Raw genomic sequence first — 461373 nt, 5'->3', positions numbered from 1 at the left:
ACGGAAAGGTTTTTCACCCATAGAGAGAAAAAGCTCGCGCATCTGCTGGCGGTTGAGATCCAGCAGGTTAATTTTTTCGCTTTTGGGGGCAACAGCAACGGGGGAAGCGGACGACGGCGTCACAATCAGTTCGGACATAATGTTCTCTGGCCTCGTTATTACACGTTATGGCTCTGGTTAAGGATAGAAAAAAAAGACGCCCTTGCTGAGACGATCTCAACAAGGGCGCAACATTGTACAACATCTGCGTTGTGATGCCAGGAGAGACAGCGGCGCGTCAGGTAGAAATTTGTAAAGCGCGCTGTCCGGCTGGCGTCAGCCCATTAACGGGTGCGCGGGCAGATCTCGTTTTCGCCGAAGAAGTAGGCGATTTCGCGCGCGGCAGACTCAGCGGAGTCAGAACCGTGGGTGGCGTTTTCGGTGAAGCTGTCAGCGTAGTCAGCGCGCAGGGTACCCGCCAGCGCGTTCGCCGGGTTGGTTGCGCCCATCAGATCGCGGTGACGCTGAACGGCGTTTTCACCTTCCAGTACAGATACCACAACCGGACCAGAGGTCATGAACTCTACCAGGCCGTCGAAGAACGGTTTGCCCTGGTGCTCAGCGTAGAAACCTTCAGCCTGCTCTTTGCTCAGCTGCAGCATTTTAGCGCCAACGATTTTGAAGCCTGCGCTTTCAAAACGGTTGTAGATGGCGCCAATCACGTTTTTAGCAACGGCGTTTGGTTTAATGATGGAGAAGGTACGTTCGATTGCCATGTTGACCTCTGTCTTTAGCATCCTGAAGAAACCGGGAACCCGCTCCCGGTAAGAAAACGCGCCGATTATAGGGAGATCAACGGGCGTTGCCTATTAGCTATCGTATGATTTATTGAAAATTATTGATATTTGTCGATGCAGGCAGGCAAATTTTGTGCATTGCGCCATTTTTCAGTCGCGGATAAAGGCGACGGTGGCTAGATCGCCCGCCTCATCCATGACCACCAGCTGACAGGCGCCGGCGTCGCGCAGCGCCAGCTGCACGCGCGCGCTCTCCTTGCCCTGCTCGACCGGTTCGCCGTTTAAAAACCACCAGCGGCGCTCGCCGCTGCCCCCCTGCACCGCCACCGGCACGATCAGCACCGCTTTGCCCGGCAGCGGCTGCAGATGCTGACCGTTAATCACGCCGGTGATGACCATTGGCGGCGCGTTGCCCTGGCGCAGCGGCGGACAGGCGTCGTCGACCGGCGGCAGACGCTGCGCGCGCTGCTCGCTCTGTGGCAGCCAGGGCTCAAGCGGCAGCGGCCACAGCAGTTGTTCGCGGCTCCGGGCGTCGGGACAGTCCGCCGCCACGCGCCTTCCCTGGGCATTTTGCCAGTAGCGCAGCCGCAGGCCGTTGACGCCCTCCTGCCCCGGCGCCAGCAGCGTCGGCGGGAGAGTCTGATTCAGCACCCAGCTTTGTCGGCGCTGGCGGCAGTTATCATCCCCGGCGGGCAACGGCTGGCCGCCCGGCCAGCAGATGCTCTGCGCGCTGACCGAGGCGGGACGCGGATCGCGCGGCGTGCCGCCAGCGGGCATATGACCAGCCAGCAGGTTCGCCACCTGATGCATAACCGGTACCGCCGAGGCGAAGCCGACCTGACCGGCGACCGGCGTGGCGTCCGGCCTGCCGACCCAGACGCCGATAAGATAGCGCGGCGTGACGCCGATAGCCCAGGCGTCGCGGTAGCCGTAGCTGGTGCCGGTTTTCCACGCCAGCGGCACGATATCGCTCACCGCGCCGCTGGCTGGAGGCTGCGCGTCGCCCGCCAGCATGCGCCGTACGATCCAGGCGGCACCCGGCGACAGCAGGCGACGCTGCCGCAGCGGCTGATCCGCCAGGTAGCGCAGCTGCGCGGCGTTGCCCTGGCGTGCGAAGGCGCTGTAGGCCGCCACCAGCTCATCCAGCCGGGCGCCGGTACCCCCCAGCGCCAGCGACAGGTTAGGCTCGCCGCCGGCCGGAAAGCGCAGGTTCAGTCCAGCATTGCGCAGCCGCGCCGTCACGCTTTTGGGGCCGAGGGCGTCCAGCAGCTGTACCGCCGGCAGATTGAGCGAGCGCTTCAGCGCCTCGCTGGCGCTGACCGGCCCGTGAAAGCCGCTGTCGAAATTGCCGGGCCGGTAGTCGCCAAAGCGGCGCGGCACATCCTGCAGCAGCGATTCGCCGTGGATCAGGCCGTCGTCCAGCGCCATGCCGTAGATAAAGGGTTTAAGCACCGAGCCTGGCGATCGCACGCTGGCGACCATATCGACATGGCCGAAGCGCCTGTCGTCGCGAAAATCCACCGAGCCGACATAGCCGCGTACTTTCATATCGGTGTGATCCGCCACCAGTATCGCCAGCGAGGTGCGCGGCGGCAGCTGCGGCTTAAGGGCGGCAGCGAGGCTTTCCAGCTCGCGCTGCAGCGAGATATCCAGCGTCGAGACGATTTTAACCTCCGCCGAGAGCGACAGCAGGCGACGCGCCAGCAGCGGTGCGGTCTGCGGCATCTGGCGCGGCGGCAGCCAGACCGGCTCCTGCAGGATCTCATCGACCTCCTGCTGCGGCCAGACGCGATGATCGGCCAGCCGCTGCAGCACTTTGTTGCGTGCCGCCTCGGCGCGGCGCGGCCAGCGATCCGGTCGAAGGCGGCCAGGGGCCTGCGGCAGCACCGCCAGCAGTGCGGCCTCGCCTTTGGTCAGCTGCGAAGGCGGCTTGCCGAGCCAGATCCAGCTCGCTGCGCCCACGCCCTCTACCGTGCCGCCAAAGGGAGCGCGATTGAGATAGAGCGTCAGAATCTCACGCTTCGACAGGTGCCACTCCAGCTGCAGCGCCCGCCATGCCTGTACCGCCTTGCCGGAAAACGAGCGCGGCTGCGGATCGATCAGGCGCGCGACCTGCATAGTCAGGGTGCTGCCGCCCGAGATAATGGCCCCGGCGCGCAGGTTCTGCCCCGCCGCGCGCAGGATAGCGAGCGGATTGATGCCGGGATGGTGCCAGAACCAGCGATCCTCATAGTTGAGCAGCGCCTCAAGGTAGGCGGGCGCGACCTCTTCTGTCGTCACCGGATAGCGCCAGACGCCCTGCCTGTCGGCAAAGCGCCAGAGCGGCGTGCCGTCTTCCGCCACCACCACGCGCGCGGGCTGCAGCTGGCGCAGCGGCAGCGGAAACAGCCGGTCAAGCCCAGTCAGCGCCAGCACCAGCGCCAAAAAAACAAGCGGCGGCCAGTGCCACCGCTTTTTCCAGCTCTTCAAATTCATGCCTTAACGCACACTGATTCTCTCCGGCGTTGCGCCCACGGCACGCCACTCCGGCACGTACATCGACTCGACCTGCGGCGGCGGCAGGCGATAGCTGCCCGGCGTCACCGCGCGCGCCAGATAGAGCAGCGTCTCCGTTTTGTAGCCGTTCAGCGCCAGCGCCGCGACAAAGCGATCGTCGCGGAATTCGATATGCCGGATATCCGCCTGCTGCATGTCCATCATGCTCTCCTTCAGCGCATCCGCGCCGTCACCGAGGCTGGCGCTGCTGTCGCTGAGGTTCTGGTTTTCCAGCTCCAGACCGGCGGGCAGCAGATCGACCACCAACGCGTCGCTTACGCGCTTGCTGGCAGAAACCTTCAGCCGCACCACCAGCAGCTGGCCGCTGCTGAGCTGGCTGAGATCCGCCGGCTTGCCGTCGAGGGTGAAATAGTCACGGGTGATATTCAGCACGTTGTGCATGGGCGTCGGCGCGGCAAGCGGATAGCCGGTCACGCTGAGCGCGCCGTAAAGCGGCGTCGTTCCGCTGTTGATCAGCGTCATGCCATGCTGCAGCTGGCTCTCGCCAGTCCCCAGCGTCATCGGACCGCGCCCCTGCAGCGGCTGCGCCTCTCCCGCCAGCGTCGCCTGCCAGGCTTCGCCCTGATGCTGCTGCAGCGTGCGTCCCGCCAGGAAGAGCGCATTGTTCTCCTGGGTGGAGAACCAGCGCTGTCCGCGCGCCTCTTTCGCCAGTTCAATCATTAATGTGCTTTGCAGCTCAGGCAGCAGCTGGTTTTCTGCCAGCAGCGCCACAATCAGCGCGCGGTCGCGCAGCGGACTGCCGTAATCACCCAGCCAGCCGTTTGAGGCGCGCGTCAGGCTGGCGCCCTGCGCCAGCGCCAGCTGCGCGCGCTGCGGATCGCCCATCAGCTTCAGCGCCACGCCGAGCTGCACCAGCGACAGCCCCGATTTTGCCTTGTCGCGTTTCTCATACAGCGCGCGCAGCGCGCCAAGCGGCGCCTGCTGCTGCCGGGCCAGCACCATGCCCGCATAGGCCTGCACGCTAAAGCGCATCGCCTCTTCATCGCTGCTCCAGCGCGTTTCGATCTGCGCCGGATCCTGCAGATAGCGCAGCAGCCGCTCGTCGGCGCGGGCGAGGGTTTCAGGCGGCACGCTGTAGCCCGCCTCGCTGGCGCGCAGCAGGAAATCGGTCACGTAGGCGGTCAGCCAGAACTCCTCTTCGCTCTCTTTGCTCCAGAGGCCGAAGCTGCCGTTGCCGCGCTGCATACCCGCCAGGCGCGCGATGCCGGTATCGATCGCCGCGCGGCGCTCATCGTCGCTGCCGGTTTTAATGCCCATAGCCGTCAGCTGCGCATGGTTAGTGAAAACCGAGGGCCAGATGCCGCTGGCGGTCTGCTCGAGGCAGCCATAGGGATAGGCATAAAGCTCGCTAATATAGTGAGCGATATTCAGCGGCGGCTGATTGCTGAGCGAGAGCTGTCCGCTCAGCGTCTCAGGCTGCAGCCCGCTCAGCGCGGCGGCCTGCACCTGCCAGCTCTGCCCGGGCGATATCTCCCCGTCGAAACTCAGCGTCTGCGCCGGGTAGGCGGGACGCACGCCGATTTTCCAGCTGCGCTGGCTGTCGGCCAGCTTCTCGCCGTCGACCACCAGGCCGGCAACACGCACCAGCACCGCCCCTTCACCGAAACCGCCCTGCGCCTTCACCGGTATATGCAGGGTGGTGCGCGCCCCTTTCGCCAGCTGAACGCGGTGCGAAGCGCCGCCGCTCAGCGCGATCTGCCCCTGGGTCTGCACATCGACCTTCAGCGCCTGAGGCTGTTCCGAGAGATTAGTGAGATCGAGCGCCAGCATCGCCTGATCGCCACTCGCCATAAAGCGCGGCGTCGCCAGCTCGCCGATCAGCGGCGCGGCCACCACGACGTTACGCTCCGCCGCGCCGAAGCTGTCGTCGCTCCACGCCTGCGCCATCAGCCGCAGCTCGCCGTTAAACTGCGGTATCGGCAACTCCAGCGTGCCCTCGCCGTTTTTATCCAGCGTGACCGGCTGAAGCTGCTGCGCCACGATATTGACTTCGGTGAGCGGCTTTTTACCACCGCGCGACAGTGAATCATCGTCGCCGTCACCGCCGAAACGCAGCGTAGCCAGCCGCCCGCCCCCCTCAATCAGCTGGCCAAAGACATCATACTGATCGGCGTTGTAGCGCTTGCGGCCAAAGAAACCATCCCAGGGATCGGGGGTTTTGTAGCTGTTGATATTCAGCACGCCGCTGTCCACCGCCGACAGCAGCACCTGGATGTTTTGCGGCAGCTCGCCGCCGGCGCGGCTGGCTTTGACCCTGACCTTCAGCGTCTGCTCGGGACGCATCTTCAGCGGCGCGTCCAGCGTCAGAGCGAGGCGGCGCGCGTCGGTCGCCATCGGCAGAGGCAGCAGGCCGACGGCGCGCTTCGGCGTGGCGCCGCTCGTCTTATCGCCGTCGCGCACCACGATGGCGCTGAGATAGAGGTCGTGCCGCTTCCAGCTGGCGTCAAGCGGCACAGCGACAGTGGTGCCGCCCGCAGGCACGCTGATCGGCTGCCGCCAGAGCGTGCCGCTGCTCGACTCCACCATCAGAAAGCCTTTCCCTGCCGCTGGCGATTCCACCTGCACGCGGGCGGTTTCGCCGGGACGCAGCGCGGTTTTATCCAGCCTGAGCTTCACCTGATCGGGCCGCAGCGCGCCGGTGCCGTTGGTGTTATCTTCCCACCAGTAGCCGGCGCGGAACTGTACGCTGGAGATAATCTTCTCGCCGGCCTGCACCTCCAGACGATAGGCGCCCCACTCTACCGGGAAGCTCACTTTTCGGCTGCTGCCGGCCGCCAGCGAAATACGCAGCGCGTCCTCCTGCAGATCTTTCTCGTCATGACGCATCTGCCAGCCTTCGCTGTCGGAGAAGCTCCAGTAGTAGTCGCGCCGCTCGTGGATCAGGCGCACCTCAAGATCTTTCGCCGCCAGCTTTTCGCCTTTGCTGTTGGCATAAACGATGTCGAATTCGGCCAGGCTGTTCTCCGGCACCGTCGGCTGCTGGGTATAGCGATCGTAGCGGTAGTCATAGACCGATTCGCTGTTAAACAGCGGCCGGATGCCGGGCAGCGCGGGCGCAGGCCAGACTGCCTGCGTGACGCGGCGCGTGACCGGCCGCCCGCCCGTCTCCAGCAGGCTCGCCTGCAGGATCAGGTTCAGCGGCGAGTGCGTCTGCGCCCACTCGCTCTCTACCGTCAGCTGCAGCTTGCCCTCGTCGTCCAGCGTGTCGTCGATATCGTCCAGGTTGCGTCTGGTGTCCTGTTCCATAACGTCGCCGAACAGGTAGCCCGGCAGCGCGGCGACCGCCTCGCGCGCCGGCCGCAGCATCAGCTGCGCCTGCAGTTCATTGCCCGCGGCGGGCGCGCCGTAGAGATAGCGGCCTTCAATATTAAAAATGACGTCGTCATCAGGCGACAGCGGGCTGTCGCTGTTTTGCAGCGTCAGCGCCATGCGCTCCGGCAGGAAATCCTCTACGTGAAAGCGCCAGCTGCGCGGCTGGCTGTCGCCGCCGTTAAGGCGCAGCGTCCAGTCGCCGGTCATCGCTGAGGCGGGCAGCGCAAAGCGCTGCTGGTAAAAGCCGTTCTCCGGCTGCCAGAGAAAAGTTTGCGCCACTTCGCCGTTGGGCTGCACCACTTCAGCCTTCAGCGGCTGTGGGGGCAGCGGCTTGCCGTCGGCGTCGCGCAGCAGCGCGTTTACGATAACCGTCTCGCCGGGGCGATAGAGATCGCGCGGGCCGAAAACAAACAGCTGCTTGTCGTAACCCTGCGGGCCGCCGACCGGAAATTCCGCCAGATCGAGCGCCGGCAGGTTAAGGTCGATCAGCGAGGTCTGCTCTTTTTGCGTTGCGATAAGCACTTTACCTTTCGCCTGCGTCGGCAGCCGCAGATAGCCGCTCTCATCGCTGACGCCGCTGGCGAGCTGTCGGCCCTTCTCATCCAGCAGCTGGACAGTGACGCCAGCCAGCGGCGCGCCGCTCGCCAGACTCTGGGTAAACAGCGTCATTTCGCCGGGGAAACGGTGCAGCGACAGCCCGATGTCGCTCAGGGTAAACAGCGTGGCGGGCAGCGTATAATTATAGGACCCCGCCTGCTTCATCACCGCCAGATAGACCCCTGGCTGCTTCAGCGGCGCCACATCCTTCAGCGGCAGCTGCAGTTTCTCCCGCGTGTTGCGCGCCGGATTGAGATCGAAGCGGCCGGTGTAGACCAGATCGGCGTGGTTAAGCAGTTCGCGCGACGACCAGTAGGAAAGATTATTGCCGTAGTTCCACTGGGCGAGGAAATCGTTCATCGAGGCGGTCTTGACGCGGAAGAAATCGACGTCGACGCGCGACACGTTGAGCGCCAGCACCGGCAGGCCCTGGGTCAGACGCAGCGGCAGCAGCGAGCCGCGGCTGGCGAAACCCACCATCGGCTGAATATCGCGCGTGGTCAGCGACTGGCTGAAGGGCGTGGTTAAGGTGGTGCCGTTAGCGGCGCGCAGCCCCGCCTCTACGCTGACCGTCAGCTTGCGCGAGGGTTCAGGATGGCGAAAGCGCAGCGACTTGCCGTTCTGGGCCAGCTCCCAGCCGCCGTCTACCAGGCCGTTTTTATCGTCGACCAGCTTTACGCGCGCGGCAAAATCCTGTTTGTCGTCGAGCGGCGTGTTAAAGGTGAGCACCAGCGCGGCCGCGCCGTCGAGCTGAAGCTCAGAGAAGTCGATAATGGCGATCGCCTTCGCCGCCGGCTGCGTCGCGGCAGGCTCGGCGGCGGCCAGCGTAAAGGTGCCCCCGCCCAGCAGCGCCGCACCCAGCGCCACGCCAGCGAGCAGATGTTTTATCACTCTTTCCATGGTAAATCCCTCGCCCGTCCCGGCTGGTATAATTTCGCCGCGCAATTTCATCGCAAACTCGCCATTTTAGCAATGCTCTCCTTGAGATAGCCTTCACATTCCCTGACACTGTGCTTTTCCTGACGATAAGAAGAGGTTGCTATGACAGCCATATTTGTCTCCGCTGACTGGTTAAATGAACACTACGCCGACGAGAACGTGCAGGTGCTGGACGCCCGCATGCTGCCGCCGGGCCAGGAGGCCGTGCGCAATATCACGGCGGAGTATCTGGCGGGCCATCTGCCGGGCGCGCCTTTTTTCGATATTGAAGCGCTTTCAGACCACACCAGTCCTTATCCGCATATGATGCCGCGCGCCGAGCGCTTCGCCGTGGCGATGCGCGAGCTGGGCATCAACAGCGACAAACATCTGGTGGTTTACGACGAGGGCAACCTTTTCTCTGCGCCGCGCGCCTGGTGGATGCTGCGCACATTCGGCGTTGAGCAGGTGTCGATTCTGGCGGGCGGCCTGCAGGGCTGGAAAGCGGCGGGCCTGCCGCTGGCGACCGGGCAGGTTGCGCTGCCGGAGGGAGAGTTCGAGGCGACGTTCGACGAGGCGCAGGTCAGACGCCTGACCGATGTGCTGCTGATCAGCCATGAAGGCGGCGCGCAGATCGTCGACGCGCGCGCGGCTAACCGCTTCAACGCCGAGGTCGATGAGCCGCGCCCTGGCCTGCATCGCGGCCATATTCCCCGCAGCCTGAATGTGCCCTGGAACGATCTGGTGGCGAACGGCGCCCTGAAGCCGGAAGCGGAACTGCGCGCTGTTTTCGCCCGAGCGGGCGTAAAGCTGGATGAGCCGGTGGTGGCAAGCTGCGGGTCAGGGGTGACCGCCGTGGTGGTGATTCTGGCGCTGACGGTGCTGGGCGCACGCGACGTTACGCTCTATGACGGCTCATGGGGCGAATGGGGCAGCCGGAACGATCTGCCGATCGAGAAGTAGCAGCAAGGTGCGGCACTACGCCGCACCCGATTCAGATAATGCGCGTGCTGCCTTTGAAGTCGCGCAGAAAACTGCCCCAGCGACGTTCATAAAAAGGCGTGATGTGGGCGGTGAAAAAGTGGCTGATGCCCTTCTCGTCCGCCACCACTTCACAGATATCGATGGGCGCGTCGTCCGGCAGCGTATCGGTCGCAACGCTGCCCGCCGCCTGGATAATCGCCTCAATATCGCTTTCCGCCTCAATGCCGATCAGCAGATTTGGCTGTTCGTCCGCCCGTTCGCGAATGCTGGCGATAAAGGCGCGGCGCACCTGTTTATATTTGCTGAACAGCTGCGTCAGCGAGTCGATCATCTGCGCCGGGGGGGTCGCCACCTCCGACAGCAGCAGCGCGTGGCCTCCCTCCAGCACGGTTTGCTGGCTCAGGGCGTCGCCCTCTTCGCCCAGCAGATGGGCGATCTCCGCCGGCGAGAACTCTTTGCCGGCAGGCAGTTTGGGGTTGAGGAACAGCGTTTCGCCGCGCGTCATCTCAAACAGCGTGCGCACCGGCAGACGCAGATAAGCCTGCTCGCCCTCAATCGCTTCGCTCATCGCCTCCTGCGAGGTAAAAAACGGAATGACGCTGCGGCCATCCTCTTTTTCCCAGTGCTGCAGATCGACCGGCGTATCCGCCGCGAACTGCGTCTCGGTGCTTTCGCCTGGCACCCAGACGTCAGCGGCCAGCAACAGCTGAAAAAACTCCGGACGGTGCGCTGGCTCGGTCGCCGCCAGCTTCAGCACCTCTTCAAGACGGTTCATGTTTTGCCTTTCTTGCTAAGGCGACGGTCAGGGCCGTCGCCGGATCCTTTACTTGAGCAGCAGATTTGCCAGTGTACGCACGCCAATCCCGGTTGCGCCTGCCGACCACTGATCCACCGCGCCTTTGCGGTAGGTGGCCGAGCAGTCGATGTGCAGCCAGCCCTCCTGATAGCGGGTGACGAAGTGCGACAGGAACGCCGCCGCGCTGCTTGCGCCCGCTGAATGGGCCGCGCTGGCGATATTATTCAGGTCGGCGAAATTAGACGGCAGGTGGTTGCGGTGGAACTCCGCCAGCGGCAGACGCCAGAACGGCTCGTTCTCGCTGGTGGCGCTGCCCATCAGCGACTGCGCCAGCACGTCGTCGAAGGTAAAGAGCGCATGATAGTCGTTGCCGAGCGCGGTTTTTGCCGCACCGGTCAGCGTTGCGGCGTCAATCAGCAGCGTCGGCTGCTGCTCGCTGGCGTCGATCAGGCCATCGGCCAGCACCAGGCGACCTTCTGCATCGGTGTTCATCACCTCCACCGATTTGCCGTTGCGGTAGCGAATGATATCGCCCAGGCGGAACGCGTTGCCGCTGACCATATTGTCGGCGCAGCAGAGGAACAGCTTGACGCGCTGCTTCAGGCCGCGAGAAATCGCCAGCGCCAGCGCACCGGTCAGGGTCGCCGCGCCGCCCATATCGGACTTCATCGAGTCCATAAAGGCGCTTTGCTTCAGGCTGTAGCCGCCGGTATCGAAGGTAATGCCTTTGCCAACCAGACAGGCGTAGACCGGCGCGCTGTCGTCGCCGGTCGGGTTGTAGTCCAGCGCCAGCAGCACCGGCGGACGGCTGGAGCCGCGTCCCACGGTGTGCAGGCCGAGATAGCCCTGCTCGCGCAGATCGTCGCCGCGCGTGACGCGGTAGCTGACCGCCTCGCCGCCAACTTCTCTGATAAGGTCGATGGCGCTGTGCGCCAGATCTTCCGGGCCCAGCTCTTCTGCCGGCAGGTTAATGGTATCGCGCACCCAGTCAATAATGCGCAGACGACGGGAAAGCTCCGCCTGATCCTGCTCGTTCAGCGTCGGCCAGTCCACGTTGCGCTGCCCTTTCGGACTGCGATAGCCCTGCCAGAACGCCCAGCACGGCTCCAGATCCCAGCCTTCACCGCTCAGCGCGACGTGGCGAATGCCCTGCCCGTCGATCTTGCGCGCCGCGCGCTGGATAGTATTGAGCTGATCCGCGCCGTGCAGGTGAATGGTCATGCCGTCGTCGCTGCTGGTCAGAATCGCTTTCTCGCCCCAGCGCGCATCAGCGGGCTGGTGGCTCAGCGTAATGTTCATCGGTTGTGTTGTCATCGCGAAACTCCATATGCGTTATAAGTATCATCCAGCCAGAAGCGCAGGCTTTAGCCGTTAAACGTCAGACCTGATAACAGATATTGCCGGGTGACGCCAGCGGTTCAAGCTGGAGGCGCGCCGTTTCCGGATCTCTCCGGCACGGCGGCGCAGACGTTAACGTGAGGCAGACACCGGCGCGCGCAGGCGAAGAACGACCTTCCGCACCAGCGCAACGGCGTAGTCAATCTCTTCTTCGGTGGTGAAGCGGCCGAGCGAAAAGCGCAGCGAACTGTGCGCCAGCGCTTCATCGAGTCCGATGGCGCGCAGCACATAGGAGGGTTCCATGCTGGCAGAGGTACAGGCCGAGCCGGAGGAGAGCGCCAGATCTTTCAGCGCCATAATCAGCGACTCGCCGTCGACGCCAGCGAAGCTGACGTTAAGAATATTGGGGGCGCTCTGCGCCAGATCGCCGTTAAGCTGTACGCCATCCAGCGCGCTCAGCCCCTGCCACAGACGCGCGCGCAGCGTCGCCAGGCGCGCCATCTCACTCTCCTGCGCCTCACGCGCAAGGTGAAAAGCCTCGCCCATGCCCACAATCTGGTGTACCGGCAGCGTGCCGGATCGCATGCCGCGCTCATGACCGCCGCCGTGCATCTGCGCGTCGATAACGACTTTAGGCTTACGGCGCACGTAGAGCGCACCGATCCCTTTCGGGCCGTAGAGTTTGTGGGCGGAGAACGACATCAGGTCGACCTTAAGCTCGCTCAGGTCGATCGGCAGCTTGCCGACGCTCTGGGTGGCGTCGACGTGGAAGAGAATATCGCGTGCGCGGCACAGCTCGCCGATGGCGGCGATATCCTGAATCACCCCGATTTCATTATTCACATGCATCAGCGACACCAGCACGGTGTCGTCGCGCAGCGCGGCGCGCACGGCGTCCGGGGTAATAATGCCGTTAGCGGGCGGCGTCAGGTAAGTTACCGTAAAGCCCTCGCTTTCCAGCTGCTTGCAGCTGTCGAGCACCGCTTTATGTTCGGTCTGGCTGGTGATGATATGCTGGCCACGGGCGCGCCGGGCGTGCGCGGCGCCTTTCAGCGCGAGGTTGTCCGATTCGGTCGCGCCGGAGGTGAAAATGATTTCACGCGGATCGGCGTTGACCAGCTCCGCCACCTGATTGCGCGCCACGTCCACCGCCTCTTCCGCCTGCCAGCCGAAACGGTGCGAGCGCGAAGCCGGATTACCAAAGGTGCCGTCCAGCGTCAGGAACTGCATCATTTTGCTGGCCACACGCGGATCGGCCGGCGTGGTTGCGGCGTAATCCAGGTAAATCGGTAATTTCATTGCGCTAAAGCTCCGTATCAAAAATCATACGTCTTTATAGCAGATTCGGCCCTGACCGCGTTAGCAGTAAGGGCCGCACAGAAGGGGATCAGGAGGCGCGCAGATTGACGTTGATTTCCTGAACGCGGTTGTTCTGGAAGCGACGATTGTCCTGTGAATTCTGACGGTCGGCGACGTCGAGGATCTCCTGATTGTTCACCAGCTCAGCCAGCGTGATGTTATTCAGGAAGTCGCTAATGCGCACGCTAAGATCGCGCCACAGCACATGAGTCAGGCAGCGTTCGCCGCCCTGGCAACCCTCTTTGCCCTGGCATTTGGTGGCGTCGACAGATTCATCCACGGCGGTAATGACTTCGCCTACCGCGATGGCGCTCGACTCTTTGCCCAGCAGATAGCCGCCGCCCGGACCACGCACGCTGGCTACCAGGCCATGTTTACGCAGACGCGAGAATAACTGCTCCAGATAGGAGAGCGAAATGCCCTGACGCTCGGAAATATCAGCCAGCGGAACCGGCCCCTCATGGGAATGCAGGGCAACGTCCAGCATCGCGGTAACGGCATAACGTCCTTTGGATGTCAGTCTCATAGCGTACTACCTCAATAGCGTCCGGTTATCGGAGGATTAGCAAAAGATAGCCGAAGTCTGACATTCCCGAGTATTTTGGTCAACTATTTAACCGAGTAATTTACTCAACTACTCTTTTTCGCCTTTGCGCTTTTCAAACGAGGCCAGCATGCCGCGCAGAATATTCAGCTCGTCGCGCTCCGGGCGGGCGCGGGTGTAGAGGCGGCGCAGCTTGCTCATCACCTGTCCCGGGTTGCCTTCGCGGATAAAGCCGCTGGTCAGCATCATCTGTTCCATGTGCTGATAGAAGCGCTCCAGATCGTCTACCAGCGGGTAAGGCGATTCGGCGTAGACCGGTGCGGGCTGCGCTTTCTCCTGCGCCGCCAGCCACGCCATCCGCACCTCGTAGGCGATAATCTGCACCGCCATCGCCAGATTAAGCGAGCTGTATTCCGGGTTCGCCTGAATGGCAACGTGGTAGTGACATTTCTGCAGCTCTTCGTTGGTCAGCCCGACGCGTTCGCGGCCAAATACCAGCGCAACCGGTGCCTGCTGGCCCTCTTCCACGCTTTTTACTCCGCATTCGCGCGCGTCCAGCATCGGCCAGGGCAGCGAGCGTGAGCGGGCGCTGGTGCCAACCACCAGGCTGCAGCCGGCAATGGCGTCGTCGAGCGTGTCGACGATCTGCGCGTCGCCGATAACGTCGCTGGCGCCCGCCGCCAGCGAGATTGCCTGCGAGTCAGGCTTAACCAGCGGGTTGACGAGATAGAGATTGCTTAAGCCCATGGTTTTCATGGCGCGGGCCACGGAGCCCATATTGCCGGTGTGAGAGGTTTCCACCAGTACGATTCGGATATTTTGCAGCATAGATTGGCGTCAGTGAGGAAATGATGGGCAGCATGCTAACATAAGTCGAGACATTTAAAGAACGTGCTGCTATAATCCGCGCCGTTTTTCCTCGTTCTTTAACATCCAGTGAGAGATACCGATGCATCCGATGCTCAACATCGCCGTGCGCGCTGCGCGCAAGGCCGGCAACCTGATTGCCAAAAATTATGAAACCCCGGACGCGGTCGAAGCCAGCCAGAAAGGCAGCAACGACTTTGTTACCAATGTTGACCGTGATGCAGAACGACTGATTATCGAAGTGATTCGCAAATCCTACCCGCAGCACTCCATCGTTACTGAAGAGAGTGGCGAACTGGCGGGCGACGATCAGGACATTCAATGGGTTATCGATCCGCTGGATGGCACTACCAACTTTATCAAACGCCTGCCGCACTTCTCTGTTTCTATTGCCGTACGCATTAAAGGCCGTACCGAAGTGGCCGTGGTTTACGATCCCATGCGTAACGAACTCTTTACCGCCGTGCGCGGTCAGGGTGCGCAGCTTAACGGCTACCGTCTGCGCGGCAGCAACGCACGCGATCTCGACGGCACTATTCTCGCCACTGGCTTTCCGTTTAAAACCAAGCAGCACGCTCCAGCCTATATCAACGTGGTTGCGAAACTCTTTACCCAGTGCGCCGACTTCCGCCGCACCGGCTCTGCCGCGCTGGATCTGGCCTATGTCGCCGCTGGCCGCGTTGATGGTTACTTTGAAATCGGCCTGAAGCCGTGGGATTTCGCAGCGGGCGAACTGCTGGTGCGCGAAGCGGGCGGTCTGGTGACAGACTTTACCGGCGGCCATGGTTATATGCATTCGGGCAACATCGTGGCGGGCAATCCGCGCGTGGTGAAATCGCTGCTCTCCAGCATGCGTGACGAGCTGAGCGAAGCGCTGAAGCGCTGAGATGAAAAAGGCGGCTTACAGCCGCTTTTTTCCGGGTAGATATCGTGCCCACGGGGGTAGCTTAAACCGATCGCAAAGTCGCTTGAGTCATCCCTGACCGCCCGGCCCGCGCCGTCCATGGCGCGGGACGCTTTGCTCTTCGGTTTAAGCCACCCCCGCTTCAGAATTCGTGCATATTTGCATAAAAAAGGCGGCTTTTCAGCCGCCTTTTTATTCGCTAACTCTCGATCTTAACGACGTTCGTGGCTCAGAACCTGACGGGGTTGAGTGCGACGACCAATGCGTCCCATCACCGCAGCCAGCACCGCTTCAATCAGCAGCATAAAGAAGGCGTACCAGCTCGCTTTCGCGGTGGCCGCAGCCGCCTGCTCAGCCGCTTCGCGCGCTTTCTGTTCTGCCTGCTGCTTCAGCTGTTGATACTGCTGCATCGCTTTCTGATAGCTCTGTTCGGTCTGGTTCACGATCTGTTCAACTTCCTGATCGCTCTTACCGGTGCGCGCCTTGATGATATTTTTCAGCGCGTCGCGGTCAGCCGCCTGCAGCGTATCAGCATGACGATTCATCACGCCGCTAATCCAGTTAGTAATATCCGTATCGGCGTTCTGCGGATTTTGCGCAGTATTTTTCGCCTGGTTTTCCGCGTTATTCGCTTCGCTATTTACGTCCTGCTGTAAATTTTCCGGCTGCAGTTCAGGTTTGCCGGTCTGGCGCAGGGTGGTTTGCAGTTCATTCTGCAAATCGTCGAGGTTAATATTATTCTCCTGCAGCTTCTGTTTCGCATAATCGGTTACAGAAGGCGCCGCAGCAGAAATACCGCTACCCACGGCCTGGAAGCCTGCGCCAATAATATTGAACGCGCCGCCAATCAGGCTGCTGGCGAGAGAAACGGCCAGCCAGATAGTGAATAAGGTGCTCAGGCCAAACATCAGCAGACCATGCAGTGCGCCTTCACGCTGCGCCAGACGGCCCGCCAGATAGCTGCCCACCGCCATCGCGATTAACATGCTCACGCCGGTCCAGATTAAAGCGCCAGTGCCCAGGTGCTGCAGCGGATTTTGCTCCTGTTGCGGATCGACAGTGGTGGCACCCACCGCCGTGCCGAGCAGCGTCAGTAAAATATGAACGATCAGCGCGCCAATTACGCCAGCGAATACGGCGCTCCAGGAAATACGTTTTAACGGTAGCCCCGCGTGCGTTTCAGTAATGGTTTCTGTTGTGCCATTATTATTAATCCGGGTTTCATGCATGGTGGTTCTCCTCGCAACAGACAACGTTAAATAATCAATATTAAAAAGGAACATAACAATTGGTTGTTGTTATTTAGCGTAGACGAGAAAACTATTTTCACCAGAGCAAGCGGCAATATATTGCAATAACCGAAGCGTGAAAATTTGAGATAAGCAAAGCGTAATAAATCAAGGACGCAAGATAATATTTTTTGCGTCCCCGGTGCGACGGCTAGCCGAACGGGCGAAGGCCGCCGCCGATGCCCGGCGCAGCGCTTTGCCATAACGCCAGCCCCGCTGCGATCAGCAGCATGCTGCAGAGCAGCGCCAGCAGAGGCGTCACCAGCGCCGCCGCAGAGGCCGCGCGGCTTTCGCTGCCGAGCCGCTGCGCCAGTGCCCGCGAGCGCTGCACCAGCAGGCCGATGGCGGAAATGGTTAACGCCGTGCCCAGCGCCATCACCGCGGCTGACAGCACGCCCCAGAGATAAACGCCAATAACGCGCGAAAACAGCAGCATCATGATCGCGCCCGAACAGGGGCGCAGCCCCATCGACGCCACCAGCAGCAGCTGAGTTTTAACGCTGACCGCGCCAGCGACCTGTTGCGCGTCCGGCATATGCGCATGGCCGCAGCCGCAGTGCGCGTCGTGCTGATGTTCGGCGCGCAGGGCGTGAATCTTCATCGGCGAGCGCGGCCGCAGCTGGCGTCGCAGCGCCTTTATGGCCCGCACGCCGATCCATATCCCGAGGCCGATCACCAGCAAATAGCTGCCCTTCTCCAGCCAGTAGCTGCTGAGATGCAGCTGTCGCGATGAGGTTTGCAGCACGACCAGCATCAGCGTCACCAGCAGAATGGCGACGCAGCCCTGCAGCAGCGACGCCAGCAGCGTCAGCCTGAGCGTGACAGTAAGGCGTGTCGGATGGGTGGCAAGAAAGGTGGCGATCACTACTTTGCCGTGACCGGGCCCCAGCGCATGCAGAACCCCATACGCCAGGCTGAACAGCACCAGCAGGCCGCCAGCCTGGCCGGGCGCGGTTTTAACCTGCTGCAACAGCTGGGTCATCTGCTGATGTAGCCCTCTCTGCCAGATGGTGCTCTGCAGCAGAATCTGTGGCCAGAACTGCCACAGCGCAAAGGCGCCCGCCGCCAGCGCAGCGGCCAGCAGCCACAGAGGCCAGGCGCGACGCGCACGAAGGTAAGAAGGCATCAACGACATGTCAGCGTCACCTTTTGTGCAAACTGACGCCCCAGATCCATCTGCTCAGGCGGCGCGTCAGCCTTATCCAGCGACAGCGCGTACTGCTTCAGCGAACTGTCGGGTTTTGGCGTCTGTAGCGCTAGCTGGCAGCGCGCCTGCAGCGAGTCTGGCAGGCTCAGGGCGTGGGCGTCACGATAGGTCATATCGACGAAATAGGTGGGATCGAACGTCAGGATGTCGAAACGCTGACCGGCCAGCTGCGGCGGCTCCGCCAGCGGCAGAATAAACGTCAGCACCGCTTTGTCGCCGCTGCGCGACAGCGCGTAGGAGGTCGGCAAATTAAGAAACTTAACGCGCTGGCCGTTGTGCCAGACCTCGGAAAAGTAGTGCTGGCCCAGCACGTTCGCCATGACTTCTGCCGCCAGCTTCTTCCAGGTTTCGCTGCCGGGCTTCGCATCGCCTGCGTCATAGAGCAGATCGGCCGAGGTAATCTCATCCATCGTCCAGCGCATTTTCAGTCCGGTCAGGGTATCGCCGTCGGCAAGCAGTTCGGTCTGCATATCGATAAAGCTGTGCGGGTGCGCATAGCCGGCGGCGCTCAGCGTCATCAGTAACGAAAAAAGCGCGCTTCTTGTAAGGTTAAAAAGTGACATACCCGATAAAAAGCTCCTGTGAATGGCAAAAAATTGTGACCCGTGCTGAAGCATTGCAGAAAAAACCCGGCGAAAGCCGCGGCCTTTTTTGCCATTGGCTATTCTTAGCGCAATACCGGGCCGCTGGAATCCAGACTGATGAGTTCTGCTCCCTCTTCAGCACCACTCTTCACCCGTTCACAGCGTCGTTGTCATTTGCTGCTGCTATTGTATCTGCCCACTCCCGCACTTACGCTCGAAAAACTCTGTCAGCTGAACGGGGTTGATGCTGTCGTCGCCCGACAGGATATCGAAGATGTCAGGGATGAGATACAGCGTTATCACCAGCTGGAACTGCATCATATGGTGGACGGCAGCTTTCGCATTCACGGCACCGAGCTGGATCGGCGACTTTGCCTGCTGCACTGGCTGCGGCGCGGACTGCGCTTGTCGGAAAACTTCGTGCGCGACCATTTCGCCGCGCCGCTGCGCCAGCGGCTGAAAGTGATGAAAATAGAGAAAGCGCTCTACGACGAGACCAATCTGCAGGCGCTGATCCAGCACTGCAGCCTGAAGCTCTGCCGCGATTTCAGCGCGCGCGATCGCCTGTTTCTGCAAATCTTTATGAAGTATGGCCTGATGCAGCGCCAGCCCGCGCTGTTCAACGAGCGCCAGCTCGCCTGGCTGCAGCAAAAGTATGAGCGCGAGGCGGCGATGGACGTCATTCTGCACTGGCAAAAGCGCTGTCACCTGGCGCCGCATATCAGTGAAGCGGAGTTCTGGACGCTGCTGTTTAGCCTGATCCACGCGCCAGCGCCTGACGCCCTCGATCACCCCTGCAGCCAGCGGCTGATGCAGGCCACCAGGCAGCTGGTCGCCGACTTCGAGCAGCTGGCTGAACTGCGCTTCGAGGAGCCGCAGGAGCTGACGGAGCAGCTCTATACCCATCTGGCCCAGGCGCTGGATCGCTCCCATTTCGGCATCGGCATCGATAACAGCGTGGCGCTGGACGTGACTAAGCTCTATCCGCGCCTGCTGCGTACCACCCAGCAGGCGCTGAACGATTTCGAAACCGCTTACGATCTGCGCTTCAGTCAGGAGGAGGTGAGCCTGATCGCGGTCATCTTCGGTGCCTGGCTGATGCAGGAGAACGCGCTGCAGGAGAAGCAGGTGCTGCTGCTGACCGGCGAAAACGCCCGGCTTGAGCAGCAGCTCGAGCAGCAGATTCGGGAAATTTCGCTGCTGCCGATAAATATCAAATATCAGGAGATGAGCGACTTTCAGCGCGATGGCGCGCCGCGCGAGATCGCGCTGGTGATTTCACCTTACGCCACCTCGCTGCCGCTCTATTCGCCGCCGCTGATCCACGCCGAGCTGCCGCTGAGCGAACATCAGCAGCAGCGTATTCGGGCGCTGCTGGAGGCTTAAACCGCGCGCGGCCGCAGGAAGAGCGCGGGCAGCGCCACCAGCGCCATCACCCAGAAGAGATGTCCCTGCAGATGGGTAAACAGCACGCCGCAGATCATGGTCATCACCGCGATGCCGCCGCCCATCGCCAGCGCCGAATAGATCGACTGCAGGCGAATAACGTCCGGGCCGCTGCGCGCGGCGATAAAGCGCATCGCCGCCAGATGGCAAACGGTAAAGCTGCCGCAGTGCAGGATCTGCCCGACAATAAGCCAGGGCAGCTCCACGGTCGCGCCCAGCAGCGTCCAGCGCGCCAGCGCGCAGAGGCCGGAGAGCAGCAGCAGATCGCGCGCGCGCCAGCGGCGAAACAGGCGATTGCTCAGCGCGAAAATCACAATCTCCGCCACTACGCCCAGCGACCACAGATAGCCTACCACCGACGCGGAGTAGCCGCTCTGCTGCCACCAGATAGCGCTGAAGCCGTAATAGGCGGCGTGCGCCCCCTGCATCAGCGTGACGCACAGCATAAATCGCCACACGCTGTTTTCACGCAGCAGATCGCGCCACGCCTGCCAGCCACCGCTCGCCGCGCTGTGGCGCTCTTCGCCCTGCGGCCGGGTGTGCGGCGGCAACAGCATGCCGCCCAGCATCGCCAGCAGGCCGACGGAGAGCAGCGCCAGAATCGCCTGCGATGACCAGTGATTCACCAGCAGCCCGGTCAGCGCAGAGCTGATAACGAACGCCAGCGATCCCCACAGCCGCACTGGCCCATACTTCAGGCCAATCTGCTGCGTCCAGGTCGCGGCCAGCGCATCGCTGAGCGGCACCAGCGGCGAGAAAAAGAGGTTAAAACCGACCATCACGAAGAGCAGCCACAGCCACTGCTGCCCTATCCAGTAGCCGGCGGCGAACAGGCCGGTCATCAGCGCCAGCAGCCGCAGCGCGTTAATCAGCTGCGCCGGATGCTTTACCTGCGAGGCGATCAGCAGGCTGCCGACGAAGCGCGCCACCATGCCGCAGCCCAGCAGCAGGCCGATCTTTCCCGCGTCGAGGCCGGTATCTTTCAGCCAGACGCCCCAGAAAGGCAGATAGATGCCGTAGCAAAAAAAGTAAGTGAAATAGCCAAGACCGAGCCATTTAGCCGAGCCGATAGTCATTCTGCCTCCCGCAGCAAGCGTCCATAATCAGTAAGTGCGCGCGATTTTAGCCTGGCAGCGGCAAAAAAAAGGATGGCCGAAGCCATCCTTTTTTACGATCGCACAGGCGTACGCTTATGCGTAAACCGGCAGACGCGAGCAGATCTCCAGCACTTTCTGTTTGGTGCGTTCGATAGTCGCTTCGTCGTTAACATTGTCCAGCACGTCGGCGATCCAGCCAGCCAGCTCGCGAACGTCCGCTTCTTTAAAGCCGCGACGGGTCACCGCAGGCGTACCGATGCGCACGCCAGAGGTAACGAACGGGCTTTTCGGATCGTTCGGCACGCTGTTTTTGTTAACGGTGATGTTGGCGCGGCCCAGCGCGGCGTCCGCCTCTTTGCCGGTCATGTTCTTGCTGACCAGGTCAATCAGGAACAGATGGTTATGGGTGCCGCCAGATACGATGTCGTAGCCGCGCGCGATCAGTACTTCTACCATCGCTTTAGCGTTCTTCGCCACCTGCTGCTGGTACGCCTTGAACTCCGGCTCCATCGCCTCTTTAAACGCGACCGCTTTACCCGCGATAACGTGCATCAGCGGACCGCCCTGTCCGCCAGGGAAGACGGCAGAGTTAAGTTTCTTATAGAGATCTTCGTCGCCGCCTTTCGCCAGGATCAGGCCGCCGCGCGGACCCGCCAGGGTTTTATGGGTGGTCGAGGTGACGATATGGGCGTGCGGCACCGGGGTCGGATAGACGTCAGCGGCGACCAGGCCAGCCACGTGCGCCATATCGACGAACAGGTAAGCGCCAACGCTGTCAGCGATTTCGCGCATTTTCGCCCAGTCACAAACGCCGGAATAGGCGGAGAAGCCACCGACGATCATTTTCGGCTGATGCGTTTTCGCCAGCTCGGCCAGCTCGTTGTAGTCGATTTTGCCGCTCTCATCGATGCCGTAAGGCACGACGTTATAGAGTTTGCCGGAGAGGTTGACCGGCGAGCCGTGAGTCAGGTGACCGCCGTGCGCCAGGTTCATACCCAGAATGGTGTCGCCCGGCTGCAGCAGCGCGGTATAGACGGCGAAGTTAGCCTGCGAGCCGGAGTGCGGCTGCACGTTGGCGAAGTCAGCGCCGAACAGCGCTTTAGCGCGATCGATCGCCAGCTGCTCAACGATGTCGACATATTCACAACCGCCGTAGTAGCGTTTTCCCGGATACCCTTCCGCGTATTTATTGGTGAGCTGTGAACCTTGCGCCTGCATTACACGTGGGCTGGTGTAGTTTTCAGAAGCAATCAGTTCAATGTGCTCTTCCTGACGCACTTTTTCTTGCTCCATCGCCTGCCACAACTCGGCATCATAATCGGCAATGTTCATTTCACGCTTTAACATCCGCATCTCCTGACTCAGCTAACTTTTTAACGGCGGTTTAGGCTCCCTTAGGAGCAAAGGCCAACAGTGTAAACCGTTTTGCCGGGTGACGGTAGCGCCAATTCCGTAATCCACGCAAACGATTGGCTCGCCGCTGGCAAAGGTTTTTTACGCTTTTTGTCCCTCTCTTCTTATCACGATATTTCATCAGGTTGTGACGCAGATTTTTTCAGCCTGTCGCTAAACCTTGCCAGCGTAATCACCTTATTTCGCGGCGGGTTATTTACAACCTTCAGGGCGCGATCATAACATGTATTTAAAATGCAACTTTACGCCGCCAGAGGTATTCCTATGCTTGATGCACAAACCATTGCTACCGTGAAATCTACCCTCCCCGCCGTTGCCGCCGTCGGACCGAAGCTTACCGCTCACTTTTATGACCGCATGCTGACGCAGCATCCCGAACTCAAAAACGTCTTCAATATGAACAACCAGCGCAACGGCAACCAGCGAGAAGCGCTGTTTAACGCGATCTGCGCCTATGGCGCGAATCTCGATAATCTGGCGGCGCTGCTGCCCGCCGTTGAAAAGATCGCGCAGAAGCACGCCAGCCTGGCGATTAAGCCGGAACAGTACGCCATCGTTGGCGAGAACCTGCTGGCGACGATTAAAGCGCTGCTGAATCCAGGGGATGAGGTGCTGGCGGCGTGGGGCCGCGCTTACGGCGTGCTGGCGGAGGTCTTTATCCAGCGTGAAGAGGCGATTTATCAGGAGACCGAGCAGCAAAAAGGAGGCTGGCGCGGCACTCGCCCCTTCCGCATTGCCGCTATCGAGACGCAGAGTTCCGTTATCAAAAGCTTTACCCTGGCCCCGGTCAACGGCGGCGCGGTGGCGGCCTTTAAGCCGGGTCAGTACCTTACCCTGCATCTGCACCCTGCCGGCTTTGAGTTTCAGCAGAACCGCCAGTATTCGCTTACTCACGCCAGCAACGGCGAAACCTACCGTATTGCGGTGAAACGCGACGCGCAGGGCACCGTCTCCGGCTGGCTGCATGACAACGCGCAGGTCGGCGATGTGCTGGCGTTAACCGCGCCGCACGGCGATGTTTTTATGGCGGTGAGTACGGAGACGCCGGTGGCGCTGATCTCGGCGGGCGTCGGCGTGACGCCGATGCTGGCGATGCTGCATGCGCTGGCTGACCAGCAGCATGCCGCGCCGGTGACCTGGCTGCACGCCACGGAAAACGGCGCGCAGCACGCCTTTGCGGATGAAGTGGCCGAGACGGCCGCCCGCCTGCGCGACGTTAAGAAGCGCATCTGGTACCGCGTGCCGGAGGCGGCTGACGCGGGCCGTTACGATGCCGAGGGCGTTATGGATTTGACCGCTGAAATCGCGCGGCTGCAGGATGCGCGCACCCAGTTCTGGCTGTGCGGGCCGGTAGGCTTTATGCAGTTTATTGCCGGTCAGCTGCGCGACGCGGGCGTAGACGCTTCACGCATTCACTATGAGGTGTTTGGTCCACATAAGGGACTCTAGCCAGACATAAACAAAAGGCCGCTGATAAAGCGGCCTTTTACTGGCTCTCCTCTCTCTGCTACAGCAGAAATTAGATCGCCTCTTCGTCCTCTTCGCCGGTACGAATACGCACCACGCGCGACACGTCGAAAACAAAAATCTTACCGTCGCCGATCTTACCGGTCTGCGCGGTTTTCATAATGGTTTCCACGCAGGTGTCGACGATGTCGTCGCCCACCACCATTTCGATTTTCACCTTGGGCAGAAAGTCGACCATATATTCCGCGCCGCGATAGAGCTCAGTGTGCCCTTTCTGACGGCCAAAGCCTTTCACTTCAGAAACCGTCATCCCGGTAATGCCCACTTCAGCTAAGGCTTCGCGCACATCATCGAGTTTGAATGGTTTGATAATCGCATCAATCTTTTTCATGTCAGACCCTTTTCTCACTCCCTCCGTGGCCGGATGGGGTGCTGTAAGTATAGACCCGCAGCCGCAGGCTACAGGGGCGTTGCCCGCAACGCATCCCGCCCGCAGGGGCATTCGTCGACGCTCTCAGGCGCTTCATCGCGCCAGAAAGCTACTCTTTAAAATCGCTGGCGTCCAGTTCATGTCGGGACAGCAGCTTATAAAACTCGGTGCGATTGCGCCCGGCCAGTCGGGCGGCGTTGGTGACATTGCCTTTGGTCATTTGCAGCAGCTTGCGCAGGTAGTTAAGTTCAAACTGGTTTCGCGCCTCGACAAAGGTCGGCAGCACGCTGCTTTCGCCGCTGAGCGCCTGCTCGACCAGCGCATCGCTGATCACCGGCGACGAGGTCAGCGCCACGCACTGCTCGATCACATTCACCAGCTGGCGCACGTTGCCCGGCCAGCTCGCCGTCATCAGCCGCTTCATCGCATCTACAGAGAAGCTGCGCACAAAAGGCTTATGTCGATCCGCCGCCTGGCGCAGCAAATGGGCGGCGAGCAGCGGAATATCTTCGGTCCGCTCGTGCAGCGCGGGCAGCTTAAGGTTGACCACGTTCAGGCGATAAAAGAGATCCTCGCGAAACTCTTTCTTCTCCATCGCCTTCGGCAAATCGCGGTGGGTGGCGGAGATAATGCGCACGTTAATGTCGATATCGTGATTGCTGCCGAGCGGACGGATTTTGCGCTCCTGCAGCACACGCAGCAGTTTCACCTGCAGCGACGGCGGCATATCGCCGATCTCGTCCAGAAACAGCGTGCCCCCCTCCGCCGCCTGGAACAGCCCTTCGCGCGCGCTGACCGCGCCGGTAAAGGCGCCGCGCGCATGTCCGAACAGCTCCGACTCCAGCAGCTGCTCCGGCAGCGCGCCGCAGTTGATGGCGACGAAAGGTTTGCCCGCGCGCGGACTGGCGGCGTGGATCGCCTGCGCCAGCACCTCTTTGCCGCTGCCGCTCTGGCCGTTGATTAAGACGCTGACGTCGGACTGCGCCACCATATGCGCCTGCTCCAGCAGCCGCAGCATGATCGGGCTGCGGGTAACGATCGCTTCGCGCCAGCGGTCGTCGCTGGCGGGGGCGCGCTGCGCCAGCGCGTCGTCGATCGCCTTATAGAGCGCATCGCGATCGACCGGCTTGGTCAGAAAGCTAAAGACGCCCTGCTGCGTGGCAGAGACGGCGTCGGGTATCGAGCCGTGCGCGGTGAGAATAATCACCGGCAGGCTGGCGTTGCGCTTCTGGATTTCGCCGAACAGCGCCAGCCCGTCCATTTCGTCCATACGCAAATCGCTGATGACGAGATCGATCGGCTCTTTCTGCAGCAGGCGCAGCGCTTCCGGCCCGCTGGCGGCGGTGGTGACCTGGTAGCCCTCGCTGCTAAGGCGCATGCCCAGCAGCTTCAGCAGGCTGGGATCGTCATCTACCAGCAGCAGACGTGCGGATTGTCTGGCCATTAAGGCTCCTCATGTGACGACGTTTCCGGCGCATGGCCGCTCTCGGTGACATCTGGCGTCTTACGCGAAGAGAGCTGGCGCTCAATATCCGTCAGGCGCTCCAGCTTATGCTGCGTGTCGTTAAGGGTGTTGCGCATCTGGGTCTGCTGCTGACGCAGCGCGTCGAGCTGCGCATCGCTGCTCTGCTGCAAATGCGCGAAGCGCGAGCGCGTTTCGCTGAGTTCGAGCTGCGCGACCTGATTGCCGCGCCACAGCTGGATCAGCGGGCGCACCGCGCCGGGAAAGCGGCTGCTGTAGGCATCCAGCGCCTCAACGTAATCGCGGCGCTCCAGCGGCGTAACGTTGCCGTTAGCCATCAGAATGCCGTTTTTAAAGGCGCGCGCCCAGCCTTCCACCGGCCAGCGATGCGCTTCGGCGCGCGCCTCTGCGGGCGACAGGCGCTCGGCGCAGTCGATGGCGCGCAGCCAGTAGAGCGGATTGCCCGTCGCCGTGGTGCTTTCATTGCGCCAGACGCTGGCGCAGTCGGTCGCCAGATAATCGGGCAGCCTGACCTCCGGCTCGGCGATGACGGCGTCGTGATGCGCGGACGAAGCGGCCGGGGAGGCGCTGCAGCCGCTGAGCGACAGGCTCAGCAGCGCGGTTAAGAGTGAGGCGAAGAAGATGTTCATCTGTCAGAGAGTCCCGGCTGTGTGATTCAGTACAATACGAAAACAAACGTCGGCATCTTTGCTGTCGATCAGCTGCAGATCCCCCTGCATGCGGCGCAGACAGTCTTTGGCGATGCTCAGTCCCAGCCCGCTGCCTTTTATCGGCCCTTTGCGCTGCAGGCTCCCCTGGAAAAAGGGTTCGAATATCATTTCGCGCTCTTTCTCAGGAATCGGCGTGCCGCTGTTGGCGACCTCTATCCACACCTTGTCGCCGTGCAGCTGACTGCGCAGCCAGATGCTACCGGATTCGCCGCCATAGTTCACGGCGTTAGAGTATAAGTTATCGATGACGCGCATCAGCAGCTCAGGCTCCGCGAGGCAGCTTTTCACCTGCAGATCGCGCTGCACATGCATCAGCTTGGCGCGCGCCGGCAGCGCATGGGCGCTGACCACCATATCCACCAGCTCAACGATATCCACCGTCTCCAGCGTCGTCGGCTCCTCCACCAGCTTACGGTTGTAATCAAGCAGCTGTTCAATCAGGCGCTGCAGATGGCGGCTGCTGGTATCCAGAATCGCCACCACCTCTTTCTGATCGTCGTTCAGCGCACCGACCACTTCATCCGCCAGCAGCTCCGTGCCTTCGCGCAGGCTGGCGAGCGGCGTCTTCAGCTCGTGGGAGAGATGGCGCAGGAACGCGTGACGCTGCGTCTCCAGCCAGGCCAGCCGCTCGCTAAGCCAGACGATGCGCTGGCCCAGGGAGCGCAGCTCGCGCGGGCCGCGGAACGCCACGGTCGCGCCCAGTTCGCGCCCTTCGCCGAGCCGGTTGATCATGCGCTCGACGCTTTTGACCGGCCCGATAATCATGCGGGTAAAGAGCAGCACCAGCGCCAGGCTGACGATAAACAGGATAAGCGCCTGCCAGCCGAAAAACTGGCCGCGATCGGCAATTTCGCGCTGCAGCTGCAGCCCGCGAGCGAATACCACTTCACGCGTCTCCTGCACCAGCTGCGCATTAACGGCGGAAAAGCGATCCAGCGCCTGCGAGGCGGCCGCGACCGGGTTGCCGTTACTGCACTGGAGTTGAGTGAGCTGCGGCAGAATGGTACGCAGCGTCTGGAATGCGGTCAGCGCGGGCAGGCTGGAGGCGTGAGAATCAAGTATCTGGCTGTAACGTGCGCGCTGCGTCTGATAGAGGCGCGCCAGGGTGGCGTCGCCCAGCACGCAATACTGGCGGTAGCTGCGCTCCAGCTCCAGCGCGGTACGTGCCATCGCTTCGCTGCGGCGCACGTCGGTGAAGGTATTGCGGTTGGTATCGGCGGCCTGATCGCTTAACGCCGACAAACTTTCCCAGGCCTGCCAGGCGAGCACCAGCAGCGGCAGCAGCACCAGCAAAAACGCCATTAGCACCAGCTGGCGCAACGAACGGGGAAATAAACGCCATCTTCTCACGCGGTCGCTTCCTTTAATAAACGCTGTGTGAATGCTAGCGAAGTCCGCTAGTGGAAGATAGAGCGGAAATGAAAACGGCAGGCCTTTCGGCCTGCCGTGAGAGCGACGCCGCAGCATCGCCTGAAAATAAGGTGGAGCCTAACTCAACGTTGCGCCCGATATTTGAAAACGTTGCAGAGCAAACGATTATCAACAGGTGGACGGCAGGCTCCGTTTGGTGCGTCATTCAGTTTTTATGAGCTCTGCCGCAGTGCGGGGCAATCATAAACAGGAGAATGAGCCACGAGCTAATATTAGCAAACTTCGTGCCAAAAAAGAAATAACATTCTTTTTCAGAGAGTTGCCAGCACCCATTCCTCGCCGCACGCGCTCTTCTGTCGCTAAAACCCAACAGTTAAAGGCCAGGGAAATCATTCCCTGATTAATCAGGGAGATAAATGTCGCCTTTTAGAGACAGCGAAGAGCGCACCCTGTCGCTATTTCCCAACAGGAAAAAAAGGAGACATCGCTGTCTCCTTTTTATCTCGCTTAGCCCAGCTGTTTCCGCGCGTTACGGAAGATGCGCATCCACGGGCTATCTTCGCCCCACTCCGCCGGGTGCCAGGAGTTGCTTACCGTACGGAAGACGCGCTCCGGGTGCGGCATCATGATGGTGACGCGGCCGCTTTCGTTCGTCACCGCCGTAATGCCGTTAGGCGAGCCGTTCGGGTTAGCTGGATAGCTCTCAGTCACCTTGCCGTAGTTATCGATAAAGCGCAGCGCGACCAGCCCTTTGGACTCCAGCGCAGCCAGATGCGCGCCGTCGCGCACCTCGACAAAGCCTTCGCCGTGAGAGACCGCAATCGGCATATGCGAGCCGGCCATGCCGTCCAGCAGCAGCGACGGGCTGGCAGCCACTTCCACCAGGCTGAAGCGCGCTTCGAAACGCTCTGACTGGTTACGCACGAAGCGCGGCCAGAGTTCGCTGCCAGGGATCAGCTCGCGCAGGTTCGACATCATCTGACAGCCGTTACATACGCCCAGCGCCAGCGTCTGCGGACGATGGAAGAACTCCTCGAAGGTATCGCGCACGCGGTTGTTGAACAGAATCGATTTCGCCCAGCCTTCGCCAGCGCCCAGCACGTCGCCGTAGGAGAAGCCGCCGCACGCCACCAGCGCCTGGAACGCCTCCAGATCGCGACGTCCCGCCAGCAGATCGCTCATATGCACGTCGACCGCCGTAAAGCCAGCGCGATGGAACGCGGCCGCCATTTCGACATGGGAGTTAACGCCCTGCTCGCGCAGCACCGCGACGCGCGGACGTGCGCCGGTAGCAATCATCGGCGCGGCGACATCCTCTTCCGGGTTAAAGGTCAGAGAGACGTTCAGGCCAGGATCGTTGTCATCTTTGCGCGCCTCATGCTCCTGATCGGCACAGATCGGGTTGTCGCGCAGGCGCTGCATCTGCCAGCTGGTTTCGCCCCACCAGGTGCGCAGCGTCGTGCGGCTTTCGCTGTAGATCGCGCTGTCGCCAGAGCGAATCACAAAGCGATCGCCGCGCTGCGCGCTGCCGATTGCGTGGCTGCAGCCTGCGAGGCCGCAATCCGCCAGCACTTTCTCCACGGCCGCGCGGTCTTCCGCTTTAATCTGGATCACCGCGCCCAGCTCTTCGGTAAAGAGCGCAGCCAGCGCGTCGCTGCCCAGTGCGGCAATATCGACCTCAATGCCGCAGTGGCCGGTAAAGGCCATTTCCGCCAGCGTGACCAGCAGGCCGCCGTCTGAACGATCGTGGTAGGCCAGCAGCTTCTGCTGCGCCACCAGCGTCTGAATCGCCTTGAAGAAGCCAGCCAGCTGCTGCGCGTCGCGCACGTCGGCCGGCTTGTCGCCCAGCTGACGGTAGACCTGAGAAAGCGCGGTCGCGCCCAGGGTATTGGCGCCGTTGCCGAGATCGATCAGCAGCAGCAGGTTTTCGCCGTCCGCCTGCAGCTCAGGCGTCACGGTGCGGCGCACATCCTCTACGCGGGCGAAGGCGGTGATCACCAGCGACAGCGGCGAGGTCATTTCGCGCTGCTCAATGCCTTCCTGCCAGCGGGTTTTCATCGACATGGAGTCTTTGCCCACCGGAATCGTAATGCCGAGCGCAGGACAGAGCGCTTCGCCCACCGCTTTGACCGCTTCATACAGGCCGGCATCTTCGCCCGGGTGACCTGCCGCCGCCATCCAGTTAGCGGAGAGCTTCACGCGCTTGAGATCGCCAATCTGCGTCGCCGCCAGGTTGGTCAGCGCTTCGCCCACCGCCAGACGGCCAGAGGCGGCGAAGTCGAGCAGCGCAACCGGCGCGCGCTCGCCCAGCGCAAAGGCTTCACCGTGATAGCTGTCGAGGCTGGCGGTAGTGACCGCGCAGTTCGCCACCGGAATCTGCCACGGACCGACCATCTGATCGCGCGCCACCATGCCGGTTACGCTACGGTCGCCGATGGTGACGAGGAAGGTTTTCTCCGCCACGGTCGGCAGGTGCAGCACGCGGTTTACCGCGTCGCTCAGGGTGATACCGTCGCGCAGCAGCGGCTCGCCTTTCGCCTGTTGCGTCGCCACGTCGCGCGTCATCTTCGGCGTTTTGCCCAGCAGCACGTCCAGCGGCATATCGATAGGGGTATTGCCGAAGTGGCTGTCGCTCAGGCTCAGGTGCTGCTCTTCGGTCGCCTCGCCGATCACGGCGTAAGGCGCGCGCTCACGCTGACAGAGCGCATCGAACTGCGCCAGCTTCTCCGGCGCCACCGCCAGCACGTAACGCTCCTGCGACTCGTTGCACCACACTTCCAGCGGGCTCATGCCCGGCTCGTCGTTAAGGATGTCGCGCAGGTTGAAACGGCCGCCGCGGCCGCCGTCGCTCACCAGCTCCGGCATGGCGTTGGAGAGGCCACCCGCGCCGACGTCGTGGATAAACAGAATCGGGTTCTCTTCGCCCATCTGCCAGCAGCGGTCAATCACCTCCTGACAGCGGCGCTCCATTTCCGGGTTGTCGCGCTGTACGGAGGCGAAATCGAGATCGGCGTCCGACTGGCCTGATGCCATAGAAGAGGCCGCGCCGCCGCCCAGGCCGATATTCATCGCCGGGCCGCCCAGCACGATCAGCTTCGCGCCCAGGCTAATCTCGCCTTTCTGTACGTGGTCGGCGCGGATATTGCCGATGCCGCCCGCTAGCATAATCGGCTTGTGGTAGCCGCGCAGCTCGACGCCGTTGTGGCTGTTGACCCGCTCTTCATAGGTGCGGAAATAGCCGTTCAGTGCCGGACGGCCAAATTCATTATTGAACGCTGCGCCGCCCAGCGGGCCTTCGGTCATAATATCCAGCGCGCTGACGATGCGCTCCGGCTTGCCGAAATCCTCTTCCCAGGGCTGCTCAAAGCCAGGAATACGCAGGTTCGAGACCGAGAAGCCGACCAGGCCAGCTTTCGGCTTCGCGCCGCGCCCGGTTGCGCCTTCGTCGCGGATTTCGCCGCCGGAGCCGGTCGCCGCGCCGGGCCACGGCGAGATCGCCGTCGGATGGTTATGGGTTTCAACCTTCATCAGGATATGCGCCGCTTCCTGATGGTACTCATACTCGCCTTTTTGCGCGTCGGCGTAGAAGCGCCCTACTTCCGAGCCTTCCATTACCGCCGCGTTGTCTTTATAAGCTGACAACACGTGGTCCGGCGTGGTCTCGAAGGTGTTTTTAATCATCTTGAACAGCGACTTCGGCTGTTTTTCACCGTCGATAATCCAGTCGGCGTTAAAAATTTTATGGCGGCAGTGCTCGGAGTTAGCCTGGGCGAACATATAGAGTTCGATATCGTTCGGGTTGCGCCCGAGACGCTGGAACGCCGTCAGCAGGTAGTCGATTTCATCATCCGCCAGCGCCAGCCCCAGCGTGCGGTTAGCCTCTTCCAGCGCCTGACGGCCGCTATTGAGCACGTCGATGCTTTTCAGCGGCTGCGGCTCGTGGTGTGCGAACAGCGCCTCCGCCTGCGACAGATCGCTGAAGACCGTCTCCATCATACGGTCGTGCAGCAGCGCCTGAAGCGTCTGCCACTGGGCGTCGGTCAGCTGCGGCGCCTGCACGTAGAAAGCCAGGCCGCGCTCCAGACGGCGCACCTGCGGCAGATCGCAGTTGTGCGCGATGTCGGTGGCTTTGGATGACCAGGGCGAAATGGTGCCGGGACGCGGCGTCACCAGCAGCAGGCGGCCTTGCGGCGCATGTTCGGCGAGAGAAGGACCGTATTTCAGCAGGCGCTGCAGGCGCGCTTTTTCATCAGCGTTCAGCGGTGCGCTGACATCGGCAAAATGGACGTACTCGGCGTAAATGTCACTCACCGGCAGGTGAGCGTCCTGAAAGCGGGTCAGCAGTTTGTTTACACGAAATGCCGACAGGGCGGGCGAACCACGCAGAATTTCCATCATTTAATCTCTCGTCAGAGCGCCGTGCGACGCTTCAAGGGGCACAACAGCAGAAAACGGGCGGTATTATAGAGAAACACCCCGCCCGACGAAACCGTTTGCGCATAATTTCTCTCTCTGCGGAATAGCCTGAATTTTGCGCAAAACCTGCTTTATAAGTTGCTCTACGCTGCCGAGTTGCGCAAAATGCCCCTCGCTCTGGGAGTTCAAAAAAGATCAATACTGCCTTTAAAAGACAGAGGCCTTAGAGCCAGCGAGAGACAACTATTTGAAACGCCTAAAATTAAACTATCTGCTGATCGGTCTCGTCACCCTGCTGCTGGCGATGGCGTTATGGCCATCGATCCCGTGGTACGGCAACGGACAGGATGCGATTTCGCAGATAAAATCACGGGGAGTGCTGCGTATCAGTACCATCAATTCCCCGCTGACTTACTACACCATCAATAAAGCCCCTGCCGGTATGGATTACGAACTGGCGAAGCGCTTTGCAGACTATTTGGGCGTCAGGCTCAAGGTCACGGTGCGCCCGAACCTCAGCGATCTGTTTGACGATCTCGACGATGGCAAGGCGGACATGCTGGCGGCAGGGCTGATTTATAACGATGAACGGCTGACGCGCTATAAAACCGGGCCGAGCTACTACTCCGTGTCCCAGCAGCTGGTCTATCGCGTCGATAAGCCGCGCCCGAAAAACCTCGGCGACCTGAAAGGAGAGCTGCGGGTCGCATCCGGCTCCGCCTATCTGTCGTCGCTGAAAACGGCGCGCGATAAGCAATATCCCGATCTTAACTGGGTTATCTCCACCGACCAGGCGCCTAAAGCGCTGCTGGAAGCGGTGGCGGACGGCAAGCTCGACTACACCATCGGCGACTCCGTTACCATCGCCCTGCTGCAGCGCATCCATCCGCAGCTGGCGGTGGCGTTCGACGTCACGGATGAAGAGCCGGTTACCTGGTATGTGCCGCACAGCGACGACAGCAGCCTGAACGCCGCGATGCTCGACTTTTTTAACTCTATGGGCGAAGAAGGCGTTATGGCGCGCCTGGAGGAGAAGTACCTCGGTCACGTCGGCACCTTCGACTATGTAGATACCCGCACTTTCCTGCGCGCCATCGACGTCACGCTGCCGGAGATCAAACCGCTGTTTGAGAAGTATGCGGCCAGCATCGACTGGCGGCTGCTGGCGGCGATCTCCTATCAGGAGTCGCACTGGAATCCGCTGGCGACCTCCCCTACCGGCGTGCGCGGCATGATGATGCTGACGCGCAGCACCGCCGACAGCCTTAACGTCGAGGATCGCACCGATACCGAGCAGAGCATTCGCGGCGGCAGCCTCTATTTACAGCGCATGATGGACAAGGTGCCCGCCACCATTCCCGAAGAGGAGCGCATCTGGTTCGCGCTGGCGGCATATAACATGGGCTACGCCCATATGCTGGACGCGCGCAAACTCACGGTGAAACAGGGCGGCAACCCCGACAGCTGGGCCGACGTAAAGCTGCGGCTGCCGATGCTGAGCCAGAAACGCTATTACGCGCAGACCACCTACGGCTACGCGCGCGGCCACGAAGCCTATAACTACGTCGAGAACATCCGTAAGTATCAGCTGAGCCTGGTGGGGTATTTGCAGGAGCAGGAGAAACGGCTGGCCCAGCAGTCGGCGCGCGAGGCGGAGCTGGCCAGCGGCTATCCGGCGGTGGCGCCGGAAATCGCCATGAACTAGGCAGCGCGCAAAAAGCACTGCGCCGCGCCGCAGCGCTACTCCCTTCCGCGCTGCGCCTGACGCAGCGCTTTTTTCTGCTCGCGACGCATGCGGAAAAAGTCGCTCAGCATCGCCGCGCACTCTTCCGCCAGCACGCCGCTCTGCATTGCGACCTGATGATTCATACCGGGATGGCCGAGTACGTCAATCAGCGAGCCCGCCGCGCCGGTTTTCTCATCACCGGCGCCGTAGACCAGTCGCGCGATACGGCTGTGTACCATCGCGCCGGCGCACATCACGCAGGGCTCCAGCGTGACGTAGAGGGTGGTATCCAGCAGGCGGTAATTTTCCAGCACCTTGCCGCCCTGACGCAGCGCCATGATTTCGGCGTGAGCGGTCGGGTCGTGCTGGCCGATGGGCCGGTTCCACCCTTCGCCAATCACGCGATCGCCCTGCACCAGCACCGCACCGACCGGCACCTCGCCCTGTTCCCAGGCGATGCGCGCCAGCCGCAGCGCGTGGCGCATCCAGTATTCGTCTTGAGATTGATTCACGCAGGCTCACTCCCGGCAGCAGCAAAGCGGCGCATTATAGCGATCCCGCGCGCAGAATCGAAGATGCAACCCTACTCCAGCTGTTGAAGCTCGCCGCGCGGCGTTACGCGCCAGCGGTGCTGGCAGAAAAAGAGCAGCGGGTTATCCTGCTTACTGTCGCTGTAGCCGCTATAGAGCTGCAGCGGCGTGCCGATCTTCTCTTCGAGCTGGACCACTTTCTCATGGCCGAGGCAGCGCATCGCCAGCACGCGGCCGCCAAAGCCGCGCTGCATCTGGCTGGCGATCAGTTTGACGCGCGGCAGGAACGCCGAATCGTAGTAAACCTGTTCTACCAGCGACTGCGGCGAGCCGGTGATCAGCCAGACGTCGGCATCGTCGCTGCCGAGGTAGTCGGTAAGGCGCTGCTGCACCACCGGAAACGCCGTCACCCGCTGGCGAAACCACTGCGCAAAAGCGGCTTCGCGCTGCTGCAGTGTGCGCTCCGAACGGCCGAAGGTGATCGACCAGAGCAGCAGGCTCATTGGCCAGCGCGCCGCGCGCCCTTTGATCAGCAGCCCCAGCCCCACCACCGGCAGCAGCGGGACCACCAGCAGCAAATTGAGCGGCTGACGCCACAGCGTATAGCGCATAAAGGTGCCGAACATATCCTGCTGATGCAATGTGCCATCCAGATCGAAAAACACCACGCGACGTTGTGTACCTTTGGTCAAAAAACGCTCCTTTCTGTTTTATTCGCCCTATGGTTCCTTATTGTAGCCATCAACTGCCGCAGCGGCGACGACAGCTATTTTTAATTCCAGCGGCTACAATGCCAGATGAATAGTTTATTCTTCAGCAGGTACAGGTATCTTAGGGCAGGCTACTTAAACGAGGACCAGGCATGAGCTCATTGCTGCGCATTCGTCAGCTCTATCCGCGTCTGGCGCTAAACGAGCGCCGGCTGGCGGACTTTCTGTTATCACAGCCGGATCGGGCGCGCCATCTCAGCTCGCAGAAGCTGGCTGAAGAGTCGGGGGTGAGTCAGTCGAGCGTGGTGAAATTCGCGCAGAAGCTGGGCTATAAGGGCTTTCCGGCGCTTAAGCTGGCGCTGAGCGAGTCGCTGGCGGATCGCGACGCCATTACCGTGCATAACCACATTCTCAGCGACGACTCGCTGAAAACCGTGGGCGAGAAGCTGCTGACAGAGAAACTCTCTGCGATTCGCGCCACGCTTGATATCAACAGCGAAGAGAAGCTGCACGAGACGCTGCACCTGCTGAAAAACGCCCAGCGCATCGTGCTGGTGGGCATCGGCGCCTCGGGGCTGGTGGCGAAAGATTTTTCCTGGAAGCTGATGAAGATCGGCATCAATGCGGTAGCGGAGCAGGATATGCACGCCCTGCTGGCCAGCGTGCAGGCGATGCGTCCCGGCGACGTGCTGCTGGCGATCTCCTATACCGGCGAGCGTAAAGAGATCAACCTGGCAGCGCAGGAGGCCGCGCAGATTGGCGCCTACGTGCTGGCGTTTACCGGCTTTACCCCCAATAGCCTGCAGCAGACCGCCACCCACTGCCTCTACACCGTGGCGGAAGAACAGAGCACGCGCAGCGCCGCTATCTCGTCGACCACGGCGCAGCTGGCGCTGACCGACCTGCTGTTTATGGCGCTGGTGCAGAACGATCCAGAGCGCGCCGCCAGCCATATCCGTCACAGCGAAGCGCTGGTGAAAAAGCTGAACTGAGCGGCGAACGCGAGTATAATGGCGCCGTTTTTAGCTGATCAGGTGAAATCATGGCGCTGCTGATTACCGCCAAATGCATCAATTGCGATATGTGCGAACCCGAATGCCCTAACCAGGCGATCAGGCTCGGCGCGGAGATCTACGAGATTGACCCCGGCCGCTGCACCGAGTGCATCGGCCATTACGACGCCCCGACCTGCCAGAGCGTCTGCCCTATCGATAACACCATCATTATCGATCCACAGCACATCGAGTCGCGCGATGCGCTGTGGGAGAAGTTCGTGGTGCTGCACCACTAGTTTTCAATAATCACCGTTGCGCAGGCGTAGTGACGCTCATCCGCCAGCGTGACGTGAACCTGCCTGACGCCCAGCCTCTCCGCCACGTCGCTGGCGTGGTTGAAAAAGCGCAGCCCAGGTTTACCCAGCTCGTCGTTGTAAACTTCAAACTGATTAAACGCCAGCCCGCCGCGAATGCCGGTGCCGAAGGCTTTGGCCGCCGCTTCCTTGACGGCAAAACGTTTAGCCAGGAAGCGCACCGGCTGCTGGTGCTGCTGATATTGCTGCCACTCGGCTTCGCTCAGCACGCGCCGCGCCAGGCGGTCGCCGGAGCGCTCAATCACCCCGGCAATACGCTCGATTTCGACGATGTCGGTGCCCAGTCCGAGAATAGCCATCAGCGACGCGCTTCCCGCATCAGCAGCTTCATCTCTTTTACCGCGTCGGCCAGGCCGCTGAAGAGCGCGCGGCCGATAATGGCGTGGCCGATATTCAGCTCGTGCATCTCCGGCAGTGCGGCGATCGGCTGGACGTTGTGGTAGGTGAGGCCGTGGCCGGCGTTGACCTTGAGGCCCAGGCTGGCGGCAAAGGTGGCGGCGTGACGGATACGCGTCAGCTCCGCCTCACGCGGCAGCCCCTCCGCCGCCTCGGCATAGGCACCGGTATGAATTTCAATGTAGGGCGCGCCGCTGGCAACCGCCGCCTCAATCTGACGATGATCGGGGTCGATAAACAGCGAAACCTGAATGCCCGCGTCGCTCAGCTGCTTAACCGCCGCGTTGATTTTGTCCTGCTGGCCCGCCACGTCAAGGCCGCCCTCGGTGGTCACCTCTTCGCGCTTTTCCGGCACCAGACAGACAAAGTGCGGCTTGATCTCGCAGGCGATACCGACCATCTCGTCGGTGACCGCCATCTCCAGGTTCATACGCGTCTGGATGGTGTCGCGCAGAATGCGCACGTCGCGATCGGTGATATGGCGGCGATCTTCGCGCAGGTGGACGGTAATGCCTTCCGCGCCCGCCTGCTCGGCAACAAAAGCGGCCTGCACCGGATCGGGATAGTGGGTGCCGCGCGCGTTACGTACCGTGGCGATATGATCGATATTGACCCCTAACAGCAACTCAGCCATGACAATCCTCAGCTTAACTATGTCGAAAAATCAGAGTGTACCGCGGCGCGCGGCGCAGGCACAGCGCTACGGGCTGGTTGCGTCGGGCCGCTTTTTCGGCACGAACTGGCGAAACAGCTCGGTGCTCTTTAAGGGTTTGCCGCCCAGGTAGGGTTTCAGCGCGATGCGGGTAAAGCGCTTGGCGGCGCGCAGCGTGTCGGCATCGGGGAAATCGCGCTCCCACAGCGCGCGCAGCTGACGGCCGGTGAAGCTGCGCTGGCCAGTGACCAGGCTGGCGATAAAGCCTTTCTCTTCACGGTAGCTGTAGGTCATGGCGTCGGTAACCGGCTCGCCGCTGCCGGCGCAGTGCAGAAAGTCGACGCCGTAGCCGAGATGCCCGAGCAGCGCCAGCTCGAAGCGGCGCAGCGCCGGTTCTGGCGAGCTGTTGTCGGCCGCCAGCGTCTGCAGACAGTTCAGGTAGTCGAAGAAGAGTTCTGAGAAGGGAAATTCCTGCTCCAGCACGCGCGACACCAGTTCGTTCACGTAAAGGCCGCAGTAGAGCGTAATGCCGCTGAGCGGCAGCGCCAGCGAGACCGCTTCGGCTTTGGTCAGGGTTTTGACCTCGCCGCGCCCGGTCCAGCGCACCAGCAGCGGCGTAAAGGGCTGCAGCGTGCCTTTCAGCTGCGAGCGGCGCGCGCGCGCGCCTTTCGCCAGCACCCTGACCCGCCCATGGCTTTCGCTGAAGAGATCGAGCAGCAGGCTGGTTTCGCTGTAGGGGCGACTATGCAGCACAAAGGCGCGTTGCCAGCCTTCCATAGGATCAGAGGTCGTCTACGTAGCCCAGGCTGCGCAGCGCACGTTCGTCGTCGGCCCAGCCTGACTTCACTTTGACCCACAGTTCGAGATGCACTTTGGCTTCGAACATCTCTTCCATGTCTTTACGCGCTTCAATACCAATGGTTTTGATTTTGGCGCCTTTGTTGCCGATCACCATCTTCTTCTGCCCTTCGCGCTCGACGAGGATCAGGCCGTTGATATCGTAGCCGCCGCGATCGTTACTGACGAACTGCTCGATCTCGACCGTAACCGAGTACGGCAGTTCGGCACCGAGGAAGCGCATCAGCTTCTCGCGGATAATCTCCGACGCCATAAAGCGCTGCGAGCGGTCGGTGATGTAATCTTCCGGGAAGTGGTGATCCGCCTGCGGCAGACGCTTGCGCACAATCGCCGCGATGGTGTCGACGTTTTTTCCGCTTTCAGCGGAGATCGGCACGATGTCGAGAAAGTTCATCTGCTGGCTCAGGAACTGCAGATGGGGCAGCAGGATACTTTTATCCTGAATGTTGTCCACTTTGTTGATGGCCAGCACTACCGGCACTTTGTTGTCGCGCAGCTTGTTCAGCACCATCTCGTCGTCTGGCGTCCAGCGCGTGCCTTCGACCACGAAGATCACCAGCTCGACATCACCGATGGAGCTGCTGGCCGCGCGGTTCATCAGGCGGTTGATGGCGCGCTTCTCTTCCATGTGCAGCCCGGGCGTATCCACATAGATGGCCTGATATTCGCCTTCGGTGTGGATGCCCATAATGCGGTGACGCGTGGTTTGCGGCTTACGCGAGGTGATCGACACCTTCTGCCCCAGCAGCTGGTTCAGTAAGGTGGATTTGCCGACGTTGGGTCGGCCGACAATCGCGACAAAGCCGCAATAGGTATTCTGTTCGCTCATTCGAGTCCTGACTTTTTCAGCGCCTGTTCAGGCGCCGGGATATTGCTATTCGAGACCAAGCTTAATTAGCGCCTGTTCGGCAGCTGCCTGTTCTGCTTTACGGCGGCTGGAGCCTACGCCCACCACCGGTTCAGCCATGCCACTCACCTGACAGTGAATGGTGAATTCCTGATCGTGGGCTTCGCCACGCACCTGCACCACCAGATAGGACGGCAGCGGCAGGTGACGCCCCTGCAGATACTCCTGCAGGCGGGTTTTCGGATCTTTTTGTTTATCGCCCGGGCTAATCTGCTCGAGGCGCGTCTGATACCAGTCAAGGATCAGCTTTTCCACCGTCTGGATATTGCTGTCGAGGAAGATGCCGCCAATCAGCGCCTCCACCGTATCCGCCAGGATCGATTCGCGACGAAATCCGCCGCTTTTCAGTTCGCCCGGCCCCAGGCGCAAACATTCGCCAAGGTCAAACTCTCGCGCCATCTCCGCCAGCGTGTTGCCACGCACCAGCGTTGCGCGCATGCGGCTCATATCGCCCTCGTCAACGCGAGGAAAGCGATGATAAAGCGCATTGGCGATCACATAGCTGAGAATGGAATCGCCGAGAAATTCGAGACGCTCGTTGTGCTTACTGCTGGCGCTGCGGTGCGTTAGCGCCTGTTGCAAGAGTTCCGGATGAGTAAAAGTGTAGCCCAGTTTGCGCTGAAGCTTATTAATGAGGATGGGGTTCATGCGATTCCAGTTCTTTTGTGCGTCTGTGACTCTGCATACGAAACAGGGCTGGCTTTCCAACACATTCTGTTTAGTGTGCAGTGGCCCCCCGCAGGAGGCCAACCGTTTTGCCCGTTTATCCGGGCCAGATTACTCAGTGAATGCCGCCGATACGGCTCAGGCGTACGCCTGTCGGCCACTGACCTTCCTGCTTATCGAAGCTCATCCAGATGGCGACCGCCTTGCCGACCAGATTGCGTTCCGGGACAAAGCCCCAGTAGCGGCTGTCGGCGCTGTTGTCGCGGTTATCGCCCATCATAAAATATTGCCCCTGCGGCACGATCCAGGTCGCCTGCGGCTGGCCCGGCTGCTGATAATACATGCTCGCCTGGCTCTGCGCTTCGTTTACCAGCAAAATATCGTGCGTAACCTTGCCCAGCGTCTCTTTACGCGTGCCAAGACGCAGACCGCCGCGCATCGTTTCGCCCTGCGGCACCTGATAGAAGCCGTTGCCCGCTTCGTTGCCGTCAAAGCCGCTAAAGGTCTGGATAAAGTTGCTCGGCTCGATATTGGTGTAGGTAATCGGCAGCGCGCTGGCGCAGCGCTGGCCGGCGGCGCAGTTCGGGCTGACGGTCAGCGTTTTGCTGTAGGGATCGAACACAACTTTGTCGCCCGGCAGGCCGATGACGCGCTTAATGTAATCCAGGCTCGGATCTTTCGGGTATTTAAATACCGCGATATCGCCGCGCTGCGGATGGCCGGTCGGGATCAGCGTTGTCTGGGTGATGGGATCTTTAATGCCGTAGGCGAACTTCTCCACCAGAATAAAATCGCCGATCAGCAGCGTTGGCATCATAGAGCCAGACGGGATCTGGAAGGGCTCATAGATAAACGAGCGCACCACAAATACCACCAGCAGCACCGGGAAGACCGACGCAGCGGTCTCCACCCAGCCGGGCTGTCCGCCGACTTTCGCCAGCGTTTTGTCGTCGAGGGAGTGGCCAGCCGCAGCCTGCGCTTCCGCTCGTTTAGCCCGGCGCGCCGGCGCCCACTTCACGCGATCGATACACCAGATAATACCGGTGATCAGCGTCGCTAGCGCCAGAACCAGGGCGAACATATTAGCCATTAGGGATCCTTATTTGCTGTCCTTACCGACATGCAGAATGGCGAGGAAGGCTTCCTGCGGCAGCTCAACGTTACCCACCTGCTTCATGCGCTTTTTACCTTCTTTCTGCTTCTGCAACAGTTTCTTCTTACGGCTGACGTCGCCGCCGTAGCATTTAGCAAGTACGTTTTTACGCAGCTGCTTCACGGTTGAGCGAGCAATGATGTGGTTGCCGATCGCCGCCTGAATCGCAATGTCGAACTGCTGACGCGGGATCAGATCTTTCATCTTCTCAACCAGCTCGCGACCGCGATACTGCGAGTTATCACGGTGGGTGATCAGCGCCAGCGCATCGACGCGCTCCTGGTTAATCAGTACGTCTACGCGCACCATGTCAGACGCCTGGAAACGCTTGAAGTTGTAATCAAGCGACGCATAGCCGCGCGAGGTCGATTTCAGACGGTCAAAGAAGTCGAGAACCACTTCCGCCATCGGAATATCGTAGGTCAGCGCTACCTGGTTGCCGTGGTAGACCATATTGGTCTGCACGCCGCGCTTCTCAACGCAGAGCGTAATGACGTTGCCCAGGTACTCCTGCGGCAGCAGCATATGACACTCGGCGATCGGTTCGCGCAGCTCTTCGATGTTGTTCAGCGGCGGCAGCTTCGACGGGCTGTCGACGTAGACAATTTCGCCGCTGGTGGTTTCAACTTCGTACACTACGGTTGGCGCGGTGGTGATCAGATCGAGATCGTATTCGCGCTCCAGGCGCTCCTGAATGATCTCCATATGCAGCAGACCCAGGAAGCCGCAGCGGAAGCCGAAGCCGAGCGCGGTAGAGCTTTCCGGCTCATAGAACAGCGAGGCGTCGTTAAGGCTCAGCTTGCCGAGGGCGTCGCGGAAGGCTTCGTAGTCGTCGGAGCTGACCGGGAACAGACCGGCATAGACCTGCGGCTTCACTTTCTTAAAGCCAGGCAGCGCTTTCTCCGCCGGGTTGCGCGACAGCGTCAGGGTATCGCCCACCGGCGCGCCAAGGATATCTTTGATGGCGCAGACCAGCCAGCCCACTTCGCCGCAGTTAAGCTGCGTGCGGTCGACCTGCTTCGGCGTGAAGATGCCGAGGCGATCGGCGTTGTAGACCTGGCCGGTGCTCATCACTTTAACTTTGTCGCCTTTGCGCAGGGTGCCGTTTTTCACGCGGATCAGCGAGACGACGCCAAGGTAGTTATCGAACCAGGAGTCGATAATCAGCGCCTGCAGCGGACCTTCTGGATCCCCTTCTGGCGGCGGAATATCGCGCACCAGACGCTCCAGCACTTCCGGCACGCCGACGCCGGTTTTCGCCGAGCAGCGCACCGCATCGGTGGCGTCGATGCCGACGATATCTTCAATCTCCTGCGCCGCGCGTTCCGGATCGGCGGCGGGCAGGTCGATTTTATTCAGTACCGGCACAACTTCCAGATCCATCTCAATCGCGGTGTAGCAGTTCGCCAGGGTCTGCGCTTCTACGCCCTGTCCTGCATCCACCACCAGCAGCGCGCCTTCGCAGGCCGCCAGCGAGCGCGATACTTCATAGGAGAAGTCGACGTGCCCTGGGGTATCGATGAAATTGAGCTGGTAAGTTTCGCCGTTGAGCGCTTTGTAATCGAGCGTCACGCTCTGCGCTTTGATGGTAATGCCGCGCTCGCGCTCCAGGTCCATTGAGTCGAGAACCTGCGCCGCCATCTCGCGATCGGTCAGGCCACCACAGATTTGAATCAGGCGGTCAGAGAGCGTCGATTTACCGTGGTCAATGTGCGCGATGATGGAGAAGTTTCTTATGTGCTTCATTTATATGAATATCTTCACGTAGAAAAACAGTTGAGAACCTGAGCACAGACACATTCAGGAAGATCGCTCTTTACCTACAATCCTGTCAGCCTCATTAATGACGACGCATATTACACTGTTAAGGCCGCGCATAAAAGAATGGAACGTAGCGGAATCACAACACTTTTTGGCGAGAAACAGGCGCTAAAAGGCCGCGATATACGCGGCCTGCAGAGGATTACGCTTCGCTTTCCACGCGCAGGGCGTCAGGTGGAAGCGCAACGTTCAGAATGATGGGCTGAAAAGCAGCGCGATCGCCTACTTTCATCGACACGCCTTTGGCGACGATAAAGCCGCCGATGCCGCCGAGCAGCGCGCCGCAGGCCGCCGCCAGATCGCTGTGAAACAGCGCCTGGAACAGGCTAGCCAGCAGAAACAGCCCAAACAGCGGCGTCATATAGACCAGCAGCGCCGAACCGAGCAGGCTGCTCTCTTTGATGCCAAGCTCAACGCGCTGGCCAGGCTGCAGCGGCGTCGCGCTGACAATCTCCATTACGTGCGCATCTTTCGGCCCCAGTTTGTTAAGCATATGGCTGCCGCAGCCTTTACGCGCCGAGCAGCTGTTGCAGGAGGTTTTCGCCTCTGTATGCAGCGTGGCAATGCCGTCACGCCATGCCACCACCGTGGCCCACTCTCTCATCATCGTTGCGACCCCAAATCAATACTGTCCGCTATGCGTTTTGCCGTGGCGGGTGGTAGTTCGCCCACGACGGTGATTTCGCTATTATTGCGCACTTCGGTCTGTACCGTACGACGTCCTGTGCGCAACGTCTGCGTGACGCTGCTTTTATCGGCCGGAGTAATATTGATGGCGAAGCTGAACAGGCCGTCGCTGTAGAGGCGCGACTCAACGGTTTTATTCATTGCCGGAATGTCGCGTCGGCTTTGCGATACCAGCTTCATGCCCGCAGGCACCCAGCCTGGCTGCCAGCCCAGCGTCACCTTCTCGCCTTCCGGCACCGAAAGCGACGGCGGCAGATTAGCTTTTTGCAGTCCCTGCATAAGATTGCGCACGCCTTCGTCAACCGCGAAGCTAATGACGCGGAACTGCTCCAGCGTTTCACCGTCGCGATCCAGCAGATCGATGCGCAGCGGCAGTTTCGTGTCGACGTCGAGCCACACCACATAGCTATAGCGCGTACCGTCGCGCGAGACGATGCGGATCACCTCGCAGAGCTGATCGGCGATGCGCGAACGCCCCACCGGGATAAAATCCCAGGCGCTGGCGAGCTGAGAGAAGTCAGCAAAGATGGGCGACGGCAAGGCGTCAATGATGTTTTGACCGGGCAAAGAGAAAGGATCGAGCCCGGGTTCGAAATAGCTGATATCGCCGCCGCGCTGAATCACTTCACGACGCGGGCCGTCCATCTGCAGCAGCTGCGCATAGACGCGATTATCGATCACCGCGTGACGATAACGCAGCGACTCGATGCCGATGCGCGAGACGTTGATATAAGCGAATTCGTAGTTGAGGGTCTGGCTTGCCTGCTCCATCTGCTGTAACAACGCCCCGGACGCGGAGGTTTGCGCCGGGGCGGTAGATGACCAAAGCAGGCTGCCTGCCAGCAGGCTAACGGCGCACCAAAGCTGCTTCATTACTGCTGTTGCGTACCTAAGGTCTGATTACCGGGAACGTCCGCCTGCGCCTGCTGCGGGGCGTTGGTTTCAAACTGCAGGCGATCGGAGTGCAGACGGCGCTGCAGTTCATAATCCTGCAGCATCGCGTTAACGCGACGGCGCTGCTCCTGAACCTGCTGGTTAGCACCACTGGTGTCAAAGGCGTCAGACGGCACGCCCAGGCTGACCGGCGATGCCTTGCCCATCATCGGCAGCGTATTAAACACTGGCGAATCAGAAGGTTCGGCGGAGGTGCCGCTCGGCTGGTTGTAGTGCTGTACGCCGACGATTACCGCCAGCGATACGCACGCCGCCACGCCAACCTGCGTCAGCTGTGCCGCCCAGGGGCGCATTTTGCGCCAGAAAGGCATCTTAGCCACGCTGGCCGGTTCAGGCTGAGATTCAACAATCAGCGGCGTAACCTTACGGGCTGGCTCTTGTTCAAGGGCCGCCGCGACGCGCGCAGAGATATCGAAGTGCAGCACATCGCCTACATCCCCGCGCATGGTGTCGCGGATAAGATGATAGCTTTTCCAGCGCTGTTGCAGCTCTGCATCCTGAGATAGTGCTGACAGCAGCGCGTTATCGAGCGCCTCGCCATCCATCAAAGCGGAAAGTTGTTCTTTCTGCATGCCTAAGTACCCTTCCAGTAGCCGTTATCACTGACGTTGGATAAGCGGTTGAACTTTATTATCAATGGCCTCTCGCGCACGGAAGATACGTGAACGCACTGTACCGACCGGGCAATCCATAATGGCGGCGATCTCTTCGTAGCTCAGTCCGTCCAGTTCCCTGAGCGTAATCGCCATACGCAGATCTTCAGGGAGTGCCTCAATGGTACGAAAGACAATTTGTTTCAGTTCGTCTGACAACATTAAGTTCTCAGGGTTCGAAATTTCTTTTAACGCGCCAGCACTTTCGAAATTTTCTGCATCGATCGCATCCACATCGCTGGATGGCGGGCGACGCCCCTGAGCAACCAGATAATTTTTGGCGGTATTGACCGCGATACGATAAAGCCAGGTATAGAACGCGCTATCGCCGCGAAAGGATTCCAGCGCGCGATACGCTTTGATAAAGGACTCCTGCACGACATCAGGCACGTCTCCCGACGGGACGTAGCGGGAAACCAGGCTCGCCACTTTATGCTGGTAGCGAATAACCAGGAGGTTAAATGACTTCTGATCTCCCTTCTGCACCCGCTCTACGAGTACCTGATCCGTTAACTGCTCGCTCATCCGAGGTAATGTCTCCCCAAATTCTTTTAAATGCGTAAAGGAACTGCCAGCACATCTTCATGGTTCTGAGCAAGCATCCGCTTAGAGTCGTGGTGCGGCAAAAAGTTCACTTAACGCGCTGATGATGACTCTTCCAGACGCGCTGTCATTTGTTTTTCATTCTCAAGACAGTGTAATCCAGACTGCGGCTATCAACGCAGAATCGCAGGCAGAGTACCCTATGACAGAGGCTTTTTCATCTTTAAATCCTGTCCGGGCGCCGCGTTTTATATAAAAAACACATCTTATTTGGCTTTTTCTTTAACTGTTTGTTTTTACGTATATCCGCCGGTTAATTGATCTAAGGCAAGCGCCTGCGCGTTTAAAATACTTCACAACAGAACGGGAAACGCCTATTCTCAAGCCACCCTTGTTTAGTAAATTAAACACCATGGCACATTCACTCTCCCCCGATTATCAGTGCGATATTTTAATCATCGGCAGCGGCGCGGCGGGTTTGTCGCTGGCACTGCGGCTGGCGGCACATTATGACGTGCTGGTACTGAGCAAAGCGCAGGTCAGCGAAGGCTCAACGCTTTACGCGCAGGGCGGCATCGCCGCAGTCTTTGATGAGACCGACAGTATCGAATCTCATGTGGAGGATACGCTGATTGCCGGCGCCGGTCTGTGCGAGAGCGAGGCGGTTTCGTTCGTCGCCAGCAACGCGCGCCACTGCGTGCAGTGGCTGATTGATAACGGCGTCGCCTTCGATCGCGATCCGCAGGCGGCAGGCGATATGCCCTATCATCTGACGCGCGAGGGGGGCCACAGCCACCGACGCATTCTTCACAGCGCCGACGCCACGGGGCGCGCGGTTGAAACCACGCTGGTGAGCCAGGCCCTGAGCCATCCCCGCATTCATATTCTGGAGCGCAGCAACGCGGTCGATCTGATCCTGTCGGACAAGCTGGGCCTGCCAGGCCCGCGCCGCGCCGTCGGTGCCTGGATATGGAACCGCAACCGCGAGCAGGTGGAAACCTGCAGCGCCCGCGCGGTGGTGCTGGCAACCGGCGGCGCGGCAAAGGTCTATCAATACACCACCAATCCCGACGTCGCCTCCGGCGACGGTATCGCGATGGCGTGGCGCGCCGGCTGCCGCGTCGCCAATCTGGAATTCAACCAGTTCCATCCAACGTCGCTGTTTCATCCCGAGGCGCGCAGCTTTCTGCTCACCGAAGCGCTGCGCGGCGAAGGTGCCTGGCTGCTGCGGCCCGACGGCAGCCGCTTTATGCCCGACTTTGACGCGCGCGCCGAACTGGCGCCGCGCGATATCGTGGCGCGCGCCATCGACCATGAGATGAAACGGCTCGGCGTCGACTGCGTCTACCTGGATATCAGCCACCAGCCGGCAGCGTTTATCCGCGAACACTTCCCGACGATTTATGAAAAGCTGCTGACGTTCGGCCTCGACCTGACGCGGGATCGCATTCCCATCGTGCCCGCCGCGCACTATACCTGCGGTGGCGTTATGGTGGATGCGCGCGGGCGCACGGACATCGACGGGCTCTACGCTATCGGCGAAGTGAGCTATACCGGCCTGCACGGCGCCAACCGCATGGCCTCTAACTCGCTGCTGGAGTGCCTGGTTTACGGCTGGTCGGCTGCGGAAGATCTGATTCAGGGGCTGCCGCAAAGAGCCGCGCCTGACCAGCTGCCCCCCTGGGATGAGAGCCGCGTTGACGATGCGGACGAGCGCGTAGTGATCCAGCATAACTGGCACGAGCTGCGGCTGTTTATGTGGGATTACATGGGGATTGTGCGCACCACGCGCAGGCTGGAGCGCGCGCTGCGCCGCATCAGTCTGCTGCAGCAGGAGATCGACGAATACTACGCCCATTTTCGTCTCTCCAGCGACCTGCTGGAGCTGCGCAACCTGACGCAGGTCGCCGAACTGATGGTGCGCTGCGCGCTGGAGCGCAAAGAGAGCCGCGGGCTCCATTTTACCCGCGACTATCCCGATATGCTGCCCGACGCTAAGCCAACGATCTTAACGCCTTCCTACATAAAAAGATAAAAGTCGCGGGTCAGGCTGCACCAGGCTTCCGAGTAGCGCGTATCCTGATTGCGGATTGCCATGCGCTCCAGCAGCGTTTCCCCCGCGCTGGGGGAGAAGCCGAGCAGCACGCGATGCGGCGGCCGGTGCGCATATTCCGCCACGTCGATGCGAAAACGCAGATGCCAGCCTGACGCCTGCGCAAGCGCGATCGTTGATTGCCCTATCGCTTCCGGCAGCACGACGCAGAAGAAACCCTCTTCGTCGATTAAACGCGCGGCGTAGCGCAGCAGGCTGGCATGATCCAGCGTCGCCGTCGAGCGGGCCGCGTCGCGCGCTGGCGTGGCGCAGGCGACGTCGGGTGGATAATAGGGGGGATTGCTGACGATCAGCGAATAGCGCTGCTGGCAGCTGTCGGCGAAAGCGGCAATATCCTGCTGATGGACGCGAATGCGCGCCGCCCACGGCGACTGCGCCACATTCTCCTGCGCCTGCTGCGCGGCGGCAACATCCAGCTCGACCGCGTCGACAGGCACCGTATCAGCCGTGCGCTGCGCCAGCATCAGGGCGATAAGCCCGCTGCCGCTGCCGATATCGAGCACCCGGCGCGCATTGGCTACCGGCGCCCAGGCGCCCAGCAAAATGGCATCGGTGCCGACTTTCATGGCGCAGCGGTCGTGCGCCACAAAGAATTGTTTGAAGGTGAAACCGTTTCTTTTTAATACCGGCCGCACATGCGGCTTTTCCTGCGTCATACTCTGCAACCATTACCTTTTTTCCTGCCGTGCGGCAGCGCTTCAGTGTAACGTGACGGCGTGAGGAATACACGTAATGGGCTGGCCGGCGCGGATTAACAGATGAAGATTGCGTGCGATCTGTCTATAATCAGCGCCCCAAACTGAGGTAGACCATGACAGTAACCACATTCTCCGAACTCGAACTCGACGAAAGCCTGCTGAAAGCCCTGCAGGATAAAGGCTTTACTCGCCCTACCGCCATTCAGGCCGAGGCGATCCCGCCCGCGCTGGAGGGCCGCGACGTTCTGGGTTCGGCGCCTACCGGCACCGGGAAAACCGCCGCGTACCTGTTGCCGGTACTGCAGCACCTGATCGATTTTCCGCGCAAGAAATCGGGGCCGCCGCGCATCCTGATCCTGACCCCTACCCGCGAACTGGCGATGCAGGTCGCCGATCACGCGCGCGAGCTGGCGAAACATACCCATCTCGATATCGCCACCATTACCGGCGGCGTGGCGTATATGAACCACGCGGAAGTGTTCAGCGAAAACCAGGATGTGGTGGTGGCGACCACCGGTCGTCTGCTTCAGTACATTAAAGAAGAAAACTTCGACTGCCGCGCCGTTGAAACCCTGATCCTCGACGAAGCGGACCGCATGCTGGATCTGGGCTTCGCGCAGGATATCGAAACCATTGCGGGCGAAACCCGCTGGCGCAAGCAAACCATGCTCTTCTCTGCCACGCTGGAAGGCAACGCGATTAAAGATTTTGCCGAGCGTCTGCTTAACGATCCGGTTGAAGTGGAAGCCGATCCCAGCCGTCGCGAGCGTAAAAAGATCCAGCAGTGGTACTACCGCGCCGACGATCTGGAGCATAAAACCAAACTGCTGGTTCATCTGCTGAAGCAGCCGGACGTGACGCGCTCCATCGTCTTCGTGCGCAAGCGCGAGCGTCTGCACGAGCTGGTGCAGTGGCTGCACGATGCGGGAATCCGCTGCTGCTATCTGGAAGGCGAAATGGTGCAGGCTAAACGCACCGAGGCGATCAAACGCATCACCGACGGCCGCGTCAACGTGCTGGTGGCGACCGACGTTGCCGCGCGCGGTATCGATATCGAGGATGTGAGCCACGTCTTTAACTACGATATGCCGCGCACCGCCGATACCTATCTGCACCGCATCGGCCGTACCGCACGCGCCGGACGTAAAGGCACCGCGCTGTCGCTGGTAGAGGCGCACGACCATCTGCTGCTCGGCAAAATCAGCCGCTATCTGAACGAGCCGCTGAAACCGCGCGTGGTCGACGAACTGCGTCCGGTGACGCGCGCGCCAAGTGCTAAAACCACTGGAAAACCGTCGAAAAAGGCGCTGGCGAAACGCAAAGAGAAAAAAGAGAGCGAAGCGGAAAAGCCGCGCGTGAAGAAACGTCATCGCGACACTAAAAACGTGGGCAAACGCCGCAAGCCAAGCGCTGCCGCGCCAGCCAGCGGCGATGCGGAATAAATCAGCACCACAATAAAAAAATCGCCTCAATCGAGGCGATTTTTTTTAGTTAAGCGGGCAAAACGGCGATTATTGTCAGTGGTATAAGGCTAACGCCTTAAGTCTCAGGTTCTCCTCACGCCGCCTGTGCTGAAAAATAAAAATCTTACGCGTTATTAATAACCTGCCTTTGACAGCGACGTGGGTGATTTTTCTGCACGCGCTCAACGTTGCCCTGTTACAGGCTTTCAGTGAAGGTACGAGTTATCACGTCGCGCTGCTGTTCCGGCGTCAGCGCGTTAAAGCGCACCGCATAACCTGAAACGCGAATCGTCAGCTGCGGATATTTCTCAGGATGCTTAACCGCATCTTCCAGCGTTTCACGGCGCAGCACGTTAACGTTCAGGTGCTGACCCCCTTCGATACGCACCTGCGGCTTCATCTCCACCGGCACTTCGCGCCAGGCGAATTCGCCCAGCTCGCTAACGGCTACAACCTGATCTTCTTCATAACCCGCTTTTGCGCACAGGCAGCGCGCTTCCGCTTTTTCGTCGTCGATCAGCCAGAAAGAGTTCATCAAATCGGGGTTATTGGTTTGAGTAATTTGAATGCCAGTGATCATAATCAGTTCTCCAGAACATGGCGCCATCCTGCCTGGCGCGGTAGGTAAATCAATATCGCCCTGATATAACACTCGCTTCTCGCGGAAGTTTTGACCTTAGTCAATTTTCACAACCGCACTTTTCACTGCTAATTTCAATTAATTGATTCAGATAAATTTTTAACTAAAAAATATTTTGTAAATTTCAAATATTTTTTACCTTCAACCTGGTGCGGTGAACCGTTAAGCTAACGGCATCGATCTATAAGGGAGCAGACCATGACGGATAAACTGACCTGGCACGACGAGCTGGCCGAAGAGAAAGAGAAGCCCTACTTTACCGAAACCCTGAAACTGGTAGCCAACGAGCGGGCGGCTGGCGTGACGGTTTATCCGCCGCAAAAAGATGTCTTTAATGCGTTTCGCCTGACAGAGCTGGGTGACGTCAAGGTGGTGATCCTCGGCCAGGATCCCTATCACGGCCCGAATCAGGCGCACGGTCTGGCCTTTTCGGTACTGCCCGGCGTGCCGGTGCCGCCCTCTTTGCAGAATATGTATAAGGAGCTGGAGCAGGAGTTTCCCGACTTTAAGCGTCCACAACACGGCTTTCTCGAAAGCTGGGCGAAACAGGGCGTAATGCTGCTGAATACGGTGCTGACCGTGGAAGCGGGCAAGGCGCATTCCCATGCGCGCTTCGGCTGGGAAACCTTTACCGATAACGTTATCGCCGCAATTAATGCGCATCGCGAAGGGGTGGTGTTTTTGCTCTGGGGCTCGCACGCGCAGAAGAAAGGCAGCATTATTGACCGACAGCGCCATCACGTTTTGCAGGCGCCGCATCCGTCACCGCTTTCTGCCCATCGCGGCTTCTTTGGCTGCGGCCACTTCGCACAGGCCAACGACCTGCTGACGCAGGCAGGCGAGAAACCGATCGACTGGATGCCGCAGCTGCCTGCCAGCTGAGCCACCAATAAAAACGGCCGCATCACCGTGCGGCCGTCTGACTTCTTTTGTAATGCTTAGCTTTTCGCTTTGGCGACCGCAACCATCGCCGGGCGCAGCAGGCGACCGTTCAGCGTATAGCCGCGCTGCATCACCATCATCACATGGTTAGGGGCCACGTCGTCCGACTCCATCATCGACATCGCCTGATGAATTTCCGGGTTAAACGGCACGTTGGTATCGCCCACGACTTCAACGCCGAACTTGCGTACCGCGCCCAGCAGCGATTTCAGGGTCAGCTCGATCCCTTCAATCATTGATGCCAGCTCCGGGTTCTCTTTGTCCGCAACTTCCAGCGCGCGCTCAAGGCTGTCGATAACCGGCAGCAGCTCATTGGCGAATTTTTCCAGCGCGAACTTATGCGCTTTTTCTACGTCAATTTCGGTGCGACGGCGGATATTTTCCACTTCCGCCTGCGCGCGCAGCTGAGCGTCGCGAACGCCGGTCTGCAGCTGCGCCAGTTCAGCTTCCAGCTGCGCAATACGCTCATCACGCGGATCCACCTCTACTGCCGTCTCCGCTTCCTGAGGTTGCTGCTGATCCTGTTGAATTTCGTCTGAGACTTGCTCGTTTGGGGTGTTCTGTTCTTTACTACTCATGAATTTCTCCGCGTTTTGCACATTCATCTCGCCAGTCCGCTTATTATGGGGATCGGTTTGACGGTTTCAAGGGAACCCATCACATTGCCTTGCCGTTTTGGCTTATGAGGAAAGACCCACCAAATGAACAAACACTTTAACTGCATTGGTATTGTAGGCCATCCGCGTCACCCTACCGCTCTCACCACGCATGAGATGCTGTGGCGCTGGCTGACGTCCAAAGGTTATCAAGTGATTATTGAGAAGCAGATCGCGCAGGAGCTCAACCTACAGGATGCCCAGACCGGCACGCTGGCGGAGATTGGACAGCAGGCGGACCTGGCCGTTGTGGTCGGCGGCGACGGCAATATGCTCGGCGCGGCGCGCGTGCTGGCACGCTACGACATCAAGGTGATCGGCATTAACCGCGGCAACCTCGGCTTTCTCACCGACCTCGATCCTGATAACGCGCAGCAGCAGCTGGATGAGGTGCTGCAGGGAAACTATTTTGTCGAAAGCCGCTTTCTGCTGGAGGCGCGCGTCTGTAAAGAGGCGTGCTCGCCGCGTCTCGGCCTGGCCATTAATGAGGTGGTGCTCCATCCCGGCAAAGTGGCGCATATGATCGAGTTCGAGGTCTATATCGACGAGGTGTTCGCCTTCTCGCAGCGTTCCGACGGCCTGATTATCTCGACGCCGACCGGCTCGACCGCCTACTCGCTGTCGGCGGGCGGCCCGATTTTAACCCCTTCGCTCGACGCCATCGCGCTGGTGCCGATGTTCCCGCACACCCTGTCGGCGCGCCCGCTGGTGATCAACAGCAGCAGCACCATCCGACTGCGCTTTTCTTCGCGCCGCAGCGATCTTGAGATCAGCTGCGACAGCCAGATCGCCCTGCCGATTCAGGAAGGAGAAGATGTCTTAATTCGCCGCAGCGAGAACCACCTCAACCTGATTCATCCTAAAAACTACAGCTATTTCAATACGCTGAGTTCCAAGCTGGGCTGGTCGAAAAAATTGTTTTAATTTCAGCGCGCCCTCTTTACTGGATAAAAAACCAGTTTATACTGTATGAAAAACCATATCTGTTTTTCCATACAGGTGATTCTATGCTGGCACAGCTGACCATCAGTAATTTCGCTATCGTTCGTGAGCTCGACATTGATTTCCAACGCGGTATGACGGCGATTACCGGTGAAACCGGCGCGGGTAAGTCTATTGCTATTGACGCGCTCGGTCTGTGCCTCGGCGGCCGCGCTGAAGCGGATATGGTGCGTCAGGGCGCCGCCCGCGCCGACCTCTGCGCCCGCTTTAACCTTAAGTCCTCCCCCTCTGCGCAGCGCTGGCTGGAAGAGAATCAGCTGGATGACGGCAACGAGTGTCTGCTGCGTCGCGTTATCAGCGCCGATGGCCGCTCGCGCGGCTTTATCAACGGCACGGCGGTGCCGCTGTCGCAGCTGCGCGATCTGGGTCAGCTGCTGATTCAGATCCACGGCCAGCACGCGCACCAGCTGCTGCTCAAGCCTGACCACCAGAAACACTTGCTTGACGCCTACGCCGGCCATGACGAGCTGCTGCGACAGATGCGCAGCGACTATCAGGCATGGCATCAGAGCTGCCGCAATCTGGCGCAGCATCAGCAGCTGTCGCAGGAGCGCGAGGCGCGCCGCGAGCTGCTGCAGTATCAGCTGAAAGAACTCAACGATTTCGCGCCGCAGGCGAACGAGTACGAGCAGATTGACGAGGAGTACAAGCGCCTCGCCAACAGCGGACAGCTTCTCTCTACCAGCCAGCAGGCGCTGCAGCTGCTCGCCGACGGTGACGACAGCAACCTCAACAGCCTGCTCTACACCGCTCGTCAGATGGTGACCGAGGTTGTCACCCTGGATGACAAGCTGAGCGGCGTGCTCAATATGCTGGAAGAAGCGGCGATTCAGCTCAGCGAGGCGAGCGACGAGCTGCGTCACTACGTTGACCGGCTCGATCTCGATCCCAACCGTCTCTATGAGCTGGAGCAGCGTATCTCCCGCTATATTGCGCTGGCGCGCAAGCATCACGTCGCACCGGAAGGGCTGGCGGAGCTGCATCAGCAGCTGCTGACGGAGGCGGAGCTGCTTTCGCAGCAGGAGAGCGATCAGGAGAGCTTGCAGGCGTTAGTGAGTGAACACTATCAAGCCGCGCTGCGCAGCGCGGAGCGTCTGCATCAGCAGCGCCAGCAATATGGTGCTGAACTGGAACAGCTGATCACCCAGAGCATGCATCAGCTATCCATGCCGCACGGTCGTTTCACTATCGCGCTGGCCTTCAACCCCGATCACCTCACGGCGGATGGCGCGACGCGTATCGACTTCCAGGTAACCACCAACCCAGGCCAGCCTCTGCAGCCGCTGGGTAAAGTCGCGTCCGGCGGTGAGCTGTCGCGTATTGCGCTGGCGATTCAGGTGATTACCGCGAAGAAGATGGAAACCCCGGCGATGATCTTCGACGAAGTGGACGTCGGCATCAGCGGCCCGACCGCCGCCGTAGTGGGACGCTTGCTGCGCCAGCTGGGCGAATCGACCCAGGTAATGTGCGTTACCCACCTGCCGCAGGTGGCGGGCTGTGGCCATCAGCACTTCTTTGTCAGCAAAGAGACCGATGGTGCCATGACCGAAACCCATATGCAGGCGCTGGACAAGCGCGCGCGCCTGCAGGAGCTGGCGCGTCTGCTGGGCGGCAGCGAGGTCACGCGTAATACCCTCGCTAACGCAAAAGAACTTTTAGCGGCGTAACAGCCGCACTTTCTTCCCGCTGCGTGGTCATATGCTTGCTCTGTCGATGTAGAGGTTTCCAATAGCGAAAAGGTTTATTATCATCGGCTACTTATGTCGCCTGAATAATAAAGCCTGCCGCAGGCAGAGTTCAGAATTTGATGGCAAAAAAACAGCCTGAGAAAAAGGCGTTTGGCCCCAGAAAAGGAATGTAGAGATGCGCTGTAAAACGCTGACTGCCGCGGCAGTGGTAATGTTGATGATGACCGCCGGATGCTCCACCCTTGAGCGCGTGGTTTACCGCCCAGATATCAACCAGGGCAACTACCTGGTCGCCAACGATGTGGCGAAAATCCACAACGGCATGACCCAGCAGCAGGTCGCCTATACGCTTGGAACGCCGATGATGCGCGATCCCTTTGGCAGCAACGTCTGGTATTACGTGTTCCGTCAGGAGCCAGGTCATGAAAAGGTGAAGCAGCAGACGCTGACCCTTACCTTCGACAGCAACGGCATCTTGACCAATATCGACAACAAGCCGAACCTGACCGCATCGCAGGACTGATTGAATACGCAACAAAAAAGGCGCCGCTGGCGCCTTTTGCTTTTCTGGCAGGCCGGTACTGACCGGCGTTACTTTTTCCCGCCGGCTGAACGTTCAGCGCGCTGCCGCCGCAGCTCTTTGGGATCGGCGATCAGCGGACGGTAGATCTCCACCCTGTCGCCTTCCTGCAGCGTATCGCTCAGCTTTACCGTACGGCTAAAAACGCCCACCTTGTTTTGGCTGAGGTCGATATCGCGGCGCAGCTCAAGCAGGCCGGATGCGACGATCGCCTGCTCGACAGTGCTTCCCTCTTCCAGCGTGACGACGCGCTGATACTGTTTCTCCGGCAGCGCGTAAACCACCTCAACGGAGATCTCAGGCACTGTAGACCTCTTTGGCGCGCTGAGTGAAGGCCTGCACCATGCTGTTGGCCAGCTCTTTAAAGATGCGGCCGAACGCCATTTCCACCAGCATATTGGTGAACTCAAAGTCGAGGCTAAGCTCAACCTTGCAGGCATCGTCGCCCAGCGAGATAAACTGCCATCCGCCGGTAAGCTTGCGGAACGGCCCGTCAACCAGCTGCATATGGATGCGCTGATTGTCGGTAAGCGTGTTGCGCGTGGTGAATGTCTTACTGATGCCCGCTTTTGAGACGTCTACCGAGGCCGTCATCTGATTTTCAGAGGATTCCAGCACGCGACTGCCGGTACAGCCCGGCAAAAACTGTGGATAGGCATCCACGTCGTTGACCAGTTGGTACATTTGCTCAGCGCTGAAGGGCACCAGCGCTGAACGACTAATCTGAGCCATAATGGTTCCTGTTCATCACAAAACCGCTGAATTGTAGCATTTCCAGCGATCAAACAAAAATTCCCCGCATTGAGAGGTGTGCTAGAATATCCCGTTTCCCGGTGCCCCGCTGGACAAGGGGTGCGATGGCCGCCTAAGTGATGTAAAATACGCCGCACTATGACAAAGAAAAAAGTACATAAACCCGGTTCTGCCACTATTGCCCTTAACAAACGCGCCCGTCATGAATACTTCATTGAAGAGGAGTTCGAAGCGGGATTGTCGCTACAAGGATGGGAAGTCAAATCGCTCCGTGCGGGTAAAGCCAACATTAGCGACAGCTATATTCTGCTGCGCGATGGCGAAGCTTATCTGTTCGGCTCAACCTTCCAGCCGCTAGCCGTGGCCTCTACGCACGTTGTCTGCGATCCGACGCGCAACCGTAAGCTGCTGCTTAACCAGCGTGAACTTGACTCGCTCTATGGCCGCGTAAATCGCGAAGGCTATACCGTTGTTGCGCTGTCGCTTTACTGGAAGAACGCCTGGTGCAAGCTGAAGATTGGCGTTGCGCGCGGTAAGAAAGAGCATGACAAGCGCGACGATATTAAAGAGCGCGAGTGGAAGCTCGATAAAGCGCGCATCATGAAAAATCGCAACCGCTAATCACTGGATAGTTTTAAAGATTTTTGCTAGAGTAGTTGGTTCCTGGGGCTGATTCTGGATTCGACGGGATTTGCGAAACCCAAGGTGCATGCCGAGGTGCGGTAGGCCTCGCTAAAAAACCGCAAAAAAATAGTCGCAAACGACGAAAACTACGCACTAGCAGCTTAATAACCTGCTTAGAGCCCTCTCTCCCTAGCCTCCGCTCTTAGGACGGGGATCAAGAGAGGTCAAACCCAAAAGAGATCGCGTGGATGCCTTGCCTGGGGTTGAAGCGTTAAATCTAATCAGGATAGTCTGTCAGTGGCGTGTCTGTCCGCAGCTGCCAGGCGAATGTAAAGACTGACTAAGCATGTAGTACTGAGGATGTAGGAATTTCGGACGCGGGTTCAACTCCCGCCAGCTCCACCACTTTTGATAGGACCACGACCGGATAATAGCAGTGAAAACAGCTATTTAAGGACACTGACCAGACAGTATGTGGACCAGATATAGAAAAAAGAATGCACGTGAAATACACGCGCATTTGGATCCAAACAGAAAAGCCTCAGATCTCGGTCTGGGGCTTTTCTGTTTGTGTCCAATTGAAACTATATATTACAGGTCATTTTCAAATCTTCGGCCGCCAGTTTTCATCAAGCGTCAACACTTCCACCGTCACCGCGCCAAGAACAATTACATCCTCCAGTTGCTCCCCCTCTATCAAACCGTCTTCCGTCATCAGGTGCTTCGGGTACCACTTTCCAAACATGGGGTTCCCCTCCCACTGGAACGCGACAAATCGCCAGGCGAAACCTTAGCAACCCTGTCAACCTGCATGCAGCCAGTAGCGGGCTTTTTACCTGTCATTTTAAAGCTTTTATATTTTATCCATTGACAAATTCCGGACAAATCTTAGGATCATCAGTTAGCTTTACTTACGGAATCTAAGCAAATGAGCACTCAGAATTTTTACCGCATACTTACCCGTGTAAGCGGTATAATTTGCGCGCTAACTATTTTTACTGAAAAAAACGTTTGGTATTTCAACGGTCTTTTTTTATTAGTTTGCGCGGTTTGGGTTTGGGGGGAGTATGACTGGTACAGGGAAAGAAAGAATAAGGGTACTTGATGAGATTTAAACTTTTTTTACGATATGCAGCTGTAGGTGTGTTCAATACGCTAATTCATTGGATTACATTTGCGATTTGTCTTGAGCGAGGCCTGCCACAATCGCTGTCTAACTTCGTCGCATTTTGCGTAGCCGTCACCTTCTCCTTTTTCGCAAACGCTAAATGGACTTTTAATGCAGAAGCAACAACTATCCGTTACATGATGTACGTCTTCTTTATGGGCTTAATTGCCGTAATGATTGGCTCGTATGCCGACCGGATGCATACACCACCCGTCGCAACGCTTGTTGTGTTTTCTGCTGTAAGTCTGGCGTGCGGTTTCCTTTACTCAAAATTCATCGTCTTCAGGGAAAGAAAATGAAGATATCACTAGTCGTGCCTGTATTTAATGAAGATGCAGCCATCCCTATTTTCTACCAGGCAGTGCGCAGTGAACTAACTGATTACAAAGTCGAGTTAGTTTTCGTTAACGATGGTAGCAAGGATGGCACGGAAGGAATAATCAACGCCCTTACAGTTTCTGATGATAATGTAAAAGCGATAAGTTTCACTCGCAACTTTGGCAAAGAACCAGCCCTATTTGCGGGTCTTGAGCATGCTACGGGCGATGTAGTTATTCCAATTGACGTTGACCTGCAGGATCCAATTCAAGTAATCCCTCTGCTTATAGCACGATGGGAGGCTGGTGCTGACGTTGTTTTAGCTAAGCGAACAGACAGAAGCTCTGATGGGCACCTCAAGCGAAAAACTGCTGAATGGTTCTACCGGCTGCATAACAAGATAAGCTCGCCCTCCATAGAGGAAAATGTGGGTGATTTTCGCCTGTTGTCTCGCGAGACGGTTGAGCAAATAAAGTTGATGCCAGAGCGCAATCTATTTATGAAAGGAATTCTTTCATGGGTTGGTGGGCGTGTTGAGGTTGTCGAATACACCAGAGCAGAGCGCGTGGCGGGCACTTCAAAATTTAACGGCTGGAAGCTATGGAATTTGGCGCTGGAAGGTATTACCAGCTTCTCGACTTTCCCCTTGCGTATATGGACCTATATAGGTTTGTTCGTCGCTGCTTTATCATTCCTTTATGGTGCATGGATGATTTTCGATACGCTCGTGTTCGGAAACCCGGTGCATGGATACCCTTCAATTTTGGTATCAATACTATTTATTGGTGGCGTGCAGTTGATAGGCATTGGCGTGCTTGGAGAGTATATAGGTCGAATTTATATTGAGACAAAAAGAAGACCGAGATATTTATTGAAAAAATCCAAAGGGAATAATGTTGATGTTTAGTAAATTAATGGCATTGAAAATTGATGACGTAGGCCGTGAAAAGTCACTCGCATTTATGGTTTTCTTTAGTTTCGTGGTAATGATGCTCGGTAGTTCAAGGAGCATATATGGCGTTTACATGCCAGATGATTTTTTATTGGCCTCTCAAAAGATGCCTATGTCATTCTATCTCAATCAAGGTCGATTTATACAAGCGGTCATTACTGGATTTTTTAACTATATTGACATCAATATTGTATCCTCAAGCCCTATATTCACACCGCTATTTTTTATTTCAACATCTCTTGCATCATCTTTCTTAGTGTTTTTTTTATTAGAAAAAAGGGCTTCTTTATTTATTTCATGTTTACTTTCGGGTGTGATTGTTAGCCACCCAACTTTCAGCATGATGGCTGTATATCACCTTGCTGTCGTTTGTTTTGCTCTTTGTATGATTTGCATTGTTGGTTATATGATTTTATTTGATAATTTCATAAAAACACACGATACCAAACCTGCTCTAACTGCCTCTTTTTTTGTGCTTCTAATTTGCGGGAATTATCAATCCGCCTTTATTGTAATAATAATCTACTCAGTTATTCGGGTCTACATTGTAGAGCATAAGTTGTTAACCTTTAGCAACTTCAAGGCAGCTTATCCTATCATTGTGGGTTTAATTGCTTATGCCATCCTCTATAAATTAACAAAAAATATGCTTGGTGAAAACCACTGGGATTCAAGAGCTGGATTAGTTGAAGATCCACTGCTGCGCATGCGTGAAATATTTTCTTTCCTCCCTAGTTTTTTTTATAAAAATTGGTGGGTAATTCCAAAGCAATTTGGAATGGTCTTATCAGTTGCTTCGGCACTTTACATCGCAACTTATTTATTTAAATCAAATAGACTAACTGCATCTTTAGTTTTAATTCCTTTTCTTTTACTTACAGCTATTTTAATGCCTCTGGCTTTACTGAAGGTGTGGGACCCAACCCCCCGAGCACTATTTTCCATTTCGTTTCTTTACTCATCTGTCATGATTTTATTTTACAATGAATCGATGGTTAGACTTAAGGCAATATTGCTTTCAATAGCTATTTTTCTTGGCCTTATCTCTTCTAATAGCTATCTTTATCAGACGGAAATGGCACAAAAGAAAGATGCTTTATTAGCGATAAAGTCGTACAACTTGGTTAAGAGCAGCAGAATTAAGGCGAACAGGATCGTTATTGTAAATGACAATGCCATAAACGTCGACTCTTGGGCTTTGAATGGGCTCATCTACTTCCTGACAAATGAAAATCTGAATATCTCATCGCCAACTGACGATGAGATTGAGCAGTGTGGTAAGTTTAAAAACGAAACTCGCTTGGTTGAAGGTAAAGAATCACTCTTAGTTTGCTTGTCTAATTGACTAGAATGATTATTCGTTTACAAGGCTCCTCTATGGAGCCTCAAATTAAGGTTTATCAGGCCAACTTATGTTAGGTGCTACTGATGCATCAATCTCCTGAACCTTCTTGTAATACATCATCCAGTTTATAAGGGATATCTTATCTTCTTCACTTATGATGCCGAGGAGCAACTGAGTCTGCCATGGTTGAGTATTTGTGTTAGCCTCAGCTAAAAGCGCTGATTTTATGGCCTTCGCATTTTCAACAGTAAGAACAACTGGCTTTGGCTCTCCTTGTACAACCTTCCCATCTACAAATTTTGAATCCTGACCAATCGACTTGAAGACATCTTCACTCACTTCCTGAAGTTGTGCAGAAACATACCCCTCCGCCTCCTGTTCGCTCACCGCCACCATCATTCCGGTAACGTAACCATCGCTGTCAGTCTGAACAAAATATCGAATAGAAAAAGGTGCAATCTCTTCTTTTGCCTGAACTTCAATGTTTTCACCTGTCATTTTCAATTACCACACTGCCAGAAGGTTTACGTTTAGTGCTGCGCCATTGTTATAAATGCCACAGTTATTTGCGCCAATACCATTAAGCCAGCATTGAAACGCACCATTGATCGCCGTGATGAACACGGCTGGAGCGGCTACGAAGCCAGCAGGGAATGTCCATGTGGTTGTGGCATTAGCTGCCAGATTGAGGTTCTGACGGCACCACTGCCCACCTCCAGGGAGCTTTGTCCAAGCTCCATTCCCGTTAGTTCCTGACTGGAACTGCCCGTAAGCAATAGCGCTATTAGCATTCGTTCCACCTGCAACCGCAAAACCCTGAGACGCATCACCGCCTCGATAAGCAAAGCCGCCCAGCACGTTTCCTAGTCGAGTATTGTTGACTGCAGCTGTAGCACCTTCATTAGTCTGCACATAAAAAGTCTGGTTAGAATCCCCGTTTAAACCTGCTTTTTGGTTTAAGCCAGAGTTCAAAAGAGACACCGGTACGGCTGCATTATTGTCACCAGGGGCAGAAAGCACCCAGAACTTTTGGTTGGTGCTTCCAGTTAAAGCTGCTTTCCCAGCCAATGCCGTATCAAGCCCGAGATTAGCCAGCGCTGCAATTATTGCCGCTGTGCCGTCGGCTTTTATGTCTGCAAAGGGATTGGATCGTGAAAGGTAAGTTTTAGCAAAGGCATTTCCCAGCAGCGTCACAAACCCATTCAAATCACCGTTATCTAATACGTCAGTACCGTTTTTATTAACAAGAAACTGCGCCAGAGCCGCGGCGACAAACGTTGACTGTCGTAATGCCTTATTAATCTGAGCCGATGATGCCTTGCCCGCCTGGAATCCATTTATCAGAGCATCCAGCGCCTCATAATCTGCCTGAGGAATTACGTTTGCGTTACTCCCCGTTGAAAACGGTTTGAAGTTGTTAGTTGCCATTAGAGTGTTTTCTCCCATGCGCCATCATCAAATCCGGCGATAAATTCGTTGTCCATATCGAAGCCAAAAAACCGGTTTCCGACAGATGGTGTTTCGATTGAAGGTGTCTGAATGTCGCCAGCCCAGACGCCGGCCGCTTTAACGGTTAGATATCCCTGACGAATGGCAGCGATGAGTTCCAGCGAGACCTGGCTGATGTCTTCTTCCGGAAACACCCACACAGAGATGGTCATGTCCTGATTGTCGACGATCTGCATTTTCAGGCCTGAACCTTCCAGCGCGGTCTCAAGGATTGGCGGCAGCGTATCGTTTTGCCCGTTCCAGTTGTTGATCGCTATTTTCGCCTTTAGCACGATGCGGTATGTGTCATCGCTAAGACTCGTGTAGCCAGCATCAGGATCATAAGGCCCTTGCCATATTCCCTGATCCCAGCCGAGGCCGTCCGTATCAAACGAGAAGTAGACGCCGCTGATAGGCTGGCTGACGATGCGAGTTCGTCCGATCCACTCTCCGAGAATGTCCAGTTGCGCACCAACCGCGCTGTCGATATCAAACGCGGTGATCAGCCCCTGAAGCGCAGTTGATGCATCGGTAAGCGGGCGAGTTGAAAGGTCTACATGCGCGACGAAACGGGGTTTACCAGCGTGATAGTTGGTGATCAGTTCGGTGTATTTGCTCATGAGGTCACCGTCAGCGCTATGTTGGCGATATTGCAGGACGCTGATTCGTTGAAGGCGATGACTATATTGGCCGGGACCACTGCACCAGCGCTTTTACCGATCTGCAACTCGGTGATGTCGTAATACCTGGCGTTACCGCCGCTCACCACGCCGAGGTTCGCCGGGGAGTAAAGTCGGCTAAGCAGAACATCATCGCCGATAAGCAGCCCGTTAATATAGTCAGCGATCGCCTGTTTGATCTGTTCTCCGATTTGCGTGGTATATCCGGTGAACACCTTCAGGGAAAGCGCGACATAAATCGGCACGTCAGTGGAGCGGTAAAAGCTTATGACGTGCGGATTGTCGTATTTGTCCGGCACAGTGACCGACGTAGTGCCGTAAGTGGCAACGCCCTGTCCCTTTTTGCTACGAATGGTCTGAGCAATGACGGTCGCATCTCCGCCGTCGACTATTGCGGAAATAGAGTGCGCCGGCAGCCCATTTTCATCCACGGACCCGGTATCATTCTCGTAGAGCTTATGACGTGTAACGCCATCTACGTTTGCCAGCGCGCCATCAACAGCATCGAACGGCGTCAATGACGGCAGCGCCACGCTTTGCCCTTGCCTGATGCGCAGATCAGAATCCTTCTCAACAGCGGTGCCAACAGTGGCCGCGTTGGCGTTCGTAACCGCCGTCCAGCCCCGCGTCGGCGTATTGATCTGGTTAACAGAGCCAATCACTGCTGCAACTGCGCCAGAGGTCGCGCAGATCGCCGTTGCGATTACGGTACCGCCTGGCTCGATTGTCACACTGGCAGGTAGGTTCCAGATAATGCCGTTGGCATCTTTAACCGAACCATTTGTGATGGTGGTTCCAGCTGTTCCGGTAAGCAACAGGTCAACAGTTGAATTGGTGGCGGCTTTGCGCGCGATGCCGTTAATTTTCACATTTCGCGTGAGAGCATCAGACATTGCCGTTGAAGGTGAAAACGAGTTGTACACCTGAACTGCAGTGTTGTTGGCATCGTTGATAGCCAGCGCCACCAGAGCGACCATCTGTCCGTCTTTGCTGTCCGGATCGAGGTAGGCATCTGAGCCATAAATTTGCTGAAAATAGCCGGTAATGGTGGAGAGTATCGTCTGATAATCAGGCGCACTAATCCCCGAGGCAGTCACCGTAGCGGAGAGCCCCAGCGTGTCGAGATCAAGAGCCATTATGCCTCGCTTGTAACGGTCGTCGTTCCGTAGATGGTGTCTATCGTCGCGGTAAAAATTACGCGGCGAGTGGTGGTATTCAGATCGGTATTGAAGGCCAGGAGGGAATTGACGCCCGGCGTTTCGAGGATGTGCTGGCGAATGGCGAGGTTATAGGTCTCAGGCTTTTGCTTGCCAAGTACCGACTGAATCCACGGTGTGCCAGCAGTGGTATCGAGAAACCATTGCCCATACCAGAGCAGGAATCGTGTTTTAACCGCCTGCGCCACTGCTTCAGGCGAGTTAATCAGCCAGGTATCATCACCCTGCCCGAAGGTGTAATCACCGTCGTCATCTTCGCGTCTGTATCGCATCAGTTCACCTTGCCGGAATTGCCGCTGCCAGTTTGCACGCCGTTATGCGTATGCTGGTCGCTGATATCTTTGCCGTTGGATGTGAGCGTGCCGAGGAACTGGATAGCGCCGGTAATCTTCGCCGCGGTTCCGGTTGCCAGACTGCCAACCATGCCGCCCAACCACGTAAACAGGCCATTCACTTTGACCGCATTACTAAATTCGGACAGCGGCGCTTTCACGTCTAATCCGCCCGGCGCCACAATGTTTATGGCGTGGCTGTTCGGGTCCAGCTCGATATAAGCAAAGCCGTCATCGGTACGCATCTGCAGCGTGGTGGTGCTGATGTTACTGATGACGTTAGCCTGAGACTGCGGGCCAACAATTGCGAAGGCGTCTGACAAATCATGCTGGCGCGGATCGACAGTCTCCTGCACGCCGCCGCTTTGCCACCAGAAATCGATGCAGCGATCGGAGAAAACTACCAGGCATTCATCTCCCGCTTTCACCGGGAAAGTAATCGTGCAGCCACCGCCACGCGGGAAAACCACTGGCACATCCACCAGCAGCGGAAGCGGCGCTGATTTCATGTTTCCCAGCTCATCCGCGGTCTGGCCCTTCAGCGCCGGCTGAACGGTGCAGGTGCATGCGATGGGGTCAAAGGATTCGATTATGCCGGGCAGCGAAACGCGCAGCATGGAGAAGATGGTGTCTGACAGCACCTTCATGGCCTGCTGTTCACCGCCGGCCAACGATTGAGGCGATACTGACATGTAAACTCCGGGCAATAAAAAACCCGCCGATGCGGGTTACTGATCATTTGTCAGGATTAAAAAGGCAGCGATTTAGTGTTAAACCTTCTTTACTGAGTTTGAGAGGTCCACATCTTCAAAGGTGACTGTGACCTCCCGATTAAACACTAAAGCGATAACTGTGCCAGACAGTGACCAGATGGCCTTTGCTCGTTTATGGATGGAGCCACCAAACGTTATGACTAAGTCTTTTTTCACAGTTCGCCTCTCAAAATCAGCAGCTAAAGAACTGAAACCACATATCGAAAAAGTGATACCCCAAGAGTCACGGAAAATGTCTATCAGAGCCAGAACATTTGACTCTGCATCTGGTAACGCTGGCGATAATATTGTTGGCTACATATTCGAATTTATCCAAAATAAAGATGTGTGTTACACATTTGCAGCGATAGTTATCGCATGGATTCGCTCGCGACATGGCAAGTCAATTACTTTCAAGAAGGGTGACACTACAATTGAGGTTAAAGGCTTGAATGAGCAAGAGCTCTACAAAATACTTGAAAGTAAAGATGTATCAATTGAGATAGATTGCAACGATAAGGATAAACTTTCCTAAATCACTTTATTTTCACGCAATCAAACGAGCCAAACACCCGAGGCTGATCCATGTTGCTGCGAATCGCTTCAACATTTAGGATGGCTTTTCCGTTGCGCTTAACATAGTCCATGCCGAACCAGCCGGGGGCGTCGCTGCGCTGGACCATCCACTGATAACTCAGATTGTTGTAGTCATCCTGCGCACCAAGGAATTTAAATTTCTGACTTTGCGGACGCACATTATTAATATGCATGAAACCATCATAGCTGGATGATAGGGTGAAAGGACCACATTGCATTAATGGTCTAGCTTTATCGTCGGCATTAGCCGCAGCTGAGATCATTAAAATCGTAAATGCGATTAAATTTTTTCCTTTCACTATCCAGCACTCCTGTTCAATGCGCTTGTTGATTGCAGGTCAGCCGAACCGCGAGCGATGCACATCAAATCCATGTACCACGGCTGACCTCTGGTGTCGCCAGTATAATCTATAGCCGATACGATATACACGCCGTCCGCCGCAATACTTGCAGGCTGTTGCAGTGTTCCGTTAACCGAGAGATTGCCGTTTGTATTGGTTTCGCCGGCCCGGCTGGGAAGTGACTTCACCTCATCGGCTGACAGGCTGGCGCGGTAAACTGACGCCTGGTCGATCTGCACCAGCCCTTTGAGCTGAATATTCGGGTTTATCAGGCAGCGCGCGTTTACCCCGCCGCCCATCGTCTGCTGCGGCATGCCTATCAGGCCGGTGTCGCTGTTAAGCACAATGGCGTTCTGCACATATTTATCTGTTGGCACCATCTGCGCCTGACCGGCGACCAGCTGCCACGTTGCGCCGCACTGCGCCGCCACATTATCCATGATGTCGCGGGATGACTGATAAATGACTCGCCCTCGCGGGAATATTGTGGCCGGCATATCGCCGGTGATCCCCTGCGTTACTCCGTATGGGTCGAAACTGTCCATTGCAGCCGCGTGCACGTCAGCAACCGTGTAGCCAGCGGACAGGGTTTTCGACACGCTGGCATTCATAAACGCCTGGTGCCCATCAATGGCCTGAATCAGCACCCACGTATCAGTGGGGTTATCGCGCCCGGTAATCGTGAAGCGAATGTCGCCGCTGAATATCTCACCGAAATTTGTGCCGTTGGACTGGCCAACTGCGGCGGCATTGATGTTTTTTACAACGCCAACCTGACCGGCATCAACTGGCTGCGCTATGCCATCGTACCCCGCGATGATTTTTATCTTCGCGAATTCCTGCCCCAGAATGCGCGAAGCCGTATCCTTGGACAGATTGTAGATCCGCACCATCGCAACACGCGGCCAGCGCGTATCCGTCCAGGCGATGTTAAAAACCACCTTAAAGTCGCTCAGGCTGATGCCCTGCCCGTTTTCCGCGAGGATCTGCAGTTCAAAGTGGCGCATCCAGTTCTGTGACATGCTTACTCCGTTACCGCCAGAAGGTGGCTGCGAATTCCCAGGTCAGTTTTGGTCGGATAATCCTGCGCCGGGTCATCGCATACCACCGCCAGGCCAAAACCGAGATTGAGGTAGGCGAACTGCGCCAGCAGATTCGCGCCGGTCACCAGCGGGATGCCCGTTACGATGGCTTTCCCGCTGCTGTCCAGCAAGTCGATAATCCAGCCAGCGTCATCCCGCCATAGCGTCAGAATGGAGTAGTTAACGCCGTTAATCGCGGTGGTGAATTGCTGATTATCCGGCGACAGCGGTATCTCGTTAGCCTGCATTATTCCCCCTAAAACAGGTTAGATACCCTGGAAAGAATTGATTCGCTTTGCGGCACCGTGGATTTAACGCCGGCGTTCTGCACGGCTGAGGTACTGACGCCCTGCGACATATCTGCCTTGTCAGCCACAGCAATGCTCTGGGTTGAGGTGATCAACACCTCACGGAGCGTGAGCGTGGCCGCCAGCACGTTCTCAGTGGCTTTGTCGGTAGTTACATCCAGCACGCGGATCAGCATATTGCTGTAAATGCGCTTGCCGGTCGTGACGCTGAACGGCACGCGGCTGCGCTGCAGGTCGATAAGCTCCTGATACACCTCTTTCGGACTCAGCCCAAGACTAACCCCGATTGATGATGTATCCAGTAAATCGAGCAGCGATCCGCCGCCAGCGAAACCAACTTCCATCACCAGATCCGATGGGCGCCGGAAAGCGTGGTCAGCAACCGGCGCTTTGTCTTCAACCGGATGCTCGGTGATTTCCAGCGTATCGCTGTGCTTTTCGGTGATCACCACGTCAGGCACTATCATCCCTATCCTGCGACTTTGCAGGGAAAATAGCGTTGATAGAATATCCATTATCGGGGCCCTGTAGACATCGCCTGGCTGAAGCGTGAATTGACCGAGGTTTGCTGGTCTGCAACCGCCTTGCCAGCCTGGCCCGGGTCGCTTACGCCGTAAATGTTGATGTTGGTTTCCTGGCTGATCTGCGCGCCACCAGCTGAAGGCATGTTGCTCAGAACGCGCGGGATGTAATTGCGCGTTTCCTCTGGCATTAATGCCATGCCATGCTTCTGAACATTGCCTATGCCCCAGTTGTAAGAGGCAAGGGCTTTGCTCAGGTCGCCGCCATTAGCCTTCAGAAGCTGACTGAGATATTTTGCTGCAGCGCCGGCGGACTTCACCGGGTCGAACGATTCATTGCCATGCAGCCCCAGATCTTTAGCCGTTCCCGGCATCAGCTGAAACAGCCCCTGAGCGCCAGCGCCTGACATTGCATTCGGGTCACCGGAAGATTCGGCGATAGCGACACTGCGCAGCAAGCCTTCTGGCAGCCGATACATCTGCTCAAGATTATTAAGCGTTGGCGCAAGCCACCCCAGCAGTGCCGCGCCATTTTTTGAGGGCTCTGGACGCTTGAAGAACTTATTACGTGTCCACTCACCAATGCTGCGCGGATCAAAGCCTGTTTTCGACTTTATCCAGTCAGCCGCACCATTGGCGCTATCAGATACCTGCGGTAGTGCATCTGAATTACTGTTCTGCTGGAGAAGTTCACGGCCTACAGCATAAGCATCACTCCACCGCCCATCCCGTATAGCGCTCATCAGCCGGGCGATGCCGTCCAGCATCCGGGCAAGGCTGCCGAGGTTTTGCGTCAGATTGCTCAGGTCCCACTTTGCAGTCCACGTCTGAGGGTCAATATCGAACAGCGCAAAAATTCGGGCTTTCAGTTCATCAATCGCCTTAATGGCGCCGGTGATTTCCGGCTCCCACTTCTTCCAGTCGATGAGAGACTTGCCACCCTCTTTCCACGTTTTGTAGTCGTCATACAGCGCAAGGATGGCAAGGCCAAGACCGGTTATCATGCCAATAGGTGACATCAGGAACGCGCTGTTCAGCACGCGCCAGGCGAGAACCAGTGCGCCGAATATCTCGATCAGCTGCTGCGTGGAATTATCCAGCGATGCCCACCAATCCATGATGTCCGCGCCGGCCTGAATCAGCCGGTAAACAACCCTGCCGATGACTTCAGCAAGCCAGAGAAGCCCTTTAACGCCGCTGGTGATCACCCCTTCGATTTTGGGGAAGTTGTCGACTATTTGTTTGCGCAGCGTATCGATTGAACCGGATAAGCCTTCGGCGAGGTTTGAACCGATTTTATCGCGCGCCATGCCTGCCATCTGGCCGAATGTGCGCAGCGACGTCATGAAACGGTTAGAGCTGGCAGCGGCCTGATCCGCATTAAAGCCGATAGCCTTCGCCATCTGCGTATACTGGCCGCTGAACTGACCGAGCCCACGACGCATTGCCATCAGCGTGTTTTCATCAATGCCCAGCAGCTGCGCATACTGATTCGCGCGGTAATAGGGCATCTGGTTCAGCTTGTCACCTACACCAGTGAAAATCGACGCCATATCCAGCATGTTGCCTTTTGCGTCTCGCGTCTGCACCCCCAGTCGGTTCAGAAAACCTTCCGCGCCGGGACTGCTTCGCATGAAGCGCGCAAGACTTTCCAGAGAGCCGCGCGCGGCTTCCGCGCTTGAACCCGCCTGCGCGGCCGCATAGCCGATCGCCTGAATACCTGCCGCCGTAGCGCCCGTGCGCTGAGACGACCAGTACAGCTGATCAAGGCCGCTGGCAATTTTGGCTGTGTAGACCAGCACGGATAGCGCGGCCGCTTCCACAGCGCTACCCAGCTGCACCACTTTGACGGTGGTGCCGGCGACAACCGCATCAAACTTGCGTGCGCCGGCGTCATCAATCTGGAAGCCCAGCGAGACGAGGAAATCTTTAATGGTTTCAGCGTTCATTGGTTGTCCTGTTGCCAGCGGCGGATCCGCGCATCGTTATCTTCTTTTATATCAAGCCAGTCGTTCATTCTGGCTACGTCCGCGAGGTCAACCGTGCCGTCCAGAAGCTTGTCATAAGTGATATACCCGGCCTCAACCGGGCGCCTCAGATAATCTTCGCCATCAGGAAGGGAGTCGAGCGTTAGTCCGCTGGAGGGGGCTGCGTCCCGCTGGCGGGGGCTACGGGCAAAAAATTTCCCAGGTTGTCACCCACCACGCGGCCAACCATCTGCAGCATGTCCATCAAGTTAATATCGTCGAACATCAGCTGATTGCTGTTCATGACCGGCACCCATGCGCTGCCATTTTTACGGGCAATCACTGACAGGCACGGGAGGATTATGGCGTTGGTATCGTCTTCGGTCATGTCAGCCAGTTTTTCCGCAATTTTCGGCAGGGCCTTTTCCATCACGCCATAAACAGCAAGAGAATCAGAGCTGCCATCTCCCTTTGGCGCAGCAGCAGATTTGATACTCTGGATGTCAGGCAGGATGCCGGCGAGAACCGGCAGCAGCTTGCGGGTGACCTTCAGCTGGTCAAAAACGCTCAGCTTACCGGTGCGGTAAGTAACCCCTTTGATTTCAAAATCCATAAATTAAAACTCCCCCAGCACCTGGTCGATTTTGCCGCAGTCAAACACCCATGCCACCGTGTTGCCAACTTTGGCATTGGCATGATCAGGCTGCTTTTGAAACGCCACACCGCGCGCGGTCGTGATGTCGCCGGAAGCCTTGTTGCGAATAACGATGACGTTATTGCCCCATAGTGCAGACGACAGGCTTTGCGCGTTGTACATCAGCGAAAGCTTTTTATTGGTGGGCGAGGTCTTCAGCAGGTTTACGGTGATTGTTCCGCTCTTACCTGCGTGAAGGCTATGCATAAACTCGCCATCGGCCCCGGTGGTCATGGTGTTTTTAGCCTCGCCCATGGCCACAACGATCCCCTCTTCGGAGTTCGCGGAGCCATAACCGAGATCAATGTTTCCGGTCGGCCCCGTAAAAGAAGCGGACACGTCCATAAAAGAATAAGTAGACATTCAGTGCTCCTTAACGAACTACCGTGATAGCCACGGAACCATAATGGACGGCGCCGGCCAGTTTCCCTGCAACCTGAATCGGGACACCTTTACGCGCCTCACGGTCGGTCTGCAGCTGGTTATCAACGGTATCGGCCCAGATGTAATACCCTTTGGTCAGCGTGTCGCCAGTGTTCAACTGGCCAAACGGACCGCCAGTCCACTTGCCCGGCGCGAACAGGCCATTACCCACAGCCTTATCCAGCACCAGCTCAACGTTGGCGATACGTGTCGTGGTACCGGCATCGGTTTGGGGAATTTTGGTGGTGCTGGTGTATAGCGTGTTGAAGTCCGCTGTCTGCACTGCGTTCTGCAGCCAGTCGAGGCCGTGGCGCTCGTCGAAGAAATCGCCGTTGCACATAACGCCCTGCTCCAGAATCGCCGTATCGTTCTCGTAGTAGACGTAAACGTTGGCGTTTTTGGCTTCCAGAGCATCCGCCTGAGAGGTGCTCAGGGTTTCGTAGGTCACGCCTGGCTCAACCTTGAATTTCAGCGTGATCGTGGTATTGCTGCCGGTGAAATCGACAGTAAACGCACGACCAAACGCAGAGAGAGCAGCATAGAGGCTGCTGGTCGAATACTGGATAAAGGTGCGGCTGTACTTGGCTGCCTTCAGTTTTGATGACAGGTCGGTCGTGGTTGCGGCCACCAGCGTTTCCGGATCTGCAGTTGTGATGCCGAAGATACGGGATACCGTCGATGATTCAATCGCAGCGGCCACATTAATCAGTTCAGCGTCTGTCGGATAATCGGCCTCATCTACAGCCAGGTGCAGACCATACCAGCTGTTAAAGTCCATAATGGCATTAACGGCCTGCAGCAGGCTTTCAGTGCTGCCCGATTCTGAACTGGTGAGGGTTTTAGCCCAGCGGCCAACGTAAATCACTGTTGGTTGCGGAGACTGTGAGAACCAGATGACCGCAGCCCGATACTCTTCGCTATCGATGCCAAAATCATCCCCGATGTCATCAGCGCTTGAATAGGCGCGCATGCGTTCACTGATCGGAATGACTGTTGAAGTGCCCAGAATCAGCATAGAGCCGAAGTTTCGGCCTTGTGCTGCACGAGCAGAGAGAGTCATCGTCACGTTTGTGACACGACTTAATGGCAAACCTTTCGCCATGATTATTCTCCGGTTGAGATGCTGACGTTGCCGTCGAGGATGGATTTGATGCCGTACTTACGGATCACTTTGCGGCGCAAACGGACGGTTACGTCGTAGCGGCGCACCCACTGGTTATTGATTAATTCAGGGAAAGGCGTTACCTGGCTCACATCGAAAAAGGAGAGTTCGAACCTGTTCAGCTCGTCATTGTTCTGCGGTAACTGCATACCGTCGCGAAACAGCGCGGCGATTTGCTGACCTGACGGACCATAAAATGAGGCCATACATTCCACGACCTCATGGCGCCACATCTCGGTATCGTCATCGGTTTGCAGTACAAACGCTGGCGAGGCATCAGAGGTAAAGCCGATGATGCCGAATCCGCACCAGTCAACGTTTTGCGCGGGGATTGCTGCCTGTACCGGCGTCCAGCGAGGACGGACCATACTGTCCGGTAAACCAGACAGAGCTTTCACCCATCGACTGAGGACGCGTTCGAGCGTTTCGTCGTAAGCCTGCGGTGCATTAAGGGGCGTCAGATAACCGGGTCGCGTGCTGTCATTGCTCATTAGCGCCACCATCGAATGGCTGCAGCTCACAGTGAGCCTGAACAAAGCCCGCACCATATCGGGGATAAGGATCAACAAACGTCACGCGATAATCCGCGCCGGCGTATTCCACGATGTCAGCGTCAAGCGCGGTTTTTCCGCTAATCAGCCGCGTTTGTGTGATTACCAGGATTGCACCCGCGACTACCTGCCCCGATTCCATGCGTTTTGCCTCAAGTGAGCGGTCTACCGTAACAACGCCGCCGAACTGCTGGCGCGTTTCATCGTTAACGGGAAAACCGTCGCTATCGACTGACTGAACGCTCCGGCGGTACCAGAGTTCGGTGTCGAGGAATTCAGGCGAGAGAAGCACATCGCTAACATCAAGAGTTGGCATTTTTTTTCCTCACGACATAAGTGATGGCGCGCCGGTACTGGCCGGTGTCAATCAGCGGCTTGTCACCGGTTCGCCCCCTGGCAATGCGTGCATCAATGGTGCGTTCAGCGAGGGGCGTAAATGCTGTGATGGTCATGTACCGCTTCACACCATTCGCCGCCAGCGCGCCGGCGCGGTTCAGTTCCAGATCAGCAGCAGCGGCATTACCGCTCATCGCTGCCTGAGCAGCAGCGCGGAGGTGCGGCACCGTTTGATCCTGAACTGACCGCACACCGGGAACGAGGTGCGGGCGCGCGGGGATGTTCTGCGCGGGCGATCCGTTTTCGTTGATGTAGCCGATACCGGCATTACCGAACGGAACATCATCACGTTCGCTTCTGTCCTCGGGGATCCCCACCAGCACATCTTTGGCCGCGATGGCTTTAAGAGATGCCAGAACTGCAGCAGCGTTATTGCTGCGGATGGTGAGACCGGATTTCACAATTGCCGCCCTCCAGCGCCAAACATCGTGATCAGCTGCCAGAACTCAGCGCCATAACGCGAGTTATTCCAGAAACCAGCATCCGGATTAAGCGTGGCGCCGGTGTCATAGCTTACGCTGACCTTATCCACCGACTTCGACGCCTGCACGCCATTGGTTGAGCCGCCGGCGCCGCCGACCTGAGACGACTTGATGTCGGCCTGCCACAGCACCATGTAATGCGCCACGAAGAGCTCCGCAAAGTAGGGAAACAGCGCTTTGCCGGTTAGCTTTTCGCTAAGCAGAACATCAGCCAGGTTCAGCCGAAAGGCGATCTGTGGGTCGGGGAAATTGGTGGTATCAGCGAACTGCGGAAAGGTTGCGCGAAAATCAGCTGCGGTTGGAAGTGACTCATTTTTTGGCATCGGCTCCTGCTCCAGCGGCTTTCAGCGTTTCCAGTTCTGCTGTTAACACTTCCAGTGCTTTATCTTTGGCGGCGATTGATTCGGCCTGATCGCCGTTCAATTTTACCTGGTCCGCCAGCTGAGTTTTCAGGCTGTCGATCTGCGCCAGCAGCTCGTCATCGCTGCCGCTCGTTGTCGCGCTGCCGGTCTGGTCAGAGTGCGCCACTACAAACCAATGCTCTGCGACGTCTTTGTCAACGGTATGGCGCCCGGCCGGGAATGGCGTTTTTTCCCCTTTATCGCTGGTAAAGGTAAACGGCGTGTGTACCAGAATTTCTACCTGTGTTTTCTTTGCCATTTCAGGCTCCTGCTAAGCCCCTTACGGGGCTGTGTGAAGGTTAAATGCCGTCAGTGTAGGCAATGGTTTCTCGGTAAACCGGCTCAACAGCACCGAGCTTGCCGTAGTAAGTCACCAGCTGATACAGGCCGCGATACTGGATCGGGATACTGCGCAGTGCCACCAGCGGATAACGGACGTACTTTTTATCGTTGGTGTACGCAATCATGCGGTCTTTTCCGCCGACACCGCGACCTTTCAGCCATTTGATGGCTTTGATCTCCAGCGGCATGCCGTTGTTGTGGAACGCAATGGTGTTGGTAGACAGATAGGTCAGCAGCGACATGTTGCCCGCTTCAGATACTTTACGGCTCGCCAGCAGCGCATACTGCTCTGGTGGTACGCGAAGTTCAGTAGGAACCACCGAATAGGCCGAGGCTTTCCACGCGTCGGTCAGAATTGAGTTGACGCTGTCCAGAATTTCATCATTGGTGGATGCCGCCCAGGTATTCGGCGCGTTATTTGGCGCGACACCGGTCAGGTTCAGAAGGCCTTTCAGATTCAGCGCGCTGTCACCGATGTAAACCTGCTCATCGTTGTCCATCTGCCATTTCAGCTGCATGCCTTCATACTTCTGGGTGTCGATAGGCCGGCCAACCTGCTGAGCTGCCTGCAGCTCAATAACGGTCCAGCCCAGCTCCATGCCCCAAAGGTTCAGCGGATTACCGGCTTTATCAATGTTGACGTTCACGCCTGCGATCGCCGTGGAGTCCTTGCCCACCCAGTTTTTACCGTTCGGGTTAGCACCGGAGCCGGCGGCGGCGAAGCTGGTATTTGTCCAGCTGGAAATGTCATCGGCGATCGACACGTCTTCGCGCAGCTGAATGTCGCGGGTCCAGGTGTAGCTTACCAGCGGCGCGTTCAGCGTCTGGTCGAGACGCTCGAGCTCGCCAACCAGGAAAGCACCTGTTGAATCAACGGTGCGTTGGTCAAAAGTCTGCATTTTCGATCCTTAAATCTTGTATGAAATTTCAGCGTTGCCGTCGGCATCGCCCGCACCGGTGAACTGCGCGTTCGGCAGCACAACCGTTTTGCCACTCACTTCGCTGGCGTAAAAACCACCCAGCGGCACATTAATGGTCGAGTCGACGCTCACCACGACATACACCGGCGCGCCTTTGGTGATGCCAGTAGCATCAGAACCGACGCTCACCGTCATGTAGCCGCGTTTGAGCGCATCGCCCGGAAAATTTTTGTCAGCGCCAACCTGGCGGACCAGATCCGGGGTTGAAGTGGTTGGGTACGGACGCACGTAGATGCCCTGAATCACCGCAGCTGTGTCACCATCAGCCAGCGGCACAAACAGACCATTTACAAACTTGCCCGCCAGGCCATAAGCAGTGAACGCGTTGGAAGCGTTAATGATCACCGGCTCCACGGTCAGATCCTGAGGGCGCGAGATAGCACCGGCGATGCCAACCGGCATCCGGTAAAGAATTGAGTTGCTCATGGATTTTCCTTAGCGTTTAGACCAGAAGGCTTTGTTTTGCTCGTTGAGGTCAGCGTTAGAGCTACCGGTTTTGCTGGCAGCATCGATGGTGCGGCTGGCCTGAGTATTGCGGCCTTTCGCCAGTTCAGAAACAGCGGTAAACGCCATTTCAATATGCGTTTTGGGCAGCTGTTTGATTGCAGCGTCACCCACAATCTGCCGCACCAGCGCCTGATCAGCTGATGCCAGAACGTGGCGCTTAAACGCGGTGGGCTTCATCTTCTGCGAGAGGTCGATACCCGGCATGATGAGTTCAGCGCGGTAAGCCGAATCGCCGGTAGGGGTCGATTCTTCTTCCTTGTCTTCGCCATCGGCGTCGCCGGTCGGCTCTTTTTTGTCCTGCTGATCATCGCTGTCGGTGGTTTTGCCCTCAAGCTTATCGAGGCGCGACAGAATGGCCTGAGCCCAGGCCGGGATCTGCTCCTCGTTATCACCGGTCTTAAGGCCACCCATTTCCGGATCTTTATCCGGCATCGGGTGCTGCGGCGCCAGGTTGATGTTCAGATTGACGCCCTGCGGCAAATCACCGCCTTCATCGCCCGTCTGGGACGACTCGAGCAGCTCATTCATGGTGTCGGTGTCACCTGTTTTCCACGCGCGTTTGATGCGGGTCAGCAGGTTGTTTTTGTTAGTTGCCATCGTGTTTCTGTCTCCAATTGCGCAACGTGATCCGGCCCTGCCATTTGGGACGAGAGCCACATGGTTTCCGGTAATCTGGTACTGCTTTGCCCTGCCGATGGCGGTTTGCTCGTACTCGGCGTCGTAGCCGCACGAAACCTCGCGCAGCCCGTTTTCGATATATGCGATCGCCTCATCGTCTTTGATAATGAGGTCGGCGATCATCAGGTCAGATTGCTGGCCAGTGCCGCGCCGGACGTTCTGAACGTGACCGACTGCCAGCTCCCGCCAGTTTTCCGGATCGACAAACATGATGTTGCCGGCATCATCCTCAGGGTGAAGGATGGTGACGGTCATCCCTTCAAACGATGCGAGGGTCTCAGCGCTAAAAACTTCCTCCGCGGTGCGTTCGACAACGATTTCGCCGTCTGCATCCGGCTTTAGCTTTGGCAGGTCCAGCTCGCTATAAAGCTGCGAACCGATGCGGGCGATCGGCACGTCTTTGCATAGCAGCGAGCCATCGCCGAGCCGGTACCGCGTTTCGCCCAGGCGGGTGTTAAATAGGTATTTCATCGATTACCTGCAGGCGTAAAAAAAGCTGCCTAAGCAGCTCGTTTGATTTTGATGGCGGCAACACTGACTGGCTTGCCATCTACGGTAATGACGCGGTGCACGCGGTCGCCAGTAGGCAACCGAACAACGTTGGCATGAGGAATGACAACTTCGCAGTAACAACGGCAATTCGGCAGCGCGCCGGCGTGGCCAGTTAACCCATCCAGCGTTGGCGGCTTGTCCCAGCTGACGAACTTACCTTCCATCTCAGCGTGCGAATGGCGTACATCACCATCCTCAGCGGTGCGCCAGATGTAGCCAGTCGAGCCCAGCGCCAGTGAGCGCGCCTGCGTCAGCGCTGTAGATGCGCGGCCTATCTCGGTGCGCGCTATGAGCCGCGCGCGGGAAGCCGCTACGTCACCTGATGCTGCTATTTCTTTGGCGAAAGGTTCAGCGCGGCCACCAGCCACCACTGCCTCAATCGCCTTGTTCTGGATGTCGTAGATGCGGTCGGCTGCCTCGAGAGGAAGCGATTTGATGTACTTCACCTGTTCGGCGACGATGCTCTGCATCACCTGGCCGACCGGAGTGTTCATAACGATGTGGCGCAGTTCGGCGCTGATGTACTGGCTGTGCTGCCGCCATTCTTTATCGTTCTGCCGGGCCACCTCCAGCGCAAAATCAGTCGCTACGCGGTGGGCCCAGCCATCAATGATGTCGCTGTATCGCTCCAGCGCATCCATGATTTCCAGGACGCTATCGTTTGAACCATCGTAACGGCCATCGACTATGTCGCCCACGGCTCGCGCTATCTTGCGTAGGCTCGTTTGATACCGGATCTCCGCCTGCTTTGACCGGTTCTGGGTCGTCAATCTCTCCGATGCCTGGCGGGTCTTCTTCTTCGGCATCGTTGATGTCCTCATCGGTAATTGATGCGCCAATGCCGGTAACGTCAGAGGCTTCGCGCAGATCGGTCATCGCCGCTTTGCGCGACATCAGCCCATCGTTTAAAGCGGTGCTGATAGCGTTAACGGTGTTCACCGCAACCGTGGAGCGGTCAACGTCCGACATCTGCCACAGCGGGTTAAACTCGAACGTGAAATCGTCCGGCAGCGGCTGGCCAAGCTCCGATCGGTACATCACGTCAAACAGTTTGCGAAGCGGCTGCCGCAGCCGGCGCTCCTGCTGGGTGCCGATGCCATCATAGTAGTTGGCCAGATCCGCATCTCCGGTCGAGAAACCTTTCGGGGACTGGCCGAAAAGGCGCACCAGCGGAATGCCGGTCGCGCCGCTGATCTGCTCGGCGAACTGGCTTATCACGTCGTCCAGGCCGGCGAATGAATACTGGTGGGTTTCAAAAACATCCTCGCCGTCCATGAGCGTCAGGCCTTCATTGCTCTGGAAAAGGCGAATCATGTCCATGTTTTTCAGCAGCGCTTCATATGCCGGGCCACCGAGAGCGATCAGCTCGCGCAACTTCTTCACCTTGTAGGTTCGCAGGTGCGCTTTGTATACCAGCTGCGCGGCGCCCATTGTGGCGCTGTCGAACGCTGTCAGGCGGTCCCAGATGCGCTCAATCACCGACATACCCCACTCGTTTTCTGTCTGCGCCTGCTGATACGGCAGCGTGACACCATCGAAGCGGATCAGGCGGCTGTGGTGAATACTCCACGCGGGAATCCCGCTGGCCGTTGTCACCACATCGTAACGCTCGGGCTTGCCCAGGTTCGGCCCCATTTCTTTAATGCGGCGCTGCAGGTTTGGGTTAATCATCCAGCGATCGAGCGGCAGAATGCCCTTGAATTTACCTTCGCCGACAGTCTCAAGCCGCAGCGGGGTAAACGGCGCCTGCCCCTCTATCATGATGAAGCCAACAGCACCGCCATAAAGGCGTGACCACTTAATCGTGTCGTTGAGGCGATCCCAGATCTCCAGCTCGTCGAACAATGACTCGATGACGCCGCGCGCTTTCGGGTCGATTTCCGATGTTATGCGTACGCCCTTACGAGTCATATCGTCGGCCACGGCATCAACCGCGGAGCCGATGATCGCCGATGAGCGATATGCCCATTCAATCTGCAGCCGGTTGCGGCTGGTGAAGTTGGCGCGGTAGGTCGATGCAGCATGCTGGTTCGGCTGCTGCATACCAACACGCGCCATAAAGTTGTCGTAGCTGTCCGCGGTCGCCTGAGGAGTTCGCGCGGCGCCACCACTATTTTTTCGTGCCATCGTTTCCTCGTTACAGGCGCATCCAGATGTCCAGATCGGTGTTCATTGGCGCGTAGCTAATCATCACGGAGTCAGCCAGGTTCGGCGACTTCGTGCCGTCCGGCTGCTTATCCACGATGATTTTGCCCACTCCGTTGATTGAATAGGTCGGCTGTGACAGCTCGATCACGAGCTTGTCCTTATTCGCCATTTTGCTGCTGATCGAGATGATTTCGTCAGGGTTGAAAGCCATGCCCTCAACTACGGCACGGTAGGTGTTCTGGAACAGCTTGCGCAGGTACCACCAGCTCTGTGCTTTGGCGTTTGCGAAGAAATCCTTATTCAGACGCGCCGCCTGGCCATTGTCACCGCGCACCGCCTCATCATCCGGATCGAATACCGCGCCGCTGCCGCGAAACGGCGTGGCCAGAATCATTGGCCGCCGGGCTGCCTTCCGCAGTTCGTTGATGGCGCGCGCGTCGCCGCGAACACCGGCGCCGAGGCCATCTTCATCAAAACGGAACTCCTCGAGGCGGTCCTCTTCGCAGTAGCCGAACACCTTTTCCACCGACCCGTAGATGTCGCTGCCGACGCCGGACCACTCGCGCACGTTTTCCAGCAGGAAGCCATGACGCGTGGAAAATGCGTTTTTATCGCGGCCTTCATCGGCCACGTCCATCGCGCCCAGGCGTTTGCCGGTGGGCTCAACGCCCAGTTTGATGTGCGCATCGATAGCGGCCTGCACCCAGTCGCTGGGGATCAGCACGCCCTCGGCGGATGCTGCATAGTTGAGGTCCAGTTCCTGAGCTACCACCACAGGGTTGTCGATTTTCTCGCACTCGCGCCGGTACCACTCGTCATCTTTGCGCGGATCGCTGCGCCAGTGAAACGTGAATACCGGTATGCGGCCGCCGTGGCGCTTCTGCGCGAACGGGTTCGCCATACCGTTGACCGACGATAGGTCGATACGGCAGCGGGTCGTCTGCGACAGCGATGCCTCAATCAGCATGGGACGCTGCAGGAACGCTGCCTCATCCACGAAATAAAGTGTGGTGCGGTCACCGCGCCCGATGTTGTCGCCGGCCTCACCCTTCAGAACAGCGCCGGTTGTCGGGAACTCAACGCGCATGTATGGCGCGTGCTTCTTTGCGTTCCAGTCGCCGCGAAACTCCACCGGCAGCATCTCCACGAATTTACGCGCTTTCCAGAACAGCGCTTTCGGGTCGCCGGTGCTGTCGACATACTCCTCTTTGCGCGAGCCGAAGCCGATCACCATTTCTTTGTTGAAAAGGCACATCGCACAGGCCAGGCCGATTGATGTCCAGCTCAGCCCCATCTCGCGGCTTTTCTCGGTGATGCCGTTTTCATGGTTGCCGCGGCGGTCCATTATCCAGTGGATCCACTCCTCCTGTTTTGGGAACAGCAGGAACGGGATGGAAACGGGCAGCCCGAAATCGAGGTTTCGCGGGTCGGTAGTGATGCCCCAGTCAATGATGAACTGAGCCGGATCGTCGCGGTAAAAAGTCCGTAGCGCCGGCAGCACTTCAGGGTTAGCGCGGATACGCTGCAGCCGCTCCATCCGCCATTCGAACACCTGCCCATAGTCAGGATTCTTAAAATCGAACGGGAAGGGGATGGGCATGAAAAAATCCAGAAATTTGCTCTATTTAACATAAGGGACATTACCCGCCCCGCCGGATCAGCCCTCGCGCGAATATCGCGCCGAAACGCTTATTTATTAAGGATTACGACGCTTGCCAGCTGAAAACGGACTGCATAAACGGTGCATAAAACAGGCCCGAAAATGCATAGCCTTAAAATACAACGAAACAGCTGTTTTCAGCAGTTACCCCATCATCTTGCGGTAAAGCTCCGCGGCCTCCTCTGATGACAGCGAAACCTGCTCGGTTTGGATTGGGCCGCCCTCAGGGCCGCTTATTTCTGTTTTGCTCTTCAGCATTCCAAGATGCTGGGCGACCATCTTAAGCGCCTCATCCTGATTACGAGTGATGATTTCAAGCCCGAACTTACCCTCTTTGATACCGGCGAACAGCCGGCGCGCAGCGCCAGACGCATCGCGTGTGTCATGAAAAACCGGGCGGCTCAGTCCAAGACCGTTACAGCGAGGGCATTCTGGGTTTGGATCGACAAGCGCGTCATAGCCATAACCGCCGGTGTCCACCGGTGGCCGCTGCTTTTTCTCGATCGCCTCCATGCGCTTCTCTTCGAACTCGACCATATCCCGCCACTGATAGTTGTGGCCGAAGCCCCAGCAGTAACGGCAACAGTAGCGGTGCAGCTCGGTCAACTGTGTAGCATCGGCGGTCGCTATGTCCCACCACCATTGCAACACTGCGTCCTGAGTGATCTGCGTGCGCCGTGCGCGGGCATCCATCGCATCACGCACAGCAGCGGCAACCTTAGCATTTCTTAGCAGCCGGGAGGCGTTGACGTATGCTGTATTGCCCTCCCCCTTATAGCCAGCGCGCTTATATGCTGCTGTCCGGTTCAGGTCGATGAGATACTCCTCAACGAACCGGATCTGCATATCGTTCAGGTCATAGCTGCGCAAATCAATTTCGTGCGCTTCTGCCTGCGCATTTGCGCTAAACATGCGCTGCGCAGGCGCACTTTTGCGCAGTGGTTCACGCGCAGATTGCTGCGCAGACGGCTTTTTAATGTACCGGCGCGCAGATGAGTAATTCAGTTCCTGCGCTTCGCACCAGTCTTTGGGGGATATACCGGTTTTGGCATGCTCGGACAGGAACCGTTTCTGAAGGTCTCCCCAGTCCGGTTTTGCCATCTTGTTCCTCTAAAGTTGTCACTTTGTCAAAGGCGCTACGCAGCGCCTTTTGCAAAATCACAGGTATTTTTTAGCCAGCGCGATGAGCTCACTTTCTGCTGCATCGCCAAGTTTAGCCACGCCATCACGGACAAACTGCAAGGCCTTCTCAAAGTCCTGCACACCCTCTTTAACTGCTACGGCTGGCGCCGCGGCGGTTTCTGCAATGGCAACAGGCATCACTGGCTCAGGTACTGCGGTATCGTTCAGGGGTTCACTCACTCTGTTTTCCTCTTTGACGTGTTTTGTCAGCAGCCAGGCTATGGCCGCCCTGAATAAGTTCATTTGGACTCTCCGCACAGGCTGACCCACAGGTCGTTGTGGTCGTTGATCGCGCGGACGGTTCTTATATCCATAACGTCGGCATCTTTACCGTGGGTGCGAATAGGGCTATCCAGCGTGCACAATGAATCTACAGTGCGCACCGGCGCGTCAGTCGTCACTGTTGAATGGCGACCGGCGCAGCTTGTCACGAGCATCGCCATCGCTAAGAGCAGCATTGTTTTGCTTAACACTATTTGCCTTCTCCACGTTCTGCGACTGCTGCTTTGCCACAGCTGCCACCTGGTTTGATTCAACCTGCGCCGCCTTCACATCGGCTTTCGCCTGCGTCTGCACCGCGCCGATTTTTTTACCGCCGAAGTAACTGGCCACCAGCGCAGCAATGACGGCCGCCAGCGCTGCAAGCCAGTGCCAGCTGCCGGCCAGTAGAGAAATTACCGCTGTCATGGACCATTCCTCAGCGCGTCAGCGCGCGATTTGAGCTTAGACTGGCGCACATACTGCGCGACGACAGCCAGTCCCATCAAAGCGGGACTGATGTAGCTGAGGATGTGCGGAGGAATGTAGCTTTTCAGGTCTGGCGGTAAGGCATTCCAGGCATTCAGCGCTGCATCAGGAAACTGCAGGAGAATGACGCCAATCGCCGCGCCAACGCTGCCAAGCCAGACAGACCAAGTTTTCCAGAGCAACCGGGCATGATCGACAAATTCAACAGACGTATATTTGCGGATCAGCAGCAGCGCGATAATGGCGGCAATAATGATCAGCGGCAGGATGATGAAAATCATATCAGCCCCTTGTATATGTCATAGGTGCCGGTGCGCATCACTGCTGCGTGGCGCCGCGCTCTTGCCGGCGTCTGCCGTGCCCATAGGCTATCAAGCATGCCATTGGCCGCCGCATCGAAATCACCATTGGTGATGCTCGAAAGCGTGCCACGGAAAAGCGCCAGACCATCTACCCCCATCTGATAAGCCATGCTGAGCAGCACATCAGCACGTGCGGAATTACACTGGTTAAGCGCGTTGTTAATTATCGGGCGGCCCTTCATCTGGATCAGCTTGCCATCCACAATCACCTGTTTCCAAACGTCGCCAACCTGGCGCGGCACGGTGAATGTATAACTGGAGAGGCTGCCACCTTTCGGCCCGATGCGGATACCACCAGCCACCGTCGGAAAGCCCTGTGTATCGAGATAAGGCGATTCCCGATAGCCTTCCTCAAAATTAAGGATCTGGATTATCTGGCTCACTACGCGCCCCCCATTTCATTCGGCTAAGGCGTTCCTCACGCCGGTCGCGTTTACGCTGGAAATAAACGTTCACGCAGAATGTCGCTATAGCCAGAATGAAGCCGCCGATCGCGAGCCATTCGTTTAGCGACATGCTGCCTGCGACGAACGTTGCCCCCGAAGTGGTGTATGCCGCAGCTGTCGTCACTTTGTCTGCCATAGTTTTCATATCCACCCCCTGATAGGGGCTCGACTGAATTCGGAGTTTTCCCATTCGTGAATAAGCGAGCCCGGATAAACTTTTCTTTGTCACGAGAAAAGCCCGAGCCATGCAGTCCACAGATGCAGAAAACCCGCAAATTCGCGGGTTTTTTATTTGATGCGGCGGAAGGCGTATGTGCCAATGCCCTGCCTGCCAAGCTCGCACTCCATGCGGTTGTGCTCTACGCACTGAAATCCCTGCGTTCGGAACCAGTTTCGCAGCCCCTCATCGGTGAAGTACCAGATATGCTCATCCTTCCTGAAATGGTGAGATTGCAGGATGTCTGCGCTGTCGCGGAAAATGGGGATTGAGACGAATACGAACTCATCGGCGCGCGCCACAGCGGCTTCCGGATCGTCGATATGCTCCAGCACATCCCACATACTGATCGCCGGGCTTACCGTTGAATAAAGATCAACATAGAGCCCTTTCTCTTTCAGCCATTCAACGCCAGCCGGATTAACGTCATAGCCTGAGGTAAACGGTCGCATCGAAACGAACTGGCCAGCACCGATTCCAACGTCCAGAACGGGACCGTGATAATGGCGCGCAATCAGTTCAATGCGGGACACAGTCAGCTGGCGCCCAGTTTCTGTTTCCGCCATTTGCTGGTACCGCTGGAAATAACGCGCATCGTATGGGCGCTCCTGCGGCACCGGATAGCGGCCGATTCCCAGTTCAGGGAAAAACACCAGCTCACTGTCAACTTTTTGATAAAACTCTTTCATGCAGCCAGGCCTCAAATTTGTCTCTGAATCCGGTAATGCGTTTATCGCACTGATGGTCCCACTGGTGACAGCGGCAGTAGTTATCCGGCATAGCCCAGCCAACGCTGCTCAGGTTCATGGTGCCATCGGTGACTATCTCGGGCGCGTTATGGGCGCCACGGCCACCAGCAACCACGTATACCGGCGTCCGATAGCAGATTGCCGCCGGCAGAGCCCAGCCAACCGGAGTAACCACCACTGCGGCGTTTTCGACCAGAGACATCAAGCCGCGCAATGTCAGCTCGCCCCGATGAAGCTGCAAATCAGCCTCAGGCGCTTCCCCCACCAGCCACTCTTTGCCCTCTTCCAGATCCGCAATGCTGATAACAAAAAAGTGCTGCCGCAGAATCCGCGATGCCTGAACCAGATAATCCGGATCCGGGTTGCGGGAATCACTGCGCCATTCACTGCGAACTGTGGCAGGGCGAATCACCGCCACAGGCTTGTCGCTATAGGGATTTGGCGGAAGCAGCGAAGGCAGGTCGAAACCATCGGGCTGCACGCGGAACTTATCGCGCATGGCGTCGATAATCGAACCTCGCTCCAGTTCGGCCGGTCCGTAAAAGATACGGATCCGCTCTACGCTCTCAGGCAGTTCGTGCCAGAGTGCAGATGACCGCGATTCGTTCTTCTGCTGGGTGCGCAGCGTGGTTTCACTCCGTACCGGCTTTACCGGCAGGTCTTCGTAAATCTCCGGCCACGCCGTTTTGATGTAGGTGCCGGCCGGCAGGCGTTTTACGAAGGCGCGCTGATAAATCGAATCACCCAGCCCCTGCATCCCGTCGATGAATAGCGGTTTCGGTTTCATGGTTTTCTCTGATGGCGTCTTCCAGCTCAGCTCTGGGAAAGCAGCGAATGCTGGTCTGACGGCTGCAGTTGATGATGCGCGGCCGCCCGGGCATTTCAGCGATACGTGCGAACTCGCCATGCCAGCGGCGGATGTTATCCGCTGTGGGATTACTGATGCCCTCATGCGCGCCATGCCAGTGCAGGCCGTTCAGGATGGAGCAGTCAAAGCCGAGCAGAATGATGTTTGTAATACCCAGGCTCATCGCGAACAGGATTGCGCGCTGGCCGGAATTGAATGTGCCAGATGTGTCCGTTTCGAATAGATGAATGCCGTACCGCGCTGCAGCGCGCCGGTTACAGGTCCACCGTTCCGCATCACTGGCAATTTGAGCGTGATTTTTATCCCACCATTGCAGATCGCCAGCGTAGATGAAGCGGCACTGCGGCGCGGCGCGCCAGCTGCTGTTCACTGCAATCAGTGGTATGCCTGCATCACTCACCAGCGCGCAATCCGCTGCAGTCAGGGAAGGACCAGACGCACAGACAGCTATTTGCCTCATGGCGCCCCCGGGCGATACAAATAAAAAACGCCCGCAGGCTGGTGAGGCCGCGGGCGCTTTTAATTATTCACAGTTTTTTGCAACTGACCGGTTTCTCTGCTGATGAACAGCACACAGAAATCCCATCATTGGCGAGATATTGGGCCATTTTCGTCACGGCGTCAATACATCGGATTTATCTTAACCCGAAAAAGTGTTTACGCCGCGGTTACAGGTGACCCGCTGCAGCATCTGATCAGCGTGCGATTCTTCCCGGTGGCACTGGATAACCAACAGCTCATAGAACGGTTTAAAGCTGCGGCGCCAGGTGGGCTCACTGACATTCATGACTGCAAACCCTACCGCGCGGCGCACAACCTCAGACGGCAGCCGCGCATAGCCCCGCCCTGTGCACTTCGGGCAGGTTTTCATCACAGGGACGCCCTGCAGATTGCTCTGCTCTTTATCGAGCACCTGGCCTTTGCCGTGGCAGCGGCAGGCGTTGCTGATCTCCCCTTTCCCGCCGCAGGATGTACAAAGCGCCCGGACAACCTCTCGCACATCGCGTTTGACCTCATAGCTGGACGGAATAACACCCTTCACGCCCCAGCGGATTGAGGTTCTCATCACCTCCCTGGAAACAAAGGGCGTGTGCGACTTAGTGCTGAATACTTCCGCCTCCCTGAAGCCGGTGCCATTGCAGCAGGGGCAGGTACGCGTGCTGGCAGCACTGCGCGAATAATCCTGGTACGCGAACGTTGCGAGCAATTGCACCAGTTCACGTTTAGTATCTTCAGCGAGTTCGGTGATCGCCCGGTAGCGCGCCGACTCTTTAACGCCAAAATCAGTAAGCATCTCCACGGCGCGGTCACTACTCGTTACGCCGTGCTTTGACAGAAACAGCTCAAAACCGAAGCGTGCCTGCGCTTCAGTGAGACCAAAGGATGCCATCACATCCGTAATGGTCAGGCTATCACTGGCCGTAGCCCGAGGAGAATCGCTTAACTGAGGCGACTTAGGCGCAAAAAATTTAATGGAGTTTTCGAGGTTCATGGTGATTCTCCTGTCGTAATCAGTTGTGGTTCCCGTTCAGGCAATGCTCTCAATGCGTATCTGCCCCCTCTCTCCCCATATTTTGGTGATCCGCGCATCCCACACCGCGCTGTCATCTTCAAACACGGCATCCATCAGCGCCTTATGCAGGTTATCGACGTCAGGTTTTTGCTGGTGCGGCCGCCCGACGTGCTCTGCCCGCTTCTTCTTGCTCCAGCTTTCGGGCATGGGAATAACAAACGTGATCCGGCAGCCGCTTTCCGGCAGCATTACACCGCGGAGACGCACCTCGTCTTTGAATGCGCGGTAACGCATAACCGCCGGACGCTGCGCCCACCGATCGCGATTCGTCTGCCGGGGCTTGCCCAGCGGCGTGATGTCATACACCTGGTTCAAAAGTCTCTCCTCATAGTGGCCTCGCCGCGTGCCGGGCGTTCGTGTGCAAGCTGAGCGGCTTCCATCTGGTCGATGTCCTGGAAATGGCCGTTGTAAAATTTCTGGAACGCAACACCCTGCGGCCCATGGCGGTTTTTACCGACGATGATCTCCGCGATGTCTGATGCCGGGCTGTCAGGGTTGTAAACACCGTCGCGATAGATGAACCAGATGCCGTCTGCGTCCTGCTCGATGCTTCCGCTGTCGCGCAGATCCGCATTCACCGGGCGCTTATTCGGCCTCTTCTCTACGTCGCGCGACAGCTGGCTCAGACAGACAACAGGCGTTTTCAGCTCCATCGCCATCACCTTCAGACCGCGCGAAACTGCGCCAACGGCCAGATCGTTACGCTCGGCGATGGGCTTTTCGATGAGCTGCAGATAGTCAGCCATGATGAGAGATGTGCCGGGATAGCGGTTTTTATGGCGCGTGGCCACGGCGCGGATCTGTTCGATGGTGAGGTTTGTCGCATCCACTACCCACACATCAAGGTTTGCCAGGCGCTGAATGCCCATGGAGATCCGGCCCCAGTCCTCGTCGTTGAGATGGTTCGCTTTGCGGAGCATCGAAACGGATACACTGGAGGCGTTGGCCAGCTGGCGCTCGACAATCTGCTGCCCCTGCATTTCCATGCTGAAGATCAGCACGCCGCGCTTAAGCTGCTCGCTACCGAGTGTCACAGTACGATTTGCCACCGCTTCGGAAATCTTCAGTGCCAGCTCGGTTTTCCCCATACCCGGCCGCGCCGCGATGATGATCAGGTCGGTATCATTCAGGCCACCGGTAATGTTATCGAGAGGTTCAATGCCGGTTTTCACTGTGTAGGATTCATCCCCGTCACTGACGCGCTTTTCGAGAACGTCCATATAACCATCGAGCAGCTCGCCGATCTGCTGCGGTACAACTTCATCGGCCGGTCGGTTGATCACGGACAACTGCCTCGTAAACTCCTGGATGCTTTCCAGCGCGCGCTCGCTGTTTACTGCCCGGGTAATGCTGTCGTAGTTCTCTTCCATCAGCCGCGTAAAACTGCGGATGCAGTACATTTCATTGAGTTTTTTAGCGTAACCCTTGATGTTGCGCGCCGTCGGCGTTGATTTGGCGGCCTCCATCACATCAGCAAACGTTCCAGGCTCATCACCCATGGATTCAGCCACCAGGAGCGAGTCGATCATCTTGTGATGGCTCGCATGACGTCGAATCTCCCGGTAAAGCCGCTGATAAAACGGGTGCGAAAACGCCTCAGGATGAACGGTGCTGAGTACGTCCTGTGCATCAGGAGTCAGGCCGCCAATCAGCAACGCGCCACACACGCTGGCTTCGACATACAAATCAATCACAGTGTGCCCTCCCGTACCGCGCGCAGTGTTCTTGGCTGCATCAGGTAATCGAAGCTGGCGCGCCAGCCGGTACCATCTGGGCCGCCGAAGTGGAAATCACGCGCATCAGCCATGAACGCGCTGAAATATTTGCGGAACGCCTCAACGTCCTTTTTCGTCATGTGCCCCACCAGCGCGCGGATGGCGTTTTCACGATCGCGGTCAAGTTCAGCAGCGGCCAGCCGGCCTGCGGTGATTTCATTCCAGGCATCGACCACGGCAGCGCAGTCGATATCAACGGCGTTCTGGCTCCAGACAGTCGCGTCGGCCAGGTAACCATCGAAGCGGTTCACCCGGCAGATGTTAGCCGGCTTGGCCACGGTACCGTTGCGGCGCTTCCACGTCTGGGCTACCCAGCGGATCACCAGCTGCAGGTCCGCGACGGTGTAGGCATCACGTGCAGCGCGTTCTGTGAGTAAAACGGCAAAGGCTTCTGCAGAGCGGCAGGCAGAGCCTGTGACCTGGTTGTAATACTCCAGGACCTGTTTTGCCTGTGATAAAACTTCTTCCGAAAACTCCCCCCTGGGGGATTTAGGGGGATCTGTATTTACTGTCTTTGGAATAATGTCTTTGGTGTCCCCCTGTTTTGAGGGATAACGCTCCCCTAAATTGAGGGATTTTTTATCCCCTGATTTGGGGGATTCTCCCTCATTTTGAGGGATACGCCATTCAGAGACGTTTTTATTGGGCCCAAACTGGCGACCCTGCTGGATCAGAATGTTCATTGAAACCAGTTGCAGCTTGGCTTCGTTGCAGCGCTTAACGGGGAGCTTGGCGATGCTGGCGATTTGCGAATCGCTGATGCGGTCCATTTTTTTATTCCATCCATAGGTGAGCCGCAGAACAGCCAGCAGCACTTTAAACTGGCGCTTCGTTAAATCGGCACCGGCATATTCTTCCAGCAGCATGTTGGCCAGTCTGGAATACCCATCATCGGTATCGGCCACGCGCTGCTCCTCACGCTCTTTGTGAGCGTTGAAATTTATGATCTCGGCGGTATTACTCATGGCCATCACCCTCGCGCCGCAGCTGCTTAGCATGCTCAAGTGCATCACGAAGGCGCGGCCCGACGCCGGGCGCGTAATGGCGCACAAGCTCATTGCGCGCCATGTCTTTATGTACAGTGGTTTCTGCTTGCGGTTTACGGCGTTTCTGTCGCATAATTGACCTCGCTTTCCCAAAGCAACGCTGTATCAGGCTGATCAGTTCGCGCTGTTCAGCCTTCCCCTTCAAACTCCCTGAAATACCTCTCGAAATACCACTTCGGTACGCAGCACTCGTGCGGATAATCCGGGCGCCTGAACAGCACACGCCGTTCCTGTCTGTCGTAACCGAGGACGTGAACAACGATGCCGCGACGATCGCGGTATTTTTTACTGGTCTGAACGAATCTTTCATTCACCCGCTTCCCCGCCCTGTGTGCGGAGATGGTCCAGCATGCCAATCAGGCATTGCGCCAGCTGGCCAGTCTCATCCCCTTTGAAGATCACCATTCCGGCCGGCTGCTCATAGCCTATGGCCGCAAGTAAGCAGCTGGCCTTCTCGACCAGACCGCCGCGGCTTTGCCAGCGGCTCACCTGGGATTTATCAACCCCAAGTTTCTTCGCAACTGCCGTCACCCCCTGAGCGGCGATGCGGCTGACAATCTCGCTTTCGATATCACGCGCTTTGTTGCGTGACGTTGTGTTTGAATCCATTGATATTTTTCCTTTATCGAATTTTTATTGAACAGGCGCTCCAGCACTGCTGGAGCATTCGCAGTGAAATGAATGCCCTTCACTCAGTTTTGGTTTGCTGGATGTACCGCTGCGGATAAAGAATCTGCATCTCGCTGATCTTCCCCTGGAAGTAACGAGATATTTTTTCAGCGGTTTCGATTGAGGTGACCTGGATGCCGCGTTCAATGCGACTCAGGTTTCCGACATCAATCTGTACAGCCAGCGCGACCTCACTGATGGTGAGTCCATTCGCTTCACGCATTCTTCGCAGCGGTGTCCGCATATTTTGCATGTTACGCCCTCATTTAATGCGCTGTACGCATATTATTGCATCCGCATAATTTGCGCAACACGCTTTGCGAGTGACGCATAAATGGTTTCAAATGGACCAATGAACGTTGGAGAAAAAATTCGCCAAATCCGCAAGGCGAAAAAAATGACCCTTAATGAACTGGCATTGCTGGCGGACAGCGATGTGGGGAACCTGTCGCGCTTAGAGCGCGGTAAACAGGGTTACAGTGATGCGCAATTAAAAAAAATTGCCGCTGCGCTTCAGGTGCCAACTTCCGACCTATTTTCATCCAGTGATGTAAATGATACTGTGGATTCATACAGTGTTGTTTCGCTAACTAATGCGAGGAGGGATGATGTGTATAGGGTTGATGTGCTTGAAGTATCCGCCAGCGCCGGAAATGGTTCACCATCTAGGGATGTGGTGGAAGTCATTAGATCTATTGAATATGATCCCGAACAAGCGAAGCTGATATTCGGCTCCGCACCTCAGGAAATGGTTAAACTCATCAACGTTCGCGGCGATAGCATGCAGGGGACAATCGAACCCGGAGATCTGATATTTGTAGACCAACGCGTCAATTACTTTGATGGGGATGGTATATATGTCTTTGATTTTAATGGGGATACTTACGTTAAGCGCTTGCAAAAAGTTAAAGCCGACCTGCTCGTTATCTCTGACAACACTAAATATCGTGAATGGACCATCAACCCTGAAGAAGCCGAAATGCTCCATGTATCTGGACGCGTTATGCTGAGTCAATCGCAGCAGTTCCGCCGTCACGGTTAAACCATCCGCTCAACCGTTCAGCCCGCTTATGCGGGCTTTTTTGTGCCTATCGCAAAAAAATCACAAATTTTAATTCTCTTCGATTCAAAAGGTTAAATAAAAACCAACCTGATGAAATCTCCCATCTTCAAATATGCGCTTGACGCATATGCGTGTGACGCAATATATTCACCTCACAGCACGACGCAGACCAACGCAGAGCGCTGCCGCTCTTTAACAATCGAACCAGATATCACCGCGCTGGCGGCCGAGAGGCCCGAACTCAGCACCCTGGCATCCCCTGGCTCTACGGGGCTAAGGCATCCCAGGCATGCGGCGGACAGTGTGGTGATTCAGTTTCTTTTGAGCTGCGCCCATAGGCAGCGAGGCAGTCATAGCCGGACGGCTCCGCCGGGATTTAGGCTGATAGCACGCTTCGGGCGCAGCATCAAAACGAACTGACCATTTCAGCGAAAGAGGAAATTGATGATGGATGAAGCATATGAAGCCTACTTCGAAAGCCTGAGCGAAGACGATGAAGTATTAAGTTTTGACGAGTTTTGCGCAGCATTGGCCCCGTCTCAGCAGGATTAGCGCCTGACCAGGGCAAGCCCGGAGTACCGCAGCTATATGTTGGGCTTAAAAGTAAAGGCGGTGGATAAGCCGGGCATCATCCCGGCACACAACGGGGTGGCGGTTCGATTCCGTGGTAACGAGTACGGTGGATGGGTTCAACTCCCATCAGGCGAGCGGGGTTGGGCCCAGCCGATGAGTGGTGTAGCCGGATGAGTTGCCAGCCCGTTGTGGTGAATTGCAGTCCACAGAGACAACCAGAAGATCAGCGCCTGGCGCCACACCCACTAAATGCTGTGTGTAGTCTTTAGCCCCCGCCTCGGGGGCATTTTTTTGACTGCAGATCAGCTAACCGAGGAAATCCCATGCACATCATCCCCAAACTGACGCGGCAGCGCCTCGGCGAACTGCCCATCGGAACGCCGATCCGTATCGGTAACCAGAGCGTAATTTTCAACGGCTGCAGCATTGAGGCGGATTACAAAGGCGTCGATGACACATTCATCAACTTCATTGATGAGGATGGCCAGCACCGGCGGTTCAGCGAGTGGGTAGTTTTGCAGTCCGGTACCGAATTCATCGATTCAGAGCTGTGCGATTACTGCGGCCGCTTCCGGCGCCTCGGTGATACAGCCCTTCGCGTAATCCAGTTCTGGAACCGCACCGAAAACAAAATTTTCTGCGCAGATAGCCAGTGCGCACACCGCTATCAGCAATCAATTCGCGTCCCGGCGAGCCGCCTGGGAGTTAAACGGAGAAACTATTCATGAGCCCCATTGAACGCCTGCAGTTTCGCCACCGCTTGACTGGCGCCGATTTTCACCCGCGCCGCCGCCACTGGCTGGTACCGGTCATTGTAGCCGCGCTTGTCGTAGCAGGGATGTGCGCCGGATGGATGTAGAAACCATTATCCCGACCGATTTCGCTATCAGCGAAGCAATGCGCAATCTCGCGATGAGCACCGTCCTCGCCATATGCGAACAAAACCACTTAACCCCGGCGGACCTGCAGCAGCTGGCAAACCAGCTTGCGCAGCGCGATGCGAACGCCGACGCCCGAACAGGAGCCCTGAATGTCTGCAGTTATTCGCGTGATCGACACTGAAACCACCAGCTTTGAAGGCGGCGTGTGTGAGATTGCCAGCATCGATATTGTCGATGGCACGCTGTGTAACCCGATGAGCGACTTCGTTAAGCCGCCTGAGCCAATCACTACCGCTGCGATGGCAGTACACCACATCACCGATGCAATGGTCGCCGACGCGCTGCCGATTGATAACGTGATTGGCCGCTATCTGGGCGCATCTGTTTATGTCGCGCACAATGCCGCGTTTGACCGCCCCAAGCTGCCGCAAATCACGGGCCCCTGGATCTGCACGCTCAAGCTGGCGCGGAAGCTCTATCCAGAGCTGGAAAGCCATTCGAACCAGTACCTACGTTATCACTTCATGCTTGATGTCGAAGTGCCGGAACACCTGCACGCGCACCGCGCGCTATATGACTGTTATGTCACGGCTGCGCTGCTGCTGCGCCTGAACCGTGAAGCACGTTTTACGATCGCCCAGATGCGCGACATCTCCGCGCGCCCTTCCCTGCTGCATGCTATGCGTTTCGGTAAGCACAAGGGCAAAACGTTCGAAGAGATAGCCGCCAAAGATCCCGGCTATCTACGCTGGGCGCTGGGAAATATGGAATTGGATGAAGACCAGACATTCACCATGCAACATCACCTGCAGCAAGGGGGCTGATATGGGTATCCCGGTCCTTATCCTGGGTGACTCAGGTTCAGGCAAATCGGCCAGCCTGATGCATCTCAATCCCGATCATGGCTTCCTGATCAACCCGGAAAATAAGCGTCTGCCCTTCAAGTCCAGCGGCTGGAAGCCACGCGATTTTGCCGCGAAAACCGGGAATGTTTTCTTCACTGATGTGCCTGGCGATATTGTGCTAATCATCAGCCATGCGCGGCGCGCCGGTAAAAAGTTTGTTGTGGTCGACGATTTCCAATACGTGATGGGCAACCAGTTCATGCGGCGCCGCAGTGAAAAATCGTTCGAGAAGTTCACGGAAATTGGCGGCGGCGCATGGGATGTGATCCGCGCGGCGCAGGCAGCCGAAGATGACCTGATTGTTTATTTCCTCGCGCATACCGAAGAGACGCCCGCCGGCCGCATCAAGATGAAAACCATCGGCAAGATGCTGGACGAGAAAATCACAGTTGAGGGCATGTTCAGCATCGCCCTGCGCACCGGCGTGACGGATGGTCGCTACTACTTCACCACGCAGTCTGATGGCACTGACCCGGTTAAATCGCCGATCGGTCTCTTCGAGCAATTCCAGATCGACAACGACCTGAACGCCGTCGACACGGCGATACGGGACTATTACGAACTCAATGACGGAGCTACCGCATAATGCAAAACCCTATCTTCATCTTCGATCCGGACTCAGCAAAAACCTCTGGTCCGGGTGGCGCCACTGAAACCGGCGCGTATACCGGCAACATCCGCACAGCGCTGTTTACCAATGGCCGCGATTCGCAGTCGCAGTCGATTGAGCTCTCAATGGATGCGGACGTGGGCGCCATTAATTACCTGCGCATTTCATACATTGGCCGTGATGGCACCCCGCTAAAGGGGGGCACTGCGATGATCAACGCCATCATGGGTCTCACCAACACCAAACAGCTATTTGCTACTGAGGTTCAGGGCGAGAACGGTCCGGAAATGCATTGCCGCGAGCTTGAAGGTAAGCCTATCGGGTTTGTCCTGCAGAAGGTGCTCTACACCAAAGGCGATGGCGGTGATGGCTATAGATTTGAGATTCGCCAGGCCTTTGGCACAAAGACCCGCAAAACCTACAAAGAGGCGATGGAAAATCTACCCGCTGAAGCGGTTGATAAGCTGCTGGCTACGCTTTCAGATCGGGATGAACGCCAGCCACCTACCCACAGTGGCATGGCACATACACAGGCAAATCAGCCGCGATCTATGCTGGGAGGTCAGCAGACTGGTGGCACAGGCAATACCTCGCGGCTGGCACAAAATGCCGGCGGACGCGGTATGCAGCAGCAACCGCAGCCGGATTTCGACGACGATATTCCGTTCTAAAAACAGCCAATATTTCGATTACCGTTCACCATAACCGCCTGCACCTGAGGCGGTTTTTTTATGAGATTTCACCATGTCATGGATAACCACTCAGTCAGGCAAGCATTTCGACTTTAACAACATTTCTCCCGATGCTATTTGCATCGAAGACATCGCCTGCGCGCTGTCAAATCTGTGCCGTTTCACCGGCCACGTGCAGGACTTTTACAGCGTGGCGCAGCACTCGGTTCACGTCAGTTATCTGGTTCCACCGACGTTTGCACTGGATGCACTTTTACACGACGCAGCGGAAGCATACATCGGTGATTGCGTGTCTCCCCTTAAAGCACTGCTGCCCGATTATCAGGAAATAGAAAAGCGCGTGGAGTTGGCAGTAGCTAAGCGTTTCGGTATCCGCACTCTTGGTAAATGGCCTGAAGTTAAGCGAGCAGACCTGATCATGCTGGCCACAGAACGCCGCGACCTCGATTTAGATGACGGCACACCTTGGCCAATCCTCGAAGGTGTAGAGCCTGCACCGTTTCTTCTTTCTCCGCTTAATCCGCGGCAGTCGCGCGTTCTGTTCCTCCAGCGCTACAACGATTTGAAAGGCAATCATCATGGCTAAAACAATCCAATTATCGAATGCCGCTCTGGTTTTCACCGATGCTCGAACTGGTCAGGGTTACCTGCGAAAACTGGACGAATTTGAAGCAAATCTTCTGGCATCCCAGTTAACAGCGCTGGACGGTGGTCTGCTTAAAGCCCGTCCGGTTCATCCGGTGGAAATTCGACTGGTAACGGTTGAAGAAATGCGTGTGGGTAATGCCATTCAGGTACAGGATGCTCCCCCTGAACACTGTGCTGCAGCAAAAGACGGTGAATGCTGCCACCCTCGTTGCCCGCAAATCCATGATGGTGAGCCAGCATTTTCCGGCCGTCATTGCCCATTAGATAAAGGTGATGAAAATGATTAAGCAACGCGCCCGCGGCGTTCCGGTCGATTCCTGCGCTTTAATGTGGATGCACCACCGGCGCGCCAGCGGCACACTCATCAAGTTTGACGAAGGCGATTATTACGGGCATTTCAGCCGCTGCGCCGCAAAAAACATAACGCTGCCCGCCCGCACGGCCAGCAATGCTGGTAAGGATGGTGTGTGATGGCTAAGCCAGTGATCAATTTTGAAAATGCGCAATTTGAGCAATGCGGCAGGGTTAGTAACATTGATGCAAACGGCGTCGAAAAGAACGTGCGCCATAATCTGCGTATCATCCTGGCAGACGGAACGATTTACGCTAAAGAATGGCCTCGCTTTCACTGGGCGAAATGGATGGTCAATAAAGATCACATCCCTTACAGCATCACCAGCCGGCGTGGGCATTACCGCAAGTGCAATGACCGGCATACATGGTTACTGGATCAGGCGTGGAAGGCTAATTTCAAGGAGACAGCCCATGACTGAACGCGGGATGATTTTCAACGCCGAAATGGTTCGTGCAGTTCTGGATGGCCGCAAGACGCAGACGCGCAGAGCTCTAAAGTTATTCCAGAATGCGGTGAGTTTTACACCGGAATGGGATATTGACTGTCAGGAGATTTTCGTTGCGATGGGAAAAAAAGACCATACCGAAATGAATCCTGTATTGGGGGCTATTCGCTGCCCATTCGGTGCAGTAGGTGATCGCCTGTGGGTGCGTGAGACGTGGCAAGCAATACACGACTCGCTTGATGAGTTTGGCAATGTCGATGAACGCACCTGGATTCCATCAATCCCCAAATCATCAGACAGCTACTGGCATGCGGTTTACGCTGAAGAGTTTGGCGTATCTAACCGCGTGGACCGTGGCTTCCCGTGGCGACCTGCTATCCACATGCCGCGATGGGCTTCCCGCATAACGCTGGAGATTACCGGCGTGCGTGTGGAGCGGCTGAATGACATTAGCGAGAACGATGCGCGCGCAGAAGGTGTGCAGCCATTGCGCGGCGGCTACTGGCGTCACTATCAGCCGGAATGGACTCAGCACCAGCTCAGCGCGCGCGGTTCGTTCGCGACGCTGTGGAAATCCATTTACGGAGAGGAAAGCTGGCAGGCTAGCCCGTGGGTGTGGGTCATTGAGTTTAAGCGCGTGGAGGATGAGTAGATGGCAGAGCAATTTTCTTTCAACCTGGCTGTACGCAAAGTCGCGCACGAGCGTAAATGGACCATCAAAAAAACCGCGTGGTTTTGCGGTGTTTCTGTCAGTACGCTCCGCCAGTTGATGAACAGTAAACATACTTATATCAGTACGATAGAAAAGTACGCAGCCAAGTTCAACATGTCCACAATCGTGTTTATAGAGAAGGGGCAACGGCAATGGTAAGCACAACGTTAATTGGCTTCGCTCTGCTTATCACCTCAGCCACCGCCGAGCCAATGCCGGTTAGCGAGCGCATCTACCCCGACAAAACAGCGTGTGAGCAAGTAAAAAAGCGATTACTCGAGCGGCGGCCATTAGCGCGCCTCGAGTGTTCCCCCGTCTACCGATAGCCGCGTGAGCGGTTTTTTTGTGCCTGTAAAGATGAAAAAACGTCTCCGCGCGCACTACGCGCGCCACCAGCCATTCTATGAAGTCGCCGCCATCGGTGCTTTTTGGATCACGCTACTGATCGCAGCCCTATTCGTTGAGGCCAATCTTAAATGACAGAGATAACGCTCAATCCATATTGCGCGGCGCTGGAACAGCTGCGCGCGCAGCCAACCCACAAGCTAAAAGAGATTGGTGATCAATGGCGATCGCCAGAGCGGCTTTGGTGGGGAATAAATTCGCTGTTCGGTCCATTCGTGCTGGACCTGTTTGCCGACCGTGATAACGCAAAATGCGAGGCGTATTACACAGCTGAAGATAATGCCCTGACCCAAAACTGGTCGGAACGCCTGGCTGAACTTAATGGCACAGCCTACGCAAATCCGCCTTACAGCCGCGCCGCTATGAATGGGGACGTATATATCACCGGTATGCGTCACATCATGGCGCACACCATGGCGATGCGCGAGCTGGGTGGGCGTTACGTCTTCCTAATAAAAGCGGCCACTGGTGAGGTGTGGTGGCCGGAAGATGCGGATCACATTGCCTTCGTGCGCGGGCGAATCAGTTTCGACCTGCCAACCTGGTACCGGCCAGCCGATGGTCAGCCAGCTGAATCATCCGCCGGATTCGGCGCGGCGATCGCGGTGTTCGATAAGAAATGGCGCGGACCAGCGTTCGATTACATAAGCCGCGACGATTTGGAAGCACGCGGTGCCGCTTTTATGAAGCAGATAGAGCGCGCAGCTGCGCGTCGGGCCCCTTATGATCAGCCCACTCTGCCCCATGATTCTTCGTCAAATGTCTGGCCCGCTGAAGTGCTGCTGCTGGCGCAGCAGTTACCTGTCCTGTCCAATCTCGCTGATGACCACCAGCGAAAAGTGAAGCATCACATCAATCGTATGCTGCTGGAACGCCAGCCGCACGCTGAAATCATAACGGCAGCTCAGTCGCTTGCCACCACATTCGGAGAGCATGCCCAATGAGGGAGATCATCGTCGATAACTTTGCCGGCGGCGGCGGTGCCAGCACCGGGATTGAAATGGCCACCGGCCGCAGCGTTGACATCGCGATTAACCACGACCCGAACGCGATCGCCATGCACACCACAAACCATCCGGAGACGTTGCATTATTGTGAGTCGGTCTTCGATATCGACCCGCTGGCCGCGACCGCTGGCGCTCCGGTAGGTCTGGCATGGTTTTCGCCAGACTGCCGTCATTTTAGTAAAGCGAAGGGCAGCAAACCGGTCAAAAAGGAGATTCGCGGGCTGGCGTGGATCGTCATCCGGTGGGCTCTGGCTAAGCGACCACGCGTCATCATGCTGGAAAACGTGGAAGAGTTTAAGACCTGGGGGCCGCTGCTGATCGATGAAGAGCGGCCAGATCCGGCGCGCGCAGGGGAAACGTTCGCTGCGTTCGTTGGCATGCTGACCACCGGCGTGCCGGCCGATCATCCCGCGCTGGATGAGGTTTGCGACTTTCTTCAAATCGGCCGCCAAAGCGCCGACGCGCGTCGCCTGACCTCTGGGCTTGGCTATACAGTTGAATCGCGCGAGCTGCGTGCCTGCGATTATGGCGCGCCAACGATCCGCAAACGCTTCTTTATGGTGATGCGCTGCGATGGGCAGCCGGTTGTCTGGCCACAGGCGACCCATGGTGACCCGAAAAGCCTCACGGTTCAGTCTGGCCACTTAAAACCATGGCGAACAGCAGCTGAATGCATCGACTGGTCTATCCCATGCCCGAGCATTTTTGGCCGCAGCAAACCTCTGGCCGAAAACACGTTGAAGCGCATCGCCCGCGGCATCCAGCGCTTCGTGATCGATAATCCCACGCCATTTATCGTGAAGTGCAACCACACCAGCAGCAAAACGAAGTACGACTGCTTCCGCGGCCAGTCGCTGGATGAGCCGCTCAAGACAATCACACAGACCCATGGCTATGCGGTGGTTGCGCCCGTGTTCGCCGGTACCGGCGGATCCACATTCCAGATGAAACCACGGCCTGTAGATAAACCGTTTTTCACGCTGCTAACGCAGAACAGAACCAATGTGATTTGCCCGCGGCTGGCGCCGGTCATTTCCCGACAGTTCGGCAAGAGCATAGGCCACGCACTGGATGAACCTGCAGGTACGGTAACGGCCGGCGGCGGAGGGAAAAGCGCGCTGGTGAGCCCAACGCTGATACAGGTCGGTTATGGTGAAAGACCCGGGCAGGCGCCGCGCGCGCCAGGACTTGCTCGCCCACTCGGAACCATTGTCGCCGGCGGCGGTAAGCATGCGCTGGTATCCGCTTTTCTGGCCAAGCACTTCGGCGGCAACTATTCCGGCCCCGGTGCTGGTATGGATGCTCCGGCACTTACTGTCACGACCACTGATCATCATGCTCTGGTGACCAGCAATCTCGTCAAGTTGCGGGGAACCTGTCGGGACGGCCAGCGCACTGACGAGCCGATGCCGACTGTTACCGCTGGCGGGCAGCATGTCGGTGAGGTACGCGCCTTCCTTATGAAGTATTACGGCAATGAGAAAGGCGGTATCGGGCTGACTGATCCGCTCGGCACCGTAACCACCAACGATCGTTTCGGCCTGGTGACCGTAGACGGTACTGACTACGAAATCGTTGATATCGGGATGCGCATGCTTCAGCCGCATGAACTGTACGCAGCCCAGGGCTTCCCTTCCTGGTACATCATCGATCGGGATTACCGCGGCAATAAATACGCCAAAGACAAGCAGGTTGCCCGTTGCGGCAACGCAGTTCCGCCACCGTTCGCCGAAGCGCTGGTGCGCGCGAATTTACCTGAAATGTGTTCACCTTTGACTCAGGAGAAAATCGCATGAGCCTTGATGTAATGCCCATTTCCACATACTGCCAAACCACCGGTGAATCCGTCGATGCCATTAACAAACGGATACAAAGGAAGATCTGGCAGGTGGGTGTTCACGTATTAAAAGTGGACGGCGTCCAAGAACGCTGGATTGATCTTGAAGAGGTAAATAGATGGGCAAGAAAGAGCAGGGATCCGCTTTACCGCGGGGCATAACAGTTCGCCGGCATCAGACCGGCGAAACTCTTCAGCTCACCTTCACTTATAAAGGGGTTCTTTGCCGGGAACCCCTTTCAGGTTTGGAGGTGAACCCACGCAATATTAAATATGCCGATCGCCTATTGGGCGAAATACAAAACAAAATATCACTGGGCACTTTCGCTTATGGTGACTACTTTCCTAAATCACGTAAGCTGGCCACATTTGGTGAAGTAAAGAAAACGAAAACGGTCAGGGAATACCTGAACGAGTACATCACCATCTGCATCAACCGCAAGCTTTCCCCCTCCACCATCGATGGCTATCAGAAGTGCATCACATCATTATCCACGCTTCATGCGCTTCCTGTCACCGAACTTACAGCAGGCGTATTGAAGACGTGGATCAGCAATAAAAACGCCAAACTCAAAACCATCAGGAATCTGCTTTCCTTCATGCGCAGCGCACTGGACGAAGCCGTGACAGATGGGCTTATCGAGCTAAACCCGGTATCTCTGGTTACCGCATCGCGCTATCGCCCCAAACAAACGACTGAAGAAAAAGATGACTATGTGGTCGATCCTTTTACACCTCAGGAGGCCAAAGCCATTTTTGCCGCTTGCACCTATGAGCAGTGGCGTTACCTCTTCCAGTTCGCGATGCACACCGGCTTACGCAGCTCCGAACTCTGTGCACTGCGCTGGCAGGATGTTGACCTGGTGCACAACACCATACACGTTCAGAAAGCGAGCGTGATTGGCGTGATCAAGGGCACCAAAACGGCAGCTGGTACGCGAAAGGTTGAACTCGATGAGATGGCGCTTTCAGCTTTGGCGGGCATGCGGTCGCATACCTTTATGCGTAGCGAGTATGTGTTTGAGGATCCGAAGACAATGGAGCCATGGAGCGGTTCAGCGGCAATTCGTAAAAAGGCCTGGATGCCAGCGTTACGCCGCGCGCAGGTGCGGTACCGGAATCCTTACCAGACACGACACACCTATGCGACCAGGCACATCAGTATTGGCGTAAACCTTTACTGGCTTTGTGGGCAAATGGGGCATAAAGGGCCAGAGATGCTTTTCAGGCATTACGGTTCGTACCTGAAAGACTATGACGGAAATACATCGAAGCAGCCAAATCACCTGGCCGTTGTGGGAGGGAATCAGGCGGCGAAATAGTTAAGAGGATCGTTACTTATTCGACACGGTATGGACAGCAGCAAGACTGGAAAATGCACGTGTAATGCACGTGAAAATTTTATTTCCAAAAATAGTCTTTATAATCAATGGGAAATGTCGACTTGTGACGCGGGTTCAACTCCCGCCAGCTCCACCAAAATTCTTCAAAGATGATTACCAGAGTCATCTGTAGAAGTCCTGAAAGCCCGCACGGCGTAAGCCTGGCGGGCTTTTTTGTGTGTGTAGTAGTCGAAGATATCAGCCGACATGAGAACGGCGCATGGCAGGTGATGAGGCGAAAACCTGCGCCGGGAAATCGCCGCGCGGTTTCAGAAGGTGCGCGCCCCGTTCTCGCCCGCCGGTCTTGGCAGCGTGCTGGATACGCTCAAGCTTATTGTGCCGCTGATGAGGGAACCGTCCTGCCGCCTGATTGGCTTCCGTAACGGCGTTTATGACACCACGAAAGGCACCTTCAGCCCGCACCGACGCGAGCACTGGCTGCGCACCGTCAACAGCGTGGACTACATCTCCCCGCGTCCGGGTGAAAACCTCGCAGACCACGCTCCGGCATTCTGGCGCTGGTTAACGCGGGCGGCCGGACATAATCACGACAAGCAGGAGCGCATCCTCGCGGCGTTATTTATGGTGCTGGCAAACCGCTATGACTGGCAGATGTTCCTTGAGGTCATCGGCCTCGGCGGCAGCGGTAAAAGTGTGATGGCCGCAATAGCCACTCTGCTGGCCGGAAAAGACAACACCACGTTCGCCACTATCGACACGCTGGAATCCTCCCGCGAGCGCGCCAGCGTGGTTGGCTTCTTGCTGATTATCCTGCCTGACCAGGAGAAATCCCGCCGCCAGTGTAGCCAGCCCGCTGACTGTCTGTTTCTCCTCTTCACTCAATTCATTCGCTGATTTCCCGTAATAAAACCTCGAGATTATCCCAAATGCTTCGCCCACCGCTGCCCCTGCGTCCTGGCAATATCACCGACCTGGACGCCAATTTCGCCAATCAACTGATAAGGAGTTGATCATGGCTGAGTACGGTAATAAGCCAGAAGGATATATTTTCAAAGCGTTACGGCAGCTGAAGGTGGGTTATACCAGCATCCGTCATGCAGACCGTAACGATACAACCACATACTACAGCCGCTGCCCCAGCCTTCACCTTAAGGACAACTTGCTGGAAGAGGCGGGGTTTGAGACCGGGCAGCTAGTTAAGATCACGGTGGAACGCGGGCAGCTGATCATCCGGCTGGCTGAGGAGTGATTCAACTGGCAGATAAAAATATCCCGGCACGGGGCCAGGATATTCTGTTTTAAAACGGGATTTTTGCCAGTAATTTGTTAACTTTATCCGTTTCTTCGGGATGTAGGTGAAGATATTTTTCACAGGCTAAGCGGACATACTGATAACAGGTTTCTTCACTGACAATGACGGTCTCCGCTTCAGAAGGCGGATAACCTACAGCAAATTCAACACCCTCAAAATGCTCGCTTTCATCGAAGCTATTCATATCAGGAAAGTTGCAGTAGGCACCATCAGTGTTAAAGCCACTTCTCTCAACAATATGCTCAATAACTTCCAGAAAATTCCTACCAGATGACATGATGTTGAAATAACCTACAACGACCTCATTAAGGCCGGAGTAAACATCTGACATCTCGAACAAGTTTTTACTCATATTTATTTATCCAACGCCTTAATTCGGATGGAAGTTCCGTATCGTACCTGTAGATTTATCAACATATATCCTGAAGCTAACACCGCCTGACATAACATTCGCTGTACCGTTCGGGCTATTCATCGCTTCCTTGAAACCATTAGCAGCAGCCTGTTGCCCAAGCTCCAGGATTTTCTCATCTGTAAATACCTTTGGATCGTATATGGTTTTAGTTTCTGGTGCTGCTTTGTATTCACCAGTAAGGCTTCCATCCCTGTTCTTGGTTGGAACCAGATATTTCACCTCTGTAATACCCTTAACATCCGTCGGTGTTTCACTGACTATCTTCACATTGTATTCTTTCGCCGCATCATAAAATGCACTGGCATTATGACCACCTGAGATCCCATTTTTCTGTGTAAAACCATCGACGGTTGCCAGATGTTTTGGTTGTTCAATTTTGAAATTAATTCCCGATGGATAAACAACAACCTTTTCAGCCAGTCTACTGAGTTTACTGACAGCCGCCGCACCCAATACTGGTGTCATCGAAGCGGCAACCGCCTTCATCCCGTCATAGGTTTCGACATAGTTCCCAGCCGTCGCCTTATCAACCCCAAGCTGCACCATTGCATAATTAACCATTGCATCCTTAACCTGCTGCTGATTCTGTGCATCAACGCTGGTGATATTCAGCAGGTTCACTATCTGACCGTAGGCATCAGGATACATCTGGCTGACTTTATTATTGTACTGCCCGGTTTCGTACTCTCCTTTCGCCCCGATCACTTTCAGCCTTGCGCCAGCGCAGGCATCACTGGCTGCATTACCGTTACCACACGCATCAATAACAGCTTTATCACTGGCGATATTTTTCTCGCGCAACTCATTGATTTTATGCGCCTTTTCACGCTCAGCCGGAGCTTTACTGTTTTTAAGCGTCTGTTTCGCTATCTCGAGCTCTGTCTTCTCCTGCACGCTCAGCCAGTTATTCTCAACCGCATTCCTTCCCGCCTGCGCTCCCGCCACTGCGCCCGCCGTGCTGTCGCCCGTCACGCCGCCCGCCAGTCCCGCCGCCAGCGTACCCAGCGCGCTTATCGTCTGGCGCTGCTCTTCCGTCAGGTCCTCACGCTTAACTCCCGGATACATCTGCTGCGCGATAAATTCGCCCATCACTGCGCCCGAGGCGCCCGCCAGCGCGCTGTTGCCCGCCGCGTAAGCCGTTACCGCGCCTACCACCGCGTGCGCCATCAGGTTCGCCTCGACGTTCACCACTTCTTTGCCGTCCGGGCCTTTCGTGGTGGTCATGTCGTGAATGACCTGCGCCAGGTAAGGCGCAGCCGCTCCGCTGGCCGCCTGCGCCAGGTTGCCCCCCGCCAGACCCTGCACCGCCGCCGTCGCCGCCTGAATCGCCTGCTGAATCTTGCCGCCGGTGCCGAACCCGCTCTCACTGAACGCCTGGTTATAGAAGGTCTGGTAAGCCTGACGGTTAAAGTAATATCCCGGCGCAGTTGCCGGGATCTTTACTCAGGATGGGATTTTAGACAGTAATTTTTTTACCTTTTCAGTATTTTCGGGGTGTAACTGAAGGTATTTTTCACAGGCCAGACGAACATATTCAAAACAGGTTTCTTCGCTTACGATCACTATGTCGTCTTCATCTGGGGGATAGCCGACAGCGAATTCAACACCTTCAAAATGTTCGCTTTCATCATAACTATTCATATCAGGAAAGTTACAATAAATCCCATCCAAAATATAAGATTCTTTGTTAACTATACTTTCTACAGCGTCCAACAACCTATTTTCATTATATATAAGGTCAAAGTATGATCTTATGGTCCAACCCGGCTCAGAACGTTCATATGGCAATTCAAATATATATTTATTCATAGTTACTCCTATTTCGGGTGGAAGTTACTTACAACGCCTATTTTTTGATCAATATATACTCTGAACGTAACACCACCGGCTTTTGCATCATATGCCTGGAATCCATTCTTTATTGCATTGGCATAATCACTTGCCGCTGCCTCTTGACCAAGTTGCAACATTTTCTCATCTGTAAATATTTCACAATCATAAATGGTTTTCTCAAATGGCTTGGATCCATTTCCTTTATATTTACCAGTCGTATTCCCAGTAGCATCTTTTTTGGGGATTTAATACTGAACCTGAGCAATACCTTTGATTCCTGTTGGAGTTTCAGAAATAATTCCACATTATTATCAACCAAAGCTTTTTTGAAGGCATCGGCTTTATATGCACCGCTAATTCCTTTCTTCTGCGAATATCCATCAAGTTGAGCTAAGTGTTCCGGTTGATTAATTTTTAAAACCAATCCCTGAAGGATATTTTTTCGTTTTATCAACTAATGCTGTAACTTTATTAGCCACAGCCTGACCAAATAATGATGTCATTTAAGCCGCTGCAATTTCTAATCCCTGCTTCGTCTCGACATAACCTTGTGCTACCGCAGATATACTGTCGGTTATATCCGGGATTCACGAACGTTTACACCTTTTCTTTCCATTACGCTTAAGGGCAACTGGGAGAAAATGCTAGAATTTGAGACGGCACAGAAGATTGAGGTGCTGCCGAGCCGGGCAACTAATTGTCCGACTGGCCACTGAAGGGTAAAGCAGATAAAAATCCCGCTGGGGTAGAAGCGGGATTTTTTATTTATATTACTAACTGTTTTAAATATTTAAATGGAGCCTCATTTATATTTAAGTTCATTTCCTTTATAAGATTGGCTATCTTTTCATATTCTTCTGAAGTTATCGCAACATTATATTCACTTATATGATCACATAATATCTCAAAGGCAAGAGGCTCTTCATTATATTGGATATAATCTAAAGCCCCTTCTATCAAAGCTGATTCTAACCGATCTTCAAAGCCTTCCCCTAACTGGGTAATTCTGTTACCGAACATTTATATATTCCTTGCTATTTCTTTATCGGTTCAGACTGTGCTGGAATAGATTTGCCATCAGGAAATGCTGTTATTACCTATCCAGTAGCTGGTTGATATACAACACGAAGCCTTACACCATCTCAAACTTCATAGACAACCCATTTTGCTGGATCCCCTTGCTAGTATATAATCCGCCAGTGCCTGTCTGCGCATACCATTTAGTACTCGGTCAAGTAGCAATATCCCCTATTTCATGAACTATCTTTTCTGCTGCCCAATTCGACGGAAAAGTTGTTTTACCGGGATTGTCTGGGAAAGTATGACCACCACTAGTAGAACCTTCACTATATAATATATGTTGTCTCGCTTCAGGAGAAAGAATATCTATATAGTATTTACCATCCGCTACAGTACCAATCGTATCTTTATAAGGTAGTGAATTTCCATCATATGCGCCCTCTTTATGCTCTACATTATTAACTGTTTTATCTGGTTTTTGACTAAATTCACCTTCGTCAGGTTTCCAGGCTGATGAAGTTATGTCAGGTATAGTCTTTTCGGCTTTGGATGCGAATTTTGCAACTCTCTTCTCTGTCAGAGCCGTACTCGTTTTTACAACTCCAACTCCACCGGTACAGTACCAATAAGTTCTGACACGAGTTTACCAGCTCAACACCAGCATTGTACGCACCACCGGCACCAGCCCTCTGATACTCGGACTCCATCAGATTAATACGGTCAATGTAACTTTGCTTTATAGCATCCGACAAAGTGCTAAAGATGTCATCGCTTGCTATGAGTTGTTTGATGGCATCGTAGGTTTCAGCAGGGTTTGTGATGGATTTCGATAAACCTTCGACTGCATCACTAAGTCACTAAGGAACACCAACCAGCATACCAGCTCCGTAGGCGGTCTCCTGACCAAGATCGATAGCATCCCACTTAGCCCCCACTTGCATCTGGCAGGACACACTCCTCTTACAGGCATCGAATTCTTTATCCCGTTCCAGGCGTTGTTGATTACCCAAATAGTTATTCTCAACCGCATTCCTTCCCGCCTGCGCTCCCGCCACTGAGCCCGATGTGCTGTCGCCCGCCACGCCGCCCGCCAGTCCGGCCGCCAGCGTACCCAGCGCGCTTATCGTCTGGCGCTGCTCCTCCGTCAGGTCTTCACGTTTAACCCCCGGGTACATCTGCTGCGCGATATACTCGCCCATCGCCGCGCCCGAGGCGCCCGCCAGCGCGCTGTTGACTGCCGCGTAAGCCGTTACCGCGCCAACCACCGCATGCGCCATCAGGTTCGCCTCGACGTTAACAACATCTTTGCCGTCCGGGCCTTTTGTGGTGGTCATGTCGTGAATGACCTGCGCCAGGTAAGGCGCAGCCGCTCCGCTGGCCGCCTGCGCCAGGTTGCCCCCCGCCAGACCCTGCACCGCCGCCGTCGCCGCCTGAATCGCCTGCTGAATCTTCCCGCCGGTGCCGAACCTGCTCTCATTAAACGCCTGGTTATAGAAGGTCTGGTAAGCCTGACCGCTGATATCGTTCGTCGTCGGCTCTTTGCCCGGATTCGCCTTCCGCCATTCCGCTTCCGCCGCCTTCAGCTGCTCTGGCGTCACCGTCTTTATCCGCTCGTTCGCAGCTTTCGTCGCCGCTATCTGCCCCTCCGTCCGGGCAATATCCGCCGCCTGGTTGCCAATCTTCCCAATCAGCTGCTCCTCATGCAGCCGGTTAAATTAAAGTAAAGGGGGTTACTGCTACAAATCTCACAAAACCTCCAACTTATAATGAAAATAATTCTTTTTATGTATTTATAAATAAAACTTATAATATTTCACAATATTCGAAAAGTTTTTACTCGTACTCATGGACTAACAAAATAGGTGCTCAGATTTATATTGATCTTCTCGGTCTGTACACGTTGCTACCGCGTCTGCCCGCTGTTCATTAACCGGATTCATTGCAACATTTGCAATGGCCGTAAATAATTACAGCCCTAACGAATATTGAAAACCCAAAACACAAATCCTGTCGGAAGACCCAGCAAGCTAATTTTCAATATTATAGCAATCTCATTCTTTCCAAAAGGGAATGGCTTATTAAAATCCCAAAGCAACCAACCTCGTAAAAGATAAGAAAACGTCCCAATAAGAACCAAAGCTATACATATACAAAAGCACAAAAAAAACAACGCTCCTATAGATTTTCGATTTTCATTTTTATTCATTCTTACCTCCAGATAAGGTTTTATTCAAAGCATCTCCGGTTGCGCCTGAAACAAAAGTATCCCCTAAGTTCCCCATTACTGATGGTACTGAACTTTGCGGTACTGGTTTAGTTATTGTCCATACGCCTGTCGGCACCCATTCATACTGTTTCGAGACAGGGTTAAATATTTTATCCATTGGCACTTTGATAACGTTACCTGCTGCATAACCAGCCTTGCTCAGCAGTGCTGTCATAAAAGGATCGTCACCGCTGATTTCAGCCTGATAATACCCCCCTGCCGCATTCCACGCCATTGTGGGGTTATAACCTTTACCTGCCGTGATATTTTGCCAATGCCCGCCGCTATTCCCGCTGCACTGGTTCCAACTGCCTGTGCCAGCGAGTTTATCGTAAGCTACTTAGCTTCAGGTTAATCATTGGGCATCAATGAGTTATGAATTGACGCATTTCTGGCCGCCTGCGCCAGGTTGCCCCTCCCGCCAGCCCCTGCATCGCCGCCGTCGCCGCCTGAATACCCTGCTGGATGGCACTGCCCGTATCATTCAGAACAGGAGCTTTACATAAAGAATATCTTAATAGGAATTAATCATTTTTTTAATAAAGGCACAAGATAATAGAAAAACCATAAAATAAGACTAGCGGGAATAGCCCCAAACAAAGCACCTTTTAAACCTCGCCATAGCTTATCGAAACTAAAAACACCTTCAGATAAATAATTTAACCCTTCAAAAAAGAAGAAGAAGGCTGCAACTATAAAACCCATTGCTAATAACAATAGCACAAAAACCTTAACTAACACTATGAGACTCTTTATCATTTATTAGCCTCCTCTTTTTTCTCCAAATAACTTGGCACCAAACCTGATGCTATAGAATCTCCAATATCCCCTGCAACTGATGGTAAAGGGTGCTGGGATACAGGCTTCGTAATCGTCCATACGCCAGACGGTACCCATTCATATTGCTTCGATACATGATTTAATATTTTACCCACAGTAACTTCGATAACATTACCAACCGCATATCCGGCCGATGCACCTGCTTTGCTTAGTTCAGCCGGAATGTCTCGCTATTTTCTTTACAAGCAGAGGAACTGGAAGGACATACCGCTATCATTTCCTGCTGTTGCTTATGCATTGCATGGGGTAATGATTCTTCTCGTAGTTGTCTCATCATTACTAAATTTTTTCTGGCGACTATAGGCTCATAAATTCAAGTTAAATTAGCTGTGTGACGTCACAGTATTCTAATCAGTAATGAGATTACGAAGTTCTTTCTTATTACCCATTGCCACAATTTCACAAGATGGTTCGTCAAAAAATCCTAATGCAAAAAAAACAACCCCCCCTTCTTTCCAGGTTTCATTCATCCAGTGAGACCGTCCCTTTCCATAATCTATTTCTTTAAATTTATATCGGCTTATAGAAAAATAAACGTTAATTTCAGTATTTATCAGGCTACCAATCACCCCATTCTGAGACAAATCAATTATTCCAGTTCCTGAAACCCTCAACCCATCATTTTGTTTTTGCAGAAAACTGATTTTATCGGACACTTTGTCAACATTAATACCTCGATCTTGAAGCAGCCCCCATAATTTTTTATGGTTAACTATAGCGCTATCAGGCTGCACAGCCGAAAGTTCAACTACAACCCTCATTTCCGCCCCCTCCAGATCATTAACTGATAATAATTTTTTTATCATCATCTTTAATAACTCTTCGCTACCGTCTCTTCTTGTCTGTTTAGTAAACTCCCAACTAACCGCAGAAATATTTATACCTTCTATAGAATAACGGCTATAAAAATCAGCTATATCATTAGCTGTTGATACATCCTCTGCATACCTCAAAAAGACATTAGTAATCATAATGATTTCCTTTAGGATCGTTAAAATGTGGCCCTCGGTTCTGAGGATTTTCCTCACCAAAGAAATGCCCGCCGGCGTCATCCCTAATATATATTTTTTCTGTACCACCACCTGATTTTGGTACATCAAATTCATATATATATCCGGGTTGTGGATTACCGCGTTTATCTACGTTTGGATGAACTTTGCTCGGGCTTTGGCTGACTGGGATACCTGATTGACGTTTAGCCTCATTAAACGCTCCTGCTCTTGCGCTTCCTTCAGGAGATAAATTTGCAGGTTTGTCACCTTCAGCCAAATAGATATAATCATTTATATCTTGTCCAAAGACCGGCGTTACCGTGGTATTACCGCCCGTATCAGGCGCACCTTCAGTATTTCCTGTATGGCTTACTCCCTGTCCCGGCGACCGATCCGGCGTAACCAGCGACGTCCCTTTAGTTTCATCCGCAGCCGGATTCACCAGCTTTCCTCCGGTCAAATCATCATTAACCGGCACGGTTTCAGTTTTGCTGCCTGCTCCATTCGTATGCTGCTGGCTCTGCGCCGATACTATTGCCATCAATACGCAGCCGGGATTTGCCAGGCATGCTGCATCCAGTCCTTCTTTTACCTTTTTGGTCAGCGCCAGCGCCGCCTGCTCGTTTGCACCGCCTTTACCCGCTTCGGCCATCGCCGCCGAGTTCAGCGTTTCCTGTGCCAGCATCTGCTGCAACATGCCCGCGCTGAACATATTGTTACTGATTTCATTCTGGCCAGCCTGTGCGCCTGTGACCGCGTCAGCTGCTGAGTTACCGGTAAGGCCGCCAGCCAGCCCTGCCGCAACCGTGCCCAGTGCGACCAGCGTCTGCTTCTGCTCCTCGCTCAGCTGGCTGACCGGCACGTTGCCATACAGCGCATTCTTGATGGCTTCACCCATTGCCGCCGTGGTCGCTGCGCCAGCCGCGCCGGACAGCGCTGAATTGCCCTGTGCTGCAGCTATCACTCCGGCTACGGCCGCATGAGCCATTATACGGCTGGCTTCATCCGGCGCGGTCTGTTTGATGACCTCCGCCAGGTAAGGCGCCGCCGCTCCGCTGGCCGCCTGCGCCAGGCTGCCGCCCGCCAGACCCTGCACCGCCGCCGTCGCCGCCTGAATGCCCTGCTGGATGGCGCTGCCCGTTCCCCACTGCTGCTGCGCCGCCTTATAGCTGTCCGTCGCCGTCAGCTTCTCGTTATACCTTGCCCACTCTTTCGTCGACGCGTCTTCGCCCGGCTCTTTTATGCCGTTCTTCGCCAGCTCCGCCTTACCGGCGTTCGTGGCCCGTATCTGCCCCTCCGTCCGGGCAATATCCGCCGCCTGGTTGCCAATCTCACCTATCAGCTGCGCCTCCTGCAGCCGGTTCTGCTCTTTTTCCTTGTCGAATATCGGCGACAGCGTCTGGTTAGCGTGCGCCACGTCCCGGCTCAGCCCGCTCACGTCCTGCGTCTGCTTCTCCCCGTCGCGGATAACTATCGCGCCCTCGCTCACCGCCGCCTTCGTCGTTGAGCTGTCGCTGCCGCTGTGGTTCGCCCCCACCAGCAGCCCGTTCGCCATGTTCCCGGCAAACTGACCGGCGATGCTGCCGCCCGTGCTGATGCCCGCGCTCTGGTGCTCCACCTTATAGTCCGCGTGGTTCTCAATGTCACTCCAGCCCAGCGTACCCGTCTCCAGCCGGTTTTTATCCGCCGCCGCGGTGGAACCGATTACCGCCCCGTCCAGCTGAACGATTAGTTATAAGCTTGTGTTTACTATCGAATGTTATTTTTCTTTTCTTCATAATCTTGTAAATATTTCTCAATTGGGTATGCAGTCCCAAGCTCATGAACTTCGCCAGTATCCTTGTCTATTATAAAGGTCGCATTACCTGCAATGCTGAGTTGCCCCCCCTATTTCAAGATATTCTCGAGATTGAAAACAAAAAACCATCCTTCAGAAAAACGCCCCCATAGTGTAATACGACTGGAACATCACTCCCTTTCAAATAATTAGAAGCCTTCTCGACAGCCTGGTCAAAATTAATTATCAATTCATCCTCAATAATTGAAATGATTTAAACTGACTAAGGCCAGTAGACTTGACCGTTTGCCCTTCAAGGAACCGGACTATTCCATTTTGGCTTACAACATTTAATACATCCCCAGGTTGTCTATTAATCGATAGGTGTCGCCACATATTCATCTAAAATGTGTACATTCTCCATATCGCACTCTGGATAAATCCATTCCGCCCAGTTATTGATAAGCCATTGTGTACTTAACCCGAGCCCTTCATCAGATATACTTTCAATAGGTAACTTTATTAAAAATAAACCTGCTTTATATCCAGATGAAATAATCAAACCATATGGCCGTTCATCATCCTGAGTCTCTAACACCATAAAATCGACCCATTCTTCATATGGCCAAACAGCAGGCAATCGAAAAACAGAACCTCTGGATATGAACGTTTCTTTATAATCAACAAGTTTCATTACTTAACCTTCAAATTATGTCAGCCTGACGGATCAGCTGGTTTTCTTACCTGCATAGAAAAATTAACTTCGCCTAAGTGCTTACCTCACCCTTTCGCTCTCGCCGCAAAATCGTCTATTTGCTCGGCTTTAAGATGGTTATTCTCAACCGCATTTTTCCCCGCCTGCGCCCCGGCCACCGCACTTACCGTACCGTCTCCGGCAACGCCGCCCGCCAGCGTGTCCAGCAAGCTTAACGTCTTACGATAGGCCTTTAAAAGATCATTTCAGCCAACTACCCGGATATATCTTTTTTTACTCAGGGGTCAATAATCAGTCTGATTTTTCTTTAGACATGAGACTCTGGCCCACGCCAATAATAACCCCACAGCCAATTGATATTTCAGCACCTTTTATCAAATCACTTCTATTAAAATCAAAATCACCTACTAAAAAATAGGATGCTGATGCGATTAGTAATTTACCGCCAATAAGAAATACAGAAAGCCCAATAACCCATGAAACCACCAACAATACTAAAAGCTTCAACTTTTTATTTGGCATTATTTTTCTCCAATTTTTTTTGAAATTTTTCCGCCAAGCTTTGTGCAGAACTACCAAGGTATTCAGAACCGGCAGATTCAGCGACCGCCCCTGTTATTTTAGGTATCGTAAACTGAGGGATGGTGGCCTGCACCTTCTCCACTCCTTTACCTATAGTTGCGCCACCGAGAGTACCTAAACCTGCTCCGATCATCGGCGCTGCGGCATCTTTTCCCTGCAAGCTAGCTCCCACATATGCTCCAGTAATACTCACTGCTTCCGTAAACCAGAACCCTTTACCCTGAGTTACTCCGCTGATACCTGTGGCAATAAGTGCATCAGTAGCACTGAACGGTTCCCCACTATTTAGCTGATTAAACACATTAGCCGTACCACCAATAGCGCTTGCACCGATGACACTTCCTGCTGTTGCTGTAGCTGGCAAAAGAACAGGCGCTACAACAGTGGTCGCTCCAGCCCCCCAAGCTGTTAACAAGCCGGTTGCCGCGTTCTGGCCATCAGGTAATTGCCCTGTCGCCAGCTTATCAGAGGCATACTTAATTTCTTCTGTTGTTGCCGGGTTTAGCACTTTGCCCTTTTCATCTATGAGGTTGGTATTATTTACCAGTGAACCCTGAGCCTGAACATTGTTCCAGAAGCCGGTGCCGAACCCGTCAAGGCCAGACAGCGCATTATTCTCAACCGCATTCCTCCCCGCCTGCGCACCCGCCACCGCATCCGCCGTGCCGTCTCCGGCCACGCCGCCCGCCAGCCCCGCTGCTAAAATCCCCAGCGCGCTTATCGTTTGCTTCTCGGTCTCCGTCAGGTCCCCAACAGCTTTCCCCGGGTAAAGTTGCTTCATCACCAGCTGCGCCATCAGTTCGCCGCTGACTCCACCCGCCGCGCCTGCCAGCGCTGAGTTGCCGGACGCATACGACGTGACCGCACCAAGCACCGCGTGGGCCATCGCTTTTGCTTCCGGGTTGCCTTCCGTCAGCTTATGTATCTGCTCCGCCAGGTAAGGCGCCGCAGCGCCGCTCACAGCCTGACCAATATTTCCGCCCGCCAGACCCTGTATCGCCGCCGTGGCCGCCTGCATGCCTTGTTGCAGCGCGCTTCCTGTGCCGAACGGCGCCATCGCCGTGTTGTACGCCTCTTCCGCTATCTGGTCGGCGGTTGGTTGCAGATTGCCTTTCCCGACCAGCGCCTCTTTTGCTACCTGAAGCGCTGCCGGGTCACGCTTCGCCTTCTCGCCGGCTATCTGCCCCTCCGTCCGGGCGATATCCGCCGCCTGGTTGCCAATCTCCCCAATCAGCTGCGCCTCCTGCAGCCGGTTCTGCTCTTTTTCCTTATCAAATATCGGCGACAGCGTCTGGTTAGCGTGCGCCACGTCCCGGCTCAGCCCGCTCACGTCCTGCGTCTGCTTCTCCCCGTCGCGGATAACTATCGCGCCCTCGCTCACCGCCGCCTTCGTCGTTGAGCTGTCGCTGCCGCTGTGGTTCGCCCCCACCAGCAGCCCGTTCGCCATGTTCCCGGCAAACTGACCGGCGATGCTGCCGCCCGTGCTGATGCCCGCGCTCTGGTGCTCCACCTTATAGTCCGCGTGGTTCTCAATGTCACTCCAGCCCAGCGTACCCGTCTCCAGCCGGTTTTTATCCGCCGTCGCGGTCGAGCCGATTACCGCCCCGTCCAGCTGGGTGTGCTCTCCGACGCTCACGTCAAAGCCGCCCTTGCCCGCGAAGATGCCGGTCTGCTCCTCCACGCTCTGCCAGGTGCTGTGCATCCTGTCGCGCGAGGCGTTGACGCTGGCCGAGCCGGTCATCGAGCCAAAGGTAAAGCTGCCGCCCGCGCTGGCGTTCTGCTGCTTCGAGTCGTAGCGGTCGCTGTCCTGCTCGCTCGCCAGCGTCAGGTTGCGGGCCACGTCGGCCTTCACCTTCTCGCCGCTCACCTGCGCCCCCTGAAGAGTGGTGTCGCGCCCGCTCACCATCGTCACCTGGTTGCCCGCGCTCACCTGCGTTTCGGTGTGGGTGACGCCGCTGCCCTGCTCGCTGCCTTTGCCCTTGTTGGCGCTGGCGGAGACGCTGATGCCCCAGCCGCCCTGGCCCGCGCCGATGCCCACGCCCAGGCTGCCGCCGTGGCTCTCGTTTTTCCCCTCCAGCGAGGAGGTATTCGCGGCCGACAGCAGGTTCAGGTCCCGGTTTGCCGACAGCAGCACATCTTTACCAGCCTGCAGCTGGCTGCCCTGCACCGTCAGGTCGCCGTCGGCTCCTTTCACGCCGCTGCCGCGCGCTACCACGCTCAGGTTATCGCCCGCCGTCAGGCTGCTGCCCTGGGCGGTGCGCTGCTCGCTGCGCTGGGTGGAGGTGGAGGACTGGCTGCCGTAAGAGAGGCTGACGCCGATGGCGTTGTTGTTCTCCGGGCTGTCGCCCTGCGCCGCCGCCAGCCGCGCGGCCTGCGTCGCCTGAACGCCGCTGAGCGCCGCTTTGGTGCCCTGCAGCGCCGCCAGCCGTCCGCTGTCGGCGGACTTCGCCTCCTGCACCGTCTGCGCCGCCGTATTGAGCGCGCTGCCCACCGTGCCGGAGAGCGCCAGCGTCAGGCCGGAGGTTTTCTGCTCCACCCTGTGCGTCTGGCTGCTCTGGTTCTCCGCCGCGGTGACGCTGACCTCGCGCCCGTCCAGCGTCAGGTTTTTACCGGCGATAAGCTCAGAGCCGTTAACGTCCAGACGGTTGCCCGCCTGCAGCGTCACGTTGCCGTTCACGCTGCCGACGGTGCTGCCCTGGTTCGTCAGCGCCTGCGCCGTGTCGGTGGTTTTCAGGCTCTGCGTGCCGTAACTGAAGCCGATGCCGCCGGTGCCCGACAGCCCGCTCTTTTTCTCCTGCGCCAGATGCTGTTCGCTGTTGCGCTCCGTCGCGCCCACCACGCTGAGATCGTTGCCCGCCTGCAGCGCAACGTCGTGCGTGCCCGCGATCTGGCTGCCCTGCACCCGCAGATCCTTGCCTGCCGCGACCGTGACGCTGTCGCCGCTCAGCGCGCTGCCCTGCGCCGTCTGGCGCGCAATCTGGTCGCGCGTGGTGGTGGTGCTCTTCGACAGCCAGCCGCTGCTGCCGGTCACCTTATGCCGCTCGTCCAGATCCTGGGTGTTCTCACCATTCGTCAGCGTAACATCCTGTCCGGCAGTCAGCGCCAGCGCGAGGTCGGCCGACAGAGTGGCGGCGCGGGCCTTAAGATCGTTGCCTGCCAGCAGCGAGACGTCGCCTTTGCCCACCACTTCGCTGCCGATCTCCTGGGTATTGCCCTGCTTCAGGCTGTTGTCGCCGTCCCAGACGATATCGTCACGGCTTGCGGTGGTAACGGTGTTAAGGCTGAGGTCGCGGCCCGCCTGCAGCACCGTCTGGCTCGCTTTGCCGCTGTTGACCACCTGCGCCGCCGTCAGGTTGATATCCCGTCCCGCCTGCAGGATCAGCCTGCCGTCGTCGCCCTGCACGTACATGCCCGCCACGCTGTCGACGGTGGTGCGCGCAAAGCGGTTATCGCCGCTCTGGCTCTCAACGCTGCGCGTGGTGCTGATGGCGTTGATATCCCGTCCGGCGCTGGCCAGCAGCGCGTCGCTGCCCTGAATGACGCCACCAATGTTATTGATATCGGTGCGGGCTCGGAGATCGACGCTGGCGCCCTTGATGGTGCCCGCCAGATTAGTGATGTTGTCGGCGCTCAGCTTCACCACTTCGCGTCCAGCCAGCGTGCCGCTGTTAAACAGCCCGCCGCTCAGGTTCAGGTTGAGGTTGCGGCCCGCAATCAGCGCGCCGCTGCCGTCGACATCGCCCGGCTGAACGCGGGCGTAAACCTGCGGCACCAGCACCGTCTGGCTGGAACCATCCGGCAGCCTGACCTGCGCGTTAACCAGCCAGACAATATCCTTTGTCAGCAGCGCCATCTGCTCCGGCGTCAGCGCCACGCCGAGCGTCAGGTTGTACTGCTGGCTGAAGTCGATGGCGTTGTTCATCAGCGCCTTGTACTGCTCTTCGTCGTTGCTGTAGCCGTCCAGATAACGCTGCCCCGTCAGGTTGATCACCTGCTCGCGGATCAGACGCTGCTCGTAGAAGCCGTCGCCGAGGCGCTTCAGGACGTTATCGCTGTTCTGCGTCAGCTTCTCCTGCATATAGTCGCTGCTCAGCCACTGCTTCTCCTGGGTAAAGCGCGGATCGGTCTCCACCAGCTATTTGCCGCCGGGCGACGGATTGGTTTTGAACAGGCTGTTGTCCGGCAGGCGGGTATCTGGCCCGACGATGCGCACCACGCGCGCCGCTTCGCCCTGCTGCGGCGCGACGCTGCTGGCAACTTCAAAGCGCTGTCCCGGCTTCAGGGCGGCGGCGGCGATAGCGGGCAGCGCGCCGGTGTCCACAGCCTGCCAGTCAGGCGCAAGCGCGCTGCCCGCCACGGCGGCGCTGACGCCGCCGGTATGGCCGATCGCCGCGTCGGTGCCCTGTGCGCTCTGCGGCGCCAGCGATACTGGCGTGCCGCTGATATCGCCATGATCCACCAGCTGGCTCGGCTTCAGCGCAATCGTCTCAATCACCTCCGGCGGGGTATAGGCCGACCTTTTTTTGCCCTGGCTGTCGCCGCCTTTATGACGGATGCGGTAGTAGCTGGTGACCTTACCGCTGTCGGTCGTGATGCGCTGGCCCGGCACCTCGACGTTGTCGACCTCGCCCGCGTTCATCGTCAGCGTATTGCCCGCTACGATTTGGCTCTTATCGTTGAACACCTTATCGGCGTTCACCGTCATATTGCCGCCCGCGACGATCTTCGCCGGATCGCTTTCGGCGATCTGCGTCTCCTGCACCGTGCGGGTGTAGTCATACTGGGTGAAGCGGTCGTGGTTGCTGCCGGTTTTGCCCGGCGTGTTAAGGTTCCGCAGCGAGTCGGCGGAGTTGCGATCGACAAACACGCCCGGCTCACCCGCTTTCCAGCGCACGGTGTCGCCCGAATGCTGATACTCGGTGATCGCCTCTGTGGAAACGGTCGCCAGCTCGGTGCTGAAATGGTCGTTGACGTTATTAATCTGTCCGGCGTCGAGCTGCATATCGCCCGCCGACTCGATAGTGGCGCTGTGGTTGTTGAGGGTGTCGGCCTTGCCGGTTGCCAGCCCGCTGGCGTCCAGCTGCCCGCCCAGCGCCATATCCCCCGCGCTGTAGATCAGGCCGTGATCGCGGTTGTTCAGCGTCTGGACGCCGATATCGACCCGCTCGCGCCCCGCCAGCGTGGCGGCGGTGCCGTTTTCCGCCAGGTTATTAAAAGTGCCGGCCTGCACGCCAAGGGTATCGCCGTAAATCCGGCCGCTGCCGATATTGGTTAAGGTGGCGGCTTTGAGCAGCGTCTGTTTGCCGTCAATCAGGCCGTAGTTGGTGAGCTGCCCGTTAAGGCTCAGCCAGTCCTGCCCGGCATTGATCTCGCCGCTGGCGCTGTTCAGCAGGTTGCTGGCGCGCAGATCCAGCTTGCTGCCCGCCAGCAGCTTACCGCTGTTAACGACGTCGCCCGGCGTGGTGAAGTTGAAGCTGCCGTTGGCGATCATCTCGCCGCTGTTGTTCAGGCTCTGCTGGCTGACCAGCGTGATATCGCCGCGGGAGAGGATCTGGCCGTCACCGCCGATGCGATCGGCGCGGATCGTCAGCGATCGCCCCGCCTTGACGCCGCCCGCGCTGTTGATCAGCGCCAGCCCGCTGCCCTGCAGCAAAAGATCTTCTCCGGCAGCCAGCTCGCCCTGGCTGTTGTCGAGGCTGCCCTGGCTGTTGATAGTCAGCTGCCGATCGGCCAGCAGCGTGCCGCGCTGGTTGACGATGCTGTCGCTGTTGACGTCAAGGTTTGCCGCTTCGATGCCCTGCTGCGCGCCCTGGGTATCCTGGTTATTGAGCTGCAGCGCGTTGATCACGGCGGTCGCGCCGCTGCGGATAAGACCGGCGGCGTTATCGATAACGCCCTGCGCGCTCGACAGCAGCAGATCGCCGACGCTCTGGATCTGCCCGCCGCGGTTATCCAGATGCGTGGTGGTGAGGCTGGCCGCCTGCTCGCTTACCACGCGCCCGCCGCTGCGGTTATCCAGCTCGCCGCTTTGCAGGCTGAGGTCGCCCTTCGCGCCCAGCGTGCCGCCCTGGTTGTCGATATCACCGCTTTGCAGGCTGAGATCCCCCAGGCTGTAGAGGGTGCCGTTTTCGTTGTCGACGCCCCGGCCGTGGCTGTCGACGAGCACGCTACCGCCCTGCAGCAGGCCTGCCCGGTTATTCAGCGCCGATGAGGTGTCGAGGCGCAGCGCATTAAACACTGATGCGGTGTTGAGGCGCTGCGCGTTCTGCGTTGCTGCAATGTCGAGGCGAAGCGCGTCTTGCGCCACCAGCGTCCCAGCCGCATTATTCAGGCTGCCCGCCGTCAGCTGCAAGGCTTTTCCGCTCAGGGCCAGCCCCTGTGCGTTATCCATCCGCCCGGCGTGGATAAGCATCTCGCCCTGGCTGGTCAGCCCGCCTTTCTCGCCGCTGTTCTGGTTGAGCAGCGTATCCACGCCGATATCAAGAGCGTCGCCGCTCTGGATAAGGCCGCCGTCGCTGTTGTTCAGCGTGCCGCCGCGCAGCGTCAGCGCCTGCTGCGCCGCCAGCTGGCCGTTGCGGTTATCCAGCACGTCGACGCTCAGGCTGCCCGTTGCGCCGCTCGCCAGTACGCCCTGGCCGTTAAGCAGCTCGCCGGCCGTAACGCCCAGCGCCTTGCCCGCGCCGATGGCGCCGCCCTGATTATCGAGCCGCTGCGTTGCGTCCAGTCTAAGCCCCTGGCCCGCTTTGATCGTGCCGCTCTGGTTGCTGATGTTCGCCGCGACGGCGGAAAGCGCCGCCTGCGAGGCGAGCGTGCCGCGCTGGTTATCCAGCTGCGCCCCCTCCAGATAAAGATCCCCCTGGCTGGCGATAAAGCCCTGCTGGTTGTCCACCGCGCCGGCGTTAAGGGTGAGCGCGCCCAGGCTGCTGATGCCGCCCTTGCTGCCGCTGTCGCGGTTGCTCAAGGCATAGCCGTGGGTGTCGATACGGGCGTCGCCGCCCGACTGCAACAGACCCGCGTCGTTGGTCAGCGCGCCGTCGTTCTCAATCCGCAGCTGCTGTTTGCCCACCAGCGTGCCGCCGCTGTTGTTCAGCCCCTGCGTGGTCAGCTGCGTATCGCCGCCGCCCGCCAGCATTCCCTGACGGTTATCCAGCTCGCCGCTGCGCAGCGTCAGCGCGCCGGAACTCAGAATGCCGCCGCTCTCGCCGCTCAGCTGATTGCTGAGGCGCGCGCCGTGCGTGTCGAGCAGCAGATCGCCGCCCGCCTGCAGCAGCCCACCGTCGTTGTTAAGCGCGCCGCTGCTGCTGCGCAGCGCGCCTGCTGCGGCGATAACGCCGCTCTGGTTATCCAGCGCGTGCTGGCCCAGCGCCAGCTGAAGGTTATCGCCCAGCAGCGTGCCGCCCTGGTTGTCGAGACCGGCGGCGCTGAGCGTCAGATCGCCCTGGGCTTCGATGCGCCCGGCCTCATTGGTCAGCGCCTGCTGCGTGGCGAGGCTGGCGGCGCCCGTCGTGGCCGATGCGCGGCCCTGACGGTTATCCAGCCGGTCGGCGTTTAGCCTGAGATCGCGGCTGGCCGCCAGTTCCCCCTGGCGGTTGTCGATATCGCCGCTGACCTGCGCCGTCAGGCTGCCCTGCTGCGCGGCGACGATGGTGCCGGAGCGGTTATTCAGCGCTGCGGCATTGAGGTCAATATTGCCGTTGCCCGCCAGCTGGCCGCCCTGGTTATTCAGGGTGCCGCGCGTATGCAGCCGCATCTCGCCGCTGCCGCTCTGCACCAGCTGGCCCTGCTGGTTTGACAGGCTGTCGGCGTCGACGTCGATCTGCTGTGCGGAGGTTGTGCCCTTATCGAGGCTGAACTCGCCGCCGCGCAGGCTGAGCTGACCGTTGGAAAGCAGCCTGCCGCCGCTGCCCTGCAGGCTGCGCGTGCTGATGGCCAGCGCGCCGCTGCCAGCATGGGAAATTTCGCCGGACTGGTTATCCAGCGTATCGGCGTCCAGGGTCAGACTGCCGCTGTTGCTGGCGATGCGCCCGCCGCGGTTATTCAGGCTGCCCTGCAGCGCGATCGCGAGATCGTCACCGCCGGTTTGCGTAATCTGCCCCTGCTGGCTGGAGAGATCGTGCGCCTGCAGATCGAGCCGGCTGGCGCTCAGCGCGCCGCCGTCGTTATCCAGCCTGTTGCCGGTGCGGGCAGAGAGCTGCTGCTGCGCGGCAAGGGTGCCGCCGCGCGTAACCAGGTCGCCGTTGCGGGCGTCGAGGGTAATGTTTTTTCCCTGCGTGCGGCTGCCGCTGAGATCCAGCCGCTGGCCGCGCGCGGTCAGGCTGCCGCCCGCCAGGTTCTCCCCCTGAGCGCTCAGCGCGCCATCGGCAGCGAGGGTCAGATCCCCTGACTCGCCGATCCTGCCGTCATCCTGTACGCCTGCGGCAAGGATGCCCGACCTGGTGCTGCTGAGACTGGCGCCCTGCAGCGTAACGTTATTGCGCGCGGCGACGGAGCCGCTGTTTTGCACCTCCGCCGCGCTGGCGACCGTGGCGCTGCCGCCGGCAAAGAGCGCACCGCTGTTGCTGAGCCCCTCTCTGGCGGCAACCTGCAGATCGCCGCTGCTGCTTATGCTGCCGCTGTTTTCGATGCGGCCGTCGGCGGTGATCGCCACCGTGCCGGCCTGCGCGCCGATGCTGCCCGCGTTGCGCACGCCGACGCCCGCTTCGGTGCCGATCAGGCGGATTTTTCCGGCATACATGCCGCCGAGGCTGGAGACGTCCAGCGAGACCTGCGGACGCGAAGCGGGATCGTCGCCCTGCTTCACCACCTGCTGATGGGCGGCATCCACCTGATTGCGCCCGGTGGTGACCTTCAGATCCTTAGCCCAGACGCTGGCATTGACCTTGACCGAGCGGGCGATAATGTCGGTGTAGTCCTGACGCGAGCTGTCCATTCCCGCGCCCTCGACCGCCACCTCGCCGCGTTCGACGTTAAAGCCGGTGAGGTTGCCGTTATTGAGCTGCGCCTGGCCGGTTGTCAGCGTGGCGCGGTTGGCGTTAATAAATCCGCAGCCGTTGCAGGTAATGCCGGACGGGTTGGCGATCACCACTTCTGCCTTTTGGCCCGCCACTTCTACAAAGCCGTTCAGGCGGCTGGGATCGCGCGAGTTAACCTCGTTAAGGATAACTTTCGCCTCGCCGCGAGCCAGCCAGGGGTTGCCGGTCACCATGCCGCCCAGTTCGGTCTGAACGTTTTTGTGGGAGTTATTAAGAATGGCCCCCTGCTGGCCGACGTCGAACTGGCTGTAGCTGTTGCGCGACACTCCGCCGGCAGACGGGGTCTGGATATTGATCTGCGGCGTGCCGTTGGCGCTGTTGATAATGGTCGGCTGCTGACCGCCGGGCGCCTGCGCGTCCGCGACGATAGCGGCGCTGGCGGGCTGAATAACCCCCATCGCCAGCCAGAGGCTAAAGCTTAGCGCGCCTACTCTGCCGACCAGTCTGCTGAGCGTGCGGCCCACGCCTGATGTGCGCCCGCCGCCTGCCCGGCCCGAACCGGCAATATCGGCCACCACCATCAGCATGCCGCGCGCTTTGTTGAAAATAATGCGGTACAGGTTTCTGTTCATCTAATGTCCCTATCAGATTTGCGGTAACGCCACGGCGAGCGGATGGTGCTGCCGCCACGCTTTTGCCGCCTCGCGGCTGACGCTGGCGCCGTGAAAATTCAGCACGCGCTTGCTGCGCTGTTCGCCACGATGGTCTAGCGCGCGCCAGCAGGCGTGAGGAAAAAGGTCGCGGCGCACCAGACGGCTCATCGCCGCGGTATGGCCAAACGGCGCGATCCAGTCACAGCACCACATGCGCTCGCCGCTGTTCCAGTCTTCAGGCGGAAAATGGATAGCGGGCAGCGTGAGATAGCGCGCTTCCGCCTCCTCATTCAGCCAGGCCCAGCTAAAGAAAAAAACTGGCTCGCCCGCTTCGGCGACCAGCACGTACTGCCGCTGCTTAACGATCGGCAGCAGCAGCGTCGGCAGCGCGTGCAGCGGAGCGTCGCGATGCAGCGGCGAGTGCATCCACAGCCAGACCGCGGCGCCCAGCACCTCCGCCTCGCTCTCGTCGCCGCCGAGGATCAGCGGCGATTTAATCTCATAGTTTCCCGCGCGCATGCTCAGTAGCTCCAGTTAAGGTTGAAGCCGAGCGTAACCTTGCTGGTGCGCAGGCCGTCTGGTTTAGAGAGCGGCGTGCCGATAAACAGGTCATAGCCGGTGTTAAAGGCCTGCCCGCGCAGCCCCGCCACGCCGCCCGCCAGGTGCTGGCCGGTCAGCAGCTCGCTGCCTGCGCCGCTCACCTCGCCGTAGTCCGCGCCGAGATAGAACTCCTGCGCGGGCAGCGGCGTGCTCCAGGCGATATCGTTGCGCAGATACCAGCCGTGGCTGGCGTTAAGCGTGCGCTCGCCGTCGAAGCCGCGCACCGTCCAGCGGTTGCCGATCGCGAACTGTTCCTGCGGCGTAAGCGGCGTGCTGCTCATCTGACGCAGGTACTGCATGTTGTAACGAAAACGCTGATCGCCGATGCTGAACGGCAGGTTGAACTGCGCGTTAAGCTGCACGATTTTGCTCAGGGCCGTCGCCTCGCCGAAATACTCCTCCGGCGCAGGCTGCGCGCCAAACCAGCGCGTGCCGCGCTGATAGCTGACGCCAGCGTCCAGCGTGGCCTGCTGGATATAGTGGCGATGCTGCAGGCCAATACGCCAGGCAGCGGTCTGTCGCCGCTGCACCTGCACCTCGGTATCGTTGATATAGTTGCGGGTTTCGCGCGTCAGCACATCCCAGCTGAGCGAGGTTTTCTGCGAGCCGCTGCGGTGCAGTACGCGGCTGAGCTGCAGATCGAGGCTTTTGCTTTTCCCGCTGTAGCGGTAGTCCTGGTTCGTACCGGCCACCGTCTGGTGATAGTCATAGTCGCTGCCCGTCACGGAGAACATCCAGTAGCCGAACGGCACCGAGTAGTGGCCGGTGAAGTTTTTGCTGCCCTTGCCGCCCTCGCCTTGCAGATCGTGCGTGGCGGACAGATAAAAGAGATCGCTCAGCGCAAAAGGGTTGTCGAGCGACAGCGTGACCCCGCCCAAATAGCGGCCGGTGCTGCGGGTGCCGGAATCGTCCAGCGAGAGGCCGACGCGCCACATTTTTTGCTGCTTCCAGCGCACCTGAATATCGCTCTCGCCAGGCTGTTCGCCGGGCACCACCGACATATCGGCCTGCACGGTCGGCAGCCGCTGCAGGTTTTCCAGCCCCTGTTCAATATCGCGTAAATCCAGCAGGTTGCCGGCGTGGGCGGGAAAGGCACTGTAGAGCCAGAGATGGCGATCGCTATCCGGCGTCAGCTTCGCCTCCCGCACGTAGCCGGGCAGGATCACCAGCCGCAGCGCGCCGCTGTTGAGATCCTGCGAAGGCGCCAGCACGCGCGTGGTGACATAGCCGTGATCCACCAGCCGGTTTTGCAGGGCGCTCATCAGCAAATTAATGCCCTGCGCGCCCAGGCATTTTCCCTGCGCCTGGCTGGCGATACGCTGCAGCGGCAGCCAGTGCGGCAGCGCCTGCTGCCCCTGCAGCTCGACGCGCGCGATGGGGAAACAGGGTTTTTCTGCGGGAAAGTTAATGCGTCCGAAGCTGGAAGCCGGCGGCGAAAGCCGCACGTCGGGTGCCTGCGGTTCGATTTGCCGCTCCAGCGCCTGCTGGCGCTGTTGCTGCTGGCGGATCTGTTCACCGGCGTCGGGAAAGGCGTCGGCGGCAGCGGCCTGGGCGGTTAAAAAAGCGCCAGCCAGCAGAGAGAAAGAGAGCGGAAAAGATTTATGGCGAAGATACATCAGACAGTCCCTGTCGCGTAAAGCAATCGTAAATAATGTTAATTTAAGTAAAACTGGTTGCGTATTATCCACAAATTTACGTTATCGACAACTCTCTGCTGCTGAATTTTCAGCCGAATTGTTTAATGGATTTTACGAGTTTGTATAAAGGCAGATGGGGGCGTTCCGCTGGATGGCAGGGTTAAAAAAGCGTGATGCAGGCGGAAAAATTAAGACCGAAAATAGCTGAGGTTTCGCACTAAAGGCGGGATAACGGCGGCGAGCTGCCTCGCCGCCCGTGAGTTAGCGCACAATCACCGTCAGCAGAATCAGCGCGACCGCGATAAGCGCAACGCCGATAAATGCCCGGTCGAGCCCTTTTCTGTTCATGTTCGCCCGCCTAGAACCACTGGCCGAAGCGGCGGATATAGATCCGCTTCATGCCCTGCGCCACCAGGCAGTAGCCGAACAGCGTCGCCGCCAGCCAGGGGAAATAGGCAGCCGGCAGCGGCACCAGCCCGACCATCGCGCCGAGCGGCGAGAAAGGAATAGCGATGCCGATCGCCATAATGGCGAAGGTGGTCAGCAGCACCGGCAGCGCCGCGCGGCTCTGAATAAAGGGGATCTTCTGCGTGCGCAGCATATGCACCACCAGCGTCTGCGACAGCAGCCCTTCAACAAACCAGCCGGACTGGAACAGCGACTGCACGCCCGCGTGATTCGCGCCAAAGACGAACCACATCAGCGCGAAGGTGGTGATATCGAACAGCGACGAGGTCGGCCCCATCCACAGCATAAAGCGCCGGATATTGCCGGCGTCCCATTTGCGCGGCTGGCGCAGGAACTCCGGGTCCATTTTGTCCCAGGGCAGCGCCAGCTGGGAGATGTCGTACATCAGGTTCTGCAGCAGCAGGTGAATCGACAGCATCGGCAGAAACGGAATAAAGGCGCTGGCGATCAAGACGGAAAAGACGTTGCCGTAGTTAGAGCTGGCGGTCATGTTCAGGTACTTGATGATATTGCCGAAGGTTTCCCGCCCTTTCAGCACGCCCGCCTCCAGCACGCGCAGATCTTTCTCCAGCAGAATAATGTCAGAGGACTCTTTGGCGATATCCGCCGCGCTGTCGACCGAGATGCCGACGTCGGCGTCGCGCAGCGCCGGGGCGTCGTTGATGCCGTCGCCGAGGAAGCCGACCGTATGGCCGTTGCGCTGGAACTGCCGCACCAGCCGCGCCTTCTGCGGCGGCGTCAGCCTGGCGAACAGGGAGCTGCGCTCTGCGGCCTGCGCCAGCTCAAGGTCGCTCATCGCCTCGATCTCGTCGCCGGTCAGCATTCCGCTGGCGTCCAGTCCGACCTCGCGGCAGATGCGCGCGGTAATTGTCGGGTTGTCGCCGGTCAGCACCTTGACCGCCACGCCGCTGGCGCGCAGCGCCTTAATCGCTTCGCCTGCGCTCGCCTTCGGCGGGTCGAGGAAGGTCAGCATCCCTTCCAGCGTCAGCTCACGCTCCTCCGCCTGCGTCAGCGGCAGCGCGATACTCCCTTCGCGCGTCGCCACCAGCAGCACGCGGAAGCCCTGCTGGTTATAGTCGTCCGCCAGCTTTTGCAGCACCGCCCGGCGCGCCGCGCAGAGCGGCACGCGTTCGCCGTTGACGCGCACGAAAGTCGACGCGGCGAGCATCTCCTCGACGGCGCCCTTGCACACCAGCAGCGATTCGCCCCGCTGCAGATCCTCCAGCAGCACCGACAGGCGACGCCGCGCGAAATCAAATGGCAGCTCATCCTGTTTGTGATAGCGGCTGCGCTGCGCCTCGCTGATGCGCAGGGCGCCGGCGCGCGCCACCGCCCGATCCATCGGGTTTTTGCCCCCCGTCTGGCTGCTGCTGTTCAGCCAGCCGAGCAGCAGCACGCGCTCATCCTCTGCGCCGTCGCAGTTGAGCACGTGCGACAGCTGGATCTCATCCTGCGTCAGGGTGCCGGTTTTATCGGTGCAGAGCAGATCCATCGCGCCGAGGTTTTGAATGGCGTTAAGGCGTTTAACGATCACCTTGCGCTGCGACATCGCCATCGCCCCTTTCGCCAGGTTAGAGCTGACGATCATCGGCAGCATCTCCGGCGTCAGCCCCACGGCGACCGCCAGCGCGAACAGCGCGGCGTCGGTCCAGTCGCCTTTGCTGAAGCCGTTAATCAACAGCACCACCGGCACCATAACCAGCATAAAGCGGATCAGCAGCATGCTGACGCTGTTGACGCCGCGATCGAACGCGGTCTGGGCGCGGCTGCCAACCAGCGACTTCGCCAGCGAGCCGAAGTAAGTCTGGCTGCCGGTCGCCACCACTACCGCGCAGGCGCTGCCGCCAGAGACGCTGGCCCCCATCAGGCAGATGTTATCCCGCTCCAGCAGGCTTTTGCCTGCTGACCGGCCGCCGCTGCTTTTTACCGCCACCTCGGCGCTGAGATCGACTTTCTCCACCGGCAGCGACTCGCCCGTCAGCACCGCCTGGCTCACGCAGAGATCGCGCGAGCGGATCAGGCGCACGTCGGCCGGCACAAGATCCCCTGCGCTGAGCAGCACGATATCGCCCGGCACCAGCTCGCGCATGGCAATCTCCTGCGGCGCGCCGTCGCGCATCACGGTCGCGGTGGTGCGCACCAGCGACTTCAGCGCCTGCGCAGCACGGTTGGTGCGGAACTCCTGCCAGAAGCGCAGCAGCGCGCTCAGCGTTACCATAGTGCAGATGATGATTACGCCGGTAAGATCGCCCGCCTCCCCCGCGCGCAGCGGCAGCCAGTAGTCGGTGAAAAAGCTCACCAGCGCCAGTGCCAGCAGCACGTAGATAAAGGGGTTATGAAAGGCCATCAGCAGCTGCAGCAGCGCGGGCGGCGCTTTCTCCTGCGCCACTTCGTTAGGGCCGAACTGCGACAGACGGCGCTCCGCTTCCTGCTGGCTCAGCCCCTCCCCCTGGCTGTGCAAATGGGCCAGCGTCGCCTCAATGGTCCGATCGGCTTCCTGCTCGATTAAATAATGTTTTGCGCCGCTTTGTGTGGCGCGGCGGCTATTTTTCGCCAGCGTCTGGCTTTCCAGTTTTAATTCGGACATGGTGAATTCTCCCTGCAACAGGCAAAGCAATCCCGACACGCAAATTAACGCGTGCGTAAATAAAGAAAATATTCGCGGGGATGCGTAGCGTGACGGGCGAATAAGCCGCAGGCGCGAACCCTTTGCCGCAGAGAACGACGCGGAAAGAAGGCGCAGGGCGCAGCCGGTCAGCTACGCGAGCGAGGAGGAGGAAAAAGCGCGTGGGTGAAAATCAGCATAACGACCGCCCTGTAATAAATAGCGTTTTCAGGAAGCAATCGTTATTAAACAGGATCGCTGCCCGCCGGATGGCAAGCAGCATGGAAATTCAGCTTGCCGGTGTCAGTAACCAAATCGAATGACTGTCCAAGTGAATTCTCCAGAAGAAAGTTGCCGCCATTATAAGCGCGCCGAAAAAAGGTTAAAGAATAAATTAATGCTAAATGGGCTTCGTTGAGGTTCTGTTTCTCTATACTTACTTAACACCGCTTTGCGGCTCTTATAACCAGAGCGCTACTCTTATAACCTTTCTGCATAAGGTTAGCCAATAATAGACTATTCTTCCTTTAAGCCCTTCCGTACACTCGCGTTACTACTTTATAAGGCAAGGAATTACCATGAAAAAAACCGCTGCTTCCCTGTTGGCGCTTTCGCTGACAGCCGCCTTTGCCGCGCAGGCCGCCACGCCAAAAGATACGCTGGTTATTGCCCAGTCGATCGATGACGCCGACAGCTTCGATCCCGCCAAAGGGTTTGAGCTGACCAGCGTGCAGGCCTTCACCAATATTTATCAGCGCCTGGTCCAGTCCGATCCGCAAAATCCGACCGATCTGAAACCGACGCTGGCGACCAGCTGGCAGCCGGGCAGCGACAACCGCAGCCTGACCTTTGAACTGCGTAAAGACGCTAAATTCTCCAGCGGCAATCCGCTGCGCCCGGAAGATGTCATCTTCTCGCTGGGCCGCGTGGTAAAGCTTAACCTCGATCCCTCTTTTATTCTGACGCAGCTCGGCTGGACCAAAGAGAACGTCGACACCTTCCTGAAGAAAGTTGACGACAACCATGTGCAGATCAGCTGGACCGCTAACGTCAGCCCGACCTACGTGCTGAGCCTGCTCTCCGCGCCGGTCTCCTCTATCGTCGATGAAAAAACCGTGACGGCGAACGAGAAGAATGGCGATCTGGGCAACGGCTGGCTGGCGACAAACTCGGCGGGCAGCGGCCCCTATCAAATCCGTAAAGTGGTGCTGCATCAGGTGGTGCTGCTGAGCGCCAACCCGACCTCGCCGGCGGGCGCGCCGAAGCTGAAAAACGTGCTGATTAAAAACGTGCCGGAACCTGCGGCGCGCCGTCTGCTGCTGGAGCAGGGTGACGCGGATATCGCACGTAACCTCGGTGCCGATCAGATCGCCGCGCTGAAAGGCAAGACGGGCGTGAAGACCGAAGCCTACCCGATGGCGTCGCTCTACTACATTCAGTTTAACATCGGCGGCAACGACACCCTGAAGAACCCGGCGCTGTGGGAAGCGGCACGCTACCTGTTCGACTATAAGGGCATCGCCAACGATCTGCTGAAAGGCCAGTTCGACGTACACCAGACCTTCCTGCCGAAGGGCTTCCTCGGCGCGGTCAACGATACCCCTTACAGCTACGATCCTGAAAAGGCGAAGGCGATTCTGCAGAAAGCGGGCCTGACCAACGTCAGCTTCGATCTCTCTACCAGCAACCAGCCGCCCTATCTCGATATTGCACAGGCGCTGCAGGGCAGCTTTGCTAAAGGCGGCGTGAAGATCAACGTGCAGCCGGGCCTGAGTTCGGAAGTCTCCACCCGCGTTAAGGCGCATAAGTATCAGGCAACGCTGAACGCCTGGGGCGCGGACTATTTCGATCCCAACACCAACGCCGCCTCTTTCGCCTATAACCCGGAAGACGGCAGCAAAACCATCGCCTACCGCTCCGACTGGCACATTCCCGAGCTGAACAAGCAGGTGCTGGCGGCGACCGCGGAGAGCGATCCGCAGAAGCGCGTAGCGCTCTATAAAGCGATGCAGGAGTCGGTGCTGAAAAACTCGCCGTATGTGATCGGCCTGCAGGCGCGCAATCTGGTCGCCCTGCGCGACAACCTGAAGGGCTACGTGCAGGGCATCAACCCTGATATGGTCTACTACTCGCAGGTCAGCAAATAATGGCGCAGTCAGCCTCAGAGGCCGGGTTCGCCCGGCATATCTGGCCGCGCCTGTCGCGGCTGGTAACCAGCCTGCTGTCGCTGCTGGTGACGCTGCTCGGGCTGCTGGCCTTTACCTTTATGCTCTCCCACCTCTCCCCGGTGGATCCGGTGCAGCAGATCGCCGGCGATCACGCCAGCGAAGCGACCTATGCGCAGGTGCGCCACGAGCTGGGGCTGGATCAGCCGGTGCTGGTGCAGTTCTGGCGCTACCTTGAACATCTGGCGCGCGGCGATCTCGGTCTTTCCCAGCTGACCAGTCAGCCGGTGGCGAACGATCTGATGCAGACCTTTCCCGCTACCATCGAGCTGGCGACCTGCTCGATGATCTTCGCCGCGCTCTTCGGCGTCAGCCTGGCGCTGCTCGCCGCCTGGAAGCCTGGCAGCGCGATCGATAACGTGGCGCGCTTCGTCTCTCTGCTCGGCTACTCGGTGCCGGTGTTCTGGCTCGGCCTGCTCGGGCTGCTGCTGTTCTACGCCGTGCTGCACTGGTCGGCCGGACCGGGCCGCCTCGACGATCTCTACGTCTATACGCTGGAGCCGAAAACCGGCTTTGTGCTGATCGATAGCTGGCTCTCCGGCGATCGCGAGATGTTCCGCAACGCTATCGCCCATCTCTGGCTGCCGGTGGTGATCCTCGGCCTGCTGGCGATGGCGGGCATTACCCGCCTGCTGCGCGCCGCGCTGCTGGAAGAGAGCAGCAAAGAGTATGTGACGCTGGCGCGCGCTAAAGGCGCCGGTCGCGGCCGCATTCTGCTGCGCCATATCTTTCCCAACGTGCTGGGCACGCTGGTGACGGTGATCGCCCTCTCCTACGCCACGCTGCTGGAAGGCTCGGTGCTGACCGAGACCGTCTTCGCCTGGCCGGGCGTCGGGCGCTATATGACCAACGCGCTCTTCTCTGCCGACGTTCCCGCTATCCTCGGCTCTACGCTGCTGATCGGCGCCTGCTTCATACTGCTCAACGCCCTGGCGGACGCCTTAACCTGGTTAACCGATCCGAGAACCCGATGACGCAACAACTCTCTGAACTCGAAACCGTGCGGCCGCGCCGCCGCCGTCGCCGCGTCACCTCGCTGACCATCGGCCTGACGCTGGTAGCGGTGCTGGTGCTGACCGCCCTGCTCGCACCGCTGCTGGCGCCTGTCGACCCCAATATGCAGACCATTTCGGCGCGCCTGCTGCCGCCGTCGGCGCAGCACTGGTTCGGCACCGACGGCTTCGGCCGCGATCTGCTCTCACGGGTGATCTACGGCGCGCGTCCGACGCTGCTGCTGGTGTCGCTGATCCTGGTGCTGACCATTCCGGTCGGTCTGCTGGTCGGCATTACCGCCGGCTACGTTGGCGGCTGGACGGAGCGCGTGCTGATGCGCATTACCGATATCTTCCTCTCGCTGCCGAATCTGGTGATTGCGCTGGCGCTGGTGGCGATGCTCGGGCCTGGCCTGATGAACGGCGCGCTGGCGCTGGCGCTCACCAGCTGGCCACCCTTCGCCCGCCAGGCGCGCGCCGAAACCCTGGCGCTGCGCCGCAGCGACTATCTGGCCGCCGCGCGGATGCAGGGCATTACCGGGCTACGCCTGATGTTTGGCCATATTCTGCCGCTTTGCCTGCCTACCGCCGTGGTGCGCGCCGCGCTCAGCCTCGGCGGCATTATCCTTTCCGCCGCCGGCCTCGGCTTCCTCGGCATGGGCGTACAGCCGCCGACCGCCGAATGGGGCTCGATGGTGGCAGAAGGCAGCAAAGTAATTTTCGACCAGTGGTGGGTCGCTGCCGCCCCCGGCGGGGCGATTCTGTTCGCCAGCCTGGCCTTTAACCTGACAGGCGACGGCCTGCGCGACCGACTGGATACCCGCCATGCCAAATGATCTGTTACTTCACGCCGAGTCGCTGAGCATTCGCAGCGACGACGCGCTGCTGGTGGACAACATCAGCTTTAGCATCGGCCGCGAGCGGGTGGCGCTGGTGGGCGAATCGGGCTCCGGCAAGTCGCTGACCGCGCGCTCGCTGATGGGGCTGCTCTCCCCTGCGCTGCGCCTGCACGCGCAAAAACTGGAGTTGGCGGGCCACGACGCGCTGCGCCTGAGCGAAAAAGCCTGGAGCGCGCTGCGCGGCGATACGGTGGCGATGGTGATGCAGGACCCGAAATATGCGCTCAACCCGACGCGCACCATCGGCTGGCAGGTGGAGGAGCCGCTGCTGCTGCACCGCCGCCTCAGCCGCAGCGAGCGCAAAGAGAAAGTGTGCGAAATGCTCGACGCGGTGGGCCTGCCGCAGCCGCGCCAGCTGATGCAGCGCTATCCGCACCAGCTCTCCGGCGGTATGGGCCAGCGCGTGATGCTGGCGATCGCGCTGATTACCGATCCCGCCTTTTTGATCGCCGACGAGCCAACCTCGGCGCTCGATCACGCCATGCGCGATCAGGTGCTGGCGCTGATCCGTCGGCTGGTCGAGGCGCGCAATATGGGCCTGCTGCTGATCAGCCACGATCTGCAGCAGGTCTCCGAACACTGTGAGCGCGTGATGGTGATGTACAAAGGGCGGCTGCTCGATACGCTGCCCGCCGCCGATCTGCCCCACGCTACCCATCCCTATACGCGCACGCTCTGGTCGTGCCGTCCGAGCAAAGCGACCCACGGCCAGCCGCTGCCGGTGCTGGATCGCGCCGCGCTGGAGGCGAATCATGATTAATCTTCAACGGCTTAGCGTCGCGCACAGGCAGGGCTATGAGCTGCGCACCGTGGTGCATGAGGTCGATCTGCAGGTCAACGCCGGTGAATGCTTCGGCCTGGTCGGCCCCTCCGGCTGCGGCAAGTCGTCGCTGCTGTGGGTGATGGCCGGACTCAATCCGCACTGGCAGGGCAGCATGCGGCTGGCGGGTAACGACGTCGCGCCGGGCAGGCCCTTTACCGGCCAGCTGCGCCGCGACGTGCAGATGGTGTTTCAGGATCCCTACGCTTCGCTGCATCCGCGCCATCGCCTGCGCCGCACCCTGGCGGAGCCGCTGAAGCTGCTGCGCCGCGACAGCATCGACGATCGCATCGACCAGGGCTTTCGCCACGTCGGGCTGGATCCGGCGCTGGCGGAGCGCTATCCCCATCAGCTCTCCGGCGGCCAGCGCCAGCGCGTGGCGATCGTGCGCGCGCTGCTGCTGGAGCCGAAGATCCTGCTGCTGGACGAGCCGACCTCGGCGCTGGATATGTCGGTGCAGGCGGAGATCCTTAACCTGCTGAACGATCTCAAGCGCGACGACGGCCTGACGATGGTGCTGGTCAGCCACGATCCCGACGTGATCGACCATATGTGCGATCGCGCCGCGCGCATGGCGCAGGGGCGCATCGTCGAGCAGATCGGCGCCTGAGAGATTGCGCGAGCTGGCGCACCTTGTGCGCTATACTCGCGCCAAATCTGTCAGCAAAGAGGTGACCATGACGGTTAAGCTACGCCCGCTGGAGCGGGAAGATCTGCACTTCGTTCATCAGCTGGATAACAACGCCAGCGTTATGCGCTACTGGTTCGAAGAGCCCTACGAGGCGTTTGTCGAACTCTCCGACCTCTACAACAAGCATATTCACGACCAGAGCGAGCGCCGCTTCGTCGTAGAACATGACGGCCAGAAAGCCGGGCTGGTAGAGCTGGTGGAGATCAACCATGTGCATCGCCGCGCCGAGTTTCAGATCATTATCGATCCGGCGCATCAAGGCAAAGGGCTGGCGAGCCAGGCGGCGAAGCTGGCGATGGAGTACGGCTTTTCCGTGCTGAATCTCTACAAGCTCTATCTGATTGTCGATCAGGAGAACGAGAAGGCGATTCACATTTACAGCAAGCTGGGGTTTGAGACGGAGGGCGTGCTGAAGCACGAGTTCTTTATCAACGGCGAGTACCGCAACACCATTCGCATGTGCATTTTCCAGCATCAGTTTCTGGAAAGGTTCCGCTCAGGCGGCGCGATGGTGAAGCCCACCGCGCAGTAGTTGCCGTCAGCCGCGCGCGCCGACCGGATTAAGGAAGGGGCGCGGATTTTCCGGCTGGAGGTTGTACATCCCGCCGTTAAAGGGATCGACCAGCAGCCAGCCGGGAAAACCGCCCAGCGGAATATTACCCAGCAGATACCAGAGATTCGCTTTACCTTCGATCGGCAGCGTCACCGGCACGTAGCCCGGACTCTCCAGCATCACCTGATAGTGCTTTTTACCGAAATAGCGGCCGGTGGACTTGGCCAGCTCGACGGTTTGTGGCGTATAGCCCTCTGCGACGGCGCGTCCATCCTCATCCTGCACGGTAAAACGCGCGCCCTGCGGCAGCGAGTCGATACGCACCGCCTGAGTCGACGAGCCGACAATCGAGGCGCAGCCGCTAAGCAGCAGCGCGGCGGCAAGGATAAGAAGTCGCTGTTTCATGAAGGCATCCGCTAAAGAGTCAGAAAGGGCAGTGTAAACCGCCCCTGCGCCGTTAATCGCTCTATCATCGCCTGTTTTCTGCGCTTTATTGCGGTTGACAGCCGTGCGCAATCGCCGCGATATCCTGCGGCGTGGTGCGGCAGCAGCCGCCGATCAGCCGCGCGCCAGCGGCGCGCCACTCGGGCAGCTTGTCATGCAGCGTGCAGCCCGACGGCGCCGAGTGCCAGGTTTTGCTGCTGGCGTCGTACTGTTCTCCAGAGTTGGGGTAGACCACCAGCGGCTTGCTGGTCAGCGTCTGCAGCTGCTGGAGCGCAGGCGTCGCCTGTTCCAGCGCGACGCAGTTAATGCCCAGCGCCACGATCTGCGGCTGCGCCTGCAGGAAAGCCGCCACCTCGCGCAGCGGCGTGCCGTCGCTGATGTGCGCCGCATCGCGCAGCGTAAAGGAGAACCAGGCCTGCGCCTCGGGAAACTCCGCCAGCAGCGCGGTCAGCGCCTGCGCTTCGGCAAAGGAAGGCAGGGTTTCGCACGCCAGCAGATCGGCCCCCGCCGCCAGCAGCGCCTGCACGCGCGGACGGTGGAACGCCTTCATCTCTTCGTCCGGCAGCGCATAGTCGCCGCGATATTCCGCGCCGTTGGCGAGAAAGGCACCGTACGGCCCTACCGATCCCGCCACCAGCAGCGCGGCCTGGCTGCCGCTCGCGGCGCGATAGTCGTCGCGCGCCCGTCGCGCCAGCTCAACGCTGCGGGCAATTAACTGCAGCGACTGCGCCTCGTCCAGCCCGCGCGCGGCAAAGCCCTGCGGCGTCGCCTGATAGCTGGCGGTAATGGCGACGCGCGCCCCGGCGGCGAAGTAGTCGCGGTGAACCTGATAGATCAGCTCGGGGTTTTCCATCAGCACCTTCGCGGACCAGAGGGCGTCCGCCAGGTTGCAGCCGCGCGCCTCAAGTTCGGTCGCCAGCGCGCCGTCCAGAATCAACATCTCGCTTTCAGCCAGCGCCTGCGCCACGGAATTATGCTGCATCTTTGGCCTCCTCAGCCTGCGTTTTTTTATGGGTGATAGCGTAAACCGCATAGCAGAGCAGCACAAAGGGAATGCCGCACCAGAGCGCGATGCGCTGCGAAGGATCGAACGCCAGTCCGACGCAGGCCAGCAGGCAGAGAGCGAAGCCCAGTATCGGCGTCAGCGGATAGAGCGGCGCGCGGTAGACCAGCTCGCTCAGCGCCCTGCCCTGCGCCAGATGATGACGGCGGAACATATAGTGCGATGCGCAGATGCTGAGCCAGACGGCGACCACCGCGAAGCCGGAGATAGCTGACAGCGCGACAAATACCGTGTCCGGCGCGATTACGCTGGAGAGCAGCGCCAGTACGCCGCCCAGCATGCTGACGGTGATCGCCAGCTGCGGCACGCCGCGTTTATTGACGCGGGCGAAGCAGCGCGGCAGCGTCTTTTCATTCGCCAGCGACCAGAGCATGCGTCCCGACGCGTATAGCCCGGAGTTTGCCGCCGAGAGGATCGCCGTGAGGATAACAAAGTTAACGATATCGGCCGCCCAGGGAATGCCGATCTTTTCAAACACCACGACAAAGGGGCTTTTAACGATGCCCGCCTGCTCCATCGGGATCAGCGCCGCCAGCACCAGCACCGTGCCGACAAAAAAGATAATTAGCCGCGCCACCGTGGTACGAATCGCCAGCGGCAGCACTTTCTGCGGATTTTCGGTTTCGCCTGCGGCGATGCCGATCAGCTCGGTGCCGGAGAAGGCGAAGTTAACCGCCACCATGGTCATGATAATCGGCAAAATACCGTGCGGCAGCCAGCCGTGCTGGGTGAGATTGCTCAGCCCGGGTGCGGCGCTGCCATCTTTCAGCGGGATAAAGCCGAACATCGCCGCCGCGCCCAGCACGATAAAGGCGATGATGGTGACAACTTTGATCAGCGAGAACCAGAACTCCCCTTCGGCGAAGAAGCGCGTAGAGATGATATTCAGCAGGTAGATGGCGACGCAGAACAGCAGACACCAGATCCATACCGGCACCTGCGGAAACCAGTACTGCATACAGAAGCCTGCGGCGGTAAAGCTGGAGCCGAGCGCCACCGTCCAGGTGAGCCAGTAGAGCCAGGCGACGGTATAGCCGGTGGCCGGACTGAGATAGCGCGCCGCGTAGACGTGAAACGCGCCGGTTTCGGGCATCGCCACCGATAGCTCGCCCAGGCAGACCATAACCAGCCAGACCACCAGCGCGCCGATCAGGTAGGCAAGCAGCGTGCCTGCCGCGCCGGTTGTGGAGATAATATAGCCGGTATTGAAAAACAGCCCGGTGCCGATAACGCCGCCCAGCGACAGCATCACCAGATGGCGCGTTTTCATGGTGCGCTTAAATTGATCCCGTGACGGGTTTTCCTGCTCGCTCATCTTTTTTATCCATATGGACGTCTAAACATCTATATGGCAGGTTTATACGCGTCGCCGCCGGGAATTGCAACGTGATAAAAGATAAGGTTTTGCTAAAAAAGGTGCCGTGCCCCGCGCTGACGGGGCGGGCGGCCATCAGCCAAAGACGCTTTGCAGATAGCGCTCCAGCGCGACGCGCGAACTGAAACCGTGGGGAATGCCGTAGTGCTCCTGCGACTCGCCCGCCAGATAGAGCGGAAAACGGGTGTAGTGATCGCAGGTTTTCACCTCTGATGCCGGTTCGGCGAACGGCTGACTCTTCTCTTTTAGCGTGGGGTGGATCACCAGCGCCGTGCGTCCCATACGGGCTTCGCGGTTAACATAGACATAGCTGTCACCACGGCGATAGCCGTAAGCTTTGGGCGTGACCTCGTCAACTTCGAATCCCGCCTTCTCCAGAACGCGCGCTACCTCATCGGGTCGTAAATACATGCTCTCTCCTCTCTTCTTTCAAGCCCCGCAACCTTACAACAGCACGCCGCCGTGCGGCTTTCGGAATTTCCCTAAACCCCGGCGCTGCCGATGCGTTTATCAGCGCATCGTCTACACTGAGTATTGCGTTTAAAATCAAAGGGAGCGAAAAAATGTTTAATCGAACCACTAAAAACGATGACATTGATGTTAACCAGGATGTGAACGATCTTGCTGATTCGCTGGAAGCGCTGCTGAAATCCTACGGCAGCGAAGCGAAAGATGAGGTGGACTCTGCGCGCAGTCAGGCGCAGGCGCTGCTGAAACAGACGCGCGCGAAGCTGAACGGCGGTCATAACCGCGTTTCGCAGGCGGCGCGCGATGCAGGCTGTCAGGTTGACGCCTATGTACACAGCAAACCCTGGCACGGCGTGGGCATCGGCGCTGCGGTTGGCCTGGTGTTAGGCGCGCTGCTGGTGGGTCGCCGCTAATCTCGTCAGACTCGACAAGGCCTCGCGCAAGCGGGGCTTTTTTTCGCCTCTTACCCGCCCGCCCCTCTTTACAAAATTATTTCCTCTGCCCCGATCCGCATGCCGCCTGGCGTTAGCCTTTTTTTGCCGATCTTTTGCCAGAATCCCTATATATAGTGCGCTTGAATTTTTATAACGCTATATCTAGTATTCTCTCTATCACCCAGCCACAAGATGCGAGCCGCGACGCCGTCCGTAACAGGGACCTTCGTCTGCGGATTATGCTACCTGGCCCATGACCAAAGGGAAATACGAATCATGCGCATTATTATTTACACCAAAGATAACTGTGTCCAGTGCAATGCGACGAAGCACGCCATGGATCGTCACGGCATCGACTATCAGCTGATCAATCTCGACGCGCAGCCTGAAGCCGTCGACAGCCTGAAAGCGCTCGGCTACCGCCAGGTGCCGGTGGTGATGGCGGGCAGCGACCACTGGAGCGGCTTCCGCCCGGACAAAATCGCCGGTCTGCGCCAGCCCGCGGCGGCGGGAGAGTAGCGCCATGTTTCCACTGGTCTACTTCTCCAGCCAGTCGGAAAACACCCATCGGTTTATTACCCGTCTTGGGCTACCGGCGCGGCGCATTCCGCTCGATCTCGCGGCGCGCCTGCATCACGACCAGCCCTATATTCTCGTCGTTCCCAGCTATGGCGGCGGCGGCAGTCGCGGCGCGGTGCCGAGACAGGTAATTCACTTTCTTAATGATGAATCGAACCGGCGCGGCATTCGCGGCGTGATCGCCGCGGGCAACCGCAATTTTGGCGAGGCTTACTGCCTGGCGGGCGACATTATCGCGCAAAAATGCCAGGTTCCCGTGCTCTACCGCTTTGAGCTGATGGGAACGCCGGACGACATCGCCACGGTTAAAGCGGGAGTAACCCAATTTTGGCAACAACAGACACCCTCAACGGCGTAACGCTCGACTATCACGCGCTAAACGCCATGCTGAACCTCTATGATGCCGACGGCCGCATCCAGTTCGGCAAAGATCGCGAAGCGACGCGCCAGTTCTTTCTGCAGCACGTCGCGCCGAATACCCGCACCTTTGCCAGTGCGGCAGAGCGTCTGCGCTATCTGGTCGAAGAAGGCTATTACGAAGCGGCGGTGCTGAATCAGTACGATTTCGATTTTCTGTGCCGTTTTCATAACGAGGCGGCGGCCTGGGGCTTTGAATTCAAAACCTTTCTCGGCGCGTGGAAGTTTTACACCAGCTACACGCTGAAGAGCTTTGACGGCAAAAGCTACCTGGAAACCTTTGAGCAGCGCGCCTGTATGGTGGCGCTGACGCTGGCGCAGGGCAGCGAGACGCTGGCGCGCTCGCTGCTGGAGGAGATGCTGAGCGGCCGCTTCCAGCCTGCGACGCCTACCTTTCTGAACTGTGGCAAACAGCAGCGCGGCGAGCTGGTCTCCTGTTTTCTGCTGCGCATCGAAGACAATATGGAGTCGATTGGCCGCGCGGTGAACTCCGCACTCCAGCTGTCAAAACGCGGCGGCGGCGTGGCATTCCTGCTCTCTAACCTGCGTGAAAACGGCGCGCCGATTAAGCGCATCGAAAACCAGTCTTCTGGCGTGATCCCGGTGATGAAAATGCTGGAGGACGCCTTCTCCTACGCCAACCAGCTTGGCGCGCGTCAGGGGGCGGGCGCGGTGTGGCTTAATGCGCATCATCCCGACATTTTGCGCTTTCTCGATACCAAGCGGGAGAATGCCGACGAGAAGATCCGCATCAAGACGCTGTCGCTCGGCGTGGTGATCCCCGATATCACCTTTCAGCTGGCAAAAGAGAATCGCCAGATGGCGCTGTTCTCGCCCTATGACGTGGAGCGGATTTACGGCCAGGCGTTCGGCGACATCAGCATCAGCGAGAAGTATGAGGAGATGGTGGCGGACGATCGCATCCGCAAGCGCTGGATCCAGCCGCGCGACTTTTTCCAGACGCTGGCGGAGATCCAGTTTGAGTCCGGCTATCCCTACATCATGTATGAGGACAGCGTAAACCGCAGTAACCCGATCGCCGGCCGCATCAATATGAGCAACCTCTGCTCGGAGATTTTGCAGGTCAACAGCGCCAGCGAGTTCAACGACGATCTCAGCTATCGCCGCGTCGGCAAGGATATCTCCTGCAACCTCGGCTCGCTAAATATCGCCCACGCGATGGATTCGCGCGATCTCGCCAATACCGTGGCGGTCGCGGTGCGCGCGCTGACGGCGGTCTCCGATATGAGCCATATCGGCTCGGTGCCGTCGGTGGCCGAAGGCAATCAGCGCTCGCACGCCATCGGTCTGGGCCAGATGAACCTGCACGGCTATCTGGCGCGGGAAGGGATCGCCTACGGTTCGCCGGAAGCGCTCGATTTCACTAACCTCTATTTCTACTGCGTGACTTACCATGCGCTGCGCACCTCTAACCAGCTGGCGCGCGAGCGCGGGCAGCGTTTCGACGGCTTTGAGCGCTCGACCTACGCCAGCGGCGGCTACTTCGACAAATATGTCGAGCGCGACTGGCTGCCGCGCACCGAACGCGCGGCGCGGTTGTTCGTCGAGGCGGGGATTGCGCTGCCGACGCGCGCCGACTGGCAGGCGCTGCGCGAGGCGGTGATGGCGCACGGTTTATATAACCAGAACCTGCAGGCGATTCCGCCCACCGGCTCGATCTCCTATATCAACCACGCCACGTCGAGTATCCACCCGATCGTGTCGCGCATTGAAATCCGCAAAGAGGGCAAGACCGGACGCGTTTACTATCCCGCGCCCTTTCTCACCAACGAGAACCTCGATCTTTATCAGGATGCCTATCAGATCGGGCCGGAAGCGATTATCGATACCTACGCCGAAGCGACGCAGCATGTGGATCAGGGGCTGTCGCTGACGCTCTTTTTCCGCGATGACGTCACCACCCGCGATATCAACAAAGCGCAGATTTACGCCTGGAAGAAAGGCATCAAAACGCTTTACTACATTCGACTGCGCCAGATGGCGCTACAGGGCACGGAGGTGCAGGGCTGCGTATCCTGCGCCCTGTGATGGAAACTATGCGACTACAACAGATTCAGGCGATTAACTGGAACCGCCTTCAGGACGAGAAAGATCTTGAAGTGTGGAACCGTCTTACCAGCAACTTCTGGCTGCCGGAAAAGGTGCCGCTGTCGAACGATCTGCCCGCCTGGCAGACGCTGGACAGCCAGCAGCAGCAGCTCACTATCCGGGTATTTACCGGGCTGACGCTGCTCGACACCATTCAAAACGTCATTGGCGCGCCGGGCCTGATGCCGGACGCGCTGACGCCGCACGAAGAGGCGGTGCTCTCCAATATCAGCTTTATGGAGGCGGTACACGCGCGCTCTTACAGCTCGATTTTCTCAACGCTCTGCAACACCAGCGACGTCGACGCCGCCTATCAGTGGAGCGAAGAGAATGAGGCGCTGCAGAACAAGGCGCGCATTATTCTGCAGCACTACCGCGCCGACGACCCGCTGAAGAAAAAGATCGCCAGCGTGTTTCTCGAGTCGTTTCTGTTCTACTCCGGCTTCTGGCTGCCGATGTACTGGTCCAGCCGCGGCAAGCTGACCAATACCGCCGACCTGATCCGCTTAATCATTCGCGATGAGGCGGTGCACGGCTACTACATCGGCTACAAGTATCAGAAAGCGCTGGAACAGGTGGATGAGCCGCGCAAAGAGGCGCTGCAGCAGTTCGCCATTGATCTGCTGCTGGCGCTGTATGAAAACGAGGTGGTTTACACCGAAGCGCTCTATAGCGACGTGGGCTGGGCCGAGGAAGTGAAAACCTTTTTGCACTACAACGCTAACAAGGCGCTGATGAACCTGGGCTATGAGGCGCTTTTCCCGGCGGATATGACAGCGGTCAACCCGGCCATTCTCGCCGCGCTTTCGCCTAACGCCGACGAAAACCACGATTTCTTCTCCGGCTCTGGCTCCTCCTACGTGATGGGCAAAGCGGTAGAAACCGAAGACGAAGACTGGGACTTTTAATGCGCTGATGTCGGGCCTGCCGCGGCCCGGCATTATTATCTTCGCCGCGCCCCCTGCTCAGTCTGGGACTGACCTTCTCTGCCCCTCTCTTTCTGCGCCAGCATTTTCTGCTGATGCGACTGGTACGTCCTGTCAATTTACCCATCAATGAAATAGTTTTTTGGGTTACTATTACCCGATTATGATTATTACTCTCTGCGCGCTCTCTACATGAATGTTCATCGCCATACGCTAACGCCTGCACTGGTGTTGCTGATGTCTGTCGCCACCGGTCTTTCGGTGGCAAGCAACTACTATGTTCAGCCCCTGCTCAATACCATCGCCCAGAACTTTGATCTTTCCGTCAGCATGGCGGGATTTATTGTCACCACTGCGCAGCTCGGCTACGCCTGCGGCCTGCTGCTGCTGGTGCCGCTTGGCGATATGCTTGAGCGTCGCGCCCTGATCGTCGGCATGAGCCTGCTGGCGGCTGGCGGCATGGTGATGACCGCCACCTCCTCTTCTTTTACGCTGCTGCTGCTGGGCACGGTGCTGACAGGCCTCTTTTCAGTGGTGGCGCAGATCCTGGTTCCTCTCGCCGCAACGCTGGCGCCGCCGGAGAAGCGCGGCAGAATCGTCGGTACGGTGATGAGCGGCCTGCTGCTCGGCATTCTGCTGGCGCGCACCGTCGCGGGCGCGCTGGCGCAGTTGGGCGGCTGGCGTACCGTTTACTGGACCGCCAGCGTCCTGATGGTACTGATGGCACTGGCGCTGTGGCGCTTTCTGCCGCAGGTGAAACCCACGGTGTCGCTAAACTATCCGCAGCTGCTGAAATCGATTTTCCAGATCTACCGGGCGAATCGCGTTATTCGTACTCGCGCCTGGACCGGCTGCCTCTCTTTCGCCAACTTTAGCGTGCTCTGGACGTCGATGGCCTTTCTGCTCGCCTCGCCGCCTTACGGCTACTCCGAAGGCGAAATCGGCCTGCTGGGACTGGTCGGCGCGGCGGGCGCGCTGGCCGCGCGTCAGGCTGGCTCGCTGGCGGATAAAGGCAAAGCCAAAATGACCACCACGCTGGGCCTGCTGATTATGCTCGCCTCCTGGGGCATGACGGCGATGGGTGCGCACTCGCTGGCGGCGCTGATTGTCGGCATACTGCTGCTCGACCTGGCGGTTCAGGGGGTGCATATCACCAATCAGAGCGTCATCTATAGCCAGATGCCCGAGGCGCGCAATCGCCTTACCGCTGGCTATATGACCAGCTATTTTATCGGCGGCGCGTTCGGCTCGCTTCTCTCCGCCAACGCCTTTCACTTTGCCGGCTGGTACGGCGTGTGCGCCGCTGGCGTGGTGATGACGCTGCTCAACCTGCTGATTTGGTGGCGCGGTTACCGCTTCGAAGCCCCCTTAAGTAAGTAAATAAAATACCAAAGGTGTGATTGAGTCTGGTCACGAATGGTTAGTTTTGTTATCGTTAGCAGCAAACCTATTCACACAAGTTATTTTTTCTTGCGAAATTATTTAGCCTGCAAAAAGTTTCTTTTCGTTTTGATATCGTGCCCTGCCGCAACAAGCGGCAGAGGGCGAGGGTTTCGTGCCCAGGGTCAGGGAGCGGCCTGGAACCATCTGATGACGACAGTGTGATCTTCTGAACAATTGCGCGGAGTAAAAATGACTACGCTTAATCTGTCACCATCGTTACTATATTAGTTGCAACTAGTGAGGTTTTTTTATAATGGAAAGTTCGTTTACTCCCATTGAACAGATGCTTAACATCCGCGCAAATCGCCACAAAGATTTCCCGCTCCACGAAATCATTCTGACGCGTCTGTGCATGCACATGCAGGGAAAGCTGCTGGAAAATCGCAATAAGATGTTAAAGGCGCAGGGAATTAACGAAACCTTATTCATGGCGTTGATCACGCTGGACGCGCAGGAAAACCAGAGCATTCAGCCCTCCGAGCTGAGCGCCGCGCTAGGCTCTTCGCGCACCAACGCAACGCGCATCGCCGATGAGCTGGAGAAACGCGGCTGGATCGAACGTCGCGAGAGCGATAACGATCGTCGCTGCCTGCATCTGCATCTCACCGAAAAAGGTAATGAGTTCCTGCGTCAGCTGCTGCCGCCTCAGCATCAGAGCCTGCAGTATCTCTGGTCTTCCCTCTCAACTGACGAGAAGACGCAGCTGGAAGGGATTACGCGTAAGTTGCTCAATCGTCTGGACAAAATGGACGAAGATCAGGTCATCGCCTCCCTCTCTCGCTAATAGCAAGAACTGCGACACAATCACCTGTCGAAACCGTTATTTTAATCCCCTTTTATCCGGCCAGCGCCTTGTCGCTGGCTTTTTCGACTCGGGCTCCGTGAAAAGGAACGATCGCGTCCCGGCCTATGAAACAGTTGGAGAGTGACATGAGTGCAACGGCAGAGGCGCAAAGCCCGCAACAGCCAGCCCAAAAAAAGAAGACGCGTAAAAAATTGCTGATTCTGCTGGCGCTGCTTTTTGTGCTGGCAGGCATCGTCTGGGGCGTCTACTGGTTTCTGGTGCTGCGGCATTTCCAGGAAACAGACGACGCCTACGTGGCCGGAAACCAGGTGCAGGTCATGGCGCAGGTCTCGGGCAGCGTCAACAAGGTCTGGTTTGACGATACCGATTTTGTGAAGAAAGGCGACGTGCTGGTTTCGCTGGATAAAACCGACGCCGAACAGGCGTTTGAAAAAGCGCAGACCGCGCTGGCCACCAGCGTGCGCCAGACGCATCAGCTGATGATTAACGCAAAGCAGTATCAGGCGAGCATCGCGCTGCAGCAAACCGCGCTGGCGCAGGCGGAAGCCGATCTGAAACGCCGCGAGCCGCTGGGCGCCTCTAACCTGATTGGCCGTGAAGAGCTGCAGCACTCGCGCGACGCGGTCGCTACCGCGAAGGCGCAGCTCGACGTGGCGGTGCAGCAGTACAACGCCAACCAGGCGATGATCCTCAACACCTCGCTGGAAAATCAGCCGGCGGTGAAACAGGCCGCAGCGGAACTGCGTGATGCCTGGCTGGCGCTGCAGCGTACCGATATCCGCAGCCCGATGGATGGCTACGTGTCGCGCCGCAGCGTGCAGGTCGGTGCGCAAATCAGCACCAGCACGCCGCTGATGGCGGTGGTGCCCGCTACCAACCTGTGGATCGACGCGAACTTCAAAGAGACGCAGCTGGCTGGCGTCCGCATCGGACAGGACGCGACGGTAGTGGCCGATATCTACGGCGACGATGTGGTTTACCACGGCAAAGTGGTCGGCCTGGATATGGGCACCGGCAGCGCCTTCTCGCTGCTGCCTGCGCAGAACGCGACCGGCAACTGGATCAAAGTGGTTCAGCGTCTGCCGGTGCGTATCGAGCTTAACCCGGACGAAATCGCTAAACATCCGCTGCGCATTGGCCTGTCGACGCTGGTGAAAGTGGACACCACGAATAAAGATGGCAGCGCACTCGCCACCAGCGTTCGCCAGCAGGCCGCCTACAGCAGCAATGCGCTGGCGATCGATCTGGCGCCGGTGAACCAGCTGATCACTGAAATCGTTCGCGCCAACGCCGGATGATCACGCGGAGGCTGTCATGGCACAAAAACCGCTAGAAGGCGCGCCGCTGGTCCTGATGACCATCGCGCTGTCGCTGGCGACCTTTATGCAGGTGCTGGATTCGACCATCGCTAACGTCGCGATTCCGACCATCGCAGGCAATCTGGGCGCCTCTAACTCGCAGGGCACATGGGTCATAACCTCGTTCGGGGTGGCGAACGCTATCTCCATTCCGATTACCGGCTGGCTGGCAAAGCGCGTCGGCGAGGTGAAGCTCTTTACCTGGGCGACGATCCTGTTCGCCCTCGCCTCCTGGGCGTGCGGCATGTCGGAAAGCCTGGAGATGCTGATTTTCTTCCGCATCCTGCAAGGTATCGTCGCGGGTCCGCTGATCCCGCTGTCGCAGAGTCTGCTGCTGAGCAACTATCCACCCGCGAAGCGCAGTATCGCCCTTTCACTCTGGGCGATGACGGTAATCGTCGCGCCGATCTGCGGGCCGATTCTCGGCGGCTGGATCAGCGATAACTACCACTGGGGCTGGATCTTCTTTATCAACGTGCCGATCGGCGCGGTGGTGGTGATGCTGACGCTGCAGACGCTGCGCGGTCGCGAGACCCGCACCGAGGTGCGCCCTATCGACGTGGTGGGCCTGGTGCTGCTGGTGGTGGGCATCGGCTGTCTGCAGGTGATGCTGGATCGCGGTAAGGAGCTTGACTGGTTTAACTCCACCGAGATTGTGGTGCTGACGGTGGTCGCCGTGGTGTCGCTGGCGGTGCTGCTGGTGTGGGAGCTGACCGACGACCACCCAATTGTCGATCTGGCGCTGTTTAAGTCGCGCAACTTCACCATCGGCTGTCTCTCTATTAGCCTGGCCTATATGCTCTACTTCGGCTCGATTGTTCTGCTGCCGCAGCTGTTGCAGGAGGTTTACGGCTATACCGCAACCTGGGCCGGTCTGGCGTCCGCGCCGGTAGGGATTATTCCGGTGATCCTGTCGCCCATCATCGGCCGCTTCGCCCACAAGCTGGATATGCGACGGCTGGTGACCTTCAGCTTTATTATGTACGCCGTCTGCTTCTACTGGCGCGCCTATACCTTCGAACCCTCGATGGACTTCGGCGCATCGGCCTGGCCGCAGTTTATCCAGGGATTCGCGGTCGCCTGCTTCTTTATGCCGCTCACCACCATTACCCTTTCGGGACTGGCGCCGGAGCGGCTGGCGGCGGCGTCGAGCCTGTCGAACTTCGTGCGTACCCTGGCGGGCTCAATCGGCACCTCGATTACCACCACGCTGTGGACTAACCGGGAATCGATGCATCACAGCACCTTTACCGAGTCGATTACCCCCTACAACACCAATGCGCAGCAGATGTATACGCAGCTGGAAGGAATGGGGATGACGCATCAGCAGGCCTCGGCCTATATCGCTCAGCAGATCACCAACCAGGGGCTTATTATCTCCGCCAATGAGATCTTCTGGGCCTCGGCCGGGGTGTTTTTGATTCTGCTGGTGCTGATCTGGTTTGCCCGGCCGCCGTTTGGTTCCGGCAGCGGTGGCGGTGGCGGTGGCGCGCACTGATTTTGCCATCGGCCCATGCCACGGGCTTCGGCACAAAGCCTTACAAGAGCAGAAACAAAAACGGGCCTTTCGGCCCGTTTTTTTATGCGTTCTGTCGCCACCATTCGGCAAGCAGAATACCGGTTGCCACCGAGACGTTGAGGCTTTCAACGTTGCCGGTGCCGCCGATGGAGAGGCTGATATCGCCCTGCTGGAACGCGCTGTCGGACAAGCCTTCGCTCTCCTGGCCCAGCACCAGCACCATCTTCGCCGGCAGCTCGGCTTTCGCCAGCGGCGTGCCCTCATGGCTTGACGTGGTAACGATGGTGTAGCCCGCCTTGCGGAACGCTTCCAGACCGGCGGCAAAGCTCTCGCCGCTGATCGCCTGAACGTGTTCTGCTCCGCCTTCTGCGGTACGCACCGCCGCGCCCGACTCCAGCAGCGAGGCGTCGTTCACCAGCAGCCCCTTAACGCCGAAATGCGCGCAGCTGCGCATAATACCGCCCAGGTTGTGCGGGTTGCTGACATCTTCCAGCGCCAGCACGCAATCTTTCTCACCGGCCTGGCTCAGCCACTCGCTGACCGCCATGCCCATGCGTTTTTTGATAATAAAGCAGACGCCGCCGTGGTGTTCAGTGCCCGAGGCTTTCGCCAGCTCGGCATCCTCGACAACGTGATAGGCTTTGCGGTTCGCCGCCAGCCAGCGCAGTGCGTCGCGGAAACGCGGCGTCACGCTCTGCACGAACCAGGCGCGTACGATCGCTTCCGGGCGGCTCTGGAACAGCGCCTGACAGGCGTTTTCGCCGTAGACGCGCGTCTCTTCCTGGCGCTGACGGCGGATCACTTCTGGATCGATAGCCACTTTGCCGCCCTGCTCCGGCTGTTTCTCCTCTGCGGACGTACGCTCGCTCGGCGAACGCGACACGGTACGCCAGGGTGAGAAAGCCTCATCGCTGCGCGGTTTGCGGCTGCCCTCGTCGCTGCGAGGACGGCGTCCGCCTTCATCGCTGCGCGGCTTGCGGCTGGCACCCTCTTCGCTACGGCGGCCAGAGGAACGACGCGAATCTTCCTGACGGGCTGGGCGGCCACCCCCTTTACCGGTACGCGGGTTCGGCGCGCGTGAGCCAGACTCGCCCTCATCTCGCACGTACATCACTTTTACCTTGCCACTTTTGCCTTTAAATTCGTCGTTCATCTGTTCCTCCTGCATTGAGAGCGCGCAGATTACCTGATGTATTAGCGCTTAGCTATCAACTATTGAACCTATTGGACAATCCAGTTTGAGGCCCGTTCGCAACCTTCTCATAATGGGGAATATTTACAAGACTGACACCTGCAAACCCTTTGAGGTAACTATGAATACGGTATGTGCTTCCTGTCAGGCAACCAATCGCGTTCCCCCTGAGCGCGTCGCCGATGGAGCTAAATGCGGCCGCTGCGGCAGCGATCTGTTTAACGGCGAGGTCGCTAACGCGACTGCCGATACGCTGGATAAATATCTGCAGGACGATCTGCCGGTAGTGGTCGATTTCTGGGCGCCCTGGTGCGGACCCTGCGTTAACTTTGCGCCGGTGTTTAAAGATGTGGCGCAGGAGCGCAGCGGCCAGGTGCGTTTCGTTAAGGTCAATACCGAAGCGGAACCCTCGCTGAGCGCGCGTTTTCGCATCCGCAGCATTCCAACCATTATGATCTTTAAAAAAGGCGAGATGGTGGACATGCTGAACGGCGCCATGCCGAAAGCGCCCTTTAATGAATGGCTGGATGAATCGCTGTAAATTCTGAGGTCATGCTCAGCGGGACAGAGCAGCCAGCTTCGATTACACTAACGTTTTACTTCTTCCGCTGAGCCATGACTGATAACGCCGTTCTACGCCTGCGTGCGCAACGCCTTGCCCGCGCCACTCGCCCTTTTCTCGCTCGAGGCAACCGCGTGGTGCGCTGCCAGCGCTGTTTGCTGCCGCAGAAAAACTGCCTGTGCGCCACGATCGCGCCGCAGCGCGCGCGCAGCCGCTTCTGCCTGGTGATGTTCGATACCGAGCCGATGAAACCCAGCAATACCGGGCGGCTGATCGCCGACATTCTGCCGCAAACCGAGGCGTTCGGCTGGTCGCGCACCGAGCCCGATCCGGCACTGCTTAGCGCCGTGGCGCATCCCGACTATCAGCCGATGGTGGTGTTCCCCGCCTCCTATGCCGATCCCGGCCGCGAGGTGCTGAGCGCGCCGCCGCTGAGCGGCAAGCCGCCGCTGTTTATTATGCTCGACGGCACCTGGACCGAGGCGCGCAAAATGTTTCGCAAAAGCCCCTGGCTCGATGCGCTGCCGGTCATGTCGCTTAATGTCACCGCGCCGTCGCGCTATACCCTGCGCGAAGCGCACGGCGAAGGCCAGCACTGCACCGCCGAAGTGGCCGCAGCGCTGCTGGAGCAGGCTGGTGACCTGGCGGCGGCGCAGGCGTTGCAACAGCACTTCGAGCGTTTCCGTCACGCCTATCTCGCCGGTAAACCGCACCATCCAGCGCATCAAGGCGCCATCGCCGAAAGCCTGTAGCGCCTGGGCGGCGCAAATGCTGGTGCGGCTCGCAGCCTGCGATCGTCGCAACGGCAATCTGGTTAAAAAGCGATTACAATCATGCCAGTCGACTTCGGGAGAGTGGGATGAGCCAACGCGGACTGGAAGCGCTGTTACGACCTAAATCCATTGCGGTGATCGGCGCCTCGGACAGGCCGGGACGCGCCGGACACTTTATGATGCGCAATCTGCTGGCGGGCGGCTTTAGCGGCCCGGTGCTGCCGGTGACGCCCAAATATAAAGCCGTCAGCGGCGTGCTTGCCTGGCCCACCATCGACAGCCTGCCTTTTGCGCCCGACCTGGCGGTGATCTGCACCCACGCGAAACGCAATCTCGACCTGCTGCAGCAGCTGGGCGAAAAAGGGTGCAAGGCCTGTATTATTCTCTCCGCGCCCGCCAGCCAGCAGGAAGAACTGAAGCGCTGCGCCGCGCAGTGGCAGATACGCCTGCTCGGCCCTAACAGCCTCGGCCTGCTTGCGCCCTGGCAAGGGCTTAACGCCAGCTTCTCGCCGGTGCCGATTGAAAAAGGCCGCATCGCCTTTATCTCTCAGTCAGCGGCGGTCTCCAACACCATTCTCGACTGGGCGCAGCAGCGCAACCTGGGCTTCTCCTGGTTTATCGCGCTGGGCGACAGCCTGGATACCGACGTCGACGATCTGCTCGACTTTCTGGCGCGCGACGGCAAAACCAGCGCTATTCTGCTCTACCTGGAGCACCTGAGCGACGCGCGACGCTTTGTCTCCGCCTCGCGCAGCGCCTCGCGCAATAAACCTATTCTGGTGATTAAAAGCGGCCGCAGCCATCAGGCGCAGGCGCTGCTCGGCACCCACAGCGGGCTGGACGCCGCCTGGGATGCGGCGATCCAGCGTGCGGGCCTGCTACGCGTCCAGGATACGCATGAGCTTTTCACCGCCGTGGAGTCGCTCAGCCATATGCGTCCGCTGCGCGGCGATCGGCTGATGATCGTCAGCAACGGCGCCGCGCCCGCTGCGCTGGCGCTGGACGAACTCTATGCGCGCAACGGCAAGCTCGCCGCGCTCAGTGAAGAAACGCTGGCGGCACTGGCGGCGCTGCTGCCGGAAGGTGTCGGACGCGGCAATCCGCTCGACCTGAAAGATGACGCCACGCCGCAGCGCTATGTCGACTGCCTGAATATTCTGCTGAGCAGCCATGAGTTTGATGCGCTGATGATCGTCCACGCACCCAGCGCGGTGGCGCCCGCCACCGAATCGGCGCAGCAGATCATTCAGGCTATCGCTGTCCATCCGCGCGGCAAGCAGGTGACGCTGCTGACCAACTGGTGCGGTGAATTTTCCTCGCAGGCGGCGCGCCGCGCCTTTACCCAGGCGGGCATCCCCACCTGGCGCACCCCGGAAGGCACGGTCACGGCGTTTATGCATCAGGTGGAGTATCGCCGCAACCAGAAACAGCTGCGCGAAACCCCGGCGCTGCCCGCCAGCCTGACGCAGGACAGCGCCCAGGCGCATCAGCTCTTGTCGCAGGCGCTGGCGAAAGGCGTCACCACGCTCGATACCCATGAGGTGCAGCCGGTGCTGCAGGCGTATGGCCTGGCGACGCTGCCGACCTGGATTGCCAGCGACAGCCTTGATGCGGTTGCGATCGCCGAGCGTATCGGCTATCCCGTCGCGCTCAAGCTGCGCTCGCCCGATATCGCCCATAAATCGGAGGTGCAGGGGGTTATGCTCTATCTGCGCAACGCCGCAGAAGTGCAGCAGGCGGCCGAGGCGATCGTCGATCGCGTCAGGCAGACGCTGCCGCAGGCGCGCATCGAAGGGCTGCTGGTGCAGAGCATGGCGAACCGCGCCGGCGCGCAGGAGCTGCGCGTCGTGGTGCAGCAGGATGCGCTGTTCGGTCCGGTGATCTTGCTGGGCGAAGGCGGCGTAGAGTGGCAGGCGGACAAACAGGCGGCGGTGGCGCTGCCGCCGCTCAATATGACGCTGGCGCGCTATCTGGTGATACAGGCGATTAAAAGCGGCAAAATTCGCAGTCGCGGCGGGCTCGATACCCTGGATATTCCCGCCCTCAGCCAGCTGCTGGTGCAGGTCTCCAACCTGGTCGTCGACTGCCCCGAGATCCAGCGGCTCGATATTCATCCGCTGCTGGCGGCGGGCAGCGAATTTACCCTGCTGGACGTGACCCTGGATCTGGCACCGTTCAGCGGAGACAACGAAGCGCGGCTGGCGATACGCCCCTACCCGCAGCAGCTGGAAGAGCAGGTGACGCTGAAGGATGGGCAGAGCTGTCTGTTCCGCCCTATCCTGCCCGAAGATGAGCCGCTGCTGCGCGCCTTTATCGCTCAGGTCACCAAAGAGGATCTCTACTATCGCTACTTCAGCGAGATCAACGAGTTCACCCATGAGGATCTCGCCAATATGACGCAGATCGACTATGACCGCGAGATGGCCTTTGTCGCGGTGCGTCAGCAGCAGGAAAGCAGCGAGATTATCGGCGTCACCCGCGCGATTTCCGACGCTGACAATATCGACGCCGAGTTCTCGGTGCTGGTGCGATCCGACCTAAAAGGGCTCGGCATGGGACGGCGGCTGCTGGAAAAGATGATCCGCTATACGCGCGATCACGGGCTGCAGCAGCTCAACGGGATTACCATGCCCCACAACCGTGGCATGATCACCCTGGCGCGCAAGCTGGGGTTTGAAGTGGACGTTCAGCTCGATGAAGGTATCGTCAGCCTGAATTTATCCTTACACAGGGACATCAGCTAACCTTGTAGAGAAAGGTAAAAAATGGCCGACCGCATCAGGTTGATGTTATTATTTACCGTTATGACCCTGATTTGATGGCAAAAGGCCATGCAATGAAACGAGAAGAAGCGCACTGCGATGCTGACTAAATTCAAACGCAATAAGCATCAACAACACCTCGCACAGTTGCCGAAGCTGTCACAGTCCCCTGCGGATGTGTCAACGCTCTACTCGCCTGCCGACTTTCGTCGCACGCTGCTGGAAAAGATCGCCGCGGCGCAGCACCGCATCTGCATCGTCGCTCTTTATATGGAAAACGACGATGCAGGCCGTGCGGTTATGAATGCGCTCTATGCGGCAAAGCGCGCGCGTCCTGAGCTGGATATCAGCATTCTGGTCGACTGGCATCGCGCCCAGCGCGGACGCATCGGCGCGGCGCGCGGCGTCACCAATGCCGACTGGTATTGTGAAATGGCGACGCAGCATGCGGATATCGCCATTCCGGTATACGGGATTCCGGTCAATACGCGCGAAGCGCTCGGCGTGCTGCATCTGAAAGGCTTTATTATTGACGATACGCTGCTCTACAGCGGCGCCAGCATCAACGACGTTTACCTGCATCAGCACGATAAGTATCGATACGACCGCTATCAGCTGATTCGCAACCCGCAGCTGGCCGACACCATGTATGAGTGGATTAACGTCAACCTTAAGCAGTCGGAAGCGGTCAACCGCCTCGACCGCGAAGAGCGCCCTTCCAGCCCGGAAATCAAAAATGAGGCGCGCCAGTTCCGCCAGGATCTGCGCGGCTTCAACTATCAGTTCACCGGCGATGGCCATAATGAAGAGCTGACCGTTACGCCGCTGGTCGGGCTGGGCAAGCGTAGCCTGCTCAACAAAACCATTTTCCACCTGATGCCCTGCACTGAGCAGAAGCTGACCATCTGCACGCCCTACTTCAACCTGCCGGCGATTCTGGTGCGCAGCATTATTCATCTGCTGCGCGAGGGCAAAGAGGTGGAAATTATCGTCGGCGATAAGACCGCTAACGACTTCTATATTCCCCCTGAGCAGCCGTTTAAAATTATCGGCGCGCTGCCCTATCTCTATGAGATCAACCTGCGCCGCTTTATGAGCCGCCTGCAATATTATGTCGATAACGGACAGCTGGCGGTGCGCCTGTGGAAGGATGGCGAGAACAGCTATCACCTGAAGGGCATATGGGTAGATGAAGAGTGGATGCTGATTACCGGCAACAACCTCAACCCGCGCGCCTGGCGCCTCGATCTGGAAAACGCGGTGCTGATCCACGATCCGCTGCAGCAGCTTGCCGAGCAGCGCGAAAAAGAGCTGGCGCTGATTCGCACCCATACTCACGTCGTGAAGCATTTCCGCGAGCTGGAAAGCATCTCCGACTATCCGGCGAAGGTGCGCAAGCTGATCCGTCGCCTGCGCCGTATCCGTATCGATCGTCTGATTAGCCGTATCCTCTGATCTATGGCCTGCGGCGCCGATTGCCGCAGGCCATCCCTTCCCCGCCAGCCTTTACAGCTTAATGCCCTTGCCGCGCCTGTGCAGCAGGAGCGATACCAGGAACGCCAGCGCGCCCATTGCCGATACATACCAGAAGAAGGTAGTCTCGATGCCCTGCTGCTTCATCAGCAGTGCGACATATTCCGCCGAGCCGCCAAAAATCGCGTTTGCAACGGCATAGGAGAGGCCGACGCCAAGCGCGCGCACCTCTGGCGGAAACATCTCTGCCTTAAGAATGCCGCTGATGGCGGTGTAGAAGCTGGTAATCAGCAGCGCCAGCATAATCAGGCAGAAGGCGACTGTCGGACTTTGCACGCTTTGCAGCGCGGTGAGGATGGGAACGGTGCAGATCGCCGCGCCCGCGCCAAAGATCAGCATCGATCCGCGACGACCAATTTTATCGGACAATGCGCCGATAATCGGCTGGATCAGCATAAATACCAGCAGCGCGGCGGTCATCAGGCCGCTGGCGCTTTTCGCGTCCATTCCCGCCGTGTTCACCAGGTACTTTTGCATATAGGTGGTAAAGGTGTAAAAGCTCAGGGAGCCGCCTGCGGTAAAACCCAGCACCATCAGGAAGGCACGCGTATGGTTGCGCAGCAGTCCGGTAATGCTGCCGGCGTCTTTGTGATGACGACTCTGGTTATCTGAGGTTTCATGCAGCGATCGCCGCAGCCAGAGAGCCACCACCGCCAGGATCGCGCCGAGAAAAAAGGGAATACGCCAGCCCCAGCTGCGCAGATCCTCTTCGCTGAGGATAAACTGCAGCACCACCACCGTCAGCACCGCCAGAAGCTGGCCGCCGATAAGCGTAACGTACTGAAAGGAAGCGTAAAACCCTTTGCGTCCTTCCAGCGCCACTTCGCTCATATAGGTTGCGCTGGTGCCATATTCGCCTCCCACCGACAGCCCCTGAAACATGCGCGCCAGCAGCAGAATTGCCGGAGCCGCGATGCCGATACTGCCATAGCCGGGCAGGCAGGCGATGACCAGCGAGCCGAAGCACATCATACACACCGAGATAAGCATCGACTTTTTACGTCCGTGTCGATCGCCGATATAGCCGAACAGCCAGCCGCCGATGGGACGCATCAGAAAGCCGGCAGCGAATACTCCGGCGGTTTGCAGCAGCTGCGTTGTAGTGTCGCCCTTGGGAAAGAAAATATGGGCAAAATAGAGAGAGAAAAATGAATAGACGTAGAAGTCGAACCATTCAACCAGATTACCTGACGACGCGCCGACGATTGCCCAGACGCGTTTCTTGCTGATCCCCGGATCTTCTGCCCCACTGTGGGATGGGCGCGAATCGATTTTGGCCATGCGTTACCTCAGTTTCCTTGCTGATAAGCAGCATTAAAACAATGAGTAAAGCACTTCAACCGTGACAACGGAACGTTCTCGCGGCCGTGCGGCGCTAAATGTGTGATGCGCAAGAGGTTTGGATGTAACGCGTGTAACTGAGAAGGTGTTTTTACGGGCCTGAAAATGCAAAAAACCCTGACCGTGAGGTCAGGGTTATCGCAGTTGGATGCCTGGCAGTTCCCTACTCTCGCATGGGGAGACCCCACACTACCATCGGCGCTACGGCGTTTCACTTCTGAGTTCGGCATGGGGTCAGGTGGGACCGCCGCGCTAAGGCCGCCAGGCAAATTCTGTTTCCGCGCCGCCCGCAGGGCCGCGCAGATATATCCGGTACAAGCTGAAAATCTCGCGTCTCACAAAACGCCTCTGGCGTTGTAAGGTTAAGCCTCACGGGTCATTAGTACCGGTTAGCTCAACGCATCGCTGCGCTTACACACCCGGCCTATCAACGTCGTCGTCTTCAACGTCCCTTCAGGACCCTCAAGGGGTCAGGGAAAACTCATCTCGGGGCAAGTTTCGTGCTTAGATGCTTTCAGCACTTATCTCTTCCGCACTTAGCTACCGGGCAGTGCCATTGGCATGACAACCCGAACACCAGCGGTGCGTTCACTCCGGTCCTCTCGTACTAGGAGCAACCCCCCTCAGTTTTCCAGCGCCCACGGCAGATAGGGACCGAACTGTCTCACGACGTTCTAAACCCAGCTCGCGTACCACTTTAAACGGCGAACAGCCGTACCCTTGGGACCTACTTCAGCCCCAGGATGTGATGAGCCGACATCGAGGTGCCAAACACCGCCGTCGATATGAACTCTTGGGCGGTATCAGCCTGTTATCCCCGGAGTACCTTTTATCCGTTGAGCGATGGCCCTTCCATTCAGAACCACCGGATCACTATGACCTGCTTTCGCACCTGCTCGAGCCGTCACTCTCGCAGTCAAGCTGGCTTATGCCATTGCACTAACCTCCTGATGTCCGACCAGGATTAGCCAACCTTCGTGCTCCTCCGTTACGCTTTGGGAGGAGACCGCCCCAGTCAAACTACCCACCAGACACTGTCCGCAGCCCGGGTAACGGGCCTACGTTAGAACACCAGCCATTAAAGGGTGGTATTTCAAGGACGGCTCCACGCAGACTGGCGTCCACGCTTCAAAGCCTCCCACCTATCCTACACATCAAGGACCAGTGTTCAGTGTCAAGCTGTAGTAAAGGTTCACGGGGTCTTTCCGTCTTGCCGCGGGTACACTGCATCTTCACAGCGATTTCAATTTCACTGAGTCTCGGGTGGAGACAGCCTGGCCATCATTACGCCATTCGTGCAGGTCGGAACTTACCCGACAAGGAATTTCGCTACCTTAGGACCGTTATAGTTACGGCCGCCGTTTACCGGGGCTTCGATCAAGAGCTTCTCCTTACGGATAACCCCATCAATTAACCTTCCGGCACCGGGCAGGCGTCACACCGTATACGTCCACTTTCGTGTTTGCACAGTGCTGTGTTTTTAATAAACAGTTGCAGCCAGCTGGTATCTTCGACTGGCCTCAGCTCCGGGAGCAAGTCCCTTCACCTACGCGCCAGCGTGCCTTCTCCCGAAGTTACGGCACCATTTTGCCTAGTTCCTTCACCCGAGTTCTCTCAAGCGCCTTGGTATTCTCTACCTGACCACCTGTGTCGGTTTGGGGTACGATTTCGTGTTGCCTGGAGCTTAGAGGCTTTTCCTGGAAGCAGGGCATTTGTTGCTTCAGCACCGTAGTGCCTCGTCATCACGCCTCAGTGTAAAGTGAACCGGATTTGCCTGGAACACACACCTACACGCTTAAACCGGGACAACCGTCGCCCGGCCAACATAGCCTTCTCCGTCCCCCCTTCGCAGCAACACCAAGTACAGGAATATTAACCTGTTTCCCATCGACTACGCTTTTCAGCCTCGCCTTAGGGGTCGACTCACCCTGCCCCGATTAACGTTGGACAGGAACCCTTGGTCTTCCGGCGAGCGGGCTTTTCACCCGCTTTATCGTTACTTATGTCAGCATTCGCACTTCTGATACCTCCAGCATGCCTCACAGCACACCTTCGACGGCTTACAGAACGCTCCCCTACCCAACAACGCATACGCGTCGCTGCCGCAGCTTCGGTGCATGGTTTAGCCCCGTTACATCTTCCGCGCAGGCCGACTCGACCAGTGAGCTATTACGCTTTCTTTAAATGATGGCTGCTTCTAAGCCAACATCCTGGCTGTCTGGGCCTTCCCACATCGTTTCCCACTTAACCATGACTTTGGGACCTTAGCTGGCGGTCTGGGTTGTTTCCCTCTTCACGACGGACGTTAGCACCCGCCGTGTGTCTCCCGTGATAACATTCTCCGGTATTCGCAGTTTGCATCGGGTTGGTAAGCCGGGATGGCCCCCTAGCCGAAACAGTGCTCTACCCCCGGAGATGAGTTCACGAGGCGCTACCTAAATAGCTTTCGGGGAGAACCAGCTATCTCCCGGTTTGATTGGCCTTTCACCCCCAGCCACAGGTCATCCGCTAATTTTTCAACATTAGTCGGTTCGGTCCTCCAGTTAGTGTTACCCAACCTTCAACCTGCCCATGGCTAGATCACCGGGTTTCGGGTCTATACCCTGCAACTTAACGCCCAGTTAAGACTCGGTTTCCCTGCGGCTCCCCTATACGGTTAACCTTGCTACAGAATATAAGTCGCTGACCCATTATACAAAAGGTACGCAGTCACCCCACAAAGAGGCTCCCACTGCTTGTACGTACACGGTTTCAGGTTCTGTTTCACTCCCCTCGCCGGGGTTCTTTTCGCCTTTCCCTCACGGTACTGGTTCACTATCGGTCAGTCAGGAGTATTTAGCCTTGGAGGATGGTCCCCCCATATTCAGACAGGATACCACGTGTCCCGCCCTACTCTTCGAGTTCACAGCATGTGTGCTTTCGTGTACGGGAGTGTCACCCTGTACCCTGCGACTTTCCAGACGCTTCCACTAGCACACAAGCTGATTCAGACTCTGGGCTGCTCCCCGTTCGCTCGCCGCTACTGGGGGAATCTCGGTTGATTTCTTTTCCTCGGGGTACTTAGATGTTTCAGTTCCCCCGGTTCGCCTCGCAACACTATGTATTCATGTTGCGATAGTGTGTCGAAACACACTGGGTTTCCCCATTCGGACATCGCCGGCTGTAGCGGTTCATATCACCTTGCCGGCGCTTTTCGCAGATTAGCACGTCCTTCATCGCCTCTGACTGCCAGGGCATCCACCGTGTACGCTTAGTCGCTTAACCTCACAACCCACAGGCGTCTTGCGACGTCGCGGATGTGATTATTGAGAGACTCGAACGCGCTGCCTTTCATTCCTGTTTACGGGGAATGAACGCAGGGCGTCGTTTCAATTTTCAGCTTGTTCCGGATTGTTAAAGAGCAATATCTCAAACTCGACGTTGCCGTCAGTTTTGAGATATTTCGTGGAGACACCTTTCACCTGTCACCAAGCAAGTGGCGTCCCCTAGGGGATTCGAACCCCTGTTGCCGCCGTGAAAGGGCGGAGTCCTAACCGCTAGACGAAGGGGACACGAAAACGCGTCACGACTTCGCAGCCGTCTTGCTCATTACTTTCTATCAGACAATCTGTGTGAGCACTTCGAAAGGCAGTATCTTCAGGTAAGGAGGTGATCCAACCGCAGGTTCCCCTACGGTTACCTTGTTACGACTTCACCCCAGTCATGAATCACAAAGTGGTAAGCGCCCTCCCGAAGGTTAAGCTACCTACTTCTTTTGCAACCCACTCCCATGGTGTGACGGGCGGTGTGTACAAGGCCCGGGAACGTATTCACCGTGGCATTCTGATCCACGATTACTAGCGATTCCGACTTCACGGAGTCGAGTTGCAGACTCCGATCCGGACTACGACGCACTTTATGAGGTCCGCTTGCTCTCGCGAGGTCGCTTCTCTTTGTATGCGCCATTGTAGCACGTGTGTAGCCCTACTCGTAAGGGCCATGATGACTTGACGTCATCCCCACCTTCCTCCGGTTTATCACCGGCAGTCTCCTTTGAGTTCCCGACCGAATCGCTGGCAACAAAGGATAAGGGTTGCGCTCGTTGCGGGACTTAACCCAACATTTCACAACACGAGCTGACGACAGCCATGCAGCACCTGTCTCACGGTTCCCGAAGGCACTAAGGCATCTCTGCCGAATTCCGTGGATGTCAAGAGTAGGTAAGGTTCTTCGCGTTGCATCGAATTAAACCACATGCTCCACCGCTTGTGCGGGCCCCCGTCAATTCATTTGAGTTTTAACCTTGCGGCCGTACTCCCCAGGCGGTCGACTTAACGCGTTAGCTCCGGAAGCCACTTCTCAAGGAAACAGCCTCCAAGTCGACATCGTTTACGGCGTGGACTACCAGGGTATCTAATCCTGTTTGCTCCCCACGCTTTCGCACCTGAGCGTCAGTCTTTGTCCAGGGGGCCGCCTTCGCCACCGGTATTCCTCCAGATCTCTACGCATTTCACCGCTACACCTGGAATTCTACCCCCCTCTACAAGACTCTAGCCTGCCAGTTTCGAATGCAGTTCCCAGGTTAAGCCCGGGGATTTCACATCCGACTTGACAGACCGCCTGCGTGCGCTTTACGCCCAGTAATTCCGATTAACGCTTGCACCCTCCGTATTACCGCGGCTGCTGGCACGGAGTTAGCCGGTGCTTCTTCTGCGGGTAACGTCAATCGACGCGGTTATTAACCACATCGCCTTCCTCCCCGCTGAAAGTACTTTACAACCCGAAGGCCTTCTTCATACACGCGGCATGGCTGCATCAGGCTTGCGCCCATTGTGCAATATTCCCCACTGCTGCCTCCCGTAGGAGTCTGGACCGTGTCTCAGTTCCAGTGTGGCTGGTCATCCTCTCAGACCAGCTAGGGATCGTCGCCTAGGTGAGCCGTTACCCCACCTACTAGCTAATCCCATCTGGGCACATCCGATGGTGTGAGGCCCGAAGGTCCCCCACTTTGGTCTTGCGACGTTATGCGGTATTAGCTACCGTTTCCAGTAGTTATCCCCCTCCATCGGGCAGTTTCCCAGACATTACTCACCCGTCCGCCACTCGTCACCCGAGGAGCAAGCTCCTCTGTGCTACCGTTCGACTTGCATGTGTTAGGCCTGCCGCCAGCGTTCAATCTGAGCCATGATCAAACTCTTCAATTTAAGTTTGATTTGCTTAAACAAGTTAAGCGGTGCTCATCTGTAAAACGTCATAATGAATGTCATTATGTGTCCACTCGTGAGGCTTGATATTTTTTAAGCCCGAAGGCTTTTGATATCTGCTCTCGAGTGCCCACACAGATTGTCTGATAAATTGTTAAAGAGCGGTGCAGTCAGCGACGGAGCCTGCTGCTGCGAGGTGGCGTATATTACGCTACTCTCCTTCGGAGTCAACCACTTTTTTTCAGTGATTTCATCCGGCGACCCGGTTAACCGGCTCTCCTGAACACCGCATTCCGTAAGCCGTTGTGCCGTGTCAGTGGAGGCGCATTATAGGCAGTTCTTTCGGGCTGACAAGCCCTAATTTAAACTTTTTTACTGACCGCTTATTTTCCAGGCGATACGCTGAAAAATGCGTCAAAACTGCGATTTTCAGCATAAAAAAACGGGCCCGCAAGCCCGTTTCGCTGATGTCAGTTACTGATGAGCGACAATTTCGCCCTCTTTGACATCCATCTCGATCGTTTTGCCAGGCACCAGCTGCCCCGAAAGGATCTGCTGCGCCAGCGGGTTTTCGATCTGCTGCTGAATCGCACGTTTCAACGGACGCGCGCCATAAACCGGATCGTAGCCATTTTCGCCCAGCAGCTTCAGCGCTTCGTCGGAGATATGCAGCTGGTAGCCGCGTTCATCCAGACGTTTATACAGACGCTGCAGCTGAATCTGCGCAATAGAAGCAATATGCTGCTCGCCCAGCGGGTGGAACACCACAACTTCATCGATACGGTTAATGAACTCCGGACGGAAGTGATGGCCGACAACGTTCATCACCACATCTTTCATTTCCGCGTAGTTCAGTTCGCCGAAGCGCTCCTGAATCAGGTCGGAACCCAGGTTCGACGTCATGATGACCACCGTATTGCGGAAATCGACGGTGCGACCCTGTCCGTCAGTCAGACGCCCGTCGTCCAGCACCTGCAGCAGAATGTTGAATACATCCGGATGCGCTTTCTCTACTTCATCCAGCAGGATGACGGAATAAGGACGACGACGCACCGCTTCTGTCAGGTAGCCGCCCTCTTCATAACCGACATATCCCGGAGGCGCGCCCACCAGCCGCGATACGGCGTGTTTTTCCATAAACTCTGACATATCGATACGCACCATCGCGTCGTCGCTGTCGAACAGGAAATTCGCCAGCGCTTTGCAGAGCTCAGTTTTACCCACGCCGGTCGGGCCCAGGAACAGGAACGAACCGATTGGACGATTCGGATCGGACAAGCCTGCGCGGCTACGACGAATCGCGTTCGATACCGCTTCCACCGCTTCGTTCTGACCAATGACGCGCGCGTGCAGATCCTGCTCCATGCGCAGCAGCTTATCGCGCTCACCTTCCATCATGCGCGCCACCGGAATACCGGTCCAGCGTGCCAGCACATCGGCGATCTCAACGTCGGTAACGCGATTGCGCAGCAGCTTCATGGTTTTACCTTCAGACTGCGTAGCGGTCGCTAGCTGTTTCTCCAGCGCCGGGATCTTGCCATATTGCAGCTCTGACATTTGTGCCAGATCGCCGACGCGACGCGCCTGCTCCAGCGACAAACGCGCCTGCTCCAGCTCCGCCTTGATATTCTGCGTGCCGGTAAGCGATGCCTTCTCCGCCTTCCACTCCTCTTCCAGCTCGGCGTATTCACGCTCTTTCTGGTCGAGTTCGCTTTCCAGCATCTCGAGACGCTTAATGCTGGCGTCGTCCGACTCTTTCTTCAGCGCCTGCTGCTCAAGCTTCAGCTGAATAATGCGGCGCTCAAGGCGATCGAGCGGTTCCGGTTTCGAGTCGATCTGCAGACGAATGCTGGACGCCGCCTCATCGATCAGGTCGATGGCTTTATCCGGCAGTTGGCGATCGGCGATATAGCGATGCGATAGCGTCGCCGCCGCGACAATCGCCGGGTCGGTGATCTGCACATGGTGGTGCAGCTCATAGCGTTCTTTCAGACCGCGCAGGATAGCGATGGTATCTTCTACGCTTGGTTCAGCGACATAAACCTTCTGGAAACGACGCTCCAGCGCGGCATCTTTTTCGATGTACTGACGATATTCGTCCAGCGTGGTCGCGCCGACGCAGTGCAGCTCGCCGCGCGCCAGCGCAGGCTTCAGCATATTACCGGCATCCATCGCACCGTCGGCTTTACCGGCGCCGACCATGGTATGCAGCTCATCAATAAACAGGATGACGTTGCCTTCCTGCTTCGACAGATCGTTGAGTACGCCTTTCAGGCGCTCTTCGAACTCGCCGCGATATTTTGCGCCCGCCACCAGCGCGCCCATATCCAGCGCCAGTACCCGGCGGCCTTTCAGCCCTTCCGGCACTTCGCCGTTAATGATGCGCTGCGCCAGCCCTTCCACGATTGCGGTTTTCCCGACGCCCGGTTCACCAATCAGCACCGGGTTGTTTTTGGTACGGCGCTGCAGCACCTGAATAGTGCGGCGGATCTCTTCATCACGGCCGATAACTGGATCGAGCTTGCCCTGTTCGGCGCGTTCGGTCAGGTCGATGGTGTATTTCTTTAACGCCTGGCGCTGATCTTCAGCCCCTTGATCGTTCACGTTATCTCCTCCACGCAGCTGCTCAATGGCTTTAGTAAGCTTGTCAGTGGTCGCGCCGGCCGATTTCAGCAGATCGGCCAAAGAGCCGCGCGAGTCGAGGGCCGCCAGAACAAAGAGTTCAGATGATATAAAGTTGTCGCCGCGCTTCTGCGCCAGCTTGTCGCACAGGTTAAGTACGCGAACCAGATCAGCAGAGGGCTGCACATCCCCGTCGCTGCCTTCTACCTGAGGTAAACGGTTGATAGCCTGTTCGACGCCGTTGCGCAGAGCAGCAACATCAACGCCAGCGGAGGCTAATAACGGACGAACGGATCCGCCTTCCTGATTGAGCAGTGCGCTCATCAGATGCAGAGGTTCAATAAATTGGTTGTCGTGTCCCAGAGCAAGGGACTGCGCGTCGGCAAGGGCCAGTTGGAACTTGTTGGTAAGACGATCCAGACGCATGATTCCTCCCATTACAGGTCAAAATGCTACTGGAGATTAAAATGAGGTCATCCCTCAAATTTTCAAGGTTAATGACCTGCATTGTGAGCAAAAAATACGCTACTGGATCGTCTTGTGGCGTAAGGTTATCTCAGCCAAATTAAAGAAGCCATACGCCCGGTGGTTCCGTCGCGTCGGAAGGAGAAAAAATCGCCACTCTCCTGAAAGGTGCAGCGGCGGGTCATGCTCACAGAGGTGACGCCGGCCGCCTGTAGCCGCTGCTGCGCAAGGAGCCAGATATCAGCGAAATACTTCGCGCCAGCCGGACGAAAAGCCTGCTGGGCGCGGGCGTCATGCGCCATAAATGCATCGCGCACTTCGCTGCCCACTTCAAACGCGTCGGGACCGATTGCCGGTCCAAGCCACGCATGTATCTGACCAGCAGGCGACGCAAACTGCGCCAGCGTCTTTTCCAGCACGCCAGCGCACAGGCCACGCCAGCCGGCATGCGCTGCGGCAACTTCTGTGCCGTCATAAGAACAGAAGAGTACCGGCAGGCAGTCCGCGGTCATTACCGCGCATACCACGCCCGTTTCGCGCGTTATGCAGGCATCCGCCCGTAAAGGCTCCGCCTGCACAGCAGGCAGGCGAACCACGTCGGTGCCGTGAACCTGCTCAAGCCAGCGCGGCATCGCCGGCAACGCGGCGCGCTCGACCAGGCTCTCCCGGTTAGCGGCCACATGCGCCGGATCGTCGCCGACATGACCGCCCAGGTTGAACGTATCCCACGGCGCCAGACTTACGCCGCCGCCGCGCAGCGTCGAACAGGCGCCTACGTTAGCGGGCGCAGGCCAGTCCGGCTGGATCCAGCTCATAGCCAGTCCATCTGATCGCGGAACTCGTCGGTGTCTGCTTTCAGTGCCTCAATCAGCTCCACCATGTCCTGCGGCAGCGGCGCATGCCACTCCATCTCAATTCCGGTAATCGGATGATAGAGACGCAGCATGGTTGCGTGCAGCGCCTGGCGATCGAAAGCGCGCAGCGTTGCGATGAACTGATCCGAGGCGCCTTTCGGCGGACGCGGACGGCCGCCGTAAAGCGGATCGCCCACCAGCGGATGGTTAATGTGCGACATATGCACGCGAATCTGATGCGTTCGGCCGGTTTCGAGACGCAGGCGCAGACGGGTATGGGCGCGGAAGTGCTCCATAATGCGATAGTGCGTTACCGCCGGTTTGCCCATCGGATGCACGGCCATATGGGTGCGTTTGGTTGAGTGACGGCTGATAGGCTCATTTACCGTGCCGCCCGCCGTCATGGTTCCAATCGCCACCGCTTCATATTCGCGGGTAATTTCGCGCAGCTGTAGCGTTTCCACCAGGTGCGTCTGCGCCGGAACGGTTTTCGCCACCACCATCAGGCCGGTGGTGTCCTTATCCAGTCGATGCACGATACCGGCGCGCGGCACATCGGCAATGGCAGGATAGTGATAAAGCAGCGCGTTAAGTACCGTACCGTCAGGATTACCGGCACCGGGGTGCACCACCAGATCGCGCGGCTTGTTGATCACCAGAATATCGTCATCTTCATAGACGATGTTCAGGGGGATATTTTGCGCTTCCCAGCGCTGCTCTTCTTCAATTTCTGCGTCGATAGCGACCTGTTCGCCGCCCAGGACTTTCTCTTTCGGTTTATCGACGATCGCGCCGTTAACGCTGACGCGCCGGTCAAGGATCCACTCTTTTATGCGCGAGCGTGAATAATCGGGGAACAATTCCGCCAAAGTTTGATCTAAGCGTTGTCCCAGCTGCGCTTCGGAGACCGTTGCGGTGAGTTGAACTTGTTGTGCCATATACAGCTTCTTCGTTAACGTTGGGTTTTCACGGCGATGCCGTTTAATATAATGTGCTATCGTACCTGGTCATTACCGGGAGCTATACGGACAGCTTCCGCCATAACAAATTTGAGGATAACCATTTCGTCATGACGCGTATGAAATATCTGGTGGCTGCTGCCACACTGAGCCTGGCCCTCGTTGGATGTTCCAGCTCAAAGGACACAGTACCGGACAGCCCGCCTTCCGAAATCTACGCTACCGCTCAGGAAAAGCTGCAGGACGGTAACTTTAAAGCGGCGATTAAGCAACTGGAAGCGCTGGACAACCGTTATCCTTTTGGTCCTTATTCTCAGCAGGTACAGCTTGATTTGATCTATGCCTACTACAAAAACGCCGATTTGCCGCTGGCGCAGGCGGCAATAGATCGCTTTATGCGTCTTAACCCGACCCATCCGAACATCGACTACGTTATCTATATGCGTGGCCTGACGGATATGGCGCTGGACGACTCCGCGCTGCAGGGCTTTTTCGGTATCGACCGTTCTGACCGCGATCCTACACACGCCCGCGACGCCTTCCGTGACTTCTCGCAGCTGGTGCGTAACTATCCAAACAGCCAGTACGCAGCCGATGCGCAAAAACGTCTGGTCTATCTGAAAGACCGCCTGGCGAAGTATGAACTGTCGGTGGCGCAATTCTATACTAAGCGGGAAGCCTATGTCGCGGTTGTTAACCGCGTTGAAGGCATGATGCGCGATTATCCTGATACTCAGGCGACGCGCGATGCGCTGCCGCTGATGGAAAAAGCCTATCGCAATCTGCAGCTGAATGCCGAAGCGGATAAAGTGGCGAAAATTATCGCCGCAAACAGCGCCAGCTAATACTGAGCCGCAAAAACGAAAAAGCAGCCGTCATGGCTGCTTTTTTTATGCGCGAAAAATCGACAACTTCTCTGATTCCCCGCTGATCTATCCCGTCAATCATGCGCCACTCCCCGCACCGATTCAAGGTCTTTCGGCCACATTCCCGGCCTTTCTCACAAATCCCTGGTATTGACAAAAAGTGACATTTTTTCGTGATCAAAATCACACATTTCATTGTTCAGCGCGTTATGCTGGATCTACCCAGACGGAAATGACAGAGAGGTAGACCTATGATTCTGAACATTACCAGCAAACAAATGGAAATCACCGCGGCTATCCGCGACCATGTCGAAGACCGTCTCGCCAAGCTGGAAAAATGGCAAGCTCATCTGATAAATCCGCATATCGTTCTCTCTAAAGCGCCGAAAGAATTTGTGGCTGATGCCACCATCAATACGCCAAACGGCACGCTGGTTGCCAGCGCTAAGCACGAGGATATGTATACGGCGATTAACGATCTCATCGGTAAGCTTGAGCGTCAGTTGAATAAGGTTCAGCACAAACCAGAAGCCCGTCGGGCAGCGACCAGCGTGAAAAACTTTACGCCGGCCACCTGATCTCTCCCCTGTTTTAGCAAACGCGCCCGCGGGCGCGTTTTTTATTGACAGCCTTAAATCAGTGCGGGTACTCTCGAATCACTTTTTGAATGGAAATCATCATGAAACGTCTGCCGTTTTTCTTCGCTTTCTTTTTTACCTTCCCCTGACTGGGAGGCGAGTCGTCGTGTGAAAACGAAAGCGAAGACGAACAACAAAGCCTCCCAGCCGGGAGGCTTTTTTATTGGACAGCTTACAGGTGAGCCCTATGAATCCCGAGAACCCTTTACTGGCACTGCGAGACCAGATCAGCGCCGTTGATGAAAAGCTGCTGACGCTGCTGGCAGAGCGCCGTGCGCTGGCCGTGAAAGTTGCCGAAGCGAAACTGGCCACGCATCGGCCCATTCGCGATATCGAACGCGAGCGTGCGCTGCTGGAGCACCTGATCGTGCTCGGGAAGAAACATCAGCTCGATGCGCACTACATCACGCGTCTGTTTCAGCAGATTATTGAAGATTCCGTTCTGACCCAGCAGGCGCTGCTGCAGAAAAACCTGAACCATGCCCATGCGCTGGCGGCGCGTATCGCTTTTCTCGGGCCTAAAGGCTCCTATTCGCACCTGGCCGCACGTCAGTATGCCGCGCGCCACTTCGACAATATGGTGGAAATTGGCTGTCTGAAATTCCAGGACATTATTCGTCAGGTGGAAAATGGTCAGGCTGATTACGCGGTGCTGCCGATTGAAAACACCAGCTCCGGCTCAATCAATGACGTTTACGATCTGCTGCAGCAGACCAGCCTGTCGATTGTGGGTGAACTGACCCAGCCGATCGACCACTGCGTGCTGGTCACAGGCACCACCGATCTGCAGCAGATTGAAACCGTCTACAGCCATCCGCAGCCGTTCCAGCAGTGCAGCCAGTTTATTAGCCGTTTCCCGCACTGGAAGATCGAATATACCGAAAGCACCGCTGCCGCCATGGAGAAAGTCGCGGCGCTGAACTCACCGAAGGCGGCGGCGCTGGGCAGCGAAGCGGGCGGCGAACTCTATAATCTGCAGGTGCTGGAGCGTAATCTGGCGAATCAGCAGCAAAACCATACGCGCTTTATCGTTCTGGCACGCAAAGCCATCGCCGTTTCCGATCAGGTTCCGGCAAAAACCACGCTGCTGATGGCAACCGGCCAGCAGGCGGGCGCGCTGGTTGAGGCGCTGCTGGTGCTGCGTCAGCATAACCTGATCATGAGCAAGCTGGAGTCGCGCCCGATTAACGGCAATCCGTGGGAAGAGATGTTTTATATCGACGTGCAGGGCAATCTGGAATCTGACAGCATGCAGCAGGCGCTGCAGGAGTTGAAGGGACTGACGCGCATGCTGAAGGTGCTTGGATGCTATCCCGGCGAGAACGTCGTCGCGGTGGAGCCGCGCAGCGCATAACAGAACGGCATCCGCGAGGATGCCGTTTTAATTACCGGTCAGCTGCCGTTGTGGGTGATGAGGGGATCGAAAGCCACTTTACGCCTCCCTGACGCGGGACGCATTGCTCCTCGACCTCCTTACCCGTAACAGCAGCCTTTAGGGTCGACTGTCGTTAGCGGAGCGCAGCAGGCTGCGGCTCTCTACCATAAAGCGTTTAGCGTGATCGCCAAACCAGTGCTCGACGCGGTTAAAGCTGTCGATAAACGCCTGCTTATCGCCCTGCTCCAGCAGCGTAATCGCTTCGCCGAAGCGCTGGTAATAGCGTTTGATCAGCGCCAGGTTGCTTTCTGAGGACATAATGATGTCTGCATAGAGCTGAGGATCCTGCGCGAACAGCCGCCCGACCATCGCCAGCTCCAGCCGATAAATCGGCGACGAGAGCGCCAGCAGCTGATCGAGGTTAACGTTCTCTTCTGCCAGATGCAGCCCGTAGGCGAAGGTTGCGAAGTGGCGCAGCGCCTGAATAAAGGCCATGTTCTGATCGTGCTCTACCGCGCTGATGCGATGCAGCCGCGCCCCCCACACCTGAATCTGCTCCAGAAACCACTGATAGGCTTCAGGCTGACGCCCGTCGCACCAGACCACAACCTGTTTCGCCAGGCTGCCGCTGTCTGGCCCAAACATTGGATGCAGACCCAGCACCGGGCCCGCGTGTGCCGCCAGCATCGCCTGCAGCGGACGGTTCTTGACCGACGCCAGATCTACCAGAATACAGTCCTCCGGCAGCGGCGGCAGCTGCGCAATCACCTGTTCCGTCAGATGGATCGGTACGCTGATAATCACCATACCGGCATCGCTCAGCAGCGATGGGGCGCGATCCCAGTCCTCTTTATCCAGCGTCTTCACGCTGTAGCCCGACAGCGTCAGCATGCGCGCAAACAGGCTGCCCATCTGCCCTTTACCGCCGACGATGACCACCGGCCGCAGCGTCGGATTAAGGGTTTTAAAGCCTTTGTCGTTTTCGCTGGTATAGGACTCGCGCATCACGCGGCGCAGGATATCTTCAATCAGATCGGGCGGAACGCCGAGCGCTGCCGCCTCTTCACGGCGCGAAGCCAGCATGGATGCTTCGCGCTCCGGTACGTAGATAGGCAAGCCGTAGCGGCTCTTTACTTCGCCAACTTCAGCCACCAGCTCCAGCCGTTTCGCCAGCAGATCCAGTAGCGCTTTATCAACCGTATCAATTTGATCGCGTAGCGCGGTCAGTTCAGCCACCATTGCTCATTACACCTCGTGTGAGAGACGCGCCGACAGCACTTCTTGCAGATCCTGATGCATATCGCGCAGCAGCGTTTCGGTGGTTTCCCAGTTGATGCAGGCATCCGTTACGGAAACACCGTATTTCATTTCGCTGCGCGGCTGCTCGGAAGACTGGCTGCCTTCATTAATGTGGCTTTCCAGCATCAGGCCAATAATCGAGCGGTTGCCATCTTTAATCTGGGCTATCGCCGATTCGGCGACGCCAGGCTGGCGGCGATAGTCTTTATTAGAATTGCCATGGCTGCAATCTATCATCAAGGCCGGACGCAGTCCCGCTTTGACCATCTCTTTTTCACACTGGGCGACATCTTCCGGACCGTAATTGGGCGCTTTGCCGCCGCGCAGAATAACGTGACCATCTGGATTGCCCTGGGTCTGCAGCAGGCAGACCTGCCCCGCCTGGTTAATGCCGACAAAGCGGTGCGGCATCGCGGCGGCGCGCATGGCGTTGATGGCGGTGCCGAGGCTGCCGTCGGTGCCGTTCTTAAAGCCGACCGGCATTGAGAGGCCAGACGCCATTTCGCGGTGCGTTTGCGATTCAGTGGTGCGCGCGCCGATAGCAGACCAGCTGAAGAGATCGCCGAGGTATTGCGGACTGTTTGGATCGAGCGCTTCGGTCGCGAGCGGCAGCCCCATCTCCACCAGGTTTACCAGCAGCTGACGCGCGATATGCAGACCCGCTTCCATATCAAAGGAGTTATCCATGTAGGGATCGTTGATCAACCCTTTCCAGCCAACAGTGGTGCGGGGTTTTTCAAAATAGACGCGCATAACGATATAGAGCTGATCCTTCAGCTGGTCAGAGAGATCTTTCAGGCGACGCGCGTAATCCAGAGCAGCTTCGGTGTCATGGATCGAACAGGGACCGCAAACCACCAGCAGACGCGGATCGCGGCCAGCGATGATATCGGAAATGGTCTGGCGTGAAGCGGCGATCTGCGCTTCCTGCTGGGCAGACAGCGGAAACTTCGCTTTCAGCTCTTCCGGGGTGATCAAAATCTGTTCATTTGCAATGTGGACATTGTTAAGCGCGTCTTTTTGCATGGCTACGATCCTTTTTTCCTCGTTATGCGGTTAATTATCCTCTGACAGGATGAGAGACACTTTAACACAGGACGTAAAACAAGCAATCCATAGATGTACACTTTTATTACCATAGAAATAAATGACAAGCAGAATCCATTAAAATAACCATTATTTTCATTATCTTATTTATAAAAGATTCAAAGCCCACCAATGGAAATGTGTAAAATAATAATTACACTCTACTTTTGGCAATCTCTCGTCTCGCCTGTTACGCTTTGCTCAACCTCCCCTTTTTTATCAGGTATCTTATGGCTCTTTCTGTTCACCTGCGTCCCTTCGTTTCCGCTGATATCCCCGCATTTACCGCTGCCGTTAACGCCTCGCTGGATACGCTGCAGCCCTGGATGGTATGGGCGCATCCAGACTATCAGCCTGAAGAAGCGGCGAGCTGGATCGCTTTTACGCAGCAGCAGAGAGCGAATGGCGAGGCGGAAGAGTTCGCCATCGTTGACGAGCGGGATCGTTTGCTGGGCGGTGCCGGGATCCGCTTTGCCCGTGAAGCGGGCCAGTTCGCCGCGCTGGGATACTGGGTGCGCAGCGATATGCAGCGACAAGGGGTCGCCAGCCGCGCCGTCGCGCTGCTGCTTGAGATGGGATTTGCACGGCCAGAGATAAAGATTATTGAAATTCTTGCGGCGGAAGAGAACCGTGCCAGCCGCGCGGTAGCGGAGCGCTGCGGCGCACGCTTTATCGATATGCGCTACGGCTTAATCGTGCTGGAGAGCGGGCCGGTGAATACTGCCATTTATCACCTGCGTCGTCCGGAAGCACAGGCTTAAAAAAAGGGGCTGGCATCACGCCAACCCCTTGTTTGCTATTAACTTTTAGATGTCGCGTTAGCGATACCTTAGTTAAGACGCTCTTTGATACGAGCTGACTTACCAGTACGCTCACGCAGGTAGTACAGTTTGGCTTTACGCACAGCACCACGGCGTTTGACAGAAATGCTGTCGATGACCGGAGAGTGAGTCTGGAAGACACGCTCAACGCCTTCGCCGTTAGAAATCTTACGAACAGTGAATGCAGAGTGCAGACCGCGGTTACGGATAGCGATAACCACGCCCTCGAATGCCTGCAGACGTTTTTTAGAACCTTCAACGACCCATACTTTCACTTCCACGGAATCACCCGGACGGAAGGAAGGTACGTCCTGTTTCATCTGCTCTTGTTCAATTTGCTTGATAATGTTGCTCATAATTAAATCTCTTATCCTGGGTAAACTGATAGTCGCGGGAGATTACTCTGCCGCCTCATCGTTTTGTTGCTGATGTTCCAGCTGGAACGCTTTCAGCAACCTTGCTTGCTCTTCAGTCAGAGCCAGGTTTTCCAGAAGTTCAGGTCTTCTTAGCCAGGTACGGCCCAGCGACTGTTTCAGGCGCCAGCGGCGAATCTCTGCATGGTTACCAGACAGTAAAACTGCCGGTACCTCCATGCCTTCCAGCACTTCAGGTCGGGTATAGTGCGGACAGTCCAGCAAACCGTCAGAGAACGAATCCTCCTCGGCTGACGCCTGCTTGCCCAGCACGCCGGGAATTAACCGGGCCACTGAATCAATCATCGTCATAGCTGGCAGTTCGCCTCCGCTGAGCACGTAGTCGCCGATTGACCATTCTTCGTCAATTTCGGTTTTAATCACGCGCTCATCAATACCTTCGTAGCGACCGCAGACCAGAATCAACTTCTGCTGCGTCGCCAGTTCGCAAACGCCCTGTTGGTCAAGTTTGCGTCCCTGAGGTGACAGGTAGATTACCCTGGCTCCTTCCCCCGCCGCCGCTTTCGCTGCGTGGATTGCATCCCGTAAGGGTTGCACCATCATCAGCATTCCCGGTCCGCCGCCGTAAGGACGATCGTCCACCGTGCGGTGCCGGTCGTGAGCAAAGTCGCGAGGACTCCAGCTCTCGATGCTGAGCAGGCCATTTTTTACTGCCCGGCCAGTTACCCCGTAATCGGTAATTGCGCGAAACATCTCTGGAAAAAGGCTAATAACACCAATCCACATTGTCTTCGCCGTTACGTTACCTTGCGATTCGGAGATCAAAAACCAGGATCCCAGTCTACTTCAATGACGCCAGTAGCGAGATCGACTTTCTTGATAACCTGTTCATCAAGAAACGGTATTAACCGCTCCTTCACACCGAATGCATCTTTCAGGTTCGCCTTAACGACGAGAACGTCGTTCGAGCCGGTTTCCATCATATCGATGACTTTGCCCATCTCGTAGCCGTCAACGTTGACTACCTTGAGACCCATCAGGTCTTTCCAGTAATAGTCGCCGTCTTCCAGCTCCGGCAGCTGCGCCGAGTCGACCGTAATTTCGCAATTGGTCAACTGCGTCGCCGCATCCCGATCGTCAATGCCTTTGACTTTGATGATCAGGTCCTGATTGTGATGTCGCCAACTTTCCAGCTCAACCTGCTGCCATTTACCGGCGCGCTGAATGAACCAGGGTTGGTAGTCGAAGATACTTTCGGCCGCTTCGGTGGAGGAAAACACTTTGAGCCAGCCACGTATGCCGTAGGCAGCGCCCATTTTCCCCAGTACAAGGGGCTTAACGGGAGGCTGTGCGGCAAGTTCTTTGCTCATGCTCACCACCGTGACAGATTAAGCTGCTTTTTTTGCTTCTTTGATCAGCGCGTTAACGCGATCTGAAAGCGTTGCGCCCTGGCCAACCCAGTGCTCGATGCGGTCCAGATCCAGACGCAGACCTTCAGCCTGACCAGATGCGATCGGGTTGAAGAAACCAACGCGCTCGATGAAGCGACCGTTACGTGCATTGCGGCTGTCAGTAACGACGACCTGATAGAACGGACGCTTTTTAGCGCCGTGACGTGCCAAACGAATTGTTACCATAACATCCTCTTAAGTTAATAAAACAACCGGGCCCCATTGAGGGAACGGGGCCCGGGTGCAATATAAAAAGCCCGAAAATTTTACTCATTTCGGCGCAAAAAGCAACCTGCGAGCGCAACCTTTCGGGCTTTTATTGCCAAACGCTTAGCGTCCGGGGAATCCTGGGGGCATCATGCCTTTCATGCCGCGCATCATTTTCGCCATGCCGCCCTTCTTCATTTTCTTCATCATGCGCTGCATATCGTCGAACTGCTTAAGCAAGCGGTTAACGTCCTGCACCTGCATGCCGGCGCCGGTGGCGATGCGACGTTTGCGCGAGCCTTTGATAATCTCCGGCTTTTCGCGCTCTTTGCGCGTCATGGAGTTGATAATCGCCTCCATACGCACCAGCACCTTATCGTCCATCTGCGACTTCACGTTGTCCGGCAGTTGCCCCATGCCCGGCAGTTTGCCCATCAGGCTCGCCATGCCGCCCATGTTGCGCATCTGCTTAAGCTGCTCGAGAAAGTCGTTGAGATCGAAGCCGTCGCCGGTTTTCAGCTTTTTCGCCAGCTTTTCCGCCTGATCGCGGTCAACTTTGCTCTCAATATCCTCAATCAGCGACAGCACGTCGCCCATGCCGAGAATACGCGAGGCGATACGATCGGGATAGAACGGCTCCAGCGCCTCGGTCTTCTCACCGACGCCCATAAATTTGATCGGCTTGCCGGTGATATGACGAATCGACAGAGCGGCACCGCCGCGCGCGTCACCGTCCACCTTCGTCAGGATGACGCCGGTCAGCGGCAGAGCTTCGTTAAAGGCTTTCGCCGTATTTGCCGCATCCTGACCGGTCATGGCGTCAACGACAAACAGCGTCTCTACCGGATTAATCGCGGCGTGCACCTGTTTGATCTCGTCCATCATCGCTTCATCGACGTGCAAACGACCGGCGGTATCCACCAGCAGCACATCATAGAACTGCAGCTTCGCCTCTTTCAGCGCGTTCTTAACGATGTCGACCGGCTTCTGGCTCAGATCGGACGGGCAAAAATCGACGCCAACCTGCTGCGCCAGCGTTTCGAGCTGTTTGATCGCCGCCGGGCGATAAACGTCCGCAGAGACGACCAGCACTTTCTTCTTGTGCTTTTCACGCAGGAATTTACCCAGTTTGCCGACGCTGGTGGTTTTACCTGCACCCTGCAGGCCCGCCATCAGCACCACAGCCGGCGGCTGCGCGGCGAGGTTAAGGGCGTTGTTCTCCGCGCCCATCGCCGCAACCAGCTCGTTGCGCACGATTTTGATAAATTCCTGGCCCGGCGTCAGGCTTTTGTTGACGTCCTGACCCACCGCGCTCTCTTTGACGCGGTTGATAAAGTCGCGCACTACCGGCAGCGCAACGTCCGCCTCCAGCAGCGCCATGCGCACTTCGCGCAGCGTGTCTTTGATGTTGTCTTCTGTCAGCCTTCCGCGGCCGCTGATATTGCGCAGGGTTTGCGACAAACGATCGGTTAAATTGTCAAACATTGTCTCTCACTCAAAAAAATCGCGAGGCGCCTGATCGGCATAATGCAGCGGATTATAACACGAAGCTGAAACGATCTCTGCTATTGCACCTTAGATCGGTTGGAGGCGGCTTCGGCTGGCGCTATACTGCCCTTTTCCTTTCATCTCGCTGATACCTGTAAGGATCTATGTCCGTTTTCTCGCTCCTGGCGCTGTTCGCCTATTCGTTGAGTATTGCACTGATTATTCCCAGCCTGTTGAAACGCAACAGCGGCTGGCGGCGAATGGCGGTGCTTTCAGCCTGCTTTGCGCTGGTGGCGCACGCCGTGGCGCTGCAGCAGCGCATCTTTGCCGTCGACAGCGGGCAGAACCTTAGCCTGCTGAATATCGGCTCGCTGGTCAGCCTGCTTATCTGCGCCATTATGACCATTGTCGCCTCGCGCAACCGCGGCTGGCTGCTACTGCCGATCGTCTACAGCTTCGCGCTGATCAATCTGGCGTTCGCCACCTTTGTACCCAACGCCTTTATCACCCATCTTGAAACCACCCCGGGCATGATGATCCATATCGGCCTGTCGCTGTTCGCCTACGCTACGCTGATTATCGCCGCGCTCTACGCGCTGCAGCTGGCGTGGATCGACTATCAGCTGAAAAACAAGAAGCTGGCCTTTACCCAGGATATGCCGCCGCTGCTGAGCATTGAGCGCAAAATGTTTCATATCACCCAGATTGGCGTTGTGCTGCTGACGCTGGTGCTCTGCACCGGCCTGTTTTATATGCACAATCTGTTTAGCGCCGAGAACGTAGACAAAGCGGTGCTGTCGGTTCTCGCCTGGTTCGTCTATATCGTTTTGCTCTGGGGGCACTATCATGAAGGCTGGCGCGGACGTCGCGTCGTGTGGTTTAACTGCGGCGGCGCGCTGCTGTTAACTATGGCCTACTTCGGCAGTCGTATCTTACAGCACCTGCTGACTCACTCGTCTTAACCAAAAGGAAGTTCTGCGTTGGAACAGGTTTCAACCACCACCCTCATTATTATTCTGGTCGTTATGGTGCTGGTTTCCGCCTGGTTCGCCGGGTCGGAAACCGGCATGATGACCCTTAACCGCTATAAGCTGCGCCATCAGGCGAAAAACGGCAGCCGCGCTGCCCGCCGGGTGGAAAAGCTGCTGCGTCGTCCCGACCGCCTGCTCAGCCTGGTGCTGATCGGCAACAACCTGGTGAATATTCTGGCTTCCGCGCTCGCCACCATCGTGGGCATGCGCCTGCATGGTGATGAGGGCGTGGCGATCGCGACGGGCATCCTGACCTTTGTGGTGCTGGTATTCGCGGAGGTGCTGCCAAAAACCGTGGCGGCGCTCTATCCCGAGCGGGTCGCCTTTCCCAGCAGCCTGCTGCTGGGGCCGTTGCAGATTGTTATGTCGCCGCTGGTGTGGCTGCTCAACACCATCACGCGCCTGATGATGCGTATGGCCGGCATTAAAACCGAGGGCGCCACCAGCTCGGCGCTCAGCAAAGAAGAGCTGCGCACTATCGTCTACGAATCCCGTAGCCTGATGTCGCGCCGCAATCAGGATATGCTGCTGTCGGTGCTCGATCTGGAAAAAGTCAGCGTCGACGACATCATGGTGCCGCGCAACGAGATCGTCGGCATCAATATCAACGACGACTGGAAGTCGGTGATGCGCCAGCTGAGCCATTCGCCCCACGGCCGCATCGTGCTGTTCCGCGAATCACTGGACGACTGCGTCGGCATGCTGCGCGTACGCGAAGCCTGGCGCACCATGACCGAGAAGAAAGAGTTCAACAAAGAGACCCTGCTGCGCGCCGCCGATGAGATCTACTACGTGCCGGAAGGGACGCCGCTGAATATCCAGCTGGTGAAGTTCCAGCGCAACAAGAAGAAAGTCGGCCTGGTGGTGGATGAGTATGGTGATATCAAAGGTCTGGTGACCATTGAGGATATCCTGGAGGAGATCGTCGGCGACTTTACCACCTCGATGTCCCCTACCCTTGCGGAAGAGGTGATGCCGCAGAACGACGGCTCTGTGCTGGTAGAAGGCAGCGCTAACGTGCGTGAAATCAACAAGGCCTTTAACTGGCATCTGCCGGAGCAGGAGGCACGCACCATCAACGGCATGCTGCTGGAAGCGCTGGAGGAGATCCCCGAGATCAATACTCGCGTCGAGCTTGCGAACTATGCCGTGGATATTCTCGACGTGCAGGACAATATGGTAAAGCAGGTGCGCATTACGCCGCAGACGCCGCTGAAATCCTCTGTCGGCTCCTGACGCCCGCCCATAAAAAACGCCGCAACGATGCGGCGTTTTTTTTACTGCGCGTTACTACCACGACTAGATGTGTAGTTCCTGCAGCTTCTCTTGCGGCAGTTTCAGATCTTCGTTGCGGTTCACGCCGATATCATGCGCCAGTACGTTGCGCGCGATCTGCTGCGCTTCGTCGAGCGAATGCAGTTTGTAGCTGCCGCACTGGTATTCATTCAGCTCAGGGATCTGATTCTGATCCTTCACCTTCAGAACGTCTTCCATTGCCCCTTTCCACGCGCTGGCAACGCGCTGCTCGTCCGGCGTGCCGATCAGGCTCATGTAGAAACCGGTACGGCATCCCATTGGAGAGATATCCACGATTTCTACGCCGTCGCCGTTGAGATGGTTACGCATAAAGCCCGCGAAGAGATGCTCGAGCGTATGGATGCCGCGCTCGGTCAGGATCTCTTTGTTAGGACGGCAGAAACGCAGGTCGAAAACGGTGATGGTATCGCCATGGGGAGTTTTCATGGTCTTCGCAACACGCACTGCGGGCGCGGCCATAATGGTATGGTCAACGGTAAAACTGTCCAGTAGTGGCATACGTCACCTCCTGTTTTGAAATTTTTTTATAAACGATGAAACTTTTCTGTTCGCCCAGCGTCTGAATATATGAAAGACGCGCATTTGTTATCATCATCCCTGACAACAGAGATGTTAATTTGGCCACATTGATGTGGCCTTTTTCTTTTCTAGCCTTCGCGACTGGCGAGGTAAGCCTCAAAATCGAGCGTATCGCTCTCTTCCAGCTTCTTCTGCGCCGCAACCGACTCCAGCGCCTGACGCGTAAAATCTTCTTCGCTAATCACTTCCAGCGGCTCTTCGCACAGCATATGACGATACTGTTCCGCCAGCGCGATGCCGGTATCGGTCACGCCGTTCTCTTTAATCGCCTGCAGAATGCGCGCCGAATAGGTTAGCTCAGGATCGTCAAAGGACGCCACCAGTTGATCGCATACCTGTTGATATTGCGTGCTGCCCTGATTGCTGTCGAGCACTTCCGCCACGCGGTGCAGATCGGCGAACAGCGCTTTCCCCACTTCCACCAGCGAATGTTCGGTTTCGCTGCAGCCGACGGCAATTTTTTGGTTCGGCTTGCGTCCTTCCAGCACCACGCGGTTCCAGTTCTTACGGCTGCACAGCAGCTCGTCAGCGCTCATTTCAGGCGCATCGGCCAGGGTACACCAGATCAGGAAGAGATCGAGGAAACGTACCTGGTTGGCGTCGACGCCGATAGCGGAGAACGGATTGATGTCGAGCGAGCGCACTTCGATATACTCGATTCCGCCGCGCAGCAGCGCATCGGAGGGCGCTTCCCCGGAACGCGTCACGCGCTTCGGACGAATCGGGGCGTAAAGCTCGTTCTCAATCTGCAGCACATTGGTGTTGAGCTGCAGCCAGTTGCCGTCAGCGTCTTTGGTGCCCATCGCGGCATACTCTTCAGAGGGCGTTTTAATGGCGGCTTTTAGCGCCTTAACGTATCCCTCGAGCGAGTTAAAGGTTATGCCAAGGCCGCTCTGCGACTTGTTGGTATAGCCGAGATCGCTCAGGCGCAGCGAGGTTGCATAAGGCAGCCACAGCGAATCTTTGCCGTCGGTTTCAAACGGCAGTTTACTCTCGCGTCCCTGCAGGAAGCTGGAGCTGATTGCTGGCGATGCGCCAAACAGATAGGGGATCACCCAGCCGTAACGGTAGTAGTTGCGGATCAGGCGCAGGTAGCCGGCAGAAATCGTCTCTTTGCCGCTTTCAGCATCTTTGACGTCCGCCCACTCCTGCCAGAAGCTCAGCGGCAGCGAGAAGTTATAGTGGATGCCGGAAATGGTCTGCATCAGCGCGCCGTAGCGATTTTTCAGCCCCTGGCGATAGAGCGTCTTCATGCGTCCGATGTTAGAGCTGCCGTACTGCGCCAGCTCAATGCGATCCGCATCGTCGATCAGGCAAGGCATGCTGAAAGGCCACATGCGCTCTTCAGCCAGCTCGCGCGCCACATGGCGATGAATATCGCGCAGAAATGCCAGCATATGGTCGATGTTTTGATCCACCGGCGTGATGAACTCCAGCAGCATTTCCGCGAAGTCGGTGGTAATCCAGTCGTGCTTCAGCGCCGATCCCAGCGAGTCGGGATGGCCGCTTTCCGCCAGATGACCATCGGGCTTAACGCGCAGCGTTTCGCGTTCAATGCCGCGGCCAATACCTTTCAAGGCATTGGGATGCGCCTCCAGCCAGGAGAGCGCTTTAGATACGTCCGGGATCACATTAACCTCCCGCTGGGACAGTAATTTATTTTTGTTCAGCATAATGTTAACCCTAGCCTCGAATCTGTGCGAATCAATGCCACCATTGCAAACCCTGTAAGGTGGCGGTCGCGATAACGATATAACGCAGTGTTTTCCCGACGGCGAGAAACAGCAGGACCGGAAGCCAGGCAAAGCGCATCCAGCCTGCGAGCACGCAGAGCAGGTCGCCGATAATCGGCAGCCAGCTCAGCAACAGCGCTGCAGGTCCCAGTCGGTTCAACCACGTTATTGCTGTGTGATGCCATCGCCCCTGCTGTTTCAACGGCAGTAAGCGACCAAGAAAAATATTGGTGATGCCGCCCAGGGTATTCCCCACCGATGCAGCAACAATCAATCCATAAACGGAAGCCTTTTTGGCAACCAGTAAAGCAACCAGCAACGCCTCAGAACTCCCGGGTAACAGGGTTGCGCTGAGAAAGCTGCTGCCAAACAGAGAAGCAAGCGCCAGAACGTCACTCACAGCAGGCGCACATCAACCACATCCATACCGGCCGCTTTCGCCGCCTGCACGCCAAAATCGGCGTCTTCGAACACCACGCAGCGTGCAGGATCGACGCCCATCAGCGCTGCGCAGCGTAAAAACGTATCGGGTTCAGGTTTATGGCGCTCAACGTCGTCAGCGCCCACGACTGCAGTGAAAAGTTCACGCACGCCCAGCTGGTTGAGCAACGCATCCGCCATGCTGTGTTCGCTTCCGGTGCCAACCGCCATCGGACGGCGGCCATGGTAAGCTTTCACCACGTCCATCAGCGGAAGCGGACGCACGTTCTCAAGCAGCATGGCTTTAACCGCCGCGGTTTTTTCGGCGGCGAGCTGATACGGATCGTGAGAGGAGCGGTTCTTTTCGATAATAAATTGCGCAAGCCGCCAGGTCGGCGCGCCGTTGAAACCAACCATTTGCGATTCGTCTAACGTCAGTCCATATCGACCCAGTACCTGATGCCACGCTTTTCGATGTGTCGGCTCGGTATCAAGGATCGTGCCGTCCATATCGAAAATCAGTGCGTCATATTGATCGTACATCGTCACTCCGGACATCCAACAAATGAGCCCTTACTTTAGCTTAATGTGCACAGGTTGTCGCCAGGTGGCATGAACAGCAAATGCTTTGAAAGCATTAGCAATTTTTCTTTTCAGAAAAAGGTGATCGCGGGGTGCCGGCGGTAATTGCCGGAAATTTCAGTGAGTTTGGCTTTAGTCGCGGGCGTGAATGGTAAGCACAAGAGGAGAATAAAGGAGTTTGAAAAAGGATTCAGCAGGAAGAGGATATGGCTTTCGCCTTGTGATGCGGGCCGTTGTTAACGCAACGTTTTCCTCCCTCGTACTGTCTGGCATTGCGTTTTGCCATATCAGTTCGGAGAATGGGGCTTGTATCGAATAGAATGGTGCATCCGGGAGGATTCGAACCTCCGACCGCTCGGTTCGTAGCCGAGTACTCTATCCAGCTGAGCTACGGATGCATCGGGAAAGCGTTTTGCAGGGATTAAATCAGAGCAGGAAGTACCAGAAATTGAAACGTCTCGCTTGAGACATCTCGCCCATACTCTTCATATCGAAGTATGGTGCATCCGGGAGGATGACTCGGCTTGCGCCTCGCCCTACGGGCCGTTGCTAATGCAACGTTTTCCTCCCTCGTACTGTCAGGCATTGCGTCTTGCCATATCAGTTCGGGGCACACTGCTTATATCGCAAAGTATGGTGCATCCGGGAGGATTCGAACCTCCGACCGCTCGGTTCGTAGCCGAGTACTCTATCCAGCTGAGCTACGGATGCATCGGGAAATCGTTTTACAGGGATTAAATCAGACAACCAGGAAGTGCCAGGAATTAACGCGTCTCGCTTTGAGACTCTCGCCCATACTCTTAATATCGAAGTATGGTGCATCCGGGAGGATTCGAACCTCCGACCGCTCGGTTCGTAGCCGAGTACTCTATCCAGCTGAGCTACGGATGCATAGATAATTCTTGTACAACGCAGGGTGCTAACAACTCACCAGGAAAGGAACGACTCTTTCACTTACTTTTTATTCCGCATCTCTAAAAGATGGTGCATCCGGGAGGATTCGAACCTCCGACCGCTCGGTTCGTAGCCGAGTACTCTATCCAGCTGAGCTACGGATGCATCGGAAAATGGCGGTGAGGCGGGGATTCGAACCCCGGATGCAGCTTTTGACCGCATACTCCCTTAGCAGGGGAGCGCCTTCAGCCTCTCGGCCACCTCACCTTACGCGTTCTTCCGAACTGTGCGTCTGAACTTTGTTTCCGCTCATCGGCACTGCGTGGCGCACATATTACTTTCCCGCACTTATAAGTCAAACAATTTTTCCCACCGCTCGATCGTTTGCACAAATGACGCTCAATTGGTGCAATTTGCCGACAAAAAGGGTGATTTATCAACAGTAAAAGCTGGCTACCAGGAAAATAATGGGAAAGACGGAGCGAGGGAAAAGCAAAGCGAAGCGGGAAGAAAAGAAGAGAAAAGCGGGAAAGCGGTAGCGCCTCGCAGCATCTGGCGAGGCGCTGAATCCGTTAGTAACTCGTTTGCTGAGTTTTTTCGGCCTGAATGCGCTGATAAATCTCTTCGCGATGCACTGAGACCTCTTTTGGCGCGTTCACACCGATACGAACCTGGTTACCTTTCACACCCAGCACCGTTACAGTCACCTCATCGCCAATCATGAGGGTTTCACCAACTCGACGAGTTAGAATAAGCATTCTTTGCTCCTTGAAAGATTAAAAGAGTCGGGCTCTGTTTGGGCTCCCGGCATTATCCATCATTTAACGCTGAACATTGACTATGAGAAATACACCAATGTACGTCGCTACGCCAATACATTCTGCTGATAGTTAGTTTAGCCGAAATACACTACATCGACCTGACTTTGTCATTACCTGATGCACATCGTATTAAAAAGCGCCGGAACCTCAGTCCCTGGCGCTTTTCACGATGCATTGTTCTATTTCGTTACAGGCGGTTGCTGACCCAGCTTTCGACGCCTGCCAGCGCGCCTTTCAGCGCCTGGGCATCGGTGCCGCCAGCCTGCGCCATATCGGGACGCCCGCCGCCTTTACCGCCAACCTGCTGCGCCAGCTCGCCTACCAGCTCGCCCGCTTTAACGCGGTCAGTGAGATCTTTGGTCACGCCCGCAATCAACGACACTTTACCTTCCGCGACGGTCGCCAGCACAATCACCGCCGAGCCCAGCTGGTTTTTCAGGTCGTCAACCATGGTGCGCAACATTTTCGGCTCAACATTGCTCAGCTCGCTTACTAGCAGCTTCGCGCCGTTGATATCGATCGCCTTGCTGCTCAGTGAAGCGCTTTCAGCAGCGGCCTGCTGATCGCGCAGCTGCTGCAGCTCTTTCTCCAGCGCACGTACGTGATCGACCAGACCGCGCAACTTGTCGTTCAGATTGCTGCTGTTGGCTTTCACCAGCTGCGCGATCTCGTTCAGCTGACTGCTCTGCGCATAAACCTGCGCCAGCGCGCCCTCACCGGTAACGGCTTCGATGCGGCGAACGCCCGCGGCCGTGCCGGATTCGCTCAGAATACGGAACAGACCGATATCGCCGGTACGCGCAGCATGCGTGCCGCCGCAGAGTTCAATCGAGAAATCGCCCATGGTCAGCACGCGCACGCGCTGATCGTATTTCTCGCCGAACAGCGCCATCGCGCCCTTGCCTTTCGCCGCGTCGATATCCATTACTTCGGTTTCGACCGGCAGGTTGCGACGGATCTGTGCGTTGACGATCTCTTCGACCTGATGAATCTCCTGCGGTTTCATCGCTTCGAAATGGGAGAAGTCGAAACGCAGGTATTTATCATTGACCAGCGATCCCTTCTGCGCCACATGGTCGCCGAGCACTTCACGCAGTGCCGCATGCAGCAGATGCGTTGCAGAGTGGTTCAGACGAATACGCGCACGGCGCGCTTCATCAACCTGCGCCTCAACGCGATCGTTGATACGCAGATGACCTGACGTCAGCTTACCGATATGGCCAATAGCCTGGCCATATTTTTGTGTATCCTGAACGTTAAATTCAGCATTCTTCCCTTTCAGCAGGCCCGTATCGCCGACCTGGCCACCCGATTCGCCATAAAACGGCGTTTCGTCCAGCACCACGACCGCTTCCTGGCCCGCAGCGACTTCCTCTACCGCGACGCCGTCAACGTAGAGGGCCTTCACGCTGGCGCCTAAATCGAGCAGGTCATAGCCTTTGAAAGTTGAAGCGGCATCAATGCTGATAACATTGCTGTAATCGGCGCCGAAACCGCTCGCCTCGCGCGCGCGCTGGCGCTGCTGCTCCATCGCTTTCTCAAAGCCAGCTTCGTCGATTTTCAGGTTGCGCTCGCGGCAGACGTCAGCCGTCAGGTCAACCGGGAAGCCGAAGGTGTCGTAAAGGCGGAATACGGTTTCGCCATCCAGGGTGTCGCCCTGCAGTTTCGCCAGCTCGTCATCCAGTAGCGCCAGACCGCGCTCCAGCGTTTTGGCGAACTGCTCTTCTTCGGTTTTAAGGACGTTTTCAACCTGAGTCTGCTGACGCTTCAGATCTTCGCCCGCTGCACCCATCACCTCGATCAGCGGGGCAACCAGTTTGAAGAAGAACGCCTCTTTCGCGCCGAGCATATTGCCGTGGCGCACCGCGCGACGAATGATGCGGCGCAGTACATAGCCGCGGTTTTCGTTTGACGGAATAACGCCGTCGGCGATCAGGAAGGCGCAGGAACGGATATGGTCGGCGATGACGCGCAGCGATTTATTGCTGAGGTCGGTCGCGCCGGTGACTTCCGCTACCGCTTTGATCAGTTTGTCGAACAGATCGATTTCATAGTTGGAATTGACGTGCTGCAGCACGGCGGAGATACGCTCCAGGCCCATGCCGGTATCCACCGACGGCTTCGGCAGCGGCAGCATGGTGCCGTCCGGCTGACGGTTGAACTGCATAAAGACGATATTCCAGATCTCAATATAGCGATCGCCATCTTCTTCCGGGCTTCCCGGCGGGCCGCCCCAGATGTGGTCGCCATGATCGTAGAAAATTTCGCTGCACGGACCGCAAGGACCGGTATCGCCCATCTGCCAGAAGTTGTCCGAGGCGTAGGCGCTGCCCTTGTTGTCGCCGATACGAATAATTCGCTCGCGCGGTACGCCGATATCGTTAGCCCAGATGTCATAGGCTTCGTCATCGGTTTCATAAACGGTTACCCACAGACGCTCTTTCGGCAGAGCGAACCAGGTTTCTCCCGTCAGCAGTTCCCAGGCATAAGCAATCGCCTCTTTCTTGAAATAGTCGCCGAAGCTGAAGTTGCCCAGCATCTCAAAGAAAGTGTGGTGACGTGCGGTGTAACCAACGTTTTCCAGATCGTTGTGCTTACCGCCGGCGCGCACGCAGCGCTGCGACGTGGTCGCACGCGAATAGTCACGCTTGTCCTGCCCAAGGAAAACATCCTTGAACTGAACCATGCCGGCGTTGGTGAACAGCAGCGTCGGGTCGTTATTCGGTACGAGGGAGCTGCTGGCTACAACCTGATGTCCCTTGCTATGGAAAAAGTCGAGAAACGCTTGACGGATCTCAGCAGTGCTCTTGCTCATATATATCCTGGAATCACGCTAACGAACGTTCCGTCCGGTCAGACAAGCCGCATCCGCGCAGTTGTCCGTCAGTGGAACAAAAAAGTGGGAATAAGATAAATTTTCTTCACAGGGAAGTAAAACCCCGCGCGGCTTTCAGTCATCAAAATTTCTGAAAACGGACTGAATATCCTCCATGAAAAAGCCTTTTGACTGCAAAAAACGCTGAACTTTGGCTTTTGCCTTCCACTCCGTCGGCAAAGGAAGGCCGAATTTGCGCTCCGCCAGCTGCGCTGCGCAGGCACCCCAGTCAATTTCACAGGCTTCCATCGCCATATCGATTTCTGGCCGCGCGACGCCCTTTTGCCCCAGCTCAAGACGGATACGCTGCGGGCCGTACCCTTTGCGGCTGCGGCTCTGGATAAAGCGTTCGACAAAGCGCGCCTCATTGAGCCAGCCATTTTCCTGGCACCAGCCGATAACTTTATCCAGCTGCGCGTCAGTAATGATTTCCGGCTCGCTCTGCTGCATAAAGGCGGCACGCTGCACTGACTGCTGCAGCTTTCTGCGCAGCTCGGCTTCGCTGTGGTCTCGCTGCGCCAGAATGCGCATGGTGCGGTCGAGCAGACGCGGAAAAGCGATTTCCTTTGGTTGCGGTTGTTCAGTCATAGCGGTCACCTTGCTCAATCAGAAGGGAATTATGGCGGCAGAAGGAGGAGGAAGAAAAGAGAGGGTCGTTAAAACGAAAAACGGGAGTGGATTGCCCACTCCCGTCAAAGGGTTAGAAATCTTCGTTCGTCTCGCTGGCGGCGTCTTCCATCGCGCCTGCTGGCGCGTCGGCGGCACCCGCTTCTGCGTTCGCGCTGTTCAGCAGCATATCGCGCAGTTTGGTGTCCAGCTCGTTAGCAATCGCCGGGTTTTCCTTAAGGAAATTGGTGGCGTTCGCTTTACCCTGACCAATCTTGTCGCCGTTATAGCTATACCAGGCGCCCGCTTTTTCCACCAGCTTGTACTTCACGCCCAGGTCGACCAGCTCGCCGAAGGTGTTGATGCCTTCGCCATACATGATCTGGAACTCAGCCTGCTTAAAGGGTGCAGCGATTTTGTTTTTCACCACTTTAACGCGGGTTTCGCTGCCGACCACTTCGTCGCCCTCTTTAATCGCGCCGATACGACGGATATCAAGACGAACGGAAGCGTAGAACTTCAGCGCGTTACCACCGGTAGTGGTTTCCGGGTTACCGAACATCACGCCAATCTTCATACGGATCTGGTTGATGAAGATAAGCAGGGTGTTTGACTGCTTCAGGTTACCCGCCAGCTTACGCATCGCCTGGCTCATCATACGCGCCGCGAGGCCCATGTGAGAGTCACCGATCTCGCCTTCAATTTCCGCTTTCGGCGTCAGCGCCGCGACGGAGTCGACGATAATAACGTCCACTGCGCCTGAACGCGCCAGCGCGTCACAGATTTCCAGCGCCTGCTCACCGGTGTCCGGCTGAGAACAGAGCAGGTTGTCGATGTCGACGCCGAGCTTCTTGGCGTAAACCGGATCCAGCGCGTGTTCAGCATCGATAAAGGCACAGGTTTTGCCTTTACGCTGTGCGGCGGCGATAACCTGCAGCGTCAGCGTGGTTTTACCAGAAGATTCCGGGCCATAAATTTCAACCATACGGCCCATCGGCAAACCGCCGGCGCCCAGTGCGATATCCAGAGAAAGCGAACCGGTAGAAATAGTTTCCACGTCCATTGAGCGGTCTTCACCCAGACGCATGATGGAGCCTTTACCGAATTGCTTTTCAATCTGGCCCAGCGCAGCAGCTAAAGCCTTCTGTTTGTTTTCGTCAATTGCCATTTCTACTCCTGACTCATACGGGGGTAAGCACGCTACAAATGCCTGCTCGCTTTCTGTTGCTGCTAATTATACTGTATAGTCATACAGTATCAAGCTTAATTTGCCAAAAAATCGTCCTGTAATGTCTGCAGCGCGAAGGCCACGGACTGACGACGTACCGCTTCGCGATCCCCTTGAAATTGCTGGCGTTTCGCAATCACTTTTCCACCCGGCGCCGCGAAGCCAAACCACACGGTGCCGACCGGTTTTTCCGCACTGCCGCCGTCCGGCCCGGCGATGCCGCTGACCGATAGCGCGTAGTCCGCCTGGGCAGCACTCTGCGCGCCCTGCGCCATCTCGCGCACCACGGGCTCGCTCACCGCGCCGTGCTGCGCAAGCGAAGCTGCGGAGACGCCCACCAGCTGCTGTTTGGCGTCGTTGCTGTAGGTAACGAAACCGCGTTCGAACCAGGCCGAACTGCCGCTGATATCGGTAAATACCTTGGCGATCCAGCCGCCGGTGCAGGACTCAGCGCAGGTCACCGTCGCGCCTTTCGCCTTAAGACGCTCGCCGATTGCCGCGCTCAGGCGCTGCAGTTCCAGGTCATTCATCGCAACTCATCCTTTTTGCTCAGTAGAGAGAACATGGTGCAGAAGCGGCACATTTTCAAGCCGTGCGGCGCATTGACTGCCCGCTTTGAGCATCGTCTCTCAACGCTGTGCCCCCTTTTTCACCGCTACGATAAACAGCCGCGGGAAGGCGAGCAAAACGCGGCCGTCAGCGCGGGGCGGATAAGCCTGCCGCAGCGCCTGATGATACTGCTCCAGAAAGCGCGGCTGCTCATCAGGCTCAAGCGCATTGAGAAACGGCCGCAGTCCGGTCGCTTTCAGCCACAGCACAATCGCCCGCGCGTCGGGCATCACGTGGTAATAGGTGGTGCGCCAGAGATCCACCTCGCAGCCCGCCTGCGTCAGCAGATCGTAATAGCGCTCGCTGGTAAGCGGCTTTTTCCGCTCCACGTCGGCGAGACGCTGGCGCCAGGGATCGCAGGCGGCGGTTTCGCGCATCAGACGATGCGAAGGCTCCTCCAGGTTATCTGGCATCTGTATCGCCAGCGCGCCGCCGCTATCAAGCTGGCTCGTCAGGTGCGGCAGCAGGCTGTCGTGCGCGTCAAGCCACTGCAGCGAAGCATTTGCGTAGATCACCTGCTGCTGCTCCGCAGCGCGCCAGCGCCGGATATCCCCGTTGAGAAAAGTGCAGCGCGGCAGCCGCTCGCGCGCCTGCGTCAGCATCGCTTCGGAGCTGTCCAGCCCGATAATGCGCGCCTCGGGCCAGGCCTGGGCCAGCAGTTCGGTGCTGTTGCCCGGACCGCAGCCTAAATCCGTGGCGAAACGCACGTCGACAACGGGTATGCGCGCCAGCAGCTCCTGCGCAGGCCGCGTTCTTTCAGATTCAAACTGCCGATAAAGTTGGGGATCCCAGTCCTGCATGCAAACCTCTGCGTGAGTTAGCCTGAAGAAAAATGCGATGTGCTGCCCAATTCTGTGCGCTGCGGTGGCGGACGGGCGCGCGGCGCATTAGGTTAAAACGGTGTTTCATTTTTCACGTTCAGGAGCGTTTATGATCTCGCAACCCGCATTTTCCGGCGTGTGGTGCCCCTCCGTTACGCCTTTTACACCGCAAGGAGAGCCCGATATAGAGGCGCTGGGTCGCCACTTCGCCCGCCTGAACGCGTCAGGTATTAATACCTTACTGCTGATGGGCAGCATTGGCGAGTTTGCTTCGCTGACGCAGCAGGAGCGCTTGCTGCTGATCCGCGAAGCGCGTCAGCTTTCGCCGCTCAGCATGGTTGCCAATATCTCCAGCACCTGCGTGCCAGATATGCTGGCGCTGGCCGAGGCGGCCTGGCAAAACGACTTTGACGCGGTGATGGTGCTGCCGCCCTACTATTACGGCCAGACGCCGCGCCAGCTGCTCAGCTACTTCCGCGCGCTGGATAAGCAGATCGGCGGCAAATGGTTCGCCTATAACTTTCCGGCACGCACCGGCTGCGACTTGACGCCGACGCTGGTGAGCGAGCTGGCGGCTGAGCTGCCCAACTTTATCGGCATAAAAGATACCGTCGACTGCCTGTCACACAACCGCGCGCTGATCGAGGAGACGAAAAAAGTGCGCGACGATTTCGCCGTGCTGTCCGGCTATGACGAATATCTGGTGCCGAACCTGCTGGCAGGCGGTGCGGGGGTCATTTCAGGTCTGAATAACATCGTGCCGGAGCTGTTCGCGGCGGCGATGCAGGCGTGGCGCGAGCAGGATTTGGCGACGCTGACGCGCATTCAGCAGCGCATCGGCAAAATGATGGCGATTTACGCCATTGGGGAGGATTTCGTTACCACCATTAAAACCGCGGTATCGCGCCGTTTCGATTCAATGAGCAGCCAGTCGCGCAACCCCGGCGGCGCCCTGAGCGCTGAACAGTGTGAGGCACTCGACCGGCTCTTTGACTAATGCGCTGAGACGGGCGCAGCGCGCCCGTATAAATCAACCGCGCTTCACAAACTCCGACTTCAGCTTCATCGGGCCGAAGCCGTCGATCTTGCAGTCGATATTATGATCGCCTTCAACCAGGCGGATCCCTTTTACGCGGGTGCCGATTTTTAGCGTGGAGGAGCTGCCCTTCACTTTCAAATCTTTAATCACGGTCACCGTATCGCCATCCTCCAGCAGATTGCCGTTGGCGTCGCGCACCACCAGCTGCTCCGGCTGGCTTTCTCCGTCGCTCAGCGACCAGATATGCCCGCAGGAGGGACAGTTGAGGTTGTCGCCATCCTGCCAGCTGTAATCAGTCTGACAGAGAGGACATGGGGGAAGTGATTGCATAACAGCTCCTGAAATAACGGACAGATGACGCCAGAAAGGCGCCATCATATACCCTTACTGTTATTAAGGACAGCAATCAGAACATTGCGCCGCTGCGCGCTTTGCTTACCGCCTCGCCCAGCTGCCATACCGCCATTGCGTAGTGGGTGCTGTGGTTGTAGCGGGTAATAACGTAAAAGTTAGGCAGCCCGTACCAGTACTGATAGCTGGTGCCCATATCCAGACGCAGCAAGCTGACCTGATTATTGCCGTCCAGCGAGCCCTGCGGTGAGAGACCGGATGCCGCCAGCATCTGCGGCGTATAGCTGGTTTTAAAGCCGTTCTCCAGCAGCGGCGCCTGACCGCTGGCGGGAACGGCAACGCCCTCTCCGCTGCGCCAGCCGTGCTCTTTAAAGTAGTGCGCGACGCTGCCGATGGCGTCTTCTGGATCCCACAGATTAACGTGGCCGTCGCCGTTAAAGTCCACCGCGTACTGCTGATAGGAGGATGGCATAAACTGGCCGTAGCCCATCGCGCCGGCGAACGATCCTTTCAGATCCAGCGGATCGTCCTTTTCATTACGCGCCATCAGCAGGAAGGTTTCCAGCTCGCTGCTGAAGTAGCTGGCGCGGCGCGGATAGTTAAACGAGAGCGTGGCGAGCGCGTCGAGAATGCGCGTTTTCCCCATTACCCGGCCCCAGCGCGTCTCCACGCCGATAATGCCGACGATAATTTCCGGCGGCACGCCGTAAACCTGCTGGGCGCGCGTTAAGGCGTCCTGATACTGGTTCCAGAAGGCGACGCCGTTTTGCACGTTATCCGGCGTAATAAACTGCTTGCGATAGCGGATCCAGGCGCCGTTAGGCCCGGAGGGGGGCGTATAGCTGGGTGCCTGACGATCCATCAGGCGCAGCACGTAGTCGAGTCGTTTGGCCTGCCCAATCACGGCGTGCAGCTGCTGGCGGTCGAAGCCATGCTTCTCCACCATCTGATCGATAAATTGTTCAGCGGCCGGGTTACCGGCAAAGTCGCCGAGCACAGGCTGGACGGCGTGGGACTGTTCCAGCAGGAAGCCCCCTTTCGGCGCGGCCAGGGTAGCGGCCTGCGGCGCAGATTCAGGTTTACTGCTGCAGGCCGCAAGCAGGGCAATCAGCGGAAGTAAGGTGATCTTAAAACGCATTGGATATCCATAAGCAAGCAGTGAAGGTCACGAATTATGGTAAACATTCACTCCGGGAATGGACAGGGCGAAACGCAAAAATAGCGCCAGATGCAGGCTGTGAAGTGACAGGAAAGTCGCGGTCGACACCCGTGCAACACAGCTAAAAAGCTGAGGCGACTCTCGTAAAAAGTAAGACAGAACAGCGGCTTAGTTTGTTCGACGCTGACAACAGGCTTAGAGTGCGCCCTGTGCGTTCCGGTTTAGGTTGGCAATATCAAGGAAGAGGCGTCGAAACTCATGAATCCTACCCCTGTAAGCTGGCTGCTACTCTGCGTGCTGGCACTCTGTATCGGCAGCTTTCTAAACGTGGTGATTTATCGTCTGCCGCTTATGCTGCTCAATCCGCAGGCTGGCTTGTCGCTCTGGCAGCCCCGCTCCCACTGCCCATGCTGTAAAAGGCCGGTGCGCCCGGCAGACGCGGTTCCGCTGCTGAGCTGGTTGCTGCTGCGCGGGCGCTGTCGCTGCTGTCATCAGCCTGTCTCCTGGCGCTATCCAGCGGTCGAGGCGGCCAGCGCTGCGATAACGCTTCTTCTCGCCGCCTGGCTTCCCTGGAACGCGGCCCTGCTGGCGGCGCTGCTGCTGAGCGGTTTTTTGCTCACGCTGACGCTGATTGATCTGCGCTGTCAGTTGCTACCCGATGCCTTGACTCTGCCGCTACTCTGGCTCGGGCTGCTGCTTCACAGTTGCCAGCTGCTGCCGTTTGGCCATCCGTCAGAGGCGATCCTCGGAGCAGCAGGCGGCTATCTCCTGTTCCGTCTGCTGGCCTGCGCCTGGTCTCTTTTCCGTCATCGGGAGGCACTGGGGGGAGGCGATGCGAAATTAGTGGCTGCGCTGGGGGGCTGGTTAGGCTGGCAGGCACTGCCTCTGCTGCTGCTGATCGCTTCTGGCGTCGGGTTACTGGCGGCGCTGCTGGCGCGCCTCTGCTGGGATCGGCCGCTGCATCTGCCCTTGCCTTTTGGCCCCTGTCTGGCGCTGGCAGGTGAAGCGCTGCTGCTCGGCATGCTGACCTGATGCGCTGTCTGGCTGCCTTGCTAATTTTTTCTCATCTTTCTCTCGCCCTGCGAAATCAGACAGCGTGTTACTCGCTGTGCAGTTTTCTCTCTCTGCAGGCGTGCCGTGCGCCGTCACCTGTTCAGCAATAAACCCGATAAGCTCCCTGGCTCAGGCTCAATCGCACGCAGGCGCATATTTTGCCTGGGTTCTGATGCTGAACATCGACCCTGCTGAAGGAGAAGCCTTAGTGCGTGAAGCTTAAGAGGTACAGCGGCGAGAGAAGCCTGCGGGACGTTACCCATTTAACCCTCAGCACGTTGCCAGTCAGAGGCTGGTGTAACGACAGAAAAAGGACTTAACGCTGGTTTTACCACCCGATACGCGAAGACCTCGATTTTCTCCGGCATCCACTTTATCGCTATTGCCAGATTACATTGTTTCGAGCGCCCTCGAAGAAAGTGGCTTTCCCGCTGGTTTTCCTGGCATAGAGACTCCGTTATCATATCCATCACGTACTCGTGAAAGGAAATGTAGGTTGTGGCACTTAACGTTACCGTCTGGCAGGCCACATTTTAACCTGCAGTTGAATGTAGGATTTCATGAGATCCAGTGAGACCACGTGAGCATAAATGATAACCATAACAACACTTAAGTCTCTAATTTTTACAGTAATGGACATCTCAACGCTATGAGTGCACAAGAAAACCTCACCTCCCACACCCCCATGATGCAGCAGTATCTGCGCCTCAAGGCGGAGCATCCTGACATCCTGCTGTTTTACCGCATGGGCGACTTCTACGAGCTCTTCTATGACGACGCGAAACGCGCCTCGCAGCTGCTGGAGATCTCGCTGACCAAACGCGGTGCCTCGGCAGGCGAACCGATCCCGATGGCAGGCGTGCCCTATCACGCGGTAGAGAGCTATCTGGCGAAACTGGTGCAGCTGGGTGAGTCCGTGGCGATTTGCGAGCAGATCGGCGATCCGGCGCAGAGCAAAGGGCCGGTTGAGCGTAAGGTGGTGCGCATCGTCACGCCAGGCACCATTAGCGACGAAGCGCTGCTGCAGGAGCGCCAGGATAACCTGCTGGCCGCTATCGTGCAGAGCCCGCAGGGGTTCGGTTACGCCACGCTCGATATCAGCTCCGGCCGTTTTCGCCTGAGCGAACCGGCAGACGCCGAAACCATGGCCGCCGAACTGCAGCGCACCAATCCCGCCGAGCTGCTCTACCCGGAAGATATGCAGGCGATGTCGCTGATTGACCAGCGTCGCGGCCTGCGCCGTCGCCCGCTGTGGGAGTTTGAGATCGCCACCGCGCGTCAGCAGCTGAATATGCAGTTCGGCACCCGCGACCTTAACGGATTCGGCGTAGAGCAGGCGCATCAGGCGCTGCGCGCCGCCGGCTGTCTGCTGCAGTACGTCAAGGATACGCAGCGCACCAGCCTGCCGCATATCCGCTCGCTCAGCATGGATCGGCAGCAGGACAGCATCATTATGGATGCCGCCACCCGCCGCAATCTGGAAATTACGCAGAACCTCGCCGGCGGCACCGAGAACACGCTGGCGGCGGTGCTGGATCGCACCGTAACGCCGATGGGCAGCCGCATGCTCAAGCGCTGGCTGCATATGCCGCTGCGCGACGCGCAGACCATCGCTCAGCGTCAGGACGCCATTGCCGAACTTCAGTCGCTAAGCGATACGCTGCAGCCGGTACTGCGTCAGGTAGGCGATCTGGAGCGCATTCTGGCGCGTCTGGCGCTGCGTACCGCGCGTCCGCGCGACTTAGCCCGCATGCGCCACGCTTTTCAGCAGCTGCCGGAATTAAACGCCCAGCTGGCCAGCGTCGAATCGGCGGCGCTGATTCGCCTGCGCGAACGGATGGGCGAATTTACCGAGCTGCGCGAGCTGCTGGAGAAAGCCATTATCGAGGCGCCGCCGGTGCTTATCCGCGACGGCGGCGTTATCGCGCCGGGCTACAACGCAGAGCTGGATGAGTGGCGCGCGCTGGCAGACGGCGCCACCGACTATCTGGATCGGCTGGAGATCCGCGAGCGCGAAAAGCTCGGCCTCGACACGCTTAAGGTCGGCTACAACGCCATCCACGGCTACTACATCCAGGTCAGCCGCGGCCAGAGCGACCACGTGCCTATTCACTATGTACGCCGCCAGACGCTGAAAAACGCCGAGCGCTATATCATCCCCGAACTCAAAGAGTACGAGGATAAAGTGCTGACCTCGAAGGGCAAGGCGCTGGCGCTGGAGAAAAACCTCTACGAGTCGCTGTTTGACCAGCTGCTGCCTCATCTGGAGGCGCTGCAGCTTAGCGCCGCCGCGCTCGCCGAGCTGGACGTGCTGAGCAACCTGGCGGAGCGCGCCTGGACGCTGAACTACTGCCGTCCGACGCTGCAGGAGAAGCCCGGCATTAAAATTACCGGCGGCCGTCACCCGGTGGTTGAGCAGGTGCTGAAAGAGCCGTTTATCGCCAACCCGCTGTCGCTCACGCCGCAGCGCCGCATGTTGATCATCACCGGCCCCAATATGGGCGGTAAGAGCACCTATATGCGTCAGGCGGCGCTGATTGCGCTGATGACCTGGATTGGCAGCTTTGTGCCGGCGGAAGAGGCGGTAACCGGCCCGCTGGATCGCATCTTTACCCGCATCGGTGCGGCGGACGATCTCGCCTCAGGCCGTTCGACCTTTATGGTGGAGATGACGGAAACCGCCAATATCCTGCACAACGCCACTGAAAACAGCCTGGTGCTGATGGATGAAATTGGGCGCGGTACTTCGACCTATGACGGTCTGTCGCTGGCCTGGGCCTGCGCGGAGAACCTGGCGAACCGCATCAAGGCGATGACGCTGTTTGCCACGCACTATTTCGAGCTGACCACGCTGCCGGAGAAAATGGAAGGCGTGTTCAACGTCCATCTCGACGCGGTCGAACACGGCGACACCATCGCCTTTATGCACAGCGTGCAGGAAGGGGCTGCCAGCAAAAGCTATGGGCTGGCGGTGGCGGCGCTGGCGGGGGTACCGAAAGAGGTGATTAAGCGCGCGCGCAACAAGCTGAAGGAGCTGGAGACGCTGTCGAACCACTCCGCCGCCTCGACCATCGACGGCTCGCAGCTGCCGCTGCTGGTGGAAGAGAGTTCGCCGGCCATGGAGGCGCTTGAAGCGCTCGATCCCGACACCCTGACGCCGCGTCAGGCACTGGAGTGGATTTACCGGCTGAAGTCGCTGGTGTAACGCTGCCTGGCGGCCGGTCTTCCCGGCCCGGCCGCCCTGTCGCGGCAAAAAAAAAGCGGAGGCTCATGGCCACCGCTTTTTTGTACTTACAACTTGTCAGTTACTCACGAAACAGCGCTTCAATGTTCAGACCCTGTGCCTGCAGGATTTCACGCAGACGACGCAAGCCTTCAACCTGAATCTGGCGTACACGCTCGCGGGTCAGACCGATTTCGCGGCCCACATCCTCAAGCGTTGCCGCTTCATAGCCTAACAGGCCGAAACGACGTGCCAGCACTTCGCGCTGCTTGGCGTTCAGTTCGAACAGCCACTTAACGATACTTTGCTTCATATCGTCATCTTGCGTGGTATCTTCCGGACCGTTGTCTTTCTCATCGGCCAGAATATCCAGCAGCGCTTTTTCGGAGTCACCGCCTAATGGCGTATCAACCGAAGTGATGCGTTCATTGAGACGCAGCATACGGCTGACATCGTCAACCGGCTTATCCAGCTGCTCCGCAATCTCTTCCGCACTTGGCTCATGATCGAGCTTATGGGAGAGTTCACGCGCGGTGCGCAGATAAACGTTCAGCTCTTTAACAATGTGAATTGGCAGGCGGATGGTACGGGTTTGATTCATGATCGCCCGTTCAATCGTCTGACGAATCCACCAGGTGGCATAGGTTGAGAAACGGAACCCACGCTCTGGGTCAAACTTCTCAACGGCACGGATTAAACCGAGATTACCCTCTTCAATCAGGTCAAGCAGCGCAAGACCACGATTGCTGTAACGGCGGGCAATCTTAACCACCAGTCGTAAGTTACTTTCAATCATCCGGCGGCGAGAAGGGATATCGCCTCGCAATGCACGGCGAGCGAAGAATACTTCTTCCTCTGCCGTTAACAGCGGGGAATAGCCAATCTCCCCGAGATAGAGCTGCGTCGCATCCAAAACGCGCTGCGTCGCACCCTGTGACAACAACTCTTCTTCCGCTACGTCGTTATCACTGGGTTCGTTTTCAACAAGAGCCTTCTCATCAAAAACCTCAGCTCCATTCTCCTCGAATTCCGCATCTTCATGTAACTCGTTTACTTTCAGCGTATTCTGGCTCATAAGCGGCTCCTACCCGTGATCCCAGGGCAGAACAGCAGGGTTCTGCCGGTTTATCGCTGCGGTAAATAACGCAACGGGTTTACGGATTTCCCCTTGTAACGAATTTCAAAATGTAATCTAACTGAACTGGTTCCGGTGCTACCCATGGTAGCGATCTTTTGCCCCGCCTTAACTTCCTGTTGTTCCCGGACCAGCATTGTATCGTTGTGGGCGTAGGCACTCAGATAATCATCATTATGCTTAATGATGATCAGGTTGCCGTAACCCCGGAGCGCGTTGCCTGCGTACACTACTCTTCCTGATGCGGTAGCGACGACAGGTTGTCCACGCGAACCAGCGATATCGATTCCTTTATTTCCCCCTTCAGAAGCGGAGAAGTTATCGATAATCTTCCCTTCGGTCGGCCAACGCCAGCTTCCAACCGGCGTCGAACTGTTCGTTGTACTGCTGACCGTGGGCGGTGCGGCAACCACGGGGGGAGCTGTTGTCGTTGCAACATTTGATCCCTTCGACGGCAACAATTTGCTACCAGACGAGTTACCCGAATCATCAGAATACGTAATAACTGGTTGCTGTGCAACAGGCGCTGGTTTAATTTGCGGCGCAGTCGGAACACCACCCTGCGTTGCATCGGCTGCGGTAATCGCATTGCCGCCGGTAATTGGCTGTCCTGAACCGTTGCCAACCTGCAGCGTCTGGCCGACATTCAGGCCGTACGGGGCCGGAACGTTGTTGCGCTGAGCCAGATCGCGGAAATCGTTGCCGGTAATCCAGGCGATATAGAACAGGGTATCGCCACGTTTTACGGTATAAGTGTCGCCGGCGTAACTACCTTTCGGAATATTCTGATAACTGCGGTTGTATACGATACGGCCGTTTTGCGTCTGAACATTATCATTACCGCTAACCATTGCGCCGCTGCTTTGCGCGGAAGGTACGGTATTGCTAATCATTCCTCCCTGACGCGGCGTCGACGGAACGCCGCCTGGCGCGCTAAGCATGCCGCCGCTGCTGCCGTTATCTCCAACCTGGCTAATGGGTGCTTGTGTGTTGTCGCCTGAACTACAGCCTGCCAGCCAAAATCCAACCAGAGAAAGCGCCGCAAGACGGCGTAACTGAAATATTGGGCTTCCCGTGCTCATTGTTCCCCCGTGATGGCAAACCTGAATAACGCTTCTTGCTAACACACCAGCACAAAGCTCTGTGAGGCGTATTAAAGCCTGCGTATAACGCATGAAAATGGATAGTAACAAGATCAAAAGGATGGTGCTATGAAACAGTTGTGAAGAAATACGTAGGTCAATCTCAGGCCAAATCGCCCTGCACCAGCGGAACAAACCGCACCGGCTCAATGCTCTCTTCAACGATATCGCCACCCTGGCGGCGCAGACGTTTCAGCACCTGCTGATCCTCTCCCACCGGCAGCACCATAATGCCGCCCTCGTCGAGTTGTGCAATCAGCGCAGTCGGAATTTCTGGCGGCGCGGCGGTGACAATAATGGCGTCAAAAGGCCCGCGCGACGGCCAGCCCTGCCAGCCGTCGCCGTGGCGCGTCGAGACGTTATGCAGGTCGAGCTGTTTAAGGCGGCGTTTCGCCTGCCACTGCAGCCCCTTGATGCGCTCGACGGAGTAAACGTGATCGACCAGATGCGCCAGAATGGCGGTCTGATAGCCGGAACCGGTGCCGATCTCCAGCACGCGCGAGTCAGGTTTCAGCGCCAGCAGCGCGGTCATGCGCGCCACCATATAGGGCTGAGAAATGGTCTGGCCGGAACCGATAGGCAGCGCCACATTGTCCCAGGCTTTATGCTCGAAGGCTTCGTCGATAAAACGTTCGCGCGGCACCTCCGCGATGGCCTTTAGCAGCAGCTCATCGTGGATGCCCTGCTGGCGCAGCTGCTCCAGCAACGCTTCGATACGCCGGTTCACCATACGAGATTGACCTCCGACTTCTCCAGCCAGTCGATAAGCACATCCTGCGCGCCGTGCGCGGTGAGGTCGACATGCAGCGCGGTCACAGAGACGTAGCCCTGATCCACGGCGGCGAAATCGGTATCCGGGCCGGCATCGAACTTTTCGCCCGGCGGCCCTATCCAGTAGAGGGTATTGCCGCGCGGGTCCTGCTGCGCGATCACCTGATCGGCGGGATGGCGGCTGCCGCAGCGCGTAACGCGGATGCCTTTGATCTCCGCCAGCGGCAGATCCGGCACGTTGATATTGAGAATACGCCCGGTGCGCAGCGGCTCGCGCGTCAGCGCACGCAGCAGCGCACAGGTGACCGCCGCCGCCGTATCGTAATGCTGATGCCCGTTAAGCGATACCGCCAGCGCGGGCAGGCCGAGATGGCGCCCTTCCATCGCCGCTGCCACGGTGCCGGAGTAGATAACGTCGTCGCCCAGATTGGGGCCGGCGTTAATGCCGGAGACCACGATGTCCGGGCGCGGCTGCATCAGCGCGTTGACGCCGAGATAGACGCAGTCGGTCGGGGTGCCCATCTGTACCGCAATATCGCCGTTTTCATGAGTAAAGGTGCGCAGCGGCGTCTCCAGCGTCAGAGAGTTGGACGCACCGCTGCGGTTGCGGTCAGGCGCAACCACCTGCACCTCAGCAATATGGCGCAGCGCCTTTGCCAGCGTTTGAATGCCCGGCGCATGGATCCCGTCATCATTACTCAGCAATATCCGCATCGTCACCTTCCTGTTGCAGAAGTTCCCGAATCACGCTGGTGGCGAAACTGCCGGCCGGCAGCCAGAACTGCATCTCCAGCGTGACGTCGTCCCACCAGCTCCAGCTCAGATCGCGCGGCACCACCAGCATCGCGCGCCGCGCCGCATCTACTCGCTCTCGCTCAAGCAGTGTAACCAATTCTGCTGCACCCGCCAGAGATTGCTGCTCAAAGGCGAGCGCCTCCCCCTGCGGGCCAGGCTCGCCGCGCCCCGGCAGCGGCGCGGTAATACGCAGCTCATGATGGTTGACGCGGGTCTGCAGCTCGCTCAGTTCGGCCGCCTGAGCGACAAACCAGCTGCCGCGGCCGGTGAGCTGCAGCGCGTCGCCCTCGAGCACCTGCGTCAGCGAGCCCTGCTGCTGCAGCCGCGCGCTGGTGACCTGATTAAACAGCGCGCTGCGCGCCGCCGAGAGGAGCAGGCTACGCTTGTTGCGATCGCGCAGGCTGATTTCGCCGCGCGCCCACTGCTGCGCCATGGTGAGGTTATTGCCGCCGCGGCCAAAGCGCTGCGTGCCGAAATAGTTAGGTGCGCCGGCGTCGCGGATCAGCGCCAGACGCGCTTCCACCGCGTCGCGGTCGCTGATTTGGCGCACCACAAGACGAAAGGCGTTGCCCGCCAGCGCGCCGATGCGCAGCTTGCGCTTGTGGCGCGTCGCCTCAAGGATATCGACCCCTTCCAGCGAAAAGCCGCTCAGATCGGGCATCCCATTTCCGGGGATGCGGAAACAGAGCGTCTGCTCGGTCACCGCATGACGATCTTTCATGCCGGCGTAGCTCATATCGCGCTGATGCACGCCGAGAAACTTTGCCAGCGCGTCCGCCACAAAGCGGGTGTTAGCGCCGGTTTTACGGATGCGCACCAGCAGATGCTCGCCCTCGCCATCGGGGCCATAGCCGAGATCTTCCGTCACCACGAAATCTTCCGGATTGGCTTTGATCACGCCGCGCGCGGTCGGCTTGCCGTGCAGAAAAGCCTGGCTCTCCAGCGTCATGCCGCATCCGCCTTCAGCAGCAGCGCAACCGCTTCACAGGCGATGCCTTCACCGCGTCCGGTAAAGCCCAGCTTCTCGGTGGTGGTCGCCTTGACGTTGACCTGATCCATATGACAGCCCAGATCTTCAGCGATATTGATGCGCATCTGCGGCACATGCGGCAGCATTTTCGGCGCCTGAGCAATAAGGGTGACGTCGACGTTGCCGATGCGGTAGCCCTTTTCCGCGATGCGTCGCCAGGCCTCGCGCAGCAGGCCACGGCTGTCCGCGCCCTTATAGGCGGGATCGGTATCGGGGAACAGCTTACCGATATCGCCCATCGCCACCGCGCCCAGCAGCGCATCGGTCAGCGCATGCAGCGCCACGTCGCCGTCGGAATGGGCAAGGAACCCCTGTTCAAACGGGATCCGCACGCCGCCAATCACCAGCGGACCTTCGCCGCCGAAAGCGTGAACGTCAAAACCGTGACCGATACGCATCATGCGCTCTCCTTTAACTGAATCTGGGTTAAATAAAATGCCGCCAGCGCCAGATCTTCCGGCCGGGTGACTTTGATGTTATCACTGCGTCCGCTGACCAGCAGCGGATGATAGCCGCAGTATTCGAGCGCTGAGGCTTCGTCGGTAATGGTCGCCCCCTCCGCCAGCGCCCGCGTCAGGCAGGCTGTCAGCAGCTGATGAGGAAAAAACTGCGGCGTCAGTGCGTGCCAGAGATCCTCACGCTCCACGGTATGCGCCACGGCGGCAACGCCCGGCTCACCGCGCTTCATGGTATCGCGCACCGGCGCCGCCAGAATGCCGCCAACGTTGCTGGTTTCCCGTACCCGCAGCAGGCGCGCAAGATCGTCGGGATGCAGACAAGGACGCGCCGCGTCGTGTACCAACACCCAGCCAGCGCCCTGCGCGGCGCGCAGTCCCGCCAGCACTGACTCGGCGCGCGTGTCGCCGCCCGTCACGCTGAGCACGCGTGGATCCCGCGCCAGCGGCAGCGACGCAAACTGGGCGTCGTCCGGGCTGAGCGCCACGATGACCTGTTTGATAGCGGGATGGGAAAACAGACGCGCAATGCTGTGTTCCAGAAGCGTCTGCTGACCAATGGTCAGATACTGCTTAGGACAGGTCGCCTGCATGCGGCTGCCGATACCGGCAGCGGGCACCACGGCGATCACCTCCGCAGGGAGAGAGTGCATGTTCATGAGTTATCGTTGTTGGTTTTGCGCAGCCTGCGCGTTGCGTTTGTTCTGATCCGGCACCAGACGATAGAAGGTTTCACCGGGCTTGATCATACCCAGTTCATTGCGTGCGCGTTCCTCGATCGCCTCTGAGCCGCCATTGAGATCGTCAATTTCGGCAAACAGCTGATCGTTACGCGCTTTAAGTTTGGCGTTGTTCGCCTGTTGTACCGCGACGTCTTCATTGACGCGCGTATAGTCGTGAATACCGTTTTTGCCCAGCCATAGCGAATATTGCAGCCAGCCGAGCAGCACCAGTAGCAGTAACGTCAGTTTTCCCATCCCCGCCCCCTGAAAAACGGCTCAATCATCCCATAACTTGATGCAGGACTCCACTCCAGGCGTGAAAATGGCCCGCTTTACCGGTCGTCTGCGCAAATTCTGATTAGGATGAGGAGAAGGCGGGCAGGTAAAGTTTTGTAACCTGCCGACGCGTTTCCACATCGGGAGGCGTCACCAGCCCGATAAAAATGAGAAGAGCAGCCAGAAAAGGCAGACCACCGACACCGCCGTCGCGGGGGTCATCCAGAGCAGCCTGCCGCGCAGCGCCATGCTGAAAATAATGCCGATCAGCACCGATACCGGCAGCAGCGCCAGAAAAAAAGGCCAGGTATAAAGGAAGAAGAAAAGCGTGTTGGAGCCGTACAACAGGAAGGGGATCGCCAGCGCGCACCAGTAAGAGAGAAAGCCGATGATGCCGCCCGGCAGCGACGAGCGCGGCTCGTCCGGGGTACTTTCATCTTTGCGGGCCAGCATAGGAGTAACGTTCTGCATAGAGATCCTGTTGACGCGAAGGCGGCAAACCAGCCTCGATTTGCCGCTTGTCTGTTCAGGATTCGATAATATCGCGACGGCGCAGCAGGTCTAACAATTGACCGGTTAGTTTTGTAACCAATTGTTCGCCCGCTAAGCATATTTCCGGCTGCTCCGGCGCCTCATAGACGCTGTCGATGCCGGTGAAATTACGCAGCTCCCCCGCGCGGGCTTTTTTGTAGAGCCCCTTGGGATCGCGTGCTTCGCACACCGCCAGCGGCGTATCGACAAACACCTCGATAAAGCGCCCTTCTGGCAGCATATCGCGCACCATCTGACGCTCGGCGCGGTGCGGCGAGATAAAGGCGGTCAGCACCACCAGCCCCGCATCCACCATCAGCTTCGCCACTTCGCCTACGCGGCGGATATTCTCTTTGCGATCGGCGTCGCTGAAGCCCAGATCGCGGCAGAGGCCGTGACGCACGTTATCGCCGTCGAGCAGATAGGTGCTGACGCCGAGCGAATGCAGCGCCTGCTCCAGCGCGCCGGCTACCGTCGACTTACCGGAGCCGGAGAGGCCGGTAAACCACAGCACCACGCCCCGGTGGCCGTGCTGCTGCTCGCGCGCCTCGCGCGTTACCGGATGGTCGTGCCACACCACGTTTTCATCGTGCTGCGCCATTACTCACCGCCCAGCAGGTCGCGCGCGTTCCAGTGCGGGAAGTGACGGCGGATCAGGGCGTTCAGCTCCAGCTCAAACTCGCTGAACTGGCCTGACTGCTGCGCTGCGCCGCTCAGCGGCTGATGGATCATCCCCGCGCCCACGGTGACGTTGCTCAGGCGATCGATAAAGATCATGCCGCCGGTCACCGGGTTCTGCTGATATTTATCCAGCACCATAGGTTCGTCGAAGGTCATTTCCACCAGACCGATGCCGTTCAGCGGCAGCGTCTCGGCGGCGCGCTTCTCCAGCGTATTGATCTCGACCTGATGAATCACCTTCGCCACGCGGCCGCGCGCTTTCTTGCCGGCGATTTTAATATCGTAGCTCTGGCCCGGCTGCAGCGGCTGCTCCGCCATCCATACCACGTCCACGGTCGCGGACTGCACCGCCTCCAGCTCGGCGTCGCTGTCGACCAGCAGATCGCCGCGGCTGATATCGATCTCGTCGTTCAGCACCAGGGTAATGGCTTCGCCCGCGCCCGCTTCCTGCAGGTCGCCGTCAAAGGTAACGATGCGCGCCACGGTCGATTCTACGCCTGACGGCAGCACCTTCACGCGCTGGCCGACCCGCACCGCGCCGGAGGCGAGCGTGCCCGCATAGCCGCGGAAATCCAGGTTCGGACGGTTAACGTACTGCACCGGGAAGCGCATCGGCTGCTGGTCCACCACGCGCTTCACCTCCACGGTCTCCAGCACGTCAAGCAGCGTCGGGCCGCTGTACCACGGCATGGTCTGGCTTGGGGTAGCGACGTTATCGCCCTCGAGCGCCGACATCGGCACAAAGCGGATATCCAGGTCTTCCGGCAGCTGCGCCGCGAAGTCGAGGTAGTCTTGCTTAATCTGCTCGTAGGTCTCCTGGCTGTACTCCACCAGGTCCATTTTGTTGATCGCCACTACCAGATGCTTAATGCCCAGCAGCGTGGAGATAAAGCTGTGGCGACGGGTCTGATCCAGCACGCCTTTACGCGCGTCGATCAGCAGGATCGCCAGATCGCAGGTCGAGGCGCCGGTCGCCATGTTGCGGGTGTACTGCTCGTGCCCCGGCGTGTCGGCGATAATAAATTTACGCTTCTCGGTAGAGAAGTAGCGGTAGGCCACGTCAATGGTGATGCCCTGCTCGCGCTCCGCCTGAAGTCCATCTACCAGCAGCGCCAGGTCGAGCTTCTCGCCCTGGGTGCCGTGACGCTTGCTGTCGTTGTGCAGCGAAGAGAGCTGATCTTCATAGATCTGACGCGTATCGTGCAGCAGGCGGCCGATCAGCGTGCTTTTGCCGTCGTCGACGCTGCCGCAGGTAAGAAAACGCAGCAGACTTTTATGCTGTTGCGCGGTCAGCCAGGCTTCTACGCCGCCCTGATCGGCAATCTGTTGTGCAATAACGGTATTCATCTGCGTCTCCTTAGAAATAACCCTGACGTTTTTTCAGTTCCATCGAACCGGACTGATCGCGGTCAATCACGCGGCCCTGGCGTTCGCTGGTGGTAGAGACCAGCATCTCTTCGATAATTTCCGGCAGCGTCTGCGCTTCAGACTCCACCGCGCCGGTAAGCGGCCAGCAGCCAAGGGTGCGGAAGCGCACCATACGCTGCGTGATCACTTCGCCAGGCTGCAGATTGATACGGTCATCATCCACCATCATCAGCATGCCGTCGCGCTCCAGCACCGGACGCGGCGCGGCGAGATAGAGCGGCACGATTTCGATGTTTTCCAGGAAGATGTACTGCCAGATATCAAGCTCGGTCCAGTTCGACAGCGGGAAAACGCGAATGCTTTCGCCCTTGTTGATCTGGCCGTTGTAGTTATGCCACAGCTCCGGGCGCTGGTTTTTCGGATCCCAGCGGTGAAAACGGTCGCGGAAAGAGTAGATACGCTCTTTGGCGCGCGACTTCTCTTCGTCGCGGCGCGCCCCGCCGAACGCGGCGTCAAAGCCATATTTGTTCAGCGCCTGCTTCAGCCCTTCGGTTTTCATGATGTCGGTGTGCTTGGCGCTGCCGTGTACGAAGGGGTTGATGCCCATCGCCACGCCTTCCGGGTTACGGTGAACCAGCAGCTCGGCACCCATCTCTTTCACGGTGCGATCGCGAAACGCGTACATCTCGCGGAATTTCCAGCCGGTATCAACGTGCAGCAGCGGAAACGGCAGCGTGCCGGGATAGAAGGCTTTGCGCGCCAGATGCAGCATCACCGACGAATCTTTGCCGATGGAGTACATCATTACCGGATTGCTGAACTCCGCTGCGACCTCGCGGATGATATGAATGCTTTCCGCCTCTAACTGACGCAGATGAGTAAGTCTTTTTTGATCCATGATTTTTCCTCAAGCCAGTGTGACAACGGCGGACTCGCGGGTCGCCTGCTGTGCAGAATGTTGAAACCACGCCAGCTGCTCGTGCAGCTTTACCACTTCTCCGATCACCAGCAGCGCAGGCGTCGGCGCGGCGGCAGCCAGCGTCTCAAGGTGTTCCAGCGTGCCGGTCAGCACCTGCTGATCCTGCCGCGTGCCGCGGCCAATAACCGCAACCGGCGTCGCAGGGTCGCGACCGTGGCGCATCAGCCCTTCGCCGATCGCCGCCGCCTTGACCGTGCCCATATAAATCGCCAGGGTCTGGCGCGCCCGCGCCAGCGACGGCCAGTCGATATCGTCGCCGTCGGCGCGACAGTGACCGGTAATAAACAGCACGCTCTGGGCGTGATCGCGATGCGTCAGCGGAATGCCGGCGTAGGCGGTAGCCCCTGCCGCGGCCGTGACGCCAGGCACCACCTGAAACGGGATGCCCGCCTCCTGCGCCGCCTGCAGCTCTTCGCCGCCGCGGCCAAAGATAAAGGGATCGCCTCCTTTCAGGCGCACCACGCGCTTGCCTTTGCGCGCCAGCTCCACCAGCAGGCGATTGGTCTCTTCCTGCGGCACCGAGTGCGCACCGGCGCGCTTGCCAACGCAGATGCGGTCGGCGTCGCGGCGTACCAGATCCAGCACCTCGTCGCTGACCAGATGGTCGTACAGCACCACGTCCGCCAGCTGCATTACCTGCAGGCCGCGCAGCGTTAGCAGCCCGCTGTCGCCAGGCCCGGCCCCCACCAGAATGATCTCGCCTTCGCGGTTCGGCTCCTCATGAAGCTCACGCACCAGGGTGCGCGTCGCCTCCTCCACGTTGCCCGCCGACATCTGGCTGGCAAACAGGCCGTTAAAGGCGCGCTCCCAGAAGCGACGGCGATCGGACATGCGGCTAAAGCGCTGCTTTACGCTGTCGCGAAATCCGCCGGCCACGTCGGCCATCTGCCCCAGGCTGGCGGGCAGCAGCGCCTCCAGCTTTTCGCGCAGCATACGCGCCAGCACCGGCGCGGTGCCGCTGGAGGAGATGGCGACCACCAGCGGTGAGCGGTCCACGATAGAGGGAAAGATAAAGCTGCACTTCGGCTGGTCGTCCACCACGTTGACCAGCCGGTGACGGGCGTTGGCCTCGTCGTAAACCTGACGGTTAAGCTGGTTATCGTCGGTAGCAGCGATAGCGAGAAAGACCGCGTCGAGCTGCGCCGGGTCGAACGTCGTCGCCAGCCAGTCGATCTGCTGTTCCTGATGCAGCGCCTGAAGCTCGGGGCAAAGCTCGCGCGACACCACGCGCACCTGCGCGGAAGCGCGACGCAGCAGTTCAATTTTGCGCGCCGCAACGTCGCCGCCGCCGACGACCAGCACCGGACGACCTTTGAGATCGGCGAAAAGAGGCAAATAGTCCACGATAACCCTGGCGTTGTAACCGTAATTTAACGCGACTATACGTTGCGCCCTTCTGGCAGATGAAATTACGAATTGGAATGAGTAGTTACCGAATGGAATAACGCCCCAGGCAAGCTCATAACAAAATGTGCTTAACAGATGATCTGGCAAGGCTTTCAGAGCGAATCAAATTGTTTAATGGCGATCACAGTTTCATACTGGAGAGCGAAAAAATTTTGGCTTTTCGTCACAGGATGACCGACAAGGAACACCGCATGTTTGCCTTTCTCCGCCTGACCGCGCTGGCTGCGCTGTTAAATTGCGGTTTTGCTCTGCACGCCCAGGCCGCCAGCGTTGCGCCCGGGGCATTTGCCGAGCAGCAGCTTCGCCATATTGCCACCTGGTTTCCTGGCCGCATGAGCGGCAGCCCGGCTGAAATGATGGCCGCCGACTACCTGCAGCAGCAGTTCACCGCGCTCGGTTTTCAGAGTAATACCCGCCAGCTCAATACCGGCTATCGCTGGCGCGAAGCCAACGGCGATCTGCGCTGGCACAAGGTCACAGCGACCTCGGTGATTGCCGCCCGCGCCGGCAGCGCGCCGCAGGAGATCCTGATCGTGGCGCATCTCGACACCTGGACCCCGCTCAGCAGCCGCGAGGTAGAGAAAAATCTCGGCGGCCTGCGCCTGCAGGGGGTCGACGACAACGCCTCAGGGCTGGGCGTGATGCTGGAGCTGGCGCAGCAGCTGAGCCGTCGGCCGCTGCACTACGGCGTGCGTTTCGTGGCCCTGAGCGCCGGCGAAACCGCGCCCGGCGGCATGCAGGATTACGTGGCGCGCATGAGCGAGAAAGAGAAAAAGAACACGCTGCTGGTGGTGGACCTTAACAGCCTGATCACCGGCGATCATCTCTATTTCAACAGCGGCAGCAATACGCCGCGCGCGGTGCGCAAGCAGACCAGCGAGCGCGCGCTGCGCCTGGCGCAGCAGCTCGGCATCCCCGCCGCCAGCCATCAGATAACCGCGCGCGACTATAACGGCGTCAATGCGTTCGATAAGGCGGGCTTTCCGCTGCTGGACGTGACGGCGAGTAACTGGTCGCTGGGCGGCAAAGATGGCGCGCAGCAGCGCAGCCGCTCGACGCACTTCCCGGACGGCACCACGCGCCATCAGACCGATCGCGATAATCTCAGCTATCTCGATCGCTGGCTGCCGGGCCGCATCTCGCTGCGCACGCGCGACAGCGTGAAGGTTCTGCTGCCGCTGCTGGGCGAACTGACCAACCCCAAACTGTAAGGATCGCTATGTATATCGTCTCGCTAAGCTATTTTCGCCCGGTCGAAGAGGTTGACGCCCTGCTGGAGCCGCATATTCAGTGGCTGGATCGCTATTTCGCGGCGGGGGTGTTTCTCGCGGCTGGTCGTAAGGAACCGCGTACCGGCGGCATTGTGCTGGTAAAAGATATCGATCGCGCCCGGCTGGATACCATCCTGGCGGAAGATCCTTTTGTCGCGGTGGCGAACTATGAGGTGACTCAGGTAAATATGACGCGGGCGACGGATGCCTTTGCCGCGCTGACGGGGATCTAAAAAGCAACGCGCCGTGAATCACGGCGCGTTGAGCGGTTACCCTTCGTGCAGACCGCACTCGCGCTTCAGTCCGAAGAAGCGCGTCTCTTCTTCCGCCATGCCGGGCTCCCATTTGCGCGTGGTATGGGTATCACCCACCGACAAATAGCCCTCATCCCACAGCGGATGGTATTTAAGGTTGTGCTGCTGCAGATAGTGATGAATCTGCCGGTTATCCCAGTCGATAATCGGCAGCACCTTGAAGACGCCGCGCTGCACGCCAAGCACCGGCAGATTAGCGCGACTGCCGGACTGATCGCGGCGCAGCCCGGCAAACCAGGTCTGCGCGCCCAGCGTCTGCAGCGCGCGGTTCATCGGCTCAACCTTGTTGATCTGGTTGTACTGCTCAATGCCTTCCACGCCCTGCTCCCACAGCTTGCCGTAGCGCGCTTCCTGCCAGGCCGCCGAGGTTTCGGCGCGAAACACCTTCAGATTCAGGCCCAGCTGATCCGTAAGCTGGTCGATAAAGCGATAGGTTTCCGGGAAGAGATAGCCGGTATCGGTGAGGATCACCGGAATATCCGGCATCTGGCGCGTGACCAGATGCAGCGACACCGCCGCCTGAATGCCGAAACTCGACGAGAGCACAAAGGCGCCCGGCAGGTTCTCCAGCGTCCAGCTGACGCGCGCCTCCGCCGAGCTTTTCTCCAGCTGCGCATTGACGGACGCTAACGCCAGCGTGCGCTCGACTTTGTTCATTTCACTCAGTGCTGCGAGGTCGAACTGACTCATACTGCCTCCGAATCCCAGAAATCACGTGCCGGATCGACAACCGGCTTGATGATACCCGCGCGGATCGTGAAGTCGCCGAAGCCCTCAGCGCCGTGACGCTCGCGCGCCCAGCGTCCCACCAGCTCGTCAATGCTGGCAAGGATCTCGCTTTCGGTGATGTTCTCGCGGTACATGCGCGGAATGCGCGTGCCGATGCGGTTGCCGCCGATATGCAGGTTGTAACGGCCTGGCGCTTTGCCCACCAGCCCGATTTCCGCCAGCATGGCACGGCCGCAGCCGTTGGGACAACCGGTGACGCGTAGCACTATGTGCTCTTCGCCCACGCCGTGGCCGTGCATGATCTCTTCTACTTTGGTAACAAAGGCGGGCAGAAAACGCTCCGCTTCCGCCATCGCCAGCGGGCAGGTCGGGAAGGAGACGCACGCCATCGAGTTTTCGCGCTGCGCGGTCACGCTCTCCATCAGGCCATGCTCGCGCGCAATCGCCTCGATCTTCGCCTTCTCGCTCTCCGGCACGCCGGCCACGATCAGGTTCTGGTTGGCCGTCAGGCGGAAGTCGCCCTGATGCACGCGCGCGATAGCCGCGATGCCGCTCTTCAGCGGACGCTCCGGGTAGTCAAGCAGGCGACCGTTTTCGATAAACAGCGTCAGGTGCCACTTGTTGTCGATGCCCTTGATCCAGCCGATGCGGTCGCCGCGGGTGGTGAACTCGTAGGGGCGGATCGGTTCAAAGGTTAAACCGGCACGCTTTTCCACTTCCGCTTTAAAGGTCTCGACCCCAACGCGCTCAAGCGTATATTTGGTTTTGGCGTTTTTGCGATCGGTACGGTTGCCCCAGTCGCGCTGCGTGGTGACAACGGCCGCGGCGACCTCCAGCGTTTTGCTCAGCGGCAGATAGCCGATTTCGCTGGCGGTGCGCGCATAGGTCGCTTTGTTGCCGTGTTCAATCGACAGGCCACCGCCCACCAGCAGGTTAAAGCCGATCAGCTTGCCCTTCTCCGCCACCGCGATGAAGTTAAGATCGTTGGCGTGCAGATCCACATCGTTATGCGGCGGGATCACCACCGTGGTTTTAAACTTACGCGGCAGATAGGTCTCGCCGAGGATCGGCTCCTCGTCGGTGGTAGCGACCTTCTCTTTATCCCACCAGATTTCAGCGTAGGCACGGGTGCGCGGCAGCAGATGCTCGGAGATTTTCTTCGCCCACTCGTAGGCTTCCTGATGCAGCTCTGACTCCACCGGGTTGGAGGTACAGAGCACGTTGCGGTTAACGTCGTTGGCGGTCGCCAGCGCGTCAAGCCCGACTTCGTGCAGCATCTGGTGCGACGGCTTAACGTTCTTCTTCAGAATGCCGTGAAACTGAAAGGTCTGGCGGTTGGTCAGACGGATGCTGCCGTACAGGGTTTTTTCCGTGGCGAACTTATCGATCGCCAGCCACTGCGTCGGCGTAATAATGCCGCCCGGCAGACGGCAGCGCAGCATCATGGCGTGACGCGGCTCCAGCTTCTGTTCGGCGCGCTCGGCACGGATGTCGCGATCGTCCTGCTGGTACATGCCGTGGAAGCGGATCAGCAGAAAGTTATCGCCGTTGAAGCCGCCGGTCAGGCCATCATCCAGATCCTCGAGGATGGTGCCGCGTAAATAGTTGCTCTCTTTTTTAAGACGCTCGGCGTCGACCAGCTTGCCTTCAACGACCAGCGGTCCAGGGTGTTTTTCGCTCATTAATAAACGTCTCGCTGATAGCGGCGCTCGATGCGCAGCTCACTTAAAAATTCGTCGGCCGTCTCACGATCCATTGCGCCGTGTTCGACCACCACATCCAGCAGCGCCTGCTCGACGTCTTTCGCCATACGGTTGGCGTCGCCGCAGACATAAATATGCGCGCCCTCTTCGATCCAGCGCCACACTTCCGCCCCTTTGGCGCGGATTTTATCCTGTACGTAAACCTTCTGCTCCTGGTCGCGTGACCAGGCGAGGTCGATATGGGTCAGCAGGCCATCTTTCACGTACTGCTGCCACTCGACCTGATAGAGGAAGTCTTCCGTAAAGTGTGGATTGCCGAAGAATAGCCAGTTTTTGCCGCCTGCGCCGTCGTTGTCGCGCTGCTGCATAAAGGCGCGGAACGGCGCGATGCCGGTGCCGGGGCCAATCATGATCACCGGCGCGTCCGGGTTAGCGGGCAGACGGAAATTATCGTTATGCTCGATAAAGACGCGGATCTCCGCATCCTCTTCCAGGCGATCAGCCAGGTAGCCGGAAGCGCCGCCCGTGCGGGGGCGGCCGTCGATATCGAAGCGCACCGCGCCGACGGTGATATGCACTTCAGTTTCGTTCTCCGCCTGCGATGAGGCGATAGAGTAGAGGCGCGGCGTCAGCGGACGCAGCAGCGTGGTCAGCTGCTCGGCGTTGAGTTCGGTCGGCGCGTTACGCACCATATCGACGATGGGGAAGGTCTGCGCATAGTGTTGCAGCTTCGCCTTGTCGCCTGCCATTGCCAGCAGCGCGTCGTTGCGCGACAGCGCGGCGTACTGCTCAACGATTTGCGCGGTGTTAACCGTCAGCTCAAAGTGCTTTTGCAGCGCCTCGCTAAGCGGCAGGGTTTCGTTGTCGATCTGTACCGGCTCGTCGCCTTTCAGCCACAGCAGGCTCAGCAGCTCGGCGACCAGTTCCGGGTCATTTTCATACCAGACGCCCAGCGCGTCGCCCGGCTGATAGCGTAAGCCAGAATCGCCCAGGTCGATCTCAATATGGCGCACGTCTTTATCGGAGTTGCGGCCGGTAATTTTTTGGTTCACGGCAAAGCTGGCGGTCAGCGGCGCCTCTTTGGTGTAGGGGCTGCTGTGCACTTCGTTGATGCTGCCGGTCGCGGTCGCCATCGCCTGCGCGGGCGTCTCACTCGGCACGCGCTGCTTCAGCACCTCAACCAGCGCACGGCGCCAGTTCGCGGCCGCTTCGGCGAAATCGACATCGGCGTCGACGCGATCCAGCAGGCGCTCTGCCCCCAGCTCCGCCAGACGGCTGTCAAAGTCTTTGCCAGCTTTGCTAAAGAATTCATAGGAGGTATCGCCGAGGCCCAGCACCGCAAAGGCGGCGCCATCCAGCTTCGGCGCTTTTTTCGACATCAGGAATTTATGCAGCGCCACCGCCTCTTCCGGCGGATCGCCTTCGCCCTGCGTGGAGGTAACCACCACCAGCAGCTTCTCCTGGCCGATCTGCTTGAACTTATAGTCGCCAGCGTTAACCAGCTTAACGTTGAGCTTCGCCGCCTGCAGATCGTCGCGCAGCTGCTCGGCGACACGGCGCGCATTGCCGGTTTGCGAAGCCGAGATCAGCGTAATCGCCGGGATCTCCGCCGCCGCTGGCGCGCTGGCCGCGACGCTGCCGGGCGTCTGATTGATCATTCCCCAGAAGTAGCCAGAGAGCCACGCCAGTTGGGTGGGAGAAAAATCAGTCGTTGCCGCCTGTAATCGCGCAAGTTGCTCCGGGTTTAGCGGGAGCAGAGAACCTGGGGGTGCCTGAGTCGTCATCGCGTTAAAAATTCCAGTATCTGAAGTCCGGACGGTAAAGTAGCAGAGAGAGTGGTAGGTTACCGGCCCGTATATTAACGATTAAATACGGCTTCGACATAAATAATAACCAAAATGACTAAGTGGTTTTTCAGGTAGGCATAATCACTAAAACTGGTAAAGAAATTGATTGTTTATCAGTCAGTTAAAAACAGGCCTGCTCTGGCGCTCAGCTAAAATACGTCTTTATAACGGTACGGATGCGAAAATTCCGTATTTCAGGTAGAATTCCCCGGTTTTTCAGCCTGAGAGCCATTATGTCTACCACACTGTTTAAAGAGTTCCAGTTCGAAGCCGCTCACCATTTGCCTAACGTCCCGGAAGGACACAAATGCGGCCGCCTGCATGGCCATTCGTTTCTGGTGCGACTGGAAATTACCGGCGAAGTGGACGCGCATACCGGCTGGGTGATGGATTTCGCCGAACTGAAAGCGGCCTTCAAGCCGCTTTACGACCGCCTCGATCATAACTATCTGAACGACATCCCGGGTCTTGAAAACCCCACCAGCGAAGTGCTGGCGAAATGGATTTGGGATGAGATGAAGCCGCTGCTGCCTGAGCTGAGCGCGGTGATGATCAAAGAGACCTGCACCGCAGGCTGCGTCTACAAAGGGTAAATCCCGTCAGGGCTGTGCTGCGCGCAGCCCGCACTTTCCGCTCTACGCTTCTTTACGCCCGCGTCATCTCTCTGTCATCTGCCGCCTCTACGTTGTTTTCTCCTTTATAAAAGATCATGAGAATCAACGATGAACCCGAAACGCCTTGCCGCCTTCGCGCTGCTTTTTACCGCCTCTGCCGCCGTTCAGGCGCAAAACGTACTCGACTTCCCCCAGCCGGACAACGTGCCGGATGAGTTCTACGCCGTCACCGAAATTCCGGCCGGCGGCACCATCAAATATGAGACCGATGCCAAAACCGGCTTTATCGTCGCGGATCGCTTTCAGTCGATGCCGGTCGCTTATCCGGCAAACTACGGATCCCTGACGCAGTCGCTGGGCGGCGATAACGATCCCCTCGACGTGATCTTCTATAGCCGCGCGCCGCTGCAGCCTGGGACGCTGATCAAACTGCGCCCCATCGGCGTGCTGAAGATGATCGACGGCGGCGAAGTGGACGATAAGATCGTCGCGGTGCCGACCAGCAAAATCGATCCAACCTATGACGATATCAAGAGCATGAGCGATCTGCCGAAGATGGAGCAGGCGCGCCTTGAGGCCTTTTTTCGCGTTTATAAACAGCTGCCGGAAGGGCGCAAGAAGGTGGAGCTAAACGGATTTGAAAGCGCCGAGGTGGCGAAGAGCGAGATCAAGAAGGCGTTTGACGCCTATAAAGCGAAGCAGTGAGGGTAGCGGGCGGCGCGGCCGCCCTGCTCTCTTCCGTCAGGCGATATTGAGATATTTGTGGGTCTGCATCGATAAACGCCAGTTGCGCGCGATGCAGGTTTCGATGCAAAGCTTCGTCGCCTCATCTTTACGGCTGATCGGCTGTAGCGCAATCACGCGGGCTTTGCTGTCGCTCAGCGTTGCCAGCAGTGCATCCAGCGCCTCGACGTCGCGCTCGCGCGCCACCGGATGTTTGATCTCATCCGCGCGCTGCAGCGCCTGCGCCAGCACATCATAGCCGCCGCGCATATTTACCTTTGGCGATACCGTGACCCAGGTTTTCTCGGAGCAGTGCACTTCATGCGTGCCGCTGGTTTCAATCTGGCACTGAAAGCCGTGCGCTTCTAAGGCTGTGGTCAGCGGACGCAGGTCGTAAATCGACGGCTCGCCGCCGGTGATCACCACATGGCGCGCCGTCCAGCCCTGACGCTGAATAGTCTCAATCAGCAGCGCCTCATCGGCGTTGCCCCAGGCATCGGTCTCCACCGTTTTGACCAGAATATCGCCCAGCGCCGTTTCCCGATCGGCCAGTTTCTCCCAGGTATGTTTGGTATCACACCAGCTACAACCCACCGGACATCCCTGTAAGCGAATAAAGATGGCCGGAACGCCGGTATAAAATCCCTCTCCCTGCAGCGTCTGGAACATTTCGTTAATCGGGTATTGCATTACGGACTCGCTAGTAAAAAACAGGGCGCTGATTATGGCAGATTTGCCGCGCAGCTCAACCACGCGATGTGCCTTTTCTCTGCGTCTGCGCCACTGCTGTAAAACAAAAAGCCCCGCACAAGGCGGGGCTTTCTCTCAGGCAAATGCCGTCAGCCGACGGCATCAGCAGGCGATTACGCCTGGCCTTTCACTTCTTTCAGACCGTTGAACGGCGCTTTTGAACCCAGCGCTTCTTCGATACGGATCAGCTGGTTGTACTTAGCCACGCGGTCAGAACGGCTCATAGAACCGGTTTTGATCTGGCCTGCAGCAGTACCGACCGCCAGGTCAGCGATGGTGGCATCTTCGGTCTCACCTGAACGGTGTGAAATCACCGCGGTGTAGCCTGCGTCTTTCGCCATTTTGATCGCCGCCAGGGTTTCGGTCAGAGAACCGATCTGGTTGAATTTGATCAGGATGGAGTTAGCGATGCCTTTCTCGATACCTTCTTTCAGGATTTTGGTGTTGGTTACGAACAGGTCGTCGCCCACCAGCTGGATTTTGTCGCCCAGCACTTTAGTCTGGTAAGCAAAGCCGTTCCAGTCTGACTCGTCCAGACCATCTTCGATAGAGACGATCGGATACTGTTTGGTCAGATCTTCCAGGAAGTGGGTGAACTCTTCAGAGGTAAAGGCTTTGTTGCCTTCGCCAGCCAGCACATATTTGCCGTCTTTGTAGAATTCAGATGCCGCGCAGTCCATCGCCAGGGTGATGTCTTTGCCCAGCTCGTAGCCTGCTGCTTTTACCGCTTCTGCGATAACGGCCAGCGCTTCAGCGTTGGAACCCAGGTTCGGCGCATAGCCGCCTTCGTCGCCAACAGCGGTGTTCATGCCTTTCGCCTTCAGCACTTTCGCCAGGTGATGGAACACTTCAGAACCCATGCGGATCGCTTCTTTCACTGTTGAAGCGCCAACCGGCTGGATCATGAACTCCTGGATGTCGACGTTGTTGTCGGCGTGCTCACCACCGTTGATGATGTTCATCATCGGCAGCGGCATTGAGAATTTGCCCGGGGTGCCGTTCAGCTCAGCGATGTGCTCATACAGCGGCTGACCTTTAGAGGCTGCTGCCGCTTTCGCCGCAGCCAGCGATACCGCCAGAATGGCGTTTGCGCCGAAGTTGGATTTGTTTTCAGTACCGTCCAGGTCGATCATGATTTTATCGATGTTCGCCTGATCTTTCGCGTCTTTGCCTTTTACCGCATCCGCAATCGGACCGTTAACCGCAGCAACTGCTTTAGTCACGCCTTTGCCCAGGAAACGAGATTTGTCGCCGTCGCGCAGCTCCAGCGCCTCGCGTGAACCGGTAGAAGCGCCTGACGGTGCCGCTGCCAGACCAACAAAACCACCTTCCAGATGTACTTCCGCTTCTACAGTCGGGTTGCCGCGGGAGTCGATGATTTCGCGACCGATGACTTTAACGATTTTGGCCATTACGATTTTCCTCAGTACAAGTTAGTCAATCCTAAGACAAACAACGCGCGAAAAGTTCGCGCGTTGCTCGTGAAACTTACTTCGCTAAACGCTTCTGGTGATCCTGCGCGGCCTTAACAAAGCCGGCGAACAGCGGATGACCGTCGCGCGGTGTTGACGTGAACTCCGGGTGGAACTGGCAAGCCACAAACCAGGGGTGGTTCGGGATCTCGATGATCTCGACCAGCTGGTCGTCGCCAGAACGTCCGGCAATGCGCAGCCCTGCGGCTTCAATCGGCTTCAGCAGCAGATTGTTGACTTCGTAGCGGTGGCGATGGCGCTCAACAATGGTATCGGAACCGTACAGCTGACGGACTTTGCTGTCCGGCGTCAGCTGGCACTGCTGGCTGCCGAGGCGCATGGTGCCGCCCAGGTCGCTGGTTTCCGTACGCTGTTCCACATTGCCGTTTTCGTCGCGCCATTCGGTGATTAACGCCACCACCGGGTATTTACAGTCTGGCACAAATTCAGTGGAGTTGGCGCCTTCCATCCCGACGACGTTGCGCGCGAACTCCATCAGCGCAACCTGCATGCCGAGGCAGATGCCCAGATAAGGCACGTTGTTTTCGCGCGCGTACTGCGCGGTCATCAGCTTGCCTTCCACGCCACGGTAGCCGAAGCCGCCGGGGATCAGAATCGCATCCAGATCTTTCAAAATTTCGACGCCGCGCGTCTCAACGTCCTGCGAATCGATCAGCTTGATATTGACCGTTACGCGATTTTTCAGGCCGCCGTGCTTCAGCGCTTCAATCACCGATTTATAGGCGTCCGGCAGTTCAACATATTTGCCGACCATGCCGATGGTCACTTCGCCGCCCGGATTGGCCTCTTCGTAGATTACCTGTTCCCACTCGGACAGGTTAGCTTCCGGCGCATTGAGGTTGAAGCGCTTGCAGATATAGTCATCCAGACCCTGCGATTTCAGCAGGCCCGGGATTTTGTAGATGGAATCGACATCTTTCAGCGAGATAACCGCTTTTTCCGGCACGTTACAGAACAGCGCAATTTTGGCGCGTTCGTTAGCCGGTACGGCGCGGTCGGAACGGCAGATCAGCACGTCCGGCTGGATGCCGATAGAGAGCAGCTCTTTTACCGAGTGCTGGGTCGGCTTGGTTTTCACTTCGCCCGCCGCCGCCATATAAGGCACCAGCGTCAGGTGCATATACATGGTGTGTTCGCGACCGACGTCAACCGCCATCTGGCGAATCGCCTCCAGGAACGGCAGCGATTCGATATCGCCAACGGTGCCACCAATCTCTACCAGCACCACGTCGTGACCTTCGCCACCTTCGATAATGCGTTCTTTAATGGCGTTGGTGATATGCGGGATAACCTGAATGGTCGCGCCGAGATAGTCGCCGCGGCGCTCTTTACGCAGCACTTCAGAGTAGATACGACCCGTGGTGAAGTTGTTGCGGCGCGTCATTTTGGTGCGGATGAAGCGCTCGTAGTGACCCAAATCCAAATCGGTTTCGGCCCCGTCGTCGGTGACAAAGACTTCACCGTGCTGGGTAGGGCTCATGGTGCCCGGATCGACGTTGATGTAGGGATCCAGCTTCATGATGGTCACGTTGAGACCACGTGCTTCGAGAATGGCTGCGAGGGAGGCTGCGGCAATGCCTTTACCCAGAGAGGAAACGACCCCGCCGGTCACAAAAATATAATTCGTTGTCATGCTGAACCTGAGAGTTTAGGTTTAAAGACGGTGGAATAACCAGGACGGGAAAACAGTATACCTGAAACCCCTGTTAGCCACAATTGATGAATCACCGCCATCCTCCAACGCATTGCAGCGGGTAACATAGCGGATAGCGGCCAGGGAAATGTTGACGCAGGTCACAACTTTTTTCTCACGCTGAATCGAGTAAGCGCGACCGGCTAAATTGTATGCGCTGCTGGAATAATCAGCTTTTTTCGCCTTGCTTAACCTGCTGCCAGGCCGCTTCCATCTGCTCCAGCGTGGCGTCCGGCATAGCGAGCCCCTGGGCGGCAATAATCGCCTCCACGGCGCGGAAACGGCGCTCGAACTTGTCATTCGCCTTTTGCAGCGCGGTTTCCGCTTTGCTGCCCAGATGGCGCGACAGATTGACCGTGGCGAACAGCAGATCGCCGATCTCCTCCTCCAGCTTGTGCGGATCGATAGTCGCCTGCTGCGCCTCGTGCATCACTTCATCAATCTCTTCATGCACTTTATCCAGCACCGGGCCGATGGAGGTCCAGTCAAAGCCGACGTTATGGCAGCGCTTCTGGATTTTATGCGCGCGCATCAGCGCCGGCAGCGCTTTGGGGATGTCGTCGAGCGCCGAATGCTGCGCTTTTTCCGCCCGCTCTGCGCCCTTGATCGCCTCCCAGTTTTTCAGCACTTCCGCGCTGTCCGCGACGCTGGCGTCGCCGAAGATATGGGGATGCCGGCGCTCCAGCTTGTCGCTGATGGCATTGCAGATGTCGTCAAAGTCAAAGCGCTGCTGCTCGCTGGCCATCTGCGCGTAGAACACCACCTGAAACAGCAGATCGCCCAGTTCGCCGCGGAGATCCTCGAAGTCTTCACGCTGGATGGCGTCCAGCACTTCATAGGTCTCTTCCAGCGTATAGGGTGCAATTGAGGCGAAGGTTTGTTCGCGATCCCACGGGCAGCCGCGTTGCGGATCGCGCAGGGTTCGCATAATGCCCAGCAGGCGATCGAGTGCGCTCATAGTCAGTCCTTGTTAAACCGGAGATAAGAGGCGGGATGGGCACGCGCCCATCCCGCAACATCAGTGAAGACGTCGGGCGTCGATGATATCAGGCACCTGGTTCAGCCGCGACAGCACGCGGCCCAGCACCTGCTGATTGTAGATTTCAATATCCATATCGATGGTCGCCAGCTGCTTTTTGGTGTCGCTGCGGCTGGAGACGCCCAGCACGTTGACCTTCTCATTGGCAAGAATGGTGGTGATATCGCGCAGCAGCCCGCTGCGATCGTTGGCGGTAACGCGCACCACCAGCGAGTTGCCGCTGGAGTAGCTTTCGCCCCACACCGCGTCAACGATGCGTTCCGGCGCGTGGGCGCTCAGCTCGGCAAGCTGGTCGCAGTCGGCGCGGTGAATAGAGATGCCGCGCCCCTGGGTGATAAAGCCGACGATATCGTCACCGGGAATCGGCTGGCAGCATCGCGCAATATGGTGCATCAGGTTGCCGACCCCTTCGACCACCACGCGGCCGCTCTCTTTGCGCGCCGGCGGCGTGTAACTTTTCTGCGTCAGCTGGCGCAGCGCCTCGCGATCTTCCTCTTCCGCGCTCGGCTTGTTGAGCTTCGCCTGCAGGAAGTTGACCATCTGGTTGAGGCGAATATCGCCGCCGCCGATCGCCGCCAGCAGCTCGTCGAGCGAGGTGACGTTATAGCGCGGCAGCAGCAGCTTCTCCGCTTCGCGCAGGCTGATATCGAGCTGGTTCAGCTCGCTGTCGAGTATCTGACGGCCCGCCGCGATGTTTTTGTCGCGATCCTGCTTGCGGAACCAGTTATGGATCTTGGCTCGTCCGCGGCTGGTGGTGATATAACCGAGGTTGGGGTTAAGCCAGTCGCGGCTCGGATTGGGCTGTTTCTGGGTGATCACTTCCACCTGATCGCCCATCTGCAGCTGATAGGTAAAGGGCACGATGCGGCCGCCGATCTTGGCGCCGATGCAGCGGTGGCCGATATCGCTGTGAATATGGTAGGCAAAGTCGAGCGGCGTCGATCCAGCGGGCAGATCCACTACGTCGCCTTTTGGGGTAAAGACGTATACGCGATCGTCGAACACCTGGCTGCGCACCTCTTCCAGCATCTCACCGGAGTCGGCCATCTCTTCCTGCCAGGCGATCAGCTTACGCAGCCAGGCGATGCGCCCTTCGTGTCCCGAAGCGCCGCGCGCGCTGCCGGTGCTCGGCCCCTCTTTGTATTTCCAGTGCGCGGCGACCCCCAGCTCGGCATCCTCGTGCATCTGCCGGGTGCGGATCTGAATTTCCACGGTTTTGCCTTTCGGCCCGAGCACCACGGTATGAATCGACTGATAGCCGTTCGGCTTCGGGTTGGCGACATAGTCGTCAAACTCCGCCGGCAGATGGCGGTAGAGGGTATGCACAATGCCGAGCGCGCCGTAGCAGTCCTGCAGACGTTCGGCAACGATGCGCACCGCGCGCACGTCGAAAAGCTCATCGAACGCCAGCGACTTCTTCTGCATCTTGCGCCAGATGCTATAGATATGTTTCGGACGGCCGTAAACCTCGGCGCGCACCCCCTCTTTCACCATCTCTTTGCGCAGCGTATCGACAAAGTTCTCGATGTACTGTTCGCGGTCGATACGGCGCTCGTGCAGCAGTTTGGCGATGCGTTTGTATTCGTCAGGATGCAGGTAGCGGAAGCAGTAATCCTCCAGCTCCCATTTCAGCTGGCCGATGCCGAGCCGGTTGGCGAGGGGCGCATAGATATTGGTGCTCTCTTTGGCCGCCAGCACGCGTTCATCTTCCGGCGCGTCTTTCATCTCGCGCAGGTTCATAATGCGTTCCGCCAGCTTGATCACCACGCAGCGGAAATCTTCCACCATCGCCAGCAGCATGCGGCGCACGTTGTCCACCTGCTCGGAAGCCATGGAGTCGTTGTGGATCGCTTTCAGCTGGCGAATGGCGTCCATATCGCGCACGCCGTGTACCAGCGTAACGATGCCGCTGCCGAAGGTTTCGCTCAGCTCCTCTTCGCTCACCACCTCCGCATTCGCCAGCGGGAAGATCAGCGCGGCGCAGGAGCTTTCGATATCCATGCTAAGCATCGAGAGGATCTCCACCATCTCGATGCCGCGCCACAGCAGCAGCGACTGATCGGGGTGATCCTGCGTCTGGGCTTCGCAATAGCGCCAGGTCTCAGCGATACGTTCACATGATTGCGGGTTGGCAATGCCAAGACTGGCGATCCACTGATCGAGAGCGAACTCCCCTGCCGTATTTAAATGCGCACTTCTGACCGCAACCATATCCTCTCCTGCCACAGCAGCATCAATTGCCGCTTATGTTTTGCTGAACAGCACCATGGATTCGAGATGACGGGTATGAGGGAACATATCCAGCATCGCGACCCTTTCCAGATGGTAGCCCGCCGACAGCAATGTCTGGCTGTCGCGAGCAAGCGTTGTGGGATTACACGAAACATAGACCACGCGCTCCGGCGCAAGTTTAACCAGATGCGCCATCACGCCCGCAGCCCCGGCGCGCGCCGGATCGAGCAATACCTTGTTAAATCCCTGCGCCGCCCATGGCTGGCGCGTGACATCTTCCTCCAGGTTATGCTGGAAAAAGCGGACATTTTTAAGATTATTCAGTTGCGCATTATACGCTGCCTGTCGCACTAATGCTGCAACACCCTCCACACCCACAGCATTTTGTACGATTTTTCCTACAGGGATCGTAAAGTTTCCCATGCCGCAAAAGAGATCGAGCACGCGATCTTCCGGCTGCAGATCGAGCCAGGCGATCGCCTGCGCCACCATCTGCTGGTTAACCGCGTCGTTGACCTGAATAAAGTCCTGCGGGCTAAAGGTCAACCGCACGTCGCCCGAGTGGTAAAAGGGCTCGCCGCCGCGCACCTGCTCCAGCCGCTCGCCATCGTCGAGAAACAGCATCAGCCTCTGCTCATGCGAAAAACGTTCCAGTTTTTCGCGGTCGTCGGCGTGCAGCGCGTCGAGATGGCGCAACACCACCAGCGGCCCGTTATCCGCCAGCACCAGCTCAAGATGCCCCAGCCGGCTGGCCGCCCTGAGCGCGCTAAGGCAGTCGCGCAACGGCAGCAGCAGCGCTTCAAGTTCGGGCGCCAGAATGGGGCAGGTGCGAATCGCCACCAAATCGTTGCTCGCCTCCTGACGAAATCCCATCCGCAGCTCGCGCGTTTTAGGCTGCCACTGCAGGCCGAGGCGCGCGCGACGGCGGTAGCCCCAGGCGGGCCCGGCGAGGATGGCGTCCACCGCGACGGTGCGCTGCGCCGCCTGGCTCAGCATGCGCGACAGCGCCGCCGCTTTGCTGCGCTGCTGCAGCGGCTCGGCGGCATGCTGCTGCTGACAGCCGCCGCAGCGGGTAAAGTGCGGGCAGCGCGGCGTCACGCGCTCCGGGCTAAGGCTGAGCAGCCGCGTCGCCTTGCCGCGCGCGTACTGGCGCTTCTCCTCCACCAGCGTCACTTCCGCCTGTTCGCCGGGCAGCGCGCCGCTGATAAACAGGGTTTTACCCTGATGCCGCGCCACGCCCTGGCCAAAGGGGTCGAGTTCGTCCACGGTAACGGTAATGCGTTGCTTAGTCGTCACGCGCTGTTTTGCGGAGTAAAATTGCGCCATAGTGTTCTACATTCTCAATAAAATTCAGCGTGCGCGCGTTGTTGCGCACAGGATAACGGGTTAAGCCAGCGACTATTATGACGAAATACAGCCTGCGGGCGCGAATGATGATTTTAATTCTGGCGCCGACGTTACTGATTGGGCTGCTGCTTAGCTCGTTTTTCGTGGTGCATCGCTACAACGAACTGCAGCGGCAGGTGGTGGACGCGGGCGCCAGCATCATTGAGCCGCTGGCGGTCTCCAGCGAATACAGTATGACCTGGCACGACCGCGAAGCGCTGCGCGCGCTGGTCAGCCTGCTGCACCGTCGTCATTCCGATATTGTCCGCGCCATTTCCGTGTTCGACAACAATAACCGCCTCTACGTCACCTCGAACAGCAACCAAAACCTCGGCCTGATGCAGAAAGAGGATATCCACGCGCTGCCGGACGACGTCTCGATGGAGCGCCACGGCACGCTGCTGATCCTGCGCACGCCAATTACCGCTGAACACTATGCGACAGATGAACAGCCCAGCGAAGTGGCGAAACCGGCGGGCAATCCGCTCGGCTACGTGGCGATTGAGCTCGATCTTCAGTCGGTGCGTTTGCAGCAGTATAAAGAGGTCTTTGTCGCCACCCTGATGCTGCTGTTCTGTCTCTGCATCGCCATGCTGTTTGCCTACCGCCTGATGCGTGACGTTACCGGCCCGATTCGCAATATGGTTACCACCGTCGACCGCATTCGCCGCGGCCAGCTCGACAGCCGCGTCGAGGGCTATATGCTGGGAGAGCTGAGCATTCTGAAAAACGGCATCAACGCCATGGCGATGTCGCTCACCGCCTACCACGAAGAGATGCAGCACAATATCGATCAGGCGACCTGGGATCTGCGGGAAACGCTGGAGCAGCTTGAAATTCAGAACGTCGAGCTGGACCTGGCGAAAAAGCGCGCCCAGGAAGCGGCGCGCATCAAGTCGGAGTTCCTCGCCAATATGTCTCACGAGCTGCGCACCCCGCTCAACGGCGTGGTCGGCTTTACCCGCCAGATGCTGAAAACCGCGCTCGGTGCCACCCAGCGCGACTATATGCAGACCATTGAGCGCTCGGCGAATAATCTGCTGAGCATTATCAACGACGTGCTCGACTTCTCTAAGCTGGAAGCGGGCAAGCTGGTGCTGGAGTCGATTCCCTTCCCGCTGCGCGCCACCCTGGATGAAACCATTGTGCTGCTGGCGCCGTCGGCGCACGAAAAAGGGCTGGAGCTGACGGTGCTGTGCGACTGCAGCGTGCCGGATAACGTGATTGGTGATCCGCTGCGCCTGCAGCAGATTCTGATCAACCTGCTGGGCAACGCCATTAAGTTTACCGAGCGCGGCACTATCGATCTGCGCGTCGAACAGCGCAACGTCAGCGCCACGCGCGTCGAGCTGGAGATTCAGGTACACGACTCGGGCATCGGCATTTCCGAGCAGCAGCAAACCCAGCTGTTTCAGGCGTTTCGCCAGGCTGACGCCAGCATCTCCCGCCGCCACGGCGGCACCGGGCTGGGTCTGGCGATCACCCAGAAGCTGGTCAGCGAAATGGGCGGCGAGATCGCCTTCCACAGCCGCGTCGATGAAGGCTCGACCTTCTGGGTGCGGATACCGCTCGATCTCAATCCCAACGCGCCGACGCTGCCGCGCGCGCTCGACGCCCTGTCGCGCTCGCGCATGGCCTACGTCGAGGCGCACGCCGCCTCGGCCGACGCGACGCTGAAGATGCTGCGCGTGACGCCGCTGCAGATCGAGCACAGCGAAACGCTGTCGGGGCTGCGCGAGCCGCACTATCCGCTGCTGCTGGTCGGGCTGCCGATTGATATCACGCAGCAGGCGTTGCTGGACGATGCCTTTATCGACGCCCTGCTCAATCGCGCCGACTGCGTGCTGCTGGCGCTGCCGAGCGCCATGATGCTGCTGGCCGATCTGCATACGCGCCAGCGCAGCGAACTGCCCAACGGCGCGCGCCTGCCGCTGCGGGTTATGGCGGTGGATGACAACCCCGCCAACCTCAAGCTGATCGGCGCGCTGCTGGAGGAGAAGGTGCAGCATATCCTGCTGTGCAACAACGCCGAGCAGGCGATCGCCGCGGCGCGCACCCAGCCGCTGGATATTATCCTGATGGATATTCAGATGCCGGAGATCGACGGCATCCGCGCCAGCGAAATTATTCGCAGCCTGCCGCTGCACGCCAGTACGCCGATTGTGGCGGTTACCGCGCACGCCATCGACGGCGAGCGCGAACATCTGATCAAAGCCGGCATGAACGACTATCTGGCGAAGCCGATCGACGAAACCCGACTCAGCCAGCTGCTGGCGCGTTACAGCCCGGCGCTGCCTGCGGTAGCCGCGCCGGTGCCGACGGTTTCGCCTTCGCTCGACTGGGAGCTGGCGCTGCGCCAGGCGGCGAATAAACCCGACCTGGCGCGCGATATGCTGAAGATGCTGCTCGACTTTCTGCCCGAGGTACAGCAGAAGCTCGACGCCTTTATGGCGGCGAAAGATGCGCAGGGCCTGCGCGAAATCATCCATAAGCTGCACGGCAGCGCCAGCTACAGCGGGGTGCCGCGCATGAAGCAGCTCTGCCGCCAGCTGGAGAAAAACCTGCGCCAGAGCGGCGATATCGACGATCTGGAGCCGGAGCTGCTGGAGCTGCAGGATGAGATGGAAAACGTGGCGCGCGAGGCGCGCAGGCTGCTGGGTGAAAGCTAACGTGGCGCACGAGGTGCGCAGGCTACCAGGTGAAAGCTAAAGAGAAGAAAAAAGAGCGCGGCAACAGGCAGCTCAGCGCGCTTTCTGCCGCCACGTCACAACAGCCGTGGCGGCAGGCTAACGCGGCGGCGCTGGCCGGACTCAACCGCATCACACCAGTGCGCGGTTGACTATCGCACCAGAACCGCCTGTTTTAACGCGCGGCGGCTTTTGGTCGCCATAGCCACAGCACCGCGATCGCCAGCGCAAACAGCGCGCCGAAGCCAACGCCGGTCGCCACTGCGGGCGCGCCCGCTTTTACCGCCAGCGTATAGAGCCCCAGCATCACCAGCATGGCGATATTCTCGCCGAAGTTCTGCACCGCAATCGCATTGCCTGCGCCAACGCTCGCCTTACCACGCGCCTGCAGTACCGCATTGAGCGGCACCACAAAAAAGCCGCCCAGCGCGCCAATGACCATCAGCAGCAGGTAGGCGCTCAGCAGTGAATGCTGCAGCGAGAAGATCGCCACCATCACGCCGATCAGCACGCCGGCAGGCATGCAGCGGCGCACCGTCTCCAGCGTAACCAGCTTCGCCGCCGCGCCGGCCCCGGCTACGATGCCGATCGCCACCATCGCGTTAAGCGTGGTCGGCGTGGCGTTGTCGCTGATGCCGAGCGCCACCGGCACCCACAGCACCAGCAGAAAGCGCAGCGTTACGCCTGCGCCCCAGAACAGGCTGGTGCCAAGAATGGAAAAGCGCGTCTCGCCGTTATGCCACAGCGTCGAGCAGGCCTGGAAAAAGCGGCGCAGCATGGCGCCGAGGTGCCAGCTCTGCCCCGGTCGCGCCGCGCTAAGCTTCGGAATCATCAGGTTCGCCGCCACCGCCACCGCGTAGGTGGCTGCGCAGAGCGCCAGCGCCGCCGACAGGCTCCAGTCGGCAAGCGCGCCGCCCGATACCGACCCAAGCAGGATTGCGGCGATGGTAGAGCTTTCCATCATGCCGTTGGCTTTTACCAGCTTCTCGCCGGAAGTCAGCTCGGTGAGAATGCCGTACTTGGCGGGCGAGTAGGCCGCCGCGCCGATGCCTACCAGCGTATAGCCCACAAAAGGATTGAAGCCAGAGCAGATCAGCAGTGCGCCCAGCAGCTTGAGGCTGTTGGCGAACATCATTACCCGGCCTTTGGCGAAGCTGTCCGCCATCTGGCCGACAAAGGGCGCCAGCAGAATATAGGCGGCGACGAACAGCATCTGCATCACCGGCTGGCTCCAGTCGGGATAGAGCTCGCTTTTCAGCAGCGCCAGGGTGGCAAAAAGCAGCGCGTTGTCGCCAAAGGCGGAAAAAAACTGCGCGCACATTACCGCCAGCATGCCGCGCGATCGCAGGGATAGCGCCTGCGCCTCTGGACTCTTCATGCCTGCTCCTCTTCTGCCAGCTGTTTCAGGCTGACATAGTCCGGCTTGCCGCTGCCCAGCATCGGCAGCTGTTTCATCACGCGGATATCGCGCGGCACGGCCAGCTCCGGCGCGCCCAGCTCGCGCGCCGCTTTCTGCAGCGCGTCGCGCTTGAGTTCGGCGTCGGTGGTAAACAGCACCAGCGCTTCGCCGCGGTTGCCGTCGGCGCGCAGCGACGCCGCGTGCTGCTTCTCCGGCGACGCTTTCAGGGCGATCTGCTCGACGCTCTCCAGCGACACCATCTCACCGGCAATCTTGGCGAAGCGTTTGGCGCGCCCCTGAATCTGACAGAAGCCGCCTTCGTCAAAGCTGACGATATCGCCGGTATCGTACCAGCCCGCCTCCAGCTGCCCTTCGCCGTTGTCGGCGGCGGGCGCTTCCAGCACGCCGGGGTTCTCAACCCGCAGGTAGCCCTTCATGATGTTCGGCCCGCGCAGCTGCAGCCGACCGCCCTGCTCGATGCCCTCTACCGACATCAGACGCGAATCCATGCCCGGCAGAATACGGCCCACGGTGTGCGGTTTCGCCGCCATCGGCACGTTGATTGCCACCACCGGCGCGCACTCGGTCACGCCGTAGCCCTCAAGAATGCGGATGCCGTACTTCTCCATATAGATCTGGCGCGTCGCTTCCTGCAGCTTCTCCGCGCCCGCCACCACATAGCGCACGCGGGCGAAATCGTAAGGCGCGGCAAAGCGCGCATAGTTGCCGAGAAAGGTCGAGGTGCCGAACAGCACGGTGCAGTTGCGGTCGTAGACCAGCTCCGGCACGATGCGATAGTGCAGCGGGCTGGGGTAGAGAAATACCTGCGCGCCGGTCATCAGCGGCGTAAACAGCCCCACCGTCAGACCGAAGGCGTGGAACAGCGGCAGCGCCGACATAAACTTATCGCGCGGGGTAAAGTCCGCCACGGTGCGGATCTGCTCCACGTTCGCCAGCAGGCTTTTATGGGAATGCACCACGCCTTTGGGGTTGCCTTCCGAGCCGGAAGTGAACAGCACCATCGCCGCCTCTTCCGGCTGGCGCGCCACCTGCGCGCGGCGCGGCAGCAGCAGGTGTGCCAGGATCCAGAGCTTGTCCTGGGTGGTCACGGTGTCGCGCAGATCCTCCAGATAGATCCACTCAACCCCGGTCAGCCCCTGCGGCAGATGCCAGAGGTTGCCCTTCTCCAGAAACTGGCGCGAGGTAAAGACGGTTTTCACCTGCGACGCGGTCAGCGCCGCGCCCATGCCCTTGACCCCGGCGGTGTAGTTAAGCATCGCCGGCACGCGCCCGCGCATCGACGCGCCGAGAATTGCCGCCGCGGTCACCGTCGCGTTGGGCAGCAGCAGGCCGACAATCTCACCCGGCTGGCTGTAGCGCTCAAGAATGCGCCCGACGCCGAGCGCCTTTTTCAGCAGCCCGGTATAGCTGTCGGGCTGCATATTGACATCTTCGATGCAGGGCTTAAACGCGCCGTAGCGGGTGCGGGCGTTAAGGAAGGCGTCATAGAGCGTTTCGCGCGGGCGCACCGCCATGCGCGCCTCCATCATAATATGGTGCAGGTGCTCGCCCGCGAGCTGGCGCCGGTCGCGCGCCCGCTTCGCCTCCGGCATCGGAATGCGCGTCGCCGGCAGGATGGTCAGGGTGATACGGGGAAAAAGACGGCGCTTAAAGACCCCCGCCAGGCGGCCGAAAGGGGTGTACTCGGCCCCCTCGATGCGCATCGGCACCACGTTGGCCTGGGATTTGGCGGCGACGAAACCCGCGCCGCTGTAGATCTTCATCAGCGAGCCGGTGACGGTAATGCGCCCTTCCGGGAAGATCACCACCGGGCGGCCGCTGTCGATCAGCCGCACCAGCTGCTTGATCGACATCGGCCGGGTTGGATCGAGTGGAACGAAATCGATCAGCGACTTCACCAGCCGCATATACCACCGCTCGCTCACGGCGGAGTAAACGGCGAAAACCGGCCTGACCGGCAGGAACAGCGCCAGCAGCACGCCGTCAAGAAAAGACATATGGTTCGGCGCGATCAGCACTTTGTCCTGATGCAGCGCGGCGGCGTCGCCGCGCAGTTCCACCCGCCACAACAGACGGCAGAGTAGACGAAAAAATCTAAACAACATGCCAGCTCCTTAGCATCGTTAAAAAGGTTACTAACGATGCAGGATCTGGCGTCGTTCGACAAGCGTCAAGGCGCGATTTAGGGCGTCGGCTGCCAGCCGCCGCCGAGCGCGGCGATCAGCGCTACGCTGGTGACCCACTGCGTGCTTTGCAGCGACAGCAGGCTCTGCTGCGCGCTCAGGCTGCTGGTTTCAGTGGTGGCGACGTCGAGATAGTCGATCATGCCCGCTTCATACTGGTTGCGCGTTACGCGCGCCGACTCGCGCGCGGCGTCGGTGGCGCGCTGCTGGGCCCCCAGCTCCTCGGTGAGGGTGTTCAGCTCCACCAGATCGTCCTCGACTTCCTGCATCGCCGTCAGCACCGCCAGCCGATAGCTGGCGACGCTGGCGTCGTAGGCGGCGCGCGCCTGATCCACCTTCGCCGAGGTGGCGCCGAAGTCGAGCAGCGTGCCGCTCAGATCGGGGCCGAGCGACCAGACGCGGTAAGGCAGCGAGAAGAGATTACGCAGCGCCGAGGCGCTGGTGCCGCCGCTGGCGCTCAGCGTCAAATCGGGATAGTAGCCAGCTATCGCCACGCCGACCACGGCGTTGGCGGCGGCGACGTTGCGCTCGGCATAAGCGATATCGGGTCGGCGCTGCAGCAGCTGCGACGGCAGCGCCTGCGGCAGCGGCGGCAGCGTTGCGGTCAGCTTCGCCGCCGGCAGGCTGAAGTCGGCGGGCGCTTTGCCGATCAGCAGCGCGATGGCGTGCTCCAGCTGGGCACGCTGCCACTGCTGGTCGAGCGCCGAGGCGCGGGCGCTCTCCAGCTGCATCTGCGCCTGGGCCAGGGTGGCGCGCGATTCGCTACCCGCCTGATATTTATTGCCGATGATCTTCAGGTAGCGCTCGTAGGCCGCCACGCTCTGCTGATAGCGGGCGATCTTCTCATCCATAATACGCAGCTGAAAATAGTCCTGCGCCAGCTCCGACTGGGCGCTGAGCGTCACGTTCGCCAGCTCGGCGGCGCTCGCCTGGGCGCTGGCGGCGTTCTCTTCCCGGGTGCGCCGCAGTTTGCCCCACAGATCCACCTCCCAGCTGGCGCTCAGCTGCGCCGAGTTGCTGTTGGTGACGCTGCGCGCGCCGCTGTTGGTTGAACGGGTGCCGCTGCGCGTCCCGCTGGCGTCATAGCCGATGGTCGGGAAGAGCGCGGCGCGCGACTGGGCGGCCAGCGCCTGCGCTTCGCGGTACTGGGCGGCGTAGCTGGCGACATTCTGGTTAGAGATGCTCACCTGCTGCAGCAGGCCGCTCAGGGTGTCGTCGTGATAGACCCGCCACCATTCACCTTTGTTCTGGTCATCCTGCGGCGCGGCGCGCTGCCAGCCTTTGGCCTCTTTATAGTGCAGCGGCACGCTGGCGCTGGGGCGCTGATAGTCGGGGCCGACGGCGCAGCCGCCGAGCAGCAGCAGTAAAGCGAGAGAAAACTTTTTCATTGATCAGGATTCCGCATGGCGCAAGCGGCGCCACTGACGTTGGGTGGCGCGACTCAGGCGGTCGAGCCAGAGGTAGACGACCGGCGTGGTAAACAGGGTCAGCAGCTGGCTCAGCGCCAGCCCGCCCGCGATTGCCATACCGAGCGGGCTGCGCAGATCGGCGTCGCCGCCGCTGCCGAGCGCCAGCGGCAGCGCGCCGAAAAAGGCCGCCAGCGTGGTCATCATAATGGGGCGAAAGCGCATCAGGCACGCCTGCACGATCGCCTGCTGCGGCGACAGGCCGAGACGGCGCTCGGCGTCGAGCGCGAAGTCGATCATCATAATGGCGTTCTTTTTGACGATGCCGATCAGCAGGATGATGCCGATTAGCGCAATCAGCGTGAGCTGCGTGTCGGTGAGCAGCAGCAGCAGCAGCGCGCCGACGCCCGCCGACGGCAGCGTTGAGAGAATGGTCAGCGGATGCACATAGCTCTCGTAGAGCACGCCCAGCACGATATAGACCGCCGCCAGCGCCGCCAGAATCAGCCAGGGCATGGTGGCCGTCAGCTGGCCAAAGGCGGCGGCGGTGCCGGCGAAACCGGCCTGGATGCTGGAAGGCAAACCGAGCTTCGCCATCGCCTGCTTAATCAGCGCCTGCGCCTGCTCCAGCGAGACGCCGTCGTTAAGATTAAAAGCGAGGGTGCTGGTGGCCGACTGCCCCTGATGCGCCACCGACAGCGGCGCGTTGCCGCTGGTCAGGGTCGCGAAGGCGGAGAGCGGCACCCGGTCGCCGCTGTCGTTAATCACGTAGAGCTGCTGCAAAATCGCCGGATCGCGCGTGTAGCTGTCGTTAAGCGACATCACCACGTGATACTGATTCAGCGTGTGATAGAGCGTAGCGACCTGGCGCTGGCTGAAGGCGTTGTTCAGCAGGGTGTCGAGCATCTGCACGTTGACGCCGAGGCGCGTGGCGCGGTCGCGATCGATAGCGATCACCACCTCCTGACCGCCGGTTTGCGAGTCGGAATCGACGCTGTTGAGCTGCGGGATCGCCGCCAGCGCCGCCTGCACTTTCGGCGTCCAGGTGCGCAGCAGATCGAGATCGTCCGCCTGCAGGCTGTACTGATAGCTGGCGTTCGCGCTGCGGCCGCCGATATGCAGATCCTGCGCCGCCATCAGGAACATCTGCGCCCCTGCGATATGGCTGGTTTTCATGCTCAGCCGGTTGGCCACTTCGGTGGCGGTGGCGTCGCGCTGGTCGAGATCCTTCAGCCGCACAAAGAAGTTAGCGCTGTTGCGCGAGCCGAACATGCCGCTGCCCATTGAGGACATCACGCTCTCTACCGCCGGATCGGCCTGAATAATTTTGGTAAACATCAGCATCTTCGGCTTCATCGCCTGAAAGGAGATGTTCTGGTCGGCGCGCAGCGCGCCCATCAGCACGCCGGTATCCTGATTGGGAAAGAAGCCCTTCTGCACCACGGTATAGAGAAACAGATTGAGCAGCACGGTGAGCAGCAGGCTGAGCATCGTCAGCTTCTGGTGGCGCATCACCCAGTCGAGCCCGCGCGCATAGGCCGCCAGCAGCGCATTGAGCCGGTTCTCGATAAACTGATAGAGCGGATGCGGCCGTTTGCTGACGCGCGGCTTGCGCTTCAGCAGCCGCGAGCAGAGCATCGGCGTCAGGCTGAGGGAAACAAACATCGAGATCAGCAGCGACACGGTGAGCGTAATGGCGAACTCGCGGAACAGACGGCCAACGATGCTGCCCATCAGCAGGATGGGAATAAACACCGCGATCAGCGATACCGTCATCGACAGCACGGTAAAGCTCACCTCGCGCGCACCGCGCACCGCCGCGCGCACCGGCCCTGAGCCCTCTTCAATATGGCGCGTGATATTCTCCAGCACTACGATGGCGTCATCCACCACAAAGCCGGTGGAGATAATCAGCGCCATTAGCGACAGGTTGTCGAGGCTGTAGCCCAGCAGATACATCACCGCGCAGGTGCCGATCAGCGACACCGGCAGCGCCAGCGCCGGGATCACCACCGCCTGCAGGTTGCGCAGGAAGACAAACACCACGGCGATCACCAGCAGCACGGCGATCAGCAACGTCTCTTCAGTGTCGTAGAGCGAGGCGCGCACCCCAGGCGAGCGGTCGATCACCACTTTAAGCTGGGTATCGGCGGGCAGATCTCTCTCCAGCGCCGGCAGCTGCGCCTTAATGGCGTCGATGGTGTCGAGCATATTGGCGCCCGCCTGGCGCTTAATGCCGATCATCACCGACGGCGCGGCGTTAAGGAAACCGGCCTGATACTGATCCTCCACCGAGTCGTAGACGGTAGCGACGTCATGCAGCCGCACCGCCTTGCCATCCTGATAGCTGACGATGAGATCGCGATACTGCGCCGCCTTGTCGAGCTGGCCGTTGCTGTCCACCACCCACGACTGGCTGCTGCCCTGCAGCATCCCCTTCGGCAGGTTGGTGGTGCTGCTGGCGATGGCGCTGCGCACCCGATCCAGCGAAATACCGTAGTGGGTCAGCTTCTGTGGCTGCAGATCGATCCGCACCGCCGGCAGCGCGCTGCCCATCAGCGACACCTCGCCCACGCCCTTTACCTGCCCCATCGCCTGCTCAATCTTGCTTTCCGCCAGATCGTAAAGCTCGCCCGCCGAGCGGGTTTCAGAGGTGAGCGCCAGCATCACGATGGGCGCATCGGAAGGGTTAGCTTTGTGGTAGGTCGGCAGCGACTCCATGCTGCTCGGCAGCAGGCTGCGCGAGGCGTTGATCGCCGCCTGCACGTCGCGCGCCGCGCCGTTGATATCGCGGTTCAGCTCAAACTGCAAAATAATATTGGCGGATCCCTGCGAGCTGCTGGAGGTCATTTCGGTGATGCCGGCGATCTGCCCCAGCGCGCGCTCCAGCGGCGTCGCCACCGTCGCCGCCATGGTTTCCGGGCTGGCACCCGCCAGGCTGGCGCTCACCATAATAGTAGGGAAATCGACCTGCGGCAGCGGCGCGACCGGCAGCAGCCGATAGCCGAGGGCGCCGAGCAGCAGAATCGCCAGCGTCAGCAGCAGCGTGGCGACCGGACGGAAAATAAACAGCCGCGTCAGGTTCATGACGCGCCTCGCGACTGCTGCTGGCGGCGTTTCACCCAGGCGTTGCCGCGCTGCGCAAGCGCGTCAAACCAGAGATAGATCACCGGCGTGGAGAAGAGCGTCAGCACCTGGCTGACGATCAAGCCGCCGACGATCACCAGCCCCAGCGGCTGGCGCAGCTCCGCGCCCGATCCCGACGCCAGCATCAGCGGCAGCGCGCCGAGCAGCGCTGCCATGGTGGTCATCAGAATCGGACGAAAGCGCAGCAGGCAGGCTTGATGGATCGCCTCGCGCGGGCTGAGGTGCTGCTTGTTCTCCGCCTCCAGCGCAAAGTCGATCATCATAATGGCGTTCTTCTTCACGATACCGATGAGCAGGATCACGCCAATTAGCGCAATCAGGCTAAATTCGCTGCCCGCCAGCAGCAGCGTCAGCAGCGCGCCGACCGCCGCCGACGGCAGCGTGGAGAGGATGGTCACCGGGTGAATAAAGCTCTCGTAGAGAATGCCCAGCACCACGTACATGGTGAGCAGCGCCGCGAGGATCAGCCACAGGGTGTTGCCGGTGGCGCTCTGGAAGGCGGAGGTTTCGCCCTGGTAGCGCAGCGTAATGCTCGACGGCATCTGCAGCTGCTGCCGCACCTGGGCGATCGCCTTCTGCCCATCCTCCAGCGAGTAGCCGCTGTTGAGGTTAAAGGAGATCATCACCGCCGGGAACTGATTCAGGCGCATATGCATCAGCGAACCGGCGCGCTGGTGGATAGTGGCGACAGCGGTCAGCTTTACCATACCGCTGCTGGTGCTGTCGCTGGCGGAGGTTGACGTCGAGGTCGAGGTCGAGGTCGAAGAGGAGGTTGAGCCTGTCGTCGAACTGTCGCTGGTGGCGGGCTGCAGATAGACATCCTCAAAAGAGGCGGGCGACTGCTGATAAGCGGGCGCCACCTCCAGCACCACGCGATACTGGTTCGACTGGGTAAAGATAGTCGACACCAGACGCTGGCCAAAGGCGTTATAAAGCGCAGTATCGACGTCCGACGCGGTAATGCCGTAGCGCGCCGCTTTATCGCGGTTCAGTTCGACATAGGCCACGCGCCCCTGATCCTGCAAATTGCTTACCACACCGTTAAATTCCGGCCGCTTCTGCAGCGCCGCCACCAGCTGCGGCGACCAGGTCACCAGGTTTTCGCTGTCGGCGTCGTCGAGGGTGAACTGATACTGGCTCGGCGTCACCTGGTCGTTAACCGTCAGATCCTGCGCCGGCTGCATAAAGAGCTGGATGCCCACCACCTGCTTCGCCGCCTGCTGCAGCTGTTTGATCACCGCGTCGGCCTTGTCGTCGCGCTGGTCAAACGACTTCAGGTTGATTTGCAGCCGCCCGCTGTTGAGGCTGGTATTGTTGCCGTCAATGCCGATAGTGGAAGAGACGCTCTCTACCGCCGGATTCGCCAGCACCACCTTCGCCAGCGCCTGCTGACGCTTCGCCATCTCGCTAAAGGAGACATCCTGCGACGCCAGCGTAATGCCCTGGATCAGCCCGGTGTCCTGGGTCGGGAAGAAGCCTTTCGGCACCGCCATATAGAGCAGCGCGGTCAGCGCAAAGGTCGCCAGCGCCACCAGCAGCGTCAGCTTCTGGTGGTTGAGCACCACCGTCAGCAGCCGATCGTAGCCGCGGATCAGCTTGTCGAACAGCTCGCCGCCCTTGCGCGCAAAGCGCGACTGCCGCTCCGGCGGGATATGGCGCAGCAGGTAGGCGCACAGCATCGGCGTCAGGGTCAGCGACACCAGCATTGAGACCAGAATCGACACCGCCAGCGTGATGGCAAACTCGCGGAACAGCCGCCCCACCACGTCGCCCATAAACAGCAGCGGGATCAGCACCGCAATCAGCGAGAAGGTCAGCGAGATAATAGTGAAGCCGATCTGCTGCGACCCTTTCAGCGCCGCCTGCATCGGGGTTTCGCCCTCCTCCAGCCGCCGCGAAATATTTTCTACCACCACGATAGCGTCATCGATAACAAAGCCGGTGGCGATGGTCAGCGCCATCAGCGACAGGTTATTGAGGCTGAAGCCCGCCAGATACATTACGCCGAACGTGCCCACCAGCGACAGCGGCACCGCCACGCTGGGGATCAGCGTCGCCGCCACGTTGCGCAGAAACAGGAAGGTCACCATCACCACCAGCGCGATGGAGAGCATCAGCTCGAACTGCACGTCGCTGATGGAGGCGCGGATGGTCTGGGTGCGGTCAGAGAGAATGGTCATCTTCACGCCGTCCGGCAGCGCGGCCTGCAGGGTCGGCAGCGCCGCCTTGATGTTGTCCACTACCTGGATCACGTTGGCGCCCGGCTGGCGCTGTACGCTGATAACAATTGCCGGGCTGTTGTTGGCCCAGGCGGACTGGAAGCTGTTCTCCGGCCCCTGCTCGATATGGGCGATATCCTTCAGGCGCAGCGCCGCGCCGTTCTGGTAAGTGAGGATCAGGTTGCCGTACTCGTCGGCGGTGCGCAGCTGGTCGTTGGCGTCGATGGTCACCGAGTGATATTTGCCGTCAAAGCCGCCCTTCGAGCCGTTGACGTTGCTGTTGCTAATCAGCGTATTAACGTCTTCCAGCGTCAGATGATGGGCGGCGAGCGCCGTCGGGTTCATCTGCACGCGGATCGCTGGCTGATGGCCGCCCGCCAGCGTCACCATGCCGACGCCGGAGATCTGCGACAGCTTCAGCGCCACGCGGGTATTGACCAGATCCTGCACCTGGGTCAGCGGCAGGTTATCTGAACTGGCCGCCAGGGTGATCACCGCGCTGTCCGCCGGGTTGACCTTTTTATAGGTCGGCGGATTGGGCAGATCGCTCGGCAGTAGATTATTCGCAGCGTTAATCGCCGCCTGCACTTCCTGCTCCGCCACGTCGAGCGAGAGATCGAGGCCGAACTTCAGGGTAATGATGGAGGAGCCGCTGGAGCTGGTGGAGCTCATCTGGCTCAGCCCCGCCATCTGCCCCAGCTGACGCTCCAGCGGCGAGGTGACCGACGAAGCCATCACGTCGGGGCTGGCGCCGGGATAGAGCGTGGTAACCTGAATCGTCGGGTAGTCCACCTGCGGCAGCGCCGAGGTAGAGAGAAATTTATAGGCGAAAATGCCGGCGACCAGCACGCCCACCATCAGCAGGATGGTGGCGACCGGGCGCAGGATAAACAGGCGTGACGGGTTCATTTTGCCTCGGCGGTTGCGGTCGGTTGCGTCTCATCCGCCAGCGCGACTTTGCTGCCGTTGGTCAGGCGATCGATGCCTTCGGTCACCAGGCGATCGCCGGGTTCAACGCCCTTGAGGATCGCCTGCTTGTCGTCACCGAACGCCGGGCCGGCGGAGACCGCTTTGCGCGTCACGCTGTTGTCTTTATTGATAAGGAAGACAAAGCTGCCGTCGCTGCTCAGCTGCAGCGCCTGCGACGGGATCACCGTCGCCCCTTTCAGGGTGCGGGTCTGCAAACGCAGATTAACGAACTGGTTGGCGTAGAGCGCCTCATCCTCGTTGGCGAAGGTCGCCTTCAGCGCCACGGTGCCGGTGCTGGTGTCGATCTGGTTGCTGATGAACTTCACTTCGCCCTGCGCCAGCGCGCGGCTGTTGTCCTGGTCGAACGCGGTGACCGGCAGCGCCTGGCCGCTGTGCAGCGCCTTGATCAGCTCGGGGATATGGCTCTGCGGCACGCTAAAGGTTGCAGCGGCGGGCTGCATCTGGGTAATGGTCACCAGGCCGGTGGTGCTGGAGCTCTGCACCATATTGCCCGGGTCCACCAGCCGCAGCCCGACGCGGCCGCTGACCGGCGCGGTGATGCGCGCATACTCGATGCTCAGCTTCGCGCTGGCGATCTGCGCCTGGTCAGCGGCCACCGCGCCGCGATACTGGCCGACGGTGGCAGTCTGGGTGTCGAGGTCCTGACGCGCCAGCGAGTCCTGCGCGTAGAGCTTGCGGTAGCGCGCCAGCGTCAGCTCGGCGCTTTTCAGCAGCGCCTGATTTTCGCTCAGCTCAGCCTGATACTGATTCAGCGTCGCCTGGAAGCTGCGCGGGTCAATCTGCGCCAGCAGCTGCCCCGCCTCCACTTTCTGCCCTTCGGTGAAATAGACCTTCTCCAGCTGGCCGTCGACGCGGCTGGTGACGGTGACGCTGGCGTTGGGAATCACCGTGCCGAGCGCGTTCAGGTAGACCGGCACGTCGGCGGTGGTCGCCACGCCGCTGTGCACCAGGGTGGCGCCGCCGCCCATCATCGCCATGTCCGGCGGCCCGCCGCGTCCCGCGTGGCGTCCGCCGGGCGGCATCGCCCCCTGCCCTTTGCCGAACGGCAGCACGCGCCAGACGACGCCGGCAATAATCACCATCAGGATTAACAGCAGCAGCCATTTAAGCCAGCGGGAACGGGAAGAGCGGGACGCATTAGTCATGGTTAACATCTTGCCTGGAGTAAAAAGGAAAAAATCCCCTTTTTTTCAGGGGATTATTGAGTCTTTGAATTATCACTTCGCGTATTATCCGCGAAAGCGCGGCTATTTTTCCATCGGCAAACCGTAAGGGTTTCGTTAAGAAAAATCAGGCTTTCCAGCCGCCGCCCAGCGCTTCATACAGCGTAATTTTCTGGTTTAGCTGGCCCAGACGCGCGGCGATCCACGCCTGGCGCGCACTATAGAGCGAACGCTGCGCCACCAACACATTCAGATAGTTGTCAACGCCTTGCTTGTAGCGCAATTCAGAATAGTCGTAATCGCGCTGGTTCGCCGCTACCTCTTTTTCCAGGGCCGCCAGTTGATCCTGCCAGGTGTCCTGTCCGGCCAGCGCGTCGTTCACCTCTTTAAATGCGGTCTGGATCGCCTTCTCATAGTTAGCAACCTCGATGCGCTTCTCGATATGGGCGATATCCAGGTTGGCCTGGTTAACGCCGCCGTCGAAGATCGGCAGGTTGATGGAGGGCACAAAAGACCAGGAAGCGGTGCCGCCCTCCAGCAGATGCCCCAGCGAACTGCTGGTCGAGCCGCCCGACGTGGTCAGCGAGATGCTGGGGAAAAAGGCGGCGCGCGCTGCGCCGATATTGGCGTTGGCCGCCTTCAGCGTATGCTCGGCGGCGATAATGTCCGGGCGGCGCGTCAGCAGATCGGACGGCAGCCCAGCCGGCGTCGCCGGGAAGTCCCAGCGGCTGTTCAGCGTGGCGTTTTTCAGCAGATCGACCGGTAGATCGGCGCCCGCCAGCAAGCGCAGCGCGTCCACATCCTGGCGCACCTGCCGCGTGTAGCTCGCCACGTCCGCCTCGGCGCTGCGCACCGTGCTCTCCGCCTGCGCCACGTCCAGATCGCTACTCACCCCGCCGCGATAGCTGAGCTGCGTCAGCTGGTACGATTTCTGCTGGCTTTGCGCGGTCTGCTGCGCCAGATGCAGCAGATCGTTATCGGAACAGAGCGTCAGCCAGGCCGACGCCACCTGGGCGATCAGCGAAATACGCGTGGCGCGCTCGGTCGCCTCGGTGGAGAGATACTGCTCCTGCGCCTCGTTGCTCAGGCTGCGCAGACGGCCGAAGAAGTCGAGCTCCCACGAGGTGACGCCCAGCCCGGCGTTTAGCTCGTGATAGGTCACCGCGCCGGTGGTTTTGGTGTTGTAGAGATTGGCCGGCTCGTGCGCCGAGGTCTGGCTGGCGGTGGCGCTGATCGACGGCAGCAGCGCGGCGCGGTTGACCTGCACCGTGGCGCGCGCCTGCTCGACGTTGAGCGCCGCGACGCGCAGATCGCGGTTGTTTTGCAGCGACAGCGCGATCAGCTGGCGCATGCCGGCGTCGGTAAAGAAGCTCTGCCACGGCAGATCCGCCACGTTGCCGACCGGCGTCGGCTGGTCGTAGCTCGTCTCTACCGGCATCGCCGGACGATGGTATTCAGGCTGTAAGCTACAGGCCGTAAGCAGCAGAGCCAGCGGCGGCAGCGTCCAGCGAATATTAACGATCATGATTTATTTCCTCAGCGGCCGCGTTGCTCTTCTTACGTGAGAAGAGTTGCGCCACCACCACATAGAACATGGGAACAAAAAAGATGGCGAGGAAGGTGGCGGTAATCATCCCGCCCGCCACCGCCGTGCCGATAGAGTGCTGACTGCCCGCGCCCGCGCCGTTGGATATCGTCAGCGGCAGCACGCCGAGAATAAAGGCCATCGAGGTCATGATGATGGGTCGGATACGCAGCCGCGCCGCCTCGACCGCCGCCTCGACCAGGGTTCTGCCTTCGCGCTCGTGTAGCTCTTTGGCGAACTCGACGATCAGGATGGCGTTTTTCGCCGCCAGTCCGACGGTGGTCAGCAGCCCGACCTGAAAGAAGACGTCGTTCTGCAGGCCGCGCAGCAGCACCGCGCTGATGGTGCCGAGAATGCCGAGCGGCACTACCAGGATCACCGACAGCGGGATCGACCAGCTCTCATAGAGCGCCGCCAGGCAGAGAAACACCACGAGGATCGAGATGGCATAGAGCTGCGTGGTCTGCGAGCCAGACGCCTGCTCCTCATAGGAGATGCCGTACCACTGCACGCGGAAGCCCTTCGGCAGCTTCGCCGCGATCGCTTCAACCGCCTTCATCGCCTCACCGCTGCTGTAGCCCGCCGCCGGCGAGCCCTGTATCTCCTCTGCGGTCATGCCGTTGAAGCGTTCAAAGTGTGGCGAGCCGCTGACCCATTTGCCGCTGGCGAAGGCGGAGAACGGCACCATGGTTCCGCTGCTGTTGCGGAAATACCACTTGTTGAGATCTTCCGGCGTGACGCGCGACGCCGCCTTGCCCATCAGGTAGACCTGCTTGACGCGGCCGTTGTACATAAACTGGTCGATATAGCTGGATCCCCAGGCCACCGATAGCGTGTTATTGATGTCAGTCATGCTGAGGCCGAGCGCGCTGGCGCGTTCGTCGTTGATCTCCAGCTGGAACATCGGCTCATCTTCCATGCCGTTCATGCGCACCTGCGCCAGACGCGGATCCTGGTTCGCCAGCTGCACGAACTGATGAGTCGCGTCCATCATCTGCTGATGGCTGTGCCCGGCGGTATCCTGCAGATAGAAGTCGAAGCCGGTGGCGTTGCCCAGCTCCATCACCGCAGGCGGCACCATGGCAAAGATCCTGGCGTTCGGGTAGCTGGCGAAATGGGCGCTGATGCGCGCCGCCAGCGCCTTGACGCTCTGGCCGCTCTGCGTCCGCTCGCTCCAGTCTTTGGTGCGCACAAAGGCCATGCCGCTGTTCTGCCCGCGTCCGGCAAAGTTAAAGCCGTTGACGCCGAACATGGTGGCGACCACCGAGGCTTCGTTCTTTTGCAGGTAGGCGTTGAGGTCGTTCAGCACCTGCTGCGTGCGCTGCGACGAGGCGTTCACCGGCAGCGTCACCTGCACCATCATCAGCCCCTGATCTTCATCGGGCAGAAAGGTGGTCGGCACGCGGGTGAAGAGGAAGCCGGTGACGCCGACGATCGCCAGATAGATCACGATAAACAGGCCGCGCCGCGAAATCACTTTGCTGACGCCGCGCTGGTAGTGCAGCGTGCCACTGTCGAAATGGCGGTTGAACCAGCCTGCCAGGCCGGTGGTTTTATGCTCCGCCGAGGCGCGCTTCAGCAGCGTGGCGCAGAGCGCCGGGGTGAAAATCAGCGCCATCAGCACCGAGAGCGCCATCGCCGACACGATGGTGATAGAGAACTGGCGATAAATCACGCCGGTCGAGCCGGAGAAAAAGGCCATCGGCAGCAGCACCGCCGAGAGCACCAGCGCGATGCCGAACAGCGCGCCCTGGATCTGCTGCATCGACTTAATGGTGGCGGCTTCTGGATCGAGCCGCTCTTCATGCATCACGCGTTCGACGTTCTCTACCACCACGATGGCGTCATCCACCAGCAGCCCTATCGCCAGCACCATGCCGAACATCGTCAGGGTGTTTACGCTGTAGCCGAAGGCGGCAAGAATGCCGAAGGTGCCGAGCAGCACCACCGGAACCACCATGGTGGTGATCAGCGTGGCACGCAGATTCTGCAGGAAGATCAGCATCACGAAGAAAACCAGCACGATCGCTTCGATCAGGGTTTTCACCACTTCTTCGATCGAGGCGCTCACCACCGGCGAGGTGTCGTAGGGGTAGGTGACCTCGACGTTGTCCGGCAGCGCATCCTTCAGCGAGGCGATAGTGGCGCGCACCGCGTTGGCGGTATCTAGCTCGTTGGCGCCGGTCGCCAGGCGCAGCGCAATGCCGGCGGAGGGCTTGCCGTTCATGATCGAGTCGATGGTGTAGCTCTGCGGCCCCAGCGCCACGCTGGCGACATCCTTCAGGCGGATCTGCGCGCCGTCGCTGTTGACCTTGAGCAGCACGTTTTCAAACTGCTTCACCGTGGTGAAGCGCGACTTACCGAGAATAGTGGCGCTGGTTTTGGCGTCGGGAATGGTCGGCAGGCCGCCGAGCGAGCCGGACGACACCTGCACGTTCTGGTTGCTGATGGCGGTGCTGACGTCGCTCGGCATCAGGTTATATTTGTAGAGTTTCGCCGGATCGAGCCAGATGCGCATCGCATACTCCGAGCCCAGCACCATAAAGTCGCCTACGCCTTTGGTGCGCGAGATGGGATCCTCCAGCTTCGACACCAGCATATCCGCCAGATCGCTGTTGCTCAGCTTGCCGTCTTTCGAGATCAGGCCGATCACCATCATAAAGTTCTTCTGGTACTTGCGGATGCGGATGCCCTGCTGGGTGACGTCGGAAGGAAGCTGAGACTCGGCCAGCGAGACGCGGTCCTGCACCTGCACCTGAGCGATATCGGGGTTGATGCCCTGGTTAAAGGTGGCGATGATCTGCGCGCTGCCGTCGCTGGCGCTGCTCGACTCGAGATAGCGCAGGCCGTCCAGCCCGTTAAGCTGCTGTTCGATCACCTGCACCACGGTGTTCTGTGTGGTTTCCGCGCTGGCGCCTGGATAGGTTACCGAGATCGACACCGCCGGCGGCGAAATATCGGGATACTGATTAACCGGCAGGTTCAGCGCGGCGATGGCGCCGACCAGCATCACGATGATCGCCACAACCCAGGCGAAAATCGGACGCTTGATAAAGAATGTAGACATGACCTCTCCTTACTGGGCCGACGGATCGGTCATCGACAGGCTGACGCTGCCTGCGTCAGGCGTATCCTGAGTGGTGGCGGCCACGGCCTTGACCTTGCTGCCGCTGCGCACGTTTTGCAGACCATTCACGATCACCTGCTCGCCGCTCTTCAGGCCGCTGTTGACCAGCCAGTCTCCTTTCACCATCTCGCCGGTGGTAATGCTGCGCTGTTCGACGCTGCTGTCCCCTTTGACGACGTAAACGTAGGGCTGCCCTTTGGTGTCATGCATGATCGCCTCCTGCGGCAGCAGAATGCCCTGCTGCTGCACCCCCTGCGGCAGAATGGCATGCACGTACATGCCGGGCAGCAGCTCGTTATGCGGATTGGGGAAAACGGCGCGCAGCACTACAGTGCCGGTGGTTTCGCTGACGTTCACCTCAGAGAAGGCGAGCTTGCCCTCCAGCGGATAGGCGCTGCCATCTTCCAGCTGCAGCTTCACGGCGGCGGTGTTGTCGTCCACCTTTGCCAGCTTGCCCTGCGCCATGGCGCGACGCAGGCGCAGCAGATCGGCGACCGATTCGCTGACGTCGACGTAGATCGGATCGAGTTGCTGAATGGTGGCGAGATAGTCGGTCTGGCCGTTGGTGACCAGCGCGCCGGCGGTGACCAGCGAGCGGCTGATATGCCCGGCTATTGGCGCTTTCACCAGCGTGTAGTCGAGGTTGACTTTGGCGGTCTCGACGTCAGCTTTGGCGGTGCGCTCGGCGGCGACGGCGTCGTCGTAGGTCTGCTGGCTGATGGCGTGCGCCGCTGCCAGCGGCTGATAGCGCTTAACGACCATGGCGTCGTTCTGCCAGGTCGCCAGCGCTTTGTCATAGGCCGCTTTATAGGTGGCCGGATCGATCTGGTAGAGCGGCTGCCCCGCCTTCACTTCGCCGCCTTCGGTAAACAGCAGCTTCTGCACCACGCCGCTGACCTGCGGGCGCACCTCAGCCGTTTTCACCGCGTTAGTGCGGCCGGGGAGCTGCGTCAGCAGCGTTACGGGCTGGCTGTTTACCGTGGTGACGCCCACTTGCGGCACGCTGGAGGCCGCAGGCTGGCCGCCTCCCTGATCGCAGGCCGCCAGTAAAAACACTACGCTGGCAGAAAGGAGTTTCAGGCGCATAGTTCTTCTCATCATAAGCAGGTGAAAGTAATGAGAGTGATTACTCTCAGAAGGAGAACTATTGTAGGGAGAGGCGGTTCAGGAAGCTGTCAAGGTTGCGTAAAATATATTTTCCAAACGATAACCCTAAACCTTTCGTGCGGCGATCCCGCACGTTTTGTTCAGGATCGAGCCAGCTTATCCCTGAGGGATGATGCCGCGACGACGCAGCTCGCGCCGCGCCAGCTCTTTCAGCCAGCAGCCGAGCGTGACGTTTTCCGCCTCGGTGAGTTCGCGCAGCTGCTGGTGCAGCTGAAGCGGAATGCGCAGTTGAAACGCAGCGGATTTCCCCTCACCGCGCGGCGTTCGATCTTTAGTTTTCGGCATAGGTTCTTCCATCAGCGATAAAACGCCTTTTGCGACGCTACCCACGCCGCAAAAGGCTGGCGATCCGTTATGGAATGCGGCACAACGTTTCGTTGCAAGTAGCCTGCCACAGCGGCGATTTTTTTGTTCGTGGCAAAGCGTTAAGAGCAGGTTAAGAGATGTGAGAAGGTGGCAAAGCGGTTACAGCAGGCAAAAAAAAACCCACGCATCCGCGTGGGTTGGTGCAATAAACAGGGTGGATTATCCTTGCGGATGCCGCTGCATGGTGCAGCGCGTTTTCGCACCTATCAATACCTCTGGGACTGTTATCCTCGCACTCTGCGGCGGGACAAAACAGCGCGAAAACGCAACGGAATTCGGGGAAATGAAACCAGGTATGAATAAGTTCGCTACCTGGTTACATGCTGATTTTTCTAAGATTTATCTGAAGGCTTGCTGTAGATAGCGTCCGGCGCGATATTCATATGCTTCAGCACCGGCCCCATGATATTACCGAAGATCGGCGCGGCAACCGAGCCGCCGAAGTGATCGCCGGCGGTGGGATGGTTGATCATCACCACCAGCGCCACCTCTGGATGGCTGGCAGGCGCAACGCCAGCGGTATAGTTGATATAGCCGCCGTCATATTTGCCGCTGTCGCCCATCTTCTCCGCCGTACCGGTTTTGGTCGCCAGCCGGTAGCCCGGCACCGCAGCTTTAATACCGGTGCCGCCCGGCAGCACGTCGCTCTCCAGCATATGCACCACCTCTTTTACCGTTTCCGGGTTCGCCACCTGCTTGCCGAGCACCGGCGGCGTCACGCGGGTAATCGACAGCGGGCGGTAAACGCCGAACGAGCCGAGCGTGGCGTATTCACGCGCAATCTGCAGCGGCGTCACGCGCAGCCCATAGCCGAAGGAGAAGGTCGCGCGCTCGATATCGGCCCAGCGCTGACGGTGCGCCGGAAAGTAGCCAACGCTCTCGCCGGTCAGCCCCAGGCCGGTGGGTTTGCCGAGGCCAAAGGCCTGATAGGTATTGACCAGCGCCTCGGCAGGCATCGCCAGCGCAATATGGGAGACGCCAATGTCGCTCGATTTTTGCAGAATGCCGGTCATGGTCAGGCGCGGCCAGTGGCCAACGTCGCGGATCAGGTGGCCGTTGACCCGGTAGGGGGTGGTGTCGATCACCGAATCGGGGCGCACCAGATGGCGCTCCAGCCCCTCCATCACCACCAGCGGTTTCACCGTTGAACCCGGCTCGTAGCTGTCGTTGATCGCCGCGTTGCGCATCTGCGCCGGCGTGGCGCCGTCGTAGTTGTTGGGGTTAAACGACGGATATGAGGCCATACCGAGAATTTCGCCGGTGTCGATCTTCACCAGCACCGCCGCGCCGGAGTCCGCTTTGTTGAGCAGCACGCCGTCGCGCAGCTTGCTGTAAAGAGTGTACTGATCGAACTTGTCGATGCTGAGCTGCACCGTCGGCGGCTGGGTCGGCGGCGTATAGCTCAGCATGGAAATAATGTGGCCTGCGGCATCCTGGCGGTACACCTCTTTGCCCGGCACGCCCTGCAAAATCTTGTCGTAGCCCTTCTCCAGCCCGTTCAGGCCGATATTGTCCGCGCCGACGATGCCGATCAGCGGCGCGGCCGCCTCGCTCATGGGATAGAAACGGCTGTCGTCATAGACTTCGCTTATGCCCTTCAGGTGCAGCTCGGCAATATCTTTGGCGATGCCAAGCTCGACCTTGCGGCCCAGATAGAGAAAGCGGCGTTTCGGATTGGCGGTGATCTGCGCGGCGATCTGCTCGGGACGCATATTGAGCGCCGAGGCCAGATAGGCCCATTTGGCGCTAAGGAAGTCGGGATTCGCCTCCAGCACGCGCATCGGATCGGCGATAACGTCGCGCGACGGCACCGAGAGCGCCAGCGCTTCGCCGTTGCGATCCAGCAGGGTGCCGCGGTTGGTCGGCAGCGTAACGGTGCGCAGCGAGCGCTGATCCGCCTCATGCTCCAGCATCGGCTGGTTCAGAAACTGCAGATCGGCGATGCGCGCCATCAGCACCACCATGCAGGTCAGCACGCCAAGGCAGATCAGGCGAAAACGAAACGGGTTAAACGGGGCTTTGATCTGGTCTTTTCCCAGTAGTTTTTTTATCCGGGGCATGGCAATCCGCTGCAAAGAAAAGTAAAAAAATATCCACGCGAGCAGTTATAAAGAAAGCGCTACGCCGTTAACAGGAAAACTGTGTATCAGTTCGTAATCGGCGCGTCAGGCAAAAAAAAACCTGCGCATCTGCGCAGGTTGGTGTAATCAAGAAAATCTATTGATGTTCACCCATCAATACCTCTGGGACCCTGACTGTAACAAGGCCGCGAGACGGGCTGCCATCACCTAAACGCAACAGTGTCCGGCAAAATGTAACCAGCCATGTGTTTGTTACGCGATTTTGCAATCCACATGCTTTTTGATCTCGACCAGGCAGCTCATGGCGTTTGGCCCCTGCGTCAGCGACGAGGTGCCGATATCCAGCGTCAGCACGTTGGGGTTGCCCGCGCGGTCGAACGGCTGCCACTCTGCGCCGAAGCCGGGTCGAACCAGGCGCCGGTGGCGACGATCACCACGCCCGGCGTCAGCCCGTCGGTAAGGCGCACGCCCGCCAGCATCGCGCCGCGCGCGTTACGCACCTCAATCACCTCACCGTCGGCGATAGCGCGCGCCGCTGCATCCTGCGGATGCATATAGAGGGTTTCATGGCCGGCGGTTTTGTTGCCCTGCACCGTCGGCGTAGCGTCAAGCTGGCTGTGCAGCCGATCCGACGGCTGCACAGAGATCATATGCAGCGGGAACTGCTCGCTCAGCGAGGCGCCCAGCCACTCCTGAGGCTCGCGCCATTCGGGATGACCGGCGAAATCCGCCAGCTGGTAATCGGCAATGGTCTGGCTGAAAAGCTCGATCTTGCCGCTGGCAGTTTTGATCGGGTTGCGCGCGGGATCGGCGCGGAAATCCTCCATAAAGACGTAGGGCTTGCCTCCCTCCGGGATCTCGACGAAGCCGCGCGACCAGAACTCGGCGAACGCCGGGAAATCTATCCCCTTGCGCGCATGGGCCGTCGCACACTGCTGGTAGAGGTATTCGATCCACTGCCGCTCGTCGCGCCCCTCGGTAAACTGCTCGCGATAGCCGAGGCGCTCGGCGAGATCGGCGAAAATATCGAAGTCGTTACGCGCCTGGTGCTGCGGCCTGATCGCCTGATGCATCGCCAGCACAAAGCGGTCGCGCGAGGAGCCGCCGATATCGTTGCGCTCCAGCGTGGTGGTGGCGGGCAGTACGATATCCGCCATCTGCGCCGCCGGTGTCCAGACAATATCCTGCACCACCACGGTGTCCGGTTTCTGCCAGCCCTCTACCAGCCGGTTAAGCTGCTGATGGTGGTGGAAGGGATTGCCGCCCGCCCAGTGCACCAGATGGATATCGGGATAGGTCAGGGTCTCGCCCTGGAAGCTGTAAGGCTGGCCCGGATTAAGCAGCATATCGCTGATGCGCGCCACCGGAATCGACAGGCCAGAGGGATTGGGGCCGGTGGCCATCAGCGGCGCCGGGCCGTCCTGACGCGGATTGCCGACGCTGTTCATTGAACCGTGGCCGAACGAGAAGCCCGCTCCCGGCAGACCCGGCTGGCCAAGCATCGACGAGAGCGCAATCATCATCCAGTAAGGCTGCTCGCCGCGATGGGCGCGCTGTACCGAATAGGAGCAGGTAATAAAGCTGCGCTTGCCGATCAGCTGCTCTGCCAGCTGAACAATGCGCTCCGGCGCAATGCCGGTGATGCGGCTCGCCCAGCCGGCGGTTTTGGCGACGCCGTCGCTTTCCCCCAGCAGATAGGCGCGCAGCTGCGGCCAGCCGGTGCAGTGGCTGGCGAGAAACGCCTCGTCCACCGCGTTGCGCTGGGCGATTTCGTAGCCGAGCGCCAGCATCAGCGCCACGTCGGTGTTGGGACGAATCGGGATCCAGTCGGCGTTAACAAACTCAGGGCAGTCGTCGCGCATCGGGCTGATATTGATCACCGGCGTGCCTTTGGCCGCCAGCTGCTCCAGCGCCGGCTTCAGGCTGTGCTGGCCTGCGCCGCCTGACGCCACCTGGGCATTTTTCAGCGCCAGCCCGCCGAAGGCGACGAAGATCTCCGCGTGCTCTACCACCTGCGGCCAGTCGGTGACGCGGCCGGTCAGCGGCATATAGGTGCCGATCACATAGGGCAGGAAGAACTGCGCCGCGCCCCAGCTGTAGTTGCCCTGCTGGTCGACGCCGCCGCCGCCCTGAAAATAGAAGCGACGCACCAGGGTGCGCGCGTGGTTGACGCGGCCCGCCGACGACCAGCCGTAAGAACCGTTGAAAATGCCGGAGGCGCCGTAGCGTTCGCGGATGCGGCGGTTTTCCTCCGCCACCAGATCCAGCGCGGTCTCCCAGTCGACGGCAACAAAATCTTCGCGGCCGCGCAGCGTACGGTCGCTTTTTTCGCGCGACTTCAGCCAGGAGCGGCGCACCATCGGCTGCCGAATACGCTTGTCGGAGTAGACCAGCTCGGGAATGGTGTTCAGCATCGGCGACGGATCGGCGTCGGCGAAGAACGGCTCGCAGCCAGTCAGGCGATCGTTTTCAGTAACGGCGGTGAATGCGCCCCAGTGCGCCAGATGTGGCACTCGCTTTTTCATGGTTTTATTTACGGCAGGTAAGGGAAAAATGCAGGATAGCATGCGACCCCTCGCCGGGTTAAGCCTGGAGTTTTGCCCCTTTTTGCGACGGCGCAGACATTCTGTCAGCTTGATACAGACCGCCTTTTCCGTAACACTGCTGCCATGTGTAAACGTTTTCCCTAAAGCAGGTCGAGGCATGGCTACGATTAAGGATGTTGCCAGACTGGCGGGTGTTTCCGTCGCGACGGTGTCCCGTGTAATTAATAATTCGCCTAAGGCCAGCGAGAGTTCGCGCCAGGCCGTCAGCCAGGCGATGGAGGAGCTGCAGTATCATCCCAACGCCAACGCGCGCGCGCTGGCGCAGCAGTCAACGGAAACCCTGGGCCTGGTGGTCGGCGACGTATCTGACCCTTTTTTCGGCGCAATGGTTAAGGCGGTTGATGAGATCGCCGGGCAGACCGGCAACTTTTTGCTGATTGGTAACGGTTACCACAATGAGCAAAAAGAGCGTCAGGCGATTGAACAGCTGATGCGCCATCGCTGCGCCGCGCTGGTGGTGCATGCGAAGAAGATTCCCGACGCCGAGCTGGAGCTGCTGATGAAGCAGATGCCCGGCATGGTGCTGCTGAACCGGCTGCTGAAGGGGTTTGAACAGCGCTGTATCGCCCTTGACGACCGCTACGGCGCCTGGCTGGCGACGCGCCACCTTATCCAGCAGGGCCATCAGAATATCGCCTTTATCTGCTCGACCCACCCGATTTCCGACTCCGAAGATCGTCTGCAGGGCTACTACGACGCGCTGAAAGAGCACGGCCTGCCCAGCAACGATCGGCTGGTGACCTTTGGCGAACCGGATGAAGTGGGCGGCGAGCAGGCGATGACCGAGCTGCTGGGACGCGGCCGCAGCTTTACCGCCGTGGCCTGCTATAACGATTCGATGGCCGCCGGCGCGCTGGCGGTGCTGAGCGACAACGGCGTGCGCGTGCCGGAAGAGATGTCGCTGATCGGCTTCGACGACGTGCTGGTGTCGCGCTACGTGCGTCCGCGCCTGACCACGGTGCGCTATCCCATCGTCACCATGGCGCAGCAGGCGGCGGAGCTGGCGCTGGCGCTGGCCCACGCGCAGCCGCTGCCGGAGGTGACCAATATGTTCAGCCCGACGCTGGTGCGGCGCCATTCGGTAAGCGGGCCGGGCTAAAGCTCGCGCCGGTAGAGCCTGACCTTTTTAGCGGGATAGTCGAGCGCCTCGCCCGCCGGCGTCCAGCCGCAGCGTTCGTAATAGCCCGCGAAAGTTGACCAGAGCCACAGGCTGCGGTGGCCGCGCTGGCGCGCATAGTCGATCACATGCTGCTGCAGCGCCACGCTCAGGCCGCTGCCGCGCGCGCGCTCATCAACGTAGAGCGCAGCCAGCCAGGGAAAGAGATCCTGACGGGCGATCAGATCGCAGCGCCAGAAGCCCACCGTACCCAGCGCCCTGCCCGCGTCGTCGACGGCAACGAAGGTGACGGGAAACTCCGCCTCGCCCAGCGAACTCTCCACCACGCTGGCCATAAAATCGCGGCTGTTATCCGCGTCAAAGGCGCGCCACAGCCAGTCGGTTACCTGACCAGCCAGCTGCGGCGCGTCGCGCAAAGAGAGAATTTTCACCCGGCGCCTCAGTTCAGCTCTAGCGCCAGCAGTTCCTGAATGGTCTGCGCGCGGCGGATTTCGCGCGGTTTGCCCTGCTCAAACAGCACTTCCGGGATCAGCGGGCGGCTGTTGTAGTTAGAGGACATTGACGCGCCGTAGGCGCCGGTATCGTGAAACACCAGATAGTCCCCTGGCTGCGCCGCCGGCAGCGTGCGCGTCTCTACCTTGCCGCCCTCCTGCTGGGTAAAGACGTCGCCCGACTCGCACAGCGGCCCGGCAACCACGCTTTCGCGTTGTGTTTGCTCGTCGATAGCGCGACCGTCGCCCGCCAGCAGCGAGATATGGTGATAGCTGCCGTACATCGACGGACGCATCAGATCGCTGAAGCCCGCATCCACCAGCACGAAGTGGCGGCTGCCCATCTCTTTTACCGCGCGCACCTGCGACACCAGCACGCCTGACTCGGCAACCAGAAAACGGCCTGGCTCAATCTCCAGCTTAACGGCGTGGCCGAGGTGAGCGGCGATACGCTGGCGCGCCGCGTCCCACAGGCCAAAATAGTGGGCGGTGTCGATCGCCTCTTCGCCGAAACGGTAAGGAATGGAGAGGCCGCCGCCGGCGGAAATCGCCTCCAGATCGTGATCCAGCGCGATCACCTGCTCCACCATCGCGTCGCACACCTGCTGCAGGTGGCCGTAATCGACGCCGGAGCCGATATGCATATGCAGTCCGATCAGGCGCAGCCCGTAAGCGTTGATCGCCGCCAGCGCCTGCGGCAGCTCGCTGTGCCAGATACCGTGCTTGCTGTTTTCACCGCCGGTATTGGTTTTCTGGCTGTGGCCGTGGCCGAAGCCGGGGTTGATACGCAGCCACACCGCGTGCCCTGGCGACACCTGGCCCAGCTGATGCAGCATATCCACCGAGCCGGCGTTGACCGGCACCTTGAGTTCGGCAATGCGCGCCAGCGTCGGCCGGTCAAAAACGTCGGCGGTGAAGACGATATCGTCGCCGCCTGGCTGAAAGCCCGCCGCCAGTGCGCGCTCGATTTCGCCGAGGGACACAGAGTCGACTTTAACGCCCGCCGCGCGCATCAGGCGCAGAATATGAATATTGGAGCAGGCTTTTTGCGCGAAGCGCACCACGTCAAAGGCGCGCAGCTGTTCGATGCGCTGCTCAATAATCTGGGCGTCATAGGCCCAGAACGGGCCGTTGTACTGCTGCGCCAGCGGCAGCAGCTGCGCGGCGTTAAGCGCGGTGGTGTGGTCGGTTAAGGCGCGTGGCATAAGGATTCTCCTGTGAGTTATCCCTATTAAGCCAGACGCGTGCCATGCTGAAAAATATCTGTTTTAATAGCCTCTATGCAAAATGGATATGGCTGACCATGGCGAAAATAAACTGGCGACATATAGAGATTTTCCAGGCGGTAATGACCAGCGGCAATCTGACGCAGGCCGCCGCGCTGCTGAACACCTCCCAGCCCACCGTCAGCCGCGAGCTGGCGCGGCTGGAGAAGCAGCTGGGATTAACGCTGTTTAGCCGCGTGCGCGGTCGGCTACAGCCCACGGTGCAGGGACTGCGCCTGTTCGAAGAGGTGCAGCGCTCCTGGTACGGGCTGGATCGCATTATGGAAGCGGCTGACGGGCTGCGTCAGTTTCGTCAGGGCGAACTGTCTATCGCCTGCCTGCCGGTCTTTTCGCAGTCGCTGCTGCCGCCGCTGGTGCAGCCCTTTATGCAGCGCTATCCCGACGTCAGCCTGAATATTATCCCGCAGGAGTCGCCGCTGCTGGAGGAGTGGCTGTCGGCTCAGCGCTACGATCTCGGCCTGACGGAAACCCAGCATGCGCCCGCCGGCACGGAGCGGCTGCCGCTGCTGACCTGCGACGAGGTGTGCGTGCTGCCGCAGGGGCATCCGCTCTGCGCGCGCGCGGTACTGACGCCGCAGGATTTCGCCGGTGAGAACTATGTCAGCCTGTCGCGCGCCGACAGCTATCGCCAGCTGCTGGATACGCTGTTTCATGAGAATGGCGTGGAGCGCCGGCTGGCGCTGGAGACGCACAGCGCGGCGTCGGTCTGCGCCATGGTGCGCGCGGGGGTGGGAATTTCGGTGGTGAATCCGCTGACGGCGCTCGACTATGCCGACAGCGGCGTGGTGATGCGCAGGTTCAGCGTCGCGGTGCCCTTTACCGTCAGCCTGGTGCGGCCGCTGCACCGCCCCGCGTCGGCGCTGGTGGCGGCCTTTGTCGGCCACCTGCAGGCGCAGGTGGCCGACTTTCCTCAACGCATCGCCGAACGGCTCGCTTAAGCGCGCACCGCGGCGGCGTTGCCGCCCGCTTTGCGGAAGGTGATCAGGCAGATGACCAGACCAACCGCCGCCAGCGCGGCGGCGGCCACCGGCACGGCGGTCAGGCCGTAGCCGTGACCGATCACCGCGCCGCCGACCCACGCGCCCAGCGCGTTGCCGACGTTAAAAGCGGAGATATTCAGGGTCGACACCAGATTCGGCGCCTCTTTGCCGTGGCGCACCACGTTGATCTGCAGGCCAGGTACGGTGGCGAAGGTCGCCATTGCCCACAGGAACAGCGTCACCTCCGCCAGCCACAGCGCATGGCTGGTCCAGCTAAACAGCAGCGAGAAGATGGCGATCAGCGAGAAGCTTAAAATCAGGCTAAAGGAGACTTTCCAGTCCGCCAGCTTGCCGCCGAGAATATTGCCCACGGTCAGACCGGCGCCGATCAGGAACAGCGTCCAGCTGACGCCGCGCGCGCTGATGCCGGTTACCTGCAGCAGCAGCGGCGCAATATAGCTGAACAGCGCAAACATCGCCGCGGCAAAGAAGACCGTCATCAGCAGCGAAAGCCACAGTTTACCGTTGGCCAGCGCGCTGATTTCGCTTGCCAGATGCACCGGCTTCTCTTCTTTATTGGTGGGCAGGCTGACAATCAGCGCGATAAAGGCGAGCACGCCGATAATAGCGACGCCCCAGAAGGTGGCGCGCCAGCCGAACAGCTGACCAAACCAGGTGCCGAGCGGCACGCCCAGCACGTTCGCCAGCGTCAGGCCGGTGAACATCAGCGCCACCGCCGACGCCTGACGGCTCGGGGCCACCAGGCTCGACGCCACCACCGCGCCGATGCCGAAGAAGGCGCCGTGACAGAGTGCGGTAATCACGCGAGCCATCATCAGCAGGTTGTAGGTGTAGGCGAGCGCGCAGAGGGCGTTGCCGATAATAAAGATGCTCATCAGCAGGATAAGCGTCTTTTTACGCGGCAGCCTGGCGGTCAACAGCGCCATAATCGGCGCGCCGATGGCGACGCCCAGCGCATAGCCGCTGATCAGCCAGCCAGCCGACGGGATCGAGACCCGCAGATCGCCCGCCACCTCGGGCAGCAGGCCCATAATGACGAACTCGGTGGTTCCAATCGCAAACGCACTCAGCGCCAGCGCCAGTAAAGCAACAGGCATAACACACTCTCCCAATCGATATGCAGGTGAACGCCGCAGCGGACGCCGGGCGCGGACGATTATAAATATTTGAACTTCGTCACACTGAGTATTAAATCATAGCCGTCAGCCTGCATATACCCTGCGTGCGGCAAGGATCTTTTGCCGCTGGCGCAACAATAAGGCGCCGGACGCGTGACGGAATCTTAACAATACCTCGCCTTTTTTCGCGCTACGCTGAATAACAGAGGCGAGGCGCGCGGCGCAAAGGCGCGTTTTTCTTCTGGATTCAATCAGGTAAAGGAATGGCGCAAGTTGCCGATACACCAGATGCGTTATCCGGTAATGTAAAGCCATTCTTATGCGGGGAGAGAATATGCAACGGCTAATCGCCCTGACGGCGCTCTGTCTCAGCGGCTGCTCCGTCGGCCACTATGAGTACAGCAGCGAAGCGCAAAAGCGCGTCGATATGACCTATACCGGCATTCCCACCGCGCTTGGCCTGGGGACGCTGGGCACCACCATCCCGCTGACGGCGGAGTACAGCCTGACCGCCGCGCACGTCGCCAAATTTTCGCTTTATCGCGTTAAGGCCTGGCATCCAGAGTGCGATCTCGCTGTGGTCTACCACAAGAATGCCGGGACCCATTTGCCGCCGCGCTTTCGTAACAGCCACATCGGCGACAGGGTCAATCTTTACGGCTATAGCTTTATCAGCGCGATGCCGGTCAGCTCCAGCGGGCAGAACCTGATCAATACCTCGCTGGCGAACAGCTGGAACAAGGCGGAGTGCGTGGTGGTGGCGGCCAGTGCGGGCGTGGTGAAAGGGATGTCGGGCGGTGCGGTCTATAACGCCTCAGACGATACCCTGGCGGGGGTGATCGTCGGCTACAGCAGCCGTATTGATGATAACCTGAGCGGGAAAACCCTCTACCGCGATGTTGCGCTCTACGTGCCCTATGCGCGTTTCGAGGCCTGGCTGAACGGCGTGGTGAAGTCTTAAAGAAAAAGGCCGGAAAATCCGGCCCTGATGGCTGCTGGTCTGAGGCTCACGCGGCTGGCAGGGCCAGCCGCGTTTTAAGCTTATGCGCTGCTAAAAGGGCCAGAAGGTTGGCGTGCTTTTACTTCGCGGTCGGGCGCAGCGCCGGGAAGAGGATCACGTCGCGAATGGTATGGCTGTTGGTGAACAGCATAACCATACGGTCGATGCCGATGCCCAGACCCGCCGTCGGCGGCAGACCGTGCTCCAGCGCCGTCACGTAATCTTCGTCGTAGAACATCGCTTCGTCGTCGCCTGCATCTTTTGCGTTAACCTGCTGCTGGAAACGCTCCGCCTGATCTTCCGCATCGTTCAGCTCGGAGAAGCCGTTGCCGATTTCGCGGCCGCCGATAAAGAACTCAAAGCGATCGGTAATTTCCGGGTTCTCGTCGTTGCGGCGCGCCAGCGGCGACACCTCTGCCGGGTACTCGGTAATGAAGGTCGGCTGAATCAGGTGCGCTTCCGCCGTCTCTTCGAAAATCTCCGTGACTACGCGGCCCAGGCCCCAGCTCTTCTCGACCTTGATGCCGATAGCACTGGCGATCGCCACCGCTTTATCGAAATCATCCAGATCCGCCAGATCGGTTTCCGGGCGGTACTTTTTGATCGCTTCGCGCATGGTCAGCTTCTCAAACGGCTTGCCGAAATCGAACTCCTGGTCGCCGTAAGGCACCCTGGTGGTGCCGAGAACATCTTGCGCCAGCGTGCGGAACAGGCTTTCGGTCAGTTCGATCAGATCTTTGTAATCCGCATAGGCCATATAGAGTTCCATCATGGTGAACTCAGGGTTATGGCGCGGCGAGATGCCTTCGTTGCGGAAGTTACGGTTGATTTCGAAGACGCGATCGAAACCGCCCACCACCAGACGCTTCAGGTAAAGTTCCGGCGCGATACGCAGGTACATATCGATATCGAGCGCGTTGTGATGGGTGATAAAGGGACGCGCGGAGGCGCCGCCTGGGATCACCTGCATCATCGGGGTTTCAACTTCCATAAAGTCGCGGCCGACCATGAACTGGCGAATGCCGGCCATGATCTGCGAACGAATTTTAAAGGTGTTGCGCGACTCGTCGTTGGCGATAAGGTCCAGATAGCGCTGACGGTAGCGGGTTTCCTGATCGGCCAGGCCGTGGAACTTGTCCGGCAGCGGACGCAGCGCTTTGGTCAGCAGACGCAGCTCGTGGCAGTGAATCGACAGCTCGCCGGTTTTGGTTTTGAACAGCTTGCCGCGCGCGCCGAGGATATCGCCGAGATCCCACTTCTTGAACTGCTCGTTATAGAGGCCTTCCGCCAGATCGTCGCGCGCCACGTAGAGCTGAATGCGGCCGCCCACGTCCTGCAGGGTAACAAACGACGCCTTGCCCATAATGCGGCGGGTCATCATACGACCGGCGACGCTGACCTCGATGCCGAGATCTTCCAGCTCTTCGTTGCTCTTCTCGTCATACTGCGCGTGCAGCACGTCCGAGGTGGCGTCACGGCGAAAATCGTTAGGAAACGCCACGCCGTTTTCACGCAGCGCGCTGAGTTTTTCGCGACGCGCTTTCAGTTCGTTATTTAACTCAAGGGCGGCATCAGCGCTCTGCGGTTGTTGTTCAGACATGTCGGTTCCTTATAGCCCTGCTTTTAAGCTTGCTTCAATAAAACGGTCAAGATCGCCATCCAGCACCGCCTGCGTGTTGCGGGTTTCAACGCCGGTGCGCAGATCTTTAATGCGAGAGTCGTCCAGCACATAGGAGCGGATCTGGCTGCCCCAGCCGATGTCGGACTTGTTATCTTCCAGCGCCTGCTTCTCAGCATTTTTCTTTTGCATCTCAAGCTCGTACAGCTTCGCCTTCATCTGCTTCATCGCCTGATCTTTGTTTTTATGCTGAGAGCGGTCGTTCTGACACTGGGTCACCGTGCCGGTCGGAATATGGGTGATACGCACCGCGGATTCCGTACGGTTAACGTGCTGACCGCCCGCGCCCGACGCGCGGTAGACGTCAATGCGCAAATCCGCCGGGTTGATGTCGATATCGATATCGTCATCCACTTCCGGATAGACAAACGCAGAGCTGAATGAGGTGTGGCGGCGGCCGCCGGAGTCGAACGGACTCTTGCGCACCAGGCGATGCACGCCGGTTTCGGTGCGCAGCCAGCCAAAAGCGTAGTCGCCGGAAATGCGCACGGTGGCGGATTTCAGACCGGCCACTTCGCCTTCTGATTCTTCGATGATTTCGGTTTTAAAGCCTTTGGATTCGGCCCAGCGCAGATACATGCGCAGCAGCATGCTGGCCCAGTCCTGCGCTTCGGTGCCGCCGGAACCGGCCTGCAGATCGATATAGCAGTCGGCGCTGTCATATTCGCCGGAGAACATACGGCGGAACTCCAGCTCACCCAGCTTGCTCTCCAGCGTGTCGAGTTCGGCAACGGCTTCGTTAAAGGTCTCTTCGTCGTCCGCTTCCACCGCCAGCTCCAGCAGCCCTTCCACATCTTCCAGGCCCTGCTGCATCTGATCGAGCGTGCTCACTATCGCTTCCAGCGACGAGCGCTCTTTGCCCAGCGCCTGAGCGCGTTCAGGCTCGTTCCAGACGTCTGGCTGCTCCAGTTCGGCGTTTACTTCTTCGAGGCGTTCTTTCTTAGCATCGTAGTCAAAGATACCCCCTAAGAACGGCGCTGCGCTCGGTGAGGTCCTGGATGCGGTTTTTAACCGGATTAATTTCAAACATGGCTTCGGGTCTTTTCGCTGAATGTCGGGATGGAAACCCCGCAGTCTAACTGAAATAGCGGTGAGATTGTAGGGTTTCAGTCGCGCGCCAGCGGCGGCGGATCGGCAGCCGATCCGCCATAAAGGCGCGTTAACTCAGCGGCCAGAGGTGATCGATAATCAGCTGCACCGAGCGATTGCCGCGGTATTCGTTGATATCGAGCTTAAAGGCCAGCTCTACCTGACGCACGCTGTTGTCGGGCCAGAGGGTGGTGTCGACGTTAAAGGCGATGCCGTCAATCAGCGGCCCGCCGCCGAGCGGCTCCAGCATCATCTTCAGATGCCGTTCGCCGACCAGACGCTGCTGCAGCAGCTTGAATTTGCCGTCGAAGGCGGGCTCGGGAAACGCCTGTCCCCAGGGGCCCGCCTCACGCAGCAGCTCGGCGGTCTGCAAGCTGAACTCGCCCGGCTGCAGCGCGCCGTCTGACCAGATCACGCTCTGCAGCGACTCTTCGCTCAGCCACTCGCCCAGCAGGTCGGCGAAGCGCTGGCGGAACGCCTCAAACTGCGCCTCCTCCAGCGACAGGCCCGCCGCCATGGCGTGGCCGCCGAACTTCAGCATCATGCCGGGATAGAGCGTATCGAGCCGCTCCAGCGCGTCGCGCAGGTGCAGGCCGGGAATCGATCGTCCGGAGCCTTTTAGGGTGCCGTCGCCCGCCGGCGCAAAAGCGATAACCGGGCGGTAAAAGCGCTCTTTCAGCCGCGAGGCGAGAATACCGACCACGCCCTGATGCCACTCGGGATGGTAAAACGCCAGCCCCAGCGGCAGCTCGGTCTGCTGACGCTCCAGCGTCTGGCAGAGCGCCAGCGCCTCGCTCTGCATGCCCTGCTCAATCTCTTTGCGCGTCTGATTGAGCGCATCAAGCTCATTAGCCAGCATGCGCGCCTGGGTAATATCGTCGGTAAGCAGCAGCGCCACGCCCACTGACATATCGTCGAGCCGTCCCGCCGCATTCAGGCGCGGGCCGAGGGCGAAGCCAAGATCGCTCGCCACCAGCTGGCGCGCGTCGCGGTTGGCGATCTCCAGCAGCGCGCGAATACCGGGACGGCATTTCCCGGCGCGAATGCGGCTCAGCCCCTGCCACACCAGAATGCGGTTGTTGACGTCGAGCGGCACTACGTCGGCGACGGTGCCGAGCGCCACCAGATCGAGCAGCTCCGCCAGATTTGGCTCCGCGCGCGTGGCGCCAAACCAGCCCAGCTTACGCAGGTGCGCGCGCAGCGCCATCATCAGGTAAAAGGCGACGCCGACCCCCGCCAGCGCACGCGACGGAAACGCGCAGTCGCGCAGGTTGGGGTTCACTATCGCCTCCGCCTCAGGCAGGGTTTCGCCGGGCAGATGGTGATCGGTGACCAGCACCGGAATGCCGTGCTGATGGGCGCAGGCGACGCCGCTGTGGGATGAGATACCGTTATCCACCGTCAGGATCAGCTGCGCGCCGCGCGCGCGCGCCTGCTCGACCACTTCCGGACTCAGGCCGTAGCCGTCGTCAAAGCGGTTAGGCACCAGATACTGTACGTTGTGGCCGCCCATGCTGCGCAGCGCCAGCACCGTCAGCGCGGTGCTGGTGGCGCCGTCGGCGTCGAAATCGCCAACCACCATAATGCGGCGTCCGTCGAGCAGCGCCTGATGCAGCAGCTCCACCGCCGCATCCAGCCCGCTCAGCGAGGTGAAAGGCAGCAGATGCTTCGCGCCGCGCTCCAGCTCAGCCGCGCTACGCACGCCGCGCTGCAGATAGAGTCGTTTAAGCAGCGGCGGCAGATCTGCCGGAAGCTGGTCCTCGACGCCGATCTCGCGCCGCCGCAGTTCTACTGATTTAATCACCGCCAATTAGCCACCGCGCTTCTGCTGATCCAACACCTGCTTCAGCTCCTGCGGCCCCTGATAGCCCGGAATCATCATGCCGGAGTCGGTCAGGATCGCCGGGGTGCCCTGAATGCCGTAGAGAATGCCCAGCTTGTAGTGCTGGTCGAGGTCGATCTTGCAGCTGTCCGGCGCGCCCATCTGCGGCGCGTTGCCCTTCATCGCTTCGTCGAACGCTTTGTTGCGATCGGCGGCGCACCAGATCGCCTTCATGCTGTTTTCCACCTGGCCGTGCAGCCCTTCACGCGGGAAGGCGAGATAGCGCACCGTAATGCCCAGCGCATTGTAGTCAGCCATCTGCTCATGCAGCTTGCGGCAGTAGCCGCAGGTGATGTCGGTGAAAACGGTAATAACGTGCTGCTCTTTTGCCGCCTTATAGACAATCATCTGCGGCGCCAGCGCCTCGACCTTTTTGTCGAGCAGCTGATTGGTGACGTTCACCGGCTGCGCGCCGCTAACGTCGTAGAGCGGCCCCTGGATCATATGCTTGCCATCTTCGGTGACGTAAATTACGCCGCTTTCCGTCAGCACGGTTTTAAATCCCGGCAGCGGTGACGGTACGATTTCCGTTTGCTTCAGACCCAGCTTTTTCAGCGACTGCAGGATCGCGCCGTCATCGGCCTGTGCCACGCTGCTGAAGGCGCCAGCCAACAGGGCCAGCAGGAGAAATTTCTTCATCTTCTTTCCTTAATGTCCGCGTCAGGCGCGCGGATGATGCTGTTGATGCAACTGACGCAGCCGCTCGGTAGCGACGTGCGTATAAATTTGCGTGGTCGAGAGATCGCTGTGTCCCAGCAACATCTGTACGACACGCAGGTCAGCGCCGTGGTTCAACAAATGGGTGGCGAAGGCGTGCCGCAGCACGTGCGGCGACAGCTTTTCGCTGTCAATGCCCGCCAGCACGGCGTAGTGCTTGATGCGGTGCCAGAAAGTCTGGCGCGTCATCTGCTGCGCCCGGCTGCTGGGAAACAGCACGTCCAGCGTCTGGCCGTTAAGCAGCCAGGGGCGGCCATGTTCAAGGTAGTGCTCCAGCCAGTAAACGGCCTCTTCGCCCAGCGGTACCAGCCGCTCTTTGTTGCCTTTACCGATAACGCGCACCACCCCCTGACGCAGGCTGACGTCGCTCATGGTCAGCCCGACCAGTTCAGAGACGCGCAGCCCGGTGGCGTAGAGCAGCTCCAGCATCGCCTTGTCGCGCAGCTCCAGCGGAATCTCGGTGCTGGGCGCCTGCAGCAGCCGTTCCACCTGCGCCTCACTGAGGTCTTTCGGCAGCCGCTGGGGCAGCTTCGGCGCGGAAAGCAGCGTGCTGGGATCGTCGCTGCGCAGCTTTTCGCGGTAGAGATACTGAAAGATGCGGCGCATGGCGCTGAGCAGCCGCGCCGAACTGCTGGCTTTATAGCCGCCTTCCAGCCGTTCGGCGAGAAACTGCTGCAAATCTGCCGTTTGCAGCGTCAGCAGCGTCAGCCCGTGATGGCTCAGCCAGTCGGTCAGCGTTTTTAAGTCCTGACGGTATGAGGACAAGGTATTTTGCGCCAGATTGCGTTCAATCCAGAGCGCATCCAGAAACTGTTCTGTCAGGTCACTGTCTTGCACGGTATCCCCGCCTTGAGGTGAAATCGTGCTCATTATGCCTGATTCCGCCCTGCTTCTGATACAATTGCGCCAAAGTCAGTCTTAATCCGGGCATTATCTGCATGAAAATTGGTCTTTTTTACGGCTCAAGTACCTGCTATACCGAAATGGCCGCAGAGAAAATCCGCGACTTTATTGGTGCTGAACTGGTCGCGCTGCACAACGTGAAAGATGACGATCCGCTGCTGATGGAGCAGTACGACCTGCTGATTTTAGGCATTCCGACCTGGGATTTCGGCGAGCTGCAGGAGGACTGGGAAGCGATCTGGCCGCAGCTGCCGACGCTTAATCTGCGCGGTAAAATCGTCGCGCTCTACGGCATGGGCGATCAGCTTGGCTATGGCGAATGGTTTCTCGACGCGCTCGGCATGCTGCATGAGCTGCTGCAGCCGATGGGGGTAAAATTCGTCGGTTACTGGCCGGTAGACGGTTATGAATTTACCAGCCCGAGGCCGCTTAGCGCCGACGGCACGCAGTTCGTCGGCCTGGCGCTGGACGATGTGAATCAGTTTGACGTCACCGATGAGCGCATCGAACAGTGGTGCGAGCAGATCCTGACCGAGACCGCCGCGCTGCTGTAGCCACCGGCTTACGAGTTTTAGCCGCGCTGATGTAGCGGCCAGCTTACCGGTTTTAGCCGCGCTGCCATAGCGGCCAGCTTACCGGTTTTAGCCGCACTGCCGTAGCGGCCAGCTTACCCGTTAGCCGCGCGGCCGAGTAAGCGGGCGCGGAGCGCTCGCCACCGGGCGTCCGGCATCATATCCTGCAGCAGCCACAGTCTGAGCGTCCGCCCCTTCTCACTACGCAACACCAGCAGCGCCGCGCCCGGTAGCCAGCGAATCGGCCCGGCGATGCGCCAGCGCCCGCCCTGCCAGCGCCAGCTGTCATCACTTTTATGCTGTAGCATTCCGCGCCGCTGCGCCAGACGGCACTGCTGCTGCCGACACTCGCGCAGCATCAGCAGCAAAAGCGGGAGTTTTATCAGCCAGAAAAAGGCGGGCAGCGGCGCAGCTGCCACAATCAGCAGCGCACCTGACGCCAGCACGCCGTGCAGCAGGCGCGCCAGCCGCGACGGCCGCAGCTTACATTGCCACGGGGCCGCGTTCACGGTTGCGCTGCTGGATCAGCTGCACAATGCGCTTCAGCTCCGGATCGGCCGGTTCACCGTGATTCATCATCCAGTTAAAGAGATCGGGGTCGTCCGCCTTGAGCAGCGCGACAAACGCCTGTTTGTCGGTGTCGTTGAGGCTGTCATATTCATATTTAAAGAAGGGCATGATGGCGACATCCAGCTCCAGCATGCCGCGACGGCAGGCCCAGTGAATGCGCGATTTGTCATGAATATCCATATGTGTTTTTCCGCGGTTCAGAGAGTGCGGCTAGTGTAACCTGGTTTTATCACGCCTGCCGAGGCGCGTTGCGGTGCTGTGCGATACGCCGCACGCCACCGCCCGTCGTGAGCAAACCGACTCGCGATTTGTGCGCCTGATTCGGTAAACCGGTTGCAAAGCCAGTGCGCTCTTTTAACATTGTGTTCAGGACTCACCTTTTAATCAGGACAGCCAATGCCTATTTTCAGCTTACCGCCGCGCCAGCCCGTGGCCGCCTCTCGCCTGCCGTTAACCCTGATGTCGCTGGACGGCTGGGCGCTGGTATCGGTGCAGGGCGCCGACAGCACCTCTTATCTGCAAGGCCAGCTTACCCTGGACGTCGCCGCGCTGGGCGCGGATCAGCATCGCCCGGCGGCGCACTGCGACGCTAAGGGCAAAATGTGGAGCAATCTGCGCCTGTTCCATCGCGGCGAAGGTTACGCCTATCTGGTGCGCCGCGAACTGCGCGACACGCAGCTGGCGGAACTGAAAAAATATGCGGTGTTTTCGAAAGTAACGCTGGCGCCGGATGATGACGCGGTGCTGCTTGGCGTCGCCGGCTTTCAGGCGCGCGCAGCGCTTACCAGCCTGTTTGACGCCCTGCCGGACAGCGACCATCCGGTGGTGCAGCAGGCGGAGAGCACGCTGCTGTGGTTCCCTACGCCCGCGGAGCGCTTTCTGATCGTGACCACGCGCGAGCAGGCTCAGGCGCTGCAGCAGAAGCTGGCCGGCGACGCGCAGCTCAACGACAGCGCGCAGTGGCTGGCGCTCGATATTGAAGCGGGCATCCCGGTGATCGAGCCGGCGACCGCGGCGCAGCTGATCCCGCAGGCCGCTAACCTGCAGGCGCTCGACGCCATCAGCTTTAAAAAAGGCTGCTATACCGGCCAGGAGATGGTGGCGCGCGCTAAATTCCGCGGCGCCAACAAGCGTGCGCTGTACTGGCTGGCCGGGCAGGCGAGCCGGGTGCCTGCGGCGAACGATTCGCTGGAGCTGCAGATGGGCGAGCGCTGGCGTCGAACCGGTACGGTACTGGCCGCCGTTCAGCTTGACGATGGCGAGGTGTGGGTACAGGTGGTAATGAATAACGATCTGGAACCAGAGAGCGTGCTGCGCGTAGAGGGCGACGAAGGCGGACGGCTGCTGATTCAGCCGCTGCCCTATTCGCTGGAGGAGTAGCGTCTGGCCGCGGCCCTCTTCCGCCGCGGCGAGTTACATCACGTAAAAGTAGATAGCACAGAAGTGGCAGGCGCTGCCGCCCAGCACAAAGGCGTGCCAGATAGCGTGGTTATAAGGTATGCGCCGCGCCACATAGAAAATAACACCGAGCGAATAGATAATACCGCCCAGCGCCAGCAGCCAGATGCCGCCCGGCAAGAGCGTCAGCGCCAGCTGGTAGATCACCACCAGCGACAGCCAGCCCATACAAAGATAGGTCACCAGCGACAGCGCCTTGAAGCGGTGCGCGATGGTGAGCTTAAAGATAATGCCCGCCAGCGCCATCCCCCAGATGACCACCATCAGCCCATGCGCCAGCGGCGACTTTAGCCCCACCAGCAGAAAAGGGGTGTAGGTGCCGGCGATCAGCAGATAGATGGCGCAGTGATCGAGCTTTTTCAGCCAGCGTTTGGCGCGCTGCTGAGGAATGGCGTGATAGAGCGTCGAGGCGAGAAACAGCAGGATCATGCTGCCGCCATAGAGGCTGTAGCTGGTGATGGCAATGGCGTTGGCACCGGCTTCAGTCGCCTGTACCAGCAGCAGCACCAGACCGACTATACCGAACAGGCAGCCGAGACCGTGGCTAATGCTGTTGGCGATCTCTTCAGCAAGCGAGTAGCCCTGGACGGCTAAGCGATTATTCATTATGGCGCGTTCCTGAACGTGATGTGTGGATTTTCTGACCACCAGCATACTCGGAAAATTTTGAGAGTACACTTGTACGCTAAAATTAATCTGTGAGTGGGTGTTACCGTCCGCGCAGCGCAAATCTGATACACTGCGCGCAGATCCATTTTCTATGAGCGCGCCCGCAGATGTTCTCTCATCACGACCTTGCCAGCCTGAATGACCTTGAGATGCAGGTTTATCACTACATTATCAAGCACCCGGAAAGCGTCAGCTATATGACCATCCGCGAGCTGGCGGAACGGGCGGGCGTTTCCACCACCACCGTGCTGCGTTTCTGCCGCAAGATGCAGTGCGACGGCTGGTCGGAATTTCGCATTCGTTTCCGGCTGGCGCAGCAGCAGGCGCAGCCCGCGCAGGCCAACGTCGGCGTCAGCGAAATGCTGAGCTTTTTCAAAAGCATTAATAACGACGAATTCAGCGAGCTTATTTCCCGTGCGGCGGAGATGATTAATCGCGCCGAACAGATTTTCTTTATTGGCGCAGGCACGTCGGGCAGCCTGGCGAAATATGGCGCGCGCTTTTTCTCTAACGTCGGAAAATTTAGCCACTATATCGACGATCCCTATTATCCGGTAAGCGGAAATCTGGATGAAAATACGCTGGCGATACTGCTTTCCGTCTCCGGCGAGACGCCGGAAATATTGCGCCTTGCCAGCCAGTTCAGCCTGCGGCACTGTCAGACCCTGGCAATCACCCACTCCGAGAGCAGCTCGCTGGCGAAAATGAGCGATTTCACCCTGGCTTACCATGTGCCGGTAATTCGCCTGAGCGACAACTGCGATATCACCACGCAGGTGCCGGTCATGTATATTCTCGAAGCTATTGGCCGCCTGCTGAATAAATAAAACAGGCTGTTTTACCGGCGTAACATATTACCTCAGCGCGCCGGTGTTATAGCGTGACTTCCTTTTTTGCTTTGCTACACTCGCGGCAAGATTTATTTCGCTGAGAGGGACGTATGCATAACGAATCAGGCTTTCCGCAACACTTTTTATGGGGCGGCGCGGTGGCGGCGCATCAGGTCGAGGGCGGTTGGGACCAGGGCGGCAAAGGCGTCAGCATCGCCGACGTGCTGACCGGCGGCTCACACGGCGTCAGCCGCGTTATCACCGACGGCGTGCAGCCGGGCAACCACTATCCCAACCATCAGGGCGTGGAGTTTTACTCGCGCTATAAAGAGGATGTTGCGCTGTTTGCCGAGATGGGCTTTAAGTGTTTTCGTACCTCTATCGCCTGGACGCGCATCTTCCCCAATGGCGACGAGCAGACGCCGAACGAGGCGGGCCTGCAGTTTTACGATGACCTGTTCGACGAACTGCTTAAATATGGCATCGAGCCGGTTATCACCCTCTCCCACTTCGAGATGCCTTTTCATCTGGTGAAAGAGTATGGCGGCTGGCGCAGCCGCAAAGTGGTGGATTTCTTTGTGCGCTTTAGCGAGGTGGTAATGCGTCGCTATCAGCATAAAGTGAAATACTGGATGACCTTTAACGAGATCAATAACCAGCGCAACTGGCAGTATCCGTTGTTTGGCTACTGCTGCTCCGGCGTGGTGTTTACCGAGCACGAGAAGCCGGAAGAGGTGATGTACCAGGTGATGCATCACCAGTTTGTCGCCAGCGCAAAAGTGGTCAGCCTTGGCCACGCCATCAATCCCGATTTCCAGATCGGCTGCATGATCGCCATGGTGCCAATTTATCCGTACTCCTGCCATCCTGACGACGTGATGCTGGCGCAGGAGGCGATGCATCAGCGCTATGTCTTTAGCGACGTGCAGATGCGCGGCGCCTGGCCGGCCTACACCCTGAAAGAGTGGGCGCGCAAAGGCTATCAAATCCAGATGGAAGCGGATGACGCCGAGACGCTGCGCAACGGCTGCACCGATTATGTCGGCTTTAGCTACTATATGAGCAACGCGGTAAAACACGACGCCAGCGGCGTTGACGATCCCATTACCGGCTTTGACGGCGTGGTAAAAAATCCGCACGTCGGCGCCTCCGACTGGGGCTGGCAGATCGATCCGACCGGGCTGCGCTATGCGCTGAACGTGCTCTACGAGCGTTATCAGAAGCCGCTGTTTATTGTCGAAAACGGCTTTGGCGCTATCGATAAAGCGAATGAGAACGGCGTGATTGAGGATGACTACCGCATCGACTACCTGCGCGCGCATATCGCCGAGATGAAAAAAGCGGTGGCGCATGACGGCGTCGAGCTGATGGGCTATACGCCGTGGGGCTGCCTCGACTGCGTCTCGTTCACCACCGGCCAGTACGATAAGCGCTACGGCTTTATCCACGTCAATAAAAACGACGACGGCAGCGGCGATTTCGCCCGCTCGCGCAAGAAGAGCTTCGGCTGGTATCAGCAGGTGATCGCCAGCAACGGCGAAACCCTCTGATTCTCGCCAGGCTGCGCCGGACGGGCGCGGCCTGGCGGTCAGCGGCCGCCGGCGACGTCGATAAAGGTGCCGGTAATATAGGAAGCCGCCTCGCTCGCCAGCCAGACAATCGCTTCGGCAACCTCTTCCGCCTCTCCGCCGCGCCCCATCGGGATAATGCCTGCCGTGGCCGCCACGCGATCGACGCGTCCCGGCTCGCCGCCGTCGGCGTGCATCTCGGTATAGATAAAGCCGGGCCTGACGCTGTTGACGCGGATGCCCTGCGCCGCCACCTCCAGCGATAACCCTTTTGTCAGCGAATCCATCGCCCCTTTCGACGCCGCATAGTCGACATATTCTCCCGGCGCGCCAAGACGCGACGCGGCGGAGGAGACGTTAATAATCGATCCGCCCAGGCCGCCGTGCTGCGTGCCCATGCGCTTTACCGCTTCGCGACAGCAGAGAAAGGCGCCGGTCACGTTGGTGGCAAAGACGCGCTGCAGCCGTTCGGCGCTGAGATCCTCAACCCGACACTGCGTAAAGAGGATGCCCGCGTTGTTGACCAGCACGCCGAGCGGTATCGCCTCCGCGTCCAGCCGCTGAAACAGCGCCATTACCTGCGCCTCCTCTGCGATATCCGCCTGTACGGCAAAGGCGTCGCCGCCCTGCTCGCGGATCTGCGCTACCACCTGCTGCGCCTCTTCCGCGCGCTTCAGATAGTTGACCGCCACGCGGTAGCCCTGCTGCGCCAGCTTTAGCGCCGTCGCGCGGCCAATTCCCCGGCTTCCGCCGGTCACCAGAGCCAGTCTCATATTTTCTCCATAAAAAAGGGCCGGATAAGCGGCCCTTGATAGCAGTGTTGCGTGGCGTTTACTGATAATCGCTCATCGGCACGCAGGAGCAGAACAGGTTGCGATCGCCGAACACGTCGTCGAGGCGCTTCACCGTCGGCCAGTATTTATTGTCGCTGCCTGCCGGGAAAACCGCCAGCTCGCGGCTGTAGGGGTGATTCCACTCGCTGACGATTTCGGTCTGGGTATGCGGCGCGTTCACCAGCGGGTTATCGTCCGCCGGCCATTCGCCGTCGGCTACCCGGTCAATCTCCATGCGGATAGAGAGCATCGCGTCGATAAAGCGATCCAGCTCGATTTTGCTCTCAGATTCGGTCGGCTCCACCATCAGGGTGCCGGCGACCGGGAACGACATGGTCGGCGCATGAAAACCGTAATCGATAAGACGCTTGGCGATATCCAGCTCGCTGATGCCGGTCTGCTCTTTCAGCGGGCGAATGTCGAGAATGCACTCATGCGCCACGCGGCCGTCGCGGCCGGCATAGAGAACAGGATAGGCTGACTGCAAACGGCTGGCGATATAGTTGGCGTTAAGAATCGCGACCTGACTGGCACGCTTCAGACCTTCGGCCCCCATCATGCGAATATACATCCAGCTAATCGGCAGGATAGAGGCGCTGCCAAACGGCGCCGCCGATACCGCCCCCTGCTGCGTCAGCATCTCCTCGATCTGCACCACGCTGTGGCCCGGCACAAAGGGCGCCAGGTGCGCCTTCACGCCGATCGGCCCCATGCCCGGGCCGCCGCCGCCGTGCGGGATGCAGAAGGTTTTATGCAGGTTGAGGTGCGACACGTCCGCGCCGATATAGCCCGGCGTGGTAATGCCTACCTGGGCGTTCATATTGGCGCCGTCGAGATAAACCTGACCGCCATACTGATGCACGATCTGGCACACTTCACGGATGGTCTCTTCATAGACGCCGTGCGTTGAGGGATAGGTCACCATAATGCAGGAGAGCTGCTCGCCAGCCTGCGCCGCTTTTTCGCGCAGGTCACCGAGGTCGATATTACCCTGCTTGTCGCAGGCCACCACCACCACTTCCATACCCGCCATCTGTGCTGAAGCGGGGTTAGTGCCGTGCGCGGAGCTGGGGATCAGGCAGAGGTTGCGCGTCCCTTCGTTGCGGCTTTCGTGATAGCGACGGATCGCCAGCAGGCCAGCGTATTCGCCCTGCGCGCCGGAGTTTGGCTGCATGCAGAGCGCGTCATAGCCGGTGAGCTGCACCAGCCACTGCGACAGCTGGCCGATCATCTGCAGATAGCCCGTGGCCTGCTCCGCCGGGCAGAACGGATGCAGTTCGGCGAACTCCGGCCAGGTGATGGGGATCATCTCAGCGGCGGCGTTCAGCTTCATGGTGCAGGAGCCGAGCGGGATCATCGCCTGGTTCAGCGCCAGATCCTTTTTCTCCAGGCTGTGCATGTAGCGCATCATCTCCGTTTCACTGTGATAACGGTTGAAGACCGGATGGGTCAGGATGGCGCTCTGGCGCTGCAGCGCGGCGGGGATCGCCTGGCTGTCGGCCGCGACGGCGGCGTCCAGCTTATCGATATCCTGGCCGTGCTCATCGCCCAGCAAAATGGCGAACAGCGCCTGCACATCTTCACGGCGCGTGGTTTCGTCCAGCGTGATGCCGACCGCGTGATGAATATCGCTGCGCAGGTTAACGCCGAAGCTCTGCGCGCGGCTGAGCACCGCGCCTTTGTCCTCAACCTCGACCGTCAGGGTGTCGAACCAGCTGTTGTGGCGCAGCTTCAGCCCGCCGTTTTGCAGCCCGGTTGCCAGAATGGTGGTGAGACGATGGATGCGGGAGGCGATGCGCTTCAGCCCTTTCGGACCGTGGTAAACCGCGTAGAGGCCAGCGATATTGGCAAGCAGCACCTGTGAGGTACAGATGTTCGAGTTCGCCTTTTCACGGCGGATATGCTGCTCGCGCGTCTGCATCGCCATGCGCAGCGCGGTATTGCCCGCGGCGTCGCGCGACACGCCGATAATGCGGCCCGGCATTGAGCGCTTGTGCTCGTCGCGGCTGGCGAAAAAGGCGGCGTGCGGCCCGCCGTAGCCCATCGGCACGCCGAAGCGCTGCGCCGATCCAAACACGATATCTGCGCCCTGCTTGCCGGGCGCTTCCAGCATCACCAGCGCCATAAAGTCCGCCGCGACGCTGACCACGACTTTGCGGTTTTTCAGCTCGGCGATCAGCGCGCCGTAGTCGTGCGCTTCACCGGTGGTGCCAACCTGCTGCAGCAGCACGCCGAACAGCTCTTCGTGCTCCAGCGCTTTGTCGGCGCGGTCGATAATCAGCTCGAAGCCAAAGGTCTCGGCGCGGGTGCGCACCACGTCCAGCGTTTGCGGATGGATATCGTCCGCGATAAAGAATTTACCGGCGTTTTTAAGCTTGCTGACGCGCTTCGCCATCGCCATCGCTTCCGCTGCCGCCGTGGCTTCATCCAGCAGCGAGGCGGAGGCGACGTCCAGACCGGTTAAATCGAGCGTCACCTGCTGAAAGTTAAGCAGCGCCTCCAGGCGGCCCTGCGACACTTCCGGCTGATAGGGGGTATAGGCGGTGTACCAGCCCGGGTTTTCCAGCATATTGCGCAGGATCACCGGCGGCGTGACCACCGCACTGTAGCCCATGCCGATCCAGGATTTAAAACGCTGATTCTGACTGGCGATCGCTTTAAGCTCGGCCAGCGCCTGCTGCTCGGTCGCCGCGTCGCCGACTGCGGGCGGGCCAGGCAGCTGGATGTCGGCAGGCACAATGGCGCCGATCAGCGCGTCCAGCGAGCTGGCGCCGATCGCCTCCAGCATCAAAGCCTGTTGTTCCGGCGAAGGGCCGATATGGCGTTCAATAAAGGCGCCGTTGTGTTCGAGCTGGCTCAAAGTCTGGGTCATTTGCAGTCAATCCTGAATCGGGCTGGAGTACAGAGAAAGCAAGGGATGAAAAGCGGCCAGCGAGGCCTGGCCGCCCTGTTGCTTATTCGTCGATGGAGGCTTTGTAGGCGTCCGCATCCAGCAGCGAATCGAGTTCGGATTCGTCGCTGGGTTTGATTTTGAACAGCCAGCCAGCGGCGTAGGGCTCGCTGTTGACCAGCTCTGGCGCGTCGCCCAGCGCGTCATTAACGGCGACGATCTCGCCGCTGACGGGGGCATAAATATCGGACGCGGCTTTGACCGATTCCGCGACGGCACACTCTTCGCCAGCGGCGTAGCTGTTGCCGACCTCCGGCAGATCGACAAAGACCATGTCGCCCAGCAGCTCCTGAGCGTGCTCGGTGATGCCGACGGTAAAGGTGCCGTCCGCTTCCTTACGCACCCACTCATGGCTGTCACGGTATTTCAATTCGTTTGGCACATTGCTCATCGCCCTTTCTCCTGAAAATAGATTACTGAACCGGCTTGCCGCCGCGTACAAAAACAGGTTTGGTTACTTTTACCGGCAGTTCACGCTGGCGGATCTCGACGATAGCGTTTTCGCCAATTCCGGCCGGCACGCGCGCCAGCGCGATGCTGTAGCCGAGCGTCGGCGAAAAAGAGCCGCTGGTGATAACGCCCTGCTGCAGCTGGCCCTGCTCATCGGTAAAGCGCACCGGCTGGCCGCCGCGCAGCACGCCTTTCTCCGTCATGATCAGGCCAACCAGTTTTTCTGTGCCTCTCTCACGCTGCATCTCCAGCGCTTCGCGCCCGATAAAATCGCGATCGGCCGGCTCCCAGCAGATGGTCCAGCCCATATTGGCCGCCAGCGGCGAGACGCCTTCGTCCATCTCTTGCCCGTAAAGGTTCATGCCCGCTTCCAGACGCAGCGTGTCGCGCGCGCCCAGTCCCGCTGGCTTTACGCCCGCTGCCAGCAGCCCCTGCCAGAAATCGGCGGCCGCAGCGGCAGGCAGCGCAATTTCATAGCCCGCTTCGCCGGTGTAGCCGGTGGTGGCGATAAACAGGTCGCCGGCCTGTACGCCGAAAAAGGGCTTCATCCCGGCCACCGCGTCGCGCTGCGCCGCGCTAAACAGCGTCTGCGCCTTCTGCTGCGCCTGCGGTCCCTGCACGGCGATAAGCGCCAGATCGTCGCGCTCGGTCAGCGCCACGCCATAGGCCTGAGCGTGCTCGCCAATCCATGCCAGATCTTTCTCGCGCGTTGCCGAGTTGACGACAAGACGAAAGAAGTCTTCGGTCATAAAGTAAACAATCAAATCGTCGATGACGCCACCAGAGGCGTTCAGCATGCCGGTGTAGAGCGCTTTGCCGGGCTGCGTCAGGCGGGCAACGTCGTTCGCCAGCAGATGCCGCAGAAAGTCGCGCGTCTGGGCGCCGTGCAAATCGACGATAGTCATATGCGAAACGTCGAACATGCCGGCGTCCTGACGCACGGCGTGGTGTTCGTCTATTTGCGAGCCGTAGTGCAGCGGCATCATCCAGCCGTGGAAGTCCACCATGCGGGCGCCGCAGGCCTGATGCTGTTCAAACAACGGAGTGTGCTGAGTCATAACCATCCTGTCGCGAAGCGGGTAAGTTTCGGGCGGGCGTTAGCCTGCTGAGCGCCCGACGCAAACGTTCTCTTTTCCCTGACGTTATCATTGAAAAGACGATTTAACCATAAGCTGTACAGGGTCGAATTGAAGCATGTCTTTTAAGGGGTGCGCAAAGGCAACAGCATAATTAACTGTGTTTTTGTGATTTGCCACGCAGGAAAGAGGCGCATCACCGTTATGCGCAGCAAGATAATCAGCAATGGCGCGCAAAATGTTAACAACCTGCCCGGCGGGTCAGCACATCGGATAACTAAAACTAATGCGATGAAGGGGGTGAAATTAGAATAAATCAAACGAGGCTCGCTCAGGGTGCAGCCCCGCTCCTTTTTGGTGCAAAGGGATCCAAAAGGCGTAAAAAAGCCAGCGCAAGGCTGGCTCAGGTAACGCAGCGCGCGGCTTAGCGCAGCCAGGCGGGCATATCGTGCAGCCCCATCGCCTGACGCAGCATCGCGGGTTTGACGCCCGGCAGCGTATCCGCCAGCTTCAGCCCCAGATCGCGCAGCAGCTTCTTCGCCGGATGGGTACCGGCAAACAGCTCGCGAAAGCCCTGCATGCCCGCCAGCATCAGCGCCGCGCTCTGTTTGCGGCTGCGCTCGTAGCGACGCAGATAGAGATGCTGGCCGATATCCTTGCCCTGCTGGTGCAGGCGGCGGATTTCGCCAATCAGCTCCGCCGCGTCCATAAAGCCGAGATTGACGCCCTGCCCCGCCAGCGGGTGGATGGTATGCGCGGCGTCGCCTACCAGCGCCAGCCGGTGCGCCGCGAAATTGCGAGCATAGCGCGCCATCAGCGGGAAGGATTTACGCTCGCTCTCCAGATGGCAGAGGCCGAGGCGCATATCAAACGCCACTGCCAGCTGCTGATTAAACAGCGCCTGCGGCATGCTCGCCAGACGGCTCGCCTCCTGCGGCGACAGCGACCAGACGATAGAGCTCAGGTGCGGATCCTGCATCGGCAAAAATGCCAGAATGCCGTCGCCGTGGAAAACCTGGCGCGCCACCGCGTCATGGGGCAGCTCGGTGCGAATATTCGCCACCAGCGCATGATGATCGTAATCCCAGAAGGTTAAGGGGATATCCGCTTTATTGCGCAGCCAGGAGTTGGCGCCGTCGGCGGCAATCAGCAGGCGCGCGGTGAGCATCTCGCCATTCTCCAGGGTGACGAAGGCTTCGTTTTCGCCGAACGCCACCTGCTGCAGCTGCGAGGGTGCCATAAGCGTCACGTCACTGCAGCGGCTGGCGCGCTGCCAGAGCGCGCTGTGGATCGCCGGGTTTTCCACAATATGTCCCAGATGGGTCAGCCCCTGCCGATCGTCGTTGAAGCTGATAGCGCCGAAACTGTCGCGATCCCACACCTCCATGCCGTGATAGGCGCTGGCGCGCCGCGCCAGAATATCGGACCAGACGTCCAGCTTCTGCAGCAGCCGCTCGCTGGCGGCGTTGATCGCCGACACGCGCACCGACGGCGGCGCGCTGACGTCAAACTGCGGCTCCGCCGTTTTTTCCAGCACGGCGACGCGCAGCCCGCTGCCCTGCAAACCGCAGGCGACCGCCAGTCCTACCATGCCGCCGCCGGCGATAACCACATCAAAACTTTGCATCGGTGCCCCTTAGTTAACGCTTAACCCAGCCAAGCGTGCGCTCGGCCAGTTGATTACGCAGCCACGGCAGATGATCCATCGTCATCAGCCCCAGATTTCGTCCCGCCACCAGCGGCGCGTAGCGGTTAGCGAACAGCCGCACCAGCCCGTCGGTAATGCCGATCGTCGCCGCGCGATCGGGCTGACGGCGCTGCTGATAGCGATGCAGAACCCCATAACTGCCTGGATCCTGCTGCTGGCGATGCGCGGCCGCCAGGGTTTCCGCCAGCGACATAACGTCGCGCAGCCCGAGGTTAAAGCCCTGTCCGGCGATCGGGTGCAGCGTTTGCGCCGCGTTGCCCACCAGCGCCAGACGATGCGACACCTGCTGCCCGGCGCTTTGCAGCGCCAGCGGATAGCTCTCGCGCTGGCCGCATTGGGTAAAGCGCCCCAGTCGCCAGCCAAACGCGCGCTGCAGCTGCGCCAGAAATTCGCTGTCGCTCCAGCGCTCTACTTCTGCGCGCGCCGAGAGCGGATGACACCATACCAGCGACAGGCGATTGTCCGACATCGGCAGCAGCGCCAGCGGGCCATGTTCGGTGAAGCGCTCAAAGGCGCGTCCCTGATGCGGCAGCTGCGTAGAGACGTTGGCGATGGTCGCCAGCTGCTGATAATCCTCGCGCTGCCACTGAATGCCGAACGAGGCAGCAAGCGGCGAGCGAGAGCCGTCTGCGGCCACCAGCAGCGCGCCCTCCAGCTGTTCGCCCCCCTCCAGCGTTACCTGGACGCTATCCTGGCTGCGCTGCGCGTCGATAACGCGCGCCGGACAGCGTAGCGTTACGCCCGGCGCGCTTTTCAGCCGCTCGAACAGCTGCCGGCCTACGGCAAAAAGCTCGACGACGTAGCCGAGCGCCGGGATCTGATAGGTTCCGGCCTCCAGCGTGACGAAGCCAGCATGGCCGCGATCGGAGACGTGGATATCGGTAATCGGCGTGGCGTACTTTTCAATGCTGCGCCAGAGATCGATATCGATCAGCTGCTGACGGGTGCCGGCGGCCAGCGCGATGGCGCGGCTGTCATACCCTGGATGGGCGCGGCTGTCGGGCGCGCTGTTCTCAATCAGCGTGACCGGCAGCTGCCCTTGCGTAAGGTGGGAAATGGCCAGCGCCAGCGTCGCGCCGGTCATGCCACCTCCGGCGATAATAACCCTCATGGCTGACGCGCCGCTGCCATCAGCGCCTCGATTGCATCCGCGTCCTTGACCACGCTGTCGGTGAGATTCTCATTGCCCGCTGCGGTGATCAGGATGTCATCTTCGATGCGAATGCCGATGCCGCGATAGGCCGCAGGCACATCGGCATCCGGTGCGATATAGAGCCCCGGCTCCACGGTCAGCACCATCCCCGGCTCCAGAATGCGGTCGCGCGACGGGGTGCCGTAGTGGCCGACGTCATGCACGTCGAGACCCAGCCAGTGGCTCAGGCCGTGCATAAAGAACTGGCGATGCGCCTCTTCGGCGATCAGCGTTTCGACGTCGCCCTGCAGAATGCCCAGCTCCACCAGGCCGCTGACCATAATGCGCACCACCTCCTCATTAACGTCACGAATGCTGACGCCGGGACGGAAGAGCGCCAGCGCTTTTTCAAGCGAGGCGAGCACAATGTCGTAAATGGCGCGCTGGGGCGCGCTGAATTTGCCGTTGACCGGGAAGGTGCGGGTAATATCGCCGGCGTAGCCGTGGAATTCGCAGCCCGCGTCAATCAGCACCAGATCGCCGTCGCGCAGCTCGCTCTCATTTTCGGTGTAGTGGAGGATACAGCCGTTTTCGCCTGAGCCGACGATGGTGTTATAGGAGGGAAAGCGCGCGCCGTGGCGGTTGAAGACGTAGTGGATTTCGCCTTCCAGATGATACTCGAACAGGCCAGGACGGCACGCCTCCATGGCGCGGGTATGCGCCAGCGCGCTGATTTGCCCGGCGCGGCGCAGGAGCGCTATCTCCTCTTCATCCTTGAACAGACGCATTTCATGCACCCAGGGACGCCAGTCGGTGAGGGTCGCCGGCGCGCTGAAATTCTGGCGAAAGCCGCGGCGCAGTTTATCCAGCGCCGCGAATACCAGCGCATCCGCTTCCGCATATTCACCCTGCGCGTGATAGACCACGTCCAGCCCGTTCAACAGCAGATGCAGCTGCTGGGCGATATCTTCCCAGGGCAGCGCGCGATCGACCCCCAGCTTTTCAGGGGCGGCATCCTGACCCAGCCGACGGCCGAACCAGATCTCCGCCGTGAGGTCCCGCACGCGGTTGAACAGCACGCTATGATTGTGGGTCTCGTCGCTTTTTATCAGCACCAGCAGCGCCTGCGGCTCGTTGAAGCCGGTGAAATACCAGAAGTCGCTGTTCTGCCGGAAGGGATATTCGCTGTCGTTGCTGCGGGTCACCTCCGGCGCGGCAAAGATCAAGGCGGCGCTGCCGGGAGCCATTTTCGCCAGTAGCGCCTGGCGACGCTGCTGGAACCTGTCCAGAGAAATCATGTTTGCACTCCCTGTAGAAACGGGCGCGCTCGCGCCCTGAGATATCTGGCTTAGTGTAGCGTCGGTTTTTTCACTTCGGGGGCGGTAGGCTTCGGGCGCGTGAAGGTATCGTGGCATAGCAGCGCCGCCACGCGCACATATTCAATCACCTCTTCCAGCGACTGCTCCAGCTCTTCCTGGTCTTCATCTTCATCATAGCCGAGCTGGGCGATGGTGCGCAGATCGTCAATCGCTTCGCCGGTTTCACCGGTGACTTTCTCCAGCTTCGGCTGCGTGACGCCCAGGCCGAGCAGAAAGTGGTTAACCCAGCCCGCCAGCGCGTCGGCGCGGTCGAAGACGCTGATATCGTCGTCGTCCGGCAGCATCAGCTGAAACAGGTAGCCTTCCTCTTCCAGCGTATCGGCGGTGCTGTCGCGCAGCGCCTGAAGCGGCAGCGCCAGCCCCTGAGAGAACGCCATGCCTTCATTGGTCAGATCGTGCACCAGCGTTTTCCAGCTGGCGTCCTGATTGCCGCCGCACAGAATGCCGCTAAGCAGGCCATGCATTTCTGCTGGCGTCATCCCCACGCCCTGTTGAGAGAGCGCCGAAGCCAGCGCGTTGTAATCGGGGGTTGCGTTCTGTAAAGACATAAGTATTCGTCGTCGTTGGCAGAATAAGTTCGTGTTATGCTACCACTAGCTGCCTCAAGGTTTCCAGAAAAGGGGTTGTAAGTTATTTCGCGGGTCTATATAGTTGCCCGCCTCCCAAAGCATTGAGTCTGAAGGGAGCTGCGGGCGAAGTAATCAGTCAGGAAGGTGGCATGTCTGCACAACCAGTAGATATACAAATTTTTGGTCGTTCATTGAGAGTGAATTGTCCGCCTGAACAGCAAGATGCGCTGAATGCGGCTGCCGATGACCTCAATCAACGGTTGCAAGATTTAAAAGTTCGCACTAGAGTCACAAATACCGAGCAACTGGTGTTCATTGCCGCGTTAAACATTTGCCACGAACTGGCGCAAGAGAAAATGAAAACGCGCGATTATGCTGCTAATATGGAACAACGTATCCGTATCCTGCAGCAGACAATTGAACAGGCTCTTGTTGAGCAAGGTCGCATAACCGACCGCCAGGGTGCGAAGTTCGAATAATACTTTATGGTTGCTGCGCAGCGGCAACGGTGAAGTCCATTTTCTCTGAGATGTTTGCAAGCGGGCCAGTCCCCTGAGCCGATATTTCATACCAACAGAGTGTGGCGCTCTGTAACCTGTGAGCATGCTCGGTTCGTCCGAGAAGCCTGATGGTTGCGACGGCACATTCACCTTGAACCAAGGGTTCAAGGGTTACAGCCTGCGGCGGCATCTCGGAGATCTCCTTCTGTTCTGCATCTGTCTTTCCCCGTTGTGAATGATATAGTTGCTTAATCAGCGACTATATCAACGGGGTTCCTGTGTCCCAGCCCTCTCTGCTTGATCGACACCATATTCGCCAGCATGTGCGCCACCTGCGCCGCGACCTGACGCCTGAACAGCAGGAGCAGGCCGCCGATCTGTTGGCGGAACACGCCGTTAACTTCGCGCCTCTCGCCAGCGCCCGCCATGTCGCGCTCTTTTTATCAGTGGATGGCGAGCTTAACACCCGCCCCCTTATCGCTAAGCTCTGGAAGCAGAAAAAGCAGGTCTATCTGCCGGTGCTGCACCCTTTCGCCCCCGGCCATCTGCTGTTTCTGCGCTATACGCCGGAAACGACGCTGACGCCGAACAAGCTGCGCATCCCCGAACCGCCGCTCGATATCCGCCAGCTGATTACGCTGGATCGGCTGGATGTGATGCTGGTGCCGCTGGTGGCCTTTGACGACAGCGGTCAGCGGCTCGGCATGGGCGGCGGCTTTTACGACCGTACGCTGCAGAACTGGCGTCAGCACGGCTTTTTACCGGTTGGCGTAGCGCATGACTGCCAGCGGGTGGAGCGCTTGCCTGCCGAGGAGTGGGATGTGCCCTTGCCCGCCGTGCTGACGCCGTCGCGTCTGTGGCAGTGGGAATAGCAGAAGTGAATCAGGGAAGTAACAGCCGGGGCCATCTGCGACAACAGCAGACGGCCCGCTTTCGGTAAAGCTGGATCAGTAGAGCAGACGGGCGCGAATGGTGCCCGGAATCGCCTTCATCAGCTGCAGCGCTTTGTCCGCCAGATCCTGCGACGCATCGATATCGATCACCACGTAACCCATCATCGGCGAGGTTTGCAGGAACTGCGCGGCGATGTTGATCCCCTGCTCGGCGAAGATCTGGTTGATCGCCGTCAGCACGCCCGGACGGTTTTCATGGATGTGCAGCAGACGACTGGCGCTGGCGCCGTGCATCGGCAGCGATACTTCCGGGAAGTTGACCGCCGAGAGCGTTGAGCCGTTATCGGAATATTTCGCCAGCTTGCCCGCCACTTCAATCCCGATATTCTCCTGCGCTTCCTGGGTAGATCCGCCGATATGCGGCGTCAGGATCACGTTGTCGAACTCGCACAGCGGCGAATTGAAAGGTTCGCTGTTGGTTGCCGGCTCCAGCGGGAAGACGTCGATGGCGGCACCGGCCAGATGTTTGCTCGCCAGGGCGTCGCACAGCGCCGGAATATCGACCACGGTGCCGCGCGAGGCGTTGATCAACAGCGCGCCCTTCTTCATCTGCGCCAGCTCCTGCGCGCCGATCATATCCTGTGTCGAAGGCGTTTCCGGCACGTGCAGGCTCACCACGTCGCTCATATTCAGCAGATCGGCAAGGTGACGCACCTGCGTGGCGTTGCCCAGCGGCAGTTTGTTTTCAATATCGTAGAAAAAGACGTGCATGCCGAGGCTTTCAGCCAGCACGCCAAGCTGCATGCCGATATGACCGTAGCCGATAATGCCGAGCTTTTTGCCGCGCGCTTCAAAAGAGCCAACGGCGTTTTTGTTCCAGATGCCGCGGTGTGCTTTGGCGTTCGCCTCGGGAATGCCGCGCAGCATCAGCAGCATTTCGCCGATAACCAGTTCAGCGACCGAGCGGGTATTGGAGAATGGCGCGTTGAATACCGGAATGCCGCGCGTCGCCGCAGCGTTGAGATCGACCTGATTGGTGCCGATGCAGAAGCAGCCTACGGCGACCAGCTTTTCCGCCGCGGCGAAAATCTCTTCCGTCAGCTGGGTGCGGGAGCGGATGCCGATAAAGTGCGCATCCCGAATGGAGGCTTTCAGCGCTTCGTCATCCAGTGCGCCTTTATGGAATTCGATGTTGGTGTAACCCGCTGCGCGCAGATTCTCCAGCGCGCTCTGGTGGACGCCTTCCACCAGCAGGAACTTAATCTTGTCTTTTTCCAGTGATACCTTTGCCATTTCCCCGACCCTATTGTGATTTCAACAATGGCCGCCATAAGCGCGCCTTCTGTCAAAATATCAAAATTTACGCCTGCGGCAATACAACCGATTGCCTGACGGCCAGCACGGGGAAGCCCGAGCCCAGCACATTGCCGCACAAAATCGGGAGCTGAACCACGAACAAAGAACGAACCTGCTGCGGATGACGGTTATGTGACATAAGTCACCGAATTTAGGCAGCAGAAGAAAAGATGTTTTGCGCAGGGAAATAACCGGCGCGTTTAGCGCGCCGGACAGATCATTTTTCGATGGTTTTTACGCCATCCGGCGTGCCGATCAGCGCAATATCGGCACCGCGCGTGGCAAACAGCCCAACGGTGACCACACCGGGCAGCGCGTTGATGGTTTTTTCCAGCTCGACGGGATCGAGAATCGTCAGGTTATGCACGTCGAGAATGATATTGCCGTTGTCGGTGACAACATGCTGGCGATACTCCGGCAGGCCGCCGAGCTTAACCAGCTCGCGGGCGACAAAGGCGCGCGCCATCGGGATCACCTCGACCGGCAGCGGGAAACGCCCCAGCACGTCCACCTCTTTCGAGGCGTCGGCGATGCAGATGAACTTGCGCGCCACGGCCGCGACGATCTTCTCACGCGTCAGGGCCGCCCCGCCGCCTTTGATCATCTGCATCTGCGGGTTGATCTCATCTGCGCCATCCACGTAGATCGCCAGATCGTCAATCTCATTGAGATCGAAGACCGGAATGCCGAGCGCCTTTAGCTTCAGCGTTGAGGCTTCTGAGCTGGAGACGGCGCCTTCAATCTGCTGTTTCATGGTGGCGAGCGCGTCGATAAAGTGTGCGGCGGTGGAACCGGTGCCGACGCCGACGACAGTACCCGGCTGCACATATTTCAGTGCGGCCCAGCCTACGGCTTTTTTCAGTTCATCCTGGGTCATGATATGTTTAAAACCTGTGCGACAACGAAGTGCGCGTAGTATAAAGCAACCCTCGCCGAATGTGCGCGGCTGTTTCCGCTGGCGTGATCGCTTTGGAAGCCAGCCCGCAAAAAAGGCGACGCGCGGCGCAGGGAAAGCGCCTTTGACGCGCGTCAGATGAATTTTTTGTGGCATAGTATCGTCCACCCTGAAGGAGAGAGAACAACAATGAAACGCCCCGATTATCGAACGCTTCAGGCGCTGGACGCAGTGATTCGCGAACGCGGCTTCGAGCGCGCCGCACAGAAGTTATGCATAACGCAGTCGGCCGTCTCGCAGCGTATCAAACAGCTGGAAAACCTGTTCGGCCAGCCGTTGCTGGTGCGCACCGTGCCGCCGCGCCCGACCGAGCAGGGACAGAAGCTGCTGGCGCTGCTGCATCAGGTGGAACTGCTGGAAGAGGAGTGGCTAAGCGACGAGAACGGCGGCACCACGCCGCTGCTGCTGTCGCTGGCGGTCAACGCCGACAGTCTGGCGACCTGGCTGCTGCCCGCCCTGAAAGATGTGCTGGCGGACTCGCCGGTGCGCCTTAATTTGCAGGTCGAAGATGAAACCCGCACCCAGGAGCGGCTGCGCCGCGGCGAAGTCGTGGGCGCGGTCAGTATTCAGCCGCAGCCGCTGCCGAGCTGCCTGGTGGATCAGCTTGGCGCCCTCGACTATCTGTTCGTCGCCTCGCCAGAGTTCGCCGCACGCTACTTCCCGAACGGCGTGACCCGCTCGGCGCTGCTGAAGGCACCAGCGGTTGCTTTTGACCACCTTGATGATATGCATCAGGCCTTTTTGCAGCAGAATTTCGACCTGTCGCCCGGCAGCGTACCCTGCCATATCGTTAACTCGTCAGAAGCCTTTGTGCAGCTGGCGCGCCAGGGATCGACCTGCTGTATGATCCCGCATCTGCAGATTGAGCGCGAGCTGGCAAGCGGCGAGCTGCTCGATTTAACGCCGGGTCTCTGCCAGCGCCGCATGCTCTACTGGCACCGCTTCGCGCCGGAGAGCCGCCTGATGCGCCGCGTTACCGACGCGCTGATTTCACACGGCCACCGCGTGCTGCGTCAGGATGATTTAGCGGCCTGAATTCGTATGCGCCTTTAGCAGGGTGCAGAGATGAGCGGCCTGTTTGCGCGGGCGGAGCCGGCAAAGATGCCGTTGGCTCGGGTTAGCTTGCCCGCGTCGGCATAATCGCAATAAAAAAGGGGCGCTTAGCGCCCCTTCTCTGTTACTGCTGCGTGCCAGCCGTATTCGGTTTGATATCGAAGACGACATCCACCTGATCGTCAAAGTGAATGCTCTGCTGCTCGTAGGTCTGCTGCGCTGAGGTATCCGCAGCCGGCGCGGCCGCCTTATACATGCGCGCCATCGGCATCGGCTGATAGTTGGCTACGTGGTAGCGAATGCTGTACACCGGGCCGAGCTTCGCGTTAAAGCCCTCGGCCAGCGCCGCAGCCTGCTGCGTTGCGTTATCAATCGCCGCCTTGCGCGCCTGCGCCTTATAGCTTTCAGGATTGGTGACGCCCAGCTCGACCGAGCGGATCTCGTTCAGGCCGCTTTTCAGCGCGCCGTCCAGCAGCTCGTTCAGCTTATCCAGCTGACGCAGCGTCACCTGAACCTGACGCACCGCGCGGTAGCCTTTCAGCACCGACTTGCCCTCTTTGGTGTAGTCATATTCCGGCTGCGTGCTGAGGTTAGCGGCATCGATATCTTTCTTCTCAATGCCGTTTTTCTGCAGGAAATCGAAATATTGCGCCACGCGGTCGTCGGCCTGTTTTTTCGCGTCCGCCGCGTCTTTAGAGGAGACGTTGACCACAATAGAGAGCGTGGCGATATCGGGGCGCGCATCAACGGTCGCCTGACCGGACGTCACGACATGCGGGCCGTTCGGCAATTCGTCAGCCAGTGCGCTTAAGGGCAGCGCTAACGCGCCTGTCATGGCGGCCAGCGCCAGTGCTTTCAGTTTCACGAAAGTCCTCCTTGAGATCTCTGTTTTGCTGCGGCATAGAAGACGCAGGCTTGAACAAAATAGTATGCACTGCTAAGAGCATATTATACCGAAAAAGTTCCTGCTTTACTTATCTTGTTCTGTCGATTTAGGACGATTCAATTCATAAGCGGCGCCAGGCCCTGCAGCGCCAGCTGGCTGGCAATGATCCACATCACGCCACCCACAACTAAATTGATAATCCGCTGCGCTCTGACGGTGCGCAGGCGAGGCGACAGCCAGGCAGCCATCAGCGCCAGCCCAAAAAACCAGATTACCGATGCGCTAATGGTGCCCAGCGCAAACCAGCGGCGCGCCGTCGGCGTGGGGAGCTGGCCGCCCAGACTGCCCAGCACCACAAAGGTATCGATGTAGACATGGGGATTGAGCCAGGTGACCGCCAGCAGGGTGGCGATAATCCGCCAGCGGCTCTGCCTGAGCGCCTGACTGCTCGCCACATCGATATCGCCGCGAAAAGCGCTGCGCAGCGCGTTCCAGCCGTACCACAGCAAAAACGCGACGCCAGCCCAGGTAATCAGCATCAGCAGCAGCGGGGACTGATGCAGCAGCGCGCTGCCGCCAAAAATACCGCCGCAGATCAGGGCGATATCGCTCAGCGTACAGAGCGATGCCGTCATCAGATGATACTGACGCTTAACGCCCTGATTCATCACGAAGGCATTTTGCGGCCCCAGCGGCAGAATAAGCGAAGCCCCAAGAGCGAGCCCTTGTAAGTATATGGATAACACGGGATTTTCCTTACATCGGTGAGATGCAGGCAGTATAGAGAAGCGGGATTATTAGCGGAAATGCAAAAATTTAATCGGGCATTAGAGAGGGTAATACAGGCGGCGCGAACGCCGCCCGCCAGCGTTACTGCGCCTGTGCCTGTGCCTCAGCTTCAGGCTGCATAACGCGATGCAGATGAACATCCATCTGCGGATAAGGGATACCAATGCCCTTCGCATCCAGCGCGCGCTTGAAGTTTTTCAGCAGATCCCAGTAGACGTTTTGCAGGTCACCGCTGTTGCTCCAGCAGCGCACCACAAAGTTAAGCGATGAAGCGCCCAGTTCGTTAAGGCCGATCTGCACGCCCATATCCTGCAGTACGCGCGGATCGCTTTTCACCACCTCGTCCAGCAGCGCAATCACCTCATCGACATCCGCCTCGTAGGCGACGCCAATAATAAACTCATTGCGGCGCACCGGCTCGCGCGAAAAGTTAACGATATTGCCTGCAATGATTTTACCGTTCGGCACCACAACAATTTTGCCGTCTGCGCTTTTAAGCGTGGTTGAAAAAATCTGTACGTTGAGCACCGTGCCCATGACGCCGCCCAGATCGACAAACTCACCTGCGCGGAAGGGACGGAAGGTCACCAGCAGCACGCCCGCCGCGAGGTTAGAGAGCGACCCCTGCAGCGCCAGACCAACCGCCAGACCGGCGGCACCCAGCACGGCAATCACCGAAGCCGTCTGCACACCGACGCGCCCCAGCGCCGCAATCAGCGTAAAGGCAATAATGCCGTAGCGTACCAGCGCGGAAAGAAAGTCTGCGACCGTTTTGTCGATATGACGCGCGACCAGCACGCGGTTAATGCCGCGGGAAATAACGCGCGCCACGATCATCCCCAGGATCAGAATCACGATAGCCGCTACGATATTGACCGCGTAGCTAAGGATTAACGCCTGATTACGCACCAGCCAGCCACCGGCGTTATGAATGCCGTCTACGACGTTTAAGTCTTCCATTTGAGAGCCCTGTTGTTGAATTCCCTGCCGGGAAAGTCAAATCACAGCCAGAAAATTCCGGCAAACCAGATAACAAGGGTAATAAACATTGGGGGGATATGCCAAATTCCCGTTGAATTTGCTGCAAATTCAGGCGGATTAGCGGGATGACGGCATAAAAAAGGCCAGATCCGACGATCTGGCCCGCGTTGTAAACCCGCGATGCGGATTACAGACGATCGATAGCGTTCAGCTCTTTGAAAGCCTGCTCAAGGCGCACGACCATTGAGGCCTGCGCCGCACGCAGCCAGACGCGCGGATCGTAGTATTTCTTGTTCGGGCTGTCAGGACCCTGCGGGTTGCCGAGCTGGCCTTGCAGATACTCTTCGTTCTTTTTGTAGTACTGCAGGATACCGTCCCAGGTCGCCCACTGCGTGTCGGTATCGATGTTCATCTTGATCACGCCGTAGCTGATAGACTCTTCGATCTCTGCTGCAGAAGAACCGGAACCGCCGTGGAAAACGAAGTCCAGCGCGTTGTGCGGCAGGCCATGTTTTTCACACACATATTTCTGCGAGTCGCGCAGAATGGTCGGGGTCAGCTTAACGTTGCCCGGCTTGTAGACGCCGTGTACGTTACCGAAAGAGGCAGCAATGGTGAAGCGCTTGCTGATTTTGCTCAGCTCGGTGTAGGCGTAGTCCACATCTTCCGGCTGGCTGTAAAGGGCAGAAGCGTCAACGTGGCTGTTGTCCACGCCATCTTCTTCACCACCGGTTACACCCAGTTCGATCTCCAGCGTCATGCCCATTTTGTCCATGCGCGCCAGGTATTTGCTACAAATCTCGATGTTCTCTTCCAGCGACTCTTCAGAGAGGTCAATCATGTGAGAAGAGAACAGCGGTTTGCCGGTTTTTTTGAAGTGTTCTTCGCCCGCGTCCAGCAGGCCGTCGATCCACGGCAGCAGTTTCTTCGCGCAGTGGTCGGTGTGCAGGATAACCGGCACGCCGTACTGCTCAGCCATCAGATGAACGTGGTGTGCGCCAGAGATCGCACCGAAAATTGCTGCGCCCTGCGGCTTGTCAGTTTTAAAACCTTTACCGGCGATAAACGCGGCGCCGCCGTTAGAGAACTGGACGATAACCGGTGCTTTAACTTTCGCAGCGGCTTCCAGTACGGCGTTGATGGAGTCAGTGCCGACGCAGTTTACCGCTGGCAGCGCGAATTTGTTCTCTTTCGCTACCTGGAAGATCTTCTGAACGTCATCACCAGTGACAACGCCGGGTTTAACGAAATCAAAAATTTTAGACATGATTGTGTCCTGTTTCGTGACCGACTATCCCCTGCGGGGACAGCGCTTTAAACGCCCAACGGGGCAAGTCTTCAGGCGACGCGCCAGGGCGTCGCCCCCAAAGGATTACTGCTTAGCACGCTCTTCCAGCATCGCGACCGCAGGCAGTTTTTTGCCTTCGACGAACTCCAGGAACGCGCCGCCGCCGGTAGAGATGTAAGAGATTTTGTCTTCGATGCCGAACAGGTCGATAGCCGCCAGGGTATCGCCGCCGCCTGCGACAGAGAACGCGTCGCTGTCTGCGATGGCGTTCGCCACGATCTCGGTGCCCTTACGGAAGTTCGGGAACTCGAATACGCCGACCGGGCCGTTCCACAGAATGGTTTTCGCCTCTTTCAGCACTTTCGCCATCGCCTGCGCGGTTTCGTCGCCGAAGTCCATAATCTCTTCGTTATCCGCCACTTCGGAAACCTTTTTCACGGTTGCCGGGGCAGTTTCAGAGAATTCCGTGCCAACGCGTGAATCGGTCGGAACAGGGATGCCGTACTGGTCACGCAGGCCTTTCGCCGCTTCAACGAAGTCTGGCTCGTAGAGCGATTTGCCGACCTTGTTGTCGATAGCGACGAAGGTGTTGGCGATGCCGCCGCCGACGATAACGGTGTCAGCGATTTTCACCAGCGACTGCAGCACGTCGAATTTAGTGGAGACTTTTGAGCCGCCGACCACCGCCACCAGCGGACGCTCCGGGTTGCTCATGACTTTGCCCAGCGCTTCCAGCTCGGCTGACAGCAGCGGACCGGCACAGGCGATCGGCGCGAACTTGCCAACGCCGTGGGTAGAGGCCTGCGCACGGTGCGCGGTACCGAACGCATCCATCACGAACACGTCGCACAGCGCGGCATATTTTTTCGCCAGCGCTTCGTCGTCTTTCTTCTCGCCTTTGTTAAAGCGAACGTTTTCCAGCACTACCAGCTCGCCCGCGCCAACTTCAACGCCGTCGAGGTAATCTTTTGCCAGAGTCACGTTAGTGCCGTTCAGTTTCTCTTTCAGATAGTTAACAACAGGCAGCAGGGAGAATTCTTCGTTGTATTCACCTTCGGTCGGACGACCCAGGTGAGAGGTGACCATCACTTTTGCGCCCTGTTTCAACGCCGATTCGATGGTAGGCAGAGAGGCACGGATACGTGCGTCTGACGTCACTTTCCCTTCTTTTACTGGTACGTTGAGATCGGCACGGATCAGAACGCGCTTACCAGCCAGATCCAAATCGGACATCTTAATTACAGACATGGTGAACCCTCTCGTTGATTCTCATAAGTTTTGCCAGGCGCAAACCGCGCCTTACCTGAAACCGCTTGCGGCCATCGCTAACGTCGTGTCGAGCATTCGGTTAGCAAAGCCCCATTCGTTGTCGCACCAGACCAGGGTCTTGATCAGGCGCTGACCGCTGACCCGCGTTTGCGTGCCGTCCACAATGGCACTGTGCGGATCGTGGTTAAAATCTACAGAGACTAACGGTAATTCCGTATAGTCAACTATACCACGAAATGCCCCTTCTGACGCGTTTTGCAGCAGCGCGTTGACCTCGCAGGCCGTTACCGCCTCGCGAACGGAAACGCTGAGATCGATGGCCGTCACGTTGATGGTAGGCACGCGCACCGCAATCGCTTCAAAGCGATCGTTGAATTTCGGAAAAATACGCGTAATGCCGGCGGCCAGTTTGGTATCGACCGGAATGATCGACTGGCTGGCGGCGCGCGTGCGTCGCAGATCGCTGTGATAGGCGTCAATCACCTGCTGATCGTGCATCGCCGAGTGGATAGTGGTTACGGTGCCCGACTCGATGCCGAAGGCGTCGTCCAGCAGTTTGATCACCGGGATAATACAGTTGGTGGTGCAGGAAGCGTTGGAAACAATGCGGTCAGTTTGTTTAAGAGCCTGTTCGTTGACGCCGAACACCACGGTGGCGTCGAGATCGCTGCCGCCTGGATGGGAGAAGAGCACCTTCTTCGCCCCCGCCTGCAGATGCGCTTCGCCGTCCGCCCGGCTGCCGTAGACGCCGGTACACTCCAGCACCACGTCGACGTTAAGCTCCCGCCACGGCAGCGCGTCGATAGCGGCGTGATGCAGAATGCGGATGGTATCGTCGCCGACCCACAGCAGATCGCGCTCCTGACGCACCTCAAAGGCGAAGCGGCCGTGGCTGGTGTCGTACTTGAGCAGATGCGCCATGCCGGCTGCCTCCGCCAGTTCGTTAATTGCCACCACGGTAATTTCGGCGCGACGCCCGGTCTCATAAAGCGCGCGCAGCACGTTGCGCCCAATGCGGCCGAAGCCATTTATCGCCACCCGAATGGTCATCTTTTCTGCCACTTCCTGCTAATAAACGTGCCGATAGCCTGAGCGTTTCACGCGGGTTTGTACAGGAGATTTTCACAGGCTCCGCGCCAAAATCACTGCGTAAAAACGCCTGACTGAAACGGTTCAGCTACAATAAAGCATGGAAGGAATAACGGGAATGACTGCGATCAAATGCGCCGCTGATTATTGGATCTGCGTCACATTTTTGCCACTGGGACGGCGATTACTGAAGGAATAATAAAGCCCGCCATAAAAAAGGGACGCCTCGCGGCGTCCCCTTCTCATTTTGCGCGATGAACTCAGGAGGCCAGCACCGCTTTCGCCTGCGCGACCACGTTGTCGACGGTAAAGCCGAACAGCTCAAACAGCTTCTCCGCCGGCGCCGATTCGCCGAAGGTGGTCATGCCGACCACCGCGCCGTGCAGGCCGGTATATTTCTGCCAGTAGTCGGCGATGCCCGCTTCGATAGCAACGCGCGCGCCGATCGCTTTCGGCAGCACCGCTTCGCGGTAGGCGGCATCCTGCTTGTCGAACGCGTCGGTAGAAGGCATGGAAACCACGCGCGCCTTCACGCCTTCGCTGCTCAGTTTGTCGTAAGCGGCAACCGCCAGCTCAACTTCAGAACCGGTGGCGATCAGGATCAGCTCCGGCTGGCCGTCGCAATCCTTCAGGATATAACCACCGCGCGCGATGTTCGCCAGCTGCTCAGGGGTGCGATCCTGCTGCGCCAGGTTCTGGCGAGAGAAGATCAGCGCGCTCGGGCCATCTTTACGCTCGATAGCGTATTTCCACGCCACCGCTGACTCAACCTGGTCACACGGACGCCAGGTGCTCATGTTCGGCGTGGTGCGCAGGCTGGCCAGCTGCTCGACCGGCTGGTGCGTCGGGCCATCTTCGCCGAGACCGATAGAGTCGTGGGTGTAGACCATAATCTGACGGATCTTCATCAGCGCTGCCATACGCGCCGCGTTGCGCGCATATTCCACGAACATCAGGAAGGTCGCGGTGTAAGGCAGGAAGCCGCCGTGCAGCGCAATACCGTTAGCGATGGCGGTCATACCGAACTCACGCACGCCGTAGTGGATATAGTTACCCGCCGCGTCGACGTTGATCGGCTTAGAGCCGGACCACATGGTCAGGTTGCTCGGCGCCAGGTCGGCGGAGCCGCCCAGATATTCCGGCAGCAGCTTGCCGAACGCTTCGATAGCGTTCTGCGAGGCTTTACGGCTGGCGATTTTCGCCGGGTTCGCCTGCAGCTGTTCGATAAACTTCTGCGACTCTTCCTGCCAGTTAGCCGGCAGCTCGTTGCTGACACGACGTTTAAACTCGGCAGCCAGCTCCGGGAAAGCCTGCGCGTAGGCGGCGAATTTCTCGTCCCACTTCGCCTCTTTTGCCTGACCGGCTTCTTTCGCGTCCCACTCGGCGTAGATTTCTGACGGGATCACAAACGGCGCGTGCGCCCAGCCCAGCTGTTTGCGGGTCAGCGCCACTTCGTCATCGCCCAGCGGTGCGCCGTGCGAGTCATGGGTGCCAGCCTTGTTCGGCGAGCCGAAGCCGATAACGGTTTTGCACATCAGCAGTGAAGGCTTGTCGCTTACCGCTTTCGCTTCGTCGATCGCCTTCGCGATAGCCGCCGCGTCGTGGCCATCTACGCCGCGCACCACGTGCCAGCCGTAGGCTTCAAAGCGCTTCGCGGTGTCGTCGGTAAACCAGCCGTCGATATGGCCGTCGATAGAGATGCCGTTGTCGTCATAGAAAGCGACCAGTTTGCCCAGCTTCAGGGTGCCCGCCAGCGAGCAGACTTCGTGCGAGATGCCTTCCATCATGCAGCCGTCGCCCATAAACACATAGGTGTTGTGATCGACGATATCGTGGCCCGGACGGTTAAACTGCGCCGCCAGCGTACGCTCAGCGATGGCGAAGCCAACCGCGTTGGCGATGCCCTGGCCCAGCGGGCCGGTAGTGGTTTCCACGCCTGGGGTGTAGCCGTATTCCGGGTGACCTGGAGTTTTTGAATGCAGCTGGCGGAAATTCTGCAGCTCGCTCAGCGGCAGATCGTAGCCGGTGAGGTGCAGCAGGCTGTAAATCAGCATTGAGCCGTGACCGTTTGACAGCACGAAGCGGTCGCGATCTGCCCACAGCGGGTTGGTCGGGTTATGGTTCAGGTAGCCGCGCCACAGCACCTCGGCAATATCTGCCATACCCATCGGGGCCCCCGGATGTCCCGATTTGGCTTTCTGTACTGCGTCCATACTTAACGCACGAATGGCGTTGGCAAGCTCTTTACGAGAGGGCATTTTCTACTCCAGGTCGGATTAATGATTCGCCTATTTAACTCATTGTTATTAATGATTTATCGGGCAAAACAAGGAAAAAGTCGCTCATCAATGTACATGAAAATCGGGGCAAAAGTACATGCCGCGCCGTGCTAAATGTCGCCGCTCCGTCTGGCATTTACGGCAATGTCTGCTAGCGAAGAGGCCAATGACAGGCTATAACCCACTCTTTACCGTATCTGACCCTTTTTCAGATACCTGCTTTTCTTACCTTGTTACTGACAGGATGTACGCATGACGATCAAGACAGGCATCATGGCAATCACTCTCGCGGCGCTGCTCAGCGGCTGCCAGGGCATGGACAATAACGCGCTGCTGCAGTCGGGCGCGCAGGCTTTTCAGGCCTATACCCTCAACGACGCCCAGGTAAAGCAGCTCAGCGATCAATCCTGCGCGCAGATGGATAAAGAGAACCAGCTCGCGCCAGCTGACAGCACTTACCAGCAGCGCCTGAACAAAATCGCCGCCGCGCTGGGCGACAACATCAACGGCACGCCCGCCAACTACCGCGTCTACATCACCAAAGATGTTAACGCCTGGGCGATGGCCAACGGCTGCATCCGCGTCTATAGCGGCCTGATGGATATGATGGATGATAAGGAGGTTGAAGGCGTGCTGGGGCATGAGATGGGCCACGTCGCGCTGGGCCACACGCGCAAGGCGATGCAGGTTGCCTTTGGCACCACGGCGGCACGCACTGCGGCCGCGTCGGTCGGCGGCGTAATCGGCTCGCTGTCGCAGTCGCAGCTGGGGGATCTGGGCGAGAAGCTGGTCAACGCGCAGTTCTCACAAACGCAGGAATCGCAGGCGGATGACTACTCCTACGATCTCCTGAAGAAACGCGGTATCGATCCGATGGGGCTGGCGACCAGCTTTGAGAAGCTGGCGAAAATGCAGCAGGGCCAGCAGAGCAGCCTGTTTGATTCGCATCCCGACTCCGCAGCGCGCGCGCAGCATATTCGCGAACGCATCGCGGCGGACGCCGGAAAATAAGCGAGTGCGCGCCGCCCTGCGGCGGCGCGCCTTCAGGCTATCGCTTAAAAAGCTGATCGACCATCGATCCCAGATCGCGCTGCTTGTCGTGCAGGGATTGATCGTCCATCTGGCCCTGCGGCGACATGCGGTCAATCAGGTGCGGCAGCAGCTCCGCCAGCCTGCCGGAGGCGCCGTTCACGTCAGTGCCCAGCTTCTGCGCCAGCGACTGCATCGCCTCTTCGCCAAACGCCGACTGCAGCTGACCGCCGCTGACCGACTGGTTGCTGCCGGTGCCGATCCAGGAGCTTAAGATTTCGCCCAGGCCGCCCTGCTGGAACTTCTGCAGCAGCACCTGAACCCCGCCCTGCTCCTGCACCCAGTTCCAGACCGCCTGCAGTTCGCCTAAGGTATTGCGCCCGTTGCCGTTGCCGTTGCCGTTGCCTAAGGCACCGACTAATTCATCAAGTAAGCCCATTATGCTCTCCGTTACGGTTAAAACCGGGCGCGCGCGCGCCCGGATCGAAGGGATTATTCGCCTTTGTTCGCCGCCTGTACGTGCAGCATATCGAGCGCCAGCGTCGCGGCGGCCAGCGAGGTAAGATCGGCGTGATCGTAGCCGGGGGCCACCTCCACCAGATCCATGCCGACAATGTTTAGCCCCTGCAGGCCGCGCACCAGTTTGGTCGCCTTGTCGGTGGTAAGCCCGCCGATTACCGGCGTGCCGGTGCCGGGCGCGTGCGCCGGATCCAGACAGTCGATATCAAAAGTCAGGTAGACCGGCATATCGCCGACGGTGCGCTTCACTTCCGCCAGGATATCGTCGACGCTGCGATCGTTGACCTGCGCCGCATCGAGCACGTTAAAGCCGAGGCTCTTGTCGAACTCGGTACGGATGCCGATCTGCACCGAGCGCTGCGGATCGATCAGCCCCTCTTGCGGCGCGGTATAGAACATGGTGCCGTGATCGAACGTCGGGCCGTTAGAGTAAGTATCGGTGTGGGCGTCAAAATGCACCAGCGCCAGCTTGCCGAAATGCTTCGCGTGGGCGCGCAGCAGCGGCAGCGTGACGTAGTGATCGCCGCCAAAGGTCAGCATGCGCTTGCCGTTCGCCAGCAGTTTTTCCGCGTGCGCCTGCAGCTTGTCAGAGAGATCCTGCGAATCGCCGAAGGCGTAAACCAGATCGCCGCAGTCCACAACGTTAAGACGCTGACGCAGATCGAAGGTCCAGGGCCAGCGGCACCCTTCCCAGGCGAGGTTGGTGGAGATCTGACGGATCGCGCCCGGTCCCAGACGGCTGCCCGGACGGCCAGAGGTCGCGGCGTCGAAAGGCACGCCGGTGATGACCCACTCGGCGTCGCTGTCGTAGGGCTGGAAGTTGACTGGAAAACGCATGAAGCCGAAGGCGTTTGAAACCAGCGAATTGTCGTACTGATTGCCCAGGGTGTTATACATAAATCATCCTCACTGCCGCATGGCGTTAAGTTACAGGTAATAAAGACCAGATAAAAAAAATCCCCTCCGCGTCGTTAAGCCCGACGAGGAAGGGATGTTTGCGTTACCGCATTTTACGCAATTATTGCGGAGTTCGGCGCGCGCTGCAATGTGCGACGCGCCTGAAACCAGATTGTCGCGCTGACATTAGCGCTCCCGCAGCGCCTCTTTGGCGCGGTTAAACGGCTTGACCAGATAGTCCATCACCGTTTTCTCCCCGGTTTTAATATCGACCGTGGAGACCATGCCGGGGCTGATCGCGAAGCGGCGTCCCGCTTTGTTCTGCACGTAGTCGGTCTCAGTGCGGATAAAGACGCGGTAGTAGTAGATCTCCGGCTTCACCTCATCCTGAATAGTGTCGGGCGAGATGCTCTCCACTACGCCGTGCAGCCCGCCGTAAATAGCGTAATCGTAGGCGGAGATCTTCACCAGCGCCTGCTGGCCGGGATGGATAAAGGCGATATCGCGCGGCGAGAGGCGCGCCTCGATCAGCAGGCGGTCATCCATCGGCACGATATTCATCAGCTCGCCGTTGGGCGGGATCACCCCACCGACGGTAGTGACCTTGATGTTTTTCACGATGCCGCGCATCGGCGAGCGCAGCGTCAGGCGGCTGACGGTATCTTCGCGCCCCTTCACCGTCTGCGCCAGGCTGTCCGCCTCCGCCGACGCCTTCGCCAGATCCTCGCGCGCCTGCACGTAGTACTGCGAGCGCATATCGGTAAGCTTCAGCTCCAGATCGGACTTGTCGCGCTGCAGCCGCAGCACCTCAACGCTGCTGGCGGCCCCGCTTTTCGCCAGACGCTGGGTAATGCCCAGTTCGCGGTTGGCCAGGGCAAGCGACTGCTGGATCTGCGCCGTCGCATCTTTTAACTGCGCGCGTCGGGTGGTGTAGAGCCGGGTTTCCGAGGCGATCAGATCGGGAAAAGCTTTCAGCTCGTCGGGAAAGCGCAAAGGCTGATCGTTCACCTCGGCGTAGAGCCGCGCGCTGGCCGCCAGCGCCGCCCGGTAGCGCGCCGCGCTTTCGCCGACGCTGGAGACGGATCGGGTTGGATCGAGCTTCGCCACGATCTGCCCCGCCTCGACCCGATCCCCTTCATGCACGTTAAGCTCGGCGAGGATCCCGCCCTCCAGCGAACTCAGCACCTGATCGCGCGAGCTGGGGATCACCTTGCCGGTGCCGGTCGATACCTCATCCAGCACGCCGAACCACGCCCAGATCAGCCCGACCAGCAGCAGAAAGAAGCTGATGACGATCAGGCGCACCGAGCCGCTGTAGTAGCTCTCCGAATGCAGATCGCCGTTAAGATCGTCTGAGGTCTCCGCTTCGGGCGCCACCAGCCGCAGTTTTGTCGATAGCTCGCTCATGCCTGATCCTCCGGGCGATTCAGCGTCGGCCGCGCCGGCGGCAGCGCGCTCTCTTTCGGGCTGTCCATCACCAGCTGTCCCTCTTTTAATACCAGCACGCGATCCACCAGCGCGAGGATAGCGGCGCGGTGGGTCGCCACCACCAGCGTGCGGCCGTTGAGCCAATGGCCGAGCCGTTCGATAAACTCTTTTTCGGTGTGATCGTCCAGCGAGGCGGTCGGCTCATCCAGCAGCACGATATTGGGATCGCGCAGCAGCATGCGCGCCAGCAGCACCGACTGCCGCTGCCCGCCGGAAAGCCCGACGCCGCCCTCCATCACCGGATGATCGAGGCCGAGCGGCAGGCGGCGAATAAAGTCAGCCCCGCCGCTTACCGTCAGCGCGGCAAAGATCGCCTCGTCGCTGGCGTGCGCCGCCCCCATCGTCAGGTTTTCGCGCAGGGTGCCGTGAAACAGCCGCGCGTTCTGCGTCATCAGGCCAACGTTGCGCCGCACGTCGGCAAGATCGATATGCGGCAGGCTCAGGTTGTCGAGCCGCAGCTCGCCTCCCACCAGATCCATGCCGCCGATCATCGCCTGTAGCAGGGTCGATTTGCCCGATCCGTTGCGGCCCAGCACGGCGACCCGCTCGCCCGGCTTGATGGTCAAACTTTTAATGCGCAGCGCGATGGTGGCGGAGTCGCTGTAGTAGCGAAACATCGCCTCGCTGAACTGGTAGTGGCCGAACAGCACCGGACAGTGAATACGCGTTTCGTCCTTGCTGTTCTCAACCGGCAGCGCCATCAGCGCGTCAAGGCTGGTTTTCGCCGCCTTGACCTGCTGCCAGCGCGCCAGTACGCCGCACAGGGTGCCCATCGGCGCGATCATGCGCGACGAGAGCAGCGACGCCGCGACGATGGCTCCGGTGGTGATATCGCCGTTGATCACCATCGGCGCGCCGATAACAATGACGCTGGCATAGACCAGCCCCTGCACCGTCACGCCCCAGCTGATCAGCGAGTGCATCACTTTGCGCATCTCCACCCCGGACTGCGCGGTGATGCGAATATAGCTGTTCCACTGCTGCAGAAAGCGATCCTCCGCCTGCATCAGCTTGATATCCTCCAGCCCCTGCACGCTCTCCACCAGCACCGCGTTGCGCAGCGTCGACTCTTTCAGCGACTGATGCGCCAGCCTTGCCAGGGTTTTCTGCTTCAGCACGCCGGGCAGGATCATCAGGATCACCGCCACCGGTGCGATCCACGCCAGCTGCGGCGCGATAATCGCCATTACCAACATAAAGAGCAGGAAAAAGGGCATATCGACGATAGAGCTGACGGTGGTGGAGGTCACCATTTCGCGGATCGCCTCCAGCTCGCGCAGCTGAGAGATAAAGGTGCCGGTAGAGCGCGGAATTGCGCTGTTGCGCAGCCGCAGCGCATGGCCGAACACCCGATCGGAGACGCGCATATCGGCGCGCTTGCCGAGCAGATCGGTGACGTGATCCCGTGCGACGCGCAGGATATAGGTGAAGATCACCGAGATAACGACCCCACCGTAGAGCACGTAGAGCGTGGGATAGGACTGGGCCGGGATCACCCGATCATAGACCTGCATCGAGAAGATGATGCCCACCAGCGCCAGCAGGTTGATGAGAAACGATCCCAGCATCACGTAGCCGTAGGGGCGCAGATCGCGCAGCACCAGCCGCCGCAGCCAGTCGGGCTTAAGGGTCTCCAGATAGCGATCGACGCGGCTGTCTTTAGCGGCGGTGAGCGGACGAAAGGCGGCGGCGAAGCGGATATCGGGTAACAGCGCTGCCAGCGCCAGCGGCGTCGGCTGTTCATCGCCGCTGAAGTGTACCCGCACCTCATCTTCGCCGTCGAAGCTGACGATGACCCCGACCTGGCCGTCCGTCAGCTCCACCGCCAGCGGCAGCCGCCAGTGGTTAATCTCCCACTTATTATCCTGATAAAGCTGCAGCGACATCCCCGCCTGGCGCGCCAGATGGCGCAGCGCCTTGTCGCGCGTCTGTTTGCCCTGCCATTCGCTGGCGGCGAGGATCATGCCCGGCGAACAGGGCAGACGATAGTGAGCGGCGATCAGGATAATGGCTGTCGCCCAGCCCTGAAGCGGCACCCCGCCTTCTGCCCCCTCGGGCTTGCCGGCGGGCGAATCTGGAAGCTGCATTTGCGTCATGGCTGGATCTCCACGGACTGGATCCGCTGATTATTCAGGGCGAACGCCGACCGCATATGGCCGGTGCTGTAAAGACAGTCGAGCTGCAGCGCGCGCAACTGGCTGATGGTTTGCTGCAGCGTAAAGCGGGTCTGGAACACCTCCTGCTCGGCGTTAAGCACGTCGAGCAGCGGACGGGTGCCGAGCTGCAGATACTGGTCCTGATAAAGCTGCTGAGTTTTCTCCCCTAGCTGCTGCTGCCGCGCCTGAATGGCGAGGCTGAGCGCCAGGCTTTGCGACTGGCTCTGCGATTCGTTTAGCTGCTGGCGCGCCTTCAGCCGCGCCGAGTTCACCGCCGCGTTGGCGGCGGTCAGCGCATTGGCGGCGGCGTTGCGGCTGGCGGTCATGCCGCCGCCCTGATAGAGCGGCATCTCGACTTTGACCCAGGCGGAATATTGCGTGCGATCCAGGGTCTCGCTGCTGGCGTAGTGGTTGTTAAGGTAGTGCGTGACCTGCGGCTCCAGCGAAATGGTAGGCAGCATCTGCGCGTTGGCGTTGTCCAGCTTCGCCTGCGCCTCGTTGGCCTGCGCCCAGGCGGCGAGCACCGCCGGAATCGTGCGGTCGTCGCTTTTCGCGGCCTCGCATGAGCGCATCAGGCTGGCAGGAAAGTCGTCGCTGACCTTTTTCACCAGCGGCCAGCCGAGATAGGTCGCCAGCGTGGCGCGCCAGCGGTCAAGGTTCGCCTGATACTGCGTGAGTACGGTGCGCGCCCCTTCAATACGCGCGTCGGTTTGCGTCGCGTCAGAGAGCGAGGCGGCCCCTTCATTATTACGCTGGCGCGCGAGATCGCCGATTTTCATCAGCGCTTCCAGCTGCTGCTGGGCGATCTTCACCAGCTGCTGATAGCCCTGCACCTGCACCAGCGCCGCGGCCGTGTCGTGCGCCACGGTGTCGATGCTCACCAGCACGTTAGCCTGCTGCTGGGCGACGCCCGCCTCGGCGGAGCGCACCGAGCTGCTGACCTTGCCGAAGTCATAGAGCATCTGGGAGACCGACAGCACGAACGACGGGCTGTAGCCCTTCTCGCTGTAGCTGTTGCTGTAGCCGTTGTTCATGCCGCTGCTGATTTGCGGATAGTATTTGGCTTTCGCCACGTCCACCTGATCCGCCTGCTCAAGCAGCTTTCCCACCGCTTCGGCGATATCGGGATGCCACTGGATCGCCCGCTGCACCGCCTGATTAATGGTCAGGGAGTCGGGCACGCGTGCCAGCGCCGGTTCGGCGCTTTCGCCGGTTAAAGAGGGCAGATCCTGCTGTTTTGCCAGGCCGGTGGCGGTGATCTGGCTGGCCGTCTGCATCAGATCGCTGCTGGCCGCCAGAGCGGAAGAAGTTGTAAAAAAAGCGATGCCAGCACAGAGAACGCTGAGCTTAAAAGAACGGCGATATATTGCGCTTAATTGCATCCGATCCATCGTTTTCCACTCGTCAGTTAGAGAAAGGGGCGCATCCCTGCGCCCGATAATGCTTCCCTGCCAGACATCACGGCGATCAGACCGTGTGGTTCTGGTGCGGCTGTTGCAGTAGCTCCTCCAGTGATACGTTGACCCCTTCCAGCGTGACCAGCTGCGTACTGCTGTAGGCGGTGCCGGTGCCGTCACGATCGATCGACAGAACGGTATTGCCATCTGCGGTATGGTCGACCTTCACGAAGTCGTTGACGTTGCTGGTCGCGTCGTTCCAGCCGACGAGCAGACTACTGATATCGATCTTGTCGCCGTCGGCGACAGAGAAATCGGTCCAGGTGTCGTGCCCGTTGCCGCCGACGGCATCCGCGCTGTTGAGCAGGTGATACACCAGGGTATCGGCGCCCGCTCCGGCAGTCAGGGTGTCGTCATAGGCACTGCTGGTCAGCGCATCCGCGCCTGCGGTTCCGGTGATAAGCGGATGCAGGTCAATGGTGAAGCTGTTGGTGGTCACGGTGCCGTCGGCTGCCGTCAGGCTATAGCTGAACACCTCTTTATGCGCGATATCCTGCGCGTTAACCGCCGAGTTCAGGGCATAGGTGTAGTGACCATCGGCGGTGATGCTCAGGGTGCCGTAGTCGCCCGCCACCAGCGTAATGCCGCTGCTGCTGACGGCGGTGGTCAGCCCCGCCTCGTTGGTGATGCTCAGCGCGCCGGTGTGCGCAGCGGTGCTGTCGCCGTAGATGCTGCCGCTTGCGGTGGTGCCGTCATCGCCGCTCGATTCAACAAACAGGCTGTTTATTGAGAAGAGCGTCGCGGACGGGCCGTTGTGCAGACCTACGGTCAGGGTGGCCGTGGTCACCGTGCCGCTGGCGTCGCGCACCGAATAGCTGAACACGTCGGTGGCTGGCACCGTATCGGCATCCAGGCCCGCTTTCAGCGCATAGGTGTAGTTACCTCTGGCGTCGATGGTCAGGGTGCCGTAGGTGGTGTTGATCACCGTATTGCCGGTCGCTGCGATGGCGCTGCTGCCTACCGTGGTCACCTGCGTGCCTGCTGGGATCGTGCCCGCCACCGAGCTGGTGTCGTTCGCCAGCAGGTTACCCGTTACGGTCGCCGCCACCGTGACGGCCAGCGTCGTGATATCTGACGTCGTGGTAATGGTGGTGGCAGGCAGGACGCTTGCGCCAGTACTGGTGCCCAGCAGCACCGCGTAGTTGCCGGTGCCAAGGTTGCTATAGGTGACGTTGCCGCCCGTCTGCGTCCCTATCGTCAGGAAGGTAGAGATGTAGTTGGCGTTGCTCGATTTCACCACCCAGGTGCCATTCGCCTGCTGCTGATAGAGGTAGAGCGTATAGGTCGAGGTCAGCGCCACGAGGCTGGTGGCCGACGCGTGCAGCGTCACCGTACGGGTATCGCCCGCGCCGACGCTGAACTGATAGGCACCGGCACTCTGCAGCACGCTAAGGGATAGCGTGCTGCCCAGGTTCGTGCTCAGCAACGCCACGCCGCTGGTGCTGGTATTGGCGTTGGTGATGGTGCCGGTCTGGGTGCTGTAATCCACTTCGGTGGTGTCGTTGGCCGCCACCACGCGGATGGCGCCCAGTACCGTCGCGGCAGGCGATACGTTGCCCGCGCGGTCGGCCTGGGTCACCGACAGCGTTGCGCCAGTGGTCTGCGCGGTGGTCAGCGTCAGCGAGAAGCTGCCGTTGGCCGCCACGGTGCCGCTGCCGATGGCGTTGCCGCCCGCGTCGCGTACCGTTACCGTCGCGCCCGCTTCGCCGCTGCCGGTCAGCGTGGTGCCCGCTGAATTGATCGCCAGCCCGCTGACCGCCGTCGGCGCCACGCTATCCACCACCACGCTTGCCGCCGTGGTGCCGCTAACGTTGCCGGCCGTATCCGTGACCGTGACGCTCAGCGCATGGGTACCCTGCGACAGCGTGGCGGTGGTAAAGCTCCAGGCGCCGCTGCTGCCCGCCACTACGCTGCCCAGCAGCGTAGTGCCGTCAAAGATAGTGACGGTTGAGCCCGCTTCCGCCGTGCCGCTCAGGACCGGCGTGGTGTCGCGCGTTGCGCCACCACTCGGCACCGTTACGGCTGGCGTAACCGAGTCGTTGGTGATCACCAGGGTACTGGCCGCCGGCGCGGTGGTATCGATGGTCAGGGTGGTGTTGACCCCCGGACTCACGTTGCCCGCCGCATCGGTCGCGGTGACGGTCAGGGTGTGCGCGCCGCCGCTCAGCGTCGGGCTAATCAGACTCCACTGGCCGTTGCTGCCTACCGTCGTGGTGCCCAACAGCGTGGTGCCCTCATAGACGCTGATGCGCGCGCCGACTTCACCGCTGCCGCTCAGCAGCGGGGTGTTGTCGTTGGTGACGCCGCCGTTAGGAATCGTCACCGGCGTGCTGCCGTTGTTGTTGCTTACCGTCAGAGCGGTTACCGCCGCGGGTGCCGTGGTATCGACAATGACCGTAGACGCGGTAGCGCTGCTGACGTTGCCTGCCAGGTCGGTGACCGTCACGCTCAGCGGATGCGAGCCCTGCGCCAGCGCGCTGGTGGTAAAGCTCCACGCGCCGCTGCTGCCTGCCGTGACCGTGCCCAGCAGCGTGCCGCCATCAAAGATGCTGATGCGGCTGCCCGCTTCCGCCGTGCCGTTCAGGGTCGGCGTGCTGTCGCTGGTCGATGCGCCGTTCGCTACCACCGTGCCGGTAACGTCGTTAACGATCTGCAGCGTCGAGGCAGACGGCGCCACCGTATCCACGTTAATGGAGACCGTGGCCGAGGCGGCACTGGTGTTGCCCAGCGCGTCGCGCACCGTCACGCTTAGCGGATGCACACCGTTGCTCAGCGCGCCGGTGGTGAAGCTCCACGCGCCGTTGGCGCCTGCGGTGGTAGAACCGAGCGCCGTGGTGCCGTCAAAGATCACCACGATAGCGCCCGCTTCCGCCGTGCCGCTCAGGGTCGGCGTGTTGTCGTCAGTGACGGAGCCGTTTGCCAGGCTGCCCTGAATCGTCCCGACGTTGTCGCTTACCGTCAGATTGGTGACCGCCGCTGGGGCCGTGGTATCGACGGTCAGCGTCAGGGTGGTCGGCGAACTGGTATTGCCGACCGCATCGGTGGCGGTCACGCTCAGGGTATGAGCGCCATCCGCCAGCGTCGGCGTGACAAAGCTCCACTGGCCGTTGCTGCCCGCCGTCACTGTGCCCAGCACCGTGGTGCCGTCAGTGATGGTGATGCGGCTGCCCGCCTCGGCGCTGCCGGTCAGCGCCGGCGTGCTGTCGTTGGTGCTGCCGTTGTTGGCGATCGGCACCGGCGTGGTGCCGTTATTGTTGCTGGCCGCCAGGGTCACGGCCGCAGGCGGCGTGGTATCCACCACAATGCTGGCCGTGGTGGCGCCGCTGACGTTGCCTGCCGGATCGGTCACCGTCACGCGCAGCGCGTGCGCACCTTCAGCGAGGGTACCCGGAGCAAAGCTCCAGGCGCCGCCCGTGCCGACGATGGCGGTGCCCAGCGTCGTCGCGCCGTCATATAGCGTGACCACGCTGCCCGCTTCCGCTGTACCGCTCAGTACCGGCGTATTGTCGTTGGTGGTTCCGCCATTCGGCACCGTCACGTTGGCGGCGTCGTTGGTGACCACCAGCGTCGATGCGGCTGGCGCGACGGTATCCACCGTCAGGTTAAACGATGTCGCGGCGCTGGTGTTGCCCGCTGCGTTGGTCACCGTCACGTTCAGGGTGTGTCCGCCGTTGCTCAGCGCGCCGGTGGTGAAGCTCCATGCGCCGTTCGCCCCCGCCGTTACCGTGCCAAGCAGCGTCGTGCCGTCGTAGACGGCTACGATGTTGCCTGCGCCAGTGGTGCCGTTAAGGGTTGGCGTGTTGTCATCAGTCACCGCGCCGTTTGCCAGGCTGCCCTGCGTCGCCCCAACGTTATCGCTAACCGTCAGGTCGGCGACCGGCGCTGGCGCGGCGGTCGCAACCGTAAAGGTCAGCAGCGCGGCTTCGCTGACATTGCCCGCCGCATCGGTGGCGGTCACGCTCAGGGTATGCGGGCCGTCGGCCAGCGTCGGCGTGGTGAAGCTCCACTGACCGTTGCTGCCCGCCGTTACGCTGCCCAGCAGGGTGTCGCCGTCAGAGATAAGGATGCGGCTGCCCGCCTCCGCCGTCCCTGTCAGCACCGGCGTGCTGTCGTTGGTGGTGCCGTTACTGGCGATCGGCGTCGCTGTGGTGCCGTTGTTATTGCTGGCGGTCAGCGTCGTAACAGGCGCTGGCGCCAGGGTATCGACCACCACCGTCGCGGTGCCGGACGATACGCTGACGTTGCCCGCCGCGTCGGTGACGCGTGCGCTCAGCGTATGCGTGCCCTGCCCCAGCGCGCTGGAGACGAAGCGCCAGCTGCCGCCGCCGTCCGCCGTAACGGAGCCAAGCGCCGTGGTGCCATCATAGATGGTGACCAGGCTGCCCGCCTCGGCGGTGCCGCTGACCACTGGCGTGTCGTCATTGGTGAAGCCGCCGTTCGGCACCGTGGTATTGGTGGCGTCGTTGGTGATGGTCAGGTTGGTGGCCGTCGCAGGCGCAATGGTATCTACGGTAAAGTCGATGGCGGCAGAGCGGTCGCTCAGGTTGCCCGCCACATCCGTTACCGTCACGCTCAGCGCGTGCGGCCCGTTGGTCAGCAGCGGCGAGACGAAGCTCCATGCGCCGTCCGCTCCCGCCGTGGTGGAGCCGATAACGGTGTCGCCGTCATAGACGGTGACCAGCGCACCCGCTTCGGTGGTGCCGCTCAACTGCGGCGTGTTGTCGTTGGTGGCGCTGCCGCTGGCGATCTCCGTCGGCGTGGCGCCGTTGTTGTTGCTCAGCAGCAGACCGCTGGCGGTGGTCGGCACCGTGGTATCAACGGTAATGGCGATGGGGCCAGCCGACGCGCCGGGGTTGCCGGTCGCATCTACCGTGGTGATGTTAATGCTGTGCGCCCCTTCCGCCAGCACCGCTGGCGTAAAGCTCCACACGCCGCCCGAACCGACGGTGACGCTGCCCAGCGTGGTGGTGCCATCAAGGATGGTCACTACGGTGCCAGCGCTTGCCGTGCCGCTCACCACCGGCGTGGTATCGCGGGTGGAATCGCCGCTGGAGAGACTGACCAGCGTGCTGCCGCTGTCGTCGGTAAGCTGCAGCGTACTGGTGGTCGGCGGCAGGCCATTCTCAATGGTAATAGTGAATGGCGCGCTTGCCGTGCCGACGTTACCCGCCACATCGGTCTGCGTCACGGTAAAGCTGTGCGGCCCGTTGCTCAGTGCGCCGGTAGTAAAGCTCCAGGCACCGCCGCCATCCGCCGTCACCGAGCCCAGCAGCGTATCACCATCATAAAGGGTAACGAGGCTGCCAGCCTCCGCCGTGCCGCTCAGCGTCGGGGTGTTGTCGTCGGTGACTGCACCGTTGGCCAGCGGGCCGGTGGTGGCGCCCGCGTCGTCGCTCACCGCCAAATCGGTGATGGCCGCTGGCGGCGTGAGATCGACGTTAATGGTGTAAGGCAGCGCCTCGGCGCTGGTGTTGCCCGCCGCGTCGGTGACCGAGACGGTATAGCTGTACTGCCCCTCGGTCAGCGTGCCGGTCTCGAAGCGCCAGACGCCGCTGGCGTTCACCGTGGCGGTGCCGATCAGAGCGCTACCCTCATAGATATTGACCGTCGCGCCCGCCTCGGCGGTGCCGCGCAGCACCGGCGTGTCGTCGTTGGTGGTACCGTCATTGCCGATCAATACCGGCGTCGCGCCGTTGTTATCGTAGATATCAAAGGTCGCAACCGGCTGCGGCGGCGTGGTGTCCACGGTCAGCGTAACGGAAGAGGTGGCGCTGACGTTGCCTGCCCCATCGGTCACGGTGACGTTCAGCGTATGCGCGGCGTCGGAGAGCGCGGCCGCTGGCGTCAGGCTCCAGATGCCGTCGCCGCCCGCCACCACCGAGCCAATCGCGGTCGTGCCGTCATAAACGGTAACGAGACTGCCCGCCTCTGCCGTGCCGCTGATGGCTGGCGTGCCGTCGTTGGTGATGCCGCCGTCGGCAATAGTAGTGCCGGCGTCGTTACGCAGCGTCAGTGCGCCAGCCGGTTCCGGCGGCGTGACGTCAACCACAAAGGTAAAGGCGTCAGAACGCGCGCTGACGTTGCCGATCTCGTCAGTGACCGTGGTGCTCAGGGCATGGCTGCCGTCCGCCAGCGGCGGCGTGGTCAGGTTCCAGTTGCCCTGGCCGTCTGCCGTCGTCGATCCAATCGCCACGTCGCCGTCATAGATGGTGACCAGGCTGTTGGCCTCCGCCGTGCCCGCCAGCAGCAGCGTATTGTCGCTGGTGGCGGCGTTCGGCGTCAGCACCACCGTTTCCGGGCCGTTGTCGCTGCTGACCGTTAGCGTTGAGAGATCCGGCGCCAGGGTGTCGACGGTAAAATCGATCGCCGCTGAAGCCGGACTGGTGTTGCCTGCCGCATCGGTGAGAGTCACCGTCAGGCTATGCGTGGCGTCGCTCAGCGCCGGCACCGTGAAGCTCCACAGGCCGTTCGCGCCGACCGTGGTGGTGCCGAGGGCGCTGCTGCCGTCATAGACGGTAACGATGCTGCCCGCCTCGCCGCTGCCGCTCAGCTGTGGCGTGCTGTCGCTGGTTGTGTCGCCGTCAGCGATTGCCACCGCCGTCGCGCCGTTATCGCTGTTGAGGACGATATCCGCCGCCGTTTCGGGCGCGGTGGCGTCGATAACCACGCTAATGGCGGCGGACGCGCCAGCGTTGCCTGCCGCGTCGACAGGCGTGACGGTGAAGGTATAGGTGCCGTCGTCAAGTGCAGTCGGGGTATAGCTCCAGCTGCCGTCGGCGTTGACCGCGGCGCTGCCGAGCAGCGTCGTGCCGTCGTAGACGTTAACCGTGCCGCCCGCCTCGGAGAGACCGCTCAGCACCGGCGTATTGTCCTGGGTCAGGCCACCGTCCGGGATAGCCGTCGGCGTCGCGCCGCTGTCGTTGCTCAGCGCCAGAGCGGTTACGGCCGCAGGCGGTTGAGTATCCACGTTCAGCGCGACGGCGGCGCTGGCCGGACTGGCGTTACCCGCCGCGTCCGTGACCACTGCGCTCAGGCTATGGGCGCCGTCGTTAAGCGTCGGCGCGGTGAAGCTCCAGTTGCCGTTGCCGTCTACGGTGGTGCTGCCGAGCACCGCCGTTCCGTCGAAAACGGTAACCAGCGTGCCCGCTTCAGCCGTGCCGCTCAGTACCGGCGTGTTGTCGTTGCTCAGGCCGCCGGGAGGGATTGTCGCCCCGGTGGCGTCGTTAGTGAGCGTCAGCCCGGTCGCCGCTTCAGGCGCGGCGGTATCGACGGTAAAGTCGATCGGTGCGGTGTTGCCGCTGCTGTTGCCCGCCGCATCCGTTACGCTCACGCTCAGGCTGTGCGCCCCGCTCGCCAGCGTCGGCGTAGTAAAGCTCCAGTTGCCCTCTGCCCCAACCGAGACGGAGCCAAGCAGCGTATCGTTGTCATAAACGGTGACAATGCTGCCCGCCTCAGCGGTGCCGGTCAGCACCGGCGTGGCGTCATTGGTCACGCTGCCGTCGGCGATCGGCGTCAGCGTCTGGCCGCTGTCGTTGTTGACCAGCACGTTAGCCGCCAGCGCAGGCGGAGTGGTATCCACGCTGAAGCCCAGGGCTTCTGAGGCTGGCCCGACGTTGCCCGCCGCATCGGTGACAACGGTGGTGAAGCTGTGCGCGCCTTCGGCCAGTGCGGGTGAGGTAAAGCTCCAGCTGCCGTCAGCGTTGACGGTCGCCGTGCCCAGCACAACCGCACCATCAGAGACAGTGACCGTGCCGCCCGGCTCCGCCGTGCCACTCAGTACCGGGGTGTCATCGCTGGTCGCGCCGCCTGCCGCTACGGCGACGCCGCTCTCATCGTTGGTCAGCACCAGTCCGGTCGCCGCCGCAGGCGCGGCGGTGTCGACCGTAAAGCCGATCGACGCAGACGGCGCACTGCTGTTGCCGGCGGCGTTGGTTACCACCGCGCTCAGGCTGTGCGCGCCTTCGCTCAGCGCTGGCGAGGTGAAGCTCCAGCTGCCGTCGCCGCCGACCGTGGCCGTTCCCAGCACCGTCGTGCCGTCGGAGACGGTAACGGTGCTGCCCGCCTCAGCGGTGCCGCTCAGCACCGGCGTGGTGTCGTTGGTCAGGCCGCCCGCCGCGATCGCCGTGCCGCTGGCGTCATTGGTGAGCACCAGATCCTGCGCCGCCGCTGGCGGAGTTAAATCGACGCTGAAGGGATAGGCCGCCGACGCCGGGCCAGCGTTGCCCGCGGCATCGGTGACCACGGCGGTCAGGCTGTGTTCACCCGCCGCCAGCGCGGGCAGCGTAAAGCTCCAGCTGCCGTCTGCGCCTGCCGCAACAGAGCCAAGTTCAGTATCGCCGTCGTAAAGGGTGACTACGCCGCCCGGCTCCGCGGTGCCGCTCAGCACCGGCGTAGCGTCACTGGTGGTGCCGTTTGCCGGGATGGTGGTGCCGCTCTGATCGTTGGTCAGCGACAGGCCCAGCGCCGCATCCGGCGGCAGGGTATCTACCGTAAAGCTCAGCGCATCGGTCGGCGCGCTGACGTTGCCCGCGCTATCGGTCACGGTCGCCGTCAGGCTGTGCGAGCCGTCATTCAGTACAGGCGAGGTAAAGCTCCAGCTGCCGTCGGCATCGGCGGTAACCGATCCCAGCACGGTGTCGCCGTCAGAAACGGTAACCAGGCTGCCCGCAGCGGCGCTGCCGCTCAGCACCGGCGTGTCGCTGTTGGTGAGTCCGCCCGCAGGAATAGCCGCGCCGCTCTCGCTGCTGAGCAGCAGATCGGTCGCCGCAACCGGCGGCGTGGTATCGATGGTGATGGTCAGCGGGTCGGAAGCTGGCCCGACGTTGCCCGCCGCATCGGTGACGGTCGCGGTCAGGCTGTGGTCGCCTTCGCTCAGCGCCGGCGACGTAAAGCTCCAGCTGCCGTCGCTGTTCACCGCCGCAGAGCCGAGCACGGTTGCGCCGTCATAAAGGGTAACGATGCCGCCTGCCTCAGCGGTGCCGCTCAGCACCGGCGTTGGATCGCTGGTTACGCTGCCGGAGACCGGCACAGGCGTGCCGCTCTGGTCGTCGCTGATCTGCAGGTTGGTCGCCGCCGCCGGCGGCGCGGTGTCTACCGTGACCAGAATCGGCGTCGTGCTGGCGCTGCTGTTGCCCGCCGCATCGGTGACCACGGCGCTCAGGCTGTGATCGCCGTCGGCCAGCGTCGGCGTGGTATAGCTCCAGTTGCCGTCGTCGCCCACCGTGACGCTGCCGAGCACGGTGTCGCCGTCAGACACCACAACAGTGCTGCCCGGCTCAGCGATACCGCTCATCTGCGGCGTCGCATTGTTGGTGGCGTCGCCCGAAACCAGCGGTGCGCCATTGTCGCTCAACACCACGTCCGCAGGCAGAGACGGCGGCTGAGTGTCAACGGTGATGGCCACAGGCGCGGAGGCGGGGCCGGCGTTACCGGCCGCGTCGGTGACCACGGCGGTCAGGCTGTGGCTGCCGTCAGCGAGCGTCGGGGTAGTGAAACTCCAGCTGCCGTCGGTGCCTGCCGTAGTGGTGCCCAGCACGGTAGTGCCGTCAGAGACGGTTACCGTGCTGCCCGGCTCGGCGCTGCCGCTCAGTACAGGCGCGCTGTTGCTGGTCGGCGTATCGGTGGCGATCGGATCGCCGTTGGCGTCCGTCAGCGTCACGCCGGTCGCGGCAGCGGGTGCGGTGGTATCGATGGTCAGGGTCAGCGGCGCGGACTCAACCAGGTTGCCGGTGGCATCGGTGTAGCTGGCGAGGAAGGTATAGGTGCCGTCCGCCTGCGCCGCAGGCGTAAAGCTCCACTGCCCCGCGGCGTCGGCCGTCACGCTGCCCAGTACGGCATCACCGCTAAAGAGCGTGACCAGCGCGCCCGCCGTCGCAAGCCCGCTCAGGACCGGCGTCGCATCGGAGGTGACGGCACCGTCGGCCAGCGGGACCAGCTGGCTGCCGCTGTCGTCGGTCGCCTGCAGAGAAACGGTGGCCGGCGGCAGATCCGCCTGAACATTCAGGTTAAAGGCGGGCGTCGGCAGGCTAACGTTGCCCGCCGCGTCGGTCACGGTCACGGTCATGCTGTGGTTGCCGTTGCTCAGCGCGGCGGTGGTCAGGCTCCAGTTGCCCGCGCCATCCGCCGTAACGGTGCCGATCAGTACGTCGCCGTCATAGACGCTGACGAGCGCGCCCGCCTCCGCCTGGCCGCTGAGGGTCGGCGTGTTGTCGTCGGTGGTGTCGCCAGAGGTCAGTGGCCCCTGGCTGCCGCCGACGTCATCACTTACCACCAGGCCGCTGGCGGCGGCTGGCGGCGTGGTATCGACGGTAAAGGTCAGCGGCGCGGAGGCCGGGCCGACGTTACCGGCCAGGTCGGTCTGGGTGGTGGTGAGGCTGTGCGGCCCCTCCGCCAGCACCGGCGAGGTAAAGCGCCAGTTGCCGTTAGCGTCCACGGTCGCGGTGCCCAGCAGGCTGCCGTTGTCGGAAACAGCAACGGTGCTGCCCGGCTCGCCGGTGCCGCTCAGTACCGGGGAGTCGTCGCGGGTAACGCTGCCGTCGCCAAGCGGCGCGCTGGTGCTGCCGTTGTCGCCGGTGAGCTGCAGGTTATCGGCCGCGTCCGGCGCAACGGTATCGACGGTGATGTTCAGCGGACCGGCGTTGCTGGTGGTGCCGTCCGGCCGGACGATGGTGGCATAGAAGGCGTGCGGGCCGTTCGCCAGCGAGAAGAGCCGGAAAGACCACTGGCCGCTGCCGTCTGCCGTGGTGCTGCCCAGCAGCGTATCGCCGTCATAGAGCGTGACCACGCTGTCTGGAGCGGCGAGGCCGTTCAGCACCGGACTGTCGTTATTGGTGACGGCCCCGTCGTTCAGCGGCGCGGCGGTAGTACCGCTTTCATTGACCGCCTCCAGCGGCGTGGTCGCCGGCGGCAGATCGCCGTCAACGGTCAGCGCGAAGGCGTCAGACGCCGGGCTGACGTTGCCTGCCGCGTCGGTGAGGGTGGTCGTCAGGCTGTGCGCGCCGCTGCTCAGCGTCGGCGTGGTGAAGTTCCAGCTGCCGTCAGTGTCGACGGTGGTATAACCCAGCACGGTCTGGCCGTCATAAATGGTTACCAGCGCGCCTGGCTCGCCCTGACCGGTCAGGGTCGGGGTGCGATCGTCGGTGGTGTCGCCTGAGGCGAGCTGGCCTGTGGCCTCGCCGTAGTTGTCAGTGACCACCAGACTGCTCACCGCCGCAGGCGCGGTGGTGTCAACGTTAAAGGCCAGCGGTTCGGAAGCCGGGCCGCTGTTGCCCGCCAGATCGGTCACCGTGGCGGTCAGGCTGTGGCCGCCCTCGCTCAGCGCTGGGGTAATAAAGCTCCAGCTGCCGTCGGCGTTAACCGTGGCGGTGCCGAGCACCTGGTCACCGTCGGAGACAGTGACGGTGCTGCCCGGCTCGGCGCTGCCGCTCAGGGTTGGGGTGGTGCTGCTGGTCGATCCCCCTGCCCCTACCGGCTGTAGCGTGCCGCTGCGGCTGTCGCTCAGCACCAGATCGCCCGCGGCCGCTGGCGGCGTGCTGTCGACGTTAAAGACAACCGGCGCAGAGGCGCTGCTGACGTTGCCCGCCGCATCGGTCACGGTGGCGCTCAGGCTGTGACCGCCTTCGGCCAGGGTCGGGGTGGTAAAGCTCCAGCTGCCGTCCGGGCCAGCGGCGACGCTGCCCAGTACATTGTCGCCGTCGGAAACGGTAACGATGCTGCCCGGCTCTGCCGTGCCGCTCAGCACAGGCGTTGTATCACTGGTAGCGCCCGTGGTAACCGGCACCAGCGCGCCGCTGGCGTCGCTGCTTAGCTGCAGGCCGCTGACCGCATCCGGCGCGACGCTGTCGATAGTGATATTCAGCACCGGCGATGGCGTCACGCTGCCGTCCGCGTTGGCGGTGTCGGCGCGGAAGGCGTAGACCCCCTCATCCAGCGCGGCGGGCGTAAAGCTCCACTGGCCTGCCGCATCGGCGGTAACGCTGCCGATCGCCACGTCGCCGTTATAGAGGGTGACCAGCGCCCCGGCGGTGGTCAGGCCGCTCAGCACCGGCGTGGTATCGCGCGTTGTGGCACCGTCGGTCAAATTCACAAGGGTGCCGCCGCTGTCGTCGGTGACCACCAGCGAGGCGGTGGCAGGCGGCAGACCGGCGTCAACGGTAAGATCGAACGCCGCGGTCGGCGCGCTGACGTTGCCTGCGGCGTCGGTAACGGTGACGGTCAGGCTGTGCGCGCCATCGCTCAGGGTCGGCGTGGTGAAACTCCAGCTGCCGTCAGTACCTGCCGTCACGCTGCCGAGCAGCGTGTCGCCGTCGTAGACGCTGACAATGCCGCTGGCCTCCGCCGTGCCGCTCAGGGTCGGCGTGCTGTCGTCGGTGGTGTCGCCTGAGGCGAGTTCGCCCTGCGCGTCGCCCACGTCATCGGTGACAACCACGCCTGTGGCGGCCTCCGGCGCGGTGGCATCAACGTTGAACAGCAGCGGTGCAGAAGCCGGCCCGGTGTTACCCGCCGCGTCCGTCACCGTCGCGGTGAGGCTGTGGCTGCCGTCGGCCAGGGCTGGCGAAGTAAAGCTCCAGAGGCCATCCTGCCCGACCGTGGCGCTGCCCAGCACGGCGTCGCCGTCAGAAACAGTAACAATGCTGCCCGGCTCGGCGCTGCCGCTCAGCACCGGCGAGGCGTCGCCCGTGGTGGCGCCTGCGGCGATCGGCGTGGAGACGCCGTTGCTGTCGCTGCTGAGCGCCAGATCGGCGGCGGCGGCTGGTGCCTGCGTATCCAGGGTAAAGGTGACCGGCGCGGTTGGCGCGCTGGCGTTGCCGGCCGCGTCGGTTACCACCGCCGTCAGGCTGTGGCTGCCGTCGGCCAGCACCGGCGAGGTAAAGCTCCAGCTGCCGTCCGGGCCAGCGGTGGCGCTGCCCAGCACCGTATCGCCGTCAGAGACGGTAACGACGCTGCCCGGCTCCGCCGTGCCGCTCAGCACCGGCGCGCTGTTGTTAGTAAGGCCGCCGATCGGATCGCCGTTCTCATCTACCAGCGCAACCCCGGTGGCGGTTGCCGGCGCGGCGGTGTCGATGGTGATGGTCAGAGGAGCGGAATCGGTGATATTGCCCGCGGCGTCGGTGACGCTGGCGCGGAAATCATAGGTGCCGTCTGCCAGCGCAGCGGGGGTAAAGCTCCACTGGCCGTTAGCGTCGGCGATGACGCTGCCGATTGCCGCGTCGCCGTTATAGATCGTCACCAGCAGTCCGGCGCTGGTTGCGCCGCTCAGCACCGGCGTCGCGTCGCGGGTGCTGGCGCCGTCGGCGAGATCCACTGGCGCCCCGCTGCTGTCGTCAGCGACGGCCAGCGTCAGGGAGACAGGCGGCTGGCTGGCCGCCACGGTCAGGTCGAAAGGCGCAGTCGGCGCGCTGACGTTGCCTGCCGTATCGGTAACGGTGGTAGTCAGGCTGTGTGGGCCGTCGGCAAGCACCGGCGAGGTAAAGCTCCAGCTGCCGCTGCCGTCAGCGGTCGCCGTGCCCAGCAGGGTGTCGCCATCGTAGACGCTGACGATGCTGTTCGCCTCCGCCGTGCCGCTCAGGGTTGGCGTGCTGTCGTCGGTGGTGTCGCCGAACGTCAGTGTCCCCTGGCGATCGCCAGCGTTATCCGTCACGGTGACGCCAGAGGCCGCCTGCGGCGCGGTGGTATCCAGAGTAAAGACCAGCGGTGCGGAGGATGCGCTGACGTTGCCCGCCGCATCGGTCACGGTAGTCGTCAGGCTGTGGCCGCCTTCGGCCAGAGTCGGGGTGGTAAAGCTCCAGCTGCCGTCCGGGCCAGCGGCGACGCTGCCCAGCACAGTGTCGCCGTCAGACACGGTAACGATGCTGCCCGGCTCCGCCGTACCGCTCAGCACCGGCGCAGGGCTGTTGATAGCGGCGTCGTCCGCTACCGGCGCGCCGCTGGCGTCGGTCAGGGTGGCGTCAGTCACCGCCGCGGGGGCGACGGTATCGATGGTGACGTTCAGCACCGGCGATGGCGTCACGCTGCCGTCCGCGTTGGCGGTGTCGGCGCGGAAGGCGTAGGGGCCGTCCGCCAGCGCCGCTGGCGTAAAGCTCCACTGGCCCGCCGCATCGGCGGTAACGCTGCCGATCGCCACGTCGCCGTTATAGAGGGTCACCAGCGCCCCGGCGGTGGTCAGGCCGCTCAGCACCGGCGTGGTATCGCGGGTGCTGTCGCCGTCAGCCAGGGTGACAAGGGTGCTGCCGCTGTCGTCGGTCACCTCCAGAGAGCTGGTGGCGGGCGGTACGCTGGCGTCAACGGTGAGGTCGAATGCCGCGGTCGGCGCGCTGACGTTGCCTGCGGCGTCGGTAACGGTGACGGTCAGGCTGTGCGCGCCGTTGCTCAGCGCCGGCGTGGTGAAGCTCCAGCTGCCATCAGCGCCCGCGGTCACGCTGCCGAGCAGCGTGTCGCCGTCATAGACGCTGACGATGGTGCTGGCCTCCGCCGTGCCGCTCAGGGTCGGAGTGCTGTCGTCGGTGGTGTCGCCTGAGGCGAGTTCGCCCTGCGCGTCGCCCACGTCGTCGGTGACGACCAGCGCGGTGGCCGCATCCGGCGCGGTCACATCAACGGTAAAGGCGATCGGTGCAGAGGCCGGTCCGGTATTGCCCGCCGTATCGGTTACGGTGGTCGTCAGGCTGTGGTCGCCGTCGGCAAGGCCTGCGGCGGTAAAGCTCCAGCGGCCGTCTCCGCCAACGGTCGCGCTGCCGAGCACGGCGTCGCCGTCATAAACCGTGACAATGCTGCCCGGCTCGGCGCTGCCGCTCAGCACCGGCGAGGCGTCGCCGGTGGTGGCACCTGCGCCGACCGGCGTGGAGACGCCGCTGCTGTCGCTGCTGAGCGCCAGATCGGCGGCGGCGGCCGGTGCCTGCGTATCCAGGGTAAAGGCTACCGGCGCGGTTGGCGCGCTGGCATTGCCGGCCGCGTCGGTTACCACCGCCGTCAGGCTGTGGCTGCCGTCGGCCAGCACCGGCGAGGTAAAGCTCCAGCTGCCGTCCGGGCCAGCGGTGGCGCTGCCCAGCACCGTATCACCGTCAGAGACGGTAACGACGCTGCCCGGCTCCGCCGTGCCGCTCAGCACCGGCGCGCTGTTATTGGTCAGGCCGCCGTTGGCAATCGGATCGCCACTGGCGTCGACCAGCGAGACGCCCGCTGCGGCTGTTGGCGCGACGGTGTCGACAGTGACCGACAGGATGGCGGAGTCGGCAATATTGCCTGCGGCGTCGGTGACGCTGGCGCGGAAATCATAGGTGCCGTCTGCCAGCGCGGCGGGGGTAAAGCTCCACTGCCCGTTGATATCGGCGGTGACGCTGCCGATGACGCTGTCGCCGTTATAGAGCGTTACCAGCGCGTTGGCGAAGGTGACGCCGCTGAGTACCGGCGTGGTATCGCGGGTGCTGGCGCCATCGGCCAGATCGACCGGCGCGCTGCCGCTGTCGTCGGTAATAACCAGCGTGCTGGCAGCCGGCGGCTCGCCGGCTGCGACGGTGAAATCGAACGGCGCGGACGGCGCGCTGACGTTGCCTGCCGCATCGGTCTGCGTCAGGGTCAGGCTGTGGGCGCCGTTGCTCAGCGTCGGGGTGGTAAAGCTCCAGTTGCCGTCGGTACCGACCGTGAGGCTGCCGATCGCGATGCCGTTATCGTAAATGGTCAGCAGCGAGTCGGGCTCCGCCTGGCCGCTCAGAACAGGGGTGGCGTCGTCGGTAGTGGCGCCTGACGCCAGCGGGCCGGTGCTGTCGCCGACGTCATCAGTGACCACCAGACCGCTGACCGCCTCCGGCACCTGCGTATCGACGGTAAAGATCAGCGGCGCGGAAGGCGCGCTGACGTTGCCCGCCGCGTCGGTTACGGTGGCGGTCAGGCTGTGGCTGCCGTCAGAGAGCGCACTGGAGGTAAAGCTCCAGCGGCCGTCGCTGCCTGCGGTTGCCGTGCCCAGCAGGGTGTCGCCGTCGCGTACGGTGATGCTGCTGCCCGGCTCAGCGCTTCCGCTCAGGGTCGGGGTATTGTCATTTGTTGCGCCGCCAGCGGCCACCGCTGCACCGTCATCATTAGCCAGCTGCAGATCGGCCGGAGCCGTCGGCGCCAGGGTGTCGATGGTGATAGTCAGCACCGGCGAGGAGGAAATGGTGCCGTCCGCATTGGTGGTATCTGCGCGGAAGGCGTAGCTGCCGTCCGCCAGCGCGGCGGGGGTGAAATTCCACTGGCCTGCCGCATCGGCGGTGACGCTGCCGATCGCCGCGTCGCCGTTATAGAGGGTGACCAGCGCGCCCGCGGTAGTCAGGCCGCTGAGCGTCGGGGTGTTATCCGCCGTGGCTGCGCCATCGGCCAGCGGCACCAGGGTGCTGCCGCTGTCATCGGTGATTTCCAGCGAGCTGGTGGCCGGCGGTAGATCCGCTGCGACGTTGATCTGGATCGCCGCCGTCGGCGCGCTGACGTTGCCCGCCGCATCGGTCACGGTCGCCGTCAGGCTGTGGCTGCCGTTGCTCAGCGCCGGTGTGGTAAAGCTCCAGCTGCCGTCGGCATTGGCCGTAACCGTGCCCAGTAAGTTTGCGCCGTCATAGACGCTAACGACGCTGCCCGCTTCGGCCTGGCCGCTCAGCGTTGGTGTATTGTCGTCGGTGGAGCTGCCGGAAGCGAGCGGCCCCTGGCTGTCGCCGACGTCATCGGTCAGCTGCAGGTTGCTGGCGGCGTCCGGCGCGATAGTATCGACGGTAAAGGTCAGCGTGGTTGCCGGGCTGACGTTGCCTGCGGCGTCGGCAGCGGTAATGCTCAGCGTATGGCTGCCTTCGCTCAGCGCGGCGGGGGTGAAAGACCAGCGGCCATCGCTGCCTGCGATAACCGTGCCCAACACGGTGCCGTTATCGGAAATCGTAATGGTACTGCCCGCTTCGGCCGTGCCCTGCAGCGTCGGCGTTGCGTCGGCTGTTGCGCCGTTTGCGGCGATGGGCGTCAGGACCGCGCCGTTGTCGCTGGTCGCGCTCACGTCGGTTAGCGTCGGCGCCAGGGTATCAACGGTAAAGTTTAGCGGGTCGGTGGGGCTGCTAATATTACCTGCAGCGTCAGTGACCGTTACCGTCAGGCTGTGCTGGCCATCCGCCAGCGTCGGGGAGGTAAAACTCCAGCTGCCGTCGGCATTGACGATTGCCGTTCCCAGCAGCGTGCCGTTGTCATATACGCTGATGGTGGCGCCCGCTTCCGCGGTTCCGCTTAAGACGGGCGTATTGTCATCGGTGACGCCGCCTGCGGCAATGGCGCCCTGGGTGCTGCCGACGCTGTCGCTAATCACCAGATTCGTAGCCGCGCCGGGCGCGGTGGTATCGCCACCGCCTGTGCCGCCACCATTGTTGCCGCCGCCCGTGCCACCGTCGCCGCCTGTACCGCCGTCGCCGCCTGTGCCGCCGTCGCCGCCTGTGCCGCCGCCATTGTCGCCGCCGCCCGTGCCGCCGCCGGTATTATCGCCGCCGTCGGTACCATCTCCACCGCCACCACCACCGCCGCCGTTAGCGGCGAACAGCGCGCCGATACCGGCCAGCGCCGCACCGCCGATACCAAAGGCGGCAATGGTGTTGTCACTGGTCAGGTTCTCGGCCAGCAGCCCTTCAGTGCTGTCGATAGAGATATACTGGAACCCCTGCTGGCCGGGATCTTCAACCCACCAGAGCGCGCCCTTGTCATCCTGCAGCACCAGGTCGCTTTCACCTGCCGGGCCATAAAAATTATGAATAACAACCTTTTCGCCAGAGTTGGTGGTAACGATAAGATCGTTGCCGTTACGCGTGAAAGATTTGATGTCAGATCGATTGAGGTTGAGTTTAACCACACTTGGAGTGGACAAATTGACGTCGCTGCCACTCAGCTGCGAGGCGATAGTACCGCCTTTAGGCGTTACTGAGATATTATTCATGTTATGTATATCCCATTGAGGTTATTAATATTCATAAAAATGCCCGGCACCCTGAGATCCCGGTTTTCCGTGAATAACGCTGTGTGCTATTCACTCCCCTCTTTGTCGATCCCATCTGTCTGACGAAATCGCACTGAGCCGTGTTGAGTCTTTATCCTGGTGAGGGAATCACTTTTATTTTTCTAATAACCACAAAGGGCTAGCCCGCTTCCGTAATAACGGAAACAGGCGGCATATCATAAAAAGTTAGGGTAGCTGACGGTAGCAGACGGCTGTTTTTTTATGGTTCTGGATGGAAATACTTTTGTAGTGTGATCAATGACATCTGCCATAGCGCGCGCCTGCCAGTGGCGGCCCTGCAGGCCGATAATCTGTTTATGCGCCGCCCGTTGCAGATGCCTTTCTGTTTCAATGCCCTGGACGATTACGCCGCTGCTGAAATCGTTTACATGATTAAGCAGCGTATCAAAGGCGTAGCCTTCGCCATATTTCCAGAAGAAGTCACGGCTGATTTTGACATATTCAAACAGGCCGCTGCTGAGCATCGACAGCGTTGAACCACCCGCGGCAAAATCGTCCAGCCATAATAACGCCGGGGTAATACCTGCCAGCTTTTGCAGCAGCAGACGATCGGCAGCGCGATAGCGTTCGGTGAATAAGGCGGAAATTTCGAGACGCAGTAGCGGCAGCCGATCCAGCCTCTGCTGTATCGCCTCACTATTTAAAATGCCGCGAATAATATCGCCATCGATATTCAGGCTAACAAGCTGCGTAAAACCGCTTTTATAAAGCGACTCAAGCTGTTTTAGCTGCAGCTGAAACAGCTGCCACTTTTCCGCTTCAAGCAGGCAGTCAAACAGATGATGTTCGCTGCTGGCTTCCGCCAGTTCAGGCATGCCGCGATCCGGCGTAAAGCGCGTCAGCAGCTCCCACGCTATCACTTTCCCTGAGGGAGCATGAATCGGGTCGAGCAAAAAAACGTAATGCTGACGAAGATGTAGTTGGCGACCCATTCTGCTGCTACCCGCTCAACCTGATAAGTCAGCCGCCTGTAAGCAGCAGCAGAAATGTCAGGAAAACTCATATGAACGTTAAGAAAACCCTGAAGATTCTTAACACCTTAAACTGATGCTAACGTACAACTTACATTTTGAAAAATAGATTTAAGCCAAACCGGACTGGAAATTCAATAGACATAACCAATCAATAAAGGCGGCAGCAAGATATTTTTTGCCAAAAAAAATCATAAAACATGCCTTAAATTAATCTCTACTCCAGACTTGACGAAATCAAAAATATCTACTCATATGTTTTTATTGATAAAAATATATATACACTTGCGACAAACATCACTTTCGCTGATAAATTTTATCTGGAGCGAAAACAGCCGTGATTTCCAGAAAGCGTCAGAAAAGAAACGCCCACTCCTAATTCTGCTTTAGTTATATTGTTTAAATTTAGTAATATATAAGCCTGAAAATTATCAGCCATACAGGCAATAAATTTAACGATCAAGACGCTCTGAACAAAGACCAACGCTAACGCCTCGTTTTTCCTGAAAAATTCAGCGACGTTGTAAATCCAGGGTAAAACGCGAGTCTTTACGAAGCTTAACCGGGGCGAAAAAGTGATAGCGCTCACAAAACCGGTAAAAAGGGAGATTGCAGGCGGGAAAAGAGGCTGCCGGGCCCCAGGCGGAGCCCGACGTGAAGCGTTAGTTACTCATCTTCAAGGTAGGTATAGCCGTACAGGCCGCTTTCAAACTCTTCCAGGAACTGCGCGCGCAGCTCATCATCGAGATCGGTCTCTTTAACCTGATTACGGAACAGCGTCATCAGCTCGTCGGGGTTAAGCTGCACGTACTCCAGCATATCCGCCACGGTGTCGCCCTCATCTGACAGCTCGACCTCGACTTCACCGCCCGCGCGCGCGTAAACGTTGACCGCCTCGGTATCGCCGAACAGGTTATGCATATTGCCGAGGATCTCCTGATAGGCACCGACCATAAAGAAGCCGAGCATCGGCGGATTCTCCGGGTCATATTCCGGCATTGGCATGGTAGCGGCAATGCCGTCGCCGTCGACGTAGTGATCGATGGTGCCGTCGGAGTCGCAGGTGATATCCAGCAGCACCGCGCGGCGCTCCGGCTTTTTATTCAATCCTTCCAGCGGCAGCACCGGGAAGAGCTGATCGATGCCCCAGGCATCCGGCATCGACTGGAACAGCGAGAAGTTAACGTACATCTTGTCCGCCATACGCTCCTGCAGCTCGTCGATAATCGGACGGTGCGCGCGGTTGCTCGGATCGAGATGCTGCTGAATATAGTGGCAGATGCTCAGGTAAAGCTGCTCCGCCCAGGCGCGCTGCGTCAGATCGTAGGTGCCGGAGGCGTAGCCGGTGTGGATATCGTGCAGATCCATCTGGCTGTCGTGCAGCCACTCGCGCAGCGAGCGACGCACGTCAGGTTCATGCATCTCCTGCCAGGTTTCCCACATGCTGAGTATCGGGCGCGGCGCATCCTCTTCCGGCGCCTGCGGCGTGATGAACTCGTTACGCTCTACGCCGATAATGTTGGAGACCAGCACGGTATGGTGCGCGGTAACGGCGCGGCCCGACTCGGTGATCACCGTCGGGTGATCCAGGCCATGTTCTTCGCAGGCGTCGCCGATCGCCCAGATAACGTTGTTGGCGTACTCGTTCAGACCGTAGTTAACCGAACAGTCGGACTGCGAACGGGTGCCTTCATAATCGACGCCCAGACCGCCGCCGACGTCGAAGCATTTAATGTTGACGCCAAGCTTCGCCAGCTCAACGTAGAAGCGCGCCGACTCGCGCACCCCGGTGGCGATATCGCGGATATTGGCCATCTGCGAACCGAGATGGAAGTGCAGCAGCTGCAGGCTGTCGAGACGGCCGGCGTTGCGCATAATCTCCACCAGCTGCAGCACCTGCGACGCCGAGAGGCCGAACTTCGATTTTTCACCGCCGCTTGACTGCCATTTGCCGGAGCCCTGCGACGCCAGGCGCGCGCGGATGCCGAGACGCGGCACCACGTTCAGGCGCTCGGCCTCTTCCAGCACCAGACGCACTTCCGTCATCTTCTCGATGACCAGATAGACTTTGTGGCCGAGCTTTTCGCCAATCAGCGCCAGACGGATATATTCACGGTCTTTGTAGCCGTTGCAGACGATCACCGTACGGGTTTTGCCCGCGTGCGCCAGCACCGCCATCAGCTCCGCTTTAGAGCCCGCTTCCAGCCCCAGCGGCTCGCCGGAGTTGACCAGCGATTCAATCACGCGCTTGTGCTGGTTGACCTTAATCGGATAGACCAGGAAGTAGTCGCCGCGGTAGCCGTAGGATTCGCGCGCGCGTTTAAACGCCGCGTTAATGGAGCGCAGACGATGCTGCAGGATTTGTGGAAAGCAGAACAGCGCAGGCAGACGCTGGCCCTGGGCTTCGCGCTCTTTCACCAGATTCGCCAGATCGACGCGCAGCGTCGGCTCGTCCGGATTCGGACAGACGCTGACGTGACCGCGTTCGTTAACGTCGTAGTAGTTATTGCCCCACCAGGCAACGTTATAGGTACGCAGCATTTTGCTGGCATCCTGGTCGTTCATTGCAACCTCCTGCATTGAGCGGAGCACACCCTGTTCGCCAGCTGACGAACCCTTGATAGTCTTCATGTCGCCAGACATCACGAACCTCGAATTTCTGTTGAAATGTGAAAAAAGCACAAAGCTAAGTGTAAAACACCCTGGCCCGTAACGTATAAGTGGACCTCGAATGCATCACGACGTTCACCGACGCGCGACCGCCAGTAAAGCGTCAGTTAAGAAGGTACAGGTTAACCGGCGCGCGTGTCGGGAGAATGACCGCAACAGGCGATACGTCGGAAAAGAGTAGAATAGGCAGGAAAGGAGAACGCCAGCGCGCCCGTTAAGCGCAGAGAACCGCAAGAGAGTAAAGCGTGGTTCATTACTTCTGTCACCTCCACACATGTTTTCGCATGTGGAAACAATCTGGGCGAACGTCAGAGAGGCTCTGACAGTGGCTACGCACAGCGGCGTCATCCTCAGGGCTGCGTCAGGCAGCAGCGGCGTTTTATACCGCCTGACGGGCAAAATTGCAAAGCGTTTCGCTGGTCTGCCGCCGTTTAGCGTCACGTTTTTTTGCCAGCCACCGCTTTTCCGAAAAATGCGGAAACAGAAAAAGGGCTGGCATTTCGCTCACCCCTTAACCTAAAATAGCCGTCCAGATGGTTTTCCATCTAAACTGGTTAACATCCAGGCGGTTTCCGTCTGGCTTACTGACACTTCTTACTGCTCGCGGCTTTGCCTGAAGGGGCGTCAAGTAGGATCACCTCACTTACGCTATGCAGTCGAATTCAAACCATTTGTAAGGTAAAGAACAGAATGGCTAAACACCTTTTTACGTCCGAGTCCGTATCAGAAGGACATCCTGATAAAATCGCCGACCAGATTTCTGACGCCGTGCTGGACGCCATCCTCGAGCAGGATCCCAAAGCGCGCGTGGCCTGCGAAACCTACGTAAAAACCGGTATGGTGCTGGTCGGCGGTGAGATCACCACCAGCGCATGGGTCGATATCGAAGAGATCACCCGCAATACCGTACGTGAAATCGGTTATGTCCATTCCGATATGGGCTTTGACGCCAACTCCTGCGCCGTACTGAGCGCCATCGGCAAGCAGTCGCCTGATATTAATCAGGGCGTTGACCGCACCGACCCGCTGGAGCAGGGCGCGGGCGACCAGGGGCTGATGTTCGGCTACGCCACCAACGAAACCGACGTGCTGATGCCGGCGCCGGTAACCTATGCGCACCGTCTGGTGCAGCGCCAGTCTGAAGTGCGTAAAAACGGCACGCTGCCGTGGCTGCGTCCCGATGCGAAAAGCCAGATCACCTTCCAGTACGACGCGGGCAAAATTGTCGGCATCGACGCGGTGGTGCTGTCAACCCAGCATGCGGAAGATATCGAGCAGGCCACCCTGCGCGAGGCGGTCATGGAAGAGATCATCAAGCCGGTGCTGCCAGCCGAGTGGATCAACGCCAGCACCAAATACCATATCAACCCGACCGGCCGCTTCGTTATCGGCGGCCCGATGGGCGACTGCGGCCTGACCGGACGTAAAATCATCGTTGATACCTACGGCGGCATGGCGCGCCACGGCGGCGGTGCTTTCTCTGGCAAGGATCCCTCGAAGGTTGACCGTTCCGCTGCCTACGCGGCACGCTACGTGGCGAAAAACATCGTTGCCGCCGGCCTGGCTGACCGCTGCGAGATTCAGGTCTCCTACGCTATCGGCGTAGCGGAGCCGACCTCTATCATGGTGGAAACCTTCGGCACCGAGAAGATTTCAACCGAACAGCTGACCCTGCTGGTGCGCGAGTTCTTCGACCTGCGCCCTTACGGCCTGATCCAGATGCTGGACCTGCTGCAGCCGATCTATAAAGAGACCGCCGCTTACGGCCACTTCGGTCGCGAACACTTCCCGTGGGAAAAAACCGACAAGGCCGCTCAGCTGCGCGAAGCTGCGGGCCTGTAAGGTTTCTCTTCTGAGGCTCTCCTCTGTAACAGGGGGAGAGCCTTGTTTTTTAGCGCCTTTTCTCCCCGCCCTGCGCCCTGCTCAGCACATTTTCTTTTCTCAACTACACTTCTCAGACTCGTCAACGGCAAGCGTGATACCGATTACAAATTGAAACGCTTTAATAATCTGTTATTTAGGATTTAACCTCCGTGGTTATTCGGCTGAAAATGCGTTATTTTCAGCGTCCTCTGATAGCCGATAATTGACGCCATGTCGGAAACTTAACAAGTGCTATACCTTACTGGTTACTTAACCTTTTCGGGCTGAATATGCTGAATTTCAGGGTTTCGGCGTGTGTAAGCGATTACATCAGCGTGATCGCTATCACTTTTTCCCCGAAAGAGGTTTTTTAACATTAGATAACAACAATGATGGATAAACTCGGAGGCAAAATGCCTGGCAACACTCACAAAAGCAGAACCTCAAACAAGGCGATGACCTTGTTTGTCTGCTTTCTTGCGGCTCTCGCAGGGCTGTTATTTGGACTCGATATCGGCGTTATCGCGGGCGCGCTGCCGTTTATCGCTAAAGACTTTAACGTTACCGCACACCAGCAGGAGTGGATCGTTAGCTCCATGATGTTCGGCGCCGCGGTCGGCGCGGTCGGCTCCGGCTGGATGTCGTCGCGTCTCGGTCGTAAAAAGAGCCTGATGGCGGGCGCTATTCTGTTTGTTATCGGTTCGCTGTGGTCCGCTATGGCGCCGAACCCGGAAATGCTGATCGTCGCACGCGTGGTGCTGGGTCTCGCCGTCGGCGTTGCCTCTTATACCGCGCCGCTCTACCTGTCTGAAATCGCGCCGGAAAAAATCCGCGGCTCGATGATTTCGCTCTATCAGCTGATGATTACGATCGGTATTCTTGGCGCCTATCTCTCCGACACCGCCTTTAGCGCGTCCGGCGACTGGCGCTGGATGCTCGGCATCATCACCATTCCGGCGGTGCTGCTGCTGGTAGGCGTTATGTTCCTGCCCAACAGCCCGCGCTGGCTGGCGGCCAGAGGCGACTTCCGCGACGCCCAGCGCGTGCTGGATCGTCTGCGCGACACCAGCGAGCAGGCGAAACGCGAGCTGGAAGAGATCCGCGAGAGCCTGAAGATCAAGCAGTCCGGCTGGCAGCTGTTCCAGGGCAACAGCAATTTCCGCCGCGCGGTGTTCCTCGGCGTGCTGCTGCAGGTAATGCAGCAGTTCACCGGTATGAACGTCATCATGTACTACGCGCCGAAGATTTTTGAAATTGCCGGCTTTACCAATACCACCGAGCAGATGTGGGGCACCGTTATCGTTGGCCTGGTCAACGTGCTGGCAACCTTTATCGCCATCGGTCTGGTAGACCGCTGGGGCCGTAAGCCGACCCTGATCCTGGGCTTCCTGGTGATGGCAGCGGGTATGGGCGTACTGGGCACCATGCTGCATATGGGCATTCACTCGCAGGGCGCGCAGTACTTCGCTATCGCCATGCTGCTGATGTTTATCGTCGGCTTCGCCATGAGCGCCGGCCCGCTGATTTGGGTGCTGTGCTCGGAGATCCAGCCGCTGAAAGGCCGCGACTTCGGTATTACCGTTTCGACCGCGACCAACTGGATCGCCAATATGATTGTCGGCGCGACCTTCCTCACCATGCTGAATACGCTGGGCAACGCGAACACCTTCTGGGTCTATGCGCTGCTGAACGTCTTCTTTATTGTGCTGACCCTGATGCTGATTCCAGAGACCAAAAACGTCTCGCTGGAGCATATCGAGCGCAACCTGATGTCCGGCAAGAAACTGCGCGACATCGGTTCAAACAACTAAGTACTCAGGCGGGTACGCTCGCCTCCAACAGCGCGCAACCATGCTCGCAAGCGGGTGAGATGGGCCGAGCTGGCAAGGATGCCGCTTTTTGCGTCTTTGCGATCGGACCATCTCACCCGCACTGCACAAAAAGGTGGGCCTTGCAGCCCGCCTTTTTTATTTGATTGAGTTCTTCCCTCTCGCCGCCTATGCTTTCCGCCATGAAAACGCCCCGACTTCCCATCGCCCTCCAGCAGGCCGTTATGCGCTCGCTGCGCCATTTTTTACAGCTTGCCAGCGACAGGCTGGAGCGCCCTTTTGCCGAACCGACGCTGGTCTACCAGCAGCGCGGCACGGCGGCCGGCACCGCCTGGCTGGAGAAGTGGGAAATTCGCCTTAATCCGGTGCTGCTGCTGGAAAATCAGCAGGCGTTTATTGAGGAAGTGGTGCCGCACGAGCTGGCCCATCTGCTGGTCTGGAAAGTCTTTGGCCGCGTGCCGCCGCACGGCAAAGAGTGGAAGTGGATGATGCAGGAGGTGCTTGGCGTACCCGCGCGCCGCACCCATCAGTTCGAGATCGCCTCGGTGCGTGCCGCCACCTTTCCCTACCGCTGTGGATGCCAGCAGCATCATCTTACCCTACGCCGCCATAACCGCGTGCTGCGCGGCGAAAGCGAATACCGCTGCGTGCGCTGCAAAAGCCTGCTAAAACCGGGCGACTATTCGCCAGCCTGAGGGCAATTCCCATTCCGCTCGCGGCGCCATTCTGCTACCCTGCCGCCCTTTTTTACCGACTGAGAAAAAAATTGCATCATGTCTCGCAAAATGATCTGCGCCGTCGCGCTGCTGCTCTCCCCTCTTGCCGCCCAGGCGATCGCGCTGAACAACTACCATCAAAATAACTTTCAGCAGGCGAAAACCTTCGCTGCGGCGATCAACGCCGACGCGCCCGGCTCTTTCTACTGCGGCTGTAAAATCAGCTGGCAGGGTAAAAAAGGCATTCCCGATCTCAACAGCTGCGGCTATCAGGTGCGTAAAAACGCCAACCGCGCCGGACGCATCGAGTGGGAGCATGTCATGCCCGCCTGGGAGTTTGGCCACCAGCGTCAGTGCTGGCAGAACGGCGGCCGCAAAAACTGCAGCAAAGATGCCGACTATCGCCGCATTGAAAGCGATCTGCATAACCTGCAGCCCGCCATCGGCGAGGTGAACGGCGACCGCGGTAACTTCGCCTACAGCCAGTGGAACGGCGGCGAACAGCAGTATGGCCAGTGCGCCATGAAGGTAGACTTCAAGAACAAGCAGGCCGAGCCGCCCGCCCGCGCGCGCGGCGCCATTGCGCGCACCTACTTCTATATGCGCGACCAGTACCATCTGCGCCTCTCGCGCCAGCAGACCCAGCTATTCACCGTCTGGAACAAGCTCTATCCGGTCTCCAGCTGGGAGTGCGAACGCGACCAGCGCATCGCGCGCGCGCAGGGCAATCACAATCCTTATGTGCAGCAGGCTTGCCAGCGTTAAAATCACTGCCCTACACTAACGTCTTCTCGATATTGCCGCGCCGGGTGCGCGGCGCTCAGCTTTCAGGGCCTGTATGCGCATACCTCGCATTTATCATTCCGAACCTTTAACCAGCGGCAGCGAGATCGCGCTGGACGAAGACGCCTCTAACCACGTTGGGCGCGTTCTGCGTATGACCAGCGGCCAGCGTCTGGCGCTCTTTGATGGCACTAATCTGACTTTTGCGGCAGAGATCACTCTTGTAGATAAAAAGCGTGTAAAAGTAAGAGTCCTTGAAGGCCAGCCCGACGATCGTGAGTCTCCCCTGTTTCTGCATCTCGGCCAGGTGATGTCGCGCGGCGAAAAGATGGAGTTCACTATCCAGAAATCGATTGAACTGGGCGTGAGCGTGATAACGCCCCTCTTTTCGGAACGCTGCGGCGTTAAGCTGGATGCCGAACGACTGGCGAAAAAACTTCAGCAGTGGCAAAAGATCGCTATCGCCGCCTGCGAACAGTGCGGCCGCAACCGCGTGCCGGAAATCCGCCCGGCGATGACGCTGGAGGCCTGGTGTGCCGAGGCTGACGACAGTTTGAAGCTCAATCTGCATCCGCGCGCGCAGCAGAGCATTAATACGCTGCCGCAGCCGGTTGAGCGGGTTCGCCTGCTTATCGGCCCCGAAGGCGGCCTGAGCGCCGAGGAGATCGCGATGACGGGCGAGCACGGTTTTACCGATATTTTGCTCGGCCCGCGCGTTTTACGCACGGAAACCACCGCGCTGACCGCGATTACGGCACTCCAGGTGAGGTTTGGCGATCTCGGCTAGGGAATAATCAGGGGTTATATTAAGACGCGCGCAGCACTTACTGGCGTCCTGACTGGTCAGCCTGCGCTGACCGCACAGAACGAGGCGGAAAAAACCGCCTCTCTGAGGAGAGAATAATGATTAAGCTAGGCATCGTGATGGACCCAATCGCGTCCATCAACATTAAAAAAGACACCAGCTTCGCCATGTTGCTGGAAGCACAGCGCCGCGGTTACGAAATTCACTATATGGAGATGGCCGACCTCTCGCTGCGCGGCGGCGTCGCTTACGCCCGCACTCGCCTGCTGAGCGTCGATCAGAACTATGATAAATGGTATGAGTTCGGCAGCGAGCAGGAGATTAAGCTGGCCGATCTCAACGTGGTTCTGATGCGTAAGGATCCGCCGTTCGACACGGAGTTTATCTACGCCACCTATATTCTGGAGCGCGCCGAAGAGCAAGGCACGCTGATCGTTAACAAGCCGCAGAGCCTGCGCGACTGTAACGAGAAGCTCTATACCGCCTGGTTCTCTGAGTTCACGCCAGATACGCTGGTGACGCGCAGCAAAGAGAAACTGCGCGCCTTCTGGCAGGAGCACGGCGACATTATTATGAAGCCGCTGGACGGCATGGGCGGCGCGTCGATTTTCCGCGTAAAGCAGGACGACCCGAACTTTGGCGTGATCACCGAGACGCTGACCAACCACGGCCAGTTCTTCTGTATGGCGCAGAACTATCTGCCAGCCATTAAAGAGGGCGACAAGCGCGTGCTGGTCGTGGACGGCGAGCCGGTGCCTTACTGCCTGGCGCGCATCCCGCAGGGCGGCGAAACGCGCGGCAACCTGGCCGCTGGCGGCCGCGGCGAAGCGCGCCCGCTGAGCGAAAGCGACTGGGAAATTGCCCGCCGCGTCGGCCCGACGCTGAAAGCAAAAGGACTGATTTTTGTCGGCCTGGATATCATTGGTGATAAACTCACGGAAGTGAACGTCACCAGCCCGACCTGCGTGCGTGAAATTGAAGCCGCATTCCCGATCTCCATCACCGGTATGTTGATGGACGCTATCGAGAAGCGTCTGGGCTGAGCATGACCCTGGAGCCAGGCTCCGTGATCAACCCAAACCGGCGCAGACCCGCGCCGGCTATTTTGGTACATCGAGTGAGAATGAATTTACAGCATCATTTTTTGATTGCCATGCCTTCCCTACAGGATCCCTTTTTCAAACGCTCCGTGGTCTATATCTGCGAGCACAATGAAGAAGGCGCGATGGGTTTGATTATCAACAAGCCAATGGAAAATCTGACGGTCGAAGGCATTTTAAAGAAGCTGAAAATCACGTCAGGCGAGCGCGACCCCGCGATCCGCCTGGACAAACCGGTTTTCAGCGGCGGCCCGCTGGCTGAGGATCGCGGCTTTATTCTTCACTCCGCCCAGCGCATCTTCTCTTCCAGCATCCGCATTTCCGACACCACGGTGATCACCACGTCCCGCGACGTGCTGGAGTCGCTCGGCACCGCTTCGCAGCCGGAGCATGTGCTGGTGGCGCTGGGCTACTGCGCCTGGGAGAAAGATCAGCTGGAAAACGAGCTGCTGGAGAACGCCTGGCTTACCACCCCCGCCAACAGCAATATTCTGTTCCAGACGCCGATTGCCGATCGCTGGCGCGAAGCGGCACGCAGCATCGGCATCGATATTCACAGCATCGCCAGCGATGCGGGACACGCCTGATGTCGACGCAAACCTTGCTGGGCTTCGACTTCGGCACCAAAAGCATCGGCGTGGCGGTCGGCCAGCAGCTGACCGGCAGCGCGCGACCTCTCGCCGCGCTGAAAGCGCAGGACGGTACCCCGGACTGGCTGCAGATAGAGCGCCTGCTGAAAGAGTGGCAGCCTGATTTTGTGGTTGTCGGCCTGCCGCTGAATATGGACGGCACCGAGCAGCCGCTTACCGCGCGCGCGCGCAAGTTCGCCAGCCGGCTGCACGGGCGCTTCGGCGTGCGCGTGGAGCTGCAGGATGAGCGCCTTAGCACGGTAGAAGCGCGTGCCGGCCTGTTCGAGCGCGGCGGCTATCGCGCGCTGAATAAAGGCTCGGTGGATTCGCAGTCGGCGGCGATTATTCTGCAGGACTGGTTCGAAACCCACTGACTTCCGCGCAGCACTCGCCTGGCTCCGCTGCGATCAGCCCTTCCCGCTGCCGCGCCAGCAGGCTCTGCGCGAAGGTTTGCATCCCGGCCTGCGCGCCGGTTTGCAGCAGCGCGCCGATCTGATGCATCTTGCCGTCGCGGATCAGGTTCGCCACAGCGGGCGTGGCGACCAGCACTTCAAACAGCCCAATGCGTCCGCCGTCTCGCGCCGCCGCCAGCTTCTGCGCGATTACCGCCTTCAGGCTGCCCGCCAGCTGGGCGCGCACCAGATTTTTCTCCTCGGCCGGAAAGACATCCACCAGACGATCTATCGCCTGCGCCGCGCCGCGCGTGTGCAGCGTGGCGAGCACCAGATGGCCGGTTTCGGCGGCGGTAAGCGCCTGGCGAATGGTGTCGCTGTCGCGCAGCTCGCCCAGCAGAATAACGTCGGGATCTTCACGCAGCGCGGCGCGCAGCCCGAGGCTGAACGAGGCGCAGTGCGCGCCGATCTCGCGCTGCTGGATCAGCGATCGCTGGCTCTGGTGGATGAACTCAATAGGATCTTCCAGGGTAATAATGTGCTTCGCCTGCTGACGATTGATGGCGTCGACCATCGCCGCAAGCGTAGTGGATTTGCCGCTGCCGGTGGCGCCGGTTACCAGAATCAGCCCATCCTCCAGCCGCAGCCAGCAGGGCAACACGGGCGGCAGGCGCAGGCTCTCCAGCGTCGGGCAACGGGTCGCCAGGGTGCGCAGCGCCAGCGACAGCCCCTGCCGCTGACGAAACAGACTGGCGCGCAGCCGCTGACCGTCAGCCAGCGAGAAGGCGAAGTCGGTTTGCCCCTGCGCCGCCAGCTCTTCGCGCTGCCGCGCGTCGAGATAGCGCCCGGCAGCGCGCGCCAGCCAGTCGGCCGTCAGCGGCGCAAGATGGGGGATGCGCTCCAGCCTGCCGTGGCGCCGCCAGCGTGGCGAATCTCCGCTGCACAGGTGCAGATCGGCGGCATTATGCTTTACACTAAGCGCCACTATTTCTTCCAACTCCATAGATAGCCTCCTGACGATGACCTCAATCCAGCACAACCTACAGCAACTGCGTCAGCGAATCCGCGCTGCCGCAACGCAATGCGGGCGCGATCCAGAAGAAGTTACGCTGCTTGCCGTCAGTAAAACCAAACCTGCGAGCGCGGTCGAAGAGGCGATTAACGCCGGCCAGCTCGCCTTTGGCGAAAATTACGTGCAGGAAGGGGTTGAAAAGATTGCGGCGCTGGCCGCACATCCAGAGGTTGAGTGGCACTTCATCGGCCCGCTGCAGTCGAATAAAAGCCGCCTGGTCGCGGAGCATTTCGCCTGGTGTCATACGGTGGATCGCCTGAAGATCGCTCAGCGCCTGAACGATCAGCGTCCCGCCTCGCTGCCGCCGCTGAATGTGTTGATTCAGGTAAATATCAGTGACGAAAACAGCAAATCTGGCATCATGCTGGAGGCCTTGCCTGAACTGGCGCAGCAGGTCGCCGCGCTGCCGCAGCTGCGCCTGCGCGGCCTGATGGCGATCCCGGCGCCAGAGAGCGACTACGGGCGTCAGCTGGCGGTGTGCCAGCGCATGGGCGAGGCCTTCCGCCAGCTAAAGCAGCGCTTTCCCGACGTCGATACGCTTTCTCTGGGAATGAGCGACGACATGGAGGCGGCTATTGCCGCAGGCAGCACCATGGTGCGCATCGGCACCGCGATTTTCGGCGCGCGGGACTACGCGCGCAACCCACAACAATAATTGAGGAACCTCATGTTAACACTGACGTTTTTAGTCAAAACGCTGATCGACCTGTATGTGATGGTGCTGCTGCTGCGCATCTGGATGCAGTGGTCGCGCTGCGATTTCTACAATCCGCTGTCGCAGTTTGTCGTGAAGATCACTCAGCCGATCATTAAGCCGCTGCGCCGCATTATTCCGGCCATCGGTCCGGTCGATACCGCCTCGCTGCTGCTGGCGTTTGTGCTGACGACGCTGAAATACCCGATTCTGCTGCTGATCCAGGTCGGCGCCTTCTCGGTCGATCCGGCCAACCTGCTGGTCGGCCTGCTCTCGCTGGTAAAATCCGCTGGCTATCTGGTGTTCTGGGTGATCATTATTCGCTCGCTGATGAGCTGGATCAGCCAGGGCCGTGGCCCGCTGGACTACGTGCTGGTGCAGCTGACTGAACCGCTGATGGCGCCGATTCGCCGCATTCTGCCTGCGATGGGCGGCATCGACTTCTCCGCGATGATTGTGATTCTGGTGCTCTACGCCCTGAACTTCCTGGGTATGGATCTGTTTCCAGGCCTCTGGTTTCTGCTGTAAATATGACTGGAACTGCTATGCAAAAAGTTGTGCTCGCTACCGGTAATCCCGGCAAGGTACGTGAACTGGCGGATCTGCTCTCCGCCTTTGGCCTGGATATCGTGGCGCAAACCGATCTGGGGGTAGAGTCGGCAGAAGAGACCGGCCTGACCTTTATCGAAAACGCCATTCTGAAAGCGCGCCACGCCGCGCAGATCACCGGCCTGCCCGCCATCGCCGACGATTCAGGTCTGGCGGTGGATGCGCTGGGCGGCGCGCCTGGCATCTATTCGGCGCGCTACGCGGGTGAATCCGCCAGCGATCGGGAGAACCTTGAGAAACTGCTGAAGGCGCTGGAAGCGGTGCCGGATGGCGAACGTCAGGCGCAGTTCCACTGCGTGCTGGTCTATCTGCGCCATGCGGACGATCCGACGCCGCTGGTGTTTCACGGCAGCTGGGCGGGCGAAATCACCCGCTCCGCCGCTGGCGAAGGCGGCTTCGGCTACGATCCCATCTTTTACGTGCCCGAACTGGGCAAAACCGCCGCTGAGCTGAGCAAAACGGAAAAAGGCGCGGTTTCTCATCGAGGCAAAGCATTGACGCTGCTGCTGGAAGCGATGCGCAATGCCTGATTTACCGCCGTTAAGTCTCTACATCCATATTCCGTGGTGCGTGCAGAAGTGCCCCTACTGCGACTTCAACTCCCATGCGTTAAAAGGCGAGGTGCCGCACGTCGAGTATGTGCAGCACCTGCTGCGCGATCTGGAAAATGACCTGCCGCTGACCCACGGGCGCGAGGTGCGCACCATTTTTATCGGCGGCGGCACGCCCAGCCTGCTGAGCGGCGAGGCGATGCAGCTGCTGATGGATGGCGTGCGCGCGCGGCTGCCGCTGGCGGCGGATGCGGAGATCACCATGGAGGCCAATCCCGGCACCGTGGAGGCGGATCGCTTCAGCGCCTATCAGCTGGCGGGCATTAACCGTATCTCTATCGGCGTGCAGAGCTTCGACCCGCAGAAGCTGACGCGGCTGGGGCGCATTCACGGCCCGGACGAGGCGAAGCGCGCCGCGCAGCTGGCGGAAGGGCTGCATCTGCGCAGCTTTAACCTCGACCTGATGCACGGCCTGCCCGATCAGTCGCTGGAAGAGGCGCTAAGCGACCTGAAGCAGGCTATCGCGCTTAATCCGCCGCATCTCTCCTGGTATCAGCTGACTATTGAGCCGAATACGCTGTTCGGTTCACGCCCGCCGACGCTGCCGGACGACGACGCGCTGTGGGATATTTTCGAGCAAGGGGATCGCCTGCTGACCGCCGCCGGCTATCAGCAGTATGAGACCTCCGCCTACGCGAAGCCGGGCTACCGCTGCGAGCATAACCTTAACTACTGGCGCTTTGGCGACTACCTCGGCATCGGCTGCGGCGCGCACGGCAAGCTGACCCAGCCGGACGGCCGCATCGTGCGCACCGTAAAGACGCGCCATCCGCGCGGCTTTATGCAGGGGCGCTATCAGGAGAAGCAATATGAGGTCGCCGACGTTGAGAAGCCGTTCGAGTACTTTATGAACCGCTTCCGCCTGCTGGAAGCCGCCCCGCGTGAGGAGTTTGCGCGCTATACCGGCCTGAGCGAGCAGACGATCCGCCCGCAGATGGATGCGGCGATCGCCGCGGGCTACGTGGCGGAGAGCGCCACGCACTGGCAGATAACGGATAAAGGAAAGCTGTTTTTGAACTCGCTGCTGGAGCTGTTTCTGGCGGAGGAGTAAGTGAAAACAACGAGGGCGGCGCAGGCCGCCCTCAGCGTTACGCCTTTGGAAAGATCCACAGATGGTTTTCAGGCAGCGCCAGATGGCAATGCTGCGGATCGCGCACCTCATTGCCGTAGGCGCGAATAGCAAAATCGTCCCCCGCGGTGCGGAACAGATACTCCCAGCGATCGCCGAGATACATGCTGGTAACCAGCGGCAGCGCCAGCTGATTCTCGCCCGGCCCGTCAACCAGCCTTACGCGCTCTACGCGGATCACCGCCGTCGCCTCCTGGCCCTGCTGCACCCCCTCTCCCGCTCTGCCCCACAGGCTCCAGCCTTTGCCCGTAATGCGCGCTTTACCGTCACGCAGCTCGGCGACGGTTCCGTTCAGCCGGTTGTTGCTGCCCATAAACTCGGCGGTAAACAGGGTTTTGGGCGCGCCGTACATCTCCTGCGGCGTGCCCTGCTGCTCGATCTTGCCGTTATTCAGCAGCAGGATGCGGTCGGAAATCGCCATCGCCTCGTTCTGGTCGTGGGTCACCATCAGCGCCGACAGGCCCAGCTTGATGATCAGCTCACGCAGGAAAACGCGCGCCTCTTCCCGCAGCTTGGCGTCGAGGTTCGACAGCGGCTCATCCAGCAGGATCACCGGCGGGTTGTAAACCAGCGCGCGGCCAATGGCAACGCGCTGCTGCTGTCCGCCCGAGAGCTGATGCGGATGGCGCTTGCCCAGATGGCCCAGCCCCAGCTGGGTAAGTACGTCCTGCACCCGCTGATTAATCTCCGCGGAAGCGACCTTACGCAGCTTCAGCGGGTAGGCCACATTTTCGAACACCGTTTTATGCGGCCAGAGCGCGTAGGACTGAAACACCAGCCCGAGGTTGCGCTCTTCCGCCGGGATCTCACTGCGCGGCGTCCCGGCATACACCTGATTTTTGCCAATAACGATACTGCCCTGCGTCGGCTTTTCCAGCCCGGCAACGGCGCGCAGCAGCGTGGTTTTACCGCTGCCGGACGGCCCAAGCAGTGAGACCACTTCGCCGCGCTGCAAATTCATGGAGACCCCTTTTAAAACCGGGTTGTCGCCATAGGTTAAATGCAGGTTTTCTACTGATAATTCAATCATGTAATTTCACTCCAAATCGCAGGGCGATACCCAGACCCACCACCACCAGCAGGATGTTAATAAACGAGAGCGCGGCGACAATATCGATCGCGCCTGCGGCCCACAGGGAAACCAGCATCGAGCCGATGGTTTCCGTGCCGGGGGAAAGCAGATAAACGCCGGTGGAGTATTCGCGTTCGAAAATCAGGAACATCAGCAGCCAGGAGCCGATCAGGCCGTAGCGCGAGAGCGGGATGGTGACGTGGCGCGTAATTTGTCCGCGCGTGGCGCCGGTGCTGCGCGCCGCCTCTTCCAGTTCCGGGCCAACCTGCAGCAAGGTTGAGGAGATGAGCCGCAGGCCATAGGCCATCCATACCACCGTGTAGGCCAGCCAGACGCTGAAGATGGTGCTGCGCAGCGAGCGCAGCCAGACGATCAGGTTATCGCGCAGCCACTGCGACCAGGCGAAATCGGAAAGCCAGCCCGATTTAAGCGAGTTGTCCAGCCACAGCGGCAGGAACAAAAAGACCCAGAGAAAGGCCAGACCCGCCAGCAGTCCCGGCACCGCGCGCGGCACCAGCACGCTGTAGTCGAGAAAGCGCGTGGTATTGTCGGGCTTGCGGTGCATGGCGATGCCGATAAACAGGTAGCATCCCACCGCCAGCGCGCCGCCGATAACGCCAATTGCCATTGAGTTGACGATGGCGCGCAGCAGGTTCGGCTGCGCCCAGATGGTCTGGAAGGTTTTAATCGACAGCTCGTCCCACAGCGAGACGCCGACGCCCCAGTTAGAGATAAAGGCGCGCAGCACCACGCCCAGCAGCGGCACGCCGATGGTTACCGTCAGCCAGAACGCCACCACCGCGCCCGCCACCCAGCGCCATTTCCCCAGCGGCAGCGCGCGCGCCTGGGATGCTTTGCCCTTAAGGGTCACGAAGCGGTTGGCGGTGCGCATCAGGCGGCGCTGCAGCATCACCAGCGGAATGGTGATGCAGATCAGCACCACCGCCACCGCAGCCATCAGGTGATAGGAGGGAGTGCCGAGCTTGTTGGTCAGCTGATAGAGATAGGTCGCCAGCACCATGTTGCCTTCGGGATCGCCCAGCACCAGCATTAAGCCGAACACCTCCAGCCCGAGGAAAAACAGCAGCACCACGGCATAGAGGATAGAGGGGCGCACCATCGGCAGGCTCACCGCCGTCATCACCTGCAGCGGCGAGGCGCCGGCGATGCGCGCCGCCTCCTCTACATCCGATCCCACGCTGCGCAGCGCTGAGGAGATATAGAGATAGGCGTGGGGAACGTGCGTCAGCCCGGCAATCACCACGATGCTCGACATGTCGTAGATATTCCACGGCACAAAGCCCAGCAGAGACTGCGCCCACAGCGAGAAGAAGCCGACCGGCCCGGCAGCCACCACATAGCCGAAGCCCAGCACCATCGGCGAGACAAAGATCGGCACCAGGATCAGCGGCTCGATAATACGTCTGCCCGGCAGGTCGGTACGCACCATCAGAAACGCCAGAATGCCGCCCAGCGGAATAGCGATAATCACCAGCCCAAAGGCGAGAATAAAGCCGCTTTTCAGCGCTTTATAGAAGTCGGGATCGGTAAAAATAAATTCAAATGCTTCCAGGCTCCACGCTTTTGACGGCACAAAAAAGGGGGCGGATAAAAAACTCTGGATAACGATAAACGACAGCGGAACGTAGATAACCAGCGCGGTTAACAGCACCACGACGCCGCGCGGCAAACTCTGCCACTTTCTGCGCAATGCATTCATATTGAGATCCTGAATGGCGAAACCTTAGGAAAGAGAAGCGCGACGCAGCGGGCCGCGCTTCCGTACTGCCGTTATTTACCGGCGGCTGTGCGCCACTGTTTGATGTAATCCAGACGTTTTTTCGGCTGCAGGTACTCCAGCAGGCTTTCGTCTACCGGGATAGGCTTCAGCGCGTTACCTGACATTTTGGTCAGGCCGTCGATATCGTTTTTGCCTTCGATATCGTTACGCAGCGAGGGGATATCAGCCTGGTTAGCCAGAATGGTTTGCCCTTTTTCAGAGAGGACGTAATCGAGCCACAGCTTCGCCGCATGGCTGTTCTGCGCCTGCTGGCTGATAAAGGAGACGCGCGACAGCACCAGCATGTAGTCCTTCGGATAGGAGATGCCCAGCGATGGATCGGTTTTGGCGCGCGCTTCCGCGTAGGAGCCGAGAATATTAAAGCCGATCAGGTTTTCGCCGGAAGAGACCCGCTCCATCATGGTGCCGGTAGAGGACTGCACCGCCAGGCCGCCTTTCGCCACATCCGCCAGCGTTTTGAAATAGTTGGGATCGGCTTTGAAATCCTGTACCGAGAGCATAAAACCTAACCCCGATTTCTCAATATCATAGGTGGTCACTTTGCTCTTGAATTTATCGGTCTGGCTGGCGATCAGCTTCGCCAGCGCGGCGTGGGAATCGGGCACGTCGCCAGCCGGGATCAGCCGTTTGTTATAGATGATCACCACCGGCTCGTAGGTGGTGCCGTAGGCGCGGTTTTTCCAGACCGCCCACTTCGGCAGCTGGCCGAGTTCGGGCGACTGATACTCCTGCGCGTAGTCGGTGGCCAGCTTCAGGCCGGTGTCCATCGAGGAGCTCCAGACCACATCGCCGCTGGTGCCGCCGGAGGCCTGTTCGCTGATAAAACGGTTGTACAGCTCGGTGCTGTTCATATCGTTATATTCAACCTTAATGCCAGGATAGGTCGCTTCAAAGCCTTTGATCAGCGGCCCGGCGGCTTTGACATCGGTGGTGGAATAGACCACGACCTTGCCTTCTTTGGTCGCGGCGTCGATAACGCCCTGATAGTCCGCCGGATAGCCCTGGGGCAGCGCGGAGAAGGCGGAGCAGGAGATAAATACGGTAGCGGCAACCAGAGTAAGAGGATATTTGTTCGACATTATATTTAACCTTTTAGTTACACCTTAGGAACTAAGGGTCAACATAGCCGAACGTGTTAGCCAGGCAAGAGGTGTCCGAACGTTATCTTCGCGAAGTGTGATTATTGGCGTTTTTTCGGCAATTAACACCATTAAAACCACGCCGGCATCGCCCGCCTCTATTGCGCGCGATCACACTATTTCAGCCCGCTTATTTTGCGGTAGAGCCGCCGGGGATGACCAATATTGCCGTACTGCATCTCGACGCCGATAAAGCCGATCTCCACGCAGTACTCCAGATAACGACGGCCGGTGGTTTTACTGATGCCGACGCTCTCTACCACCTGCTCCACCGACCAGCTGCAATCGGGCGCATCGCTAAAAAAGCGTTTAACCCGCGTCAGGGTCAGGGACTCGATGCCTTTGGTCGAGGGCGCGGGCGGCGCGTCGCTGGCTGGCAAATTGAACAGCTTGTCCAGCGCGTGCTGATCCACATTGGTCATCTGGCGCATCGTCTGCACCAGCAGCATAAACCGCTCCAGCGAGGCGCGCAGGCGATGAAAAAAAACCGGCTTGAGCAGATAGTCCAGCGCGCCGCTGCGCATCGCGTGGCTACAGGTCTGCATGTCGCTGGCGGCGGTAATAAAGATCACGGAGCAGTCAAAACGCTTCAGCAGTGGATCGTCGATCAGCGTAACGCCCTGCCCGTCCGGCAGGTAGTTATCCAGCAGCACCAGCCGCGGCTGATGCTGTTCGATCAGCTGGCGCGCCTGCTCCAGCGTGGCGGCAATCCCCACCACGCGCAGATGAAAATGCTGCTCGATAAATTCGCGATGCAAATCGGCGAGATGCGGCTCATCTTCCACAATCACCACCTCGAGCGGCTTAGCGTTGTTCATGAGAAAGTCCTGTCGAAACAGCGGGCGGGAACGGAATAAAAATCGTGAAAATGGTTCCCTGCGGCGCATTGTCGTTGATTTCGATGCTGCCGCCCGCCTGATGAACATAGCCCGCCGCCAGATAGAGGCCGATGCCGTGCTCTGAGCCGAGCGGGTCGTCGTCGCTGGCGGGCTTGCTGGTTACGCCCTGCTCAAACAGCCGGGGTTTCAGCTGCTCGTCCACGCCGCAGCCCTGATCGGCCACCTCAATCAACAGCTCCTGATTGCGATCGGAAATATAGAGTTCGACCGGCGGAGCGGGTCGCTTTACCTTGAGCGTAGCGTCTACCGCGTTATCCAGCACGTTGCCGATCACCGACATCAGAGCGGTTTCGCTAATGGTCGCCGGGATGCGGGCGAGCTGGCAGGCGGGATCAAACTTCAGCTCGATCCCTTTTTCCCGCGCGCTGACATATTTGCCCAGCAGCAGCCCGCACAGCGCCGGCGACGTAAAGCGCGCCGAGACGAAATCGAGCACCTGCTGCGCGCCGGCGGACTGCGCCTGGATATAGCGCATCGCGTCGTCATAGCGCTGCATCTGCAGCAGACCCACCAGCGTGGCGGTCCAGTTAAGCTGCTCATGGCGCATAATGCGCAAATTATCCGCGTAGCGCTTGACCTGGCTTAGCTGGCTGCTCAGGGTATTGATGTCATTTTTATCGCGGAAGCTGCAGACCCAGCCGCCCGGCACGCCGGGTTCAAGATCGATAGCGACCTGGTTGACGATCACCTGACGCTGATTGAGGACGGTGATCCTATCGTGCTGACGGCCCTTCTCCTGGCCGCCGCTCTCGCTGAGAAAGCCGGGAGGGATCTGCACCACCTCATGCAGCGGCTTGCCCAGCAGCTCACTCTCGCTGCGATCGATATCCAGCAGCTCTCTGGCGGCGCGGTTGATTAAGATCAGCTGCTTTTCGGCGTTGACGGCAAAGACCCCTTCATACATCGCTTCGAGCAGCGCTTTTTGCTGCAGCACCAGCAGCACGATATCTTTCGGCTCCAGCCAGAACATCTGCTTTTTAAGGTTGCGGCTAAAGGCCCATGAAAAGATAAACAGCAGCAGCAGCAGCGCCAGCCCGTAGAGGCTCGCCTGCCACAGCAGCCTGACGTTGATATTGGCGATCCAGGAGGTGAGATAGCCGACCGAGACGATGCCGATAACCTGATGGTGCGCATCAAAAACAGGGGCTTTGCTGCGCAGCGACACGCCGATACCGCCCTTACGCACCGAAATAATGGTTTTCCCCTGTAGCACCTCGCCATTATCGCCGCCAATCAGCGGCAGATTAATGCGCTCGGGCGATTCAGAATGGTAGAGATGCTGCTCGCGCGCGTCGCCGATCACGATATAGCTGGCGTCGCTTTGATCGCGCAGCGGCTGGATCAGCCGGGCGATGCCCGCAATATCGCGGCTCGCCACCTTTTCCGCCAGGCCGGGCATTAGCGCGATCACGCTCGCCTGTACCCGCGCGCGCTGCCCCAGATCGTGATGCAGCTGCCGATCGATAAAATGAAACAGGATAACGCCCTGCAGCGCCAGCAGCAGGCAGGAAAACAGCACCAGCGAGAGAAAGAGTTTTACCTGGAAAGGCAATCTGCGTTTCATACAACCTGTTATAAAGAGGAACGGGGGCGCGGCATCCGGCAAGACTAGCACGCAGGCAGGGCACCCGCGGCTGGCTAAGGCCAGAGTTGTGAACTGGCTACCATCTCAGCGAGACGCCTGAATCTCTGATTCAGCCGGAATTGTGAGCCGCAGCAGCTATCCATGCAGCCGTCCAGGTGTATAAGTGGTTAAAATAAATTAATATAAATGTTGCCAGTTCGCATTCCCTGTGGCTTAATAGCGCCATCGGTTTGGAATACAGACCTTATGAAAGCAGTTTTAGTAAAGCAGTCCTCAGTTCAAGTGTTATCCAAAGATACCCTTCTTCGTGAGCCTCCTCCTAAGCGCCCCATAAGTAATTCTCAGGCCATCTCTGCCGCTTTTAGTGGCTCATAAATTAAGGAAATATCTATGTCTAACAAAATGACTGGTTTAGTAAAATGGTTCAACTCTGACAAAGGTTTCGGCTTCATCACTCCGGACGACGGCAGCAAAGATGTATTCGTACACTTCTCTGCAATTCAGAGCGACAGCTACAAAACTCTCGACGAAGGCCAGAAAGTCTCTTTCACCATTGAAAATGGTGCTAAAGGCCCTGCTGCCGGCAACGTCACCGCGCTGTAAGACGCGCCCGTTATCAGCGACGCCTGGAACAGCGATGAAGGCAAAAGCCTGAGCAGCTAAGCGCCGCTGATAATGAATAAACCCGCCCCGTGCGGGTTTTTTTATATCTGTTTTCCCAGCGCTGTCCGCTCTCCCCTCGCAGCCGCGAAATTTATCATCCACACTTACCCCAAAGCCGTAGTCGGCACAGCCATTGTGCTTTACACTGCGCGCTGCAAAAACTGAGTAGATTAACGATTAAACAGGCGGTAACGGCGATGAACGGAACGATCACAACCTGGTTTCAGGACAAGGGTTTTGGATTTATCAAAGATGAAAACGGCGACAACCGCTATTTTCATGTGATCAAGGTCGCCAACCCTGAGCTGATCAAAAAGAATGCGGCGGTAACCTTCGAACCCACCACCAACAGCAAGGGGCTGTCAGCCTATGCGGTGAAAGTGGTCCCAGAGAGCAAATATATCTTTATCGCTGGCGAGCGCATCAAGCTTACCGCGATCAAATCTTTTGTGGTCTTCAGCGAAGAGGTGCCGGCAGATACCCGTATCGATAAAGAGAACACCGTGCTCTCTGTCGGCTCGCTGCTGAATAACATCAGGCCAAAAAGCGAGATCAAGCCTGGCGAAATGCGCGTGGTGAAAAAGCTGGCGATCACCACTTTCCAGGGCACCACGCTGATCTTCTCGGAAGATGAGATCGACATAGATGCCACGGCGAAAATGCTTAACGTCTGAAACAGCGCAGCGTGCCCTTCACCTACACAGGCATTATCCTGGAGACGCTTTATGAACAGTGAAATACCGATCAAATATTATGACGTTGCGGATGAGTATGCGACGGAGAGTGACAAGCCGGTTGGCGAATCGGAACGCGATTCGCTGGCGCACTATTTCCAGCTGCTGATTACGCGCCTGATGAATAATGAGGAAATCAGCGAAGAGGCGCAGCAAGAGATGGCTGTCGAAGCGGGCATCGACGCCCAGCGTATTGACGAGATCGCTGAGTTTCTTAATCAGTGGGGCAACGAGTAACCCCGCAAGGCGCGCCTGAAACCCACAAGCGCGCCGCTGCCTTTACGACTTCACGCTGCCGACCAGCTTCTTGCGCCGATCTTCCAGGCTAATAACGCGATTACAGACTTCCTGGCCGAAGTTTTTGAAGTCCTGCTCCTGATTGCTCCACTCCGCCTGAATCGACTGCTGCAGACCGCCCAGATTGCCCATAATCGCCTGCAGCGGGTTGCTGCCGCTCGCCTGCTTGCTGCCCATCTCGTTCAGACTGTCCTGCAGCACGCCGCCCATGGTGCTCTGCACCAGACGTTCGCCGTCGGCGCGCACCTGGTCGATCGCCTGATGATGAAAGGTCAGGCCGTCGTCGCGGTGTTCGATAATGCGGTTCATCTGCTGCTTCAGCTGACCGTTAAGGGTGGTCAGGCGGTTGCGCACGTTGCTGTCGGCGCCAAGCTTCTCGACGATAACCTTATCCAGCGCCACGCGGCCCTTCTCCAGGCGCGACGAGGCTCCGCTATCGATCCACGGCAGATCGCGGCGCAGCGCATTCTGGTAGTCGATAGCCTGCTGACGCTGCGCGTTATTCACCGCCACTTTCTGGCCGTTAAGCTGCACATCGCCCTGCGGGGAGATCTCCAGGTTGCCGTTCGCGCCGACCACCTGCACGCTTTGCGGCTTGATGATCACGTCATCCTGCGGTTTGACGCTGCACTCCCAGGCAGCCTGCGCCTGCGTCGCTGCCAGCAGCAGCGCGGCGATAAGCGTTTTACGAACCATAATCTCTCCCTAACAATTGAACCAGCCGCGGTAATGACAGGTCGGCCGTCGGCGGCGCAGCGCGACTGGCGACGGCCAGCGCACAGCCTCCGCAGCGTACTGAAGTACGTGAGGAAGGCGAGCACTGCCCGGCGTCAGGAGCGCCAGCCAGCCAGGCCGATACGGAACTTAGTCCCACCAGACGTCGAAAAGTTCGGTAACCTGAACATCACTCAGCTGACGATCTTCCAGCCACTTGCGCACCAGCTCGCGGTGCTCGTCGGTGCATTTGCCAGTCTTCTGCAGGCAAACCAGTCCTTCCCACACCAGATAGCCGCTGCCGTCATAGGCCAGCCCGTTGGGCGCAATGACTTCGTTGATAAAATCGTCGACGGTTTTATCAATCTCCTGCTCCGAGGTGTTGTCGGCGAAGCGCCAGGCGACCGAGAAGCCCAGCTCCTGAAACTCGTCGATATGCAGTTTTTTACGTAAACGACGGCTGCGATGTGTGGCCATTATTTAATCCTCTCAAACATTAAGTCCCAAACGCCGTGGCCCAGTCGCTGCCCGCGCTGCTCGAATTTGGTCAGTGGACGCGTCTCCGGACGCGGCACATAGTCCTGGGTTTCCGACTGATTCTTGTAGCCGTCGATGCTGTTCATTACTTCCAGCATATGTTCAGCGTAGGCTTCCCAGTCGGTCGCCATATGGAAAACGCCGCCCAGCTTCAGCTTGCGCATCACCAGCTCGGCGAAAGGCGTCTGCACGATGCGGCGCTTGTTGTGACGCGCTTTATGCCAGGGATCGGGAAAGAAAAGCTGCACCATACGCAGCGAATTATCGGGGATCATCTTCTCCAGCACTTCCACCGCGTCGTGACACATCACGCGCAGGTTCTCAACGTTCGCCTCTTTTGCGGACGCGAGACAGGCACCCACGCCCGGCGCGTGTACTTCGATGCCGAGGAAGTTCTGCTGCGGATTGTTCTGCGCCATCGTCACCAGCGAAGCGCCCATGCCGAAGCCGATCTCCAGCACCACCGGCGCGTCGCGGCCAAACAGGCCCGTCAGATCCAGCGGCTCGGGTTGAAACTCAACGCCCATCTCCGGCCAGTATTGGTCGAGCGCCAGCTGCTGTCCTTTTGTCAGACGCCCCTGGCGGCGCACAAAACTGCGAATACGGCGCAGTGGCCGCCCGTTCTCATCAAATTCCGGAGTGATGACGTCATTAATCATGTTGTAGCCTGCTGAGTAGCCTGTTTGGGAAAGGCGCATTATGCAAAGTTAATTAGCAGAAGCAAGCCCTTGCAATCTTCAGGTTTACACCGGGGCCGCGCCTGTGCTGGAATGCCTGCCTGAGTGTAGAGTAATCACGGAAAATTTCCTTCTTATGATGCAAGCGCCGCAGTTCGCGCAACAGGTGCTGGACTGGTATCAGCGCTTTGGCCGCAAGACCCTGCCGTGGCAGCAGGAGAAAACGCCTTATAAAGTATGGCTCTCAGAAGTCATGCTGCAGCAGACCCAGGTCGCCACCGTTATTCCCTATTTCGAACGCTTTATGGCGCGCTTTCCTGCCGTTGCCGATCTGGCCGCCGCGCCGATCGACGAGGTGCTGCACCTCTGGACCGGGCTGGGCTACTACGCCCGCGCGCGCAACCTGCATAAGGCGGCGAAGCAGATCGTCGACCAGCATCAGGGCGAGTTCCCGCGCAGCTTCGATGAGGTTGCGGCGCTGCCTGGCGTTGGCCGCTCCACCGCAGGCGCGGTGCTGTCGCTGTCGCTCGGCCAGCACTTCCCGATCCTCGACGGCAACGTAAAGCGCGTGCTGGCGCGCTGCTATGCGGTGGGCGGCTGGCCGGGCAAAAAAGAGGTAGAGAAGCGGCTGTGGCAGATTAGCGAAGAGGTTACGCCAGCCGAGGGCGTCAGCCAGTTTAACCAGGCGATGATGGATCTTGGCGCGCTGGTCTGTACCCGCTCAAAGCCCAAATGCGATATCTGTCCGCTTAACAGCGGCTGCGTCGCTTACGCCAACAACAGCCAGGCGAGCTATCCCGGCAAAAAGCCGAAGCAGATCCTGCCGGAGCGCAGCGGCTGGTTTTTGCTGTTGCAGGATGGCGATGAGGTCTGGCTGGAGCAGCGTCCGCCTGTGGGATTATGGGGCGGTCTGTTCTGCTTCCCGCAGTTCCCCACTGAGGATGCGCTGCACGACTGGCTGCGGGCGCGCGGTATCGATGCAAAGCCACAGCAGCTAACCGCGTTTCGTCATACCTTCAGCCATTTCCATCTGGATATCGTGCCAATGTGGCTATCGTGGTCATCTGTCGGGGCGGCGATGGATGAACCAGGCGGTCTCTGGTATAACTTAGCCCAGCCGCCGTCAGTGGGGCTGGCGGCGCCGGTTGAGCGGCTTCTGAACGAGCTGCGTCACCCGCAACAGCTGGCCCTGCACCGGCATGAGATTGAAGAGGAAAAGTAATGAGCCGCACAATTTTTTGCACCTTCCTGCAACGCGATGCTGAAGGCCAGGATTTCCAGCTTTACCCGGGCGAACTGGGCAAACGCATTTACAATGAAATCTCCAAAGAGGCCTGGCAGAAGTGGATGGCCAAACAGACCATGTTGATCAACGAGAAGAAGCTCAACATGATGAACCCGGAAGACCGCAAGGTGCTGGAGAAGGAGATGGTGAATTTCCTGTTTGAAGGCAAAGAGGTCCACATCGAAGGCTATACGCCGCCAGAAGCATAAATTTTAGGGCCTCAGCGTTGAGGCCCCTCTCTTTTCCGGGTCAGGCACGTATTTACAATGAATAAGAAATTGCTCGCACTGCTGGTGATCGCCCCCCTTCTGGTCTCCTGTTCAGGAAAGAAGTCTTCGCAATATCACGAAGAGTGGGTAAAGGACACCAACGGCTTCGATATTTTGATGGGCCAGTTTGCGCATAACATCGAGAATATTTGGGGTATCAACGAAGTCCTGATCGCCGGGCCGAAAGATTACGTCAAATACAGCGACAACTATTACACCCGCAGCCATATCAACTTCGAAAGCGGTAACATCACGATTGAAACCATTTCCGGTACCGATCCGATGGCCAGCCTGCGCCAGGCGATCGTGACCACGCTGCTGATCGGCGACGATCCGGGCAATGTCGATCTCTATTCCGACGCTAACGATATCGTGATCAGCAAAGAGCCGCTGCTCTACGGTCAGGTGCTGGACAACACCGGCCAGCCGATTCGCTGGCAGGGCCGCGCGGGCAACTTTGCCGATTATCTGCTGCAAAACAAGCTGCAGCGCCGCGTTTCCGGCCTGCATGTTATCTACTCGGTTACCATCCCGATGGTGCCAAACCACCTCGACAAGCGTGCGCACAAATATCTGCCGATGGTGCGTAAGGCTGCCGAGCAGTACGGCGTCGACGCCTCGCTGATTCTGGCGATTATGCAGACCGAGTCGAGCTTTAACCCCTATGCGGTCAGCCATTCCGACGCGCTGGGGCTGATGCAGGTGGTGCAGCATACCGCAGGCGTGGATGTGTTCCGCATGAAGGGCAAGTGGGGCAAGCCGAGCCGCAGCTATCTGCTCGATCCCGAGAATAATATCGACGCGGGCACCGCCTATCTTTCGCTGCTGCAAAACAACTATCTGGGCGGGATTCAGGATCCGCTGTCGCGTCGCTATGCGGTGATCACCGCCTACAACGGCGGCGCGGGCAGCGTGCTGCGCGTTTTCTCCAGCGATAAGGATCGCGCCTTTAACGCTATTAATAATATGTCGCCGGGGCAGGTTTATAACACGCTGACAACGCAGCATCCGTCTGCGGAGTCGCGGCGCTATTTGTATAAGGTGAGCACGGCGCAGCGTAGCTATCGGCGTTATTGATGGGGAGTGGGTGCTGAGCGGGTTCCCGCCCGATTGCAGTTTCTCTTTCGGGCAGGCGACTCAGGTTCGCTGCGCGAACAGGCGCTGAGCGGGTTCCCGCCCGATTGCAGTTTCTCTTTCGGGCAGGCGACTCAGGTTCGCTGCGCGAACAGCTCTGAGCGGGTTCCGCCCGCCAGGCGGCAGGGAGTTTCAGCAGCTCCGCTGCCGGCGTGCGTGTTAAGGGGCTCGCCAGCCCCTTAACAATCCCGGCTTCCGGCAGCCTCCACGCCGCGCTTCGCGCGGTCCCTTCGTTGCTTACGTCGGCCGCACGGACCGGTCGGGACAGGCCGTCCTGGCCTGGCCCTCCCTCTCGCCGACGTCCTGTCGGCTCGTCCTGGCCGCCGTGCGCGCCTCAGCGTGTCGGATGCCTCTGATACTGCCCCGCCTGTAATTTCCCTGTTTTTTATTAACGGCTGCGTTGTCTGTATGTAGGGTTCGCGTTTACAGCGATAAGGTTGCGGTTGTTATTAACGACGGTGTCGTCTGTATGCAAGGTTCACGCTTTCAGCGATAAGGTTACGGTTTCATTAACGACGGTGTCGTCTGAATACATGATTCACGCCTGCAGCGATAAGGTTGCGTCTTTAAGAGTCAGGACGTGCAGCGGGGGGTGTGGGGGCCATCGCAGCCGCTGAGCGGAGGAAGGATTTCAGGACGAGCGGCAGGGATGCCGCGAAGAGGCTGGCATGAGCCAGGAATGGCGAATCCAGCCGGTCCGTCAGAAATCCTGACAGAGCGAAGGGACCCGCGCAGCGGGCGGGTGAGCTGGCCCGGGGCGCGGGTGCAGGGCCGGCGCCTACCGGCCCTGCTCGGTCGCCCGCAGAGGGCGAAATGAAACTGCCCGGCTGCCGGGCGAACGAAACCCGCTCGCAGCCGCCTGCGCAGCAGGCATCCCGCCCAGCAAACGAAACCCGCTCAGAGCCGCCTGCGCAGCAGGCTACCAGCTCAGTAAACGAAACAAAATGAGAGCCGCCGCCTGCATAGCGGGCAACCCGCCAGCAAACGAATCCCGCTCAGGCCCGCCTGCGCAGCAGGCAACGCCACCCGTCCGTCAGGCAACCCACCCGTCAGGCCTGCCCCCCCTCCACCATCATATTCGCCACCAGCCGCAGGCGCCCCTGCCCGTCATCCTCGGTATAAACCCCCTGCAGCTCCGGCGAGAAGCCCGGCAGCTGGTTGATCCCCTCCTCCAGCGCCAGGAAATAGCGCTGCACCGCGCCGCCCCACACCTCGCCCGGCACCACGCAGAGCACGCCTGGCGGATAAGGTAGCGCCCCTTCGGCGGCAATGCGCCCTTCGGCTTGCGCAATCGGCACCAGCTCGACGTCGCCGCGAATATAGGCCTGATGGGCGTCCTGTGGATTCACCTTCACCGCCGGGAAGCTCTGCTGGCGGAACATCGCCTTTTGCAAATCCTTCACGTCGAAGCTGACGTAGAGATCGTGCATCTCCTGGCAGAGCTGGCGCAGGGTATAGCCCCTGTAGCGCGCCTGATTCTTGCGATAAATGGTCGGCAGCACCTCCGCCAGCGGCGCATCTTCTCTGACGTGCTGTTCGAACTGCGCCAGCATCGCCACCAGATGGGCCATCTTCTCCGGGCTCTCCGCCGGCGTCAGCAGAAACAGAATAGAGTTAAGGTCGCACTTCTCCGGCACGATGCCGTTTTCGCGCAGATAGTTCGCCAGGATCGTCGCGGGAATACCGAAGTCGGCGTACTCCCCGCTCGCCGCGTCAATTCCCGGCGTAGTCAGCAGCAGCTTACAGGGGTCGACCAGATACTGATCCCGGGCATAGCCGCCAAAGCCGTGCCACCGCGCCTCGGGCTCAAAGCTAAAGTAGCGGCTGTCGCGGGCGATGGTCTCCGTCGGCGCATCCTGCCAGCGCGCGCCGTTAACCTGCTCCGGCACAAACGGCAGGATCATCTCGCAGCGCTCGAGGATCGCCTTGCGCGTCTCGATGCCGAGCGTCACGCACGACTGCCACAGCTGACGGCCCGCCTCGCCCTGATGCATTTTGGCGTTGACGTCCAGCGCGGCGAACAGCGGATAAAAGGGACTGGTTGAGGCGTGCAGCATAAAGGCGTTATTCAGCCGCTTGTGCGGACAAAAGCGCTTCTGCCCGCGAATATGGTTATCTTTTTTATGGATCTGCGAGGTCTGTGAAAAGCCCGCCAGCTGCTTATGCACCGACTGGGTAACGAAAATGCCGGGATCGTTCTCGGTAAGCTCCAGCGTCAGCGGCGAGGTGCCCGCCATCACCGGAATAAACTGCTCATAGCCGAGCCACGCGGAGTCGAACAGAATGTAGTCGCAGAGATGCCCGATGCGATCCACCACCTGCCGCGCGTTATAGACCGTGCCGTCGTAGGTGCCGAGCTGAATTATCGCCAGCCGGAAGGGACGCGTCTCCCCGGCGCGCTGCGGCGCCACCTCCTTGATCTGCTCGCGCAGCCAGGCCTCGTCGAAGCAGTGCGCGTCGATGCCGCCGATAAACCCGAACGGATTACGCGCCGCCTCAAGATAGACCGGCGTCGCGCCTGCCTGAATCAGCGCGCCGTGATGGTTCGATTTATGGTTATTACGGTCAAACAGCACCAGATCGCCGCGCGTCAGCAGCGCGTTGGTCACCACTTTATTGGCGCTGGAGGTGCCGTTCAGCACAAAGTAGGTTTTATCCGCGTTGAACACCTTTGCCGCGAACTTCTGCGCATCTTTCGCCGAGCCTTCATGGATCAGCAGATCCCCTAACTTGACGTCGGCATTGCACATATCGGAACGAAAAACGTTCTCGCCGTAGAAATCGAAAAACTGCCTTCCCGCCGGATGCTTACGGAAAAACGCCCCGCCCTGATGCCCAGGACAGGCGAAGGTGCTGTTCTGCATATCGACATAGCGCATCAGGGTGTCGAAAAACGGCGGCAGCAGGTTCGCCTCATACTCCGCTGCAGCCGCTTCCAGCGCCGCCCACTCCTGAGCGGAGCCGTTCAGCTCGCCGGTCACGCCTGGCAGATGCAGCACATCCTCTTCCCAGGCGTTGGCGACAAATACCGGCAGGTTAAAGCCGGTATGGCGCAGCAGCGCCAGCACGCCGCTGCGGGTATCGGCCAGCGAGACGACCACCGCCGCCACGTCGGTAAAGTCGGTGTTGTCCAGCGTCACTACGTCACGCCCGGTATTCAGAGTAAGGCTGGGAGCCACAGCGGCGCTGGCGGCAATTTTCAGTGGTGTCATAACACAAATCCCCAACGGTGAAGGATGAGTGGGTGCCAGAGGCACGGCAATAGGGAAGATTCCCCGGCGAATAACGTCAGGCGGAAGCGGAGAGAGAGCGAAAAGCAAAGCCGCACCCGATAGACATCAGTAAAGCCAGATCGCGTCTGTCTTTACGCATGCCCAACAGCGAACGTTTAGCTGGCCTCACCGCATGAGGCGCGGGAAGGATTGACAGCAGCGAGCAGAGGAGAGCGCCTTGCGCGCAGGGCAAAGCGAGCGGAGGCAAGTGCTGTTGCGCATTGTTCCGGCCAAATCGGCATCCTCAACGGTAGGCGAAAAGAGGCGCAATCATGTCATTTTTTTCGCGGGGGAACAACCCGCCCGATGAAACAGACCTGCAACATAAAAAACAGCAACTCAATGATAAATAAGCCTTTAAAAAAATATCGCGTTATATAATCGCTTAATTATCTTAACTTTTTGAAATATTATGCAGCGGCCTGCCCCCTCTCTACCCCTCGCCGTCGAGGAGGAGTAGACTGACCGGCACATTTCCTGATTGCCGGAGGCTGCATGTTTACAGCATTAGTCATTGAAAATGATGAGCAAGGCTACCGCTCCAACCTGAAAACCCTCAACGAATCCCAGCTGCCCGACCATGATGTGACCGTCGACGTCGCTTACTCCACGCTGAACTACAAAGACGCGCTCGCCATCTGCAATAAAGGCCCTATCGTGCGCCAGTTCCCGATGGTGCCGGGCATCGATTTCGTCGGCCGCGTCACCGCCAGCCGCCATCCAGAATGGCAGCTGGACGACGTGGCACTGCTGACCGGCTGGGGCGTCGGCGAGAAACAGTGGGGTGGCCTGGCGCAGAAGGCGAGCGTACCCGGCGACTGGCTGGTAGAGGTGCCCGCCGCCCTGAGCCCGCTACAGACCATGGCGATCGGCACCGCGGGCTTTACCGCAATGCTGTGCGTGATGGCGCTGGAGAAACAGGGCGTAACGCCGGATCGCGGTCCGGTGCTGGTCACCGGCGCCAGCGGTGGCGTCGGCAGCTTCAGCGTCAGCCTGCTGGCCCGCCTGGGCTATGAGGTGATCGCCGCCAGCGGACGCGCCAGCGACGAAGGCTATTTGATCGACACCCTCGGCGCGCGTTCGGTTATCGACCGCAGCGAGCTGTCGCAGCCCGGCAAGCCGCTGGCGAAAGAGCGCTGGGCGGCAGCGATCGACAGCGTCGGCAGCCACACGCTGAGCAACGTGCTGGCCGCAACCCAGCGCGACGGCGTGGTCGCCGCCTGCGGCATGGCGCAGGGGCTGGATCTGCCCGCCAGCGTGGCGCCCTTTATCCTGCGCGGCGTGACCCTGGCCGGCGTCGACAGCGTGATGTGCCCGAAACCGCTGCGCCAGCAGGCGTGGCAGCGCCTCGGCGAACTGCTGAACGGCGATATTCTGACGCAGCTTACGACGCTGATCCCGCTCAGCGAAGCGAAACAGGGCGCGCAGGATCTGCTGGACGGCAAGGTGCGCGGCCGCCTGATCGTCGACTGCCGCTAAGGATTTTGATGCAGGGCGACGTCGCGCAGCAGCACCGCAAGACGCTCCAGCGCAAACTGCGCGCCCTGCTCCATGACCGATTTCGGCTCGCCCTCGAAGCGTCGCGTCTCCGCCACAACGCTGCCGTCGGGCAAGCCCCAGCCAAACCAGATGGTGCCCGCGGGCGTGCCGTCTTCGCCGCCGTCTGGGCCGGCATAGCCGGTAATCGCCAGGCTGACCGGCTCGCCGGAGCGCTCGCGGGCGCCAGTTGCCATCTCGCGCGCGGTCTCTTCGCTCACTGCGGTATGCGCTTCAAGGGTTTCCGGCCGCACGCCCAGCAGCTGGCTTTTCGCCGTATCGCTGTAGGTCACGAAGCCGCTGGTATAGAAGTTGCCGCTATTTTCCACTTTTGCCAGCGTCATGCTGATCAAGCCAGCGGTGCAGGACTCGGCGGTCGCTAACCGCCACTCAGAGGAGAGAAGACGCTCGCCAAGCTGTTCGGCGGCCTGATCTAGTGCATCGTTCATAGGTTGCTTCCCTGTTCAGTGATTCAGAGTAGCAAGTATGGTCGAAAATCCGCAGGCCGCTAAGCGCTAACGCTATGAATAGTAAGCCAAACGGCGCTAAAGGCGCAGCTGAATCGTCGGCCTGCCGCTCTCCTGATGCGAGGAAACGCGCAGGTCTGCCCGATACCAGCGGGTCAGCGTCTCCTCGGTCATCACCGCCTGCGGCGAACCCTGCGCCACCAGTTTGCCCTGATGCAGCAGCAGAATGCGATCCGCCCAGAGCGCGGCCAGGTTGAGATCGTGCAGCACGGCGCACACGCCGAAATCGCCCTGGCGCGATAGCCGGTGCAGCAGCCGCAGCGTGCTCTGCTGCCAGTAGAGATCGAGCGCCGAGGTCGGCTCGTCGAGAAACAGCCAGCCGCGCGGTGCGCCGTCGCACCAGAGCTGCGCCAGCACGCGCGCCAGCTGTACGCGCTGCTGTTCGCCGCCGGAAAGCTGCCGATAGTCGCGCCCGGCCAGCTCACCGCAGCCGGTCAGCGCCATCACCTCCTCAACGATGGCCGCCGTACCGGCGGCTGGCCAGGGCGCGCGCCCCATCGCCACCACGGCGGCGGCGGGCAGTGCAAAGGCGAGCGGATTCTGCTGCCGCATCACCGCACGCCGCTGCGCCAGCCGCGCGCGCGGCCACTCCGCTAAGGAGCGGCCGCCCAGCCGGCATTCGCCTCTGTCGGGGGGCAAAAAGCCGGTCAGCATACGCAGCAGCGTTGACTTGCCTGCGCCGTTTGGGCCAATCAGCGCCACCAGCTCGCCCGAGGCCAGCGACAGATCCAGCGCGTCGATCACTATTCGTCCGCCCGGCGCATAGCGCAGGCGGCGCGCCTCTAACCGCTCCATTATTCCACTCCTTGCTGCTGGCGCAGGATCAGCCAGAGAAACCAGGGGCCGCCCAGCAGGCTGGTCAGCAGCCCCACCGGCATCTCGGCGGGCACCACGACGGTGCGCGCCAGCGTATCCGCCAGCAGCAGCAGGATGGCACCCGCCAGCGCCGAACCCGGCAGCATCCAGCGGTGATCGCTGCCGAGACAGAAACGCATTACATGCGGCACCACTAAGCCCACGAAACCGATAATGCCGCTGACCGAAACCGCCGCGCCCACCAGCAGCGCGCTCAGCGTCAGCAGCTGCCGCTGGGTGCGCCTGACGTCAAGCCCCATATAGTGCGCATCCTCTTCGCCCAGCTGCAGCAAATTCAGATGGCGCGCGCGCCGCTGCGTCAGCAGCAAGGCGGGCAGGATAAAGGCGGTGCACACCGCCAGCATCGGCCACTGCGCCTGGCTCAGGCTGCCCATACCCCACAGCGAGAGCTGGCGCAGCTGGCGATCGTCGCTCAGCCAGGAGAGCACGCCCACCGCCGCGCCGCACAGCGCGTTGATGGCGATCCCCACCAGCAGCAGGCGCGCCAGACTGCCCTGCGCCCGCTGGCTGAGGCTGAAGATCAGCAGCATCACCGCCAGGCTGCCGAGAAAGGCCGCCAGGGTTGGCAGCCAGAGCGACAGCAGCGGCGGCAGCGTCAGCGGCAGAAGAATGGCGATCGCCACGGCCAGTCCCGCGCCGCTGCTGATGCCGAGCAGGCCGGGATCGGCGAGCGGGTTGCGAAACAGCCCCTGCATCACCGCGCCAGAGAGCGCCAGCGCCATGCCGATAAGCACCGCCAGCAGCACGCGCGGCAGGCGGATATGCAGCCAGATCTGCCAGGCCATATCGCTGAGCGGCGTTTGCCACAGCGTGCGCGGCGACAGCGACATGGCGCCGAAACTCGCCGCCAGCGCCATCGCCGCCAGCATGCTCGCCAGCATCAGCGCCAGCCAGCGCAGCGCAGCGCCACTACTCATGCCGCGCCGCTTCCGCCGCTTTGCGCAGCTTAACGATGGCGCCTGGCGTATCCAGGCCAAAACCGAGCAGCGCCATCTCATCGATCACCAGCAGGTTTTTATGCTGGCCCGCCGGGGTCAGCGCCAGGCCGGGCAGCTGCCACACCTTATCTTCGTCGCCCAGCGTTTTCAGGCCATCGTTGCCGATCACCACCAGATCGGGCGCGGCGGCGATAATGCCCTCCTGCGACAGCGGCTGATAGTGCGGAACCGCCGCCATAGCGTTAATCAGGCCCGCGCTGCGGATGGCGCCGTCGGCGGCGGTATCGCTGCCCGCCGCCAGCGACTTCATGCCGCTGTGCGTCATAATAAACAGCACCTTCACCGGCAGCGGCCGCTTCGGCAGCGCCGCCAGCGTCCGGTTAACCTGCTGCGCCAGCGCCTGCGCCTCTTCATCGCGGTGCAACGCCTTACCGATGGCGGCGATCTTTTTAGGGATCGCCTCAAGGCTGTTCTCGCCGGTGATCGCCACCACCTTGACGCCAGCCTGGGCAACCTGCTGCAGCGCCAGCGACGGTTTTGCCAGCTCGCTGCTCAGCACCAGCGTCGGCTTCAGCGCCAGGATGCCTTCGGCGTTGAGCTGACGCATATAGCCGATATCCGGCAGACGCTTCGCCAGCGCCGGATGCTGGCTGGTGCTGTCGCGCGCCACCAGCGCCTGCTGCGCCCCCAGCGCGTAGACAATCTGCGTGACGTCGCCGCCGATGGTGATGACGCGATCCGCCGCCAGCGACGGCAGCGCCAGCAGCAGCAGCATTAATCCGGGGATCAGCCGTTTCATACCTCTTCTCCCGCCGCGCTCAGCGAGGTCACCTGCTCGCGCCAGCGCGCCTGCTCCGGCGTGCCTTCGCTGCGCTGGCCGTAGAGCTGGGCGATCTGCGTGCCGTCGGCCGCAAACAGCTCCAGGCTGGTGACAAAGCCGTCGCCGCTCGGTTTGCGTGTCACCCAGCTCTCATGGATCTGGTCTGCCATCAGGTGCAGGGTGAAGTGCGGGTTAAACAGGTTGAGCCAGTTATCCATCGGCACCACTTTTTCCACCGCCCCGGTAAAGATCTGGGTGCAGCCGCGATTGCCGACGAAGATCATAATTTCATTGCCCTCCTGCTGCGCCAGCGTCAGCAGCCGCGCCAGCGCGTCGTTATCCACGCGCCACGCCAGATCGCGGCCTGCCGCGCGAAACGCCTGCGGGCGCGAGACATTGTGGCGCTTCAGCAGCGCGAAAAACTGATGCACGTCGGTCATGGCGCGCCACTCGCGGTCGAGGGCGGCGGCGTCGATATGCCGGGCGAAGCTCGCCGCCTCTACCGGCTCGACGCGCAGCGCGGCGGGCGCATCCTCAGCGAAGCGCGCAATCAGCGCCCGCCAGGCTGGCATATCGGTGTGGTCGGTGGCATAGATTTTCAGCACCGCGTCGCCGTAACGATCGAAAATCTGAATGCTCTGCCGCTCGCCGCCCCCGCTCTGCTCGCGCAGAAAGAAAGCGCTGCGCCACTGGCTAAGGAAGAAGCGCAGGTCGAGGGCGCGCGGGTTCAGCACCAGCCCGGCGTGCTCGCCCAGCTTCAGGTTCTGATAGCGGCCCAGATGCTCATGCACCGCATATGCATTGCGGGTGATGTTTTTCGTTTCGCCGACCGCCTCCAGCGCCAGCAGCAGCGCGCGGAACTGCGGTTTCAGCGGCTGCGCCTCATGGCCGACGCGCGCCTCGCACAGCGCGGCTTCGCTGATGCCCATTAACGCCGCCAGCTCGCGGGCATATTTTTTCGGATGTTCGCTTTTCAGCGTCTGGTAGTGCTGCCACAGTAAATTCATAGCGCCTTGCTCCCGTAAGAAAAGCGCCCTGCGCCTGCGCAGGGCGATCCAGTGATCAGAAATCGACGTTGACGCCCAGCTGGTAAGTCCGGCCCGGCATCACCGCCAGCGCCAGATCGTTACGATCCTGCGCGGTATCGCTGGTCAGCGCGCGGCTGCTGGTGTAATCCCGATATTTGCGGTCGGTCAGGTTATAGATACCGCCGCTCAGCCTGACGTGTTTCGCTATCTGCCAGTAAGCCGTTGCATCCACCATGCCATATCCCGGCACGCGCATATACTCGCCGGTGGCATCAGCAATCGCCGCGCCGCTGTTGCTGTAGCTTTCGCGGTTAGTCTGCGTGGCGCGCTTGCCTTTCACAAAGGTGGCGGTGACGGCAGCACCATAGCCGCGCTGTGCGTCATCCCACGCCAGGCCGACGATCGCCTTCATCGGCGCGACGCTATCAAGGTCGACATATTTGTCCCCGGCGTAGCTCGATTTCGACTTCCCTTCGTTATAGCCCAGCGCAAAGGTGGCGCTCAGCCCGTCGACCTGCTGGAACCAGCTGCCAAAGTTCAGCCTGGTCGCCAGCTCAGCGCCGTAGATATAGGCTTTGTCGCGGTTTTCCGCCTGATAGGTGGTATAGATATTACCCGGCACGTTAACAAACTTATCGGGATTGCCAGCGCGGGTGTAGCGCGTATAGGCGATAAAGTTTTTATACCGGTTATAGAACAGCGAGCCGTTTACCGTTACGCCTTTTACCGGCTCGCCTTTCAGGCCCCACTCAACATTGTTACTGGTTTCGGTGTCGAGATCCGTATTGCCCACCAGCGCGTACTGGGCGCGGCCCGCGTAGCTGGAGCCGAGGTTCCAGGAGCCGTAAAGCTGGCTGGCGGTCGGGAATTGCACGCCGCGCTTGTACTGCAGATAAGTGGTGAGCGTCGGCGTCAGATCGTACTGGAAGGTGAGCGATGGCAGCACCTCGGTATCGCTGTTGCCGGATCCGTAGAGCGTTTCCAGCTGCGTCTCGTTCAGCACGCTGCTGCCGGCGGCGAGACTGGAGAGGTTGCGCGGTTTGGTATTTTGATAGATCACCCGCACGCCGGGAACGATCGCAACGTTATGGCTGTTGAGATCGACGTTAATCTTGTCCTGCAGATAACCGGCAACGGTGTAGCTGCGGCTGTCGGCCTGCGGCTGCATAATCACGCTGTACTGGCTCTGCACGGGCGACTGGCGGAACGGGCGCTCGGTATTTTCCGTGCGGGCGTTGACGCCGGCGCTTAGCTCATGGCGGCCGACGGTTTTGCTGGCGCGGGTGTCGAAGCCCAGGCTGCGCGTGTTGTAATCCGAATAGACGCGTTCATAGGCGCGGGCGCTGGCCGGCATCCAGGTATTGTCGTGGGATTCGGTTTTCTGCCAGTAGAGCCGCGTGGTCAGCGTATCCAGCAGGTCGCTATAGGGCGTCCACTCATCCGCCAGGCTGACGCCAAAACGACGCGTGTCGCTCTGCTGCTGCGCAGTGCCCCAGATGGTGTTGCCAGAGCTATCCCAGCCGTCGTAGTGGGTGTGGTTGGTTTTATGGTAGTAGTCAAAGGTGGCGCTCAGCTTGTGGAGCTCGTTGGGCTGCCAGATGCCGGAGGTCATAAAGGCGTCGGAGTGCCAGTTAGCCGGGTAAGCATCCTTTACGCCACTGTTGTTTTGGGTTTCCTGGCCGTCGCGACGGCTGTAAACAAACAGCCCGCGCAGCTCATCGTCCCCCGCCGCCGCCGTGATGCCGTTGTGCCAGCTGCGGCTGGAAGAGTCGTAGTTGCTCTGATAGCCGAAGAAGGTGGTTTTGGCGCTGCTCAGGTAGTCGTCGGCGCTTTTGTTATGGAAAGAGACGTTGCCGCCGATAGAGGCGTTAGGCTGATCGACCGCCGTGGCACCTTTTTCAATCTCGACGCTGCTGAACATATAGGGATCGATATAGTCGCCGCGGCCGATGCCGAAGGTGTTATTGCCGGCGCGGCTGGCGTAGGCGCGGCCGGTGGCGTCCGGCAGCGGAATGCCGTCAACGTCGAGGCCGACGCGATTGCTCTCCAGCCCGCGAATGTTGTAGCCGCTGTAGCCGGCGCGGTCGAAGCCGCTTTTGCCCGAGGAGGAGCCGCCCGCCGAGCCCTGGGCGGCGATCAGCGGCTCATATCGCATAATGGCGCCGAAGTCGTTCGCGCCGCGCTTTTGCAGATCGACTACGGTCAGAGTGGTTGAATTGCCCGCTTTCGGCTTCGGCGCGGTAACGGTCATCACCGTATCGCTGCTTTCTGCGCTGGCGGCGTAGCCGCAGGCGGCGTGAACAGATGAGGCCAGCAGCGCAATTTTACACAGCCGCTGATGGTTCAGTCCCTGGAAGATTAAAGACATAAGCGCAAATACCTTTTTGATTGTTAGTATTTGCTCACTTACTTGCTGTCAGTAGCTAAATGCCGGTTTCTTAAATAAAACCGTAAAGAGAAATGTTATTTTTATTACGAATTATTTCGCCAGAAATGTAATGCAAGTGGTAATCATTATCAACTAGCTTTAAAGTAAGATGTATCTTACACCGCACGATTTGCTAAGCTGCCCCGTGCGCCCTTCTCTTTTTCGCTATGGAAAAACGCTATGACTGAGAAACCGTCCGTCACCATTCACTACTGCACGCAGTGCAACTGGATGCTGCGCTCCGCCTGGATGGCGCAGGAGCTGCTGCAAACTTTCGCGGACGATCTGGCGGCGGTTACGCTTAAACCAGGCACCGGCGGCGTTTTCGTGATTACCATTGATGGCGAAACGATCTGGGAGCGTAAGCGCGACGGCGGTTTTCCCGACGCGGCGGCGCTGAAGCAGCGCGTGCGCGACCGCTGCTTCCCGGAGCGTTCGCTGGGTCACGTGGACAAGAACAGGCCCTGAGGCCGGGGCGTTAGCTGGCGGCGATCTTATCCGCCGCCGCATTCAGCGCATCAACCACCTTTTGCAGCGTTTCCGGCGAGATATCTTCCTGCGACAGGCGGCTGTTGAGCGTAACGCGCATGCGGTGAATCGCCCGATCGACGTCAGGAAGGCTGCGGTTGTTCACCAGCACCGCCAGCGACGAGAGACGCTCAATAAGGTGCTCGATATGCGCCTGCTGTTCGGCGAGCCGCGCGCGTCCCGCCGCATTCAGCGTATAGGCCTTGCGCGACGCCTGCGCATCCACCACGCGGATAGCGTCCATCTCTTCCAGCAGCGTCAGGTTGGGGTAAATAATGCCGGGGCTGGGGGAGTACTCCCCTTTAGAAAGCTCTTCAATTGACTTGATCAGCTCATAGCCGTGCGCATCGTTTTGCGCGAGGAAGTGCAGCATCAGCAGGCGGATATCGCTGGCATCCAGCATCTTTTCACGACGTTTACGGCGACCGCCGCACCCGCCGCGCGAGGCGGAATCCTGATGACACGAAAAAGCCGGATCCTGTTTCATTGCCTGCCTGAAGGGGAGTTTTTACGGGAGGGTGATAGTAGTCCGCCGCCTGGCAAAATTCAACACGGGCGGCGGCGGTGGCTTATCTGGCGTGCCAGTAAGCGACGGCGCGCACAAAGGCGGCATCCAGGCCGCGACGCTCCACAAAGTAGTCGCCGAGCGCCCTGGCAAACGCGCCTTCACCGGTCAGCCAGATAAAGTAGTCCTCCTGCGGCACGGCGATGTTATCCAGCTCGGCGATCAGCGCGTCAAGCTTACCCGCCTGCGCCGCGCCGCTGCCGAGCCAGCGCACGTTCACGCCGCTCAGATCCGGCAGGTAGTCGCGCCCGGTCGCTTCATCCACGCAGGCGAACAGATGCAGATCCTGCGCTTCGGCAGCTGCCATGCGCCGCTTCAGGGCCGGCAGGCTGGTTTCGTCGCAGACGTAGAGCTGGAAGGCGTAGTCGGTGGGCACCACCAGCGAGCCGCGCGGGCCGCCGATAATTAACTGCTCGCCCTCCTGCGCCCGCTGCGCCCAGCCGCTGGCAACGCCGCCCTCATGGATATAGAAATCGATCGTCAGCGAGGACTCGCCATCGAAGGCGAGCGGCGTATAGTCGCGCGCCGGCGGACGAGCGCCCTCCGCCCAGACGACGCCTTCGTCAGTCATCTGCGGCAGCGGCAGCGCCGCGCTGCCCCCCTGCGGGAAGAAGAGTTTGATATGGTCATCAAAGCCCGGCGAAGCGAAGCCCGCCAGGTCGCTGCCGTGGAAGACCACGCGCCAGAATTCACCGGCGATTAACGTTTTGCTGGCGACGGTGATGCGGCGGAAACGCAGTTCGTTACGCACGCGCTGCGGCGCGCGGCTGCGGGACGCTCGGTTTTCGGAATACATAGGTTCTCCTTTTACGCAGCTGGCCGGGCCGTGGGCTGCAAACGTCAGTGCACAGGTTAATTCATGAATGATTCTCATTTGAGGCGCTCAGATTACTCATGATATATCTTAGGCGCAAGGATCGATTGTGCTATTTCCGCGCAGCCGAAAACCTGCGCGGGCGAGCGCCTGCACAGGTTTATCAGAAGAGAGACAGAGCGAAGGCGCGTCCCGGATAGGCGCGCGTAGCGATCAGAGGGTGTCGCTTAAGGCGTCTGAGCGGAACGGCTGTTGCGACTGCTGCGGCAGCGCATTGTCGCCCAGGATTTCGTGCTGGGCTGGCTGGGCATGCGGATGCAGGCCAGCAGGCGGCGTAAAGGGTTCAGCCATTTGGGCGCTGGCGAAAAGCGGCAACGCAGCAAGCGCCGTAACAAGGAACAGCGTAGAAATTTTCATGATTGTCGTCGTGTTAACTGTCTGGTTCAGAAAGAACCTGAAAGGCAGATGAATATCCAGTCCGGCAGGCCATATGCAAGATATCTGCATGGCTCCCGGGTTAAGGCAGGAATTTTACGCCAGATAACGCATCCATTTTATAAAATCGTGCGGTTTATCACGTTTCACCGCACGAAAAGCTGCTGTCAGCTCTGCGTGACCGGAATTGAGAAGAGGCCGACCAGCGCATCCGGCGTTGAGGCTTTCATATCCAGCCGCAGCAGATCTTTGCCCTGGCGGCGCGCGACGCCCAGCGCGGGCAGATGTACATAATAGAGATCGGCGATAAAGCGCGTTAGCTGCTCCGGCGCGCCCTGCCAGGGGACGGTGGCGTAGAGGCCGCGCGCTGAGGTCCAGTTGACGATTTGCGATCCCAGTATGTCGGCGTGCTGGCTCTCCAGCGCCTGGAACAGGCTGATATGCTGCTGTTCCGCCGCCGAGCTGCCTGGGCCGTACTGAAAGCCGAGCCAGCCGCGCTCGACGTGGGGCGACGCCAGCTGCACGAAATGGCGCGCCTGCTGCGCGACGGTTTGCGCATGGTCGCGCACGTAGTCGCCGAATTTGCACTCCCACTCGATCAGTTCGCCGCGCAGCTGCAGCTCATCGCGCTCCACCAGCTGCGCCTTTAGCATTTCGCCATGTACTGAGATTGGCCCGTGAAAGCTTTTCAGCTGTAGTTCGGGCACGCGGCGAAAGGCGCCCGGCGTGAGGGAGAAGTGGCTTTTGAAGACGCGAGTGAAGTTTTGCTGGTTATCGAAGCCGAAACGCACCGCGATGTCGATCAGCGGCATGCGCGTCAGGCGCAGCGCCATAGCAGACATGGTCAGGCGACGCTTGCGCGTGTAGGCCGCCAGCGTCTGGCCGGTCATTTCTTTGAACATGCGCTGCATGTGCCATTTGGAGTAGCCGGATTTGAGGGTGATCAGATCGATATTGAGGTCGTCGGTCAGATTCGCCTCAATCCAGTCCACCAGATCGCTGATGTACTGTTTTTTAACGTTCAGGCTAAGCATTCGGTGTGGATCGTAGAAAATTTTGCGAGATTAGCCACATAATTATAACAAGAACGTTTTAGGTATGTAAGAAAGGGTAAATGAAGCCAGAGCTAAGCGCGGCTAAATGGCACTTTATGTTTAGTCTGATAACTGAACAGTAGAGTGTGGCATAGAGCGCTTTTGTTACGGGTGTGGGTGCGGGTAAGCGGGTGCGGGTGCGGGTGCGGGTGCGGGTGCGGGTGCGGGTGCGGGTGCAGTACAGTGCAGTGCAGACGCGGATGGCATGGCCCGATCGCAAAGTCGCTTTACGCATCCCTGCTCGCTCGGCCCGCGACTTCCCTGTCGCGGGACGCTTTGCTCTTCGAGCCATGCCATCCGCGTTTCAACTTTTGTGCGGTTTTTTACAGGATGAGCGTTGTTTGTTGCTGTTTGCGTTTCAGCTTTTGTGCGGTTTTTTTCAGGGCGGGAGTTGTTTGTTGCTATTGGCGTTTCAACTTTTTGACAGTTTTTTGCAGGACGAGGGTGGCTTGTTGCTATTGGCGTCCGCGCCGATATCCGCAGCATAAAAAAAGGCTGGCAGAGCCAGCCTTTACATCGTTAACCAGAAACCACTAGTGGCTGCGCATGCCTGCCGCAGTCATCATCATCCGGAACAGCGTAGCCACGACACCGAGTGCCAGCACGCTTGCTCCATAGATCACCACCAGCCACAGGATGCGTTTCCACAACGGGGCTTTGGTTTCCTTGTGGTTTTTCACGCTGCCGACCTCGGTTCGCATATCAATGGTATCCTTCGTCTGCTTTGATTTTCCCGCGGAACACGTAGTAGCTCCAGAAGGTGTAGCCCAGGATCATCGGAATAATTAACAGGCTGCCTACCAGCATAAAGGCCTGGCTAATCGCTGGCGACGCTGCCTCCCAGATGGTCACGGAAGGCGGAATAATGTTCGGCCACACGCTAATGCCCAGGCCGGAGAAGCCGAGGAAAATCAGCGCCAGCGTCAGCAGGAACGGCGAATAGTGCGCCTCGCGCTTGATGGCGCGCACAATGCCCCACGAGCAGAGCAGCACCAGCACCGGAACCGGCAGGAACCAGTAAAGGTTTGGACGGGTGAACCAGCGCTGTGCGATGGCGTCATGGCTGAACGGCGTCCAGAGGCTGATAATGCCCACTACCACCAGCAGCGCGATCACCAGCGGCGTCGCCAGCGCGGACATCTTACGGTGCAGCTCGTTCTCGGTTTTCATAATCAGCCAGGTACAGCCCAGCAGCGCATAGGCGATAACCAGACCCACGCCGCAGAACAGCGGGAACGGCGCCAGCCAGTCCATCGCCGAACCGCTGAAATGACGGCCCGTCACCTGGATGCCGTCGAGCATCGCGCCAACCGCCACGCCCTGGCTAAAGGTCGCCAGAACTGAACCCGCGACAAAGGACTTGTCCCAGAATGCGCGGTGCGTCTCGGTCGCCTTAAAGCGGAACTCGAAGGCGACGCCGCGGAAAATCAGGCCAATCAGCATCGCCGTCAGCGGAATAGAGAGCGCATCGGCAATCACCGAGTAAGCCAGCGGGAAGGCGCCATACAGGCCTGCGCCGCCCAGCACCAGCCAGGTTTCGTTACCGTCCCAGACCGGCGCGACGGTGTTAACCATCATGTCGCGCTCGACCGCGTCCTTGTTAAAGGGAAACAGCAGCCCGATACCGAGATCGAACCCGTCCATAACGATATACATCAGGGTGGCGAAAACGATAATCGCGAACCAGATAATGGAAAAATCGATCATTTTATTTCCCCTCCTGCGGATCGTTCAGACTTTCATGCGCCGCAGAGAGCGGACGAGCCGGGGTTTTGCCGTGGCCTGGACCGCCGTGACGTACATCCTTGCCTTCGCCGGTAAGCGGGCCTTTCTTAATCAGACGGACCATATAGATGTAACCCACGCCGAACACCGCGGAGTAGACCAGGATAAAGGCCAGCAGGCTGATGCTCATATGCAGATCGCCATGACCGGAAACCGCGTCGATGGTGCGCTGCACGCCATAAACTACCCACGGCTGACGACCAATTTCCGTCGTAAACCAGCCCGCCAGCAGCGCGATCAGGCCAGACGGCCCCATCAGCAAGGCAAACCACAGGAACGGACGCGACTGGTAGAGACGGCCTTTATAGCGCAGCCACAGGCTCACCACGCCGAGCGTAATCATCAGCAGCCCCATCGCCACCATCACGCGGAACGACCAGAAGATAATCAGCGAGTTAGGACGATCCTCTTTCGGGAAGGTCTTCAGCGCCGGCACCTGCTTATCGAGGCTGTGCGTCAGGATCAAACTGCCGAGATAGGGAATTTCCACCGCGTATTTGGTGCGCTCCTCATCCATATCCGGGATACCGAACAGGATCAGCGGCGTCGCTTCGCCCGGCGGGTTTTCCCAGTGGCCTTCAATCGCGGCAATTTTCGCCGGCTGATGCTCAAGGGTATTCAGGCCGTGCGCGTCGCCTATCATCGCCTGAATCGGCGCGACAATCAGCGCCATCCACAGCGCCATAGAGAACATTTTGCGGATCGCCGGGTTGTCGTTGCCGCGCAGCAGATGCCATGCGCCGGACGCACCGACAAAGAAGGCGCTGGCAAGAAACGCCGCCACCGACATATGGAACAGGCGATAGGGGAACGAGGGGTTAAAGATGATTTTTAACCAGTCCTCTGGCACCACAATCCCGTTCTGAATCAGGTAGCCCTGCGGCGTATGCATCCAGCTGTTGGAGGCGAGGATCCAGAAGGTGGAAATCAGGGTACCGAGCGCAACCATACAGGTGGCAAAAAAGTGCAGCCCAGGCCCGACGCGGTTCCAGCCGAACAGCATTACGCCGAGGAAGCCCGCCTCAAGGAAGAAGGCGGTCAGGACTTCATAGGTGAGCAACGGCCCGGTAATGCTGCCCGCGAACTGCGAGAAGCCGCTCCAGTTGGTGCCGAACTGATAGGCCATCACCAGCCCCGAGACTACGCCCATGCCGAAGTTAACGGCAAAGACTTTGGACCAGAAGTGATAGAGATCGCGATAGGTTTCGTTACGGCTTTTTAGCCACATCCCTTCGAGCACGGCCAGGAAGCTGGCGAGGCCGATGGTAATGGCGGGAAAAAGGATGTGAAAGGAGACAGTAAACGCGAACTGTATCCTGGCCAGATGAAAGGCGTCTAATCCGAACATTGCTTACCTCGTTGCCACATATAACACCATATATTTACTTATAGTTAACAACTTAAGCACAGCGTTAATATTTACGCTGCGCTTGAGCCAATACCGACGCGAATTTATAAGAACTCGCGCCTGACAAACAGAAACACTTTGGGATGCAAAAACTATAACAGCGTTTTTTGATTTTGGTCATTGTTTTTGTCCGCAATTACCTATTTTATCGCAACGTTTTAGGTTAATTCACAGGCTTCAATGTGACATCTTTGTTATTTATTGTTGCATGTTTACAGCAGAGAGGAAGTCCGGCGGCACAGCGCGCCTTTCGCGCTGCAATGCCCTGTTTTGGCATATTATTTTATCTATACCCACAGCTGAAAAGCGGTCAATTTTGCAGTTCACCGCGGCGCTTAATGAAAGTAAATGAAGCATTTAGGCCATTAAGAATCTTTTTTAAAGCGTTACGTTTAAAAAACGGCTTTTATGCGCACCAGCCATTATCCCTATTTCCGCCACGCTTAATTAACGGCGTCGAAGAGATGAAATAAAGTTGTTAATAAAATTCAGGCCCGCCTTAGCGGGAATAAAGGGATCAGCGCCAGTTTTTATTCAGGGCGGATATTGACCGTGCCGCATCGCCTGCGCGCACTTGCTTCAGCCACGGCGGATTCTGGCTGGCGCGCGGGCAGGCGCGCGCAGCTGGCGGTCGCGCGCTATGCTCTGGTAAGGGTAACGCTTTCGCTTACCCGGTGATAAGGGACGCGCTCAGGCTTTGTCACGCGGCGCCAGAATACGGTTTACGTTTAGCTCCAGCCAGTCTGCCAGGCCGACCACCTGCCCTTGCAGCTCCTGGCCGAGCGGTGTCAGGCGATATTCCACATGCGGCGGCACCACGTCATAGGCGATGCGCTCAACGAAACCGTCCTCTTCCATATGGCGCAGCGTCTGCGCCAGCATGCGCTCGCTGATGCCGCCAACGGCGCGGCGCAGCTCGCTAAAGCGCAGCGTGTTGTGGCGCAGCGCGAGGAAAATCAGCACGCTCCAGCGGCTGGTAACGCGCTTGAGCACCTCGCGTGACGGGCAGTTGACGTTGAGCAGTTCGCCGCGGCTAAATTTTTCACTTATTTTTTCAGACACTTAATTTTGCCTCTCCAAACTAACAAAGCTGTAAGTACTTACGAAAAGTTAGCGCATATCCTACTCTTGCTGGCGACAACAACAAACCTGAAGGAGAGAGAAAATGATTGCAGTCACAGGCGCAACCGGCCAGCTGGGCCGTCTGGTTATTGAAGCGCTGCTGAAAAAAGTGCCGGCGGAACAGATTGTCGCCGCCGTGCGATCGCCGGAAAAAGCCGCTGACCTGGCGGCGAAAGGGGTGACGGTGCGTAAGGCGGACTACAGCCAGCCGGATACCCTGATGTCAGCCTTTTACGGCGTCGACAACCTGCTGCTCATCTCCGGCAGCGAAGTTGGCCAGCGCGAAGCGCAGCATAAAGCGGTGATTAACGCGGCTAAGTCAGCCAGCGTAAAATTTATCGCCTATACCAGCCTGCTGCATGCGGATCGCTCGCCGCTGGGCCTCGGCGTCGAACATCGCGCCACCGAGGCGCTGCTGCAGGCCTCAGGCATCCCGTTCGCGCTGCTGCGCAACGGCTGGTACACCGAGAACTACGCTGCCAGCATCGCCCCGGCGCTGACGCATCACGCCTTTATCGGGTCGGCGGGCGAAGGCCGTATCGCCTCGGCTGCGCGCCGGGATTACGCCGAAGCGGCGGCAGAGGTCATCAGCCGGGACGATCAGGCGGGCAAAATTTATGAGCTGGCGGGCGACGACAGCTATACCCTGGCGGAATTTACTGCAGAGATCGCGCGCCAGTCCGGCGAGCAGCTGGAGTACGTCAACCTCTCTCCCGCCGAGTACGCCTCCGCGCTGAAAGGCGCTGGCCTGCCGGACGGTCTGGCGGAGATGCTGGCGGACTCAGACAAGGGCGCATCGCAGGGCGGCCTGTTTGACGACTCGCGCAGCCTGAGCAAACTGATCGGCCGCGCCACCACGCCCTACCAGGAGGTGATCGGGGCAACGCTGGCGAAGTAAGAAAGCCGCAGATTTGCCGATCGACGTCGCCCTCTTGCGCAGCACAGGGAGCGTAGGCTGCGGGCGACGTCTCAGGATAGAGTGCACAGCGAATCGGCCCCGGTTTTCCCCTCTCTGCCGCTGCCTGCGGCGCGTCCTGCGGGAAAACAGGCGGCTGAAATACCCCATGACCATGAGGATGCTATGTCTCTGTTTTCTGAATTCCGTCTGAAAGACGTTACGCTGCGCAACCGCATTGCGGTGCCGCCGATGTGTCAGTACAGCGCCGAGCAGGGCCTGGTCAACGACTGGCATCGCGTACACTACGCGACGCTGGCGCGCGGCGGCGCGGGCCTGGTAGTTGTCGAAGCAACTGCGGTTTCGCCGGAAGGCCGCATCACGCCGGGCTGTCTGGGCCTGTGGGATGATGCGCAGGCCGAAGGGCTGGCGCAGGTTGCACAGGCGATCAAAGCGGCGGGCGCCGTGCCGGGTATCCAGATCGGCCACGCCGGTCGCAAAGCGAGCGCCAACAAACCCTGGGAAGGTGACGACCATATCGCGGCTGACGACGGACGCGGCTGGGAGACCCTCTCCCCTTCCGCCGTCGCCTTCGGCAACAACCTGCCGCAGGTGCCGCGCGCCATGACGCTCGACGATATCGCGCGCGTGCGCAACGACTTCGTGCAGGCGGCCATTCGCGCGCGCGATGCCGGCTATGAGTGGCTGGAGCTGCACTTCGCTCACGGCTATCTGGCGCAGAGCTTTTTCTCGGTACACGCCAACCAGCGCACCGACCAGTATGGCGGCGACGCCTCGGGCCGCAGCCGCTTCCTGCGCGAAACCTTCGACGCGGTGCGCGAAGTCTGGCCGGAAAACCTGCCGCTGACCGCGCGCTTTGGCGTGCTGGAGTATGACGGCCGTGACGAAGAGACGCTGGCTGAAGCGATCGATCTGACGCGCTACTGGCGCACCAACGGGCTCGATTTGCTGAGCGTCAGCGTCGGCTTCTCCACGCCGGACACAAATATTCCGTGGGGCACGCCCGCCTTCCTGGCGCCGATTGCCGAACGCATTCGTCGCGAGGCGGATATCGCCGTCGCCTCTGCGTGGGGCATCGATGCGCCGCATATCGCTAACGCCACCGTCGAAAAAGGCCAGCTTGATCTGGTGATGGTCGGCCGCGCGCACCTGAAGAATCCGCACTGGCCTTATCAGGCGGCGCTGGCGCTCGACAAGCCGCAGCCGTCATGGGTGCTGCCTGCACCTTATGCGCACTGGCTGGAGCGCTATCGCGTCAGCGAGTAAATTCGCATGACTTCGCCGTCCTAAAAGCGACGCCGCAGGCGGACATGCGGCGGGTATTTTGTTCGCAAACCCCGGTGCCCTCTCTGGAGGGCCCTGTTGCTAACTGCACAAAAATGCCACAAATAGCTCATTTGACAGCGAGGCGGCAACGCCCTTTTTTGTCAATTTTTGCCACTTTTTTTCAGCCTCCCGTTATTTATTTCTTTTCTACAAAGATTACTCCTAAATAGATGTTTTAAGCGCAGCGCGTTATTTGCTTGATAACCAGAGCAATTCCGCTAAATAGCCTGTTGATAGACAATTTTTATTACGTTCATAGATATTCTGCATTGTTGTTTGAGCCTGCCATAAGTCTATAATTTTCCTTTTACGAACCCCTCAGACTCCAGGAGGCCGCTATTAATACTTATCGCCAGCAACTCAACGCATTCGATGAGGTTCGCAACGGGGCGGAAGTTGAGTATCAATACGATCCCCATGAGGTCAGACTCGATCGTATGGAGGACTCTGAGCCGGAGCCGGAGCTGATTGAAGGCCTGCCCGCGCCGGATGCGCTCACGCCTGCCGATCGCTACATGGAGCTGTTCGAGCATGTGCAGATGTCGCGCATCTTCGAAGACAGCAAAACCTTTCCGGACTGTTCGCCTAAATACGATCCGCTGGACGTATTAATGCGTTATCGTCGTCAGAAACGCAGCCGCGATTTCGATCTGGCGCGCTTCGTGTCGGACCATTTTTATTTACCGGGGATAAACGAAAGTTTTTATGTTTCGAATCCCGATAAAACGCTGAACGAGCATATTGATGCCCTGTGGCCGGTATTAACTAAAATGCCGCAGCAGCATCTGCCGCATTCGTCTCTGCTACCGCTGCCTAAACCCTATGTGGTGCCCGGTGGCCGCTTTGGCGAAACCTATTACTGGGACTCTTACTTCACCATGCTCGGCCTGGCGGAGAGCGGACGCGACGATCTGCTGCGCCATATGGCGGACAACTTCGCGTGGCTGATCGACAACTATGGCCATATTCCCAACGGCAACCGTACCTACTACCTGAGCCGTTCGCAGCCGCCGGTCTTTGCACTGATGGTCGAGCTGTTTGAAGAGGATGGCGTGCGCGGCGCAAAACGTTATCTCGACCAGCTGATGAAAGAGTATCAGTTCTGGATGGACGGTGCGGGCGCGCTGATGCCGCGTCAGGCCTACCGCCACGTGGTACGTATGGCTGACGGCTCGCTGCTGAACCGTTACTGGGACGACCGCGATACGCCGCGTGACGAGTCCTGGATTGAAGATGTGGAAACCGCGAGCCACTCCAGCCGTCCGGCGAGTGAGGTCTATCGCGATCTGCGCGCGGGCGCGGCGTCCGGCTGGGACTACTCTTCCCGCTGGCTGCGCGATCCCAAACGTCTGTCGAGTATTCGCACCACGCAGTTTATTCCGATCGATCTCAATGCGTTCCTCTACAAACTGGAACTGATGATCGCCACCCTCTCTCACGCTAAGGGTGAAGAGCTGACCGCGCTGGCGTGGCAGAAAAAAGCGGAAGCGCGCAAACGCGCTATTAACCGCTATCTGTGGGACAGCACGGCGGGCGTCTACCGAGACTACGACTGGCGCCGCGAGCGCTTTGGCGCCTTTACCGCCGCCGCCGTGGTGCCGCTGTTTGTCGGCCTGGCGACGCCGAAACAGGCGCATCTGCAGGCTATCGCGCTGCGCCAGCTGCTGCTGACCAGCGGCGGGCTGGTTGCCTCAATGGTTGAGAGCGGCGAGCAGTGGGATAAACCCAACGGCTGGGCACCGCTGCAGTGGATGGCGGTTATTGGCCTCAATCAGTATGGCGAAGAGACGCTGGCGACGGAGATCGCGGTAAACTGGCTTACCACGGTGAACAACTTCTATCAGCTGCATCATAAGCTGGTAGAAAAGTATGACATCAGCGGCGAGCGTGCTCGTCCCGGCGGCGGCGGCGAATACCCGCTGCAGGACGGCTTCGGCTGGACGAATGGCGTAACGCGTCGCCTGATGGCGATGTATGGCCATCTGATGGCCGACTAGCGCATTCCCGCGCTGGCGCAAAGCTTATGCAAAAAAGGCGTTTAGCGCGTCCCTGACGCGCTTTTATCATCATTCCGATGATAACCCTCTGACAGGAACGCCCATGAAACCTTTTCGTCCGTTACGGGGCGGTGTGCTGTTGCTCACCGCCCTTTTCTCTTTCGCTACGCACGCAGATAACACCCTTCGTATCGGCTATCAGAAATCCTCTACGCTGCTGACGCTGATCAAGCAGCGCGGCGATCTCGACAAAACGCTGGCGGCGCAGGGGGTGAAGGTCAGCTGGCATGAATTCTCCAGCGGGCTGCCGCTGCTGGAGGCGCTAAACCTCAATAACGTCGATCTCTCGGCTGACGTCGCCGACACCGTGCCGCTGTTCGCTCAGGCGGCGGGCGCCAGCCTTACCTACTATGCGCGTGAAACCCCTTCGCCAGCGGCGCAGGCGATTCTGGTGCCTGCCGACTCGCCGATAAAAACGCTGCAGGATCTGAAAGGGAAAAAAATCGCCGTAACCAAAGCGGCGGGCAGCCACTATTTGCTGATCACCGCGCTAAAAAAGGCCGGCTTGCGCTTCAGCGACATTTCGCCCGCCTGGCTGACGCCCGCTGACGGACGCGCAGCGCTGGAGAACGGTAGCGTCGCCGCCTGGGTCACCTGGGAACCCTATGTCACCAGCGCGCAGGTCGAACAGCATGCGCGCGTACTTGCCAACGGTAAGGGGCTGGCAAACTATCAGCGCTACTACCTCGCCTCCTCCTCTTACGCCACGGCTAATCCGCAGGTGCTCAACAGCGTCTATCGGGCGCTGAAGCAGGAAGCCGCCTGGCTGAAAGCTCATCCTGCCGAAGCGGCGGCGCAGCTTTCACCGCTGTGGGGCAGGCTGCCGGTCGCGACGATCGAGCAGGCCAATGCGCAGCGCAGCTATCAGGTCGAACCGGTGAAGAAAAGCGATCTGACGGAGCAGCAGACCATTGCCGACGCGTTCTATGAGGCGAAGCTGCTGCCGACGCGCATTGATGCGCAGGCACCAGCCACCTGGCAGCCCACGACGCCCTGACCCTCTCGCTGGCTCAGCCGAGCCAGCACCCTTTGTCCGTTAGCCTTAAATAAGAGTAAGCACGTACTTTCATCAGGTAGCCTGATATACCTGGATTTGATCCTGATATCTAATTAAGACAGCCTGCTTGCCGCTTATCCAGACATCTTTTAAACCGAGGCTGGCGATATTTAGCGCGCTGGCGAAGAGACCTTTCCATCACGCTAAGCTGCTGTAATCAGAGCGATGTTGATGCACACGCCCCTCCGGCAGAAGGCAATAAAACCGGCTATCACATTTTGTCCACACGGGCTGGCGGCTAACGCCTGCGGCTATTCCCTTTTTTGGCTCAACCAGGATGGTCTCCATCCTTCTTACAATCCTTCATTGGGGCGCTATAAAGAAGGCGGGCTTGCCCACCCTAATTTCATAAAAAAGTTATCCGCTATTCTACAAAAGTGGCATGTTAAATGCATTTTTCTATTGCCGCCAATGAGTTAGCTCAAACTTCTTTTGTATAACGGGTGAATTTTAAATCTCTTTTCTTTACCGATAATTGTACAAGATGCAGCGCGTTGTATAATTTAACGTGTTTTTTTCATAATCACTTTTGGTTATAGGTCACGATGTGAAACTGCAAATTAAGCTTTCGTTGCATCCTCTTTACATAAAAAGCAATAAAAAAACCGGACAGGGAAAAGACCGTGTCCGGTTTAATTAGGGCGATCCTGGTTTCCAGAGAAAGACAGGAACATGCTCTTGTCTGGGAGATTTCGCAAGGAGAACTAAAAGAGTAAAAAGATGACTCACCCGCGGTCAGATGTTGACAGCCAACCCATCTAACTAATTGATATTTGAGCTACGACGACTGATTTTTCCTCCCTTCCGTCCGGCTTCGATTGCGCGCTCAGGATTGTTTTTGAAATTGCCGCCGCTTTTCTGGCCGCCTTTTCTACCCGCTTCCGCTGCACGTTCACGATCAACCGCAAAGTTTCCAGCTCCACCACGATATTGAGACATACTGTGTTCCTCTTAAGGATTAATAATAAAAATATCACAGCCTACGCTTCATCAGCATTGATGGCGCAGGGTTAAATGTAGCTTTTAAAAATAATGGATCAAGTATTGGTTGCCAGCAAATTTTAAAAGCTTGCAGGCAATAACAAACAAATCAACAGGCCAACTATTTCTTGATGAAATCATGTTTACCCGTTATCAGAGAGTTAAAAACCTCAATTGTTATCCATTATTTAGCGCTATAACGGCTCAAAAGCGGACTATTTAACCTTTACTCTGGACGAATACGCTTATTTAAGCGAAGCGTAAAGAAGGCGGCAAAGAACCGTTAAAAGCGAAGCGGTTGATCAGAAAATGATCTTTTTTATTAGAAAAATAAGATAATTCCTCAACGAAAAGGCGACGCGTAAACGCTTAATAAAGCGAAGCGGCTTGAAAGGCTATTCCACGCGCTAAACCAGTACAAAAGATCGCTAAATACCCCCTCCCCCCTTGATTAACAGCGGCTTTTTTCCTGCCCATTATTTTTTATTCTTTGATTAAGCGAAGCGTAAATAAAAAACGCCCTGTCAGGGCGTTTGTATCCGCGGATCTACAGTGTTCTCGTTAATGCTGCTGTAAAAATGCCAGCAGATCCTGGTTAAGCTGCTCCTGATGCGTCACGGCGAAACCATGCGGGCCGTTCTCATAAACCTTAAGTTCCGATCCGGCGATCAGTTCGTGCGCCAGCTTACCGGTCGCTTCAAACGGCACGATCTGGTCGTTGCTGCCGTGAATAATCAGCGTTGGCACGTCGACTTTCGCCACGTCGGCGCGGAAATCGGTTTGCGAGAAGGCGGTAACGCAGTCGAGGGTGCCTTTCAGCGACGCCAGCAGCGCGATATTCAGCGTCTGGGTCAGCACGCCGTCGGAGACGGTCTGTCCAGCGTTGATGCCGTAGAACGGCGTGGCGAACTCTTTGATAAACTGCGCGCGATCGTTACGCAGCCCGGCAATAATGTTGTCAAACACCGCTTTTTCCGGCCCTTCCGGGTGATCGGCGGTTTGACCGAAGATCGGCGTCACCGCGCCAAGCAGCACCAGGCTTTTCACTTTTTCCGTGCCGTAACGGCCGATATAGCGCGTTACGTCGCCGCCGCCCATAGAGAAGCCCACCAGCGTAATATCGCTCAGCCCCAGATGTTCAATCAGGCCGTGGATATCTTCGGCAAAGGTATCGTAGTTATACCCTTCCCACGGCTGATCGGAGCGACCAAAACCACGACGGTCGAAAGCGATGGCACGGTAGCCGTTTTCAGCCAGGTGAACCAGCTGGCTCTCCCACATATCCGCATCAAGCGGCCAGCCGTGGCTGAACAGAACCGGCTGCCCTTTACCGTAATCTTTGAAGTAAATACGTACGCCATCTTTCGTCGTGAAGGTGCTCATATCTGCTCTCCGTTATCAGTGAGGTTGTGTCTCGCTAATCAAACTAACCTGGGGGCACGATAAAACCTAAAGCAGAAATTTTAATAAGTCGTTCAGGAATTTTAACGAGCAAGGGTGTGAAAAATCCTCGGCACGCTGTGGGGAGATTTTTCAGGTAATGCGACCCTGGTCGCGCGGGGGGCTGGCTGTGGATGCCGCTGCTGATGTTTTTACTGAAAAACTGGCTGCTTCCGCCGGGATAGCGGCGGCGGCGGGCGTATCAACCCAGCCCGACGCCGTTTTTGCCGTTGCGTTTGATGCGGTACATCGCCTCGTCGGCGCGGCTCAACGCTGCGCTGAATCCCTCCTGCGCCTGCGCCTGCACGATGCCGATCGACGCGCCGATGGTCGCCGTGCCGTTCTCCAGCTCAAAGGGAGTCAGCGCCGCCTGCAGGCAGGCACGACCTACCTGCGCCACCAGGGGATCGTCCTGGCCGTACGGCATCAGCAGCACAAACTCGTCGCCGCCCAGTCGCCCCGCCACCACCGGCTCGGGGCAAACCCCGCTCAGGCGCTGGCTAAGCTGGATTAGCAGGCGGTCGCCGCTGCGATGGCCGAAGGTGTCGTTTACATGCTTGAAATCGTCGAGATCGATAAAGGCGACGCAGAGCGCGTTCTCTCTGCGCATCTGGCTGAAGGCGTTGCGCAGGGCGTGACGGTTAGCGAGCTGCGTCAGAGGATCGTGATTCGCCAGCATCGCCAGCTGCGATTCATACTGCTTCTCTTTTGTCATATCGATATGGGTGCCGGTGACCTTCAGCGGTCTGCCCTGCTCATCCCATTCGCTGATGCGGCCGCGATCCAGCACCCAGGTCACACCGCCGTTTTTGGCGATCATCCGGTGTAGCGCCTCGTAGTAAGGCGCTTTGCCTTCGATATGGTCGTAAAAGGCTTTCAGCACCTCGGCAGCGTCGTCGGGATGCAGGCTCTCTTTCCACTCGGAGAAAAGCGCCCGGCTCTCTTTTGGCTGATAGCCCAGCATCGCCCCCCAGCGCCGGTTAAAGATCACCAGCTTGCCCGAGGGGATATCCAGCTGCCACAGGCAAAGGCCGGTGCCGTCCAGCGCCGCGTCGAGCTTGCTGCGGGCGTCATGCGCTATACGCTTGAGTCGCGCATTATGCTTTTTCAAAATCTGTATCTGCTGGCGCAGCGCTTCGTCAGACATGGCACGCGGACATTGAGAAATAAGATGTATTTTGCCTGTGCGGATTTTTCTGTAAAGAGAAGCGCTGGAAACGTGATCAGCCGCGCTTTATCGGCATAACCGCAAGATTTTATCCGGTTTAAATCCGGCTTTCCGCATACTCGGCGGCAAGGGGCGTCATTTCCCCACTTTGCAGGGCGATCCTTCGCCCGGGCGTCTGGCAGCTATAGTCAGTCAGAGTAACCCTGATTCTGGAGGCTTTAACCATGAAACTTTGCGCCACCTGCGGCACCGCTTACGCGGAAGTTTTACCGCCGCGCTGCCATATCTGCGAGGACGAACGGCAGTGGGTGCCCGCCGCCGGACAGCAGTGGACCGATTTTGCTGCGCTCACCCGCAGCCATCAGAATAAATGGCAGCAGCTTGAGCCGGGCCTGCTCAGCATCAAAACCGTGCCGGACTTCGCTATTGGTCAGCGCGCCCTGCTGCTGCGCAGCGGCAGCGGCAATATCCTCTGGGACTGCATTGCCAACCTGGATCCCGCCACCGCTGAGTTGATCCACGCGATCGGGGGTCTTTCCGCCATCGCTATCTCGCATCCGCACTACTACACCACCATGCAGGCCTGGGCGGAAGCGTTTAACGCGCCGATCTATCTGCACGGCGACGATCGGCAATGGGTGATGCGCGACAGCGACGCCATTCAGTTCTGGCAGGGCGAGACGCTGCCGCTAAACAGCGAGGTCGATATCGTGCGGCTCGGCGGCCATTTCGCCGGCGGCAGCGTGCTGCACTGGAAAGCCAGCGGCGGCGTGCTGCTGGCGGGCGATATTATTCAGGTCGCGCCGGGCAAAGATGCGGTCTCCTTTATGTGGAGCTATCCCAATATGCTGCCGCTCTCCGCCGCGACGGTAAGCGAGATGCTGCGCCGCTGCGACGCGCTGGCCTTTTCACGCCTCTATGGCGCATTCGAAGGACAGGATGTGACGCAGGAGGCGAAGGCGATCGTAATGCGATCCGGGGCGCGTTACCTGCGCTGCCTGGCCTAATCTGGCCCTGGCGGAAAAATAAATCGTCGCTGCCGCTACGCAAAAGTAAAACGATCGGTTTACTTTTAAGAGATGAACAAACGCGACGATATTTTGCAGGCGGCCGAGAGGCTGTTCTACAACAACGGCTTTCATGCCACCAGCACCGACCAGATTTGCCGGGAAGCGGGCGTCTCGACGCGCACGCTCTATCACCACTTCGCCTCGCGCGAGGCGCTAACCATCAGCGTGATGGCGGCGCGCCGGGCGCGATTTTTCGGCGACCTGCTGCCTGCGCAGCATCCGCAGGCGCTGCAGCGGCTGTTTGAGGCGCTTGCCGAATGGACAGAGCAGTATGGCGCGCAGGGCTGCTTTTTTATTAAGGCCTGGGGCGAATATGCGGAGAAAGACGCGATGCTGGCGGCGCATGCGCTCGACTATCGCTATGCGCTGCGCCGCTATATCGGCGACTGCGTCGCGGATGAGCGCCTGGCAAATGCGGTGTGGATGCTGTTTGAGGGCGCGGTAATCTCAGCGCTGATGCTTGGCGCGGACGCGGCAAAGCATGCAGGCGACGCCGCCGCGCGGCTGATGCTGCCGCGCGAGGAGCAGCCATGAGATCCGCTATTGCGCTGGGCGTTACCGGCTTCTCCCTGATTGCCGTCACCTACGGCATGGCGCGCTTTGCCTGGGGCCTGATGATGCCTGCGGTGATGAAAGAGATCCCGTTCAGCGTCCATCTCACCGGCATTGTCACCGCCTGCAGCTATATCTCCTACTGCCTCGCCACCGCCGCCGCGCCCTGGCTGGTGGCGCGCTTCGGCGCCCGAGCGTCGGCCTGCCTCGCCGCGCTCTGCGCCGCAGGCGGACTGCTGCTGCTCGCCTGCGCCTTTTCGCCGCTGATGCTCGCCGCCGGGCTGTTTATCGCCGGGCTGAGCGCGGGAGTCGCTTCGCCCGCCATCGCCAGCGCGGTGAGCGACGCCCTGCCGCCTGCGCAGCAGGATGCCGCCAATACCGCCATCAACGCCGGCACCAGCGCGGGCATTATGCTTTCCGTGCCGGTGCTGCTGCTCTTACCCGGCGGCTGGCGCGCCGCCTGCGTCGCCTTTGCGCTGCTGGCGTTGCTCTGCCTGCTACCGGCGCGACGCTATCTGCCTGCGGATCGGCGCGCCAGGCAGGACGAGCGCACGGGCTGGCGCGATCTGATCCGTCAGCGGTCGCTGATCCGTCTGGCGATCGTGGCGTTTATCAGCGGATGCGCCAGCGCGGCCTGGTGGAGCTTCGGCCCCGATATTCTGCGTAATCACCTTCATCTGGACGCGCGCACCAGTAGCCTGCTGTGGCTGATCGGCGGCGGCACGGGCATTGCGGGCGCGCTCACCGGCGCGGCACGGCGCGCACTCAGCCTGGTGCAGATCTATCGGCTGTCGCAGCTCTGTATGGCGCTGCCGCTGCTGCTGCTGGCGAGTCTGGGGGGCTTTTCATGGTGGCTGTTTCCCGCCGTGGCGCTAGGCGGCGCGGGCTACGTGACGCTTTCCGGCGTATTGCTGGTCTATGGCGCGGCCGCGACCCCCGCATCGCCGGCCTCCGGCGTCGGCGTCGCGTTCTTTATGCTGGCGGCTGGTCAGGTGGCGGGTTCGGCGCTGTTTGGCGCGGTCTATGCTGGCCTGAGCGCAGGGGTGGCGCTGGTGGGATTTGCCGCGCTGGCGCTGGCGATGATGGCGGTGCTGCCGGGCGCGCGAAATGGCTAGTTTATCTGGTAAGAAAGGCTGAGCGTGACGGCGTTTCCCTCGGCGCGGTAAGTCGCTGTTCGTTCTAAAGATAAGACATTGCCGCTGTAGACAATTTTCACCTTGTTGTTATCGTCTTCCGTAATGGCTGAAAGGGTTCCATCGCCTACAAGGAACGGCGTTTGCTGTTCTAGCTGCTGTGCTTGCGCTTTACTGTTGCCGCGCAGTTCGCCTGAAAGAAAGTAGCGATAGATAACCGGAACGGTCGCGCCGCCGCTGTCATTGCGGGTGGTATAGAGCCACAGGCGTTCGTTAATCTGATGGCTGCCCTGTAGAACGTCGCAAGAACGGTCGTCAGGAGAGTGGTTGAGCCAGAAAAAGAGTGCGGCGACTGCTAATACGCCAGCCGTAACGAAGCGGTAAATCCCTTTAAAAGCCATTTTGACGCGCATACGCTATTCCCTCCCTGATAGCGCGTTGATCGGCTGGATCGTCGCCATAGGGAGCATCGCCGTACCACGCTCCCCATATTTCCTTTGAGGTTCCAGCATGCAATTGAGCCCATCCGGCTCCCATCAACAATATACCGGCAGGTATACCCGCAGCCGTGCCGGCAGCGCCAAAATTGAAATTGCCGAATTCAGCCCAGTAAGGATTAAATTGCTTATAGTCTCAGGGACCCCGATTACGGATTTTTTGATAGAACCAGTAATACGTTTGAGGTAATGCCTTATCGCGTCCGTAGCAACGACCACGTGCCTCTTGCATAGTGTTTTGTAGAATTTGCCAACCGCCGCTCGGGCCGATCAAAGGTGGAGATGCCATCCATGACTCCTGACAGATTTCAGTCTGGCTGTTTAATATACAAGATTATGAGCAGGATTAGCGTGAACTAAGCGCGCTGACAGGCTGAATCAACTGTCATCTGGCAATCAATATTGAGCAACGGTGAAGGGGGAGATAAATTTCAACGGAGCGGGAATGTCTGGGCTGAAGCTTGCCAGCGTGTAGACAAGCAATAGTCAGCCACGCTTTACTTGTACCAGCCTGTCTAACGCCATTCCGCACAAAAGCAAAAACCCAGCCATAAGGCTGGGTTCTCTAATTAGTGGTGCCCGAACCCGGACAAAAATGCCGGGAGCATTTTTGCTTTGTCGCGCCTGCGCGGCAAACCCGCAGGGCGAGCCGCTGGACGCGGCGAGGTCATCGAACCGGTTCGATAAACGGGTTCCGCACAAAAGCAAAAACCCAGCCATAAGGCTGGGTTCTCTAATTAGTGGTGCCCGAACCCGGACAAAAATGCCGGGAGCATTTTTGCTTTGTCGCGCCTGCGCGGCAAACCCGCAGGGCGAGCCGCTGGACGCGGCGAGGTCATCGAACCGGTTCGATAAACGGGTTCCGCACAAAAGCAAAAACCCAGCCATAAGGCTGGGTTCTCTAATTAGTGGTGCCCGAACCCGGACAAAAATGCCGGGAGCATTTTTGCTTTGTCGCGCCTGCGCGGCAAACCCGCAGGGCGAGCCGCTGGACGCGGCGAGGTCATCGAACCGGTTCGATAAACGGGTTCCGCACAAAAGCAAAAACCCAGCCATAAGGCTGGGTTCTCTAATTAGTGGTGCCCGAACCCGGAATCGAACCAGGGACACGGGGATTTTCAATCCCCTGCTCTACCGACTGAGCTATTCGGGCAACGGGGCGCATTAAACCTTAATGGCCTCACAGCGTCAAACGCTTTTCATCAAATTGCCGCTGACTGCTGCGTTTTATAGCAATAAACAGACCGGCTGGTAAAAAAAACCGCAGTCGCGTCGCTTCGCGCTTACTTTTTCGCCGCCCTGACCGATAACGATAGTGACACTACATACCCATAATAAGGTGCACCATGTTTTCCACTATTTCATCAGGCCTGCTGTCACGCCTTGCGTGGCAAAAACAGACACGCCCTGCGGCAACGCTCAGCTCCCTCAACGACGCTATCGCGATGATCGAGTTTACGCCCGATGGCATCATTCTTAACGCTAACCCACTGTTTCTCGAGCGTATGGGCTATTCGCTCAGCGACATTGTCGGCCAGCATCACCGGCTGTTTTGCACCGCCGACTATGCGCAGTCGTCACAATATCGCGACTTCTGGCTGCGCCTGAAGCGCGGCGAAAGCTTTAGCGACAAATTTCTGCGCCTGGCGAAGCACAGCCGTCCGGTCTGGCTGGAAGCCAACTATGTGCCGGTGCAGGATCGCCATGGCCGCGTGGTGAAAATCGTCAAGCTGGCGACCGATATCACCGCGCGTATTGTCGACGCCCAGGAGCAGCGCGCCATGACCACCGCGATTGAGCGGTCGATGGCGGTGATCGCCTTTAACCTCAAAGGTGAAGTGCTGAAGGCAAACGCCAACTTTCTTAAAACCATGGGCTACCGCGCCGACGAGGTGATCGGCCTGCCGCACAGCCGCTTCTGTTCCGAAGCGCTGCGCCAGAGCGCCGAATACAAAGCGTTCTGGGAAAAGCTTAACCGCGGCGAGTTTATCTCCGGCCAGTTCCAGCGGGTCAATAAACAGGGGCAAACCGTCTGGCTGCGCGCCACCTATAACCCGGTGTTTGATGGCGAGGGCAGGCTGTATAAGGTGGTGAAGTTCGCCACCGACGTGACGGCGCAGGTAGAGAAAAATCAGCAGGAGCGCGACGCCGCACAGCAGGCTTATCAGACCGCGCTGGAGACCCGCGAGAGCACCCGCCACGGCGCCAGCGTGATCGAGGAGAGCGTGCAGACCATTAATGCGCTGGCGGGCGAGCTGCACGGCATCTCTGACGATATCGCCGATCTCAGCGACTCCTCCGACCGCATCGGCGCCATTGTCGCCAGCATTCGCCGCATCGCCGATCAGACCAACCTGATTGCGCTTAACGCCGCGGTAGAGGCGGCGCGCGCCGGCACGCACGGCCGCAGCTTCGCCGTGGTGGCCAATGAGGTGCGCACGCTGGCGGCCAATATCAATCAGGCCACCAGCGAGATCGAAAACCGGGTGCGGCAGAATCATCAGCTCGCCTCCAAAGCGCTGAAAAGCATCGCCTCCAATATGAAGCGCGCCGATCACGGCGTGGAGCTGGCCCAGCAGGCGGGCGGCGTGATCGGCGAGCTGCGCGACAGCTCGTCGGAAGTGGTGCGCGCCATCAGCCAGGTCACCCAGACCTTAAGCCAGGAGTAACCGGGCGGGCCGCCCGGCTTTAGCAGCATTATGGCTGCTGCGCGGTCTCGATCGGTGCCGACGTCGGCGGCGGCAGGAAGATATGGTCAAGGATCTGGCGCATCACCGGCGCGGCGGTGACGCCTTCATTGCCGCCGTTTTCGAGAATCAGCGCCACCGCCACCTTCGGATTGTTAAAGGGGGCGAACGCGGTATAGAAGATATGGTCGCGCAGGCGCACCGGGATCATCTTCGCGTTATAAGTCTGGTTCTGCTTCAGGCTAAACACCTGCGAGGTGCCGCTTTTCGCCGCAATGCCGTAAGGGGCGGTGTGGAAATATTTATAACCGGTGCCGTTGGGCGCGTTGGCCATGCCGAACATGGCGCGACGCACCAGCCCCCAGTAAGGCGAGCGTGCGTCGCCAATCTGCGGCTGCGGCAGCGTCGGCTGATAAGGCTCCACGCTTTTTCCGCGCTCGGCCTTCGCCAGCAGATGCGGCGCAATCACTTTTCCGTTATTGATCAGCGCCACCATCGCCTTCACCATCTGAATCGGCGTGGCGATCCAGTAGCCCTGCCCGATGCCCACCGAAACCGTATCGCCCTGATACCAGCTTTTTTTATGCACCTTGAGCTTCCATTCGCGGCTCGGCAGCAGGCCGCTGTACTCTTCGTTAAGATCGATGCCGGTGGATTTTCCGTAGCCGAACTGACTGAGCATGCTGTGGATACGGTCGATGCCCATCATAAACGCCACCTGATAGAAGAAAGTGTCGGCGGACTCCTCAATCGCTTTGGTGACGTCCAGCATGCCGTGACCGCTTTTTTTCCAGTCGCGATAGCGGCGGTCGGTGCCCGGCAGCGTCCAGGTCGGCGCGCCAAAGAAGTGAGTTTGCGGGGTGATTACGCCGGTCAGCAGCGCCGACATCGCCATATAGGGCTTCACCGTCGACGCGGGCGGATAGAGTCCCTGAGTAACGCGGTTGATCAGCGGCAGATTTTTGTCCTGCAGCAGCGCCTTATAGGCCTGATAGCTGATGCCTTTTACGAAGGGATTGGGATCGTAGCTGGGGCTGGAGACCATCGCCAGCACCGAGCCGTCGTGGGGATCCTCCACCAGCACCGCCGCACGCTGCCCGGCCAGCAGGCTCTCCACATACTGCTGCAGATGCAGATCGAGAGTCAGCGTAATATTTTTGCCCGCCACCGGCGGCACCTCTTTCAGCACGCGCACGATGCGGCCGTGGTTATCCACCTCCACTTCCCGATAGCCCGGCTTGCCGTGCAGCAGCGACTCGTAATAGCCCTCGATACCCTGCTTGCCGATATTGTGGTCGGCGGCGTAGTTCTCGGCGATGCCCGCGGCGCTGAGACGCTTATCGTCGCTATCGTTGATTTTCGAGACGTAGCCGACAACGTGCGCCAGGTCGGCGCCGTAGGGATATTCGCGATCCTGATAGGTATCGACGCTGACGCCGGTGAAGCGGTACTGGTTCACCGAGAAGCGCGCCACCTCTTCCTCGGTCAGCTCCTCTTTCAGCACGAGCGGCTTGTAGCGGCTGCTCTGTTTTAGCGTACGGGTAAAGGTAGCGATCTCATCCGGCGTCAGATCGACAATCGGCGTCAGCGCCTTCAGCGTCGCCTGCATATCGTCAATTTTGTAGGGCGTCAGCATGATGTCGTACCAGGTGACGTTATGCACCAGCGGGATGCCGTTGCGATCGAAAATCAGCCCGCGCGTCGGCGCAATGGGGATCATTTTGATATCGTTCTGGTTCGATCGCGTCTGATAGTAGCTGTGATCGCGCACCTGCAAACGGTAGAGATTGACGCCGAGAATGATGAAACAGATAACGACCAGCGCAAAGGCGACCAGCGCGCGGCGCGCGAAGAGCTTTTCTTCAGCTTCGAAATTACGGAAATTCATTAGGCGGCATTGGCGGACAGGTTATTTTTTGTTGTCGCGCTAATGATAGGGAGGCAGCAGGTGAGCGCCAGCAGGAAGTTGCACAGGAGTAGTGAAAAGTGTGTCATTTGGTGAGAATGTTACGAAACTCCCCGCCTCCTGCCACAGGCAGGAGGCGGGAAAGAGGCAAGCGCAGGCTTAGTCGCCCAGCAGCACCGACTCCAGCGCGATCTTAATCATATCGTTGAAGGTGGTCTGACGCTCGGCAGAGGTGGTCTGCTCATGGGTGCGGATATGGTCGGAAACGGTGCAGATGGTCAGCGCTTTCGCGCCAAACTCCGCCGCCACGCCGTAGATACCCGCCGCTTCCATCTCCACGCCGAGGATGCCGTACTTCTCCATCACGTCGAACATCTGCGGATCCGGGGTGTAGAAGAGATCGGCAGAGAAGATGTTGCCGACGCGCGCGTCCACGCCCAGCGCTTTCGCTGCGTCAACCGCGTTGCGCACCATGTCAAAGTCGGCAATCGCCGCGAAGTCGTGATCCTTAAAGCGCATGCGGTTGACTTTAGAGTCGGTGCAGGCGCCCATGCCGATAACGATATCGCGCAGCTTCACGTCGGCGCGCACCGCGCCGCAGGAGCCGACGCGGATGATCTTTTTCACGCCAAAGTCGGTGATCAGCTCTTTGGTGTAGATCGAGCAGGACGGAATGCCCATGCCGTGGCCCATCACGGAGATTTTGCGGCCTTTGTAGGTGCCGGTATAGCCCAGCATGCCGCGCACGTTGTTCACTTCAACCGGGTTTTCCAGAAAGGTTTCCGCGATGTGCTTCGCACGCAGCGGATCGCCCGGCATCAGTACCACGTCGGCGAAGTCGCCCATTTCTGCATTAATGTGAGGAGTTGCCATTGTTGTTTGTCCTTTTTAAATTCAGCGGCTCTGTTTACAGCATGCTCTTGCCGTAGTCCATATCGGACAGGCCAAAATAGTGTGCAATTGTCTGACCGATATCCGCGAAGGTTTCGCGATAGCCCAGCGAGCCCGGTTTCACTTTCGGGCCGTAGATCAGAATCGGAATATGCTCGCGCGTGTGCTCGGTGCCCGGCCAGGTGGGATCGCAGCCGTGATCGGCGGTGAGGATCAGAATGTCATCCTCTTTTACCAGCGCCATCAGCTCCGGCAAACGACGATCGAACAGCTCCAGCCCGCCCGCGTAGCCGGCGACGTCGCGACGGTGTCCCCAGGTCGAGTCGAAATCGACGAAGTTGGTAAAGACGATCGACTGGTCGGGTGCCTTTTTCATCTGCTCGATGGTGGCGTCGAACAGCGCGTCCAGGCCGGTCGCCTTCACTTTCTGCGTAATGCCCTGCTGCGCGTAGATATCAGCGATTTTACCCACCGAAATCACTTCGCCGCCCTTTTCGTCCACCAGCTTTTTCAGCATGGTCGGCGAAGGCGGTTCCACCGCCAGGTCGTGACGGTTGCCGGTGCGCTCAAAATGACCCGCTTTGTCGCCGACAAACGGACGCGCGATAACGCGGCCGATGTTGTAGCCCCCCTCGGTCAGCTCTTCACGCGCAATTTCGCACAGCTCATAAAGGCGATCGAGGCCGAAGGTCTCTTCGTGACAGGCGATCTGGAACACCGAGTCCGCCGAGGTGTAGAAAATCGGCTTGCCGGTTTTCATATGCTCTTCGCCCAGCTGGTCGAGGATCACCGTGCCGGAAGAGTGGCAGTTGCCGAGATAGCCCGGCAGCTTCGCGCGCTCCACCAGCCTGTCGAGCAGCGCCTGCGGGAAGCTGTTCTCTTTGTCGCTAAAGTAGCCCCAGTCGAACAGCACCGGCACGCCGGCGATTTCCCAGTGGCCGGACGGCGTATCCTTACCAGAGGAGATTTCGCTGGCGTAGGCGTAAGCGCCGGTAATTTCCGCATCGGGATCGAGGCCCAGCGGGAAGCGGCCGGTAGAGAGCTCCGCCGCTTTGCCCAGGCCGAGCGCGGTCAGATTGGGCAGATGCAGCGGGCCTTTGCGCCCCTGATCCGCTTCGCCGTTAAAGCACGCCTCGGCGATATGACCCAGCGTGTCCGATCCTGCGTCGCCGAATTTGTCGGCGTCTTTGCTTGAGCCGATTCCAAAGGAATCGAGCACCATAATAAAAGCACGTTTCATGCAAGTCTCCTGCGCCTGCGCGCGTGACAAGTCAAAAAAAAGCGATCAGATCAGTATACCCGAATGGCTGCGTAGCGGCAGCATAAGGCCGCATTTTTGCGGCTTTTTTGCGACGGCGTCGCGGACGACAGCGGCCAGCCCGGCCGCCGTCAGCCCTTTTATGCTGAGCCGTCGCCGGCGCGCACCCGACGATAGATCGCCGGCAGTGCCGCCGGCGCGCTGTCGCTCAGGGTAACCGCGGCGCGAACCGCGGCCGCCGCCTGCTGCCAGCTCGCCTCGCTGCTGGCGTGTACTATCGCCAGCGGGCGCTGCGAATCGGCGCGCTCGCCCAGCGCGATCGTCTCGCTCAGTCCGACGCTGTAGTCGATAGCGTCGCTGGCGCGCTGGCGTCCGCCGCCCAGCGCCACCACCGCCATCCCCAGCGCACGCGTGTCCATGCTGCTGACGATGCCGGGACGATCGGCGTAGACCGGCTTGCTGAGCGTCGGCTGCGGCAGATAGGCCTCGTGGCGCTCAACGAAATCAGCGGGGCCACCCTGCGCGGCGACCATACGCGCGAACAGCTCGGCCGCCTGACCGTTATCCAGCACCTGCTGCAGCTTGCTGCGCGCCTCCTCTTCGCTGGCCGCCAGCTTGCCGGAAATCAGCATCTCGCTGCACAGCGCCAGTGTGACCTCCAGCAGGCGCGGGTTGCGCTGCGCACCGGTCAGGAAGCGCACCGCTTCGCGCACTTCCAGCGCGTTGCCCGCGCTCGAGGCGAGCACCTGGTTCATATCGGTGAGCAGCGCGGTGGTGGTGCAGCCCGCGCCGTTTGCCACGCCAACAATCGCCTGTGCCAGATCGAGCGACGCCTCGAAGGTCGGCATAAAGGCGCCGGAGCCAACTTTGACGTCCATCACCAGCGCGTCCAGCCCTTCCGCCAGCTTTTTCGCCAGAATCGAAGCGGTAATAAGCGGCACAGAGTCCACGGTGGCGGTGATATCGCGCGTGGCGTAGAAACGTTTATCCGCCGGCGCGAGGGAGCTGGTCTGGCCGATGATCGCTACGCCGACCTGTTTAATAATCTGACGGAAACGATCGTCGTCCGGGAAAATATCGAAGCCCGGAATCGCCTCCAGCTTGTCCAGGGTGCCACCGGTATGGCCGAGGCCGCGCCCGGAGATCATCGGTACATAGCCGCCGCAGGCGGCCACCATCGGCCCCAGCATCAGCGAGGTGACGTCGCCGACGCCGCCGGTGGAGTGCTTATCGACCACCGGCCCGTTGAGATTCAGCGACTGCCAGTTCAGTACCGTGCCGGAGTCGCGCATCGCCATGGTGAGCGCCACTCGCTCCGGCAGCGACATATCGTGAAAGAAGATCGTCATCGCCAGCGCGGCGATCTGGCCTTCGGAAACGCTGTTATCGCGTACCCCGTTGATGAAGAAGCGGATCTCCTCTTCGCTCAGCGCCTGGCCATCGCGTTTTTTACGGATAATTTCTTGCGGCAGAAACAAAGTCGCCCCCATGATCAGGGTTGAGATGAGAATGGCGGCCAGCGGCCGCCGTCACGCAATCAGTAGCCGGTTTTGCTGGTGGCGGTCTGATGGCCCAGCGCGTTCAGCAGGCTGGCTAACAGGCTGGAAGCGCCGAAGCGGAAGTGGCGCGCGTCGGCCCAGCCCTCGCCAAGGATATCGTCCGCCAGCTTGAGATAGATCGCCGCGTCATCCGCCGTGCGCACGCCGCCCGCTGGCTTAAAGCCCACCTTCTCTTTGACGCCTTTATCGCGGATAACGCTCATCATAATCTGCGCCACTTCCGGCGTGGCGTTGACCGGCACCTTGCCGGTGGAGGTTTTGATAAAGTCCGCGCCGGCGTCGATAGCGATTTCCGAGGCCTGACGGATCAGCGCTTCCTCTTTCAGCTCGCCGCTTTCGATGATCACCTTCAGCAGCACGTCAGCCTCCGCACACGCCGTTTTGCAGGCCTTCACCAGATCGAAACCGATCTGCGCGTTGCCGGCGATCAGCGCGCGGTAAGGGAAGACCACGTCGACCTCGTCCGCGCCATAGGCGATGGCAGCGCGGGTTTCCGCCAGCGCGATATCGATATCGTCGTTGCCGTGCGGGAAGTTCGTAACGGTCGCGATGCGGATGTCGGGCGTGCCCTGCTCGCGCAGCGCTTTGCGCGCCACCGGAATAAAGCGCGGATAGATGCAGATCGCAGCGGTGTTGCCCGCCGGCGATTTCGCCTGGCGGCACAGGGCGATCACTTTCTCATCGGTATCGTCTTCGTTCAGGGTGGTCAGGTCCATCAGTTGCAGCGCGCGCTGCGCAGCGGCGGTAATGTCAGTCATGGTGTTCTCCAGATAACAAACGGACGCGGAAGCGCCGGCTTAATGTGATAATTATAACAATGAGCAGCGGCTGATAATGTGTAATTCATCACACCGCTATCACGAGAGAATGGCAATAGCTTTATTATAACGCAGAGAAGCGGGATGTTACTATTATCACATCAGGAGAGATTACTCAGGCAGACTGAACAGCGCGCAGGTATTGCGCCACAGCGCCTCGGCGATCGCCTGCGGCGGCTCTGGGCGCAGCTCGCACAGGGTTTGCCATACCAGACGCGCGCGCTCCGGCCGGTTCGGCTCGCCCTGAAAGCCGTGCAGCGGCATATCGGGCGCGTCGGTCTCCAGCAGCAGCGCATCGAGCGGCAGCTGCGCCAGGGTGTTGCGGGTTTTGCTGGCGCGTTCATAGGTCAGGGTGCCGCCGACGCCGATGGCGTAGCCGAGTTTGATAAAGGCCTGCGCCTGCTGCAGGCTGCCGGCGAAGCCGTGCACCACGCCGCGCCGCGGCAGATCGTGACGGCGCAGGTGCAGCGCCAGCTTGTCGTGGGTGCGGCGCGAATGCAGGATCACCGGTAAATCATACCGCTTCGCCAGCCGCAGCTGCGCGTCGAGCAAAAATTCCTGGCGCGCAAACTGCGGATTATCCATATAGAGGTCGAGGCCAATCTCCCCTATTGCCGTCAGCTTCGCCGGCTGCTGCCGCAGCCAGTGCTCCAGCTGCTCGAGATGCGCCTCCTCGTGGCGGTCGATGGCGATGGGGTGCAGGCCGAGCGCGGCGTAGAGGGCGGGATACTGCGCCGCCAGCGAGACGATGCGCGCAAAGCGGCTGGCCTCCACTGCCGGGACGATAATGCGCTCCACGCCCGCTTCGGCGGCGCGCGCGATGCTGGCGCGCTCATCGCCAGCGAAGGGGGGAAAATCAAAGTGGCAGTGGGTATCGGTAAATCTCATGCCAGCGAACCTTCATCATAGTCTGCGTCGTTGCCCGCCACCGGCGGCGTCATAATCGGCCGGTTGTCAGGCGCGTTGGCCACAGGCGCGGGCGGCGTAACGGTGGTATAGCGCCCGAACGGCTCGGCGTCGCTGAGCCACTGCCCCAGCGTGGCGAGGAAGTAGCGGCCACAGCGCCGTCCCAGATGATAATCCTGATTTAACGACGCGACGCGACTGCCCAGCGCCATGCTCGCCAGCACATGCGGCGGATAGATTTCGATAATGCGCAGGTCGCCGGGCGGCTGCTCGATAAACTGCTGAATCTCGCGATAGCTCGCTTCATGGTGATGCAGGATATTAATCATCGGCTGCAGCGCGCTGGCGTTGAGCCAGCGCTCCATGCGCTTCATCCATTTTGGCGTATAGAACATCTGCGACGGCACGGTGCGGATCACCACGATGGTGTCGGCGCCGCGACGCGCCGCTTCGCGCACCGGAATGGCATCGCTGATGCCGCCGTCGAGGTAGCTGATGCCTTCCAGATCGACGCCGAGCCGGTAAAAGCCGGGAATGGCGCTCGACGCCTTAATCAGATCGTGCCAGTTGGCGTGGGTCGGCGCAAAGTAGCCGGGGGAGTAGTCGTCGCTGCGGCAGGCGCACATATAGAACTCGCGCCCGCTGTCGAACAGCAGCTTAGCGCTATCCAGCGCCAGCGGCAGTTCGCGCTGGGTCACCTCTATCAGCCAGTCGAGATCGATTAAGTTGCCGCCGCGCACGAAACGCAGCGGATCGAAAAAGAGCTTGCTGGTGGTGTAGCGGGTGATCACGCGCCGCGCGTAGCCCTGCTGCCCGCAGACAAAGGCGGAGAGATTCTGCGCGCCCGCTGAGGTGCCGATAAAAAGCTGAAAGGGGTTGAATCTGGCCCGCTGGAACTCATCCAGCACGCCTGCGGTAAAAATGCCGCGCTGACCACCGCCTTCGCACACCAGGGCGATTTTTTGCGCTTTAAACGGGGACAAGGCTAAGGGCTCAATCGCGCCCAGCGTTACAGGGATCCGGATACCCACTTTTGCTCCTCAGAAAGGGTTCTGAGGTTTGCCGCTGCGTTTATCCGCTTGAAGTTGACAGCATCCCGGAGAACCAGCCATGTTTTTCTCCTGACCTGCCACCAGATGGCCTGGCGGCGGCTGTCGCGCCTGATGCATTATCCTTAACGCAGCGCGACGGCTGGCTGGTCTCCGCTTTATGCATGCTCGTAGCAAAAATCAGAATGCCCCAGCCGGTCAGAGTCGTTTGCGGCCGGTAAACAGGCTCACGAGGAACAGGATAATACCAACGACGAAGACAACTTTAGCCGCCCATGCTGCCGTACCGGCCAGGCCGCCAAATCCTAACGCCGCCGCGATCAGTGCAATTACCAGAAAAATAATACCCCAACGAAACATAAGCCTCTCCTTACCATAGTGAAATCGAACTGCTCGTTTCTTCCCAGTTTGGGTTTTGTTTTGTCAGTACGGCGCCACGCGGACGCCGCGCTCACGACGTTAAGACTTCACAGTCAGGTCATTCTTAACGCTTTTAACACCTTCAATCGCTTTCGCGATACTTTCAGCGCGATCCGACTGCGCTTTGGTTGCGACGGTTCCTGAAAGCTGAACCACGCCGTCAGTGGTTTCCACCTTGACGTGACGCGACGGAACGATGTCATCTGCTAATAGTTTAGCTTTAATTTCACTTGTCGTTGCCGCATCACCGGCATATCCCTTCATGCTTTGTGTTTTGCTGTCTTTAACGTGCAGTTTGTCGCTGACGGATTTAACACCCTCTACGTTTTTCACCACGGCGACCGCTTTTTCAGCCTGATCCTGCGAGGTAACAAAACCGCTCAGGGTCACTACGCCGTCGTGGGTTTTCACGGAGATATCCGTACTTTTTATTGCTTCGTCATCCACCAGAGCAGCTTTCGCTTTTGCGGTGACGGCGCTGTCGTCCATAAACCCATCGACTTTTTTCATAGAACTATTGATTTTCGCACCGGCGTTATCCGCGCTTTGCTGCGCTTTTTGCGTCAGCGAGTCGTCAGCCATAGCGCTGCCGCTTAACAGGGCGGAACCAACCATTACCGCCATCAGCGTTTGGGCAATCTTAGTCTTATTCATCGATATCTTCCTTCTGTCAGTGAGCTCACCCACAGCCGTGGGCGCAACAGCAGCAATCGGTGCTGCTGCATCGCTGGACGTAAAGGAGAAGCAACGTCTCTTTTCCCGTCCGACAGAATAATCATAGTAGGTGTCTGGCGTTTTGCCTGAATAACTGGTTGATAGCACGCCAGTTAAGCGAAAAAACAGAGTTTTTAGGAGGAGTCTGGAGAGAGAGAACAGGGCCAGCCAAAGCTGACTAGCCCTGTTGCGGCGCGAATTAATGCTCGCGGGTTTTGCGGAAGATCACCTCAGGATAGCGCTCCTGTGTGATGTTCAGGTTCACCATGGTCGGGGCGATATAGGTCAGGTTATCGCCGCCGTCCAGCGCGAGGTTAACCTCGTTTTTACGCTGGAACTCTTCGAATTTCTTCGCATCGCTGCACTCGACCCAGCGCGCCGTGGAGACGTTGATCGCCTCGTAGATCGCTTCGACGTTGTATTCGCTTTTCAGACGCGCCACAACGACGTCGAACTGCAGCACACCAACTGCCCCTACGATCAGGTCGTTGTTGTGTACCGGACGGAACACCTGTACCGCGCCCTCTTCCGACAGCTGCACCAGCCCTTTCAGCAGCTGTTTCTGCTTCAGCGGATCGCGCAGGCGGATGCGGCGGAACAGCTCCGGGGCGAAGTTCGGAATACCGGTGAACTTCATGTTTTCACCCTGGGTAAAGGTGTCGCCGATCTGAATGGTGCCGTGGTTGTGCAGGCCGATAATGTCGCCCGGCCAGGCCTCTTCCACGTGCGAACGGTCGCCCGCCATAAAGGTCAGCGCGTCGGAGATGACCACATCTTTGCCGGTGCGCACCTGACGCAGCTTCATGCCCTTCTCATATTTACCGGAAACGACGCGCATAAAGGCGACGCGGTCGCGGTGTTTCGGGTCCATATTCGCCTGAATCTTGAACACGAAGCCAGTGAACTTCTCTTCCTGCGCGGTAACGGTACGCACGTCGGTCGCGCGCGGCATCGGCGCAGGTGCCCAGGAGACCAGGCCGTCGAGCATATGGTCGACGCCGAAGTTACCCAGCGCGGTGCCGAAAAAGACCGGCGTGATCTCGCCGCTCAGGAACAGCTCGCGATCGAATTCGTGCGATGCGCCTTTCACCAGCTCCAGCTCTTCACGCAGCTGCGCCGCCAGCTCTTCGCCGACCGCGCTGTCCAGCTCCGGGTTATCCAGCCCTTTGACGATGCGCACTTCCTGAATGGTGTGGCCCTTGCCCGTCTGGTAGAGATAGGTTTCGTCGTTATAGAGGTGGTAAACCCCTTTAAACAGCTTGCCGCAGCCGATAGGCCAGGTAATGGGCGCGCAGGCGATTTTCAGCTCGCTCTCCACTTCATCCAGCAGCTCCATCGGATCGCGGATGTCGCGGTCGAGCTTGTTCATAAAGGTCAGGATAGGCGTATCGCGCAGACGGGTGACTTCCATCAGCTTACGGGTACGATCCTCAACGCCTTTAGCCGCGTCGATCACCATCAGGCAGCAGTCCACCGCCGTCAGGGTACGGTAGGTATCTTCCGAGAAGTCTTCGTGCCCCGGGGTGTCGAGCAGGTTGACCAGGCTGTCGCGGTAGGGAAACTGCATTACGGAGGTGGTAATAGAGATGCCGCGCTGCTTCTCCATCTCCATCCAGTCCGATTTGGCGTGCTGGCTGGAGCCGCGCCCTTTTACCGTACCGGCGGTCTGGATAGCCTGTCCGAACAGCAGCACTTTTTCAGTGATGGTGGTTTTACCGGCATCGGGGTGCGAAATGATCGCAAAGGTGCGGCGGCGCGCCACCTCTTGCATGAAATTAGACATGAGTGAATTCTTCTCATCGAGGCAACGTCACATGAGAGGACGCTGCAGAGTAATCATGATGGCCGGAAATCCGGCAGGTAAACGGTGCCAGGCGGACGCATTAGCGTCAGAAGGCGGTGGTTAGCGCGTTCTACATTGGCGGCGATCCCGGTTACCTGGTCTTCGTTAAGGCGGCATAGCATACAATATTTTGCGCGCGGCGGCGAACAGGGCAGGGAAAATTTCAGCGCTGCCCGCACCTGTGCGCGCGGGCAGCCGCTGATTTACCCCAGGACTCTTTTTACGCAGGATTTAAAGATATCCACGCCGATTTCCAGCGCGTCGAGATCGAAGCGCATCTCGGGATGGTGCAGGCCCGGCGTCAGGTTGGTGCCCAGCCCCCAGAACCCCGCCTTCACCTGCGGGCGCTTCACCGGATAATAGAAAAAGTCTTCGCTGCCCGGCGTGGTTTTCGCATCGAGCAATCCCTCTGCGCCCAGCACCTCGACGATCGCCTCACGGATCACCGCCGTCGCTTCATCATCGATCTCCGCAGCCGGCATCTCTTTCAGCACCACCACCTGCGCCGTCGCGCCCAGCGCGGCAACGCTGTGCTGAATCGCCTGCGTCACCTTCTCTTTCAGCGCCGTCATCGGCTCATTCTCCTGCGAGCGCAGATCCCAGACCACGCGCGCCTCGTCGGGCACGGAGTTGGTGACGCCAGCGTCACAGAGAAAGCGGGTCGCCTTCACGCTCCAGTTAAGCCCCGGCGAGAGGTGGATCGCGTTGACCGCATTGACCGCCTGCACCGCCGCGTCCAGCGCGTTGACGCCAAGATGCGGACGCGCGGCGTGCGCGGGGGCGCCTTTGATAGTGGCCTCGAGCGTCGAGCAGGCGGAGTAGAGCACCGCCGGCGTCGCCTGACCCACCACGCACTCTTCCAGCGGGCGCAGATGGAAGCCGAAAATCATCTCCACATCATCCAGCGCGCCGCCCTCCACCATCGCCAGCGCGCCGGCACCCAGCTCTTCCGCCGGCTGGAACAGAATCTTCAGCCGGCCTTTTTTCACCGCGCCCTCCGCCAGCAGCTCCTGCGCGGCGGTCAGCACCACGGAAGAGTGGCCGTCGTGGCCGCAGGTATGGCGCGCGCAGGCAACGCCGTCGATAATATGGCCGAGCGCATCCATGTCGGCGCGCAGCGCCAGCACCGGCCCAGGCACGCCGCTGTCGATCTCCGCCACGATGCCGGTGGTCTGATTGATATTGCGCGTGACCTTCAGCCCGGCGCGCTCCAGCTGATCGGCGATATAGGCGGAGGTTTTAACCTCCTGAAAGCCCAGCTCTGGAATGTCGTGCAGATAGTGATAGTGCTCTAAGACCCGGGACATCGCTTCTCTCCTATATAAAAAGACGCATAACGCACATGGCGATCGCCGCATTGATGACGCTCACCAGCATCAGCAGCGGCCAGTATTTTTTCGGCACGTCGGCCACCCCCAGCAGGCGCCCCATATACTGCAGCTGGGAGCCCATCAGAAAAATGGCGGGCGCGAGAATGGTAATGTCCGCGCCGGTCAGCACCCCTTTTGTCAGCAGGCTCACCGCCACGCCGGTGCCGGCTGAGGAGGAGAGCCAGGCGGTCAGCAGCACGGTAATCGCTTCGCCTGGCAGGCCAAACAGCCCCATCACCGGCGCGAAAAGCTGGCCGAGAAACGGCATAATGCCGAGCAGGTTGAGCACTTCCGCCAGTACATACGCCATCACCACGTTGGGCATCAGGTTATGAATGGCGATATGAAACCCTTTGCGCGCGCCGGTCACGAAGATATCAAAGGGATTTTGGCTCGCTTTTACCGCGCCGTTATTTTCCATCGCTGAAATCCTTTTTATAAACACTGTTTAACACACAACGCGTCAGCGCCGCACCGACAAATTTAAGAACGAACATTAAAGCAAGCGGAATAATAATTGGCAGCGTCATTGAGGCGAACAGCGCCGACCCGATAGCGAAATAGTTATTGATCAATCCCGCGCCGGAATATTGCCAGGCGCTCATCACCACAATATCTTTTTTCGTCACCTGACCGCGGTCATACATCTCTTTGGTCAGCGCGGCGCCCGCATCGGTGCTCTGCAAATCGGTGATCAGCGCCAGCCCGCAGCGGCCCGGCAGCCCCATCAGCGGCTGCAGCAGCGGCGTCAGCAGCTTGTGCGCCGCCCGCATCGCGCCGTAATGGGTGAAAATTTCCAGCACGCTCAGCGCCAGCATCACGGTGGGCGTTAGCGAGAGCGCAAAGAGAAAGCCCGCTTTGGCGCTCAGTCCGCCCGCGCCGAGAAAGGTATTGCTGGCGGGCTCCTTCATGGTGCCAAAGCTGCCGCCCAGCGTGGTGAAGTCAAAAGCGCCCAGCCAGTGGAAGCCGTCGACCTGATACAGCAATCCTGAAAAAAAGAGGATAGCCACTATTAACGCCAGATAACTTCCTTTGCTGGCTGAAACCCGTTCGCCTGTCAGCGTTATTTTTTCCTCAGACATAGTTATTCCCGCGAATAGTTTACTGGTTGCGATATATGGAACTGTTACGGTTGCAGGATTTATGCCAGCCGCCGCATTAGGTCACTTTTGAAAATAAATTTTTTCTCCCGGTCGGGTTTAAATAATTTATCGTTTAAATCTGCATCACTTTATATTTCCCGGCAGCCAGCGGGCGGCGGCCAATAATCTTTCTCTGTTGCGGTAAAACAGGAAATAAGCCGCTCTGCACCATCATTGCGCAGCCGCGACGCACTGGCGTAGTGCGAAGCGTAACGGGTCAAGTAATGATAATCGCTCGCATTCAAAAAGCTGAATAATTCTATTTAAATCAATTAGATAAATTGTGATTTTTAAGTAAAAAACTATCTTTTTTACTGCATCATGGTGCATAATTCACCACTTCTCACCTGTTGACTTATTTTGCCTTTATAAAGGAATCGCCCATGCTGACTGCTGAAATGACCGCGCGTCTTAACGATCAACTTAACCTCGAATTTTTCTCCGCGAATCTCTATTTACAGATGAGCGCGTGGTGCAGCGATAAAGGCCTGGAAGGCGCAGCGGCGTTTCTGAAAGAGCACTCTCGCGAAGAGATGGAGCATATGCAGCGCCTGTTCGACTACCTGAGCGATACCGGCGCGATGCCGGTGCTGGGCTCTATCGCCGCGCCGCCGGTCGCCTTTAACTCCCTGCCGGAGCTGCTGGAGCAGGCGCTGGAGCACGAGAAGCTGATCACGCGCAAAATCAACGAGCTGGCGCATGCGGCCATCACCTCCCTCGACTACTCCACCTTTAACTTCCTGCAGTGGTACGTGGCCGAGCAGCATGAAGAAGAGAAGCTGTTTAAAACCGTGCTGGATAAGCTGGCGCTGGTGGGCAGCAAAGGCGAAGGCCTGTTCCTGATCGACAAAGATCTGGCGCGTATGAATGGGGAAAGCCACGGCGCTAATGGCTGAGGCGCCTGCGCGGGCGGGATGGCCCGAGCGCAAAGTCGCTCAAGGCATCCATGCTCGCTCGTCCCGCGCGGTTACGCACCTTATCCTTGAGGTGCGCCCCTCAACGGGCCAACGCACGGCGTTGTTCAAAAAGGCTCCCGCCGTTTTTGTCCGTGGCGCGTGGCGCTTTGCTCTTCGCACCATCCTGCCCGCGCTTTATATGCAGTGCGGCTTGCCATGATCGCCCCACCGCTGTTACAGCCTACAAGCTAAACCGCGCGCCCTTCTCGCCGTTAATCCACAGCTCGCGCCGCTCGCCTGCGGGCAGCAATACCTCAATCTCACGCCAGGCCGGCTGATAATCTCCGCGCTTCTCCAGCGTCAGCTCAAGACGATCGCTGCTGCTGCGCAGCGTCCAGCCGATCCACAGCGCATTGCCCTGCCGCCAGCCGTGGCTTTCACCATCGTCGTCGAAAAACTCGCCCTCGGTGCGCGCCTCGCCTGGCGCAGGCCACAGCTGCAGCTCACGCACGGTGTCGAGTCGCGCATCGGTTGTGGTTTCACAGCGCCCCAGCGGAATAGCGCTGCCGGCGCGCGCCAGCAGCGGCAGACGATCGAGCGGCGCATCCAGCGTAACGGTCTGGCCGCCCGCCAGCCACTCACCGCTGTGCCAGTCATACCAGCCGTGGGCGTTGCGCGGCAGATAGACGGCGCGCTCGCGGCTGCCCTCCTCCACCACGCTGGCCACCAGCAGATCGCGTCCCAGCAGGAAGTCGTCGTTTTCCCGCCAGGTCTCGCTGTCCTCTTCGTGATCGAGGAAAGTGGGACGCAGCATCGGCTCATCCTGCGCGCTCGCCTGCCACAGCAGCGTGTAGAGATAGGGCATCAGACGATAGCGCAGGCGGATCGCCTCGCGGATCAGCGGCGTCACCTCCGGGTACATCCAGGGCTCATTGACCGTGTGATCGTCGTTCCAGGAGTGGATGGTAAAGCGCGGGTGCATGACGCCGTTCTGCACCCAGCGTACAAACAGCTCGGCGTCCGGCTTGTCGCCGGAAAAGCCGCCGACGTCGTGCCCGACGTTAAACAGCCCCGACAGGCTCATGCCCAGCCCCATACGGATGTTGTAGCGCAGCGTCTGCCAGCTGGTGCGGTTATCGCCGCTCCAGGTCTGCACATAGCGCTGCATCCCGGCGCAGCCGGAGCGGGAGATCAGATAGGGGCGCTTTTCCGGGGCGAAACGCTGCTGCGCCTCCAGCGAGGCGCGCATCATCAGCAGCGGCATCACCGGACGAATATGCTTAATGGCGATGCTCTGGCCGAAACCGTGGCAGCGCGCTTCGCCGTCCCATACCTCATATTCGTTATTGTCGTTCCAGGTGGCGTCAATGCCCTTCTCCAGCAGCTGCGCGGTAACATTCTCCTGCCACCAGCGCACCGCTTCTGGATGGGTAAAGTCGAGGTGCGATCCCTCATCATCCCAGAACACCGAGCGTTCAGGGCGATCCTGCTCTGAATCACGAATAAACAGCCCCTGCGACGCCACCTCCTGATAGCGCGGATGATCCTGCAGCAGGCAGGGTTTGATATTGGCCGCCAGCTTCATGCCCGCCGCGTGGAACGCCTCGCTCATGCCGTTGGGGTTCGGCACCTTGTCGTAGTTCCAGTTAAAGACATAGCGCTTGTTGTTGATCGAGGTGTAGCCCGATGAGAGCTGGAACGAGTCGCAGGGGATCTCATGCTCGCGGCAGAGGCGGATAAAGCCCTGCAGCTGCTGCTGCGCGTCAGGCGCGTCGGTATAGTGCATGGTCGAGCCGCTGTAGCCCAGGCTCCACTTCGGCTGAAAAATGGTGCGGCCGGTAAGGCGCACGAACGCCTGGGTGACATCCAGCAGCTTCGGCCCCAGCATCAGGTAGTAGTCGAGATCGCCCGCTTCGGCGCGATAGCGGCGATACGGCAGATGGTAGTTGTCCAGCTCGTTGCCGAGATCGAGCCAGCTGCTGCTCAGGTTATCGTAAAACAGGCCGAAGCTGACGCCGTCGCGCTGCGTCAGGGTAAAGGGAATATGCTTGTAGAGCGGATCGGTGCTGGCGGCGTTATAGCCCATCGCGTCGAGGTTACGCATCTCGAAGCGGCGGCCGCTGCGGTTGAGATCGCCGGTTTTCTCGCCGAGGCCGTAGACGCGATCCTGCGGCTGGCGACGCTGATAGTGCTCAACCCCGTCACCGTGGGCGTTCAGCAGATAGGCGCCGGTATGGCGATCCGCCGCCAGCGGCTGCCACTGCCCCTGATGAAAATGCTCCCAGCTCAGGCAAAGCGGATGATGCACCGTCAGGCGCAGCCGGTCGGTGCTGATGCGCAGCTGGTTCGCCTCATGCTCCAGCTGAAACGCCGGCAGCCCGAATCCGTCGAGCGATTCGCGGTCACGCCCCTCCCAGGGGACGTCGTCGCCAGGGGCGATGCTCCAGGTGCGGTTCAGCGCCAGCTCGCCGTTGCGCTTCAGCAGTACGCGCATCAGGCCCGACTCCAGCACATAGAGGCGCAGCAGATGGCGATTCTCGACCTTCAGCTCGACAAAATGATCGGCGTGCTGACTCAGCGTCCAGTTCTTCAGGGTTTTCATAACGGTGTCCTTATTGTTCCGCGCTGCGCTGACGACGGTCGGCGATAAACATCACCAGAAAAATCGCGCCCACCAGGTCGAAAAAGCCCATGGCGACGAACAGCGGATTAAAACCAATGGTGTCGGCGGTAACGCCGATAATCAGAGAGAAGATAAAGCTGGCGATCCAGGCGCAGGATCCGCGCATGCCGTTAACCGTCGCCATCTGGCGGCGATCGAAGCGTTCGACCACCAGCGCGCTGAGCATGCAGGAGATCACCTGATGGCCGAAGCCGCCGATGGAGATCAGGGCGATCGCCAGATAGGGATCTTTTACAAGGGTCATCAGCGCCAGTGAGATCATCAGCACCGCGCCGGTGATCGAGCTGGCAACGATGGAGTTGACGCGCGTCAGGCCGAACCACTTCACGTAGATTTTGGTCAGGTAGCCGCTGGCGACGCTGCCGAGATCGGCGGCGAGAAACGGCAGCCAGGCGAACATCACGATCTGCTTAAGATCCATGCCGCGCTCGTTAGCCAGATAGAGCGGCACCCAGAAGCTCAGCACCGCCCAGGCGGGCTCGGCGAGAAATGCCGGAAGCGCGATACCGTAGAACTTCTTCTCTTTGCCGATGCTTTTCAGCGCCTGAAAGAACGGCAGCTTTTCCCCCACGGCTTCGTTGTCCTGCGTAATCCAGGCGCGCTCTTCGTCGGAAAGACGAGTATGTTTTTCCGGCGACTGATAGCCCCACCACCAGAGGCCGACCCACAGCAGCCCCAGCCCGCCGGTGAGCAGAAACGCCCCCTGCCAGCCAAAGGTGATATGCGCCACATAGATAATCGGCGGTGCCAGCATCGCGCCGACCGAAAAGCCGACGCCCGCCCAGCCTGCGGCGACCGGACGCTCTTTTTTCGGGAACCAGTCGCCGAGCGCCTTGGCATTAGCGGGCGTCGCCGCCGCTTCCGACGCGCCCATCACAAAGCGCAGCAGCGCCAGGTGCAGCCAGCTTCCCGCGCCGGCGTGCAGCAGACAGGTCACCGACCAGATCAGCGCGCAGATCAGGAAGCCCATCTTCAGGCCGATAATGTCGATCAGCCAGCCGCAGAGCGGCTGAAACAGGGTATAGGCGAGCTGGAACGCCGCCACCACCCAGGAGTACTGCTCGGTGCTCATATTCAGGCTGGTTTTCAGCTCCGGCGCCAGAATGCCGAGGGAATTACGGGTGACGTAGTTAACCGTCACGCCCAGCAGAAACAGTCCCAGCATCCACCAGCGGAGATTTTTAATCGCGCGCAGCGCTCGCGCCGCGCCGATGGGTTTAGTCGTTGATTCAAGGCTCATTTGTCAGCTCCTGTGCAGGCTTTTAACGGCCGGTTTGATCCTTCACCTCGCCCTCCGGCGTACTGCGTGAACCTGTCTGGCACCTTAAAAAAGCGCGAAACGTCGGTATAGCCTCTTTTTTGCAAGCTTTTTCATGGCAAAATTTTCGGCACGTTTAAAGCCGCACCCAGGGCTTATCTGACGCGATTCAGCACGCTATGAAAATTTTTTCATTCGCAGATTTGAGGGCGATCACAAAATGAAACAAAGGCTGAAAATCAGCGAGATTGCGGCGCTGAGCGGCGTCTCCATCAGCACCGTTTCGCGCGTGCTGGCAGGCAAGGCGAATACCCGCGCCAGCACGCGCGATAAGGTTCTGGCGGTGGCGCAGCAGCAGGGGGTGCTGGATAACCTGCACAGCGGCCGCCTGCTGCTGAATAATCTGATGGTGTTTGCGCCGCCGCGCGCGTTCGACGTGCGCAGCGATATCTTTTACTACAAGGTGATTCAGGGCATCGACCAGGCGATCGCCCCGCATGAGGTGCGTTTACGCTACTGCGCGCTGGAGGAGAATGAGAGCGACACGGCGCTGTTTCTGGAGAAGATGCAGCAAACCGACGCCGCGCTGCTGGTGGGGATCGATGACGATCATATCCACCAGCTGGCGGCGGAGATCGACAAGCCCTGCGTGTTGATCAACGCGATGGATCGCCGCATGCGGCTCTCTTCGGTCTCGCCGCATCATCAGCTGATTGGCGAAAGCGCCGCGCGCTACCTGTTCGAGCAGGGACACCGCCAGATCTTGTCGCTGCACTGCCTGCGCCGCTACACCATGGAGCAGCGTCTGCAGGGGGTGCGCGACGCCTGGCACGCCATGAACCTGCGCTTCGACAGCCGCCAGCACCTGCTGACGCTCACCAGCTTCAGCCGGCTTGAGGCGGCAGAGAGATTAAGCGAATACCTGAAGCACTGCCCGCGCGCCCAGCGCCCGACCGCGATTCTGGCCAGCGGCGACTATATCGCCGCCGGCGCGGTGGAGGCGCTGCAGCAGGCCGGGCTGCGCGTGCCGCAGGATGTTTCGGTGATGAGCATGGATGGCTTCAATCTCGCCGCCATCCACGATATTCCGCTGACCTCCGTGCAGGTGCCGCGCGACGAGCTGGGCGCGGAGGCGGTGCGCATGGTGCAGAGCATGCGCCTGAACCCGCAGATCCTGCCCGGCACCCTGCTGCTGCACGGCAAGCTGGTGGTGCGCGAATCGGTGCGCCGCATCCGCGACAACCTCAGCCATGCGCCGGTGCAGCAGCACGGTCTTTACGATTAAGTCGGGTTGGTCAGCGCTTTCAGCCGCAGCTCCGACGGCTGCGGGCGGCCGAAGTAGTAGCCCTGGAACAGGGTGCAGCCCTCTTCGCGCAGCCTGGCGAACTGTTCGCTGCTCTCTACCCCTTCGGCCGTGATCTGAATATCGAGACTGCGGCTCATGCCGGTGATGGCGCGGATAATCGCCAGCGCCTCGCGGCTGTCGCCCATATCGCTGATAAAGGACTTGTCGATTTTGATTTTGTCGAACGGGAAGGATCGCAGATAGCTGAGCGACGAGTAGCCGGTGCCGAAGTCGTCCAGCGCAATCTGCACGCCGAGCTTTTTCAGGCTCTCCAGCGTGCGAATATTGCCGAGCGAGTCGTCAAGCAGCACCGACTCGGTGATCTCGACCTCCAGCCGGCTCGGCTCCAGGCCAGAGTCGCGCAGCGCCGCCTCCACCACCGAGACCAGCGAGCTGTTTTTAAACTGAAGCGGCGACAGGTTGACCGACACCGACTGATTGCCGTCCCAGGTCGTCGCCTCGCGGCAGGCTTCGAACAGCGCATAGGCGCCAAGCATATGGATCAGCCCGCTCTCCTCTGCGATGGGGATAAAGTCGTTGGGCATAATCAGCCCTTTCACCGGATGGTGCCAGCGCATCAGCGCCTCGTAGCCGATAATCGACTGCGCCGCTTCGCCGTCGGTAATGGGCTGGTAGTAGAGCTTAAGCTGCTGGCTGCCGATCGCCTCGCGCAGATCGTTTTCGATCAGGCGGCGGCTGCGCGCCACGTCGTCCATCTCCAGCGTAAAGTGCTCGTAGCGGTTGCGTCCGTTGCGCTTGGCCTCGTAGAGCGCCATATCCGCGCAGCGCAGCATCTGCTCCGGCGTGTTGGTGACGGCGGAGCTAAGGGCGATGCCGACGCTAAGCCCGACGCTCAGGTTATGGCCTTCGATATTGACCGGCGGAGATATCGCGTCGATCAGCCGCTGCGCCACCAGCGCCGCCTCTTCCGCGCTGCCGATGGCGGGCAGCACGATAGCGAACTCGTCGCCGCCGATGCGCGCCAGGGTGTCGCGATCGCGCAGCGCGGCGCGCAGGCGTTTTGCCACCGCGCGCAGCAGTTCGTCGCCTATCTGGTGGCCGAGCGCGTCGTTGACGTTTTTGAAGTTGTCGAGATCGAGACAGAGCGTGGCGGTCTGTCGGCCGCTCTGGCTATCGCCGCGCAGCGCCTCGCTCAGGCGCTGGCGGAACAGAATACGGTTCGGCAGGCTGGTCAGGTTATCGTGATGCGCCATATGGTGAATGCGCGCGTCGGCGGCGCGCTGGTCGGTAACATCCTCCACCAGCAGCATAATGTAGTTCTGCCGCGCGTCCTGCCCGCGGATAACGGTAGCGCGGGTATGCAGGATGCGTTCGCCGCTGGCGGTAAGCAGCTGCTGCTCGCGCTGGTGAATACCTTCGCTGCGCAGCGCGATATCCGCCAGGCTGTCGAAGTAGTCGCTGAGTTCGGCCGACATGCATTCGTGCGGTTTTTTATTGACCAGCATCGCTTTCGAAACGCCGAACAGCTTTTCCGAGCGGTCGTTGACCAGCAGGATCTCGCGCGTAATGGCGTCTTCGACTACCACACAGGAGGGAATATTGGCGATGATATTGTCGAGGAATTTCGACAGCGCCAACATTTTCGCGCTCTGCGCTTCCGCCAGATCTTTGGCGCGCAGCAGTTTCTGTTCCTGCTCGCGGCGCTCGGTGACGTCGCGCGTGATTTTAGCGAAGCCGATCAGCACGCCTTCATCGTTGTGAATAGCGTCGATCACTACGTGCGCCCAGAAGGCGCTGCCGTCTTTGCGGTAGCGCCAGCCTTCATCTTCGAAGCGGCCGCTGGCCAGCGCTTTTGCGAGGTTGGCGTCCGGCACGCCCTGCAGGCGCTCCTGCGCGCTATAGAACAGCGAGAAATGCTGTCCGACGATCTCTTCGGCAATATAGCCTTTGGCACGCTGCGCACCGGCGTTCCAGTTCACCACGCAGCCCTTTAGATCCAGCATATAGATGGCGTAGTCAGTAACCCCTTCCACCAGCAGGCGGAAGCGCTGCTCCTGCTCGCGCTGCGCGCGCAGCATCGCCTGCTGTTCGGTGCAGTCGCGCGTGATCTTGGCGTAGCCGATCAGCTTGCCGTTGTCGTCGCGCACCGCGTCAATAATGACGTGCGCCCAGAAGGCGCTGCCATCTTTGCGGTAGCGCCAGCCCTGATCCTCAAAACGGCCGGTGCGAAACGCCGTTTGCAGGTTTTTTTCCGGGATCAGCGCCTGGCGATCCTGAGCGCTGTAGAAGCGGGAGAAGTGCTGGCCGACGATCTCTTCCGCCACGTAGCCTTTGGCGCGCTGCGCGCCGGCGTTCCAGTTCACCACCAGCCCGTCGTGATCCAGCATATAGATAGCGTAGTCGGTGACGCCTTCCACCAGCAGGCGGAAGCGCGCTTCCTGTTCGCGCTCTTTGCGCCGCTGCGCCTGCTGTTCGGTGCAGTCGCGCGTAATCTTGGCGAAGCCGATCAGCTCGCCGTGCGGATCGCGGATGGCGTCGATGACCACATGCGCCCAGAAGGCGCTGCCGTCTTTGCGGTAGCGCCAGCCTTCGGTTTCAAAGCTGCCGGTGCGCGCGGCGGTATCCAGACCGCGCTGCGGCACGCCGTTGAGCCGATCGCTTTCGCTGTAAAAGAGTGAGAAATGCTTACCAACTATCTCATCTGGCGTGTAGCCCTTGGCTCGCTGCGCCCCTGCATTCCAGTTAGCTACCGTGCCGTCTGGCTTAAGCATATAAATGGCGTAATCGATCACGCTCTGTACCAGTATCCGATACATAACATCAGCATTTTTATCCATTGTTATTAGCCTGTTGCTGCGCTGCCTGAAGTTGCCCTAAAAAGTTAAGAATGGTCTTAATAACGCCCCGACTACATCTGAAACGGTCTGTTTTGACAAGCACAAATGCGTGGAATATGAAAGTTAGTAGGTGGGTTATCGGCAGTGGCGAGAGAATGTTCAACTGTAAATGCGCTTATGTGAATACGGGAAACCTGGCGGTGAAGGATAAGCAGATAAAAAACAAAATGCACGAAAAGCCCGAGGTGAACCCTCCGGTGCCAGACGCGCTGGAACAGGCGCGCTGCGCGGCGGAGCGTCAGGCGCACGCCGGCGGCGCGGGTGATATCAGTCAGGTTTTGATGGCGGGGCTGCCCGCAGCAGATCACGCCCGATTGCGGTTTTGATGCGCCGGGCCTGAGCATGTCGCAACGCGCCGACGCCGCCATGTCCAGGGCCGTCTGAACGCACAGGCCGACCTGATAAAAGCGCGCCTGTCAGGAAGCGGCCGCTTCTGTTTTTTTGACGTGACGGCGTCAGAAATAGAGGGGAATGTTTCAAATTCCTGACGCGCGCCGGTCAGAAATGGTCGGCGATCGGCGTCCAGATTTCGGTTACCGCTCCCTCTTTGCCGGTAAAGGGATCGCGCGTCGGCAGCGGCACCTGCTTCACCTGCTGCTCCGCAGCGTGCAGTTTTGCCGGCTCGTCGCGGTTGGTTTCCGGCGCAAAGCCCTCCGGGTATGCGCCAACCACCATAAAGTCCTCGCTGGCGTAGACCTGCTTATGGCCGACGCCCGCCGGGATTAGCACCGCGTCGCCCGCGCGCAGCGTTACCATGCGGCCGGTGTCGCCGCCGAACAGCACTTCCGCCCAGCCCTGCGCCACGCCCAGCAGCTCATGGGTGTTGGGATGGTAGTGGGTATAGGGAAAAATATCGTAACGCCACGAAGGCGGCCAGCCGTTGCGCGCAAAGGTCTGCTCGAACCAGCCGGCGAGGTCGGGCTCCTCCTCCTCCGCCTCATCCAGCGCCACGCGCGGCCAGATGATAAGCGGCAGAGGATTGTTGGGCACGCCGCCCGACGGGCTGGCGAGCATCAGGTGCTGCGGATTATTCGACGAACCGGCGGCGAAGGTGCCCGCCGCGAAGGACATCAGCAACAACAGACTGGAAGAAGAGGCAGTCATACAGGTTCTCCGGGTAGCTTTCCGCTCAGTGTGACAAACCTGATGGCCGTTGCAATGTGCGCTGGCCAGCAGATCTGCGATAAAAGCATGATTTTGCTAACCAAACACAAATAACAACGCAACAATTCTGTCACTTTGTGCGGTTGACTTATCCCGGCAGCGCTTCGCAGAGCGCAGGCGACGCCACAGCGTCATTTTTCTGCTCCGCCTCCGGCGCGTAATTGGGCAGCTCCTCAACCTTTTCCGGCGGAACGGGCTTGCCCAGCAGATAGCCCTGCAGCGTATTGCAGCCTAATCCGGTTAAAAAGGCCTGCTGTTCGGCGGTCTCTACCCCTTCCGCCACCACTTTAAGATCCAGCGACTGCGCCAGCGCGACAATGGCCGAGACGATGGTGGCGTCCTCGGTGTGATGCTGCAGCTCGTTCACAAACGCCCGATCGATTTTCAGCTCGCTGGCCGGTAAGCGCTTGAGATAGAGCAGGCTCGAATAGCCGGTGCCGAAGTCATCAATCGAGGCTTTCACCCCCAGCTGCGTCAGCTGGGTCAGGATACGCACGCTCTCGTCTGGATCGCGCATCGCAGTAGTTTCCGTGACCTCCAGCGTCAGCATCTCGGGCGGAATGCCGTGCCTTGCCAGCGCCTCGGTCACCGTCTCTACCAGGCTGCTCTGTTCAAACTGCAGGGCCGACAGGTTAACCGCCACCGACCAGTTGGTATGCCCCTGCTGACGCCATTCGCGCAGCTGGCGACAGGCTTCATTAATAACCCAGCAGCCGATAGTGACGATCATCCCGGTCTTCTCCGCCAGCGGCAGGAAGATATCGGGGGTCAGCAGGCCGCGCGTCGGGTGCTGCCAGCGCAGCAGCGCTTCAAAGCCGATAATCGGGCCGCGCGGCGCGCAATATTTCGGCTGGTAAAACAGCCGCAGCTCCTGATTCTCCTGCGCGTGCCACAGATCATTGTTGAGCTGCAGCTGGCTTTGCGCCAGGGTATTCATCGAAGGCTGGAAGAAGTTATGCCCGTTGCGGCCGTTGTTTTTGGTGTGATACATCGCGGCATCGGCGTTGAACATCAGCTCGCGCTCGTCGTTGCCGTCGCCCGGATAGACCGCGATGCCGATGCTCAGCGAGACCATCAGCTCGTAGCGGGAGATCTGAAACGGACGCTCGATAGCTTTCACCAGCGTGTCCGCCACCGTCGCGGCGTCGTTGGGATCGTTGATCTCAATCAGCAGCACAAACTCATCGCCGCCCATGCGCGCCAGGGTGTAGTAGCCCTTCATCTGCTCGCTCATGCGCTCGGTGACGGCGATCAGCAGATTGTCGCCGACGTGATGGCCAAAGGCGTCGTTTACCGCTTTAAAACCGTCGAGATCCATAAACATCAGCGCGAACTGGGTGCGCTCGCGATTGGCTTTATTGATCGCCTGTTCGAGACGATCCTCCAGCAGAATACGGTTCGGCAGGCGGGTCAGGTTATCGTGCAGCGCCAGCTGCGCCAGTTCGCGGTTCGCCTCTGCCAGCGAACGCGCCAGAATAGCGGTGCGCGCCTGCATGCGCGCGTCGAGCATCGACACCAGCAGCGTAATGCCGAGGATCGCCAGGGTTACCACCGTGACCAGGATCGCCAGCCAGTTGCTGTTAACGCCGCTCATGCCGGCGTGGCCGTGCGCCGGGAAGCTGGCGGCCGCCATGCCGGTGTAGTGCATGCCCGCGATGGCGCAGCCCATCACCACCGACGCGCCGAGGCGCAGCAGCGTCGTGCGGCCGCTGGTGCCGTCGCGCAGGTTAAACGCCAGCCACAGCGCCGCGCCCGAGGCCACCAGCGCAATCACCACCGAGAGCGCGATCCAGCCCCAGTTCCAGCTGATGCCGGGAGAGAACATCAGCGCCGCCATGCCGGTGTAGTGCATCGCCACCACGCCGCTGCCCAGCACCAGCGCGCCGCTCAGCAGCTTTTTCAGCGGCAGATCGCCCCGACAGACCAGCCAGAGCGCGAAGATCGAGGCGATAACGGCAATCGCCATTGAGATGCCGGTGAGCGACGCGTCGTAGCTCATTACCATCGCCATGGTCATCGACAGCATGCCGATAAAGTGCATCGCCCAGATGCCAACGCCCATGGCGAAGCCGCCGCCAAACAGCCATATCAGCGCAACTTTCCCTGTCGAGGTGGCGACGCGTCCCGCCATATCCAGCGCGGTAAAAGAGGCCAGCATCGCAACCAGAATAGAAACGATGACGGTAAACGAGTCGTATGAGGTCACCAACATAGTGAAGTCCCGTGAAGGCGCGTAATTGCAGCCATAGCGTTGTAATGAAAAAGTCACAAGGGTGAATTATTTGCTCAGGTTATCGGCAAAAGGCAAAAGGTAATTAGCCCGTCACGATGAAAGGTTCCGATGCCTGTGAGCGTTAAAATCTATCGTCAGACCGCAGCGAAGTCGGCGATGCGATCGGCCGGCGTGGGTTTGCCCAGCAGATAGCCCTGCAGCGCGTCAAAACCCAGCCGGGTCAGCAGCGTCTGCTGCTCTTCGGTTTCGACCCCTTCCGCCACCATCTGCAGGTTAAGCGTCTGCGCCAGCGCCAGCATTGCGCTTACCACGGTGGCGTCCTGGCTGTCGGCGCGCAGGCTGTTGATAAAGCTGCGGTCTATCTTCAGCTCGCTGGCGTCGAGGTGCTTCAGATGCAGCAGATTAGCGTAGCCGATGCCGAAGTTGTCGATCGCCACCCTGACCGCAATTTGTTGCAGCTCGCTGATGCGCTGCTGGCTAAACTGCGGATCGCGCATGGCGATGCTCTCGGTGATCTCCAGCGTCAGCGCGCTGCCCGGCAGCTGATGGCGCAGCAGCGCCTGACGCACCGTCTCCAGCAGATCGCGCTGATGAAACTGCAGGGCTGAAAGGTTAACGGAGACCGTCCAGTGCGCGTGTCCTTCGCTGTGCCACTGTTTAAGCTGGCGGCAGGCTTCGTTGATCACCCAGTTGCCCAGCGCGACGATCTGCCCGGTCTTCTCCGCGCGCGGCAGGAAAATGTCAGGCATCAGCAGGCCGCGCGTCGGGTGCTGCCAGCGCAGCAGCGCCTCAAAGCCGATCAGTTCGCTGCTGCTGGAGCGGAATTTTGGCTGATAGAACAGCTGCATCTCCTGACGCTCCAGCGCCAGCCAGAGATCGTTGGCCAGCGCCAGCTGATGCTGCGCGCTGGCGCTCATCGCCGGTTCAAACAGGCAGTAGCCATTACGCCCGCTGTGCTTGATGTGGTACATCGCCGAATCGGCGTTAAACATCAGCTCCTGCTTGCTGCGTCCGTGCTGCGGCGAGAGCGCGACGCCGACGCTGAGCGAGACGCGCAGCAGGTAACGATCCAGCGAGAACGGCTCGTCAATGGTTTTGACCAGCCGCTGCGCCAGCGCCGCTGCCTGCCGCGGCTCGTTGCCCTGCGTCAGCAGCACAAACTCATCGCCGCCGAGGCGCGCCAGCAGCATGTCGTCGTCGCTGAGCTGGCAACGCAGGCGGTCGGCGACCGCGATCAGCAGGCGATCGCCGACGTAGTGGCCCCAGGTGTCGTTGACCGCCTTAAAGCCGTCGAGATCCATATACATCAGGGTAAAGCCCGGCCTGTCGCGCGTCCCCTGGCTGAGAACGGCATCCAGCCGCTGCTCCAGCATCACGCGATTGGGCAGCGCGGTGAGATTGTCGTGCATCGCCAGCTGATGCAGCTCCTGATTCGCCAGCTTCAGCCGCTGCGCCAGCCGCACGGCGCGCAGCTGGGCGTCCAGCATCGAGGCGAGCAGCGTAAAGCCGAGGATAGAGAGCGTGCCCAGCGCGACCCACACCGCCAGTCCCTGGCCGCTGACCCCCTGCGCCAGCGGCATGCTGTGGCGATCGAACTGCGCCGCCGCCATGCCGGTGTAGTGCATGCCGGCGATAGCGACGCCCATCACCAGCGCGCCGAGCGCGCGCATCGTCAGCAGATGTTTTTCCCCCTGGCGCAGATGAAACGCCAGCCAGAGGGCGGCGGCGGACGCAAGATAAGCGATGGCGAGAGAGAGCGCGACCAGCGAAAAGCGCCAGTGCGGCGCGGGAGAGATCAGCAGCGCACCCATGCCGATATAGTGCATCGCCACTACCCCGCTGCCGAGCATAAGGCTGCCGGTTAGCCAGCGGCGGCGGCTAAAGCCACCGTGCTGAGTCTGCGCAAACGCCAGTATGCAGGCGAGGCAGGCCGCCAGCAGCGACAGCACCGTCAGCCCGGTGTCGTAGCGCATCGGCATCCTCATCGCCAGCATGCCGATAAAGTGCATCGCCCAGATGCCGATGCCCATCGCCATGCCGCCGGCCAGCAGCCATATCCGCGCCATCCAGCCTTGCGACACCGCGACGCGCCCTGCCGTATCCAGCGCGGTGAACGCGGCAATAAAAGCGACGATCAGCGAAACGCCAACCAGGGCGCAGTCCCAGGTGACCAGCAGCATGTGCAACTCCTCACGGCCCGCCCGTGGGCAGACGCTGTGTTGTAATCGAAAACGACGTCAAAAAAACAGACGGATAAAAAGAGGTCAGCCGTGCAGTTTATTATTTTCAGGGCCGTTTAGCGCGCTCCCGACAGCGGCGGAACCTGATTAAGATTTTTCCTGCTCGATAGATAAAAGGGTAACTGGACCTGATTAATGCACGAACATATCACTGTTAACGAGGCGGCGGTAGGGGGCAAAATACCCCGCGCTTTGCTTTTTTTTATATGAGACAAAGTATTGGTATTACAGGTTTATCGCCCTGAAAGGCGAATTGATTAAGGAAAATTTCCGGTATCGCTTCACCGGCGCTTGCACGCTGCTCTATATTAAGTAAAATTTATAAAAAATACTTAGCTCAAAGCTGAGATTATCCTCAGGACGAGGCGCCATTACCTGCCTTGCCGGAGCCGCGGTCGCCAGACCTTGCTTGATTTCATCATTAATCACCGGGCGAAAAAGCACTGACTCTGAATAATCGGTAAGGATTAATTATGAAACTCAAGCTTTTTCTGTTAGCCGCTGCGGGCCTGACTTCGGCACTCCCTGCTGTGACTTTTGCCGCCACCACAACAGGAACAATCAATGCCACCCTGACGCTGACCACCGGCTGCCTGGTGAACGGCCAGTCCGCCACGACCGGCGTTAACTTCGGTACCCTGAACTTCGGCAGCAGCGCGGCGACCTTTGATACCCTGAACGCCACGCTGGTCGGCGCGTCCGGCAACGGCATCTACGTGCGCTGCACCACCGGCCAGACCTATAACGTGCAGGTGACCAGCAGCAATGAGGCGCCCGCCACCGTTTTCGGCACGGTTTCCGGCCAGCCGCGCTATCTGATCCTCGGCTCCAACAACACCCAGGGGATCGCCTATACCCTCTACAGCGACGCGGCCTTTACCACCGCTATCGCCAACAACACCAATATCGCCGCCAGCGGCACTACCGATCCCACGCTGGGCACCAACTACGCGATTTACGGCCGCGTCGTGGGCGGCGGCTTCAACCCGCTGATCCCGGCAGGCACCTACACCGACACCATTAACGTCGCCGTGAATTACTGATCGCGCGGTCAGGAGTATTCGGGTGGCTGCGTCGCGCGCTGTGCGCGGGCTGATCTGCGCGCTGCCCCTGCTGACAGGAAGTCTTAGCGCCTGGAGCCTGCCCACCAGCACGTTTCAAGTCTCAGCTTCCATCGTGGCGGGCTGCGTCGTCTCCGGTAGCAATACCGGCGTCTTCGGCACGCTTAATTTCGGCTCGCAGTCAGGCGTTGCCAGCAACAGCGTCAGCGCCAGCTTCGTGCAGAGCAGCACCATTACGCTCGCCTGCACCCCTGGCACCACGCTGAGCATGAGCATCAGCGGCGGCAGCAACTACACCACGACGCGCAACCTGAAGCACACCAGCAATACCAATACCGTGCCCTACACCCTCTATACCAACGCCAGCCAGACCACCGCCATTCCGGTGAACAGCCCCGTCGCGCTGAGCTACAGCAATGCCAGTAACATTACGTTGCCGATTTACGGCCTGCTGAAGCTGCCCGGCCCGACGCGCGCCGGCGTCTACACCGACACGCTGACCGTGACGCTGAGCTGGTAGCCGCATGCTTAAAGGAGAACGTTGATGATGCGCGCCCTGTTGTTGTTTGTTTCCCTGCTGACGACCAGCGTTCAGGCGGCAAATTCGCTGATGATCTGGCCGATCGATCCCAGCATCAACCCGGATGAGAAAGCGAGCGAGCTGTGGCTGGAAAATCGCGGCAGCGTCACCACGCTGATGCAGGTGCGCATCTTTAGCTGGCAGCAGATCGGCGGCAAAGAGCAGTACGCCACCCAGCAGAGCATTGTCGCCAGCCCGCCGCTGGTGCGCATCGAACCGGGCAAAAAGCAGCTGGTGCGCCTGATTAAGCAGACGCCGCCCGGCGCGGGCCAGGAGCTGGCCTACCGCGTGGTGCTTGATGAGATCCCGACGCCGCGCACGCCGGGCGAAAACCAGGCGGGCCTCAATTTTCAAATGCGCTACTCGGTGCCGCTGTTTGTCTACGGCGAGGGGCTGACGCGCGACGCGGCGAAGCCGGAGCTGAGCTGGCGGCAGGTGAGCGAAGGCGGCCGCCCCTGGCTGCTGCTCACCAATCGCGGCAGCGGCCACGCGCGCCTCAGCAACGTTGCCGTTGGCGGACGCAAGCTGGGGGACGGCCTGTTCGGCTACGTGCTGGCGCGCAGCGAAAACCGCTGGCCGCTGAAAAGCGCGGTTAACGGCCAGTTAACGGCGGACACCAACGCCGGCGCGTGGCGCAGCGCGCCCGGCCGCTAAATGCCGCGCGCTCTTCACCCCTGCGCGCTGGCGGTGGCCAGCGTCTGCGCCTGTCTGACGCCGGCCGCCGCGCTGGCGGAGACCTTTTCGTCGCTGCCGCCGCCGCCGTCGCTGGATAACAGCGGCACTGGCCAGCGCTATATGCTGGAGCTGGTGGTCAACCAGCGCGATGGTGGCGCTATCGTGCCGGTAGAGCGACGCGACGGCCACCTGCTGGTGCGCGCCGGCGACCTGCAGCGCGCCGGCATCCCCGCGGAAAAACTGCCGGGTCCGCAGCTGGTGGACGTCAGCCAGTGGCCCGAGGTCAGCGCGAATTATGACGATGCCCGGCAGCGGCTGCTGCTGACGGTGCCGCCCGCCTGGCTCCCCGGTCAGGTGATTGGCGAGGCGCAGAACGGGCCGCGCTATCCGGGCCGCGCCACCACCGGCGCGCTGTTCAATTACGACCTCTACGCCACGCGCACCACCAACGCGGGCACCCGCCTTTCCGCCTGGAACGAGCTGCGCTTTTTCGGGGCCGCTGGCCAGTTTTCCAGCAACGGCGTCTGGCAGCAGCAGATAGAGGGCCGCGCGCCCGCGCAGGATGATGGCTATATCCGCTACGACACCTGGTGGAGCAACGAAGATGAGAACAACGTGGTCAGCTGGCGCGCTGGCGATCTCACCACCGACGCGCTGAGCTGGAGCAACAGCGTGCGCCTCGGCGGGATACAGGTCGGGCGCGATTTTAGCGTGCGGCCCGATCTGGTGACCTATCCGCTGCCCGCCTTCTCCGGCCAGGCGGCGGTGCCCTCCACCGTCGATCTCTTTATCAACGGCTACCGCTCCAGCCAGGCGAACGTGCAGCCGGGGCCCTGGTCGCTGACCAACGTGCCTTTCGTCAACGGCGCGGGCGATGCGGTGATCACCACCACCGACGCGGTGGGGCGTCAGGTGACGACGACGCTGCCCTTCTATGTCTCCAGCACGCTGCTGAAGGCGGGCCTGAGCGACTACTCGGTTTCCGCCGGGGCGTTTCGCGATAACTACGGCATTCACAATTTCGATTACGGCGAGGCGGCGGCGAGCGGCTCGCTGCGCTACGGCGCCACCGACTGGCTGACGCTGGAAACCCATGCCGAAGGGAGCGACAGCCTGGCGATGGGCGGCGCGGGCGCGATGTTTCGCGTCGGCAGCTTCGGCGTGCTGAACGGCGCGGCGGCGCAAAGCCAGATGAACGGTGCAGGCGGCAGGCAGTACAGCTGGGGCTACCAGTACAACAACAGCTGGTTCAGCATCGGCACGCAGCATATTCTGCGCAGCCGCGAGTTCGGCAATCTCGCCCTGCTCAGCAGCCGCAGCGGCAACAGCGATACCAGCAATACCACCTACAGCCTGGCGCGCCGCAGCGCCCAGTATAACGCCAGCCTGTCGCTGAGCCAGTACGGCAGCCTGGGCGCCGCCTGGATTGATATCAGCGGCGGCGACGGCCAGCATACGCGGCTGCTTAACCTCTCCTGGAGCAAAAACCTGTGGGGCAACTCAAGCCTCTACGTCTCCGCCAGCCGCGACCAGCAGCAGGGCGCATGGAGCGGCGCAATTTCACTGGTGATCCCGTTCGGCGAGCACGGCAGCGCCTCGGTAAGCATGGAGCGCGACCAACAGGGTGAGAATAATCAGCGCCTCTACCTTTCGCGCTCGATGCCGAGCGATGGCGGCTTCGCCTGGGACGCCTCCTGGGCGCATCAGGGCGGCGACAGCGGCGACTACCGCCAGGGAAGCCTGCGCTGGCGCAATAACAAAATCGACACCTCGGCGGGCTTCTACGGCGACGACGACTACAACACCCAGTGGGCGGATCTCACCGGGTCGCTGGTGCTGATGGACAACCAGACCTTCGCCGCCAACGCCATTAATGACGCTTTCGTGGTGGTGAAAACCAGCTACCCCGACGTCAACGTGCGCTATGAGAATCAGTCAATGGGACGTACCGACCGCAACGGCTATCTGCTGGTGCCCTCAATCAGCAGCTACTATCCGGCGAAGTACGATATCGACACGCTCGATCTGCCCGCCGATATGACGACGCCCAACGTCGAGCAGCGCTTTGCGGTGAAACGCCAGAGCGGCTATCTGCTGCACTTCCCGGTAGAGAAGCTGCGCGCCGCCAGCGTGATCCTGCAGGATGCCGACGGCCAGCCGCTGCCGGTCTCCAGTCAGGTGCTGCGCGACGGCGAGGCGACCGGGTATATCGGCTGGGACGGCATCGCCTGGCTGGAAAATCTGCGCGCCAGCAATCCGATGCGCGTCACCACACCGGACGGCCGCAGCTGCAGCGCCGAGCTGACCATCGCCAGCGGCCAGCCGCAGGCGCTGAAGACCTATGGGCCCATTATCTGTCCGCTGCCGCCGCGCCCCGCAGGCGCGCCGACGCCCAGTGCCGATAACTCTACCTCAGGGATTACGCCATGAAAAAAATCCTGCTGCTGCTGGCGCTGCTGGCGCTCTTTCCGACGCTGTCGCGCGCCGCCTGCGCCCTGCCCAGCTCCACCGCCAGCTTTGGGTCGGTCACTACCTTTGTGGTTAACACTACGGCGCAGGCGACCTCGACCAACGCCAACGTCAACTGCGGGTCCGGCTCGTCGCTCTCGCTGCTGGGCAATAACCAGATCACCTTCCAGCTAACCGGCGCCACCAGCGTCAGCGGCACGCGCGGCACCCTCAAGCGCAGCGGTGACACCGGCAGCGATAATATTCCGGTGCAGCTCTGCGTCGACAGCGCCTGCGCCACCGAGCTGACCATTGGTGCCGCCGCCTATGTCTATAGCCAGGCGGTGCTGGTCAACCTCGCCGGCCTGCTGGGCAGCCTTAACTTCGCTATTCCGGTCTATTTGCGCAGCGTGCCGGGCCAGACGGTGGCCGCCGGCACCTACACCACCACGCTTAACCTGGCGGTGACCTATAACATCTGCACCAGCGTCGGCGTCGGCAACGTCTGCCTCTCGCCGCAGAGCGGCAGCGGCGTTATTCCCATAACCGTTACCATGGTGGTCACCAACGACTGCACCACCATTACCGCGCCCAATATCAGCTTCGGCAGCGCACCGCTGGTCGGCAGCTTCTCCGCCGTGTCGCAGACCATTAATGTGGTGTGCAGCAAAGGCAGCACCTACACGGTGGGATTAAGCAACGGCAGCTATGTCAGCGGCACGCAGCGCCAGATGGCGAGCGGCACTAACCGGTTAAGCTATGAGATTTACAAGGGAACCAGCAGCAACCGCTGGGGGCCGAGCGGCACCGAACGCTACAGCAGCGCCAGCGCCACCAGCGTAAGCTCGGATGGACTGACGCGCGGCTACAGCTATACCGCGCGCATCCTTACCACGCAAACCACGCCGCCCGCAGGCAGCTACACGGACAGCGTGGTGGTGGATCTGTCGTTTTAGACTGAGGCGCTGGCGGCCGCGCCGCTGTGGCGCGCGCGGTACTGCCTGACCATACGGCCAATCAGCAGCGTGCCGATCAGGCCGCAAACGGCGGCGAAGGTCAGCCAGACGCCGGGCATCGCCTTATCGCCGGTGGCGTGGATCAGGTAGCTGGAAACCGCAGGCGTAAAGCCGCCGAACAGCGCGGTCGCCAGGCTATAGGCGAGGGAAAAGCCCGAGGCGCGCACTTCCGCAGGCATAATCTCCGCCAGGTAGACCACCATCGCACCGTTATAGCTGGCGTAGAGGAATGAGAGCCACAGCTCCGCTTCCATCAGATGAGCAAAGGTCGGCGCTCCCACCAGCCAGTGCAGCACCGGCCAGGTGGTGACGATCATCAGCAGCGTAAAGGTAATCAGCAGCGGACGGCGGCCGATGCGGTCCGACAGCGCGCCCATTATCGGCAGCCAGATCAGGTTAGAGACGCCAACAAACAGCGTCACCAGGAAGCTCTGCTTGTCGCTCATCATCAGCACGGTTTTGCCGAAGGTGGGGGTAAAGGCGGTGATCATATAGAACATCACGGTGGTGGTGACCACCATCAGCATACCCGCCAGCACCAGCGCCCAGCTGCTCGCCAGCGAACGCATAATCTGCCGCATAGTCGGATGCTGTTTGCGCTGGCTGAAGGCTTCGGTCTCTTCCAGCATGCGGCGGACCCAGAAGAGAAAGGGCACGATCATACAGCCGACGACGAAAGGAATACGCCAGCCCCATTCCGTTACCGCCTCTTTCGCCAGCAGATGGTTGAGCAGCAGGCCGAGCAGCGCGGCGAAGATCACCGCAATCTGCTGGCTGCCCGACTGCCAGCTGACGAAGAAGCCTTTGCGCCCTTTCGGCGCCACTTCCGCCAGATAGACCGAGACGCCGCCCAGCTCAACCCCAGCGGAGAAGCCCTGCAGCAAGCGGCCCAGCAGGATCAGAATCGGCGCGGCGGCGCCCAGCGTGGCGTAGCCCGGCACCAGCGCGATGGTAAGCGTACCGATCGCCATCAGCCCCAGCGTCAGCAGCAGCCCTTTGCGGCGGCCGTGATGGTCGATATAGGCGCCAAGCACGATAGCCCCCAGCGGCCGCATCAGGAATCCGGCGCCGAAGGTCATCAGGGTCAACATTAGCGAGGCGAAAGGATCGTCGCCGGGAAAGAAGGTTTTTGCAATGGCGGTGGCGTAGTAGCCAAACACCATAAAGTCATACATTTCAAGGAAGTTACCGCTGGTAACGTTGAAAATGGTTCGAGCGCTGCCCTGAGGCTTTTGTAAAGACGGAGTGTGACTCATAGTGGCTTCCTGCGTTTTTTCTCCGTTTTAGCCTGAGCGAGCCGCGAATAATGTGACGCATATCACCATTGCACTTTACAATTCTGAAACCAAGAGTAACAAATAATTAACCCCGCAATTATGCAGCATAATTCACCGTTACGCGGGCGGGCGCTGCCTGAGTATGCTTGTCAGCGCTTGCGCCCGTGACCGTCAATCACAGCCGCGCGCTCAGAGAAAAACGCTGCTCTGCGATTTACGGCAGTCGCGCGGGCTGCAGCCAAACCAGCGCCGGAACGCGCGCGAGAAGGCGCTGACCTCGGAATACCCCAGCAGCAGCGCCATTTCAGAGACCGACAGATGGTGCTGCTTCAGATAATGGGTCGCCATCTCTTTGCGCACGCTGTCCACCAGCGCGGAGAAACTGGTCTGCTCATCGCGCAGTCGCCGCTGCAGCGACCAGGCGGAGAGTCCCTGCTTCTCGGCGATAATCTCCAGCGAGGGTTCGCCATTCAGCAGCTGAAGATGAATATCGGTGCGGGTCTGGTTAACGGTATCCTGGCTGACCACCGGCGGGCTGAGGCGACGGATCGCATCCTGCATCACCAGCAGCAGCATCGGATCGTGATCCGGCATTTTGCGGTTCAGATCCGCCTTAACGATGATCATCGAGTTAAAGGGCTGGTCGAAATAGACCGGCGCATCAAAGACCTTACAGTGTTCATGCCAGTGCTCAGGGCGCGGATGTTCAAAATGGACTTCGCGCGGCGCCCAGTGCCGCCCCGCCGCGTGGCGAATCAGGTTAAGAAACATGCCCAGCGTCAGCTCTGCATCCTGGCGGCGCAGAAGAATTGCGCCGTGACGCACCTGATAGTCGAGCTGCCAGCAATCGCTGTGCTCCGTCAGGCGGACGCAGGTATTGTGCTGATGCCAGGGAAAGGCGTTCACCACGTTTCGCAGCGCCTGCTCCAGGGTTGCCGAACAGAGGCCGATATAGCCAATCAGGCCCAGAGACTGCGGCCGGAACTGATGGCCATACTGCAAACCGAAATTGTCTACCCCCGCCTGGCTGGCGGCCTCTTCCAGCACCCGGCAGTAGTTCACCAGATCCAGACTCAGCGTCGGGCAGGCGAGCGTAGCGGCGTCGATGCCGCTGACGCCAAAAATGCGATCCACATCGCCGCCCTGCGCATTGATGAAATCACCCAGTCCTGTCGCGGCGGCCGACAGGACGCCACGGTGACTGCTGCCTGCGCTGGACATCGCCGTCAGCGCAACCTCGGGAAATCTGCTGGCCATGATCTTTTCCGCCTGAAACTGAATATCGTTAGTTTCTGCAAGAAACATACCAGCCGCCGGAGATGAGATTACAGCCACTTAGCACCGTGCCGCCGCCGGTTGCACTGTTGTCGTTCATGCAGGCACCGCCAGAGTGCGCTACAGGCCGATCGGCAGAGGCGCGCCGTCGAGGTAGCGGTGGCACAACCGCACCGTATCGCCGGCCCAGCCGCTGCCGAGGCTGCGGGCCATCTCCGTTTCACAATGGGAGGCGACCCAGGCGGTAAGTTGAATGCGGCGCTGAATCAGCATCGACGGCAGGATGGCGAGATCCTCATCGCTGAGGTGCGCCACCTGTTCGTAGCCGTTTAGCCAGTTTTCTACCCACTGCGGGGCGCTGGGATGATGCTCGACAAAGCTGATCGCCGCGGCCAGATCGTGCAGATACCAGCCCATGCCGCAGTCATCAAAATCGATCACCCGCGTTTCGCCCTGATGAACCAGCAGATTGGTCAGACGCAGATCGGCGTGGATCAGGCCGTAGCGATCGGGCGACTGCCCAAATGCGGCCATCTCGCGACCGACCTGCGCCAGCGTCTCCTCAACCACCGCGTGCTGCGACGGCGCTAGCCCCGCCACCTCACGCCAGTCGCCCCAGTGGCCGGCAGGCGAAACCATGCTGTGATGATCCCAGACGATGCGGCGAAACGCCTGCGGCTTTTGCCAGCGCCGACTGTGGTGGTGCAGCTGCGCAGTGATGCGCCCCAGCTGACGAAAGGCCGCCGGATCGACCGCGTCGGTGAGCATCTCGCCCTCTATCCAGTGGAACAGCACGGCATAGCGTTCGCCGCCCTCCGCCAGCGGCAGCGTCTGAATCCGTCCGCCCTGCCCGTCGCGCACCGCCACCGGCACGCAGATCGCGGCGGCCTGAAGGGCGTCCAGCCAGTGCAGCTCGCTTTCAATATCCTGCTTCGTGTGGTAATCGCCGCGGTGAATGCGTAACGCATAGCGTCCGTGCGGGGTGCTGACAGACAGGGTCGCGTTTTCGGAACGGCACAGCAGTTTGACCTCGGCGTGCAGGCAGGCGGGATAGGCCTGCAACGCCTGGTGGGCAAGCTGAAGAATGGCGTCGTTACTTAAGGTGTCATATTGCTTAATGCTCATCGCTGGCTCCCTCTCTCCTCGTGTGGAACCAGCATGGCGCTGAACCCGCCCCGCACGCTTGACCTGAGAGCAGACAAAAATTGACTTCAGCAGAGTCACCACGGCCTGTGGTGGGGCAACTTGACCCCAGCCGACGAGTTTCTGTTTTCTGCGGTCAAGTTTTTCTCTCGCCGCTGTGTCCATCATCTACCCGTCAGCTTTTTAGGCATCGCCTTTCACTTTACACAGACGGGGAACGCAGTGATGAAAGAGAAACTGAAACCCACTCTGGGCACCCTGCAACTCTGGGGTATCGCCGTGGGACTGGTTATATCGGGAGAGTACTTTGGCTGGAGCTATGGCTGGGGCGCCGCCGGCACCCTGGGCTTTCTGGTGACCACCCTTTTTGTCGCCGCCATGTATAGCTGTTTTATCTTCAGCTTTACCGAACTCATGACCGCCATTCCACAGGCAGGCGGCCCTTTTGCCTACAGCCGCCGGGCCTTCGGCGACACCGGCGGGTTGATTGCCGGCATCGCCACCCTGATCGAGTTTGTGTTCGCTCCCCCGGCTATTGCGATGGCGATAGGTGCCTACCTCAACGTGCAGTTTCCAGAGGTGAACCCCAAACTTATCGCGGTCTGCGCCTACGCCATCTTTATGGGCCTCAACATTGTCGGCGTCAGCATTGCGGCCACCTTTGAGCTGCTGGTCACCTTGCTGGCGGTGATTGAACTGCTGGTGTTTATGGGCGTGGTGGCGCCAGGCTTCAGCCTGACAAACTTTGTCGCTCACGGCTGGGCGGGTCAGACGTCATTCTCGCTGGCCGCGGTCTCCGGCATGTTTGCCGCTATTCCGTTTGCCATCTGGTTCTTCCTGGCGATTGAAGGGGTAGCGATGGCGGCCGAAGAGGCCAGAGAGCCGCGCCGCACTATTCCGCGCGCCTATATCAGCGGCATTTTAACCCTGGTGGTGCTGGCGATTGGCGTGATGGTGTTTGCCGGCGGCGCGGGCGACTGGCGCACGCTGTCGGGCATTAACGATCCCCTGCCGCAGGCGATGAAAATGCTGGTGGGCAACGATTCACGCTGGATGCATATGCTGGTCTGGATTGGGCTGTTCGGTCTGATCGCCAGTTTTCACGGCATTATCATGGGCTATTCCCGCCAGTTCTTTGCGCTGGCGCGCGAGGGCTATTTGCCGCCGTCGCTGGCGAAGCTGTCGCGCTTTAACACCCCGCACCGGGCGATTCTGGCGGGCGGCGCGATCGGCATCCTCGCCATTTTCTCAGACGGCATCAGCTTTCAGGGCATGAGCCTGACCGCGGCGATGATCACCATGTCGGTATTTGGTGCCATCGTCATGTATATCATGAGCATGCTGAGCCTGTTTAAGCTGCGCCGCTCGGCGCCGACGCTGGCGCGCAGCTACCGTGCGCCCGGTTATCCGCTGATCCCGGCCTTTGCCCTGTGCGGCGCGGCGATCTGCCTGATAGCGATGCTGTGGTTTAACCCGCAGATCGGCGCGCTGTTTGTCGGGCTGATGGTGGCGGGCTATCTCTATTTTCTTACCACCCAGTCCCGCCGCGGCGCGATTGCGCGGACCTCTGTGGCCGCAGAAACCGACTAACGCTTATATCAGCCCGGCTGCCCAGCCGGGCAGCACCAGCAGCAAGGAGTTACGATGACGGTACGTTCAACCATTATGGATACCAACAGCTTTCGTGCTGAGCACGCGGAGAGGCTCTCCCCGGCGATTCGCCAGCTGACCGATAAGCGCAGCCAGGTGCTGGGCGAGTCCTATCGGCTGTTTTACCGCAATCCGGTTCATCTGGTACGCGGACAGGGGCAGTATCTGTGGGACAAGGCGGGCAATCAGTATCTGGATATGTACAACAACGTTGCCAGCATTGGCCACTGCCATCCGGCGGTGGTGGACGCCGTGCATAAGCAGATGATGCAGCTGAATACCCACACCCGTTATCTGCACGAGTCGATCCTGGCCTACAGCGACCGCATTCTGGCCACCCTGCCCGCTGAAATCGATCGGGCGATGTATATGTGTACCGGATCGGAGGCGAACGATCTGGCGATCCGCATTGCCCAGTGCTGGAGCGGCGGCACGGGGATTATCGTCTCAAAAGAAGCCTATCACGGCACCAGCGCGCTTACCTCCGGCGTCTCGCCCGCGCTGGGCAGCGGTCAGCCGCTTTCCCCCACCACCCGGCTGGTGGCGCCGCCCGATTTCTACCGTATCCAGACGGCGGATCAGGGGGCGTGGTTCGCGCAGCAGATCCAGATGCAGATCGACGATATGAGCGCGCACGGCATTAAGTTTGCCGGCTTTCTTGCCGACTCGATCTTCTCGTCAGATGGCGTGCTTCCCGGCCAGCCCGGCTTTTTAAAGCAGGCGATTGAGGTGGTGCATCGAAACGGCGGGATCTTTATTGCTGACGAAGTGCAGCCCGGCTTTGCCCGCACCGGCGAGGCCTTCTGGGGCTTTGCCCGACACGGTGTGGTTCCCGATGTGGTGACCACCGGTAAGCCGATGGGCAACGGCATTCCGGTATCGGGACTGATGGCGAAGGCGCCGGTAATGGCGGCGTTTAGCGATAAGCTGCCCTACTTTAATACCTTTGGCGGCAACCCGGTCTCTATGGCGGCGGCGCATGCGGTGATGGATGTTATTGAGCAGGAAGCGCTTCAGGCCCACAGCCTGAAAACCGGCGCCGCGCTGCTGGCGGCCCTGCAATCCTTGCAGGCGACCTATCCGTGCATCGGTGAAGTGCGCGGCGCTGGCCTGTTTATCGGTTTTGAACTGGTGACGGACAGGGAGAGCAAGCAGCCCGATAAAGGTCTGGCGCTCGATCTGGTGGAGGCGCTGCGCGAGGAGTTTGTGCTGACCTCCGTCGCCGGCCCCTACGGCAACGTGCTGAAAATCCGCCCGCCGCTCTGTTTCCAGGCGCAGGATATCGACTGGGTGGTCAGCGCAATGGACCGCTGCCTGCGCAAATTACAGCAGTAGACCCGACGCGCGAGCCAACAAAAAGGGCAGCCCTGAGGCTGCCCTTTTCCCACGCGCGGCCTTTACTTCGCCGCCGTTTCCATGCCCATCAGGCCGATCTTGAGATAGCCCGCGCCGCGCAGCTTATCCATCGCGCTCATCAGGGTTTCATAGTCGACTGACTTATCAGCCTGGAAGAAGATGGTGGTCTCTTTGTTGCCCTCGGTCTGGCTGTTCAGCACGCTCACCAGCGTTTCCGGCGTTACCTGCTCATTGCCGATATAGAACTGCTTGTCCGCTTTGATCGACAGATAAACCGGCTTCTCCGGCCGCGGCTGCGGTGCGCTGGTAGAGGCGGGCAGATTAACGCGAACATCCACGGTCGCCAGCGGCGCGGCCACCATAAAGATGATCAGCAGAACCAACATAACGTCGATAAACGGCGTAACGTTGATCTCATGCATTTCGCCATCGGTTTCCAGATCGTCGTTTAATCGCATCGCCATAAACTTAACCTACGCGCAATTTCTGAGCGGCCGGGCGAGCTTCCGCGCTTTTCGCGTTCAGGTTGCCCAGGTCGATATCGCGGCTCTGCAGCAGCAGAATCTGCGCGGCCACATCCCCCAGCGACGCTTTATAACTGGCGATCATGCGCGCAAAGACGTTATAAATCACCACCGCCGGAATCGCTGCCACCAGGCCGATAGCCGTTGCCAGCAGCGCTTCAGCGATGCCTGGCGCGACCACCGCCAGATTGGTGGTCTGCGTCTGCGCAATGCCGATAAAGCTGTTCATAATGCCCCATACCGTTCCGAACAGGCCGATAAACGGCGCAACGGAACCGATAGTGGCGAGAAAACCGTTGCCGCGGCCGGCGTGGCGGCTAAAGGCGGCGACGCGGCGCTCAAGGCGAAAGCTGGTGCGCTCTTTAATGCCGTCGGTATCTTCGACGCCCGCCGAAAGCGCAATCTCGTTTTGGGCATCATTCAGCAACGCCGCGCTGTGGCTGTGGCTCTTGAACTGTCCGGCGGCGCGGGCGGCGTCGCCCAGGCTGCGGGCTTCGCTCAGCGCCTGCTGCTCGCTTTTCAGTCGACGTTTCGCTGCGCTAAGCTCGGCAAACTTTCCGAAAAAAATAGCCCAGGTCACCACCGACGCCAGCAACAGGCCGATCATTACCACTTTTACCACGATATCAGCATGTTGATACATGCCCCAAACGGAGAGGTCCGTTTGCATCAAATCACTGGCTACCACGCTGCGTCTCCAACTTCATATGCAGGAATAATGGATAAGCGCGAATAATAGCAAAAAAACAGCGAATTGATAGTAGTTCTCATTAGTATTTACAAACAGAGCGCCCGGCTCAGCGGGCTGCTGACGCCATTTTATGTCAATTTTCCAGCGCCATTTCAGAAATGTGATTTCCCATATAAATTTATTAAAACAACGTTTCAAAATGTGAGCTTGTTCATTCAATCAGCATTGCCGCATTTTCAGCCAGCGCGATTTGCCTATTCTGGCAGCACGCGGGCCGCTTCCTCTGCCGCTTATACCTGTGCCCTCCTCTACCTGCTGGAGAAAAAAATAATGAGCATGAATAAATGGATCCTTGCCGTTTCCGTCTGCGCTGCGCTCGGCCTGAGCGCGGCGCCAGCGTCGGCGAAGGTATTAAAAGTGGCGGAGGTGCAGCCCGCTGGCTACCCCACCGTCGTGGCGCTGCAGCATATGGGCGACAAGCTCAGGCAGGCCACCAACGGTCGGCTGGAGATGAAAGTCTACGCCGGCGGCGTGCTGGGCGACGAAGATCAGACGCTGCAGCAGGTGCAGCTCGGTGCCATCGATATGATCCGCGTTTCGCTGGCGCCGGTCACCACGATCGCGCCGGAAACCAGCGTGCTGACGCTGCCCTATATCTTTCGCGACGTCGACCATATGCACAAGGTGCTGGACGGTGAGGTCGGCAAAGAGATCGTCGACAAGTTCGAGGCGGACGCCAACGCGCGCATGATCTTTCTCGGCTGGACCGATGCGGGCGAGCGCAACATGATCACCAAAAAGCCGCTCGGCAAGCCGGAAGATCTCAGGGGGATGAAAATCCGCGTGCAGAACAGCGCCATCTCGCTGGCGACGCTGAAAGCGATGGGCGCTAATCCGGTGGCGATGGGCGTCAGTGAAGTCTTCAGCGCCATGCAAACTGGCGTGGTGGACGGCACGGAAAACAACCCGCCAACCTTTGTCGCCCACAACTACCTGCCGGTAACCAGGTACTACACCCTGACCGGCCACTTTATCCAGCCGGAAATGATCCTCTTCTCTAAAGCGTCGTGGGCGCGCCTGTCGCCGGAAGATCAGACGCTGCTGAAAAAGCTCGGCAAAGAGGCGCAGGATGAAGAGCGCCAGCTCTGGGCGACCTATACCCAGCAGTCAATTGAGAAGATGAAGGCGGGCGGCGTGACCTTTCAGGAGACCAACAGAGAGTATTTCATCAAAGCCACGCAGCCGGTGCGCGATCAATTTGGCGGCAAGTATCAGGATCTGATGACGCAGATCGCCGACGTTAACTAACCCCTCGCCGCCGCGCCTTCCGCACGGCGTTATTCAGGTAACGCATATGAACCGATACTCTCGTCTGATGGATGGGCTCTATCTGCTGTGCATGGCGATCGCTGCCGTCGCGCTGTTGATTATGGTGACGGTGATCCCCATCGGCATTTTCGCCCGCTACGTCCTCAACGGCGCGCTGGCCTGGCCCGAGCCGGTCGCCATCGTCTGCATGATTATTTTTACCTTTATCGGCGCGCCGGTCGGTTTCCGCGCCGGTACCCATATCTGCGTCTCAATGGTGACCGATCGCCTCTCACCCACCGCGCAGCGGCGGATGCTGCGCCTGTGCGATCTGCTGATGGTGGCGACCTGTTTGATCATCTTCCAGGCGAGCTACAACCTCTGCGTGGCGATGTGGGTCCAGCCGCTCGCCGCGCTGCCTGCGGTGACCTACGGCGAGATGTATCTGCCGATCCCCGCTGGCGCGCTGTTTACCCTGCTGTTTGTTGTTGAGCGGCTGCTGAACGGCGATCAAAGCCAGCGGCCGGTGGTGGTTTTAGGCGGCACACATTAAGGAGCGACCATGGACGCATTGATGTTGATCGGCAGCCTGGTAGTGCTGCTGCTGTTGGGGTTTCCCGTCGCCTTCGCCGTGGGCCTTAGCGCCTTTATCGGCGCATGGTGGATCGATCTGCCGCTGGAAGCGGTGATTATTCAGATCACAAACGGCGTAAATAAGTTCTCGCTGCTTACCATTCCCTTCTTTATCCTGGCGGGCGCGATTATGGCGGAGGGCGGCATTGCGCGGCGGCTGGTTAACTTCGCCTATATCTTTGTCGGCTTTATTCGCGGCGGGCTGTCGCTGGTGAATATCGTCGCCTCGACCTTTTTCGGCGCGATTTCCGGCTCGTCGGTCGCGGATACCGCCTCGATCGGCTCGGTGATGATCCCGCAGATGGAGCAGAAAGGCTATCCGCGCGACTTCGCGGCGGCGGTGACAGCCAGCGGCTCGGTGCAGGCGGTGCTGACGCCGCCGAGCCATAACTCGGTGATCTATTCGCTGGCGACCGGCGGCGTGGTCACCATCTCCTCGCTGTTCGTCGCCGGGATCTTTCCCGGCCTGCTGCTGGGGCTCTGCCTGATGGTGATGTGCCTCGCCTTCGCGCGCAGGCGCGGCTATCCCAAAGGGGAGCGCATTCCGTTTCGCCAGGCGGTGAAGATTTTCGTCGACGCCTTTTGGGGCCTCTTTACCATCGTCATTATTCTTGGCGGCATACTCTCCGGCATCTTCACCGCGTCGGAGTCGGCGGCGATCGCCTGCCTCTGGGCCTTCTTCGTTACCATGTTTATCTATCGCGACTTTAAGTGGAGCCAGCTGCATATCCTGCTGTTCCGCACCATTAAGACGGTGACGATCGTGATGGTGCTGATCGCCTTCGCGGCGGGCTTCGGCGCGGTGATGACCTTTATGCAGCTGCCGACCATTATTACCGACGCCTTTACCAGCCTGTCGGATAATAAGTACGTTATTCTGATGTGCATCAACCTGCTGCTGCTGGTGATTGGCACGCTAATGGATATGGCGCCGATTATCCTGATCCTGACGCCCGTGCTGCTGCCGGTGGCGACCGCGCTCGGCATCGATCCGGTACACTTCGGCATGATCATGATGACCAACCTCGGCATCGGGCTGATTACCCCGCCGGTGGGCACGGTGCTGTTTGTCGCCAGCGCGGTGAGCAAGCAGAAGATCGAGCAGGTGGTGGGCGCGATGCTGCCCTTTTACGGCCTGCTTTTTATCGTGCTGATGTTGATCACCTATATCCCGGCGATTTCGCTCTGGCTGCCGCGTCTGATGGGGGTGATGTAACCGGTAGAAAGGCGGCGCGCCGCCGCCTTTCCGCTAGCGGGCAGGTTCTGAATATCAGGATTTGGGGTCAACCCTGACCGGCAATTCGTGGTAACGTGAAGGCTTTGTAGCAGGCGGCAGGGCAGACACGAATGACGACCAAAAAAATCGATACCACCTTAGTCAGCGCGGGGCGCAGCAAACGTTACACGCAGGGCGCGGTCAACAGCGTGATCCAGCGCGCCTCGTCGCTGGTGTTCGATAGCGTTGCCGATAAAAAGCGCGCCACGGCGGGACGCGCCAGCGGCGAACTCTTCTATGGTCGCCGCGGCACCCTGACCCACTTCTCGCTGCAGGAGGCGATGACCGAGCTGGAAGGCGGCGCGGGCTGCGTGCTCTATCCCTGCGGCGCGGCGGCGGTGGCAAACGCCATCCTCTCGTTCGTCGACGCGGGCGATCATGTGCTGATGTGCGGCGCGGTCTATGAGCCGACGCAGGACTTCTGCACCAAAATTCTCAGCAAGCTCGGCGTCGCCACCACCTTCTACGATCATACCCTCGGCAGCGAAATCGGCGCGCTGGTGCGCCCGGAAACCCGCGTGGTGTTTCTCGAGTCGCCCGCCTCTATCACCATGGAGGTGCAGGATATTCCGGCGATTGTCGCGGCGGTGCGCGCCAGGGCGCCAGAGGCGGTGATCATCATGGATAACACCTGGTCAGCGGGCTTTTTCTTCAACGCGCTGGCGCACGGCGTCGATATCTCGATTCAGGCGGGCACCAAATATCTTATCGGCCACAGCGACGCGATGATCGGCACCGCGGTGGCAAACGCCCGCTGCTGGGAGCAGCTGCGCGAGAACTCCTATCTGATGGGCCAGACGGTGGACGCCGACAGCGCCTATATGGCGAGCCGCGGCCTGCGCACCCTTGCTACTCGCCTGCGTCAGCATGAGGCGAGCGCGCTGCAGGTGGCGGAGTGGCTGGCGACGCGGCCGGAAGTGGCGCGCGTTAACCATCCGGCGCTGCCTGAGAGCAAAGGCCACGCCTTCTGGAAACGCGACTTCAGCGGCAGCAGCGGCCTGTTCTCGTTCGTGCTGCATGAAAAACTCAGCGGCGAAAAACTGGCGCATTACCTCGATCGCTTCCACCATTTCAGCATGGCCTACTCGTGGGGCGGCTATGAATCGCTGATTCTGGCGAATCAGCCGGAAGAGCTGGCGGCGATCAGGCCAGCGGGCGGCGTCGACTTTGACGGCACCCTGGTGCGTCTGCATATTGGCCTGGAGCATGTCGACGACCTGATTGACGATTTAACGGCGGGTTTTGCACGCCTGACGCAGTAGAAACTTAAACGGAACCTCAACCACGCCATGGCGTCCGGCCGCAGATCAAATCTCGCTGTCGGATTGCCGCTAAAATAGATTCCTTGTGACTCGATGGGATAGCAGATGAGTGTTTTACACGAGATTGTTCATGCGCTCTGGCATCAGGACTTCGCCGCGCTGGCCGATCCAAATGTGGTTTGGGTAGTTTACGGCGTCATGTTTCTGACGCTGTTTCTGGAGAATGGCCTGCTTCCCGCCTCTTTTCTGCCGGGCGACAGCTTACTGCTGCTGGCGGGCGCGATGGTCGCCAAAGGGGTAATGGATTTTATCCCCACCATGGTGATCCTCACTACCGCCGCCAGTCTCGGCTGCTGGCTGAGCTACCTTCAGGGACGCTGGCTCGGCAATACGCGCCTGGTCAAGAGCTGGCTTATGCACCTGCCGGCGCAATATCACCAGCGCGCGTGGCAGCTGTTTAACCGCCACGGCCTGATGGCGCTGCTGGTGGGCCGCTTTCTGGCATTCGTCCGCACCATTCTGCCAACCATGGCGGGCATCTCCGGCCTGCAGAGCGGCCGCTTTCAGCTGTTTAACTGGCTGAGCGGACTGCTGTGGGTAGCGATCGTGGTGGCGTTTGGCTACGGCATCAGCCAGGTGCCCTTTATTAAGCGCCACGAAGATCAGGTGATGGCGATCCTGATGGTGCTGCCGATGGTGCTGCTGTTTGTCGGCCTCGCGGGCAGCATCCTGGTGATCTGGAAAAAGCGTCGGCAAAAGCAGGCGTGATCGCGCGGCGTCAGGCCTGCGGCTCCGCCACCGTCTGACGCACGCGACTAATCTCCTCTCCCGGCGTCACGCCGAAATAGCGCTTAAACTCCCGTGAAAACTGCGATGGGCTTTCGTAGCCCACGCGCACCGCCGCCGCGCTCGCCTTTAGCCCGTCATGCAGCATCAGCAGCCGCGCCTGATGCAGCCGGTAGCGCTTCAGGTACTGCAGCGGCGAGGTTTGCGTCACCGCCTTGAAGTTGTGATGAAACGCCGAGACGCTCATGTTTACCTCTGCCGCCAGCGCATCGACGCTGAGATTCTCCGCATAGTGGTTTTCAATACGGCGCAGCGCGCGGGCAATCTGGCTGAACTGGGTCTGGCGGCTCACCAGCGACAGCAGCGCGCCGCCCGTCGGCCCGGTCAGCACGTAGTAGATAATCTCCCGCACGATCTGCGGCCCCAGCACGCGCGCGTCGCGCGGATGCACCATGACGTCCAGCAGGCGCTCCGCCGCGCACAGCATCGGCTCGGTCAGCCAGGCGGAGTGAATGCCAGAGGTTTGCGGCTGCGGCTGGAAATCTTCGTCATCGCCAATCTCAATCAGCAGATCCTGCAGGGTGGCGGTATCCACCGTCAGAAACATGCCGGCAACCGGCTCCTCCGGCGACGCCCAGGTTTCGCATTCAACCGGCAGCGGCACGGTGAGCATCAGATATTTGGTGGCGTCATAGGTAAAAACGGTGCTGCCGAGATAGCCGGTTTTGCTGCCCTGAAACAGAATCACGATACCGGGCAGGTACATCATCGGCGTGCGCGGCTGATATTGATTAAGGTAGATCAGGTTGACGTTTTGCACCGGACAAAGGCGGTTGCGTCCATGGGTCATTAGGGTCACGACCTGGTTCGCCAGGTGCTGACACAAAGCTTCGTGCGCCATGCATATCTCTCGCAGGGTAAAAAAACCAGTCTGTCAGGCTGCTGCGAAATCCGCCACTGAAATGGAGAAACAGGCAAGACTTACGCAGGATCAGGCAGAGCGGGAAACGGAATTGCCGCCCACAATAAAAACGGGGGCAGGTTTGTTGACTAGACTTAAGCCTCACAGGTTCACTGCAACAGAAAGGAGCACGTATGGCAGATCAACCGATTATCAAACTGCACGACGGCAATATGATGCCGCAGCTGGGGCTTGGCGTATGGCAGGCGAGCAATGAAGACGCCCACCGCGCCGTACTTAAAGCGCTGGAGGTGGGCTACCGCTCGATCGACACCGCCGCTGCCTATAAAAACGAAGAGGCGATCGGCCAGGCGTTACAGGACACCGATGTGCCGCGCGAAGAGATTTTCGTCACTACCAAGCTGTGGAACGACGATCAGCAGAATGTGCAGCAGGCGATGGAGACCAGCCTGAAAAAACTGCAGCTGGAGCAGGTCGATCTCTATCTGATGCACTGGCCGTGTCCGGAAAAAGATCGCTACGTCGACGCCTGGAAAGAGATGATCAAGCTGCAGCAGCAGGGGCTGACCAAAAGCATCGGCGTCTGTAACTTCCATGAAGCGCACCTGAAGCGCCTGCTGGATGAAACGGGCGTCTCGCCGGTGGTCAATCAGATCGAGCTGCACCCGATGCTGCAGCAGCGCACGCTGCACGCGTGGAACGCCATGCATCAGATCCAGACCGAATCCTGGAGCCCGCTGGCGCAGGGCGGCGAAGGGGTGTTCGATCAGGAGATTATCCGCCAGCTGGCGAAGAAATATGGCAAAACCCCGGCGCAGATCGTTATTCGCTGGCATCTCGACAGCGGGCTGGTGGTGATCCCGAAATCGGTAACGCCTGAGCGTATCGCGGAGAACTTCGCGGTGTTCGATTTCCGCCTGGAGAAGACCGAGCTGAGCGAGATTGCGAAGCTGGATCGCGGCAACCGCCTGGGGCCGGATCCAGAAACCTTCAACTAACGGCTGATGGCTATGCGCGCTGTCCTGACGGGCAGCGCGCCCTTCCCGCCTGAAGCGTTACGCCGTCGGCTGCACCAGCAGCTGTCCCGCCGTGCCGAGATCGGCCAGCTCCAGCGTCTGGCTGTAGTAGACAAAGGGGAAGTGATCGGAAGAGCTTTGCGGAAAGCTCACCAGCAGCTCGACCTCGCCATCCACCCAGACGGTATCTTTCCAGCCGCGATCTTCGCCCATCGGCTGCGCGCCGTTGACGCTTTTGATCAGGAACATCGCCCCCTGAATATGCATCGCCTGCGGCCGATCGGCGCGCAGGATCCAGCGTTCGAAGGTGCCCTGCTGCGCGGTGGTGTCAATGCGGTTCAGATCCCACTGCGCGCCGTTGATGCCCGGCATATCATCGCCGATGCGGAATTCGCGCGTGCGCGTCGCCATGCCGTCGAGGATCTGATCCGCCAGCAGACGCATCGGCAGATTATCGGTCACCAGCGGCAGCAGGCCGGTCGGACGCAGCGTCAGCACCAGCGTGTTGGTCAGGATAGATGAGGGCTCAAACAGGCCGCGCAGGCGGTCCATAATGCCCGCCGCCGTGCCTGCGCTAATCGACACCTCGTCGCCCTGCGACATATCGATCAGCACTTCGCGGCGCTCGCCAGGGGCGAGCGAGAGCTGCTGCACCGCCACCGGCGCGGGCAGAAAGCCCTGATCGCTGGCGATAACGGTAAAGGGACGGTTATCGCTCAGCACCATCTGGTAGCGCCGCGCGTTCGAGGCGTTGAGCAGGCGCAGGCGCACCCAGCCGCGCGACACCTCAACAAAGGGATTCTGCACGCCGTTGACCAGCAGCACGTCGCCGAGAAAGCCGCCGTCGTGGGGCGGATCGTAGGCGGGCGTGCCGAAATTATCGAGGCGCTTATCCTGAATAATCAGCGGGAAGTCGTCGACGCCATAGTGGCGCGGCAGCGGCAGCTGCTTGCTTACCTCATCCTCAATAAGCCACATGCCCGCCAGACCGTTATAGATGTGCGGCGCCATGCGGTTCGGCGTGCTGGCGTGATACCAGCAGGTGGCGGCGTTCTGGCGGATCGGCAGCACCGGCGCCCAGTCGACGCCGGCGGACATCATGCGCGGCGCGCCGCCCATCAGCGCGCCCGGCACCTGCAGCCCGCTGACGGTCATCGCCACCGGCTCGTTAAGGCGGTTGCTGTAGATCAGCTTAACGTCGTCGCCGCTGTAGACGCGCACCGTTGGGCCGAGATAGAGCCCGTTGACGCCCCATACCGGCACTTTGTTACTGTCGCCGAGAAAGGACCAGTGGCTGCGCATCAGCGTCAGAAAGATCGGCTGACCGCGACGCGATTCAATAAGCGGCGGCACCGGCAGCGGCGTATCGCCACCGGGAGCGGAGGCCGCGCGCGCCGCTGAAGGCAAGAGACCTGCGCTAAGCGCAGCACCAGCAGAAAGCTGGATAAACTGTCGTCTGCTGAAAGACATAGAACGTCAAACCCTTTACGCGTGGCGCCTGCGCGCCAGCCCATTGTTATTCTTTATTGCTGTGTTGCGTCGCGGCGGGCAGAGCGCGCCGCGTGCATCCGTGCGGGTGCCGGCCAGAGGCTGGCCGGTCAGAGTTTACCGCTTTTTTCGCGCGCTTCGACTTCGGCGTTGAGCGCTTCCAGTTTTTCCATCATCAGTTCACGACAGTGGGTGGCCAGCTTGCGCACCGACTGTGTGGTGTAACCGCTGGTGTCGACCGGCGGCAGCATCTCAACGATCACCAGACCGTTTTTCAGGCGGTTAAGGTTGATCTTGCCGTGCGTGTTGGAGACCACGATAGGAATAATGGGCACGCCTGCCGCCACGGCCGCATGGAAGGCGCCGGTTTTAAACGGCAGCAGACCGCGTCCGCGGCTGCGCGTGCCTTCCGGGAACATCCAGAACGAGATGCGCTTCTTTTCAAACTGCTCGACCAGCTGGCCGATGGTGCCGTGTGCCTTTGAGCGGTTGTCCCGGTCGATCAGCAGGTTGCCGGTCAGCCAGTAGAGCAGGCCGAAGAACGGCACCCACAGCAGGCTTTTTTTGCCGACCGTTACGGTGGTCGGCTGGACGATCTTCGCCGCCGTGATCATGTCGTAGTTGTTCTGGTGGTTGGCGATATAGATAGCGTTGCCGTAATGGGCCGCCTCGGCGGGTTTACGCACCTCCACCTTGATGCCGAACACGCCGGAGAGACGGCCGAAGAGATGGCCGAAGGTCGCGACGTGGCGCGGATTGCGCGGCGAAAACAGACACCAGATGCAGCCAAAAACACAAACCAGGATCGAGTAAATCACCACAAAGATGGTGCGCAGTACTAGTAACATATATCCCTCATTATGGCGCGGCGGAGAGCAATCTCCGCCGCGTTGCTCAGGCTTCGCCGTCTTCGCTGACGGCACGCGCTGGGGCATCCAGCTCTACCTTGTCGATACGCTGCAGGCCGCGCGGCAGCAGCGTGCCGCGACGTCCACGGTCGGCGCGGAATTTTTGCAGCTCTTCGCTGCGCAGCACCAGCTTGCGCTTGCCGACGTAGAGCGTGACCGCGCTGCCCGGCGGCAGGATCAGCAGCCAGGCGAGCTTATCGTTGCCCGCCGCGGCGTCCGCTGCCGGAATAGAGATAATCTTGTTGCCCTTGCCTTTCGACATCTGCGGCAGCTCGCCAACCGGGAACATCAGCATCCGTCCCGCCTGGGTGATCGCCAGCAGCATGTCATCTTCGTGATGCACCGCCATCGGCGTCATCACGCGCGCGTTTTCCGGCAGCGTCAGCAGCGCTTTACCGGCGCGGTTGCGCGACACCAGATCGGCGAAGGTGCAGATAAAGCCGTAGCCGGCGTCGGAGGCCATCAGCAGCTTCTGATCGTCCGCCTCCATCAGCACCTGCTCCACTACCGCACCCGGCGGCGGCGTCAGCTTGCCGGTCAGCGGCTCGCCCTGCCCGCGCGCCGACGGCAGCGAGGTCGGATCGAGCGTATAGCTGCGTCCGGTGGAGTCGATAAAGGCGACCGGCTGATTGCTCTTGCCGCGCGCCGCCGCCAGATAGCTGTCGCCCGCTTTATAGCTCAGCCCCGACGGGTCGATATCGTGGCCTTTGGCGCTGCGCACCCAGCCCATCTGCGACAGGACGATGGTGACCGGCTCAGACGGCACCAGTTCGTTTTCGCTCAGCGCTTTGGCCTCTTCACGCTCGTGGAGCGGCGAACGGCGATCGTCGCCGTAGGCGGCGGCGTCGGCCTGCAGCTCTTTCTTCAGCAGGGTGTTCATCTTGCGCTCGGAGGCAAGGATCGCCTGAATCTGGTCGCGCTCTTTCTCCAGCTCGCTCTGCTCGCCGCGGATTTTCATCTCTTCCAGCTTCGCCAGGTGGCGCAGCTTCAGCTCCAGGATCGCTTCCGCCTGGGTTTCGCTGATGCCGAAGCGCGATATCAGCACCGGCTTAGGCTCGTCCTCGCTGCGGATGATATGGATCACCTCGTCGATATTGAGGAAGGCGACCAGCAGGCCCTCAAGAATGTGCAGACGACGCAGCACGCGCTCAAGGCGATGATTCAGACGACGCTTCACGGTGTCGCGGCGGAACACCAGCCATTCCGACAGGATCTCCAGCAGGTTTTTCACCGAGGGACGGTTGTCGAGGCCGATCATATTGAGGTTAACGCGGTAGCTCTTCTCGAGATCGGTGGTGGCGAACAGGTGGTGCATAACCTGATCGAGATCCACCCGGTTCGAGCGCGGCACGATCACCAGACGCGTCGGGTTTTCGTGATCCGACTCGTCGCGCAGATCTTCCACCATCGGCAGCTTTTTATTGCGCATCTGAGCGGCGATCTGCTCCAGCACGCGCGCGCCGGAAACCTGGTGCGGCAGCGCGGTGATCACCACCTCGCCATCCTCTTTTTTCCATACCGCGCGCTGGCGCACAGAGCCGCGGCCGGTCTGGTAAATTTTGCGGATCTCGTCGCGCGGCGTAATGATCTCCGCCTCGGTGGGATAATCCGGGCCCTGCACGATATCCAGCAGCGCGTCGAGGCTGGTGTTTGGCTTATCGATCAGGGCGATGGCCGCCTGCGCCACTTCGCGCAGGTTATGAGGCGGAATGTCGGTCGCCATGCCGACGGCGATGCCGGTGGTGCCGTTCAGCAGGATATTCGGCAGCCGCGCAGGCAGCATTTTCGGCTCCTGCATGGTGCCGTCGAAGTTCGGCACGAAGTCCACCGTGCCCTGGCCCAGCTCGCCGAGCAGCACTTCCGCATATTTGGAAAGACGCGATTCGGTGTAGCGCATCGCCGCGAAGGATTTCGGATCGTCGGGCGCGCCCCAGTTGCCCTGGCCATCCACCAGCGGATAGCGATAGGAGAACGGCTGCGCCATCAGCACCATCGCCTCGTAGCAGGCGCTGTCGCCGTGCGGATGGTATTTACCCAGCACGTCGCCCACGGTACGCGCCGATTTCTTGAATTTGGCGCTGGCGTTCAGGCCGAGTTCCGACATGGCGTAAATGATTCGGCGCTGTACCGGCTTCAGACCGTCGCCGATATAGGGCAAGGCGCGGTCCATGATGACGTACATCGAGTAGTTCAGGTACGCGTTTTCGGTAAATGTGTGCAGGGCAAGACGCTCTGCACCATCCTGCGTCAATTCACTCATTAAATTTTATCCTCACTTCGTGTCCCGCAATGGCGAAACACCCGGCGGTTATTTGGCGAGGATAGTACCTTAATCGCCACAATTAGTCACAGGGGAAGCGCAGTGCGGCGTGCGATTGCGGGCCGCCTAATCAGCGCGCCACGCCCATCCACTGCGCGGCAATACGCGCATATTCGCCGGTGGCGGTCGCCAGGTGCAGCCACTGATCGATATAGGCTTTCCAGCTCATATCGTCGCGCGGGATCATATAAGCCTTTTCGCCATACTGCAGCGGCGCCTGCGGGTTAAGGGCGCAGAGCTGCGGATAGCGCTGCTGCTGGTAGAGCGCTTCGGAGGCGTCGGTGATCATCACGTCGGCCTTGTTATCCACCAGCTGCTGGAAAATCGTCACGTTATCGTGGAACAGGGTCAGCGATGCCTGCGGCAGATGGCTGTGGACAAAGGCTTCGTTGGTGCCGCCCGCTGGCTCGATCACCCGCACCGCCGGGGCGTTAAGCTGCGCGAGGGTGCCATATTTCGCCTTGTCGGCGCAGCGCACCAGCGGGATCTTGCCGTCGACGCCGAGCGGCTGGGCGAACCAGGCGATCTGCTGACGCTTCAGCGTTACCGACACGCCGCCCAGCGCGATATCGCACTGCTTCTGTTTGAAATCCTGCGAGAGGGTTTTCCAGCTGGTCGGCACCCAGCTGATTTTTGCGTCCAGGCTGGCGGCCAGCGACTGCGCCATGCTGATATCCAGCCCCTCGTACTGGCCGTCGGGGCGCAGATAGGTGTAGGGCTTGTAGTCGCCGGTGGTGCAGACCCTGAGGGTTTTGCTGGCGAGGATCTGATCCAGACGGGAGTCCGCCTGCGCGACGCCGCTGGCGAGCAGCAGCGCGCTGATAAGGTATATGCGCATTGTTCTTCTTCTGTATGGCGTGATGAGTGTCGATGAAGTGTGTCATAAGCCGCTGGATTATTGCTTCCAGCGCAAAAGTCTTGTGATCTGAATCCCATTTTTCCGCCGCCGCCGAGGGCGTAAAGTAGCGCTCTATTGCAACACACATGAGATTAGCGAATGAATATTCTTATTATTGACGGCGGTAAAACCTTCGCCCACTCCAAAGGCGAGCTGAACCATACTCTGACTGACGTTGCGGCCAGCCAGCTGCGCGACCTGGGCCATCAGGTCAACGTGACCCTGGCCGACAGCGACTATGTTATTGCCGACGAAGTGCAGAAGTATGTCGACAGCGACGTGGTGATCTATCAGATGCCGGGCTGGTGGATGGGCGAACCCTGGACGGTGAAGCGCTATATCGACGAGGTCTTTACCGAAGGTCACGGCTCGCTCTACGCCAGCGACGGCCGCTCGCGCGCTGATGCCAGCAAAAAATATGGTTCGGGCGGTCTGCTGCAGGGCAAAAAATATATGCTCTCCCTGACCTGGAACGCGCCGCTGGAGGCCTTTACCGATCCCGATCAGTTCTTTGAAGGCGTCGGCGTCGACGGCCTCTATCTGCACTTCCATAAGGCGAACCAGTTCCTCGGCATGGCGCCGCTGCCGACCTTTATCTGCAACGACGTTATCAAGATGCCGGACGTGCCGCGCGATATCGCGCGTTATCGGACACATCTCAACGAGATCTTTGCTTAACTGAAAGCGGACCCGCAAACAAGGAGACGGACATGCTAACGGTAGTGGCTGAAATTTGTATTAAACCAGGACATCGCAATAAAGTGCTGGAGGCGATCAAGGCGCTTATTCCATCGGTGCTGGCCGAAGAGGGCTGCCACCAGTACGACGCGCTGGTCGATCATCAGGCGCAGGTGCCGTGGAAGCAGAATTCGCCCGACTCTGTTTTTATGCTGGAACAGTGGGAATCGCTGCGCCACCTGGAGCAGCATCAGCAGATGCCGCACATGGAAGCGCATCGTGAAAAGATCAAAGACGACGTGCTGGACGTGAAGATTATGGTGCTGGAACCCACCGCCTGATCTCAACCCCTTGTTATGCGCCGCGCGCCTCAGGACGCGCGGCTTTTTTTTGTCAGAAGCGCGCCTGTGCGGCGATCTCCTGATGAAGGAAGTCGAGAAAGCAGGTAATGCGCGAGGCCAGCTCCGCGTTGCGGTAGTAAACCGCATGCACGGGCAGCCTGACGTCGTGTGTCTGCTGCACCAGAACCTCCTGCAGCCGACCGGCGGCGAGATCCTGATGGCTGACGAAATCCGATATGCGCGCAATCCCCTGGCCCGCCAGGGCGAGCTGGCGGATGATTTCACCGCTCGAGGCGGCAATGGTCGGCTGAATGCGCAGCAGCTCCCCTTCGCGCTGCCAGACCGGCCAGACGTTGTGCATCTCCAGCTGGCTAAAGCCGATCAGCTGATGCTGCGCCAGCGCCTCGACGCTCTGCGGTTCGCCATACTTCTGCAGATAGGCCGGACTGGCCAGCAGCCGCACCCGGCTGCTGCCGAGCATGCGGGCGCGCATGGTGGAGTCGCGCAGTTCGCCGATGCGAATAGCGATATCGGTCTGCTGCTCCAGCAGATCGATCACAATGTCGTCGGTATTAAGCTCGAGCTGGATCAGCGGATAGCGCTGCCGAAACGCGCCGATCAGCGGCACGATAACGTGCTGCATAAAAGGAGCGGCGGCGTTGATGCGCAGGCGGCCTGACGGCGTTTCCCGGCGTCGGGCGATCTGCTCTTCCGCCTGTTCAACAGAGAGCAGGATCTGGCGCGCGTGAGTCAGAAAAAGCTGCCCCTCTTCGGTCAGGGCCAGCCGCCGCGTGGTGCGGTGCAGCAGGGTGCTGTTGAGTTTGGCTTCGAGGCGGCTCAGGGCGCGGCTCACGCCTGAGCTGGTTTGATCCAGCAGCTCCGCCGCCGAGGTAATGGAACCGCAGTCCGCAACCGCCACCAGCACGCGCAGCTCTTCCAGCGTGACTTTCATCATCTACTCCGGCGAGCGGCGGACGCGCCATTCAGGCCGCAGCCCGGAATGACGCGCCGCGCCGCAGCGCGATGATTACACTTCGATATCGGCCATATCGCCTTTTTCCTGCAGCCAGTTGCGGCGATCTTCCGAACGCTTCTTGGCCAGCAGCATATCCATCACGCGCAGCGTCTGCTCGATGTCGCCCTCGTCCACCGTTAACTGCACCAGGCGGCGCGTATTGGGGTCGAGGGTGGTCTCGCGCAGCTGCAGCGGGTTCATCTCGCCCAGCCCTTTGAAGCGCTGCACGTTCGGCTTGCCCTTCTTGCGCTTCAGCTGCTCCAGCACGCCCTCTTTCTCATCTTCGTCGAGGGCGTAATAGACCTCTTTACCGAGATCGATACGGTAGAGCGGCGGCATCGCGACGTAGACGTGGCCGCCTTTCACCAGCGAGCGGAAGTGCTTCACAAACAGCGCGCACAGCAGCGTGGCGATATGCAGGCCGTCCGAGTCAGCATCGGCGAGGATACAGATCTTACCGTAGCGCAGCTGGCTGAGATCGTCGCTGTCGGGATCGATGCCGATCGCCACGGAGATGTCATGCACCTCCTGCGACGCCAGCACTTCGTCAGACGAGACCTCCCAGGTGTTGAGGATCTTGCCCTTCAGCGGCATGATCGCCTGATATTCGCGATCGCGCGCCTGCTTGGCGGATCCGCCTGCGGAATCCCCTTCCACCAGGAAAAGTTCGGTTTTATTCAGATCCTGCGCGGTGCAGTCCGCCAGCTTGCCCGGCAGCGCCGGCCCGCTGGTGAGCTTTTTGCGCACCACTTTTTTCGCCGCGCGCATACGGCGCTGCGCGCTGGAGATCGCCAGCTCCGCCAGCTGCTCCGCCGCCTGCACGTTCTGATTCAGCCACAGGCTGAAGGCATCCTTTACCACCGCCGAGACGAAGGCGGCGCACTGGCGCGACGACAGACGCTCTTTGGTCTGCCCGGCAAACTGCGGATCCTGCATCTTCACCGACAGCACGTAGGCGCAGCGATCCCAGATATCTTCCGCCGAGAGCTTCACGCCGCGCGGCAGGATATTGCGGTATTCGCAGAACTCGCGCATCGCATCGAGCAGCCCCTGACGCAGGCCGTTGACGTGCGTGCCGCCCTGCATGGTCGGGATCAGGTTGACGTAGCTTTCGGTCAGCAGCTCGCCCCCTTCCGGCAGCCACAGCAGCGCCCAGTCCACCGCTTCCTTCTCACCGGAGAAGCTGCCGACGAACGGTTTTTCCGGCAGCGTCGGCAGCCCGTTGACCGCTTCGCACAGGTAGTCGGTCAGGCCATCTTCGTAGCACCAGCGCTGTTCGGTATTGTTGACCTTGTCTTTAAAGAGGATCTCCACGCCGGGGCAGAGCACCGCCTTGGCCTTCAGCAGATGGGAGAGGCGCGAAACCGAAAAGCGCGGGCTGTCGAAGAAACTCTCGTCAGGCCAGAAGTGTACGCTGGTGCCGGTGTTGCGTTTCGCCACCGTGCCGGTTTTGGTCAGCTCCTGCACTTTCTCACCGTTCTCAAACGCGATGTTATAGATCTCGCCGTTGCGGCGCACGGTGACCTCTACCCGCTTCGACAGGGCGTTGACCACGGAGATGCCGACGCCGTGCAGGCCGCCTGAGAACTGATAGTTTTTGCTGGAGAACTTGCCGCCCGCATGGAGACGGCAGAGGATCAGCTCGACCGCAGGCACGCCCTCTTCCGGATGGATATCCACCGGCATGCCGCGTCCGTCATCGATAACTTCCAGCGACTGATCGGCGTGCAGAATCACTTCGACCCGTTTGGCATGGCCCGCCAGCGCCTCATCGACGCTGTTATCAATAACTTCCTGACCCAGATGGTTAGGGCGCGTCGTATCGGTATACATGCCGGGACGACGGCGAACCGGCTCAAGGCCAGTCAGAACCTCAATAGCATCCGCGTTATAGCTTGATTGACTCATGATAAATTTCTAATCAGAAGCGTGAAATTATGTGCAATTTCCGCGAGTTAGTCGTGATTCAGACCCAGAAAGTCCAGAATCTGCGGGAAATAGCGCTCGAATCCAGTAAACGCATGATTGCCGCCCTGCTCTACCGTTTGTCGGCACGCGCTGTAGTAGTCGAGCGCCTGGCGGTAATCAAGCACTTCGTCGCCCGTTTGTTGCAGCAGCCAGAGTAAATCGGGCGCTTCCAGCGGGTCAATCTGCATAACTTTCAGATCGTAAATGTGGCGAGACTCTAACACATATTGCTGGCCCGTGTAGGGATTCTGGTTGACCCCAAGGTAATCCGCCAGCAGCTCAAAAGGACGCACCGCCGGATTGACCACCACAGCGGGCAGCATAAAACACTGGGAGAGCCAGGTGGCGAGATAGCCCCCCAGCGAAGAGCCAACCAGGCCAAGAGGCTGGCCGCTCAGGGCCATCACTTTCTCCTCCAGCAGCGCGGCGGCCTCGGCGGGAAAAGCGGGCAGCTGCGGCACGATAACCTCAATATGCGGATGCGTCGCCGCCATCCACTGCTGCAGCTGCGTCGCCTTGGCGGAGCGCGGCGAGCTGTTGAAACCGTGCAGATAGAGCAGCGCCGCCATGCGTCAGTATCCGTCCGAGTCCAGGTCCGGGCGGAACGCGTCGGTTTGCAGCCGTTCGACTTCGGTCGCAAAAGATCCGTCTGGATAGAGGGTAAACCAGCGCCAGCCGGGGGCAACGGTGTCGATGGTAAAGCTGGTGCAGTGCGGTTTGAACTGCACGCAGGTCGAGGGCGTTGCCAGCACGCGGCGGCCGCGCCAGTCGAGATCGAGCTCCTGATGGATATGGCCGCACACCAGGGTGCGCGCCAGCGGATAGTGTTGCAGCACCGCGTCAAGCTGATGGGAATTGCGCAGGCTGTGCTGATCAAGCCAGGTGCAGCCGCTCGCCAGCGGATGATGGTGCAGCACCACCAGCGTGTGGCGCTGCGGATAGCGAGCCAGCGTCTTCTCCAGCCACTCCAGCTGATAGTCGCTCAGCATGCCGTGCGGCACCCCGAACACCTGGCTGTCGAGCATCACCAGCTGCCACTGGTCGCCGAGCAGCACATGCTTGTGGGCGGCGAGCTTCGCCTCGGCCAGGGTGTCGACCATCGCCGGCTGGAAATCGTGATTGCCCGGCAGCCAGACGCAGGGTTTCGGCAGACGCGCGATGCCCTCAGCGAAGTGCTGATAGGCTTCGACAGAGTGATCCTGAGCGAGATCGCCGGTGGCGATAATCAGATCGTACTCGCGCTGCTGCGCCGCAATGGCGTCCAGCACCGCGTCATAACTCGCCCAGGTATTCACGCCCAGCAGCGATTCATTTTTTCCAGCGAAAAGGTGGGTGTCCGTGATTTGCAAAATCCTGATCCCGGCCCCATTCGCCGCAGGAAGTGTTAGCAGGCTATCCAAAGCGTTTCCTTCGTCTCCACGCCGAATAATGCATTATCTGTGCGATCAGCAGACCGGCTCCGCCATCGCACCCTGCGCCAGGCAGTAGCGCAGCCAGTCTGCCAGAAACTGGTTGATTTGATGTTTCTCGTCGCGCTGATGCAGTTTTTTATTAGGATAATCATAGCGCGCTTTAAAGCGATAGATCTGCTGCGTTGAACACACTTCGGCTACCAGCGCGTCATGATAGAGCCGCACCGACATGGAAGGCAGGCTCCAGTAGCTGACGGTCGGCGCCACCTGGCGGATTTCCACCAGCGTGGTGTAGCGCGTGGACTCTTCTATGGTCAACTGATAGCGGGCGCCCTTTACCTGATAGACCACCGACGCGCCGGCCTCGTCGCTGCGCGGCAGCAAACGACGCAGCTGAACGAAATTGGTTTCGCAGAGCCGCATCATTTCGGGGAAATCAGGGATATAGCGCTGTTTCATTTTAGCTTCCACTCTTCTCGTAGTTTTTCATGGTGCAACGCCAGCCATTGCAGGGCGATGACAGACGCCGCGTTGTCGATAATCCCCTCTTCCACCCAGCGGTAAGCCTGTTCGCGGCTGACCACATGCACAAGAATATCCTCATTCTCTTCCTCCAGACCGTGGCATCCTTTTGCCAGGCTGGCATCCACTTCTCCCACCAGGATCGACAAGCGCTCGCTGGTGCCGCCAGGGCTGGCGAGATAGTTTAACACGGGTTTAACCCGACCGACGTTCAGCCCCGCTTCTTCTACGGCTTCGCGTCGCACCACCTCTTCGGCGCTTTCGTTGGGCTCGATAATCCCCGCCACCATCTCCAGCAGCCAGGGCGTTTCGCTAACGTCAAAGGCGGGAATGCGGATCTGTTCGATCAGCACCACTTCGTCGCGTAGAGGATCGTAGGGTAGCAGTACCGCGGCGTGTCCACGCTCAAAAACTTCGCGCACCACCTCGCCACTCATTTCGCCATTAAAACGGCGGTGGCGAAACCGGTAGCGAACAATGGAAAAAAAACCTTTCCAGGCGGTTTCGCGTGCAATAATTTCTACATCGTTTTTTGTAAAAGTCACTGGGGAAGTTTTTTCGCCGCTCATCGTCGGGCTCCTTATGCAGATTGGGACGGAGCGGCTAAAAGCCAACCCTGAGGCTCCATCCGAGTGGTTCTTTCTGAATTATTTACGTAAATTAGGGGGAGAAGGCACGTTCAGCCAACTTATCTCACAGTCGCACTCTGCTAGAATCTGCGATTATTTTTTGGCTTATCCGGCAGCGCTACCCCTGTAATTTGCTGCAACAAAAGGAATGCAAATGAAAAAACTGCTCCCACTTCTCATTGGGCTGAGCCTGGCCGGTTTCAGCCTTGCTAGCCAGGCAGAGGATCTGCTGCAGGTCTATCAACAAGCGCGTCTGAGCAACCCGGATCTGCGCAGCTCCGCAGCCACACGCGACGCCGCCTTTGAAAAGATCAATGAAGCACGCAGCCCTTTGTTGCCTCAGTTAGGTTTAGGCGCGGATTACACCTATAGCAACGGTTATCGCGACAGCAGCGGCCTTCATTCCAACACGACCAGCGGATCGCTGCAATTAACTCAGACCATTTTCGATATGTCGAAATGGCGCAACCTGACGCTGCAGGAAAAAACTGCCGGCATTCAGGATGTCACCTATCAGGTCGCCCAGCAGGATTTAATCCTGAATACCGCCACCGCCTATTTCAACGTGTTAAAGGCGATCGACACCCTTTCCTATATCGAAGCGCAAAAACAGTCGATCTATCGCGAGTTGGATCAGACCACGCAGCGCTTTAACGTTGGCCTGGTGGCGATCACCGACGTGCAGAACGCTCGCGCCCAGTATGACAGCGTGCTGGCCAATGAAGTGACCGCGCGCAACAACCTCGACAATATGGTTGAGACGCTGCGTCAGATTACCGGCAATGACTACCTTGCGCTGGCGTCGCTGAATATCGACCGCTTTAAAACCACCAAACCGGATGCGGTCAGCGCGCTGCTGAAGCAGGCGGAGAGCCGTAACCTGAACCTGCTGTCGGCGCGTCTGAACCAGGATTTGGCACGCGAGCAGATCCGCTACGCTGAAACCGGCCATATGCCGACGCTGGATTTAACCGCGTCAACCGGCCTTTCCAACAGCAAATATGGCGGCAGCCGCGCCAATCAGAGCGCGGGCAGCACCGACTCCATCACCGGTACCAACCAGGTGGGTCTGAGCTTCTCGCTGCCGCTCTACAGCGGCGGCGCGGTCACTTCGCAGGTGAAGCAGGCGCAGTATAACTACGTCAGCGCCAGCGAGCAGCTGGAGAGCGCGCATCGCTCAGCCGTGCAGACCGTGCGCTCCTCATATAACAACGTCAACGCCTCCGTCAGCAGCATCGAAGCCTACAAACAGGCGGTGGTGTCTGCGCAAAGCTCGCTGGACGCTATGGAAGCGGGCTATCAGGTCGGCACGCGCACCATCGTCGACGTGCTGGACGCAACCACAACGCTCTACAACGCCAAGCAGCAGCTCTCCGACGCGCGCTACAGCTACCTGATCAACCAGCTCAATATCAAATATGCCCTGGGCACGCTGAACGAGCAGGATCTGCAGCAGCTTAACAGCCAGCTCGGCAAAGAGATTTCGACGTCGCCGGAAAGCGTCGCGCCGGAAAACCCGCAGCAGACCGCGCGCGTTGACAACGGCCCGTCGGCAGAGCCAGCGGCTCCTGCGGCGCGTCCCGTCACTCAGCGCAGCAGCGGCAATCCATTCCGTAACTAATACTCAACGGGCCGCTTTGCGGCCCGTCTCTCCGTTAAACGTATAACAACGTAAAGATCCTTTCCGCATCAGGCCCTCAGCTTCATTTTCCACCAGCGATCCCCTATCCTGAGCATCACCTTTGGGCACAGGATGAGAACGATGAAACGGACAAAAAATATCCGCCATGCCGCTTTTCGTAAAAGCTGGCAGGCACGCCATTTAACGCCGGTTGCACTGGCCATCGCCGCGGTATTTACCCTGGCGGGCTGCGAAAAGAGCGACGAAACGGTGTCGTTGTATCAGAATGCGGATGACTGCAGTAAGGCCAATCCGGGCCAGAGCGCGCAGTGTACTACCGCCTACAATAACGCGCTGAAAGAAGCGGAGCGCACCGCACCGAAATACGCCACGCGCGAAGACTGCGTGGCGGAATTTGGTGAGAACCAGTGCCAGCAGGCACCGGCGCAGGCTGGCGTCGGCACCACGCAGAACGCCGAAGCGCAGCAGAGCGGCAGTTTCTGGATGCCGCTGATGGCGGGCTATATGATGGGCCGCCTGATGGGCGGCGGCGCAGGCTTCGCTCAGCAGCCGCTCTTCTCGCCGCGCACCCCGAACAGCCCGGCAAACGGCCAGTTTGTTGACGCCTCGGGTAAAAACTACGGCGCTGCCACCTCCGGCCGCACCATGAACGTACCGAAAACCGCGCTGGCGCCGAAACCGGCCACCACCACGACCATTACGCGCGGCGGCTTCGGCGAAACGGTAGCGAAGCAGAACAGCATGGCGCGCAGCAGCGCCACCGGCACCTCCAGCCGTTCGCTGGGAGGCTAAAGCCGTTATGCAACGCATTGCGATCAACGAGCGTCCCGACTGGCGCGAAAAAGCCACGGAGTATGGCTTTCGGTTTCACACCATGCACGGCGAGCCCTACTGGTGCGAAGATGCCTACTATCAGTTTACGCTGGCGCAGATAGATAAACTGGAAGCGACCACGGCGGAGCTGCACCAGATGTGTCTGCAGGTGGTGGAAAAAGTCGTGGGCAGCGAACAGCTGCTGGAAAAATTCCGCATTCCGAAGCACACCTGGGATTTTGTGCGCGACTCCTGGAAGCTGCGCCAGCCGTCGCTCTATTCGCGCCTCGATCTCGCCTGGGACGGCCAGGGCGACGCTAAGCTGCTGGAGAACAATGCGGATACGCCGACCTCACTTTACGAAGCGGCCTTCTTTCAGTGGATCTGGCTGGAGGATCAGCTTAACGCCGGTCAGCTGCCGCCGGGCAGCGATCAGTTCAACAGTTTGCAGGAAAAGCTGATCGCGCGTTTCGCCGCGCTGCATCAGCAGCACGGCTTTCAGTGGCTGCACTTCGCCTGCTGCCGCGATACCGAAGAGGATCGCGGCACGGTGCAATATCTGCAGGACTGCGCGACCGAGGCGGGTCTGCCGAGCGAGTTTCTCTATATCGACGAGATCGGCCTCGGCGACAAGGGGCAGTTCACCGACGTGCATGATCAGGTGATCAGCAACCTGTTCAAGCTCTACCCGTGGGAGTTTATGCTGCGCGAGATCTTCTCCACCAAGCTGGCGGATGCGGGCGTGCGCTGGCTGGAACCGGCCTGGAAGAGCATTATTTCCAACAAGGCGCTGCTGCCGATGCTGTGGCAGATGTTCCCTGACCACCCTAACCTGCTGCCCGCTTATTTCGCCGAAGATAATGTGCCGCACATGGATAAATATGTGGTGAAGCCGCTCTTCTCGCGCGAAGGTGCCAATATTCGCATCGTGGAAAACGGTCAGGAGATTGCGCGCGTCGACGGGCCCTACGGCGAAGAGGGCATGATCGTGCAGCAGTTCTGCCCGCTGCCGAAGTTTGGCGACAGCTACACCTTGATCGGCAGCTGGCTGATAGACGATCAGCCGGCCGGCATCGGTCTGCGCGAGGATCGCGACCTGATCACCCAGGATCTTTCCCGCTTCTATCCCCACGCTTTTATTGAGTAAGCCAGGCGGGCCGCTCCGGCCCGCTTTCCCTTAGCCCACCTGCACCGACAACATACTGATAGCGCCCATCTCGAGGCCGTCTACCGGCACGCTCACCGGCTCGTCTGCCTGACGCGCGCCCAGCACATAGAGCAGCGGCAGATAGTGTTCCGGCGTCGGGTTCGACAGCGCCGCGTCGGGATGCTGCAGGAAGTTAACCAGCGGGTGCGTCCCGGTTTCGCCCCGATAGTCCAGGTTATCCCGTACAAACTGACTGAAGCGCTGTGCCCAGGGCCAGGCTTCCGCCGTTTCGTCCCAGCGTACCTTGCGCAGGTTGTGCACCACGTTGCCGCTGGCGACAATCATCACGCCGCTGTTGCGCAGCGCCGCCAGCTTTTTGCCCTGCTCAAAATGCCAGGCGGGAGACTGCGTGCCATCGACGCTGAGCTGCACCACCGGAATATCGGCCTCTGGATACATCTTGATCAGCACGCCCCAGGCGCCATGATCCAGCCCCCACTCGTGGTCGAAGTGCACCGCCATCGGCGCGAGCGCGTCGGCAATCTCCTGCGCCAGCGCAGGCGAACCCGGCGCCGGATAGCGCGTGTCGAACAGCGCCTGCGGGAAGCCGCCAAAGTCGTGAATGGTGCGCGGATTTTCCATCGCGGTAACCGCAGTGCCGCGCGTATACCAGTGCGCCGATACCGCAATAATGGCGCGCGGGCGCGGCAGCGTCTCGCCCGCGTGACGCCAGGCCTGGGTATAGCGGTTCTCTTGCAGCACGTTCATCGGGCTGCCGTGACCTAAAAAGAGCGCGGGCATCGCTTGTTGCATGATTCATCCTCAGAAATTCTCAATAAGATAACGATACGCCCTTTCGCGACGCCGGAAACACGCATAAGCATGATGAAGAGCATCAGTGGATTTGAATAACTATTGGCCGACACTTCTTTACCAAAAATAACTCGATCTTCTTTAGGGTTATCGCTAATTTTATGCGAATGATTATCATTAAGGAGAGTGCGATGTCGGTCCCTTTGCTGCTTACCGTACTGGCTGGCGGCGCTACCTTTATCGGCGCGCTATTTGGCGTGCTGGGTCAGAAGCCATCTAACCGCATGCTGGCGTTCGCGCTCGGCTTCGCAGCCGGGATCATGCTGCTGATATCGCTGATGGAGATGCTGCCGACCGCGCTGCGTACCGAAGGGATGTCACCGATACTCGGGTACGGCATGTTTATGCTGGGCCTGCTCGGCTATTTCGCGCTGGATCGCCTGCTGCCGCATCAGCATCCGCAGGATTTGATGTCGGCGCAGCGCCATCCGGCGAAGCTGCGCCGCACGGCAATCCTGCTGACGCTGGGCATCAGCCTGCACAATTTTCCTGAAGGCGTCGCGACCTACGTAACCGCCAGCAGCGATATGGAGCTGGGACTGGGCATCGCGCTGGCGGTGGCGATCCACAATATTCCCGAAGGTCTGGCGGTAGCCGGCCCGATGTACGCCGCGACCGGCTCGAAAAGCAAAGCGCTGTTCTGGGCCTGCGTCTCCGGCATGGCGGAGATCCTCGGCGGACTGCTGGCCTTTGCCCTGCTCGGCCCGATGATGTCGCCGGTGACCATCGCCGCGGTGATGGCGGCCGTCGCCGGAATTATGGTGGCGCTGTCGGTGGACGAGCTGATGCCGCTGGCGCGCGAGATCGATCCCCATAACAACCCGAGCTACGGCGTGCTGTGCGGCATGACGGTGATGGGCGCGAGCCTCGCGCTGCTGCAGGTCAGCGAGCTGGGCTAAGCGCCAGCTAAAAACAAAACGGGCCGCTAAGCGGCCCGTTTTTCGTTGGTCAGCAGCGCAGCTTAGCTGGCCTGACGCGTTTCATGCGCGCGGCGGTAGGCCACCAGGTCTTCAATGGTAACAACCGGCATATTGTGCGCTTTGGCGAAGGTGATCGCTTCCGGCGCGTGCGCCATAGTGCCGTCGTCGTTGGTGAGTTCGCACAGCACGCCCGCCGGCTTAAAGCCCGCCAGCGTCACCAGATCGATGGTCGCTTCGGTATGGCCGCCGCGCGTCAGCACGCCGCCGTCGCGCGCGCGCAGCGGGAAGACGTGGCCAGGACGATTAAGATCGCTCGGCTTCGCGTTATCAGCGATCGCTGCACGAATAGTGGTGATACGATCCTGAGCGGATACGCCGGTGGTCACACCTTCTGCGGCCTCAATGGTCACGGTAAAACCGGTGCCGAAAGAGCTGGTGTTGTTCTCCACCATCATTGGCAGCTCAAGCTGCTGACGGCGTTCTTCGGTCATGCAAAGGCAAACGATGCCGCTGCCGTGGCGAATGGTGAGCGCCATCTGCTCAACGGTCATGGTTTCCGCAGCGAAGATCATATCGCCTTCGTTTTCACGGTCTTCGTCGTCAAGCACCATCACACCGCGTCCCTCACGGAGCGCAGCGACTGCACGTTCTACACGCTGTTCCGGCGTGCCAAATTCAGAAAGAAGCGTCTGATTCATGGTAATAAAAACCTTATAAATAATATGAGTTACCAGAATCAGGGCGAGCTTAGGAGTGATGTCATCAAGACATGGCAATAACGTGAAGCGGGCGCAGCCCGGCAGATGTCGTTACCCTCTCCCATCCGGACTTTAACCGTCGGCCCCGGAATTACACCGGATCTGCTGACCTTCCCGTTACCAGGAAGCGCTCGCGGGCTTTCAGCTAACGCTGATTTACCGCCGGTGGGGAATTTCGCCCCGCCCTGAGAATAAGCAAAATTACTATAGCGCCATTCAACAGGTCGGGCAATCATCAAAACCGCAAATGCTTTTGCATTTCAGGCTATAGAGGCGGCACGACATTTCGGGTTTAACCTTTTCGTTTCAGGCATTACACTTAACCCTTATCAGGATCCACTCCCTGCTGTCCCCAGCAACACGAAACCAGGAAATCATCATGATCGACACGAAAAAAATTGAACAACTTGCGCGTCAGGTGCACGAGGCAATGCCGAAAGGGATTCGTGAATTTGGCGACGATGTCGAAAAGAAAATTCGCCAGGTTCTGCAGGCGCAGCTGACGCGGATGGACTTGGTCAATCGTGAAGAGTTTGATGTGCAAACGCAGGTATTGCTGCGCACGCGTGAAAAGCTGGCCGCGCTCGAGCAGCGCCTGGCGCAGCTGGAAAGCCATCAGCCTTCCGCGCCCGCTCCGGCAGTTGTCACGCCCGATCCGGCAGGCAAGATCGACACGCCGCAGTAAGGATTACGGCGGGCGCGATGCGCCCGCCCGCATCATTACTCGCCGCGAATGGTTTTGATGATGTTCGTGGTAGAGATGCCGTCTTCGAAATTCAGCACGCGCACGTCGCCGCCGTTGGCCCACACCTCTTTGCTGCCCGCGATATCTTCCGGCTTGTAATCGCCGCCTTTTACCAGCAGATCCGGCAACACGCTGGCGATAAGACGCTGCGGCGTATCTTCTTCAAAGGCCACCACCCAGTCCACGGCTTCCAGCGCGCCCAGCACAATCATACGATTAACCAGCGGGTTCACCGGGCGACTGCTGCCTTTCAGGCGCTTCGTCGAGGCGTCGCTGTTTACCGCTACAATCAGGCGATCACCCAGCTTGCGCGCATTGGCGAGGTAAGAGACGTGGCCCGCGTGCAAAATGTCGAACACGCCGTTAGTCATCACCACCTTTTCGCCGCGCTTGCGCGCCTGTTCAACCGCAATCTTAAGCTGCGCTTCGTTCATAATGCCGAAGCCCTCTTCCGGACGCGCATGAATAGCGTTTTCCAGTTCGACCGGGCTGACGGTAGAGGTGCCCAGCTTGCCGACCACGACGCCCGCCGCCGCGTTGGCCATAAAGCAGGCCTCTTCAAGGGAGTCGCCCGCCGCCAGCGTTGCCGCCAGCACGCCGATCACGGTATCGCCCGCGCCGGTCACGTCGAAGACTTCCTGCGCCTGCGTCGGCAGATGCAGCGGCGCTTTGCCAGGCTGCAGCAGCGTCATGCCGTTTTCGGAACGCGTTACCAGCAGCGCGGAAAGCTCATAATCCGCCACTAGCTGCATGCCGCGGGTAACGATGTCCTCTTCGTTCTTGCATTTGCCCACTACCGCTTCGAACTCTGACAGGTTCGGCGTCAGCAGCGTTGCGCCGCGATAGCGCTCAAAATCGGTGCCTTTGGGATCGATCAGCACCGGCACCTTTGCCTCGCGCGCCAGGCGAATCATGGTCTGCACGCTGGAGAGCGCGCCTTTTGCATAGTCGGAGAGCACCAGCGCACCGGCGGTATTCAGCGACTGACGCAGCCGCTGATGGATCGGCTCGGGATCGACCTGATCGAAACCCTCTTCGAAATCGAGGCGCAGCAGCTGCTGGTTACGCGACAGCACGCGCAGTTTAGTAATGGTGGGATGCGTTTTGACCGCCACGAAGTCACAGCGAACCTTGACCTTTTCCAGCGTTTCGCTCAGCACGCGCGCCGCGTCATCTTCACCGGTTAAGCCGATCAGCTGCGAAGCGGCCCCCAGCGCTGCAATGTTCATCGCCACGTTCGCCGCGCCGCCGGGACGTTCTTCGATAGCGTCCACTTTCACCACCGGCACCGGTGCTTCAGGCGAGATACGGCTGGTTGGGCCATACCAGTAGCGATCCAACATCACATCGCCTACGACCAGCACCGAAGCACGGTCGAACGCGGGCAAAGTAACTTTCATTCCAGACACTCCAGACTGCAGTAAAAATAGTGCGCGGATGATAGCACAGATGCGATCTGCGCTATCAACAGGCGCTCAGGGTGAGCAGGGCGACGCCAGCCAGCGCTGCCAGCTCGCTGTCACGGTTTGCCGCTCGGCGGCGAAGGCGTCCGGCTCAACGTGGCCGGGCAGCTCCTGCAGCGCCAGATGATGCAGCGCGTCGCGCAGGGTGACGTAGGCATGGGTCAGCGCCTGCGCTTCCGCCTCCGGCATTTTATCGTAGCGCGCCGCCAGCTCGAAAATCCGCACGTTATCGGACCAGCGCGTCAGGTCGGGCTGCTCGGCGGCCCAGGCTAAGACAAGATATTGCGCGATGAATTCAATATCGGTAATGCCGCCCTCGTCGGTTTTGATCTCCCAGCGCCCTTTGTGCCTGTTGCTGAGGTGCGCGCGCATTTTCTCACGCATCTCGCGCACCTCTTTTTGCAGCACCTCCGGCGCGCGCGGCAGGCAGAGAATGGCGCGGCGGATAGCGTTAAAGCGCTCCGCGAGCACCTCATCGCCAAACACCACGCGGGCGCGCACCAGCGCCTGATGCTCCCAGGTCCAGGCCTCGTGGCGCTGGTAATCGTCGAAGGCGTCAAAGGTGCTGACCAGCATGCCTGCGGCGCCGGAAGGCCGCAGCCGCGCGTCTACCTCGTAGAGAATGCCCGAGGCGGTGCGCGTGCTGAAGAGATGCATAATGCGCTGCGCCAGACGCAGATAGAACTGGCGCCCGTCGATGCTGCGCTCGCCGTCCGTGACCGTCTCTGCCGGACAGTCATGCAGAAACACCAGATCGAGATCGGAGCTGTAGCCCAGCTCCCAGCCGCCCAGCTTGCCGTAGCCCAGCACCGCAAAGCCGCGCTCGTGCTCATTTTTCAGATGCTGCGGCCGCCCGTAGCGCTGCACCATCATCAGCCACGCCTGCTGCACCACCGATTCGATAATCGCTTCCGCCAGCCAGGTTAAGTGATCGCTCACTTTCATGACTGGCAGCGTACCTGCGATATCTGCCGCCGCAATGCGCAGCAGCTGCGCCTGCTTGAACTGGCGCACCGCCTCAAGCTGCTGCTCTTCATCATCGACCGGAATGCGCATCAGATACTGGCGCAGCTCGTCGCGGTAGGCGTCGGTGGCGGTCGGCTGATAGAGCGTGGCGGGATCGAGCAGCTCATCGAGCAGCAGCGGATAGCGCGCCAGCTGGCTGGCGATCATCGGCGACGCCGCGCACAGGCGGATCAGGTGGCGCAGAGCGCCGTGGTATTCGGTAAGGAGTTCCAGATAGGTACTGCGCGTCAGCACGCCCAGCAGCAGCGGAACAAGACGGCTGAAGGTGACGGCGGCGTCATCGCGCGGACAGACTTCGCTCAGCAGCCGTGGCATAAGCTGGTCGATCGCCATCCGCCCGCGCGGCCCGATGGTGCGGCGGCTGATATCCTGGCGAAAATCGTCCAGCGCGCGATGCAGCGCCCGGCGCTGCTCATCGTCGAGCTGCGGCACCAGCGGTGCCAGCTCCGCATCCTCAAGCGAATCCTGCCACAGCCCGCTAAACTCCAGCAGCTCAGGCTGATCGCTGATTTCGGGGATATCTTCGCCGATCAGCTCGTCGAAGATGGCGCGCACCGCCGCCATATGCGTTTCCAGCCGCGCCGTCAGCGCGGGCCAGCTTTCAGCACCCATCGCCCAGGCGAGCCGCGCGCGGCTGAGCGGCTCGGTCGGCAGCGTCTGGGTCTGCTCATCATTGAGGCTCTGCAGCAGATTCTCCAGCCGACGCAGAAAGAGGTAAGCCTCGCGCAGGGTCACAACCTGCCCCGGGGTCAGCAGCCCCAGCTCGCCGATAGCGGATAGCGTCGGCAGCAGGGAGCGCTGCTGTAGCGAGCGCTCACGTCCGCCGCGTATCAGCTGAAAGACCTGCACGATAAATTCGGTTTCGCGAATGCCGCCCGCGCCCAGCTTGATATTGTTGGTCAGCCCGCGCCGCCGCACTTCGCGGGTGATCATGCTTTTCATATTGCGCAGCGACTGAATCACGCTGAAGTCGATATAGCGCCGATAGATAAAGGGGCGCAGCATCTGCTGCAGCTCCTGGCTCCAGCGATCCTGGTCGTCGCCCATCAGGCGCGCCTTGACCATCGCATAGCGCTCCCAGTCGCGGCCCTGCTCCTGATAGTAATCCTCCAGCGCGGCGAAGCTCAGCACCAGCGGGCCGCTGTCGCCGAAAGGACGCAGCCGCATATCGACGCGGTAGACGAAGCCGTCCATGGTGGGCTGATCCAGAACCTTGATTAGCCGCTGCCCCATGCGCGTAAAGAACTGCGCGTTATCCAGCTCGCGTCGGCCGCCGCGCGTCGCGCCGTTTTCCGGCCAGGCGAAGATCAGATCGATATCGGAAGAGAAGTTGAGTTCACCGCCGCCCAGCTTGCCCATGCCGAGGATCAGCATCGGCTGCGGCTCGCCCGCGCTGTTGCAGGGCGTGCCGAAGTCCTGGCAGCACGCCTGGTATACCCAGTCGCGCGCGCGGCCGATCAGCGCCTCCGCCAGCACGCTGAGCTGCTGCAGGCTCTGTTCGGTGCTGGCCTCCCCCAGACACTGCATCCAGGCGATACGCACCAGCATGCGGCGTCGGAACAGCCGCAGCGCACGCATTAGCGCCGCCTCGCTGTCCACCGTGGCGATATCGTCATCCAGCCAGCGGGCGTAGTGCTGCCACTCCTCCGGCTGCGGTGGCTGCTGCTGGATCGCCTGCCACCAGTCGGGATGACGTTGCAGGTTCTCGACGATGAAATCACTGAACGCCAGCGCGGCACGCTGCGCGTCGGTTAGGGCATCGGCGGCGACGCCAAGGCGCTCGGCCGCGCTGGCCGCCTGCGCCTGTAACTCAGCGGGTAACTCTAACAACGTCTTCTCTCCCTGATGGGTCAGATCATCGTGGCGTACTGCTGTTCAGCCAGAAAGGCGGCTGGCGAATCGCCTGGCTCGCCAGCGATTTCAGCCAGTGCTCCTGGTTTTGCGCAATGGATTGTTGCAGCTGCTGCCAGGGCGCCAGCCAGACGGAAACGGCTTCTACCGGGTAGGCACCCGCCAGCAGATGCACCGCCAGCAGCTGACGCGACAGGCGCGTCGCCTTGTCGTGATATTCATTAAGCAGCTGTACGTCGCTGAAGGTCTCTTTAAGATCGGCGTTGATGCGGCTCAGCATGATGTCGCTGAAGCGCTTAAAGGAGCCGTCGAGCTTCGCCTGGCTTTTTGCATCGATCCAGCGCCGCCACTGCGACTCTACCAGCCAGTGAGTAAGCGCTAACTGGGTCTCTACGGAGAGCGCCGAGAAGCTCAGCGCCTGCGCATCTTTAACCGGCTCGGCGAGAGTCTCTTCCAGCGTGGTCAGCTTCTGGCGCAGCTCGCTGCTCGCCTTGCGCGGCACCAGGGCGCCGAACAGCGAGAAGGCCTGACGCAGCGCTTCCAGCGCCTCGACAACGCTGCGCTGCGCCTCGGCGTTGCCGCGTAGCCACACCTCTTCATGATATTGCCAGTGGCTGAGGGCGCTCGACATCGCGGCCACCATCCCCTCTTCCACCGTCGCTTTCGGCGCGGCTTTCAGCAGCGGGAACGGACGCAGAAGACGCGGCGGATTGCCCTGCGCCAGATGATAGCCGCGCGCCGCTTTGCTCAGGCTGCCGAGACGCAGGCCGCCGATGGCGATCAGCTCGCGGGCGAAGGTCATCATGTCGCCGCGCTGGCCGCTTTTCAGCTCCAGCTCCACCTCAACCAGATCTTCGCTCAGCGTCTCCGTGGCGACCGAGCCGCGATCGAAGGCCACTTCCACTTCGCTTTCGCCTGCCTGAACCAGCCAGGTCTCACGCTGAAAATGGGTGCTGAACAGGGGTTGCAGACGCTGCTGCAGCGCGGCGACGTCAGTGCCCTGCGGCCAGACGTCGGCGGGCAGCCGCGCGATATCCAGCTTCGCTTCAGGCAGGTCGATATTATATTCCGCGCGCTGATGCAGGCCGCCGAGCGTTTTCCCGGCGGTCTTCAGGGTCATTTCATACTGGCCGTCAACGCCGCGAATGCGCAGGCCCATATCCCAGCGACGCAGCTGGTTGTCATCTGTCTCAAAATAGATGTTGCTTAACGCGCGCGCGGCCTGGTGCTGGTGCGGAAAACCGGCGAGAGTCTGCGCCAGCTTGCTGGCGGCGTCAGGCGTGGCAATGAACTTTAGTTCGATTTCGATGGTCATAATTTTTTATTCAATACGCTGCTGGCACTTACGAGGATTATCTGGCGAAGAGTAATGCACAGAAGGCGGGCTGTCTCTGCTTTCTTTGCGCTTTCGCTACCCTTTTCGCAGGGAAATGAGACCAGGATAGTTCTCATTCAGATTTATGCGAGGCGGTTCCAGACTGTGCCGGTAAATTTACAGACCCCCAAGCTAAAACGACATCGAATGAAAAAAATTGTAATCGCAGGCCTTACCTTGCTGGCTATCAGCACGCTCGCACCAGCCCATGCAGATGAAAAGCGCTACATCTCCGACGAATTATCCACCTGGGTTCGCAGCGGACCGGGCGATCAATATCGCCTGCTCGGCAAGCTGAACGCGGGGGAAGAAGTGCAGCTGGTGCAGACCAACAGTGACACCAACTACGGCCAGATCCGCGATTCAGAAGGCCGCACCGTCTGGATCCCGCTGTCGCAGCTCAGCGCCGAGCCGAGCCTGCGCACCCGCGTGCCGCAGCTGGAGCAGCAGGTCAAAGATCTGACCGCGAAGCTGGGCAATATCGACAACAGCTGGAACCAGCGCACCGCCGAGATGCAGAACAAAGTCGCCAACAGCGACAGCGTTATCAACGGGCTGAAAGAAGAGAACCAGAAGCTGAAAAACGAGCTGATCGTGGCGCAGAAAAAGGTTAACGCGGCCAACGTTCAGCTGGACGACAAGCAGCGCACCATCATCATGCAGTGGTTTATGTATGGCGGCGGCGTGCTGGGCGTCGGCCTGCTGCTGGGTCTGGTGCTGCCGCATATGGTGCCGCGCCGTAAGAAAAAAGATCGCTGGATGAACTAGGTTTTTCCGCGTTTTACCTTCCGCACGCCGAGGGCATCCTTTGATGCCCTTTTCGCCATGCCTGCAATCTGGCCATTGTGTGCAACAATAGAGCAACAAGCGCGCTGAATCTTTAGCGGCGGAAGTGCCCTCCGGCGCGCCTTTTTATTATCTCTGGAGTTGTTGAGTGAAGACGTATTTAGTAGGCGGCGCCGTTCGCGATGCGCTGTTAAAACTGCCGGTTAAAGACCGGGACTGGGTTGTGGTCGGCGCGACGCCGGAGGCGATGCTGGCGCAGGGCTTTCAGCAGGTTGGTCGCGATTTTCCGGTCTTTCTGCATCCGCAAAGCCGTGAAGAGTACGCGCTGGCGCGTACCGAACGGAAAAGCGGCAACGGCTATACCGGCTTTGTCACCTGGTCCGCGCCCGACGTGACGCTGGAGCAGGATCTGCAGCGCCGCGATCTGACCATTAACGCCATCGCGCAGAGGGAAGATGGCGAGCTGATCGATCCCTTTCACGGCGAGCGCGATCTGCAGGCGCGTCTGCTGCGCCACGTCTCCGACGCCTTTAACGAGGATCCGCTACGCGTGCTGCGCGTGGCGCGTTTTGCCGCGCGTTTTGCCCATCTTAACTTCCGCATCGCCGATGAGACCCAGGCGCTGATGCGCCAGATGGCGGCCAGCGGCGAGCTGAGCCACCTTACCGCCGAGCGCGTCTGGAAAGAGACAGAGAAGGCGCTGACCTCGCGCAATCCCCAGGTCTATTTTCAGACGCTGCGCGACTGCGGCGCGCTTGAGGTGCTGTTCCCGGAGCTTGACAGGCTGTTCGGCATTCCCGCGCCGGCAAAGTGGCACCCGGAGATCGACACCGGCGTCCATACCCTGATGACGCTCACGCTGGCGGCATCGCTGTCGGACGAGGTCGATGTGCGTTTCGCCACCCTGTTTCACGACGTCGGTAAAGCGCTGACGCCGCCGGAGAAGTGGCCAAGCCATCACGGCCACGGCGCGGCGGGCGTGCCGCTGGTGGAGGCGCTCTGCCAGCGCCTGCGCGTGCCGAACGCCATTCGCGATCTGGCGCTGATCGTCACGGAATTTCACGATGTGGTGCATACCATCGAACGTCAGTCGGCGGACGCTTTAGTGGCGCTGTTCGATCGCATCGACGCCTGGCGCAAGCCCCATCGGGTTGAGCAAATCGCGCTGACCAGCGAAGCGGACGCGCGCGGCCGCGCTGGCCTTGAGAGCATGGCCTATCCGCAGGGCGACTATCTGCGTCAGGCGTTCGCGCTGGCGCAGGCGGTGCCGACCAAAGCGGTTATCGAGGCGGGTTTCAAAGGTGCAGAGGTGCGAGAGGAGCTGACGCGACGCCGTATCGCCGCCGTGGCGCAGGGCATTGCCGAGATGCGGCCAGCCTGATAGCTGGCCGCGCAGAGGTTACATAAAGATAGCGTAGACCGCTGCCGCAACGATAAAGCGGTAGATAGCGAAAGAGACAAACGAGATACGTTTGATCAGCTCAAGGAAGGCCTTGATCGCAATCAGCGCCACCACGAAGGCGGTAACAAAGCCGACGGCGAACATCGGCAAATCGTTCATCGTCAGGAAGCCGATGCTTTTATAGAGATCGAGGCCGGTGGCGCCCATCATCATCGGCACGGCGAGGATAAAAGAGAACTCCGACGCCGCGTAGCGGCTGACGCCCATCAGCATACCGCCAGAGATCGTGGCGCCTGAGCGAGAGAAGCCCGGCCAGAGCGCGAGGCACTGGAAGCAGCCGATCATAAAGGCCTGGCGATAGGTAATATCGTCAATGCCGACCGCTTTTGGCTGTTTCGGCTTCAGGTATTCCGCCACCAGCAGCAGCACGCCGCCGACCACCAGCGCGTACATCACGTTGATCGGGTTAAACAGCGTTTTGATCTGGTCATGCAGCACCAGCCCAATCACCACCGCCGGGACCATACCCAGCAGAATATGGATCAGCGTCAGGTGGCCACGGCCGACGCCCTCATGCCTGACCTGGCCGAAGTGAATGCCGATTAATCCAAACAGACGACGCCAGAACATCACCACCACGGCAAGTATGGACCCGAGCTGGATCACCACCTCAAAGGTTTCCGCCTTATCGCCTTCGAAACCCAGCAGGTGGCCGACAATAATCATGTGCCCCGTGGAGGAGACAGGCAGGAATTCAGTTAGCCCCTCCACGATGCCCAGGATTGCAGCTACCCAAAGCTGATGAATATCTGCCATCAAATTTTCCTTATATCCGTTTTAAACCCATTAAAAAGGCGGTCGCGAGTCTGCTTCCGCCTGAAATTTTGCCATCGCCTGCCTGAGGGAAACCTTAAGGCTTTCGGCGGCCTTCACGTTTCACTCCGCAAGGGCGCCAGTTATGACAGACAATAATTTGGTTTGGTTTCATTGTGATGGCAATCACAAGCTAATCATTTAGGAATAGTCCCGCGCTCAATGCGCACGCCCACCTGGTTTGCCTGCGCCACCGCGCCCGGTTTGGCGACTTTGATACGCACCCCTGGCGTGCTGAAACGGGTCATCAGCAGGTCCGCGATTTCCTCCGCTACCCGCTCCACCAGCGCAAAGCGCGTGCCGCTCAGGTGGGTGAGGATCGCCTCAGAGACGTCGGCGTAGCTCAGACAGTCGTTAACATCGTCGCTGCGCGCCGCCAGCCGATTGTCCCACGCCATTTCGACATCGAGCACCAGCTTCTGCTGAATGCCCTGTTCCCAGTCGTAAACGCCAATGGTGGTGTACACCGTGAGTTGCTCGATAAAAACGATATCCATGATGACAGTCTCTGTTTTTGGCTAAGCCGGATACCACTTCCGGCATATAATGCGTATTATCCACGGTTAACGAAGACAAAACGACCCTAAAGGAAACGGTACGGTAATATGAGTGCTATCGCGCCTGGTATGATTTTTTTCGCGTATCTTTGCGGTTCGATTTCGAGCGCCATTCTGGTCTGCAAAATCGCCGGACTGCCCGATCCGCGGACGCAGGGGTCAGGCAATCCTGGCGCGACCAACGTGTTGCGCATCGGCGGTAAAGCCGCTGCGGCCTGCGTTTTGATTTTCGATATTCTCAAAGGCATGGTGCCGGTCTGGCTGGCCTATCTGCTGCATCTCGCCCCGCTTTATCTTGGCCTGACCGCCATCGCCGCCTGTCTCGGCCATATCTATCCGGTCTTTTTTCGCTTTCGCGGCGGTAAAGGAGTCGCTACCGCCCTCGGTGCCATCGCACCCATCGGCTGGGATCTAACCGGGCTGATGACCGGCACCTGGCTGCTGACGGTGCTGCTGAGCGGCTATTCGTCGCTGGGTGCCATCGTCAGCGCGCTGATTGCGCCGTTCTACGTCTGGTGGTTTAAGCCGCAGTTCACCTTTCCGGTGTCGATGCTGTCATGCCTGATTCTGCTACGTCATCACGACAATATTCAGCGGCTGTGGCGCGGTCAGGAGAGTAAAATCTGGAAGCGCAGGAAAGCGCGCGAAGAGAAGGAATAAAGCCGGCTCGGTCTGAACGGCCAGCGGCAGACGCGGGTGAGACGGCCCGATTGCAAAGAGGGCACACCTGCCAGCCTGGCCCGCCCCACCCGCTTGCGAGCATTGGCTGCTGCCCGCAAGAAAAATCGCATTGTTACCTTAATGGCTTTCGATAGCTGGCAGTTCCGCCAGCGGCCAGCGCGGCCGTACGCTGACGCCCAGCCCGCCGCGCGTGCCGCCCTTCAGACGCACCATGCCTGCATAGGCGATCATTGCGCCGTTGTCGGTGCAGAACTCAGGACGAGCATAGAAGACCTCGCCACCGCGCGCCTGCATCATCTGCGCCATACGCTCGCGCAGCGTCCGGTTGGCGCTGACGCCGCCCGCGATCACCAGCCGCTTAAATCCGCTCTGCTCCAGCGCGCGTTTGCACTTGATCATCAGGGTATCGACCACCGCATCCTCGAAGGCGCGGGCGATATCGGCGCGGGTTTGCGCGTCGTCTGCATTCTCGCGAATGGTATTCGCGGCAAAGGTCTTCAGGCCGGAAAAGCTAAAGTCGAGGCCGGGGCGATCGGTCATCGGACGCGGAAAGGTAAACCGTCCTGCCACGCCCTGCTGCGCCATTTTCGACAGCATCGGGCCGCCGGGATAGTCCAGCCCAAGCAGCTTGGCGGTTTTGTCGAAGGCTTCGCCTGCGGCATCGTCAATCGACTCGCCCAGCAGCGCATATTCGCCGATGCCGGTGACGCTAATCAGCTGGGTATGGCCGCCCGACACCAGCAGCGCCACAAACGGGAACTGCGGCGGATTCTCTTCCAGCATCGGCGCCAGCAGATGGCCTTCCATATGATGTACCGGAACCGCGGGCACTTTCCACGCAAAGGCGAGCGACCGGCCGATGGTGGCGCCGACCAGCAGCGCGCCGACCAGGCCAGGCCCCGCCGTATAGGCGACGGCGTCGATCTGCTGCGGCTGCAGGTTTGCCTGTTTCAGCGCCGCCTGAATCAGCGGCACGGTTTTGCGCACGTGATCGCGCGACGCCAGTTCCGGCACCACGCCGCCGTAATCGGCGTGCAGTTTCACCTGGCTGTAAAGCTGATTGGCGAGCAGGCCCGCTTCGTCATCATAGATTGCGATGCCGGTTTCATCGCAGGATGTTTCAATACCCAGAATTCGCATAGCGCTTACCTCTTACTTGCGGCGCGCAGTGTAGCATAGCAACGCCTGCGTTCGTCGACGCTTTCGCTGTAAAAAGTGATTCCGTGGCGCGCAAAGAGTGCGCTATACTCCGCACCCTTGAAAAAAACCGGCAGCCGCATCGGCAAACGCTCCTGTTGGTTCTTAATTGTCCATGGTGCTTTACAAACCGACTCGTGTTGGAGTAAAATGCTGCACCATTTTGAAATGTGCTGACGCCGCAGTCAGCAGCAAAAACCGAATTTTATCGAGGTGAGAGTTACATGCCGGTAATTAAAGTACGTGAAAACGAGCCATTCGACGTAGCACTGCGTCGCTTCAAGCGTTCCTGCGAGAAAGCAGGCGTTCTGGCTGAAGTTCGTCGTCGTGAGTTCTATGAAAAACCGACCACAGAACGTAAGCGCGCTAAAGCGTCTGCAGTTAAGCGTCACGCCAAGAAACTGGCTCGCGAAAACGCACGCCGCACTCGTCTGTACTAAGTTCTTCCGGAGGTTCGCCTCCACCGCGTGTTAAACGCAGACAGAGTCAAGTAAGAGGCCGTGCTTTCCGAAAGGAAGCGCGGCTTGTTGCCGTTTATGAGCTGAAAAACTGGGGCTTATGGCTGGAAGAATCCCGCGCGTCTTTATCAATGATCTGCTTGCCCGCACGGATATCGTGGATCTTATCGATGCCCGCGTTAAGCTGAAAAAGCAGGGTAAGAACTTCCACGCGTGTTGTCCCTTCCACAATGAAAAAACCCCCTCTTTCACCGTAAACGGCGAGAAGCAGTTTTATCACTGTTTCGGCTGTGGCGCGCACGGCAACGCCATCGACTTTTTGATGAATTACGATCGGCTGGAATTTGTCGAGAGTATCGAAGAGCTGGCGACGCAGCATGGTCTGGAAGTGCCCTACGAAGCGGGCAGCGGCCCGAGCCAGATAGAGCGCCACCAGCGCCAGAGCCTCTATCAGCTGATGGAGAGCCTTAACGGTTTTTATCAGCAGAGCCTGACGCACGCCAGTGCGCGATCGGCGCGTGACTATCTCAGCAACCGCGGCTTAAGTGCTGAAGTGATTGAGCATTTCGCCATCGGCTTCGCGCCGCCGGGCTGGGATAACGTCTTAAAGCGCTTCGGCGGCAATAAAGACGATCGCGAGTCCCTGATGGAGGCCGGCATGCTGGTTTCCAACGATAAGGGCCGCACCTATGACCGCTTTCGCGAGCGCGTCATGTTTCCAATTCGCGACAAGCGCGGACGCGTAATTGGCTTTGGCGGCCGTGTGCTGGGTAACGAGACGCCCAAGTACCTGAACTCGCCGGAAACGCCGATTTTCCATAAGGGCCGTCAGCTTTATGGCCTCTATGAAGCGCAGAAGAATCATCCGCAGCCTGCCCGCCTGCTAGTGGTGGAAGGCTATATGGACGTGGTGGCGCTGGCGCAGTTCGGCATCGATTACGCCGTGGCGTCGCTGGGTACCTCCACGACGGCAGAACATATTCAGCTGCTGTTCCGCAGCACCGATACCGTGATCTGCTGCTACGACGGCGACCGCGCGGGTCGGGAAGCCGCCTGGCGCGCGCTGGAAACCGCATTGCCTTACATGAATGACGGACGTCAGCTACGCTTTATGTTTTTGCCCGACGGCGAAGATCCCGACACGCTGGTGCGTAAAGAGGGAAAAGAGGCGTTTGAAGCGCGTATGGAGCAGGCGATGCCGCTCTCCTCTTTCCTGTTCGACTCGCTGCTGCCGCAGGTCGATCTGAGCACGCGCGACGGTAAAGCGCGCCTGAGCACGCTGGCGCTGCCGCTGATTAGCCAGATCCCCGGCGAGACGCTGCGCATCTATATGCGTCAGGAACTGGGTAATAAACTCGGCATTCTTGACGATAACCAGTTAGAGAAGCTGATGCCGAAGCAGGCACCCAGCGGTGCGGCACCGACGGCGCCGCCGTTAAAGCGCACCACGATGCGCGTGCTGGTGGCGCTGCTGGTGCAAAACCCGCAGCTGGCGACGCTGGTGCCCACGCTTGAGGGGCTGTCGCAGGTAAAAATGGCGGGCTTACCGCTGTTTGCTGAATTAGTCAGCCGTTGCACTGAGAATCCTGGATTGACTACCGGACAGCTACTAGAGTTATATCGCGGGACAAATTTTAGTCAGACGCTTGAAACCTTAGCCACGTGGAACCACATGATAGTGGATGAGGAAGTTGAAGCGGTGTTTCATGATTCGCTGGCGAGTATTTACGACGCCGCGCTTGAACAGCGTCTGGAGGAGCTGATCGCTCGCGATCGCACCCAGGGTTTAAGCGCAGAAGAGCGCCGTGAATTCTGGACCTTAAGCCAGGCGCTGGCGAAAAAGTAAAATTTTAACTGGGTCAGAATGTTGCGCGTAGTCAAAGGCGCATCTCTGACCCATTCGTTTCTGGGGCAATGCGCCGCAAGCCGAGGCTCAGCGACGCGATAAGCCAGCCCGGAGACGCAACGAGTCTGGCATGACACAGCGCGCCGTTAGCAACACTGGGGCGATAAAGCCAGCCAGTTCAGAGCGCATTGCCAGCAGGGCCGTCGAGAGAGCCCTGTACGCACAGTAAGAGGCGTAGCCTCGAACAGAATACAAAGCGGCTTAAGTGCCGATATATGAGGGGCAAAAGCCCTGGCCGCGACGAAGGCAGCGGCAATAATACAACGCCTTCACTGTTATAGTTGGCTCGCTGCCGACCGACACCAATCTAATTAACAGAAGTGTGGATACCGTCTTATGGAGCAAAACCCGCAGTCACAGCTTAAGCTGCTTGTCACCCGTGGTAAGGAGCAAGGCTATCTGACCTATGCTGAGGTCAATGACCATCTGCCGGAAGATATCGTCGACTCCGATCAGATCGAAGACATCATCCAGATGATTAACGATATGGGTATTCAGGTGGTGGAAGAAGCCCCTGACGCCGACGATCTGATGCTGAACGAAAACAGCGCCGATACTG

General features: G+C 59.4%; 405 protein-coding genes, 7 tRNA genes, 3 rRNA genes, 2 other RNA genes, 8 pseudogenes, 1 riboswitch and 1 other annotated feature (2 of these 427 only partly in view). Of the genes and pseudogenes, 142 read left to right on the top strand and 283 right to left on the bottom strand.

All coding sequences use genetic code 11. The features are described 5' to 3' along the window. The 4 genes from LB453_RS07415 to LB453_RS07400 all read right to left on the bottom strand — a co-directional run. Nucleotides 1–138 carry the start of a bifunctional tRNA (adenosine(37)-C2)-methyltransferase TrmG/ribosomal RNA large subunit methyltransferase RlmN gene (locus LB453_RS07415; protein WP_033753922.1) on the bottom strand. 1032 nt of this gene lie to the left of the window's left edge, so only the first 138 of its 1170 coding nucleotides appear in the window; the start codon lies at nt 136–138; the stop codon falls past the left edge of the window. 185 nt (nt 139–323) lie between these two features. After that, a complete protein-coding gene (gene ndk, locus LB453_RS07410; RefSeq protein WP_003848684.1) occupies nt 324–755 on the bottom strand; it encodes a nucleoside-diphosphate kinase in 432 nt (143 codons plus the stop codon). A gap of 171 nt (nt 756–926) precedes the next feature. Then, complete coding sequence (gene pbpC, locus LB453_RS07405; protein ID WP_103794358.1) at nt 927–3251, bottom strand: peptidoglycan glycosyltransferase PbpC; 2325 nt, start codon at nt 3249–3251, stop codon at nt 927–929. A 3-nt stretch (nt 3252–3254) separates the two neighbouring features. Further along, the gene (locus tag LB453_RS07400; protein ID WP_103794450.1) at nt 3255–8141 is read right to left on the bottom strand and encodes an alpha-2-macroglobulin family protein; all 4887 of its coding nucleotides are present in this window, start codon (nt 8139–8141) and stop codon (nt 3255–3257) included. A 141-nt stretch (nt 8142–8282) separates the two neighbouring features. Here LB453_RS07400 and sseA point away from each other — a divergent pair, with 141 nt between their 5' ends. Then, the gene (gene sseA / locus LB453_RS07395; RefSeq protein ID WP_103794359.1) at nt 8283–9122 is read left to right on the top strand and encodes a 3-mercaptopyruvate sulfurtransferase; all 840 of its coding nucleotides are present in this window, start codon (nt 8283–8285) and stop codon (nt 9120–9122) included. A 31-nt stretch (nt 9123–9153) separates the two neighbouring features. Here the strand turns inward: sseA and sseB are convergent, their stop codons facing one another. The 5 genes from sseB to trmJ all read right to left on the bottom strand — a co-directional run bounded on the left by sseB (nt 9154) and on the right by trmJ (nt 14008). Beyond that, nucleotides 9154–9918 (bottom strand): enhanced serine sensitivity protein SseB, encoded by a 765-nt coding sequence (sseB, locus tag LB453_RS07390; protein ID WP_103794360.1) that lies wholly within the window; start codon nt 9916–9918, stop codon nt 9154–9156. A 48-nt stretch (nt 9919–9966) separates the two neighbouring features. Next, on the bottom strand, nt 9967–11253 hold the full coding sequence (pepB, locus tag LB453_RS07385; RefSeq protein ID WP_103794361.1) for an aminopeptidase PepB: 1287 nt from the start codon (nt 11251–11253) through the stop codon (nt 9967–9969). Between the two features lie 156 nt (nt 11254–11409). After that, nucleotides 11410–12576, bottom strand: a complete 1167-nt coding sequence (locus tag LB453_RS07380; protein WP_103794362.1) for an IscS subfamily cysteine desulfurase — start codon at nt 12574–12576, stop codon at nt 11410–11412. Nucleotides 12577–12664: 88 nt separating this feature from the next. Next, nucleotides 12665–13162: a Fe-S cluster assembly transcriptional regulator IscR gene (gene iscR / locus LB453_RS07375; protein ID WP_103794363.1), complete on the bottom strand. Its 498-nt coding sequence runs from the start codon at nt 13160–13162 to the stop codon at nt 12665–12667. A 108-nt stretch (nt 13163–13270) separates the two neighbouring features. Continuing rightward, a complete protein-coding gene (trmJ, locus tag LB453_RS07370; protein WP_033753951.1) occupies nt 13271–14008 on the bottom strand; it encodes a tRNA (cytosine(32)/uridine(32)-2'-O)-methyltransferase TrmJ in 738 nt (245 codons plus the stop codon). A gap of 121 nt (nt 14009–14129) precedes the next feature. Here trmJ and suhB point away from each other — a divergent pair, with 121 nt between their 5' ends. Next, on the top strand, nt 14130–14933 hold the full coding sequence (gene suhB / locus LB453_RS07365; RefSeq protein ID WP_103794364.1) for an inositol-1-monophosphatase: 804 nt from the start codon (nt 14130–14132) through the stop codon (nt 14931–14933). 230 nt (nt 14934–15163) lie between these two features. Here suhB and LB453_RS07360 read toward each other — a convergent pair whose 3' ends face one another. The 3 genes from LB453_RS07360 to LB453_RS07350 all read right to left on the bottom strand — a co-directional run bounded on the left by LB453_RS07360 (nt 15164) and on the right by LB453_RS07350 (nt 18010). Then, on the bottom strand, nt 15164–16180 hold the full coding sequence (locus LB453_RS07360) for a hypothetical protein (RefSeq protein ID WP_103794365.1): 1017 nt from the start codon (nt 16178–16180) through the stop codon (nt 15164–15166). Between the two features lie 211 nt (nt 16181–16391). Next, nucleotides 16392–17375, bottom strand: coding sequence for a nickel/cobalt transporter (locus tag LB453_RS07355; RefSeq protein WP_103794366.1), 984 nt, complete (start codon nt 17373–17375; stop codon nt 16392–16394). Then, nucleotides 17366–18010: a DUF1007 family protein gene (locus LB453_RS07350; protein WP_103794367.1), complete on the bottom strand. Its 645-nt coding sequence runs from the start codon at nt 18008–18010 to the stop codon at nt 17366–17368. The genes LB453_RS07355 and LB453_RS07350 overlap by 10 nt, the downstream gene beginning before the upstream one ends. Nucleotides 18011–18148: 138 nt before the next feature. On the opposite strand from LB453_RS07350, the gene csiE reads away from it, so the two are divergent. Further along, nucleotides 18149–19417, top strand: a complete 1269-nt coding sequence (gene csiE, locus LB453_RS07345; protein WP_103794368.1) for a stationary phase inducible protein CsiE — start codon at nt 18149–18151, stop codon at nt 19415–19417. Here csiE and LB453_RS07340 read toward each other — a convergent pair. Together LB453_RS07340 and glyA are read right to left on the bottom strand one after the other, a co-directional pair. Continuing rightward, a complete protein-coding gene (locus LB453_RS07340) occupies nt 19414–20553 on the bottom strand; it encodes a 3-phenylpropionate MFS transporter (RefSeq protein ID WP_103794369.1) in 1140 nt (379 codons plus the stop codon). The two genes, csiE and LB453_RS07340, sit on opposite strands and share 4 nt — an antisense overlap. Before the next feature lie 114 nt (nt 20554–20667). Continuing rightward, nucleotides 20668–21921: a serine hydroxymethyltransferase gene (glyA, locus tag LB453_RS07335; RefSeq protein ID WP_103794370.1), complete on the bottom strand. Its 1254-nt coding sequence runs from the start codon at nt 21919–21921 to the stop codon at nt 20668–20670. 330 nt (nt 21922–22251) lie between these two features. Here glyA and hmpA point away from each other — a divergent pair, with 330 nt between their 5' ends. Further along, nucleotides 22252–23436 (top strand): NO-inducible flavohemoprotein, encoded by a 1185-nt coding sequence (hmpA, locus tag LB453_RS07330; protein WP_103794371.1) that lies wholly within the window; start codon nt 22252–22254, stop codon nt 23434–23436. Nucleotides 23437–23506: 70 nt separating this feature from the next. On the opposite strand, the gene glnB is transcribed toward hmpA, so the two are convergent. From glnB to purL, 5 genes are all read right to left on the bottom strand, one after another. After that, entirely contained in the window at nt 23507–23845 is a 339-nt protein-coding gene (glnB, locus tag LB453_RS07325) for a nitrogen regulatory protein P-II (protein WP_033753971.1), read from the bottom strand. A gap of 148 nt (nt 23846–23993) precedes the next feature. Further along, on the bottom strand, nt 23994–25328 hold the full coding sequence (glrR, locus tag LB453_RS07320) for a two-component system response regulator GlrR (RefSeq protein ID WP_103794372.1): 1335 nt from the start codon (nt 25326–25328) through the stop codon (nt 23994–23996). Then, nucleotides 25328–25996 (bottom strand): two-component system QseEF-associated lipoprotein QseG, encoded by a 669-nt coding sequence (gene qseG, locus LB453_RS07315; protein ID WP_103794373.1) that lies wholly within the window; start codon nt 25994–25996, stop codon nt 25328–25330. Before qseG ends, glrR begins: the two co-directional genes overlap by 1 nt. A 3-nt stretch (nt 25997–25999) precedes the next feature. Beyond that, nucleotides 26000–27427 (bottom strand): sensor histidine kinase, encoded by a 1428-nt coding sequence (locus LB453_RS07310; RefSeq protein WP_103794451.1) that lies wholly within the window; start codon nt 27425–27427, stop codon nt 26000–26002. 528 nt (nt 27428–27955) lie between these two features. After that, entirely contained in the window at nt 27956–31846 is a 3891-nt protein-coding gene (gene purL / locus LB453_RS07305; protein ID WP_103794374.1) for a phosphoribosylformylglycinamidine synthase, read from the bottom strand. Between the two features lie 265 nt (nt 31847–32111). On the opposite strand from purL, the gene mltF reads away from it, so the two are divergent. Then, the gene (mltF, locus tag LB453_RS07300; protein ID WP_103794375.1) at nt 32112–33569 is read left to right on the top strand and encodes a membrane-bound lytic murein transglycosylase MltF; all 1458 of its coding nucleotides are present in this window, start codon (nt 32112–32114) and stop codon (nt 33567–33569) included. Nucleotides 33570–33604: 35 nt separating this feature from the next. On the opposite strand, the gene tadA is transcribed toward mltF, so the two are convergent. Together tadA and yfhb are read right to left on the bottom strand one after the other, a co-directional pair. After that, the gene (gene tadA, locus LB453_RS07295) at nt 33605–34102 is read right to left on the bottom strand and encodes a tRNA adenosine(34) deaminase TadA (RefSeq protein ID WP_103794376.1); all 498 of its coding nucleotides are present in this window, start codon (nt 34100–34102) and stop codon (nt 33605–33607) included. A gap of 71 nt (nt 34103–34173) precedes the next feature. Then, the gene (gene yfhb / locus LB453_RS07290) at nt 34174–34812 is read right to left on the bottom strand and encodes a phosphatidylglycerophosphatase C (RefSeq protein ID WP_103794377.1); all 639 of its coding nucleotides are present in this window, start codon (nt 34810–34812) and stop codon (nt 34174–34176) included. 170 nt (nt 34813–34982) lie between these two features. On the opposite strand from yfhb, the gene LB453_RS07285 reads away from it, so the two are divergent. Together LB453_RS07285 and LB453_RS07280 are read left to right on the top strand one after the other, a co-directional pair. Next, the gene (locus tag LB453_RS07285) at nt 34983–35822 is read left to right on the top strand and encodes a MurR/RpiR family transcriptional regulator (protein WP_103794378.1); all 840 of its coding nucleotides are present in this window, start codon (nt 34983–34985) and stop codon (nt 35820–35822) included. Nucleotides 35823–35872: 50 nt separating this feature from the next. Next, nucleotides 35873–36121: a YfhL family 4Fe-4S dicluster ferredoxin gene (locus LB453_RS07280; RefSeq protein WP_103794379.1), complete on the top strand. Its 249-nt coding sequence runs from the start codon at nt 35873–35875 to the stop codon at nt 36119–36121. On the opposite strand, the gene acpS is transcribed toward LB453_RS07280, so the two are convergent. The 11 genes from acpS to rpoE form a co-directional block, all read right to left on the bottom strand. After that, nucleotides 36118–36498 (bottom strand): holo-ACP synthase, encoded by a 381-nt coding sequence (gene acpS, locus LB453_RS07275; RefSeq protein WP_103794380.1) that lies wholly within the window; start codon nt 36496–36498, stop codon nt 36118–36120. The genes LB453_RS07280 and acpS overlap by 4 nt on opposite strands. Then, entirely contained in the window at nt 36498–37229 is a 732-nt protein-coding gene (gene pdxJ, locus LB453_RS07270) for a pyridoxine 5'-phosphate synthase (RefSeq protein WP_103794381.1), read from the bottom strand. Before pdxJ ends, acpS begins: the two co-directional genes overlap by 1 nt. A 66-nt stretch (nt 37230–37295) precedes the next feature. Further along, nucleotides 37296–38024, bottom strand: a complete 729-nt coding sequence (recO, locus tag LB453_RS07265; RefSeq protein WP_103794382.1) for a DNA repair protein RecO — start codon at nt 38022–38024, stop codon at nt 37296–37298. 4 nt (nt 38025–38028) lie between these two features. After that, on the bottom strand, nt 38029–38934 hold the full coding sequence (gene era, locus LB453_RS07260) for a GTPase Era (protein WP_103794383.1): 906 nt from the start codon (nt 38932–38934) through the stop codon (nt 38029–38031). 45 nt (nt 38935–38979) lie between these two features. Beyond that, nucleotides 38980–39660, bottom strand: a complete 681-nt coding sequence (gene rnc / locus LB453_RS07255; RefSeq protein ID WP_081142359.1) for a ribonuclease III — start codon at nt 39658–39660, stop codon at nt 38980–38982. A gap of 133 nt (nt 39661–39793) precedes the next feature. After that, nucleotides 39794–40768 (bottom strand): signal peptidase I, encoded by a 975-nt coding sequence (gene lepB, locus LB453_RS07250; RefSeq protein ID WP_103794384.1) that lies wholly within the window; start codon nt 40766–40768, stop codon nt 39794–39796. Nucleotides 40769–40777: 9 nt separating this feature from the next. Further along, nucleotides 40778–42577, bottom strand: coding sequence for a translation elongation factor 4 (lepA, locus tag LB453_RS07245; RefSeq protein WP_103794385.1), 1800 nt, complete (start codon nt 42575–42577; stop codon nt 40778–40780). Between the two features lie 217 nt (nt 42578–42794). Continuing rightward, nucleotides 42795–43259, bottom strand: coding sequence for a SoxR-reducing system protein RseC (rseC, locus tag LB453_RS07240; protein ID WP_103794386.1), 465 nt, complete (start codon nt 43257–43259; stop codon nt 42795–42797). Continuing rightward, entirely contained in the window at nt 43256–44212 is a 957-nt protein-coding gene (gene rseB, locus LB453_RS07235; RefSeq protein ID WP_103794387.1) for a sigma-E factor regulatory protein RseB, read from the bottom strand. The genes rseC and rseB overlap by 4 nt, the downstream gene beginning before the upstream one ends. Further along, nucleotides 44212–44865, bottom strand: a complete 654-nt coding sequence (gene rseA, locus LB453_RS07230) for an anti-sigma-E factor RseA (RefSeq protein ID WP_103794388.1) — start codon at nt 44863–44865, stop codon at nt 44212–44214. Before rseA ends, rseB begins: the two co-directional genes overlap by 1 nt. 27 nt (nt 44866–44892) lie before the next feature. Continuing rightward, nucleotides 44893–45471 carry an RNA polymerase sigma factor RpoE gene (gene rpoE, locus LB453_RS07225; RefSeq protein WP_010617748.1) on the bottom strand — a complete coding sequence of 193 codons (579 nt, stop codon included), beginning with the start codon at nt 45469–45471 and terminating at the stop codon, nt 44893–44895. A 430-nt stretch (nt 45472–45901) separates the two neighbouring features. On the opposite strand from rpoE, the gene nadB reads away from it, so the two are divergent. Beyond that, the gene (gene nadB, locus LB453_RS07220) at nt 45902–47524 is read left to right on the top strand and encodes an L-aspartate oxidase (protein ID WP_103794389.1); all 1623 of its coding nucleotides are present in this window, start codon (nt 45902–45904) and stop codon (nt 47522–47524) included. Here nadB and trmN read toward each other — a convergent pair. Then, nucleotides 47509–48258: a tRNA(1)(Val) (adenine(37)-N(6))-methyltransferase TrmN gene (gene trmN, locus LB453_RS07215; protein ID WP_103794390.1), complete on the bottom strand. Its 750-nt coding sequence runs from the start codon at nt 48256–48258 to the stop codon at nt 47509–47511. The two genes, nadB and trmN, sit on opposite strands and share 16 nt — an antisense overlap. Nucleotides 48259–48413: 155 nt before the next feature. Between trmN and srmB the strand changes: the two genes are divergently transcribed. Beyond that, the gene (gene srmB, locus LB453_RS07210; protein WP_103794391.1) at nt 48414–49742 is read left to right on the top strand and encodes an ATP-dependent RNA helicase SrmB; all 1329 of its coding nucleotides are present in this window, start codon (nt 48414–48416) and stop codon (nt 49740–49742) included. A gap of 217 nt (nt 49743–49959) precedes the next feature. On the opposite strand, the gene grcA is transcribed toward srmB, so the two are convergent. After that, on the bottom strand, nt 49960–50343 hold the full coding sequence (grcA, locus tag LB453_RS07205; protein ID WP_103794392.1) for an autonomous glycyl radical cofactor GrcA: 384 nt from the start codon (nt 50341–50343) through the stop codon (nt 49960–49962). A gap of 258 nt (nt 50344–50601) precedes the next feature. Here grcA and ung point away from each other — a divergent pair, with 258 nt between their 5' ends. After that, nucleotides 50602–51285 carry a uracil-DNA glycosylase gene (gene ung, locus LB453_RS07200; RefSeq protein WP_103794393.1) on the top strand — a complete coding sequence of 228 codons (684 nt, stop codon included), beginning with the start codon at nt 50602–50604 and terminating at the stop codon, nt 51283–51285. A gap of 56 nt (nt 51286–51341) precedes the next feature. Here ung and grpE read toward each other — a convergent pair whose 3' ends face one another. Further along, entirely contained in the window at nt 51342–51923 is a 582-nt protein-coding gene (gene grpE, locus LB453_RS07195; RefSeq protein ID WP_033754166.1) for a nucleotide exchange factor GrpE, read from the bottom strand. A gap of 123 nt (nt 51924–52046) precedes the next feature. Between grpE and nadK the strand changes: the two genes are divergently transcribed. From nadK to bamE, 3 genes are all read left to right on the top strand, one after another. Continuing rightward, nucleotides 52047–52925, top strand: a complete 879-nt coding sequence (gene nadK, locus LB453_RS07190; protein WP_103794394.1) for an NAD(+) kinase — start codon at nt 52047–52049, stop codon at nt 52923–52925. Between the two features lie 83 nt (nt 52926–53008). Next, complete coding sequence (gene recN / locus LB453_RS07185) at nt 53009–54670, top strand: DNA repair protein RecN (protein ID WP_103794395.1); 1662 nt, start codon at nt 53009–53011, stop codon at nt 54668–54670. A gap of 196 nt (nt 54671–54866) precedes the next feature. Then, on the top strand, nt 54867–55214 hold the full coding sequence (gene bamE, locus LB453_RS07180) for an outer membrane protein assembly factor BamE (protein WP_103794396.1): 348 nt from the start codon (nt 54867–54869) through the stop codon (nt 55212–55214). 68 nt (nt 55215–55282) lie between these two features. Here the strand turns inward: bamE and LB453_RS07175 are convergent, their stop codons facing one another. Further along, the gene (locus tag LB453_RS07175) at nt 55283–55576 is read right to left on the bottom strand and encodes an RnfH family protein (RefSeq protein ID WP_103794397.1); all 294 of its coding nucleotides are present in this window, start codon (nt 55574–55576) and stop codon (nt 55283–55285) included. Continuing rightward, the gene (locus LB453_RS07170) at nt 55569–56003 is read right to left on the bottom strand and encodes a type II toxin-antitoxin system RatA family toxin (RefSeq protein WP_033754055.1); all 435 of its coding nucleotides are present in this window, start codon (nt 56001–56003) and stop codon (nt 55569–55571) included. The genes LB453_RS07175 and LB453_RS07170 overlap by 8 nt, the downstream gene beginning before the upstream one ends. Nucleotides 56004–56162: 159 nt before the next feature. Between LB453_RS07170 and smpB the strand changes: the two genes are divergently transcribed. Together smpB and ssrA are read left to right on the top strand one after the other, a co-directional pair. Next, nucleotides 56163–56645 (top strand): SsrA-binding protein SmpB, encoded by a 483-nt coding sequence (gene smpB, locus LB453_RS07165; RefSeq protein ID WP_033754058.1) that lies wholly within the window; start codon nt 56163–56165, stop codon nt 56643–56645. Between the two features lie 44 nt (nt 56646–56689). Beyond that, nucleotides 56690–57053: a transfer-messenger RNA gene (ssrA, locus tag LB453_RS07160) on the top strand. A 199-nt stretch (nt 57054–57252) separates the two neighbouring features. Here the strand turns inward: ssrA and LB453_RS07155 are convergent. Then, nucleotides 57253–57393 (bottom strand): hypothetical protein, encoded by a 141-nt coding sequence (locus tag LB453_RS07155; protein WP_224481680.1) that lies wholly within the window; start codon nt 57391–57393, stop codon nt 57253–57255. Nucleotides 57394–57752: 359 nt separating this feature from the next. Between LB453_RS07155 and LB453_RS07150 the strand changes: the two genes are divergently transcribed. The 3 genes from LB453_RS07150 to LB453_RS07140 are packed head-to-tail and all read left to right on the top strand — an operon-like array spanning nt 57753 to nt 60431. Further along, nucleotides 57753–58115, top strand: a complete 363-nt coding sequence (locus tag LB453_RS07150) for a GtrA family protein (RefSeq protein ID WP_193390089.1) — start codon at nt 57753–57755, stop codon at nt 58113–58115. Continuing rightward, nucleotides 58112–59041, top strand: coding sequence for a glycosyltransferase family 2 protein (locus LB453_RS07145; protein ID WP_048784596.1), 930 nt, complete (start codon nt 58112–58114; stop codon nt 59039–59041). Before LB453_RS07150 ends, LB453_RS07145 begins: the two co-directional genes overlap by 4 nt. Beyond that, nucleotides 59034–60431, top strand: a complete 1398-nt coding sequence (locus LB453_RS07140; RefSeq protein WP_224481679.1) for a glucosyltransferase domain-containing protein — start codon at nt 59034–59036, stop codon at nt 60429–60431. Before LB453_RS07145 ends, LB453_RS07140 begins: the two co-directional genes overlap by 8 nt. Before the next feature lie 45 nt (nt 60432–60476). On the opposite strand, the gene LB453_RS07135 is transcribed toward LB453_RS07140, so the two are convergent. From LB453_RS07135 to LB453_RS07110, 6 genes are read right to left on the bottom strand one after another with little or no spacing between them, the layout of a single operon-like run. Then, nucleotides 60477–60929: a tail fiber assembly protein gene (locus LB453_RS07135; protein WP_224481764.1), complete on the bottom strand. Its 453-nt coding sequence runs from the start codon at nt 60927–60929 to the stop codon at nt 60477–60479. A 6-nt stretch (nt 60930–60935) separates the two neighbouring features. Further along, nucleotides 60936–61859, bottom strand: a complete 924-nt coding sequence (locus tag LB453_RS23410) for a hypothetical protein (protein ID WP_053092197.1) — start codon at nt 61857–61859, stop codon at nt 60936–60938. After that, a complete protein-coding gene (locus LB453_RS07125) occupies nt 61859–62539 on the bottom strand; it encodes a DUF2612 domain-containing protein (protein WP_224481678.1) in 681 nt (226 codons plus the stop codon). Before LB453_RS07125 ends, LB453_RS23410 begins: the two co-directional genes overlap by 1 nt. After that, nucleotides 62536–63735, bottom strand: coding sequence for a baseplate J/gp47 family protein (locus tag LB453_RS07120; protein WP_224481677.1), 1200 nt, complete (start codon nt 63733–63735; stop codon nt 62536–62538). The genes LB453_RS07125 and LB453_RS07120 overlap by 4 nt, the downstream gene beginning before the upstream one ends. Beyond that, nucleotides 63735–64088, bottom strand: coding sequence for a hypothetical protein (locus LB453_RS07115; protein WP_224481676.1), 354 nt, complete (start codon nt 64086–64088; stop codon nt 63735–63737). The genes LB453_RS07120 and LB453_RS07115 overlap by 1 nt, the downstream gene beginning before the upstream one ends. Then, a complete protein-coding gene (locus LB453_RS07110; protein WP_224481675.1) occupies nt 64088–64840 on the bottom strand; it encodes a Gp138 family membrane-puncturing spike protein in 753 nt (250 codons plus the stop codon). Before LB453_RS07110 ends, LB453_RS07115 begins: the two co-directional genes overlap by 1 nt. A 217-nt stretch (nt 64841–65057) precedes the next feature. On the opposite strand from LB453_RS07110, the gene LB453_RS07105 reads away from it, so the two are divergent. Then, nucleotides 65058–65435 (top strand): hypothetical protein, encoded by a 378-nt coding sequence (locus LB453_RS07105; protein ID WP_224481674.1) that lies wholly within the window; start codon nt 65058–65060, stop codon nt 65433–65435. A gap of 1 nt (nt 65436) precedes the next feature. On the opposite strand, the gene LB453_RS07100 is transcribed toward LB453_RS07105, so the two are convergent. The 36 genes from LB453_RS07100 to LB453_RS06925 form a co-directional block, all read right to left on the bottom strand. After that, nucleotides 65437–65796, bottom strand: coding sequence for a hypothetical protein (locus LB453_RS07100; RefSeq protein ID WP_224481673.1), 360 nt, complete (start codon nt 65794–65796; stop codon nt 65437–65439). Then, nucleotides 65796–66860, bottom strand: a complete 1065-nt coding sequence (locus LB453_RS07095) for a hypothetical protein (RefSeq protein ID WP_224481672.1) — start codon at nt 66858–66860, stop codon at nt 65796–65798. Before LB453_RS07095 ends, LB453_RS07100 begins: the two co-directional genes overlap by 1 nt. A 2-nt stretch (nt 66861–66862) precedes the next feature. Beyond that, nucleotides 66863–67168 (bottom strand): phage baseplate plug protein, encoded by a 306-nt coding sequence (locus tag LB453_RS07090; protein WP_224481671.1) that lies wholly within the window; start codon nt 67166–67168, stop codon nt 66863–66865. Nucleotides 67169–67176: 8 nt separating this feature from the next. Continuing rightward, on the bottom strand, nt 67177–67743 hold the full coding sequence (locus tag LB453_RS07085) for a phage baseplate protein (protein WP_224481670.1): 567 nt from the start codon (nt 67741–67743) through the stop codon (nt 67177–67179). Beyond that, entirely contained in the window at nt 67743–69698 is a 1956-nt protein-coding gene (locus LB453_RS07080) for a transglycosylase SLT domain-containing protein (protein WP_224481669.1), read from the bottom strand. Before LB453_RS07080 ends, LB453_RS07085 begins: the two co-directional genes overlap by 1 nt. Beyond that, entirely contained in the window at nt 69695–69847 is a 153-nt protein-coding gene (locus LB453_RS07075; RefSeq protein ID WP_224481763.1) for a DUF6889 family protein, read from the bottom strand. Before LB453_RS07075 ends, LB453_RS07080 begins: the two co-directional genes overlap by 4 nt. A gap of 32 nt (nt 69848–69879) precedes the next feature. Next, entirely contained in the window at nt 69880–70329 is a 450-nt protein-coding gene (locus LB453_RS07070; RefSeq protein ID WP_224481668.1) for a phage tail assembly chaperone, read from the bottom strand. Nucleotides 70330–70332: 3 nt separating this feature from the next. After that, nucleotides 70333–70773 carry a DUF3277 family protein gene (locus tag LB453_RS07065; RefSeq protein ID WP_224481667.1) on the bottom strand — a complete coding sequence of 147 codons (441 nt, stop codon included), beginning with the start codon at nt 70771–70773 and terminating at the stop codon, nt 70333–70335. Between the two features lie 10 nt (nt 70774–70783). Next, nucleotides 70784–71935 (bottom strand): DUF3383 family protein, encoded by a 1152-nt coding sequence (locus LB453_RS07060; protein WP_224481666.1) that lies wholly within the window; start codon nt 71933–71935, stop codon nt 70784–70786. Nucleotides 71936–71937: 2 nt separating this feature from the next. Then, the gene (locus LB453_RS07055; RefSeq protein WP_224481762.1) at nt 71938–72498 is read right to left on the bottom strand and encodes an LIC_12616 family protein; all 561 of its coding nucleotides are present in this window, start codon (nt 72496–72498) and stop codon (nt 71938–71940) included. Then, a complete protein-coding gene (locus LB453_RS07050) occupies nt 72476–72862 on the bottom strand; it encodes a head-tail adaptor (RefSeq protein ID WP_224481665.1) in 387 nt (128 codons plus the stop codon). Before LB453_RS07050 ends, LB453_RS07055 begins: the two co-directional genes overlap by 23 nt. After that, nucleotides 72849–73343 carry a hypothetical protein gene (locus LB453_RS07045; RefSeq protein WP_224481664.1) on the bottom strand — a complete coding sequence of 165 codons (495 nt, stop codon included), beginning with the start codon at nt 73341–73343 and terminating at the stop codon, nt 72849–72851. The genes LB453_RS07050 and LB453_RS07045 overlap by 14 nt, the downstream gene beginning before the upstream one ends. Beyond that, the gene (locus LB453_RS07040; protein WP_224481663.1) at nt 73340–73747 is read right to left on the bottom strand and encodes a DUF4054 domain-containing protein; all 408 of its coding nucleotides are present in this window, start codon (nt 73745–73747) and stop codon (nt 73340–73342) included. Before LB453_RS07040 ends, LB453_RS07045 begins: the two co-directional genes overlap by 4 nt. Beyond that, nucleotides 73734–74084 (bottom strand): STY1053 family phage-associated protein, encoded by a 351-nt coding sequence (locus tag LB453_RS07035; RefSeq protein WP_224481662.1) that lies wholly within the window; start codon nt 74082–74084, stop codon nt 73734–73736. Before LB453_RS07035 ends, LB453_RS07040 begins: the two co-directional genes overlap by 14 nt. 40 nt (nt 74085–74124) lie before the next feature. Continuing rightward, nucleotides 74125–75066: a DUF2184 domain-containing protein gene (locus LB453_RS07030; protein ID WP_224481661.1), complete on the bottom strand. Its 942-nt coding sequence runs from the start codon at nt 75064–75066 to the stop codon at nt 74125–74127. Nucleotides 75067–75075: 9 nt separating this feature from the next. Continuing rightward, a complete protein-coding gene (locus LB453_RS07025; RefSeq protein WP_224481660.1) occupies nt 75076–75573 on the bottom strand; it encodes a hypothetical protein in 498 nt (165 codons plus the stop codon). A gap of 9 nt (nt 75574–75582) precedes the next feature. Next, on the bottom strand, nt 75583–76803 hold the full coding sequence (locus LB453_RS07020; RefSeq protein ID WP_224481659.1) for a DUF2213 domain-containing protein: 1221 nt from the start codon (nt 76801–76803) through the stop codon (nt 75583–75585). Nucleotides 76804–76832: 29 nt separating this feature from the next. Further along, nucleotides 76833–77582, bottom strand: a complete 750-nt coding sequence (locus LB453_RS07015; RefSeq protein WP_224481658.1) for a phage minor head protein — start codon at nt 77580–77582, stop codon at nt 76833–76835. Next, entirely contained in the window at nt 77539–79011 is a 1473-nt protein-coding gene (locus tag LB453_RS07010; protein WP_224481657.1) for a DUF1073 domain-containing protein, read from the bottom strand. Before LB453_RS07010 ends, LB453_RS07015 begins: the two co-directional genes overlap by 44 nt. Nucleotides 79012–79021: 10 nt before the next feature. Further along, entirely contained in the window at nt 79022–80632 is a 1611-nt protein-coding gene (locus LB453_RS07005) for a TerL protein (protein ID WP_224481656.1), read from the bottom strand. 204 nt (nt 80633–80836) lie between these two features. After that, nucleotides 80837–81793 carry a terminase small subunit gene (locus tag LB453_RS07000; protein ID WP_224481655.1) on the bottom strand — a complete coding sequence of 319 codons (957 nt, stop codon included), beginning with the start codon at nt 81791–81793 and terminating at the stop codon, nt 80837–80839. 57 nt (nt 81794–81850) lie between these two features. Continuing rightward, a complete protein-coding gene (locus LB453_RS06995; RefSeq protein ID WP_224481654.1) occupies nt 81851–82117 on the bottom strand; it encodes a hypothetical protein in 267 nt (88 codons plus the stop codon). Nucleotides 82118–82264: 147 nt separating this feature from the next. Continuing rightward, nucleotides 82265–82561, bottom strand: coding sequence for a hypothetical protein (locus LB453_RS06990; protein ID WP_224481653.1), 297 nt, complete (start codon nt 82559–82561; stop codon nt 82265–82267). Then, the gene (locus LB453_RS06985) at nt 82558–82902 is read right to left on the bottom strand and encodes a hypothetical protein (RefSeq protein ID WP_224481652.1); all 345 of its coding nucleotides are present in this window, start codon (nt 82900–82902) and stop codon (nt 82558–82560) included. Before LB453_RS06985 ends, LB453_RS06990 begins: the two co-directional genes overlap by 4 nt. Beyond that, nucleotides 82899–83366, bottom strand: coding sequence for a hypothetical protein (locus tag LB453_RS06980; protein ID WP_224481651.1), 468 nt, complete (start codon nt 83364–83366; stop codon nt 82899–82901). Before LB453_RS06980 ends, LB453_RS06985 begins: the two co-directional genes overlap by 4 nt. Then, complete coding sequence (locus tag LB453_RS06975; RefSeq protein WP_224481650.1) at nt 83341–83574, bottom strand: phage holin; 234 nt, start codon at nt 83572–83574, stop codon at nt 83341–83343. Before LB453_RS06975 ends, LB453_RS06980 begins: the two co-directional genes overlap by 26 nt. A gap of 143 nt (nt 83575–83717) precedes the next feature. Next, a complete protein-coding gene (locus LB453_RS06970; RefSeq protein ID WP_224481649.1) occupies nt 83718–84335 on the bottom strand; it encodes a methyltransferase domain-containing protein in 618 nt (205 codons plus the stop codon). Further along, nucleotides 84310–85182 carry a hypothetical protein gene (locus LB453_RS06965; protein ID WP_224481648.1) on the bottom strand — a complete coding sequence of 291 codons (873 nt, stop codon included), beginning with the start codon at nt 85180–85182 and terminating at the stop codon, nt 84310–84312. The genes LB453_RS06970 and LB453_RS06965 overlap by 26 nt, the downstream gene beginning before the upstream one ends. Continuing rightward, the gene (locus tag LB453_RS06960) at nt 85136–85663 is read right to left on the bottom strand and encodes a hypothetical protein (protein WP_224481647.1); all 528 of its coding nucleotides are present in this window, start codon (nt 85661–85663) and stop codon (nt 85136–85138) included. The genes LB453_RS06965 and LB453_RS06960 overlap by 47 nt, the downstream gene beginning before the upstream one ends. 240 nt (nt 85664–85903) lie before the next feature. After that, entirely contained in the window at nt 85904–86755 is an 852-nt protein-coding gene (locus LB453_RS06955; protein WP_224481646.1) for an antitermination protein, read from the bottom strand. A gap of 36 nt (nt 86756–86791) precedes the next feature. Then, nucleotides 86792–87151, bottom strand: coding sequence for a RusA family crossover junction endodeoxyribonuclease (locus tag LB453_RS06950; RefSeq protein ID WP_224481645.1), 360 nt, complete (start codon nt 87149–87151; stop codon nt 86792–86794). Then, nucleotides 87148–88530, bottom strand: a complete 1383-nt coding sequence (locus LB453_RS06945; protein WP_224481644.1) for a replicative DNA helicase — start codon at nt 88528–88530, stop codon at nt 87148–87150. The genes LB453_RS06950 and LB453_RS06945 overlap by 4 nt, the downstream gene beginning before the upstream one ends. Then, a complete protein-coding gene (locus LB453_RS23350; protein WP_318011374.1) occupies nt 88527–89576 on the bottom strand; it encodes a replication protein in 1050 nt (349 codons plus the stop codon). The genes LB453_RS06945 and LB453_RS23350 overlap by 4 nt, the downstream gene beginning before the upstream one ends. Nucleotides 89577–89785: 209 nt before the next feature. Further along, nucleotides 89786–89971 carry a DUF4222 domain-containing protein gene (locus LB453_RS06935; protein ID WP_224481643.1) on the bottom strand — a complete coding sequence of 62 codons (186 nt, stop codon included), beginning with the start codon at nt 89969–89971 and terminating at the stop codon, nt 89786–89788. Continuing rightward, nucleotides 89964–90266 (bottom strand): CII family transcriptional regulator, encoded by a 303-nt coding sequence (locus LB453_RS06930; protein WP_224481642.1) that lies wholly within the window; start codon nt 90264–90266, stop codon nt 89964–89966. Before LB453_RS06930 ends, LB453_RS06935 begins: the two co-directional genes overlap by 8 nt. 79 nt (nt 90267–90345) lie before the next feature. Next, nucleotides 90346–90549 (bottom strand): helix-turn-helix domain-containing protein, encoded by a 204-nt coding sequence (locus LB453_RS06925; RefSeq protein ID WP_411970192.1) that lies wholly within the window; start codon nt 90547–90549, stop codon nt 90346–90348. A 129-nt stretch (nt 90550–90678) separates the two neighbouring features. On the opposite strand from LB453_RS06925, the gene LB453_RS06920 reads away from it, so the two are divergent. From LB453_RS06920 to LB453_RS06840, 17 genes and pseudogenes are all read left to right on the top strand, one after another. Next, nucleotides 90679–91368 carry an XRE family transcriptional regulator gene (locus tag LB453_RS06920; RefSeq protein ID WP_224481641.1) on the top strand — a complete coding sequence of 230 codons (690 nt, stop codon included), beginning with the start codon at nt 90679–90681 and terminating at the stop codon, nt 91366–91368. Nucleotides 91369–92285: 917 nt separating this feature from the next. Continuing rightward, entirely contained in the window at nt 92286–92690 is a 405-nt protein-coding gene (locus tag LB453_RS06915; RefSeq protein ID WP_224481640.1) for a hypothetical protein, read from the top strand. 121 nt (nt 92691–92811) lie between these two features. Continuing rightward, a complete protein-coding gene (locus tag LB453_RS06910) occupies nt 92812–93024 on the top strand; it encodes a hypothetical protein (RefSeq protein WP_224481639.1) in 213 nt (70 codons plus the stop codon). Continuing rightward, complete coding sequence (gene exoX / locus LB453_RS06905) at nt 92993–93667, top strand: exodeoxyribonuclease X (protein WP_224481638.1); 675 nt, start codon at nt 92993–92995, stop codon at nt 93665–93667. Before LB453_RS06910 ends, exoX begins: the two co-directional genes overlap by 32 nt. Nucleotide 93668: 1 nt before the next feature. Next, complete coding sequence (locus LB453_RS06900) at nt 93669–94334, top strand: ATP-binding protein (RefSeq protein WP_224481637.1); 666 nt, start codon at nt 93669–93671, stop codon at nt 94332–94334. Further along, the gene (locus tag LB453_RS06895) at nt 94334–95029 is read left to right on the top strand and encodes a hypothetical protein (RefSeq protein ID WP_224481636.1); all 696 of its coding nucleotides are present in this window, start codon (nt 94334–94336) and stop codon (nt 95027–95029) included. Before LB453_RS06900 ends, LB453_RS06895 begins: the two co-directional genes overlap by 1 nt. 73 nt (nt 95030–95102) lie before the next feature. Further along, nucleotides 95103–95636 (top strand): HD family hydrolase, encoded by a 534-nt coding sequence (locus LB453_RS06890; protein ID WP_224481635.1) that lies wholly within the window; start codon nt 95103–95105, stop codon nt 95634–95636. Beyond that, complete coding sequence (locus tag LB453_RS06885) at nt 95629–95985, top strand: hypothetical protein (RefSeq protein WP_224481634.1); 357 nt, start codon at nt 95629–95631, stop codon at nt 95983–95985. The genes LB453_RS06890 and LB453_RS06885 overlap by 8 nt, the downstream gene beginning before the upstream one ends. Further along, nucleotides 95978–96169 (top strand): hypothetical protein, encoded by a 192-nt coding sequence (locus LB453_RS06880; protein WP_224481633.1) that lies wholly within the window; start codon nt 95978–95980, stop codon nt 96167–96169. Before LB453_RS06885 ends, LB453_RS06880 begins: the two co-directional genes overlap by 8 nt. After that, nucleotides 96169–96471 carry a hypothetical protein gene (locus tag LB453_RS06875; RefSeq protein ID WP_224481632.1) on the top strand — a complete coding sequence of 101 codons (303 nt, stop codon included), beginning with the start codon at nt 96169–96171 and terminating at the stop codon, nt 96469–96471. Before LB453_RS06880 ends, LB453_RS06875 begins: the two co-directional genes overlap by 1 nt. Beyond that, the gene (locus tag LB453_RS06870; protein WP_224481631.1) at nt 96464–97150 is read left to right on the top strand and encodes a hypothetical protein; all 687 of its coding nucleotides are present in this window, start codon (nt 96464–96466) and stop codon (nt 97148–97150) included. The genes LB453_RS06875 and LB453_RS06870 overlap by 8 nt, the downstream gene beginning before the upstream one ends. Further along, entirely contained in the window at nt 97151–97369 is a 219-nt protein-coding gene (locus LB453_RS06865; RefSeq protein ID WP_224481630.1) for a hypothetical protein, read from the top strand. It abuts the gene before it with no gap. Between the two features lie 317 nt (nt 97370–97686). Next, on the top strand, nt 97687–98559 hold the full coding sequence (locus LB453_RS06860) for a phage N-6-adenine-methyltransferase (protein WP_224481629.1): 873 nt from the start codon (nt 97687–97689) through the stop codon (nt 98557–98559). Further along, a complete protein-coding gene (locus LB453_RS06855; RefSeq protein ID WP_224481628.1) occupies nt 98556–100418 on the top strand; it encodes a DNA cytosine methyltransferase in 1863 nt (620 codons plus the stop codon). Before LB453_RS06860 ends, LB453_RS06855 begins: the two co-directional genes overlap by 4 nt. Further along, entirely contained in the window at nt 100415–100621 is a 207-nt protein-coding gene (locus LB453_RS06850; RefSeq protein ID WP_124890270.1) for an excisionase, read from the top strand. Before LB453_RS06855 ends, LB453_RS06850 begins: the two co-directional genes overlap by 4 nt. Beyond that, the gene (locus tag LB453_RS06845; protein WP_224481627.1) at nt 100579–101781 is read left to right on the top strand and encodes a site-specific integrase; all 1203 of its coding nucleotides are present in this window, start codon (nt 100579–100581) and stop codon (nt 101779–101781) included. The genes LB453_RS06850 and LB453_RS06845 overlap by 43 nt, the downstream gene beginning before the upstream one ends. 251 nt (nt 101782–102032) lie before the next feature. Beyond that, nucleotides 102033–102630: pseudogene (locus LB453_RS06840) on the top strand (DNA primase); the annotation flags it as partial. 3 nt (nt 102631–102633) lie between these two features. On the opposite strand, the pseudogene LB453_RS23405 reads toward LB453_RS06840, so the two are convergent. After that, nucleotides 102634–102741 (bottom strand): annotated as a pseudogene (locus LB453_RS23405) (VENN motif pre-toxin domain-containing protein); the annotation flags it as partial. Between the two features lie 73 nt (nt 102742–102814). On the opposite strand from LB453_RS23405, the gene LB453_RS06835 reads away from it, so the two are divergent. Beyond that, complete coding sequence (locus LB453_RS06835; protein ID WP_224481626.1) at nt 102815–103051, top strand: SymE family type I addiction module toxin; 237 nt, start codon at nt 102815–102817, stop codon at nt 103049–103051. Nucleotides 103052–103100: 49 nt separating this feature from the next. On the opposite strand, the gene cdiI (LB453_RS06830) is transcribed toward LB453_RS06835, so the two are convergent. The 22 genes and pseudogenes from cdiI (LB453_RS06830) to mgtA all read right to left on the bottom strand — a co-directional run bounded on the left by cdiI (LB453_RS06830) (nt 103101) and on the right by mgtA (nt 128471). After that, complete coding sequence (gene cdiI / locus LB453_RS06830; RefSeq protein ID WP_103794399.1) at nt 103101–103466, bottom strand: ribonuclease toxin immunity protein CdiI; 366 nt, start codon at nt 103464–103466, stop codon at nt 103101–103103. A gap of 18 nt (nt 103467–103484) precedes the next feature. After that, nucleotides 103485–104936 (bottom strand): annotated as a pseudogene (locus tag LB453_RS06825) (VENN motif pre-toxin domain-containing protein); the annotation flags it as partial. A 36-nt stretch (nt 104937–104972) separates the two neighbouring features. Beyond that, on the bottom strand, nt 104973–105338 hold the full coding sequence (cdiI, locus tag LB453_RS06820; RefSeq protein WP_146053797.1) for a ribonuclease toxin immunity protein CdiI: 366 nt from the start codon (nt 105336–105338) through the stop codon (nt 104973–104975). 8 nt (nt 105339–105346) lie between these two features. Next, nucleotides 105347–105916: pseudogene (locus tag LB453_RS23400) on the bottom strand (CdiA family toxin C-terminal domain-containing protein); the annotation flags it as partial. Nucleotides 105917–106127: 211 nt separating this feature from the next. Then, nucleotides 106128–106382, bottom strand: coding sequence for a MafI family immunity protein (locus LB453_RS06810; protein WP_103794401.1), 255 nt, complete (start codon nt 106380–106382; stop codon nt 106128–106130). A gap of 1004 nt (nt 106383–107386) precedes the next feature. Then, a pseudogene (locus tag LB453_RS06805) lies at nt 107387–108091 on the bottom strand (VENN motif pre-toxin domain-containing protein); the annotation flags it as partial. Nucleotides 108092–108357: 266 nt separating this feature from the next. Further along, a complete protein-coding gene (locus LB453_RS06800; protein ID WP_146053798.1) occupies nt 108358–108588 on the bottom strand; it encodes a hypothetical protein in 231 nt (76 codons plus the stop codon). Then, nucleotides 108581–108883: an adenylate cyclase gene (locus LB453_RS06795; RefSeq protein WP_103794403.1), complete on the bottom strand. Its 303-nt coding sequence runs from the start codon at nt 108881–108883 to the stop codon at nt 108581–108583. The genes LB453_RS06800 and LB453_RS06795 overlap by 8 nt, the downstream gene beginning before the upstream one ends. A gap of 293 nt (nt 108884–109176) precedes the next feature. Beyond that, the gene (locus LB453_RS06790; RefSeq protein ID WP_103794404.1) at nt 109177–109407 is read right to left on the bottom strand and encodes a hypothetical protein; all 231 of its coding nucleotides are present in this window, start codon (nt 109405–109407) and stop codon (nt 109177–109179) included. A 428-nt stretch (nt 109408–109835) separates the two neighbouring features. Then, nucleotides 109836–110459, bottom strand: a complete 624-nt coding sequence (locus LB453_RS06785; protein WP_103794406.1) for a hypothetical protein — start codon at nt 110457–110459, stop codon at nt 109836–109838. Then, nucleotides 110449–111021: an HNH/endonuclease VII fold putative polymorphic toxin gene (locus LB453_RS06780; RefSeq protein WP_224481760.1), complete on the bottom strand. Its 573-nt coding sequence runs from the start codon at nt 111019–111021 to the stop codon at nt 110449–110451. Before LB453_RS06780 ends, LB453_RS06785 begins: the two co-directional genes overlap by 11 nt. Nucleotides 111022–111192: 171 nt before the next feature. Continuing rightward, nucleotides 111193–112203 (bottom strand): annotated as a pseudogene (locus LB453_RS06775) (VENN motif pre-toxin domain-containing protein); the annotation flags it as partial. A 26-nt stretch (nt 112204–112229) separates the two neighbouring features. Further along, a pseudogene (locus LB453_RS06770) lies at nt 112230–112504 on the bottom strand (YrhB domain-containing protein). Between the two features lie 126 nt (nt 112505–112630). Further along, a complete protein-coding gene (gene imm45, locus LB453_RS06765; RefSeq protein ID WP_103794408.1) occupies nt 112631–112951 on the bottom strand; it encodes an Imm45 family immunity protein in 321 nt (106 codons plus the stop codon). Nucleotides 112952–113037: 86 nt separating this feature from the next. Next, the gene (locus LB453_RS06760) at nt 113038–113181 is read right to left on the bottom strand and encodes a VENN motif pre-toxin domain-containing protein (RefSeq protein ID WP_103794409.1); all 144 of its coding nucleotides are present in this window, start codon (nt 113179–113181) and stop codon (nt 113038–113040) included. Nucleotides 113182–113263: 82 nt separating this feature from the next. Then, entirely contained in the window at nt 113264–113494 is a 231-nt protein-coding gene (locus tag LB453_RS06755; RefSeq protein WP_146053799.1) for a hypothetical protein, read from the bottom strand. Further along, nucleotides 113484–117686: a hemagglutinin repeat-containing protein gene (locus tag LB453_RS23395; protein WP_224481624.1), complete on the bottom strand. Its 4203-nt coding sequence runs from the start codon at nt 117684–117686 to the stop codon at nt 113484–113486. Before LB453_RS23395 ends, LB453_RS06755 begins: the two co-directional genes overlap by 11 nt. Before the next feature lie 3 nt (nt 117687–117689). After that, on the bottom strand, nt 117690–123158 hold the full coding sequence (locus tag LB453_RS23390) for a filamentous hemagglutinin N-terminal domain-containing protein (protein WP_224481623.1): 5469 nt from the start codon (nt 123156–123158) through the stop codon (nt 117690–117692). Nucleotides 123159–123170: 12 nt separating this feature from the next. Next, nucleotides 123171–123698, bottom strand: a complete 528-nt coding sequence (locus LB453_RS06740) for a toxin-activating lysine-acyltransferase (RefSeq protein WP_103794411.1) — start codon at nt 123696–123698, stop codon at nt 123171–123173. A 2-nt stretch (nt 123699–123700) separates the two neighbouring features. After that, on the bottom strand, nt 123701–125395 hold the full coding sequence (locus tag LB453_RS06735; RefSeq protein ID WP_103794412.1) for a ShlB/FhaC/HecB family hemolysin secretion/activation protein: 1695 nt from the start codon (nt 125393–125395) through the stop codon (nt 123701–123703). 282 nt (nt 125396–125677) lie between these two features. After that, the gene (gene mgtU / locus LB453_RS23385; protein ID WP_411970218.1) at nt 125678–125764 is read right to left on the bottom strand and encodes a magnesium transporter protection protein MgtU; all 87 of its coding nucleotides are present in this window, start codon (nt 125762–125764) and stop codon (nt 125678–125680) included. A 10-nt stretch (nt 125765–125774) separates the two neighbouring features. Next, nucleotides 125775–128471, bottom strand: coding sequence for a magnesium-translocating P-type ATPase (gene mgtA, locus LB453_RS06730; protein WP_103794413.1), 2697 nt, complete (start codon nt 128469–128471; stop codon nt 125775–125777). 596 nt (nt 128472–129067) lie between these two features. On the opposite strand from mgtA, the gene LB453_RS06725 reads away from it, so the two are divergent. The 6 genes from LB453_RS06725 to speG all read left to right on the top strand — a co-directional run bounded on the left by LB453_RS06725 (nt 129068) and on the right by speG (nt 134648). Then, nucleotides 129068–130636, top strand: a complete 1569-nt coding sequence (locus LB453_RS06725) for an ABC transporter substrate-binding protein (protein WP_103794414.1) — start codon at nt 129068–129070, stop codon at nt 130634–130636. Continuing rightward, a complete protein-coding gene (locus tag LB453_RS06720; protein ID WP_103794415.1) occupies nt 130636–131688 on the top strand; it encodes an ABC transporter permease in 1053 nt (350 codons plus the stop codon). Before LB453_RS06725 ends, LB453_RS06720 begins: the two co-directional genes overlap by 1 nt. Beyond that, nucleotides 131685–132542, top strand: coding sequence for an ABC transporter permease (locus tag LB453_RS06715; protein ID WP_103794416.1), 858 nt, complete (start codon nt 131685–131687; stop codon nt 132540–132542). The genes LB453_RS06720 and LB453_RS06715 overlap by 4 nt, the downstream gene beginning before the upstream one ends. Beyond that, nucleotides 132532–133365, top strand: a complete 834-nt coding sequence (locus tag LB453_RS06710) for an ABC transporter ATP-binding protein (RefSeq protein WP_103794417.1) — start codon at nt 132532–132534, stop codon at nt 133363–133365. Before LB453_RS06715 ends, LB453_RS06710 begins: the two co-directional genes overlap by 11 nt. Further along, nucleotides 133358–134035, top strand: coding sequence for an ABC transporter ATP-binding protein (locus LB453_RS06705; protein ID WP_103794418.1), 678 nt, complete (start codon nt 133358–133360; stop codon nt 134033–134035). The genes LB453_RS06710 and LB453_RS06705 overlap by 8 nt, the downstream gene beginning before the upstream one ends. Nucleotides 134036–134102: 67 nt before the next feature. Continuing rightward, nucleotides 134103–134648, top strand: coding sequence for a spermidine N1-acetyltransferase (gene speG / locus LB453_RS06700; protein ID WP_033791956.1), 546 nt, complete (start codon nt 134103–134105; stop codon nt 134646–134648). A 6-nt stretch (nt 134649–134654) separates the two neighbouring features. Here the strand turns inward: speG and LB453_RS06695 are convergent, their stop codons facing one another. The 4 genes from LB453_RS06695 to LB453_RS06680 all read right to left on the bottom strand — a co-directional run bounded on the left by LB453_RS06695 (nt 134655) and on the right by LB453_RS06680 (nt 137962). After that, complete coding sequence (locus LB453_RS06695) at nt 134655–135074, bottom strand: hypothetical protein (protein WP_103794453.1); 420 nt, start codon at nt 135072–135074, stop codon at nt 134655–134657. A gap of 85 nt (nt 135075–135159) precedes the next feature. Then, complete coding sequence (gene mmuM / locus LB453_RS06690; RefSeq protein WP_103794419.1) at nt 135160–136095, bottom strand: homocysteine S-methyltransferase; 936 nt, start codon at nt 136093–136095, stop codon at nt 135160–135162. After that, nucleotides 136085–137491: an S-methylmethionine permease gene (gene mmuP / locus LB453_RS06685; protein WP_103794420.1), complete on the bottom strand. Its 1407-nt coding sequence runs from the start codon at nt 137489–137491 to the stop codon at nt 136085–136087. The genes mmuM and mmuP overlap by 11 nt, the downstream gene beginning before the upstream one ends. 135 nt (nt 137492–137626) lie before the next feature. Next, the gene (locus LB453_RS06680) at nt 137627–137962 is read right to left on the bottom strand and encodes a DUF2002 family protein (protein ID WP_081142412.1); all 336 of its coding nucleotides are present in this window, start codon (nt 137960–137962) and stop codon (nt 137627–137629) included. A gap of 152 nt (nt 137963–138114) precedes the next feature. Between LB453_RS06680 and LB453_RS06675 the strand changes: the two genes are divergently transcribed. The 9 genes from LB453_RS06675 to emrB all read left to right on the top strand — a co-directional run bounded on the left by LB453_RS06675 (nt 138115) and on the right by emrB (nt 147588). Beyond that, a complete protein-coding gene (locus LB453_RS06675) occupies nt 138115–138432 on the top strand; it encodes a DUF883 family protein (RefSeq protein ID WP_103794421.1) in 318 nt (105 codons plus the stop codon). 297 nt (nt 138433–138729) lie between these two features. Beyond that, nucleotides 138730–138972: a redoxin NrdH gene (locus LB453_RS06670; RefSeq protein WP_103794422.1), complete on the top strand. Its 243-nt coding sequence runs from the start codon at nt 138730–138732 to the stop codon at nt 138970–138972. 4 nt (nt 138973–138976) lie between these two features. Continuing rightward, entirely contained in the window at nt 138977–139390 is a 414-nt protein-coding gene (nrdI, locus tag LB453_RS06665; RefSeq protein ID WP_103794423.1) for a class Ib ribonucleoside-diphosphate reductase assembly flavoprotein NrdI, read from the top strand. A gap of 26 nt (nt 139391–139416) precedes the next feature. Beyond that, nucleotides 139417–141498 (top strand): class 1b ribonucleoside-diphosphate reductase subunit alpha, encoded by a 2082-nt coding sequence (nrdE, locus tag LB453_RS06660; RefSeq protein ID WP_411970217.1) that lies wholly within the window; start codon nt 139417–139419, stop codon nt 141496–141498. A gap of 8 nt (nt 141499–141506) precedes the next feature. Next, nucleotides 141507–142466 (top strand): class 1b ribonucleoside-diphosphate reductase subunit beta, encoded by a 960-nt coding sequence (gene nrdF, locus LB453_RS06655; RefSeq protein WP_103794454.1) that lies wholly within the window; start codon nt 141507–141509, stop codon nt 142464–142466. 210 nt (nt 142467–142676) lie between these two features. Continuing rightward, the gene (locus LB453_RS06650) at nt 142677–143864 is read left to right on the top strand and encodes an MFS transporter (protein ID WP_103794425.1); all 1188 of its coding nucleotides are present in this window, start codon (nt 142677–142679) and stop codon (nt 143862–143864) included. A gap of 316 nt (nt 143865–144180) precedes the next feature. Further along, nucleotides 144181–144711, top strand: a complete 531-nt coding sequence (gene mprA, locus LB453_RS06645; RefSeq protein ID WP_224481622.1) for a transcriptional repressor MprA — start codon at nt 144181–144183, stop codon at nt 144709–144711. A 146-nt stretch (nt 144712–144857) separates the two neighbouring features. Next, nucleotides 144858–146030: a multidrug efflux MFS transporter periplasmic adaptor subunit EmrA gene (emrA, locus tag LB453_RS06640; RefSeq protein ID WP_103794455.1), complete on the top strand. Its 1173-nt coding sequence runs from the start codon at nt 144858–144860 to the stop codon at nt 146028–146030. Between the two features lie 16 nt (nt 146031–146046). Beyond that, entirely contained in the window at nt 146047–147588 is a 1542-nt protein-coding gene (emrB, locus tag LB453_RS06635) for a multidrug efflux MFS transporter permease subunit EmrB (RefSeq protein WP_103794427.1), read from the top strand. Between the two features lie 82 nt (nt 147589–147670). Here the strand turns inward: emrB and LB453_RS06630 are convergent, their stop codons facing one another. Then, nucleotides 147671–148762, bottom strand: a complete 1092-nt coding sequence (locus LB453_RS06630) for a tRNA/rRNA methyltransferase (RefSeq protein WP_103794428.1) — start codon at nt 148760–148762, stop codon at nt 147671–147673. Between the two features lie 160 nt (nt 148763–148922). Here LB453_RS06630 and trxC point away from each other — a divergent pair, with 160 nt between their 5' ends. From trxC to pssA, 4 genes are all read left to right on the top strand, one after another. Further along, complete coding sequence (gene trxC, locus LB453_RS06625; RefSeq protein ID WP_103794429.1) at nt 148923–149342, top strand: thioredoxin TrxC; 420 nt, start codon at nt 148923–148925, stop codon at nt 149340–149342. 74 nt (nt 149343–149416) lie between these two features. Further along, entirely contained in the window at nt 149417–150115 is a 699-nt protein-coding gene (locus LB453_RS06620) for a tRNA-uridine aminocarboxypropyltransferase (protein ID WP_103794430.1), read from the top strand. Between the two features lie 107 nt (nt 150116–150222). After that, on the top strand, nt 150223–152880 hold the full coding sequence (locus LB453_RS06615; protein ID WP_224481621.1) for a bifunctional acetate--CoA ligase family protein/GNAT family N-acetyltransferase: 2658 nt from the start codon (nt 150223–150225) through the stop codon (nt 152878–152880). 117 nt (nt 152881–152997) lie between these two features. Continuing rightward, a complete protein-coding gene (pssA, locus tag LB453_RS06610) occupies nt 152998–154353 on the top strand; it encodes a CDP-diacylglycerol--serine O-phosphatidyltransferase (protein ID WP_224481620.1) in 1356 nt (451 codons plus the stop codon). A 51-nt stretch (nt 154354–154404) separates the two neighbouring features. Here pssA and LB453_RS06605 read toward each other — a convergent pair whose 3' ends face one another. The 8 genes from LB453_RS06605 to rluD form a co-directional block, all read right to left on the bottom strand. Then, a complete protein-coding gene (locus LB453_RS06605) occupies nt 154405–155712 on the bottom strand; it encodes an MFS family transporter (protein ID WP_103794433.1) in 1308 nt (435 codons plus the stop codon). 210 nt (nt 155713–155922) lie between these two features. Next, nucleotides 155923–156038 (bottom strand): 5S ribosomal RNA (gene rrf, locus LB453_RS06600). 92 nt (nt 156039–156130) lie between these two features. Beyond that, nucleotides 156131–159036: ribosomal RNA gene (locus LB453_RS06595) — 23S ribosomal RNA — on the bottom strand. A 212-nt stretch (nt 159037–159248) separates the two neighbouring features. Next, nucleotides 159249–159323, bottom strand: a tRNA-Glu gene (locus LB453_RS06590). A 90-nt stretch (nt 159324–159413) separates the two neighbouring features. Next, nucleotides 159414–160955 (bottom strand): 16S ribosomal RNA (locus tag LB453_RS06585). Together the 16S, 23S and 5S rRNA genes with 1 tRNA gene alongside form the textbook arrangement of a ribosomal RNA operon. Before the next feature lie 474 nt (nt 160956–161429). After that, complete coding sequence (gene clpB, locus LB453_RS06580) at nt 161430–164003, bottom strand: ATP-dependent chaperone ClpB (protein ID WP_103794849.1); 2574 nt, start codon at nt 164001–164003, stop codon at nt 161430–161432. A gap of 125 nt (nt 164004–164128) precedes the next feature. After that, entirely contained in the window at nt 164129–164857 is a 729-nt protein-coding gene (gene yfiH, locus LB453_RS06575) for a purine nucleoside phosphorylase YfiH (RefSeq protein WP_103794848.1), read from the bottom strand. After that, nucleotides 164854–165834, bottom strand: coding sequence for a 23S rRNA pseudouridine(1911/1915/1917) synthase RluD (rluD, locus tag LB453_RS06570; protein WP_103794847.1), 981 nt, complete (start codon nt 165832–165834; stop codon nt 164854–164856). Before rluD ends, yfiH begins: the two co-directional genes overlap by 4 nt. 131 nt (nt 165835–165965) lie before the next feature. Between rluD and bamD the strand changes: the two genes are divergently transcribed. The 4 genes from bamD to pheA all read left to right on the top strand — a co-directional run bounded on the left by bamD (nt 165966) and on the right by pheA (nt 168713). Beyond that, nucleotides 165966–166700 carry an outer membrane protein assembly factor BamD gene (bamD, locus tag LB453_RS06565; protein ID WP_103794846.1) on the top strand — a complete coding sequence of 245 codons (735 nt, stop codon included), beginning with the start codon at nt 165966–165968 and terminating at the stop codon, nt 166698–166700. A 272-nt stretch (nt 166701–166972) separates the two neighbouring features. Continuing rightward, nucleotides 166973–167299 (top strand): ribosome-associated translation inhibitor RaiA, encoded by a 327-nt coding sequence (gene raiA, locus LB453_RS06560; RefSeq protein ID WP_033751998.1) that lies wholly within the window; start codon nt 166973–166975, stop codon nt 167297–167299. A gap of 100 nt (nt 167300–167399) precedes the next feature. After that, nucleotides 167400–167524 (top strand) — a sequence feature (Phe leader region). Beyond that, nucleotides 167401–167448, top strand: a complete 48-nt coding sequence (gene pheL / locus LB453_RS06555; protein WP_100279143.1) for a pheA operon leader peptide PheL — start codon at nt 167401–167403, stop codon at nt 167446–167448. (Overlaps the previous feature by 48 nt.) Before the next feature lie 22 nt (nt 167525–167546). Further along, nucleotides 167547–168713 carry a bifunctional chorismate mutase/prephenate dehydratase gene (gene pheA, locus LB453_RS06550; protein ID WP_103794845.1) on the top strand — a complete coding sequence of 389 codons (1167 nt, stop codon included), beginning with the start codon at nt 167547–167549 and terminating at the stop codon, nt 168711–168713. Between the two features lie 138 nt (nt 168714–168851). Here pheA and tyrA read toward each other — a convergent pair whose 3' ends face one another. Both tyrA and LB453_RS06540 read right to left on the bottom strand, forming a co-directional pair. Then, nucleotides 168852–169973 carry a bifunctional chorismate mutase/prephenate dehydrogenase gene (gene tyrA, locus LB453_RS06545; RefSeq protein WP_103794844.1) on the bottom strand — a complete coding sequence of 374 codons (1122 nt, stop codon included), beginning with the start codon at nt 169971–169973 and terminating at the stop codon, nt 168852–168854. Nucleotides 169974–169979: 6 nt separating this feature from the next. After that, nucleotides 169980–171059 (bottom strand): 3-deoxy-7-phosphoheptulonate synthase, encoded by a 1080-nt coding sequence (locus LB453_RS06540; RefSeq protein WP_103794843.1) that lies wholly within the window; start codon nt 171057–171059, stop codon nt 169980–169982. 290 nt (nt 171060–171349) lie between these two features. Here LB453_RS06540 and LB453_RS06535 point away from each other — a divergent pair, with 290 nt between their 5' ends. After that, nucleotides 171350–171880 carry a GNAT family N-acetyltransferase gene (locus LB453_RS06535; protein WP_103794842.1) on the top strand — a complete coding sequence of 177 codons (531 nt, stop codon included), beginning with the start codon at nt 171350–171352 and terminating at the stop codon, nt 171878–171880. Nucleotides 171881–171948: 68 nt separating this feature from the next. Here the strand turns inward: LB453_RS06535 and rplS are convergent, their stop codons facing one another. The 5 genes from rplS to ffh form a co-directional block, all read right to left on the bottom strand. Next, nucleotides 171949–172296, bottom strand: coding sequence for a 50S ribosomal protein L19 (rplS, locus tag LB453_RS06530; protein ID WP_033752010.1), 348 nt, complete (start codon nt 172294–172296; stop codon nt 171949–171951). 42 nt (nt 172297–172338) lie between these two features. Next, a complete protein-coding gene (gene trmD / locus LB453_RS06525) occupies nt 172339–173100 on the bottom strand; it encodes a tRNA (guanosine(37)-N1)-methyltransferase TrmD (protein ID WP_033752014.1) in 762 nt (253 codons plus the stop codon). Nucleotides 173101–173135: 35 nt separating this feature from the next. After that, a complete protein-coding gene (gene rimM / locus LB453_RS06520) occupies nt 173136–173684 on the bottom strand; it encodes a ribosome maturation factor RimM (protein WP_103794841.1) in 549 nt (182 codons plus the stop codon). A gap of 18 nt (nt 173685–173702) precedes the next feature. Continuing rightward, entirely contained in the window at nt 173703–173951 is a 249-nt protein-coding gene (gene rpsP, locus LB453_RS06515; RefSeq protein ID WP_007893313.1) for a 30S ribosomal protein S16, read from the bottom strand. Between the two features lie 144 nt (nt 173952–174095). Further along, nucleotides 174096–175457 carry a signal recognition particle protein gene (gene ffh, locus LB453_RS06510; protein WP_103794840.1) on the bottom strand — a complete coding sequence of 454 codons (1362 nt, stop codon included), beginning with the start codon at nt 175455–175457 and terminating at the stop codon, nt 174096–174098. Between the two features lie 167 nt (nt 175458–175624). Here ffh and LB453_RS06505 point away from each other — a divergent pair, with 167 nt between their 5' ends. Further along, nucleotides 175625–176422, top strand: a complete 798-nt coding sequence (locus LB453_RS06505; protein WP_103794839.1) for an inner membrane protein YpjD — start codon at nt 175625–175627, stop codon at nt 176420–176422. Between the two features lie 18 nt (nt 176423–176440). Beyond that, nucleotides 176441–177727 (top strand): HlyC/CorC family transporter, encoded by a 1287-nt coding sequence (locus LB453_RS06500; protein WP_103794838.1) that lies wholly within the window; start codon nt 176441–176443, stop codon nt 177725–177727. Nucleotides 177728–177790: 63 nt separating this feature from the next. Here the strand turns inward: LB453_RS06500 and luxS are convergent, their stop codons facing one another. From luxS to tam, 15 genes are all read right to left on the bottom strand, one after another. Further along, nucleotides 177791–178306, bottom strand: coding sequence for an S-ribosylhomocysteine lyase (gene luxS / locus LB453_RS06495; RefSeq protein WP_103794837.1), 516 nt, complete (start codon nt 178304–178306; stop codon nt 177791–177793). Nucleotides 178307–178455: 149 nt separating this feature from the next. Next, nucleotides 178456–180060 (bottom strand): glutamate--cysteine ligase, encoded by a 1605-nt coding sequence (gene gshA / locus LB453_RS06490; RefSeq protein WP_103794835.1) that lies wholly within the window; start codon nt 180058–180060, stop codon nt 178456–178458. 31 nt (nt 180061–180091) lie between these two features. After that, nucleotides 180092–180520, bottom strand: coding sequence for a YqaA family protein (locus LB453_RS06485; protein WP_103794834.1), 429 nt, complete (start codon nt 180518–180520; stop codon nt 180092–180094). After that, nucleotides 180517–181083: a fructose-1-phosphate/6-phosphogluconate phosphatase gene (yqaB, locus tag LB453_RS06480; protein ID WP_103794833.1), complete on the bottom strand. Its 567-nt coding sequence runs from the start codon at nt 181081–181083 to the stop codon at nt 180517–180519. Before yqaB ends, LB453_RS06485 begins: the two co-directional genes overlap by 4 nt. Before the next feature lie 360 nt (nt 181084–181443). Continuing rightward, nucleotides 181444–181520: transfer RNA gene (locus LB453_RS06475), tRNA-Arg, on the bottom strand. A 236-nt stretch (nt 181521–181756) separates the two neighbouring features. Continuing rightward, nucleotides 181757–181833: transfer RNA gene (locus LB453_RS06470), tRNA-Arg, on the bottom strand. 103 nt (nt 181834–181936) lie between these two features. Continuing rightward, a tRNA-Arg gene (locus LB453_RS06465) sits at nt 181937–182013 on the bottom strand. Between the two features lie 91 nt (nt 182014–182104). Continuing rightward, nucleotides 182105–182181: transfer RNA gene (locus LB453_RS06460), tRNA-Arg, on the bottom strand. Nucleotides 182182–182190: 9 nt separating this feature from the next. Then, nucleotides 182191–182283: transfer RNA gene (locus LB453_RS06455), tRNA-Ser, on the bottom strand. Between the two features lie 305 nt (nt 182284–182588). Continuing rightward, entirely contained in the window at nt 182589–182774 is a 186-nt protein-coding gene (csrA, locus tag LB453_RS06450) for a carbon storage regulator CsrA (RefSeq protein ID WP_004155916.1), read from the bottom strand. Between the two features lie 250 nt (nt 182775–183024). After that, nucleotides 183025–185652, bottom strand: a complete 2628-nt coding sequence (alaS, locus tag LB453_RS06445; RefSeq protein WP_103794832.1) for an alanine--tRNA ligase — start codon at nt 185650–185652, stop codon at nt 183025–183027. A gap of 135 nt (nt 185653–185787) precedes the next feature. Further along, on the bottom strand, nt 185788–186300 hold the full coding sequence (locus LB453_RS06440) for a regulatory protein RecX (protein WP_199187297.1): 513 nt from the start codon (nt 186298–186300) through the stop codon (nt 185788–185790). A 112-nt stretch (nt 186301–186412) separates the two neighbouring features. After that, a complete protein-coding gene (gene recA, locus LB453_RS06435; RefSeq protein ID WP_103794831.1) occupies nt 186413–187486 on the bottom strand; it encodes a recombinase RecA in 1074 nt (357 codons plus the stop codon). Between the two features lie 95 nt (nt 187487–187581). Beyond that, complete coding sequence (gene pncC / locus LB453_RS06430; RefSeq protein WP_103794830.1) at nt 187582–188076, bottom strand: nicotinamide-nucleotide amidase; 495 nt, start codon at nt 188074–188076, stop codon at nt 187582–187584. Between the two features lie 99 nt (nt 188077–188175). Continuing rightward, entirely contained in the window at nt 188176–188955 is a 780-nt protein-coding gene (tam, locus tag LB453_RS06425; protein ID WP_103794829.1) for a trans-aconitate 2-methyltransferase, read from the bottom strand. A 130-nt stretch (nt 188956–189085) separates the two neighbouring features. Here tam and LB453_RS06420 point away from each other — a divergent pair, with 130 nt between their 5' ends. Further along, on the top strand, nt 189086–189973 hold the full coding sequence (locus LB453_RS06420; RefSeq protein WP_103794828.1) for a dihydrodipicolinate synthase family protein: 888 nt from the start codon (nt 189086–189088) through the stop codon (nt 189971–189973). Nucleotides 189974–190006: 33 nt separating this feature from the next. Here LB453_RS06420 and LB453_RS06415 read toward each other — a convergent pair whose 3' ends face one another. Then, entirely contained in the window at nt 190007–190345 is a 339-nt protein-coding gene (locus LB453_RS06415; RefSeq protein WP_103794827.1) for a zinc ribbon domain-containing protein YjdM, read from the bottom strand. A gap of 76 nt (nt 190346–190421) precedes the next feature. After that, nucleotides 190422–191504: a lytic murein transglycosylase B gene (gene mltB, locus LB453_RS06410; protein WP_103794826.1), complete on the bottom strand. Its 1083-nt coding sequence runs from the start codon at nt 191502–191504 to the stop codon at nt 190422–190424. A 279-nt stretch (nt 191505–191783) separates the two neighbouring features. On the opposite strand from mltB, the gene LB453_RS06405 reads away from it, so the two are divergent. Both LB453_RS06405 and mutS read left to right on the top strand, forming a co-directional pair. Further along, on the top strand, nt 191784–192557 hold the full coding sequence (locus LB453_RS06405) for a prepilin peptidase (protein WP_103794825.1): 774 nt from the start codon (nt 191784–191786) through the stop codon (nt 192555–192557). A gap of 670 nt (nt 192558–193227) precedes the next feature. Beyond that, nucleotides 193228–195783 (top strand): DNA mismatch repair protein MutS, encoded by a 2556-nt coding sequence (mutS, locus tag LB453_RS06400; protein ID WP_103794824.1) that lies wholly within the window; start codon nt 193228–193230, stop codon nt 195781–195783. A gap of 100 nt (nt 195784–195883) precedes the next feature. Here the strand turns inward: mutS and rpoS are convergent, their stop codons facing one another. From rpoS to cysG, 13 genes are all read right to left on the bottom strand, one after another. Continuing rightward, nucleotides 195884–196876, bottom strand: coding sequence for an RNA polymerase sigma factor RpoS (gene rpoS, locus LB453_RS06395; protein WP_048783701.1), 993 nt, complete (start codon nt 196874–196876; stop codon nt 195884–195886). 50 nt (nt 196877–196926) lie between these two features. Then, the gene (nlpD, locus tag LB453_RS06390; protein WP_103794823.1) at nt 196927–198018 is read right to left on the bottom strand and encodes a murein hydrolase activator NlpD; all 1092 of its coding nucleotides are present in this window, start codon (nt 198016–198018) and stop codon (nt 196927–196929) included. Nucleotides 198019–198181: 163 nt separating this feature from the next. Continuing rightward, nucleotides 198182–198808, bottom strand: a complete 627-nt coding sequence (locus LB453_RS06385; protein ID WP_103794822.1) for a protein-L-isoaspartate(D-aspartate) O-methyltransferase — start codon at nt 198806–198808, stop codon at nt 198182–198184. Continuing rightward, nucleotides 198802–199563 (bottom strand): 5'/3'-nucleotidase SurE, encoded by a 762-nt coding sequence (gene surE / locus LB453_RS06380; protein ID WP_103794821.1) that lies wholly within the window; start codon nt 199561–199563, stop codon nt 198802–198804. Before surE ends, LB453_RS06385 begins: the two co-directional genes overlap by 7 nt. Further along, entirely contained in the window at nt 199544–200593 is a 1050-nt protein-coding gene (truD, locus tag LB453_RS06375) for a tRNA pseudouridine(13) synthase TruD (RefSeq protein ID WP_103794820.1), read from the bottom strand. The genes surE and truD overlap by 20 nt, the downstream gene beginning before the upstream one ends. Further along, nucleotides 200590–201072, bottom strand: coding sequence for a 2-C-methyl-D-erythritol 2,4-cyclodiphosphate synthase (gene ispF / locus LB453_RS06370; RefSeq protein ID WP_103794866.1), 483 nt, complete (start codon nt 201070–201072; stop codon nt 200590–200592). The genes truD and ispF overlap by 4 nt, the downstream gene beginning before the upstream one ends. After that, nucleotides 201072–201788 carry a 2-C-methyl-D-erythritol 4-phosphate cytidylyltransferase gene (gene ispD, locus LB453_RS06365; protein WP_103794819.1) on the bottom strand — a complete coding sequence of 239 codons (717 nt, stop codon included), beginning with the start codon at nt 201786–201788 and terminating at the stop codon, nt 201072–201074. The genes ispF and ispD overlap by 1 nt, the downstream gene beginning before the upstream one ends. Before the next feature lie 3 nt (nt 201789–201791). Beyond that, a complete protein-coding gene (gene ftsB / locus LB453_RS06360; RefSeq protein WP_081140952.1) occupies nt 201792–202106 on the bottom strand; it encodes a cell division protein FtsB in 315 nt (104 codons plus the stop codon). 171 nt (nt 202107–202277) lie between these two features. Continuing rightward, on the bottom strand, nt 202278–202598 hold the full coding sequence (locus LB453_RS06355) for a DUF3561 family protein (protein WP_103794818.1): 321 nt from the start codon (nt 202596–202598) through the stop codon (nt 202278–202280). Nucleotides 202599–202653: 55 nt separating this feature from the next. After that, nucleotides 202654–203259, bottom strand: a complete 606-nt coding sequence (cysC, locus tag LB453_RS06350; RefSeq protein WP_103794817.1) for an adenylyl-sulfate kinase — start codon at nt 203257–203259, stop codon at nt 202654–202656. Further along, nucleotides 203259–204686 carry a sulfate adenylyltransferase subunit CysN gene (cysN, locus tag LB453_RS06345; RefSeq protein ID WP_103794816.1) on the bottom strand — a complete coding sequence of 476 codons (1428 nt, stop codon included), beginning with the start codon at nt 204684–204686 and terminating at the stop codon, nt 203259–203261. The genes cysC and cysN overlap by 1 nt, the downstream gene beginning before the upstream one ends. A gap of 10 nt (nt 204687–204696) precedes the next feature. Then, nucleotides 204697–205605, bottom strand: coding sequence for a sulfate adenylyltransferase subunit CysD (cysD, locus tag LB453_RS06340; RefSeq protein ID WP_103794815.1), 909 nt, complete (start codon nt 205603–205605; stop codon nt 204697–204699). 9 nt (nt 205606–205614) lie between these two features. After that, a complete protein-coding gene (gene cysG, locus LB453_RS06335; protein ID WP_103794814.1) occupies nt 205615–207030 on the bottom strand; it encodes a siroheme synthase CysG in 1416 nt (471 codons plus the stop codon). Between the two features lie 254 nt (nt 207031–207284). Here cysG and LB453_RS06330 point away from each other — a divergent pair, with 254 nt between their 5' ends. Beyond that, entirely contained in the window at nt 207285–208304 is a 1020-nt protein-coding gene (locus tag LB453_RS06330) for an aminopeptidase (protein ID WP_103794813.1), read from the top strand. 8 nt (nt 208305–208312) lie between these two features. Then, nucleotides 208313–208597: a YciI family protein gene (locus tag LB453_RS06325; protein WP_103794812.1), complete on the top strand. Its 285-nt coding sequence runs from the start codon at nt 208313–208315 to the stop codon at nt 208595–208597. 36 nt (nt 208598–208633) lie between these two features. Here the strand turns inward: LB453_RS06325 and LB453_RS06320 are convergent, their stop codons facing one another. From LB453_RS06320 to cysJ, 3 genes are read right to left on the bottom strand one after another with little or no spacing between them, the layout of a single operon-like run. After that, nucleotides 208634–209368, bottom strand: a complete 735-nt coding sequence (locus LB453_RS06320) for a phosphoadenylyl-sulfate reductase (protein WP_103794811.1) — start codon at nt 209366–209368, stop codon at nt 208634–208636. Then, nucleotides 209365–211089 (bottom strand): assimilatory sulfite reductase (NADPH) hemoprotein subunit, encoded by a 1725-nt coding sequence (gene cysI / locus LB453_RS06315; protein WP_103794810.1) that lies wholly within the window; start codon nt 211087–211089, stop codon nt 209365–209367. Before cysI ends, LB453_RS06320 begins: the two co-directional genes overlap by 4 nt. Beyond that, nucleotides 211089–212894 (bottom strand): NADPH-dependent assimilatory sulfite reductase flavoprotein subunit, encoded by a 1806-nt coding sequence (gene cysJ / locus LB453_RS06310; protein WP_103794809.1) that lies wholly within the window; start codon nt 212892–212894, stop codon nt 211089–211091. The genes cysI and cysJ overlap by 1 nt, the downstream gene beginning before the upstream one ends. Before the next feature lie 296 nt (nt 212895–213190). Between cysJ and queD the strand changes: the two genes are divergently transcribed. Both queD and LB453_RS06300 read left to right on the top strand, forming a co-directional pair. Beyond that, nucleotides 213191–213550, top strand: a complete 360-nt coding sequence (gene queD, locus LB453_RS06305; RefSeq protein ID WP_103794808.1) for a 6-carboxytetrahydropterin synthase QueD — start codon at nt 213191–213193, stop codon at nt 213548–213550. 129 nt (nt 213551–213679) lie between these two features. Next, entirely contained in the window at nt 213680–214276 is a 597-nt protein-coding gene (locus tag LB453_RS06300) for an inorganic diphosphatase (RefSeq protein ID WP_103794807.1), read from the top strand. A 36-nt stretch (nt 214277–214312) separates the two neighbouring features. On the opposite strand, the gene queE is transcribed toward LB453_RS06300, so the two are convergent. From queE to rlmD, 6 genes are all read right to left on the bottom strand, one after another. Next, entirely contained in the window at nt 214313–214984 is a 672-nt protein-coding gene (gene queE / locus LB453_RS06295) for a 7-carboxy-7-deazaguanine synthase QueE (protein ID WP_103794865.1), read from the bottom strand. Between the two features lie 173 nt (nt 214985–215157). Continuing rightward, complete coding sequence (gene eno, locus LB453_RS06290) at nt 215158–216456, bottom strand: phosphopyruvate hydratase (RefSeq protein ID WP_103794806.1); 1299 nt, start codon at nt 216454–216456, stop codon at nt 215158–215160. 76 nt (nt 216457–216532) lie between these two features. Beyond that, nucleotides 216533–218170 carry a glutamine hydrolyzing CTP synthase gene (gene pyrG, locus LB453_RS06285; RefSeq protein ID WP_103794805.1) on the bottom strand — a complete coding sequence of 546 codons (1638 nt, stop codon included), beginning with the start codon at nt 218168–218170 and terminating at the stop codon, nt 216533–216535. A 229-nt stretch (nt 218171–218399) separates the two neighbouring features. Then, nucleotides 218400–219188, bottom strand: coding sequence for a nucleoside triphosphate pyrophosphohydrolase (gene mazG / locus LB453_RS06280; protein ID WP_103794804.1), 789 nt, complete (start codon nt 219186–219188; stop codon nt 218400–218402). Nucleotides 219189–219248: 60 nt separating this feature from the next. After that, complete coding sequence (gene relA / locus LB453_RS06275) at nt 219249–221480, bottom strand: GTP diphosphokinase (RefSeq protein ID WP_103794803.1); 2232 nt, start codon at nt 221478–221480, stop codon at nt 219249–219251. A 33-nt stretch (nt 221481–221513) separates the two neighbouring features. Then, complete coding sequence (gene rlmD / locus LB453_RS06270; RefSeq protein WP_103794802.1) at nt 221514–222827, bottom strand: 23S rRNA (uracil(1939)-C(5))-methyltransferase RlmD; 1314 nt, start codon at nt 222825–222827, stop codon at nt 221514–221516. A gap of 77 nt (nt 222828–222904) precedes the next feature. Here rlmD and barA point away from each other — a divergent pair, with 77 nt between their 5' ends. Beyond that, nucleotides 222905–225556 carry a two-component sensor histidine kinase BarA gene (gene barA / locus LB453_RS06265; RefSeq protein WP_224481619.1) on the top strand — a complete coding sequence of 884 codons (2652 nt, stop codon included), beginning with the start codon at nt 222905–222907 and terminating at the stop codon, nt 225554–225556. 29 nt (nt 225557–225585) lie between these two features. Next, on the top strand, nt 225586–225726 hold the full coding sequence (locus tag LB453_RS06260) for a hypothetical protein (RefSeq protein ID WP_158253386.1): 141 nt from the start codon (nt 225586–225588) through the stop codon (nt 225724–225726). Nucleotides 225727–225749: 23 nt separating this feature from the next. On the opposite strand, the gene lplT is transcribed toward LB453_RS06260, so the two are convergent. From lplT to LB453_RS06200, 12 genes and pseudogenes are all read right to left on the bottom strand, one after another. After that, a complete protein-coding gene (lplT, locus tag LB453_RS06255; protein WP_103794800.1) occupies nt 225750–226952 on the bottom strand; it encodes a lysophospholipid transporter LplT in 1203 nt (400 codons plus the stop codon). Further along, nucleotides 226949–229099, bottom strand: a complete 2151-nt coding sequence (gene aas, locus LB453_RS06250; protein ID WP_103794799.1) for a bifunctional acyl-ACP--phospholipid O-acyltransferase/long-chain-fatty-acid--ACP ligase — start codon at nt 229097–229099, stop codon at nt 226949–226951. Before aas ends, lplT begins: the two co-directional genes overlap by 4 nt. A gap of 77 nt (nt 229100–229176) precedes the next feature. After that, on the bottom strand, nt 229177–230565 hold the full coding sequence (locus LB453_RS06245; RefSeq protein ID WP_103794798.1) for an efflux transporter outer membrane subunit: 1389 nt from the start codon (nt 230563–230565) through the stop codon (nt 229177–229179). Nucleotides 230566–230568: 3 nt separating this feature from the next. Continuing rightward, the gene (locus LB453_RS06240; RefSeq protein ID WP_103794797.1) at nt 230569–233670 is read right to left on the bottom strand and encodes an efflux RND transporter permease subunit; all 3102 of its coding nucleotides are present in this window, start codon (nt 233668–233670) and stop codon (nt 230569–230571) included. After that, entirely contained in the window at nt 233667–236858 is a 3192-nt protein-coding gene (locus LB453_RS06235; protein WP_103794796.1) for an efflux RND transporter permease subunit, read from the bottom strand. Before LB453_RS06235 ends, LB453_RS06240 begins: the two co-directional genes overlap by 4 nt. After that, nucleotides 236855–238084, bottom strand: coding sequence for an MdtA/MuxA family multidrug efflux RND transporter periplasmic adaptor subunit (locus tag LB453_RS06230; RefSeq protein ID WP_103794795.1), 1230 nt, complete (start codon nt 238082–238084; stop codon nt 236855–236857). Before LB453_RS06230 ends, LB453_RS06235 begins: the two co-directional genes overlap by 4 nt. Before the next feature lie 145 nt (nt 238085–238229). Continuing rightward, nucleotides 238230–239627, bottom strand: coding sequence for an efflux transporter outer membrane subunit (locus LB453_RS06225; RefSeq protein ID WP_103794794.1), 1398 nt, complete (start codon nt 239625–239627; stop codon nt 238230–238232). Next, entirely contained in the window at nt 239617–242754 is a 3138-nt protein-coding gene (locus LB453_RS06220) for an efflux RND transporter permease subunit (RefSeq protein ID WP_103794793.1), read from the bottom strand. Before LB453_RS06220 ends, LB453_RS06225 begins: the two co-directional genes overlap by 11 nt. 9 nt (nt 242755–242763) lie before the next feature. Next, nucleotides 242764–243900 carry an efflux RND transporter periplasmic adaptor subunit gene (locus tag LB453_RS06215; RefSeq protein ID WP_103794792.1) on the bottom strand — a complete coding sequence of 379 codons (1137 nt, stop codon included), beginning with the start codon at nt 243898–243900 and terminating at the stop codon, nt 242764–242766. A gap of 177 nt (nt 243901–244077) precedes the next feature. Beyond that, nucleotides 244078–244266, bottom strand: a complete 189-nt coding sequence (locus LB453_RS06210) for a toxin-antitoxin system HicB family antitoxin (RefSeq protein WP_103794791.1) — start codon at nt 244264–244266, stop codon at nt 244078–244080. Nucleotides 244267–244679: 413 nt separating this feature from the next. After that, nucleotides 244680–246407: a penicillin-binding transpeptidase domain-containing protein gene (locus LB453_RS06205; RefSeq protein WP_103794790.1), complete on the bottom strand. Its 1728-nt coding sequence runs from the start codon at nt 246405–246407 to the stop codon at nt 244680–244682. Nucleotides 246408–246680: 273 nt separating this feature from the next. Next, nucleotides 246681–248953: pseudogene (locus LB453_RS06200) on the bottom strand (molybdopterin guanine dinucleotide-containing S/N-oxide reductase). Between the two features lie 178 nt (nt 248954–249131). Between LB453_RS06200 and galR the strand changes: the two are divergent. Continuing rightward, nucleotides 249132–250133 (top strand): HTH-type transcriptional regulator GalR, encoded by a 1002-nt coding sequence (gene galR, locus LB453_RS06195; protein WP_103794789.1) that lies wholly within the window; start codon nt 249132–249134, stop codon nt 250131–250133. On the opposite strand, the gene LB453_RS06190 is transcribed toward galR, so the two are convergent. Together LB453_RS06190 and lysA are read right to left on the bottom strand one after the other, a co-directional pair. Further along, nucleotides 250130–250582 (bottom strand): GNAT family N-acetyltransferase, encoded by a 453-nt coding sequence (locus tag LB453_RS06190; RefSeq protein WP_103794788.1) that lies wholly within the window; start codon nt 250580–250582, stop codon nt 250130–250132. The genes galR and LB453_RS06190 overlap by 4 nt on opposite strands. Nucleotides 250583–250590: 8 nt before the next feature. Further along, complete coding sequence (gene lysA / locus LB453_RS06185) at nt 250591–251847, bottom strand: diaminopimelate decarboxylase (RefSeq protein ID WP_103794787.1); 1257 nt, start codon at nt 251845–251847, stop codon at nt 250591–250593. Nucleotides 251848–251945: 98 nt separating this feature from the next. Between lysA and LB453_RS06180 the strand changes: the two genes are divergently transcribed. Then, on the top strand, nt 251946–252866 hold the full coding sequence (locus tag LB453_RS06180) for a LysR family transcriptional regulator (protein WP_103794863.1): 921 nt from the start codon (nt 251946–251948) through the stop codon (nt 252864–252866). On the opposite strand, the gene LB453_RS06175 is transcribed toward LB453_RS06180, so the two are convergent. Then, nucleotides 252863–254026: an MFS transporter gene (locus LB453_RS06175; RefSeq protein WP_103794786.1), complete on the bottom strand. Its 1164-nt coding sequence runs from the start codon at nt 254024–254026 to the stop codon at nt 252863–252865. The genes LB453_RS06180 and LB453_RS06175 overlap by 4 nt on opposite strands. A gap of 355 nt (nt 254027–254381) precedes the next feature. Between LB453_RS06175 and LB453_RS06170 the strand changes: the two genes are divergently transcribed. Then, nucleotides 254382–255008, top strand: coding sequence for a hypothetical protein (locus LB453_RS06170; protein WP_103794785.1), 627 nt, complete (start codon nt 254382–254384; stop codon nt 255006–255008). Nucleotides 255009–255126: 118 nt separating this feature from the next. On the opposite strand, the gene lysS is transcribed toward LB453_RS06170, so the two are convergent. The 5 genes from lysS to xerD form a co-directional block, all read right to left on the bottom strand. After that, complete coding sequence (gene lysS / locus LB453_RS06165) at nt 255127–256647, bottom strand: lysine--tRNA ligase (protein ID WP_103794784.1); 1521 nt, start codon at nt 256645–256647, stop codon at nt 255127–255129. Between the two features lie 9 nt (nt 256648–256656). Beyond that, a protein-coding gene (gene prfB, locus LB453_RS06160) for a peptide chain release factor 2 (protein WP_103794783.1) occupies nt 256657–257755 on the bottom strand; the annotation gives its coding sequence in 2 pieces (ribosomal slippage) (nt 256657–257679 and nt 257681–257755; 1098 coding nt in all). A gap of 129 nt (nt 257756–257884) precedes the next feature. Beyond that, nucleotides 257885–259618, bottom strand: coding sequence for a single-stranded-DNA-specific exonuclease RecJ (recJ, locus tag LB453_RS06155; RefSeq protein ID WP_103794862.1), 1734 nt, complete (start codon nt 259616–259618; stop codon nt 257885–257887). 6 nt (nt 259619–259624) lie between these two features. Continuing rightward, nucleotides 259625–260335, bottom strand: a complete 711-nt coding sequence (dsbC, locus tag LB453_RS06150) for a bifunctional protein-disulfide isomerase/oxidoreductase DsbC (protein WP_103794782.1) — start codon at nt 260333–260335, stop codon at nt 259625–259627. Nucleotides 260336–260356: 21 nt separating this feature from the next. Further along, nucleotides 260357–261283 (bottom strand): site-specific tyrosine recombinase XerD, encoded by a 927-nt coding sequence (gene xerD / locus LB453_RS06145; RefSeq protein WP_374044266.1) that lies wholly within the window; start codon nt 261281–261283, stop codon nt 260357–260359. 68 nt (nt 261284–261351) lie between these two features. Between xerD and fldB the strand changes: the two genes are divergently transcribed. Continuing rightward, nucleotides 261352–261870 (top strand): flavodoxin FldB, encoded by a 519-nt coding sequence (gene fldB / locus LB453_RS06140; protein WP_103794781.1) that lies wholly within the window; start codon nt 261352–261354, stop codon nt 261868–261870. 113 nt (nt 261871–261983) lie between these two features. Here the strand turns inward: fldB and LB453_RS06135 are convergent, their stop codons facing one another. Both LB453_RS06135 and sdhE read right to left on the bottom strand, forming a co-directional pair. Next, nucleotides 261984–262397, bottom strand: a complete 414-nt coding sequence (locus LB453_RS06135; protein ID WP_103794780.1) for a protein YgfX — start codon at nt 262395–262397, stop codon at nt 261984–261986. Further along, nucleotides 262372–262638, bottom strand: coding sequence for an FAD assembly factor SdhE (gene sdhE, locus LB453_RS06130; protein WP_103794779.1), 267 nt, complete (start codon nt 262636–262638; stop codon nt 262372–262374). The genes LB453_RS06135 and sdhE overlap by 26 nt, the downstream gene beginning before the upstream one ends. Nucleotides 262639–262854: 216 nt before the next feature. Here sdhE and ygfZ point away from each other — a divergent pair, with 216 nt between their 5' ends. After that, nucleotides 262855–263838, top strand: a complete 984-nt coding sequence (gene ygfZ, locus LB453_RS06125; protein WP_103794778.1) for a tRNA-modifying protein YgfZ — start codon at nt 262855–262857, stop codon at nt 263836–263838. 33 nt (nt 263839–263871) lie between these two features. On the opposite strand, the gene trhA is transcribed toward ygfZ, so the two are convergent. Beyond that, nucleotides 263872–264522 (bottom strand): PAQR family membrane homeostasis protein TrhA, encoded by a 651-nt coding sequence (trhA, locus tag LB453_RS06120; RefSeq protein WP_103794777.1) that lies wholly within the window; start codon nt 264520–264522, stop codon nt 263872–263874. A gap of 170 nt (nt 264523–264692) precedes the next feature. Between trhA and LB453_RS06115 the strand changes: the two genes are divergently transcribed. Both LB453_RS06115 and LB453_RS06110 read left to right on the top strand, forming a co-directional pair. Then, complete coding sequence (locus LB453_RS06115) at nt 264693–265412, top strand: MurR/RpiR family transcriptional regulator (protein ID WP_103794776.1); 720 nt, start codon at nt 264693–264695, stop codon at nt 265410–265412. Between the two features lie 113 nt (nt 265413–265525). Continuing rightward, nucleotides 265526–266965 carry a 6-phospho-beta-glucosidase gene (locus LB453_RS06110; RefSeq protein ID WP_103794775.1) on the top strand — a complete coding sequence of 480 codons (1440 nt, stop codon included), beginning with the start codon at nt 265526–265528 and terminating at the stop codon, nt 266963–266965. 38 nt (nt 266966–267003) lie between these two features. Here the strand turns inward: LB453_RS06110 and LB453_RS06105 are convergent, their stop codons facing one another. From LB453_RS06105 to LB453_RS06070, 8 genes are all read right to left on the bottom strand, one after another. Then, nucleotides 267004–267756 carry an SDR family oxidoreductase gene (locus LB453_RS06105; RefSeq protein ID WP_103794774.1) on the bottom strand — a complete coding sequence of 251 codons (753 nt, stop codon included), beginning with the start codon at nt 267754–267756 and terminating at the stop codon, nt 267004–267006. A 58-nt stretch (nt 267757–267814) separates the two neighbouring features. Next, nucleotides 267815–270688 carry an aminomethyl-transferring glycine dehydrogenase gene (gcvP, locus tag LB453_RS06100; RefSeq protein ID WP_103794773.1) on the bottom strand — a complete coding sequence of 958 codons (2874 nt, stop codon included), beginning with the start codon at nt 270686–270688 and terminating at the stop codon, nt 267815–267817. Nucleotides 270689–270770: 82 nt separating this feature from the next. Further along, the gene (gene gcvH, locus LB453_RS06095) at nt 270771–271157 is read right to left on the bottom strand and encodes a glycine cleavage system protein GcvH (RefSeq protein WP_103794772.1); all 387 of its coding nucleotides are present in this window, start codon (nt 271155–271157) and stop codon (nt 270771–270773) included. Nucleotides 271158–271179: 22 nt separating this feature from the next. Further along, nucleotides 271180–272274: a glycine cleavage system aminomethyltransferase GcvT gene (gcvT, locus tag LB453_RS06090; protein WP_103794771.1), complete on the bottom strand. Its 1095-nt coding sequence runs from the start codon at nt 272272–272274 to the stop codon at nt 271180–271182. A 442-nt stretch (nt 272275–272716) separates the two neighbouring features. Continuing rightward, nucleotides 272717–273919: an FAD-dependent 2-octaprenylphenol hydroxylase gene (ubiI, locus tag LB453_RS06085; RefSeq protein ID WP_103794770.1), complete on the bottom strand. Its 1203-nt coding sequence runs from the start codon at nt 273917–273919 to the stop codon at nt 272717–272719. A 13-nt stretch (nt 273920–273932) separates the two neighbouring features. Beyond that, entirely contained in the window at nt 273933–275111 is a 1179-nt protein-coding gene (gene ubiH, locus LB453_RS06080) for a 2-octaprenyl-6-methoxyphenyl hydroxylase (RefSeq protein WP_103794769.1), read from the bottom strand. Then, nucleotides 275108–276430 (bottom strand): Xaa-Pro aminopeptidase, encoded by a 1323-nt coding sequence (pepP, locus tag LB453_RS06075; protein ID WP_103794768.1) that lies wholly within the window; start codon nt 276428–276430, stop codon nt 275108–275110. The genes ubiH and pepP overlap by 4 nt, the downstream gene beginning before the upstream one ends. Before the next feature lie 50 nt (nt 276431–276480). After that, complete coding sequence (locus tag LB453_RS06070; RefSeq protein ID WP_103794767.1) at nt 276481–277059, bottom strand: YecA family protein; 579 nt, start codon at nt 277057–277059, stop codon at nt 276481–276483. Between the two features lie 170 nt (nt 277060–277229). Here LB453_RS06070 and zapA point away from each other — a divergent pair, with 170 nt between their 5' ends. The 3 genes from zapA (at nt 277230) to LB453_RS06055 (ending at nt 278452) form a co-directional block, all read left to right on the top strand. After that, nucleotides 277230–277559 carry a cell division protein ZapA gene (gene zapA, locus LB453_RS06065; protein WP_033752202.1) on the top strand — a complete coding sequence of 110 codons (330 nt, stop codon included), beginning with the start codon at nt 277230–277232 and terminating at the stop codon, nt 277557–277559. A 39-nt stretch (nt 277560–277598) separates the two neighbouring features. Further along, nucleotides 277599–277782, top strand: a non-coding RNA gene (ssrS, locus tag LB453_RS06060) — 6S RNA. Nucleotides 277783–277858: 76 nt separating this feature from the next. Next, nucleotides 277859–278452 carry a 5-formyltetrahydrofolate cyclo-ligase gene (locus LB453_RS06055; protein WP_103794766.1) on the top strand — a complete coding sequence of 198 codons (594 nt, stop codon included), beginning with the start codon at nt 277859–277861 and terminating at the stop codon, nt 278450–278452. Between the two features lie 75 nt (nt 278453–278527). Here LB453_RS06055 and serA read toward each other — a convergent pair whose 3' ends face one another. Both serA and rpiA read right to left on the bottom strand, forming a co-directional pair. Beyond that, entirely contained in the window at nt 278528–279766 is a 1239-nt protein-coding gene (gene serA / locus LB453_RS06050; RefSeq protein WP_103794765.1) for a phosphoglycerate dehydrogenase, read from the bottom strand. 280 nt (nt 279767–280046) lie between these two features. Then, nucleotides 280047–280706: a ribose-5-phosphate isomerase RpiA gene (gene rpiA / locus LB453_RS06045; RefSeq protein WP_103794764.1), complete on the bottom strand. Its 660-nt coding sequence runs from the start codon at nt 280704–280706 to the stop codon at nt 280047–280049. Between the two features lie 207 nt (nt 280707–280913). Between rpiA and LB453_RS06040 the strand changes: the two genes are divergently transcribed. Next, the gene (locus LB453_RS06040) at nt 280914–281819 is read left to right on the top strand and encodes a LysR family transcriptional regulator ArgP (protein ID WP_103794763.1); all 906 of its coding nucleotides are present in this window, start codon (nt 280914–280916) and stop codon (nt 281817–281819) included. 142 nt (nt 281820–281961) lie between these two features. Here LB453_RS06040 and LB453_RS06035 read toward each other — a convergent pair whose 3' ends face one another. The 7 genes from LB453_RS06035 to tkt form a co-directional block, all read right to left on the bottom strand. Next, the gene (locus LB453_RS06035) at nt 281962–282702 is read right to left on the bottom strand and encodes an oxidative stress defense protein (RefSeq protein WP_103794762.1); all 741 of its coding nucleotides are present in this window, start codon (nt 282700–282702) and stop codon (nt 281962–281964) included. Nucleotides 282703–282839: 137 nt separating this feature from the next. Continuing rightward, a complete protein-coding gene (argO, locus tag LB453_RS06030; protein WP_103794761.1) occupies nt 282840–283469 on the bottom strand; it encodes an arginine exporter ArgO in 630 nt (209 codons plus the stop codon). A gap of 124 nt (nt 283470–283593) precedes the next feature. Further along, nucleotides 283594–284472 carry a small-conductance mechanosensitive channel MscS gene (gene mscS, locus LB453_RS06025; protein ID WP_103794760.1) on the bottom strand — a complete coding sequence of 293 codons (879 nt, stop codon included), beginning with the start codon at nt 284470–284472 and terminating at the stop codon, nt 283594–283596. Nucleotides 284473–284680: 208 nt separating this feature from the next. Further along, nucleotides 284681–285760: a class II fructose-bisphosphate aldolase gene (gene fbaA / locus LB453_RS06020; protein ID WP_103794759.1), complete on the bottom strand. Its 1080-nt coding sequence runs from the start codon at nt 285758–285760 to the stop codon at nt 284681–284683. 105 nt (nt 285761–285865) lie between these two features. Continuing rightward, nucleotides 285866–287029 carry a phosphoglycerate kinase gene (gene pgk, locus LB453_RS06015; protein ID WP_103794758.1) on the bottom strand — a complete coding sequence of 388 codons (1164 nt, stop codon included), beginning with the start codon at nt 287027–287029 and terminating at the stop codon, nt 285866–285868. A 51-nt stretch (nt 287030–287080) separates the two neighbouring features. Continuing rightward, nucleotides 287081–288100 carry an erythrose-4-phosphate dehydrogenase gene (gene epd, locus LB453_RS06010; protein ID WP_103794757.1) on the bottom strand — a complete coding sequence of 340 codons (1020 nt, stop codon included), beginning with the start codon at nt 288098–288100 and terminating at the stop codon, nt 287081–287083. Nucleotides 288101–288399: 299 nt separating this feature from the next. Next, nucleotides 288400–290397: a transketolase gene (gene tkt, locus LB453_RS06005; RefSeq protein WP_224481618.1), complete on the bottom strand. Its 1998-nt coding sequence runs from the start codon at nt 290395–290397 to the stop codon at nt 288400–288402. Nucleotides 290398–290670: 273 nt separating this feature from the next. On the opposite strand from tkt, the gene LB453_RS06000 reads away from it, so the two are divergent. Further along, the gene (locus LB453_RS06000) at nt 290671–291429 is read left to right on the top strand and encodes a M48 family metallopeptidase (protein WP_103794755.1); all 759 of its coding nucleotides are present in this window, start codon (nt 290671–290673) and stop codon (nt 291427–291429) included. 37 nt (nt 291430–291466) lie between these two features. On the opposite strand, the gene LB453_RS05995 is transcribed toward LB453_RS06000, so the two are convergent. The 8 genes from LB453_RS05995 to speA all read right to left on the bottom strand — a co-directional run bounded on the left by LB453_RS05995 (nt 291467) and on the right by speA (nt 319585). Further along, entirely contained in the window at nt 291467–291931 is a 465-nt protein-coding gene (locus LB453_RS05995) for a YidB family protein (protein WP_411970216.1), read from the bottom strand. A gap of 8 nt (nt 291932–291939) precedes the next feature. Continuing rightward, nucleotides 291940–292863 (bottom strand): agmatinase, encoded by a 924-nt coding sequence (speB, locus tag LB453_RS05990; RefSeq protein ID WP_103794753.1) that lies wholly within the window; start codon nt 292861–292863, stop codon nt 291940–291942. A 186-nt stretch (nt 292864–293049) separates the two neighbouring features. After that, nucleotides 293050–294270 (bottom strand): HlyD family type I secretion periplasmic adaptor subunit, encoded by a 1221-nt coding sequence (locus LB453_RS05985; protein WP_103794752.1) that lies wholly within the window; start codon nt 294268–294270, stop codon nt 293050–293052. Next, nucleotides 294267–296447: a type I secretion system permease/ATPase gene (locus LB453_RS05980; protein WP_103794751.1), complete on the bottom strand. Its 2181-nt coding sequence runs from the start codon at nt 296445–296447 to the stop codon at nt 294267–294269. Before LB453_RS05980 ends, LB453_RS05985 begins: the two co-directional genes overlap by 4 nt. Next, entirely contained in the window at nt 296444–297784 is a 1341-nt protein-coding gene (locus tag LB453_RS05975) for a TolC family outer membrane protein (RefSeq protein ID WP_224481617.1), read from the bottom strand. The genes LB453_RS05980 and LB453_RS05975 overlap by 4 nt, the downstream gene beginning before the upstream one ends. A gap of 190 nt (nt 297785–297974) precedes the next feature. Further along, nucleotides 297975–315890: an Ig-like domain-containing protein gene (locus LB453_RS05970; protein WP_103794749.1), complete on the bottom strand. Its 17916-nt coding sequence runs from the start codon at nt 315888–315890 to the stop codon at nt 297975–297977. Between the two features lie 236 nt (nt 315891–316126). Further along, on the bottom strand, nt 316127–316903 hold the full coding sequence (locus tag LB453_RS05965) for an EAL domain-containing protein (RefSeq protein ID WP_224481616.1): 777 nt from the start codon (nt 316901–316903) through the stop codon (nt 316127–316129). 705 nt (nt 316904–317608) lie between these two features. Next, entirely contained in the window at nt 317609–319585 is a 1977-nt protein-coding gene (gene speA, locus LB453_RS05960; RefSeq protein ID WP_103794747.1) for a biosynthetic arginine decarboxylase, read from the bottom strand. A 717-nt stretch (nt 319586–320302) separates the two neighbouring features. On the opposite strand from speA, the gene metK reads away from it, so the two are divergent. The 8 genes from metK (at nt 320303) to ruvX (ending at nt 327711) form a co-directional block, all read left to right on the top strand. After that, nucleotides 320303–321454, top strand: coding sequence for a methionine adenosyltransferase (metK, locus tag LB453_RS05955; RefSeq protein WP_103794746.1), 1152 nt, complete (start codon nt 320303–320305; stop codon nt 321452–321454). 434 nt (nt 321455–321888) lie between these two features. Beyond that, nucleotides 321889–323286 (top strand): sugar porter family MFS transporter, encoded by a 1398-nt coding sequence (locus LB453_RS05950; RefSeq protein WP_103794860.1) that lies wholly within the window; start codon nt 321889–321891, stop codon nt 323284–323286. Nucleotides 323287–323486: 200 nt separating this feature from the next. Further along, the gene (locus LB453_RS05945) at nt 323487–323999 is read left to right on the top strand and encodes a SprT family zinc-dependent metalloprotease (RefSeq protein ID WP_103794745.1); all 513 of its coding nucleotides are present in this window, start codon (nt 323487–323489) and stop codon (nt 323997–323999) included. 78 nt (nt 324000–324077) lie between these two features. Continuing rightward, nucleotides 324078–324785, top strand: a complete 708-nt coding sequence (gene endA / locus LB453_RS05940; RefSeq protein WP_103794744.1) for a deoxyribonuclease I — start codon at nt 324078–324080, stop codon at nt 324783–324785. A gap of 73 nt (nt 324786–324858) precedes the next feature. Next, a complete protein-coding gene (rsmE, locus tag LB453_RS05935) occupies nt 324859–325590 on the top strand; it encodes a 16S rRNA (uracil(1498)-N(3))-methyltransferase (protein ID WP_103794743.1) in 732 nt (243 codons plus the stop codon). A gap of 116 nt (nt 325591–325706) precedes the next feature. After that, nucleotides 325707–326651 (top strand): glutathione synthase, encoded by a 945-nt coding sequence (gshB, locus tag LB453_RS05930; RefSeq protein ID WP_103794742.1) that lies wholly within the window; start codon nt 325707–325709, stop codon nt 326649–326651. 80 nt (nt 326652–326731) lie between these two features. Beyond that, nucleotides 326732–327295, top strand: coding sequence for a YqgE/AlgH family protein (locus tag LB453_RS05925; RefSeq protein WP_103794741.1), 564 nt, complete (start codon nt 326732–326734; stop codon nt 327293–327295). Then, nucleotides 327295–327711, top strand: coding sequence for a Holliday junction resolvase RuvX (gene ruvX, locus LB453_RS05920; protein ID WP_103794740.1), 417 nt, complete (start codon nt 327295–327297; stop codon nt 327709–327711). The genes LB453_RS05925 and ruvX overlap by 1 nt, the downstream gene beginning before the upstream one ends. Here the strand turns inward: ruvX and LB453_RS05915 are convergent. Beyond that, nucleotides 327680–328732, bottom strand: coding sequence for a type IV pilus twitching motility protein PilT (locus LB453_RS05915; protein ID WP_103794739.1), 1053 nt, complete (start codon nt 328730–328732; stop codon nt 327680–327682). The genes ruvX and LB453_RS05915 overlap by 32 nt on opposite strands. A 16-nt stretch (nt 328733–328748) precedes the next feature. Between LB453_RS05915 and LB453_RS05910 the strand changes: the two genes are divergently transcribed. From LB453_RS05910 to hemW, 4 genes are read left to right on the top strand one after another with little or no spacing between them, the layout of a single operon-like run. Then, nucleotides 328749–329456: a YggS family pyridoxal phosphate-dependent enzyme gene (locus LB453_RS05910; RefSeq protein ID WP_103794738.1), complete on the top strand. Its 708-nt coding sequence runs from the start codon at nt 328749–328751 to the stop codon at nt 329454–329456. Nucleotides 329457–329468: 12 nt separating this feature from the next. Next, nucleotides 329469–330023, top strand: coding sequence for a YggT family protein (locus LB453_RS05905; RefSeq protein WP_103794737.1), 555 nt, complete (start codon nt 329469–329471; stop codon nt 330021–330023). A gap of 17 nt (nt 330024–330040) precedes the next feature. Further along, nucleotides 330041–330634, top strand: a complete 594-nt coding sequence (locus LB453_RS05900) for an XTP/dITP diphosphatase (protein WP_103794736.1) — start codon at nt 330041–330043, stop codon at nt 330632–330634. Then, nucleotides 330627–331766 (top strand): radical SAM family heme chaperone HemW, encoded by a 1140-nt coding sequence (gene hemW / locus LB453_RS05895; protein WP_103794735.1) that lies wholly within the window; start codon nt 330627–330629, stop codon nt 331764–331766. Before LB453_RS05900 ends, hemW begins: the two co-directional genes overlap by 8 nt. Before the next feature lie 37 nt (nt 331767–331803). On the opposite strand, the gene LB453_RS05890 is transcribed toward hemW, so the two are convergent. From LB453_RS05890 to LB453_RS05870, 5 genes are all read right to left on the bottom strand, one after another. Next, nucleotides 331804–332874 carry an ABC transporter ATP-binding protein gene (locus LB453_RS05890; protein WP_103794734.1) on the bottom strand — a complete coding sequence of 357 codons (1071 nt, stop codon included), beginning with the start codon at nt 332872–332874 and terminating at the stop codon, nt 331804–331806. Next, a complete protein-coding gene (locus tag LB453_RS05885; RefSeq protein WP_103794733.1) occupies nt 332867–334636 on the bottom strand; it encodes an ABC transporter permease in 1770 nt (589 codons plus the stop codon). Before LB453_RS05885 ends, LB453_RS05890 begins: the two co-directional genes overlap by 8 nt. Before the next feature lie 71 nt (nt 334637–334707). Further along, nucleotides 334708–335796 (bottom strand): ABC transporter substrate-binding protein, encoded by a 1089-nt coding sequence (locus LB453_RS05880; protein ID WP_103794732.1) that lies wholly within the window; start codon nt 335794–335796, stop codon nt 334708–334710. Nucleotides 335797–335972: 176 nt separating this feature from the next. Then, on the bottom strand, nt 335973–336674 hold the full coding sequence (locus tag LB453_RS05875; RefSeq protein WP_103794731.1) for a response regulator: 702 nt from the start codon (nt 336672–336674) through the stop codon (nt 335973–335975). Further along, on the bottom strand, nt 336661–338319 hold the full coding sequence (locus LB453_RS05870; RefSeq protein ID WP_103794730.1) for a sensor histidine kinase: 1659 nt from the start codon (nt 338317–338319) through the stop codon (nt 336661–336663). The genes LB453_RS05875 and LB453_RS05870 overlap by 14 nt, the downstream gene beginning before the upstream one ends. 411 nt (nt 338320–338730) lie before the next feature. Here LB453_RS05870 and cspA point away from each other — a divergent pair, with 411 nt between their 5' ends. From cspA to LB453_RS05855, 3 genes are all read left to right on the top strand, one after another. After that, the gene (gene cspA, locus LB453_RS05865) at nt 338731–338943 is read left to right on the top strand and encodes an RNA chaperone/antiterminator CspA (RefSeq protein WP_023479762.1); all 213 of its coding nucleotides are present in this window, start codon (nt 338731–338733) and stop codon (nt 338941–338943) included. A gap of 257 nt (nt 338944–339200) precedes the next feature. Next, entirely contained in the window at nt 339201–339677 is a 477-nt protein-coding gene (locus LB453_RS05860; protein WP_103794729.1) for a cold-shock protein, read from the top strand. 51 nt (nt 339678–339728) lie between these two features. Further along, a complete protein-coding gene (locus LB453_RS05855) occupies nt 339729–339974 on the top strand; it encodes a DUF2543 family protein (protein WP_103794728.1) in 246 nt (81 codons plus the stop codon). Between the two features lie 42 nt (nt 339975–340016). On the opposite strand, the gene LB453_RS05850 is transcribed toward LB453_RS05855, so the two are convergent. From LB453_RS05850 to trmB, 3 genes are all read right to left on the bottom strand, one after another. Next, on the bottom strand, nt 340017–340730 hold the full coding sequence (locus tag LB453_RS05850; RefSeq protein ID WP_103794727.1) for a DUF2884 domain-containing protein: 714 nt from the start codon (nt 340728–340730) through the stop codon (nt 340017–340019). 168 nt (nt 340731–340898) lie between these two features. Beyond that, a complete protein-coding gene (locus tag LB453_RS05845) occupies nt 340899–341225 on the bottom strand; it encodes a YggL family protein (RefSeq protein ID WP_103794726.1) in 327 nt (108 codons plus the stop codon). After that, entirely contained in the window at nt 341225–341944 is a 720-nt protein-coding gene (trmB, locus tag LB453_RS05840) for a tRNA (guanosine(46)-N7)-methyltransferase TrmB (protein ID WP_103794725.1), read from the bottom strand. The genes LB453_RS05845 and trmB overlap by 1 nt, the downstream gene beginning before the upstream one ends. Before the next feature lie 154 nt (nt 341945–342098). Here trmB and mutY point away from each other — a divergent pair, with 154 nt between their 5' ends. The 3 genes from mutY to mltC are packed head-to-tail and all read left to right on the top strand — an operon-like array spanning nt 342099 to nt 344593. After that, entirely contained in the window at nt 342099–343184 is a 1086-nt protein-coding gene (gene mutY, locus LB453_RS05835; RefSeq protein ID WP_103794724.1) for an A/G-specific adenine glycosylase, read from the top strand. Then, nucleotides 343184–343456 carry an oxidative damage protection protein gene (locus LB453_RS05830; RefSeq protein WP_033792153.1) on the top strand — a complete coding sequence of 91 codons (273 nt, stop codon included), beginning with the start codon at nt 343184–343186 and terminating at the stop codon, nt 343454–343456. The genes mutY and LB453_RS05830 overlap by 1 nt, the downstream gene beginning before the upstream one ends. 57 nt (nt 343457–343513) lie before the next feature. Next, complete coding sequence (gene mltC, locus LB453_RS05825) at nt 343514–344593, top strand: membrane-bound lytic murein transglycosylase MltC (protein ID WP_103794723.1); 1080 nt, start codon at nt 343514–343516, stop codon at nt 344591–344593. Between the two features lie 1106 nt (nt 344594–345699). On the opposite strand, the gene LB453_RS05820 is transcribed toward mltC, so the two are convergent. Next, nucleotides 345700–347862: an ornithine decarboxylase gene (locus LB453_RS05820; protein WP_103794722.1), complete on the bottom strand. Its 2163-nt coding sequence runs from the start codon at nt 347860–347862 to the stop codon at nt 345700–345702. Between the two features lie 555 nt (nt 347863–348417). On the opposite strand from LB453_RS05820, the gene LB453_RS05815 reads away from it, so the two are divergent. Then, entirely contained in the window at nt 348418–349401 is a 984-nt protein-coding gene (locus LB453_RS05815; RefSeq protein ID WP_103794721.1) for an MDR family oxidoreductase, read from the top strand. Here LB453_RS05815 and LB453_RS05810 read toward each other — a convergent pair. The 6 genes from LB453_RS05810 to LB453_RS05785 form a co-directional block, all read right to left on the bottom strand. Continuing rightward, entirely contained in the window at nt 349398–349907 is a 510-nt protein-coding gene (locus tag LB453_RS05810; RefSeq protein WP_103794720.1) for a CinA family protein, read from the bottom strand. The two genes, LB453_RS05815 and LB453_RS05810, sit on opposite strands and share 4 nt — an antisense overlap. A gap of 96 nt (nt 349908–350003) precedes the next feature. Beyond that, nucleotides 350004–350780 (bottom strand): heme ABC transporter ATP-binding protein, encoded by a 777-nt coding sequence (locus tag LB453_RS05805; protein WP_199187295.1) that lies wholly within the window; start codon nt 350778–350780, stop codon nt 350004–350006. Further along, a complete protein-coding gene (locus LB453_RS05800; protein WP_103794718.1) occupies nt 350780–351778 on the bottom strand; it encodes a FecCD family ABC transporter permease in 999 nt (332 codons plus the stop codon). Before LB453_RS05800 ends, LB453_RS05805 begins: the two co-directional genes overlap by 1 nt. Next, complete coding sequence (locus LB453_RS05795) at nt 351771–352598, bottom strand: hemin ABC transporter substrate-binding protein (protein ID WP_103794717.1); 828 nt, start codon at nt 352596–352598, stop codon at nt 351771–351773. Before LB453_RS05795 ends, LB453_RS05800 begins: the two co-directional genes overlap by 8 nt. Next, on the bottom strand, nt 352595–353626 hold the full coding sequence (locus LB453_RS05790; RefSeq protein WP_103794716.1) for a hemin-degrading factor: 1032 nt from the start codon (nt 353624–353626) through the stop codon (nt 352595–352597). Before LB453_RS05790 ends, LB453_RS05795 begins: the two co-directional genes overlap by 4 nt. Before the next feature lie 55 nt (nt 353627–353681). Then, nucleotides 353682–356006 carry a TonB-dependent receptor domain-containing protein gene (locus tag LB453_RS05785; RefSeq protein ID WP_411970215.1) on the bottom strand — a complete coding sequence of 775 codons (2325 nt, stop codon included), beginning with the start codon at nt 356004–356006 and terminating at the stop codon, nt 353682–353684. Nucleotides 356007–356255: 249 nt separating this feature from the next. Between LB453_RS05785 and LB453_RS05780 the strand changes: the two genes are divergently transcribed. Beyond that, nucleotides 356256–356543, top strand: coding sequence for a SelT/SelW/SelH family protein (locus tag LB453_RS05780; protein WP_103794714.1), 288 nt, complete (start codon nt 356256–356258; stop codon nt 356541–356543). A 10-nt stretch (nt 356544–356553) separates the two neighbouring features. Here the strand turns inward: LB453_RS05780 and LB453_RS05775 are convergent, their stop codons facing one another. From LB453_RS05775 to LB453_RS05760, 4 genes are all read right to left on the bottom strand, one after another. Next, nucleotides 356554–357090: a PadR family transcriptional regulator gene (locus LB453_RS05775; RefSeq protein ID WP_103794713.1), complete on the bottom strand. Its 537-nt coding sequence runs from the start codon at nt 357088–357090 to the stop codon at nt 356554–356556. Nucleotides 357091–357172: 82 nt separating this feature from the next. Continuing rightward, nucleotides 357173–357964 (bottom strand): siderophore-interacting protein, encoded by a 792-nt coding sequence (locus LB453_RS05770; protein ID WP_103794712.1) that lies wholly within the window; start codon nt 357962–357964, stop codon nt 357173–357175. A 231-nt stretch (nt 357965–358195) separates the two neighbouring features. Then, entirely contained in the window at nt 358196–358399 is a 204-nt protein-coding gene (locus tag LB453_RS05765; protein ID WP_103794711.1) for a hypothetical protein, read from the bottom strand. Nucleotides 358400–358584: 185 nt separating this feature from the next. Continuing rightward, complete coding sequence (locus tag LB453_RS05760) at nt 358585–359451, bottom strand: helix-turn-helix domain-containing protein (protein WP_103794710.1); 867 nt, start codon at nt 359449–359451, stop codon at nt 358585–358587. 260 nt (nt 359452–359711) lie between these two features. Between LB453_RS05760 and LB453_RS05755 the strand changes: the two genes are divergently transcribed. Continuing rightward, nucleotides 359712–359999 (top strand): hypothetical protein, encoded by a 288-nt coding sequence (locus LB453_RS05755; RefSeq protein ID WP_103794709.1) that lies wholly within the window; start codon nt 359712–359714, stop codon nt 359997–359999. Between the two features lie 45 nt (nt 360000–360044). Here the strand turns inward: LB453_RS05755 and LB453_RS05750 are convergent, their stop codons facing one another. From LB453_RS05750 to LB453_RS05735, 4 genes are all read right to left on the bottom strand, one after another. Continuing rightward, nucleotides 360045–360212, bottom strand: coding sequence for a DUF2474 domain-containing protein (locus tag LB453_RS05750; RefSeq protein ID WP_103794708.1), 168 nt, complete (start codon nt 360210–360212; stop codon nt 360045–360047). Between the two features lies 1 nt (nt 360213). Continuing rightward, nucleotides 360214–361218 carry a cytochrome d ubiquinol oxidase subunit II gene (gene cydB / locus LB453_RS05745; RefSeq protein WP_103794707.1) on the bottom strand — a complete coding sequence of 335 codons (1005 nt, stop codon included), beginning with the start codon at nt 361216–361218 and terminating at the stop codon, nt 360214–360216. A 1-nt stretch (nt 361219) separates the two neighbouring features. After that, nucleotides 361220–362644, bottom strand: coding sequence for a cytochrome ubiquinol oxidase subunit I (locus LB453_RS05740; RefSeq protein ID WP_103794706.1), 1425 nt, complete (start codon nt 362642–362644; stop codon nt 361220–361222). A 750-nt stretch (nt 362645–363394) separates the two neighbouring features. After that, nucleotides 363395–363766: a winged helix-turn-helix transcriptional regulator gene (locus LB453_RS05735; protein ID WP_103794705.1), complete on the bottom strand. Its 372-nt coding sequence runs from the start codon at nt 363764–363766 to the stop codon at nt 363395–363397. Nucleotides 363767–363869: 103 nt separating this feature from the next. Here LB453_RS05735 and LB453_RS05730 point away from each other — a divergent pair, with 103 nt between their 5' ends. The 4 genes from LB453_RS05730 to LB453_RS05715 all read left to right on the top strand — a co-directional run bounded on the left by LB453_RS05730 (nt 363870) and on the right by LB453_RS05715 (nt 369122). Continuing rightward, complete coding sequence (locus LB453_RS05730) at nt 363870–364724, top strand: SDR family oxidoreductase (protein WP_103794704.1); 855 nt, start codon at nt 363870–363872, stop codon at nt 364722–364724. Nucleotides 364725–364907: 183 nt separating this feature from the next. After that, nucleotides 364908–366008 (top strand): NADH:flavin oxidoreductase/NADH oxidase, encoded by a 1101-nt coding sequence (locus LB453_RS05725; protein ID WP_103794703.1) that lies wholly within the window; start codon nt 364908–364910, stop codon nt 366006–366008. Between the two features lie 398 nt (nt 366009–366406). After that, nucleotides 366407–368065: an alpha,alpha-trehalase gene (locus LB453_RS05720; protein WP_103794702.1), complete on the top strand. Its 1659-nt coding sequence runs from the start codon at nt 366407–366409 to the stop codon at nt 368063–368065. A gap of 103 nt (nt 368066–368168) precedes the next feature. Continuing rightward, complete coding sequence (locus LB453_RS05715) at nt 368169–369122, top strand: aliphatic sulfonate ABC transporter substrate-binding protein (RefSeq protein WP_103794701.1); 954 nt, start codon at nt 368169–368171, stop codon at nt 369120–369122. An 822-nt stretch (nt 369123–369944) separates the two neighbouring features. Here the strand turns inward: LB453_RS05715 and LB453_RS05710 are convergent. The 3 genes from LB453_RS05710 to LB453_RS05700 all read right to left on the bottom strand — a co-directional run bounded on the left by LB453_RS05710 (nt 369945) and on the right by LB453_RS05700 (nt 372750). Next, nucleotides 369945–370121 carry a general stress protein gene (locus LB453_RS05710; RefSeq protein WP_103794700.1) on the bottom strand — a complete coding sequence of 59 codons (177 nt, stop codon included), beginning with the start codon at nt 370119–370121 and terminating at the stop codon, nt 369945–369947. 603 nt (nt 370122–370724) lie between these two features. Further along, complete coding sequence (locus LB453_RS05705; RefSeq protein WP_103794699.1) at nt 370725–371546, bottom strand: alpha/beta fold hydrolase; 822 nt, start codon at nt 371544–371546, stop codon at nt 370725–370727. 259 nt (nt 371547–371805) lie between these two features. Next, a complete protein-coding gene (locus LB453_RS05700) occupies nt 371806–372750 on the bottom strand; it encodes a sensor domain-containing diguanylate cyclase (protein WP_103794698.1) in 945 nt (314 codons plus the stop codon). A 245-nt stretch (nt 372751–372995) separates the two neighbouring features. On the opposite strand from LB453_RS05700, the gene LB453_RS05695 reads away from it, so the two are divergent. The 3 genes from LB453_RS05695 (at nt 372996) to LB453_RS05685 (ending at nt 375508) form a co-directional block, all read left to right on the top strand. After that, complete coding sequence (locus LB453_RS05695) at nt 372996–373778, top strand: MBL fold metallo-hydrolase (protein ID WP_103794697.1); 783 nt, start codon at nt 372996–372998, stop codon at nt 373776–373778. Between the two features lie 72 nt (nt 373779–373850). Further along, nucleotides 373851–374375: a TetR/AcrR family transcriptional regulator gene (locus tag LB453_RS05690; RefSeq protein ID WP_103794696.1), complete on the top strand. Its 525-nt coding sequence runs from the start codon at nt 373851–373853 to the stop codon at nt 374373–374375. Next, the gene (locus LB453_RS05685; RefSeq protein WP_103794695.1) at nt 374372–375508 is read left to right on the top strand and encodes an MFS transporter; all 1137 of its coding nucleotides are present in this window, start codon (nt 374372–374374) and stop codon (nt 375506–375508) included. Before LB453_RS05690 ends, LB453_RS05685 begins: the two co-directional genes overlap by 4 nt. Here the strand turns inward: LB453_RS05685 and LB453_RS05680 are convergent. The 3 genes from LB453_RS05680 to LB453_RS05670 all read right to left on the bottom strand — a co-directional run bounded on the left by LB453_RS05680 (nt 375505) and on the right by LB453_RS05670 (nt 377176). Beyond that, on the bottom strand, nt 375505–375939 hold the full coding sequence (locus LB453_RS05680) for a hypothetical protein (protein ID WP_103794694.1): 435 nt from the start codon (nt 375937–375939) through the stop codon (nt 375505–375507). The genes LB453_RS05685 and LB453_RS05680 overlap by 4 nt on opposite strands. Next, on the bottom strand, nt 375917–376072 hold the full coding sequence (locus LB453_RS05675; protein ID WP_233215847.1) for a hypothetical protein: 156 nt from the start codon (nt 376070–376072) through the stop codon (nt 375917–375919). The genes LB453_RS05680 and LB453_RS05675 overlap by 23 nt, the downstream gene beginning before the upstream one ends. A 1028-nt stretch (nt 376073–377100) precedes the next feature. Further along, a tRNA-Phe gene (locus LB453_RS05670) sits at nt 377101–377176 on the bottom strand. Nucleotides 377177–377369: 193 nt separating this feature from the next. Here LB453_RS05670 and LB453_RS05665 point away from each other — a divergent pair. Beyond that, nucleotides 377370–378692, top strand: a complete 1323-nt coding sequence (locus LB453_RS05665) for a methyl-accepting chemotaxis protein (protein ID WP_103794693.1) — start codon at nt 377370–377372, stop codon at nt 378690–378692. A gap of 28 nt (nt 378693–378720) precedes the next feature. On the opposite strand, the gene mrdA is transcribed toward LB453_RS05665, so the two are convergent. The 13 genes from mrdA to LB453_RS05600 all read right to left on the bottom strand — a co-directional run bounded on the left by mrdA (nt 378721) and on the right by LB453_RS05600 (nt 392526). Continuing rightward, entirely contained in the window at nt 378721–380598 is a 1878-nt protein-coding gene (gene mrdA / locus LB453_RS05660; RefSeq protein ID WP_103794692.1) for a penicillin-binding protein 2, read from the bottom strand. Nucleotides 380599–380775: 177 nt separating this feature from the next. Continuing rightward, on the bottom strand, nt 380776–381489 hold the full coding sequence (gene deoD / locus LB453_RS05655) for a purine-nucleoside phosphorylase (protein WP_033752378.1): 714 nt from the start codon (nt 381487–381489) through the stop codon (nt 380776–380778). 34 nt (nt 381490–381523) lie between these two features. Beyond that, the gene (gene deoB, locus LB453_RS05650; protein WP_103794691.1) at nt 381524–382747 is read right to left on the bottom strand and encodes a phosphopentomutase; all 1224 of its coding nucleotides are present in this window, start codon (nt 382745–382747) and stop codon (nt 381524–381526) included. 158 nt (nt 382748–382905) lie between these two features. Continuing rightward, the gene (gene deoA, locus LB453_RS05645) at nt 382906–384243 is read right to left on the bottom strand and encodes a thymidine phosphorylase (RefSeq protein ID WP_103794690.1); all 1338 of its coding nucleotides are present in this window, start codon (nt 384241–384243) and stop codon (nt 382906–382908) included. A gap of 59 nt (nt 384244–384302) precedes the next feature. Continuing rightward, nucleotides 384303–385082 (bottom strand): deoxyribose-phosphate aldolase, encoded by a 780-nt coding sequence (gene deoC, locus LB453_RS05640; RefSeq protein WP_103794689.1) that lies wholly within the window; start codon nt 385080–385082, stop codon nt 384303–384305. 171 nt (nt 385083–385253) lie between these two features. Further along, on the bottom strand, nt 385254–386030 hold the full coding sequence (locus LB453_RS05635) for a TatD family hydrolase (protein ID WP_103794688.1): 777 nt from the start codon (nt 386028–386030) through the stop codon (nt 385254–385256). Beyond that, nucleotides 386027–387079, bottom strand: a complete 1053-nt coding sequence (locus LB453_RS05630; RefSeq protein ID WP_103794687.1) for a patatin family protein — start codon at nt 387077–387079, stop codon at nt 386027–386029. The genes LB453_RS05635 and LB453_RS05630 overlap by 4 nt, the downstream gene beginning before the upstream one ends. Before the next feature lie 216 nt (nt 387080–387295). Further along, the gene (locus LB453_RS05625) at nt 387296–387457 is read right to left on the bottom strand and encodes a DUF1328 domain-containing protein (protein ID WP_009634777.1); all 162 of its coding nucleotides are present in this window, start codon (nt 387455–387457) and stop codon (nt 387296–387298) included. Between the two features lie 99 nt (nt 387458–387556). Beyond that, nucleotides 387557–388171, bottom strand: coding sequence for a molecular chaperone OsmY (osmY, locus tag LB453_RS05620; RefSeq protein WP_103794686.1), 615 nt, complete (start codon nt 388169–388171; stop codon nt 387557–387559). A 259-nt stretch (nt 388172–388430) separates the two neighbouring features. Beyond that, nucleotides 388431–390014 carry a peptide chain release factor 3 gene (gene prfC / locus LB453_RS05615; RefSeq protein ID WP_103794685.1) on the bottom strand — a complete coding sequence of 528 codons (1584 nt, stop codon included), beginning with the start codon at nt 390012–390014 and terminating at the stop codon, nt 388431–388433. A 263-nt stretch (nt 390015–390277) separates the two neighbouring features. Beyond that, nucleotides 390278–391381, bottom strand: a complete 1104-nt coding sequence (locus tag LB453_RS05610) for a M20 peptidase aminoacylase family protein (RefSeq protein WP_103794684.1) — start codon at nt 391379–391381, stop codon at nt 390278–390280. Nucleotides 391382–391391: 10 nt separating this feature from the next. After that, nucleotides 391392–391865, bottom strand: coding sequence for a YjiG family protein (locus LB453_RS05605; protein WP_103794683.1), 474 nt, complete (start codon nt 391863–391865; stop codon nt 391392–391394). Next, complete coding sequence (locus LB453_RS05600; RefSeq protein WP_103794682.1) at nt 391855–392526, bottom strand: nucleoside recognition domain-containing protein; 672 nt, start codon at nt 392524–392526, stop codon at nt 391855–391857. Before LB453_RS05600 ends, LB453_RS05605 begins: the two co-directional genes overlap by 11 nt. A gap of 443 nt (nt 392527–392969) precedes the next feature. Between LB453_RS05600 and ftnA the strand changes: the two genes are divergently transcribed. After that, nucleotides 392970–393482 (top strand): non-heme ferritin, encoded by a 513-nt coding sequence (ftnA, locus tag LB453_RS05595; protein WP_103794681.1) that lies wholly within the window; start codon nt 392970–392972, stop codon nt 393480–393482. Between the two features lie 241 nt (nt 393483–393723). On the opposite strand, the gene LB453_RS05590 is transcribed toward ftnA, so the two are convergent. Next, complete coding sequence (locus LB453_RS05590) at nt 393724–396084, bottom strand: TIM-barrel domain-containing protein (RefSeq protein WP_103794679.1); 2361 nt, start codon at nt 396082–396084, stop codon at nt 393724–393726. Nucleotides 396085–396094: 10 nt separating this feature from the next. Further along, nucleotides 396095–397405: an MFS transporter gene (locus LB453_RS05585; protein WP_103794678.1), complete on the bottom strand. Its 1311-nt coding sequence runs from the start codon at nt 397403–397405 to the stop codon at nt 396095–396097. Between the two features lie 238 nt (nt 397406–397643). Here LB453_RS05585 and LB453_RS05580 point away from each other — a divergent pair, with 238 nt between their 5' ends. Continuing rightward, complete coding sequence (locus tag LB453_RS05580) at nt 397644–398708, top strand: LacI family DNA-binding transcriptional regulator (protein WP_103794677.1); 1065 nt, start codon at nt 397644–397646, stop codon at nt 398706–398708. Here LB453_RS05580 and LB453_RS05575 read toward each other — a convergent pair. Further along, complete coding sequence (locus LB453_RS05575) at nt 398705–401566, bottom strand: EAL domain-containing protein (RefSeq protein WP_103794676.1); 2862 nt, start codon at nt 401564–401566, stop codon at nt 398705–398707. The two genes, LB453_RS05580 and LB453_RS05575, sit on opposite strands and share 4 nt — an antisense overlap. 92 nt (nt 401567–401658) lie before the next feature. Between LB453_RS05575 and LB453_RS05570 the strand changes: the two genes are divergently transcribed. Next, complete coding sequence (locus tag LB453_RS05570) at nt 401659–401952, top strand: hypothetical protein (protein ID WP_224481614.1); 294 nt, start codon at nt 401659–401661, stop codon at nt 401950–401952. 172 nt (nt 401953–402124) lie between these two features. Here LB453_RS05570 and LB453_RS05565 read toward each other — a convergent pair whose 3' ends face one another. The 3 genes from LB453_RS05565 to LB453_RS05555 all read right to left on the bottom strand — a co-directional run bounded on the left by LB453_RS05565 (nt 402125) and on the right by LB453_RS05555 (nt 407203). Next, the gene (locus tag LB453_RS05565) at nt 402125–402730 is read right to left on the bottom strand and encodes a cupin domain-containing protein (RefSeq protein ID WP_103794674.1); all 606 of its coding nucleotides are present in this window, start codon (nt 402728–402730) and stop codon (nt 402125–402127) included. A 148-nt stretch (nt 402731–402878) separates the two neighbouring features. Further along, a complete protein-coding gene (locus LB453_RS05560; protein ID WP_103794673.1) occupies nt 402879–405002 on the bottom strand; it encodes a putative bifunctional diguanylate cyclase/phosphodiesterase in 2124 nt (707 codons plus the stop codon). 155 nt (nt 405003–405157) lie between these two features. Next, nucleotides 405158–407203: a putative bifunctional diguanylate cyclase/phosphodiesterase gene (locus tag LB453_RS05555; protein WP_103794672.1), complete on the bottom strand. Its 2046-nt coding sequence runs from the start codon at nt 407201–407203 to the stop codon at nt 405158–405160. 533 nt (nt 407204–407736) lie between these two features. On the opposite strand from LB453_RS05555, the gene LB453_RS05550 reads away from it, so the two are divergent. The 5 genes from LB453_RS05550 to LB453_RS05530 are packed head-to-tail and all read left to right on the top strand — an operon-like array spanning nt 407737 to nt 412983. Next, on the top strand, nt 407737–408306 hold the full coding sequence (locus tag LB453_RS05550) for a spore coat protein U domain-containing protein (RefSeq protein ID WP_103794671.1): 570 nt from the start codon (nt 407737–407739) through the stop codon (nt 408304–408306). Between the two features lie 49 nt (nt 408307–408355). Then, nucleotides 408356–408844 (top strand): spore coat U domain-containing protein, encoded by a 489-nt coding sequence (locus LB453_RS05545; protein WP_224481759.1) that lies wholly within the window; start codon nt 408356–408358, stop codon nt 408842–408844. Between the two features lie 27 nt (nt 408845–408871). Beyond that, on the top strand, nt 408872–409558 hold the full coding sequence (locus tag LB453_RS05540; RefSeq protein ID WP_199187300.1) for a molecular chaperone: 687 nt from the start codon (nt 408872–408874) through the stop codon (nt 409556–409558). After that, the gene (locus LB453_RS05535) at nt 409559–412009 is read left to right on the top strand and encodes a fimbria/pilus outer membrane usher protein (RefSeq protein ID WP_103794668.1); all 2451 of its coding nucleotides are present in this window, start codon (nt 409559–409561) and stop codon (nt 412007–412009) included. It abuts the gene before it with no gap. Next, nucleotides 412006–412983: a spore coat protein U domain-containing protein gene (locus tag LB453_RS05530; RefSeq protein ID WP_103794667.1), complete on the top strand. Its 978-nt coding sequence runs from the start codon at nt 412006–412008 to the stop codon at nt 412981–412983. The genes LB453_RS05535 and LB453_RS05530 overlap by 4 nt, the downstream gene beginning before the upstream one ends. Here the strand turns inward: LB453_RS05530 and LB453_RS05525 are convergent. The 3 genes from LB453_RS05525 to LB453_RS05515 all read right to left on the bottom strand — a co-directional run bounded on the left by LB453_RS05525 (nt 412980) and on the right by LB453_RS05515 (nt 416720). Further along, nucleotides 412980–414299 carry an MFS transporter gene (locus tag LB453_RS05525; protein ID WP_103794666.1) on the bottom strand — a complete coding sequence of 440 codons (1320 nt, stop codon included), beginning with the start codon at nt 414297–414299 and terminating at the stop codon, nt 412980–412982. The genes LB453_RS05530 and LB453_RS05525 overlap by 4 nt on opposite strands. 210 nt (nt 414300–414509) lie before the next feature. Further along, nucleotides 414510–415577, bottom strand: coding sequence for an AraC family transcriptional regulator (locus LB453_RS05520; protein ID WP_103794859.1), 1068 nt, complete (start codon nt 415575–415577; stop codon nt 414510–414512). A 138-nt stretch (nt 415578–415715) separates the two neighbouring features. Beyond that, nucleotides 415716–416720, bottom strand: coding sequence for a phosphotransferase enzyme family protein (locus tag LB453_RS05515; protein WP_103794665.1), 1005 nt, complete (start codon nt 416718–416720; stop codon nt 415716–415718). A gap of 243 nt (nt 416721–416963) precedes the next feature. On the opposite strand from LB453_RS05515, the gene eat reads away from it, so the two are divergent. Both eat and LB453_RS05505 read left to right on the top strand, forming a co-directional pair. Then, the gene (gene eat, locus LB453_RS05510; RefSeq protein ID WP_224481613.1) at nt 416964–418328 is read left to right on the top strand and encodes an ethanolamine permease; all 1365 of its coding nucleotides are present in this window, start codon (nt 416964–416966) and stop codon (nt 418326–418328) included. 54 nt (nt 418329–418382) lie between these two features. Further along, on the top strand, nt 418383–419723 hold the full coding sequence (locus tag LB453_RS05505) for an aspartate aminotransferase family protein (RefSeq protein WP_103794663.1): 1341 nt from the start codon (nt 418383–418385) through the stop codon (nt 419721–419723). A gap of 62 nt (nt 419724–419785) precedes the next feature. Here the strand turns inward: LB453_RS05505 and exbD are convergent, their stop codons facing one another. Together exbD and exbB are read right to left on the bottom strand one after the other, a co-directional pair. Further along, nucleotides 419786–420208 carry a TonB system transport protein ExbD gene (gene exbD / locus LB453_RS05500; RefSeq protein ID WP_103794662.1) on the bottom strand — a complete coding sequence of 141 codons (423 nt, stop codon included), beginning with the start codon at nt 420206–420208 and terminating at the stop codon, nt 419786–419788. A gap of 4 nt (nt 420209–420212) precedes the next feature. Then, the gene (exbB, locus tag LB453_RS05495) at nt 420213–420938 is read right to left on the bottom strand and encodes a tol-pal system-associated acyl-CoA thioesterase (RefSeq protein ID WP_199187294.1); all 726 of its coding nucleotides are present in this window, start codon (nt 420936–420938) and stop codon (nt 420213–420215) included. 351 nt (nt 420939–421289) lie between these two features. Between exbB and LB453_RS05490 the strand changes: the two genes are divergently transcribed. The 5 genes from LB453_RS05490 (at nt 421290) to LB453_RS05470 (ending at nt 426206) form a co-directional block, all read left to right on the top strand. Beyond that, complete coding sequence (locus LB453_RS05490; RefSeq protein WP_103794660.1) at nt 421290–422267, top strand: TRAP transporter substrate-binding protein; 978 nt, start codon at nt 421290–421292, stop codon at nt 422265–422267. Between the two features lie 46 nt (nt 422268–422313). Further along, on the top strand, nt 422314–422820 hold the full coding sequence (locus tag LB453_RS05485; RefSeq protein WP_103794659.1) for a TRAP transporter small permease: 507 nt from the start codon (nt 422314–422316) through the stop codon (nt 422818–422820). A gap of 9 nt (nt 422821–422829) precedes the next feature. Beyond that, entirely contained in the window at nt 422830–424116 is a 1287-nt protein-coding gene (locus LB453_RS05480; RefSeq protein WP_103794658.1) for a TRAP transporter large permease, read from the top strand. A gap of 131 nt (nt 424117–424247) precedes the next feature. Next, a complete protein-coding gene (metC, locus tag LB453_RS05475) occupies nt 424248–425438 on the top strand; it encodes a cystathionine beta-lyase (RefSeq protein ID WP_103794657.1) in 1191 nt (396 codons plus the stop codon). Nucleotides 425439–425543: 105 nt separating this feature from the next. Beyond that, nucleotides 425544–426206 (top strand): DedA family protein, encoded by a 663-nt coding sequence (locus LB453_RS05470; protein ID WP_103794656.1) that lies wholly within the window; start codon nt 425544–425546, stop codon nt 426204–426206. Nucleotides 426207–426216: 10 nt separating this feature from the next. On the opposite strand, the gene LB453_RS05465 is transcribed toward LB453_RS05470, so the two are convergent. Continuing rightward, on the bottom strand, nt 426217–427125 hold the full coding sequence (locus LB453_RS05465) for an AraC family transcriptional regulator (protein ID WP_103794655.1): 909 nt from the start codon (nt 427123–427125) through the stop codon (nt 426217–426219). A gap of 194 nt (nt 427126–427319) precedes the next feature. Here LB453_RS05465 and dkgA point away from each other — a divergent pair, with 194 nt between their 5' ends. Further along, entirely contained in the window at nt 427320–428144 is an 825-nt protein-coding gene (gene dkgA, locus LB453_RS05460; protein ID WP_103794654.1) for a 2,5-didehydrogluconate reductase DkgA, read from the top strand. 57 nt (nt 428145–428201) lie between these two features. Here the strand turns inward: dkgA and ftsP are convergent, their stop codons facing one another. The 4 genes from ftsP to LB453_RS05440 all read right to left on the bottom strand — a co-directional run bounded on the left by ftsP (nt 428202) and on the right by LB453_RS05440 (nt 433716). Continuing rightward, nucleotides 428202–429632, bottom strand: a complete 1431-nt coding sequence (gene ftsP, locus LB453_RS05455; protein ID WP_103794653.1) for a cell division protein FtsP — start codon at nt 429630–429632, stop codon at nt 428202–428204. A 128-nt stretch (nt 429633–429760) separates the two neighbouring features. After that, nucleotides 429761–430498, bottom strand: coding sequence for a 1-acylglycerol-3-phosphate O-acyltransferase (locus LB453_RS05450; RefSeq protein WP_103794652.1), 738 nt, complete (start codon nt 430496–430498; stop codon nt 429761–429763). Nucleotides 430499–430544: 46 nt separating this feature from the next. Next, nucleotides 430545–432818: a DNA topoisomerase IV subunit A gene (gene parC, locus LB453_RS05445; RefSeq protein WP_103794651.1), complete on the bottom strand. Its 2274-nt coding sequence runs from the start codon at nt 432816–432818 to the stop codon at nt 430545–430547. A gap of 130 nt (nt 432819–432948) precedes the next feature. Further along, nucleotides 432949–433716: a transporter substrate-binding domain-containing protein gene (locus LB453_RS05440; RefSeq protein ID WP_103794650.1), complete on the bottom strand. Its 768-nt coding sequence runs from the start codon at nt 433714–433716 to the stop codon at nt 432949–432951. Nucleotides 433717–433875: 159 nt separating this feature from the next. Between LB453_RS05440 and LB453_RS05435 the strand changes: the two genes are divergently transcribed. Both LB453_RS05435 and LB453_RS05430 read left to right on the top strand, forming a co-directional pair. Further along, entirely contained in the window at nt 433876–434454 is a 579-nt protein-coding gene (locus LB453_RS05435; RefSeq protein WP_103794649.1) for an NAD(P)H-dependent oxidoreductase, read from the top strand. A gap of 32 nt (nt 434455–434486) precedes the next feature. Continuing rightward, nucleotides 434487–434795 (top strand): putative quinol monooxygenase, encoded by a 309-nt coding sequence (locus LB453_RS05430; RefSeq protein WP_103794648.1) that lies wholly within the window; start codon nt 434487–434489, stop codon nt 434793–434795. Nucleotides 434796–434847: 52 nt separating this feature from the next. Here LB453_RS05430 and LB453_RS05425 read toward each other — a convergent pair whose 3' ends face one another. From LB453_RS05425 to nudF, 6 genes are all read right to left on the bottom strand, one after another. Further along, entirely contained in the window at nt 434848–435747 is a 900-nt protein-coding gene (locus LB453_RS05425; protein ID WP_103794647.1) for a LysR substrate-binding domain-containing protein, read from the bottom strand. 75 nt (nt 435748–435822) lie between these two features. Beyond that, a complete protein-coding gene (parE, locus tag LB453_RS05420; RefSeq protein WP_103794646.1) occupies nt 435823–437718 on the bottom strand; it encodes a DNA topoisomerase IV subunit B in 1896 nt (631 codons plus the stop codon). A 47-nt stretch (nt 437719–437765) separates the two neighbouring features. After that, nucleotides 437766–438347, bottom strand: coding sequence for an esterase YqiA (gene yqiA, locus LB453_RS05415; RefSeq protein WP_103794645.1), 582 nt, complete (start codon nt 438345–438347; stop codon nt 437766–437768). Nucleotides 438348–438350: 3 nt separating this feature from the next. Beyond that, nucleotides 438351–439178 (bottom strand): 3',5'-cyclic-AMP phosphodiesterase, encoded by an 828-nt coding sequence (gene cpdA / locus LB453_RS05410; RefSeq protein WP_103794644.1) that lies wholly within the window; start codon nt 439176–439178, stop codon nt 438351–438353. A 45-nt stretch (nt 439179–439223) separates the two neighbouring features. Then, nucleotides 439224–439649 carry a DUF1249 family protein gene (locus LB453_RS05405; RefSeq protein WP_103794643.1) on the bottom strand — a complete coding sequence of 142 codons (426 nt, stop codon included), beginning with the start codon at nt 439647–439649 and terminating at the stop codon, nt 439224–439226. Beyond that, nucleotides 439646–440281: an ADP-ribose diphosphatase gene (nudF, locus tag LB453_RS05400; protein WP_103794642.1), complete on the bottom strand. Its 636-nt coding sequence runs from the start codon at nt 440279–440281 to the stop codon at nt 439646–439648. The genes LB453_RS05405 and nudF overlap by 4 nt, the downstream gene beginning before the upstream one ends. Before the next feature lie 214 nt (nt 440282–440495). On the opposite strand from nudF, the gene tolC reads away from it, so the two are divergent. The 3 genes from tolC to LB453_RS05385 all read left to right on the top strand — a co-directional run bounded on the left by tolC (nt 440496) and on the right by LB453_RS05385 (nt 443943). Further along, a complete protein-coding gene (tolC, locus tag LB453_RS05395; RefSeq protein WP_103794641.1) occupies nt 440496–441962 on the top strand; it encodes an outer membrane channel protein TolC in 1467 nt (488 codons plus the stop codon). A 141-nt stretch (nt 441963–442103) separates the two neighbouring features. Further along, a complete protein-coding gene (locus LB453_RS05390) occupies nt 442104–442775 on the top strand; it encodes a DUF1190 family protein (RefSeq protein WP_103794640.1) in 672 nt (223 codons plus the stop codon). A gap of 7 nt (nt 442776–442782) precedes the next feature. Beyond that, nucleotides 442783–443943: a glutathionylspermidine synthase family protein gene (locus tag LB453_RS05385; RefSeq protein ID WP_103794639.1), complete on the top strand. Its 1161-nt coding sequence runs from the start codon at nt 442783–442785 to the stop codon at nt 443941–443943. A gap of 30 nt (nt 443944–443973) precedes the next feature. Here LB453_RS05385 and ygiD read toward each other — a convergent pair whose 3' ends face one another. Next, nucleotides 443974–444759 carry a 4,5-DOPA dioxygenase extradiol gene (gene ygiD / locus LB453_RS05380; protein ID WP_103794638.1) on the bottom strand — a complete coding sequence of 262 codons (786 nt, stop codon included), beginning with the start codon at nt 444757–444759 and terminating at the stop codon, nt 443974–443976. A 188-nt stretch (nt 444760–444947) separates the two neighbouring features. On the opposite strand from ygiD, the gene zupT reads away from it, so the two are divergent. Continuing rightward, on the top strand, nt 444948–445715 hold the full coding sequence (zupT, locus tag LB453_RS05375) for a zinc transporter ZupT (protein WP_103794637.1): 768 nt from the start codon (nt 444948–444950) through the stop codon (nt 445713–445715). A gap of 62 nt (nt 445716–445777) precedes the next feature. Here the strand turns inward: zupT and ribB are convergent, their stop codons facing one another. After that, on the bottom strand, nt 445778–446434 hold the full coding sequence (gene ribB, locus LB453_RS05370) for a 3,4-dihydroxy-2-butanone-4-phosphate synthase (RefSeq protein ID WP_103794636.1): 657 nt from the start codon (nt 446432–446434) through the stop codon (nt 445778–445780). A 109-nt stretch (nt 446435–446543) separates the two neighbouring features. After that, a riboswitch (FMN riboswitch) is annotated at nt 446544–446691 on the bottom strand. Nucleotides 446692–446873: 182 nt separating this feature from the next. Here ribB and ubiK point away from each other — a divergent pair. Beyond that, nucleotides 446874–447179 carry a ubiquinone biosynthesis accessory factor UbiK gene (gene ubiK / locus LB453_RS05365; RefSeq protein WP_033752486.1) on the top strand — a complete coding sequence of 102 codons (306 nt, stop codon included), beginning with the start codon at nt 446874–446876 and terminating at the stop codon, nt 447177–447179. Between the two features lie 35 nt (nt 447180–447214). Here the strand turns inward: ubiK and hldE are convergent, their stop codons facing one another. From hldE to LB453_RS05350, 3 genes are all read right to left on the bottom strand, one after another. Further along, on the bottom strand, nt 447215–448639 hold the full coding sequence (gene hldE / locus LB453_RS05360; RefSeq protein WP_103794635.1) for a bifunctional D-glycero-beta-D-manno-heptose-7-phosphate kinase/D-glycero-beta-D-manno-heptose 1-phosphate adenylyltransferase HldE: 1425 nt from the start codon (nt 448637–448639) through the stop codon (nt 447215–447217). Between the two features lie 75 nt (nt 448640–448714). Next, entirely contained in the window at nt 448715–451558 is a 2844-nt protein-coding gene (gene glnE / locus LB453_RS05355) for a bifunctional [glutamate--ammonia ligase]-adenylyl-L-tyrosine phosphorylase/[glutamate--ammonia-ligase] adenylyltransferase (protein ID WP_224481612.1), read from the bottom strand. A 25-nt stretch (nt 451559–451583) separates the two neighbouring features. Beyond that, nucleotides 451584–452894, bottom strand: a complete 1311-nt coding sequence (locus LB453_RS05350; RefSeq protein ID WP_103794634.1) for an inorganic triphosphatase — start codon at nt 452892–452894, stop codon at nt 451584–451586. A gap of 207 nt (nt 452895–453101) precedes the next feature. Between LB453_RS05350 and LB453_RS05345 the strand changes: the two genes are divergently transcribed. After that, complete coding sequence (locus LB453_RS05345; RefSeq protein WP_103794633.1) at nt 453102–453722, top strand: TIGR04211 family SH3 domain-containing protein; 621 nt, start codon at nt 453102–453104, stop codon at nt 453720–453722. A 166-nt stretch (nt 453723–453888) separates the two neighbouring features. Beyond that, complete coding sequence (locus tag LB453_RS05340) at nt 453889–455121, top strand: multifunctional CCA addition/repair protein (RefSeq protein ID WP_103794632.1); 1233 nt, start codon at nt 453889–453891, stop codon at nt 455119–455121. Between the two features lie 18 nt (nt 455122–455139). Here the strand turns inward: LB453_RS05340 and bacA are convergent, their stop codons facing one another. Continuing rightward, nucleotides 455140–455958: an undecaprenyl-diphosphate phosphatase gene (bacA, locus tag LB453_RS05335; protein WP_103794631.1), complete on the bottom strand. Its 819-nt coding sequence runs from the start codon at nt 455956–455958 to the stop codon at nt 455140–455142. A 194-nt stretch (nt 455959–456152) separates the two neighbouring features. Beyond that, nucleotides 456153–456512 carry a bifunctional dihydroneopterin aldolase/7,8-dihydroneopterin epimerase gene (folB, locus tag LB453_RS05330; RefSeq protein WP_033752500.1) on the bottom strand — a complete coding sequence of 120 codons (360 nt, stop codon included), beginning with the start codon at nt 456510–456512 and terminating at the stop codon, nt 456153–456155. A 108-nt stretch (nt 456513–456620) separates the two neighbouring features. Here folB and plsY point away from each other — a divergent pair, with 108 nt between their 5' ends. Next, nucleotides 456621–457232 (top strand): glycerol-3-phosphate 1-O-acyltransferase PlsY, encoded by a 612-nt coding sequence (plsY, locus tag LB453_RS05325; RefSeq protein ID WP_103794630.1) that lies wholly within the window; start codon nt 456621–456623, stop codon nt 457230–457232. 138 nt (nt 457233–457370) lie between these two features. Here plsY and tsaD read toward each other — a convergent pair whose 3' ends face one another. After that, nucleotides 457371–458393, bottom strand: a complete 1023-nt coding sequence (tsaD, locus tag LB453_RS05320; protein ID WP_103794629.1) for a tRNA (adenosine(37)-N6)-threonylcarbamoyltransferase complex transferase subunit TsaD — start codon at nt 458391–458393, stop codon at nt 457371–457373. 281 nt (nt 458394–458674) lie between these two features. On the opposite strand from tsaD, the gene rpsU reads away from it, so the two are divergent. From rpsU to rpoD, 3 genes are all read left to right on the top strand, one after another. Further along, the gene (rpsU, locus tag LB453_RS05315) at nt 458675–458890 is read left to right on the top strand and encodes a 30S ribosomal protein S21 (RefSeq protein ID WP_001144069.1); all 216 of its coding nucleotides are present in this window, start codon (nt 458675–458677) and stop codon (nt 458888–458890) included. A 118-nt stretch (nt 458891–459008) separates the two neighbouring features. Continuing rightward, entirely contained in the window at nt 459009–460754 is a 1746-nt protein-coding gene (dnaG, locus tag LB453_RS05310; RefSeq protein WP_103794628.1) for a DNA primase, read from the top strand. Nucleotides 460755–461150: 396 nt separating this feature from the next. Beyond that, nucleotides 461151–461373: the beginning of an RNA polymerase sigma factor RpoD gene (gene rpoD, locus LB453_RS05305; RefSeq protein WP_033752514.1), read on the top strand. The gene runs 1622 nt beyond the window's last position; the window shows 223 of its 1845 coding nt (coding positions 1–223); the start codon lies at nt 461151–461153; its stop codon lies off the right edge, out of view.

The organism is Pantoea agglomerans (assembly GCF_020149765.1).
GTDB classification, from domain to species: Bacteria; Pseudomonadota; Gammaproteobacteria; order Enterobacterales; family Enterobacteriaceae; genus Pantoea; species Pantoea alvi.
Note: the sequence above shows the minus strand (reverse complement) of the source record. Positions and strands in the feature narration are given on the sequence as shown.

What these genes read in the sequence shown, in the direction of transcription:
- LB453_RS07170 (WP_033754055.1), bottom strand. Translation starts at nt 56,003, where the DNA reads ATGGCTCAGATTAGTCGTTCAGCGCTGGTGCCCTTCAGCGCTGAGCAA.
- LB453_RS06780 (WP_224481760.1), bottom strand. Translation starts at nt 111,021, where the DNA reads ATGGCAATAGTATCGGCGCAGAGCCAGCAGCATACGAATGGAGCAGGC.
- sseA (WP_103794359.1), top strand. Translation starts at nt 8,283, where the DNA reads ATGACAGCCATATTTGTCTCCGCTGACTGGTTAAATGAACACTACGCC.
- LB453_RS05425 (WP_103794647.1), bottom strand. Translation starts at nt 435,747, where the DNA reads ATGAAAGTCACGCTGGAAGAGCTGCGCGTGCTGGTGGCGGTTGCGGAC.
- LB453_RS06795 (WP_103794403.1), bottom strand. Translation starts at nt 108,883, where the DNA reads ATGGCGTGGAATGCGGCAGGGGGGTATTATCAGGCTGAAATCAGCGGT.
- hldE (WP_103794635.1), bottom strand. Translation starts at nt 448,639, where the DNA reads ATGAAAGTTACTTTGCCCGCGTTCGACCGTGCTTCGGTGCTGGTCGTA.
- LB453_RS07080 (WP_224481669.1), bottom strand. Translation starts at nt 69,698, where the DNA reads ATGAACGCTGAAACCATTAAAGATTTCCTCGTCTCGCTGGGCTTCCAG.
- LB453_RS06070 (WP_103794767.1), bottom strand. Translation starts at nt 277,059, where the DNA reads ATGTCTTTACAGAACGCAACCCCCGATTACAACGCGCTGGCTTCGGCG.
- LB453_RS05430 (WP_103794648.1), top strand. Translation starts at nt 434,487, where the DNA reads ATGCTAACGGTAGTGGCTGAAATTTGTATTAAACCAGGACATCGCAAT.
- recA (WP_103794831.1), bottom strand. Translation starts at nt 187,486, where the DNA reads ATGGCAATTGACGAAAACAAACAGAAGGCTTTAGCTGCTGCGCTGGGC.
- LB453_RS05515 (WP_103794665.1), bottom strand. Translation starts at nt 416,720, where the DNA reads ATGAGCATTAAGCAATATGACACCTTAAGTAACGACGCCATTCTTCAG.
- LB453_RS05635 (WP_103794688.1), bottom strand. Translation starts at nt 386,030, where the DNA reads ATGAGATTTACCGATACCCACTGCCACTTTGATTTTCCCCCCTTCGCT.
- LB453_RS06860 (WP_224481629.1), top strand. Translation starts at nt 97,687, where the DNA reads ATGACAGAGATAACGCTCAATCCATATTGCGCGGCGCTGGAACAGCTG.
- LB453_RS05405 (WP_103794643.1), bottom strand. Translation starts at nt 439,649, where the DNA reads ATGAAACAGCGCTATATCCCTGATTTCCCCGAAATGATGCGGCTCTGC.
- bacA (WP_103794631.1), bottom strand. Translation starts at nt 455,958, where the DNA reads ATGGCAGATATTCATCAGCTTTGGGTAGCTGCAATCCTGGGCATCGTG.
- LB453_RS05700 (WP_103794698.1), bottom strand. Translation starts at nt 372,750, where the DNA reads ATGTCTGACGAAGCGCTGCGCCAGCAGATACAGATTTTGAAAAAGCAT.
- speB (WP_103794753.1), bottom strand. Translation starts at nt 292,863, where the DNA reads ATGTATAACACCCTGGGCAATCAGTACGACAATTCGCTGGTTTCAAAC.
- aas (WP_103794799.1), bottom strand. Translation starts at nt 229,099, where the DNA reads ATGTTGTTTAGATTTTTTCGTCTACTCTGCCGTCTGTTGTGGCGGGTG.
- LB453_RS07025 (WP_224481660.1), bottom strand. Translation starts at nt 75,573, where the DNA reads ATGAGCAACTCAATTCTTTACCGGATGCCGGTTGGCATCGCCGGTGCT.
- LB453_RS06325 (WP_103794812.1), top strand. Translation starts at nt 208,313, where the DNA reads ATGTATATCGTCTCGCTAAGCTATTTTCGCCCGGTCGAAGAGGTTGAC.
- LB453_RS05530 (WP_103794667.1), top strand. Translation starts at nt 412,006, where the DNA reads ATGAAAAAAATCCTGCTGCTGCTGGCGCTGCTGGCGCTCTTTCCGACG.
- fldB (WP_103794781.1), top strand. Translation starts at nt 261,352, where the DNA reads ATGAAAATTGGTCTTTTTTACGGCTCAAGTACCTGCTATACCGAAATG.
- LB453_RS06225 (WP_103794794.1), bottom strand. Translation starts at nt 239,627, where the DNA reads ATGATCGTTAATATTCGCTGGACGCTGCCGCCGCTGGCTCTGCTGCTT.
- sdhE (WP_103794779.1), bottom strand. Translation starts at nt 262,638, where the DNA reads ATGGATATTCATGACAAATCGCGCATTCACTGGGCCTGCCGTCGCGGC.
- recO (WP_103794382.1), bottom strand. Translation starts at nt 38,024, where the DNA reads ATGGAAGGCTGGCAACGCGCCTTTGTGCTGCATAGTCGCCCCTACAGC.
- LB453_RS05985 (WP_103794752.1), bottom strand. Translation starts at nt 294,270, where the DNA reads ATGAGCGAGCTATCGACAAAACTGCGGCTGGTGGCGCCCGAAGCGGAG.
- LB453_RS05600 (WP_103794682.1), bottom strand. Translation starts at nt 392,526, where the DNA reads ATGTCTGAGGAAAAAATAACGCTGACAGGCGAACGGGTTTCAGCCAGC.
- pssA (WP_224481620.1), top strand. Translation starts at nt 152,998, where the DNA reads ATGCTGACTAAATTCAAACGCAATAAGCATCAACAACACCTCGCACAG.
- parC (WP_103794651.1), bottom strand. Translation starts at nt 432,818, where the DNA reads ATGAGTGAATTGACGCAGGATGGTGCAGAGCGTCTTGCCCTGCACACA.
- LB453_RS07040 (WP_224481663.1), bottom strand. Translation starts at nt 73,747, where the DNA reads ATGCCAAAAAATGAGTCACTTCCAACCGCAGCTGATTTTCGCGCAACC.
- tyrA (WP_103794844.1), bottom strand. Translation starts at nt 169,973, where the DNA reads ATGGTGGCTGAACTGACCGCGCTACGCGATCAAATTGATACGGTTGAT.
- emrA (WP_103794455.1), top strand. Translation starts at nt 144,858, where the DNA reads ATGAGTGCAACGGCAGAGGCGCAAAGCCCGCAACAGCCAGCCCAAAAA.
- csrA (WP_004155916.1), bottom strand. Translation starts at nt 182,774, where the DNA reads ATGCTTATTCTAACTCGTCGAGTTGGTGAAACCCTCATGATTGGCGAT.
- LB453_RS06620 (WP_103794430.1), top strand. Translation starts at nt 149,417, where the DNA reads ATGACTGATAACGCCGTTCTACGCCTGCGTGCGCAACGCCTTGCCCGC.
- LB453_RS06245 (WP_103794798.1), bottom strand. Translation starts at nt 230,565, where the DNA reads ATGAAAAAGTTTTCTCTCGCTTTACTGCTGCTGCTCGGCGGCTGCGCC.
- dkgA (WP_103794654.1), top strand. Translation starts at nt 427,320, where the DNA reads ATGGCAGATCAACCGATTATCAAACTGCACGACGGCAATATGATGCCG.
- LB453_RS06605 (WP_103794433.1), bottom strand. Translation starts at nt 155,712, where the DNA reads ATGGCCAAAATCGATTCGCGCCCATCCCACAGTGGGGCAGAAGATCCG.
- LB453_RS06890 (WP_224481635.1), top strand. Translation starts at nt 95,103, where the DNA reads ATGTCATGGATAACCACTCAGTCAGGCAAGCATTTCGACTTTAACAAC.
- ftsP (WP_103794653.1), bottom strand. Translation starts at nt 429,632, where the DNA reads ATGTCTTTCAGCAGACGACAGTTTATCCAGCTTTCTGCTGGTGCTGCG.
- LB453_RS07285 (WP_103794378.1), top strand. Translation starts at nt 34,983, where the DNA reads ATGAGCTCATTGCTGCGCATTCGTCAGCTCTATCCGCGTCTGGCGCTA.
- lepB (WP_103794384.1), bottom strand. Translation starts at nt 40,768, where the DNA reads ATGGCTAATATGTTCGCCCTGGTTCTGGCGCTAGCGACGCTGATCACC.
- LB453_RS05875 (WP_103794731.1), bottom strand. Translation starts at nt 336,674, where the DNA reads ATGAACAACGCTAAGCCGCTCGAGGTGGTGATTGTGGAAGATGAGCCG.
- hmpA (WP_103794371.1), top strand. Translation starts at nt 22,252, where the DNA reads ATGCTTGATGCACAAACCATTGCTACCGTGAAATCTACCCTCCCCGCC.
- pheA (WP_103794845.1), top strand. Translation starts at nt 167,547, where the DNA reads ATGAATCCCGAGAACCCTTTACTGGCACTGCGAGACCAGATCAGCGCC.
- yqaB (WP_103794833.1), bottom strand. Translation starts at nt 181,083, where the DNA reads ATGTACGATCAATATGACGCACTGATTTTCGATATGGACGGCACGATC.
- srmB (WP_103794391.1), top strand. Translation starts at nt 48,414, where the DNA reads ATGACAGTAACCACATTCTCCGAACTCGAACTCGACGAAAGCCTGCTG.
- LB453_RS06105 (WP_103794774.1), bottom strand. Translation starts at nt 267,756, where the DNA reads ATGAGACTGGCTCTGGTGACCGGCGGAAGCCGGGGAATTGGCCGCGCG.
- LB453_RS06850 (WP_124890270.1), top strand. Translation starts at nt 100,415, where the DNA reads ATGAGCCTTGATGTAATGCCCATTTCCACATACTGCCAAACCACCGGT.
- LB453_RS05900 (WP_103794736.1), top strand. Translation starts at nt 330,041, where the DNA reads ATGCAAAAAGTTGTGCTCGCTACCGGTAATCCCGGCAAGGTACGTGAA.
- lepA (WP_103794385.1), bottom strand. Translation starts at nt 42,577, where the DNA reads ATGAAGCACATAAGAAACTTCTCCATCATCGCGCACATTGACCACGGT.
- nadB (WP_103794389.1), top strand. Translation starts at nt 45,902, where the DNA reads ATGGCACATTCACTCTCCCCCGATTATCAGTGCGATATTTTAATCATC.
- LB453_RS06725 (WP_103794414.1), top strand. Translation starts at nt 129,068, where the DNA reads ATGAAAAAAACCGCTGCTTCCCTGTTGGCGCTTTCGCTGACAGCCGCC.
- mscS (WP_103794760.1), bottom strand. Translation starts at nt 284,472, where the DNA reads ATGGAAGACTTAAACGTCGTAGACGGCATTCATAACGCCGGTGGCTGG.
- nrdF (WP_103794454.1), top strand. Translation starts at nt 141,507, where the DNA reads ATGCGACTACAACAGATTCAGGCGATTAACTGGAACCGCCTTCAGGAC.
- LB453_RS05695 (WP_103794697.1), top strand. Translation starts at nt 372,996, where the DNA reads ATGAAACTTTGCGCCACCTGCGGCACCGCTTACGCGGAAGTTTTACCG.
- LB453_RS05815 (WP_103794721.1), top strand. Translation starts at nt 348,418, where the DNA reads ATGTTTACAGCATTAGTCATTGAAAATGATGAGCAAGGCTACCGCTCC.
- LB453_RS06790 (WP_103794404.1), bottom strand. Translation starts at nt 109,407, where the DNA reads ATGATAAAGAGTCTCATAGTGTTAGTTAAGGTTTTTGTGCTATTGTTA.
- LB453_RS05435 (WP_103794649.1), top strand. Translation starts at nt 433,876, where the DNA reads ATGAATATTCTTATTATTGACGGCGGTAAAACCTTCGCCCACTCCAAA.
- iscR (WP_103794363.1), bottom strand. Translation starts at nt 13,162, where the DNA reads ATGAGACTGACATCCAAAGGACGTTATGCCGTTACCGCGATGCTGGAC.
- deoB (WP_103794691.1), bottom strand. Translation starts at nt 382,747, where the DNA reads ATGAAACGTGCTTTTATTATGGTGCTCGATTCCTTTGGAATCGGCTCA.
- epd (WP_103794757.1), bottom strand. Translation starts at nt 288,100, where the DNA reads ATGACCATTCGGGTGGCGATAAATGGCTTCGGCCGCATTGGGCGCAAC.
- deoD (WP_033752378.1), bottom strand. Translation starts at nt 381,489, where the DNA reads ATGGCAACTCCTCACATTAATGCAGAAATGGGCGACTTCGCCGACGTG.
- LB453_RS05390 (WP_103794640.1), top strand. Translation starts at nt 442,104, where the DNA reads ATGAAACGGACAAAAAATATCCGCCATGCCGCTTTTCGTAAAAGCTGG.
- LB453_RS07155 (WP_224481680.1), bottom strand. Translation starts at nt 57,393, where the DNA reads ATGTTTGGAAAGTGGTACCCGAAGCACCTGATGACGGAAGACGGTTTG.
- LB453_RS05775 (WP_103794713.1), bottom strand. Translation starts at nt 357,090, where the DNA reads ATGAAACAGGATCCGGCTTTTTCGTGTCATCAGGATTCCGCCTCGCGC.
- mgtA (WP_103794413.1), bottom strand. Translation starts at nt 128,471, where the DNA reads ATGTCCGAATTAAAACTGGAAAGCCAGACGCTGGCGAAAAATAGCCGC.
- cysJ (WP_103794809.1), bottom strand. Translation starts at nt 212,894, where the DNA reads ATGACGACTCAGGCACCCCCAGGTTCTCTGCTCCCGCTAAACCCGGAG.
- LB453_RS07340 (WP_103794369.1), bottom strand. Translation starts at nt 20,553, where the DNA reads ATGACTATCGGCTCGGCTAAATGGCTCGGTCTTGGCTATTTCACTTAC.
- rseC (WP_103794386.1), bottom strand. Translation starts at nt 43,259, where the DNA reads ATGATGAGAGAGTGGGCCACGGTGGTGGCATGGCGTGACGGCATTGCC.
- LB453_RS05520 (WP_103794859.1), bottom strand. Translation starts at nt 415,577, where the DNA reads ATGGCCAGCAGATTTCCCGAGGTTGCGCTGACGGCGATGTCCAGCGCA.
- LB453_RS23410 (WP_053092197.1), bottom strand. Translation starts at nt 61,859, where the DNA reads ATGGCAACTAACAACTTCAAACCGTTTTCAACGGGGAGTAACGCAAAC.
- bamD (WP_103794846.1), top strand. Translation starts at nt 165,966, where the DNA reads ATGACGCGTATGAAATATCTGGTGGCTGCTGCCACACTGAGCCTGGCC.
- recN (WP_103794395.1), top strand. Translation starts at nt 53,009, where the DNA reads ATGCTGGCACAGCTGACCATCAGTAATTTCGCTATCGTTCGTGAGCTC.
- LB453_RS06675 (WP_103794421.1), top strand. Translation starts at nt 138,115, where the DNA reads ATGTTTAATCGAACCACTAAAAACGATGACATTGATGTTAACCAGGAT.
- imm45 (WP_103794408.1), bottom strand. Translation starts at nt 112,951, where the DNA reads ATGAAACTTGTTGATTATAAAGAAACGTTCATATCCAGAGGTTCTGTT.
- ubiH (WP_103794769.1), bottom strand. Translation starts at nt 275,111, where the DNA reads ATGAGGGTTATTATCGCCGGAGGTGGCATGACCGGCGCGACGCTGGCG.
- exoX (WP_224481638.1), top strand. Translation starts at nt 92,993, where the DNA reads ATGTCTGCAGTTATTCGCGTGATCGACACTGAAACCACCAGCTTTGAA.
- LB453_RS06215 (WP_103794792.1), bottom strand. Translation starts at nt 243,900, where the DNA reads ATGCGCCTGAAACTCCTTTCTGCCAGCGTAGTGTTTTTACTGGCGGCC.
- LB453_RS06115 (WP_103794776.1), top strand. Translation starts at nt 264,693, where the DNA reads ATGTTCTCTCATCACGACCTTGCCAGCCTGAATGACCTTGAGATGCAG.
- LB453_RS07280 (WP_103794379.1), top strand. Translation starts at nt 35,873, where the DNA reads ATGGCGCTGCTGATTACCGCCAAATGCATCAATTGCGATATGTGCGAA.
- LB453_RS06925 (WP_411970192.1), bottom strand. Translation starts at nt 90,549, where the DNA reads ATGCGTGAAGCGAATGGACTCACCATCAGTGAGGTCGCGCTGGCTGTA.
- qseG (WP_103794373.1), bottom strand. Translation starts at nt 25,996, where the DNA reads ATGAACATCTTCTTCGCCTCACTCTTAACCGCGCTGCTGAGCCTGTCG.
- ribB (WP_103794636.1), bottom strand. Translation starts at nt 446,434, where the DNA reads ATGAATCAGACGCTTCTTTCTGAATTTGGCACGCCGGAACAGCGTGTA.
- LB453_RS05910 (WP_103794738.1), top strand. Translation starts at nt 328,749, where the DNA reads ATGACCTCAATCCAGCACAACCTACAGCAACTGCGTCAGCGAATCCGC.
- LB453_RS05525 (WP_103794666.1), bottom strand. Translation starts at nt 414,299, where the DNA reads ATGAGTCACACTCCGTCTTTACAAAAGCCTCAGGGCAGCGCTCGAACC.
- ffh (WP_103794840.1), bottom strand. Translation starts at nt 175,457, where the DNA reads ATGTTTGACAATTTAACCGATCGTTTGTCGCAAACCCTGCGCAATATC.
- LB453_RS05565 (WP_103794674.1), bottom strand. Translation starts at nt 402,730, where the DNA reads ATGACTGCCTCTTCTTCCAGTCTGTTGTTGCTGATGTCCTTCGCGGCG.
- queD (WP_103794808.1), top strand. Translation starts at nt 213,191, where the DNA reads ATGTCTACCACACTGTTTAAAGAGTTCCAGTTCGAAGCCGCTCACCAT.
- LB453_RS06205 (WP_103794790.1), bottom strand. Translation starts at nt 246,407, where the DNA reads ATGCCCCGGATAAAAAAACTACTGGGAAAAGACCAGATCAAAGCCCCG.
- folB (WP_033752500.1), bottom strand. Translation starts at nt 456,512, where the DNA reads ATGGATATCGTTTTTATCGAGCAACTCACGGTGTACACCACCATTGGC.
- LB453_RS07090 (WP_224481671.1), bottom strand. Translation starts at nt 67,168, where the DNA reads ATGCAGGCTAACGAGATACCGCTGTCGCCGGATAATCAGCAATTCACC.
- LB453_RS05575 (WP_103794676.1), bottom strand. Translation starts at nt 401,566, where the DNA reads ATGGATAAAAATGCTGATGTTATGTATCGGATACTGGTACAGAGCGTG.
- trmJ (WP_033753951.1), bottom strand. Translation starts at nt 14,008, where the DNA reads ATGCTGCAAAATATCCGAATCGTACTGGTGGAAACCTCTCACACCGGC.
- LB453_RS05540 (WP_199187300.1), top strand. Translation starts at nt 408,872, where the DNA reads ATGCGCGCCCTGTTGTTGTTTGTTTCCCTGCTGACGACCAGCGTTCAG.
- LB453_RS05880 (WP_103794732.1), bottom strand. Translation starts at nt 335,796, where the DNA reads ATGTCGAACAAATATCCTCTTACTCTGGTTGCCGCTACCGTATTTATC.
- LB453_RS05925 (WP_103794741.1), top strand. Translation starts at nt 326,732, where the DNA reads ATGAATTTACAGCATCATTTTTTGATTGCCATGCCTTCCCTACAGGAT.
- LB453_RS05780 (WP_103794714.1), top strand. Translation starts at nt 356,256, where the DNA reads ATGACTGAGAAACCGTCCGTCACCATTCACTACTGCACGCAGTGCAAC.
- yfiH (WP_103794848.1), bottom strand. Translation starts at nt 164,857, where the DNA reads ATGAGCTGGATCCAGCCGGACTGGCCTGCGCCCGCTAACGTAGGCGCC.
- LB453_RS06110 (WP_103794775.1), top strand. Translation starts at nt 265,526, where the DNA reads ATGCATAACGAATCAGGCTTTCCGCAACACTTTTTATGGGGCGGCGCG.
- LB453_RS05450 (WP_103794652.1), bottom strand. Translation starts at nt 430,498, where the DNA reads ATGTTACTAGTACTGCGCACCATCTTTGTGGTGATTTACTCGATCCTG.
- cdiI (WP_103794399.1), bottom strand. Translation starts at nt 103,466, where the DNA reads ATGAGTAAAAACTTGTTCGAGATGTCAGATGTTTACTCCGGCCTTAAT.
- pbpC (WP_103794358.1), bottom strand. Translation starts at nt 3,251, where the DNA reads ATGAATTTGAAGAGCTGGAAAAAGCGGTGGCACTGGCCGCCGCTTGTT.
- cysI (WP_103794810.1), bottom strand. Translation starts at nt 211,089, where the DNA reads ATGAGCGAAAAACACCCTGGACCGCTGGTCGTTGAAGGCAAGCTGGTC.
- LB453_RS06920 (WP_224481641.1), top strand. Translation starts at nt 90,679, where the DNA reads ATGAACGTTGGAGAAAAAATTCGCCAAATCCGCAAGGCGAAAAAAATG.
- luxS (WP_103794837.1), bottom strand. Translation starts at nt 178,306, where the DNA reads ATGCCACTACTGGACAGTTTTACCGTTGACCATACCATTATGGCCGCG.
- metK (WP_103794746.1), top strand. Translation starts at nt 320,303, where the DNA reads ATGGCTAAACACCTTTTTACGTCCGAGTCCGTATCAGAAGGACATCCT.
- LB453_RS06915 (WP_224481640.1), top strand. Translation starts at nt 92,286, where the DNA reads ATGCACATCATCCCCAAACTGACGCGGCAGCGCCTCGGCGAACTGCCC.
- LB453_RS05810 (WP_103794720.1), bottom strand. Translation starts at nt 349,907, where the DNA reads ATGAACGATGCACTAGATCAGGCCGCCGAACAGCTTGGCGAGCGTCTT.
- LB453_RS05905 (WP_103794737.1), top strand. Translation starts at nt 329,469, where the DNA reads ATGTTAACACTGACGTTTTTAGTCAAAACGCTGATCGACCTGTATGTG.
- ftnA (WP_103794681.1), top strand. Translation starts at nt 392,970, where the DNA reads ATGCTGACTGCTGAAATGACCGCGCGTCTTAACGATCAACTTAACCTC.
- LB453_RS07095 (WP_224481672.1), bottom strand. Translation starts at nt 66,860, where the DNA reads ATGTCACAGAACTGGATGCGCCACTTTGAACTGCAGATCCTCGCGGAA.
- pdxJ (WP_103794381.1), bottom strand. Translation starts at nt 37,229, where the DNA reads ATGGCTGAGTTGCTGTTAGGGGTCAATATCGATCATATCGCCACGGTA.
- LB453_RS06740 (WP_103794411.1), bottom strand. Translation starts at nt 123,698, where the DNA reads ATGCGCGCGGGAAACTATGAGATTAAATCGCCGCTGATCCTCGGCGGC.
- prfC (WP_103794685.1), bottom strand. Translation starts at nt 390,014, where the DNA reads ATGTCTAATTTCATGCAAGAGGTGGCGCGCCGCCGCACCTTTGCGATC.
- LB453_RS06240 (WP_103794797.1), bottom strand. Translation starts at nt 233,670, where the DNA reads ATGAACCTGACGCGGCTGTTTATTTTCCGTCCGGTCGCCACGCTGCTG.
- LB453_RS06220 (WP_103794793.1), bottom strand. Translation starts at nt 242,754, where the DNA reads ATGTCTACATTCTTTATCAAGCGTCCGATTTTCGCCTGGGTTGTGGCG.
- ispF (WP_103794866.1), bottom strand. Translation starts at nt 201,072, where the DNA reads ATGCGTATCGGTCACGGTTTTGACGTTCACGCTTTCGGCGGCGAAGGT.
- LB453_RS05345 (WP_103794633.1), top strand. Translation starts at nt 453,102, where the DNA reads ATGAAAAAAATTGTAATCGCAGGCCTTACCTTGCTGGCTATCAGCACG.
- LB453_RS07360 (WP_103794365.1), bottom strand. Translation starts at nt 16,180, where the DNA reads ATGCATGAAACCCGGATTAATAATAATGGCACAACAGAAACCATTACT.
- LB453_RS07135 (WP_224481764.1), bottom strand. Translation starts at nt 60,929, where the DNA reads ATGACAGGTGAAAACATTGAAGTTCAGGCAAAAGAAGAGATTGCACCT.
- parE (WP_103794646.1), bottom strand. Translation starts at nt 437,718, where the DNA reads ATGAGTCAATCAAGCTATAACGCGGATGCTATTGAGGTTCTGACTGGC.
- LB453_RS05950 (WP_103794860.1), top strand. Translation starts at nt 321,889, where the DNA reads ATGCCTGGCAACACTCACAAAAGCAGAACCTCAAACAAGGCGATGACC.
- grcA (WP_103794392.1), bottom strand. Translation starts at nt 50,343, where the DNA reads ATGATCACTGGCATTCAAATTACTCAAACCAATAACCCCGATTTGATG.
- osmY (WP_103794686.1), bottom strand. Translation starts at nt 388,171, where the DNA reads ATGAATAAGACTAAGATTGCCCAAACGCTGATGGCGGTAATGGTTGGT.
- ftsB (WP_081140952.1), bottom strand. Translation starts at nt 202,106, where the DNA reads ATGGGAAAACTGACGTTACTGCTACTGGTGCTGCTCGGCTGGCTGCAA.
- LB453_RS07010 (WP_224481657.1), bottom strand. Translation starts at nt 79,011, where the DNA reads ATGGCACGAAAAAATAGTGGTGGCGCCGCGCGAACTCCTCAGGCGACC.
- nlpD (WP_103794823.1), bottom strand. Translation starts at nt 198,018, where the DNA reads ATGAGCACGGGAAGCCCAATATTTCAGTTACGCCGTCTTGCGGCGCTT.
- LB453_RS05830 (WP_033792153.1), top strand. Translation starts at nt 343,184, where the DNA reads ATGAGCCGCACAATTTTTTGCACCTTCCTGCAACGCGATGCTGAAGGC.
- LB453_RS05690 (WP_103794696.1), top strand. Translation starts at nt 373,851, where the DNA reads ATGAACAAACGCGACGATATTTTGCAGGCGGCCGAGAGGCTGTTCTAC.
- LB453_RS05870 (WP_103794730.1), bottom strand. Translation starts at nt 338,319, where the DNA reads ATGAAACGCAGATTGCCTTTCCAGGTAAAACTCTTTCTCTCGCTGGTG.
- grpE (WP_033754166.1), bottom strand. Translation starts at nt 51,923, where the DNA reads ATGAGTAGTAAAGAACAGAACACCCCAAACGAGCAAGTCTCAGACGAA.
- LB453_RS05505 (WP_103794663.1), top strand. Translation starts at nt 418,383, where the DNA reads ATGACGGTACGTTCAACCATTATGGATACCAACAGCTTTCGTGCTGAG.
- queE (WP_103794865.1), bottom strand. Translation starts at nt 214,984, where the DNA reads ATGCAATACCCGATTAACGAAATGTTCCAGACGCTGCAGGGAGAGGGA.
- LB453_RS06800 (WP_146053798.1), bottom strand. Translation starts at nt 108,588, where the DNA reads ATGAATAAAAATGAAAATCGAAAATCTATAGGAGCGTTGTTTTTTTTG.
- LB453_RS06930 (WP_224481642.1), bottom strand. Translation starts at nt 90,266, where the DNA reads ATGGATTCAAACACAACGTCACGCAACAAAGCGCGTGATATCGAAAGC.
- trxC (WP_103794429.1), top strand. Translation starts at nt 148,923, where the DNA reads ATGAATACGGTATGTGCTTCCTGTCAGGCAACCAATCGCGTTCCCCCT.
- LB453_RS06705 (WP_103794418.1), top strand. Translation starts at nt 133,358, where the DNA reads ATGATTAATCTTCAACGGCTTAGCGTCGCGCACAGGCAGGGCTATGAG.
- LB453_RS05790 (WP_103794716.1), bottom strand. Translation starts at nt 353,626, where the DNA reads ATGAATTTACTGTGGCAGCACTACCAGACGCTGAAAAGCGAACATCCG.
- LB453_RS07350 (WP_103794367.1), bottom strand. Translation starts at nt 18,010, where the DNA reads ATGTCACTTTTTAACCTTACAAGAAGCGCGCTTTTTTCGTTACTGATG.
- gshB (WP_103794742.1), top strand. Translation starts at nt 325,707, where the DNA reads ATGATTAAGCTAGGCATCGTGATGGACCCAATCGCGTCCATCAACATT.
- LB453_RS06385 (WP_103794822.1), bottom strand. Translation starts at nt 198,808, where the DNA reads ATGGTGAACCGGCGTATCGAAGCGTTGCTGGAGCAGCTGCGCCAGCAG.
- LB453_RS06415 (WP_103794827.1), bottom strand. Translation starts at nt 190,345, where the DNA reads ATGCAATCACTTCCCCCATGTCCTCTCTGTCAGACTGATTACAGCTGG.
- cysN (WP_103794816.1), bottom strand. Translation starts at nt 204,686, where the DNA reads ATGAATACCGTTATTGCACAACAGATTGCCGATCAGGGCGGCGTAGAA.
- eno (WP_103794806.1), bottom strand. Translation starts at nt 216,456, where the DNA reads ATGGCCAAAATCGTTAAAGTCATCGGTCGCGAAATCATCGACTCCCGC.
- LB453_RS06615 (WP_224481621.1), top strand. Translation starts at nt 150,223, where the DNA reads ATGAGCCAACGCGGACTGGAAGCGCTGTTACGACCTAAATCCATTGCG.
- ung (WP_103794393.1), top strand. Translation starts at nt 50,602, where the DNA reads ATGACGGATAAACTGACCTGGCACGACGAGCTGGCCGAAGAGAAAGAG.
- LB453_RS05755 (WP_103794709.1), top strand. Translation starts at nt 359,712, where the DNA reads ATGGCATGGCCCGATCGCAAAGTCGCTTTACGCATCCCTGCTCGCTCG.
- hemW (WP_103794735.1), top strand. Translation starts at nt 330,627, where the DNA reads ATGCCTGATTTACCGCCGTTAAGTCTCTACATCCATATTCCGTGGTGC.
- LB453_RS06630 (WP_103794428.1), bottom strand. Translation starts at nt 148,762, where the DNA reads ATGAACGACGAATTTAAAGGCAAAAGTGGCAAGGTAAAAGTGATGTAC.
- LB453_RS05490 (WP_103794660.1), top strand. Translation starts at nt 421,290, where the DNA reads ATGAGCATGAATAAATGGATCCTTGCCGTTTCCGTCTGCGCTGCGCTC.
- speA (WP_103794747.1), bottom strand. Translation starts at nt 319,585, where the DNA reads ATGTCTGGCGACATGAAGACTATCAAGGGTTCGTCAGCTGGCGAACAG.
- LB453_RS06995 (WP_224481654.1), bottom strand. Translation starts at nt 82,117, where the DNA reads ATGAACTTATTCAGGGCGGCCATAGCCTGGCTGCTGACAAAACACGTC.
- LB453_RS05820 (WP_103794722.1), bottom strand. Translation starts at nt 347,862, where the DNA reads ATGACACCACTGAAAATTGCCGCCAGCGCCGCTGTGGCTCCCAGCCTT.
- LB453_RS07070 (WP_224481668.1), bottom strand. Translation starts at nt 70,329, where the DNA reads ATGGATTTTGAAATCAAAGGGGTTACTTACCGCACCGGTAAGCTGAGC.
- glnB (WP_033753971.1), bottom strand. Translation starts at nt 23,845, where the DNA reads ATGAAAAAGATTGATGCGATTATCAAACCATTCAAACTCGATGATGTG.
- LB453_RS05485 (WP_103794659.1), top strand. Translation starts at nt 422,314, where the DNA reads ATGAACCGATACTCTCGTCTGATGGATGGGCTCTATCTGCTGTGCATG.
- LB453_RS06210 (WP_103794791.1), bottom strand. Translation starts at nt 244,266, where the DNA reads ATGCCGAAAACTAAAGATCGAACGCCGCGCGGTGAGGGGAAATCCGCT.
- ubiK (WP_033752486.1), top strand. Translation starts at nt 446,874, where the DNA reads ATGATCGACACGAAAAAAATTGAACAACTTGCGCGTCAGGTGCACGAG.
- smpB (WP_033754058.1), top strand. Translation starts at nt 56,163, where the DNA reads ATGACAAAGAAAAAAGTACATAAACCCGGTTCTGCCACTATTGCCCTT.
- rlmD (WP_103794802.1), bottom strand. Translation starts at nt 222,827, where the DNA reads ATGGCGCAATTTTACTCCGCAAAACAGCGCGTGACGACTAAGCAACGC.
- LB453_RS07105 (WP_224481674.1), top strand. Translation starts at nt 65,058, where the DNA reads ATGACTAAGTCTTTTTTCACAGTTCGCCTCTCAAAATCAGCAGCTAAA.
- mrdA (WP_103794692.1), bottom strand. Translation starts at nt 380,598, where the DNA reads ATGAATTTCCGTAATTTCGAAGCTGAAGAAAAGCTCTTCGCGCGCCGC.
- lplT (WP_103794800.1), bottom strand. Translation starts at nt 226,952, where the DNA reads ATGAAGAGTCCAGAGGCGCAGGCGCTATCCCTGCGATCGCGCGGCATG.
- LB453_RS06405 (WP_103794825.1), top strand. Translation starts at nt 191,784, where the DNA reads ATGAATCCTACCCCTGTAAGCTGGCTGCTACTCTGCGTGCTGGCACTC.
- LB453_RS06670 (WP_103794422.1), top strand. Translation starts at nt 138,730, where the DNA reads ATGCGCATTATTATTTACACCAAAGATAACTGTGTCCAGTGCAATGCG.
- LB453_RS06535 (WP_103794842.1), top strand. Translation starts at nt 171,350, where the DNA reads ATGGCTCTTTCTGTTCACCTGCGTCCCTTCGTTTCCGCTGATATCCCC.
- nrdE (WP_411970217.1), top strand. Translation starts at nt 139,417, where the DNA reads ATGCTGAACCTCTATGATGCCGACGGCCGCATCCAGTTCGGCAAAGAT.
- LB453_RS06885 (WP_224481634.1), top strand. Translation starts at nt 95,629, where the DNA reads ATGGCTAAAACAATCCAATTATCGAATGCCGCTCTGGTTTTCACCGAT.
- LB453_RS05730 (WP_103794704.1), top strand. Translation starts at nt 363,870, where the DNA reads ATGATTGCAGTCACAGGCGCAACCGGCCAGCTGGGCCGTCTGGTTATT.
- LB453_RS05845 (WP_103794726.1), bottom strand. Translation starts at nt 341,225, where the DNA reads ATGGCCACACATCGCAGCCGTCGTTTACGTAAAAAACTGCATATCGAC.
- ispD (WP_103794819.1), bottom strand. Translation starts at nt 201,788, where the DNA reads ATGAACATGCACTCTCTCCCTGCGGAGGTGATCGCCGTGGTGCCCGCT.
- clpB (WP_103794849.1), bottom strand. Translation starts at nt 164,003, where the DNA reads ATGCGTCTGGATCGTCTTACCAACAAGTTCCAACTGGCCCTTGCCGAC.
- plsY (WP_103794630.1), top strand. Translation starts at nt 456,621, where the DNA reads ATGAGTGCTATCGCGCCTGGTATGATTTTTTTCGCGTATCTTTGCGGT.
- mltB (WP_103794826.1), bottom strand. Translation starts at nt 191,504, where the DNA reads ATGCGTTTTAAGATCACCTTACTTCCGCTGATTGCCCTGCTTGCGGCC.
- LB453_RS06985 (WP_224481652.1), bottom strand. Translation starts at nt 82,902, where the DNA reads ATGATTTTCATCATCCTGCCGCTGATCATTATTGCCGCCATTATCGCG.
- ygfZ (WP_103794778.1), top strand. Translation starts at nt 262,855, where the DNA reads ATGCCTATTTTCAGCTTACCGCCGCGCCAGCCCGTGGCCGCCTCTCGC.
- LB453_RS05610 (WP_103794684.1), bottom strand. Translation starts at nt 391,381, where the DNA reads ATGTCCCGGGTCTTAGAGCACTATCACTATCTGCACGACATTCCAGAG.
- LB453_RS05680 (WP_103794694.1), bottom strand. Translation starts at nt 375,939, where the DNA reads ATGCGCGTCAAAATGGCTTTTAAAGGGATTTACCGCTTCGTTACGGCT.
- LB453_RS05890 (WP_103794734.1), bottom strand. Translation starts at nt 332,874, where the DNA reads ATGATTGAATTATCAGTAGAAAACCTGCATTTAACCTATGGCGACAAC.
- mmuM (WP_103794419.1), bottom strand. Translation starts at nt 136,095, where the DNA reads ATGCAGCATAATTCCGTGGCGCAGGCGCTGGCTGAAAGCGAGATGTTG.
- rpoS (WP_048783701.1), bottom strand. Translation starts at nt 196,876, where the DNA reads ATGAGCCAGAATACGCTGAAAGTAAACGAGTTACATGAAGATGCGGAA.
- mazG (WP_103794804.1), bottom strand. Translation starts at nt 219,188, where the DNA reads ATGAGCGCACTCGATCGCCTGCTGGGCATTATGCGAACCCTGCGCGAT.
- LB453_RS06865 (WP_224481630.1), top strand. Translation starts at nt 97,151, where the DNA reads ATGGCAGAGCAATTTTCTTTCAACCTGGCTGTACGCAAAGTCGCGCAC.
- LB453_RS05385 (WP_103794639.1), top strand. Translation starts at nt 442,783, where the DNA reads ATGCAACGCATTGCGATCAACGAGCGTCCCGACTGGCGCGAAAAAGCC.
- LB453_RS07150 (WP_193390089.1), top strand. Translation starts at nt 57,753, where the DNA reads ATGAGATTTAAACTTTTTTTACGATATGCAGCTGTAGGTGTGTTCAAT.
- rluD (WP_103794847.1), bottom strand. Translation starts at nt 165,834, where the DNA reads ATGGCACAACAAGTTCAACTCACCGCAACGGTCTCCGAAGCGCAGCTG.
- LB453_RS05970 (WP_103794749.1), bottom strand. Translation starts at nt 315,890, where the DNA reads ATGAATAATATCTCAGTAACGCCTAAAGGCGGTACTATCGCCTCGCAG.
- LB453_RS06970 (WP_224481649.1), bottom strand. Translation starts at nt 84,335, where the DNA reads ATGAAAGAGTTTTATCAAAAAGTTGACAGTGAGCTGGTGTTTTTCCCT.
- zupT (WP_103794637.1), top strand. Translation starts at nt 444,948, where the DNA reads ATGTCGGTCCCTTTGCTGCTTACCGTACTGGCTGGCGGCGCTACCTTT.
- LB453_RS07030 (WP_224481661.1), bottom strand. Translation starts at nt 75,066, where the DNA reads ATGCAGACTTTTGACCAACGCACCGTTGATTCAACAGGTGCTTTCCTG.
- LB453_RS06735 (WP_103794412.1), bottom strand. Translation starts at nt 125,395, where the DNA reads ATGTATCTTCGCCATAAATCTTTTCCGCTCTCTTTCTCTCTGCTGGCT.
- LB453_RS07035 (WP_224481662.1), bottom strand. Translation starts at nt 74,084, where the DNA reads ATGGCAAAGAAAACACAGGTAGAAATTCTGGTACACACGCCGTTTACC.
- LB453_RS07115 (WP_224481676.1), bottom strand. Translation starts at nt 64,088, where the DNA reads ATGCGATACAGACGCGAAGATGACGACGGTGATTACACCTTCGGGCAG.
- LB453_RS06440 (WP_199187297.1), bottom strand. Translation starts at nt 186,300, where the DNA reads ATGACTGAACAACCGCAACCAAAGGAAATCGCTTTTCCGCGTCTGCTC.
- tam (WP_103794829.1), bottom strand. Translation starts at nt 188,955, where the DNA reads ATGCAGGACTGGGATCCCCAACTTTATCGGCAGTTTGAATCTGAAAGA.
- LB453_RS06845 (WP_224481627.1), top strand. Translation starts at nt 100,579, where the DNA reads ATGGGCAAGAAAGAGCAGGGATCCGCTTTACCGCGGGGCATAACAGTT.
- pgk (WP_103794758.1), bottom strand. Translation starts at nt 287,029, where the DNA reads ATGTCTGTAATTAAGATGTCCGATTTGGATCTGGCTGGTAAGCGCGTT.
- trmN (WP_103794390.1), bottom strand. Translation starts at nt 48,258, where the DNA reads ATGACGCAGGAAAAGCCGCATGTGCGGCCGGTATTAAAAAGAAACGGT.
- LB453_RS05470 (WP_103794656.1), top strand. Translation starts at nt 425,544, where the DNA reads ATGAGTGTTTTACACGAGATTGTTCATGCGCTCTGGCATCAGGACTTC.
- LB453_RS05760 (WP_103794710.1), bottom strand. Translation starts at nt 359,451, where the DNA reads ATGCTTAGCCTGAACGTTAAAAAACAGTACATCAGCGATCTGGTGGAC.
- barA (WP_224481619.1), top strand. Translation starts at nt 222,905, where the DNA reads ATGACGAAATACAGCCTGCGGGCGCGAATGATGATTTTAATTCTGGCG.
- alaS (WP_103794832.1), bottom strand. Translation starts at nt 185,652, where the DNA reads ATGAGCAAGAGCACTGCTGAGATCCGTCAAGCGTTTCTCGACTTTTTC.
- LB453_RS06540 (WP_103794843.1), bottom strand. Translation starts at nt 171,059, where the DNA reads ATGCAAAAAGACGCGCTTAACAATGTCCACATTGCAAATGAACAGATT.
- LB453_RS06955 (WP_224481646.1), bottom strand. Translation starts at nt 86,755, where the DNA reads ATGAACCTCGAAAACTCCATTAAATTTTTTGCGCCTAAGTCGCCTCAG.
- LB453_RS05915 (WP_103794739.1), bottom strand. Translation starts at nt 328,732, where the DNA reads ATGGAGTTGGAAGAAATAGTGGCGCTTAGTGTAAAGCATAATGCCGCC.
- nadK (WP_103794394.1), top strand. Translation starts at nt 52,047, where the DNA reads ATGAACAAACACTTTAACTGCATTGGTATTGTAGGCCATCCGCGTCAC.
- LB453_RS07005 (WP_224481656.1), bottom strand. Translation starts at nt 80,632, where the DNA reads ATGCCCATCCCCTTCCCGTTCGATTTTAAGAATCCTGACTATGGGCAG.
- lysA (WP_103794787.1), bottom strand. Translation starts at nt 251,847, where the DNA reads ATGCCACGCGCCTTAACCGACCACACCACCGCGCTTAACGCCGCGCAG.
- mgtU (WP_411970218.1), bottom strand. Translation starts at nt 125,764, where the DNA reads ATGAACAGAAAAGGGCTCGACCGGGCATTTATCGGCGTTGCGCTTATC.
- gshA (WP_103794835.1), bottom strand. Translation starts at nt 180,060, where the DNA reads ATGCTGAACAAAAATAAATTACTGTCCCAGCGGGAGGTTAATGTGATC.
- deoC (WP_103794689.1), bottom strand. Translation starts at nt 385,082, where the DNA reads ATGACTGACATTACCGCCGCTGCGCAGCGCGCGCTGCAACTGATGGAC.
- ndk (WP_003848684.1), bottom strand. Translation starts at nt 755, where the DNA reads ATGGCAATCGAACGTACCTTCTCCATCATTAAACCAAACGCCGTTGCT.
- LB453_RS06785 (WP_103794406.1), bottom strand. Translation starts at nt 110,459, where the DNA reads ATGATTACTAATGTCTTTTTGAGGTATGCAGAGGATGTATCAACAGCT.
- LB453_RS06230 (WP_103794795.1), bottom strand. Translation starts at nt 238,084, where the DNA reads ATGACTAATGCGTCCCGCTCTTCCCGTTCCCGCTGGCTTAAATGGCTG.
- LB453_RS05860 (WP_103794729.1), top strand. Translation starts at nt 339,201, where the DNA reads ATGAACGGAACGATCACAACCTGGTTTCAGGACAAGGGTTTTGGATTT.
- mutY (WP_103794724.1), top strand. Translation starts at nt 342,099, where the DNA reads ATGATGCAAGCGCCGCAGTTCGCGCAACAGGTGCTGGACTGGTATCAG.
- rseB (WP_103794387.1), bottom strand. Translation starts at nt 44,212, where the DNA reads ATGAAGCAGCTTTGGTGCGCCGTTAGCCTGCTGGCAGGCAGCCTGCTT.
- LB453_RS05590 (WP_103794679.1), bottom strand. Translation starts at nt 396,084, where the DNA reads ATGAAAACCCTGAAGAACTGGACGCTGAGTCAGCACGCCGATCATTTT.
- LB453_RS07140 (WP_224481679.1), top strand. Translation starts at nt 59,034, where the DNA reads ATGTTTAGTAAATTAATGGCATTGAAAATTGATGACGTAGGCCGTGAA.
- emrB (WP_103794427.1), top strand. Translation starts at nt 146,047, where the DNA reads ATGGCACAAAAACCGCTAGAAGGCGCGCCGCTGGTCCTGATGACCATC.
- gcvH (WP_103794772.1), bottom strand. Translation starts at nt 271,157, where the DNA reads ATGAGCAATGTGCCAAACGAATTGAAATACCGTGACAGCCATGAGTGG.
- LB453_RS06720 (WP_103794415.1), top strand. Translation starts at nt 130,636, where the DNA reads ATGGCGCAGTCAGCCTCAGAGGCCGGGTTCGCCCGGCATATCTGGCCG.
- suhB (WP_103794364.1), top strand. Translation starts at nt 14,130, where the DNA reads ATGCATCCGATGCTCAACATCGCCGTGCGCGCTGCGCGCAAGGCCGGC.
- LB453_RS06170 (WP_103794785.1), top strand. Translation starts at nt 254,382, where the DNA reads ATGCAACGGCTAATCGCCCTGACGGCGCTCTGTCTCAGCGGCTGCTCC.
- nrdI (WP_103794423.1), top strand. Translation starts at nt 138,977, where the DNA reads ATGTTTCCACTGGTCTACTTCTCCAGCCAGTCGGAAAACACCCATCGG.
- LB453_RS06420 (WP_103794828.1), top strand. Translation starts at nt 189,086, where the DNA reads ATGATCTCGCAACCCGCATTTTCCGGCGTGTGGTGCCCCTCCGTTACG.
- tolC (WP_103794641.1), top strand. Translation starts at nt 440,496, where the DNA reads ATGAAAAAACTGCTCCCACTTCTCATTGGGCTGAGCCTGGCCGGTTTC.
- LB453_RS05465 (WP_103794655.1), bottom strand. Translation starts at nt 427,125, where the DNA reads ATGGCGCACGAAGCTTTGTGTCAGCACCTGGCGAACCAGGTCGTGACC.
- LB453_RS06855 (WP_224481628.1), top strand. Translation starts at nt 98,556, where the DNA reads ATGAGGGAGATCATCGTCGATAACTTTGCCGGCGGCGGCGGTGCCAGC.
- rimM (WP_103794841.1), bottom strand. Translation starts at nt 173,684, where the DNA reads ATGAGCAAAGAACTTGCCGCACAGCCTCCCGTTAAGCCCCTTGTACTG.
- mprA (WP_224481622.1), top strand. Translation starts at nt 144,181, where the DNA reads ATGGAAAGTTCGTTTACTCCCATTGAACAGATGCTTAACATCCGCGCA.
- dnaG (WP_103794628.1), top strand. Translation starts at nt 459,009, where the DNA reads ATGGCTGGAAGAATCCCGCGCGTCTTTATCAATGATCTGCTTGCCCGC.
- rpoE (WP_010617748.1), bottom strand. Translation starts at nt 45,471, where the DNA reads ATGAGCGAGCAGTTAACGGATCAGGTACTCGTAGAGCGGGTGCAGAAG.
- LB453_RS06895 (WP_224481636.1), top strand. Translation starts at nt 94,334, where the DNA reads ATGCAAAACCCTATCTTCATCTTCGATCCGGACTCAGCAAAAACCTCT.
- LB453_RS05440 (WP_103794650.1), bottom strand. Translation starts at nt 433,716, where the DNA reads ATGCGCATATACCTTATCAGCGCGCTGCTGCTCGCCAGCGGCGTCGCG.
- LB453_RS05710 (WP_103794700.1), bottom strand. Translation starts at nt 370,121, where the DNA reads ATGTCTCAATATCGTGGTGGAGCTGGAAACTTTGCGGTTGATCGTGAA.
- LB453_RS05550 (WP_103794671.1), top strand. Translation starts at nt 407,737, where the DNA reads ATGAAACTCAAGCTTTTTCTGTTAGCCGCTGCGGGCCTGACTTCGGCA.
- LB453_RS07085 (WP_224481670.1), bottom strand. Translation starts at nt 67,743, where the DNA reads ATGGATATTCTATCAACGCTATTTTCCCTGCAAAGTCGCAGGATAGGG.
- acpS (WP_103794380.1), bottom strand. Translation starts at nt 36,498, where the DNA reads ATGGCTATTCTCGGACTGGGCACCGACATCGTCGAAATCGAGCGTATT.
- LB453_RS05945 (WP_103794745.1), top strand. Translation starts at nt 323,487, where the DNA reads ATGAAAACGCCCCGACTTCCCATCGCCCTCCAGCAGGCCGTTATGCGC.
- mltC (WP_103794723.1), top strand. Translation starts at nt 343,514, where the DNA reads ATGAATAAGAAATTGCTCGCACTGCTGGTGATCGCCCCCCTTCTGGTC.
- LB453_RS05665 (WP_103794693.1), top strand. Translation starts at nt 377,370, where the DNA reads ATGTTTTCCACTATTTCATCAGGCCTGCTGTCACGCCTTGCGTGGCAA.
- LB453_RS05740 (WP_103794706.1), bottom strand. Translation starts at nt 362,644, where the DNA reads ATGTTCGGATTAGACGCCTTTCATCTGGCCAGGATACAGTTCGCGTTT.
- LB453_RS07380 (WP_103794362.1), bottom strand. Translation starts at nt 12,576, where the DNA reads ATGAAATTACCGATTTACCTGGATTACGCCGCAACCACGCCGGCCGAT.
- LB453_RS05980 (WP_103794751.1), bottom strand. Translation starts at nt 296,447, where the DNA reads ATGACGCAAATGCAGCTTCCAGATTCGCCCGCCGGCAAGCCCGAGGGG.
- LB453_RS06505 (WP_103794839.1), top strand. Translation starts at nt 175,625, where the DNA reads ATGTCCGTTTTCTCGCTCCTGGCGCTGTTCGCCTATTCGTTGAGTATT.
- dsbC (WP_103794782.1), bottom strand. Translation starts at nt 260,335, where the DNA reads ATGAAGAAATTTCTCCTGCTGGCCCTGTTGGCTGGCGCCTTCAGCAGC.
- LB453_RS05770 (WP_103794712.1), bottom strand. Translation starts at nt 357,964, where the DNA reads ATGTATTCCGAAAACCGAGCGTCCCGCAGCCGCGCGCCGCAGCGCGTG.
- LB453_RS07400 (WP_103794450.1), bottom strand. Translation starts at nt 8,141, where the DNA reads ATGGAAAGAGTGATAAAACATCTGCTCGCTGGCGTGGCGCTGGGTGCG.
- rpiA (WP_103794764.1), bottom strand. Translation starts at nt 280,706, where the DNA reads ATGACCCAGGATGAACTGAAAAAAGCCGTAGGCTGGGCCGCACTGAAA.
- era (WP_103794383.1), bottom strand. Translation starts at nt 38,934, where the DNA reads ATGAGCGAACAGAATACCTATTGCGGCTTTGTCGCGATTGTCGGCCGA.
- rsmE (WP_103794743.1), top strand. Translation starts at nt 324,859, where the DNA reads ATGCGCATACCTCGCATTTATCATTCCGAACCTTTAACCAGCGGCAGC.
- mmuP (WP_103794420.1), bottom strand. Translation starts at nt 137,491, where the DNA reads ATGAGCGAGCAGGAAAACCCGTCACGGGATCAATTTAAGCGCACCATG.
- LB453_RS05605 (WP_103794683.1), bottom strand. Translation starts at nt 391,865, where the DNA reads ATGGAAAATAACGGCGCGGTAAAAGCGAGCCAAAATCCCTTTGATATC.
- truD (WP_103794820.1), bottom strand. Translation starts at nt 200,593, where the DNA reads ATGACGCTGGAGAGCCAGGCTTTTCTGCACGGCAAGCCGACCGCGCGC.
- ruvX (WP_103794740.1), top strand. Translation starts at nt 327,295, where the DNA reads ATGTCGACGCAAACCTTGCTGGGCTTCGACTTCGGCACCAAAAGCATC.
- LB453_RS05715 (WP_103794701.1), top strand. Translation starts at nt 368,169, where the DNA reads ATGAAACCTTTTCGTCCGTTACGGGGCGGTGTGCTGTTGCTCACCGCC.
- LB453_RS23350 (WP_318011374.1), bottom strand. Translation starts at nt 89,576, where the DNA reads ATGAGTAATACCGCCGAGATCATAAATTTCAACGCTCACAAAGAGCGT.
- LB453_RS05350 (WP_103794634.1), bottom strand. Translation starts at nt 452,894, where the DNA reads ATGACCATCGAAATCGAACTAAAGTTCATTGCCACGCCTGACGCCGCC.
- endA (WP_103794744.1), top strand. Translation starts at nt 324,078, where the DNA reads ATGTCTCGCAAAATGATCTGCGCCGTCGCGCTGCTGCTCTCCCCTCTT.
- rplS (WP_033752010.1), bottom strand. Translation starts at nt 172,296, where the DNA reads ATGAGCAACATTATCAAGCAAATTGAACAAGAGCAGATGAAACAGGAC.
- LB453_RS06000 (WP_103794755.1), top strand. Translation starts at nt 290,671, where the DNA reads ATGACGATCAAGACAGGCATCATGGCAATCACTCTCGCGGCGCTGCTC.
- eat (WP_224481613.1), top strand. Translation starts at nt 416,964, where the DNA reads ATGAAAGAGAAACTGAAACCCACTCTGGGCACCCTGCAACTCTGGGGT.
- sseB (WP_103794360.1), bottom strand. Translation starts at nt 9,918, where the DNA reads ATGAACCGTCTTGAAGAGGTGCTGAAGCTGGCGGCGACCGAGCCAGCG.
- LB453_RS05885 (WP_103794733.1), bottom strand. Translation starts at nt 334,636, where the DNA reads ATGAATGCATTGCGCAGAAAGTGGCAGAGTTTGCCGCGCGGCGTCGTG.
- relA (WP_103794803.1), bottom strand. Translation starts at nt 221,480, where the DNA reads ATGGTTGCGGTCAGAAGTGCGCATTTAAATACGGCAGGGGAGTTCGCT.
- LB453_RS06975 (WP_224481650.1), bottom strand. Translation starts at nt 83,574, where the DNA reads ATGAAAACTATGGCAGACAAAGTGACGACAGCTGCGGCATACACCACT.
- rpsP (WP_007893313.1), bottom strand. Translation starts at nt 173,951, where the DNA reads ATGGTAACAATTCGTTTGGCACGTCACGGCGCTAAAAAGCGTCCGTTC.
- gcvT (WP_103794771.1), bottom strand. Translation starts at nt 272,274, where the DNA reads ATGACTCAGCACACTCCGTTGTTTGAACAGCATCAGGCCTGCGGCGCC.
- LB453_RS06990 (WP_224481653.1), bottom strand. Translation starts at nt 82,561, where the DNA reads ATGACAGCGGTAATTTCTCTACTGGCCGGCAGCTGGCACTGGCTTGCA.
- LB453_RS05965 (WP_224481616.1), bottom strand. Translation starts at nt 316,903, where the DNA reads ATGGGTCGCCAACTACATCTTCGTCAGCATTACGTTTTTTTGCTCGAC.
- LB453_RS06880 (WP_224481633.1), top strand. Translation starts at nt 95,978, where the DNA reads ATGATTAAGCAACGCGCCCGCGGCGTTCCGGTCGATTCCTGCGCTTTA.
- LB453_RS07065 (WP_224481667.1), bottom strand. Translation starts at nt 70,773, where the DNA reads ATGTCTACTTATTCTTTTATGGACGTGTCCGCTTCTTTTACGGGGCCG.
- raiA (WP_033751998.1), top strand. Translation starts at nt 166,973, where the DNA reads ATGATTCTGAACATTACCAGCAAACAAATGGAAATCACCGCGGCTATC.
- LB453_RS05765 (WP_103794711.1), bottom strand. Translation starts at nt 358,399, where the DNA reads ATGAAAATTTCTACGCTGTTCCTTGTTACGGCGCTTGCTGCGTTGCCG.
- LB453_RS07050 (WP_224481665.1), bottom strand. Translation starts at nt 72,862, where the DNA reads ATGCCAACTCTTGATGTTAGCGATGTGCTTCTCTCGCCTGAATTCCTC.
- LB453_RS05805 (WP_199187295.1), bottom strand. Translation starts at nt 350,780, where the DNA reads ATGGAGCGGTTAGAGGCGCGCCGCCTGCGCTATGCGCCGGGCGGACGA.
- LB453_RS06175 (WP_103794786.1), bottom strand. Translation starts at nt 254,026, where the DNA reads ATGCCTGTTGCTTTACTGGCGCTGGCGCTGAGTGCGTTTGCGATTGGA.
- cdiI (WP_146053797.1), bottom strand. Translation starts at nt 105,338, where the DNA reads ATGAATAAATATATATTTGAATTGCCATATGAACGTTCTGAGCCGGGT.
- yqiA (WP_103794645.1), bottom strand. Translation starts at nt 438,347, where the DNA reads ATGGCGGCGCTGCTCTATCTGCACGGTTTCAACAGCTCGCCGCGCTCC.
- exbD (WP_103794662.1), bottom strand. Translation starts at nt 420,208, where the DNA reads ATGGCGATGCGATTAAACGACGATCTGGAAACCGATGGCGAAATGCAT.
- LB453_RS06650 (WP_103794425.1), top strand. Translation starts at nt 142,677, where the DNA reads ATGAATGTTCATCGCCATACGCTAACGCCTGCACTGGTGTTGCTGATG.
- LB453_RS05855 (WP_103794728.1), top strand. Translation starts at nt 339,729, where the DNA reads ATGAACAGTGAAATACCGATCAAATATTATGACGTTGCGGATGAGTAT.
- LB453_RS07055 (WP_224481762.1), bottom strand. Translation starts at nt 72,498, where the DNA reads ATGGTGGCGCTAATGAGCAATGACAGCACGCGACCCGGTTATCTGACG.
- xerD (WP_374044266.1), bottom strand. Translation starts at nt 261,283, where the DNA reads ATGAGCACGATTTCACCTCAAGGCGGGGATACCGTGCAAGACAGTGAC.
- LB453_RS05685 (WP_103794695.1), top strand. Translation starts at nt 374,372, where the DNA reads ATGAGATCCGCTATTGCGCTGGGCGTTACCGGCTTCTCCCTGATTGCC.
- LB453_RS06300 (WP_103794807.1), top strand. Translation starts at nt 213,680, where the DNA reads ATGAACCCGAAACGCCTTGCCGCCTTCGCGCTGCTTTTTACCGCCTCT.
- LB453_RS06235 (WP_103794796.1), bottom strand. Translation starts at nt 236,858, where the DNA reads ATGAACCCGTCACGCCTGTTTATCCTGCGCCCGGTCGCCACCATCCTG.
- ubiI (WP_103794770.1), bottom strand. Translation starts at nt 273,919, where the DNA reads ATGCAAAGTTTTGATGTGGTTATCGCCGGCGGCGGCATGGTAGGACTG.
- serA (WP_103794765.1), bottom strand. Translation starts at nt 279,766, where the DNA reads ATGGCAAAGGTATCACTGGAAAAAGACAAGATTAAGTTCCTGCTGGTG.
- rpsU (WP_001144069.1), top strand. Translation starts at nt 458,675, where the DNA reads ATGCCGGTAATTAAAGTACGTGAAAACGAGCCATTCGACGTAGCACTG.
- LB453_RS06320 (WP_103794811.1), bottom strand. Translation starts at nt 209,368, where the DNA reads ATGAGTCAGTTCGACCTCGCAGCACTGAGTGAAATGAACAAAGTCGAG.
- galR (WP_103794789.1), top strand. Translation starts at nt 249,132, where the DNA reads ATGGCTACGATTAAGGATGTTGCCAGACTGGCGGGTGTTTCCGTCGCG.
- pyrG (WP_103794805.1), bottom strand. Translation starts at nt 218,170, where the DNA reads ATGACAACGAATTATATTTTTGTGACCGGCGGGGTCGTTTCCTCTCTG.
- tkt (WP_224481618.1), bottom strand. Translation starts at nt 290,397, where the DNA reads ATGCCCTCTCGTAAAGAGCTTGCCAACGCCATTCGTGCGTTAAGTATG.
- LB453_RS06835 (WP_224481626.1), top strand. Translation starts at nt 102,815, where the DNA reads ATGGCTGAGTACGGTAATAAGCCAGAAGGATATATTTTCAAAGCGTTA.
- lysS (WP_103794784.1), bottom strand. Translation starts at nt 256,647, where the DNA reads ATGTCTGAACAACAACCGCAGAGCGCTGATGCCGCCCTTGAGTTAAAT.
- fbaA (WP_103794759.1), bottom strand. Translation starts at nt 285,760, where the DNA reads ATGTCTAAAATTTTTGATTTCGTTAAACCCGGCGTTGTCACTGGTGAT.
- LB453_RS07125 (WP_224481678.1), bottom strand. Translation starts at nt 62,539, where the DNA reads ATGAGCAAATACACCGAACTGATCACCAACTATCACGCTGGTAAACCC.
- LB453_RS06810 (WP_103794401.1), bottom strand. Translation starts at nt 106,382, where the DNA reads ATGTTCGGTAACAGAATTACCCAGTTAGGGGAAGGCTTTGAAGATCGG.
- LB453_RS05480 (WP_103794658.1), top strand. Translation starts at nt 422,830, where the DNA reads ATGGACGCATTGATGTTGATCGGCAGCCTGGTAGTGCTGCTGCTGTTG.
- csiE (WP_103794368.1), top strand. Translation starts at nt 18,149, where the DNA reads ATGAGTTCTGCTCCCTCTTCAGCACCACTCTTCACCCGTTCACAGCGT.
- cysD (WP_103794815.1), bottom strand. Translation starts at nt 205,605, where the DNA reads ATGGATCAAAAAAGACTTACTCATCTGCGTCAGTTAGAGGCGGAAAGC.
- LB453_RS06680 (WP_081142412.1), bottom strand. Translation starts at nt 137,962, where the DNA reads ATGTATTTACGACCCGATGAGGTAGCGCGCGTTCTGGAGAAGGCGGGA.
- LB453_RS05975 (WP_224481617.1), bottom strand. Translation starts at nt 297,784, where the DNA reads ATGCAGACGGCCAGCCAGATCACCGCCACCGGCCTGGCAAAACAGCAG.
- gcvP (WP_103794773.1), bottom strand. Translation starts at nt 270,688, where the DNA reads ATGACCCAGACTTTGAGCCAGCTCGAACACAACGGCGCCTTTATTGAA.
- rnc (WP_081142359.1), bottom strand. Translation starts at nt 39,660, where the DNA reads ATGAACCCCATCCTCATTAATAAGCTTCAGCGCAAACTGGGCTACACT.
- LB453_RS06710 (WP_103794417.1), top strand. Translation starts at nt 132,532, where the DNA reads ATGCCAAATGATCTGTTACTTCACGCCGAGTCGCTGAGCATTCGCAGC.
- LB453_RS06900 (WP_224481637.1), top strand. Translation starts at nt 93,669, where the DNA reads ATGGGTATCCCGGTCCTTATCCTGGGTGACTCAGGTTCAGGCAAATCG.
- LB453_RS07355 (WP_103794366.1), bottom strand. Translation starts at nt 17,375, where the DNA reads ATGTCGTTGATGCCTTCTTACCTTCGTGCGCGTCGCGCCTGGCCTCTG.
- exbB (WP_199187294.1), bottom strand. Translation starts at nt 420,938, where the DNA reads ATGCAAACGGACCTCTCCGTTTGGGGCATGTATCAACATGCTGATATC.
- bamE (WP_103794396.1), top strand. Translation starts at nt 54,867, where the DNA reads ATGCGCTGTAAAACGCTGACTGCCGCGGCAGTGGTAATGTTGATGATG.
- LB453_RS05725 (WP_103794703.1), top strand. Translation starts at nt 364,908, where the DNA reads ATGTCTCTGTTTTCTGAATTCCGTCTGAAAGACGTTACGCTGCGCAAC.
- LB453_RS06965 (WP_224481648.1), bottom strand. Translation starts at nt 85,182, where the DNA reads ATGAAACCGAAACCGCTATTCATCGACGGGATGCAGGGGCTGGGTGAT.
- trmD (WP_033752014.1), bottom strand. Translation starts at nt 173,100, where the DNA reads ATGTGGATTGGTGTTATTAGCCTTTTTCCAGAGATGTTTCGCGCAATT.
- cysC (WP_103794817.1), bottom strand. Translation starts at nt 203,259, where the DNA reads ATGGCGCAGCACGATGAAAACGTGGTGTGGCACGACCATCCGGTAACG.
- LB453_RS05800 (WP_103794718.1), bottom strand. Translation starts at nt 351,778, where the DNA reads ATGAGTAGTGGCGCTGCGCTGCGCTGGCTGGCGCTGATGCTGGCGAGC.
- LB453_RS06040 (WP_103794763.1), top strand. Translation starts at nt 280,914, where the DNA reads ATGAAACGCCCCGATTATCGAACGCTTCAGGCGCTGGACGCAGTGATT.
- LB453_RS05580 (WP_103794677.1), top strand. Translation starts at nt 397,644, where the DNA reads ATGAAACAAAGGCTGAAAATCAGCGAGATTGCGGCGCTGAGCGGCGTC.
- LB453_RS05585 (WP_103794678.1), bottom strand. Translation starts at nt 397,405, where the DNA reads ATGAGCCTTGAATCAACGACTAAACCCATCGGCGCGGCGCGAGCGCTG.
- LB453_RS07110 (WP_224481675.1), bottom strand. Translation starts at nt 64,840, where the DNA reads ATGTCAGTATCGCCTCAATCGTTGGCCGGCGGTGAACAGCAGGCCATG.
- LB453_RS05555 (WP_103794672.1), bottom strand. Translation starts at nt 407,203, where the DNA reads ATGCTGCTGGTCACCTGGGACTGCGCCCTGGTTGGCGTTTCGCTGATC.
- speG (WP_033791956.1), top strand. Translation starts at nt 134,103, where the DNA reads ATGACGGTTAAGCTACGCCCGCTGGAGCGGGAAGATCTGCACTTCGTT.
- pncC (WP_103794830.1), bottom strand. Translation starts at nt 188,076, where the DNA reads ATGAATGACCTGGAACTGCAGCGCCTGAGCGCGGCAATCGGCGAGCGT.
- LB453_RS05560 (WP_103794673.1), bottom strand. Translation starts at nt 405,002, where the DNA reads ATGTTGGTGACCTCATACGACTCGTTTACCGTCATCGTTTCTATTCTG.
- glrR (WP_103794372.1), bottom strand. Translation starts at nt 25,328, where the DNA reads ATGGCCAGACAATCCGCACGTCTGCTGCTGGTAGATGACGATCCCAGC.
- cspA (WP_023479762.1), top strand. Translation starts at nt 338,731, where the DNA reads ATGTCTAACAAAATGACTGGTTTAGTAAAATGGTTCAACTCTGACAAA.
- LB453_RS06755 (WP_146053799.1), bottom strand. Translation starts at nt 113,494, where the DNA reads ATGCCAAATAAAAAGTTGAAGCTTTTAGTATTGTTGGTGGTTTCATGG.
- LB453_RS06910 (WP_224481639.1), top strand. Translation starts at nt 92,812, where the DNA reads ATGGATGTAGAAACCATTATCCCGACCGATTTCGCTATCAGCGAAGCA.
- tsaD (WP_103794629.1), bottom strand. Translation starts at nt 458,393, where the DNA reads ATGCGAATTCTGGGTATTGAAACATCCTGCGATGAAACCGGCATCGCA.
- LB453_RS05850 (WP_103794727.1), bottom strand. Translation starts at nt 340,730, where the DNA reads ATGGTTCGTAAAACGCTTATCGCCGCGCTGCTGCTGGCAGCGACGCAG.
- LB453_RS23390 (WP_224481623.1), bottom strand. Translation starts at nt 123,158, where the DNA reads ATGAACAGAAACCTGTACCGCATTATTTTCAACAAAGCGCGCGGCATG.
- LB453_RS06870 (WP_224481631.1), top strand. Translation starts at nt 96,464, where the DNA reads ATGACTGAACGCGGGATGATTTTCAACGCCGAAATGGTTCGTGCAGTT.
- metC (WP_103794657.1), top strand. Translation starts at nt 424,248, where the DNA reads ATGACGACCAAAAAAATCGATACCACCTTAGTCAGCGCGGGGCGCAGC.
- LB453_RS05625 (WP_009634777.1), bottom strand. Translation starts at nt 387,457, where the DNA reads ATGTTTCGTTGGGGTATTATTTTTCTGGTAATTGCACTGATCGCGGCG.
- LB453_RS06715 (WP_103794416.1), top strand. Translation starts at nt 131,685, where the DNA reads ATGACGCAACAACTCTCTGAACTCGAAACCGTGCGGCCGCGCCGCCGC.
- mutS (WP_103794824.1), top strand. Translation starts at nt 193,228, where the DNA reads ATGAGTGCACAAGAAAACCTCACCTCCCACACCCCCATGATGCAGCAG.
- LB453_RS06355 (WP_103794818.1), bottom strand. Translation starts at nt 202,598, where the DNA reads ATGCAGAACGTTACTCCTATGCTGGCCCGCAAAGATGAAAGTACCCCG.
- LB453_RS06330 (WP_103794813.1), top strand. Translation starts at nt 207,285, where the DNA reads ATGTTTGCCTTTCTCCGCCTGACCGCGCTGGCTGCGCTGTTAAATTGC.
- LB453_RS05535 (WP_103794668.1), top strand. Translation starts at nt 409,559, where the DNA reads ATGCCGCGCGCTCTTCACCCCTGCGCGCTGGCGGTGGCCAGCGTCTGC.
- surE (WP_103794821.1), bottom strand. Translation starts at nt 199,563, where the DNA reads ATGCGGATATTGCTGAGTAATGATGACGGGATCCATGCGCCGGGCATT.
- LB453_RS07145 (WP_048784596.1), top strand. Translation starts at nt 58,112, where the DNA reads ATGAAGATATCACTAGTCGTGCCTGTATTTAATGAAGATGCAGCCATC.
- glyA (WP_103794370.1), bottom strand. Translation starts at nt 21,921, where the DNA reads ATGTTAAAGCGTGAAATGAACATTGCCGATTATGATGCCGAGTTGTGG.
- cydB (WP_103794707.1), bottom strand. Translation starts at nt 361,218, where the DNA reads ATGATCGATTTTTCCATTATCTGGTTCGCGATTATCGTTTTCGCCACC.
- LB453_RS05705 (WP_103794699.1), bottom strand. Translation starts at nt 371,546, where the DNA reads ATGAGCACCTTCACGACGAAAGATGGCGTACGTATTTACTTCAAAGAT.
- trmB (WP_103794725.1), bottom strand. Translation starts at nt 341,944, where the DNA reads ATGATTAATGACGTCATCACTCCGGAATTTGATGAGAACGGGCGGCCA.
- rseA (WP_103794388.1), bottom strand. Translation starts at nt 44,865, where the DNA reads ATGCAGAAAGAACAACTTTCCGCTTTGATGGATGGCGAGGCGCTCGAT.
- nudF (WP_103794642.1), bottom strand. Translation starts at nt 440,281, where the DNA reads ATGAGCGGCGAAAAAACTTCCCCAGTGACTTTTACAAAAAACGATGTA.
- LB453_RS06875 (WP_224481632.1), top strand. Translation starts at nt 96,169, where the DNA reads ATGGCTAAGCCAGTGATCAATTTTGAAAATGCGCAATTTGAGCAATGC.
- pepP (WP_103794768.1), bottom strand. Translation starts at nt 276,430, where the DNA reads ATGATTTCTCTGGACAGGTTCCAGCAGCGTCGCCAGGCGCTACTGGCG.
- LB453_RS07120 (WP_224481677.1), bottom strand. Translation starts at nt 63,735, where the DNA reads ATGGCTCTTGATCTCGACACGCTGGGGCTCTCCGCTACGGTGACTGCC.
- LB453_RS06695 (WP_103794453.1), bottom strand. Translation starts at nt 135,074, where the DNA reads ATGAAACAGCGACTTCTTATCCTTGCCGCCGCGCTGCTGCTTAGCGGC.
- trhA (WP_103794777.1), bottom strand. Translation starts at nt 264,522, where the DNA reads ATGAATAATCGCTTAGCCGTCCAGGGCTACTCGCTTGCTGAAGAGATC.
- LB453_RS07000 (WP_224481655.1), bottom strand. Translation starts at nt 81,793, where the DNA reads ATGGCAAAACCGGACTGGGGAGACCTTCAGAAACGGTTCCTGTCCGAG.
- LB453_RS05750 (WP_103794708.1), bottom strand. Translation starts at nt 360,212, where the DNA reads ATGCGAACCGAGGTCGGCAGCGTGAAAAACCACAAGGAAACCAAAGCC.
- LB453_RS07060 (WP_224481666.1), bottom strand. Translation starts at nt 71,935, where the DNA reads ATGGCGAAAGGTTTGCCATTAAGTCGTGTCACAAACGTGACGATGACT.
- LB453_RS07020 (WP_224481659.1), bottom strand. Translation starts at nt 76,803, where the DNA reads ATGAAATACCTATTTAACACCCGCCTGGGCGAAACGCGGTACCGGCTC.
- purL (WP_103794374.1), bottom strand. Translation starts at nt 31,846, where the DNA reads ATGATGGAAATTCTGCGTGGTTCGCCCGCCCTGTCGGCATTTCGTGTA.
- zapA (WP_033752202.1), top strand. Translation starts at nt 277,230, where the DNA reads ATGTCTGCACAACCAGTAGATATACAAATTTTTGGTCGTTCATTGAGA.
- LB453_RS06180 (WP_103794863.1), top strand. Translation starts at nt 251,946, where the DNA reads ATGGCGAAAATAAACTGGCGACATATAGAGATTTTCCAGGCGGTAATG.
- pepB (WP_103794361.1), bottom strand. Translation starts at nt 11,253, where the DNA reads ATGACAACACAACCGATGAACATTACGCTGAGCCACCAGCCCGCTGAT.
- LB453_RS05795 (WP_103794717.1), bottom strand. Translation starts at nt 352,598, where the DNA reads ATGAAACGGCTGATCCCCGGATTAATGCTGCTGCTGCTGGCGCTGCCG.